Consider the following 384,274-nt stretch of genomic DNA (forward strand, 5'->3'; position numbering starts at 1 on the left):
TGCCCGAACCTCCGCACCTGTCAGAAACCCCCGCATGTGTCAGACGCTCAGGTCACTCGGGTGACCTGAGCGTCTGACACGTCCGGGGGCGTCTGACAGGTCCACTCGCTCAGGGTCCTGCGCGACTCGAAGCGGCGGAGCCGCCCGGACAGCGGGTCGGTGAGCTCGAGCGACCGGGACAGGAGCTGTAGCGGCCGGTCGAAGTCGTCGGGTTCCCAGTCGCGGAGCTCGGGCCAGAACGGGTCGTGCAGGATCGGCAGCCCGAGCGACGCCATGTGCAGCCTGAGCTGGTGGGTCTTGCCGGTGTGCGGTTCCAGGCGGTACAGGCCCAGGCCACGCGCTTCGTCGACCGCCGAGAGGGTGATCAGGGACTCGGTGTTCGGTACGCCGGGCACCTCCTCGGCCCTGGTGACGCCGCGCCGCTTCACCATGCGGCTGCGCAGCGTGACGGGCTCACCCCGGGCGACCAGGGCGGCGTCGGGCGGAGCGCCGTCCGACGGCGTGAGCGGTGCGACCGCCTCGTAGACCTTGCGCACCTCGCGGCGGGCGAACGCCTCCTGGTACGCGCCGCGCACCTCTGGCCGCACCGTGAGGACCAGCACACCCGCGGTGCCGCGGTCGAGCCGGTGCGCCGGCGAGAGCTCCGGCAGGTCCAGGGCGACCCGGAGCCGGACCAGGGCGGTCTCCCGTATCCACCGCCCGCGCGGCATCGTCGCGAGGAAGTGCGGCTTGTCGACGACGAGCAGGTTCTCGTCGCGGTGCAGCACCTCCGGCTCGAAGGGGATCTTGTCCTCGTGCGCGGGCGGGTCGCGGTACAGGTAGAGAAAGCCGCGCGGCTCGTACGGGGTCGCCGGGGTGAGCGGCTCCCCGCGGCCGGTGACGATCTCGCCCAGGCCGAGCTTCTCGCGCAGGCGCACCTCGTCGTCGCGGAACCTGTCCAGGAGGTAGTCGAGCGCGAACGGGAACCGCGCGACCACCTCCGGGTCGTGCGGCAGCACTATCCGGGTCGGGTTGAGCCCGTCCCGCACCGGCAGCGGCGGTCGGTGCTTGGTAGGTCCGGGTCGGCGTCCGGTGCCCGGGGACGGGTGGCTCACGCCGTCAACCTAACCCCGCGCGACCGGCGGTCATCATCCCGAAACATTTGTGCCAGAACCCGTCGAAGTTGAAACAGGAATGCAACGCGCAGTCCTCACCGGCCTAACGGTGCCCGCCTAGTTTCGCAGCAGAGCCGCGCGGTCGTGCGGCACATGACACCGGAGGAACCGTGAAGGCCCTGAAGAACCCTGCCCTGCAGATCGGCATCGCCGCCGTCGCCGGAATCGCCTTCGGGCTCCTCGCCGGCGAGTGGGCGAGCAACCTGAAGTTCGTCGGCGACCTCTTCATCCGGCTCATCCAGATGTCGATAGTGCCGCTCGTGATGGCCTCGGTGATCGTCGCGACGGGATCCATGAGCGGCAAGGGCGCCGGCGGTCTCGCCGCCCGGACCTTCGGCTGGATGATCTCCTTCTCCGTCGTCGCCGCGCTGCTCGCCTGGGGCCTGAGCAGCCTCCTGCGTCCCGGAGCCGGCATGGTGTTCGACGGAGAGCTCGACCCCGCTCTCACCCCGCCCGAGCCGACCAGCTGGCAGGACACGGTCCTCGGCTTCGTGTCGACGAACATCTTCGAGGCCATGTCGACGGCGACCATGGTGCCGATCATCATCTTCTCGCTGCTGTTCGGCGCCGCGCTCAACGCGTACATCGCCCGGACCGGCAACCGGCTGGTGCTCGGGTTCTTCGACCAGCTCCAGCAGATCGTCCTCACGATGATCAGGTTCGTCATGTACATCGCGCCCGTCGGGGTGTTCTGCCTGCTCGCGGCGCTCGCGGGAGACGTCGGGTTCGCCGTCGTGACGACCGCACTGAGCTACCTCGGGACGACGCTGCTCGGCGTGGTCATCCTCTTGGTCCTGTTCGTCACCGTGGTCACGGTGCGCACGCGGCTGAGCCCGTGGCGTCTGCCGCGCAAGCTCGCGGAGCAGACGGCGATAGCGGTCACGACCACGAGCTCGGCGGTCACCTACCCGACGGTGCTGCGCAACGCCGTCGAGAAGGTCGGCATCAGCAAGCGCGTCGCGAGCTTCACCCTGTCGGTCGGCCTGACCATGGGTTCCTACGGAGCCGTCCTCAACTACATGATCGTCGTGATGTTCCTCGCCCAGGCGGGCGACGTCACCCTGTCGCCGGGCCAGCTGGTCCTCGGCATGGCCCTCGCCGTGCTGCTCAACATGGGCACCATCACGGTCCCTGGCGGCTTCCCGGTGGTCGCGATGTTCCTCGCGACGTCGCTCGGCCTCCCGTTCGAGGCAGTGGGGCTCCTCATCGCGGTGGACTGGTTCACGGGCATCTTCCGGACGTTCCTCAACGTCAACGGCGACACGCTCGTCGCGATGCTCGTCGCGAACGCCTCCGGCGAGATCGATCGCGAGGTCTACGACGAGCGGAAGACGGTAGCGGAGAGCGACGCCCCCACCACCGACGACGAGTCGGGCGCCGATGAGTCGAACGCCACAGCCGCTCCGGCGAACCAGCCCGCCTGAAACCTTGCAGTGAGTGCAACAAAGATGGACGATGCGGGAATGGACCTCTACGACATCCCCTTCCACACGATGGACGGCACCGAGATCTCGCTGGCTGAGCACAAGGACGACGTGGTGCTCGTCGTGAACGTGGCCTCGCGGTGCGGCCTGGCGCCGCAGTACGCGACCCTGGAGGAGCTGCAGAAGAAGTACCAGGACCGGGGGTTCACGGTGCTGGGCTTCCCCAGCAACCAGTTCCTGCAGGAGCTGAGCTCGAACGACAAGATCGCCGAGTTCTGCTCCATGACGTACGGCGTCACGTTCCCCGTGCTCGACAAGATCCGGCTGAACGGGCGAAACGCTCACCCGCTCTACCAGGAGCTCAAGAAGGCGGAGGACGCAGAGGGGCACTCGGGCAAGATCCGGTGGAACTTCGAGAAGTTCCTGGTCCTGCCGGGTGGCGACGTGCGCCGCTACTCACCGAAGACGCTGCCGGACGACCCGGCGATCATCGGCGAGATCGAGGCGCACCTGCCGCGCTGAGGCTGAGGAGGCCGCCGCCGGGGCGGCGGCCTCCTTCCCCAGTCCTCACTCGGGGGCGAGCGTGAGCCGCATGGCGACCGGCACCACGTCCGAGGCGTCGCCGAGCCAGCCGGTCCACACCCTCGTCAGGCCAAGCTCCCTTCCGGGATCGGGCTCCTCCGCGATCAGCCTGTGCTTGCTCACCAGCGGCATGGCCGTGAGCTCACTGACCGTCAGAATGTCGATGACCAGCACGTCGACCCGATCCAGGCCGAACGCGAGCCAGTCCTGACTCACTCGCAGCGAGAGCGTGTCGAGCGCCGTCAAGCGGGACATCACTGCACTGAATGCTGTATCTGTCATGCAGCCTTGACGCTCGAACCACGCGGAGGTCACAGCACTTCCCAGAAAAGTTTCACCCTGTTTTTCAGCCGGTAGGCCAACAGGTAGGCCGCCCGGTCGACCGGGGCCCTGCGCAAATCTCGACGGTGGTGCCCGCGCCGCGGGCGGGGCATACGCTGGTGAGCATGGAACCGACCCGATTCCGGCAGGCCACGCCCGAGGACGCGCAGGCGCTCCTCGATGTCGAGCGCGCCGCCGGGATCGCGGCGCTCGGCCATATCTTCCCGCCGGGCATGTATCCCTTCCCCGCCGACGAGGTCCTGGCCAAGTGGGAGTCCGCGCTCACCGAGCCGGGTGTGCGCGTGCTCGTCCTGGACGACGACGACGCCGACAGCTCCAGGCTGGCCTGCTTCGTCGCCCACGACGAGCGGCTGCTCCGGCACCTGGCGGTGCACCCGTCCCGGTGGGGCGCCGGCCTCGCCCGTGCGGCGATGGACGCGGCGGTCGCCGAGATGCGCGACCCGCGCCTGTGGTGCCTCGCCGACAACGACCAGGCCATCGGCTTCTACGAGCACCTCGGCTGGCGCCGTACGGGACGCACCCTGGCGTCCGACTACGCGCCGTTCCCGGACCAGGTGGAGATGGCCCTCCCCCGGGACTGACGCCCGGCCCTGCTCCCGGAGCGGCTACAGCTCGACCAGCCCTGCCCGGTACCCGAGCACCACCGCCTGCGTCCGGTCCCGGGCCTGCAGCTTCGCGAGGACCGCCGCCACGTGCGTGCGCACGGTCTCGACCCCGATCACCAGCGCGGCGGCGATCTCCGCGTTCGTCATGCCCTGGGCCACCAGCCCCAGCACCTCCCGCTCGCGCGGCGTCAGCACCGGCGCGCCGGCCGTCGCGCGGGGACGGGTACGGATCAGGTCACGGAGCGCCTGTGGATACAGCAGGCTCTGCCCGACGGCGACCGTCCGGACCGCCTGCACCATCTCGTCGGCGCCCGCCCGCTTGAGCAGGAATCCGGACGCGCCCACCGTCAGCGCGTCGAGCACGTAGCCGTCGTGCTCGAACGTCGTCACCACGAGCACGCGGGGCGGCTCCGGGAGCCGCAGCACGAGCTCCGTCGCGCGCAGCCCGTCCACGCCCGGCATCCGGACGTCCATGCAGACGACGTCGGGCCGCAGGGCGCGCGCCAGCTCGACCGCCTGGGCGCCGTCGCCGGCCTCGCCGACGACCTCGATGTCGGGCTCGGCGTCGAGGATGAGGCGCAGGCCGCTGCGGACGAGCGGTTCGTCGTCGGCGACGAGTACCCGGACCTGGGTGTCAGGCATCTGGATCCTTCCGGTCGGCCCCGCCGGTGGCCCGGGGTGCGCAGGGCAGCGTCGCACGAAAGACCCACCGGTCGCCGTCCGGCCCCGCATCGACGGTGCCGCCGAACAGGGCGACACGCTCCCGGATACCCGCCAGGCCGCGCCCTCCGGAGGGGCGCCTGCCGGGACGCGAGCCGGGGCGGACCGGGTTCACCACCTCGATCCGCACCTCGTCGCCGCCGTGCCCCACGGTGAGCCGGACGGGGCCGGGAGCGCCGTGCCGGTGGGCGTTGGTGAGCGCCTCCGTGACGATGCGCTGCACGCTCCGGCCGAGGAGTGCGGGCAGCCCGGCCGGGAGGTCGAGCTGGGCGCTCAGGTCGAGCCCCGCGCGGCGGTGCGCCGACACGACGTCGTCCAGCGCGGGTGCGAGGGCGACCGGTGCGTCGTCGTCGGCGTCGTCGCGCAGGACGGCCAGCAGCTGGTCGAGCTCGGCGAGCGCCGACCGTGCGGTGTCCTCGATGGCGGCCAGGGCCTCGGCCGCCGCGTCGGGGTTCATCGCGACGACCCGGCGGCCGGCCGCCGCCTGGACGCTCACGACGGTGAGCGCATGGCCTATCCCGTCGTGCAGCTCGCGCGCCAGGCGGGTGTGCTCCGCCTCCCGGCGGGCCCTGGCGAGCGCCGTCTCCATGCGGTCGTGCGGCGTGGGCCCGAGCACCCGGCCGGCGAGCGCCGATGCGGCGGCGCCCAGCGGCCAGGTGGCGACGAGGGCCAGCAGCGCGAAGGCGGCGCACGCCACCAGCCGCAGTGCGAGCGAGACCGGCCCGGTGGGCAGCGGAAGCCCGGTGTAGAACGAGTCCCCTGAGCGCAACGCCTCCCCGGCGACCGCTTCTGCGCCGATCAGCACCGCCATCGGGACACCCGCGAAGAGGCCGGCCGCCACGAGCAGACCGGAGGCGAGGTGCCCCGCGACCCAGGCCGCCGTCCGGAGCCGGTGCGCGGGGCGGGGCCGGGCGGGGGCCACGAGCTCGTCCTCCACGTCGAGCAGCGCGCGGGCCGCGGTGACCTCCAGCTCCCGTGCGCCGGGTACCAGCCCGAGCCCGATGGCGGCCGCGACCGTCGCGACCGCCACCACCCAGGCGGGAAGCCCTCCGGCGACGATGTTCAGCAGGCTGTAGACGAGCAGCACCAGGGCCAGCCCGATCGCCCCGCCCAGCATCTGCCAGGCGAACCGCCGGGCGAGATACCGGGCGGCACACCGAGCCCGGTCCCCGGTGAGCCGCCGCCTCATCGCCTGCATGCCGTCATCCTCTCCGGTCCTCGGGTACGCCCGCCAGGCCACCTGTTGCGTCAGACGGCCGGGAGCTGTTCCCGGGCCGGCGTCCCGGCGTCGAGCGCCGGGGTGCTGCGCTCGGACCGGGTCCGGTGGGCCACGTAGCCCCAGACGGCGAGCGCCAGGGCCGGACCCCAGTACCAGCACGGGAACGTGATGGCGCCCACGATGCCCTCGACGAGGGTCTGCCCGCTGAACATCACCAGCATCGGGATCGCGGAGAAGACCAGGGTCACCGCGATCAGCCCGCCGGGCACGGCGGCCGCCGCGATGGGTACGCGGCGGCCTGCGAGGCCCGGCATCCAGCGGGGGAACACCTCGCCCCAGGGGCGGATCAGGCCGAGCGTGAGGAAGACGCCGAGCCAGGCGCCGCTGGACAGTGTCAGCCCCCAGATCCGCGTGGACAGGTCCATGTCGAACCCGAGCTGCGGCCACGGGGTGAGCCAGGTGAGCCGCACCAGGGCGTACGGGAGCGGTCCGGTGGCGGCGACGATCGTGATGGCCTTGCGGTGCCGCACCACCCAGTCCGTGGTGCGCTCCATGACCGGTGTGCCCGCCAGGGCCTGCACCCCGGCGGCGGCCCACAGGGTCCCGGCGGCGAGCACCAGCAGGGAGAGCAGGAGCCCCGCGCGGTTCTCGTACAGGCCGGCGCCGAGCATGCGCACTATCCCGGCGAGGGCGTCCCGCGCCAGGAACGCGCCGACGACGAGCAGGGCCAGGCCGGGTACGCCGACCGTCCAGCGGGCGACCCGGTAGCGGCGCACCACCTGGACGAGCAGGACCACGACGGCCAGCGGCATCGCCATCGCCACGAGGTAGCCCATCGTGGACAGCGGGCCGCCACCCTGCAGCACCACGCCGAACACGACGAGCTGCAGCGCCGCTGCCCAGACCCGGCCGCGCGCGCCCAGGACGCCGGCGAGCGCCGCGATCCCGCCTGCGACGCCGGCCAGCGCCGCGACGACGTGCACGGTGGTCGCGGCATCCTGCCCGGCGAGCCGGGCCAGGAGCGCGGTGGCCGGGTCCGCGTAGACGTTCGGCGAGAGCCCGAGCATCCAGGCCAGGCCGAGCAGCGCGGTGGCGCCGCTCGCGATGGTGGCGCCGATGAGTGTGGCGCGGGGCAGACGTTCCATGACGGTTCCTTCCGGTCGGTCGTGCGGTATGCCTCCACACTCCCGTCCGCCAGGTGCCCTCCCCCTCCCCCGACCGGGGGGTATCGGCTGGTGGCCGGGGGATTCGCGGGGATAAGTTCGCCGGTATGACGCTCGACGAGGAGATCGCCGAAGGGCTGGCCGTTCCTACCGACGGCTGGGACTTCTCCTGGTTCGCGGGCCGGGCCACCGAGGAGCGACCCGGCTGGGGCTACGTGCGTCTCTGCGGCGAGCGGCTGGGCCAGGTCGACTCGGTGCTCGACGTCGACACCGGCGGCGGCGAGGTGTTCGCCGAGGCGCTGGGGCTGGCGGGACGCGTGCCCGGCACGGTGCGGGCCACCGAGGGCTGGGCACCCAACCACGCGCTCGCCTCGGCCGCGCTCGAACCGTTCGGCGGCGTCGTGACCCTGGTCGAGGGCTCAGCGACCGCGCTCCCCTTCGACGACTCCACGTTCGGCCTGGTCACGGGCCGTCATCCGGTCTCGTTCCCCTACGCGGAGGCTGCCCGCGTGCTGGCGCCGGGCGGCACGGTCCTGGTCCAGGAGGTGGGAGCCGGCTCGAACCGGGCCCTGTACGAGTTCCTGATGGGACCGCAGGAGAACCGGGACGCCGAGTACCTGGACGACGTGCGCGCGCAGGTGGGCGCCGTAGGGTTCGACGTGGTGCGGCTCCAGGACGCGCTCACCCGGGTCGAGTTCTTCGACCTGGCGGCGGTGGTGCACTTCCTGCGGAAGGTCCTGTGGACGGTGCCCGACTTCACTGTCGAGAAGTACCGTGACCGGCTGGGCGCGCTGCGGGAGCACATCGCGGAGCACGGCTCGTTCGTCTGCCACAGCCGGCGCACGCTCGTGGAGGCGCGGAAGCCCTAGCGGCGCGGGGCCTGACCGGACGGCTGGCTCAGGCTCAGGACGGCTGCGTCAGTGCAGCTCGGCAGGCTTGCCGTTCACGTCCTGGCGGGCCGGCGGCGGGCCGACGCGCTGCGCCGTCAGGTCACGCGGCGTCAGGGTGAAGCCCTGCCAGTGCATCTCCATCGGGCTCTGGTCCTCGTCGCGCGCGACGTGGTGGAAGCCGACGGCGACCCACGTGACGACGTCGGACAGCTCCGCCTCGTCCTGCGCGAAGTCGAGCACGCCCGATCCGCACGTGCCCTCCTTGTTCGCCGTTGCGAACAGCTGGCAGTCGTCGGCCTCGGTGAACGCGATCGCGTACCCGGCGTCGTCGACGTCGTCGTGATGGTGGTCCTGGGTGAGCTCGAACGGCGTCGTGGCGCCGAGGTCCACCTGGTACGAGATCTCGTGCCCGTCCTCGTTGAGCACGTCCGGGTTCACGACGCGCCACCAGCGGCGGTCCGCCGCCTCCGCGGTGCCCTCGTGCGTGATCCTGGTGAGCTTGCCCGCGACGAGCGGTGCCCGCGGCCCCTGCTCGCCGGTCGGTGCGGCGTCGTACTGCTCGACCGCCTGCGCGCCCTGACCACCGAGCGCCCAGTGCACCCGCCACACCGCGTTGTGCGAGTGGCTGGTGGCGTAGTCGGTCTCTCCGGGGCCGACCGGCCAGCCGTGGGCCGGGTCGTCGCCGTAGTCCTCCGGCGACAGGTCGCCCGTGGCACCCAGGTCGGACCGGATCGTCCCGTCGCTGCCGAACGTGTACTGGCTGACGTACTCGTACCAGCCGACCTTCGAGACGGTCGCGAGCCGCAGCTCGGTGCGCCGTGCCACCTCGGCCCCGGCGCCCCCGCCCTCGCCGCTGCGGTACGCGATGCCGCCGTCGACCACTTCCTGGCAGAGCACCGACCGCTTCGCGCCGCCCCCGCCCAGCGAACCGTCGCCGACCTTCGGCAGATAGGTCTCAAGGCGCTCACCGAGGCACTCGGTCTCGGTGAGCGTCATCATCTGCGGGCCGCCGAAGCCCTGTGTGGTGATGTCCTCGGTATTGCGCAGGCCGGTGTCGTACGGCACCTCGAGCTGCCCGATCGACAGCTCGGCCAGCACCTGCACCGGCTTGTGGTCTGCCGGAGCGAAGTGGACGTCCTCGAGCACCAGCCCGCGGCTGGAGTCGACCCGCCAGCACATGGTCCACGTCGAACGGCTGAGCAGCTCCTGCGTGATCGGCTCGTTCTCCGGGCACCGCAGGTCCACACCGCCCGACGCCGTCTTCTCGTCTGTCAGCGGGGCAGGCGCTGCAGGTAGCGCGTGCTCCACGACCAGGATCGCAGCCACGACGAGTGCGACGATGGCCGCTGCTGCGACGACCGCCGGAATCATCCCTCGTCTCGGCGACAGCTCGGACACGACTCCCCCTTGGATCTCGGGCACACGGCCCGTCTGCGGGCCGTTCGGGAACAGGACCGGCCCGGTGCGACGACGTCGCACCGGGCCGGTCTTACTGCGTCAGACAATTGCTACTGCGTCAGAGACTCAGCTCATCAGACGGCAGGCTTGTCGCCCGACATCCGGCCCATCGCGGTGGCGAAGGCCTGGCTGATCTCGCGGCGACGCTTGATCATGACCGCACCGGCACCGAGCAGCAGCACCATGGCGGCGATCAGGACCGCGACGTTCGCACCGGTGTTGGCCAGGCCGCCGTCGCCGTTACCGGCGCCCGCACCCGAACCATCACCGTTGCCGTCACCGTTGCCGGAGCCGCTGTTGCTGGCCACGACGGTGATCGGCGTCTGCGCGCCCTCGCCGCCGTCCTCCGGCTGAGCGTCGACGATGATGACGCCCGGCGGGGTCCCCTCGGGAACCGTGATCGGGGTCTCGAAGCCGCAGTCGTCGCCGACGGTCACGGTGACGGGGTCACCGATGTCGTTGCCCTGCGTGTCCTTCAGCTGGACGATGACCGTGGAGCCGGCCGGGAAGCCCGAACCGGTGACGATGACCTCGTCGCCGGCCTCGACCACTGCCGGGTCGGCAACGATGGTCGGGTTCGTGCACTCACCCGGGGGGTTCGTGCCCGGCTCCAGGATCTCGAGCGGCGCCTCGGCACCCTCGCTGCCGTCCTCAGGAACAGCCTCGACGACGTGGTCGCCGGGCTCTGCGTCCTCAGGAACGGTCAGGTCCGTGATGAAGCCACAGGCCTCGTCCGGGGTGACCATGACAGCGTCGCCCACCGGGTTGCCCTCGGCGTCGCGCAGCTGCACGGCGACCGGGACACCGGCCGGGAAGCCCTGGCCGACGACCGAGACGGTGTCACCCGGGTAGACAGCACCCGGCTGGACGGTCAGCGTCGGGTCCATGGCGCAGATGTCGGATCCGGCGACCACTGCCAGCGGGGCCTCAGCGGCCTCACCGGTGGTGTCGTCCGTACCCACGACCGGGTAGACGCCGAGCTCGGCGTCAGCCGGAACCGGAACCGCGACGGTGAACGAACCGTCCGAGTCGGTGTCGACCGGGATGGCGTCGCCCACGGGGTTGCCCTCGGGGTCGGTCAGCTGAACGGTCGCGGTCGAGTCGGGCGTGTAGCCCTCACCGGTCGTGATCGTGGACTGGCCAGGCGCCACGGTGGCGGGGTCGACCGACAGCGACGGGTCGATGTCGCCAGGACCGCCGTCGTCGGGCGTGATGCGCACGGCGGCGTTGCCCAGGTTGATCCGAGCGAGCTCGTTCTCCCCCGGCAGCAGCGCGATGCTCAGCGCGTTCAGGTCGAGCGACGTGACGACCTCGTCCGCCGTGGCGGTCGGGGACACCGTGCCACCGGTCTCGGTCACCTGACGGTTGATCGTGATCGAGAGGATCTGCGACAGGACGTCGAAGACCGGCGAGAGCAGCTCGCGGATCGGCTTCGTGATCGAGTCCGTCTTGAGGTCGTTGATCAGCAGCTCGAAGATGTTGTCACCCTCGTCGCTGATCAGCAGCTCGTACACCGGGGCCAGGATCGGCGCGAGCGCCGGGCCGACCGTGTTGATGGTGTTGACCAGGACCGTGGCGACCGGCGCCATCGTGCCCGTGCTGTTGTCGACGGCCTCGGGGAAGTCACCGTTCACGGCGTCCACCAGGGGCAGCGACCACGAGACGTCGAGGGTGCCGAGGGCGCCCTCCTCGTAGAAGGCGATGTTCACGGTGACCGAGTTCAGCGAGTCCTCGATCGCGCCGATGAGGATGTTGGTGATCTCCTCCATCAGCTCGTGCACCGTCTCCGCGATGAGCGGGTAGGTCGTGTCGTCGATGAGCTCGGTGTTCGGGGGAAGGCCGTTGAGGCCTTCCTCGTTACCCTCGGGGCTGTCGACAAGCTTGTCGAGGTGGATCTCCAGCTGACCGGTCGACAGGTCGATCGTGATCAGCTGGTTCGCCGAGGTGATCGGCTCGCCCACGACGGACTGGAAGAGGTTCTCCTGCATGTTGCTGTCGACGGTGATCGAGGGCGTCGGAACACCCGGGACCGCGTCGAACAGGCCGGTCAGGGCGCTGTCGTCCAGGTTCTCGTTGACGAGGTCCTCGACGGTCGTGTCGATGGTGCCGCCGATGTCGTAGATCGACGCGGCAGCGTCCTCGATGACCGGGGAGTGCAGGAACAGGTCCAGGTCGGCAACGCGGTACTGGCCGAGGCCACCCACGCCGTCCTGGTCCAGGATGACGCCGTCCTCAGCCTTGACCTCGGCCGCGGCAGCGCCGGCCTCCAGGAGGAGCTGGTCGACGATCTTGTCGGTGAGGCCGTCGATGCCCAGCAGGCGTGCGACGGACAGGACGTCCACGGACGCCTTGCCGAAGTCCTCGGTCTTGCCGTCGAGGTGGACGCCGCCGTCCGCGCCGAGCAGGCCCGACACCGCGTACGCGTCGACTGGGGACGACGCCTCGCTCCTGCTGACGAGTGCGCCAGCCTGACCGTAGTCGAGGATCTCGTCGAGGCGAACCTCGATGTCATTGAGCTTGATGAGCTCGGAGCCGAGCAGCTCGACGTTGAGGTTGCCCTCGTTCGGCCCGGGGTTCGACTCCGAGCCGGCCTGCGAGTAAGCGGCTGCCAGCAGCGCCTCCTGGAAGAGCGTCGAGTCGAGGACGCTCGCAGCGGCCTCGGACGGCTCGTCCGGGTAGTTGTTCACTGCGACCGCAGGCAGTCCGGTGGCCGTAACCACGACTGCGGTTGCCGCGGCCGTCGCCAGGGTCCGGCGCCACGGGGCGCCGCCCTTCCGACGTCGGCCTGACGGTACTTGCGTTCGGTTCAAGAGAACTCACTCCTCCATATACACGCTTCAAGTGAAAGCGTCCGGATCGGTACGTGATCACGTCCGGAATCGGCTGGGGCGAGGCGTATGACACACCGGTGCCCGGGCTTTAGAGAACAGTGATTCCCAGGGACCTGCCAGGCGGAGCGGCAATCGTGCGCTGACGCAACTCAACGCAATTCGCCGTGCGCTCGAATCGATCGGAGGAGCGATAAAGGCGTCCGCATGCACGTCCGCGGAAAGAAGTGAGGGAAGTCCGAAATGCCGGGTGAAAAGCCCTACCAACAGCAGGTGAAAACCTTGCGTTAAGGTCGGGTGTCAGCCACCGGCAAGCCAAGCGGGGGGACGGGTCTCGGCGAGCCGGACCAGGTCCCTGCGGTCCCGGATGCCGAGCGTCGCGTAGGCCCGGCGCAGCCGGTTCACGACCGTCCGCTCGGAAACGAACGTCGCCTGGGCGATCTGCGAGTTCGTCGCGCCGTGCACCGCCAGCTTGACCATCTCCCGCTCGTGCGTGCCGAGCACCTCCCACTCGGGGCCGGCACCACCGCTCGCATCGGCCTCCGCGAGGAAGACGTCGATACCCCGCAGCCAGCCCGCCATCCCGGCCAGCCGCACGAGCGTCCTGGCCTCGTCGAGCATCGCGTTGCCCGTGGCGCGGCCGCCGCGCGTCACGGCGTAGCGCCCGTACGCGACGAGCATGCGGACCCGCTGCCACGGCGACATGGGGGCGGACGGCGCGTGCAGCGCGGTCTCGAACGCCACCGACGGCACGCCGTCGTCGGCCAGCAGCGCGTCGAGCCTCGCGTAGGCGGCGGCGACGTCGGGCGTCGACCGTTCCTCGGGTGCCACCGGCGGGTCGAGGAGCCGCTGGGCGCGCGGCCCCACCCGGCCGGGCGGCGTGGAAGCCATGACGGACTCCACGAGATCGCACCGCACCTGCACGCGTCCCCGGTAGGGCCAGGCGCAGTGCTCGAGCGCGATGGTCAGCAGCGCGACCGCGCCTTCCGCCTGTCCGACGACGAGGTGGGCGGCGCCCAGGTCCGCGGCGTACTCGCCGAGCACCCGCGCCGACCAGCTGCCCGCCTGCGCCGGCATCGTGCTGCCGGGGACGGTCCCGTCGACGACGGCGTCCGCCGAGGCACGCATGCCCCGGGCCGGCAGCCACGCGTCGACGGACGGGCGCAGCTCGGTGGCGTGCGCGAGATGCGTACGGACGTCGACCGCGCGCCCGTCGAAGGCGGCCACCCGGGCCGCCGCGAGGTCGCGCGCGACGATCTCCGCCACCGCCCTGTCCGGCGTCGCGCCGGAGTGGTCGGCGAGGAGGCCGCGTGCGCCGACCACGTCCCCCAGGGTCAGGAGGGCGCGTACCTGGATGTCGACGCCGACCCAGTCCTGGCCGGGCGTCCGCCCGATCAGCCGCAGGTCTGCCCGTAGCGCGCCGGGGTCCGGCAGGCCGCCCGTGTCCTCGAGGCACAGCAGTGCCTCGGCGACCCGTGCGCCCGCTGCGCGGGCCTCCGCGCCGACGCCCGTCAGGTCGCGCCACCACAGGTGGTCGGTCCATTCCGCGCCCACCCCGTCCGGCACCAGCGAGCCGCCCGCGTGGTCCCGCCAGGCGCGACCGGTCATGAGCGACACCCCGACGGCGCGCGCGGCCAGGTGCGGGTCGGGCGCAGCCGCCACGGCCGCCCACGCGCGCGCGGGCAGCTCCTCCAGGTGCAGCCCGTCGAGGATCCTCAGCAGCGCGCCGGCGTCGGTGGGGCCGCGATCCGGTGCCAGGGCGTCCCGGCCGTCCACCTGGCCGTCAGCGCTCCGCACCTCCTTGCACAGCAGGGCGAGCAGCGGGTGCCGCACGCTCGAGCGGCCGTCCTGACGCGCCGCCGAGGCGCCGCCGAGGGGTGCGGTCGCGAGCGCGGTCATGGTCGCCGGGTCGAGCCCGGCAAGCATCGCGCGGTAGGAGCGCCGGGCCGCCGAACCCACCGTCTCGGGTCCTGTCCAGGACACGTCCCCGCACAGCTCCGCGGCGCTCAGCGAACCCGCGAGCTCGAGGGCGAGGCGTGGGTTTCCGGCGCTCCACCAGCGCAGGTGCTCGACGACGTCGGCCGCCACCGGGGCGCTAATCTCCGTCGCGAGCGCACGGCGCAGGGACATCCGGTCGAGCGGGCCTAGCTCGAGCACCTCGACGTCGTCGGAGAGCGCCTCGACCGCGATGCTCCGCACCGCGGCGATCACCCGCCAGTCCTGTCCGTACGCCTCGTCCGCCAGGTGCTGGAGCCAGCGCGCGCGCTCAGCGGTCAGCACCCCGACGTCGTCCACGAAGAGGACGCGCGGCCCGGAGCCACCGTCGCCCGCCCAGACCGAGACCGCGCGCAGGAACCCTGCCGCGTCGAAGCCCGGACCGTCCGCAGGATCGTCCGGCACGGACCAGGCCGACAGGTCGACCCGCCGGCTGTTGTCCAGGTCGTGCGCCGACGGCCGCGACGAGCACGGCCGGACCACGCGGACCGCTGACGATCCCGCGCCGACCTGCTTCAGCGCGTGGAGCACCGTCGAGGTCTTGCCGATCCCGCTCAGTCCGCGCACGACCAGGACCGTCGGGTCCAGGTCGGTTGCGAAATGCCCGATGACCCGCAGCTCTCGATCACGCCCGTGGACCACGAGGTCCCTCCCCCTGCTGCCTGCGTGGTTCGTCCATACCGTCGGCACTGCCGAAGGCACTGCCACGGAAGGCCCGTTACTTGATGGCACGCACACCCCAGTTCGCCACTTACATGAATGTCTATCCGTAGCGCCTCAGGAGTCTATGACAGGAGATGAATCGTGCAGGATGAGCGTGTGGTACGGGATATTACGGCTCTACTGGCGGATCTCGGACAGATAGGGGAAACTCCGCACCCGCAAATCCTGACGGAATGTCTCATTCCAGGAGTGGGGCGTCACGCCAGAGGGCCGAGCATTTCCTGTCTGCCCACGTCGGACGGCACCGCGCCGTCGAGCACGTCGACCAGCTTCTTCTCCTCGTACCGGAAGTGCGTCTCCATGACGGCCTCGATGCCGTCGAGGTGACGCAGCAGTGCGTCCTGCGCCGCACCCGACAGGGCGGCGCGCTCCAGCTCGCCCAGGAGGTGGTCGAGCATCGAGTGGTCACGCTTCAGGTCGGCGACGACGGGTGCCAGCTCGGGCCGATCCGCCAGCACCACGTCGAACAGCGTCGCGTCCTCGCTGCGGTGGTGACCGGTCAGAGCCGCGCAGAAGCCCACGCAGTAGAGCTGCAGCTCCCTCGCCGCAGCCGGCCCTTCCGCGCCGTCCTCGATCGCGGACCTCGCCACCGCGAGCGCGTCCCGCAACCGCCGGTGGACCTCACGGAGCTCCTGGCCCCAGGCGACGACACGTTGACTCATCGCCCCAACCCTAGCCCGGAGCGCCCGGGGTTCAGGCGCGCAACAGCTCGGCGACGGCGGCGGGCACCGCGCGGGCGATCTCCAGCGCCGTCACGGGACCACCGGCGGACGCCCGCGCCGCGGCCCGGCCGTGCACGAGCACTGCGGCGGCAGCGAGGCGGGCCGCGAGGGTCTCGTCCTCCACGACGTCGGCGGAGCGGCCGGCGAGCAGCGTCCCGAGGATCCCCGCGAGCACGTCACCGGCCCCGGCCGTGCCGGTCCAGGCGGGCGCGTCGGCCTGGGCGTACACGTCGCCCGGGCCCGCCACGACGGTGATCGCGCCCTTGAGCAGCACGGTCGCGCCGGTGGCCTGGTGCGCGGTACGCACCCAGTGCAGCGGCTGCGCCTCGACCGCCGTGCGGTCCACGTCGTGCCCGAGGCCCTGCAGCAGCTCTGCCAGCTCACCGGCGTGCGGGGTCAGGACCGCCCAGGCCGGGAGCCTGTGCTCCAACATGGTGAGCGCACCCGCGTCGATGACGGCGGGCATCTTGCCGCCGGTCACGTCCTCGGAGAGCACGCCGGTCACCGCGGCGAGCGCCCCGAAGATGCGGCGGGCCTGGCCGTCGTCGTCCGGCCCGTCCTCGGGGCCGAGCGCGGGGACACCCGGCCCGAGGACCCATGCCTGCACCCGGCCGCCCGCCACGACCACCTCGGGGCGGGCCAGCAGTACGCGTGCGCCGACCGCCTCGGGTCCGAGGTAGCGCACCATGCCAGGTCCGGCCAGCACCGCACCCGACGTCGCGAGGACCGCCGCGCCCGGGTACGTGCTCGTACCGGCGATCACGCCGACCACGCCCCTCGTGTACTTGTGGTCGTGCGGGCTGGGGACGGGCCACAGCCCGGCGACGTCGGCGGGCTCCATCCGTCGCACCCGGCCCGACGCGGGGTCCGTCCCGCTCATCGCGTGCCTGCCCGGCGCCACACCCCACACGCTGCCTGACCAGCCTTCGGCGCCCGCGACCGCGGGGAAGCCGACGTCGACCAGCTCGACGTCGCCTGCGAGGTGGGCCGCGGGCGGCAGGAGCAGGCCGGGCTTGAGCGCGCCGAACGTCACCGTGCGGTCGGCGCGCAGGACGGGGCCGGGTACCGCGCCGTCGTCCACGCCGATGCCGCTCGGGATGTCGACGGCGACAGTGAGCGGCCACCGCTCCCCCGCTTTCTCCCGGGCCTCCGCGAGCGTCCGGACGAGGCCGCCGGCCGGGGGCCGCAGCGCGCCCCGCGCGCCGACGCCGACCAGGCCGTCCAGCACGACGTCGGAGGCGAGCCCGGCCTGGACCACGGCGGGGACCCGGACGTCGGCGAGCGTCAGCACTTTTCCGCCCGCCGCCCGGAACGCCGCGAGGCCGTCCTCGTGGGCGCGCGCCGACGCGAGCACGGCGGTGACCACCATGCCGCGCCGCGCGAGGTGCGCGCCGGCGAACAGGGCGTCTCCGCCGTTGTTACCGGGTCCGACGAGCAGCAGAGCGCGGGCGCCGCGTACGTCGGCCCTGGGGCCGGCCGCCCGGCCGGGGCGGATGCGGGCGGTGCCGGGAAGCCCGTCGGAACCGAGGCTGCCGCGCAGGCGGACGGTGCCCGGACGGCTGAGCCGATGATCCGGAACGCGCCCCGCCCGCGGCGCCGCCACCTCGCGGAGCACCGCCTGGGCCAGCGCGTACGCCGCCCTGGCCATGAGCGGCTCGCCGGCGGCGATCAGTGGCTCTTCGGCCTTTCGTACCTCGTCGGAACTCCACGCGTCTTTCACAGTCCTATAGTGCCGCTTCCGCCGCCGTCCGAGGGACAGATTGTGGGCGAATTGGACGGCCCCTCCCCTCCGCGACCTGGTCGGCATAAGGTCGGACCATGCGATTCGGACTCTTCATCCCGCAGGGCTGGCGCCTCGACCTGGTCGACATCCCGCCTGCCGACCAGTGGGCTTCCATGCTTTCCCTCGTGCACCGCGCGGAGAACCAGGCGGCGGGCGAGGCCGTCCCCGGCGGCGAGTTCGCCTGGGAGTCGGCATGGGTCTACGACCACTTCCACACGGTCCCGGCGGTCACCACGGAGGCCACCCACGAGGCCTGGACCCTCATGGCGGCGTTCGCCGCGGCGACGCAGCGCATCCGGCTGGGCCAGATGTGCACGTGCATGGCGTACCGCAACCCGGCCTACCTGGCCAAGGTCGCCTCGACCGTCGACACGGTCTCCGGCGGGCGCGTCGAGATGGGCATCGGTGCCGGCTGGTACGAGCACGAGTGGCGCGCCTACGGCTACGGCTTCCCGTCCGCCGGCGAGCGCCTGCGAGCGCTCGACGAGGGCGTGCAGATCATGGCGAACATGTGGCGCACGGGCTCCTCCGGCACGTTCGAGGGCAAGCAGTACCAGGTCGACGGCGCGCTCTGCTACCCGCAGCCGCTGCAGCAGCTCCCGGTGGGCGACGGCGGCGCCGAGGTGCCGTCCATCCCGCTGTGGATCGCCGGCGGTGGCGAGAAGAAGACGCTGCGCATCGCCGCGCAGCACGCCCAGTACACCAACTTCGACGGCAGGCCCGAGGGGTTCGTGCACAAGTCGAGCGTGCTCGAGGCGCACTGCAAGGAGCTGGGACGGGACTTCGGCGAGATCACCCGGTCCGCGAACTACAACGTGGTGATCGGTGAGAACGAGGCCGAGGTCGCCGAGCGGCTGGGCTGGATCGAGGCGCACCTGCGGAAGTGGGTCCCCGAGAAGGCCGACCAGGAGATCGACACCTGGCGCACCGGGCTCCTGGTCGGGACCCCGGAGCAGATCGTCGAGCGGCTGCAGGACATGCGTTCGCGCGGCCTGGAGTACGCGATCACGTACTTCCAGGAGGCCGCCTACGACCAGACGGGCCTGGAGCTCTTCGAAAAGCAGGTAATCCCCGAGCTCCAGTAGTACGAAGCACCCCAGCGGCCCAGGAGTGAGCCGCTACTGAAGGGTGGAGGCAGAAGATGCCTGCGCGAACGTCAAGGGACGAAACAGGTGAGCCGCCCTCTGGAGGCGCCTCATCGGCCCAGTTCGCGCAGGCATCTTCTGTCTCCGCCCGCCCCACGACGAGCGGCTCACCCCTCCGCGATCACCATCGCGGACGCGATGCCCGCGTCGTGCGAGATCGTGATGTGCCAGGTGCGCACACCGAGCTCGGCGGCGCGGGCGGCGACGGTGCCGCTCGCGTCGATCCGGGGTGGGCCACCCACCGTGCGGTGCACCGTGACGTCGTGCCACCGGAGGTTTCCCGGAGCGCCGAGCGACTTCGCGATGGCCTCCTTCGCCGCGAACCGAGCGGCCAGGGACGCCGGCGGCAGCTCGCGCTCGACCTCGGTGAACAGCTTTTCGCGCAGCCGGGGCGTCCGGTCGAGGGTCTCCATGAACCGGGCCACGTCGACCACGTCGATGCCCGTCCCGATGATCATTGGCTCAGCCTAGGTGGCCGCAGGCACCGGCCCGTCCCGATGATCATTGGCTCAGCCTAGGTGGCCGCAGGCACCGGCCCGTCCCACAACTGCGGCCTTGCGCAGGATGCCCGACTTGGGGCACCATATAACAGTAACGTAACGGTAAAGATTGCGCCCGCATCCTGCCCGCGGCGCATCATCTTTCATGTTCAGGAGGCTGCCATGCCCGCGGACGACGACAAGCTCCCCTTCCCCAAGGTCATGGTTCTGGTCTTCGGCGTCATGATCGCCGCCATCCTCACGTTGCTCGTGTACGTCGCGGTATCGGGCTGACCTCCCGGCCGGACCCTGCGCGGGCCTACGCTCCCGACTCCTCGACGCGGTCCAGCCACTCGCCGACGAGCGCCTCGAACAGTCCACGCTGCTCGAGGTGCAGCGAGTGCCCCGCGCGGTCCAGCACGGCGAAGGACGCCCGGGGATAGTGCTCCACGAGCCCCCACGCGTCGCGATAGCCGGTGACCGAGTCCTGCCGCCCGACGAGCACGAGAGCCGGCTTGTCGAACGGCACCGGCTCGACCGGGAAGCTCCCCGCGTAGTGCGCCTCGACCCGTGCGACCACCTCTGGGTCGGCTGCGGCCAGGCCTGGGTCCACCTCCTGCCGGGACCGCCCCCAGGTCTCCTCGGTCTGGACCACGAGGACCTCCTCCGCCGCGAGCGCCTCCGGCCCGACCCGCTCCACGAGCGCCGGGTCCTGGACCAGGACCTGACGCCGCGGGAGCTCGCGCAGCTCGTGGCGCGGCTCGACGACGGTCACCACGACGGCCAGGCCGGCCACTCGTCCGGCGTCGGCAGCGGTGAGCCCTCGCGCCAGATACCCGCCGTACGACTGCCCCACGAGGGCATACGGCCCTTCGGGCACGAGCGCCTGGACAGCGCCCCGCAGGATCCGGAAGACGTCGTCGGTGCTCGCGACGTCCGGCGCCACCGTCCCGCCCATGCCCGGCAGGTCGACATAGACGCGCCGCCAGCCCGGCCGGTCCGCGAAGACCGGCTCGAACGCGCCGGCCATGAGCCGCTGATCCACCGGGAAACCGTGGACCAGCACCACGGTGGCCACCCCCGGCCCTGCCTGGCCGTGCTCCACGTAGTGCACCCGGACCCCGTCAACCTCCACGTACGCCATGTACGCCCCTCTCGTCAGCCACGAGGTTAGACGGGGTCACCGACATCCCGGATGCCCGCGGTGTCCTCCGGCTGGACGAGGTGCTGCCAGCGGAACCACTTGCGCTCCAGCTCCTCGGTCAGGTCGACGTCGAACCGCCGGGCGACGAGCAGCAGCTGCGCCAGGGCGTCCGCGACCTCGCCGCGGAACGCGTCCCGCGTCTCGTCGTCGGACTGGCCGCGGTCGCGCGAGCGCCCGGACAGGTTGAGGAACGCCTGCGTGAGCTCGCCGACCTCCTCATGGAGCTTCAGCACCAGCCAGTCGTCGGTGCGCTCGATGCCGTGCACCCGCGCGTAGACGCGGCTGATGATCTCGACGTCGTCGGAGAGCTTCTTGAGTTCCACGCCGCCGAGCGTGCCACAGCTACTCCACGGTGACGGACTTGGCGAGGTTGCGCGGCTGGTCCACGTCGAGGCCCTTGGCGGTGGCCAGCGCCATCGCGAAGATCTGCAGCGGCACCACGGCCAGCAGCGGCTGGAGCAGCGTGGGCGCCTGCGGGATCCAGAAGATCTCGTCGGCGTACGGGCGCACCGCGTCGTCGCCGTCCTCGGCGATCACGAGGGTGCGCGCGCCGCGCGCCCGGATCTCCTGGATGTTGGAGACGACCTTGGAGTGCAGGGAGTCGCGCCCGCGCGGCGACGGCACGACGACGAAGACCGGCTGACCCTCGTCGATCAGCGCGATCGGGCCGTGCTTGAGCTCGCCCGCCGCGAAGCCCTCCGCGTGGATGTACGCGAGCTCCTTGAGCTTGAGCGCACCCTCCAGAGCGACCGGGAACCCGACGTGCCGGCCCAGGAACAGCACCTTGTCGGACTTCTCCATGGACCGGGCGGTCGCGCGGACGTACTCGCCGCGCTCGATGACCGTCTGGATCTTGCGCGGCATGTCGCGCAGCTCTTCGAGCAGGGCCCCGATCTCGTCGGGGAACTTGTTCCCGCGCAGCTGCGCCAGGTACAGGCCCAGCACGTAGGCGGCGGTGATCTGCGCGAGAAACGCCTTGGTGGAGGCGACGGCGATCTCGGGACCTGCATGCGTGTAGAGCACGGCGTCGGACTCGCGCGGGATCGTGGAGCCGTGAGTGTTGACGATGGAGATCACCTTGGCGCCCTGCTCCCGCGCGTGCCGCACGGCCATCAGGGTGTCCATGGTCTCGCCGGACTGCGTGACGGCCACGACCAGCGTGCGCTCGTCGACGATCGGGTCGCGGTAGCGGAACTCGTGCGCCAGCTCGACCTCGACGGGGATGCGGCACCAGTGCTCGATCGCGTACTTGGCCACGTGCCCGGAGTAGGCGGCGGTGCCGCAGGCGACGACGATGATCTTGTTCACCGCGCGCAGCACCGACTCGTCGATGCGCAGGTCGTCGAGCACGAGGGCACCGGAGGCGTCCGTCCGGCCGAGCAGCGTGTCGGCGACCGCCTGCGGCTGGTCGTGGATCTCCTTGTCCATGAAGGAGTCGAAGCCGCCCTTCTCGGCGGCGGCGGCGTCCCAGTCGACGGTGAAGCGCTTGGCGTCGGCGGGCTTGCCGTCGAAGTCGGTGACGACCACCGACGTCGGGGTGATGGTCACCACCTGGTCCTGGCCCAGCTCGAGGGCCTCCTTGGTGTGCGCGATGAACGCCGCGACGTCGGAACCGAGGAAGTTCTCCCCCTCACCGAGCCCGACCACGAGCGGGGAGTCGTGCCGCGCGCCGACCACCGTCTCCGGTGCGTCTGCGTGCACGGCGAGCAGCGTGAACGTGCCGTGCAGGCGCCCAGCGACGAACGTCATCGCCTCCGTCAGGTTGCCCGTCTCGCGGTACGCCTTGGCCACCAGATGTGCGGCGACCTCGGTGTCGGTCTCCGAGCGGAACGTCACGCCGTCGGCCAGCAGCTCTGCCTTGAGCTGGGCGAAGTTCTCGACGATGCCGTTGTGGATCACGGCGAGCCGGTCGCCGTCGGCCAGGTGCGGGTGGGCGTTCGCGTCGGTGGGGCCGCCGTGCGTGGCCCAGCGGGTGTGGCCGATCGCCGCGGTGGCGGCGGGCAGCGGGTTCTGCTCCAGTGCCTCGATCAGATTGACGAGCTTGCCCGACTTCTTGGCCCAGGCGACGCCGTCCAGCCCCGGCGCGACGAGCGCGACGCCTGCCGAGTCGTACCCGCGGTACTCGAGCCGGCGGAGCCCTTCGACCACCACCTCGAGGGGCATGCCCGACGGCGCGGCGGCACCTGACGCGTTGCCGTCCGCGATAGTCGGAGCAGTTCCCGTGTAACCCACAATCCCACACATGCGGGCGAGTCTAGCGAGCATCCGGGCCTGCCCCCATGACCGGGCTCACAGGCGTGCACCGCAGGCACCGCGCGAGGCCGTGCGGCGGCCGGTGGAGATTACCGCGCCCGGTTGGGGCACAATGCTGCAGGTGGTTTCCCAGTTTCCGACGACGGACCTCAGCGAGCACCTGCTGGCCCTCGCCCCGTCCTCGCCCTATGTGGATCTCGACCGTGCGGCGTGGAGCCGCCTGTCGGCTTCCACTCCGCTGCCGCTGACCGACGAGGACGTCGAGCGCCTGCGCGGTCTCGGTGACCCGATCGACCTTGCCGAGGTCGACGCGATCTACCGCCCCCTGTCACGTCTGCTCAACCTGTACGTGCAGGCCACCGCCGGTCTGCACGACGCGACGTCCACCTTCCTGCACGAGGATCCGCCCCGCACGCCGTACGTCATCGGCGTGGCCGGCTCCGTCGCCGTCGGCAAGTCGACGACGGCGCGCGTCCTGCGCGAGATGCTCGCCCGCTGGCCCGAGACGCCGCGCGTCGAGCTCATCACCACCGACGGGTTCCTCTACCCGAACGCCGAGCTCGAACGGCGCGGCCTGATGGAGCGCAAGGGCTTCCCCGAGTCGTACGACCGGCGCGCCCTGATCCGGTTCCTGTCCCGCATCAAGGCGGGGCAGGCCGAGGTCCGGGCACCCGTGTACTCGCACGTCATCTACGACATCGTGCCCGACCAGGAGATGGTGGTCCGCAAGCCCGACGTCCTCATCGTCGAGGGCCTCAACGTGCTGCAGCCGGCCCGGCCGTCCACGGTCGACGAGTCGACGGTCGCCGTGAGCGACTTCTTCGACTTCTCGATCTACGTGGACGCCCGCACGCGGAACATCCGGCAGTGGTACGTGGACCGGTTCCTCGAGCTGCGCAGGACCGCGTTCACCAAGCCCGACTCCTACTTCCGGCGGTACGCCTCGCTCTCCGACCAGGAGGCGACCGAGCGGGCCATGAAGATCTGGGAGTCCATCAACGCCCCGAACCTGGAGCGGAACATCATCCCGACCAGGGGCCGCGCGACGCTGGTGCTGACCAAGGGATCGGACCACGCGGTGCAGCGGGTCCGCCTCCGTAAGCTCTAGCCGGTCAGCGGACCTCGGCGTGCTTTTCGGCGTCCGCCGAGTCCGCCGTCTTCTCGGGGTCGAGGTGCCGGTGGGAGAACCAGCCCACGATGACGTCCACGACGAAGCCCATCGCGACGCCCAGGACCACGCCGATACCGATGGCCAGCAACGGGTTGTGGCCGAACCACTGGGCGGCGACCAGGCCGATCCCCGCCGAGTAGAGCGCCCACATGACCGCCGCGATGGCGGCGATCACCATGAACCGGCGCCGCGGATAACCGACGGCGCCCGCCGTCATGTTCACGGCCACGCGGCCGATCGGGATGTACCGCGCCGCCAGGATGAACGAGGCGCCGCGCCGGGCCAGCGCGCGCTCGGCCCAAGCGACCGCCTTGCGTCCGCGCCGGTTGCGCAGGAACGGCACGCGGTCGGTGCCGATCATCTTCCCGATCTGGTACGCGATCTGGTCGCCCACCCACGCCCCTGCCGCCGCCGCGATCAGCACGAGCCACATCCATGGTGTCCCCGTGGTGTGCGCGGAGACCGCCAGGGTGATGACCACGGACTCGCTGGGCAGCGGCGGGAAGAACCCGTCGATGGTCGCGAAGGCGAACATCGCCGGGTAGATCCACGGCGAGGCGGCCATCGCGAGGATCCACGCCTCGGTGGCGCTCAGGACGGTGGAGATGAGATCGAGCACGGGACCTCGAGAGTCTCGTCGAGAGCTACCCTGCGAACGGCTCAGGGCGGCGCCCGGGGGCGGGGAGAGCACTTCTTAGTGCCTGGTGCCAGCCTACGCAAGGGGCGCCCCTGAAAAGCATCAGGGGTGCCCCTGGTAGAACCCCGCTTCCCAAGCATTCACGGGGTGTTCACGGCGGTCCCGCCTGCCCCTACAGCGCGAGCCGCTCCCGCACGACGGCGGCCAGGTCGTCCGCGACCTTGTCCGCCTCGTCCTGCGCCGGCGCCTCGACCATCACGCGCACCAGCGGCTCCGTGCCGGACTGGCGCAGCAGCACCCGCCCGGTGTCCCCCAGCCGCGTCGTCGCGTCCAGCACGGCCGCCTGGACGCCCTCGTCGGTGCCCGCACGGGACTTGTCCACACCGCGCACGTTGACGAGGGTCTGCGGCAGTCGCTCGATCTCACCCGCGAGATCACCCAGTCGCTTGCCCGATGCCTTGACCCGCGCCGCGAGGTGCAGCGCCGCGAGGACGCCGTCGCCGGTCGTGGCGTGGTCCGCGAGGATGATGTGGCCGGACTGCTCACCGCCCAGGCTGAAGCCGTTCGCGCGCATCTCCTCCAGCACGTACCGGTCGCCGACCGCGGTCTGCACGGTCGTGATGCCGCGCTCCCGCATCGCGAGGAGCAGGCCGAGGTTGCTCATCACCGTCACGACGAGGGTGTCGCCCGGCAGGCGGCCCTCCTCCTTGAGCGCGGTGGCGAGGATCCCGAGGATCTGGTCGCCGTCCACGATGGCGCCGGTGTGGTCGACGGCGAGGCAGCGGTCGGCGTCGCCGTCGAACGCGACACCGAAGTCCGCCTCGGACGCCACGACGACGGCCTGCAGCTGCTCGGGGTGCGTGGAGCCGCACTTCTCGTTGATGTTGCGGCCGTCCGGGCTCGCGTTCATCACGACGACGTCGGCGCCGGCGGCGCGCAGCGCCTCCGGGCCCACCTCGCTCGCGGCGCCGTTGGCGCAGTCGAGGGCGATCCGCAGGCCCTCGAGCGGCCGGTGGTCCGGGGTGGTGCCGACGCTGTCGGTCAGGTGCCGCACGTAGCGCTCCGCGGCGGCCTGGCCGTCGGTGCGGATGCGTCCGACGTCGGCGCCCGTTGGCCGCTCCCAGTCGTCGCCGAGGGTGGCCTGGATGGCGTCCTCGACGGCGTCGTCGAGCTTGAGCCCGCCGCGGGCGAAGAACTTGATGCCGTTGTCCGGCATCGGGTTGTGCGAGGCGGAGACCATGACGCCGAGGTCGGCCTCCAGCTCCGTCACGAGGTACGCCAGCGCGGGCGTGGGCAGCACGTTGAGCATCACCACGTCGACGCCGGCGGACGCCAGCCCCGCTGCCACGGCGCCCGCGAGGAACTCGCCGGAGGCACGCGTGTCGCGCCCGACGACCGCGCGCGGACGCGGCCCCAGCAGCTCACCCTGTGCGGTCAGTACCCGCGCCGCGGCGGCGCCCAGCTCCAGCGCCAGCTCCGCGGTGATGTCCTTGTTGGCGAGGCCCCGAACTCCGTCGGTGCCGAACAGCCTGCCCATGCCGGTTCTCCTCAGATCGTTCGAATCCCACCGTAGTGGGCCACCGGCACCTGCCGGCAAATGCAGATGGCCCCGCTGAACAGTGTCGACACTGTTCGGCAGGGCCATCCAGCCATGCGCTGGGGTCAGCGCTTGCTGTACTGCGGAGCCTTGCGGGCCTTCTTGAGACCGGCCTTCTTGCGCTCGACCGTACGGTCGTCGCGGCGGAGGAAGCCGGCCTTCTTGAGCTCGGCGCGGTTGGCGTCCCGGTCGATCTCGTTCAGCGCACGGGCGATGCCCAGGCGCAGAGCGCCGGCCTGGCCCGACGTGCCGCCACCCGTGATACGGGCGATGACGTCGAACCGGCCCTCGACCTCGACCAGCTGCAGCGGGGAGTTCACCAGCTGCTGGTGCACCTTGTTCGGGAAGTACTCCTCGAGGGTGCGACCGTTGACCTTCCAGGTGCCGGTGCCGGGGACGAGGCGCACGCGCGCCACGGCCTCCTTACGGCGCCCGAGGGCCTGAGCCGGGGCGGTGATGGACGAGCCGCGCGTTGCGGGCGCAGTCGTCTCGGTGGTGTAAGAGCTGGGCGCCTCGGCGTCCTGCTCGATGTCGACGGTGGTCTCGGCCACTGTGGTGTCCTCGCGTCCTTCAGCGTTGCGATCCGGCAGCGGCTCAAGCCTGCTGCGAAACCTGGGTGATCTCGAACGGCTTGGCCTGCTGCGCCGTGTGCGGGTGCTCAGAGCCGGCGTAGACCTTCAGGTGGGTCATCTGCGTCCGACCGAGCGAGGTCTTGGGGATCATGCCGCGCACGGCCTTCTCGACGGCGCGTTCCGGCTTGGTGTCCAGGAACTCGCCGTACGGGGTGGCAGTGAGGCCGCCCGGGTAGCCCGAGTGGCGGTAGGCCAGCTTGGTCTCGCGCTTGTTGCCGCTCAGCGCGACCTTGTCCGCGTTGATGATGATGACGAAGTCACCACCGTCGACGTGCGGAGCGAAAGTCGGCTTGTGCTTCCCGCGCAGCAGAATGGCGACCTGGCTTGCCAGGCGGCCCAGGACGACGTCGGTCGCGTCGATGACGTGCCAGTCGCGCTGGACGTCGCCGGGCTTGGGGGTGTACGTACGCACGGTTCGTAACCTTTTCGTTTTCGGTGTCGTCGGGCGAGAAGCAGCGCCCGAAGAGTCAGGTCGTTGTGCGCGGGGGTCAGAGTGACGTCCGGGCCGTTCGTCGGCACACGAGTGGGCTCGGTGCTTACGCAGGACGTCGTGACAAAGCACAACGACTCATTAGAGTACCTGGCCGCTTCCCCAGGGGTCAAAGCGAAGCGGGCACCGATGTACCGGGAGCCGCATGAGGTTCGACACGTCTGCCTGTGGCGTCTGCGCGGAACTGGTGCGACGGTAGGAGCATGACCGAGGAAACCCCAGCCACCATGCCAGGACCGGACGGGATCGCCGAGGGCGACACCGACCAGCTGCCGGCGGAGGACACCCTCTACAGCCGGGGCACCAAGGACAACCTCGACGAGGGCTACTCCCCGCCCGAGCGCCCCCGGAGCAACCACTGGGGCGAGACCTCGTGGGAGGAGCGGCACCGCGAGCCGATGGACCAGCGCCTCAGCGAGGAAGAGCCGGACGTCTGGCAGGAGGACCCGCTGAACCGCGCCGACACGTCGCGCGCGGGACGGCTCGTGTCCGACCCCGACGCGGACCCCGGCAGCTACGCGGCCGAGGACGGCAGCCGCCAGAACGACCTGTACGGCACCGACGCGGGTATCGACGGTGCCGGCGCCAGCGCCGAGGAGGCCGCGATCCACTGGGTCGAGGAGCCGTGACCGGAGTGCAGCGCAGGGTGCGGGCCGCAGCGGAGCAAGGCACGCGCCCGTAGCGGAACGCAGGTCACGGCGACCACAGGCAGGAACCGTGACCCCGCCGAAGTAGAGCGCCTGTCCGAGTCTCCCTGGCGACATCAGGGGGACTCGGACAGGCGCTCTACTTCGCGGCCGGGGTGTCGTCCCAGACGTCCTCGTCCATCCGCTTCGCGCGGACGGCGTCCGCGCGGGCGGCGAGCTCTTCGTCCGGCGGGAACGTGATCTCCTCGAGGCACAACCCCTCCGGGGGCACGACGAAGACGCCGGCGTCCCGTCGGCGGCTCGCCAGGAGCTCAGCGGGCCAGCTCACGGGGCGGCGCCCCTCCCCCACCCCCATCGACGCCCCGACGAGGGCTCGCACCATGTTGTGGCAGAACGCGTCGGCGACGACGTGCCCGACCACCAGGCCCGCGTCCGGCCCGTCGGCCGGCCGTTCCCAGGCGATGTGCTGCAGCTCCCGGATGGTCGTCGCCCCCGGCCGGGGCTTGCAGTACGAGGCGAAGTCGCGCACCCCGATGAGCGGGCGTACGGCGTCGTCCATCGCGGCGGCGTCGAGCGGCTTGCGGGACCACAGGACGTGCCTGCGGCGCAGCGGGTCCCGGAGCTCCGGCGCGTCGGCGATCCGGTAGGTGTAGCGGCGGCGCAGGGCGGAGAAGCGGGCGTCGAACCCGGGCGCCGCCTGCCGGGCGCCGCGCACGACGACGTCGGTGGGCAGCACGCCCGTCAGCCGGGACACCAGCGCCTCCGCGGGGGTGCGGCTGGACCGCCCCGAACGACCAGGGAGCGCCGCCCAGGCATCGGCCTCGAGGTCGACGTGCGCCACCTGGCCGCGCGCGTGGACGCCCGAGTCCGTCCGCCCGGCGACGGTGAAGCGAGGCGTCGGCCGGCCGAGCTGCTCGCTGCGCAGAACCCGTGCCAGACCGTCCTCGAGGGCACCCTCCACGGTGCGTAGACCCGGCTGGCGCGCCCAGCCGGCGAAGTCGGTGCCGTCGTAGGCGAGGTCGAGCCGGACCCTGATGAACTCGTTCACGCCAGCCATCTTCCCCGATCCCCGCGCCAGAGTTCGTACAGTGACGTCATGGCAGACATCCTCACGCTGGCGGTCGACTGCGGTGGAGGCGGGATCAAGGCAGCGGTCCTCGACTCGTCAGGCACCGCTCACGCGGCGCCGGTCCGTGTACCGACGCCCTACCCGCTGCCGCCCGAGCTCCTCGTGGACACGATCGCGAAGATCGCCACCGACCTCCCGGCAGCAGGACGGGTGACGGTCGGCATGCCCGGCATGATCCGCAGCGGCGTCGTCGTGCACACGCCGCACTACATCACCCGGACGGGGCCGCGTTCCCGCGTGGATCCGGCCCTGCTCGACGCATGGCACAGCTTCGACATGCGCGCGGCCGTCGCCAGCCGGCTGAACCTGCCCGCGCTGGTCCTGAACGACGCCGAGGTGCACGGCGCGGGCGTGGTCGCGGCGTCGGGCCTCGAGCTGGTCATCACGCTCGGCACGGGCCTCGGGACCGCGATGTTCCACGGCGGCCGGATCGCGCCGCACCTGGAGTGGTCGCACGCCCCGGTGCGCCGCAGCCTCACGTACGACCAGTACATCGGCGAGCCCGAACGCCGTCGGCTGGGCGACGGCCTGTGGTCACGGCGCGTGGTCACGGTCGTCGACGGGCTGCGGCCCGTCTTCCATTGGGACCGGCTCTACCTCGGTGGCGGCAACGCGCGGCGCATCACACCGTCGGCGCTCGCCCGGCTCGGCGACGACGTCGTCATCGTCCCGAACTCCGCCGCACTGGTGGGCGGCGCGCGCGCATGGGACCTGCTGCCTGCTCAGTGACGTACGGCCACGCACGACGACGCCGGGCCGCACCCTCCGTACGGAAGGTGCGGCCCGGCGTCGTGCAGGGGAGAAAGAGGCTCAGGCCTCCTTCTTCTCCTCGGCGGCCTTCTTCTTGGGCGCCGCCTTCTTCTTCTTGGGGGCCTCGGCAGCGGCGTCCTCGGCGGGGGCGTCGGTGACGTCCTCGACCGGGGCGTCCTCGACCGGAGCGTCCTCGACGACTGCGTCCTCGGCCGGGGCCTCGGTCACGTCAGCGGCCTTCTCGGCGGCCTTGGTGGCCTCCTTGACGACTGCCTGCTTGGGGCTCACGGGCTCGGTGACGAGCTCGATGACCGCCATGGGCGCGTTGTCACCCTTGCGGGTGCCGATCTTGGTGATGCGCGTGTAGCCACCGTTGCGCTCGGCCATGGCCGGGGCGATCTCGGTGAAGAGCGTGTGCACCACGCCCTTGTCACGCACGACGGTGAGCACGCGGCGACGGGCGGACAGGTCGCCCTTCTTCGCGAACGTGATCAGACGCTCGGCCAGGGGACGCAGGCGCTTGGCCTTGGTCTCCGTGGTCGTGATGCGGCCGTGCTCGAAGAGGGAGGTGGACAGGTTCGCGAGAATCAGACGCTCGTGAGCCGGGCTACCGCCGAGCCGCGCGCCCTTGGTAGGGGTAGGCATTACTTGTCTCCTTGGAAGTGGTTCCGCACGTCCGGCCTAGGCCGGACGTGGGACGTCAGTACGACTGCTCGTCGCCGCTGTAGGCCGCGGAGTCGCTACCCTCGAAGTACGAAGCGCCGGCCGGATCGAAGTCCAGCGGCGAGTCCTTGAGGCTGAGGCCGAGCTCGGCCAGCTTCTCCTTGACCTCGGTGATCGACTTCGCACCGAAGTTGCGGATGTCGAGCAGGTCCGCCTCACTGCGGGCAACAAGCTCGCCCACCTGGTGGATGCCCTCGCGCTTGAGGCAGTTGTACGAACGGATGGTGAGGTTGAGCTCCTCGATCGGCAGCGCCAGGTCCGCGGCCAGCGCGGTGTCCGTCGGCGACGGCCCGATCTCGATGCCCTCGGCCTCGACGTTCAGCTCACGTGCCAGGCCGAACAGCTCGACCAGGGTCTTACCAGCCGAGGCGAGCGCGTCGCGAGGCGTGATTGCCTGCTTCGTCTCGACGTCGACAATGAGCTTGTCGAAGTCGGTGCGCTGCTCGACTCGGGTGGCCTCGACCTTGTACGTGACCTTGAGGACCGGCGAGTAGATCGAGTCGACCGGGATGCGTCCGATCTCCGCGTCGAACTGCTTGTTCTGCGCGGCGGACACGTACCCACGGCCCCGCTCGACGGTCAGCTCGATCTCGAGCTTGCCCTTGTCGTTGAGGGTGGCGATGTGCAGGTCGGGGTTGTGGACCTCGACCCCCGCCGGCGGAACGATGTCCGCAGCGGTCACGACGCCGGCGCCCTGCTTGCGCAGGTACATCACGACGGGCTCGTCGTTCTCCGAGGAGACGACGAGGTTCTTGATGTTGAGGATGATCTCGGTGACGTCTTCCTTCACGCCCGACACGGTGCTGAACTCGTGCAGCACACCGTCGATACGGATGGACGTGACGGCCGCGCCCGGGATGGACGACAGCAGGGTGCGACGCATCGAGTTGCCGAGCGTGTAGCCGAAGCCAGGCTCGAGCGGCTCGATGGAGAAGCGGGAACGGCTCTCCGAGATGACCTCTTCGGTCAGCGTGGGGCGCTGTGCGATAAGCACTGTGGGTGTCCTTTCGAGTGTGCGTCCGCTATATGACGCATCACGGCTGCGATCTCTCGCGGCCCAGACGGATCTCTGTCACCGTCCGGGCAAGGTGCCCACCGCGAGCGGTGGGCGCTGTCGCGATCGCGGTGCGGTCCTGCGGCCCTCAGGCCGCGCGGCCGCACCGCGGCGCGACAAACATCAGACGCGGCGACGCTTCGGGGGGCGGCAGCCGTTGTGAGCCTGGGGCGTCACGTCCTGGATCGAGCCGACCTCGAGGCCGGTCGCCTGGAGCGAGCGGATCGCGGTCTCACGACCGGAACCCGGGCCCTTCACGAAGACGTCGACCTTCTTGACGCCGTGCTCCTGCGCACGACGAGCGGCCGACTCGGCTGCCATCTGCGCGGCGTACGGGGTCGACTTACGGGAGCCCTTGAAGCCGACGTGGCCGGCGGACGCCCATGCGATCACAGCACCCGAGGGGTCGGTGATCGAGATGATCGTGTTGTTGAACGTGGACTTGATGTGCGCCTGGCCGAGCGGGACGTTCTTCTTGTCCTTGCGGCGCGGCTTGCGGCCGGCTGCGGCGCGAGTCTTGGGAGGCATGTGTTTTTGAATCTCCTGGTCTGATCGGACCGGGGCGGTCTCAGCTCGATGAGCCGACCGCTCCACGGACTGCTATCAGCGGGCCTTCTTCTTGCCCGCGACGGTGCGCTTGGGACCCTTGCGGGTACGCGCGTTGGTCTTTGTGCGCTGACCACGCACCGGCAGCCCGCGACGGTGGCGGATGCCCTGGTAGGTACCGATCTCGACCTTGCGGCGGATGTCGGCCGCGACCTCACGGCGGAGGTCACCCTCGAGCTTGAAGTTGCCCTCGAGGTGGTCGCGGAGCGCAACGAGCTCGGCGTCGCCGAGGTCCTTGACGCGGACGTCCGGGCTGATGCCCGTGGCGGCCAGGGTCTCCTTCGCGCGGGTACGACCCACACCGAAGATGTAAGTGAGCGCAACCTCAAGCCGCTTGTCGCGGGGGAGGTCGACGCCGATAAGACGTGCCATGTGCCTTCCGGCTCCTGTACTGCTCATCGGAGGTCTGCCGCACCGCCATCCCGCGATTCACGCGAGCCCCGGCCTCCGGGCCGAGGGTTCCCCTCACCTGCGCGGTTGCCCGCTGGGTGAGGTTCGAGGTGGTGCGCTGGTGGTGGCCTCAGCCACCGGACCCCGGGCGGATGCCCGGGACGTGATCAGCCCTGGCGCTGCTTGTGGCGCAGGTTGTCGCAGATCACCATGACGCGACCGTGCCGGCGAATCACCTTGCACTTGTCGCAGATCTTCTTGACGCTCGGCTTGACCTTCATGGTTTTTCCTCCACCACGGCGCCCGGTCTCTCGGTGCGCACGCAGCAGTGTCGTGGGTGGTCGATCGTGCGGCGACGTCACCTCTGGCCAGGCCGCGAGTGACATAGCCCCGGATCGGGGACTGACTACTTGTAGCGGTAGACGATCCGGCCGCGGGACAGGTCGTACGGGCTGAGCTCCACCACCACGCGGTCCTCGGGGAGGATCCGGATGTAGTGCTGACGCATCTTGCCCGAGATGTGCGCGAGAACCCTGTGACCGTTCGACAGCTCGACGCGGAACATCGCGTTCGGCAGAGCCTCGATCACACTGCCCTCGATCTCGATGACACCGTCCTTCTTTGCCATATCCTCCGCTAACTCTCGTCGTGACTGCTTCCACGCCCACGGCACCGCAGGAGCCCTGCGGAGCCGACAGTCGGGTGTGGATGTCGTGTGTGTCCGTGTACCGCCAACCTCGTGTGCCTCGGCCTGCGCCCCGCTCGCGCGGGGACCGGCAGGCGCCTCGGCACCCTTTCAAGAACTGGAGGCGTTGAACGGACTACACCCAGCGGTCCAGCCTACGTCACTTCGGAAAGCATTCAAAGCGCAGGACGACGGCGAAGGCCGCTCCCGGCCGTGAGCCTCGCCACGACGAGCCCGTCAGAGGTCGTACTCGACGCCCGGCAGGCCGATCATCGTGTGCGGGAGGCTGGTGACGAAGAAGAACAGCATGGGGAGCCAGCCGAGCACCATGCCCAGCCCGAGCGCGACGAGCACGTGCCTGCCCCGTGCCTTCCAGAGCCACACGCCGAGCAGCCACACCACCACGCCGAGCAGCAGGACCGACTCCCACACCAGCAGAGAGGTGCCGAACCCGAGTACCGCGCCGACCCAGAGGAACGGACTCGGCGCGAGCCGGCGACCCCAGGTGGCGAGCCAGCGCCCGAACCGTCCGAGGCCGCGGCGCGCAGCCGGCAGAGCCCGCGTGCCCGCGCCAGGCCCAGGAGCGCCGGCGCTACCGGGCGAGGTGTGCGCTTCATCGGTCACAGGCCGATCGTAGCCAACTGACTCCGAGTTAAATAGGCCCCGGGTGAAAGTCGCCTCCGGATCGGTCTCTACCTGTATCGACTGAGCCTGCGGTTCCGCTTCGGCTCAGTCGAGCGAGACCGGCTGCACGCCGAAGACGCCGAGGCGCTCCGCTCCCCCGTCGACCGCCGTGAGGACGATGATGCCGTCCTCCAGGATCGCGGTGGAGTGCTCCCAGTGCGCCGCACGGGAGCCGTCGACGGTGACCACTGTCCAGTCGTCCTCGAGGACCCTGGTCTCGGACTCGCCGCGCGTGATCATCGGCTCGATCGCCAGGCACATGCCCGACCGCAGCCGGGGGCCCGACCCGGACGTCTTGTAGTTGTGCACGTCCGGTGGCTGGTGCATGGCGCTACCGATGCCGTGCCCGACGTAGTCCTCGACGATGCCGTAGTCGATGCCGTTGAACTCGCCGGCCAGCTCGACGGCGGCCTCCACGGCCTCACCCACCGCGTTCAGGCGCTTCGCGGACGCCAGCGTGGCGATGCCCGCCCACATAGCGGTCTCCGTGGTCCGGATGAGCGCGATGTCGGCGAGGTCCGCACCCGCGGCGACCAGGTCGTCGTCGGGCAGCGTGTGGTCGAGCGCCCCGTCGGGACCCAGGACGAACGAGACGGCCGAGTCACCGTGCCAGCCCTCGACTATCGCACCGCAGTCGATCGAGACGAGGTCACCCGCTGCCAGCACCCGGCTGCCCGGGATGCCGTGGATGACCTCGTCGTTGACCGACGTGCAGATGACTCCGGTGAACCCGTGGTAGCCCAGGAACGAAGGCGCAGCACCGGCGTCGTCGATGGCCTTGGCGGCCACGGCGTCGAGGTCAGCGGTGGTGACGCCGGGCCGGGCCGCGGACCGGACCGCGGCAAGAGTGTCCGCGACCACCAGACCGGCACGCCGCATGAGGCGTACCTGGTCCGGTGTCTTGTACTCGACGCGGTCCCGCCCGAAGACCACGTCTCAGCCCAGCTGGGCCGCGAGAGCGGCGACGATGCGGTCGGTGACCTCGGTGATCTCACCGACGCCGTCCACCTTGGCCAGCAGCCCGCGCTCCGCGTACGCGGCGGTGAGCGGAGCTGTCTCGGTGCTGTAGATGTCGAGCCGGCGGGCGATCCCCTCAGGGGTGTCGTCCTCACGACCCTCGTCCTCGGCGCGCTTGGTGAGACGCTCCATCAGGACGTCCCGCTCCGCCGTCAGCTCGATCACGCCGTCGAGCTCCCACCCGAAGCCGGCGAGCGTGGTGTCCAGCTCGGCGACCTGGGCCGCGTTGCGCGGATAGCCGTCCAGCAGGAACCCGCCCTTGACGTCCTCGTCGCCGAGGCGGTCGCGGACCATCGCGTTGGTGATCTCGTCCGGGACGAGCTCACCCTTGTCGATGTACTCCTTGGCCGTCGTGCCGAGCTCCGTGTTGCCCTTGATGTTGGCCCGGAAGATGTCGCCGGTGGAGATGGCGACGATCCCGAACACCTCGGCGAGGCGCGCGGCCTGCGTGCCCTTGCCGACGCCCTGCGGGCCCATGATGACCAGGCGCGTGACCTGGCCCTCCTTGTCCGGGCGAGCGTGGAGCTCGCGACGAGAGGCGGTGGAGGGGGTCTGACTCAACGGAGAAATCCTTCGTAATGGCGCTGCTGCAGCTGTGAATCGATCTGCTTGACCGTATCCAGCCCGACGCCGACCACGATGAGGATCGAGGCACCGCCGAAGGGCAGGGCCGTGCTGACGCCCAGGAAGACGAGCACCAGCGTCGGGATCAGCGCAACCAGCGCGAGGTACACGGAACCGGCGGAGGTGATCCTGGTGATCACGAAGTCCAGGTACTCCGCCGTCGGGCGGCCGGCCCGGATGCCGGGGATGAAGCCGCCGTACTTCTTCATGTTGTCCGCGACCTCGTCCGGGTTGAACGTGATCGAGGTGTAGAAGAAGCAGAAGAAGATGATCATCAGCGTGTAGATCGCGATGTACAGCGGCGACGACTGCTGGACCAGGTTGTTCGAGATCCAGATGACCCACTCGGCCTGCTGGTCGCCGAACTGGGCCAGAAGGCCCGGGATGGCCAGGATCGATGCCGCGAAGATCACCGGGATCACGCCGGACATGTTGATCTTGATCGGGATGTAGGTGCTGGTGCCGCCGTACATGCGGCGGCCCACCATGCGCTTCGCGTACTGGACCGGGATGCGGCGCTGCGACTGCTCGACGAACACCACGAGGCCGATGACCAGGATGATCACGAGGATCATGACGATGAAGTTCACGACACCGTTGGCGCCACCGGCGATCGACCAGAGCGACGTCGGGAAGCTCGCGGCGATCGACGTGAAGATCAGGAGCGACATGCCGTTGCCGACGCCGCGCTCGGTGATCAGCTCGCCGAGCCACATGACGAGGCCCGTACCGGCGGTCATGGTGATGACCATGAAGATCGAGGTCAGCACGCTGTCGTCCGGGATGACAGAGACTTCACAGCCCGGGAAGAGCAGGTTCTGACGCGCCGTCGTGATGACGGTGGTCGACTGCAGGATCGCGAGACCGATGGTGAGGTAGCGCGTGTACTGGGTCAGCTTGGTCTGACCCGACTGGCCCTCCTTCTGCAGCGCCTCGAAGCGTGGGATCACCACGCGAAGCAGCTGCACGATGATGCTCGCCGTGATGTACGGCATGATCCCGAGGGCGAAGATCGACAGCTGCAGCAGAGCGCCACCGCTGAAGACGTTGATCAGGCCGAGCAGGGTGTTGTCCCCTTGCCCAGCGATGCATTGCTGCACGTTCGCGTAGTCCACGCCGGGAGTCGGTATGAACGACCCGAGCCGGAAGATCGCCATGATCGCGATCGTGAACAGCAGCTTGCGCCGCAGGTCTGGCGTCCGGAAAGCCCGGCCGAAAGCGCTGAGCACCCTATCCTCCTGGCCCGCCGTTGCGGGATCTAGTGTCGCCGGCGCAACGCCGGCGAGATGTATCGAACGTGGGCCAGACCACAACGGTGCAGCCAGACCGTGTCGGATTCTACGTTGCTCACGGGGTCTTTCGGACCACAAGAGCCCCGGGAAATTATCAAGAGAGCACACAGGGCCGGCCGCGCATCATGCGCCGCCGGCCCTGTAGCTGTATCAGGACTCCGAGACCGTACCGCCGGCCGCCAGGATCTTCTCCTTGGCGGTCGCCGAGACGCGGTCGACCGCGATCTCGAGCTTGACGGTGATCTCGCCGTTGCCGAGCACCTTCACGGGCTGACCCTTGCGGACCGCCCCCTTGGCGACGAGGTCCTCGACGGTGACGGTGCCACCCTCGGGGAACAGCGTGGAGAGCTTGTCCAGGTTCACGACCTGGAACTCCACGCGGAACGGGTTCTTGAATCCACGCAGCTTCGGGAGGCGCATGTGCAGAGGCACCTGCCCACCCTCGAAGCCTGCGGGGACCTGGTAACGAGCCTTCGTACCCTTGGTACCGCGACCTGCCGTCTTACCCTTCGAGCCTTCACCGCGACCCACACGGGTCTTCGCGGTCTTGGCGCCGGGGGCCGGACGGAGGTGATGCATCTTCAGCGGCTTGTTCTCCGCCATGATCACTCGACCTCCTCGACGGCGACGAGGTGCGCCACCGTCTTGACCATGCCACGAATCTCCGCACGGTCCTCCTTCACGGCGGTGTCGCCGATCCGCTTGAGGCCGAGGGTTCGCAGCGTGTCACGCTGGTTCTGCTTGCCGCCGATGGCGGACTTGGTCTGAGTCACCTTGAGTCGAGCCATCACGCACCCGCCTTTGCAGTCGACTCGGCACGACCAGCGGCCTGCGCACGCAGGAGCGCGGCCGGGGCCACGTCCTCGAGCGGGAGGCCACGACGAGCGGCAACAGCAGCCGGCTCCTCGAGGCCCTTCAGGGCCGTGACCGTGGCGTGCACGATGTTGATCGCGTTCGACGAACCGAGCGACTTGCTCAGCACGTCGTGGATGCCTGCGCACTCCAGCACGGCGCGCACCGGACCACCGGCGATAACACCGGTACCCGGGGACGCCGGACGCAGGAACACGACACCGGCGGCCTTCTCACCCTGGATGGGGTGAGGGATGGTGCCCTGGATGCGAGGGACGCGGAAGAAGTTCTTCTTCGCCTCCTCGACACCCTTGGCGATCGCCGCGGGCACCTCCTTGGCCTTGCCGTAGCCGACGCCTACGGTGCCGTCACCGTCGCCCACCACGACGAGCGCGGTGAAGCTGAAGCGGCGGCCACCCTTGACGACCTTGGAGACGCGGTTGATGGAGACGACCTTCTCGATGAAGGCGCTCTTCTCCTCGCGCGGTCCACGACGGTCGCCGCCACGGCCGCCACCACGGCGGTCGTTACGGTCCTTGTTCTCGGTGGCGGCACCCTGGGGGGCGCCGCTGCGCTGCCCTGCAGCCATCAGAGAGTCCTCTTCTTCCGTGCGTTGGTCATCACAGGGCCAGACCGCCCTCGCGGGCGCCGTCAGCCACTGCAGCGACGCGACCGTGGTACTTGTTGCCGCCGCGGTCGAACACGACGGTGTCGACGCCGACAGCCTTGGCACGCTCGGCGACGAGCTCGCCGATCTTGCGGGCCTTGGCGGTCTTGTCACCGTCGAACGCACGCAGGTCGGCCTCGAGGGTCGACGCAGACGCGACGGTCTTGCCCACGCTGTCGTCCACGACCTGCGCCACCATGTGGCGCGAGGAACGGGTGACGACGAGACGCGGACGAACGGCGGTGCCAGCGATCTTCTTGCGCAGGCGAAGGTGGCGACGCTGACGAGCGACGGACTTGCCCTTGCCCAGGATCTTGATAGCCATCGTCACTTACCAGCCTTTCCGACCTTGCGGCGGACGTTCTCGCCGGCGTAACGCACGCCCTTGCCCTTGTAAGGCTCGGGCTTGCGGATCTTGCGAATGTTCGCTGCGACCTCGCCGACCTGCTGCTTGTCGATGCCGGCAACCGAGAACTTGGTGGGACTCTCGACTGCGAACGTGACGCCTGCGGGCGGTTCGATGACAACAGGGTGGCTGAAGCCGAGCGCGAACTCCAGGCTCGAGCCCTTCGCCACGACGCGGTAACCAGTACCGACGATCTCGAGCTTCTTCTCGTAGCCCTGCGTCACACCGGTGATCATGTTGGCGATCAGGGTGCGGGTCAGGCCGTGCAGCGCACGGGAGTTCCGCTCGTCGTCAGGACGCGACACCACGAGCTGGGCGTCCTCCTGAGCGACATTGATGGGGGCGGGCACGTTGTGCTCGAGAGAACCCTTGGGGCCCTTCACGGTCACGAGCGCGCCGCTGACAGTGATGTCCACGCCGGCTGGGACCGGAACGGGAAGCTTGCCGATTCGAGACATTGGCGTTTTCTCCTTTCCGGATTACCAGACGTAGGCGAGGACTTCGCCGCCGACGCCCTTGGCCTGTGCCTGACGGTCGGTGAGGAGGCCGGAGGACGTGGACAGAATCGCCACGCCCAGGCCGCCGAGCACCTTGGGCAGATCGGTGGACTTGCGGTAGACACGCAGACCGGGCTTCGAGATGCGGCGCACGCCCGCCAGGGCGCGCTCCCGGTTCTGGCCGTACTTCAGCTCGAGCGTGAGGGTCTTGCCCACCTGGGCGTCCTCCACGTTCCAGCCGACGATGTAACCCTCGGCCTGCAGGATCTCAGCAATGTGCGTCTTCAGCTTCGACGACGGCATGGAAACCGTGTCGTGGTGCGCCGAGTTCGCGTTACGCAGACGGGTCAGCATGTCTGCGATCGGGTCGGTCATAGTCATCGGGCTCTTGCCCTTCCTCGCCGGGGTATCCGAACGGCCTCGAGGGGCCGGACAGACCTACGGCGTAGTTGTGTTACCAGCTGCTCTTGGTGACGCCCGGAAGCTCGCCACGGTGGGCCATCTCCCGGACGCAGATGCGGCACAGGCCGAACTTGCGGTAAACGGAGTGCGGGCGACCGCACTTCTGGCACCGGGTGTAGGCGCGAACCGCGAACTTCGGCTTGGCGGCCGCCTTGTTGATCAGGGCCTTCTTCGCCATGTCAGTTCTCCTTGAAGGGGAAGCCGAGACGGCGCAGCAGAGAGCGGCCCTCGTCGTCGGTCGTCGCCGTCGTCACGACCGTGATGTCCATACCGCGGACCCGGTCGATCTTGTCCTGGTCGATCTCGTGGAACATCGACTGCTCCGTGAGACCGAAGGTGTAGTTGCCGTGCCCGTCGAACTGCTTGGGCGACAGACCACGGAAGTCGCGGATACGCGGCAGGGCGGTCGCCAGCAGGCGGTCCAGGAACTCCCACATGCGGTCACCGCGAAGCGTCACGTGCGCACCGATCGGCATGCCTTCGCGCAGCTTGAACTGTGCGATGGACTTACGAGCCTTGGTGACCTGCGGCTTCTGACCGGTGATCGCCGAGAGGTCGCGGATAGCGCCCTCGATGAGCTTGGAGTCCTTGGCCGCGTCGCCCACACCCATGTTCACGACGATCTTCGTGAGACCGCCGGCCTGGTGCAGGTTCGTGTGGCCGAACTCCTCGATCAGCGCCGGGAGGATCTCCTCGCGGTACTTCTGCTTGAGGCGCGGCTGGGCCGGGGCCTCGATGGTCGTCTCGGTCATCAGATGTCCTTCCCGGAGCGCTTCGCAACGCGGATCCGGACGGTCTTGGTACGACCGTCGCGCTCCACCTGCTCCTCGCGGTACCCGACGCGGGTGCCCTTCTTGGTCTCCGGGTCGACGATCATCACGTTGCTCACGTGGATCGGCGCCTCGACCGTCTCGATGCCACCGGTGCGGGCGCCGCGCTGCGACTGACCCACCTTGGTGTGCTTCGTGACTCGCTGAACACCCTCGACCACGAGGCGGTCGGAGTCCTTGAGGACCTCGAGCACCCGGCCGGTCTTGCCCTTGTCACGACCCGAGATCACGATGACCTGGTCGCCCTTCTTGATCTTCGCCATGGTCAGAGCACCTCCGGAGCCAGCGAGATGATCTTCATGAACCGCTTGTCACGCAGCTCGCGGCCGACCGGGCCGAAGATACGCGTTCCACGAGGCTCGCCGTCGTTCTTGAGGATGACGGCGGCGTTCTCGTCGAACTTGATGTAGGAACCGTCGGGACGGCGGCGCTCCTTGGCGGTCCGGACGACGACAGCCTTGATGACGTCGCCCTTCTTCACGTTGCCGCCCGGGATCGCGTCCTTGACGGTGGCGACGATGGTGTCGCCGATTCCGGCGTAGCGACGGCCCGAACCACCGAGAACGCGGATGCAGAGAATCTCCTTGGCACCCGTGTTGTCGGCGACCCGAAGTCGCGACTCCTGCTGGATCATTTGAATGAACTCCTGTCGTCGAACTGGTTCTCGCGCGGACTGGTTCCGGCGAGCCTGGTCGAACGGATAGTTGCTGTGCTAGGCCGGGACGGCACGCGTACGTGTGTCACGCACCGCCCCTGCCGATGTAGAAGTCCTTACTTGGCCTTCTCGAGGATCTCCACCAGGCGGAACCGCTTGGTAGCGGACAGCGGGCGGGTCTCCATGATGACGACCAGGTCGCCGATGCCGGCGCTGTTCTGCTCGTCGTGTGCCTTGACCTTGGTCGTGCGACGGATGACCTTGGCGTAGAGGGGGTGCTTAACCCGGTCCTCGACCTCGATCACGATGGTCTTGTCCATCTTGTCGCTGACCACGTAGCCGCGGCGCACCTTACGCGTCGGGCGCTGGGCCGCGGGGGCCTCAGGCGTCGTCTTCTCGCTCATTGCCTCACTCACTCACGCTCGGAGCCGTACGGATGCCGAGCTCGCGCTCACGCAGGATCGTGTAGATCCGAGCGATGTCGCGACGGACGGCCTTGAGACGACCGTGGCTCTCGAGCTGGCCGGTCGCCGACTGGAAGCGGAGGTTGAAAAGCTCCTCCTTGGCTTCCTTCAGCTTGGCGACGAGGGTCTCGTCGTCCATGCCATCCAGATCGATGGGGGCAAGCCCCTGCGTACCGATAGCCATATCAGACACCACCCTCGCGCACCACGAAACGGCACTTCATCGGGAGCTTGTGCATCGCGCGGCGCATGGCCTCACGTGCAAGGGACTCGTCAACACCGGCCAGCTCGAAGAGGATCCGGCCGGGCTTGACGTTGGCGACCCACCACTCCGGAGAACCCTTACCGGAACCCATGCGGGTCTCGGCAGGCTTCTTCGTCAGCGGACGGTCGGGGTAGATGTTGATCCACACCTTGCCGCCACGCTTGATGTGGCGAGTCATTGCGATACGCGCCGCCTCGATCTGGCGGTTGGTGACGTACGCCGGCTCCAGAGCCTGGATGCCGAAGTCGCCGAACGCGATCTGGGTGCCACCCTTTGCCGCACCGGAGCGCGACGGGTGGTGCTGCTTGCGGTGCTTGACCCTGCGCGGGATCAGCATGGTCAGGCCTCCGTTCCGGTCTCAGCGGCCGGAGCAGCAGCTGCCTCAGCCGCGGGGGCTGCCTCAGTGCTGCGCTCGGCCGGACGCTCGTTACGACGTCCGCCACCACCGCGACGGTCGCCACCGCGCTCGCCACCGCGCTCGCCGCGCTCAGGACGGTCGCCACGACCGCGACCCGCACGGGGTGCGGCAGTAGCCTGCTGAGCGGCGAACTCCTTCTCGGTGACCTCGCCCTTGTAGATCCACACCTTCACGCCGATACGGCCGAACGTGGTGCGGGCCTCGTAGAAGCCGTAGTCGATGTACGCCCGGAGGGTGTGCAGGGGCACGCGGCCCTCGCGGTAGAACTCCGAACGGCTCATCTCAGCGCCGCCGAGGCGGCCGGCGACCTGCACGCGGATACCCTTCGCGCCGGCACGCTGGGCGGACTGCATGCCCTTGCGCATCGCGCGACGGAAGGAGACACGGCTGGCGAGCTGCTCGGCAATGCCCTGAGCAACGAGCTGCGCGTCGATCTCCGCGTTCTTGACCTCGAGGATGTTGAGCTGAACCTGCTTGCCCGTGAGCTTCTCGAGCTCACCGCGGATGCGGTCGGCCTCAGCACCCCGACGGCCGATGACGATGCCCGGACGCGCCGTGTGGATGTCCACGCGGACGCGGTCGCGGGTGCGCTCGATCTCGACCTTGGAGATACCCGCACGCTCGAGGCCGGTGCCCATGAGCTTGCGGATCTGAACGTCCTCACGGACGTAGTCGCGGTACCGCTGACCAGGCTTGGTGCTGTCGGCGAACCAACGCGACCGGTGGTCAGTCGTAATACCCAGGCGGTACCCGTGCGGGTGAACCTTCTGTCCCACTATCGGGCCCCTTCCTTATCGGCGAGCACCACGGTGATGTGGCTGGTGCGCTTAAGAATGCGCGTAGCACGTCCCTGAGCCCGAGGCCGGAAACGCTTGAGCGTCGGCCCCTCGTCCACGAACGCGGCGGAGACGACCAGGTCGCCCTCGTCGAAGCGCTCGCTCGCGCGGTCGGCCTTCACCCGAGCGTTCGCGATCGCGCTCTCCACGACCTTGCGGATCGGCTCACTGGCGGCCTGCGGTGCGAACTTCAGCACCGCGACGGCCTCAGAGGCCTGCTTGCCACGGATGAGGTCCACGACGCGCCGGGCCTTCTGGGGCGTGACACGGACGAACCGCGCCTGCGCCTTGGCTTCCATTGCTGTCCTGCTTCCTTTTCTCAGACAGTCCAGATCATCGCTGCTGTGACGGGGAAAATCCCACGCCTCAGCGGCGACGACCCTTCCTGTCGTCCTTCACGTGGCCGCGGAAGGTCCGCGTGGGAGCGAACTCGCCGAGCTTGTGGCCGACCATCGACTCGGTCACGAAGACCGGGACGTGCTTGCGACCGTCGTGCACGGCAAAGGTGTGACCGAGAAAGTCGGGCGTGACAACCGACCGACGGGACCAGGTCTTGATAACTGTCTTGGTCCCCTTCTCGTTCTGGACGTCCACCTTCTTCTGGAGGTGTCCGTCTACGAAGGGGCCCTTCTTCAGGCTACGAGGCATGTTTCAGGCTCCTATCAGCGCTTCTTGCCGGTACGACGGCGACGGACGATCATCCGGTCGCTCGACTTGTTCGGACGGCGGGTACGACCCTCGGCCTGGCCCCAAGGGCTGACCGGGTGACGTCCGCCGGACGTCTTGCCTTCACCACCACCGTGGGGGTGGTCCACCGGGTTCATGGCGACACCACGGACGGTCGGGCGCTTGCCCTTCCACCGCATGCGGCCGGCCTTGCCCCAGTTGATGTTCGACTGCTCGGCGTTGCCGACCTCGCCGACCGTCGCGCGGCAGCGGAGGTCGACCATCCGGATCTCGCCGGACGGCATGCGCAGCTGCGCATAGGGGCCGTCCTTGGCAACGAGCTGCACCGACGCACCAGCCGAGCGGGCGATCTTCGCACCGCCGCCGGGCCGAAGCTCGATGGCGTGGATGACCGTACCGGTCGGGATGTTGCGCAGCGGCAGGTTGTTGCCGGGCTTGATGTCGGCACCTGCACCGGCCTCGATGCGGTCGCCCTGCGACAGCTTGTTCGGCGCGATGATGTAGCGCTTCTCGCCGTCCGCGTAGTGCAGGAGCGCGATGCGTGCCGTGCGGTTGGGGTCGTACTCGATGTGAGCGACCTTCGCGGGCACGCCGTCCTTGTCGTGACGACGGAAGTCGATGACGCGGTAGGCGCGCTTGTGGCCGCCACCCTTGTGACGCGTCGTGATACGACCGGTGTTGTTACGACCACCGGTCTTGCTCAGCGGGCGGATCAGCGACTTCTCGGGCTGCGAGCGCGTGATCTCGACAAAGTCGGCAACGCTGGAGCCGCGGCGGCCGGGCGTAGTCGGCTTGTACTTACGGATTCCCATGGAAACCTGTCCTCAATCGTCTCTCGTCAGCTCAGCCGACCGGACCGCCGAAGATGTCGATCGTGCCCTCGCGGAGGGTGACGATCGCACGCTTCGTGTCCTTACGCTTGCCGAGGCCAAAACGCGTGCGACGCGTCTTGCCCTTGCGGTTCATCGTGTTCACCGACGCGACCTTGACGCTGAAGACCTTCTCAATAGCGATCTTGATCTCGGTCTTGTTCGCGCTCGGGTCGACGATGAAGGTGTACTTGCCCTCGTCGAGAAGGTTGTAGCTCTTCTCGGAGACGACCGGCGCGATCAGGATGTCGCGCGGGTCCTTCACGGTGACGGTCACTTGGCGGTCTCCTCAGCGGTCTCGGCCTCGGACTCCGTGGCGACAGCCTTCGCGCCCTTGGTCGGGCCCTCGAGGAACGCGGCAAGCGCACCCTCGGTGAAGATGACGTCGTCGGAGATGAGCACGTCATAGGTGTTCAGCTGGTCAGCGACCAGGAGGTGCACCTCGGGAACGTTGCGCAGGGACTTGACCGTGGCCTCGTCGTCGCGCAGCGTCACGACGAGCACGTGGGCACGCGTCGTCAGCTTCGTGATGGTGGCGAGCGCCGTCTTGGTCGACGGGACGCCCTCGATGCCGAAGCCGGAGACGACGTGCACGCGACCCGAACGAGCGCGGTCCGAGAGGGCACCGCGCAGGGCGGCAGCCTTCATCTTCTTCGGGGTGCGCTGGTCGTAGCTGCGCGGCTGCGGGCCGTGGACGACGCCACCGCCGGCAAACTGCGGAGCGCGCGTCGAACCCTGGCGGGCGCGACCGGTGCCCTTCTGCTTGTACGGCTTGCGGCCACCACCGCGGACCTCGCCACGAGTCTTCGTGGATGCGGTCCCCTGGCGAGCTGCTGCGCGCTGCGCAACGACCACCTGGTGGATCAGCGGAATGTTCACGGCGACGTCGAACACCTCAGAAGGGAGCTCGGCGGTGCCGGACTTCTTGCCCTGGGCGTCCAGGACGTCGACAGTCAGAGCGGTCATCGGGTTCACGCTCCCTTCGCGGCGTTACGCACGAGGACGACGCCACCCTTGGGGCCGGGAACCGCGCCCTTGACGAGCAGCAGACCCTTCTCGGCGTCGACCGCGTGAACGGTCAGGTTCTGGGTGGTCTGACGGGCGTTACCCATCCGACCGGCCATCTTCATGCCCTTGAAGACTCGCGACGGCGTCGAAGCGCCACCGATCGAGCCGGGCTTGCGGTGGTTGCGGTGCGCACCGTGCGAGGCACCCACGCCATGGAAGCCGTGACGCTTCATGACGCCGGCGGTGCCCTTGCCCTTGGTGGTACCGACCACGTCGACCAGCGCGCCAGCCTCGAAGGCGTCAGCGGTGATCTCCTGGCCAAGGGTGTACTCGGAGGCGTTCTCGGTGCGGATCTCGGCCACGTGACGGCGCGGCGTGACGCCGGCCTTCTCGAAGTGGCCCTTGAGCGGCTTGGTGACCTTGCGCGGGTCAACCTGCCCGGTCGCGAGCTGAACAGCCGCATAACCGTCTGCGTCTGCCGTGCGGACCTGGGTCACCACATTGGTGCCCACGGCGACAACCGTCACCGGCACGAGGCGGCCTGCCTCGTCCCAGAGCTGCGTCATGCCGAGCTTGGTCCCGAGCAACGCGGTCACGTTCTTCTGCTGGTTGGTCATGATGTCCTCCAGCCTCAGAGCTTGATCTCGATGTTCACGTCCGCCGGCAGGTCGAGTCGCATGAGCGAGTCGACGGCCTTGGGCGTGGGATCGATGATGTCGATGAGCCGCTTGTGCGTACGCATCTCGAAGTGCTCGCGGCTGTCCTTGTACTTGTGAGGCGACCGGATCACAACGAAGACGTTCTTCTCCGTCGGCAGCGGCACCGGACCCACGACCGTCGCACCAGCGCGAGTGACCGTGTCGACGATCTTGCGCGCCGAACTGTCGATCACCTCGTGGTCGTAGGACTTGAGCCGGATGCGGATCTTCTGTCCCGCCATGGCGTCGTCTGACTCTCTCTCTCGAACCGCTACTGTCCGACCCACGCACTCGGGCGTGTCGCATAATGCGGCACAGCCGGGCGCATAACACCATTGCTGGTGCCGGGGCCGTTGGGAAGTGATCTGCGCTGGCTGCAAGCCAGAGCGACCACGACGTTTGCAGAGCCTGCTCGGAACAGTTCCTCCGGAAGACCGAAGGACGTGTGCTCCGCGGGGCGCCTCGTACGTATCGAACAACAGGCGATAAACCCCGCGACCCCTCACCCGGTTTCTCCCCGGGAGGGTGACCGCTCCAGCCTCTGTTGGCCCCGAACGATCCGGGACCAAGGACTGCGGTTCTGCACACTGTTCGATACTTGAAAGAGCGCGCCCTTGACAGGCAACTATGCAATCTTGCCATACGTCTCCGCATGTACCAAACGGAGGAGGTGTGACACGGGCTACTTACGCAACAGGGCCCGGGTGCCGAAGCACCCGGGCCCCATCGTTCAGCTGACTTCCGTCAGATGAGTCTGTGCTCCAAGATCACTTGAGGATCTTGGTGACACGGCCTGAACCGACCGTGCGGCCACCCTCGCGGATGGCGAAGCCCAGACCCTCCTCCATGGCGATCGGCTGGATGAGCTCGACCGTCATCTCGGTGTTGTCGCCGGGCATGACCATCTCGGTGCCCTCGGGCAGCGTGATGACGCCGGTGACGTCCGTGGTGCGGAAGTAGAACTGCGGGCGGTAGTTCGAGTAGAACGGGTTGTGACGGCCACCCTCGTCCTTGCCCAGGATGTAGACCTGAGCCTCGAAGTTCGTGTGCGGGGTGATGGAACCCGGCTTCACGATGACCTGGCCACGCTCGACGTCCTCGCGCTTGATGCCACGCAGGAGGAGACCGGTGTTGTCGCCGGCCTGCGCCTGGTCCATCTGCTTGTGGAACGTCTCGATGCCCGTGACCGTGGTCTTCTGCGGCACGCGGATACCGACGATCTCGACGTCGGAGTTGATGTCGAGCGTGCCACGCTCGACCTTGCCGGTGACGACGGTGCCACGACCGGTGATCGTGAAGACGTCCTCGATCGGCATCAGGAACGGCTTGTCGAGGTCACGCACCGGCTCCGGCACGTTCTCGTCGACAGCTTCCATCAGCTCGACGATCTTCTCGACCCACTCGGCGTCGCCCTCGAGAGCCTTGAGGCCCGAGACGCGGACGACGGGAGCGTTGTCGCCGTCGAACTCCTGCGAGGACAGCAGCTCACGGACCTCCATCTCGACGAGCTCGAGGATCTCCTCGTCGTCGACCATGTCGGACTTGTTGAGCGCCACCATCAGGTACGGCACGCCGACCTGACGAGCGAGCAGAACGTGCTCACGCGTCTGGGCCATCGGGCCGTCGGTCGCGGCAACCACCAGGATCGCGCCGTCCATCTGCGCGGCACCGGTGATCATGTTCTTGATGTAGTCGGCGTGACCCGGAGCGTCGACGTGCGCGTAGTGGCGCTTCGGCGTCTCGTACTCGATGTGCGCGATGTTGATCGTGATACCGCGCTGCTTCTCCTCCGGCGCGGCGTCGATCTCGTCGAAGTTGCGCTGCGTGTTCGCCGGGAGCTCCGGGTACTTGTCCGCAAGCGTCTTCGAGATCGCGGCGGTCAGCGTCGTCTTACCGTGGTCGACGTGACCGATCGTGCCGATGTTGACGTGCGGCTTGGTCCGCTCGAACTTGGCCTTAGCCACTGGGGTCCTCCTGGGACTTGGGTAGATGTTCCGAACGTTGCAGATGCTCGGCCAAGAAGCCTACAACTGCGGGGCGTGCGGTTCTTCCTACAGGTTGGTTGTGCGGGTCGACCTGTGGGGACTCACTCGCCCCGGGTCTTCTTGATGATCTCTTCGGCAACTGCCTTGGGAACCTCGGCGTAGCTGTCGAACTGCATCGAGTACACCGCGCGACCCTGGGTCTTCGACCGGAGGTCACCGATGTAGCCGAACATCTCACTGAGCGGCACCTGGGCGCGAACGACCTTGACGCCGGTCGCGTCCTCCATGGACTGGATCATGCCACGTCGGGAGTTGATGTCGCCGATCACGTCGCCCATGTACTCCTCGGGCGTACGCACCTCGACGGCCATGACCGGCTCGAGCAGGACCGGGTCGGCGCGCTTGACGCCTTCCTTGAAGACCATCGAACCGGCAATCTTGAACGCCATCTCCGAGGAGTCGACGTCGTGGTACGCACCGTCGATCAGCGACGCCTTGACGCCGACGACCGGGAAGCCTGCCAGCACACCCTGCTGCATGGCCGACTGGATACCAGCGTCCACGGACGGGATGTACTCGCGCGGGATACGACCACCGGTGACGGCGTTCTCGAACTCGTAGAGCTCGCCCTCCGTCGTCTCCAGCGGCGAGAAGGTCACCTGGACCTTGGCGAACTGGCCAGAGCCACCGGTCTGCTTCTTGTGCGTGTAGTCGACCTTCTCCGCAACGCGGCGAATGGTCTCGCGGTAGGCGACCTGCGGCTTGCCGACGTTGGCCTCGACCTTGAACTCGCGACGCATACGGTCGACGAGGATGTCGAGGTGAAGCTCGCCCATACCGCCGATGACGGTCTGGCCGGTCTCGTCGTCCAGGCGCACGCGGAAGGTCGGGTCCTCCTGCGCGAGCTTCTGGATGGCGGTCGACAGCTTCTCCTGGTCGGCCTTCGTCTTCGGCTCGATGGCCACGTCGATGACGGGCTCCGGGAAGCTCATCGACTCGAGGATGACCTGGTTCTGCGGGTCGCACAGGGTGTCACCGGTGGTGACGTCCTTGAGCCCGATGAACGCGTAGATGTGGCCGGCGTGCGCTTCCTCGACCGGGTTCTCCTTGTTGGAGTGCATCTGGAAGAGCTTCCCGATGCGCTCCTTCTTGCCCTTGGTCGAGTTCTGCACGGCAGCGCCCTGCGCGACCTTGCCCGAGTAGACGCGGACGTAGGTCAGCTTGCCGAAGAACGGGTGCGTGGCGACCTTGAACGCCAGTGCCGAGAACGGCTCCGACTCGTCCGGCCGACGCTCGATGATCTTCTCTGCGTCCTTGACGTCGACACCCTGGACAGCCGGGACGTCGAGCGGGGTCGGCAGGTAGTCGATCACGGCGTCGAGCATGGGCTGGACGCCCTTGTTCTTGAACGCCGAGCCGCACAGGACCGGGAAGGCCGCGGACTTGATGACGAGCTTCCGGATACCGGACTTGATCTCCGGGATCGTCAGCTCCTCGCCACCGAGGAACTTCTCGAGCAGCTCGTCGTCCGCCTCGGCGACAGCCTCGACCAGGTCGGCGCGGTACTGCTGCGCCTTCTCGAGCATGTCGGCCGGGATCTCCTCGACCTCGTACTCCTCACCCATCTTGGTGTCGCCGCGCCACGTGAGCGCCTTCATCTCGATGAGGTCGACAACGCCCTCGAAGTCGTTCTCCGACCCGATCGGGAGCTGGATGACGAGCGGCTTCGCCTTGAGGCGGTTGATGATGGTGTCGACGGTGAAGTAGAAGTCCGCACCGAGCTTGTCCATCTTGTTGACGAAGCAGATGCGGGGGACGTCGTACTTGTCCGCCTGGCGCCAGACCGTCTCCGACTGGGGCTCGACACCCTCCTTGCCGTCGAACACGGCAACGGCACCGTCGAGCACGCGGAGCGAACGCTCCACCTCGACCGTGAAGTCGACGTGACCCGGCGTATCGATGATGTTGATCTGGTTGTTCTTCCAGTAGCAGGTCGTCGCGGCGGACGTGATCGTGATGCCGCGCTCCTGCTCCTGCTCCATCCAGTCCATCGTCGACGCACCGTCGTGCGTCTCACCGATCTTGTAGTTCACACCCGTGTAGAACAGGATGCGCTCGGTCGTCGTGGTCTTTCCGGCATCGATGTGGGCCATGATGCCGATGTTGCGGACCTTGTTCAGGTCGGTCAGCACGTCGAGTGCCACGGTGTCTTACCCCTTGGTCTGAAGATGGGTGGGGGCCGGCGGTCAAGCATCCACCGACGGCCCCGGGGTGACCCGGGGCCGCTCGGAAGCTACTACCAGCGGTAGTGCGCGAAGGCCTTGTTGGAGTCGGCCATCTTGTGCATGTCCTCGCGGCGCTTGACCGCAGCACCGAGACCGTTCGACGCGTCGAGGATCTCGTTCATGAGACGCTCCGTCATCGTCTTCTCGCGACGAGCGCGGGAGAAGTCGGTGAGCCAGCGCAGCGCGAGCGTGGTGGCACGCGTGGGGCGGACGTCGACCGGCACCTGGTACGTGGCGCCACCGACGCGGCGGGAGCGGACCTCGAGCGCGGGGCGGACGTTGTCCAGCGCACGCTTGAGGACCACAACGGGGTCGCCGTCGGTCTTGGAGCGGACACCCTCGAGGGCACCGTAGACGATCGCCTCGGCGGTCGACTTCTTGCCGTCGAGCAGGACCTTGTTGATCAGCTGCGTGACAACCGGGGACCCGTAGACCGGGTCGACGATGAGCGGCCGCTTCGGGGCCGGACCCTTGCGGGGCATCAGCTCTTCTCCTTCTTGGCGCCGTACTTGCTCCGACCCTGCTTGCGGCCCTTGACACCCTGGGTGTCGAGCGCGCCGCGGACGATCTTGTACCGCACACCCGGGAGGTCCTTCACACGGCCGCCACGCACGAGCACGATGGAGTGCTCCTGCAGGTTGTGGCCGACGCCGGGGATGTACGCGGTGACCTCGGTACCGGAGGAGAGCTTCACACGCGCAACCTTGCGGAGCGCCGAGTTCGGCTTCTTGGGGGTGGTGGTGTACACGCGAGTGCACACACCGCGCCGCTGGGGGGAGGCATGAAGGGCCGGCGTCTTGGACGCCGTGACCTTCGAGGTACGCCCCTTGCGGACGAGCTGCTGGATCGTAGGCACTACGTCTCCGTCGTCTTCTTGAGCTTCGGCGACGCCCTGCCGGCGTCCCCGTCGATGGTTTGGCTTGTGCGTGCCGATTGCATGCGACACCCACAGCCCCCACGGGGACTGCTGCGCCACTTACCACCGGCTCGATGGCCCGGCTCCGCCATCGGGGCACGACGTGCCCCGGGAGGTTCTTGCCGGGATGCCCACGCACTCACATCGGCCGCTTCCGAAGCTGCCTCGCGGCGGCCTTCAAGAGGTGCGGCCCGACGGCGCGGGCACGAATTCTAAGAATACCCACGTGTTTACGGGGGGTCAAAACGAATCGGGTGTGAGATGCGCCCGAGCAACCGCGAGCGAAAACGAGCGAACCTGTCAGAGCCCACCCTTCGTGTCAGACGTGCAGGTCACGGGAGTGACCTGCACGTCTGACACGTCAGCGGGGCTCTGACAGGTTCGCTACGTCGCAGTCAGGATCGGATCAGCGGAAGTCGCCGAGGTCCAGGTCCTCCAGCGGGATCGCCTCGCCCGAGCCCATACCGAGCGTCGGGAAGTCGATCTCGTCGTAGCCGAAGCTCGGGTAGAGCTCGGCCTTGGCCTGCTCGGTGGGCTCGACCTCGACGTTGCGGTAGCGGGGCAGACCCGTACCGGCCGGGATGAGCTTACCGATGATGACGTTCTCCTTGAGGCCCAGCAGCGGGTCACGGCGACCGCTCATCGACGCCTCGGTGAGCACTCGGGTGGTCTCCTGGAAGGAGGCCGCCGAGAGCCACGAGTCGGTGGCGAGCGAAGCCTTCGTGATACCCATCAGCTCCGGACGGCCGGCGGCCGGCTGGCCACCCTCCGACACGGCCTTGCGGTTCGCGTCCTCGAAGCGCATGCGCTCCGCGAGCTCACCGGGCAGCAGCTGCGAGTCACCCGAGTCGAGCACGGTCACGCGGCGCAGCATCTGCCGCACGATGACCTCGATGTGCTTGTCGTGGATGTCCACGCCCTGGCTGCGGTAGGTCTCCTGGACCTGGTCCACCAGGTGCGTCTGCGTGGCACGCGGGCCGAGGATGCGCAGCACCTTCTTCGGGTCGACAGCACCCTGGACGAGCTGCGTACCCACGGTGACGTGGTCGCCGTCCGCGATCTTGAGGCGCGCACGCTTCGTGACCGGGTACTTGATCTCCTCGCCACCGTCGTCCGGCGTCAGCACGAGGTGACGCGTCCGCTCGGTGTCCTCGATCGTCACGCGACCCGTGTACTCCGCGATCGGCGCCTCACCCTTGGGGGTACGGGCCTCGAAGAGCTCGGTGACACGCGGCAGACCCTGCGTGATGTCCTCAGCGGCAGCCACACCACCGGTGTGGAAGGTACGCATCGTCAGCTGCGTGCCCGGCTCACCGATCGACTGCGCCGCGATGATGCCGACGGCCTCGCCGATGTCCACGAGCAGGCCCGTGGCCAGGGAGCGGCCGTAGCACTTCGCGCAGGTACCGACGCGAGAGGTGCAGGTAAGGACCGAACGGACCTTGACGCTCTCGATGCCCGCCGCGATCACCTGGTCGATGATGACGTCGCCCGCGTCCGAACCGGCGGTCGCGATGACGTTGCCGTCGGCGTCCACCACGTCGGTCGCGAAGGTACGCGAGTAGATGCTGGTCTCGACGCGGTCGTCGGGGACGAGCGAGCCGTCCGGGAGGCGCTCCGCGACCGGCAGCGTGAGGCCACGCTCGGTACCGCAGTCGTCCTCACGGATGATGACGTCCTGCGACACGTCCACCAGACGGCGGGTCAGGTAACCCGAGTCGGCCGTACGGAGGGCCGTGTCGGCCAGACCCTTACGGGCACCGTGCGTCGCGATGAAGTACTCGAGGACGGACAGGCCCTCACGGTAGTTGGACTTGATCGGACGAGGGATGATCTCGCCCTTCGGGTTCGCCACGAGGCCGCGCATACCGGCGATCTGACGGACCTGCATCCAGTTACCACGAGCACCCGAGCCCACCATGCGCATCACGGTGTTCCGCGCGTTGCTCTCGAGCTTCTCCCGCATCACCGAGGCCACCCGGTCAGTTGCCTGCGTCCAGATCTCGATGAGCTCCTGGCGGCGCTCGTCGTCGGTGATCAGACCCTTGTCGAACTGCTGCTGGACCTTGAGGGCCCGAGCCTCGTGCTCGTCGAGGATCGCGGCCTTCTCGGTCGGCGCAGCGACGTCGGAGATGGCGATCGTGACACCGGAGCGCGTGGCCCACCGGTAGCCGGCGTCCTTCAGCGCGTCCAGCGCCGCGGCCACCTCCACCTTCGGGTAGCGCTCGGCGAGGTCGTTGACGATCGTCGAGAGGCGCTTCTTGTCGGCGACACCGTTCTCGTACGGGTAGTCGACGGGCAGCGTCTCGTTGAACAGGTACCGGCCGAGGGTCGTGTCGAACAGGAGCTGCTGCCCCTGCTCCCAGCCCTCGGGCGCCTCGAAGTCCTTCAGCGGCGGCACGAGGTCCGACATCAGCAGCCTGATCTTGGCGTTGATGTCCAGCTCACCGCGGTCGAAGGCCATGATGGCCTCGGCCACGGAACCGAACGCGCGGCCCTCGCCCACGGCGCCCGGACGGTCGCTCGTGAGGTGGTGCAGACCGATGATCATGTCCTGCGAAGGCATGGTCACCGGACGGCCGTCCGACGGCTTGAGGATGTTGTTGCTCGAGAGCATGAGGATGCGGGCCTCGGCCTGCGCCTCGGCGCTCAGGGGCAGGTGCACAGCCATCTGGTCACCGTCGAAGTCGGCGTTGAACGCGCCGCAGACGAGCGGGTGCAGGTGGATGGCCTTGCCCTCGACGAGCTGCGGCTCGAACGCCTGGATGCCCAGACGGTGCAGCGTCGGCGCACGGTTCAGGAGCACGGGGTGCTCCGTGATGACCTCTTCGAGCACGTCCCACACGACCGGGCGCGTGCGCTCGACCATGCGCTTGGCGCTCTTGATGTTCTGCGCGTGGTTGAGCTCCACGAGCCGCTTCATGACGAACGGCTTGAACAGCTCGAGCGCCATCTGCTTGGGCAGACCGCACTGGTGCAGCTTGAGCTGCGGGCCGACGACGATGACCGAACGGCCCGAGTAGTCGACGCGCTTGCCGAGCAGGTTCTGACGGAACCGGCCCTGCTTGCCCTTGAGCATGTCCGAGATCGACTTCAGCGGGCGGTTGCCCGGACCCGTGACCGGGCGACCACGACGGCCGTTGTCGAACAGCGAGTCCACGGCCTCCTGGAGCATCCGCTTCTCGTTGTTGACGATGATCTCCGGCGCGCCCAGGTCCAGGAGCCGCTTGAGGCGGTTGTTCCGGTTGATGACGCGGCGGTACAGGTCGTTCAGGTCCGACGTCGCGAACCGGCCACCGTCGAGCTGCACCATCGGGCGCAGGTCCGGCGGGATGACCGGGACGGCGTCGAGCACCATCGCGGTGGGCGAGTTCGTGGTCGTGAGGAACGCGTTCACGACCTTGAGCCGCTTGAGGGCACGGGTCTTGCGCTGGCCCTTGCCGGAGCGGATGGTCTCGCGCAGCGAGTCCGCCTCGGCCTCCAGGTCGAAGTTCTGGAGGCGCTGCTGGATCGCGCTCGCGCCCATCGCACCCTCGAAGTAGGTGCCGTAGCGGTCCTGGAGCTGGCGGTACAGCATCTCGTCGCCCTCGAGGTCAGCGACCTTGAGGTTCTTGAACCGGTCCCAGACCTGCTCGAGGCGGTCGAGCTCCTGGTCCGCACGCTTGCGGAGCTGAGCCATCTCGCGCTCGGCAGAGTCGCGCACCTTGCGGCGCGCGTCAGCCTTGGCACCCTCGGCCTCGAGCTCGGCCAGGTCGGCCTCGAGCTTCTGGGCGCGGGTGTTGATGTCGTTGTCCCGGCGGTCGGAGATCTCCTTCTTCTCGAGATCGATCTCGTTCTGCAGGTTCGGCAGGTCTTCCTGGCGGGCCTCGTCGTCGACCGACGTGATCATGTAGGCCGCGAAGTAGATGACCTTCTCGAGGTCCTTCGGCGCCAGGTCCAGCAGGTAGCCCAGGCGGGACGGCACACCCTTGAAGAACCAGATGTGCGTGACGGGCGCGGCGAGCTCGATGTGGCCCATGCGCTCACGGCGCACCTTGGAACGCGTGACCTCTACGCCACACCGCTCACAGATGATGCCCTTGAAGCGCACGCGCTTGTACTTGCCGCAGTAGCACTCCCAGTCGCGGGTCGGACCGAAGATCTTCTCGCAGAAGAGCCCGTCCTTCTCCGGCTTGAGGGTGCGGTAGTTGATGGTCTCTGGCTTCTTGACCTCACCGTGCGACCAGGCACGGATGTCCTCGGCCGTGGCGAGGCCGATACGCAGCTCGTCGAAGACGTTGACGTCGAGCAAGATGTCCTACTTCCTGAAGTTCTCGAAAATCCTTGGTGTCCAGGTCCGCGCCTGGAGTCCGGGTCCGCGCCCGCTGAGCGGGCGCGGACCGGTGTCAGATCTCGTCGACGCTGGAGGCGGCGTTCGGCCGCCTCGAGAGGTCGATACCGAGCTCCTCAGCGGCGCGGTACACCTCGTCGTCGGACTCCTTCATCTCGATGGAGACACCGTCGCTCGAGAGCACCTCGACGTTCAGGCACAGCGACTGCATCTCCTTGAGGAGCACCTTGAAGGACTCCGGGATGCCCGAGTCGGGGATGTTCTCGCCCTTGACGATCGCCTCGTAGACCTTGACACGGCCCGGGACGTCGTCGGACTTGATGGTGAGCAGCTCCTGGAGCGTGTACGCGGCGCCGTACGCCTCGAGTGCCCAGACCTCCATCTCACCGAATCGCTGACCACCGAACTGCGCCTTACCACCCAGCGGCTGCTGCGTGATCATCGAGTACGGACCGGTCGAACGCGCGTGGATCTTGTCGTCGACCAGGTGGTGCAGCTTCAGGATGTACATGTAGCCGGTCGAGACGGGCTCGGGGAACGGCTCGCCGGAGCGGCCGTCGAAGAGCATCGCCTTGCCGTCGTGGTTGACCATGCGCTGGCCGTCACGGTTGGGCAGGGTGGCCCCGAAGAGACCGCGGAGCGCGACCTCCTCCAGACCGTCGAACACCGGCGTGGCGACAGGGCGGCCCGGAACGCTCGTGTGAGCGACCTCGGGGAGGCTCTCCAGCCACTCCCCGCCCTTGTCGTCTGCCAGGGAGACGTCCCAGCCCTGCTTGGCGATCCACCCGAGGTGGGTCTCCAGCACCTGACCGACGTTCATCCGGCCCGGCACACCCAGGGGGTTCAGGACGACGTCGACCGGCGTGCCGTCCTCGAGGAACGGCATGTCCTCCTGCGGGAGGATCTTCGAGATGACGCCCTTGTTGCCGTGGCGGCCGGCCAGCTTGTCACCGACCGTGATCTTGCGGCGCTGCGCGATGTAGACGCGCACCAGCTGGTTCACGCCGGCGGGCAGCTCGTCGCCGTCCTCCCGGTTGAACTCGCGCACCGCGATGACCGTGCCCTGCTCGCCGTGGGGAACCTTGAGCGAGGTGTCGCGCACCTCGCGCGCCTTCTCACCGAAGATCGCACGGAGCAGGCGCTCCTCCGGGGTCAGCTCGGTCTCACCCTTGGGGGTGACCTTGCCGACCAGGATGTCGCCCGCGCCGACCTCGGCGCCGATGCGGATCACGCCGCGCTCGTCGAGGTCCGCGAGGACCTCCTCGGAGACGTTCGGGATGTCCCGCGTGATCTCCTCCGGGCCGAGCTTGGTGTCGCGAGCGTCGACCTCGTGCTCCTCGATGTGGATCGAGGAGAGGACGTCGTCCTCCACGAGGCGCTGCGACAGGATGATCGCGTCCTCGTAGTTGTGGCCCTCCCACGACATGAACGCGACCAGCAGGTTGCGGCCGAGCGCGAGCTCGCCCTCGTCCGTGGCCGGGCCGTCGGCGAGCACGGAGCCGACCTCGACCCGCGCACCCTCGTCGACCAGCACGCGCTGGTTGTAGCTCGTGCCCTGGTTCGAGCGCACGAACTTGTGCACGCGGTACGAGCCCGTCGTGCCGTCGTCGTTCGCCACGAGCACCAGGTCGGCCGAGACCTCGGTGACCACACCGGGCTTGGTCGCCAGGATGACGTCGCCGGCGTCGACCGCCGCACGGCGCTCCATGCCGGTACCGACCACGGGGGCCTCGGACCGGACCAGCGGCACCGCCTGGCGCTGCATGTTGGCACCCATGAGGGCGCGGTTGGCGTCGTCGTGCTCGAGGAACGGGATCAGGGCGGTCGCGACCGACACCATCTGGCGCGGCGAGACGTCCATGTAGTCGACCTCGGCACCCGGGATGTCGTTGGTCTCGCCACCCTTGGTGCGGACGAGCACGCGGTCGAGGACGAACGTGCCGTCCTCGAGCAGCGGCGTGTTCGCCTGCGCGATGATGTAGCGGTCCTCGTCATCGGCCGTCAGGTACTCGATGTTGTCGGTGACCTTGCCGTTCTCGACCTTGCGGTACGGCGTCTCGATGAAGCCGAACGGGTTGATGCGACCGAACGACGCGAGCGAACCGATCAGACCGATGTTCGGACCCTCAGGGGTCTCGATCGGGCACATGCGGCCGTAGTGCGACGGGTGGACGTCACGGACCTCCATGCCGGCACGGTCACGGGACAGACCACCCGGGCCCAGCGCGTTCAGACGACGCTTGTGCGTCAGACCGGCCAGCGGGTTGTTCTGGTCCATGAACTGCGACAGCTGCGACGTGCCGAAGAACTCACGGATCGACGCGACGACCGGACGGATGTTGATCAGCGTCTGCGGCGTGATGGCCTCGACGTCCTGCGTGGTCATGCGCTCGCGAACGACGCGCTCCATGCGGGACAGACCCGTGCGCACCTGGTTCTGGATGAGCTCACCCACGGCGCGGATACGACGGTTGCCGAAGTGGTCGATGTCGTCGACCTCTACGCGCACCTCGACCGGCTTGCCGTTGCGCATCCCCGAGAGGATCTGCTTGTCGGCGTGCAGGGCGGCGAGGTACTTGATCGTCGCAACGACGTCGGTCAGCGACAGCGTGGACTCGGCCAGCTGTGCGTCGACACCGAGCTTCTTGTTCGCCTTGTAGCGGCCGACCTTCGCGAGGTCGTAACGCTTCGGGTTGAAGTAGAAGTTCTCGAGCAGCGCGCGACCGGCCTCGACCGTGGGCGGCTCGCCCGGGCGGATCTTGCGGTACAGGTCGACAAGTGCCTCGTCCTCGGTGTGGACGTGGTCCTTCTCGAGGGTGTCCAGCACCGACGGGAACTCGGCGAACTCCTCGCGGATCTCCGCCTCGCTCATGCCGAGAGCCTTGAGCAGCACGGTGACGGACTGCTTGCGCTTGCGGTCGACGCGGACGCCGACGGCGTCGCGCTTGTCGATCTCGAACTCGAGCCAGGCACCACGCGACGGGATGATCTTCGCGGAGAAGACGTCCTTGTCGCTGGTCTTGTCCGGGGTGCGCTCGAAGTAGACGCCCGGCGAACGAACCAGCTGGGAGACGACGACGCGCTCGGTGCCGTTGATGATGAAGGTGCCGCGGGCCGTCATGAGCGGGAAGTCGCCCATGAAGACGGTCTGGCTCTTGATCTCACCGGTGGTGTAGTTGACGAACTCCGCGGTGACGAACAGCGGGGCCGCGTAGGTGAAGTCCTTCTCCTTGCACTCGTCCGCCGTGTACTTCGGCGGCTCGAAGCGGTGGTTCGAGAAGGAGAGGGACATCGAGGAGCCGAAGTCCTCGATCGGGGAGATCTCCTCGAAGATCTCCTCGAGGCCCGAAGTTTCCGGGACATCATTACGGCCAGCCGTCTTGGCAATTTCTACCCTGGCCTGCCAGGCTGGGTTACCAAGGAGCCAGTCGAAGCTTTCGGTCTGAAGGCCAAGCAGGTCGGGGACCTCGAGTGGCTCATAGATCTTTGCGAAGGAAACGCGACGGGAAGCGGTACGGTTCGCAATGGCTTCGGCGGACGGAGCTGAAGGGGTGCGCGAGGCAGCCAAGAGGGGTCCTTCCCTGCAGTTCGGGTGAACGCTGTACGCTCTGCGGTGCTGCAGGAAGCTCTGCCGGACTTCACCGGTCGCCGGAGGGCATCCCACAAGAGGGGATGCAACCAGGACTTTCGGGAAGCAGGGGGAGGCGTCGAGGGCACACGCGGGCGCAAAGCGCTAGCATACCTATCTGGTTCTAGTATGTCCAGTCGCCCTACTACGTGCACGCCGAGATCGCAATAATCCTCGAATCGTTGCGGATCCGCACTGCCGGCCCGCACTGCCGCGGCGCTGCGGCTGACGTGGGTGAAGACGTGGGTGAAAACGAGAGGCCCGCACCCCGAGGGGGTGCGGGCCTCTGCTGTCGGTGGACGGCGCCCGGGACGAGCCCGGGCCGCCGTCACACCAGCCCGAAGGCGGTGGAGCCTGAGGTCACTTGACGGTGACGGTGGCGCCGGCGCCCTCCAGGGCGGCCTTCGCCTTCTCGGCGGCGTCCTTGTCGGCGCCCTCGAGAACCGGCTTCGGTGCGCCGTCGACCAGGTCCTTGGCCTCCTTGAGACCGAGGGACGTGAGCGCGCGCACCTCCTTGATGACCTGGATCTTCTTGTCACCGGCGGCCTCGAGGATGACGTCGAACTCCGTCTTCTCCTCCACGGCCTCGGCGGCGACGGCCGGGCCGGCAGCGGCGGCGGCGACCGGAGCGGCAGCGGTGACGTCGAACTTGTCCTCGAAGGCCTTCACGAAGTCGGACAGCTCGATGAGCGTGAGCTCCTCGAAGGCGGACAGGAGCTCGTCGGTGGAGAGCTTCGCCATGATGGCGTTCCTTTCAGTAGGCGCTTCGCGGGCCGGTGCGGCCCGCGAGAAGCAGGGGGTTTTTGTTCTAGCGCTACCGCCTGATCAGGCGGCAGCGCCCTCCGACTCCTGCTTCTGACGCAGGGCATCGATAACGCGGGCGACCTGGGCGGGCTTGGCGCTGAAGGCGTAAGCAGCACGCGTCAGCGTGGCCTTCAGACCGCCGGCCACCTTGGCCAGCAGAACCTCGCGGGACTCGAGGTCCGCGAGCTTCGTGATCTCTGCAGCGGACATCGGGCGGCCGTCGAGCACGCCACCCTTGATGACCAGAGCAGGGTTCGCCTTGGCGAAGTCACGCAGACCCTTCGCAGCCGTGACCGGGTCCCCGGTCACGAATGCGATGGCGGACGGGCCCTTCAGGTCGGCGTCGAGACCCTCGACACCGGCCTCCTTGGCCGCGATCCCCGTCAGCGTGTTCTTCACCACGGCGTAGGTTGCGTTGCCGCTGAGCGACCGACGCAGCTCCTTGAGCTGCGCGACGGTGAGCCCGCGGTACTCGGTCAGCACGGCCGCGTTGGAGTCGCGGAACTTACCCGCGATCTCTGCGACTGCGGCTGCCTTGTCCGGCCTCGCCATGGCAATCCTTCCGGTGGTGGTACCACCGTCCCCTGGGGCGCATGCCCCGGGCGTGCCCCGGAAAAAGAGAAAGAGCCCCGGCACAGGTGCACGGGGCTCGGTTCGCGCGGCAGGGCCGCACTCGAGTTCGTCACCTGCGCAGGCCCCCGCTCTTAGCGGGACTTCGGTCTTCTTCCGCCCTGTGCTCGTGAAGAGCGGGCAGCGTCGGACAACCGGCGGTCTTGGGTTACCTGAGAATCGTACCGCACGAACGTGCGGTTGTTGTACGAACGTGCGGTGGCCCGCGCCACACGCCTGCAACCGCACATGCGTGCGGCGACCCGCCGTCAGCGCTCCAAGCCCTCCAGGGAGCCGAAGCACACCAGCGGCGCGGGTTCGGGCTCGTCCGCGAGCGCCGCGGCGAGCGCGGCCTCCGGGTCGTCGGTGGCGCGCAGGTGCGCGTGGAAGCGCGGCATCACGCGGGCGGCGACGGCGTCCGACAGCGGGGCGACGGCCGCGACGACGGCGCGGGCGCCGAGGCGCAGGAGGACCGACGTCAGGCCCAGGACCTCTCCCCCGACCACCTGGGAGGAGCCGCCGACCTCGCACGCCGACAGGATCACCACCGATCCGGGCAGTCGGGTGCCGTCGAGCTCGTGCGCGAAGAGTGGTCCGTCGGCCAGGTCGACGGAGGCGAAGAGCGGGTTGTCGGCGTCGTGCCGGCCGTGGGTCGCGAGGTGCACGATGTCGTGGGTGGCGAGCGCCTCGCGTACCGCGGTCGTCGTGGCCGCGGGGCCGGTGAGAACCGTCGCGCCGGGCCACGTGTCGCCCACCGCCCGCACCTCGCTCGCGCCGAGGGTCACGCCCGGGCCGTGCGCCGCGAGGAGCCGGTGCCCCTCCCCCGGCTGCGCGGGGGCTCGTCCGCGTGCGACGTAGGAACGCATGGTGGTGCGCTTGCCCCTGCGGGACGGCAGGGCCGTCCACGGCACGCCGACGAGCGGGTCCCGGCCGACGACGTACAACGAGCCGTCGGCCTCGAGCGGTATCGCGAGGAGCTTGTCGAGGGCGTCCAGGTTGCGGGTCAGGGAACGCTGGGCGGCGGCGCGCAGGGCGGTTGGCACCAGATCGTTGGCGCACACGCCGAGGTCGGCGCGGGCGCGCAGCACCCGTTCGGCGACGTCGGCCCGTGGACCGAGCTCCACGGTGCGCGCACCGTCCGCGTCCAGGCGGACGCACCGTAGGACGCCGTCGAGCACCAGGTAGTTGGCGACCACCGCGCCGTCGTCGCGGGTGCCGAGCACGCGTCGCACGTCCGCGACGGTTGCAGGGCGTTCCTCGGCCGCGGCCTTGTCGGCGCCCGTGCGGTGCCAGGCGCGTTCGCGGGCCGTCGCCAGCAGGTTGCCGGAGCGTTCGAACAGGTGGGCTCGCTCGGGGGCGCTCTCGCGGTTCGTGAGGGTGCGTGCCCGGACGACGAGGCCCCGGGCCTCCGTGACGAGTGCGCGCACGGCGGGGTCGTCCGGCGTCGCGGCGCCGCCCACCCCCGCGAACGTGGCACGCCCGCGTTCGACTGCCTCGAACAGCGCGTCGGGCCGGCCGGTCCGCACGGCTGCCGCGACGTCGGTCCGCTGCAGGTCGACGCCGTGCGCGGCCGCGGCCGTCACCGACTCCACGGAGCCCAGGCCCACGCGGTGGTCGGCGAGCAGCCCGAGGCCCAGCGAGACGGCGGCGATACCGGCGGTCCGGTCCCCCGCCGCGAACGCGATCTGCGCGAGGACCGTCTGCTGCTGGATCCGGGTGGTCAGCGGAGCGTCGGTCATGCCGTCCGGGAGGTTGTCGAGCACGGTGCGGGCGGCCTCGACGTCGTCGGCGAGGAGGTACCAGTGCGCGGCGACGAACCGTGCGGCCAGGCCCGGGTGCTGTCCGAGGAGCGGGTCCACCTCGTCCCCGGCCTCCGCGGCTTCGATGGCCTGCTCTGCGCGGTGGCGCGCGTCGTCGGGCACAGGGCTCTCGCCACGCCGGACCGGCAGGAGGATCGCCTCCAGCTCCGCGACACGCGCGATGGCCGCACGCTGCGGATGGCCCACGCCGGCGTAGTACTGCCTGACGAAGGCCGCGACGGTACGGGCCTCGTCCCACCGGTGCAGGGCCATGAGGCAGCGGGCGCGGAAGTACTCAGCCTCCGCGCGGTGCGGCGCGCGGCCGGGACCGACCATGCGGGATATGGCCTGGGTGAGCACGCGTTCGGCGTCCTCGAGCAGTCCTGCCTCGTAGAGGACCGCGCCACGGCCGATGTCGAGCAGGCCGTCAGCCCGCTCCGGGTCGACGGCGCGGGCCGCCTCCATGGCCCGGAGCGCACCGGGCAGGTCGCCGAGCGCGTACCGCACGAAGCCGGTGTTGTGCAGGGCGAGGGAAGCGATCGAGGGTGTGCCCGCACGAACCGCCTGCTCGTGGCAGACGTCGAAGTCCTCGAGCGCCGCATCGAGCCGGCCCAGCTCGATGGCTGTCGCGCCCCGGTTGAGCAGCACCGTCGCGAGGTCCCGCCCGTTGAGCACTCCCGGATCCTCGAGCACCCGGTCGAACGCGGCCATGGCATCAGCCAGCCTGCCGGAGCGCTGCAGGAGCAGGCCACGTGCCCCCTCGACGACGGCGCCGAGGCGCGCCGCGACCGCCGGTGGCGCCGTCCTGGCCCGGGACTCGGCGTCCTCGAGAATGGCCAGCGGCTTGTCGAGCGCGTCCTCGACCGCATGGACGGCGACCGCCTCCCCCGTCAGGGAACGCACCACGCCCTCCGCCCAGCGCTCGTGGTCTCCGGGCTCGAGATCAGCGAGGTCCATGACGCGCAGCCGGTCGAGCACCCCCTGGAACCGCAGCAGAGCGTCGCCCGGCCGCGAGCGGGAGTTGAGGTCCCGCGCGACCAGCAGCTCCGCCTCGAGTTCCGGCCACATGTTGCCCCCTAGCCATTTCCACGCCCTTGTGGGGCGTCAGGCGGGACACGCTAGCGGGGTGAGATGTCTTGTGTCACCGCCCTTTCTGACGCCGCAGGTCAGCGGCTCGGGCCTGGATGAAGGTGGGCCGATCAGACCACTATTCGCCCGCCCCGCGATCAGGCGCTGGCGAGGCCCTCGACCGAGCTGAAACAGACCAGCGGGACCGGCTCGGCAACGTCCTTGAGGGCCGCCGCGAGCGCGGCTTCCGGATCGTCGGACTCGCGAAGATGAGCGTGCAGGCGCGGCATGACCCGGGCCGCGAGCTCGTCCGAGAGCTTGGCTACGGACGCGATCACCGCGCGAGCGCCCAGGCGCAGGAGCACCGACGTCAGGCCCAGCACCTCGCCGCCGAGCACCTGGGTCGAGCCGCCGACCTCGCACGAGGACAGGATCACCACCGAACCGGGCAGCGGCGTCCCGTCGAGCTCGTGGGCGAACAGCGGGCCGTCGGCGAGGTCGATGCTCGCGAACAGCGGGTTGTCCGCGTCGTGCTGGCCATGGGTGGCGAGATGCACGACGTCGTGCGTGGCGAGAGCCGTGCGGACATGCTCGGTGACGGCGTCGTCCCCGGTCAGCACGGTTGCGCCTGGCCACTGCCTGCCGACCGCATGGACTTCCGCGGTGCCATGCTGCACGCCAGGTCCCGCCGCTGCGAGCAGCCGTCGCTTGCCGCTCGGGCGGGCGTGGGTGCGGCCCCGGGCGACGTACGAGTTGACTGCGGTGCGCAGGCCGCTGCGGGACGGGAGCGCGGTCCAGGGGACGCTGAGCAGGGGTTCCCGGGCGACGACGTAGAGGTCGCCGTCGGCGCGGAGGGGACCGAGGAGAATGTCGTCGAGCACCTTGAGGTTGCGCGCCAGAGAGGCATTGGCGGCGGCTCGCAGGGGTGCGGGGATGAGGTCGTTGGCGGCCATGGCGAAGTCGGCGCCGAGGCGGCGGACTCGTTCGGTCACGTCGTCCGCGGGGCCGAACTCGATGGCCGTCACGCCCCTGGCATCGACACGGACACAGCGCAGCATGCCGTCGAGCACTACAAAGTTGGCCACCACCGCCGTGTCGTCGCCTCGCTCGACGAGCACCTGGCGTAGTTCGCGGGCAGTCACCGAACGCTGCACCCCGCCCGCGTTACCCGCATGGCGCCACGAGCGTTCCCGCACCTCGCTCTGGGCCCGGTGCGCACGGCGAGTGAGCCGCTCCCGCTCCTTGGCCTGGTCAGCAGGCATCTCGCGCGCCCTGGCCAACAAGCCTCGAGCCTCGAAGAGGAGCGCAGCGGCCCTTGGGTCGTCCGGCGGAGTTACGCGGCCCGTACCAGCGAACGTGGAACGGCCTCGCTCCGCCGCGTCGAACAGCGCCGCCGGCCGTCCGGTGTGCGCGGCTGCCCCGACGTCGATACGGGTCAGTTCCACACCGTGTGCGGCGGCTGCCGTAACTGACTCGACCGCGCCGAGCCTGCTGCGATGGTCGGCAAGCAGCCTCAGACCCGCCCGCACGGCGCGAAGCCCCCTCGTGCGGTCGTCCGCTGCGAACGCCAGTTCCGCCTGGACCGTGTAGTGCTGGATCCGCATCGTCAGCGGGGCGCTCGTCAAGCCGCGGGGCAGGCCCCGGAGCGTGACACGAGCCGTATCGAGGTCGTTGGCCAGCAGGAACCATTGCGCAGCGACAAGACGTGCGGCGTGACCGGGGTGCTGGCCCAGGACCGGTCCAGCGGCATCACCGTCCTGCGCGGCAGTGAGCGCTTGCCGTGCCCGACGGCGGACTTCACCACCTGTCGGTGTCCGCACACCGCGACGAAGTGGTGCAAGGGCTGCTTCAAATTCCAGGACCCGAGAGAGAACGGCCCATTGTTCGTAGCCCACAGCCGTGAAATGGGCACGTGCCCGGCCTGCGAGCGTCGATGCCTCCTCGAAGCGCAGGAGCGCCAGGAGGCAACGTGCCCGAACGTATTCGGCGATGGCATGGTCGGTGCGCCGGCCAGCTGCGAGTAGCTGCGGTATCGCTTCGTCCAGCAGCGCTTCCGCCTCCTCCAGAAGGCCAACGCCATACAGCACCTCAGCCTGGCCGAGCATGGAGATGCCGTCATCTTGGTCTGGCGCAAGCTCACGCGCAGCAGCCATCTCCGCGAGCGCTGCGGGTGCATCGCCGAGCATGCTCAAGTAGTAGCCCGAGTTGTGCCGTGCGAAGGCTACGAGCGTGGGCGATCCCGCCGCTTCGGCGTGCCGGACGGCCTCGAAGTTGTCCGCCAGTGCGCCCTCGACGTCTCCGAGATCGGAGAGAGCAATCGCCCGATTGAGGTACGCCATCGCGAGGTCCCGCGGCGCACCGGAGTCGCTGACCGCAAGTACCCGGTCAAACAGGCGAACCGCCTCCGCAGGCTTCCCCGCGACCCGCAGCAGGAACAGTCCCTGTTGTCCGTCGGTCACCGCCTCGATGCGCCGACGTTCCAAACCCTCGAGCAGCCGGGCAGCACCCCGTGCCCGGTCAAGCAGTTCGAGAGCTCCTGGAAGGTCTCCGGTGCACGCGAGATCTGCCTGCGCGAGTCCCATCCATGACCGAGCAATGAGCCAGGCCCAAGCCACTCGGTCGGCCATCGTCAGGTCCACCGTCTCGCCGTGATCAAGGTCCCGGAGAAGCGCGCGGAACTCGCGGCGAGCACGACGCGGTTGGGCACGGACGTTCCATTCCCGCGCCCGTTCGAATCGCTCGGTTAGAGCCTCCAGCTCCGCTGTGCCCACCGCGCCCCCCGATCAGAACCTCACACCGGCACTCCGGGCACCTCCGCGTAGAGATCCCCGACCTTGATCACAGCATGCCAGGCATCGCTGACACGACCTTGCGCGTCAAGCGCCGGCTGCTGACCGGAAGACCTATATGCAAGCAGCTGCGCCGCGAGCTGCGCCGCGAGATACGGTGACGAGAACGAGGTCCCGCTCCAGGTTCCGAAGCCCTGCGTGAAGTCGTCCGGGTCGACCGCATAACGCAGGCCGTCTGCTGATCGCCTACCCTCGCTGGCACCGTCGAACGTCGTAGGCATCGCGCTCAGGACGTTCACGCCGGGACGCACCGCAGCGATCCAAGGACCGTCGTTGCTGAAGTCGGCCAAGGTTCCATCGGGGTTGGAGGCAGCCACACCGATCAACGGCGTGTAGTCCGGGCAGAGATCGTGCACGTCACCAGGGATCACCCCGCCGCTCGTCCGTCGCACGGGCGGCGCCCAGCCCGCGGGAAATGTCTTGCGGGTAGATCCGTCGTTCCCGGCCGATGCCACCACTAGAACACCTGCCCGGCGCAGGTCACGAAGCCTGCCGCGGTAGAGACCCTCGTAGTCGTCGTCGTCCTCGGGGTGCTCCAGGTAGTAGCCGCTGGCGATCACCACGATGTCGACGGGGAAGTGCCCGGGTACGCCTGCGAGTCCGCGCAGATGGAATTCCAGGAGCCGCTCCACCGACCGAGCGAAGTCCCACTCGGAGGCCGTTCCGTCCCCGCCGTAGACGCGAACTGGAAGCAGCGCCGCGTCCGGGCAGACCTGGTGGACCACGCCGGCGATGAAGGTACCGTGCCCGGCGTACGGGTCTAGGTGGGACGCCGCACCATCTCGGCGCCCCTCGCGCTCCGCATCGACATCGTCCTCAGGATAGGTCCCGATGGGGCTGCCATCGAGCTGGACGTCGCGAAGCACGGTAGTTCCGGGCTCATCGAACCACGGGTGTCGCCCGATCCCGGTGTCCAGGATCGCGACCACGGGCCGATCGATGCCTTCTTGCGTAACAAGGGGCGATACTCCGTCGGCTGCGCGAACAGGAGCCCCTCCCGGATATACGGCAGGAACCCGCTTGTTCGGATCCCCGAATCCTCCATTTTTGCGGTGCCCCGTCACCACGTGGTCCAGCGACACCCGCCTGCGGTTGTCGCCCGCTTCCTCCGCCACCGCGGCCAGCAGCCCCAGCGCGTCCCAGTCGTCCCGCACGTCGTCGAGCCGCACCTCGACGTCGGGCCTGGTCCCCACGAAGTCGGCACCGTCGCGCGACGGCGCCTGCTGGAAGTCTCCGGTCGTGACCGTGACACCGTTCTCCCGGGCGCGGGCGGTGATCATCTCGAGGAGCGCGTTGTGCCCGCCCTCGGAATCACCGCGGACGATCACGCGGTCTCGCACGTAGCGCGTCGGCGCGATGCGCCCACCGGGGAGCCGGTCCGTGGCGGGGTCCAGCTCCCGGACCGGCCGCCACCCCCCGGCGTGGTCCCGGACGTGCATTCCCTCGGGCATCGGCTCACTCACAGCAGTACCTCTCCATCGATAGGCGCACTCGGCTAACCCCGCCGCGCCCCTCGGCCGGGTCTCAAGGTTTGTATGTCAGAAGTTCAGGAATTCATGCAGTTCACAGCTCGATAACCGGCGTGCTCACCGCACCGCCGCCGCCGTCGGTCCGGCGAACCACCAGGCTCGCGCGGCCACGCTCGACGGAGTCGAAGGCGAACCGTCCGTCGTCATCGGAGGCGGTCGTGACGACGTCAGCCCCCGGTCGGTGCAGCTCCACGTCCAGCCCGGCCGCGGGAGCGGCCCAGCCGTCGATCCGAACCTTGCCCCCGGCAGCCGGGGACAAGCTGATCATGACGGTCAGCGAGTCGTGCGTGAAGGTAATTGTCTTCGCCTCGGCAGGCGCTGTGTCGTCTGCGCGTGCTGCTGCGGCGGCCCCCCGGACGCCCGCGAGCGGCGCGTCGAGATAGACGGCCTCCATGAGGTCGGCCTCCAGGCCGGCCAGCGTGATCGCGAACAGCGAGCGCTCCACGAGGTCGCTCGGCACCGGGTCAACCGCGTCGACCAGCTCGGCAAGACGGGTCAGCACAGCCCCGTCGTCGGCGTCAAGCATGCCCTTCGGGTCGTACGAGAGGTCCCCCACGGCCTCTTCGTCCTTGTTCGGTTCCGGCGTCAGGTCCACGAGAAGTCCCCCTGCTCGTCGAGGATGGTCCGCAGCTTTGCCAAGCAGCGTCCACGAGTCGAGCCGATGGAGCCCATCGGCATTCCGATCGCCGCCGAGATGTGCCGGTAGTCCGGCCGGTCGGCGAGCGAAACCAGACGCAGCAGCTCTTGGCAGCGTCCGGGTAGTTGTTGGAGCGACATCCACAGGATGCGATCGCGTTCCTCGCGCAGGACCTCGTCGTCCGGCAGCGGATCCTTCGCAGGAAGGGCCATCGGGTGCTCAGGGCTGTCGTCGGGGAGCTCGGTGCGGCGCTTCTCGTCGTCACGGTGCTTGCGCACGGCCTCCCAGGCGGCCCGCTTCGCCGTCACCAGCAGCCACTTCAGCACGGCCTTCGGCTCGGCTATCGAGTCGGCATGACGCACGAGGGCCACCCAGGTGCTCTGCACCACGTCGTCCGCGGCGTCGTGCTCGACGCCCTGCGCGCGGACCGTGTGCTACAGCAGCGGCGTCGCCTCGCGGACCAGGTCGCCGAGCGCCTGGTGGTTGCCCTCGCGGTACTCGGTCAAGGCGATCGCAGCGCGATCGCCGAGCGTGAGCCCGGGCCCGTCGACGTCGGGCAGGGCCTCCCTTGATCCTGTCATTGCACCACGGGATTCTCTGCTGGCGGATGTTTCCACGTCCGATGCCGGACGTGGACCACTTGGACCAACCGAGTGTACGGCGGGGGTTCCGGATCCGCGGAGGAAAAAGACTGTGCCCATCAGGCACTCCCCCTCTCCTCGGTGCGCGTCGGCTCGATGCCGCTCATCAGATAAGAGGGGCGAGCGGCGCGTTCGATACATCGTGCTGAACCAAAATCAAAAAGGCCCGCACCCCTCGCGGGATGCGGGCCTTCTTGCGCTCAGAAGCGCTCGGCTCAGGCCGAGACCTCTTCCAGGAGCTTGGTGGTCTTGCTCTGGTCCAGCGGGATGCCGGGGCCCATCGTCGTGGCCATGGTCGCCTTGCTGATGTAGCGACCCTTCGACGACGACGGCTTGAGGCGGAGGACCTCGTCGAGCGCGGCCGCGTAGTTCTCCAGCAGCTGGACCTCCGAGAAGGAGGCCTTGCCGATGATGAAGTGCAGGTTCGCGTGCTTGTCGACGCGGAACTCGATCTTGCCGCCCTTGATGTCGGTGACAGCCTTGGTCACGTCCATCGTCACGGTGCCGGTCTTCGGGTTCGGCATGAGGCCGCGGGGGCCGAGCACCTTACCGAGGCGACCGACCTTGCCCATGAGGTCCGGCGTGGCGACGGCCGCGTCGAAGTCGGTGTAGCCGGCGGCCACCTTCTCGATCAGCTCGTCGCCACCGACCTCGTCGGCACCGGCCGCGCGGGCCTCCTCCGCCTTGGCGGCGTTGGCGAACACGATGACCTTGGCGGTCTTACCCGTGCCGTTCGGCAGGTTGACCGTGCCACGGACCATCTGGTCGGCCTTGCGCGGGTCGACGCTGAGGCGGAACGCAACCTCGACGGTCGCGTCGTACTTGACGGTGGCGGTCTCCTTGGCGAGACGGATCGCCTCGAGCGGCGAGTACAGCGTCTCGCTGTCGATCTTCTCTGCGGCGGCGAGATACGCCTTGCTGCGCTTTGCCATGTTCTCTCTCCTTGTGGTCGTAGCGGGCCTGTCGGCCCTGCCACTGCGGTGACCGACGACGTCCGCCGGTCACCTCGTGCGGTCCGGGGCTGGAAGCAGCCCCGGGGGAATCACTCGACTGTGCTTATGGCTCTGAGTGACTTCGTCACTCAGAGACGGTGATGCCCATGGAGCGGGCGGTGCCCGCGATGATCAGCGACGCGGCGTCGAGGTCGTTCGCGTTCAGGTCCGCCAGCTTGGTCGTCGCGATCTCGCGGACCTGAGCCTTGGTGATCGTGGCGACCTTGACCGTGTGCGGCGTGGGCGAGCCCTTGGGCACACCGGCGGCCTTCTTGATCAGCTCAGCGGCCGGCGGGGTCTTGGTGATGAACGTGAACGAGCGGTCCTCGTACACCGTGATCTCGACCGGGACGACGTTGCCGCGCTGCGACTCGGTCGCGGCGTTGTACGCCTTGCAGAACTCCATGATGTTCACGCCGTGCTGACCCAGCGCGGGGCCGATCGGCGGGGCCGGCGTCGCCGCACCAGCGTTGATCTGCAGCTTGATGAGGCCGGAGACCTTCTTCTTCGGGGGCATGCGTTTCTACCTTCTGTTCGGTTGGGCCGACGCCGTGGGCGATGACCCGGTTGCAAATGCTGAGGGACGAACGATCAGATCTTGGCGACCTGGTTGAACCCCAGCTCGACCGGGGTCTCCCGGCCGAAGATGGAGACGAGGACCTTGAGCTTCTGGGCCTCGACGTTGATCTCGGAGATCGAGGCGGGCAGCGTGTCGAACGGACCGTCGGTAACAGTCACCGACTCGCCGACCTCGAAGTCCACGTGGACCGGGGCCTTGCCACCGGTCGACGCGCCGCCGCCGGTTGCCGCCTGGCCGGCCTGCGACGGCTGCTGCAGCATCGAGGGCGCGAGCATCGAGTAGATCTCGTCGAGGTTCAGCGGCACCGGCTGGTGCGTGTGCCCGACGAAGCCCGTGACGCCCGGGGTGTGCCGCACGGCGCCCCACGACTCGTCGGTCAGGTCCATGCGCACGAGGACGTAACCGGGGATCCGCACCCGGCTCACGATCTTCTTCTGCGCGTTCTTGATCTCGGCGACCTCTTCCATCGGAACCTCGACCTGGAAGATGTAGTCCTCCATGTTGAGGCTCTGGATGCGGTTCTCGAGGTTGGTCTTCACGCGCTTCTCGTAACCCGCGTACGAGTGGATGACGTACCAGTCGCCGGACTGTCCGCGGAGGGTTCGCTTGAACTCCTCGACCTCGTCCACGATGACGTCGCCGTCGGCGTCGACGGTGCGCTCGTCGGTGGCGTCGCCCTCGACCTCGCTCTCGTCCGTGGTCTCGGCGTCGGTGTCGACCGGAGTCTCGGCGTCCGCAGGCACGTCGGCGTTCTCGGCGTCCAGGGGCGCGTCGACGGCCGCATCGTCGCCGTCGGACGGCGAGACGTTCTCCGTCTGGTCCAGAGAGTCCTGGGACACGAAACGAACCTGCTTTCTCTTCGTGCGCCGGGGCTACGCCCGGCACGTGTGTGCGTACTTCTACGAGCTGTGTTCGCCCATTGTCGCGCGAAAGTGCCGCGAAGCGACAATCAGCAACAGGCGAGAACGGTCACAGCGAAGTACTGCGCAGCGTGCCCCATCTGCTTGTCCGGCGCACCCGGACCGACGTCGACCGTGGTCGAGGTCGTCTACGGCTGCGTCAACGTGCCGCCGCGGAAGACCGGATCAGCCGAAGACCCAGCCGGCGAGCATGCCGAACGCGTAGTCCAGCACCACCACGAAGAACATGACCACGACCAGGAAGACCAGCACCACTGTCGTGTACGTCATGAGCTCGGAGCGCGTCGGCGAGACGACCTTCTTGAGCTCGGCCACCACCTGGCGCACGAAGAGCGCGATTCGGGCGAAGATGTTGCCGCCGCCCTTGCTCGGACGCTCCGCGGCGCTCTGGATCACCTCGGTGTCGCTCACTGCTACCCCACTCCTGTGGCCCGGCGCGCCGGCTGGCGCGGACTGGCTTGCCAGGTCCACTCACGTGGGCCCGCTGCGCGCGGCCCCGCTGGGGTTCACGCTGGCAGGGTAGACAGGACTCGAACCTGCAACCTGCGGTTTTGGAGACCGCTGCGCTACCAATTGCGCCACTACCCTCTGCGTTCGATCCCTTGTCAAGTGTTCGCGCGGACCTCCGGAGAGGCACGCCACTTCAGGTGAGGATCGATCACCGAGGCACAACTGTACGGTACCCAACGCTGTAGGTCGAACTCGTTCCTGACGGGCCCTTGGGGTCTCGTCGGGCTCGACCAACGGGCGGCCAACGGGAGGGCTGCGACGTCGGCCGGTCTCGACAAGCTCGACCAACGAGGGCTCGACCAGCGACTACGTGCCGGAGCGGTGTCCATCGAACGGTGGACAGCAGGTGCAGCCGAACGGGCGTCCCGCCAGGGACGCCCGCGAGAGCATGCTCGACGGCATGCAGACCTCCGACCCCCTGGCCGTGCGAGTACGCGGCCTCCGCAAGCGCTACGGCAACGCACGCGCCGGCTACAAGGACGCCGTCGCCGGCCTCGATCTCGACGTCGCGACGGGCGAGATCGTGGCGGTCCTCGGGCCCAACGGCGCGGGCAAGACCACGACCGTCGAGATCCTCGAGGGCTTCCGCGACCGCGACGACGGCGAGGTGTCGGTGCTCGGCGACGACCCCCGGCACGCCGGGCGCGCCTGGCGTGCCCGGATCGGCGTCGTCATGCAGGACTCGCGGGACATGAGCGAGCTCACCGTCCTGGAGAAGGTGCGGGCCGCCGCGGCGTCCTACCCCGATCCGCGCGACCCCGCGGAGGTCATCGCCGCGGTGGGGCTCGCGGAGAAGGCCCGGGCGCGGACCCGCGGGCTGTCCGGCGGGCAGCGGCGTCGGCTCGACGTGGCGCTCGGCATAGTGGGCAGACCCGAGCTGCTGTTCCTCGACGAGCCCACTACCGGGTTCGACCCTCAGGCCCGCCGGTCCTTCTGGGACCTCGTGACGAGCCTGCGCGACGACGGCACCACGATCCTCCTGACCACCCACTATCTCGACGAGGCAGCCCAGCTGGCCGACCGGGTGGTGGTCGTGCGGGACGGCGTGGTGGTCGCCTCGGGGACGCCCGAGACGCTCGGCGGTCCCGAGGCCCGCACACCCGTCGTCGCATGGGACGACGGCGGCGTGCGGCGCACCGTGCGGACGGACCGACCCACGGCCGCCGTCGCCCGGCTGATCGCGGCCGCCGGACCTGACGGCGAGGTGCCCGGCCTGGCCGTGACCCGGCCGACGCTCGAGGACGTGTACCTCTCGCTGATCGGCGAGGCGCCGGTGGACGGAATCAATATCGACAACCAGAGCAGGGAGGCGGCGTGATGAGTGCGACGGAGGGCGCGGGCCTCGACAAGCTCGACCAGCGGGAGGGGCTCGAGGCGGGTCTCGACAAGCTCGACCAGCGGAGGGGGGTCGACCAGCGGGAAGGGAGCGATCAGCGGAAGCGGCTGCCCGGCATGCTCCGCCTGGGGCTGGTGCGCGGCGGCGTGGAGCTGCTGCAGTTCGTCCGCGAGCGCGACTCGGTGGTCTTCGGTTTCGCCTATCCGATAGTCATGCTCGCGATCTTCGCGACGGTGTTCGGCGACGACGACCCGATCGTCGCCGACGGCGTCACGGTCAGCTTCGCGCAGTACTTCCTGCCCGGGATGGTCGCGACGGGCGTCATGCTCTCGACGTACCAGACGCTCGCCATGTCGATTGCCGTCGAGCGGGACGACGGCACGCTGAAGCGTCTGCGCGCGACGCCGCTGCCGGCGACGTCGTACTTTCTCGGCAAGGTGTTCCTGTCGCTGGTCACGGTGCTCGCACAGACGGCGCTGCTGCTCGCGGTCGCAGCGCTCGTCTTCGACGTCCCGCTGCCCGACGACGCCGGACGCTGGGCCACGTTCGCCTGGGTCTTCGTGCTCGGCACGGCGGCGGGTGCGGTGTGCGGGGTCGCGTACTCGTCGGTGCCCCGGTCCGGGCGGTCCGCGAGCGCGGTGGTGGTGACGCCGCTCCTGGTCCTTCAGTTCACGTCCGGGGTCTTCTTCTCGGTCAGTCAGCTGCCCGGCTGGATGATCGACCTGTCGTCCCTGTTCCCGCTCAAGTGGATCGCGCAGGGCATGCGGTCGGTGTTCCTGCCGGACGCGTTCGCCGCGGCGGAGCCGTCCGGGGCCTGGCAGTCCGGCGCGACGGCTGCTGTACTGGCGGCATGGCTGGTGGTGGGGCTCGTGATCGGCACGCGGACGTTCCGGTGGCGGCGGCACGATGACGGCTGACGGAACAGCGGGCGACGGAGCCGCGGCCGACCGGGACGACGCTGACCGCGACCAGGATCTGGAGCGCCTGTACGCCGGGTGGGAGGACCAGGTGCGGTGGTGGGACGCCGCGTTCGGCGTGATCATCGCGCTGACCGCCGTCGCACTGGCGCTGGACGGGACTCGGGGAACGCAGCTCGCCGTCGCGTACTCGTCGATGGGCGTGATCGTGCTGGCCTACCTGCTGTGGGGCGCGCGGGCGGCCCGGACCCGGAACCAGCGGCTGGCCGTGCTGTACCTGTCGGTGCTCGTGATCGGCACCGGGGTGACGGTGTCGCAGGGCGGCGTGGCGTCACTCCTGCTGTTCATCGCGTTCGCGCAGGTGTGGATGCTGCTGGAGTCGATCCGGTACGGCGTGGTCGGCTGCGTCGCCCTGGCGGTCGCGGTGTCGGTCGGTATCTCGTCGCGGTACGACTTCGACGTCGCGGTCATGGGCGAGGTGGTGCCGCAGATGCTGGTCACTCTCGTGTTCGCGATCGGGCTCGGGCTGTGGTTCCACGTGGCGATGCGCCGGGCGGAGGAGCAGGTGCGGCTGCTCGGCCAGCTGCACGCCACGCAGAAGCAGCTGGCGCTGACCAGCCACGAGGCGGGGGTCCTGGCCGAGCGCGAGCGCCTGGCCCGCGAGATCCACGACACGCTCGCCCAGGGGTTCACGAGCGTGGTGATGCAGGCGCAGGCCGCGACGGCGGCCCTCGACCTCGGGGACGACGTCGCCGTGCGTGAGCGCCTGCACGTCGTGGAGGACACGGCGCGCGACAACCTCGCCGAGGCCCGCGCCCTGGTGGCGGCGTTCGCGCCGGTGGCGCTGCAGGACGCGTCGCTGCCCCAGGCGCTCGGCCGGCTCGGCAGCCGGTTCGCCGAGGAGACCGGCCTGGCGGTGGCCGTGGAGACGGATCGGGTCGGCGCGCTGTCGCCGACCGTCGAGGTGGTGCTGCTGCGGGCCGCGCAGGAGGCGTTCGCGAACGTGCGACGGCATGCGCAGGCACGCTCCGTCGTCGTGCGGCTGGGGCAGGCGGAGGGAGAGGTGACACTCACGGTGTCCGACGACGGGCGCGGGTTCGACACGGAAGCCGTCGACGGGTTCGGGCTGGCGGGGATGCGGGAGCGCCTGCGGTCGGCGGGCGGCACGCTGGCGGTCGGGCCGGGGGACGACGGCGGGACCACGCTGTGCGCCCGTGTACCGGTCGACGGGCAGGTCGGCCCGGCGGTCGACGGCCGGGCAGGTACCGGGCCCGGTACGGCGGCGGCAGGCACCGCTGCCGGGGAACACGAGAGGACACAGGGGGTGGCTGGATGATCCGGGTGCTGGTGGTAGACGACCATCCGGTGGTGCGGTCAGGGCTCGCGGGCATGCTCAGCGTCGAGGACGACCTCGAGGTGGTGGGCGAGGCCGCCGACGGGCAGGAGGCGGTGGCCCTCGCGGCGTCGCTGCGGCCCGACGTCGTGCTCATGGACCTGCGGATGCCGGTGCTCGACGGCGTGGCCGCGACCGCCGGCATAGTGGGCACCGGACCCCGCGTCGTGGTGCTGACCACGTACGACACCGACGCCGACATCCTGCGCGCCGTCGAGGCCGGTGCCACCGGCTACCTGCTCAAGGACACGCCCCGCGCGGAGCTGGTCGCGGGGGTCCGCGCGGCCGCCCGGGGCGAGACCGTGCTGGCCCCCAGTGTCGCGACCCGCCTGGTCAGCTCGGTACGCAGCTCGGCGGAACGGCCCTCTGCCCGAGAGGCGGAGGTGCTCACGCTCGTGGCGCTCGGCCGGTCGAACGCACAGGTCGGGCGCGAGCTGTCCATCACCGAAGCGACGGTCAAGACGCACCTCATCCGGGCGTTCGCCAAGCTCGGCGTCGCCGACCGGACGGCGGCGGTGACCGTGGCCAGGGAGCGGGGCTGGATCGCCTGACCGCCGGCCGCGAGACCGCTCCCCAGGAGCGGTCTAGCGGCCGTCGGCGTCGGCGGGCGCCGACGGGTCGCCGCCGGCTTCTCCCCCGCCGGTCGGCTCGTCCGTCGGTTCGACCGGCTCGTTCGTCGGCGTCACGGCCGGGGTCGGAGTCGGTGTGGGGGTCGGTGTCGGCGTCGGTGTGGGGGTCGGCGTCGGTGTGGGCGTCGGGGTGGGCGTCGGGGTCGGCGTCGGTGTGGGGGTCGGCGTCGGTGTGGGCGTAGGCGTGGGGGTCGGCGTCGGCGTGAAGTCGTCGTCGTCGTTGTCGGTCTGGCTCGGGGTGGGCGACGACGAAGGTGTCGGCGTCGGATCCTCAGTGGTCGTGGTGACGGGCGGCGTGACCACGGGCGTGCCCTGGCTGTTGATGATGTTCGCGATCACCAGACCCGCCCCGCCGAACACGAGCAGCGCGAACACGATGACCGTGATCACGCGGCCGCGCCCGGTCGTCAGGGCGTGCCACCACTTCCGCTCCTCCTCGGGCACCGCCGGGTAAGGACCGATCGGCGGCCGCCCTACCGAGGGCGGCGCGGACACCACGGTCGGCGCCGCGCCGGACGCACCATCGGCTGCTACCGCGGTCGCTGCCCCTGCGACACCCGCTCCGACGGCCGCGGCACCCACGGCGCCCACCATCATGGTGCGGTCGGTGCCCTCGTCGACCTGACCCAGCTTCATGGTGCCCGAGCCGGCCCCCGCACCCAGGACCGGGTCGATCACCTCGGTGCCACCGGCGCCCACGCCGAGCTGCATGGTCTCGCCGCTGGTGCCCAGCCGGCCGGCAGGGCCGCCGAGCAGGATCGTCACGGTCCCGCGCATCGCCTCGGCGGTGGGGAACCGCCGGCCCGGGTCCTTGGCCATCGCACGCGACACGAGGCGGTCCACGGACGCCGGGACGGCGGCACGGCGCGCCGAGGCCGCCGGTACCGGCGCGTTCACGTGCGCCCGCAGGACGTCCTCCGCCTGCGCCCGCTCGTAGGGCGCGTGCCCGGTGAGCGTGTAGTACGCGAGCGCACCGACCGCGTAGATGTCGCTGCGCGCGTCGAGCGGCTTGCCCCGGGCCTGCTCCGGCGACATCCCGATGACCGAGCCGGCCACCGTCGCGCCGTCGCCTTCACCGCCCGCGGGCCGGGTGAGCCCGAGGTCCAGGAGCCCGACGACGAACGTGCCGTCGGCCTGCTTGTCGACCATCACGTTGCGGGGCGCGACGTCGCGGTGCACGAGGCCTGCCGCGTGCACCGCGCCGAGCGCCTCCAGCAGTCCGTCGACGATCGACAGAGCGTCGCGCCAGGGCAGACCGTGGTCGCCCGCGAGATCGGACAGCGAGACGCCCGCCATGCGGTTCATGACCGTCCAGGGGACGTTCGCGCCGGCGACGTCGTCCTCGCCCGAGTCCAGCACCTTCACGACGCCGGGGTGGTCCACCAGCGCCGAGGCCTCGACCTCGCGCCGCAGGGAGTCGCGGGCGTTCTGGTCGTCGACCAGGTGGGGGTGCAGCACCTTGACCACGAGCGGCTGGTCGAGGTCGACCTCGGGCTCGTCCGGCTCGGTGTCCTCGGCGTCGGTCGCGGCGTCGGTGTCCGCGGTATCGGTGTCCGTGGTGTCGGCATCAGACGGCTTGTCGTCGGACGCCTCGTCCTCGGACGCCTCGCCGGACTCGGCCTCGCTCGTGCTCGCGTCAGCCGCGTCAGCGTCTGCCTTGTCGGCGTCTGCCTTGTCGGTGCCGGTCTCTCCGGCGGTGCCGGCGTCGCCGTCGTCGCTCGCCGCGGGCTCCGGCACCGCAGGGGCTGCGACGCGTTGCGCCTCGTAGACCGTGAACGTTGCACCAGTGCCGAGGACGTCGACCAGCTCGTACTTACCGCCGAGGACGACGTGCACCGGAGGGTCTGCGGCGTTGTCCTCGTTCGTGGTCTCTTCGTTCACTGGTTCACCGGTGTCCGTGGTTGCGCATCGCGTAAATCAGTCATTTCGGCTATCTGGGGCATGTTCTTCTCAGGATACGGAGCGGAGCGCACGCACACCAAAGATGGGACGGCGGGATGTGTGAGTAGTGCGGAGTATCACGTTCCCGGCTGCCGCCGGAGCACCGCTTTGCCAGACTACGCAGATGCGCGACCTCGCACTCCTCCCCAAGGCGCACCTCCACCTCCACTTCACCGGATCCATGCGGGTGCCGACGCTCGTCGACATGGCAGCCGCATACCAGGTGCGCCTCCCCGAAGCGCTCATCGACAACGACCCCCTGCGCCTGCCCGCCACCGAGCGCGGCTGGTTCCGTTTCCAGCGCCTGTACGACGCCGCCCGCGCATGCGTGCGCTCGGAGGCCGACATGCGCCGCCTGGTCGACGAGGCCGCGGCCGACGACGCCGCCGAGGGCTCCGGCCGGCTCGAGATCCAGGTGGACCCGACCTCCTATGCCCCGTTCGTGGGCGGTATCACCCCCGCCGTCGAGATAGTCATCGACGCCGCCCAGGCCGCGAGCGCCGCGCACGGCATCGAGGTGGGCGTGATCATCGCGGCGTCGCGCATGAGGCATCCGCTCGACGCGCGCACGCTCGCCCGGCTCGCCGCCCGGTACGCGGGCGACGGCGTGGGCGAGGTCGTGGGCTTCGGGCTGTCGAACGACGAGCGCCGCGGGGACACGTCCCAGTTCGGGCACGCGTTCGACATCGCGCGCCGCGCCGGCCTCGCGGCCGTGCCGCACGGTGGCGAGCTGCTGGGGCCCGACCACCTCAGCGAGGTCATGCGAGAGCTCGTTCCCGACCGGATCGGGCACGGCGTGCGCGCCGCAGAGGACGAGCGGCTCCTCGGCGAGATCGTGGAGCGCGGTGTGGCCCTCGAGGTGAACCCGGGCTCGAACATCGGCCTCGGCGTGTACAGCGAGGCGAACGAGGTACCGCTGCGCACCCTGGTGGACGCGGGTGCGATGGTGGCACTGGGTGCCGACGACCCGCTCCTGTTCGGGTCACGGCTCGTCGACCAGTACGAGATCGCGCGGAGCGCGCACGGCTTCACCGACCCGGAGCTCGCCGGGCTCGCGGCGTCGTCGATCCGGGCAAGCCGGGCGTCGTCGAGCACCAAGGCCCGGCTCCTGGCCGGCGCCGACGCGTGGTTGCTAGCTCCTGATCCCGCTGACACCCTGGACGCACTCCCCGCGAGCGGCACAGTCACGATTGGGTGACGATCGACCGACGCAACCATCCTGGACGCCCGCGCGTCAGTGGGAGATACAGGACACTCGCGAGGGGACGACGTCGTCTCGCGAGTGCGGTACTGCACCACCACCCCCAGAAGGTGCAGTCGAGGAGGAGTCACGATGCGGGTAATGCACGGCAAGCCTGCCCATGGTGTGGGCGCGGCAGTCGGTAAGAGGGTCCTTGGCACGCTGGGCGCGGTCGCGCTGACGGCGGGCCTGCTGTCGGCCTGCGGCGGCGACGAGGAGCCGCCTGCGGACTCGGCGGCGATGAGCTCGGCCGGCCCGGAGGAGAGCACCCCGAGCCCGGAGCCGAGCGCCGACGAACAGGATCCGGAGGCTTCGCCGAGCGAGCCGTCGTCCGAGCCCAGCGGCGACGGCACTGACGAAGGTGCCGGGGACGACGCCGGTGAGGGCACCGCGAAGCCCGGCGAGGACGAGGGCGACGGCGCGGGCGACGACGAGTCGTCCGAGCCGGGCGACGGCACGTCGCAGGGTGAGGGGAAGCCCGACGGCAAGGGCGGCGACAAGGGCCCGAAGGAGGAGGAGCCCGAGAAGCCCGACTACATCGAGTACGGCGAGGTCAGCAACCGGGTGGGCAAGCTTCAGCAGCGGCTGCAGGACCTCGGTTACTTCGTGACCTCTGTCGACAAGGCGTACGGCGGCGAGACGCAGCAGGCGATCTTCGCGCTGCAGAAGGCCGGTGGCCTGTACCGCGACGGCGTGGTCGGCGACGCCACGCAGAACGCGGCGGACGACGGCGTCGTGCCCAAGGCGCAGACGTCGTCGGGCAAGGTGCTCGAGATAGACATCGACCGGCAGCTCGTGCTGGCCGTCGACAACGGCAAGGTCGTCAAGGTCATCAACGCGTCGTCCGGCAACGGGGAGACCTACGAGGCGAAGGGCGCCACGTACACGGCGTACACGCCGCGCGGGTCGTTCGCCGTGTTCCGCGAGGTGAACGGGATGCACTCGTCGACGCTCGAGCTGGGCGACATGTGGCGGCCCAAGTTCTTCACGGGTGGCATCGCGGTGCACGGCTCGGCGTCGGTGCCCGCCTTCCCGGCGTCGCACGGCTGCGTGCGCGTGTCGAACAGCGCGATGGACTGGATCTGGGACACCTGGGGAGCGCCGTCGGGCACCCCTGTCGTCGTCTACTGACCTTGCTGCCGAGGTAGAGCGTCTGTCCGAGTCTCCCCGGCCGCGCCGGGAAAACTCGGACAGACGCTCTACTTCGGCAGCAAGGTCAGAGGGAGACGCCCACCAGGACGGTCTCCGGGACCAGGGTCACGCCGAACCGGTCGCGGACCCCGTCGCGCACGGCGCGGGCCAGGGCCACGACGTCCTCGGCCCGGGCGCCGCCACGGTTCGTCATCGCGAGCGTGTGCTTGGTTGACAGCCGCGCCGGGCTGCGCTCCCCCGCCAGGCCGAAACCCTTGCCGAAGCCGGCCCGCTCGATGAGCCAGGCGGCACTGGTCTTGACGAGGGTCGGGTCGATCGCACCGAGGCTCGGGCCCGTGCTGGTCTCCGGCGTCGACGAACGGACCGGGTAGCGAGGGGCGTCCTCGGGCAGGTGCGCGAGGTGCTCGACGGGGATCACCGGATTGGTGAAGAACGATCCGGAGTTCCAGCGGTCGTGGTCCGGCTCCGCGCCGAAGGACGGGCGATCGAGCAGCATGCCCTTACCCCCGCGCAGACCCAGCACGGTCTCGCGGACCTCCCCCATCGGGGCGCGCTGCCCCACCTCGACGCCCAGACGCCGGGCCAGCTCGCCGTAGCCCACGGGCGCCGACAGGGTGCCGAGGCGGAACTGGAACTGCACGTCCAGCACCACGTAGCGCGGCGACGGGTACCAGGGGGCACGCGGGTCCTCGTCCCGGCCCTCGCTGTGCATCGAACGCTTGAGCAGCGACGTGCGGTACCCGAAGTCCAGCTGCCCGACGGAGAAGGTGCGCACCCGCCGCTCGCCCCGGTCCCACGTGCGGACCAGCGAGACCACGCCGGAGAGCTCCTGACCGTACGCACCGATGTTCTGCACCGGAGCCGCGCCCACCGTCCCGGGGATGCCCGACAGGGACTCGACACCCACCCAGCCCTCGGTGACGGCGCGCTCCACGAGCTCGTCCCAGTTCTGGCCGGCCGGGGCGCTCACCACGGCGCCGCCACAGGAGTCGTCCGACTCGACCGTGATGCCGCTGCGCGCGTCGCGCACGACGAGACCGTCGAAACCTTCGTCAGCCACCAGCAGGTTGGAGCCGCCACCCACGACCAGCAGCGGCACACCGGCGTCGTCGGCGGTGCTCACCGCCTCGATCAGAGCAGCCTCTTCCTCGGCCTCGACGAACGAGGCTGCCGGGCCACCCACGCGGAGTGTGGTGAGATCGGCGAGGCTGGGGGCCACCGCTTGCGCCTGGACGGTGTCTGCCGGGTATGGGCTCACCGTGCAAGCCTATCTACCTGTCGCGTTGGATTTGTGCACATCTTCGACATGCCGTGGGTGATGTCTGCCAATTCTGGAACCTTTTGGTGTCGGCGGACGTGTTCAATGCTCGCTCTCGCGGGCCTGCCCCCGCCAGCCGGGGCGCTGAGCTCCCTGCACTACCTCTTCACACCAGCGGCCGAGGGCAGCGGGCGCACGGAACGTGCCAGGACCAGCGCGAGCACCATCGGGATCAGGAGCACGAGTACCGCCAGGCGGTAGCCCGTCGTGTGCGCGACCAAGCCGATCAGGGGCGGCCCCACGAAGAACGCGGTGTACCCGATGGTCGAGACCGCCGCCACCCGCATGGCCGCTCGCCGCGGCTCGTCGGACGCCGCGCTCATACCCATCGGGAAGCCCATCGCCGCGCCGAGGCCCCACAGGCCGACGCCGACCAGCGCCAGCCACAGGACCGGGACCAGCGCGAACGTCAGCACGCCCACGAAAGCGAGCACCGCGGAGACCACCAGCACCGGCACGCGGCCGAACCGGTCGATGGCCCGCGTCCCGGCGAGCCGGGCAGCCGTCATCGCCGTGAGGAAGACGGCGAGGCCGGCGGCGCCCATCCCGTCGGACGTGCCGAACCCGTCCACCACCGCAAGGCCTACCCAGTCGTTGGCGACGCCCTCGGTCAGGGCGGCGGCGAGCACCACGAGCCCGATCGCCAGCGTGCGCGACTCCCGCCAGGCGGAAAGGAGCCCCGTGATGCCCGACGACGGCGGCGTCACCTCTCCCGGGTCGGCGCCGTCCGCGCTGCCCGCCCGGGTCATCGCCACGCCGTCCGGCAGCGCCGCCGCGACGACGTTCGGCGAGAAGAAGCGGACCGCGATCAGCACCGACAGCAGGGCGATCGCCCCCGCGGCCACGACGTGCCAGAGCACCGGCACGCCCACGTTGGCCACCACGATGCCGATGCCGGCGCCGACCACCGTGCCGAACGAGAAGCCGGCGTGGAAGACCGGCATGATCGCGCGCCCGAGCCGCTGCTCGACGGCTGCGCCCTCGAGGTTCATCGCGGCGTCCCAGACGCCGGTACCCACGCCGAACAGGATCAGGCCGAGCCGCACCGCGAGGTGCTCACCCGTGGCGACGCCGTAACCGGCCACGGCGAGGCCCACCACCACCAGGCTCGCGAAGCCCAGGACGGTCCGCGCGGTACCGAAACGCTCGGCGACCAGCCCCGAGAGCGGGATAGCGGCGACGGAGCCGACGGACCCCGTGAGCAGCAGCAGACCCATCTCCTGCTCGGAGAAGGACAGCCCGTCCCGGACGGCCGGAAGACGCGATGCCCAGCTCGCGAAGGCGAACCCACTGGCCGCGAAGACGACGAAGACCGCACGGGCGGCGGCGTGTGCAGTAGGCACTGAACTCCTTGGTGCGGTTGAATCTCCCGACCGTAAACCACAATCTGGGACCAGCCCAGCAGATTCCTGGGCCCCGCACCACTGGTGCCGAGGTGAGAGACAAGGAAGCCGCGATGAGCCGCCAGACCGTACGCCCGACCCTCGCGAAGGTCGCCGAGCTGGCCGGTGTCTCCGTCTCCACCGCGTCGCTCGCCTTCTCCGGTGCCGGACCGATCACCCCCGAGACCCGGGAGAAGGTACTTGCCGCCGCACGCGAGCTCGAGTACTCCGGCCCCAACCCCCTGGGGCGGCAGCTCCGGTCGGGACGGTCCGGGATCGTCGGCGTGGTGATCGGCGACCAGCTCGGCAGGTCGTTCCGCGACCCCGTCTCCACCCAGGTGCTGCACGGCCTCGTCTCCGCGATCGGTGAGCAGGGCCTCGGCGTGCTGCTCGTGCCGGGTATGCCGCAGGGCGCCACCACGCAGTCCATGGGGCTCGCCGCCGAGGCGGGGCTCCCGCCCGCCGTCGACCCGCTGGTCGAGGCCGCCGCGATGGACGTCGCGGTGCTCGTCTGGGGCACCCTGAAGGACGACCCGAACCTTGCCGCGCTGCAGCGGCGGGGCGTTCCCGTCGTGGTCGGCGAGGGACAGGAGGTGTCCGGCGTGCCGGTGGTGGGCGTCGAGGACCGGCGCGGGGCCGCCGACGCGGTGCGGCACCTCGTCGAGCTCGGGCACACGCGGATCGCGGAGATCACTCTGCCGTTCGGGCGGGACGAGCGGTCCGGGCTGGTCGACACCGACCGGCTCGCCGCGGCCGAGCGCACGCCGACCCGCAACCGGCTGGCCGGCGTGCGGGACGTCATCGAACCCGTCATCTCGTGGGAGACGCCCGCCTCGCTCGTGGAGCACGGGCGCGACGCCGCCACCGAGATCCTGTCCGAGTGGGCGCCCGCCCGGGATCGTCCGACGGCGATCGTCGCGCACTCCGACCTGCTCGCCGCCGGCGCCGTGATCGCCGCCCGCGAGCTCGGGCTGCGGGTGCCCGAGGACGTGTCGGTCGCCGGGTTCGACGGGCTCGACCTGCCGTGGCTCTCCCCCGACGTGCTGACCAGCGTGCATCAGCCGCTCGTCGAGAAGGGCCGGGCGCTCGGACTGGCCGTCATCGCGCTGCTGGCCGGCGAGGAGCCCCAGTCGGTGATGCTGCCCGTGAGCCTGGTCGAGGGCACGACGACGGGCCCGGTGCCCGACCTGACCTGACCCTCCACGGTCCGTCGCCGCAGATCCGCGAAGTAGAGCGGGTGTCCGGACGCACGCTCTACTTCGCCGATCACCGGCTCGCGAAGTAGAGCGGGCGTCCGGACACCCGCTCTACTTCGCGGATCTGTCGGGGTGGGCGGGCGTGGCCGTTACGCGCGGAGCTGCGGGTGCGGGAGGTAGACCTCGCCGCCCGACTCGCGGAACTCCGCGGACTTCTGCGCCATGCCCTCCGCTTGAGCCGACGCCGACGCCGACGCCGACGCCGACGCCGCGTCCGCGAGCGCCGCCTGGTTCTGCGCCCCGCCGAACTCGTCGCGGATGTCCTGCGAGATCCGCATCGAGCAGAACTTCGGGCCGCACATCGAGCAGAAGTGCGCGGTCTTCGCGGCCTCGGCCGGGAGCGTCTCGTCGTGGTACTCCTCGGCGAGCTCCGGGTCGAGGGAGAGGTTGAACTGGTCCCGCCAGCGGAACTCGAAGCGGGCCTTGGACAGGGCGTCGTCGCGGTCCCGGGCGCCGGGGTGCCCCTTGGCCACGTCGGCGGCGTGCGCAGCGATCTTGTAGGTCACCACGCCGGTGCGCACGTCGTCGCGGTTGGGCAGGCCGAGGTGCTCCTTGGGCGTGACGTAGCAGAGCATCGCGGTGCCGTACCGGGCGATCTCGGTGGCGCCGATCGCTGAGGTGATGTGGTCGTACCCGGGCGCGATGTCGGTCACGAGCGGGCCGAGCGTGTAGAACGGGGCGCCGTCGCAGAGCTCCTGCTGCCGCTCCACGTTCTCGCGCACCAGGTGGAACGGGACGTGTCCGGGTCCCTCGACCATCACCTGGACGTCGTAGGCCCAGGCCCGCTTCGTCAGCTCGGCGAGGGTGTCGAGCTCGGCGAACTGCGCGGCGTCGTTCGCGTCGGCGAGCGAGCCCGGCCGCAGGCCGTCGCCGAGGGAGAAGGCGACGTCGTACCGGGCGAAGATCTCGCAGAGCTCGTCGAAGTGCGTGTAGAGGAAGTTCTCCTGGTGGTGCGCCAGGCACCAGCCGGCGAGGATCGACCCGCCGCGCGAGACGATGCCCGTGACCCGGTCCGCCGTGAGCGGCACGTACCGCAGCAGCACGCCGGCGTGCACGGTCATGTAGTCGACGCCCTGCTCGCACTGCTCGATCACCGTGTCGCGGTAGATCTCCCAGGTCAGCGCGCTGGCGTCACCGTTCACCTTCTCCAGGGCCTGGTAGATCGGCACGGTGCCGATGGGCACCGGCGAGTTCCGCATGAGCCATTCGCGGGTGGTGTGGATGTCATCGCCCGTGGAGAGGTCCATGACCGTGTCGGCGCCCCACTTGGTGGCCCACTCCAGCTTCTCCACCTCCTCCGCGATAGAGCTGTGGACGGCGGAGTTGCCGATGTTCGCGTTGACCTTGACCAGGAACGCCCTGCCGATGATCATCGGCTCCGACTCCGGGTGGTTCACGTTGTTCGGGATGATCGCCCGGCCGGCGGCCACCTCGCTGCGCACGAGCTCGACGTCGCAGCCCTCGCGCACCGCGACGAACCGCATCTCGGGCGTGATCACGCCCTGGCGTGCGTAGTGCATCTGGGTGACGGTCCGGCCGGGGAGCGCGCGGCGGGGCCGACGTCGTTCACCCTGCCACTCCTGGCTCGCGGCACCCCGGCGCAGTGCGCTGCGCCCGTCGTCGGCCAGTGCCCGGTCGCGGCCGTCGTACTCCTCGGTGTCGCCGCGCGCCACGACCCAGGGCTCGCGGGCCGGCGCGAGGCCGCGGACCGGGTCGGAACCGGGGCCCTGCGTGCGGTAGACGCGCACCGGCTCGTTGGGGGTGCCGTCGGGCGACGGCGCCAGGGTGATCTCCGTGACCGGCACCCGGAGACCTGTGTCGTCCTGCGGTGTGCTGTACCCGCCGTCGTGCTCGTGGTCGCGCTCGTGCTGGTACGCGAGCGTGCGGGACTGGGACTTCTCCATCATGAGACTCCTGCTTCCTACGCCGGTGTTAACCGGACAGGTTCAACGGTCCCGGGCCGTACAGCCCGATCTCAGCCCCTGCGTGAGGCACCCGTGGGATCGCCGCCGAGGTTAGCACTGTCTGGCACTTTCCTTCTGCCCCGCCCCCGACCGTGATAAGCAAGGCCCGAAGGCTCGCTCACCCCAGCAGGGAGCCCGGGACATGGAGGCTGGAATGCCGGTACGGAACAACCTGCGAACGAGGTCGTTCGCGTTGGCCGCCACGGGGGCGCTCGTGGTCCAAGCAGGGATCGTGGCGGGTGCGGTGTCGGCGACGGGAGCTCCCGAGGTGAGCCCTGCGGCGTCGGACAACCAGATCACCCTGACCTCCTGGGAGGGGCGCAGGGAGCTGCTCCAGGGCGAACGTGACGAGCTGCGGTTCGACGTCCACGGCGGGCTCTTCCTGGCCCGCGGCGGCGACCTCGTGGACTACACGGACCCGTACGGCGACGGCACACCCGTCACGTACGAGACCGGCACGTGGACCTCGCCCGTCGTCGAGGTCGGGTACCCGATCAAGCAGGCCGTTCCCTCCTGGAACACGGACACCCCCACGGGCACCTGGGTCGAGACGGAGTTCCGCGGCCGCAAGGCCGACGGGACCTGGACGAAGTGGTTCGTGATGGGCCGCTGGGCGTCGGGCGACGAGTTCGCACCCGCCGACGGGAGCGTCGGGGACATCCACCGCACCTCCTTGAACGGCCAGGGCGACACCGACGCCGCTCTGTTCACCGACACGTTCGTCTCGAGGGCGGGCTTCGAGCCGGACGCGTTCCAGACCCGGGTCAGGCTGTACCGGCCCGAGGGCGCCCGGACCTCGCCGCGCCTGGCGTCGGTGAGCACCATGACCAGCGAGAACCTGCCCGACGAGCACTACACGGGCACCAGCGACTTCACGCTCGGGCGGGAGGTGTCGCTCGACGTGCCGCAGTACAGCCAGAACATCCACCGCGGTGAGTACCCCGAGTTCGGGGGCGGCGGCCAGGTGTGGTGCTCGCCGACGTCGTCCACGATGGTCATCTACTCCTACGGCCGTGAGGTGCCGGCCAGGGAGCTGGAGGGCATCGTGGCGCCCAACGGTGACCCGCAGGTCGACTACGCCGCGATGCACACCTGGGACTACGCGTACGAGGGTGCGGGCAACTGGCCGTTCAACGCCGCCTACGCCAACAGGTTCGGGCTGAAGTCGTTCGTGACCCGGCTGCGCTCCCTGGCGGAGGCCGAGAAGTTCATCGAGGCGGGTATCCCGCTCACCATGTCGCTCAACTTCGACGAGGAGGAGATGCCCGAGGCCGGTTACAGCACCCCGGGGCACCTCGTCGTGCTGATCGGGTTCACCGCGGACGGTGACCCGATCATCAACGACCCGAACAAGGCGAGCAACGACGAGGTGCGGGTCGTGTACACGCGGGAGAACTTCGAGCGCGTGTGGCAGACGTCGACCGACGGCGTCACGTACGTCTACCACCCGAAGAACGTGAAGCTGCCGGCCAACATGCCGGGCGTCACGCAGAACTGGTAACTGGCGGCCACCGGTCGCGACAGGGAAGGACAGTACGCACGCGGGGTGTGTTGCGCTCGGTAGACCTTGTCTACTCTGCGCAACACACCCCGCGTGTGTACTGTCGCCCCGGCCGCCCTACCGGCCCGCGACCTCCCGCGGTTCCGCGGTATACGTCGCCGACGTGTAGCCCATCGCCGAAAGCCTCACCTGGACCGTCAGCTCGGCGCCCCGGTCGAGGCCTGTCACCAGGTAACGGGGACCGACCGCCCAGCGCACCGGCTCGCCGTCGCGCAGCCATCGGTACTCCACGTCCACCTCGCCCGGGAGGTACGTGCCGGCGTTCGCGCGCAGGACCTTCCCCGGCTTGGCCCGGCCCTCGATGCTCGGCCCGGTCACGTCCGCCACCACGGGATCGTGGATCTCGACGTCGGCCGCGTTGACGAAGACGTGCCGGTGCGCCAGCCAGAGCTGGTAGTACACGTCGTCGCCGCGCACCACCGTGCGGTCGCCCGGCCCCGTGCCGTCGAACGTGGCGGCCCGGTAGTAGTCCGAGGCCACGTGGTCGTCGGCCACCGCGTACGTCTGGCCCACCCCGACCGTGTACTCGATCGGCGTGACCGGCTGCACCGGGACGCCCGGGTAGTCCTCGTAGGCCGCCGCCTCCGGGTAGGCCCGGCCGAAGACCGGCGCCGGGGCGTCGCCCGCGACCGTGACCGTCTTCGCCGTCGCAGGCACCACCACCGGGCGCTCGGCAGGGTTGTGCAGCCAGGCCAGCGAACCGGCCCACCACACGCCCAGCCAGTCGCCCGCTACCTGGTCGACGACGAGCTTGTGCCCCGACTGCACGCGCGCGCTCACGTCGCTCGCGTACGTGGTCCCGTTCGAGCCATCCGGCTTCCAGCCCGGGTCCTTCGCCAGCGGAGCGTCGGCCGACGGCGACTGGTGCAGGTACCGGAAGTTCGTCCCGGCGCCCGCCACGCACGCACCCGAGCCCGGCGACGCCTCCTCGCAGCCCGTCACGGTGTTCGGGTTGTCGGCGTATCCGGTACGCACCTCGACCACGTCACCGGGCGCGACGTTCGTCGTCGCCTCCAGGTCGCCGCCGATCGGGGCACCGAGCAGCTCGAAGTAGTGGTCCCAGTCCCAGTAGGGGCCCGGGTCCCAGTGCACGTTCTTGGTGGACCCGGGCAGGGTGCCCGGCACCTGGTCGTGCCCGATGACGTGCGCCCGGTCGAGCGGGATGTCGTGCTCCGCCGCCAGGTGCCGGACCAGGTCCGCCGACGCCTGGTACATCGCCTCCGTGTACCAGGCACCCGTGCCTGCCCAGCCCTCGTGCTCCAGGCCTATCGAGTGCATGTTCAAGAACCAGTTGCCCGCGTGCCAGCCGACGTCGGCCGGGTCGAGGTGGTTCGCGACGTGCCCGTCCGAGGAGCGCAGCGTGTAGTTCCACGCCAGGTAGGTCGGGTCCTGCACCAGGTTGACCGTGGGCTGGTAGGCGGTCTCCGTGTCGTGGATCAGTATGTAGTCGAGCGACGGGCCGCCCGCCCCGGTGCGGTCTGCCTGGTCGTGGTTGCCGTAGTTCCCGGTGTTGTCGGGCAGGTCGGGGGATGCCTTCTCGTAGGGCGCGGGCAGCCACTCGCAGCCGAGCTCTTCGGGGCAGTCGGTCTCCGGGTCGCTCGTGCTGGATGTCCGCGGCACGACGACGTCCCGGTTACCCGTGAGGATCACCGCGCCGTCGGCGGGTGTGGTCGTGCCCGCACCCTCCCTGAGGATTGTGTACACCCGTGTAGCGAAACCCTCGACGTCGCTCATCCGAGACACCGCGTTCTCCCACTCCCCCAGGCTGTCCGACGTCGTCCCGGCCGGCTCGGCCTCGACGACATCGTCGCGCATCGCCTGGACCTGGTACGACGCCAGCAGGGCCGCACCGCCGCACACGTTGGCCTGCGACTCGGTCTTCAGGATCTCCTCGCTGAGGCCGGTGAGCCTCGCCGCCCGGACGATCTCGGGGGTGCCCTCGCGCACCGGGCCCTCCTTGTCATTGACGTCCGACAGAGGAAGGCCGTCGCCGTGCGCGTGACCGGGCGCGTGGTCACCCGCGAGGTTGAACACGCCGTAGCCGCCGTCGGCGCTGGCCTGGCCGGGATGCTGGTCCCAGCGCGACTCCATGTAGGACACGGCCTTGAGCAGGTCCTGCGGTACTCCGGTGGCCTCGGCCGCCGCCGAGAACGCCTCGTCGAGCGAGCCGGCGGCAAGGACGGCGGCGCACGCGACCACCCCGCCGTCTGACGCAGCGGTCGGGGCTGCGTCGGCCGCCGAGAGCGGTATGAGTGGAAGAAGCAGCCCGGCCGCTGCGGCCAGGGCTGTGGTGCGCCGTCGTGACATCACGCGGAGTTCCTCTCGTCGCCGTACATGGGGACGAGAGAATCACACCCGATCCGGGGGCGCATGAGAAGACCTGCGGGTTAAAACCCGAGACCGGGACGCCGGAGCGTCAGAGGCGGACGAGCACCTGGGTGCGGCCCAGGACCTTTGCCCCGTCGACGGTGACGGCAAGGTCGACGCGGACGGTGCCGGCCTCGGTGTCGATCACGCCGACGGTGCCCGTGACGTCGATCGACGCGCTGCCCGGGTTGGGCACCTCGACGGGCTTGGTGAACCGTGTCTGGTAGTCGACGACGGCCCCCGGGTCGCCCGCCCAGTCCGAGACCAGGCCGACGACGGTGCCCATGGTGAGCATGCCGTGCGCGATCACGCCGGGCAGGCCTGCGTCCACTGCGAACTTGTCGTTCCAGTGGATCGGGTTCAGGTCGCCGCTCGCACCTGCGTAGCGGACGAGCGCCGCGCGGTCGAACGTGACCGTGCGCGTGCCGATCACATCGCCCACTGCGAGGTCGGCGATGTCGGGGCGGCTCATGCGTCAGCACCTCGGATCGCCAGCGTGGACGTGACGGTGGCGACGGGCTCGCCGAGGCTGTCGGCCTCGGGGGACGGCACCTCGATGTGCTCCGGGATCGCGTAGATCTCGCAGCGGGTGGTCACCATGCTGATGGCCCCGCGGGAGACGACCCGGTCCACGTGCAGCACCGTCGTCAGCTCGTCGCCTGCGACGATCGGGCGGTGGTGCGTGAAGCGCTCGTCGGCGTGCACCACGCGGGAGAAGTCGATGTCGGCCTCGGGATCGCTGATGTACTGCGACTCCGCGCGCTGCGCGACGACGACGGCGAACGTCGGCGGGGCGACGAGGTCCGGATAGCCAGAACCCCGCGCCGCCACGAGATCGTGGTGCGCGGGGTGCGTGGCACCGACGGCACTGGCGAACTCACGGATCTTCTCGCGGCCTACGGAGTAGGGAGCGTTGGCCGGGTAGACCCGGCCTTCGAAGTCAGCGTTCGCCACGTCGGTGTGAGCTTGCTACCGAGACTCAGCGCGTCTCGCGGTGCGAGGTGTGCTTGCCACAGCGCGGGCAGAACTTCGCCAGCTCCAGGCGGTCAGGGTCGTTACGACGGTTCTTCTTCGTGATGTAGTTCCGCTCCTTGCAGTCCACGCATGCGAGCGTGATCTTCGGGCGGACATCCGCACTCTTGCTTGCCATGGCTCTCACCTCCGCGCCTCGAGAGGGAGGCGCCATGTGTCTTCTCGTCGTCCGGCATAGGGACGCCGAACGGATGTACTTGCTTGGTAGCGAGGGCGGGGCTCGAACCCGCGACCTCACGATTATGAGTCGTGCGCTCTGACCAGCTGAGCTACCCCGCCGCGCGTGACTGAACGCGAGGCCGTCCGCCGTTGTTCCCCCCTCAGTATCACTGCTGAGAGAAACGGACGACCCCGCGTCGATCACAGAGCCCCGAAAGGGAATCGAACCCTTGACCTTCTCCTTACCATGGAGACGCTCTGCCGACTGAGCTATCGGGGCGGCGAGGAAGACTCTACATGCCCTCCGGCCTGGCGTGAAATCGAATCGGGTGTGAGTTGTGCCGCGTCGCCCAGGAGCCCTGGTGGCGCACGCCCTGGGCCGCCTTGAGCGGCCGCACCGACATCGGTCCGTTGCTGTGCGGACCCCGGTGAGATCGGTCGTTTGCGCTGAGATCGGTCGTTCGAACGACCGATCTCAGTGCGACCGACCGAAGTCACGGACGAGGCGGAGCAAGGGACCGAAGTCGGCCGGGAACGAGAACAGGGCGCCATCCCTGAGGATGACGCCCTGCTCGTCGCGGTGGCGGATGAGGGATTCGAACCCCCGTAGGCTGTGCCAGCTGATTTACAGTCAGCCCCCTTTGGCCGCTCGGGTAATCCGCCGCGAACGGGTCCAACCATAGCCCCCAACCGGCCGCCGGGAGAAATCGAAAAGAGGCCTCGGCCTGGTGACGCGCCCCACAGGGCGCACCGTGATCCGGTCCGGTGCCCGGGACCTATCGTGACGGCGTGACACAACAACAAGATCGCTGGGGTCTGCCCCTCGGCGTCGGGGCCTACCTGGCCTGGGGCGGCATGCCGCTGTTCTTCCCGCTGCTGCAGCCCGCGGGTGCCCTGGAGATCGTGGCGCACCGCATCGTGTGGAGCCTGCTCTTCTGCCTGATCGCACTCGTCGTGCTGCGCCAGCTGGGTGACTTCCGCACCGCCCTGCGTTCGCCGCGCATCCTGGGCACGTTCGCCGTCGCGGCGGCGCTGATCGTCGTGAACTGGGGCGTGTACGTGTACGCCGTGCTCAGCGACCGCGTGCTCGACGCCGCCCTGGGCTACTTCATCAACCCGATCGTCACCGTGCTGCTCGGTGTTCTGGTGCTCCGGGAACGGCTGCGGCCCGCGCAGTGGATCGCGATCGGCTTCGGCGCCGCCTCGGTGGTCGTGCTGTCCACCGGGCTGGGCGGACTGCCCTGGATCTCGCTGTGCCTCGCGCTGTCGTTCGGCCTGTACGGGCTCGCGAAGAACCGGGTCGGGCGCACCGTCCAGGCGCTGCCCGGCCTGGCCGTCGAGACGGCGGTCGCGACGCCGTTCGCGCTCGCCTACCTCCTCTGGCTCGGCAGCTCCGGGACGTTCACCGGGCACGGCGCCGGCCACTCGCTGCTGCTCATGTCGACGGGCGTGATCACCGCCCTGCCCCTGCTCATGTTCAGTGCCGCGGCGCGACGCCTGCCGCTGTCCGTGGTCGGGATGCTGCAGTACCTGGCACCCGCCCTCCAGTTCCTCGTGGGGCTGCTCGTGTTCGGCGAGCACATGCCCGCCGCACGCTGGGCCGGGTTCGTCCTCGTGTGGGTGGCGCTGGCGCTGCTCACCGTGGACGGGATCCGGCAGGCTCGGCGGACGCCGCGGCCAGGGCTGGGCTGATCCGGCCGGCCGTTGGCCGGGCTTGGCGGGTCTCGACAAGCTCGACCAACGGCGCGGCTCGACCGGCTGGCGGGCGGTGGGGCTTGGGCCCCGCTGCTCAGTAGCCGGTGCCGGCTACCTGGCGCGTCGTCACGTTGAGGCGGTTGTAGAGGTTGGTCACCCCGACGTAGAGCACCAGCGCGGCGAGCCCCTGCTCGTCGTAGTGCTCCGACGCACGCGCCCAGACGGCGTCGGGCACCGGGTCCGGGCTGTCGGCGAGGCGCGTCACGGCCTCGGCGAGCTCGAGCGCCGCGCACTCGGCGTCGGACAGGTAGGGCGACTCGCGCCAGGCGGAGACCGAGGCGAGGCGATCCTCCGACTCGCCGGCCTTGCGGGCCTGCCGCATCCCGTAGTCGATGCACCAGCCGCAGCCGTTGATCTGGCTGGCGCGGAGGTGCACCAGCTCGAGCGTCGTGGCCGGGACGCCCTGCCCGTGGACGAGCTGCCCCAGCGCGGCCAGGTGCTTCACCGCGCCCGGCACGAGTATTGCCGGGCTCGTCATCCGGGAGGTCAGCGTCCGCAGGTGCGGGGTCGTGGACGCCTCGGGGGCGAAGTCGTGCGTGGTGGTCTCGGTGGTCATCGTGGCCCTCTCGTCATGGCCGGGTGCCGGCCGGTCACATCGGCGCCCTGCGCGCCGTCACACTCCTGACGACCCCGAGAACGAGGATGTGACGGATGAACCCCGACGAGCTGGCCACCGCCTTCGAACAGCACCGCCCCCGCCTGCGTGCCGTCGCGTACCGGATGCTCGGCAACCCCGACGACGCCGACGACGCGCTGCAGGAGGCCTGGCTGCGGCTGAACCGCACCGGCGACGCCGAGATCGACAACCTCGCCGCCTGGCTGACCACCGTCACCGGCCGGATCTGCCTCGACATGCTCCGCTCCCGGTCGACCCGTCGCGAGGCGCCGCTGCCGTCGGGCCTGCCCGACGACGTCGGGCCCGACCTTCCTCACGACGACGCCCCGGACCCCGCGCAGGAGGCCGAGCTGGCCGACGTCGTCGGACTGGCCATGCAGATCGTGCTGCAGAGCCTCGACCCGGCCGAACGCCTGGCGTTCGTGCTGCACGACCTGTTCGCCGTCCCCTACGAGCAGATCGCGCCGGTGCTGGGCCGCTCGGTCGCCGCGTCACGCCAGCTCGCGAGCCGCGGACGGCGGCGGGTGCAGTCCGGTGCGGCGGCTCAGGACGCCGCCGGGGCCGGGACCGGCTCCCGGACCGCCGCCGAGACCCGGACCGACCGGCAGGTGGTCGAGGCGTTCCTCACGGCGTCCCGCACGGGTGACCTCGCGGGCCTGCTGGCCGTGCTCGCGCCGGACGTGGTCCTGCGCGCCGACCAGTCCGCCGTCGAGACGGCGGCGGCATCCGCCGACAAGGGCGCTCCCCTCCTGGCGCGCGAGGTGCGCGGGGCCGCGGCAGTCGCGGAGTCGTTCCGGGGACGGGCGGGAGGCGCCGTGCCCGCACTCATCGGCGGGTCCGTCGGGTTCACGTGGGCGCCGGGCGGCACGCCGCGCGCCGTGTTCGCGGTGGTCGTGCACGACGGGCGCATCGCCTCCGTCGACCTCGTGGGCGACCCGGCCGCCATCGCCGTGCTGGGTGTGGAGCTGCTGGGCTGACCGCCCGCGGCTGCAGCTGTGGCTGTGCCGGGGGCCGTGTCGTGGCGGTGTGGGTGGCGGGTGGCAGGGTGTGCGCATGGACGCTCCTCGCACAGTGGTGGCCGGGCCGGCGGCGTGGAACACGCTGGTCCGGCTCGATCAGCTACCCGACCCCAGGCCGCACACCGTGTTCGCGCGTGGCGCGGTGCGGACGCTGGGCGGTACGAGCGCGGGCAAGGTCCTGCACCTCGCGGATCTCGGGGTCGCGAGCACGCTCGCCACCGACGTCGGGACCGATCCGGAGGGCGACCTGATCCTCGCGGCGCTCGAGCGTGCGCGGGGTGCCGAGATCCTCGGCCGCCGGGTCGCCGGACCCTCGGAGCAGCACCTGAACCTGATGACCGACGCCGGCGAGCGCCTCTCGATCTACCTCGCCACGCCCGCGGCCTCACCCGGGCCCGACGCCGCGGCCGTGGCTCGGGTGACCGCCGCCGAGCACGTGGTGCTGGACCTGAGCGCCGTCGGACTGAGCCTGCTTCCCGCCGCCGTGGCGAGCGGGGCGACGCTCTGGACCGACCTGCACGACTACGACGGTGCGGCCGAGTTCCACCGGCCGTTCGCCGACGCGTGCTCGTACGTCTTCCTCAACGACGACGGCACGGAGGACCACCGGGCCCTCATGACGTCGCTGCTGGAGCGGGGGGCGAGCACCGTGGTGTGCACCCTGGGCGCACGGGGCGCCGTCGCGCGTACCGCCGAGGGCTGGTTCGAGTGCCCCGCTGAGCCCGTCGACGTCGTCGACACGAACGGCGCGGGCGACGCGTTCTTCGCCGGGTTCTTCGCCGCTCGTCTCACCGGCGCGGGCACCGCGGAATGCCTCCGGGCCGGCGCGCGCCAGGCCACCCGTGCCCTGGGCAGCCGCCACCTGAGCCCGCTCCGGGATGAGGCCACCTGAGATGCCGGACCCGCCCGCGTGACGTCAGGACCGCGAGCCGGCTCGTGCCCACCGGGCTTCCAGCGACCGTCGACCCCGGGTCGGTGGTCTCCTGGAGCCTGGTGAACATGAGTCAGTTCGCGGCCCAGCCGAACAGCGAGGTCAGCTCACCGCGCGGAAGGTCGCGTCCGCGCGGCCGTTCGCGTCGGTGATCGTGTCGAGCCGGAGCACGTAGCCGTAGTGCCTGAGGTACCGGTCAGGGAAGTTGTACGACTGGTACGACGTCCAGGAGGACGAGGCCAAGCCGGGCACCGCACGGAAGCTGGCGTCGGACCTGAAGGTCGACGTCCCGTCGTAGCGGGCCAGGGTGAGGTCGAGGTCCCAGTGCCGCAGGTAGTGGTCGGGGTGGTTCACGGACTGGAACGAGACGGTCCCGCTGCCGGCCAGGCCCGGGACGATCCGCCACTGGCCGTCCTGGGCGGGTGAAACGGCGGGGTCGATGCGCACGTCGTAGTTGGCGTGGCGCAGGTACCGGTCCTGGAAGTTGTAGGACTGGACGCGGCTGACCGCCGTGCTCGCCCAGCGGCCGAGGACCCGGTTCCGCTCGGCGGTGGTGACCTGCAGGATCGATCCGTGCCGCTTCCGCGTGCCGCCCAGGTTGTACGAGCTCACCGTCTGGAAGTTCTGCGTGCTGCCGAGGTTGGTCGAACGGATCGGCATGTAGCCGCGGCCGGTGGCGTACTGGTCGAGCCACAGCGCCCAGGACGTCCCGTTGTTGAACGGCATCCACATGGGGCCCTCGACGACGTTCCCGCCGCCCGTGCCGTTGGAGATGCCCATGTGGGACAGGTTCCCGATAGTGGTCCACGTGCCGAGGATCGAGTTGCTGCCCTCGATGGTGATGTGGCCGTCGGCGGAGGCGCGGTAGTACCGGTAGCCGCCGACGCTCGTCGGCGACTCCACGATCTGGGTGTCGATGATGCCCTGCGTGCTGCTGGGCCGGTCGATGTAGAGCTGCGCGGTGGTGAAGGTCCGGAAGTCCCGGGTGCGCGAGTAGTAGATGCGGTGCTTGGTGACGCCGTCGCGGGGCGCGTTCGTCGCCCAGTAGACGACGTAGTCGCCGGTGGCGGGGTCGTAGATCGCCTCGGGCGCCCACGCATTGCCCGCACTAGGAATCCCGCCCGCCACGTTGACGAGCCGGGGCTCCGACCAGTCCACCAGGTTGGTGGACTCCCAGACGACGAGCGACGTGCTGCCGCGGTTGGCGGCGTCCGACCAGGACGTCCCGCTCGCGATGCGCAGGTCGGTCGCGATGATCCAGTACCGGTCACCCTGCGGTGAGCGGACGATCGCGGGGTCCCGGACGCCGCGGGTACCGACCGTCGAGACCACCACGGGCGCGCCGTTGTTCAGGTCGGACCAGTTCAGGCCGTCGGTGCTGTGGGCGAGGTAGATCTGCTCCCCGCTGGTGGACTCGCCGGTGAAGTGCGCCATCAGGTACCCGGTGAACGGGTCGAGGGCGACCGCACGCTGTGCCGTCGCGACGACCCACGTGCAGGTCAGCAGGGCCAGGACGGCGAGCATCGCGACGGTAGCGGTCATGCTGCGCCGCAGCGCGACGGCGGGACTCGCTTGCGCGTTTCTTCGGGTGCTTCTCATGGCTCTCTCCTTTGAGGACCTGCGGACGACGGGCGACAGCGCCCGGCATCGTGGACGAACGCCTGATGTTAGCGCTCACAACTGGCTCGCGGAAGGCGCTTCCCGAGACTTCCTGAAGAGGAATACGCAACCATCGGTTGCGCATCCTGGTCCGGCGACCTAGAGTCACATGCAACCAAAGGTTGCACTACTGACACTGGAGGAACCGAGATGGTCGACATCCTGCACAGGGTCGGCGCGCTGGCGCCGCTGGAGAAGGTCTACGAGGCCATCGCGACGCCCCACGGCGTCGCGAGCTGGTGGACGAAGGACACGACGGGCGAAGGAACGGTCGGCAGCACGCTGACGACGACCTTCAACGACGCCACCGGGAAGCGGCTCGGCGCCTTCGAGCTCGAGATCACGGAGCTCGACCCGGCGGGGTCGGTGGACTGGCTGGTCACCGCCGGGCCCGACGAGTGGATCGGCACGCACATCCACTTCGACCTCAAGGAGGAGGACGGGTTCACGATCGTGCTGTTCGGCCACACCGGCTGGAAGGAGCCGGTCGAGTTCATGAACCACTGCAGCACCAAGTGGGCCACGTTCCTCATGAGCCTCAAGCAGTTCGTCGAGACCGGCACGGGTGACCCGTCGCCGCACGACGTGCAGATCAGCAACTGGCACTGACGCATGGTCTCCTTGCACCCGGACACGACGAAAGGCTGGTCGACGATGGAGTACGGCACGATCGAGCGAGAGATCTACATCGAGGCCTCCCCCGAGGTCGTCTTCGACGTGGTGAGCAACCCGAAGCACGTGCGGGAATGGTGGTCCGACGAGGCAGAGTTCGGCCCCGAGCCAGGGAAGCCGGGCTGGGTCGGCTTCGGGGACCTCACCCAGGACGGTCACAAGGCCCAGCTCACGGTCGCCGACGCGGTGCCGTACACGCACTTCTCGTTCCGCTGGACCCACGAGGAGGGGGAGGTGGCCGCCCGGGGAAACTCGAACCTGGTCGTCTTCGAGCTGGTGCCCTCGGGCGGCGGCACCCTCCTGAAGTTCACGGAGAGCGGCTTCCGCGAGCGCGGCTGGGACGAGGCAAAGGCCGCCGCCCAGCACGCCGACCACAGCAACGGCTGGGACCACTTCCTGTCGAGACTCGGCGCGTACGCCGCGACGGTGGGCGCGGCCAGATGAGCCTGGCGGTGGACGACGACCTCTGGTCGGCGATCGGGGACCCTACCCGTCGGCGGCTGATCGACCTGCTGCTGAGCGACGGCCACGGGACGGCCACGAGCCTGAGCGAGCGGCTGCCCGTGACCCGGCAGGCCGTGGCGAAGCACCTCGGCGTGCTCGACCAGGCCGGTCTGGTGCACGGCACCACGGCCGGCCGGGAGAAGCTGTACCGGGTCGACCAGGACCAGCTCGCCCGCGCCGTCGGGCAGCTCGTGGAGGTCGGCACGGCCTGGGACGGCCGCCTCGGCCGCATCCGCCGGATCGCCGAGCGCATCCAGCGCGAGGCCGGCACGGCCGCCGACACCGGGGCCGGTGTGGAGCCCTGAGCCGCACTCACCGACGCGGCCGGAGAGCTCCGTCCAGTGTGGACGCCAGCTCTTCGGCCACGCCGTCGGCGTCATGGTGCCCGACGACGGCGTCCGCGCTCGCCAGCACGTCGGGGTGAGCGTTCGCGACGGCGATGCCGCGGCCCGCCCAGGTGAGCATCGGCAGGTCGTTGGGCATGTCGCCGAACGCCCAGACGTCGGAGGCGTCGACGCCGAGCCGTGCGCACCAGCGGGCCAGCGCGGCGGCCTTGTCGACGCCGACCGGCATGAGCTCGGCCAGGCCGACGGCGCCCGAGTAGGCGAGCTGCGCGTGCGGTCCGATGGCGCCCCGGACCGCGGCGAAGAACTGCTCCTGCGCGAGCCTTATCTCCTCCGGCGGGTCGAGGATGATCCCGGGCGGCGGGATGAACGCGGGGTCGAGCGCGAGGATCTTCGACACCGGCCCCGGCGTGCCGACGGCGCGGAGCGTGTCCTCGACCGGCACGGACCAGAGTGCGGGGTCGAGCGCCGGCTCGCGGTTCGGGTAGTGCGGGTCGAACGCGACGCCGTCCGGACGCTCGAAGGCGAGGGCCGCGTGCGGCAGTGCGGCGCGGATCCCGGTCACCACGGCGCGCACGGCGTCGTCGTCGAACCCGCAGGTGTCGAGGGTCTCGCCGGAGGCGAGGTCGAGCACGCACGCCCCACCGATGCAGATGACCCGGCCGTGGCCGCCCACGGTGTCGGCGAGGTGCGTGAGCCAGCGCGGCGGGCGGGCGGTCACGAAGACCACCTCGACGCCGGCCGCGTCCAGGTCCGCGAGGACCTGCCGGGTGCGGTCGGAGACCTTGCCGTCGCTGCGCAGCAGCGTGCCGTCGAGATCGGTGGCGACTACGCGGGGCAGGCCTGTCGAGCTGATGTCCGTGCTGACCACCTCCTGGGGGCGACCACAGGTTACCGCTCTTGGCAGACCGGGCTCACGCGCTGAGCTCGGCCACCGACCGGTGGCCTTTGGGGAGCAGCGGGCCGACGAGGATCTTGTCGAGGCCAGGCAGCCTCATGGCGCGGAACCCCCACCGGCGGAGCAGCAGAGTTGTCATCCGCGTCGGCACGAACCATTCGGTGACGCGGTCCCGGGCCGCCTCCTGGACGTCGGTGACGACCGGGCGCCAGCGCCGTTCGTAGTCAGCGAGCCCTTCGGGCACGGATGACGCAGCCCGTAGACGTTCGGCCAGCACGTAGGCGCCCGCTACGCCGAGGGATGCGCCCTGGCCTGCGACCAGCGAGACCGCATGGGCGGCGTCGCCCACGAGCGCCACCCGCCCGTCGGTCCAGCGCGGCGTGACGGTCTGGGCCACCTGGTCGTAGTAGATCTCGTCGGACGGCGGGCACTGCGCGAGGGCCCGGTCAGCCAGGTCACCCATGCCGGCGAACGTACGACGGAGCGCTGCGCGCGGATCGTCGGGCAGCGTCCGGTCGGCGGTGCGGAACACCGTGAAGACGGCCACGCGGCCGCCGTCGAGCCCGTAGAAGCCCAGCTGGCGGTTGAGCGTCTCGGTGAGCACGAACCTGCCACGGACCTGCTCGAACACCGTCGGATCGGTGAACACGAACGCACCGGTCTGCATGCCGAGGTAGCGGAGGTCGTCACGTTCGGCGCCGAAGGTCAGCGAGCGGACGCCGGAGTGGACGCCGTCGGCCCCGATGATCAGGTCCGCGTCCAGGGTCGTGGCGTCGGAGAGCTCGACGGCGCCGTCGGCGATCCGGTCGACAGCGGTGCCGTAGCGCAGGTCGATCGCGCCCGCCGTCGACTCGCGGAGCAGCCGTTCGAGCGCCGGCCGCATGATGCTGACCATGCCGCCGTCGACCGCCTTCGCGAAGAGGGCGTAGTCGACGCTCACCGTGGTGCGGCCGTGGTCGTCGATATAGCTGAACTCCTGGACGGGGCTCGCGAGCTCGCGCAGTCTCGGCTCCAGGCCCATCGCGATGATCGCCTCGAACCCCGGCCCGAAGAAGTCGATCATGTAACCCTGTGCACGCGGCCCGGGCGCGCGGTCGACGACGTGCACGTCCCAGCCGTGGTGGTGCAGACGGTTGGCCAGGGCGAGGCCTGCGATGCCGGCGCCGCTGATCACTGCTCTCATCGTTGCGCTCCGTTCGGTTCGGCGGGTGTCGCGGCTGCCGGGAGTGCCGTCGGTGCCGGGCCGGTCAGGGTGCGCAGCAGGGGCGCGATCCTGGCGCCCGTCAGCTCCGGATCGAGCCCCTTGTGCAGGATGAACCCGTCGAAGACGGCCATGACCAGCCGCGCTGCCGCGTCCGGGGACCGGTGCCCGGCGTCGGCGAAGGATGCGGTGAGCGCGGTCCGGAACCTCGCCACGAGCTCGCCCATGCGCGCGTGCAGCTCGTCGTCCCGGGTGGCGGCGAGGTAGCCCTCGATGAAGAGCAGCGAAGCAGGGTCGGAGCCGTTGTAGCGGTCGAGCTCCGACAGCATCGCGTCGACGCCGTCGGCCGGGTTCGCCGCGTCGCCGAGCAGGGCGGCCGTGCCGTCGAGCATGTCGGCCATCGCCTCCAGCGTGGCCTGACGCAGCAGCGCCTGGAGCGACTCGAAGTGGTAGTGCACGAGCCCGTATCGCACGCCCGCACGCTCGGCCAGCACGCGTGTACTCACGCCGCTCCAGCCCACCTCGGCGATGAGCTCCCGCGCGGCGGTCAGCAGCCGGCCGCGCACCTCACGTCCGCGTTCGGCGTTGGTCTGCCCCGGCATTCGCGCTCCTTGGTCGATCGTCTTGGACGACTGACCAAACATAGCGGTGAAGTGCGCCGATGTACAGATCAGCCGATCAGCAGCGCAGCCACAGACACGAGCGCCGACACGACGAGCAGACAGAGGACCACGCGCTCGTACCGCGCGCTGCCGAAGGCGTGAAACGCCCTCGCCCCCACCAGCTGCCCGAGCAGCGCGGCGCCGACGAGGGGCAGCCAGTGCTCGTACGTCTCCCACGTCCCGGCAAGCGCCAGCGACGCGACACTCAGCGGGAGACGCACGAGCGAGACCGTGACGAGCGTGTCGCGCATCGCGTGCGGCTTCAGGTCCCGGTGGACCAGGTAGTAGACGCTCGGCGGACCGCCGAGCGAGGTCGAGGTGCTCAGCGCACCCGAGAAAAGTCCGGCAGGCACCGCCCAGACGGGCCGGACGACGACGCCCCGCTCCCGCGAGCGCAGGCGCAGGACCACCGCGCCGATCACCACGCAGGCCACGAAGATCTGCAGGCCGGACGCCGGCAACCAGGCAAGCAGCCAGGCGCCGCCCAGCATGCCAGGCACCGACCAGCCGGCCAGGGCCCACACCTCACGGGCGACCGGGCGCGGGACGCTGCGCCGCATCGCGAGGATCGCGACGTCACAGACGGTGCCGGTGATGATGATCGTCGAGACCGCCTCAGCGCCCCCGATGGTCGCGGCGAGCAACGGAGCGCTCAGCAGCGCGAACCCGAATCCCGACAGCGACTGCAGGACCGCGCTCACGAAGATCAGCCCGAAGAGGGCGCCGAGGAGGGTCCCACCGTCCAGGTGCACGGCTCAGGCGGCTCGCAGCCCGACGGCGGGCAGGATCACCCCGTCGATGTTCGAGAGCAGGAACTCTCGGTCGACGGGCGTGCGCAGCATGAGCACCCGGTACGCGACCAGCGCCGGGCCGATCATGCAGAGCTTCTCGACGTCGACGTCCGCCGGGATCTCGCCCCTGTCGATCGCACGCTGGAAGAAGATGCGGTTGACGGCCGCGCGCGGTTCGACCAGCGCCTCGTGCGCGGCGGCGGCCATCTCGGGGTTGCGGGCGATCATCGAGACGATGCCGGCCATGACCTTGAGCTTGCGTTCGCTCTCGCGGATGCTCGGCGGCTTGATCATCGCCACCAGGTCACCGCGGAGCGTCCCGGTGTCGGGCAGGTTGTCGAGGTCGAGGTCCCTGCCCTTCATGCAGGCGACCGCGTCGAGCACCAGCTCGGACTTGGACGACCACCGCCGGTAGAGCGTCGCCTTGCCCGCCTTGGCGCGCGTCGCGACCATGTCGATGGTCATCCCGTCGTAGCCGGTCTCCGCCAGGACATCGAGCGCGACGTCCAGGATCTCGGGGTCGCGGGTGTGGTCCCGCTTGCGCCCGAGCCGGGGCTTCACCTCGGCCTGCTCGATCTGCGCCATCGCAGTCGCCCTCCTTTCTGTCGGACTCGACCTTACCGTTGGGTTAATTATTGAACCAGCCATATCCGGAACTGCTCAGTACCGTATATGGTGGCAGGCATGTCCGATACCTCAACACCCGCGACCGACCGTCGGCGCTGGATCACGCTCGTCGTGGTCGGGCTCGCACAGCTCATGGTCGTGCTCGACGCGACAGTCGTGAACATCGCGCTCCCGTCGGCCCAGGCCGACCTCGGCTTCTCGGACGGTCAGCGCCAGTGGGTCATCACCGCCTACTCGCTCGCCTTCGCCAGCCTGCTCCTGCTCGGCGGGCGCCTCTCCGACCTCATCGGCCGCAAGCGCACCTTCGTCATCGGGCTCATCGGCTTCGCTGTCGCCTCGGCCCTCGGCGGCGCGGCGGGCTCGTTCGAGCTGCTGGTAGCCGCCCGCGCGCTGCAGGGCATGTTCGGCGCGCTGCTCGCGCCCACCGCGCTCGCCGTGCTGACGACCACCTTCACCGTCCCGAAGGAACGCGCCCGCGCCTTCGGCGTCTTCGGCGCGATCGCCGGGGCCGGTGGCGCCGTCGGGCTGCTGCTCGGCGGAGTCCTGACGGAGACGCTCGACTGGCGCTGGAACCTCTACATCAACGTCTTCATCGCCGCGTTCGCCCTCGTCGGCGCGCTCGTCTTCATCCCGCGCGTCACCCGGACCGGACCGCGGCCGAGGCTGGACGTCCCGGGCACGCTGCTCGTGTCGGGCGCGCTCTTCGGCCTCGTCTTCGGCTTCTCGAACGCCGAGACCGGCGGCTGGGACGCTCCCCTGACCTGGGGCATGCTGGCGGGCGCTGCCGTGCTGCTCACCGCGTTCGTCGTCTGGCAGGCGCGGGCGGCCCACCCGCTGCTGCCGCTCTCGATAGTCCTCGACCGGAACCGTGGCGCCGCGTATCTCTCGGTGCTGATCGCGGGTGCGGGGATGTTCGGCATCTTCCTCTTCGTCACCTACTACCTGCAGCTCACGCTCGGGTACTCACCGATCCAGACGGGCCTGTCGTTCCTGCCCATGATCGGGATGCTCGTGCTCGCCGCACAGCTCGGCACCAACCTGTTCGTGCCCCGGTTCGGCCCCAAGCTCATGGTTCCGACCGGCATGACGCTCGGCGCGATCGGCATGTTCTCCCTCACGTTCCTGGACGCCTCGAGCACCTACGCACCGCACGTCCTGGTGCCGCTGATGATCATCGGCTTCGCGATGGGCACGATCATGCCCGCTTCGATGCAGACCGCCACGCTCGGGGTGGACCGGCAGTTCGCCGGCGTCGCGTCCGCGATGGTGAACACGAGCCAGCAGGTGGGTGGCTCGATCGGCACGGCGCTGCTGAACACGCTGGCCGCCACCGCCGCGGCCGACTACCTTGCGGCCCACGCGCCCGTCACCGAGGCGGTCGGCGTGCAGGCGGCGATCACCAGCTACTCGACCGCGTACTGGTGGGGCGCCGGGTTCTTCGCCGTGGGTGCGGTGCTGTCGGCGCTGCTGTTCCGTCGCCGGGGCGACGGCCTGTCGCTAGCCCAGCCGCCGTCGGCCCCGGCCGACCGCGTGCCCGAACCGGTTCCGGTCGGCTGACACCCGTGCGTCGTTGAGTGCTGGATCTTCGCCCCGATCCGGTCCCGTCAGGGGCGAAGATCCAGCACTCAACGAGACGGGGGCAGTTCAGCTTTTTACTCGGCGGTCTAGCGCGATCCAGTTCGTCTCCCAGGTCGTTCCGTCGTCCGCCGAGAACGCCTGCTCGAACCTCGCCTCGTCCTTGCTCACGCGGACGATGAGGAACCGCACCTTGATCGGGCGGCCGTCGAGCTGGTCGTCGCCGTAGAACTCGCCGACGCCGTCACGGAACCCGCCGTAGACGGCCGGAGTGAGCAGGCCGTCGCGGAGGTTGACGAAGGTCAGGCTCCACCGCTGCGCCTGCGGCTCGTACAGCCGCAGGTTGAGCGCTTCGATGCGGCCGTTCGGCCCCGACACGTCCAGCTCGACGACGTTGGCCCGCCGGCCCGCGAGCGCCCGCACCGTACTCGTGCCGGCGAACTCGAGCCATTGGTCCGGGGACTCCGAGAGCGGGTCGGCGAGGACCTTCACGGTGGTGCGCCAGGTGCCGATCTCCCAGTTGAAATCCCGTTGGCCATCGGCGATCGTCGATGACGCGGGAGACGGTGCAGCGGTGCCCGATGCCGCCGTCGCGAGAAGCAGGAGAGCGGAGAGGCCTGCGGTCAGGATCCGTCGGTATGGAATGGTCATGGTCCGACTATCGAGCGGAGCACTGCCGTGAACAAGAAGGCACCTGCGGGTAACCCCTCTCGTCCCAATCCGCTGCCGGGCTGCCCGATGGCGGCGGCTTTCGCCGCCATCGGCGGGAAGTGGAAGCTGACCCTGCTCTACTGGCTCGCCCACGGCGAGACCCATTTCGCCGGCCTCCGCCGCAGGGGCGCGCCCATCACACCCAAGGTGCTTGCCGAGCAGCTGCGCGAGCTCGAGGCCGACGGACTCGTCGAACGTGTGGTGACCGGACCGGTTCCCGCGCCCGTCATCTACCGGCTCACTCCGTACGGTGCCTCCGTCCTGCCCGTCGTCGAAGGAGTGCGGGTCTGGGGCGAGGCCCACCTGCGGCGCACCGAGGGCGAGACGGCACTGGACCCGGCGATGGGCTGCGCCGGCTCGATCGCGTAGGCCCGGAGTTGCATCTTCCGTAGCGGCATGTGGTCCCGTGGACTCATGTCCCGCCCCACCGAGGAAGGCTCCCTGCTCATGTATTCGTCCTTCATCCCGCCGCGCCAGGTCAAGATCGGTGACGCGGCGGCCTTCGTCGGCACCACACCGCGGGCGATCCGGCACTACCACGAGATCGGCCTGCTCCCCGAGCCCGAACGGGGCGGTGACGACCGCCGCCGCTACGGCTACGAGGACATGATCCGGCTGCTGTGGATCCGCAGGATGGCCGACGCCGGGATCGCCCTGGACGACATCCGTGACGCCTTCGCCGACACGGCTTCTGGCGGGGCGGCCGCTGCTGCAGCCGCTTCTGCCGGTGCTGACGGCGACCACGGCATCGCGGGCATCCTCGAACGGCTGGAGAAGACGCTCGCCGCCCAGGAGGCAGAGCTGCGGCGGCAGCGGACCGCCGTGCAACGCATGCGCACCGAGGGCAGCAGGATGGGCCTGCTCTCCGACTTCGTCACCGGCCGCCTCAAGAGCCTGCCCGAGGGTTCCCTGCGCCAGGCGGACCTGGACAACATGCTGGTCATCGAGCGGATCTTCGGCCCGCTCGGAGCGGCCGTCAATGCCACCCGCTACATCGCCCTGGCCACTCATCCGGAGCTGCGCGAGGAGTCCGACCGGGTTGATGCCGCCGAGGAGACACTCGACGACACGGTCGCTGTCGATGATCCCCGCGTGGCGCAGGTGGCTGCCGAGCGGCACGCCTTCGAGAAGGCGCTGGAGGCCGTCATCGAGGAGTCCGGTCTGGCGCAGGAGGACGATGCGCTCTTCGACACCTGGGACGCCTTGCACCCACCTGCCCCTGATGAGGACGAGGCCGGCCCCCGGAGGGAACCGGGATCCATGAGCGCATTCGAGGCCACCGGAAAGATGCCCTACGACTACTCTCCCGCCCGCCTGCGCTGCATCCAGCTGGCCGGGGAGCTGGCGATGGCCTCCGACAAGGCTCCCTAGCCGAAATCGTCGTGGTCGGTCAGGACGTCGTCGATCACGCGCTGCTGTGCGCCGGCGCGTTCGCGGTCGGTGTCGACACTTTGGGCAAGGAGCAGCAGGGCCTTCCACAGCGCCCAGCCTCGGGCGCGTGCCCAGGTGCTCTTGTCCAGGTCGACCGCTTGCCGGAAAGCTTGCCGGCTCTCGCCGGAGAACATCGTCCAGGCGATCACCAGGTCACAAGCCGGGTCCCCGACGCCGCAGGTGCCGAAGTCGATCACAGCCGTCAGCTTTCCGTCTGCGACCAGGAGGTTTCCTGAGGCGATGTCGCCGTGGAACCACACCGGCGCTCCACTGTGCTCGGCGCTCACGGCGGCCTCCCAGACGACGGCCGCCCGAGCGGTGTCGACGCGGTCGGCGAGTGCGGCAAGGCAACGACGAGTCTCTTCCTCGTAGTGGGCCGGCGAGGCTCCCCGGTAGAAGCTGTGCGCTCCAGCGACCGGGCCGTCAGCGGCGTCGCAGCACTGGAGGGCGCGGAGGAACTCTGCCACCGAGATCGCGAACTGCGACATGTCGTCGATACGTTCCGGATCGGCCGTCTGGCCAGGCAGCCAGGCGCGCACCGACCAGGGGAACGGGTAACCATCGCCTGGGATACCCGCGGCCAGGACGGTTGGCACGGTGATCGGCAGCGACGGCGCCAGCCGGGGCAACCAGTAGTTCTCCTTGTCGACGGCAGGGACATAACCGGCCGCGGTGGGCAGGCGCACCGACATGTCGTCGCCCAGACGGTAGGTCCGGTTGTCCCAGCCATCGACCTCGACCGGGGTCACCGCAAGGTTGCTCCACTGCGGGAACTGTCCGGCGATCAGGCGCTTCACGAGAGCGGCGTCGATGCCGGCACGGCCGTCCGCAGGAGTCGAGTGCATGCTGGGATCATCACGTTCCGCCGCCGCTCACGGCAACGGGATATCGACAGCGCTCCGGCAATCATCCGTCGCCATCACGCGGTCAACCCGGGTCAGAGGGTGGTCGTGTATGTCAGCACCGACGAGCCGGACAGAGCATGGGGGAACGGGCTGCCGGACACGGTCCACCCTCTGCTGTCGTACAGGGAGCGGGCAGCGGCGTTTGTCTCGAGCACGTGGAGCACCCCGGATTTCAGACCTGCGGCAGACAGCTCGGTCGTCATGGCATCGAGAAGGGCCCCACCGATGCCTCGGCCCTGGGCGTGCGGGGCGACGGCGAGTAGAGCGACGTATGCGGCGTCCGGCGGATCGTCCGCGTACCCGCTGGTTCGCGGCGCGAGCGTGAGTCCGAAGCCGACGGGTGCTCCGCCGGAATCCCGTGCCATAACCCATGACGGTGCAGCGGACTCCAGCTTGTTCCGGGCACGGGCAAGGACCGTTTCCGGAACGTCGGCCGGCTCGATCCCGTCACGGGCGGCGGTCGCGGTGCGCCAAAGTTCGACGCAGGCGTCGACGTCATCTGGTCTTCCAGCGGCCAGTCGCATGTCGGGCATGCTAGCGGGCGCTCTGAGGCATCCATCAGCCACTGACAGGCCGAACGGGCGGCCACCGGTATCCCGGCAACCGCCCGTCAGCAACGGCAGTCGTCTGTTCGTCGGTCAGGGCTGGTCCCGACAAGCTCGACCAGCGGATGAGCTCGACCTGCGCTGAGACGTCAGCGGTAGTTCGTGAACTGCAGTGCGAAGTCCAGGTCCGAGCCCTTCAGCAGGGCCATGACCTCCTGCAGGTCGTCGCGGGACTTGCTGGTCACGCGCACCTCATCACCTGTGATCTGCGTCTTCACGCCCTTGGGGCCCTCTTCGCGGATGATCTTGGTGACCTTCTTCGCGGACTCCCCCGCCAGTCCCTCCTTGAGGGAGGCCTCGAGGCGGTACTCCTTGCCCGACGGCCGGGGCTCCCGCTCGCCGACGTCGAGCGCCTTGAGCGAGATGCCGCGCTTGATCAGCTTGATCTCGAAGACGTCCAGGGCGGCGAGCACGCGCTCCGACGAGTTGGCGACGATCACTATGTTCTCGCCGCTCCAGGCGATCGAGGCGCCGACGTTCTTGAAGTCGTACCGCTGCGAGATCTCTTTGCCCGCCTGGTTCAGCGCGTTGTCGACCTCCTGGCGGTCGACCTTGCTGACGATGTCGAACGACGAGTCGGCCATGTGGTGCTCCTTCTATGTCATACCCGGGCGCCCCTGCACGGCCCAGTTGGATTCGGCACCACCGTATCCGCAGCCAGGGAGCGCGACGAACGCATTCCGTGGCAGCGGACAGGTGATGTCAGAGCATCCCGGGCGGGGTGCCCCAGTCCGGGCCCGACGTCGGACCGTCGATACCGCCCTGGCCGTAGCCGCCCGACGGGCCGCCGGCCATGGCCTCGAGGCGACGGATCCGGTCCGCCATCGGCGGGTGCGTGGCGAACAGGCGGCCGATCCCCGCGCCCCGGAAGGGGTTGGCGATCATCACGTGGGACACGTTGGTGAGCTCGCGGTCCTGCGGCAGCGGCGCACGCTGGGTGCCCTGCTCCAGCTTGGCCAGCGCGGAGGCCAGCGCCAGCGGGTCGCCCGTGAGGCGGGCGCCGTCCTCGTCGGCGTCGTACTCACGCGTGCGGGAGATCGCCATCTGGATGAGCATCGCGGCGATCGGGGCGAGTATGGCCATCGCCAGTGCCGCGAGCGGGTTGCCACCCTCGCGGCGGTCGCCGCCGCCGAAGAACAGCAGGAACTGCGCCAGAGCCGTGATGAGCCCGGCCAGCGCGGACGCGACCGACGCCGTGAGGATGTCGCGGTTGTAGACGTGCATGAGCTCGTGCCCCAGGACGCCGCGCAGCTCACGCTCGTTCAGCAGCTGGAGGATGCCCTCCGTGCAGCAGACCGCGGCGTTCTGCGGGTTCCGCCCCGTGGCGAACGCGTTGGGCGCCTTGGTGGGTGAGATGTAGAGCCGGGGCATCGGCTGGCGCGCCGCCGTGGACAGCTCGCGCACTATGCGGTGCATCTCCGGCGCCTGCAGCTCCGTGACCGGGTAGGCACGCATCGCGCGGATCGCCAGCTTGTCGGAGTTCCAGTAGCCGTACGCGGTGGTGCCCAGCCCGATGAGCACGAAGATCCACAGCATGCCGCTGGAACCGCGCCCGAAGAGCGCCCAGAGCCCGAGGATCACGGCCCACATGCCACCGAACAGCGCGGCGGTCTTCAGCCCGTTGTAGTGCTTGTGCATCGCACTCCTTTCCTCCCAGCCGAACGCGCCGCACCGGGCGGCGGTTCCCAAGGGCATGATCTCGCACGTTCGGTCCGCGGTGTAGGTCCGCGAAGTAGAGCGCCTGTCCGGGTCTCCCCGGTGTCACCGGGAGAGTCGGACAGGCGCTCTACTTCGCGGACCTACGCTGTCAGGCCTGCGACCTGGCGATCGTCACCATCTCCTCGCGGGGGACGACCTTGACGCGCTCGCGGCCCTCGGCCTCGCCGAGCGACCGCTCGTGCGCGTCCAGGAGCTCCCAGCCCGCCCACTCGACGTACTCGACGCCCTTGCCGGCGAGGAACTCCAGGATGGCGTCCGGTGCGCCCTGGGGCGCGGTCCGGCCGCCGTCCAGGTCGCCGGGCGCCTCGCCGTCGGCCACACCGGTGACGTCCTCGACGAGGTGGCGGATGGTCTCCGACGCGTCGGACTTGGTGTGGCCGATGAGGCCCACCGGCCCGCGCTTGATCCAGCCCGTCGCGTACACGCCGGGGACCTGGTTGCCGTCGATGTCGACGACCCGGCCCTCGCGGTTCGTGATGACACCCTTGACGTCGTCGTACGGGATCTCCGGCAGGGACGAGCCGAAGTAGCCGACGGCGCGGTAGACGGCCTGGACGGGCCAGTCGATGAACTCGCCCGTGCCCTTGACGGTGCCGTCGCCCTGCAGCGCGGTGCGCTCGGTGCGGAACCCGACGACCTTGCCGTTCTCGCCGAGCACCTCGGCGGGAGCGTGCAGGAAGTGCAGGTGCAGCCGGCGCGACGCCGTGTTCTGCGCCGGGTCCTTGAGCGTCCAGTCGACCAGGGTCTTGACGACCTGCTTGGTCTGGTTCGACGAGTTGATCGCGGCCTCGGAGCCCTCGTCGAAGTCGAAGTCCTCCGGGTACACGACGATGTCGACGTCGGGCACGTGGCCGAGCTCACGCAGCTCGAGCGGCGAGAACTTGACCTGGGCCGGGCCACGGCGCGCGAACACGTGCACGTCGGTGACCGGCGAGGACTTCAGGATCTCGTGCACGTTGGCCGGGATCTCGGTCGGCAGCAGGTCGTCCGCGTGCTTCGCGAGGATGCGCGCCACGTCGAGTGCGACGTTGCCGGCGCCGATCACCGCCACCTGCTCCGCCTCCAGCGGCCAGGTGCGCGGCACGTCGGGGTGGCCGTCGTACCAGGACACGAAGTCGGCGGCACCGTAGGAGCCGTCGAGGTCGATACCCGGGATGTTCAGCTCGGCGTCCTTGATGGAGCCGGTCGAGAAGATGACGGCGTCGTAGAACTGGCGCAGGTCCTCGAGCTTCACGTCCACGCCGTAGTCCACGTTGGCGATCAGGCGTACGTCCCCACGGCTCAGCACCTTGTGGAGCGCGACGATGATCTGCTTGATGCGCGGGTGGTCCGGGGCCACGCCGTACCGCACCAGACCGAACGGCGCGGGAAGGCGCTCGAACAGGTCGATGCTCACGTCGAGGTCGGTCTTGGACAGGATGTCGCTCGCGTAGATGCCGGCAGGGCCGGCGCCGACGACGGCGACACGCAGGGGTCGGGTGGTGCTCACGAAAGGGGCGCCTTCCGGTCGAGGTCAGGAGAGGAAGCGAAGGCCGCTCACGATTCTACCGATTGAGTAAGGCGCACCTCACCCCCGCCCAGGGGGTGGACGTGGTGTTCCTGTGAGGATCGCCGTTACGGGGCCTAGCGGTCATGCTCGCGCTCGCGCGCGACCTTTGCCGCACGGCGACGGAGATTGGACCTCTCTGCTGCTTCGTAGAGCCAGTCGTAGCCCGCCATACCCAGAGCGATCAGGGCCAGGATGGCGGCGATCACCGTCACCGGGATGAGGTCGAGCGCCCGGGCGACCACGGTCACGACGACGAGTCCCAGCCCGACCCAGAGGCTCCACTTCCCGAGACCGCTCATACCCGCACCATCGGACACGTCAGCTCGGCCTTTCCAGCGGGGTTCATATCTGCTCGCACACTCCTCGAGAACCACGGTCAGCCGACCCTACATCGGCAGTACGGCCGGACAGCGCGACGGACCGTCCTGTGCCGCTCCACTCCTTGCCCCGACGCCGAAGGGCGGCGCAGGTGCGTGAGCCGCACCCGCGCCGCCCCTGGACGGGAGAGGACCGGTCAGGACGTGGTGCCCTGCCAGTTGCCGGTGACGTCGAGGCTCTGGTCGACCTGCGCCACGAAGTCGGTGGTCATGACCTCGGGTCCTCCCGAGAGCTGGATCAGGGACGGGACCCCGTTCCCGTCGCTGATCGCCCAGACGACCGCCGTGTACTCGATACCGGAGGACTCGTACGTGTACGAGGTGTTGGCGCGGTCCTCGCCCGAGCGGAGCGTGTTGACCGGCGCGAAGTTCTCGTTGGTCGAGCCGGTGCCCTTGACCTGGCCGATGAACCAGTCGACGGCTTCCGTCGCGCTCATCGCCTGACCGCCGGGCATGAACCCGATACGGCCCGACACCCCGCCGCTGCTGTTGGAGAGCTGGTGCACGTAGGACCAGCCGTCGGCGTCGCCGATGACCTCCCAGTCGGCCGGGACCTGCGCGGTCAGGTGCTCCGCGGTGATCGTCTGCATCTCGGCGCCCGTGTCCGCCGGGGCCGACTCCTCCGGAGCGGACTCCGAGGACTCGCCCCCGATCGGCTCGAGCTCGCCGGCCGAGAACGAGCAGGCGGCGAGGGCCGGCGCGATGATCAGGGCCGTGACGGCGGCCAGGATGGAACGGCGGGAACGCATGAAATCACTCATCTCCTTGGTGGTGACGCCTCGTCGGGCGCCACGAGGGTGTATCGCGCGCGGCGACGACCGCGCGCGACCGCGCTACTTCTCGAAAAGCCGTGCTCCGGACCAGTCGCGGGGTGGACGCCAGCCGTTGTTCCGCAGGACGGTGAACACCGGCACCTTGGCGTCGCCCGGCTTGATCATGACGACACCCTCCCACGAGGTACGCGGCCCGTCGGGCCCCGTCACCGTGACCTGGCCGTCGGCGCCCTCGACGAAGGTGGCCGAGGTGCCGCCCGAGGTCTTGCCCTTGGTCCAGGTCCAGTTGCCGTACGCCGTGGCGCCCAGGGGCCCGGCCGCCGCGCGCACGGACGCCTTGCCCGAGTGCTCGACGAACCTGTACTGCGCCTTCGCCGGGTCCAGGTCGACCTCCATGCGCCACGCGAAGGCCTGCGACCCGCGGACGAACAGCGTCTGCCAGCGCATCTCCTCGTGCTTCCACTGCACCGTCACCCGCACGCCGTCCGGGCCGCGCGTCGCGTCGATCTGGTACGGCAGCGCGTCGCTGTTCATCCCGACGAGCTGCGCGACCACGTCTTCCACCGGCGCGGGGGCCTCGGCGGCCCGCACGGGGCCGTCGGGAACCTGCGCACGCTCACGGTCGGCGAGCGCGCGCTGTCCGCGCAGCACCGTCGCGAGGCCACGGGCCATCACCGCGAGGAAGGTGATGACGAGCAGGACGATGCCCAGCACGGTCTGGCCGTTGAGGAACGCGAGAACCGCGCCACCGACCAGGACGATGCCGACGACGAAGACGATCCGCCGGCTGATGACCATCGCGTTCTGGCCGCCGTCGCTCATCACTTCACCAGCTCGACGCTGTCCTGGATGGCCCGGACGGTCGTCCAGATCTCCTTGGCCTGCGCTCCCGCGCAGGTACCGGTGACCTCGACGACGTCACGCACCCCGTCGTGCTCCACGATCGCCAGGCGGAGCGCCTGGGCCATGGTGCCCGTCTTCTCGCTCGTCCAGGCGCCCTCGACACGGATGGCAGGCAGGCCGGAGACGGTCGTCTTGACGCGCCCGACCTCCTTGTAGTCCGGTGTCGCCTCGAACTTCGCGAGCGCGTCCTGGATCACCTCGTCGAAGGTCTGCGTCGGAGGCATGCGCTGGATCACGACCAGCACGTTCGGCCGGAACTCCCCCTCGGGGCGGTTCTGGATGATCGCCATCTGCGCCTCGGGCACGGACAGCGGGACCCATCCCTCCGGGCAGTCCATGGTGACTTCAGGGAAACCAGGAAAGGTCTCGCTCGGGTAGGTGACTGTGCTCATGCCGCTATCCAATCAGTTTCTGCAGGTGGTCACTAGAAGCCGAAGAAGTCTCCGACGCCTTCGAGGGCATCACCCGCGCCGTCAAGGATGGCACCACCGGCGTCAGCTATCGCGTCGACGGTGTCAGCAGGCGAGACGTCGAAGGAGACCGAGAAGCCGGCGCCGATACCCAGCGCCGCTCCGAGCTCCAGGTCGACACCCACGTTGTCCCAGCCGACGTCGACGTCCGCGTTCGCCTTGACGCCGATCCCCGCGTAGACCTCGCCTTCCGCACCGGCCGTCACGCCGGCCACCGTCACCGATCCGTTGGCCGAGGCCTCCGCACCGGCGAAGGCTTCGCCACCGACGCTCGCACCGAGGCCCTCGGGGCCTACCGTCACGCCGCCGTTGACCTCTGCGCGGGCACCGACGAACGCCTCGGCGCCACCTTCGGCACCGATGTGCTCGCCGTAGCCGACCTGTCCGCTCGCGCTCGCACCGGCACCCGCCGAGACGCCTGCGGAGCCCTCGGCGGTCAGCCCGTTCTCGCCGATGCCTACCGACCCGCTCGCTTCCGCCCCGGCACCGGCGTGCGCCTCTGCCTCACCGGAACCGTGCACGCCGTCCTCGGAGCCGAACTCGCCCTCGACACCTGCCTCGGCGCCGACGAAGCCTTCCACCGAGCCCTCGGCGAGGTTGACGCTGACGTTGGGGTCGCCCTTGCCGTTGGCCGCGTCGATCGGGTTACCGTCGGCGTCTACCCCCGTGTCGACCATGTTGCCGTTCTCGTCGCGGGTCTGGTGCGACTCGTGCGTGTACTCGTTGGTGTTCCGCTCGAACTCGCCCTCAGGACCGTTCCCGGAGAACGTGGGGCCGCCGTTGCCCTCACCACCGGACTCGGAACCGCCGCCGCCTCCGCCGCCGCCGTTCCCCGCACCGGCGCCGGCGCCAGCGCCGACACCCACACCGCCCGTCCCGCTGTAGTCGTCCGAAGTCGACTGCTGGGCATCCGCGTTGGCACGCACCTTCACCGCGACCTCGGTCAGCGCGGCGGCAGTGTCCTTGAGCTTGGTCAGGTGGGTACCTGACCACTCCTCACGAAAGCCGTCCGCGTCAGGGCCGCTCCAGCCGGCCTGCTGCGGAAGCGCAGCCTCGACGGCTGTGACGACGGTGTCGAGCGTCTCGCCACCCTCGTCGAACTTGTCGGCAAGGAGACGCAGCGCTTCGATATCAGCGCCATACATGCTCCCGCTCACATGATCCTCCTCATGTTCCGCCACCGACAGGTTCGGATGGCCGTATCAGTCCGTGCTGATCTGATCGAGGGATGCGGGGCCGGTCATGGCCCCGCATCCCTCGGTGATGGCCTCCGGTCCGGAAGCCCGTCCTACAGAGCTGGATAGCTCGAGCTCGATCAGTACGAGCTCGAGGTGTCCTGCTGCATGTTGGCGTTGTTGTCGGCCGTGGTGCCGTACTGCTCGAGCGCCGCGGCGATCTCGGTCAGCTTGGCAGAGTGGGTACCCGACCACTCCTCCTGGAACTGCGTGGCGTCGGGGCCGTTCCAGTCCGTCTGGTCCATCTGCGAGGTGATGGTCGTGATCACCGTGCGCACCTGCTCCGCCTGAGTGCGGAGCGTGTTGGCCAGGCTCCGGACTGCCTCGACGTCAAGACCGAAGACGTTGCCACCCTGTGCGACCATTTCGTGCTCCTTAGTTCGTGGCTGCCCCTGTGAACAGCCGCTGTTTCTGCGACGTCACGAACTATTTCACGGCTCGTGATGCAGCGACATGGGGAGGACTCCCCATGCACAACCCGTCACCCTGGCAGGGCGACGTGGATCTTTGAGGCCCGTCCTGCGGTGAGGAGGAAGCCACGGCCGGGCGGGAAGTCCTTGCGACGGATCCGTCCCAGCGAGGTGTTCATCAGGGTCTCGCCGTCGCTGTCCCCGGGGGTGAGGATCAGGCCGTTGCGGCCGGACTTGAACGGCCCGGCCAGCATGAACGCCTTGCTCCAGGTCGACGACTCCGACTCACCGACGACGAGCTGCTCCTTGCGGGTGGCGAGCTTGACGAACGCCTCGAGCGGCTTCTCCGCGGGCGTGCCCGTGAGCTCGGTGTAGTTCTCGATCATCACGGTGAGCTGCCCTGGGGCCAGCCGATCGCTCTCGAGCACGGTGGTGAGCTCCTTGAGCCTCTCCACGATGTCCTCTGGCGTGGAGTCCGAGGACTCCCAGACGTCCAGCGCCGACACGCTCGACCGCCGCGACGACAGGTACACCAGCCGCGTGCCGCCGGTGCGGCGCAGCGCGGTACCCAGCGTCACGAACGCGGTGGTGCGGCCCGCTCCCGGCGGACCTGCCAGCATGAACGGTCCACGCATCGGCAGACCCACCGGTGCGATGTCGAGGTCCCGCAGGCCGATGGTGGCCAGGTCCCCCGTGCGCTGCGGCAGCTGATCGAGCGTGAACGTGTCCGGCAGACGCTCGACACCTGGCGCCTGGGGCACACCGCCCACCGTGCGCATCGTCTGCTCCAGCCGCGCCAGCTCGCGCGACTGCACCGCCGCGTTGGAGTCCCCGCCGAGCACGGCGATCTGGGCCTCCTGGCCGTACATGATCGCCCGCCCCGGCGCCGAGGCCGGGCCGAGGACGTCCTTCGGCACGTTCAGCATGACGTAGTCGTCCTCCCTGGCCATCCGGTGCACGATCCGCTTCTGCACGGTGGAGGCGAGGGAGGGCGGTACGGACACGGCACGGTCGCCGGTCATCACGAGGTGGATCCCGACTGGGCGCCCGTCGGTCGCGAGCTGTGTGAAGGCTCCGAAGATCGAGAAACCACGTCCCGTCATCGTCTCGTAGGAGTCGCGGAACGCGCCGATACCGTCCACGAGCAGGATGATGCGCGGCTCGTCGGGCTTGTTCGCCAGACGGCGGTACTCGTCGATGGTCGCCGCCCGCACGGCCGCGTACCGGTCCGACCGCTGGTCCAGCGTCTCGCGCAGCCTGCGCAGCAGGCGGGTCACGCGCTCCTCGTCGTCGCCGGAGATCACCGCGCCGACGTGCGGCAGGTTCTCGAGCATCGACAGGCCGCCGGAGCCGCAGTCGATGCCGTAGACCTGGACCGGGCCACCGCGGTGCGTCAGACCCGCCGACACCGCGATCGTGCGCAGCGTCGTGCTCTTACCGGTGCCACCCGTGCCGTAGATGGCGAGGTTGCCGTCGGTGTCGGGCTCGTAGTGCACGGTCGGCTGAGCCTGCTGCGGCGGGTTGTCGAGCACACCCAGCACGAGCTGGCTGTCCGTGCGGCGGTTGGGCAGCAGCGCCAGGTCGTAGGTGGCCGCCAGCTCCTCCAGCCACGGCTTGCGCGGCGCGGGCACCCCGGCCTCGGCCGCCGCACGGCGGATGGTCGTGACCATCCGCGCGATGTCGTTCGGGCCCGGGTCCTGGTTCTCGACCACCTCGGGGGCGGGCAGCTCCCAGCGCCGGCCCGTGCCGAAGTCCATCTCCTCGAGGTCGAGCGACGACCGCTCCGGCTCGTCCTTGGTCCATCCTCCGGCGTAGCCGGTCTGGAACGTGGTGAGCCGGCCCGGGCCCGTCTTCGCGGCACCGCGCCCGGGGATCGACGGCGAGAAGTGCGCCGCCATGTCGTCCCCGAGGACGTCCTTGGAGTCGTTCTCGTCGGCCATGCGCAGGGCGATGCGCAGGTTCGTGTTCGCGCGCAGGTTGTCCTTGATCACGCCGGCGGGGCGCTGCGTCGCGAGGATCAGGTGCAGGCCGAGGGACCGGCCACGCTGGGCGACGTCGACCACACCGTCCACGAACTCGGGGACCTCACCCACCAGCGCCGCGAACTCGTCGACGACGATGATCAGGCTCGGCGGCGCCTCGGGGTCGCCCGTGCGCTCCAGCGACGCGAGGTCCTTGGCCTTCTTCCGGTTGAGCAGGTGCTCGCGGTAGTGCAGCTCGGCCCGGAGCGAGGACAGCGCGCGCCGCACGAGGTGCGGCGACAGGTCGGTCACCAGGCCCACCGTGTGCGGCAGGTTGACGCAGTCGGCGAACGCAGCGCCGCCCTTGTAGTCCACGAACAGGAAGGTGACGCGGTCGGGGCTGTGCGCAGCGGCCATGCCGAGCACCCAGGACTGCAGGAACTCCGACTTTCCGGCACCGGTGGTTCCACCCACCAGCGCGTGCGGACCCTGCGTGCGCAGGTCCAGGTGGAACGGCTCCACGCCGTCGTGCCCGATGAGCGCGCGCAGGTTGGTCGGGGTCTTGCGCCGTACCGGCGGCGACCCGTCGCGCGGGGTGAGCGAGAGGTTCTCCTTCCAGCGCTCCACCACGCTGTTCGGCTCCTTGCCGACCTCGGTGCCTGCCAGAGCCAGGTAGGAGACGGCGCGCGGCAGGTCGGACTCGTCGCTGGTGGGGGCGCTGACGTCGACCACGGGGGCCAGGATGCGGGCCACCTCGCGCGCGGTGGCGAGGTCGACGGCGTCGCACCGCACGGGGTAGGAAAGCTGTCCGTAGTGCACCTCACCCGTCATCGCGTCGTTCGCCGCGGACTCGGGGTTGAGCAGCACGAAGGTGCGGCATGCCGCGGGAAGCTGCTCGACGGTGGGCGCGATCCACACCACGTAGACGCCGGCCGACGGTCCGTGCTCGGCGAGGCGGACGAGCCGGGCGCGCTCGACGGGGGCGTCGTCCTCCACGAGGACCACCACCGACGGCAGCACGGGCTTGGGCGGGGCCTCCTTGCGGTCCTTCGCCGCGTCCCGTTCGCCCTCCAGGGGCGGGTGGGCGTCGAGGCTGACGCCGCGTCCCTCGACCAGCTCCTCGAGCCGGGTCAGCAGGGAGATGCCGGAGCCGGGGTCGTCGGCCAGGTGGTCCGAGGCCCCGAGCGGGCTGTGCGGCGAACCCGTGTGGGGCAGCCACTCGAGCCATTCCCAGTCCGCGCGGGAACGGGCGGAGGTCAGCGCGGTGACCACGACATCGGCGGGCGAGTGGAACGCGGCGAGCTGCAGCAGGACGGACCGCCCGACGGGCTCCACCACCCCGCTCGGCCCGGCGATGCCGACGTTGCCCCCGTACCGGAACCCGGCGCCCATCGGGACGTCGTGGATGACGGCGCACCGCTCCTGGAGCTCCAGCACCCGCTGCCAGTGCTCCGGCACCGCGTCGTTCTCACGCGGCTCGTCGAACTCGGTGCGGGCCGGGGCGGAACCGAGGCCGAACCGCACGGTGAGGAAGCCGCGGTGCTCCGGGCGGTGCGTCCACATGAGCCCGCCCAGGCGGCGGACGGCGTCGATCCCCTCCGCGAGCGAGGGTGCCTCGGCGAGCCGGACCGCCCGTTCGACGGCATGCGTGCGGTCGATGCGCTCGGCCGTGGCCTCGACAGCCTTGTCGAACAGCGCGGACGCCTTCTCGAACTCCTTCTTCGCGTTGACCTTCCGGTCGAAGTACATGCCGACCATCATGATCGGGCTCATGACCATGAACATGAGCGAGATCGGGTTGCGGGTGATCGAGAACATGGCGGCGCCGAGCATCATCGGCGCCAGCATCATGAGCCACGGCAGGCGCTGCGGCATCGGCGGCTTCGGCGGCTTGGGCGCCTTGATCTTGATCTCGCCGAAGCGGGTGACCACGCGCGGGGACCGGTTGAACTCGACCACGGGGCTGGTCGGCGCGATGCTCGTGGAGCGGTGCAGGGCCACCACGGACAGGGTGGTCTCACCGAGGGTCACGGTGTCCGACGACGTCAGCACGGCACGCGTCATCCGCTTGCCGCCCATGACGAGGCCGTTCGCGGAGGCGAGGTCGTGCACCTCGATCGACTCGCCCACGATGATGCGGGCGTGCCGTTTGGAGACCTGTCCGTCCGAGAGCCGGATGTCCATACCCCGGTCGCGACCGATGTAGGACGTGCCGACCGGTAGCGGGAACTCGCGTCCCGCGTCCGGGCCTTCCATGACGCGTAGCTGCGCCACCGCCGTACCGCGGTCCTGCCCGGGGTTCACGAACTGCTCGGAGACCCGGACTATCGACACCACGGAACCCGAGCGCAGGCCGGCCTGGACCAGGTCGTTCGTGGGGGTCAGGACACGGCCGCCGGTGAAGCTGCTCGAGCCGTCCCCGACGATCTGCAGGGTGAGGTTCTCGGGTGCGGCAGCACCGCCCCGGGTGGGGTCGCCGGAAAAGAGGGCCTCGGCCACGTCCCGCACGGTGGCGGTGGCGTCGGCGGTGACCGCGACGTTTACTGCGGACTCGTCGGGTCTGTTCAACGTCAGCTTGATGCGCACGTCAGGCGTCGTCCTTCAGGTCAAGGAGTGGTAGGTCTGCGGGGGTGACAAGTCGGGAGGCGACCGCGTACTCCACGAGCCGCGCGCGGCGGTTCGTGGCGAGCAGCCCGGGGCCGCCACGCAGCCCCTTCACGCCGATCCGGTCGAGCTTCTCGCAGACGTTGTCGAGCTTGCGGTTGAAGCGTGTGGTGGCCCAGCCCAGGCGACGGGCCGCGTCCGCACTGGACGGGATCTCGCTCAGGCCAGTGCCCTCGCGCCGCAGCATGGGCTCTGCGAGCACCACGATCAGCTGCTTCTGGCTGGTGGTGAAGCTGATGGCGCCGATGGTCGTGGCGCCGCTCTCGGGGTCCTCCGAGCGGACCTCGTGATACGGGGCGTCCGTGAGCTGGGCCGTCACCTCATAGGTGGTCGGACCGGCCGTGAAGACGATGGAGGTGGTGGGGAAGACCAGCGGCAGACGGTGTCCGGGTGGCAGCCAGGACTGCACACCGCCGCCCGAGTCGCACACGGTCGCCGAGATCAGCGACCCGACGTTGGAGAGCCACCAGATCTTGTCCTCGTGCGTCACCCGTAGGAAGCGCCGGTGGAGATAAGGGTTGTCGTCGATCGCGAGCTCACCCTCGCGGCCGATGTCGAAGCCGTTCTCCGCCTGCGCAGGATCGAACCACTCGCCGCAGAACTCCAGCATGAGCTCGCCCACGTCTCCCCCTCTCCTCCTCGTTGATCGGCCGGCCGGTCAGTCGGCCGGCCGGCCGGAACTCGTTCAGCCTGCTGGGACGCAGGCCTGCTCGGCCTTCGGCGATTCCTTTCCAGCACGGTCGACGAACACCTCGACACATGTCTGTTCGCCCTCGGCACGGGGAATCGTCACCGAGGTGTCCGTCCCGACGGACACGGGCGGGCTCTTCTCCGTGATCGACAGCACGCGGTACCCGAACTTGTCGCCCTCGACGAAGTCCTCCGGCGCCTTCCAGGTGAAGACGGCCTCGTCACCCGCGGCCTTGCCCGCCAGGTCCTGGACCGGGGGCACGTAGCCGAGCAGGGCGTCTGGCGGCGGGTCGACGCCGGCCTCGACGGTCGCCGTCCCGTCCGGGTCGGGCTCGTCGGAGCTGCCGTTCAGGACCAGCCAGCCGACGACGACCGCCGCGACCAGGACCACCGCGCCGACGGCCAGCCAGATCATGCCTGCTCGCGACGGCGGATCCTCCGGCTCGACCTCCGGCTCCTGGGTCGCCTGCGCCTCGGGCAGCCGCGTGCGGTGGACCGTCTCCTCCACGGGCGGGGCTTCCCACCCGGGAGCGGCCACAGGCACGTCGAAGCCGGCAGGGACCGTCGTCCGCCGGCTCTCGGTGCCGCCCTGCTGCGGACCCCACCCGGAGGTCTCGCGCGCGGGCGGCGCGAAGGTGCCCGATGCTGTGCGCACGCCTCCGACCGACGGCGGCGCAGCTTCGGGCCGCTGTCCGGGGTCGATGGCCGTGACGTTCTTCAGCCGCGTACCGTCGTCGTCCTCTTCCTCCTCCGCGACCGCGCCGGTCTCGTCCAGGAGGTCAATCGGCGTCATGTCGCGTGCCAGACCCACCTGGACCTGCTGCAGCGCCCGCGCGAACGCCAGCACCGACGGGTACCGCGAGGAGGCCTGCTTCGCCATGGCGATGCGCAGCACCTGCTCCAGCGACGGCGGCACGTCGTTGCGCCCGATCGGGGGCAACGGTGCCTGCTCGACGCGCGCCACCAGGTCCGCCGACGTGTTGGACCCGCCAGGCACCTCGAACGGCGTGCGACCGGCCAGCAGCGTGTAGCAGGTGGCGGCCAGGGCCCACACGTCCGTCGTCTTCCCGGCGACCGGCGGGTCGCCGAACGACTCCGGCGGCGACCACGGGATCGACATGCCCTCGGCGGCCGAGGCCTCTTCCAGAGTGGAGGAGATGCCGAAGTCCGTCAGCACCGGGTGCCCGAACTGCGTCACCAGGATGTTGGCCGGCTTCAGGTCACGGTGCAGGATCCCGAGCCGGTGCGCGGTCTCGACCGCACCGGCGATCTGGATAGTGGTGCGCAGCGCCTCGGCCAGCGAGAAGCGCTCCGTGCGGTAGCGCGCGCCCAGGTTGGGGCGCGAGCAGTACTCCATGGCCAGGTAGGGGCGGCCGTCGTCCGCGACGCTCGCCTCGTACATGGTCACGATCGAGGGGTGGTTGCCCAGGATCGCCATCAGGTCGGCCTCGGAGTCGAACGCCACCCGCTGGGCGTCGCTCGCGTGCTCCTTGAGGAGCACCTTGACGGCGACCAGGCGCTTCGGGCGCTGCTGCTCGTACAGGAACACGTCCGAGAAGCCACCGGAACCGATCAGCTTCTTGTACTCGAACCCCGCGATGTGGGGCGGCGCCGACGGGGCGCGCTTGCTACTCACTTGTCTCCCTCTGGATGTGGCAACGATGTGGCGCGGTCACCGGCCGTGCTGCGTGCGGGCCGTGCTGCGTGCGGAACGGTCACCAGATGCCCTCGAAGGTCAAGGTGGCGCCGTCGCCGAGGTCCACGACGTCCCCCTCGACCACGATCACCTTCTCGTTCGGGTGCAACCGCCGGGGCGCCTGCCCCGCGCGCAGCAGGGTCGTCCCGTTCGTCGTCGCGAGGTCCGCGACCAGCACGTGCCACTCCTCGAGCGTGATCTCGACGTGCGACCGCGAGATGTCCTGGTCGGGGCTGGCCACCGTGACCAGACGCGGTGTGCGGTCCGCCGACGCGTTGTTGGTACGCGGACGGCGCCCCACGATCACCGGGCGGTCCAGCTCGACCACCTGCGGACGTCCGGGTGTCTGCTGCACGCCGCCCGTCACGATCATCTGCCCGAGCGCCGGACGGGACACCAGCTCCGCGTCACCGACCAGGTCCGCGCCACAGGTACGGCAGCGGTCGGCGGTGGGCGGGTTGGGGTGCCCCTGCGGGCACGGCCGCCCCAGGATCTGCGGGGCGCCCGGCAGGACCGCGGCGGAAAACTTCGGGACCGGGCTCGCCTCCTTGCGGAGCGCGGCGATGTCGACGGACATCATGGTCTCGCCGTCGTGGTCGGTCAGGTCGCCGGGAGCGGGTTCCATCACCGAGGCGGCCCGCTGTGCGGCACCGGGAGTGACGCCCGCAGGCGGCTCCGGCGCGAGCACCGGCGGCGTCCAGCTCCCGGGCACGCCCGAGATCAGCCCGTCGCCCGGGTCGGCCGGTTCCGGTGCCACCGGCTCGGGTTCGGCGGGTGCGGGCGGCGGTGGCGGCACAGGTGCCGGAGCGTGCTCCTCCTCGGCCTCCTCCTCGTCCTCCCCCTGTCGCACCGCCGCGTCCTCGACCCGGCGCATCACCGTGTCACCGAAGAGGTGGCCGTAGTCGTCGTCACCACCGAACTGCGTGGACTCGTCGATCTCACCGTGGGAATCGGCCGGCGCGCTGGGGCCGGGGACCACGCCGAGCCCGAGGATCGGGACCGGCTCCGACGCCGGTGCCGGCGCGGGCGGCGTCTCGACAGGTTCGGCCGCCGGGATCGGGGACGACGGGGCCGATGGGGCCGATCCGGCGTCGATCATCGGCACATCCAGCGCCCCCGGCACGATGGTCTCGCTCGATACCCGCCGATCGGGCAGGACCGACGAGATGCCGGCGAGGGTCGGGAAGTCCGGGAACGCATCGGTCTCCGGCATCTCCTTCGCGGGGATGAGCAGCGCGTCGGGGGTTGCCGGGGCATCCACCAGCGTGCGGCGCAGGGCGCTCGCGCGCACCACTGCCGCCTGCACCGGGTACTCCCAGTCCGCCGGCGACTCGTCGGTGGTGATCGCGAACGACATCGGGGCGTCCACCACCCGCTCCGACCAGGTGACGACCCCTGCCCCCGTCACCTCGACGGGTGCGCCACCACCCTGAGCGGTCACGACCACCTTCACGCCGGTCCCGCGCACGGCGACGTGCGCCGCCGTCGCCGGGTCGCCGCCCGAGAGGGAGACCACGGCGAACGGAGGCGTCTCCGCCAGCCCGCCCGCAGCGAGCACGCCGAGGGTCGCGGCGACGCCGCCGTCGGCCTGGTCGAGGGCGGTCCAGAGCGCGTCGACGACGTCGGCGGACGCCGGCCCGGGCAGCACGACCACCGTGCCGTTGCGGACCACGGCTCGCGCGGAACCCTCGCTGTAGTGCACCGTCATGTCAGACCCCCTGGCTTCTTGCTTCGTGCTCTTCCCGCGGCAGGGTGTCCTCGTCGGGCTCTGTCCCCGGCCGAGGTGCTGTCGAGGACCCCAAGGTCTCGTGGTCCACGCCCGTCACGTCGATCACGACCACCGTGATGTTGTCCCGGCCCCCTGCCTGGATCGCGGCGTCCACCAGGAACGCCGCTGCACGCTCCGGGTCGGGCTGCTCCAGCAGGATCGTAGTGATCTGGGCGTCCGTCAGCTCACCCGTGAGCCCGTCCGAGCAGACCAGCACACGGTCGTGCAGCGCCACCGGGATGTACCGGAAGTCCGCTCGCACCCCCTCCTGCGCACCGAGCGCCCGGGTGATCACGTTCCGCCGTGGGTGGCGACGTGCCTCGTCCATGGTGATCGTGCCCGCGTCGATGAGCTCCTGCACCTCGGAGTGGTCGACGCTGACCTGCGCGAGCACACCACCGGACAGCATGTACGTCCGGGAGTCGCCGACGTTCACGAACAGCCAGTACGGCACGTCCTCGCGCTCGTCGACCAGGACGCCGGTGAGCGTGGTTCCCGGGGCGTTGCCCGAGTCGGTCTCGATCGCGCGGATCCGCTTCTGCGCCAGCTCGAGGTAGGCCTCGACGAGCGCGGGCTCCACCTGCTCCACGTCGGCGAGCGCGCTGAGGGCGGCCAGCGCCTCGGCGCTCGCCACCTCCCCCGCCTCGTGGCCGCCCATGCCGTCGGCGACGAAGAACACCCGGCCCGTGGCCAGGTACCCGTCCTCGTTCAGGGTCCGGCGACGTCCCTGGTGCGAGGCAGCGCCCCAGACCGTCGTGAGCCCCTGATCGTGCTGCGTCATGCCTTCGGCTCGTCAGGGTGCACGACGATCCGGCGGTCACCCACGTGGATGGTCGAACCCATCGGAACGCGCACGCGCGCGCCGGGCTCCGCGACCTGCGGCGAGCGTCCGGGGGCCGACACGACGGTGCCGTTCGTGGAGCCGCGGTCGGTCAGCCAGAGCCCCGCGGGGTCGACACCCAGCTCGGCGTGGTTCTTGGAGACCGAGCGCGTCGGGTCCTCGACCCGCACGAGGATCGTGGGCGAACCGTCGGCTGCCTGCGGGTTGCGGCCCACCAGCGCGGGTCCGTCGATCACGTGCCGCGCGCCGGACTCGAGCTCCAGGACCACCGTCACGACCGCCGCGGGCACCAGGCTCGGCGCCTGCATCCGCGTTGCCTCCCACGACTCGTCCGCCTGGGCGGGCGGCCGGGCCACGCCGTCCCCCGGGAAGCTGACGGGGCGGGTGGGGCGGGACTCCGGGTGCTGCTGGGGCGGGAGCTCGTGCCGGACCGGAGGCGCGGCGGGCTGCTGCACGGGCGGTGCGGCAGGCTCCGGCTGAGCGGCCGGCCAGGTCTTGGACGGCCAGGCGGACTCCGGCGCCTGCGGCTGGACCTGCTGGACGGGCTGGGACTGGACCGGGTACGGCTGCTGGACCGGCTGCGGCTGCTGGGCCTGGACCGGCTGCGGCTGCTGCGGCTGCTGAACCGGCTGTGCGGCCGGGGGCCCGCTGGGCGCGCTCCCGGGTATGCCGGTGATGACGCCGCCGGCCGCCGGTGCGGCAGGCGTCTGCGGGAACGACCACGGGTCGGGGGCCGCGACGGGCGGCGTGCCCGGGTGCTGCGGTGCCGCCGGCGCCTGCGAAGGCATCTGCCGGGAGGCCTGCTGCACCGGGGCCGACGGCGTGGCCGTCCGCAGCGCGGGCCGTCCCGGCGCGCGGGGGCCGGGCCCGACCGGGGCGAGCCCTGTGGTCACCGCGATCTTCGGCGCACGAAGATCGAGCACGGCGGACCGGGCTACCTTGTCGTGCCAGCCCTGGACCTTGTCACCCTTGTCCCACAGGGGGGTCAGGTGCACGATGATCGTGCCTGCCGCCGGGATCAGCGAGACGGCGCCGAACATGAGCACCCGGATCAGCTCGCGGCCGAACCCGAGCGGCCCGCGGTCGTCGGCGGAGACCGTCCGCAGGCCCAGCGCGGAGTTGCCGACCGTACGGCCGGTTCGCGACTCCCAGATCCACATGGACAGCATGAACGCGAAGGACACCGCGCCGGCGATCAGGTAGAGCCGGATGAACTGCCCGGCGATCTCGGCCGCCTGCTCCTGGGACACCACCACCAGGGCGTCGGGGGTCTCGATGAACAGCAGACCGATGCCGACGACGATCCCGGCGAGTGCACCGGCGATCGCGCCGTCGATCAGCCAGGCCAGGAATCGCTTGCCGACACGCGCGTAGGGCGCCTCGAGCTGCTGCGGTGCGACGCTCGAGCTCGGGATCTGCGTGGCCGTGTACACCTCGACCTCCGTGGTGATCGGCGGCCGGCTCTCCACGAGCGGCACCCCTCCCGAACCGCCGCTCTGCCAGGCCTGCGCGGCCGCGGCGGCCTGCTGCACCTGCCCGCGGGGAGTCTGCTGCGGCTCCACCACGGGCAGGCCGGTGCGGGGGAACGCACGCCCGCACGCGGCACAGAAGGGCGCACCCTCCTGCTGAGTTACCCCGCACCCGGCACAGACCACGGCCGTCATCATTTCTCCTTCGTCGTGCCGGTCGCCCGGGCCACCGCCTGGGCCCGGCGTCGTTCGGCGACACGTACCCAGATGGAGCGTAGCGACAGGGCCGCCCGCACCCGCTGTCGTGTGCTCACGGTGGAGCGTAGCCCGCCGACGAGCTCATCGACCCCTGCCCAGAACGCGTCGACCTCGGCAGGCGTGGGCTCGTGGATCCCGAACACCGTCTCGTCCGCGCGGTGCGCGAGCATGAGGGTGGACGGAACGGCGTGCGCCCCGGCGATCACGCCGGCGCTCTCCCTCCTGGTCGCCCCGCGCGGCACGGAGGTCCCGAGGTCGGTGACGACGTCGACCACCTCGTACCAGCCACCACTGATCCGGTCGGCGGGCTGCTCGGCGTTGCGCCGCGCGGTCCGACGCCGGGCCTTGTAGGCGAGGATCGCCACGATCGGGCCGGCGATCACCAGGAGCGGGATACCGACGGCAAGCAGGATCATGCCGAGCAGGCCCCAGTCGAAGCCCTCGTTCTCGGCCTCTTCCTTGTCATCGTCCTCGACGCTTCCGGCCTTCGCGTGCTCCGGCTCCTCCGGCGGCTCCGGGTCCTGGAGCACCGGGGGCTTGGGCTCCTCCTTGCTCTCGGGCTGAGGCTGCATCTGCGGCTTCTCCTCAGGGACCGCGTCGATCGGCACCCAGCCGTACTCCTCGAACGGCACCTCGATCCAGGCGTGCACGTCGCTGCCGAGCACGGACCAGGGCTTGCCCTCCTCGTACTCGCTCTGCTTGTCCGGGTAGAAGCCCATGACCACGCGGGCCGGGATGCCTGCCTGCCGCGCCATGAGGGCGAGCGCCACGGCGAACTGCTCGTCGTCGCCCACCATCTCCTCTTCCGCGAGGAGCGTGTTGAGGCGCTCCGCGGAGTGCCCCGGGCGGGAGAGCGGCTCGCCCTCGAGCCCGCTGGACAGGAACCCGTCCGCCTGCAGCCCGTCACGGATCCGGAACAGCTTGGTGGCCGCGTCGGTCTCCTCGCCCGTGAACTGGACGGTCTTCGTCGGCAGCTCCTGCGGCATCCCTCTCGAGTCGGTGGGCGGCAGCTCCGGGTCGAGGTCGACCTTGCTCTTCTTCAGCGTCTCCTCGCTCGGCTCCTCGGTCACCAGGGTGTTCAAGGTGTACGAGTCGCCCGGCCGGATACCCGCGGTGGTGATCGCCGTGTGGGTCTTGTCGTTGTAGTAGGAGCCCTCCATCTGGGCCTCCGCGTTGGCGCCCTTCCAGCTCACGCCGGTGAGGTCGCCGACCTCGGGAACCCAGACGCCGCGGTACCCGGTGACGGTGATGTCTATCGACATCGGCTTGCCCGTAGCGGTGGTGGCGATCTCGTCGCCCACGCGCGTGTAGACGCCGGTCACGCCGCCGTCGCCGGACGCGTCGTAGACGACGCCGTCGTACTGGTCGAGCGTGGCGATCGTGATGCGGCCGTTCTTGGGAAGCTCGCTGATCGTGAACATCTCCTCGTCGCGAACCTCCTTCTTGTAGTGCCGGAAGCCGACGAGGGGGCTCGTGTACTCGTGGATGTCGAACGGCGGGCGCACCTCCTCACGGAGCACCGTGCGGTCCGGGTCCGACAGGAGCGGCGCGGTGAAGCCGGCGGCGAGGGCCGCGACGGCCAGGATCGTGGCGCCCGTACGGACCCGGTACCAGCGCAGCCTGCGCGTGGCCTCCTCGCTGGACGCCGTGGTGATCGAGTGCGTGCCGACCCGTGCCTCCATGACGCGCACCGCGCCCCAGAGGAGAGCCACGATGGTGATCACGAGGCCCTGCACCACCGGCAGCGCGACGTCGACCGTGCCCAGCAGGATCACGCCGACCAGGCCGACGATCACCGGGACCACCGCCCACACCGCATGCTTCGCCCGCCAGGCGATGGTGCCGGCGATCAGCGCGACGAGCAGCATGAGCAGGAAGGGGATGACACCGAGGTCGGGGAACGACTGGATGGGCGGCGCGGTGGTGATGAACCGCTTCCAGCCCTCCACGGAGCCGAGCATCAGCTCGCGCAGGGAGTCCAGGGACGGGACCACACCGGCGATGGCGGTGTGCGGCACCGCGAAGGCGGCGCCGAACAGGAAGTAGCCGACCACTGCGATGGCGGTCACCACCACGGCGGGGAAGCGGCGCCAGGCGCCCACCCAGGCCACCACGAGCCCGACGAAGGCTCCGCCGATGGCGGGCAGCAGGTAACCGAGCGAGCCCCAGACAGGCCCGAACCCGACGATGACGGCACCGAACATCAGGCTCAGTGCCGCGAGGTCGACCAGGGCGAACACGGTCAGCGCGCGTGGGCGCTCCGCCTCCTTGCGGCGCGTGGTGCCGCGGCCCGTGCCCGTCCGGAATCCGCTACCGGTGTTGTACGGCGATCGGCCCCGGTCAGCGCCTGCGCCGACCGGGGCGTTCCCGCGAGTGTTCTCGTTGCTCATCCGTCGCTCATCTTCTTCAGCGCAAGGGGTAGGTCGGCGAGGCGGCCCAGCGTGAGCACGCCCATCTCGGCGATGGAGTGCCGTCCGAGGGACGCGCCAGGTACGCACTGGATGGCCATGACCTGGACCCCGGCGGGGACGCGTGCCGAGGCCGCGCGCAGCTCGGTGGGCGTCACCATGCTGCCGACGATGAACGCGATCACCGAGAAGTCGGTGGCGGCCATCCCGGCAGAACGGGCAAGGTCCACCAGCTTCGTCTTGCGGGACTCGAGCTCGATGCGGGACAGGTCGTCCATGAGCCGGGTGCGGTGGTCTCCGTGCAGCGTCGCCTCGTTGACGAGCACCGTCACGCCGCGGTCCTCCTTGATGGCCTGCAGGCCCAGCGAGCCGCAGACGCTCACGGCGAGCTCGAACTCGTCCTCGTGCGCGTAGTCCTCGGCGCGCGTGGACAGCAGCACCGCGAGGTGCGAACGCCGGGTCTCCTCGAAGACCCGGACCATGAGCTGGCCGGTGCGCGCCGTCGTCTTCCAGTGGATGTGCCGCCGGTCGTCGCCGGCCACGTAGTCGCGCAGGGCGTGGAAGTTCACGTCCGAGCTCGTGATGTCGTTGGTGACCCGGCCCTCGAGGTCCTTGAGGAAGCCCGTCGAGGAGCCCGTGAGGTTCTTGACGCGGGGGTGCACGAAGACCTCCTGCTCGTCCGTCCACGTCATCTCGCGGCGCAGCAGGCCGAGCGGGTCGGCCCGCACCGACTTGACCGGACCCACCGTGATCACGCTGCGGCGCCGGGTCGGGATGGTGAAGATCTCCTCGTGCGTGCCGCCACCCTTGAGGCGCGGCACGGGGAACGCGGCTGTGCCGGTACCCACGGGGAGCTCCATCACCGAGGGCAGCAGCGGACGGCTGGACGCGTTCTTCACGTCGAGGCGTCCGACGGCGCGGTCACCGACAGTCACCCGGGCCTGTGCGAGGTCGAGCACCACGTCGTACTTGAACCGGCCGAGCACGAACACGATCGCGCAGACCAGCGTCACGCTGAGCAGCACCGCGGCGACCACCAGCTCGAGCCAGGCGAGCGTGAGGCCCGCGATCCAGGCGCCGATCGTCACGAGGGTCACCGCTATCCCGAACGTGCTGAACGTACGGCGGACGGGCGCGACCACTCGCCCCACCGCCGCCGCCCGGGAACGGGCGGCGGCGGCGAGAGTCACCCAGCCACGCCGGCCACGCTGGACCTGGGCGCGGCCGACGGCGAGCAGGCCGCGCGGAGTCTCCTGCCGCTTCCCGTACGCGGGGCCTGGTGAGATGCCGGTCGCGCTCATGCCGAGGCCCGCTCCTGCGGTGCCGCGACGTCGGCCATGATCCGGGAGAGCACGGCTTCGGGGCGTGCGCCCGCGAACTCGGCCTCCGGGTCGAGCACGAAGCGGTGGCCCCAGACCGGCTGGGCCAGCTCCTTGATGTCGTCGGGCAGCACGTAGTTGCGACCGTGCGCGGCGGCCCACACCTTGGCGCAGCGCACCAGGGCCAGCGCACCACGGACGGAGACGCCGACGCGCACCTCGTGCGCGTTGCGCGTCTCCTCGGCGAGGCGGGACACGTACTCGAGCACCGCGGTGTCGGTGTGCACGTTCGCGGCCAGGTCGGCCATCTCCGTGACGGCCTTGGTGGTGATGATGGGCTGCAGCGCGGAGCTGCGGTCCTTCAGCGCGGCACCCGACAGGATCTCCACCGTGGAGGCGTGGTCCGGGTAGCCCACCGAGGTCTTCATGAGGAAGCGGTCGAGCTGGGCCTCGGGCAGGCGGTAGGTACCGGCCTGCTCGATCGGGTTCTGGGTGGCGAGCACCATGAACGGGCGGCCGGTTCCGTGTGCGACGCCGTCGACGGTGACCCGGCCCTCCTCCATGACCTCCAGGAGCGCGGACTGGGTCTTCGGCGAGGCACGGTTGATCTCGTCCGCCAGGACGATCGACGCGAAGATCGGACCCGGGTGGAAGTCGAACTTGTGGGTGTTCTGGTCGTAGATCGTCACACCGGTGACGTCCGACGGCAGGAGGTCCGGCGTGAACTGGATCCGGTTGTGCGTGCCCTGCACCGACGCCGCGATCGAGCGGGCGAGCATGGTCTTGCCGGTACCGGGGGCGTCCTCCAGCAGGAGGTGGCCCTCGGCGAGCATGCAGGTCAGTGCCAGACGCACCACCGGTGCCTTGCCCAGGACCGCCTGGCCTACGTTGCCGACGAGCCGCTCGAAGGTCTGGGCGAACCAGGCCGCCTGCTCGGGGGTCATCGTGGTCATCTCATGTTCCCTACTGCTCGTTGCTGCTCGTCCGCTGGGTGAATTCGCTGGGTGAAATTTAGTCGATCATCGCGTGACCGGCCGCCGCCTGCGCGGTGGCCGGTCACGGTGGGGTGGCCACCGACGGTGGGGCGGCCGAATGCTATCCGTTCCACCAGTTCGTGACGCCGTACTCCGTGCCGTCGATCAGCACGCGGACGGGTACCCCAGGATGGCCGAAGAAGCATCGGAGCTGCACCCCGCCGTTGCCGTCCCCGAAGTTGTACGAATTGACATCACTGCTGCCCCAGGACCGACCGTGCGTGACGATGTCGTGCCAGCCGCTGACCTCGGGTGTGTCTCCCGCCCAGCAGGCCACGTCGTGACTACCCGGCGTGAAGTCCGTGAAGTTGATGTAGTAGTACGCGCAGGACGAGTGGCTGCACTGGCTGTTGTCGATACGGCTGCCGTGGGTGACCGTCGCCGTGGGGTTGGGCCTCGCATCCGACGTGCCGGAAGCGCACACGTTGTCGCTCTTCTGGCCCGTGCTGTCGGTCACCTGGATGCACGCCGTCAGGGTCTGGCTGTAGCCGGTGTTCACCGTCTGGGGGCCTGTCTTCGCCGAGCTCGTGACATCCCGGGTGACGCTCACCGTCGTGGGGCGGCCGTTCTCCGCCCTGCCGTCCCAGTTGAAGGTGACCTGCTGGTTGCCGCCCTGGGCGCTGATCGTCGGATTCGGCACCGGGCCGTACGGCGTCTCCGCGTTCGACTCGCCCGACCACGGCGAGCACGTGCCGTCGTTGCAGGCCCGCACGCGGAACGTGTAGGACGTTCCGTTGGTCAGCCCCGGGTAGTTGTACGACGTCGTCTTGCCGACGTTCTGCCCGGGCCCACCGTTGGCCGAGACCTCGTACCGATGCCCAGGCCCGCGGAAGTTGGCGTCCGAGATGGCGCTCCAGCTCACGGTGACCTGCTTGTCAGCAGGATTGCTCGCCCGCACGTTGGACGGGATCGACGGCTCGCCGTACGGCACCACGCTGTTCGACTGCTCGCTGATACCCGATCTGCCCGCCTTGTTCTCTGCCTGCACGGTGAACGTGTAGGACGACTCCGGGTTCAGGTCCGAGACGTTGATGGGCGACTCCGTCGTGGTGATCGTCCTTGCCTTCGAACCGTTCTGGTACACGGCGACGTAGTACTTCCTGATCGCGTCGCCGTTGTTGGCCGGAGCGGGCCAGCTGACGTCGATCCGTCCACCGCCCAGGTCGTCCGTGCGGATCGCCTCGGGCTTCCCCGGCGTATCGGGCTTCCCCGCCGGGATCTCCGCCGCGGACGGCTCGCTCCAGTCCGACGGGTCCGGAGCGTCGTTCTTGGCCTGCACCCGCACCGTGTACGCGACGCCGTTCTCCAGGTTCTCCCACACGACCTGGTTGCCCGTCTGGCAGGTCTTCTGGGTCACGCTGTCGGTCGGGGCCGGGCTGATCTCCAGGTTCACGCACTTGATCGCCGACCGGTCCGTGTACCTCTGGTTCTGCCACGCGACCGTGAGCTTCTTGTCGCCGAACTTGAGCGTCGGCGGGCTCGGCTGGTCAGGCTTCTCGTCAGGACGCGCCTCCTGGGATGCCGGAGACGGCTCCGACTCGCCCACCTCGTTGGTCGCCGTGACCGTGAACTTGTACTTCACGTTGTTCTTCAGCCCGTCGAACGTGCAGGTGGTCGTGGCGCACTCGTGCTCCTGACCACCGTCGGTCCGCAGCGTGTAGCTCGTGATGTCGGCGCCGTTGTTGTTGGGCTGCTCCCAGCTCAGCACCACGGTCTCGGAACGCACTTCCTCCACGCGCGGCGCCCGAGGTGCCTCCGGCTTGCCCAGTACCGTCAGCTTCGCGATGCCGTCGACCTCGCGATCCGGGTCCTCCGTCGCGTCCTGCACCGTGTAGCGCACGACCATCGCACCGGTGAAGTCCTCCCCTGGCGTCACCACCAGCTGGTTGCCGCTGTACGACGCCGTACCGGATCCGGTCTCGACCGTCGCGGAGCCCACCAGGGTGAGGTCCTTGCCCGGGAACGGGTTCGTGTCGTTGGCAAGCACCGGGATCGTCGTCGCCTCGCCCTGGTGAGCGTCGATCACCACGTCGTCAGTGGTCTGGACGAGATCGCGTGTCGAGCCGACCACCTTCACGGTCAGCTCTCCGCTCACCCGCGGGTTCTTGCCGTCGGACACCGTCATGGGCAGCTTCTGGAAGGTGCCCTTCGAGACCGACGGGTCGACCATGGCCGACACCGCGGTGCCCGATACCGTCGGGGTGATGCCGTTGTTGCCCTTGACCTGGAAGTCCAGCGGGTCCTTGTCAGGGTCCTTGACGTAGCGGGAGAGGTCTACCGAGCTCTCCTCGCCCTCCGCCACCTCGAGCACCGGCGTGCCGGTGATCTTCGGCGGCATGTTGGTCGACGGGGTGACGTCGATGAGCAGGGTGAGGACAGCGGAGAGCCCTTCGGAGTCCTCGGCGTCGACGCCGTCGGTCACCTCGAAGCTGACCGACGCCGCACCGGCGTAGTCGTCGGCCGACGTGTAGATGATCGTGTCCGTGTCGGGGGCCTGCGCCTTGCCCTCGATCCCCTTGACCGACTCCCCTTCGGTGATGCGTACCTTGCGGTCCTCCCGCACCACCACGTAGTCCTCGAGCTCGATCGTGAGCGGCTCACCGCTGGTGGCCTTGAGCGGCTCCAGACCCGGCTTGAGGTGAGGGCGTGCCTGATCGCCCGGGACGCGCACGAACGCCTTGGCCTTGAGACCGTCCATGTCGGTGACCGTGTAGGTGATCACCTGGGTGCTCGCGGTGAGCTGCACCTCGAGCAAACCCTTCTCGGTCACGCGCACGCCCTCCAGAGGCGGGTCGACCGCTACCTTGAGCTCAGCGGCCACGCCGTCCGGGTCGACGTCGTTGGCCAGCACGTCGACGGTCACGTTCGCGTCCCCTTCCACGTCGTCCGAGGTCACCACGTCGTCATACGCGACAGGGCGCAGCAGCGGCGCATCGCTGTTCACGTTCACCGTGATGGCCCCGCCCGCAGGAGCCTTGAAGCTGTCCTGGATGCCGTAGTAGAAGGAGTGGGAACCCTCCTTGCTCGGCGCGGTGACGATCACGTCGTCCTCCACGGCCTTGGGCTTCAGGTCACCTGTGCCCTCGAAGCCCTTGGTCACCAGGCCGATCTCGTCGCCGTCCGGGTCGGTGTCGTTCTCGAGCGCGCGGATCGCGACCGTACGGTCCGGCCGCACAGTGGTCTCGTCGTCCGCGGCCTGCGGCGGCTGGTTGGTGGCGGGCTTCGGCACGATGCCCACGCGCACCAGGCCCCTGCCTACCGCGCCCCGCGTGTCCGTGACCTCGTAGGTGAAGGTGTCCAGACCAGTGCTCTCGGCGCCCGCCGTGTAGTCGATGAACCCGTCGACGATCCGCGCCGTGCCCTTGCTCGCTGCGGCAGAGATGGAGCTCAGCGTGACGTAGTCGCCGTCCGGGTCGCTGCCGTCCAGCTTCAGCGGGATACGGGTGGTACCGCCGCTCAGCACGCGTGCCGTGATGTCGGGCAGCTGCGGGGAGGCGTTCTGCGGCTTGTCCAGCACGGTGATGCTGACCTGCGCGGAGTCCTTCTGGCCGTTCACGTCCGACACCTCGTAGACGGCGTGGTACGTGCCCGCCTCCGTGCCGGCCTTGAACCGCACGGCGTCCTCCGAGACGAACGCCTCACCGGCCGATGCCGGGGGCGTCTCCTTCAGCTCGTCGGTGAGCTTCAGCTCCAGGCCGTCAGGGTGTGCGTCGTTCTTCAGCACCGGGATGGTGACCACGTCGCCCACGCGGACGATTGCGTCGTCGGGCCCTGCCTCCGGTGGCCGGAGCTGCTCGGGCGCCGGGATCGACACGACGCGCACCTGACCGGTGGTGGTGCCCGTCCCGTTCGCGACGGTGTACTTGAACGTCACCGGCGTGTTGAGTCGCTTGATCTCCGAGATCTTCAGGATCTGGTGGTTCAGCACCGCGACCTTCACCGGGGCGTTGTCCGGGACGTCCACGCCCTGCACGACGAGCACACCGCCCGCGGGGTCGGTGTCGTTGGCGAGCACGTCGACCAGCGCCGTGCCGCCGGTCGGCAGCAGAACCTGGTCCGTGACCGCTACCGGTCGGCGGTCGTCGTCCGGCGGGTTCTCGACGTCGACCCGGACCAGTCCCATCATCGGCTCTGGGCCGTCGGTGATCTGGTAGGTCACGTCGTAGGAGCCGGGCTTGTCGCTCACGAAGCGGAACACACCCGCGGCGTAGTTGGGCGTGATCGTCGCGCCCTTGGTCTCGGCGACGCTCGTCAGGCGCAGCTTGTCGCCGTTCGGGTCGTGGTCGTTCTTGAGCGGCTCCACCGTCACGGGCTCTCCGACGAGCACCTTCACGTGGTCCTGCACCGGAACCGGCGGCACGTTGCTCGCGACGACCTGGATCAGCAGCTTCCCCTGGAACGGCAGGTTCCCCGAGTCCGACACCGTGATGTCCACGATCTTGCGGCCCGTCGTGCTGCCACCGTCGCGGAACTCGATGGTGCCGTCCGGGCGGGATCGCACCTCGTCCAGGGGGTCGGCGGTCGCGGCGCTGGACAGGAACAGGTCGTCGCCGTCCGGGTCCTTGAAGTACGGCAGCACCTTGATGCTCGCCGTGCCGTCCTGACCCACCGTGAGCACGGGCTCACCCATCTGCTCCGGCGGGTTGTTCTCCTCCAGCGGCACCACCCGGACGTCCACCGAGGCCTCTGCCTTGCCCTTGCGCCCGTCGTCCACCTCGTACTTGAAGCTCGTGGTCCCTGACGCGTCCGCCGGCACGTCGGCCTGCAGTGCCGCGCCGTCGAGCACGCGGTCGACGGTGACGTCGCCCTCGGTCTCACCCTTGACGGACACCGTCATCACGTCGCCGTCCGGGTCCGAGTCGTTGCCCAGCACGTTGAGCACCGTGGTGCGTCCGGGCCGCACGCCGAACGAGTCGTCCTTGGCCTTGGGCGGCCGGTTCGCCTGGTTCCGGTCGGCGACGAAGTTGTCGACGAGCTGTGGCGTGGCCTCCTCGGACTCCGTCTTCTTGCCCTCGCCGTCCTCGGGCATGACGATGTCCCAGTCGTTGACCTTCTCGAACAGGTCAGCGGCCATCCACAGGGAGCCGCCCGCGATGTCGTTCAGCACGATGACGTCGCGGTTCACGCGGTAGACCAGGCTCGTGCCGGCGGCCACGCCCTCGAGCACCTGGTCGACGTCGTTGTCGGTGTCGGCGCAGTCACGGATGACCTGACCGGAGTCCCAGGCACCGTACGTGCACCCTTCGAGCTGCACGGGCGCCGACGGCGCACCCTGCGCCGCGCGCGTGGTCGCGTCCCCGCCGCCGAGAGGCTGCGTGACGAGGCCGTTCGGGGTGGCCAGCACCACGTTGTCGGTCTTCGCGGAGGGCTGCTGGAGCTTGCCCTCGGCGCCGTTCTCGACCTTGACCGTCTCACCGCCCGGCAGGACGAGGTTTCCGGTCGACTGGTCGAGCACGACCGGCTCGTCGCCGACGGCGGAGACCTCCACCTTGGCGTCGCGCCCCACGGGGAGGCTGGACTCCTCGCTCTCCTCGGGCACGCCCTGCACGCCGGTGGGGACGGTGTAGAGCTTGGCGTCGGCCGGCACCGCGAGGAACACGGTGCCTTCCTTGCCCACCGCGAGCGTGCCGCCCTTGCCCACCTTGAGCGTCGGCTTGAGCTTCTTCTCGTCGAATCCGACAGCACCCTCGAACGGCAGGACCCAGAGCCGGCCCTCTTCCTCGTCGTACACCGCAGTCGTGGCGCCGCCCGAGGCGACCTGCGCGCCGGCCGGCAGATCCATCGAGCCGTCCAGGATGAGCTGGGCCGGGTTGACGGGGCTGGCTGACGAGTCGCTCGAGCTGTCCAGAAGCACGCGCTGCGCGTCCTGCTCCACGTCGTAGCTCGTCGCGTTGGCCAGCAGGACGCCGTCCAGCGCCTTCGCGTCGTAGTTGAAGCGGCCGAGCTGGCCGGACGACGTCTGGGTCACCCAGACGCCGGAGTCGTTGAGCTGGACGTCGGCCGTTGCCTCGCCGTCGTAGAGGAGTGCGAAGCCGAGGAGCCCTCCGGCGAAGAGGGTCACCACGCCGACCGACGCGGCTGACCTGCGGTTTTCGTACACGCGTGAGGCAAAGCTCATGCGTCCTCCTCTTTCATCACTCCAGCGAAGTCTTGTCCGCCCGGATATCACACAGGCACAACGCAAGCACCCTACCGGGATGGTGGGTGAATCGTCGTTGATTTTCGGTGGGCAGGACTACCCATACGGCCCGCCCAGATTGTACGAGTCTGTCTGCTACATGTCAGGACTATTGCGCTCTGCACGAAGAGTGACCACGCAGTTGCTGCCGGACCGGGCGCGATCCTGGCAGCAACTGCATGGTCACTTTCGGGCTGGAGCGAAACTCCTTGTCAGACCGCGCGGTCCGCCAGCACCTGAGCGAACTGCTCCAGGGACTCCTTGACCGGGCCCTCCGGCAGCGGCGCCAGCTCGGCCGAGGCAGCACGCGCCCACTGGACCGCGAGGTCCCGCGTCTGCCCCAGGACGGCGTGCGCGCGCAGGCGTTCCAGCGCGGCGGTCAGCGCAGCGTCGGACGACAGGTCGCCGTCGAGCGTGGCGAGCAGGTCCCGGTCATCGGAGGTGGCGGCGCCCGACGCGACGTGCTGGCGCAGCAGCAGCACGGGCATGGTCGGCACGTGCTCGCGCAGGTCGGTCCCCGGTGTCTTGCCGGAGGTCTCGCCGGACGAGGCGACGTCGAGCACGTCGTCGGCGAGCTGGAAGGCGACGCCCACCTTCTCGCCGTACGCGCCCACTGCCTCGATCTGCTCCTTCGGCGCTCCGGCGATCATCGCGCCGAGGCGGGCCGACGCCGACAGCAGCGACGCCGTCTTGTCCGACAGCACCTGGAGGTAGTGGGCCACCTGGTCCTCGCCGTCGTCGGGGCCCATCGTCTCGTGCAGCTGGCCCAGACACATCCGCTCGAACGTCCTGGACTGCAGGATCACTGCCTCGGGGCCCAGCTCCGCGACGCGCGCGGACGCCCGTGCGAACAGCATGTCGCCGACGAGGATCGCCACCGAGTTGCCCCACACCATGTGGGCCGACGGCGCCCCGCGCCGCATCGGCGCGGAGTCCATGACGTCGTCGTGGTACAGCGAGGCGACCTGCGTCAGCTCGACCACGACCGCCGCGTCGACGATGCCGGGCGCGGCACCGTCGCCCAGCTCACCCGTCAGCAGGGTGAGCAGGGGACGGAACCGCTTGCCGCCCGCGTCGATGAGGTGCCGCGAGGCGCCGTCGGCCAGCTTGTCCGCGCTGGCGACGGCCTCCAGGAGCGCGTCGTCGACCCCCGTCAGCCGCTCCGCGAGGCGGGATGCCAGCTCCGGGTCGGAGATCGGCAGGCCGAGCGCGGTCGGATCGGGCAGGTTCGACGGAGCGGCCGGAGAAGCCGACACGGGAGTACCCGTCGTCGTCTGGGGCGGCAGCGGTGCGGAGGTCACGGCACGAACTTACTTGCCTGTTCCACCAGAGAGAGAACCGGGGACGGGAAAACGCCGAGAATCACTGTCGCGATCGCGCACACGGCGATGGCCACGGCGGCCGGTCCACGGGACCGGACCACCGTCACCACGACGCGCTGCGCGGTCGTGACCTGGACCTTGGTCAGGGTGGCCGTCACGGTTCCGCCGGCCACCGCGCTACCGCTGGTCGAGACCTCGGCCTCGCCGGGCTCGGCTCCTGGCGCGGTCTCGACGAGCGCGACCTGCGACTCCGCCGGCTCGTCCTCCGCCCGCTGGAACACCATGACCACCAGGAGCCGCAGGTAGAACGCGACGGCGACCACGGACGCGAGCACACCGAGGACCGCGAGCCACCACAGGCCGCCGGTCGTCGCCCCGGTGAACGCGCCGAACTTGGCGATGAACCCGGCGGTGAGCGGGATGCCCGCCATCGACAGCAGGAACAGCGCGAAGGCAGCGGTGAGCCACGGGGCCTTGCGGCCCAGCCCTGCCCACTGCGAGATCTCCGTCGCCTCGCCGAGCACGACGCCGTCGTCGTCCACAGGACCGTTGTCCTCGCCGGAACTCGGCGTGATCCGGCGCTCCCGCACCAGCGTGACCACGCCGAACGCGCCGATCGTGGCGATGCCGTACGCGAGCAGGTAGAAGAGCGTGGACGACTGCACCTGCGTGTTGAAGCCCGCGATGCCGACCAGCAGGAAGCCCGCGTGGGCGATCGACGAGTAGGCCAGCAGGCGCTTGACGTCGGTCTGGACGGACCCGATGACCGTGCCGACGGCCATCGTCAGGATGGCGACCACGACGATGACGATCTGCAGCTGCCGCATGATCTGCGGGTCCACCGCCTGCACGCCGATCGAGATCCGGTACAGCACCTCTACGAGGGCGGCCACGGCCGCCACCTTGGTGCACGCGGCCATGAAGCCGGTGATCGGCGTCGGAGCCCCGGTGTAGACGTCGGGCGTCCACGCGTGGAAGGGCACGGCGCCGACCTTGAACAACAGGCCGACCACGACGAGCAGGACGCCGGCGACGAGCAGCACGCTCATGCCTTCGAGCGGCAGGCCGCCCTGCTGCACGGCCTGGGCGATCTCCAGCAGGCGCACCGTGCCGGCGAACCCGTAGATCAGCGCGACGCCGAAGATGAACAGCGCCGAGGCGAACGCGCCAAGCAGGAAGTACTTGGCGGCGGCCTCCTGCGACAGGAGCCGACGCCGGCGCGCCGTCGCGCACAGGACGTACAGCGGGAGCGACAGCACCTCCAGCGCGATGAACATGACGATGAGGTCGTCGGTGGAGGCGAAGAGCATCATGCCGCCCGTCGCGAACAGCAGCAGCGGGTAGATCTCCGTCTGCTCAAGGCCGGACCGGCGGGCCAGGTCCTCGTACGAGGTGCCGGGCACCGCCGAGGCCGCGGGCGCGAACGCGTCCTGCCCCGTGGCCGTACGGTCAGCCACGACGAGCACGCCGAGGAAGGCCAGCACGGCGATGATGCCCTGCGCGCCGAGTGCGAAGGGCGTGAGGGTCAGGCTGCCCCCGACCACCTGCACGGGCTGCGCCACGATCTGCGGCCAGAGGATCGCGACGAACACGAACCCGCCGGCCAGCGCGGCGAGGGTCAGCACTATCTGGGTCACACGGCGGGCCTTGGCAGGCACGAACGCCTCGATGAGCACGCCGACCACGCCCGCACCCAGCACCACGAGGAGCGGTGCGAGGGCGAGCCAGTCGATCTCGGGTGCCACGAACTCGGACTCGATCACTGGTCGCTCCCCATCTGCGTGGCGGCATCCGCCGGTTCGTCGACCGTCGTGAGGGCCACCGACTGCTCAGCCGGCGCGTTCACGTAGGTCAGGGCCAGGCCCGGTACGAGGCCGAGCACCAGCAGCCCGACGACGAGCGGTGCCGCGACGATGCGCTCACGCGTCCCGAGGTCGGGCAGGGCTTCGAGCCCTGCTGCCGGTGTTCCCGTGAAGATCTTCTGATAGGTCAGCAGCACGTAGACCGCAGCGAGGACCACGCCGGGGATCGCCGCGATCGCCCAGGCCGCCGAGCCGGCGGGCGAGCCGCCGAACGCGCCGATCAGCACCATGATCTCGCTGACGAACGTCGCCAGGCCGGGCAGCGACAGCGTCGCGAGCCCTGCCACCAGGAACGTCCCGGCGAGCACCGGGGTGACCGACCGCAGGCCGCCGTAGGCCGCGATCTTCTGCGACTTCTCCGGGTGCCGGGACACGAGGAACCCGGCAACCAGGAACAGCGCGCCGGTGGCCAGGCCGTGGTTGAGCATCATGAAGCTCGACCCGGCGGTGCCCAGCGGCGTGAAGGTGAAGATGCCCAGGATGATGAACCCGAAGTGGCTCACGGAGGTCCAGCCGACCAGCCGCAGCAGGTCGGTCTGCATGATCGCCATGATCGCGCCGTAGAGCACGGAGATCACGGCGAGCGCGATCACGAACGGCGCGGCCCAGCGAGACGCCTCCGGAAACAGCGGCAGGCACAGCGTCAGCATCCCGAAGGTGCCGACCTTGTCCAGGACGCAGATCAGGAGGGTGGACGTGCCGGCGGTGGCGTTCCCCGCGACGTCGGGCAGCCAGCTGTGCACGGGCACCATCGGCGCCTTGATCGCGAACGCGATGAAGAACCCGATGAAGATGAGGCGCTCGGCCACGGGGTCCATCTCGAGGCCGGTCAGGTTGGCCGTGAGGAAGGCGTCGGAGGCACGCAGCCCCGTCTCGGGGTCCGGCGGGACCTGGAAGTACAGCGCGATCACCGCGGCGAGCATGATGAGCCCGCCGCCCAGGCTGAACATCAGGAACTTGACGGCCGCCTTGCGCCGGCCCTCGCCCTGCCCGAACCCGCCGATGAGGAAGTAGGCGGGGATCAGCATCGCCTCGAACAGCACGTAGAACAGGAACACGTCACGAGCGCAGAACACCGCGACCATGAACGCCTCGAGCAGCAGCACGAGGCCGACGAACCTGCGCAGGCGCACCTCGTCCCGCCCCTGCTCCTTCCAGGCGGCGAGCAGCACCAGCGGCACGAGCACCACCGCCAGCGCGACGAGCAGCAGGCCGACACCGTCGACGGCCACGGCGTACGAGACGCCGATCTGCGGGATCCACGCGTAGGTCGCACCGAGCTGGTGCTCGGCGGCGGCGCCCGGGTCGAAGGCGATGAACGTGCCGACGAGCAGGGCCACCTCGACCAGCGAGAACACGAGCGCGATCGGCCGGGCGAGGCCCACCCCCGCGCTCGCCGGGCCCGTGCGGGAGCGGCCGAGCGCGCTGAGACCCACCAGGGCCGCGCCGACCAGCGGCCACGCGATGAGCGCGGTCAGCCAGGGAAACATCTCTCCTCCGATCACTGGGCACCACCGAGGCCGGACACGAGCCAGGCGACGGCGGCGATCACGAGGACGCCACCCGCCATGCCCGCCGCGTACGAACGTACGTAGCCGCTCTGCGCCTTCCGGAACACCTCGCCGAACCACGACACGGTCTGGGGCAGGAGGCCCCAGCCGCGGTCGACGACGTCACGGTCGCCCACCTGGACCAGGCGGGCCACCCCGTGCGCCGGCTTCAGCACCAGCGTCTCGTTGGCGGTGTCCTGGTACAGGTCCCTGCGGGCCGCCCGGGTCAGGAAGGAGCCGCGCGGCGCCTCCTCCGGGACGAGGGAGACCGCGTACATCCGGAACGCCAGCAGCGCCCCGAGCACCACTACCGTCAAGGTGGCTCCGATGATCACGGGCACCGGGAGCACCGGCTCGTGGTGCTCGGCGTGCCCGACCACCGGCTCCAGCCAGGTGACGAACGTGCCGCCGATGCCGAGCACCAGGCCCAGCGCGGCCGAGCCGACACCGAGGAACACCAGGGGCCACCACATCAGCGGCGAGCCCTCGTGGGGGTGCTGGTTCTCGGTCCAGCGCGGACGGCGTCCGCCGAACGTCATGAAGAACAGGCGGGTCATGTAGAACGCGGTGATCGCGGCGCCGAGCACCGCGACGGTGCCGAACACCCAGGCCCGCCACGGCTGGCCCTCGACGGGCATGAAGGCCGCCTCGATGATCCCGTCCTTCGACCAGAAGCCGGAGAACGGCGGGATACCGAGGATCGCGAGCCAGCCGAGCCCCATGGTGATCCACGTGATCGGCATGAACCGCGACAGCCCGCCGAAGCGCCGCATGTCGGTCTGGTCCCCCATCGCGTGCATCACGGAGCCGGCACCGAGGAACAGCCCGGCCTTGAAGAAGCCGTGCGTCAGCAGGTGGAAGATCGCGAACGCGTACCCGGCCGGGCCGAGACCCGCTGCGAGCATCATGTAGCCGATCTGCGACATCGTGGAGGCGGCCAGCGCCTTCTTGATGTCGTCCTTCGCGGTACCCACCACCGCACCGAACAGCAGGGTCACCGCACCGACGAGCACCACGACGAGCTGCGCCGTCGGGGCGGCCTCGAGGATGGGGCCGGAACGCACCATGAGGTACACGCCGGCGGTGACCATCGTGGCGGCGTGGATGAGGGCGGACACCGGCGTCGGGCCAGCCATCGCGTCACCCAGCCAGGCCTGCAGCGGGAACTGCGCCGACTTGCCGCACGCGGCGAGCAGGAGGCACAGGCCGATGGCGGTGGCGACAGCCGGGGAGATCAGCGCTGTGGCCGAGCCGGCGCCGTCCCCGGCGACGGCGGGCAGCACGTCCGCGAAGCTGACGCTGCCCACGGTCGAGAACATCAGCGCCATGGCGGCGATGAGCCCCATGTCGCCGATGCGGTTCATGACGAACGCCTTCTTGGCCGCCACCGCGTTCTCCCGGGCGGACGGCCGCCCCGTGTCCCAGAACCCGATGAGCAGGTAGGACGCGAGGCCCACACCCTCCCAGCCCACGAAGAGCAGGAGGTAGGAGTCGGCGAGGACCAGCGTCAGCATGGCCGCGACGAACAGGTTCAGGTAGCCGAAGAACCGGCGCCGGTGCGGGTCGTGGTCCATGTACGCCACGGAGTACACGTGGATGAGCGTGCCCACGAAGGTCACGAGCATCACGAAGGTCATGGACAGCGGGTCCAGCCGGATGCCGAGGTCCACGTCCAGGCCGCCCGCGGACAACCACGTCCACAGGTGGTGGTCGACGGAGCGTTCCTCGGGCACCGTGCCGATCATGCGGAACATCAGGATGAAGCCCACGGCGGCGGAGGCGGCCGAGGCCAGCACCCCGAGCCAGTGGCCCCAGCGGTCGGTGGCCTTGCCACCCAGCAGCAGGATCGCTGCGCCGATCAGCGGAAAGCCGACCAGCCAGGGGGCGAGCCCGATCACGTCGTTCACGTCTCTACCCTTCAGCCCTTGAGCAGGTTGACGTCGTCGACCGAGGCCGAGCGGCGGGTGCGGAATATCGTCACGATGATGGCGAGGCCGACGACGACCTCGGCGGCGGCCACGACCATGACGAAGAAGGCGAGCACCTGGCCCGTCACGTCGCCGTGGATCCTGGCGAACGTGACGAAGGCGAGGTTCGTCGCGTTGAGCATGAGCTCGACGCCCATGAACACGACTATCGCGTTGCGGCGCAGCAGCACGGTCGTCGCCCCGATGGCGAAGAGCACGGCGGCCAGGACCACGTAGTTGGTGATGTCCATCAGGCCTCGACCTCCGGTGTGTGCGGCGCCGGCCGCTCCTGCCCACGGATCCGCAGCACGCGCGACACCGACTGCGGCACCTGCTCGCCGTCCGGGCCGAGCGCCGGCGTGTCCATGGCGTTCGACCGGGCGTAGACGCCGGGCGGCGGCAGCGGGGTGAGGACCACGCCGTCGGGCAGCGCCTTGATCCGGGACTCGGCGACCGAGGCCTGGGTCTGCTTCGGCGTGAGCCGGCGCCGGTGCGTCAGCACCAGCGCGCCGACCGCCGCGGTCACGAGCAGGACGCCCACCGCCTCCATGGCCAGCACGTAGTCGCCGAACAGGACGCGCGCCAGCGCCTGCGGGTTGGCGACCCCACCCGGGTCGCCCCCGTTCAGGCCGACGGCGGGCGGGAACGCGGCGTTCGCCACGACACCGCCGAGGATCGCCGCGAGGCCGATACCGATGAGCAGACCGATCCAGCGCTGGCCCCTGATCGTCTCGGTGAGCGAGTCGGACGCGTCGACGCCGACGAGCATCAGCACGAACAGGAACAGCATCATCACGGCGCCCGTGTACACCACCACCTGGACGACGCCGAGGAACGGCGCCTCCTGCGCGATGTACAGGATCGCCATGCTGACCATGACGAACACGAGGCACATCGCCGCGTGCACCGCGCGCTTCACGAACAGCAGGCCGAGGGCGGCGAGGACCATGAGGGGCGCGATCGCCCAGAAGAGGACCGTCTCGCCGCCCGAGATCTCGAGGCCGGTGGGGGTCACGCGGTCACCCCGTTCCGCACGGAACCGACGGCCGCCGCACCGGCGGACTTCTCGGCCGCACCTGGGCCCTCGTCCGGACGCAGCTCGTGCTGCCTCGGCGTGGGGGCGGGGGCCTTGCCCGAGACAACTGCCTCTGCCGCGTCCAGCGTCGGGTCGTCCGGCCGCTGTTCGCGGACCCAGTCGACCTGCGCCGCCGTCGGGCCCAGGACGTCACCGCTGTAGTAGTTCGTGTCCGTGGTGCCCTCGACCATCGGGTGCGGCGCGGCCAGCATGCCCTCGGAGAGCGGGGCCAGGAGGTCCTGCTTCTCGAAGATCATGCCGGCGCGCGTCTTGCCGGCCAGCTCGAAGTCGTTCGTCATCGTCAGCGCGCGCGTGGGGCAGGCCTCGATGCACAGCCCGCAGAAGATACAGCGCAGGTAGTTGATCTGGTAGACGGCGCCGTACCGCTCGCCGGGGCTCATGTGGGCCCCGTGGGAGTCGTCCGCGTTGACGTCCAGGCCCGCGTTCTGCGGCAGGGCCGCGTTGGACGCGCCCTCCACGTAGATCGCGTCCGCCGGGCACGCCCACGCGCACAGCTCGCAGCCGATGCACTTCTCCAGCCCGTCGGCGTACCGGTTGAGCTGGTGCCGGCCGTGGAACCGGCGCTGCGGGGCCACCTTCTCGCGCGGGTACTGCTCAGTGACCGTGGGCTTGAACATCGACGACAGCGTCACGCCGAAGCCCGCGACCGGGGCGAACATCTCCCCGATGGGCCCCGGCTGGGGTCGCAGGGGTTGATACTCCTGGTGCTCACTCACCGTGGACCTCCTTTCCGAACCGCTTGGACGGGGGCAGCTTCTCGCCGGGCAGCGGCGGCACCGGGAACCCGCCGGCGAAGGCGTCGACGGTCTCCTTCTCGGCGCCCTTGCCTGCACCCGGTGGCGCTTCCTTCTTCTCGGGCCAGAACCACATGACCGCTATGAAGACGATGGCGGCCCCGATGATCCATGGGATGAAGCCCTGGTAGGTGACGCCCTGGATGCGCTGCAGCCACTGCACGACGGCGAGCACGACCACCCAGCCGAGCGCGACCGGGATGAGGACCTTCCAGCCGAAGACCATGAACTGGTCGTAGCGCAGGCGCAGCAGCGTGCCGCGCACCCACACGAAGACGAACATGACCGCCCACAGCTTCACGAGGAACCAGAGGATGGGCAGCCAGCCCTCGTTCAGGGCGCCGCCCAGGAACTCGTCGGGCACCGGGGCACGCCAGCCGCCCAGGAAGAGCGTGACGCAGACCGCCGAGACGTTGAGCATGTTGATGTACTCCGCCAGGAAGAACCAGGCGAACTTCATCGACGAGTACTCGGTCATGTAGCCGGACACGAGCTCGCCCTCGGCCTCGGGGAGGTCGAACGGCAGGCGGTTGGTCTCACCGATCATCGAGATCACGTAGATCACGAAGGCCGGCGCGAGCGGGATGAACCACCAGATCTGCGTCTGGCTGGACACGATCTGCGACGTCGACATCGACCCCGCCATGATGAACACGCTCACCAGGGACAGGCCCATCGCGAGCTCGTAGCTGATCACCTGCGCCGTCGAGCGCACCGAGCCGAGCAGCGGGTAGGTGGAGCCGGAGGCCCAGCCGCCCAGCACGATGCCGTAGACGCCGAGCGACGCGGCGGCCAGCACGTACAGCACCGCGACGGGGAAGTCGGTGAGCTGCGCCGGGGTGGTCCAGTCGGTCCAGAAGAACGACACGCTCGGCCCGAACGGGATGACGGCGAACACCAGCAGCGAGCAGAACACCGAGATCATCGGCGCCAGCAGGTACACGAACCGGTCGGCCCGGGTGACCGTCATGTCCTCCTTGAGGAGGAGCTTCATGGCGTCCGCGAGCGACTGGAGCAGGCCGAACGGCCCGTGCCAGTTGGGTCCGGGACGCACCTGCATGCGCGCGACGACCTTGCGCTCGAACCAGATGGCGAAGAGCACGCTGGTCAGCAGGAACACCACGATCAGCACGGCCTTCACGATGGAGGCCCAGATGGTCTCCTGCGAGAAGTCGGCGCTCACGCCGGGCGCCGCGGCGGCGAGAATCGAGGCGTTCATCGGCTCCCCTTTTCCGAGTTGTCAGACGCGTGAGTCACCGGGGTGACCTGTGCGTCTGACATGTGGGTGGTGACGGTGACGAGGTCGCCGGCCGACGCGCCGAGCGTGTCGTGCACACGGCAGGCCGCGCTGTTGAGCGGCAGCCACACGACGCCGTCGACCATCCCGTCGGTGACCACGGCGGGCACCTCGACGGCGCCGCGCTTCGTGCTGACGGCGACCCGGTCGCCGTCGGCCACGCCGAAGCCCGCAGCGGTGGCGGCGGACATGCGGGCGACTGCCTGCTTGGCCGTGCCGGCGAGGAACTGCTCGCCGTCCTGGCCGCGACCCGCGTCGAGCTGGAGCCGCCAGGTGGCGAGCACCGCCTGTCCGAAGCCGACGGCGGGCGGTGCGGCCGGTGCGCCGCCCTGGACCGTCAGGCGGTCGCCGGTCCAGGCGCTGTGCTGCGTCATGGCTATGGAGAGGTGGGCCTCGGCGGGCGTGGCCGCCTGCAGGTCCACACCCAGGTGCTGGGCCAGCACGTGCAGCACGCGGTGGTCGGGCAGGGCGCTCGACTCGAGCGCGGCGCCGAAGGACCGCACGCGGCCCTCCCAGTTCCAGTACGAGCCCGCACGCTCCACGGGGGGCGCGACCGGGAGTACGACGTCGGCCCGCTCGGTCACCTCCGAGGCGCGTACCTCGAGGCTCACGACGAACCCGCCGCGCGCTGTCGCCGCGTCGAGCGCGGCGCGTGCGGCGGCCGGGTCGGGCAGGTCGGCGAGCTCGACGCCGCCGACGATCGCGCCGCCCAGGGTGCCGTCGGCCAGCGCCGCGAGGATGCCCGCGGTGTCGCGACCCGGGGTCTCCGGGATCTCGGCGCCCCAAGCCTCGGCGACCTGGGCACGTGCGGCGGCGTCCGCCACCGGGCGACCGCCCGGCAGCAGGTCGGGCAGCAGGCCGGCCTCGACGCCACCGCGCTCACCCGCACGGCGCGGGATCCACGCGAGCCGCGCGCCCGTCGCCTCGGCGAGGCCCACGACAGCCGCGTACGCGCCGCGCGAGCCCGCGAGGCGTTCGCCCACGAGGATCACGGCACCCGGCTGGGCAAGAGCACTGGTGTCGATGTCGGACGTCGGTGCGTCCGCCGGGGACAGGCCGCCGCCCAGGGTGGTGGTCAGGCTGGTCAGCCACTCGGCCTCGGTGCCGGGTGCGGCGGGCAGGAGCGTGCCGTTCAGGCGGGTCAGACCGCGCGTGGCGTAGGGGGCGATCGAGAAGATCTTCGTCCTGGACCTCCCCATTGCGCCCTTGCGCAGCCGCAGGAACGTGATGCCCGCCTCCTCCTCGGCCTCCAGGCCGACGAGCAGTACCGCGGGCGCCTGCTCCAGGTCGCCGAACGTGACGCCCACGCCCGACCCGGCGACGACGTGCGCCAGGAACGCGGCCTCCTCGGCGGAGTGCACGCGCGCACGCTGGTCGACGTCGTTGGTGCCGAGCGCCGTCCGTGCGAAGCGGGACCAGGCGAAGGCGTCCTCGACGGTGAGCCGGCCGCCCGGCAGCACGCCGACGCCGCCGCTCTGCCTGGCCCTGGCCAGCCCTGCGGCCGCGACCTCGAGGGCCTCCACCCAGGACGCGGGCCGGAGCTTGCCGTCCTCGCGGACGAGCGGCGTGGTGATGCGGTCCGCCGCGGACTGCCAGGTGAACGCGAAGCGGTCCTTGTCGGTGATCCACTCCTCGTTGACCACCGGGTCCTCGCCCGACAGCCGGCGCAGCACCTGGCCGCGGCGGTGGTCGATGCGGATCGCGGAGCCGCAGGAGTCGTGCTCGGCGATGCTCTCGGTGCTGACCAGGTCGAACGGGCGCGACCGGAAGCGGTAGCCCGCCCCGGTGAGCGCGCCCACCGGGCAGATCTGCACGGTGTTGCCGGAGTAGTAGGAGGAGAACGGCCGCCCGGAGGTGTCCGTGGTGGCCTCCCCGACCGGGCGGTCCACGGGGCCGGTGCTGGACTCGGCGCCGGCGAACCCGAGCACGTCCTCGTCGAACCGGCCGATCTGCTGGTGCGCGCCGCGGTCCTGCAGCGCGATGAACGCGTCGCCCGCGATCTCCTCGCTGAACCGGGTGCAGCGCTGGCACAGCACGCAGCGTTCCCGGTCGAGCAGGATCTGCGTGGACAGGGCGATCGGCTTGGGGAAGGTGCGCTTGACGTCGACGAACCGCGTGTCGGTGCGGCCGTTCGACATCGCCTGGTTCTGCAGGGGGCACTCGCCACCCTTGTCGCAGACCGGGCAGTCCAGCGGGTGGTTCATGAGCAGGAGCTCCATGACCCCCTGCTGCGCCTTGTCTGCGACGGCGGAGGTGTGCTGCGTCTTGACGACCATGCCGGGCGCGACCGTCATGGTGCACGAGGCCTGCGGCTTCGGCATGGGCCGCACGTTGCCCTCGCGGTCCGGCATGGCGACCTCGACGAGGCACTGCCGGCAGGCGCCCGCGGGCGCCAGGAGCGGGTGGTCGCAGAACCGCGGGATCTGGATCCCGGCCTGCTCGGCGGCCCGGATGATCAGCGTGCCCTTCGGGACGCTGACCTCCGTGCCGTCGATGGTGAAGGTGACCAGCTCGACCGGTACGGCCTCGGTCTTCGGGTTGTTCGTGGTGACGGTCATCGGTGACCTCCGGCGCCGGCGCCCGCGAGGGTCGCCGGTGTCCGTGTCTTGGGGGTGTAGGGGAAGAGTGCCGACTTGCTCGGGTCGAACGGGCAGCCGTGGCCGTCGATGTGCGCCTGGTACTCCTCGCGGAACAGCTTGATGCTGGAGGTGATCGGCGAGACGGCGCCGTCGCCCAGCGCGCAGAACGCCTTGCCCAGGATGTTGTCGCACAGGTCGAGCAGCAGCTCGAGGTCGCCGTCCTGGCCCTCGCCCGCCTCGATGCGGTGCAGCACCTGCTTGAGCCAGTACGTGCCCTCGCGGCACGGCGTGCACTTGCCGCACGACTCGTGCGCGTAGAAGTCGGTCCACCGGCTCGTCGCCCGGACCACGCACACCGTCTCGTCGAAGATCTGCAGCGCGCGCGTGCCGAGCATCGACCCCGCGGCGCCCACCGACTCGTAGTCGAGCGGGACATCGAGGTGGTCGGCGGTGAAGATCGGCGTCGACGACCCGCCGGGGGTCCAGAACTTCAGCTCGTGCCCCTCGCGGACCCCGCCCGCCAGGTCGAGCAGCTCGCGCAGCGTGATGCCGAGCGGCGCCTCGTACTGGCCGGGCCTGGTGACGTGACCCGACAGGGAGAACAGGCCGTGCCCCTGGGACTTCTCCGTGCCCATCGAGGAGAACCAGTCGGCGCCCTTCGCGATGATGGCAGGAACGGAGGCAATGGACTCCACGTTGTTCACGACCGTTGGCCGCGCGTACAGGCCGGCGACGGCGGGGAACGGCGGCTTGAGCCGCGGCTGGCCGCGCAGGCCCTCGAGCGAGTCGAGCAGCGCCGTCTCCTCGCCGCAGATGTAGGCGCCGGCGCCCGCGTGCACCGTGACGTCGAGGTCGAAGCCGGAACCCTGGATGTTCTTGCCCAGGTAGCCCGCCTTGTACGCCTCCTCGACGGCGTTCAGCAGCCGCCGGTAGACGTGCAGCACCTCGCCGCGCACATAGATGAACGCGTGGTCGCAACCGATCGCGTAGCTGGTGATCGCCACGCCCTCGATCAGGTGCTGCGGGCTGGCGAGCATGAGCGGGATGTCCTTGCAGGTGCCCGGCTCGGACTCGTCGGCGTTGACGACCAGGTACCGCGGACCGCCGTCGGGCGGAGGCAGGAAGCCCCACTTCATACCGGTGGGGAAGCCCGCACCGCCGCGGCCGCGCAGGCCGGAGTCCTTGACCGCCTGCACCAGGTCGGCGGGTGCGGTCTTCAGGGCCTTCTTGAGGCCCGCGTAGCCGCCCGCACGCTCATAGGTGGCCAGGCGCCAGGACCGGTCCTTGTCCCACGTGTCGGTGAGTACCGGTGTCAGCGTCGCGATGGAAGTCACTTCGCGTCCTCCCCTGGCTTCTTGTCCTTGCCGACTTCTGTGTCGGACGACGTAGCGGCCGGCCGCTCGGCGGACGAGCCGGGCTTGCCGACCGGTCCGGTCTCGACAGGCTCGGCCACCGGTTCGCTGGTCGAGGCGTCGGGCGCCCTCCAGTCGTTCTCACGGGCGATCCGCAGCCCCGCGAGGGTCGGCGCGCCCGCGCCGGCACCCTCGTCGGCGCGGCCGTCGTTGAACCCCGCCAGGACCCGGCTCATCTGCTTGAACGAGCACACCGACGCGGCACCGCGCGTGGGCACGACGTCCTCGCCGAGGCGCAGCTTGTCCGCGAGCGCCGTCGCCGACCCGGGCGTCTGGTTGTCGAAGAACTCCCAGTTGACCATCACGACGGGCGCGTAGTCGCAGGCGGCGTTGCACTCGACGCGTTCGAGCGTGATCGCGCCGTCGTCGGTGGTCTCGTCGTGGCCGACGCCGAGGTGCTCGCTCAGCTCGTCGAAGATCGCGTCGCCGCCCATCACCGCGCACAGCGTGTTGGTGCACACGCCGACGGTGTAGGTGCCGTTGGGGTGGCGCTTGTACTGGGTGTAGAAGGTCGCGACGGCGGAGACCTCGGCGGCCGTGATGCCGAGCATCTCGGCACAGAACAGGATGCCGTCCCGGCTCACGTAGCCGTCGATCGACTGCACGAGGTGCAGCATCGGCAGCAGGCCCGAACGGGGGTCCGGATAGCGCGCCATGATCGCCGCGGCGTCGGTGGTCAGCGTGGCCAGGGTCTCGGCGTCGTAGCGGGTCCTGGTCTCGACTGGCTCTGCGGTCATCGGTCCACACCTCCCAGCACGGGGTCCAGGGAGGCGACGGCGACGACGACGTCGGCCACCTGGCCGCCCTCGCACATCACGGACACGCCCTGGAGGTTGTTGAACGAGGGGTCGCGGAAGTGCGCGCGGTAGGGCCGGGTGCCGCCGTCGGACACGACGTGCACGCCGAGCTCCCCGCGCGGGTGCTCCACGGTCTGCCAGGCCTGGCCGACGGGGACGCGGAAGCCCTCTGTGACCAGCTTGAAGTGGTGGATCAGGGCCTCCATGGAGGTGCCCATGATCTTCTTGATGTGCTCCAGCGAGTTGCCCTGGCCGTCGCCGCCGACCGCGAGCTGGGCGGGCCAGGCGATCTTCTTGTCGGCGACCATCACCGGCTCGCCCTCCGTGCGGTCGAGCCGCTCCATGGTCTGCTCGACGATCTTGAGCGACTGGTAGCACTCCTCGATGCGGAGCACCACGCGGTCGTAGCAGTCGGCACCCTTCGCCGTCGGGACGTCGAAGTCGTACGTCTCGTAGCCGCAGTACGGGTTGTCCTTGCGGACGTCGTACGGCAGCCCGGTGGAGCGCAGCACGGGGCCCGTGATCGCGAGCGCCATGCACCCGGAGAGGTTCAGGACGCCGACGTCGGTCAGGCGCGCCTTGAAGATCGGGTTGGCGAGCATGAGGTCGGTCAGCTGCTTGAGGTAGCCGCGCACCTTCACCAGCGCAGCGCGGGCCTGGGTGGTGAACCCCTCCGGCGTGTCCACCGCGACCCCGCCGGGACGGATGTACGCGTGGTTCATGCGCAGGCCGGTCACTGCCTCGAACAGGCGCAGGATCTCCTCGCGAGCGGTGAACGCCACGGTCATCACGGTGGTGGCGCCCATCTCGTTGCCGCCGGTGCCGAGGCAGACCAGGTGGGACGAGATCCGGTTGAGCTCCATCATGAGGACCCGGATCACCGAGGCGCGCTCGGGCACGTCGTCGGTGATGCCGAGGAGCTTCTCGACGGCGAGGCAGTAGGCGGCCTCCTGGAACAGGGGCGCCACGTAGTCCATGCGGGTGCAGAACGTGGTGCCCTGCGTCCACGTCCGGTACTCCATGTTCTTCTCGATGCCCGTGTGCAGGTAGCCGATGCCCGCGCGGGCCTCGGTGACGGTCTCGCCGTCGATCTCCAGCATCAGGCGCAGCACACCGTGCGTCGACGGGTGCTGGGGACCCATGTTGACGACGATCCGCTCCTCGCCGATCGCCTCGCGCGCGATGTCGTCCCAGTCGCCGTCGCCATAGGCCTCGAAGGCGCGCACCGTGGATGACGTGTCATCGTTGCCCGCCGGCCGGGTGGCGTGCGGAGCAGCAGTGGGAGCGCTCATGAGTAGCTCCTCCTCGTGTCCGGCGGGGGCACGGTGGCCCCCTTGTACTCGACGGGGATGCCGCCGAGCGGGTAGTCCTTGCGCTGCGGGTGGCCCACCCAGTCGTCCGGCATCTCGATGCGGGTCAGGGCGGGGTGGCCGTCGAAGACGATCCCGAAGAAGTCGAACGTCTCGCGCTCGTGCCAGTCGTTAGAGGGGTACACGGACGTGGTCGACGGGATGTGCGGGTCGTCGTCCGGCGCCGCGACCTCGAGCCGCAGGCGGCGCGAGTGCGTGATCGAGGCCAGGTGGTAGACCGCGTGCAGCTCCCGGCCGGTGTCGTGCGGGTAGTGCACGCCGCTGACGCCGAGCGACAGCTCGAACCGCAGGTCCTGGTCGTCGCGCAGCGCCTGGCAGACGGCGACCAGGTGCTCGCGGGCGACATCGATGGTCAGCTCCGCCTGCTGGGCGTCGGCGCTCGCGGCGCCGTGCAGGTCCACGACGACCTTCTCGATGGCCTGGTCGAAGGTGGGTCCGCCGGTTCTCGCGGCGTCGTCCAGCACCTCGGCCAGGACGTCCACCACCCGGTCGAACCAGCTCCCGTACGGGCGGGCCGACGCCGCCGGCATCGCGATCGGCGTGATCAGACCGCCGTAGCCGGACGTGTCACCCGAGCCGCCCGCGCCGAACATGCCGCGCTTCACCTCGACGACCTCGAGCGTCGTGGCGTCCTCCGGTGCCTGGAGCGCCGAATGCTGGTCGCCGCCGGGCGTGACGTCGCTCATCGCAGCAGGCCCTTCATCTCGAAGGTCGGCGTGGCCTCCATGGCGGCCGCCTCGGCGGCCCGCGCGGCCTCGATGCGGTTCACGCCCAGCGGCTCCTTCTGGATGTGGTCGTGCAGCCCGAGGATCGCGTTGATCAGCATCTCCGGCCGCGGCGGACAGCCGGGCAGGTAGATGTCGACGGGGACCACGTGGTCGACGCCCTGCACGATCGCGTAGTTGTTGAACATCCCGCCCGACGACGCGCACACGCCCATGGAGAGCACCCACTTGGGCTCGCTCATCTGGTCGTACACCTGGCGCACGACCGGAGCCATCTTCTGGCTCACCCGGCCCGCCACGATCATCAGGTCCGCCTGCCGCGGCGACGCACGGAACACCTCCATGCCGAACCGCGAGAGGTCGTAGCGCGACGCGCCCGCCGCCATCATCTCGATGGCGCAGCAGGCCAGGCCGAACGTGACCGGCCACAGCGAAGCCTTGCGCAGGTACCCGGCGAGATCCTCGATCGTCGTCAGCAGGAAACCTGACGGCGCTTCCTCGACACCCATGTCTCCTCCTTGCTGCCGGGACCCGCCCGGCGTCGCTGCACGACGCCGTCAGGCGCCATGCATGAAGTCGTCTGCTGCCTCAGACCCAGTCGAAACCGCCACGGCGCCACTCGTAGACGAACGGCACGGTGATCAACGCCAGGAACGCCAGCATCGCCACCAGCCCGAACGTCGCGAGCGTCGTGAAGTCCACGGCCCACGGGTAGAGGAAGACGACCTCGATGTCGAAGACGATGAATGTCATCGCCACCAGGTAGTACTTGATCGGCAGCCGCCCGCCGCCCACGGCGTGCGGCGTCGGCTCGATGCCGCACTCGTACGAGTCGAGCTTGGCGCGGTTGTAACGCTTGGGACCGATGATCGCGCTCGCGGCGACACCACCGAGCGCCAGGACGGCGCCGATCGCCATGAGGATCAGGATCGGTACGTAGGGGTTCATGCTGTGCCCTTCGTGGACGACGTGCCCTTCGGATGCGTGATGCGCTGCGTGCGACCGCTCATGAGCTCGGGACCACCCTGGTCAGACCCGCGATGACGCGGTCCACCCAGTCGCCGCCCTGCGGTTCGTAGCAGTCGGACAGGAGCTTGAGCGTGAACTGCATGACCACCTTGCGAGGCAGCCCGTACCGGACGCAGAGCCGCATGATCTCCGGGTGCTCGATGAGCCGCACGAACCAGCGGCCCAGCGTGTAGTAGCCGCCGAGGTCGTCGCGCATGCGGTCCGCGTACGTGCCGAGCGTGGCCTCGCGGGCAGCGTCGGTGCTCTTGTGGCGCGCCTGGCTGATCGCCTCCGCGGCGACCCGGCCCGCCTGCAGCCCGTAGGCGATGCCCTCGCCGTTGAACGGGCTCACCATGCCGGCGGAGTCGCCGGCCAGGAGCACACCGTCGGCGTACAGGGGGCCGCGGTTGTAGCCCATGGGCAGCGCCGCCCCGCGGATCGGGCCGCGCTCCGGCTCGTGCACCAGGTCCCAGCCCTCCGGCGCGCTCTTCTCCAGCCAGGTCTCCATCAGGCGCCGGTAGTCGATACCCGCCTTGGACTGGCGCGCGGGCGTGGAGTGCACGCTGCCCAGGCCGACGTTCACCGTGCCGTCGCCGAGCGGGAAGATCCAGCCGTAGCCGGGGAGCAGGTCGCTCTTGCCCGGCTCGCCGTCCCACAGCTCCAGGTGGGACTCCATGAACGGGTCGTCGTGGCGCGGGGTGCGGTAGTAGGCGCGGACGGCGGTCCCCATGGGCCGGTCGTCGCGGCGCTCACGCCCGATCGCGAGTGAGAAGCGCGAGCTGACGCCGTCGGCCGCCACGACGACGGGGGCGCGCAGCTCATTGACGGGGCCTTCGGCGCGGCCGCGGGCGTCGAGCGGCTGGACGGTCACGCCGACAACGCGGCCGCCGTCGTCGTCCCGGAGCGGGCCGGTGACCTTGGTGCGCTGCAGGAGCTTGGCGCCGCTCGCTTGGGCGTGCTGGGCCAGGGTGTGGTCCAGGGTCATCCGGGACTTGGCCATGCCGTATCCCGGGTAGGTCGTGAGGGTGGGCCAGTCGAGCTCGTAGGAGCGGCCGCCGCCGTGGACGCGCAGGCCGCGGTTGCGGATCCAGCCGTCCTCCTCGCGGGTGGGAACGCCCATGCGGACCAGCTCGGCCACGGCACGCGGCGTCAGGCCGTCGCCGCAGATCTTGTCCCGCGGAAACTCGCCCTTTTCCAGGAGCAGGACATCAAGACCCGCGGCTGCGCACCAGTGCGCCGTGGACGAGCCGGCCGGACCGGCGCCCACCACGATGACGTCCGCGTCGTCGCGTCTTGCAGTTCGCACGTTCACCCCCGTTGGGAACCCGCAGCTGGTCGTTGCTGACCTCGCCGTGCGGGGTTCTACCGGGCTTCATGACAAGCCCTTGTGAACCCTGTCACAACACCGACACCCTAGCCACACTTAGGGGGGATTGTGTAGGAAGGTTCCCCTTACTTGGCACACCCCTCGTCGCCGAAGTAGAGCGCCTGTCCGGACACCCGCTCTACTTCGCTGACGTTCGATCGGCGAGGTAGAGCGGGTGTCCGACAGGCGCTCTACTTCGGCGGTCCGGCGGGGGTGGTCAGGAAGGGCGGACCGCACGGTGGAGGGCCACTATTCCGCCGCTGACGTTGCGGTAGGCGGCGTGCTCCCAGCCTGCCTCGAGCAGCAGGTGGGCCAGCTCGACCTGGGTGTGCCAGGTGCGGATGGACTCGGCGAGGTAGTCGTAGGAGCCCTTCTCGCGGGTCACGACATTCGCCACCACGGGCAGCGCGCGCATCAGGTACTCCTGGTACACCTTGCGGAACGGGCCCCACGTGGGCGTGGAGAACTCGCAGATCACCACGCGGCCACCGGGCCGCACGACGCGCAGCATCTCGCGCAGCGCCACGTCCGTGTCCGCCACGTTCCGCAGGCCGAAGCTGATGGTCACCGCGTCGAAGGACGCGTCGGCGAACGGCAGCCGCATCGCGTCCCCTGCGACGAACGGCAGGTCCGGCCGGCGCGCCTTGCCGACCTGCAGCATGCCTATCGAGAAGTCGGACGGGACCACGAACGCGCCGTCGGCGGCGAAGGGTTCGCTGCTGGTCCCGGTACCCGCGGCGAGGTCCAGCACCCGCTCGCCGGGCATCGCGGCGACCGCGTCGACCGTGAGGCGGCGCCAGCGCCGGTCCTGGCCCAAGGAGATCAGGTCGTTCGTCAGGTCGTAGCGGGCGGCGATCCCGTCGAACATCGACGCGACCTCGGCCGGCTTCTTTTCCAGGCTTGCGCGGGACATGCCGCCATCGTTTCACGACCCCGGACGGCGCCGCGGCATCCCAGCCCTGCCGTCCCGCCGCACCGCCCCGTGTGACGTCCCCCACGGGATGTGGGGTCGATCCGTCCGCCGACCTATCCTGAGGAAGATGATCGTCTCGCCTGCCGGACGCACCCCCGGTGCACCCACCGGCCTCTCCGTGTCCGGCACCTGGGTCACCGATGCGCCGCCCCCGTCCGACCTGCCGCGGGGCGCGCCCGACGGTCCCCAGCTCGTGGTCCGCACCGTCGCGGTCGACGACCTGCCCGATACACCGACCGCGCTCGTCGACCGGCTCCCCGACACCAACGCGCTCGCCTGGGTGCGACACGGCGACGGGCTCGTGGGCTGGGGCGAGGCACTGCGGTTCGAGACGTTCGGCCCCGGCCGCTTCGCCGACGCCGACGATGCCTGGCGCCAGGTGCTCGACCGCGCCGTCGTGCACGACGACGTGCGCCTGCCCGGCAGCGGGCTGGTCGCGTTCGGCAGCTTCGCCTTCGACGACGTCACCCCGGGCGACGAGTCCGAGGACCCCGCACGCGCGAGCGGCGTGCTGATCGTGCCGCGCGTCGTCGTCGGCCGGAAGGGTGGCCGGGCCTGGACGACCACGATCTCCCTCGTGGGCGACCGTTCCGCCCCCGTGGGCGAGGAGCTGCTGTCCGCCTACCCGCACCAGCCCGTGACCGACCCGGGCAAGGTGGTGCTGGCCGACGGTGCAGTGGCCGCGGCGGACTGGCCGGCGGTGGTCGCCGAGGGTGTGGCCCGGATCCAGACCGGCGAGCTGGAGAAGGTGGTGCTCGCGCGCGACGTCGTCGCCACGGCCGAGCACCCGGTCGACACGCGCCACCTGCTCGGCCGGCTCGCGTCCGCGTACGACGCCTGCTGGGCGTTCAGCGTGGACGGCATGGTCGGCGCGACGCCGGAGCTCCTGGTCCGCAGCGAGAAGGGCCTGGTGGCGTCCCGCGTGCTGGCCGGCACCATCAGCCGCGAGCACGGACCCGGCTCGCCGGCGGTCCCCGCCGACGCCGACCTGCTGCACGCCGCCAAGCTCGCCCGCTCGTCGAAGGACCTGGAGGAGCACGAGTTCGCGGTGCGTTCCGTGGCAGCGGCGCTGGAACCGTTCTGCTCGTCGATGAACGTGCCCGAGGCGCCGTTCGTGCTGCACCTGCCGAACGTCATGCACCTGGCGACCGACGTGACGGGCGTCCTGACCGACCAGAGCCCGGCGTCGGGAGTGCGGCCGTCGTCGCTCTCGCTGGCGGCCGCACTGCACCCGAGCGCCGCCGTCTGCGGTACGCCGACCACCGCGGCGCGGAGCCTCATCCGGGAGATCGAGGGCCTGGACCGGGCCCGGTACGCCGGGCCTGTCGGCTGGGTGGGCGCCGACGGCGACGGCGAGTGGGGCATCGCCCTGCGCTCGGCCGAGATCTCCCCGACCGACCGCCATCACATCCGCCTCTTCGCGGGCTGCGGCATAGTGGCGGCGTCTGACCCCCAGGCAGAGCTGGCGGAATCGGAAGCAAAGCTGGAACCCATGCGCTACGCCCTGGGCGCCATCTCTTGATCCGTTGAGTGCTGGATATTTGTCCTCTCGAAACGGTACGAGAGGACAAATATCCAGCACTCAACGATCAGGGGGTGCCCGCTGTTGGGCCGCTTCCGATCGGGTCGGACTCGTCGCCCCAGACCTGCTCGCGGAAGTTGTCCCACACCTGGACGTTCGACGTCGCGCCCAGGAAACCCATCCGCGCGTCCGTGGCGGTCAGCAGGATCTCGATGAGCGAGGCGCCCTCGAGCACCTTGGTCGCCACCTCCAGGAGGTCCTGCCCGTCCGGCAGGTTCGCGTGGATCGACGACACGTACATGTGCGCGTCGCCTTCGAGCGAGACGAAGTTCGCCCGGGTGTCCGTGCCCGCCGTCGTGCCGTGGTTGTAGGCGTACGACTTGAGCCAGAAGCCGTCGACGACGACCTTGTCGGCCGAGATCTTGATGGCGTCCCGCCGCTCGCCGGCGCCCTTGACCGGCACGTTCGCCAGGCCGATGCCGTTGATGCCGGTGAGCGGGATGGTCAGGTCCCGGCTCTCCAGGTCGGCGGGGAGGGAGAAGACCGAACCATCCTCCTTGGCCCCGCACTGGCCCGGCAGGTCGACGTTCAGGTCGTACTTGCCGCCGAAGCTCACCTTGACGCAGGTGCCGAGCTCCGTCTGCAGCGCCTCCTCGATGGTCTGCTGCGGGTCGATCTCGCCGCAGGGATCGGACGGCGCGCTGTCCCCCGCCTCGGGTGGCACGGAGCCGTCCTGCGTCGGCTCCTCGCACTCGGGCTCGTCGTCGCCCTTGCCGGCGCCGCCGTCGGCCGGGTCGCCCGACCCGGTGTCGCCGTCGGCCGGATCGGTCCCGCCGCCCGTGACGTCGTCCACCACGTCGCCGACCGGGTCGTCGGTCGCGCCGTCGCCCGGGTCCGAAGTGCCCGGGTCGGAACCGCTCGGCGACGGGGTGGGCGTGGCCGACGGGTCCGCCGCGCCCTCGTCGCAGGCACCGAAGACCACGCACCAGAACGAGTCGTCCTGCTTGGTCTCGGCGTCGGACGTCGACGCGGGCATGCTCATGCCGCCGATCGCCAGCGCGCCCGCGACCGCTACCGCGGCGGACTTCTGGGACAGCGCGCGCAGCGCTGTGCTGAGCGAGTCCGCGCGCGGGATCGCCTCCGTGTCCGGGGCCGGCTCGGCAGCCGGTGCGTCGCCCTCCGCCTTTGCGACGTCCGCCTTCGTGACGTCCGCCTTCGTGACGTCCGCCTTCGTGTCCCCGGTCTTCGAGGCGGTCGCGTCGTCCGTGTCCGGCGCCGGGGCGGGTGCGCCCTCCGCCGCGTCGTCTGCGGCACGCGGCTCGGCGGGGTCTGCCGCGCCGTCGGCCTCGGTGTCCGCCTCGGCGTCCGCCTCCGGAGGCGCCCAGGACACGACGACGATGCCGCCGACCACCCCGAGCAGGAAGCCGGCGACCCAGCCGCCGAGGTTCACTCCGGCGATCGAGTAGACGGAGATCGCCAGTGCGATCACGCCGTAGAAGATCCGGTGCACGGGCTGGGCGATCGACAGGATCCCCAGCAGGATCAGTGCGATCGGGAGGATCGTCGCCTGGGACCCCTCCACCCCGAACTGCAGCACGACGTTCATCCCGAGCTGGTCCAGCTTGATCGGGCCGGACAGAAGCATCTCGAGACCAGCGAGCGCTACCAGCACACCCCCGACGAACGGCCGCTGCTTGCGCCAGGGACGGAAGTCCCGGCGCCAGCCAGCAAGCTTCGTGCGAAGTCCGGGGCGGCCGGCCTCGGCCTGGCCGTCACCCGGACTCAGAAGCACTCGGTGCCGTCCGTGATCTTGAGGCTGAGGTCCGTCAGCTGGAAGACGGCGGCCTGCGTGCTCCACGACACCTGCTGGAGACCGTTGATGTCGATCGAGTCGGAGTCCATGGCGAAGTCGCCGGCGTCACCCTTCTTGGTCGTGTTGACGGTGGAGGCGTCGACGCCGATACGGATGTTCTTGAAGACCGCGGTACCCGACAGGTCGTTCATGCCGATCTGCAGATCGGTCGCGAGCGCGGGCTTGTCCTTGGCGGTGCCCGCCGAGATGAGGAGGCCGACCTTGCCGAGCGGAGTGTCCTGCACTACCGACTGGCACAGGTTGTAGAGCTTCGCGTCCTTGATGTTCGCGATGGCGGCGGGGTGCTTCGTGCCGTCGGAGGCGGTCGCCACACCCGCGTACTGCGAGAAGCCGGTGCCCACGAGCTGGTCGGCGCCGATCTTGAACTGGCTGCCGGAGATCGCGAACGAGACGGGCACTGCGCCCTGGGCAACCCCACCGAGCAGAAAGCTGGCGGCGATCGCGACCGGGATGACTGCCAGAGCCACGCGCCCCTTGCGCGACCCCGTGAGCTTGCTGAGCTTCATTGGTGTTCCCCTCGATGCCAATGTGAGAACGACTACGCCGTCGTCCCGTCGCGACGTTAGCGCGATTACTGAGTTAGCGTCAATTGTCTGCTGAGAGCGCCGCAAAGCATGCCGGATATGCTCGAACCATGGCAACAGCCCGTCGCACCCGACTTCGTCCGGAGGAACGCCGCAACCAGCTCGTGGCACTGGGAGTGGCCACTCTCGCGGACCGACCGCTGGCCGACGTGACCGTCGAGGAGATCGCCGCCGAAGCCGGTGTCTCGACGGGTCTCGTCTACTACTACTTCGGTTCCAAGAACGGCCTGCACCACGAGATCGTGCGCCGCGCGCGCGACTCGATGCTGCACGCCTCCGAGCCTCTTGCGGAGCTTCCGCCGGCCGAGCGCCTGGTCAGCACGCTGACCCGGCTCGTCGCCTACGTACGGGAGCACGGCCCGACCTTCTACTCGCTGGTCCGTGGTGCGGCCAGCGGGGACGAGGAGGTGCGCGCCGTCATCGAGGACGCGCGGCGGGAGCAGACGGAACGCGCCCTCGCCGTCCTCCTGGAGCTGGGCGTGCCCGAGTCGGAGCTCCTGCGCATCGCGGTCCGCTCCTGGGTGGCCCTCGCCGAGCAGGCGCTGGTCGACGGCGGCATCAACTCCGACCTCGGTGACGAGGAGCTCGTCGGTTACCTCGAGCGCAGCCTCGGCGGCGTCGTCGCCGCCGTCGTGCCGGGCGCCTCGGAGGCGCTGTTCGGGGTCCCGTCGGCGCGCTGACGACGCCGGCGCCCCGGCCGGGGTTCCGCCCAGGGCCTCTCGTCAGAGCGCCTTGACCATGAGCATGCAGGGGTTGTCGGCCCAGAGGTCGGGGAACTCCTCGACCGGGTGGAAGCCGCAGGCGGTGTAGAAGGCGCGGGTCCGGTCGAAGTCCGGGTCGGACGCCGACGGTCCGAACGTCTTCACGCTCAGCAGGCGCACGCCTTGGGCCCTGAGGTCGTCCTCCACCCGCCGCATCAGGGTGCGCCCGATTCCGGCGCGGTGGTGCTTGCGCCGGACGGCGAGCAGGTGCACCTCCGCCGACGTCGGGTAGCGCTGGTCGACGAGCAGTACGCCGAGCACGTCCTCGGACGGGATCTTGCCGCCGTCGGCCTCGATCGCAGGCGCCGGAGACTCAGGCGCGGCGACCGCCACATAGTTGGGGAACTTGGCCGCCGCCTCGACGTACTCGTGCGTGAACCGGTCGATGCCGAACCATTCCGGCAGCTCCCCGAGGATGTCGTGCGCGGCATCCGATCGGCCGAGGGTCCTGACCACGGTAAACGTCCCAGACACGCGGCCTAATTTAGACCGGACGAGCCGAGTTCACCCGCTGAACGCGAATATGCGAAATAGAACTCTGGCGAGGATCTCGACACGCTCGACCACCGGTGGTCGAGCGTGTCGAGATCCTCGCCAGAGTTCTATTTCGACGGGGCCCATCTCGGCGAAAGGGTCAGCCCTGGTTGCCGAACCACTCCTGCATCCAGTCGGGGATGTTGTTCGGTGCGCTCTGGTCCGAACCGGAGCCCGAGCCGGGGTCCGGTGCCTGCTGATCCTGCTGGCCCTGGTTCTGCTGGCCCTGGTCCTGGGTCGCCGACTCCTCCTTGACCGCGAGCGTCACGGTGACCTCCTGGGTGTTGCCGTCACGAACCACGGTCAGCACCGACTCGTCCCCGGCCTCCTTCTCCCGGACGAACGCCGTGAGGGACGCCGAACCGTTCACCGGGGCACCGTCGATGGCGACGATCACGTCGCCCTGCTGGATACCCGCCTTGCCGGCCGGCGAGTCGGGCGTGACCTCGACGACGCCCGCGCCGCGCCGGGTGACGTCGTCGGCGGTGGCAGTCGCGTCCTGGAGCGAGACACCGAGGAAGGCGTGCTCGGCGGTGCCGTCGGCCTTGAGCTGGTCGCCGATCTGCGTCGCCTGGTTCGACGGGATCGCGAACCCCAGGCCGATCGAGCCGGAGCTACCCGACGACATCCCGCTCGACAGCGTGGCGATCGAGGACGTGATGCCGATGACCTCGCCCGACGCGTTGAACAGCGGCCCGCCCGAGTTACCGGGGTTCACCGCGGCGTCGATCTGGATGGCGTTGGTGACCACCTGGTCCGACCCGTCCTCTGCGCTGGCCGTGACCGGGCGGTCCAGTGCGGACACGATGCCCGTCGTGGCGGTGTTCGCCAGGCCCAGCGGGTTGCCGAGCGCCATCACGGGCTCCCCCACCACGACGTCCGACGAGTCCGCGAACTTGGCGGGCTTGAGGTCCGACGGCGGGTCGTTCAGCTGCACGACGGCGAGGTCGGTGGTCGGGTCGGTCCCGACGATGTCGGCCTCGTACACGCGGCCGTCGCTGAGCGTGACCTGCACGGTCTCCGCCCCCGCGACCACGTGGTTGTTGGTCAGGACGCGACCCTCGGAGTCCAGCACGACGCCGGAGCCCTCCGCGCCACCGCCCTGGCTCTCGACCTGGATCGCCACCACCGACTCCTGCACCGCTGAGGTGACGGCCGTCCAGTCCGGGTTCTCGACGGTCGAGCTCTTGACGGGCACGTTCTGGCTGGTCGTCTGCCCCACGTCGGCCAGGGAGGCGGCGCCGCCCGAGTCGTTGGTGAGCGTCATGACGCCCGCGGTACCCAGGCTGGCCAGCAGGGCGGCGGCCGCTGCTGCGCTGACCACGGGAACCCAGGCGCGGTTCTTCGTCGTCGTCTCGCCCGACGCCGTCACCGTCGCCGGGACCGCGTACGGGTTGACGTACCCGGACGCCGGGCCGGTGGCGGACGTCGAGCTCTGCGCGGGCGCTGGGTGCTGGACGGGCCCGCCCACAGGGACGGACGCAGGCGCCGAGGACGGCGCGGCGCTCGACGGCTGCGCCGGGTTCGACGGCTGTGCGGGGTGCGAGGGCTGCGCGGCGTTCGAGGACTGCTCAGTCGCCGCGTTCTGGGCCGGTGCGGGCACAGGTGCCGGTGCGGGCGCAGGCGCCGGCACGGCGGCCGGCAGCTGCTGAGTCGGCGGCGTCGCGGGCGGCAGCTGCTCTGTGGGCTGCGGCACGTGCGGCTGCTGTTCCGGCTGCGGAGTGGTGCTGTTCTCGTCGGTCATCGTGACCCTCCTTGAAGTCAGAACCAGTTGACACCCCGATCCTTGCTTCAACCTTGGACGAGTCTGTGAGTTGGCTGCGAGTCCTCACTCCTGGACGGCGTCCACTATGCGGCGCGCCAGGTCGGTGGACTCCGCCTGGCGGTCCGCACGCGGCACCCGCACCTCGATCACCTGGATCCCGTGACTGGGTGCCTGCAGCGCGTGGCGCAGGGTCGGCACGTCCTTCACCAGCTGGTGATCCACGCCGTAGCCCGCGCACAGCTGCGCCAGGTTCGATCCGTGCGGCGTCCCGAAGACCCGCTCGAACGTGGCGTTCGCCGCGTTGCTGGTCGCCGCGAGCGCGCCGTGCTCCAGCGTCGCGAAGATCGACCCGCCGTCGTCGTTCACCACCACTATCTCGAGGTCCACCGGGGTCTCGTCCGGTCCGCGGAGCAAACCGCCGACGTCGTGCAGGAACGTGAGGTCGCCCAGGAGGGCGCGGGTCCGCAGACCACGGCGGGCGGCGGCGAGCGCGACGCCGACCGCCGTCGACACCGTGCCGTCGATACCCGCGAGCCCGCGGTTCGCGAGGACCGCCGGGCCGGGGCCGTCGAGGCCGAGTACGAGCTCGAGGTCCCGGACCGGGTTGGACGAGCCGACCACCAGCAGGTCGTCCGGCCCGAGCACCGCGGCCACCGCACGGGCCACCGAGAGCGCGGTCGGTCCGCCGAGAACCGCCTCGTCGCAGGTCACGTCGTCGAGCACCCTGGAGGCCTGCGCCCCGGCGGCGCGCCAGCGCTCCAGGAAGGCGGACGGCGGCGGGGTGGACGTCTCGAACCAGGCGGGCGACACGCCCGGCAGCACCACCGCGGCGTTGCGGGCGGCGTCGGGCCACGGGCCTGCGCCCGGCGCGACGACGGAGACCGTCACGTCGGGGCGGCCGAGGAGCCGCTGCACCGGCCGCGAGAGCGTCGGCCGGCCGAGGACCACCACCTGCTCGATGCTCCCGGCGAGGTCCTCGGAGCCGAGCAGCGCCCGGTAGGCCGCGATGGAGTTGGGCCCGCCCGTCGCGCCCGACGACGGCTCCGCGAACAGCGGCCAGCCCTGCACCTCCGCGAGCTGCCGGGCATCGGTGCCCGCGCCGTCACCCGCCACGACGACCGTGTGCGCCGGGTTGCCGGGCAGCGCGGGCGACGCGACGTGCTGCAACATGGCGGGCACGACGAGCGGCGGGTCGGGCTTGGCGTGGCCCTGCTGCGCGGTGTCCGCGGGCAGCCCGGGCAGCGGGGCCGACGGCGTCAGCGGGTCCCGGAACGCCAGGTTGAGGTGCACGGGCCCGGGATGTCCCGACCGGAAACCGAGGGCTGCGCTGACCGCGCGCCCCGTGACGCTCCGCAGGTCGCGGAGCTCCTCCGCACTCGCGACGCCTGGCTCGGCACCCGGCTCCCCTGCCGTCCCCTGGCTCGGCGCCGGCACGTCCACGGCGAACCGCACCGCCGAGCCGAAGATGCCTACCTGGTCGGTCGTCTGCGACGCCCCGGTACCGCGCAGCTCGTGCGGCCGGTCGGCGGTGAGCAGGATCAGCGGCAGCCCGGTGTGGCTCGCCTCCAGCACCGCCGGGTGCAGGTTCGCGACGGCGGTCCCCGACGTCGTGACGACGGCGACGGGGGCACCCTCCGCACCCTTCGACAGACCGAGCGCGAGGAATCCCGCCGCCCGCTCGTCGATCCGGACGTGCAGCGTGACGCGGCCGGCGTCGGCGGCCTCCGCGACCGCGTAGGCGAGGGGCGCGCTGCGCGAGCCGGGCGCGAGCACGACGTCGGCCACACCCCGGCTGACCAGGTCGGCAACCAGTGCGCGGGCGGCGGTGACGGCGGGCGGGATCGTCATGCGTCCTCCAGGATCCGGGTCAGTCGGTGGTACCGCGCGAGCCAGCGCTCGGCGGTCGGGTGGTCGGCCGCCGCGGCCGCGAGCGCCCGCGGCGAGGGTTCGGGGCGGCGGACGGGGAGTGCGCCGTCGACCGGCAGCAGCGGCTCTGTGACGACGTCGTGCACCAGGAGCTGGGACGTCGCGAGCCCGCAGGCGTAGGGCAGCTCGGGAAGGGCGGCGGCGAGGGCGACCCCGGCGGCGAGCCCTACCGAGCTCTCCAGCGCCGACGAGACGACGACCGGCAGCCCGACCTGTTCGGCGAGCTCGAGGCAGGCGCGGACGCCGCCCAAGGGCTGGACCTTGAGGACGACTATGTCGGCGGCCTCCTCGCGCACCACCCGCATGGGATCGGACGCGCGGCGGATGGACTCGTCGGCCGCGACGGGCACGTCCTGCTTGCGGCGGACGAGGGCGAGCTCGTCCACTTCCGCGCAGGGCTGTTCCACGTACTCCAGCCCGACGGCCGCGCGGTCGATCTCGGCCAGGTGGGCGAGGGCCTCGTCGGGGGTCCAGGCGGCGTTGGCGTCGATCCGGATGGCGCCGTCGGGCCCGAGGGCTTCTCGGACCGCCGCTACCCGTTCGACCTCGGCGGACACGGGTTCGAGCGTCCCGTCGGTCCCGCGCTGGGCGACCTTGACCTTGGCGGTGCGGCATCCGCCGGACGCCAGGACGATCTCCCGGGCGCGCTCCGGCCCGACGGCGGGGACCGTCACGTTCACCGGCACGCTCTGCCTGACGGGTTCGGGCCAGCCGGTGAAGGCCGCCTCGTGCGCGGCGCGCAGCCAGGTCGCGGACTCGGCGTCGTCGTAGTCCCAGAACGGCGACAGCTCGCCCCAGCCGGCAGGCCCGCGCAGCAAGACGCCGTCGCGCACGTCGATCCCGCGAAAGCGGGTCCGGAGGGGCGTGGACCAGACGACGGGCTCACCGATCAGCAGCACAGGCCCAGGCTAACGACCTGCACGACTACTTGGTCTCGTTCGGATGGTGCGTGTGGACGTCGAGGATGTACACAACACCCGCTGCCGGCTCATCCTTCGTCACGTAGAACCAGATCCGCGCCCCGCCAGGCAGCTCGTACTGCCACCTGTCGTGGACCTGTCCGGCACGCTCGACAGTCGCCAGCTCGAACTTGAGCTGATGGCAGGTTGGCGATGATGCATGCGGGGTCCGCGTGAGAAAGTCCCACGCGTCGGCCAGCGCGTTTCGTTTCGTCGCTGCGACATCAGTCCAGCCCTTCTGGGCTTGTTTGCTCGCGAAGACGATCGTGTACTCGTTCTTCTTGATGGGGCGAGGTACTGCGGCCTCTCGCACCATCACGGCCGCTCAACGGCGATCGGCTCGTCCAGCCAGTCGTACTCCCGGTCAGGCCCATGGCCCGACGCGTACGCCTCGGCCGTCGACTGCCACGCGCCGACCTCGACCTCGAGCGGCTCGAAGACCGACACCGACGCACAGGCCCGGGCCACTTGGGCTAGCTCGTGCGCGCACTGAGCACGTCCGGCCAGCGGAAGAAAGCTCATCCACGGGAAGAATCGCCCCAGCCGCTCCGCAAAGCCCTCAGGGCCTTCGCCTACGGCGGCCGCGATCACCTGGGAAGCGAGTGCGAGCCCAGCCCGATTCTGCTCGTAGACGCTCTGCCGCTGCAGCACCAGAGGTTCACCGTCACGACGCGTGATCATGACAGGGCCCCGGTCAGCCGCAGCCGCGACCTTCTTCGAATCGCGTGAGAGATCGGAGAACCGCACCGTCTGAGAAATCGGCCGAACGTCCATCGTTCCATAGTTCAGAACACGTTCTGAACTGTCAAGCACAAGCACCATCGTTCCTCCTGCAGCTGGTTGTCGGGATGAGCGCCCGACAACCAACGTACGTCGAGCCGCCGACACCGCTGGAGAGTTATCCACAGGGGCGCACGGAAATGGCATGTTGCCCGGCTCCGCGGTCGTCGATACTCCAGATGTGGCCCCCATGAACGATGACAGTGCTCGACGCGGCCCGACGCCCCGACCCTCCCTGACCGGTCTGGTCGGACGCGGTCTCGGTGGGGTTCCGCCGACGGCCCTGGTCCTGCTCGGCATCGTCAGCGTCCAGCTCGGCTCCGCGCTGGCCAAGCAGCTGTTCAGCGAGGTGGGCAGCTTCGGGACCGTCGCGCTGCGGCTGTTCTTCGCCGCAGCGATCCTGATGCTCCTGTGGCGGCCTTCCCTGCGCATGAGCCGTCAGGCGTGGACCGTGGTGGTCGCTTACGGCCTGACCCTCGGCCTGATGAACCTGTGCTTCTACCTGGCACTGGACCGGCTCCCCCTGGGGATCGCGGTCACCGTCGAGTTCCTCGGGCCGCTGACGGTGGCCCTCATCGGGTCGAGGCGATGGCTGGACGCGCTCTGGGCGGCGCTCGCGGCAGCCGGCGTCGTCCTGCTCATGGGCGGAGGCGGCGAGGTAGACCTCATCGGTCTGCTGTTCGCCCTCGCCGCGGGGGCGTGCTGGGGCCTGTACATCGTGGTCAGCGCGGCTCTGGGCCGCCACACCACGGAGGGCAACGGCCTGGCCCTGGGCATGATCGTCGCAGTGCTTGTGGCGGTCCCCATCGGCGTGGTCGACAGCGGAGCGGCGCTGGTTCAGCCGTGGGTCCTGGTCGCGGGGCTCGGTCTGGCGCTGTTGTCGTCGGTGGTCCCGTACTCGCTGGACCTGGAGGCGCTGCGCACGATGCCGCCGCGCGTCTTCGGCATCCTGATGAGCCTCGAACCAGCCATGGCGGCCCTCATCGGCCTCGTCGTGCTCCAGGAGCTGCTGCACTGGTCGCAATGGATCGCGGTGCTTTGTGTGGTCGTCGCCTCGGTGGGCGCCACGCGCGGCTCGCGCCCCGAGATCCGGCCGGAGGACCTCGCAGCGAACCAGGACCTGGACCGCCGGACCTGAGTACCTGGATCGCTACGCGGTCCCGTCCACAGGCGCGTCGTCGCGGTGGGCGCCGTAGTACTCGGACTGGCGGCCCATGAGCTCGCGCATCGAGACGTCCCTGTCGACCCCGTACACGGTGCCGGGGAAGTCGAGCTCGCGCTGGATCGCCCAGATCTCCTCGTGCTTCTCCGGCGGCAGGATCGTTGCGGGGTCGCCCACCGCGATCCAGCCGATCGGCACCACCGCGCCCGGGGCCACCGCCGTGTTGACCTGCACCACGCCGTGGATGCGCACCTCGGCGCCCGCACCGATGACACTGCCCGGGAACAGCGCGGCGCCGGTCGCGATGAACGCCTCGTCCTCGACGGTGCTGCCGTTGACGTGGGCGTGCGGGCCGATCATCACTGCGGACCCGATCCGGGCGGGGTGGCTGTGCCGGCCACGGACCAGCGCGTTCTCCATCACCACGGTGTCCGCACCGATGATCACGGCACCGTCCTCGGCGGTGAGCACCGCGCCGTGCAGGATCCGCGCGCCGGCGGCGATGCGGACGTCGCCGACGAGCGTCGCCGACGGGGCGACGTACGCCGACGGGTCGATGGAGGGTTCGAGGCCGCGATGGCGGATGAGCATGTGAGGGTCCTCTCGTCGCCGCCACGATAGAGGCTGCCGCGCCCTCCCTGGCCCCGAACTAGGCTTTGCCGCGTGACCACGAGCACCGAACTCCCCCAGCAGGTCTCCGAGACGTTCGACCCGCAGCGCTGGCGCGCGGTGTCGGGCTTCGAGGACCTGACCGACCTCACGTACCACCGCGGCGTCGACCGCACCGGCCCCGAGCCGCGCGACCTGCCCGTGGTCCGTATCGCGTTCGACCGCCCCGAGGTCCGCAACGCGTTCCGCCCGCACAGCGTGGACGAGCTGTACCGGGTCATGGACCACGCGCGCATGTCGTCCGACGTCGGCACGGTGCTCCTGACCGGCAACGGCCCCTCCCCCAAGGACGGCGGCTGGGCGTTCTGCAGCGGCGGCGACCAGCGCATCCGCGGCCGCGACGGCTACCGCTACGCCGAGGGCGAGAACGCCGACTCGATCGACCCGGCCAAGGCCGGTCGCCTGCACATCCTCGAGGTGCAGCGCCTCATGCGGACCATGCCCAAGGTCGTCATCGCGGTGGTTGACGGCTGGGCCGCCGGCGGCGGGCACTCGCTGCACGTCGTCGCAGACCTCACCGTCGCGTGCCGCGAGCACGGCAAGTTCAAGCAGACCGACGCCGACGTCGGCTCGTTCGACGCCGGGTACGGCTCCGCCTACTTCGCCCGCCAGATCGGGCAGAAGCGTGCCCGCGAGGTCTTCTTCCTCGCTCGCGAGTACTCCGCCGACGACGCCGAACGCTGGGGCTCCGTCAACGAGGTCGCCGAGCACGAGGACCTGGAAGGGCTGGCGCTCGAGTACGCGAAGATCATCGCCACCAAGTCGCCGCAGGCCATCCGGATGCTGAAGTTTGCCTTCAACGCCGCCGACGACGGCATCGCCGGCCAGCAGGTCTTCGCCGGCGAGGCGACGCGGCTGGCGTACATGACCGACGAGGCGGTCGAGGGCAAGGAGGCGTTCCTGGAGCGCCGCGAGCCGGACTGGTCGGCGTTCCCGTACTACTACTGACGGCGCGCCACGTCGAGGGTGCACCGGGCTCAGTCGTCGCCGTCCGGGGCGCGCCCGTCCGGGGCGACCAGGACCGGCGTCGCCTCTACCCGGAACTCCTCGGCACCCAGCGCCCGCGCCAGCTCGTCGGACCCGGTGAGCACGACAACACCCGGGTAGCCCGCCAGGATGCGCTCCAGCCGGGCACGCCCCTCCTCGTCCAGGTCGCGGTCGAGGTCGGCGACCAGGAGCAGCGGCGGCTCGCCGTAGATCGCGCGGGCGAGGGCGAGCCGCGCCCGCTCGTCGGTGGTCAGCGGTTCCCCGCCGGAGCGCAGCACGGTGCGCAGCCCGTCGGGGAACGGGTCGACGGAGAGGCCGACGCCCTCGAGGGCGGCAAGGGCCGTCTCCTCGTCCAGGTCAGGACGCCGGTAGCGCAGCGCACGCCGCAGCGATCCGCGCTCGAACACCGTGTCCCGCGTGGCGAGCCCGACGAGCGCGCGACCACGCGCCGGAGCGACGGCCCGCAGGTTCTCGCCGCCCACCCAGATCTCGTCGGCGACGCCGGACGGGGTCGCGTCGAGCCCGACGACCCGGCGCATCAGGCGCAGCGGCGCCCCCGGGTCGTCGCCGGTCAGCCGGATCCGGGCACCGGCGTTCGCCCGCAAGGGCGCGTGGGTGAGCCCCGGGATCGCGACGTGCACCAGGCCGGGTGCGTCCGCGCCGTCCGGCATGAGGGCCGACGACGCGGCCTCGCGGGCCTGCTCGTACTCGGCGCGCCGGCGTGCGGCGTCGGCGAGCGCCGGACCCAGGACGGCGCAGGCGGCCAGGTAGGTCTGGCGGTACTCGACGATCCGGCCGATGTCGATGATCGGCGTCGACGCGATGCCCGCTATCGCCATGGCGGCCATCGTGACGGCGGGGTCGATGCCGCGGATGACGCCGACGGCCGCGACGGCCAGCGTGGCCAGCATCGCCGCCACGGTGCCGCCGGCCCGGATCAGGCCGACGATCGCGGACCGGTCGACCGCACGGTCGACGACGACGTCCGAGGCGGAGTCGATGTGGCCGAGCTCGCGGCCTGCGCCGCGGGCCGCGATGATCCCCTGCGCGGCGCCTACCGTGTCGGCGATCCGCGTGGCCATGCGCCCGCGGGCCCGCCGCAGGCTGCGCGACCGCTGGTACGCCGTCCGCGCCCAGGGCGCCATCACCGCGGCGAGCACGCCGAGCGGGAACAGGAACCCGAGGCCGAGGAACGGGTCGATGATCGTGAGGCCCACGACGGAGCCGAGGATCAGCGGGATCCCTGCGGCGAGCGGTCCGACGCCCTGTGACACCCAGTTGCGCACGCTGGAGAGATCGTTGGTGGTCCGGGCGACGGTGATGCCGATGTGCGTGCGGCTGCCCGGGGTGAGCTCGGCCTGGACCAGGTCACGGCGTACGTCCCGCACGTAGTCCTGGCCGAGCCGTTCGGCGACTATCCGCTCCTCCACGCGCAGCCCGCCGAACGCCACGGCGGCCGCGACGATGCTGACGATCACCACCGCCATCGGCCACGGGCTGCCCGCGCGGAGCTGCGTGAGGGTCCAGGCGCTGACCGCGCCGAGCGCGGCCTGGCCGAGGCCCAGGGCGACCAGGCCGATCACCCAGCCGCGCCGGCCCCCGGTGTAGATCTTGGGGAGCAGGCCCGGCTCGGGCTCAGGCGACGGCATGTCCGACTCCCGCAGGAGCCAGCCCCGCGGCGGCGAGCGCCTCGGACGGCAGGCACAGGTCGTAGGTCGGCACAACGCCGACGTCGAGCGCGGCACGCGCCTCCGCGGTGGCGAGCGGCGAGGCGGTGAGCACCCCGGACACCACCGACGGCTCGCAGCCCAGCGCCCGGAGCGCCGCGATCCCGCCGCTCGCGCCGAGCGCGTCCCCGGCGGCGAACACCACGCGGTCGACCACGGAACGGAAGGCGCCGTCGGTGAGGAGCCGGCTCGTGTCGCCCTGGAAGATGCCGTCGGCGATCTCGATCAGGACGACGTCGGGGGTGCCGTGCGCCGCCGGGGACGCCAGCACGTCCGTCATGGTCGCGAACACGTCCCGGACCTCCTCGAAGGACAGGCCGAACGTGCTGGGGAGACCGAAGTCGGTGAAGTCGACCACGCGGTCCGCGCCCGCGTCGGTGTAGTGGTGCGCGTCGTTGCCCGCGCCCGTGCCGGTCGCCTTGCCCGCGTGGACGGTGAGTCCGGCCGCGGTGAGACCGCGGGCGAGGCAGGCCATCGTCGTGGACTTGCCGGAGTTCATCGACGTACCGACCACCGCGACGACGGGAACGCGCGCCGCAGAGCCGCCGGCGAGCGCCGCCGCACGCACCGCCTGCGGCGCGAACCTCGCCAGGTTGACCACCCGGTTCGCACGGGAGAGCAGCCCGATCGGCTCGATCACCGTTGCGTCGTCGATCGCCGCGTGCTGGTCGACGACGCGCGAGGCGAGCCCGCCGGCGGCCGCGAGATGACACTCGCCGAGGTCCTCGGGGATGACGGCGAGGAACTGGTCGGCGGCGTAGCGCGACCCGTAGGCCACGACGATCTCGTCACCCTCGAACAGGATCTGGCGGCGTGACACCGGCGACTCGAGCCGCTTGTGCTGGCCGATGGTCACCACCCGGGCCAGGACGACATCGCCTGCCCGTGGCGCCCGCGCCGGGTCGGTGATCAGGTCGAAGGCACCGGGGTCCTGCTCGATGGCCGCCGCGACGAACCGCGTGGAGTAGGCCTTCTTGGCCCGCACCAGACGGCGCACGAGCGGGTCGGGCGTCCGCGCGCCGGCGATGTCCGCCCGTAGCGGGGCGACGACGGGGTGCGGGGCGTAGCCGCGCAGGTCAGGGGACGTGTCGAGGATGCTCATGACGGCCACGCTTTCTGGTCGAGGGACGCTGAGGTGCAACACCGTCACTCAACTCGGCCGGTATGAGCCCGCCATGAGACCCGGATGAAAGGTCTCTCATCGGGCGCCCGCCGCATCGTCGCCCGGCACCCTCGGCGCACGCTTACGCTCGTGAGGTGGCCCCGACCGACCCTCTGCCCGACGCTGTGAGCGACCGCTTGCCCGACGCTCTGCCCGACCCTGTGAGCAGCGTCGTCCGTGCCGTCCGGGACGCCCTCGACGGCGGTCCGGCGTACGCGCCGCAGCCCCGCCTGTCCGACGTCGCTCCGCCGCCCGGCACCGCGCTCGTGCTGCGGACCTCCGGTTCCACGGGAAACCCGCGCGAGGTCGCGCTGAGCGCCGCCGCCCTGCGCGCCTCGGCGGACGCCACGCACGAACGGCTCGGCGGTCCCGGAAGCTGGCTGCTCGTGCTCCCGCCCACCCACGTCGCCGGGGTCCAGGTCATCACCCGGTCCCTCATGGCGGGCGGCGCGCCGTACCCGGACACGCTCGACCGCTTCACCGCTGCCGGGTTCGCGGCGGTCGCCGCCGACTTCGCCGACCGCCTGGCGCGCGGCCGGCGCGCGTACGTCTCGCTGGTCCCCACCCAGCTGCACCGCCTGGTCACCGCGGCCGACGACGGCGACCGCGCAGGACTCGACGCCCTCGCCCGGTTCGACGCGGTGCTCGTCGGCGGTGCGGCCGCGCCGGCGCCCCTGCTGGCGAGCGCGCGGGCCGCCGGCGTCCGCGTCGTCACCACCTACGGCATGTCCGAGACGAGCGGCGGCTGCGTGTACGACGGCGTCCCGCTCGCCGGCGTGCGGGTCCGCCTGGCCGACGCCGACGCCGACACCGACGCCACCGCCGGGCCGGGGTCCGGCCTCGCGCCCGGGTCCGCCCCGGGGACCGGCGTCGTCGAGCTGTCCGGCCCGATGCTCGCCGAGGGCTACGTCGGTGATCCCGCCGCCACCGCCGCTGTCTTCCGTACCGACCCGGACGGCACCCGCTGGTTCCGCACCTCCGACCTGGGCCGCCTGGACGACGGTCGGCTCACGATCCTCGGCCGGGCGGACGACGTCATCCTCACCGGCGGCGTCAACGTCGCCCCGGCGGCCGTCGAGGACGCCATCGCCGAACACCTCGCGGGGCTCGGCACCCCCGGGGAGGCCTGCGTCGTCGGCGTGCCCGACGCCGAGTGGGGCCAGGCGGTCGTCGCCGTCGTCGCGACCGGGACGGCCGGCCGGGTGTCCGCCGCCCAGGGATCGCCGGACGGCCAGAGCCCGGACCCGGTCCCGGCCCCGGTCCTGACCGACGGCGGCGGCGAGCTGCTCGCCGGGCTGCGCTCCGCCGTCGGGCAGCGGCTCGGTGCCCCCGCCGCGCCGCGCCGCGTGTACGTCACGGATGCCCTGCCCACCCGCGGCCCCGGCAAGACGGACCGCCGGGCGGTACGGGACGCCGTCGTGCGGGCCGAGCGGGAGGCTGCCCGGGAACCCGTGCGACCATGACTTCGTTCCTCCGCCAGGGCCTCGAACAGGCCCGGACCTGGTCCGTCGAACCTGCTGGGCGCGAACCTTGCTGTCCACAGATGCTGGTCACACCTCACGAACGAAGGACACGCTGATGGCGACTGCCGCCGAGTGGATCTCCGGGGCCCGGCCCCGCACGCTGCCGGCGGCAGCTGCACCGGTGCTGGTGGGTACCGGCGCGGCCGCGCAGGTGGACGCCTCCGCGTGGCTGCCCGCACTCCTCGCGCTGGGGGTCGCCCTGGCCCTGCAGGTCGGCGTCAACTACGCCAACGACTACTCCGACGGGGTCCGCGGGACCGACCTCGACCGGGTGGGGCCGATGCGGCTCACTGCCTCCGGCGCCGCGGCGCCCGGCAGCGTGAAGCGCGCCGCCTTCGCCTCGTTCGGCGTCGCCGGCCTGCTCGGCCTCGCGCTGTGCGCGGTCTCGGGCCACTGGTGGCTGCTCGCGGTCGGCGCGGTGTGCGTGGCCGCGGCCTGGTACTACACGGGCGGCAAGAAGCCGTACGGGTACCGGGGACTCGGCGAGATCGCCGTGTTCGTGTTCTTCGGCCTGGTCGCGGTGCTCGGCACCACGTACACGCAGGCCGACCGCATCACGTGGCCGGCGGTGCTCGGCGCCGTCGGGGTGGGCCTCATCGCGTGCGCGCTGCTCATGGTCAACAACCTGCGCGACATCCCGACCGACGTGCTCGCCGGCAAGCGGACCCTGGCCGTGCGGCTCGGCGACCACAAGGCCCGCCGGGCGTACGTGGCGATGCTGGCGGTTCCGCTGCTGCTCGGCCTGGTGTGCGCGTTCTGGGCACCGTGGTCGCTCGTCGTGCTGCTGCTGTTCGGGCCGGCGATCCTGCTGACCATCCCGGTGCTCGCCGGGGCCCGCGGCAAGCTGCTGATCCCGGTGCTGGCCGGTACGGGCCTGTACGAGCTGGGCTACGGCGTGCTGCTCTGGTTCGGCCTGTCGATCTGACCCGCGGAGGGTCGGACGGCGGAGCCGGGCCGGCGGGTCAGTCGGCCTGGAGCCTCTTGTCGACCTCGGCGTCCTCGTGGGCCGCGTCGGCGTCGCCCTTCGGGAAGACCGCGCGCTCGGCGGCGCGGCGGTCCGTCCGTGCGGCGATCCACCGCGTCGCGGCGTCCCGGGGCTTCGTCAGCGTCAGGTACGACAGCGCCAGCGCCACCACTACCGCCACCGTCGGGAGCAGCCAGCCCCGCAGGCCGACCAGGTAGAGCAGGCCGAGGGTCGCGCCGAACAGCGCGAGGCGGAGCAACGTGTAGGTCAGGAGGGGCACCCTCCCATCGTAAGCCGGGCCCCGGTCACACCCGGCCACGAGTTCACCCGTTCGGCCAGGCGCCTCCAGCACCCGCCCCGCTAGGCTCCAGCCCATGCCCAAGCTCGTCTTCTTCCTCTTGTATCTCGCGCTCGTCGTCTACGCGCTGGTCGACGTGATCCAGGCGGAGGAAGAGGACCTCGGCGGCATCCAGAAGGGTTTCTGGATCGTCGCCATCGTGTTCCTTCCGCTGGCGGGTTCCATCGCCTGGCTGGTGGTGAGCAACATCGCCCGAAGCCGACGGAGGAGCTCCGGCCAGCAGGTCACCGGGTTCCCGGCCGGCCAGCCGGCGCCCGCCCGGTACGAGCGCCGGACGCGCTCCTGGGAGCAGGACGCCGCGCCCCTCGCGCCCGAGGACGACCCCGAGTTCATCTGGCTGATGGAACAGGCCAAGCGCAAGCGCGAGCGTGAGGCCCGCGAGGGAGCCGGTCGCACCGAGGACGCCACGCCCTCGGACCTGCCCACGGACGCGGACGGGGACGGGCGGCAACGCGGCGAAGGTCACGTCGAGGGCTGACCCATCCCCACCGTCCCGCCGTAGGCTGGGGGTATGCGAAACATCCTCCTGATCCTGGTCATCGTCGGCCTCATGGCGTATGCCCTGGCCGACGTCTGGGGCTCTGACGAGGACGAACGCGGCGGGCTGCCTCGGTGGCTCTGGGTGCTCCTGATCGTGCTCCTGCCCCTGCTGGGCGCGATCTCGTGGATAGTCGTGCGCGTCGCGGCCCGCCGGTCGGGCAAGGGCCCGTCGGCGCCCGGCAGCGGTCCGAGCGGTGGCGGCAGCCGTCCGACGCCGTCCCCGCGGTCACCCCGCCCCGGCCCGCGCCGTCCCGCCGGTCCCGTCGCCCCTGACGATGACCCCGAGTTCCTCTGGCGCCTCGAGCAGGAGAAGCGCAAGCGGGAGCGGGAGGCGCGCGGCACCCGGGACGCCAAGGACGACGACGCCGAGAACGGCTCGGCCCACACCGACTGACCCGACCGCCGTCCTGACGCCGAAGTAGAGCGGGCGTCCGGACACACGCTCTATCTCGCGACCAGTCGATGGCCGAGATAGAGCGTGTGTCCGGACGCCCGCTCTACTTCGCGGAGCTACAGGCCCGAGTACGAGTGCTTCCCGTTGAAGATCAGGTTCACGCCGGTGAAGTTGAACAGCACGCAGGCGTAGCCCGCGACGACGAACCAGGCCGCGCGGGTGCCGGACCAGCCACGCGTCGTGCGCGCGTGCAGGTAGGCCGCGTAGACGACCCACACGATGAAGCTCCAGACCTCCTTGGGGTCCCAGCCCCAGTAGCGGCCCCAGGCGTCCTCGGCCCAGATGGCGCCGCCGATGAGCGTGAAGGTCCAGAGCACGAACGCCACCGAGTTGAGCCGGAACGAGAGCGACTCCAGGGCCGACGGCGCCGGCGTGTGGTCCAGCCAGCCCCAGTGGCGGCTGCCGAGCAGCACCGAGCCGTTGTCCCGGCCGTCCCGCAGGAGCTGCAGCGCCGACGTCACGAAGGCGACGGTGAAGATGCCCGTCGCACAGATGGCGACGCCGACGTGGATCACCAGCCAGTACTTCTGCAGCGCGGGCTGCACGCCCATCGCCGCGACGAAGAACTGCTGCTGCGCCAGCACGAGGAACAGCACGCCGAGCCCGGTCACGAAGGCGCCGAGGAAGCGCACGTCGCGCCGGACGTTGACCCCGACGAACACCGCGACGGCCACGAACGTGCCGACCAGCGTGAACTCGTACATGTTGGCCCACGGCGTGCGGCCCGCGGCGATCCCGCGCAGGACGATCGCGGCAAGCAGCATCGCCGCCGCGAGCCAGGTCACCGACATGCCGACCTGGGCCAGCCTGCGGTTCACCGGACCGGGGGCGTCGGCGGTGGTGTCCGGGCCGTAGGGCGAGACCACCTCGGAACCGGCGTCGGCGACCGCGACGGCCACCTTCTCCCGGCTCCTGGCCGCGTCCCGCGCGTCGACCTTGGCACCCGACAGGCGCGACAGGTCCACGGCGAACGCGACGAGCGCGACGGCGAGGGCCGTCGCCGCGCCCCAGACGAGCAGCACACTGAGGTTTGCCAGCTCCATGTTCAGTCCTTTTCCGATCCGGTCTCGACACGCGGTTCCTGAGCCTGTCGAGGTGCGTCCAGCGAGGTCTCGGCGGGCGATGCCTCGGCGGGCTCAGCCAACCCGGGCACCGCGGCCAGCGCGCGGTCGACCTCGGCCTGCAGGCCTGCGTCGTCCCCGCGGGCAAGCCCCGCGACCTCGACCACGGTAGCCCCATCCTGGGCGACGTACGCCCGCGCCCAGACCCGCCGTCGCGGCGTGAAGAGCGAGACGGTGAGCCCGCCGAGCGCGAGCAGGGCGAACACGAGCACGAAGGTGAGCGACGGGTCGTGCCGAAGGTCGAGTGCCACGTAGCGCGGTAGCTCGTCGCCGAGGGTCAGGGTGCCGAGCCCGTCCGGCAGGTCGACGGTCTCGCCGGGCCGGGCCAGCACCTTGACCCGCTCGCCGTTCTCGTCGACGGCTGGCGTGAGCGACGCCGTGTCGAGCTCGTACACGTTCTGCGGGGAGCCGTCGTCGAGCCCCAGGTCGCCCGTGTACACCTCGAGCACCAGCAGCGGGTCGACGGGCTGCGGGAACGCCGAGCGGGCGGACCCGTCCGGCTCGACCTCGGCGGTCGGCAGGAAGTAGCCCACCAGCCCGATCTGGTCGAGCCCGGGGGCGACGTCCGGCACCTTCACCACGCCGCGGGACGTGTACATCGTGTCCTGCGGGATGAACGTCACGCGGCCCGCGAAGGCGATCTCGCCCTCGGCGTCGTGCACCGTGATGTCGGGCGCGAACCCGTTGCCCTGCAGGTAGATCTTGGCCCCGTCGACGACCAGCGGGTGGTTGACCTTCACGATCTCCGGCCGCTGCTCGCCCGAGGGCTCGGTCACCGTGACGTGCGCCGTGAAGTCGCGCGCCTGCGCGAACGCGACGGTGTCGCTCGCGAACTCCGACACGAACCGGTCGAGCGTCATGGAGAACGGCACCAGCGACTCCGGCCGGAACCAGGCGCCCTTCTCGAAGGTGTCGTAGTCGACGACGGCGTTCGCGAACCCGCGGCCCTCGGTGACGATGGCCTGGCCGCGGTAGTGCAGCAGCTGGCCCGTCGCCACCGACACGAGCAGACCGACCAGGGCCAGGTGGAACACCAGGTTCCCGGTCTCGCGCAGGTAGCCGCGCTCGGCGCTCACGGTGGCCGACGCCGGTCGGGCGGCACCGCGCGAGGGCTCCTCACCACGGTCCACGCGGAACATGGGCAGCCAGGAGATCGTGCCGCGCAGGCGGGCGGCGACGGCGTCGGCGGCCTCCTCGGGCGAGGCGGTGGTGGTCCCTGAGGCCTTGGCCGGGAACCGGTTGAACCGGGACGGCACGCGCGGCGGGCGGCCGCGCAGGGCTCGGTAGTGCGCCATCGACCGCGGCAGGATGCAGCCCACCAGCGAGACGAACAGCAGGATGTAGATCGCGGAGAACCAGACCGACGAGTAGACGTCGAAGAACCCGGCCTTGTCGAGCCACTCCCCCGCCGTCGGATGGTCGGCGAGGTACTCGATGACGCCCGCCGCGTCCTGGTTGCGCTGCGGGAGCACCGACCCCGGCACCGCCGCGACGGCGAGCAGCATGAGCAGCATGAGCGCCACGCGCATCGACGTCAGCTGGCGCCACATCCAGCGCAGCGTGCCCACCAGGCCCAGCACCGGCGCGTTGGGCCGACTGGGCTTCTGCTCGCCGGACGTCGGCTCGCCCTGTGTGAACTCGTCCGCGATCCCCTCGGGGACGTAGGTGCCGTCCCCACCCGAGCGCCTGGCCATCAGATCACCGTCTCGAATCCGCCGATCCAGAGCTGCATGGCGCCGGTGAGGCGCGTCCACAGCCCCGTGACCAGCAGCAGCCCGACCAGCACCAGCAGCCCCCCGCCGAGGCGCAGCGCCGCGAGGCGGTGCCGGCGCAGGAAGTCCATCATGCGCTCGGAGCTCCCCAGCCCGAGGGCGACCAGCAGGAACGGCACGCCCAGGCCTATGCAGTAGGCGACGCCGAGCAGCGCACCGCGGCCGGCGGACGCCTCGTCGATCGCGAGCGCCTGCACGGCGCCGAGGGTCGGGCCGATGCAGGGCGTCCAGCCCAGGCCGAACACGATGCCGAGCAGCGGCGCACCCCAGAGGCCGGCGCGCGGTGTCACGTGGAACCGCGCCTCGCGCTGCAGGAACGGGACCGCGCCGAGGAAGCCGAGGCCGAGCAGGATGACCACCGCGCCGAGCACGCGGGTGATGACGTCGTCCCAGCGCACGAGGTAGCTGCCGAGGCCGCCGAACGCGGCGCCGAACGAGACGAAGACGACGGTGAAGCCGAGCACGAACAGCGCCACGCCGCCGACGACGCGGGCGCGGGCGGGCTTGACGCGCGTCGCCACGGCTCCGCCGGTTCCGCCGGCCTCGGCGGTCGCGTTCATCGAGGCGGCGGCCATGCCGCTCACGTAGCCGAGGTACCCGGGCACGAGCGGCAGCACGCACGGCGACGCGAACGACACGAGGCCCGCCAGCATCGCCACGGGTACCGCCAGCAGCAGCGACCCGCTGAACGCGGTGACCGCGAGCCCGTCGCCGACCGCGGTCGTCACGGCACCGAGAGGAAGCATCAGGCTGCCTCCGCCAGGACCTCGTCGATGAGGGCCTCGAGCGTCGAGCCCTCCACCTGGCCGATGACCCGCGCGGCCACGTAGCCCTCCTGGTCCAGGATCACGGTGGACGGCACGGCCTGCAGCGGCACGACGCCGGACAGGCCCGCGATCACGACACCGCTGCGGTCCTCGATGCTGGGGTAGGGCACCTCGAAGGTGCGCTGGAACGCCTGGGCGGCGCCGGCGTCGTCCTCCGTGTTGATGCCGAGGAACTGCACGCCCTCCTTCGAGGAGGCGAGCTCCACGAGGTCGGGGGCCTCGGCGCGGCACGGGGCGCAGGAGGCGTACCAGGTGTTCACGACCACGACGTCACCCGCCCAGTCGGCCGTGTCGACGTCGTTGTCCTCGAAGTCGATGCCCTCGATGGCTACCGGCCCCTTGCGCTCCCCGACGTCGTACGTCTGCACCGACCCGTCCCCGGAGACATACCCCTGCCCGACGACGTCACCGGCGCCGGACTCCTCGGGCGTGCACCCTGCGAGGGCGGCCACCAGGCCGATGACGATGCCGACTGCCACTATCCACTGCACGACCCTGAAGGTCTTACCCCGCATCACGCTCCGGCGACCTTGCTCGCGCCGTCGTAGAGCTCCGCGGCGGGCTCCGTGTAGTGGAGGCCCACGAACCGGTCGTCCTCGAAGTGCAGGGACGTCAGCGAGGCCAGGTTGCACTGGCGGCGGCGCGGGTCGTGCCAGAGCTGGCCGTTCTCGAACGACCGGCGCGTGAGCCAGACCGGGAGCTGGTGGCTGACCAGCACGATCTCGTGTCCCTCCGCGGCCAGGCGCGCGTCCTCGACGGCGCTGCGCATGCGCTCGACCTGCTGCGTGTAGGGCTCGCCCCAGGACGGGCGAAACGGGTTCCACATGTACGGCCAGTTGCGCGGGCTCTTGAGCGCGCCCCCGCGGTCGCCGACGGGCAGGCCCTCGAACCTGTTGCCTGCCTCGATGATGCGGTCGTCGGTGGCGAGCTCCAGCCCGAAGCCCTGCGCCACGGGGGCGGCCGTCTCCTGCGCGCGTTGCAGCGGGGAGGCCACCACCCGGATCACGTCGTGACCGGTGCTGGTGAGGTGGTCGGCGACGATCTTCGCCATCGCCTGGCCACGGTCGGAGAGGCGGTAGCCGGGCAGCCGCCCGTACAGGACACCGTCGGGGTTGTACACCTCGCCGTGACGCAGCAGGTGAACCGTCGTGGAAACCATGGCGCCCAGTCTCGCACCCGACCCTGGGTGCCGGTGACCTCGGGAGTGTGGATTACGTCATCCTGCGCCCGACCTGGTGACCAGCCGGGTCAGTCGCAGTGCGCCGTCAGGCCCTCCTCGGTGCCGCCAGAGAGCTTCGAGGACTCGGCCACCTTGGCCATGATGCGGCCCAGCGTCGCGAGCTCCTCGGGCTCCAGCGCGTCGACCATGATGCGGCGCACCGCGGAGACGTGGCCGGGTGCCGCCGCCTCCAGGGCCGCGCGGCCGGCGTCGGTCATCGTGCAGTTCACACCGCGCCGGTCGCCCTCGGCGGCGCGGCGCTCGACCAGCCCGCGCGACTCCATACGGGCGACCGTGTGCGTGAGCCGGCTGCGCGAGAGCACGAGGCCGTCGGCGAGCGTCGACATCCGCATGGTCAGCTCCGGTGCCTCCGAGAGCTGCACCAGCAGGCTGTACTCGCCGAGGGAGAGATCGAGGGTGCGGTCGTGGACCGCACCGAGCGCCTCGACGAATCGTGCGGTGCCTTCGAGGTAGTGCCGCCAGGAGCCTTGCTGCTCCTCGGTCAACCACAGGTCCTGCTGCTCGACCGTCTGCACCGCCATCTCGCCACCGCCTTCGTGCTGACTCGGACACCCTGCTCGGACACCCTGGGAATACGTTACGGGACCCGCTATGTTGGACCTCATCGCGGGTAGTTGATCTCTAAACTATCCACCCAAATCGCCGCATCAACAAGGAGTCCTCACTCATGGCCACCCCGCTCCCCGCCGGACTCACCACCGGCACGTACGACATCGACGCGTCCCACACCTCTGCGGCCTTCTCGGTCCGCCACGCGGGCATCGCAAAGGTGCGCGGCACCATCGCCGTCTCCTCGGGCACCATCACGGTCGGCGAGGACCTCGAGTCGTCGAGCGTCACCGCCGAGCTGGACGCACAGTCGGTCAACACGGGCGACGCCGGTCGCGACGGCCACCTGAAGAGCGCCGACTTCTGGCACGCCGACGAGAACCCCGCCTGGACCTTCTCGTCCACCGCCATCCGCCCCGAGGGCGACGCCTACATCATCTCGGGCGACCTGACCATCAACGGTGTCACCAAGGGCGTCGAGCTGGAGACCGAGTTCACCGGCACCGCCAAGGACCCGTTCGGCAACAACCGCGCCGGCTTCGAGGCCGCCCTCGAGATCAACCGCAAGGAGTTCGGCCTGACCTGGAACGCCTCGCTGGAGACCGGCGGCTTCCTGGTGGGCGACAAGGTGAAGATCACCCTGGACGTCAGCGCGATCGCCAAGGGCTGATCCCGCTCGGACATCTCGCTCAGACATAGCCCGTGCCGGCGACGGCACGGGCTATGTCTTTGATGTCGGCGGGCCGCACCCGGCAGCATCCGCCCACTATCCGCGCACCGTCAGCGACCCACTGCCGCGCTTGCTGACCTGGCTGCGCGGACTGCTCCGGCGACCCCGCCCAGCTGCGTCGCCCGGCGTCCCAGCTCTCGCCGCTGTTCGGGTAGGCGATCCCCGGCTTCCCGGTCACGGCGCCTGCCGTGACGACCGCCGCTGACACGTCCGACGGCGCACAGCAGTTGACCCCCACCGCCACCACCTCCGGCACGTCCCGGGCGATGGCGAACGCCTCGGGCAGCGGCTGCCCGGCGCGGGTGCGGTCGCCGTCGATGCTGTACGTCAGCCACACGGGAATGCCCATCCCGGAGACCACAGTCATCAGCGCTTCCGCCTCGTCGAGGTCCGGGATCGTCTCGAGCGCCAGCACGTCGGGTCCGGCGTCGGCCAGCACTTCCAGCCGACGGCGGTGCCAGGCCGCCAGCTCGGCCACGCTCAGCCCGTACCGGCCTCGGTACTCCGACCCGTCGGCCAGCGTCGCACCGTAGGGGCCCACCGACGCGGCGACCCAGCGTTCCTGCCCGTCGTCGGCCAGCTCGTCACGGGCGTCCCGGCCCAGCTCGACGCTGCGCCGGAGCAGCCGGACGGCGTCGCCCCGATCGATCCCGCGCGCCTCGAAGCCGTCGAACGAGGCCTGGTAGCTCGCCGTCGTCGCGATCACGGCGCCCGCGCGGAAGAACGACAGGTGGGCGGCCTTGATCTCGTCGGGGGCGTCCGTCAGCAGCCGCGCCGACCACAGGTCGTCCGACAGGTCGTGCCCGCGCGCTTCGAGCTCGGTCGCCAGGCCGCCGTCCGTGACCAGGACCGTGCCGTTCTGTTCGAGGAATCCCACAGAGCGACCCTAAGGGTGCACTATCAGCCACGTCGCGACCGCCGGCCGCACGCCCGCGTTCCGGATCCGGTGCGGCACCGAGCACGGGTAGCTGATGGAGTCGCCGGCCGCCAGCACCACCTCGTCGTCGGCCAGCTCGACGGTGAGCTCGCCCGCCACGACGTTGCCGATCTCGTAGCCCTCGTGCTTGAACAGCTCGATGTCACCGAGGGTGGCCGTGGCACCGGGCGGGTAGATCGACTCGAAGAAGTCGAGGCCGCGGGTCGGGTTGGGCGAGAGCCGGCGGAACGTGACTCCGCCGTCGAGGGTCACCGGAGAAGCCTCCCAGCCGCGGGTGACCGCGATCCCCGCCTGGTCGAGCCCCGTCGTCCCGCCGCGCGGAGCGGCGACGGCGCCCGGCGGCTCGAACACGTCGGACAGCGAGACCCCCAGCGCGTCGGTGATCGCGAGCAGGCGCACCACCGAGGGGCGCATGACGTCCCGTTCGATCTGCGACACGGCGCTGGCCGAAATCCCGAGCGTCGCGGCGAGGCTGCGTGCGGACACACCACGCGCCACGCGCAGGCCGCGGAGCCGGGCACCGAGGGACGGTTCGGAGGACACCGCCGCATCGTACGAGTGCTCCGGGCCTCGTGCGGCCCTCGCCCGCCCGACACACCGTGCGACACGCACCGGTTCACGTACCCGACACGCCCCGAAACATGCGTGAAGCGGTAACTGAACATGAGCCTTACGACGTGGTTACCCCGGGGAAACCAGCCGCCTGTCGTTAACCCATAACTTCATATCGACCCAGCGACCACGCTTCGGAAGGCAGTGCTCATGACCGAGAACACGGAGGTGGCGGCCTCCTCGGCGACCGCACCCCAGAACCCGCCCGGCGCCGTCTCCGGCGGCGAGCACGACCTGGTGGAGGCCGCCGGGCACCCGGTCGGGTCCGGCAACGTCAAGCCCTCCTACGACCCCCGCCTCGCCAACGAGGACCTCGCGCCCCTGCGGGAGCAGAAGTGGTCGTCGTACAACATCTTCGCCTTCTGGATGTCCGACGTGCACAGCGTCGGCGGCTACGTGACGGCCGGCAGCCTCTTCGCGCTCGGCATCGCGAGCTGGCAGGTGCTGCTGGCGCTGCTGGTCGGCATCGTCATCGTGCAGGTGTTCACCAACCTGGTCGCGAAGCCGAGCCAGAACACCGGGGTGCCCTACCCGGTGATCAACCGCGCGGTCTTCGGCGTCAAGGGCGCGAACATCCCGGCCATCATCCGCGGCCTCATCGCGGTCGCCTGGTACGGCGTGCAGACGTTCCTCGCCGCGCAGGCGCTGAACATCGTGTTCCTCAAGTTCATCCCCGCCAGCGCCGCGCTCCTCGAGCCGACGTTCCTCGGGCTGAACGCCCTTGGCTGGATCTCGTACGCCGTGCTCTGGTTCGCGCAGGCCGCCCTGTTCTGGAACGGCATGGAGACCATCCGGCGGTTCATCGACTGGGCCGGTCCCGCCGTCTACGTCGTGATGATCGTGCTGGCGGTCTACCTCGTCTCGGAGGCGGGCTGGTCCAACATCAGCCTGGACCTCTCCGAGGGCGAGCCGCTGACCGGGTGGGCCTCGGTAGGGGTCTTCTGCACGGCGGTCGCGATCGTCGTGTCCTACTTCTCCGGGCCGATGCTGAACTTCGGCGACTTCGCGCGGTACGGGCGCTCGTTCAAGGCCGTGAAGCGCGGCAACCTGCTGGGCCTGCCGGTCAACTTCCTGTTCTTCTCGCTCCTGACGGTCATCACGGCGTCGGCGACGGTGCCGGTGTTCGGCGAGCTCATCACCGACCCCATCCACACCGTCGAGCGCATCGACACCCCGTTCGCGATCCTGCTCGGCGGCCTCACCTTCGTGACCGCGACCGTGGGCATCAACATCGTCGCCAACTTCATCTCCCCCGCGTTCGACTTCTCCAACGTGGCCCCGCAGAAGATCAGCTGGCGCATGGGCGGCATGATCGCCGCGGTCGGGTCCGTGGTCCTGCTGCCCTGGAACTGGTACAACGACGCCGACGCGATCCACTACACGCTCGGCGTGCTCGGCGCCCTGATCGGCCCGCTGTTCGGCATCCTCATCGCCGGCTACTACTTCGCGGCGAAGCAGCGGGTGCTCGTCGACGACATGTTCACCATGTCGCCCGAGGGCGCCTACTGGTACACGAACGGCTACAACCGCAACGGCGTGCTCGCGATCTTCCTGGCCGGCGTGCCGACCGTCCTCCTGGGCGTGCTGCCCAAGCTGATCGCCGACCTCGGGTACTTCGACATCTCCTGGATCGGCAACTACACGTGGTTCATCGGGTGCGGGCTCGGCTTCGTGGCGTTCTGGTGGCTGGAGCGGCTCAGCCCTCAGATCCCGTCGTTCGACGGCGACACCGAGGGTGTGGCCGACGGCGCAGCGGGCACCAAGGCCTGACGGTGCGGATCCACCTCATCAACCCCAACACCTCCCGGGCGATGACCGACAAGATCGCGGTCACCGCCCGGGAGGTCGCCGGGCCGGACGTCGACGTCGTCGCCACCTGCCCGGAACCCGGCGCCGGCCCCGCCGCCGTCGAGAGCCACACTGACGAGGCGTGGGCCGCGCTCGTGGTGGCGCAGCAGGTCGCGGCCGCGGAGGCGGCCGGCGTCGGCCCTGCGGACGGCGGAGAGCCGGACGGCGTCGGCCCGGCCGACGGCTACGTCGTCGCCTGCTTCGGCGACCCCGGCCTGGACGCCGCCCGCGAGCTGACGGACGGCCCGGTGGTCGGGATCGCCGAGGCCGCGATGCACGTCGCGACCCTGTCGGGCCGCACGTTCGCCGTGGTCACCACGCTGTCCCGCACGCTGGGCCGCGCGCGCGACCTGGTGCGGCGCTACGGCTTCGAGGACACGTGCGTGGCCATGTACGCGGCGGACGTCCCGGTCCTCGAGCTGGAGGACGCCGGCTCTGCCGCCCGGGAGAAGATCGCCGAGCTCTGCGAGCGCGCGGTCCGCGACGACGGCGCGGACACCGTCGTGCTCGGCTGCGCGGGCATGACCGACCTCTGTGCGGACCTCACGAAGCGCACAGGGGTCCCGGTGATCGACGGCGTGGCGGCCGCCGTCGGCCTGGTGTCGGGAATGGTGCGCATGGGCGTAGGAACGAGCAAGCGCGACGAGTACGCGCCCCCGCCCCGGCTACCGGCGCAGGTACTGCGGCCCTGACTTGCGGTACCTGGTACGACCAGTCAGGGCCGCAAGTCAGAGCGCCGCGGCTCGCGTCGCCGCGTGGAACGCCAGGATCTGCAGCTCGCCGCCGACGTCGACCGAGCGCACCACCACGTCGTCCGGCACCTGGAGCGCGACCGGCGCGAAGCTGAGGATCTCGCGCACGCCCGTGGCCACGACGGCGTCGGCCACGTCCTGGGCCACGTGACCCGGCAGCGCGAGCACGACCATGCTGACCCGCTCGCGCTCGATGATCTGCGCGACGGAGCGCACGTGCTCCACGGTCACGCCGGCCACCCGCGTGCCCACGACGTCGGGCGACGCGTCGAGCAGCGCCACCACCTGGAAGCCGCGCGTCGTGTAGCCCGAGTAGTTCGCGAGGGCGTGCCCGAGGTTTCCGATGCCGACGATCGCCAGCCGGTGCTCGGTCTCGAGCCCCAGGGCGACGGTGATGTAGGAGGCGAGCGACTCGACGTCGTACCCGACGCCGCGCGTGCCGAACGAACCCAGGTAGGACAGGTCCTTGCGCAGCTGCGCCGAGCTCACGCCCGAACGCTCGGCGAGCTCCGTCGACGAGGTGAGGGCCACCCCCTCGGCCGCGAGGTCCCGCAGGGCGCGCAGGTAGTACGGCAACCTCCCTACGGTTGCTGCCGGAACTGTCCCGTCACTGAGTTCGACCACGTGCTGCTCCCCTCCCCGCGACCACTGTGTCGCGGGCGTACGCACACACTGCCGGGACGATCATGCCAGGAGGCGGGCCAGGCGCGCACCGTCCACGCGCCAGAAACCTTGCTGGACCCCGTCCACCTCGACCACGGGGACGTACTCCCCGTACTTCTCCCGCAGTGCGGGCGCGCTGTCGATGTCGACCTCGCGCCATTGGGCTCCTGCGTCCTCGCACACCCGCACCACCACGGCGCGTGCGTCTTCGCACAGATGGCACGCCTCGCGTGTGTACAGGACTACCCGGGCATCGGCAGGACTTGTCACGACCTGAGGTTACGTCACGCGCGGGACCGAACCGTCCGTACCCGGCAGCCGTGCGTCCGCCCAGCGGACGCCCCAGGCCAGGACCAGGAAGACCACGGCGACGAGGGTGGCGTTGGTGAGCGCAGCGCCGTAGCCGAGCACGGTGACGTCGAGGAAGGGGTACGGGTACCAGCCCGTGGCGGCTCCCCGGACGAAGGTGTAGACGAGCCACGCGATCGGGTAGACGACCGACCACCAGACGGTCCGCACGCTCACGCGCGGCCGAGGACCTACCCACAGCCAGACGACGACGGCGAGGAGCGGCGCCAGCACGTGCAGCATCGTGTTCGCCACGGCGCCCGACGGCGTCAGCGTCACCAGGCCGCGCAGCACCGTGTTGTAGACGATCCCGGTGACGGCGATGCACAGCAGCGCGTCGAGCCGCAGCACCCGGAACACCGGCCCGTCCCGGCGCGGGTCCAGCGCGAGTGCCAGCGAGACGCCGCCGATCAGCAGGTTCGACTCGATGGTGAAGTAGCTGAAGAGCCGGACGAAACGCTCGGCGTGCGTGGGCGCGACACCCGGGCCGTCGACGATCGCGGTGACGAGCTCGATCGTGAAGCCGCCGAGGGCGAGCACGGCCACCAGCAGGTGGAGGACGCGCGCGAGGATGGCCCGGTCCGGCCCGCTGATCTCTTGGCTCACGCCCCGGTTCTATCACCGGCCGCCCCTGCCTGCCCGGTGTGACCTGCACTACGTGGCGCGCGGATAGAGTGGCCTCCATGCCGTCGACGCACCCCTCGTCCGCCACCGCGGCGTTCTTCGACGTCGACAACACGATCATCCGCGGTGCGAGCGCTTTTCACCTGGCCAAGTCCGCGTACCAGCGCAAGTTCTTCGGCACGCGGGACATCCTCAGGTTCGCCATGATCCAGGCGCGCTACCTGGTGTGGGGCGAGAACAAGGAAGAGATCGACAAGGTGCGCAACCGCGCCCTGTCGCTGATCGCGGGCCGCAGCGTCGCGGAGATCGCCACCCTCGGCGAAGAGGTGTGGGACGCCGTCCTGTCGCTGCGGATCTATCCGGGCACGCGCCGCCTGCTCGACGAGCACATCGCGGCGGGCCACCAGGTCTGGCTCATCACCGCCACGCCCGTGGAGATCGCACAGCTCATCGCGCGCCGGCTGGGCGCGACGGGTGCGCTCGGCACCATCGCGGAGCACAAGGACGGGTTCTACACGGGCCGGCTCAACGGCGACCTGATGCACGGCCAGGCCAAGGCGGCGGCCATCGTCGAGCTCGCGGACATCAACGAGATCGACCTCGACGAGAGCTACGCGTACGGGGACTCGCTGAACGACCTGCCGATGATGCGCGCCGTGGGCCACCCCTGCCCGATCAACCCCGACCTGCGGCTGCGCCGGCACGCGCAGGAGGTGGGCTGGCCCATCCGGGAGTTCCGCGGACGGTCCCAGCGCGCCGCGGGGCGCAGCGTGCGTACGGCCTCATGGGCCGGCGCCGCGTGGGTGCTGGGCCTGGTGCTGCGGGCGGCCCGCCGTCGGCTGCGCGGGCAGTAGCGGCGCACCGCTGACACGAAGAAGGCCCGGCCCCTAGGGGGCCGGGCCTGCTCGTCACGCGCCCGAGGGCGCGAGCGTCACTTCTTGTTGCGGCGCTGGTGGCGCGTCTTACGAAGCAGCTTGCGGTGCTTCTTCTTCGCCATACGCTTGCGGCGCTTCTTGATGACGGAGCCCATAGGTCCTCGCAATGTTCGATCGGTCGGCGGCAGCCCGACGACGGGCCGCTCAGCGAAATGGTCCACGGTTGGTCCGGGACAGTGACGCCAGGGAGTGACGATGGCCGACCAACACGAAAGGGAGTCCGCTCCCTAGGCTACCTGGTCTGACGCGCGCCCCGTAATCGGGGGCGGTGTGAGGTGCGCCGAACCCCTCCCGAAGCCCTCCCGGACCCGTCCCGAAGCCGGAATCAAGGCCTCGCGGCGAACCGTTCGAGGAGGTCCGCGTGACCGGAGCACACCAGCAGGTCGTTGGCGGAGATCCGCGTCTCCGGCGTCGCATAGACGAAGTCGACGCCCGGTGACTTCACGCCGATCACCGTGATCCCGTACCGCTTGCGGATGTTGGACTGCGCGAGCGTGAAGCCCTGCGCCTCCTTGGGCGGGCGCATCTTGACGATGGTGAAGCCGTCCTCGACCTCGATGTAGTCGAGCAGCTTGCCGCTCACGAGGTGGGCGACGCGCGAACCGGCGTCGGCCTCGGGGAAGACGACGTGGTGGGCGCCGATGCGGGTCAGAATACGGCCGTGCTCCGCGGAGATCGCCTTGGCCCAGATCTGGGGCGTGCCAAGGTCCACCAGGTTGCCCGTGATCAGCACGGACGCCTCGAGCGACGAGCCGACGCCGACCACCGCCACACCGAAGTCCTTGGCGCCGAGCTGTTCCAGCGCCTCCGGGTTGGACGCGTCGGCCTCCACCAGCGGCAGCCGCCCGGACCACTGGGCCACCAGGACCGGGTCCTGCTCGACGGCGAGCACGTCCTGGCCGAGCCGGTCCAGGGTCGCGCCGATCGCCGACCCGAACCGCCCCAGTCCGATCACCAGCACACCCGCGTCCCGCTCGGGCTTCTTCTCCGGCACGGTATTCCTCTCTAGCCGCTTGTCAGACGTACAGGTCACCCTAGTGACCTGTGCGCCTGACACTCTCGTCGGTTACTCGGTGTTGTCTGTCGGGTGCGGCCTGCGTTCCGTTCCGGGCGAGTGCCTCGTTTCTCGGCCCTCACCCTGCACTGCACTCCGGCCTCACCCGATGATCGGGCGTTCCTCGGGGAAGCGTACGATGCGCCGCCGGTCGCGGAGCGCAAGCACCGCGACCACCGTGACCGCGCCGGTGCGCCCCACGAACATGAGGAGCGCCAGCACGTATTTTCCGGCGTCTGGCAGGTCGAATGTGATGCCCGTGGACAGGCCGACGGTCGCGAACGCCGAGAGCACCTCGAACAGCACCTGCGACAGCGGCAGGTCCGTGACCTCCAGCAGCGCGATGCACGAGACGAGCACGATGCTCGCCCCGGTGAACACCACCGCGATGGACAGCCGCAGGACGTCGCGCGGGATGCGGCGGCCGAACGCCTCGATGTCGCGGTCACCGCGCGCCTCGGCGACGATCGCCAGCAGCATGACGGCGAGCGTGGTCACCTTGATACCGCCAGCGGTCGACGCCGACCCACCACCCACGAACATCAGTGCGTCCTGGATCAGCCAGCTCGACTCCGTCATGGCACCGACGTCGACCGTGCTGAACCCGCCCGAGCGCGGCATGATCCCGGCGAAGAGGGCGGCCAGCAGCTTCTCCCCGAGGGTCAGGGGCCCGAACGTGTCCGGGTTGGCCCACTCCAGCACCAGCAGCAGCAGCGCGCCGACAGCGAGCAGCGCGCCGCTCGTCACGAGCGTGAGCTTGCTGTGCAGGGAGAGCCGCTTGGTCCAGTTGTGCCAGCGCTGGCCCGGACGGGGCAGCGCGCGCTGGATGTTGAGGATCACGGGAAAGCCGAGCGCACCGATGAACACCCCGAGAGCGATCGGCAGCACGAGCGCCCAGTCGCCGACGTGCGGCATCAGGCCCTCGGTCGTGGGCACGAAGCCCGCGTTGTTGAACGCGGAGATCCCGTAGAAGAGCGCGTGCCAGGCCGCGGTGCCGACGTTCTCCTCGATGACGACCAGCCGGGGGAAGATCAGCAGGGCGATCGACAGCTCGAGTGTGGTGGCGGTGACGATGATGACCCGGATCAGCGAGCCGACGTCGCCCAGCCGGCTCGTCTTGGTCTCCGACGCGGTGAGCAGCTTTTGGGTCAGCCCGATCTTGCGCGACACGATCATGCCGAGCAGGGAGGCGACGGTCATGATGCCGAAGCCGCCGACCTTGATGCCCGCGAGGATGACGATCTGCCCGTACAGGGACCAGTAGGTCGCCGTGTCCTGCACGACGAGCCCCGTCACGCACACGGCGGAGACCGCGGTGAACAGGGCGTCGACCAGGCGAGCGCCCTCGCCGTCGGCGGTCGCGAACGGCACCGTCAGGAGCGCCGCGAACAGCACGACCACACAGGCGAAGACGGTGACCGCCAGCCGTGCCGGCGCCCGGAAGGCGAGCTCGTCGACGAGCTCCCGCAGCCCGAACAGCCGGTTCCGCAGGCTCCCCGCCATCCGCTCCGCTCCCTCCACCACGTCTTGTCGATCGACGCCCTACTCTGCCACGCCGCAGTAGCCGTTCTGAGCAGAAACCCTCCGCCGGCCGCAGGTCCGTTACCGTGAGCGGGTGCACCTCGCCCGGCTGGTCTGGAGTCCGCGACTGCTCGAGTACGACTTCGGACCCGGGCATCCCATGTCGCCCACCCGCCTCGACCTCACGATGCGGCTCATCGAGGCGCTCGGCCTGCTGGACCGGCCCACGCTCGAGCTGGCGGACGCCGAACCGGCGTCCGACGCGGTGATCGAGACGGTGCACGACGCCGACTACGTGGCCGCCGTCCGGCACGCGGGGACGACGCTGGAGCCGAACGTGGCGCGCGGCCTGGGCACCGACGACGACCCGCTGTTCACCGGGATGCACGAGGCCGCCGCACGCCAGCTGGGCGGGTCCGTCGACCTCGCCGACGCGCTCTGGTCCGGCGAGATCGCACACGGCGTGAACATCGCCGGCGGCATGCACCACGCGATGCCCGGCGCGGCCTCGGGCTTCTGCGTCTACAACGACGCCGCGGCCGCCATCCGCCGGCTGCTGGACCGGGGCGCGGAACGGGTCGCCTACCTCGACTTCGACGCCCACCACGGCGACGGGGTGGAGGCGATCTTCTGGGACGACCCCCGCGTGCTCACCGTCTCGGTCCACGAGGACGGCCGCACCCTGTTCCCGGGGACCGGTGCCTCCGCCGACGTCGGGCAGGGTTCCGCCGAGGGCAGCGTCGTCAACATCCCGGTCCCCGCCCGCACTACCGGCCCGGCCTGGCTGCGGGCGATCGACGCCGTCGTGCCCGCCCTGGTCCGGGAGCACCGGCCGCAGGTGATCGTGTCCCAGCACGGCTGCGACGCCCACGGGCGGGACCCCCTCTCCAACCTGAACGTCTCGGTGGACGCGCAGTGGACCGCGCAGCAGTGGACGCACGCGCTGGCGCACGAGCACGCAGAGGGCCGCTGGCTGGCCCTCGGCGGTGGCGGCTACGCGGTGTCCGACGTCGTCCCGCTCGCCTGGGCGGCCCTCGTCGCCGAGGCCGCGCACGCACCCCTGGAACGCGGTGCCGAGCTGCCAGCCACGTGGCGCGCGGCGGTCGAGGCCATGGGCTTCGAGGCCGCTCGCGCGCTGGGCTCCGCCGAGGTGCCGTTCCGCCGCTGGAGCGACGGCTACGACCCGGCCGACGCCGTGGACCGTGCTGTCCAGGCCACCCGCCGCGCGGTGTTCCCCCTCCACGGCCTGGACCCGCTCCTGGACTGAGGGGAGCCGCCCCGGCCGGGCTGGTCGGCAGTTCGTCAGATGGTCGGCAGCTCGGAATGCCGATCACCTGACGTATTGCCGACCGCGCGGCGGAGTACATGCTCCGTTCACCCCTGTTACATCCGGGTCCGGGAGCCTCGGGCCATGCGACGTCGCTTCGCCGCCCTGCCGGCCGCTCTGCTGCTCCTGTCCCTGCTCGCACCGGCCACGGCCGTAGCGGGCGACGGCGGTGGGCACCGCCCCACCGCCACCGTCACGACCTCGGTGGAGACGCCGCCGCTGTACGACGACGAGGCCGGCGGCAGCGCGTCGGGCGACGACCCCGCCATCTGGGTCCACCCGAAGAACTCGAACCGGTCGCTCGTCGTCACGACGGCCAAGGAAGGCGGCCTTCGCGTCTACTCCGTCGCGGCGACCGAGCTGCAGTCGCTGGCGGCCGCGCCGGCCCCGCGCGCGGACGGCGTACCCGGCCGGTACAACAACGTGGACATCGCCTACGGCCTGGACGTGGCCGGCCGGAAGACCGATGTCGCCGTCGTCTCGGACCGGTACAACGACCAGATCCGCTTCTTCGCGATCGACCCTGCCGGGGCCAAGGCCGCGCGGCCGCTCACCGAGGTGACCGCGCCCGAGCTGGAGTTCCTGTTCAGCCTGGACCGCGAGACGGTCGCCGAGGACCAGACGGCATACGGCCTGACCGTCTACCAGCGCCACGGCCGGACGTTCGCGGTGGTGACGCAGGAGGGCAGCACCGACATCGCCACAGCGCGGATCACCACCGGCCCGGACGGCGTCGGCTACACCGACGTCGAGCACCTGGCGATGCCCGGCGAGTTCCCGCTGCCCGACGGCACCACCTGGGTGCCGTGCGAGGAGCCGGGCGTGGAACCGCAGCTGGAGGGGCTGGCGGTCGACCGCCGCACCGGCACGCTGTACGCGACACAGGAGGACGTCGGCCTGTGGCGGGTCCCGCTCCCCCTCGGCTCGGGCGAGCCGCGGCTGGTGGACCGGGTGAAGGACTTCGGCGTCCACGACGCCTACGACCCTGAGACCGAGGAGTGCGCCCCGGTGGACCTCGAGGCGCCGTCGTACGGGGGCAAGAACCTGACGGCCGACGCCGAGGGCGTAGACATCTGGTACGGCCCCGGCCGCAAGGGCTACGTCATCGTGTCCAGCCAGGGTGACGACACCTACGGCGTCTACGACCTGCGCGGCCACAACCGGGCGCTCGGCACCTTCCGGGTGGCGGGCGACGGCGTGGACGATGTCAACGGGTCGGACGGCCTCGCCGTCTCGAACGCGCCGGTGGGCGAGTACCGGTCCGGGCTGCTGGTCACCCACGACGAGCCGGAGACGGGCCCCGACGTCGACCCGGAGCGCGACGCGACAGGCTTCTCGTACGTCCACTGGGGTGACGTGGCCAAGGCGCTCCGCCTCCGCTGACGCCCACTGCCGGAGTGATCGGTAGAACGTCAGGAGGTCGGCAGCCCGAGCTGCCGACCTCCTGACGTTCTACCGATCGCCGCGCTCAGGCCGTCCGACGGCGGAGAGTGAGCACACCCAGCACCACCGCGCCCACGATGAACAGGACGATCACGCCGACGGCGCCGCGGATGTCAGCCCACTCGTCACCCGCCGCGAGCGACGTCATCGCCTCTATCGCATAGGTGAGCGGGAACACGCGGGACAGCCACTCCAGCACCTGCGGCATCTGGTCGCGCGGCATGAGCAGGCCGCAGGTGATGAGTTGCGGAAAGATGATCGCGGGCATCATCTGGACCGCCTGGAACTCGCTGCGTGCGAGCGCCGACGCGGCCAGGCCAAGGGTGCAGCCGAGGATCGCGTCGAGCAGCGCGACCACGACGACGAGCCAGAGCGGGCCCGCCACGTCCATCCCCACGAGGAGCGCGAACCCGACCACCACGAACGCCTGGACCAGCGCCAGCGCCGCGAAGGCCAGGCCGTAGCCGGCCACGAAGTCGCCCTTGCGGATGGGGGTCGTCATCAGCCGCTCCAGCGTGCCCGACTGCCGTTCACGCAGGGTCGCCACGCTCGTGACCAGGAACATCACGATAAGCGGGAACAGGCCGACCAGCATCGGGCCGAACCTGTCGAGCACCTGGGGCTGGTCGTCGAACATCCAGGCGATCAGGCCGATCAGCAGGCAGGGCAGCAGCATGATCAGGGCCACCGTGCGGTGGTCGCCGCGCAGCTGGGACAGCACGCGGCTCGCGGTGGCGAAGGTCAGGTTCATCGCGCCGTCTCCTCGGTGGTCTTGCCGACGTCGGCGGCCGACTCACCGGCGGCGTCGATCAGGGCGAGGAACGCGCGTTCGGCGTCGGGTGCCCCGGTGGTGGCCAGCAGCTCGTCGGGAGTGGTGTCGGCGACGAGGGCACCGGACCGCATGAGGAGCAGTCGGTCGCACTGCACCGCCTCGTCCATCACGTGGCTGGACACCAGGAGCGTGCACCCCGCGGCCGCGAGCCTCCGGAACACGGCCCACAGGTCGCGGCGGAGGACCGGGTCGAGGCCCACCGTCGGCTCGTCCAGCACGAGCAGCTCGGGCCCGCCGACCAGCGCAGCGGCCAGGGAGACCCGGGTGCGCTCGCCGCCCGAGAGCGTGCCCACCCGCTGCTTCTCGTGCCCACCGAGATCGACCGTGGCCACGGCGGCCGCCACCGCCTCGGCGGGCGAGGGGACGTCGGCGAGAGCAGCGAAGTACCTCAGGTTCTGCGCGACGGTGAGGTCGGTGTAGACGCTGGCGTCCTGCGTCATGTAGCCGACCCGGCGCCGCAGCGCCGGGGTGCCCGCCGCGCTGCCGAGCACCTCCACGGTGCCGGTCACGTGGTCCTGCACGCCCACGACGGAGCGCATGAGCGTCGTCTTGCCGGAGCCGGACGGCCCCAGCAGCCCGACGACGGATCCGGCCGGCACCGCGACGTCCAGCCCGTCGATGATCGGCCGGCCACCGCGAACCACCCGCAGGTCACTGATGACCACCGCGTTTTTCCTCATGTGAGGAATTGTGCTCCCGCGTCCAGCTACCGCGCAAGGTCTCCCGTGAGGTAGCGCTGGATGGTGGGGCCGGCGAGCGCCGCGATCTCGGCGGGCGTCATCGAGGCGATGGGCTCCACGGGGACGAGGAACCGCGTCATCATGAGCCCAGCCATCTGGGAGGCGACGAGGGCGGTGCGCAGTGGCGCGTCCGGCGCGTCGAGCGTGCGCATCACCGGGCCGAGGATCGCCGCGCCGATGAACTGGGGCAGCAGTCCGCGCAGCCCGGGGTCGGCCATGACGGCGGGCACGGCCATGCGGACCATGGTGCCGCCGTCGAAGTCCCAGGCGCTCAGGACGGTCTCGACGAGCCGTTCCCCCAGCGACTCCAGCGGGCCGTCCACGACCCGCTCCATCAGCTTGTCCGGCTCGATCTCCGTGACGCCGAGGGTGGCCGTCAGCAGCCGTGCCTTGTCGGCGAACCAGTGCCGCACGGTGCCCGGGTCGACACCGGCCCGCCGGGCGACCGACCGCAGCGACGCCGCCTCGTACCCGCGCTCCAGGAACTCCGCCCGGGCGGCGGTCAGGATGTCGGCGCGCGCGTCCTGCCCGGCGGGACGCCGTCCGCGGCGCGAGGTAGGAGCGAGATCGGCCATCCCGCCATTCTCGCCCAGGCACGACGACGCGAGGGTCTCGACAGGCTCGACCACCGGTGGTCGAGCCTGTCGAGACCCTCGCGGTTCTCTGGCTAGCAGTCAGCCGTCAGCGGGCGGCTGCAGCCCGCCGCTTGTTCCAGACATCGAACGCGACGGCCAGGAGCAGGACGATGCCCTTGACGACCTGCTGCACCGACTGGTCGACACCCATGAGCTGCATGCCGTTCGACATGACGGCCATGATCAGGCCGCCGACCATCGCACCGGTCACCGTGCCGATACCGCCGGTCACGGCGGCACCACCGATGAAGCACGCCGCGATCGCGTCGAGCTCGAACATGTTGCCCGCCGCGGGCTGCGCGGCGCTCGACCGCGCGGAGTACACGATGCCCGCGATCGAGGCGAGGAAGCCCATGTTCACGAACATCCAGAAGTTCACGCGCTTCACCCGGACGCCGGAGAGCTGCGCCGCGGCGAGGTTGCCACCGATGGCGTAGACGTGACGGCCGAACACGCTGTGCTTGGTGACCAGCGTGTAGACCATGACCAGCACGGCCAGGATGATCAGCACCGCGGGCAGGCCGCGGTACGTGGCGAGGTTGTACGCGAACCACATGACCACGGCTGCGACGACCACGAGCTTCAGCACGAAGAACACCGGCGCCTCGACCGTCTGCTTGTACGCGATGCGCGCGCGGCGCTGGCGCCACGAGTTGTACGCGAAGCCCAGCACGCCGATGGCGAAGATGACGAGCGTGAAGGTGTCGTAGCCGTAACCGCCGAGCAGGCCGTTGAGGAAGCCTGAGGCGATGGCCGAGTACTCCGCCGGGAACGGCGAGAGCGAGACGTTGTTGAGCACCTCGAGCGTGAGGCCACGGAACAGGAGCATGCCTGCCAACGTCACGATGAACGCTGGGATGCCTACGTACGCCACCCAGAACCCTTGCCAGGCCCCGACCAGCAGTCCCGTGCCGATGGCGGCGAGCACGCCCACCCACCACGGCTGACCGCCACGGATGACGATCACGGCGGCCACGGCTCCGGTCAGTGCGACCACCGAGCCCACCGACAGGTCGATGTGCCCGCCGATGATGATGATCACCATGCCGATGGCGAGGATGAGGATGTACGAGAACTGCAGCACGAGGCTGGTCAGGTTCCGCGAGCTGAGCAGCAGGCCGTCGGTCAGCACCGAGAACAGCACGATGATCAGCACGAACGCGATGTAGATGCCACTGGTGCGGATATTCCGGGTGAACAGCTCCCGGAGGTTCGCGATGCCGGTCATGCCTTCGTCTCCTGTGTGTGCTCCTGGGTCATGAGAGCCATGAGTCCTTCCTGGGTGGCTGAGGCCACGTCGACCTCGCCAGTGATGCGGCCGAAGGCCAGGGTGTAGATGCGGTCACAGATTCCGAGGAGCTCGGGGAGCTCCGAGGAGATGACCAGCACAGCCTTCCCCTCCGCGACCAGCTTGTTGATGATGGTGTAGATCTCGTACTTGGCGCCGACGTCGATGCCGCGCGTGGGCTCGTCGAGGATCAGCACCTCAGGAGCGGTGTACAGCCACTTGGACAGCACCACCTTCTGCTGGTTGCCGCCCGAGAGCTTGCCCACCTCCACCAGCACGTTGGGGGTGCGGATGTTCATGGACTCGCGGTACTCCTCCGCGACCTTGAGCTCCTCGTTCTCGTCCACGAAGCCGTTCTTCGACAGCTTGCCGAGGCCCGCCGCCGAGATGTTGCGCCGGATGTCCTCGATGAGGTTGAGGCCGTACTGCTTGCGGTCCTCCGACACGTAGGCGATACCGGCCTTGATCGCGTCCGGCACGGTGCGGGCGTCGATCTTCTTGCCGTGCACGTACGCCGTGCCGGAGATGTCCCGGCCGTAGGAGTGGCCGAACAGCGACATCACGAGCTCCGTACGCCCGGCGCCCATGAGGCCGGCGATACCGACCACCTCGCCGGCCCGCACATTCAGGTTCGCACCCTTGACGATGACGCGCCCGGGCTGGGTCGGGTGGTACACCGTCCAGTCCTCCACGCGCAGCACCTCCTCGCCCGGGTGCGACTCGCGGTCGGGATACCGGTTCTCGAGGTCGCGCCCCACCATGCCGCGGATGATGCGGTTCTGGATCGCCTCGGACGAGCCGCCCGCCTCTGCCATGTCGAAGGTCTCGATCGACTGGCCGTCGCGGATGATCGTGGTGCGGTCGGCGATCTCGGCGATCTCCGCGAGCTTGTGGGAGATCATGATCGACGTGATGCCCTGGCTCTTGAACTGCCGCAGCAGCTCGAGCAGGTGCTCGGAGTCGTTGTCGTTCAGCGCCGCCGTCGGCTCGTCGAGGATGAGCAGGCTCACGTCCTTGGAGATGGCCTTGGCGATCTCCACGAGCTGCTGCTTGCCGACACCGAGCGCGGAGATCGGAACCGTGGGCGACTCGCTCAGCCCCACCCGCTCCAGCAGCACGGCCGCCTCGGAGTTGGTCCTGTTCCAGTCGATGGCGCCACCGGCGCGACGTCGCTCGTTGCCGAGAAAGATGTTCTCGGCGATCGACAGGTACGGGACGAGCGCGAGCTCCTGGTGGATGATCACGACACCGCGGGCCTCGGAGTCGTTGATGTTGCCGAACTGGGCGTTCTCGCCGTCGAGCACGATGTCGCCGTCGTAGGTGCCGAACGGGTACACCCCCGACAGCACCTTCATCAGGGTGGACTTGCCCGCCCCGTTCTCGCCGCAGATGGCGTGGATCTCGCCTCGGCGGACAGTGAGGTTGACGTCCTGGAGCGCTTTGACCCCAGGAAATGTCTTGGTGATGCCGCGCATCTCGAGGATGTCGGTCGGCGCCGAATCGGCCATGCCAGTCCTTGTCGCGTACTTGTCGCCAATAGTGATGTTGCGTGGGTGCCCGACGCCGGTGGTCGAGCTTGCCGGGACCTGGGTCCCGGCAAGCTCGACCACCGGATGACCGCAAGAAGTCAGCGGTGTCGGACCGGTACTGCCAGGAGGTCAGTCCTACTCGTCGACCTGGCCGGACGCGACCTCTTCCTCGGTGAGGTAGCCGGACTCGACCAGCTCGGCCTCGAGGTTGTCCTTGGTGACGATCACCGTGGGGAGCAGGAACGACGGCACGACCTTCACGCCGTTGTCGTACGTCTCGGTGTCGTTGGCCTCGGGCTCGTTGCCCTCGAGGAACGCCGTCGCCGCGGTGACGGCCTGCTCGGCGAGGAGACGCGTGTCCTTGAAGATCGTCGAGTACTGGTCGCCGTCCACGATCAGCTTGGCGGAGGCCGCCTCGGCGTCCTGGCCGGTGATGATCGGCATCTCCAGGTCACCCTTGCCGTAGCCCGAGTTCTTCAGGGCGGTGATGATGCCGCGCGACAGCACGTCGGCCGGGGCCAGCACGCCGTCGACCTTCACGTCACCCTTGGTGTACGTGGAGGTCAGCAGGTTCTCCATACGCTCCTGCGCGCCCTCCTGCTCCCAGCGCTGGATGGCGACGGTGCCGAAGTCAGTCTGCTCCGAGGGCACGACGAGCGTCTTGTCGTCGATGTACGGCTGGAGCACCGACATGGCACCCTCGAAGAAGAACCCTGCGTTGTTGTCGTCGGGCGAACCGGCGAAGAGCTCGACGTTGAACGGGCCCTCAGGGGCGTCGGCGGCGGGCTCGCCGTCCTCGCCCAGGATGCCGAGCCCGGTCAGCAGCGAGGTGCCCTGCTGCACGCCGACCGTGTAGTTGTCGAACGTGACATAGAAGTCGACGTTCTCCGAGTCGCGGATGAGGCGGTCGTACGAGATCACCGGGATGTCCGCGGCAGCGGCGGCCTCGAGCTGGCTGCCCAGCGCGGTGCCGTCGATCGAGGCGATGATGAGTGCCTCGGCGCCCTTGTTGATCATCGCGTCGATCTGCTGCTGCTGGGTCGGGATGTCGTCGCCCGCGAACTGCAGGTCGACGTCGTACCCGGCCGCCTTGAGACCCTCCTCGACAGCACCGCCGTCTGCGATCCAGCGCTCGTACGTCTGGGTGGGCATCGCCACGCCGACGAGGCCGCCCTCTTCGCCGTCTCCGGCACCGCCACCGCCACCTGCGCCGGCACCGCCGCCGCCGCATGCAGCGAGCGAAACAGCCATCGTGCCCGTCGCCAGCGCAGCCAGACCGCGCTTGGCCCACAGCTTCCTTGCCATGACATCTCCTCTTCGAGTTTGCCCGGGCAACGTCTCTGCAACCCGGCCGACTTCACATTGTGAACGCAACAGATTGTGAACGCTCACACGTCCGTTGGTCAAAACCAGGTCGGCTGAACTTAGCCACAACCGACCGGTGACCGTGCCCACCGTAGCCGTGGTCGAGGGCTGGTAAGGGGAACTTACTGGATGGTTACGGCATCGATACAGTCAACTCTTGAATCCGGGAAGTGTCGTCCTGGGTAGTCCGCTCAGCGCACGCGCCCAGCAACAACCCGCCCGGCCAGTACGTCTGCAAGACGAAGTCGTTCCACGTGGCGACGGTGGTGAGCAGCAGCACAGTGCCGATCGCCGGTCGCCGCGCCCGGCAAGATCACCCGGAAGAAGGGCCAGATCTCACCCGCTGTCAGGAGATCGGCTGCTCCAGATGGGGGCTGCCCGACGCCTCGCCGACCACCTGCACGAGTTCCGTACCCCCCGGCTGGACGCCCACCACGCGGCTGTCCTGGCCCGGCACGACGTCGCCCGTCGACTCCCGTCCGATGAGCCGCGAGTCCGGCACCACCTTCCGGAACGGCGCCGGATCGCCGGTCGCGCCGATGCGTTCCAGCAGCAGCTCGACGGCGGTGCGCGCGATCTGGGCCCGGCCCGGATCCACCGAGGACAGGGCGGGAACCGCGTACTTCGCGTCGTCGACGTCGTCGAACCCGATGAGCGCCACCTCGCCCGGCACGTCGATCCCGTGCGCGTGCAGGGCGTGCAGGGCGCCGAGGGCGAGCGCGTCGTTGAGCGCGAAGACCGCGTCGATCTCGACGCCCTCGTCGAGCATGCGGCGCATCGCCTCCGCGCCGGTGGAGCGGTGCCAGAGCCCCGCCTCCCCGATCAGCGCCGGGTCGTGCGGCAGGCCGGCCTCCGCCAGCCCTTCGAGGTAGCCGGCGGTGCGCAGCGCCGCGGACCCGACCTGCTCCCCCTCGTGCCCCCCGATCAACGCGATCCGGCGGCGGCCGAGCGACGCCAGGTGCAGGGTCGCCGCCTTGGCCGCCTCGACGTTGTTCATCGTCACGTGGTCGGCGGGTGCGCCGAAGACGCGCTCGCCCAGGATCACCAGCGGGAAGTCGACGGTGAACAGGCCGATGTCGTCGGGCCCGAGCGCGAGGGGCGAGAAGATCAGGCCGTCCGTGAGGTGCCTGCGCCGACCCGAGAGCACGTCGGTCTCCCGCTCGCGGCTGGCGCTCGTCTGCTCGATGAGCACGGTCCACCCAGCGTCGTCGGCGGCGGAGATGACGGAGTCGGCAAGCTCCGCGAAGTACGGGAGCGAGAGCTCGGGAACCGCCAGCGTGATCAGCCCCGTGCGGCGCGTGCGGAGGTTCCGGGCGGACATGTTGACCCGGTAGCCCAGGTCCTCGATGGCGGCCTGGACCCGCTCCCTGGTCGCGGCGCGGATGTACGGGTAGCCGTTCACCACGTTCGACACCGTCTTGATCGACACGCCTGCGCGCTGCGCCACGTCGTGCATCGTCACAGCCACGCTGCCAGCCTCCACTCGGCGAGTTTTCCCACAGGGTAGAGGACGGCCGTCGTTCACGCGTCGCCGATCGGATAGTGTGCAACGTTGTAGAACGACCGACCGATCCAGCGAGGAACAATGACGACCTCCCGCACCCGCGTGCTCCTGCACCCCGACTTCACCGTCGGTACCGTCGACCGCCGCCTGTTCGGCTCCTTCGTGGAGCACCTCGGGCGTGCGGTCTACACGGGCATCCACGAACCGGGCCACCCGACGTCCGACAGCCACGGCTTCCGCCGCGACGTCGCCGACCTGACGCGCGAGCTCGGCGTCACCACCGTCCGGTACCCGGGCGGCAACTTCGTCTCGAACTACCGGTGGGAGGACGCCGTCGGGCCCGTCGAGCAGCGCAAGCCGTTCCTCGATCTCGCGTGGCGCACGGTGGAGCCCAACGTCGTGGGCACCGACGAGTTCCTGCAGTGGGCCGAGCGCGAGGGCATCGAGCCCATGATGGCCGTCAACCTCGGCACCCGCGGCGTCGAGGAGGCAGTCGCCCTCCTCGAGTACTGCAACGGCGAGGCGGGCACCCGCTGGGCCGACCTGCGTATCGCGAACGGCCGCGAGGAGCCCTACGGCGTCAAGCTCTGGTGCCTGGGCAACGAGATGGACGGCCCCTGGCAGATCGGGCACAAGGACGCGCACGAGTACGGCAAGCTGGCCCGCAACGCCGGCGCCGCGATGAAGCTCGTGGACCCGTCCATCGAGCTCGTCGCATGCGGTTCGTCGTCCATGGGGATGCCCACGTTCGGCGAGTGGGAGCGCACGGTCCTGGAGTACACGTACGACCTCGTGGACCACATCTCGATGCACGCCTACTACGAGGAGATCGACGGCGACCGCGCGTCGTTCCTCGGGTCGGGCACCGCGATGGACCGGTTCATCGAGCGGGTGGTGGCCTCCGCGGACGCCGTCGGCGCCCAGCGCCGCTCCGACAAGCGCATCACCATCTCGTTCGACGAGTGGAACGTCTGGTACCTGACCACGCGCTTCCCCGGCGAGGCGAACCTGCCGATCCAGAAGGACGCACCCCGCATCATCGAGGACGTCTACTCCGGGCTCGACGCCGTGGTCGTGGGCGACCTCCTGGTCACGCTGCTGAACCACGCCGACCGGGTGCCGGTCGCGTGCCTCGCGCAGCTCGTCAACGTGATCGCGCCGATCATGACCGAACCGGGCGGCGAGGCCTGGCGGCAGCCGACCTTCCACCCCTTTGCGACGACGGCGCGCCTGGCGCAGGGCGAGGCGCTCGACCTGCGCGTGTCCACGTCCACCATCGCCACCAAGGCCCATGGCGAGGTGCCCGCGGTCACGGCGGCGGCCACCCTGGCCGACGGCGCGGTCGCGCTGTTCCTGACCAACCGCTCCGCCGAGCCGGTGGAGGTGGAGCTGGCCCACCTGGGCGCGGCGCTGGAGGTCGCCGAGGGCTGGGCCATGACGGCCGACCACGAGGCCGCCGTCGCCGGGCCGGAGCATGCGGAGAAGGTGGCCACGGAGCACTGGGGCGAGTTCGACGTCGCCGGCCGCATCGCCACGGGCGACAGGGCGACGACGAAGGTGACCCTGGCCCCCGAGTCGTGGACGGCGCTGTCGGGCACCCTCAAGGCCCTCTGAACGAAGCGGGATCCGCGAAGTAGAGCGCCTGTCCGGCTCTCCCTGATGGCATCAGGGAGAGCCGGACAGGCGCTCTACTTCGCGGATCCCGCTTTACTGGTCGGTACCGAGGTCGAATCCGCCGTCTGCCTCTGCAGCCCGCCAGAAGTCGCGCAGCATCTCCTCCGGCGTGTGCAGGTTGTGCCGACTCGCCACCGGTTCCTCGTCGCCCGAGATGGCCTTGACCTCGTCGTGGATGCGCTCCATCGAGGTGTCCAGCGACCAGGCGACGTCCGCCGCGAGCTTGAGCGAGTCGGTGAGGTGCCGGGGCACGTCGCCGTCGTACTTGTAGTAGATCTTGTGCTCCAGGCTCGCCCAGAAGTCCATGGCGATCGTGCGCAGCTGGATCTCGACGATCACGTCCTCTACCCGGTCGGACAGGTACACCGGGATCTGCACGATGAGGTGCAGCGACTTGTACCCGGTCGCCTTCGGGTGCTTGATGTAGTCGCGCTCCTCCAGCAGCGTCAGGTCCGCCTGCTTGAGCAGCATGTCGCGCACCAGGTAGATGTCGTTGACGAAGCTGCAGGTGATGCGGACGCCGGCGATGTCGAACATCTGCGCCCGGACGCCGTCCGGCGTCAGCGGGATGCCCTTGCGGCGGCACTTGGCGACTATCGACTCGAACGACTTGAGCCGCGAACCCACGTGTTCGACGGGGTTGTAGTTCTGCATGTGCCGGAACTCGTCGCGCAGGATCGAGACCTTGGTCATCACCTCGTCGATCCCGAACTTGTAGGTCAGCACCAGGCGGCGCAGCTCTGCGACCAGCTTCCGGAGCTCGGCTGGATCAGGTGTCGGGTGTTCCCGGAGGTCCTCGGGCAGCGTGCTCACGGAGACCACCGTACGGGTTGAGGGTGGCGCTGTGGGGCTCAAGCAGAGGTCCGCGAAGTAGAGCGCCTGTCCGAGTTCTCCCGGCTGTCACCCGGGAGACTCGGACAGGCGCTCTACTTCGCGGACCTACCCACGGTCAGCTGCCGTTGTCCTCCGCGAGCCGGAGGAACGTGATCGAGTGCGGCGCGAAGTCGTAGCTGAACTCCGTGTCACCGCCCGACCGGGACACGTCGAGCGTCGCCCTGCCCCCCACCGGCACTATCCGTTCGGGCCGCGTCTTGGTGTTCATGGCCGACGGCGCCCCGCTCATCTCGATCACCTCGGCGTCACCGTCCACCGCGTAACCGTCGACGTTCACCGCCGTACGTGCGACCGAGTCGTACGGGTTGACGACCTTGAGCACCAGCTCGCCCGTCTCGGCGTCCCGCGTGACCACCTGGTACAGCGACTCGGTGGTCGGCTCGGTGTACGTCATCTGCAGCGCGCCGTCGAGGTAGAGCTTGATGGTCCGCCCGGAGACCACGACCTTCACGTGGTAGTCCCGGCCGGTCTCCATCGAGTGGCCCTCCACTGCCGCGACCTCGCCCGCGCCGCCGCCGTCGGCCCGCTGGAGCGCCTGGCGGGAGTTGTTCCAGCCGCCCAGGTTCCACCAGTAGAAGTCGTCGCGGCCGCCCGCGGCGAACCCGACGAGGAACGCCTCGCTCCCACCCAGCTTCCGGGCGTCGAGCTCCAGCGTGTAGTTGTCCCAGTCCTTCGTGTACGCGTCGGTGATGATCGAGCGGGCGTCGGTGACGTTGCCCGCCGACTGCACGTACTCACCTCCGGTCACGCCCCACGTGCCGGCCTGCGGCTCCCACTGCGCGGCGTCGTCGAACGAGTCGGTGAAGAGCACCTCGCCGGACTCGTTGTCGGTGACCTTCACGTCGTCGTAGGCGGCCTCGGTGTTCCAGGTCGACAGGAAGACGCCGCCCGAGATGTCCGCGGGGGTCTCCTCCGGGCCGTCGTGCGAGGACGGGACCACCTGGTCTCCGGTGTTCGTCATGAACATCTGCTGCGTGTAGTACGACGTCGAGCCCCACGACTCGTCGTTGTCGAACCACATCAGGTCCGGGGACCACTGGACGTGGTCCTCGTTGGCGAACATCGGCGCGTAGGAGGCCAGCTCCACCAGGTCGGCGTTGCGCTCGATCCCGGTCATGTACGCGGCCTCGGACAGCGAGTTGGACCAGGCGTTGCCGCGCGAGGCGTACTCGCCGAGGAACACGTGCGGGCCCTCGCGGTCGTACGAGTCGTACCGCTCGGTGTTCGACAGGAACCACGACGGGTCGTTGTAGTAGTGCTCGTCGACCATCGCGACGCCCTGCTCGCGGTTGAAGTCCCAGAGCTCGTCGAACCGGGCACCGGTGTCGTCCGGGCCGGAGTTCGAGATCACGGTGACCTCGGGGTGCGCGGCCTCGACGGCGTCGCGGAACCGCGGGAAGTTCGCCTGGAACGTGTCGGTGTTCTCCTCGTTGCCCAGGCCGATGTACTTCATCCCGAACGGGTCGGGGTGGCCCAGCGCGGCGCGCTTGGCGCCCCACTCGGTGTCCACGGACCCGTTGGCGAACTCGATGAGGTCGACGGTGTCCTGCACCCAGCGGTCGAGGCGGACGTCGTCGGTCATCTCGGGGATGTTGCTCCCGCACCCGTTGGCGCCCACGGAGAGCACGGGCAGCGGCGACGCCCCCAGGTCCTCGGCGAACTCGAAGTACTCGAGGTAGCCCAGGCCGTAGGTCTGGTTGTAGCCCCAGAAGTTCCAGTTGGTCGGGCGCTCCTCGACCGGCCCGATGGTCTCCTTCCACTGGTACGTCCGACGGCGGTCCGCGCCGTCCGACTCCAGGTACGTGTCGAACGTGCCGACGTTGGTGACGCAGCCGCCGGGGAACCGCAGGAAGGACGGCTCCAGGTCGGCGACCTTCTGCGCGAGGTCCGCGCGCAGCGTCGAGCGCCCGTTGACCGGGCCGTCCCACGTGTCGCGCGGGAACAGGGAGATCATGTCCAGGCGCATCGTGCTCCGTCGGCCGACCGTCACCACGAGCCGGGCGTCGTCGACCGTACGGTTCGCGGTCAGCCTGGCGGTGCGCTTCTTCCACTTGTTGGAGTTGTCCACACCCACCACGACGGACGCGTACGTCGTGGCACCGTCGGGCGACTCCAGGCTCACCCGCAGCTGCTGGGCCCGGCCGGTGCGCGCGAACACCGAGAAGTCGTACTTCTTGCCCTTCTTGATCGCGAAGCCCTCGTTGTAGCCCGCGTTACGCACGCCGACGCCGGGGCCGTCCGCTGTGACGGTCAGGTACGCGCGGTTGGCGTCGTTGAGCCACTGACCCCGCTCGGACTCCACCTGGACGGTGCCCGGGTACTCACGCTGCTGCACGGCGTCCCAGCCGGTCATACCGGTGAAGTCCCGGTTGTCGGTGGCCGCGAACTCGAAGGACCGGTTCCGGACCAGCTCGGCGTACAGGCCGCCGTCGGCCGCGTAGTTGATGTCCTCGTAGAAGACGCCGTACAGGTCGTCGCTCATCTCCGTGCCCGCTGCCGCGGCGTCGACGTCGAGCGTGTGCTCCTGCACCGGGGCCTCGGCCGGCGGGTACGCAGCCACGAGACGCGCCCGCTCCTCGGCCGTGATCGGCAGGACGGTCCCGTGCCGGGGGCTGGCGGGCAGGATCGCGTCGAGGTTGGCGGTCCACTCGCCGCTGCTCAGGTCGTCGGTCTCGAAGAGCATGTAACCCTGGCCGCCGTGGTAGCTCGGCTGGTCCTGCAGGAGGTACCAGCGGTCGTCGGTGAGCGACGGGAACAGCGTGGGCCCCTCGCCGCCGGTGAACGTGCCGCCCCACGGGTTCGGCTGACCGAACCCGACGCGCTCCTTGATGAGGTCCCAGCCGTCACCCTCGGTCACGCCCTGCGTGCGCCGCAGGTCGGTGGACGACTCCTGCCGCATCCCCATGTACGACTCGTCCTTGGTGAGGCGGTAGTAGACGCCGTCCTCCTCCTGGACCGTCGAGTCGATCATGCCGAGGCCGTCGCCCTGCGGCTCGTCGATCCACGGCTTGGGCTCCGAGAACGTCTCGAAGTCCGTGGTGGTCGCGTAGAGCATGCGCTGGTACGACGTGCGGATGTCGCGCTCGGCCGGCGGGACGTCGGCCGGGTAGAGCGCGGAGGCCCAGTAGACGACGAACTCGCCCGCCGCCTCGTCCCAGTACGCCTCGGGCGCCCACAGGTTGCCCGCGTTCTCGGGCGCGAGCTCGATCTCCCGCTGCTCGCCCCAGTTCACCAGGTCCGTGGACTCCCAGACCATGATCTTGCGGCTGCCGGTCTCCTGGGCGTCGCCGAAGTTGCCGCCGCCGTAGATCTGCAGGTCGGTCGCGAGCAGGTAGTACGTGCCGTCGCCGCCGCGGATCAGGAACGGGTCGCGCAGGCCCTTGGTGCCGAGCGTGGAGCTGAGCACCGGCTTGCCGCCGTTGAGCGTGGTCCACTCCATCGGGTCCGGCCCGTCCGAGACGGCGAACGAGATGGTCTCGCCGTCGGCGGTGGACTCGCCGGTGAAGTAGGGGAAGAAGTAGGCGGCGTACTCGCCGTCAGCCGCCGTGGCCGCCGGGGCGGCGTCCTGCGCGGCGACGGAAGGCGCCACCGCTCCCGCGAGGCTCACCGCGAGTGCGGCGCCGATGGCGAGCGCACCTCGTCTATATCGTTGTAGATCCATGTCGTATCGATCCCTTCGTCACGTCGGTGTGGAGTGGGTCGGTGGTACTGCGGCCCTGACTCGGCGTACCGGGTACGCCGAGTCAGGGCCGGGGTTCTGTTGCGTGCGGTTACGTGCGGCGGAGCGTCAGGATCCGCTGGAGGGCCACGAAGATCAGCAGCAGCACGCCGATCACGATCTTGGTCCACCAGGAGCTGAGGGTGCCCTCGAACGTGATGATGGTCTGGATCAGACCGAGAACCAGCACGCCCAGCACGGAGCCGAGCACGAAGCCGGTGCCACCCGTCAGCAGCGTTCCGCCGATGACCACCGCGGCGATGGCGTCGAGCTCCATCGCGACACCGGTCAGCGAGTAGCCCGACCGGGAATACATCGCGAACAGCAGACCGCCGAGCCCCGCGCACGTGCCGCTCACCACGTAGGCGAGCACCTTGGTGCGGGCCACGGGCAGGCCCATGAGCAGTGCGGACTGCTCGCCGCCGCCGATCGCGTACACCGTGCGGCCGAACCGCGTGAAGTGCAGCACGAGGAAACCGAGGCCCACGACGACGAGCGCGATGAGCACGCCGGACGACATCCGCCAGCCGCCGAAGATCTGGACCCAGCTCGCGAGCTCGCCGAACGACGCGTTGTTGATGGCGATGGACTCCGGCGCGATGAGGAAGCACAGGCCGCGGGCGAAGAACATGCCCGCGAGCGTCGCCACGAACGGCTGCACCTGGAAGTAGTGCACCATCACGCCGTGCGCCAGGCCGATCACGGTCCCGGCGCCGACGGCGAGGGGGATCACCACCGCGGGCGGCAGACCCGCCTGCAGCAGCGCCGCGGTGACCACCGTGGACAGGGCCAGCACCGAACCGACCGACAGGTCGATCCCGCCGGTCAGGATCACGAAGGTCATGCCCACCGCGAGCACGATGAGGTGCGCGTTGTTGATGAACAGGTTGGACACCACGGCGGGCGTCAGGAAGTTCTCGTACCGGGTGCCGCCCACGATCAGCATGAGCGCCAGCACGACGAACGTGCCCACCACCGGGAGGTAGCGCCGGTCCAGCCGGGTCGGGATCTTCAGCGAGCGCGAGGCGCGCACGGGGGCCGACGTAGCCATCAGGCCTTCACCTCCGTCGAGTCAGGGCGCGCAGCGGGCTGCGGCTCGGGCGGCGTCGTCGCGACCGGACGACGGGTGGCGGCCGTCAGCCGCTCCCGCATCCGGGGCGACTGGAGCAGGGTCACCGCGATGACGACGAGCGCCATGAACAGGGGCGTGACCAGCGGCGAGATGCCGAGGACGGTCACCGTCCGCTCAAGGGTGGCGATGACGAGCGCGCCCACGAGCGTGCCCGACAGGTTGAACTTGCCGCCCGAGAGCGCCGTTCCGCCGATCACCACCGCCAGGATGGCGTCGAGCTCGATGAACACGCCGGCGTTGTTCGCGTCGGCGGCCATCGTGTCGGCGCTGATGAGCAGGCCCGCCAGGCCGGCGAACAGGCCCGACGCCGTGTACACGGTCCAGGTCAGCGTCTTGGAGCGGACGCCGGAGAGGCGGCTGGCGGCCGGGTTGATGCCGGTCGCCTCCAGGAGCATGCCGAGCGCGGTCCGCCGCACCACGAACGCGACCACCGCGAACACGCCGAACGCGATGATCGCCGCGACGGGCAGCCCGAGCCAGAACCCCGACCCGAGCACCTTGAACGGCGCGCTGTTGATCGTGGTGATCATGCCGCCCGTGATGAGCATCGCGACGCCGCGGCCCGCGGTCATCAGGATGAGCGTCGCGATGATCGGCTGGATGCCGAGCACCGAGACCAGGAACCCGTTCCACACGCCGAGCACCAGGCAGAGCGCGAGGGCCAGGCCGATGGCGGTGAGCACCGTCACCGGCGACTCGGGGTTCGGCGACGACGCGATGTGCGACAGCGCGACCGCACCCGAGACCGCGACCACGGCGCCGACCGAGAGGTCGATGCCGCGCGTGGCGATGACCAGGGTCATGCCGAGGGCGACGAGCAGGAGCGGTGCGGTGGTCCGCAGGATGTCGATCGGGGCACCGAACAGGTGCCCGTCCCGGATGCTGATCGCCAGGAAGCTCGGCCGGGCGATGGTGTTGGCCACCAGCAGGGCGACCAGAGCCGCGACCGGCCAGAAGAGGTAGTGGCGCAGGATGTTCGTCACTTCGCGCCACCTCCGGCGATGAGGTCGACCACCTGGTCCATAGTGGCTCCTCCTCCATCGATCTCCGCCACCTTGCGACGGTCCCGCATCACGGCGATGCGGTGGGATATACGCAGCACTTCTTCGAGCTCCGCCGAGATGAAGACGACGGACATGCCCTCGGCCGCCAGGTCGGCGACGAGCTTCTGGATCTCTGCCTTGGCACCGACGTCGATGCCGCGGGTGGGCTCGTCCAGGACGAGCAGCTGCGGCGCCGTGGCGAGCCACCGGGCGAGCAGCACCTTCTGCTGGTTGCCGCCCGACAGGTTGCGCAGCAGCGCCTCGGGGTTGGCCGGCCGGATACCCAGCTGCTTGATGTACGACGCGACCAGGTCGTCGACCTGCTTGCGGGGCAGCGGCCGGATCCAGCCGCGCCGCGCCTGCAGGGCGAGCACGATGTTCTCCCGCACGGTGAGGCCGTCGACGACGCCCTCGCCCTTGCGGTCCTCCGAGGTGTAGGCGATGCCGTGGCTCATGGCCGCGCGCGGCGTGCGCAGGCGGGCCGGCGCTCCGGCCACGCGGGTCTCGCCGACGTCGGCCCGGTCGGCGCCCGTGAGCAGGCGCGCCAGCTCCGTACGGCCCGAGCCGAGCAGACCGGCGAGGCCGACCACCTCGCCCTCGTAGAGCTCGAGGTCGAAGGGCTGTACCGAACCCTTGCGGCCGAGGCCGACCACCTGGAGCAGCGGGGTGGCGTCGGCAGGTCGCTCGGTGTGCTCGAGCACCTCCTCCGCGGCCTCCAGGACCTCCATGGAACGGCCGATCATGTGCTGGACCAGCTCGGCGGCCGGCAGGTCGGCGGTGACGTACTCCCCCACCAGGCCGCCGTTGCGCAGCACCGTCATCCGGTCGGATACCTCGTAGATCTGGTCGAGGAAGTGGCTCACGAACAGGATGGCGACGCCTTCGTCACGCAGCGTGCGCATGACGGTGAAGAGGTGCGCCACCTCGTCGGTGTCCAGGCTGGAGGTGGGCTCGTCGAGGATGAGCACCTTGCAGTCGCCCACCGTGGCGCGGCAGATCGCGACGAGCTGCTGCACCGCCAGCGAGTGCGACCCGAGCGACGACGCCGGGTCGATGTTCAGACCCATCCGCTCCAGGTGCGACGCGGCCTGACGGCGCATCGCCGACCAGTGCAGGCCGCCCAGGAGCCGCGGCTCGGCGCCCAGCATGATGTTCTCCGCGACCGTGAGGTTCTCGCAGAGGTTCACCTCCTGGTACACGGTGCTCACGCCGTGCGCCCGCGCGTCGGCGGGGCCGGTGAACCGGCGTTCGACACCGTCGACCACTATCGTCCCCGCCGTCGGCGAGTGGATACCGGTGAGGGCCTTGATCAGGGTGGACTTGCCGGCGCCGTTCTCGCCCATGAGGGCATGGATCTCGCCGGGCCGCAGGCGGAAATCGACCCCGTCGAGGGCCTTCACCGGGGGGAACTCGACGCTGATGCCGGTCATCTCGACGACGGCTGCTGCTGTCTGCTGGGTCATCCTCGACCTTCTTGTCTGGCGTGTTGCGGCGCTTGAGGGGTACGTCGCCCCGTCGCCGAAGTAGAGCGCCTGTCCGGACGCGCGCTCTACCTCGGCGTGGCTCGATCGCCGAAGTAGAGCGTGTGTCCGGACAGGCGCTCTACTTCGGCGACACGGGCGTCAGTACTCGCGCGTGGGGAGCGCTTCCTTGGCCGCGGCCTGGTCGAACGCCTCGTCCTGGACGACGATGCGCTTCTCGACCTCTTCGCCGGCGATGACCTTCTTGGCGATGTCCGCCAGGTCCGGCCCGAGCAGCGGGTTGCACTCGACGATGTAGTTGATCTTGCCGTCGGCGAGCGCCTGCATGCCGTCCTTGACGGCGTCGATGGTGACGATCTTGATGTCCTCACCGGGCACCATGCCGGCCGCCTCGATGGCCTCGATCGCGCCGAGCCCCATGTCGTCGTTGTGCGCGAACACGAGGTCGATGTCGTCGTGCTTGTTGAGGAAGCCCTCCATCACGGTCTTGCCCTCGGCCCGCGTGAAGTTACCGGTCTGGCTGTCGATGATCTCGACGTCGGTACCCTCGATGGCGGACTCGAAGCCCTCCTTGCGGTCGATCGCCGGGGCGGCGCCCGTCGTGCCCTGCAGCTCGACGGCCTTGTAGCCCTCGCCGTCGTACTGCTCGGCGACCCACTCGCCGGCCATCTCACCCTCCTTGACGAAGTCGGAGCCGATGAACGACTCGTAGAGGGTCTCGTCGCTCGAGTCGACGGCGCGGTCCGTCAGGATCACGGGGATCCCGGCGGCCTTGGCCTCCTGGAGCACCGGGTCCCAGCCCGTCTCGACCACCGGGGAGAACGCGATGACGTCCACGCCCTGGGTGATGTAGGAGCGGATCGCCTGGATCTGGTTCTCCTGCTTCTGCTGCGCGTCGGAGAACTTCAGCTCGAAGCCGTTCTCCTCGGTGAGCGTGTCCTGGATGGACTTGGTGTTCGCGGCCCGCCATCCGGACTCGGCGCCCACCTGCGAGAAGCCGAGGGTGATGACGCCGTCGTCGGCGCCGCCACCCGTGGTCTCGCCTCCGCCTGCGGGCTCGCCACCGGCGTCAGATGCGCAGGCGCTCAGCGCGAACAGCGAAGCTACGGACACCGCGGCCAGAACGGTGCGGGTCAGGATCGTGCGTGCCATGTCTCCTCCTTGAGATCCTGCACGGCTTCGTGCGAGGACTTGCGGCTATTTGCCCGCCTCGAATGTTAGCGCTCACATGGGCCGGATTCATAGTGCTCGACGTCACGTTCCAGTAACGAGTCTGCAGTGTTTCGCCCAGTGACGGAACCGCCGGATCCAGGCATTCGGATCATTCCCGGACCAGGCGCAGCATCGACCAGGAGACCGGGGGCAGCTCCGCACGCACCCGGTCGTCCGCGACCTTCGCCGAGGTGTTGGGCTGGGGCAGCACGCTGGTGTCGTCGTCCGCCGTCGCGGACCAGGTGTGGTCGGGGTTGGACAGCGTGACGGCCTCGGCGACGCGCATACCCGGGAAGCCGCGCAGGTCGAGGTCGAGAGCCACGCCCTCGGTCAGCGACCTGTTCACGGCGAACACCACCACGTCACCGGACTCGGCGTCGTGCGTCGCGACGGCGTCGAGCACCGCCACCTCGCCGAACCTGGCGGTCTCGTGCACCGGCGAGTCGATCGCGAGGCGCAGCACCTCGCCGGCGGCGTGCCGGGCGGTGAGGGCGAAGGGGTGGAAGATCGTCTGCTTCCAGATGCGCCCGCCGGGCTCGGTCATGATCGGCGCGATGACGTTGACGAGCTGGGCCATTGACGCCGAGTGCACGCGGTCGGTGTTCCGCAGCAGGGAGATGAGCATGTTGCCCACCACCACGGCGTCGGCCACGTTGTAGCGGTCCTCGAGCAGCACCGGCGCCACCGGCCAGTCGTCGCCCGACGGCGGCCGCGACTCGGCGCGCTTCTGGTACCAGACGTTCCACTCGTCGAACGAGATGTGCACCCGCTTGGTCTGCTTGCGGGCGGCGCGGACGGCGTCGGCGGTGGCCGCCACGGACTCCACGAAGTGGTCCATGTCCACCACGGAGGCGAGGAACGACGCCAGGTCGCCGTCCTCCTCCCAGTAGTAGGCATGGGCCGAGACGTAGTCGACGTGCTCGTACGCCTCGGTGAGGACCACGCGCTCCCACTCGCCGAACGTCGGCATCTGCGACCCCGACGAGCCACAGACCACGAGCTCGAGGCCGGGGTCGATCATCCGCATGGCGCGGGCGGTCTCGGCGGCCAGGCGCCCGTACTCCTGCGGCGTCTTGCTGCCGATCTGCCACGGGCCGTCCATCTCGTTGCCCAGGCACCACATCTTGATCCGGTACGGGTCCTCGGCACCGTTCGCCCGGCGCTGGTCGGCCCAGAAGGAGCCGCCGGGCACGTTGCAGTACTCCAGCAGGTCGAGCGCCTCCTGCACCCCGCGGGTGCCCAGGTTGACGGCCATCATGGGCTCGACGCCCGTCCTGGCCGCCCACCGCATGAACTCGTCCACGCCGACGAGGTTCGGCTCGGTCGAGTGCCAGGCCAGGTCCAGCCGGGGCGTGCGCTGCTCGACCGGCCCCACCGCGTCCTCCCACCGGTAGCCGGAGACGAAGTTCCCGCCCGGGTAGCGGACCGTCGAGACGCCGAGCTCCCGCGTGAGCTCGATGACGTCCCCGCGGAAGCCGTCGGCGTCGGCGGTGGGGTGGCCGGGGTCGTGGATGCCCGTGTACACGCAGCGCCCGAGATGCTCGACGAACGAGCCGAAGGTGCGACGACGCACGGGGCCGACCACGAATGCGGGATCGAGCGAGACGGTGGCGGAGTACATGGAGGTCCTCTCGTGACGGCAGCGGTGCCGGGTATACATCGTTGTAGACGGGATGCTAGCGTGTGCCGCATCGATTCTCCATCGATGTAACTTCAAGGTCGAAGAGACAACCGGCACGCTCCGCGACACGCTGTGCCCGCCACTTCCGGCGGCACGGCCCGCAGCCAGCGCCCCGGCTCACGAGAGGAACCGTGATGAAGAAGTCACGCCTGACCACCGGCATCGTCGCCGGACTGGTCCTGGCCTCCACCGCCGCCTGCGGCGCTGGTTCGGGAACTGACGACGACGGCAAGCTCACCTTCATGTTCCGCGGCGGCGAGGACGAGAAGGCCGCCTACCAGGAGGCCATCGACAGGTTCTCCGAGGAGACCGGCGTCGAGGTGGAGGTCATCGTCACCGACGCCGACCAGTACGCCACCAAGCTCCAGGCGGCGATCTCGGGCAACAACGTGCCCGACGTCTTCTACATCGAGCAGGCGAACCTGCAGTCCTACGTCACCTCGGGGGTGCTGCTCGACATCACCGACCACGTCGAGGCGTCCGGCGTCGACCTGGACAACCTGTGGGACTACGGCGTCGACTCCTACCGCTACGACGGCAAGCTCCAGGGCACGCCCGACGGCGCGCTCTACGGCCTGCCGAAGGACGTCGGCCCGTTCGCCATGGGCTACAACAAGACGATGCTCGAGGCCGAGGGCATCGAGCTGCCGAGCACGGACGAGCCCTACACCTGGGACGAGTGGCTCGACGTGCTGAAGAAGGTCACCAAGGACACCGACGGTGACAAGAAGGTCGACCAGTGGGGCACCGGCCTCAACGTCCAGTGGAACATGCAGGGCTTCGCCTGGAGCAACGGCGCCGACTGGACCAACGAGGACCGCACGGAAGTCACCGTGGACACCCCCGAGATGGCCGAGGCGCTGCAGTACATCGCCGACCTGACCACGGTGGACGAGGTGACCCCCAACGCCGAGCAGGCGGCCACGCTGGACACCTACCAGCGCTGGATGGAGGGCCAGATCGCGTTCTTCCCCGTGGGCCCCTGGGACGTGAGCACGTACAACGAGCTCGACTTCGACTACGACCTCATCCCCTTCCCCGCCGGGTCGACGGGAGAGCCCGCCACGTGGATCGGCTCGCTCGGCATCGGCGTCTCGGCCACGACCGCCATGCCGGAGGAGGCCGTCGAGCTGGTGACCTACCTGTCCGCCGACGAGACCGCGCAGCAGACGCTCGTCGACGCCGGCATCCAGGTGCCGAACCTCAAGGACATGGCGGCCGAGTGGGCCGCCGAGGAGGACACCAGCCCGGCCAACCGCCAGGAGTTCCTCGACATCGTCGAGGACTACGGCCGCCCGATGCCCGCCGCGATGACCTACGGCGCCGCCTGGTACGACGAGATGTGGACCAACATCCAGCCGGTCCTGGACGGTGAGCAGACCGCCGAGGAGTACCTCGCCGAGGTGGAGCCGCGCATGCAGACCCTGCTCGACGAGGCCAACGACCAGGCCGAGCAGGCCGCGGCCGCGAGCGCCGGCAACTAGCCCTCGCCCTGGGGTCGTGACCCGGTGGTCGAGCTTGTCGAGACCCCCGCAGGTCTCGACAAGCTCGACCACCGGTTGACGACCCCGCGGCCACTGCAGAGAGGAACCTCATGGCTGGCTCGGCCTCGCGCCTGCACCGGTCCGAGAACCGCTGGGCGCTCGCCTTCGTCGCGGCCCCGGTGATCGGCTACCTGCTGTTCACGCTCTACCCCGTGTGCTTCGCGGTGTACGCGTCGCTGACGAACTGGAACGGCCTCGGGGTCATGCGGTTCGTCGGGCTCGACAACTACGTCCGGCTCTTCAGCGACGCGAACTTCCTCGAGTCGATCTACAACACGTTCTTCTACATGATCGGCATCCCGATCGGCCTTGCCGTGTCGCTGGCTCTGGCCGTCGCGATGAACCGCAAGATCGTGGGTCTGACGGCGTTCCGCACCATCTACTACGTGCCGGTCATCTCGTCGCTGGCGGCGATCGCCATCCTGTGGCAGTGGGCGTACAACGGTGACTTCGGCCTGGTCAACCAGGCCCTGGCCCTCGTCGGCATCGACGGCCCCAACTGGCTCGCGAGCACGTTCTGGGCCAAGCCGGCGATCATCCTGATGGCGATCTGGAAGGGCCTGGGGTTCTCGATGATCCTGTACCTGGCCGCCATCCAGTCGGTGCCGCGCTCGCTCTACGAGGCCGCGCAGCTCGACGGCGCCAACGGCTGGCAGCGGTTCCGCAGCATCACGCTGCCCATGGTCCGGCCGGTGACGTTCTTCCTCGTCGTGACCAACGTGATCGGCGGCGCGCAGCTCTTCACCGAGGTCAACATCATGACGCCGACGGGCGGACCGGAGTACAGCACCGCCTCCGCCGTCTGGCACATCTGGCGGCAGGCGTTCAAGTACCAGCAGATGGGCTACGCGACGGCGATGGCGATAGTCCTCGGCCTGCTCATCCTCGTCGTCACCCTGATCCAGTTCCGCCTGAACCGGCGCAACAGCTTCGACATCGACTGAGCCGGAGGAATCATGAGCACCACGACGGCCACGAGCCGCGACACCCTCGGCTTCACGCCTCCCGTCCGCAAGACCCGCGGCCACGCGCCGATGAGCCGGACCACGAGCACCCGGATCGGCGACTGGCTCGTCTTCGTCCTGCTCTCGGTCGGAGCGGTGGTGATGATCGCCCCGCTGGTCTGGATGGTCTCGACGTCCCTGAAGACCAAGAACGAGGTCTTCGCCCTGCCGCCCGTGTGGATCCCCGAGGTGCCCCAGTGGGAGACCTACGTCCGGATGTGGCAGGACTCCAGCATCCTGACCGGGTTCCAGAACAGCTTCATCGTGGCGGCGTCCGTCACGGTGCTGGGCATGATCACCTGCTCGATGGCGGCGTTCGCCATCGCGAAGATGCGCCTGCCGTTCCGCAACCTCATCTTCATCGGCATGCTGACCGGGATCATGATCCCGTACCCGACCCTGATGATCCCGCAGTTCGTGATGTTCTCGCGGATCGGCTGGGTCGACACGCTCCTGCCGCTGATCGTCCCGGCGATCTTCGGGAACATCCTCGTGATCTTCTTCCTGCGGCAGTACCTGGAGAACGTGCCGAACTCGATCATCGAGGCGGCGAAGATCGACGGCGCGAACTTCTGGCAGATCTTCTGGCGGCTGATCTTCCCGATCATCCGGCCGGCGGTGGCAGCCCAGTTCATCCTCTGGTTCATGATGGTCTGGAACGACTACCTGGCGCCGATCCTGTACCTGAACACGCCGGAGCGGCAGACGCTCCAGGTGGTCATCGCCAACATGAACGTGCAGTACGCGACCCAGCGGGACTACCCGCTGATCATGGCCGCCTCGTTCGTGGCGCTGCTGCCGATCCTCGCGATCTTCCTGATCTTCCAGCGGCAGATCATCGAGTCGGTCGCCCTCACCGGCACCAAGGGCTGACGTGACCACCTCCACCTGGGGCGGCCGGCACGTCCACGACCCCACGGTCGTCCGGGACGACGACGGCACGTACTGGATGTTCTCCACGGACGCCCGGTCGGACGGTCCCGTCCGGGCCGGCGTCCAGGTGCGCACCTCGCGCGACCTGGTGCGCTGGGACTTGCACGGCTGGGCGCTCGACGGCGTTCCCGGACCGGCCGCCGACTGGTCCCGCGCCGGGGGCCTGTGGGCGCCCGAGGTCGTCCGCTCGGGCGAGCCGGGCCCCGCCGAGTGGCGCATGTACTACTCGGCGTCGACGTTCGGGTCGCGCCGGTCGGCGATCGGGCTCGCGACCGCGCCGCACCCGTCCGGTCCGTGGACCGACCGCGGGATGGTCGTCGCGAGCGACCACGTGGCCACCCGGGCCGGGTTCAGGCACCCCAACGCGATCGACGCGAACCTCGTCGTCGAGCGTCCGGGCATCGGTCAGCCGGGCATCGGTCAGCCGGGCATCGGTCAGCCGGGCATCAAGCAGAGCGGCGGCCGCCAGTGGCTGGTCTACGGCTCGTTCTTCGGCGGCATCTACGCGCTGCCCGTCGACCCCGCCACCGGCTTCGTCGTCGACGCACCCGCGCCCGGTGCGCTGCGCAGTGCGCCGGGAACGCTGCTGGCCCGCCGCCCCCGGCTCGCCGACGGCGCCGTCGAGGGCGCGTTCGTCCTCCCCCGGCCGGACGGCGGCTGGGCGCTCCTGGTCTCGTACGACTCGCTGGCCGGGACGTACCACCTGCGGGCCGCCGTCGGCGACGACGTCACCGGACCGTTCCGCGACCGGGGCGGGCGGGCGATGACCGCCGGCGCCGCCGGCACCGCGGTCACGCGCGCTGCAGAGCGAGCGGGCGCGGGCGCCGGCGAGGGCGCGGCGTCCGGCGTCGACCCGTGGCAGGTCGGGGTACCGCTCCTGGCGAGCCACCGGCTGGCCGGCGGCCCGGGGCTCCTGGCGCCGGGGCACGCGTCGGTCCTCACCGAACCCGGGCGTCAGCTCCTGGTCCACCACGTGCGCGACGCCGACGCCCCGACCGAGCACCGCGTCCAGCTACGCCGGCTGGTGTGGACCCACGACGGCTGGCCACTGGTCTCCCCGCAGCCCTGGGCGGGACCGGACCGGGAGAACGACGACACCGCCACCTGGCCGGCCTCCCCCGCGGTGTTCGGCGGCACCTGGGAGGTGCTCGACGTCGGCGCCGCGACCGCCAAGGTGGTCGACGGCCGCACCGGCGCGCTGGACGAGGTGCTGGACGGTGCGCTCACCGGCGTGGGCCGGGCGCGTCCGCTCGGCGCGGGACGGTTCACCTGGGGACACCCTGGCGGCGCGCCGACCTCCGCCCCGCGATGGACGGCCGTCGTCTTCCCCGGCTGGGACGCCGTCCGCGGCCGTGCCACCCTGTGCCTGACAGCGACGGACGACGCCGGTCGGGTAGTGACCGGCACGAGGGTGGACGACAGGTGAGCGAGCTCAGGCCGGACAAGCCGGCGCGCGACACGTCCGCCGTGGACGAGATCGGCTGGACCGGCGGCGTCATGCGGGTGCTCCGGCGGGTCACGCGCCTGGTCGAGGTCAACGTGCTGGTCCTGCTCGGCGCGCTCGCTGGGGGCGTCGTACTGGGGCTGTGGCCCGCGGTCCGGGCGGCCGGCGTGCTGCTGCTCGACGGCGATCCTGCCGAGTCCCCCTGGCGGCCCTTCTGGCGGGAGTGGCTTGCGGGCTGGCGCCGCGCCAACGTGCTAGGCGCTCCGCTGACGATCGGGGGCGCGGCCCTGCTGCTCGACCTCGCCGTGCTCGGGCAGCTGGACGGCCCCGGCCGTGCGGCGCTGCAGCTGGGGCTCATCCTGGTGGGTGCCTGGGGCGCGGTGGTGCTCGCCTACTGGCCCAGGGTGGTGCTGCGTTACGACCGGTCCGCCCTCGACACCTGGCGTTTCCTGCTGCTGAGCCCGGCGCTCGGCCCCGGCACCGCAGTGGGTGCGGTGGTGGTGCTCGGCGTGTGCGGCCTCGTCGCGTACGTGGTCCCCCTGCTCGGGCTGCTCGCCGGGATCGCGGTGCCGCTGTGGCTCACCGGGCTGATGGTCGACGAGCGGCTGAACCGCATGGACGAGATCAGCCGGCCGGACGACGTCAGGCGACCGTCAGCGGGCTGACCGCTATGTCCTCCACCCGACCTGGTCGCACGGCCACCGTCGTCTCGCCGTCGCCCTGTGCGTCGCCTGTCGACTCCCTGCCGACGATCCGCGCGTCAGGCACCGTGCGCCGGAACGGCGCGACACTTCCGGTGATCCGCTCGACCAGCAGGCCGACGGCGGTGCGCGCGATCTCGTCGCGGCCCGGGTCCACCGACGAGATGGTGGGCACCGAGTAGCGGACGTCGTCCACGTCGTCGAACCCGATGAGCGCGATGTCGCCGGGGATGTCGATCCGCCGCTCGTGCAGCGCGTGCAGGGCGCCGAGCGCCATCGCGTCGTTCAGGGCGAACACCGCGTCGATGGTCGTCCCGGAGTCGAGCAGCCGGCCCATCGTCTCGGCGCCGGTCGAGCGGTGCCAGAGACCCGCCTCGCCCACGAGCGCCGGGTCGAACGGGATCCCGGCATCGGCGAGCGCCCGCTCGTAGCCCGCCAGCCGCAGCGCCGCCGAGCCGATGACCTCGCCCGCGTGCGCGCCGACGACGGCGATACGCCGTCGGCCCGATGCGATGAGGTGTGCGGTGGCGGCCCGGGCGCCCTCCACGTTGTTCATGGTCACGTGGTCGGCACGCGCACCGAAGACCCGTTCGCCGAGGACGACGAGCGGGAAGTCGACGTCGAAGTGGTCGAGGTCGTCGGGGCCGAGCGCGAGGGGCGAGAAGATCACGCCGTCGCCGCGGTGGCGGCGGTTCCCCGTGAGCACCTCGAGCTCCCGCTCACGCTCGGCGCCGGTCTGCTCGATGAGCACCGACCAGCCGCGCTCGTCGGCGGCGCGGATCACCGAGTCGGCGAGCTCGGCGAAGTAAGGCAGCGACAGCTCCGGCACGTTGAGCGTGATCATGCCTGTACGCCGGGTGCGCAGGTCGCGGGCCGAGGTGTTCATCCGGTAGCCGAGGTGGTCGATCGCCTCCTCGACGCGCCGGCGGGTCGAGTCGCGGATGTGCGGGTATCCGTTGACCACGTTCGAGACGGTCTTGACGGAGACGCCGGCACGCTGCGCGACGTCCTGCATCCTCACCGGCATCGGTGCGCGGCCTTTCGACGATGGTGCTCGGAGCGAGTGTTCCTCTACACTCTACATCGTTGTAGAAGTGAAGTTGTAGCAGCAGGATCCGACCAAACCGGAGGACAAAGATGTCACTACGCAGACCACTCGCGGCGCTCGGCGCGCTCGCGTTCATGACGGCCATCGCGATAGGCGCTCCGGCGTCCGGTGCGGTGGCCGGAGCACCGGGTGGTGCGCCCGGAGGCAAGCCCGGCGAGATCGCCGTCGTCGGCGACACCTCGCCGATCCACGACCCCGCTCTCACCGTCGACGACGACGGCACCTGGTGGGTGTACTCGACCGGCCTGCTGAACCGCGAGAACGGCGGGACCGTGCAGATGTGGTCGTCGCACGACCGCGGCACCACCTGGGCCTACGAGGGCACCGTCTGGGACGAGATCCCGGCCTGGATCGACGAGCACTTCTCGGACGGCGCCCTGCCGGACAACCTCTGGGCGCCTGAGGTCTACCAGCACGACGGCACGTACTACCTGTACTACTCGGCGTCCCGCTTCGGCACCAACAACTCGGTCACGGCGCTCGCCACGAACACGACCCTCGACCCGGACGACCCCGACTACGAGTGGGTGGACCAGGGACCCGTCATCACCTCCCCGGCCCCGATCGAGGACGGCAAGGAGTTCAACGCGATCGACGCGGGCATCGTCACCGGCACGGACGGCACGCCGTACATGGCGATCGGCTCGCACTGGTACGGCATCTTCCTGGTCGAGATCTCCTGGCCCAGCGGCAAGCCCGTGGCCGGCGCCCTGGAGAACGCCGTCCACCTGGTCGACCGGTTCGCGCCGGGCAACCGGGTCGAGGCCCCGTACATCCAGAAGCGGGGCGGCTGGTACTACCTGTACGTCTCGTTCGACGCCTGCTGCGCCGGGGCAGACAGTACCTACAAGGTGGTCGTCGGGCGCTCCCGCGACGTGACCGGCCCGTACCTCGACAAGGAGGGCCGCGACATGGTCGGCGGCGGGGGCACGGTGCTCCTGGAGTCGAGCGGTCCGAGGGTCGGCCCGGGCGGCCAGTCGGTGCACGACGGCGTCCTCGCCTACCACTACTACGACGGCGCCAACGAGGAGATCCCGTACTTCCCGACGCTCGGCCTGCACCGCCTGGGCTGGAAGGCCGGCTGGCCGGTGGTCGGCTGAACCTCGTTGAGTGCTGGCTATTTGTTGTCCCAGACGGCTCCGGACAACAAATAGCCAGCACTCAACGGTCAGAGGCCCTGGGCCACGCGGTAGTAGACCTGGTTCCAGCGGACCTGGTCGGCGAAGCCGCGACGCGTCGTGTCCTCGTCGATGACGAGCAGCTCGGTGCGCGCGATGTTCGCGAAGACCTCGAACGCCTCGATGCCCGCGGCGGTCGACATGACCGTGTGGTGCGCGCCGCCCGCCGTCAGCCACGACTCGGCCGAGACCTCGAACGACGGCCGCGGCTTCCACATCGCGCGGGCGACCGGCAGGTTCGGCAGGTCGTGCGGCGGGGTGACGACGTCCACCACGTTGGCGGTCAGGCGGAACCGGTCCCGCATGTCCGCGAGCGAGACGACGACGGCGCCCTCGACGGCGTCGGCCGAGAAGACCATCCGGACCGGGTCCTCCTTGCCGCCGATGCCGAGCGGGTGGACCTCGATGCGCGGCGTCGCGGTGGTCAGCGACGGGCAGACCTCGAGCATGTGCGCGCCGAGGATGAGCTCGGAACCGGGGGTGAGGTCGTACGTGTAGTCCTCCATGAGGCTCGCGCCCCCGGGGAGGCCCAGCCCCATCACCTTGGCGGCCCGGACGAGCACCGCCGTCTTCCAGTCACCCTCGGCGCCGAAGCCGTAGCCCTTCTCCATGAGGCGCTGCACCGCGAGCCCGGGGAGCTGGCGCAGCGCGCCCAGGTCCTCGAAGTTGGTGGTGAACGCCTTGGCGCCGGCAGCCTCCAGGAAGCCCTCCAGCGCGATCTCCTGGCGTGCGGCGTAGCGCAGGGAGTCGTGCCGCTCGGCGCCGGCCCGGAGCTCGGGGGCGACGTCGTACTTCTCCTCGTACTCGGCCACGACCTTGTCGATGGCGGCCTCCTCGACGGCGTCCACCGCCGCGACCAGCTCGTTCACGCCGTGCGTGTTCACCGAGACACCGAACCGCAGCTCGGCCTCGGTCTTGTCACCCTCGGTGACGGCGACGTTGCGCATGTTGTCGCCGAAGCGCACCAGCTTGAGCTCGTGCGTCGCCGCCCAGCCGGCCGCGCCGCGCACCCAGGTGCCCACCCGGCGCGTGACGGCCGGGTTGGAGACGTGCCCCACCACCGTGGTGCGCGCGACGCCGAGCCGCGTGGCGATGTACGCGTACTCGCGGTCGCCGTGCGCTGCCTGGTTGAGGTTCATGAAGTCCATGTCGATGTCGTCCCAGGGGAGCTCGACATTGGCCTGCGTGTGCAGGTGCAGCAGCGGCTTGCGCAGCGTGTCCAGGCCGGCGATCCACATCTTCGCGGGGCTGAACGTGTGCATCCACGTGACGACGCCGAGAACGTTGTCGTCGCCGTTCGCGTCCAGCATGGCGCGGCGGATCGCCACCGAGTCCTTCAGGACCGGCTTCCACACCACCTTGACCGGCACGTCCGACGACGCGTCCAGCGCCCGGGCCACCTCCTGCGACTGCTCGGCGACCTGGGCGAGGGTCTCCTCGCCGTAGAGGTCCTGGCTCCCGGTGAGGAACCAGACCTCACGGTCCGCATAGGGCTTGGTGCTCATGCCTGTCCTTCCGTGTTCTTGGTGTCGGCCGCAGTAGTGCCCGACGGCGTCGTCGCGGGCTGGCCGTAAACGTTCTGGTAACGGTCGTAGAGAGAGTCGATGTGCTGCTGCTCCATCGGGACGGGCTCGCCGAGCTGGCGGGAGATGTGCACCGTACGGGCGACCTCCTCGACCATCACGGCGGCCTTCACCGCCGCCTTGGCGTCGCGACCGATCGTGAACGGCCCGTGGTTGCGCATCAGGACGGCGGGGCTGCGGTGGCCGCTGAGCGTCTCGACGATGCCCCGCCCGATCGAGTCGTCGCCGATGATCGCGAACGGGCCGATCGGCACGGGGCCGCCGAACTCGTCGGCCATCATCGTGAGCACGCAGGGCACCTCCTCGCCGCGCGCGGCCCAGGCCGTCGCGTACGTGGAGTGCGTGTGCACGACGCCGCCCACCTCGGCCATGTGCTGGTACACGTAGGCGTGCGCGGCGGTGTCCGACGACGGCGACCGCGTCCCGTCCACGAGGTTGCCGTCGAGGTCGCACACGACCATGCCGGCGGGGGTGAGGTCGTCGTAGGAGACGCCGGAGGGCTTGATGACGAACAGGTCGGCGCTGCCGTCCGGCACGTCGGGGTTCGGCACGCGCTGCGACACGTTGCCCGCGGTCCAGACCACGAGGTCCCAGCGCGGCAGCTCGGCGTGCAGGTCGGAGACGACCACGCGGACGCGCGCCACCTCCTCCTGGACTGCCTGCGAGTAGTCGGTCAGTGCCTTGCTCATCGGTCGCTCTCCTGCGTCGTGTCTCGGGTCCGGAGCGTCTCGACGGCGGCGCGCTCGATCGCGAGGCCCGCGCTGTACCGCTCCAGGTAGGCGGAGAAGCCCGCCACGTCACCGGCGTCCGGCTCGACGACGTCGAGCGCGGCGTCCGCGAACACCTCGGCGCCGAGGTAGGCGCCCAGGCTCTGCTCGGGGGCGGCCGCGCCGTGCGCGGACGCCCGATAGGCGGCGAGCACCGCGATGCCCCAGGCGCCGCCCTCGCCCGCCGTCCGGCCGACGGCCACCGGCGCACCGAGCGCGGCGGCCAGCAGACGCTGGGCCACACCCTCGGTCCGGAACAGGCCGCCGTGCGCGAACATGGAGTCCAGCCCCACCTGCTCCTCGGCCAGCACCCGCATGCCGAGGCTCAGGGTGCCGAACACGCTGTAGACCTGCGTGCGCGCGAAGTTGCCGAGAGTGAGCCGGCTGTCGGGCGTGCGCGTGAACAGCGGGCGGCCGGCCTCGAGGCCCGTGATGGGCTCGCCGGACAGGTAGTTGTAGGCGAGCAGGCCGCCGCCGTCGGCGTCGCCGTCCAGGGCGGACCGGAGCAGCGCGCCGAACACGGCGTCCGGGGCGGCAGGCTGCCCGAGAGCCGTGGCGAACTGGCCGAACAGCTCGGCCCAGGCGCCGAGCTCGCTGGCCCCGTTGTTGCAGTGCACCATCGCGACGAGGTCGCCGGCCGGCGTGGTGACCAGGTCCAGCTCCTCGTGCACGCTCTCCAGCGGCTTCTCCAGGACGACCATCGCGAAGATGCTGGTCCCGGCGCTCACGTTGCCGGTGCGGGGCGCCACGGAGTTGGTGGCGACCATGCCGGTCCCGGCATCGCCCTCGGGCGGGCACAGCGGGATCCCGGGGCGCAGCGTTCCGGTGGGGTCCAGCAGCGCGGCGCCCTCAGCGGTCAGCGCGCCGGCGTCGGCGCCGGCGGGGAGGGCGCGCGGCAGCAGGTCCGTGATGCCCAGGCCCGAACCACGGTCGCCCACCAGCTCGTCGAGCTGGGCCAGCATCCGCTGGTCGTAGTCCTTCGTCGCCGGGTCGATCGGGAACATGCCGGAGGCGTCGCCGACGCCGAGCACCTGCTGCCCGGTCAGGCGCCAGTGCACGTAGCCGGCCAGGGTGGTGAAGTGCCGCACCTGCGCGACGTGCGGCTCGTCGTCGAGGATCGCCTGGTACAGGTGGGCGACCGACCAGCGCAGGGGGATGTTGTAGCCGAAGAGGCCGGTCAGCTCGGTAGCGGCGCGTTCGGTGCTCGTGTTGCGCCAGGTGCGGAACGGCACGAGCAGCTCGTCGGCCTCGTCGAACGCGAGATAGCCGTGCATCATCGCCGAGACGCCCAGCGCGCCGACGGTGGTGAGCCGCACGCCGTACTGCCGCTCGACGTCCGACAACAGCGCTGTCACCGACTCCTGCAGACCCGACCACACGGCGTCCAGCGAGTAGGTCCAGACGCCGTCGACGAGCTGGTTCTCCCAGTCGTGGCTGCCGCTCGCGAGCGGCGCGTTGTCCGGTCCGACGAGGCATGCCTTGATCCTGGTGGAGCCGAGCTCGATGCCGAGAGCGGTGCGCCCCTGCTCTATCGCCTCCCGGAGGCCGGCGAGCCGTTCCACTCCTTCGTCCTGCCGCTCCACCATCGTGGGCCGCTCCGTCCTGCCCGCATCGTCGCGTGGCGTCGTTCGTGTAGCCGTCGGTCGGCCGTCACGGCAATCCGTGGCCTGACCGTCTACGGCGATGTTAGCGCTCACACGATACGTTACGACAGCCGGGTAAGGACAGGTCCGTCTTGAGAACGACGTGGGGCGCCGAACCGTGCCCGGTTCGGCGCCCCACGTCATCTCGGAGCGGGCTTCAGGGCCGGTGTGCCGTCAGCCGCGGGTCCACTGCTGGTTGTTCGCACCGTTGCAGGTGTACGTGATCAGTGCCGCACCGTTCGCGGTCGAACCGCCGTTGACGTCCAGGCACTCGCCGGTCGCGCGGGACCGGATCGTCACATAGCTGCCCGACGCCGCGACCACCGACCACTGCTGGTTCGTCCCCGTGCCGCAGCCCTGCTGGGTCACCGTCGCGGCGTTCTCCTGCACGCACAGCGCGCTGTGCCGGGCCACGAGGTTGTAGTAGCCGCTGCCCGCACTCCGGAACCAGAAGCGCTGGTTGCCGCCGCTGTTGCAGTCGTACTGCTTGATCTCGGCACCTGCGGCGTACGACTGGCTCGTCACGTCGGCGCACTTGCCGGAGTGCCGCGCGGTGAGCGACTCGAACGGCCCGCCCTGCCCGGTGATCGTGCCCGCCGCGGCGTCTATCGAGAGCTCCGGGAAATAGCTGAACGACATGGAGGTCGACGTCGGGAACGTGATCGGCGCCCACACGTACCGGGAGCCGTTGACGTTGGTGCCTATCGAGTTGCCCCAGCGGTCGCCCATGTACAGGTACGACGTGCCGGACGTGCCCTGCACCGGCAGGACGAACGTGGTCTGCGAGCCGTACGCGGTGGCGTCACCGGCGTTCTGCATCGCCGACCAGCCGGACGCGAGGTTGCTGGTCGTCGCGTACTTCTGCTGGTTCGGGTTCCAGCCCGTGGCGCCGGAGGTCAGCATGAAGTAGGTGCTGCCCCGCTTGAACAGTGCGGGCGCCTCGCGGTGACCGCCCGGCCACGGGTTGGCGACCAGGCTGGCCACGTCCGTGTAGTCGCTGGTCAGGCGGTAGATGTGCAGGTCATAGTTCTCGTTCGCGGCCGAGTACATGTAGCCGTCGCCGTTCGTGTCGACGAAGACGCCGATGTCCCTGGACATGTGCCCGAGCGGCCGGAAGCTGCGCTGGTAGGTGTAGTTGCCGTCCACGGTGTCGCTCACGGCGACCGCTGCCCGGGCCTCCGAGTAGTCGGTGCCGTTCTCCTTGTGCATCCACATCACGAACTTGCCCGTGGCCTGGTTGTACATCACCTTGGGCCGCTCGATGTTGGCCATGCCGAGCTCCGGGTGGCTCGCCTCGGTGAGCACGTGGTTGCGGAACTCCCAGTGGACGAGGTCCGTCGACCGGTAGGCGGAGACGTACCGGAACGTGTTGTCCGCGTTCCGGTTCTCGCCGAACCAGTAGTAGTACTGACCGACCTTGACGACACCGCCGCCGTGGGCGTGCAGCGGGTTGCCCGACGTGTCGGTGAACTGGGTCGCGTTGACGACCGTCTCGGGCTGGGCCTGGGCGGAGACCGCGCCTACTGCGGTCGCCAGTACGCAGGCCAGGGCAGCGAGGGCAGCATAAAGACGCCTCACGGGTACCACACTCCTTCATCGCAGTGCAGGGATCGGGGGTAGTGCAGGGCGGTGCGGTGGTGCGGTCTCGCAGAGCGGGGATCCCGTTGCCCGGGATCCCCGCTCGCTCAGAACTTCGGTGTGGCCGACGCCGGTGGCGTCAGCCGTTGACCGTGAATCCCTGCCCGGTGCCGTAGGAGACGTTCTCCTCCTGCCAGGCGGCAAGTCCGTCCAGGAGCGACGACTTGTCGAGCCAGGCCTGGCCGACCGTGTCCGCGAAGATGCTGTTCGCGTACGACTGCCACGGCAGGTACTGCCAGCCCTCGTTGACGTCGGCCGCGCCGGCGCCGAGCACCTCGTTGATCTTCTGTCCGCCGAAGTACTCGGACTCGAAGCCCAGGAACTCCTCGGACTCGAGGTGCTCGACGGTCGCCGGGAAGCCGCCGGTCTCCATGAAGGCCTTGATCGACTCGTCGCTCGAGTTGAGCCACTTCAGGAACCCTGCCGCGAGCAGCTTGTTCTCCGACGCCTCCGGGACGGACTCCGTGCTGCCGCCGTTCTCGGCGTTGGTCGGGGTCCCGTCGTACGTCGGCATCGGCGCCACACGCCACTTGCCCTTGCCGTCGGGCACGCCGTCCTCGAGGATGCCGGGCATCCAGGCGCCGAGCGCGACCGACGCGATGGTGCCGTCGCCCAGCGCCTGGTACCACTCGTCGCTCCAGCCGGGCAGCTGGCAGATCAGCTCGTCGTCGATGAGCGGCTGGTACATCTCGGCGAACCGGGTGGTGCCCTCGTCGGCAAGGTCGATGGTGACGTTCTCGCCGTCGTTCTGGAACGGGGTACCGCCGGCCTGCCAGATCATGCTCGTCGTGAAGCCCGGGTCACCCGAGTCGTTCGCGAGGCACTTGTCCGGGTCGTGCTCCTTGATGGCCCGCGCGACCTCGATGTACTCGTCCCAGGTGGTGGGGACCTCGACGCCGGCCTCGTCGAACACCTCCTGGTTGTAGAAGAACGCCATGGGGCCGGAGTCCTGCGGCAGGCCCCAGATCCCGCCGTTCTGCGACACCGAACCCCAGGTGGATGCCGTGTACAGGCTCTCCAGCTCGCCGAACCCGTACTCGGTGAGGTCGGTGAGCTGGCCCGGAAGCTGGAACTGCGGGATGGACTGGTACTCGATCTGCACCACGTCCGGCACGCCCTTGTCCGCGGCGAGCGTGTTCTGCAGCTTGGTGTTGGCATCGCCGGCGCCCACGGTGTCGACGAGTGTCACGTCGACGTTCGGGTACGCCTTCTCGAACTCCTCGATCTGCTTCTCGGCCTGCGGCGTCCACGTCCAGTAGGTGATGCTGCCGCCCTCCTGGAGCGCGGCCTCGATCTCCTCGGCGCTGGCGCCCTCGCTCCCGCCACCACCGCCGCCTTCCTCCCCGCCCGAGCAGGCGGTGAGAGAAGCGGCCAGCAGGGTGGCCAGGGCGCCGAGCGCGACACGTCGGTTGCGGGTGATGGTCATGGTCTTCCTTCTTCCACGTCGTCGTAGTTCAGGTCTTTCGATGTTTCCGGCACATCGGTCATGCCTTCACGCCGCCCGCGCTCAAGCCCGACTGCCAGTACCGCTGGAGCACCAGGAACACGATCACGATCGGCACGATCGTCAGGAACGAACCCGTGATGACCAGGTTGAACACCGGCTGGGCACCGATGCCCGACGCGTCCGCCAGCCACTGGTACAGGCCGAGCGTCAGGGGGTACAGATCCGGGTCGTTGAGCATGATCAGGGGCAGGAAGTAGTTGTTCCAGGTGGCGACGATCGCGAACAGCGCCACCGTCACGATGCCCGGCGCGAGCAGCCGGAGCGAGATCGTGAAGAAGGTGCGCCACTCGCCCGCGCCGTCCATCCGTGCCGCCTCCAGGATCTCCGTGGGCACCGCCTCCGCGGCGAACACCCACATGAGGTAGAGGCCGAACGGCGAGACCAGCGAGGGCAGGATGATCGCCCACATGGTGTTGGTGAGGCCCCACTGGCTGAACAGCAGGAACGTGGGCACGGCGAGGGCCGTGCCGGGCACCGCGATCGACCCGAGGATCGTCGCGAACACCGCGTTGCGGCCGCGGAACCGGTACTTGGCCAGGCCGTATCCGGCCGCCGTCGCGAGGACCGTGGCGCCACCGGCGCCGACGACCACGTAGATCAGCGTGTTGCCGAACCACTTGAGGAACACGCCGTCGTCGTGGGTCACGACCTGCTGCAGGTTGTCGAACAGCGCGAACGGACCCGAGAACCAGAGGCCGAACGAGCTGAGCAGCTCGGGCTGCGTCTTGGTGATGCTGAAGAGCATCCACGCCAGCGGCAGCACCGAGTAGACGAGCAGCACCCCCAGCAGGACCGTCAGCGTGACCGACTTGCGCGGCCGAAGGTAGGAGTATCCGGCCATCACGCGTCCCTCCGCGTCCCACGAAGCTGCACGATGTACGCGATGATGGCCGTCACGAGGCCCATCACGATCGCGACGGTTGCCGCGTAGCTCACCTGGTTGCCCTCGAAGCTCAGGTTGTACGCGTAGATGTTTGGCGTGTAGTACGACGAGATCAGCGCCGGCTCGATCTGCTTGAGGATGGTCGGCTCGTTGAAGAGCTGGAAGCTACCCAGGATCGAGAAGATCGTCGCGATGACCAGCGCCCCTCGGACGGCGGGCAGCTTGATCGACTGCACGATGCGGAACTGGCCCGCGCCGTCGATTGCGGCGGCCTCGTAGACCTCGGTGGGCACCGTCTTGAGCGCCGCGTACAGGATCAGCATGTTGTAGCCCACGAACTCCCACGTCACGATGTTGCCGATCGCCGTAAGGATCCACTGCTTCGTGTACGGGTCGATGAGGGCGAAGCCCACCAGGTTGTTGAGGCTCCCGGTGAGGCCGAGGCGGTCGTCGTACATGAAGCCCCACATCAGCACCGCGACGACGCCGGGTACCGCGTACGGCAGGAACAGCGCGACCCGGAAGATCTCCTTGCCGTGCAGGCGGCCGCTGTCGATCGCGAGCGCGGCGATCAGCGAGAGCGCCAGCATGATCGGGACCTGGACCAGGAGGAACAGCCCGACTCGGCCGGCGCCGTCCCAGAGCTTGGGGTCGGAGAACGCCGTCACGTAGTTGTCGAGCCCCGCGAAGGTCGTACCGCCCATGAGCTGGTTGCGAAACAGGCTCAGGTACAGGGAGTAGACCAGCGGGGTCACGATCATCAGCGCGAACACGACAAGGAACGGCGCGACGAAGCTCCAGCCTGCCGCGGACACGCGGAGGCTCGGGGAACGACGGCGGCCTAGCAGAGGTTGGCGGCGATCTGGCACCAATGGGCGGCTGCCTGGCACGGGCGGCACCCCTTTCCCCGGACAGCAGCGTCCGGACTCACCTGGACGTCAATGTCCTTGGCACGCGTCGGGCAACAGCGTTGCTCCACGACGGAATGTGAACGTAAACATCCTCGTGCGCGGTGACTCTGCCACTGCGCTGCGGACGTGTCAACGCCTCACTCAGCGGTGGGCCGACGACGTTGCGCAACCGCAACTTTGGGGTCCGACCCAAACGTTTTCGGCCGTTTAGGCGCGTGGAGCCGCTGCGCTCCTGCGCACGACGAGCTCGGGCGCGATCAGCTCTGCCGCGGGCTTGCCGCCGTCCATCGCGGCGAGGAGCAGCGCGACGCTCCGCCGGCCCAGGTCGACGAACGGCTGGCGCACGGTGGTCAGCGGCGGGATGAAGTGGCCGGAGCCGTCGACGTCGTCGAAGCCCACCACCGAGACGTCGTCGGGCACGGAGACGCCGCACTCCCAGAACGCCCGCAGCAGGCCGAGGGCGAGCTGGTCGTTGGCGGCGAAGACCGCCGTCGGGCCGGTCCCTGCCTTGACCCGCTGCGCCAGGTCCAGACCCACCATGTAACCGCGGTCCGCGCTCCAGCCCGCGATCACGGGCTCGGGCACCGGCAGGCCGTGCTCGGTCAGGACGGCCCGCCAGGCCTCCTCGCGCTCGACGGCGTCCAGCCAGTCCGGCGGACCCGCGACGTGCAGGATGCGCGTGTGCCCCAGCTCGATCAGGTGCTCGACGGCGAGCCGGGCCCCGGCGCGCTGGTCCACCGCCAGCGGGATCGTCGGCACGTCCGGATCCAGCTCTCGGGCGGCGATGAGGACCACCGGCACGGGCGCCCGGAACGACTCCACCGCGTCAGCCACGTCGGTGTGCGGCGCGATGACGACGATGCCCTCGACCGCCTGGTCCATGAAGTGCTCCATGGCGTTGTGCATGGTCGCGGCGTCGTACCGGCGCAGCGTCGCGACGCTGACGTACCAGCCCTGCTCGCGTGCGGCCTCCTCGACCGCGATCAGCGTGCTCGACGGGCCGAACAGCGGGGACCCGGTGGTCACCACGCCGACGGTGTCCGAGCGCGCGGTGACCAGGGCCCGCGCCGCGCTGTTGCGGCGGTATCCGAGCTCGGCGATCGCCGCCAGCACCTTCTCCCGCGTCGCCGGGCGCACGCTCCGGTGCCCGTTGAGCACACGGGAAACGGTCTGGTGGGACACGCCGGCCAGGGCTGCGACGTCGGCCATTGCGGGTGGCCGCGTCATCGCGGGTCGAGAGATGGTCACGGGAGGATCATCCACCCAGCTCGCGGGCGCGGTCACGCGCGGCGGTCGCCGCGGTCAGGAACGAGGCGCGCACACCGCCGTCGTCCAGGGCGCGCAGGGCCGCCGCCGTGGTGCCACCCGGCGAGGTGACCTTCTCCCGCAGGAGCACCGGATGTTCACCCGACTCGTCCATCAGGCGGGACGCGCCGAGCAGGGTCTGGACCGCGAGGCGACGGGCGACGTCACGCGTCAGGCCCAGCAGGACGCCGGCCTCGGCGAGGGCGTCGGCGACGTAGAAGACGTACGCGGGGCCGGATCCCGAGATGGCCGAGACGGCGTCGAGGTCCTTCTCCGCAGCACGCACCACGGCGCCCGTGCCGGCGAACAGGTGCTCCACCGCCTGCAGATCGGCCTCCGTCGCGGCGGCGCCGGGCGCGATCGCCGTGATGCCCGCACCGATCGCAGCGGGCGTGTTGGGCACCGTCCGCACGACCGCGGTGCCCGCAGGCAGCCGCTGCTCGTAGAACGCCGCCGGGTGGCCGGCCGCGACCGTGACCACCACGGCGCCGGGCTCGATCCCGCGCGCTATCTCGTCGAGCAGGGCACCGACGTCCTTCGGCTTCACACCCACGAGCACGAGACCCGCACCCCGCACCGCCGCCACGTTGTCACTGGTGGTGGCGACCTGGTAGGTCTCGCGCAGGTGCTGGGCCTTGGCCTCGGTACGCACGGTGGCCACGACGTCGGCCGGCGCCCAGCCCGCCGACAGCGCACCCGCGAGCACCGCCTCACCCATGTTTCCCGCCCCGAGCACTGCAAGTCGCTGGTTCACGAGGCCATTCTCCCCTGCGCGCTCACAGCGGGAACGCCGCGTAGAAGTCCTCCATCATGTCGGCCGGACCGGACGCCCGCATGACTGCCGTCCCGTTCTGCCAGACGACGACGGCCTTACCACCCTTGGCCGGCACGATCGCGTACTGCCCGACCACCTTCTTGCCGACCTTCACGTCGCCCTCGCTCTCGGCTTCGCCGGCCGACCTGGTCCAGGCGGCGGCTGCGGTGGCCGCCTCGTCCTCCGTCGCCCACTGGCCCGCCAGCAGCGCCACCTCGATCGTGTCGCCGTCGGCGTACTCGGCGTTCCAGGCCTCGAGCGCGCCCTCGCCCTTGGGCTCCTTCGCCTCGGTGAGCGCGCCGAGCGCGAGCTGGAGCACTGCGGACGGGAGCGCCTTCTGGAAGGCGGTCTCCTCACCGCTGCGCTCCATCGCCTTGACCGTGGGCGTCGGTACGGCGGCGGTGACCGTCACCGTGGGAACCGGCTGCGGCGTCGCCTCGCCGCGCCAGAATCCCGGCCACACGAAGCCGGCGACGAGCACCAGGAAGAGCGCGATGACGAGGAGCCCCACCACCACCACGAACCGACGCCTGCGGTACACGGCGGGCGACGCCTTCCTCGCGGCCACCGACGCGGTCGCGCCGGTGCGCGGTGAGTTCACGCGCTGGTCGGTCATGTCCTTGCTCCCCCGTGCTCTGTCCACCGGGTGCGTCACGGTGGCTCAGCCGAAACCTTATGTCGGGGCACTGACATTCGGGCGGAGGCACGCCCGGTGTTGGACGACCGTCCGGTCAGGCCCGACGGCTCCCTGCCGCCGTCCGGCACACCCAGAGCAGCACGGCGAACCCGAAGGCCGAGATCGCGCTCACCGCAAGCAGTCCCCCGAGGTAGGCGGTCAGGCCGTCGTCCCACGGAGCCGCCGCCCAGACGCGGCCCTCGGTCGCCGCAGCCGCCAGGACGGAGAGCACCGCAGTCGGCACGGCCACGGTCCCGAGGAGCGTGATCACCAGCAGCGCCGCGCCGTCGCCGTCCCCGGCCGGAGAGACGTCTTCCGGGCCTGCCCACCCGGCCGGTGCGAAGGCGCACACCAGCGCGGTCCACGCCACGACCACGAGCACCGCCGCGACGACGTCGGACGGGCGGTGCCAGCGGTCGGCGATCGTCGCAAGGCTCATGGCGCAGGTCGCGGCGGCACCGGCGAGCGCGGTCGCCGGCCGCCAGCTGCGCGGGACGACCAGCAGGAGCGCCGCCCAGGCCGCCGCCACCACCGTGACGTGGCCGCTCGGCAGGGTGTTGATGTCCCGGTTCCACTCGCCGACGAGTCCCGTGCGGTGGAACACCCCGTCCTTGATCACCTGGGTGGTCAGGTTCGATCCCAGGACCACGACGGCGGCCAGGATCGCGGCCGTCAGTCTCCGGCGCAGCAGGCCGATCCCGCACGCCACCAGGAACCCGGTCACGAGCCATGGCGGCGAGCCGAGGAGCAGCACCGGCTCCACCAGGTGGTTGACGACGTCCTGGAACCGGTCGGCCGTGACGAAGACCCGCTCCTCGACACGCTGTCCGGGCCACGTGGTGACCATCGCCCACCAGACGAGCCAGATGCCCAGCGCGGCCGCGAGGGTCACCGTCAGACCTGCCGGGCGGGCCGGGCGGGCCTGGCGGGCCGTCGGACGGCCCGGGGACGCGGAGTCGTGGGGGCCGGTGCGCGGTCCGTCGTGGCGCGCCAAGCGCCCTTCGGAGGTCGGCATGGTCGAAAAATACCTGAATCCGGACGTCATCACTGTCAGTATCGCCGCCGGCGGTGTCGCCGCCGGAATCGCCCTCGGCGTCCCTGCCGCATCACTGTCAGTGACGGCACGTACGGTGGCGCACGTGACCTCATCGACCTCCAAGCGGGCACGGCCCGCGTACCGCTGCACCGAGTGCGGCTGGACCACCGTCAAGTGGGTCGGCCGCTGCGGGGAGTGCCAGGCGTGGGGCACCGTGAGCGATGACGGACCGGCGCCGTCCGGGCCGCGCACGGCCGCCGTGTCGCCCGCCCGCGAGCCCGCCCGGCCCATCGCGGAGATCGACGTGGAGTCGGCACGCGCCAACCCGACCGGCATCGGGGAGTTCGACCGGGTGCTCGGCGGCGGGCTGGTCCCGGGCGCGGTGATCCTGCTCGCGGGTGAACCGGGTGTGGGCAAGTCGACCCTGCTGCTCGACGTCGCGAGCAACGTGGCCGACGGCGTCCTCGGACCCAACGGGTTCGAGTCGCCCCGCACCGTGCTGTACGTGACGGGTGAGGAGTCCGCCGGCCAGGTCCGGCTGCGGGCCGAGCGAATCGGTGCGCTGTCACCCACGCTGCTGCTCGCCGCGGAGACCGACCTCGGGACGGTGCTCGGCCACCTCGAGGTGAACCAGCCGGACATGCTCATCGTCGACTCGGTGCAGACCATCGCGTCCGGGCAGGTGGACGGCGCGCCGGGAGGCGTGTCGCAGGTGCGGGAGGTCGCCGCCGCGCTGATCGCCGTGGCGAAGGACCGGCAGATGCCCACGATCCTCGTCGGCCACGTGACCAAGGACGGCTCCGTCGCCGGCCCGCGCACGCTCGAGCACCTGGTCGACGTGGTGTGCCAGTTCGAGGGCGACCGGCACTCGCGCCTGCGCATGATCCGCGCCGTGAAGAACCGGTACGGCCCGACCGACGAGGTGGGCTGCTTCGACCTCTCGGAGAACGGGATCGTCGGCCTGCCCGACCCGTCCGGGCTGTTCCTATCACATGCGGGATCAGGGGTCGCCGGATCCTGCATCACGGTCACGCTGGAAGGGCGCCGCCCGCTCGCCGTCGAGGTGCAGGGGCTCGTGGCGCCGAGCCCGCTGAGCAACCCGCGGCGCGCGACGAGCGGCGTCGACTCCAGCCGGCTCGCCATGATCCTCGCCGTGCTCCAGCGTCACGGCGGCCTGCGTCTGGCCGACCAGGACGTCTATGCCTCGACGGTGGGCGGTGCCCGGATCACCGAGCCTGCCTCGGACCTCGCGGCCGCGCTGGCGCTCGTGTCCGCACGCGACGGCCTGCCGCTGCCGGGTGCCACGGTGGCCATCGGAGAGGTCGGCCTGGCGGGCGACCTGCGCCCGGTCGTGGGGCTGGACCGCCGGCTGGGCGAGGCCGCGCGCCTGGGCTTCGCGCACGCCGTCGTGCCGCACGGGACCGGGGTCAAGGTGCCCGAAGGACTCCAGCTGGTCGAGGCCTCGCACATCCGCGATGTCGTGGAGTGGGCCCGGTCGGCGGGCGGGTCCGCGGGCAAGCCGGCGGGCGAGTCGGCGGCCAAGTCACCGAGCGGGTCGGGGGGCAAGCCGACGGGCGGCAGATCACTCCGTGCCGTGGACGATGATTGACCGCTTCGTGAAACGAACTGCTTGTGACCCAGCGCACAGCGTAGGATTTCTTCGTGGCCATGACCTCCTCGCACCCTGACGAGCTGCTCCGGGAGACCTTGGCCGCTGTCGCGCCCGGGACCGAACTCCGCGACGGGCTCGAGCGCATCCTGCGCGGCCGGACCGGCGCGCTCATCGTTCTGGGCCTCGATCCGACGGTCGAACAGATCTGCTCGGGCGGCTTCGCGCTCGACGTCGACTTCTCCGCCACGCGCCTGCGTGAGCTGTCCAAGATGGACGGCGCGGTGGTGCTCGACCGGGCTGCCACCCGCATCCGGAAGGCCGCGGTGCAGCTGCTGCCCGACCCGACCATCGAGACCACGGAGTCCGGCACGCGGCACCGCACCGCCGAACGGGTCGCCAAGCAGACCGGCTTTCCGATCATCTCCGTGAGCCAGTCCATGCGGATCGTCGCCCTCTACGTGGGCGGGCAGCGGCACGTGCTGGAGGACTCGGACACGATCCTCGGCCGCGCCAACCAGGCCCTCGCGACGCTCGAGCGGTACCGCGCCCGTCTCGACGAGGTGTCGGGCACGCTGTCCGCGCTGGAGATCGAGGACCTGGTCACCGTGCGCGACGTCTGCTCGGTCGTGCAGCGCCTCGAGATGGTCGGCCGAATCTCCGACGAGATCGCGGGCTACGTCATCGAGCTCGGCGTGGACGGCCGCCTCCTGGCACTGCAGCTCGACGAGCTGATCGGCGACGTCGGCTCGGACCGCGAGTTCGTGATCCGCGACTACGTGCTGGGCCGCAAGGACCGCACGCTCGCCGACGTGCAGGCCGAGCTCTCCGCGCTCACGTCGCAGCAGCTGCTCGACATGGGTCAGATCGGCCGGATCCTGGACCTGCCCGGCGGCGGGGACGCGCTCGACGCCGCAGTCGCACCACACGGCTACCGGCTCCTGTCCAAGGTGCCGCGCCTGCCGAACACCACGATCGAGCTGCTCGTCGGCCACTTCAGCAGCCTGCAGAAGCTCCTCGCCGCCAGCGTGGACGACCTCATGTCGGTCGACGGTGTCGGCGAGCAGCGCGCCCGGACCATCCGCGAGGGCCTGTCCCGGCTCGCGGAGTCCAGCATCCTCGAACGGTACGTCTGACCGCACCCGTTGGTCGAACTGCACCCGTTGGTCGAGCTCGACCAACGGTGGCGGCGTCAGGGCTTCTTGTCGGCGTCACCGCTCGGGTCGGGCGACGCGCTCGGATCGGGCGACGCGCTCGGGTCGGCCGAGGCCTTCCCGGAGGAGCTGGCGGACGGGCTGCCCGACGGCGACGGCGACCTGCTCGGCTCCGGCACCGTGTACGTGAGCTGGACGACCTCGCTGGCCGCACCCTCGGCGCCCGCGAGCGTGACCTGCGCCGTGTACTGACCGGCGGACAGCTTGGGCTGACCCGGCTCGCAGCCGGGCACCGACCGGGAGTCCGACCAGCTCACATCGGTGACGTCGACGTCACCGGGTCCGAGGAGGAGCAGCCGCTCCTCCTCGCTGGCGCAGTCGGCCGACGACCACGCGCGCTCCGCCGTCGGCTCGCCCACCTCACCCTCGTAGACGGTGACGGCGAGGTTGTGCCGGGAGGCGTCGACCAGGCACTGCACCTCTCCCTCGTTCCTCAGCGAGACCGTGAACCCGACTCGCACGCCGGGTGTGACGGTGGTGCGGTCCGCCGCGAGGCCCATGTCGAGATCCTCGGGTGCGCACGGCTCCGCCGCGGCGTTCGGGTCCACGGGGGCCGGCGGGTTCTCCTTGGCCGAGACGATCGGCGCTTCGGACCGGGGCCACGTGACAGCAGCGCCGACACCACCGACCACCAGGACGGCCAGCACCGCGATCACGCGGCCGAGCCGCGGGCGTCTGGTGGCGGGCGCCCGTTCCCCATGCCCCTGGGTCCGCTCGGCTCGCTCCGGCGCACTGACCACCTGCTGAACCTCTCGCTGAGTCATGTAGAAACGGTCTGACGTGCGGTGACACCCCGCAGCCACAAACTACGGCGTCGTGCACCGGCTCCGTGGCAGCCGCGCCGTCGAGTCGGTCACGTGTCCTACTTCACGGGCTTTGTGTGGTCCCGTGGGAGCGCCGCGCCGGCAGCTCCCGGCTTCGGCAGGGCGCAGCGGTGCGGCAGGATGAGACACCGTGACAGCACGGGAAGCGACACGGCGTACCGAGGTGCGCACCGGCGTCGTGCAGTGGTTCGACGGCGCCGCGCGCGAGCTGCCCTGGCGCGCACCCGACCGGACGCCGTGGGGGGTGCTCGTCAGCGAGGTGATGCTCCAGCAGACCCCCGTCGTGCGCGTGGAACCCGCCTGGCGCGCGTGGCTGGAGCAGTGGCCCACGCCCGCGGACCTGGCGGAGGCGCCGACCGCCGACGTGCTGCGCGCCTGGGGCCGGCTCGGCTACCCGCGCCGCGCGCTGCGGCTGCAGGAGTGCGCCAAGGCGATCGTCGAACGACACGACGGCGTAGTACCGCGGACCGAGGAGGAGCTGCGCGCTCTGCCCGGCGTCGGCGAGTACACGGCCGCCGCGGTCCTGGCGTTCGCCTACGGGAAGCGCTCGGTCGTGGTGGACACGAACGTACGCCGGGTGCTCGCGCGGGCGGTCGGCGGGACCGCCCTGCCCGCACCGTCGTACACGGCGGCCGAACGTGCCCTGGCGACCGCGCTCGCACCGTCCGGCGACACGGAGGCTGCCCGCTGGGCCGCTGCGTCGATGGAGCTGGGTGCGCTGGTCTGCACCGCGAAGGCGCCGAAGTGCGGCGCGTGCCCGGTCGCGGGGCTCTGCGCGTGGCGGCGCGCGGGCTCACCGCCGGACGCGCACGCCGACCGGCGTCGTACCCAGGCCTGGGCGGGTACCGACCGGCAGGCGCGCGGCCGGGTCATGGCCGAGCTCCGGCAGGCGGCCGAGCCCGTGGACCGGGCCCTTCTCGCGAGCCTGTGGCACGACCCGCTGCAGCTCGACCGCGCGATCGCCGGCCTGATCGAGGACGGCCTGGCGGAACAGGACGAGGCCAACCGCCTCCATCTGCCGAAGTAGAGCGTGCGTCCGGACGCACGCTCTACTTCGGCGAAGCGATGTGGGTCTGCATGGGGGGGGTGCGGTCAGAGTTCCAGGAGCATGCGGGAGTTGCCCAGGGTGTTGGGCTTCACGCGGGCCAGGTCGAGGAACTCGGCCACGCCCTCGTCGTACGAGCGCAGCAGCTCGGCGTACACCTCGGGCGTGACGGGCGTGCCGTCGATCTCCCGGAACCCGTGCGCGGCGAAGAAGTCGACCTCGAACGTCAGGCAGAACACGCGGCGCAGGCCCAGCGCTCGTGCCCGCTCGATCAGGGCCTCGAGCAGCGCGTGCCCCACCCGGCGGCCCCGCCAGTCGCGGTGCACGGCCAGCGTGCGCACCTCGGCGAGGTCGTCCCACATCACGTGGAGCGCCCCGCAGCCGACGGCGGCGTCGCCCACGGCACCGGCCGGGTCGGTCGCCACCAGGAACTCCTGGACCGCCTCGTAGTACCCCACCATCTCGTACGGCCGGAGGATGCGCTCCTGGCTGAGCGGCTCGACGAGATCGCGGATGGTGCGCACGTCGGCGGGAAGGGCGGGTCGGATCACGGGCGCGGTCCGCGACTCGGATGTCGTCACGCCGACACACTACGGCCGGAGCCGCGGGCCGCGCCCGGAGCCCCCACCAGGCGGGCATACCAGCCCACGACCTAGGCGGGCAGACCAGACGAATCGAAGGGCGAATCGGAATGTGAGCAAGAGAACCTCCCAACACACCCCACTTCACAGGGCAAAGGTGTTGCCAAGTGACGGAATGCGTGGTGAGTTTGGCGCATGGCATCCACACGGCTGACCGCAGACGCGAGAACACAGGCGCTGGCCGCACTGGAAGCCAGCGTGAGTCCCTCGGCCGAGCTCGACGTCCTGGTGATCGGGGGCGGCGTCACCGGCGCCGGAATCGCGCTGGACGCCGTCACGCGCGGGTTGTCCACCGCCGTGGTCGAGGCACAGGACTGGGCGCAGGGCACCTCCAGCCGCAGCAGCAAGCTGGTCCACGGCGGGCTGCGCTACCTGCAGATGCTCGACTTCGAGCTGGTCCACGAGGCCCTCACCGAGCGCGACCTCCTCCTCCGGGACCTCGCACCGCACCTGGTGCGACCGGTCCCGTTCCTGTATCCGCTGGAGCACCGCGTCTGGGAGCGCGCCTACGTGGGCGCCGGCATCCTGATGTACGACGTGCTCGCGACGCTCACGCCGGGCCGCCGCCCGATGCCGTTCCACCGGCACCTGAGCAAGAACCAGATGGAGGCCAAGTTCCCGGACCTGGCGCACGACGCCGCAGTGGGCGCCGTCCAGTACTGGGACGCCTCGGTCGACGACGCCCGCCTCGTCGCGACCCTGATCCGCACCGCGGCGAGCTACGGCGCGCACGCCGCGAGCCGCACCCAGGTCGTGAGCCTGACGCAGGGCGCGACCGGCGCGGTGAACGGCGCGGTGGTCGTGGACCTGGAGACGGGCAAGGAGATCACCGTCCGGGCCCGGTCGGTCATCAACGCGACAGGCGTGTGGACCGAGGAGACCGAGGCCCTCGCGGGCTCCGAGGGCGGGCTCCGGGTGCTCGCCAGCAAGGGCGTGCACATCGTCGTCCCGCGGGAACGCATCCGCGGCAACGCCGGGCTGATCCTGCAGACGGAGAAGTCCGTGCTGTTCGTCATCCCGTGGAGCCGGTACTGGATCATCGGGACCACCGACACCCCGTGGAGCCTCGACCCGACTCACCCCGTGGCTACGAGCGCCGACATCGACTACGTACTCGACCATGCCAACGCCGTGCTGGCCCACCCCCTGACCAGGGAAGACATCATCGGCACCTATGCGGGCCTGCGCCCGCTGCTCCAGCCGGGCACCAAGGCCGGCACGAGCAGCGCGAAGGTCAGCCGGGAGCACACGGTCGCGTCGCCGACGCCCGGCCTCACCGTGATCGCCGGCGGCAAGCTGACGACCTACCGGATCATGGCCAAGGACGCCGTCGACTTCGCGATCGGGCAGCGCTCCGCCGCGCTCCCCTCGATCACGCACCAGATCCCGCTCACGGGCGCCGTCGGGCTGCGCGCCGTGCAGCGGCAGGCGCGCACGTGGGGCAAGCGGTTCGGCTGGACTCCCCCGCTGCTCGACCACCTGCTGCACCGGTACGGCGCGAATCTCGCCGAGATCGTCGAGCTGTGCGACGCCGACCCCACGCTCGCCGCACCGCTCGAGCACGCCCCGGCCTATCTCCGCGCCGAGGCCCACTACGCCGTCAGCCATGAGGGCGCCCTCCACCTGGAGGACGTGCTGGCGCACCGCACGCGACTCGTCTACGAGATCGTGGACCGGGGCACGGAGGCGGCCGCGGAGGTCGCGTCCGTCGTCGCGCCACTGCTCGGCTGGGACGCATCCGACGAGGAGCGGGAGGTCCGCGCGTGGCAGGCGCGGATCGAGGCAGAACGCCATGCCGAGGAATCACCCGACGACGAGGCTGCCGAACAGGCACGCCTGGCCACCCCTGACGTGGCTGCCATGCAGCCGCTCCGAAACTAAGGATCCCAGGACACCACTACCAGATTGCCGACGGGCTACCGCAGAGGCACCGCCGGGTTCACCCCCGTACGCCGACAGAGCAGTCGGCAGAAAGCGAGTCAGTGATGAACGCATTCACGGACATCATGGTGCCGGAGTTCCTCGGCACGATGATCCTGATCCTGGCCGGTGCCGGCGTCGTGGCGAACGCGATCCTGCCGAAGAACAAGGGGTTCAACGGCGGCTGGCTGATGATCAACTTCGGCTGGGGCCTCGCGGTCTTCGCCGGCGTGTTCGTCGCCTTCAAGTCCGGGGCGCACATCAACCCCGCGGTGACGCTCGGGATCCTGTCCAGCGGGGCCGAGGAGTTCGCCGAGGGAGTCCCCGCCAACTTCGTCAACATGATCTTCTACTGGGTCGCCCAGCTCGTCGGCGCCTTCGTCGGCGCAGTCCTCGCGTACCTGGCGCACAAGAAGCACTTCGACCTGGACGCCGACCCGGCCGTCAAGCTCGGTGTCTTCTCCACAGGCCCGGAGATCCGCTCATACACGTGGAACTTCGTCACCGAGGTGATCGCCACGTTCATGCTGGTCTTCGTGATCCTGTCGTTCGCCAACTGGCCGGGAGACATGGGCCCGCTCGCGGCCGCCCTCCTCGTCGTCGGTATCGGCGCAAGCCTTGGTGGCCCCACCGGGTACGCCATCAACCCGGCGCGTGACTTCGGCCCGCGCATCGCACACTTCGTCCTGCCCATCCCGGGCAAGGGCTCCAGCGACTGGGCCTACTCGTGGGTGCCGGTGGTCGGGCCGCTGGTAGGCGGCGCGCTCGGCGGCCTGGTCGCGGCCGCCGTCGCCTGATACGACGCGGCACACAAGCAGACTGAAACAGACAAGGGAGTCAACACCGATGGCTGACTACGTACTCGCGATCGACCAGGGCACCACGAGCACCAGGGCGATCGTGTTCAACCACGCCGGGACCATCGTGTCCACCGGCCAGCTCGAGCACGACCAGATCTTCCCCAAGGCCGGCTGGGTGGAGCACAAGCCCGACCAGATCTGGGACAACACCCGCCAGGTCGTCGGGCTCGCGCTCACCAAGGCGAACCTCAACCACACCGACCTCGCCGCGGTGGGCATCACCAACCAGCGCGAGACCACCGTGGTCTGGGACAAGACGACCGGCAAGCCGGTGTACAACGCCATCGTGTGGCAGGACACGCGCACGCAGGCCATCGTCGACGAGCTGGCCGGGTCCGAGGGCGCGGACAAGTACAAGTCGATAGTCGGCCTGCCGCTGGCCACCTACTTCTCCGGCCCCAAGGTGAAGTGGATCCTCGACAACGTCGAGGGCGCGCGGGAGGCCGCCGAGCGCGGTGACCTCCTGTTCGGCAACACCGACGCGTGGGTCCTGTGGAACATGACCGGCGGGCCTGACGGCGGCGTGCACGTCACCGACGTCACGAACGCGTCGCGCACGATGCTCATGGACCTCGACACGCTGTCCTGGCGTGAGGACATCGCCGCGGACATGGGCATCCCGCTCTCGATGCTCCCCGAGATCCGCTCCTCCTCCGAGGTGTACGGCAACGGCCGCCCGAGGGGGATGGTGCCCGGCGTGCCGATCTCCGGCATCCTCGGCGACCAGCAGGCGGCCACCTTCGGGCAGGCGTGCTTCGACGTCGGTACCGCCAAGAACACGTACGGCACCGGCAACTTCATGCTGCTCAACACCGGCACCGAGAAGGTCCCGTCCGAGAACGGCCTGCTCACCACCGTCTGCTACAAGATCGGCGACGCGGCTCCGATCTACGCCCTCGAAGGGTCCATCGCCGTCACGGGATCGCTGATCCAGTGGCTCCGCGACAACCTGGGCCTGTTCCACGACGCGCCCGACGTCGAGTGGTACGCCCGCAAGGTCGAGGACAACGGTGGCGCCTACTTCGTGCCCGCGTTCTCCGGCCTGTTCGCGCCGTACTGGCGGCCCGACGCCCGCGGTGCGCTCGTCGGCCTGACCCGGTACGTCAACCGGAACCACATCGCGCGGGCCGCGCTGGAGGCGACGGCGTTCCAGACCCGCGAGGTGATGGACGCCATGAACGCCGACTCCGGCGTGGACCTCACCGAGCTCAAGGTCGACGGCGGCATGGTCGCCAACGAGCTGCTCATGCAGTTCCAGGCGGACCAGCTCGGGGTGCCCGTCATCCGGCCCGTCGTCGCGGAGACGACGGCGCTCGGTGCGGCGTACGCGGCGGGCATCGCGGTCGGCTTCTGGAACGGTGAGGCGGACGTCATCGCTAACTGGGCCGAGGACCGGCGGTGGGAGCCTTCGATGGAGGAGGAAGAGCGAGAGCGTCAGTACCGGAGCTGGAAGAAGGCCGTGACGAAGACGTTCGACTGGGTGGACTCTGACGTTTCTTGAGTTTCGCTCTCCGTGGCTGGGTCCTGTGGCCGGGTCCGCGGAGGGCAAGGAAGGCCTTGTCCGGCAGCGTTCACGCGCCCCAGGGGGCGCTCCACTTCGGGAACGTCTTACTGCCGGACAAGGCCTTCCTTGCCCTCCGCTCGCCTTTCGCGTCGCCTTGGTCGCGGGGTGCGTCCATCAGCCACTTGGTGGGTTGGCGGGGCGGTGGGGATGGCTTGGGTCAGGGGGACAGGAAGCGGCGGGCCGTGTCGACGAGGGTTGCCTTTTCCGCCTGCGCGGTGAAATGCTCCTCGTCGGCTATGCGGCCGAGGAAGCCGTCGGTGAGCAGGTAGAGCCACGAGGTGATGCGGGCCGGGGTGAGGTCGGTCCTGATCTGGCCCGCTTGCTGGGCCTTCTCGACCCAGGGCAGGAGCAGGTCGCGCTGTGTCCGGGCGTCCTCCTCGAGCTTGGCGGCGACGTCCGGCTGCTGCATGACGCCGCCCACCGCGCGGACGAAGCCCGGCATCCGTGGGTCCGCGGCGTCGTCCGCGCCGCGCTCGACGATGTCGAGGAGGACGCCGAGCGGGTCGGTCCGGTCTGCGTAGAGCTCCGCCTGCTCGCGGACCTCCTGGATACCGAGCGTCAGGATCGCGAGCAGCAGGTCCAGCTTGGTCGGGAAGTAGTGGAAGAACGTGCCCGACCCGATGCCCGCCCGTCGGCAGATCTCGGCGGTCGTTGCGCCGTCGTACCCGCGCTCGGCGAAGACCGTCAGGGCGGCGTCGATGATGACGAGCCTGCGCGCCTCGTGGCGGGCCGGGTCAACGGTCCGTGCCACGCGCGCCTTCGTCGGCCGACGCCACCCGGCGCGCCTGGATCCGGTCGTCGCGGACCCGTGCCACCAGTCCGAGCGCGGCCAGGTCGTCGTCTGCCTTGCGGAGGCCGGCAGCGTCCTTGCGGTCCTCGAGCCGACGGCGGAGCGCCTCGTTCTCCGCGGCGGTGAACCCGGGGCGCCCGTCGAGCCAGCGCTCGAACCGCTCCTCGTACGGGTCCGCGTCGTGCCACGGCCAGCGGTGCTGCTCCAGGGCGGCCTGGACCTTGGCCCAGGACAGGGTGTCGGCGTCGAGCCGGGCGCGGAGCCCGCCGTCGGGCCGTAGGAGCACGAGGTACCTCGTGTCGCGGAACGCGGCACCGACGTCGGACCGCTCGATCCACACCTCGCGCTCGTCCTGCCGGTGTTCCAGGTGGTCGTCCGCGACGCTCAGGGCGGGCGCCTCGCCCACCGTCATGAAGGCGACGAACGCGCCGCCGAGCAGGCCGAGCCCGCCCAGGATGCCGAGGGTCCAGGCCAGCGGCATCGACTCGATGAGCTCGACGAGCCTGGGCACCGGCAGCGGCGTCGCCTCGATCAGGCCGGCGAGGCCGCCGGCCAGAGCCGAGGCGAACCAGCCGAGCACGAGGCCGATCACGAGCACGCCCAGGCCGAGCAGGACGGGTAGTGCGGGGTGCTGGCGCACCTCTGTGGTCGTCATGGTCCGATTATTGGAGCACGCACTCCATTAATGCAACGGGTTTTACCCGGGACCGACCAGCTGAGCGATCATCCGGGATGCAGCTCCTTGAACCACTCCGGGAGCCGCTCGGCCACCGTCGCGATGTTCAGCACTGTGTGCTCACCGAAACCCCTGCTCCGCTCGCCGTCGAACGTCCCTGCCAGATAGGCCTCCCGCCCTTCGGAGACCTGTGATCAGAGTTCCCTGTTGAAGGATCGGCCCGCACCGATAGCGTGACCCCGTGCCCATCAGTTACACCCTTCCCGGCGTCCACATCACCGACCACTCCGTCGATGTCCCGCTCGACTGGTCCCAGCCCGACGGCTCGCCGACGATCTCCGTGTTCGCCCGCGAGCTCGTGGATCCCACCCGCCGCACCGAGGACCTGCCCCTCCTCGTGTTCCTGCAGGGTGGACCCGGCGGCAAGGGCCCGCGCCCGACCGGCCCGGACGGCTGGGTGGGCACCGCGCTGAAGCGGTTCCGCGTGGTGCTGCTGGACCAGCGCGGTACCGGACGCTCCAGCGCGGTCCGGGCGGCCTCGCTCGGCGACCTCGGCACCGCCGAGGAGCAGGCGGAGTACCTCAGCCACTTCCGCGCGGACAACATCGTGCACGACGCCGAGCACGTCCGGAAGACGCTGTTCGACGGCCGCCGCTGGACCTCGCTGGGCCAGTCCTACGGCGGGTTCATCACCATGACCTACCTGTCGTTCGCGCCCGAGGGCCTGAACGCGAGCCTGGTCACCGGCGGGCTGCCGGGTCTCACGGCGTCGGCCCGCGAGGTCTACGAACGCACCCAGCCACGCGTGGTCGCCAAGAACGAGCAGTTCCGCGCGCGCTACCCGCATGCGGTGAAGTCCCTCGGCCGCATCGCCGACCGGCTCTCCACCGGCAGCGTGACGGAGCCGGGCGGCGACGTCCTGACCGCCCGCCGGTTCCAGTCGCTCGGCATGGACTTCGGCATGCAGCCCGGGTTCGAGCGGGTGCACTGGATCCTCGACGAGGCGTTCGACTCCCCGCACGGCGGTCCCCTGACCGACACGTTCCTCGCCACGGTCGCGGCGGAGACGTCGTTCGCGACCAACCCGCTGTACGCGGTGCTGCACGAGTCGATCTACGCCCAGTCCCACACCGGCCCGACGGCGTGGGCCGCCCAGTCGGTGCGCGACGCCGACCCGGCCTTCGCCGAGAGCGCCCGGCCGCTGCTGATGACCGGCGAGATGATCTACCCCTGGATGTTCGCCGAGATCAGCGCCCTGCGCCCGTTCGAGGCGGCCGCGCACGCCCTCGCCGAGCGGCAGCACTGGCGCGACCTGTACGACCTGCACCGCCTCGCCGAGAACGAGGTGCCCGTGGAAGCCGCCGTGTACTTCGACGACATGTTCGTGGACTCGGCGCTCTCGCTCGAGACGGCGGCGCACGTGGGGAACGTCGAGCCGTGGGTCACCAACGAGTTCGAGCACGACGGCCTGCGCCTCGGCGACGTCCTGAACCGGCTGCTGGACCGTCTGGACGCCCGGGGCGGGCCGCTACGCTGAGCGGCGGCCGGCTCGCGCCGACACGAGATCCGAACCGAACAAAGGGAATCATGACCAATAGCGCGGCCCCAGAGGGCCTTGAGACCAAGGACGACGCGAACGGTCCGAAAGTCACGACGGCCGGCATGACCACCGTCGCCCTCGCCGTCCTTGTGCTTGGGTCGCTCCTCGAGCGCTTCGCGGGGGTCGACAGCGCCTACATCGTCTCGCGCCTCGTGGCCGCGCCCATCATCCTCGTCGCGCTTGTCATCGGCATCCGGCGACGCACGGGACGTGCGCTGATCTGGCCGTCGATCCTGCTGGCGCTCGTCGCCGCTACGTTCGTCGCCGAGCTGGCGGGCCGGTCAGGCACGTAGGGCCGGCACCGAGGCAACGACGTAGCCGTCTACCTCCAGAACGTCACCGGCGGTCAGCGTCGGCTTGCCCGCCGGGACGCAGAGCGTCACCTGGAAGCCCGCCGTCTGCACCCGTGCGGCGGTGAATCCCTGGCCGGTGCGGCCGACGGTGCGCTGCTCGATCGCAAGCACGATGCCGGTCAGGTGTGCGGTGGCGTCGGTCGACAGCGCGTACGCGCCGGTCGGCTCGAAGCTCAGGTCGGGCACGTCGTCGTCGGCCCGGCCGATCACCTGGACGGAGTTGCCCAGCACGACGATCGACACAGGGCCCTCGACCGGCGACGACGCCGAGCCGAGCAGGGCGAGCTCCTCGAGCTGGCAGGCGATCTCGGTGATCACCTCGTCGTCCCGGTTCACGAGCTCGGCGAGCACGAGCCCGCCATCGACGGCCTGCGGCTCGGAGATGATGGCGCCGGGCGCCGCGTAGAACGTCGGAGTGACCACCCGGACCAGGTCGCCCTCGGTGGTGATGATCAGGCGGGCACCGGACGCGTCGGTCCAGATGTGCACGCCGACCTCGCCGTCCTTGGCGATGGTCTCCGCCTCGGCACGGGCCGATGCCACCAGGTCGCGAAAGTCGCTACGTCGCCAGACGTCCAGTCCGATGCAAGCCAGGTTCGATGCCACGGTTGCCTACGCTAACCCGGCAGCGTGCGAAGGACGCGGCGAAAACTCCGGACTTGTCAGAACCCGGCGGACGTGTCAGACGCACAGGTCACTCGGGTGACCTGTGCGTCTGACACGTGGGGCCACGTCTGACAAGTCATTCCGGCGCGTGCTTGTCCAGGAAGGCGTACACCTCTGCGTCGTCCACCCCGGGGAACGCGCCGCGAGGCAGCGCGGCGAGGATCTGCTGGTGCATCCGCCCGGACGGCCAGGCCTCGCCGGACCAGCGTTCGGTGAGCTCGGGGGCCGGACGCTGGCAGCACGCCGGGTCCGGGCACGTGGAGACCCGCCGCACCTGGGTGGCCCGCCCGCGGAACCACTTGGCGTGCGCGTACGGCACACCGACGGTGATCGAGAAGGCGCCGGACCCGCCGTCCGGCCCCCCGGACGGCGACATCGAGCCGGTCTGGGTGGAGCACCAGAAGGTTCCCGCCGGCGTGTCGGTGTACTGGTAGAACTCGGTGGCCCGGTCGCGCCGCTCGAACGCCTCGCGGGCCGCCCACCGCCGGCAGATGAGCTGCCCCTCGATGGCGCCCGTGACGTCCTGCGGGAAGGGGAGGCCGTCGTTCGCGTAGCCCCGGAACAGCGCGCCGTCGGCGCCGACCCGCAGGAAGTGCAGCGGGATGCCGAGGTGGTGCGTCGCGAGGTTGGTGAGCCGCATCGCGGCGGCCTCGTGCGTGATGCCGAACGCGTCCCGGAAGTCCTCCACCGCCAGGTCGCGGTCCCGCTTGCGCGCCTCCAGGAACGGGACGGCCACGAACTGCGGCGCGAGACACGCGGCCGCGAAGTACGTGATCTCGACCCGCTGGCGCAGGAACTCGCCGTACGAGCGCGGCCGGTCGTGCTCCAGCACCCGATGGGCGAGCGCCTGCAGCGCGAGAGACCGCAGTCCGTGCCCTCCGGGGGTCGACGCCGGGGGCAGGTAGATGCGACCGTTCCGGAGATCCGTGACGGAGCGGGCGGAGCGCGGCAGGTCGTCCACGTGCAGCAGGGTGAAGCCCATCTGCTCCGCCATCCGCGCGACCGTACGGTGCGTCAGTGCGCCGCCCGTGTACCCGGCGGCCTTGACCAGCTGTTCCGCGACCGCCTCGAACTGCGGGTAGTGGTTGTCGCGCGCCTCCCGCTCCAGACGCAGCTCGGTGTTGGCGCGGCGCGCCTCCTCGGGCGTCGCGATGGCGAGCTGCTCACGCCGTGCCAGCTCCTCGTGCAGGCCCACGAGCTGCTCCAGCACGGGCATCGGCAGCTTCTGGCTGGGCTTGACGGCGGGCACGCCGAGGGTGGTGAACAGCGGTCCGCGCTGGGCACGGTCGAGCGCGATCTCGAGGGCCGCGCGGCGCGACGGCGGCTCCGCGCTGAGCAGCTCGCTCATCGGCACGCCGAAGGCTTCCGCGATCGACCGCAGGAGCCCGAGGCGCGGTTCACGCCGCCCGTTCTCCACGAGCGACAACAGGCTGGGCGCCGAGCCGACCTTCTCGCCGAGCGCGTCGAGGGTGAGCCCGTGCGCGGTGCGCAGGTGCCGGATGCGGCGCCCCAGGGTGATCAGGTCGGTCTCACCGCGCGCTGACGTCTCGTTCGAGCCCGGCACGTCATCTCCCATCGTGTGATGGCCGTCACCCGGAGACGTCCGGGACAGACCAACAGGAACCCACTCCTTCACACTACGTGAAGATCGGCGATTCTTGACAGCCCGAGGACTGGAATTCGGTCGGATCAACACACAAGAGTGGAAACAAGCCCGCCACCGTGGCCAGCCGTACGACGATCGGAGCGCACATGTCCGTCCTCGCGAACCCCCGCCGAACCCGGCTCGTCGCCGAGCTCGTCGCCGACATGACGACCGGCCAGGGCTCCAGCACGTCCTCCCAGACACGGCTGCGCGCCGTGCCGCCGGTCGGAGAGCAGGACGTGCGCGCCTGGGTGGCGAGCGTCGCCGAGCTCACCCAGCCGGACGAGATCGTCTGGTGCGACGGCTCCGCCGCGGAGAAGCAGCGCCTCATCGACCAGATGCTGGCAGCGGGCACGCTCCTCGAGCTCAACCAGGAGAAGCGTCCTGGGTCGTACCTCGCCCGCTCCAATCCGGCCGACGTCGCCCGGGTCGAGTCCCGCACGTTCATCTGCTCGCAGGACGAGGAGGACGCCGGCCCCACCAACAACTGGGTGGCTCCTGACGAGATGCGCACCGAGCTGAAGGGCGTGTTCGAGGGCTCGATGAAGGGCCGCACCATGTACGTGGTGCCGTTCTCCATGGGTCCCGTCGGCGGCCCGATCTCGCAGGTTGGCATCGAGATCACCGACTCGCCGTACGTCGTCGTCTCGATGCACGTCATGACTCGCGTGTCCGCCGAGATCCTGGACCTCATCGACGCCGGGCAGCAGTGGGTCCCCGCAGTGCACTCGGTGGGCGCACCCCTGGCCGACGGCGAGGCCGACGTCCCCTGGCCGTGCAGCGACACCAAGTACATAGTCCAGTTCCCGGAGACCCGGGAGATCTGGTCGTACGGCTCCGGCTACGGCGGCAACGCCCTGCTCGGCAAGAAGTGCTTCGCGCTGCGGATCGCCTCCACGATGGCACGCTCCGATGGCTGGCTCGCCGAGCACATGCTGCTCATCCGCATCACGTCGCCCGAGCAGCGCCAGTACCACCTGGCCGCCGCCTTCCCGAGCGCCTGCGGCAAGACGAACCTGGCGATGCTGCAGCCCACCATCCCGGGCTGGAAGGTCGAGACCCTCGGTGACGACATCGTGTGGATGCGCCCCGGCCCCGACGGCACGCTGCGCGCCATCAACCCCGAGGCCGGCTTCTTCGGCGTCGCGCCGGGCACCGGCATCGACACGAACCCGACCGCCGTCGCGACCTTCGACCGCGACACGATCTTCACGAACGTCGCCCTGACCGACGACGGCGACGTCTGGTGGGAGGGCCTGACGGCCGAGGCGCCCGAGCACCTCATCGACTGGCAGGGCAACGACTGGACGCCCGCCTCCGACAAGCCGGCAGCCCACCCGAACTCCCGCTTCACCGTGGCCGCCGCCCAGTGCCCCACCATCGCGGACACCTGGGAGGACCCGGCGGGCGTGCCGGTCGACGCGATCGTCTTCGGCGGCCGCCGCGCCACCAACGTGCCGCTGGTCGCCCAGTCGTTCGGCTGGGAGCACGGCGTGTTCATGGGTGCCACCATCTCGTCGGAGCGCACTGCGGCCGCCGAGGGTGCGCTCGGTGAGCTGCGCCGCGACCCCTTCGCGATGCTCCCGTTCTGCGGCTACAACATGGCCGACCACTGGGCGCACTGGCTCGAGGTGGGTGCGGGCATCGAGGAGTCGAAGCGCCCGCGCATCTTCCAGGTCAACTGGTTCCGCAAGGGCGACGACGGCCGCTTCCTGTGGCCCGGTTTCGGCGAGAACTCGCGCGTCATCGAGTGGATCGTCGGTCAGGTCGAGGCGGGGCGCGGCCTGCGGCCGGACGCCTCGGTGGCCTCCCCCGTAGGTAGCCTGCCCGCCCCGGGCACGCTGAACCTGGACGGCATCGACGTGCCGGACGCCGACATCGCCGCCCTCTTCGACGTCCCGACGGAGCCGTGGCTGGCCGAGGCCGAGCTGACCGAGGAGTTCTTCGCGCAGTTCGGCGACCACACCCCGGCCGCGCTGCGTGCCCAGCTCGACGCCCTGAAGGAGCGTCTGGCCCGCTGACTTCGGGCGGCCGACGGCGCGACGCTCATGGGTGGCTACCCCGTCGCGCCGTCGACCGTCCGAACCAAGTTCCCCGGCCGGGTTATTGAGGCATCCCGGCCGGGGATCTCTTTCTTCCGGGGACCGCCGGACGCGCGCCGCGGTCAGCCGCAGAGCTGGTGCACCGTGGTCACCCGCATCGCGCCGCGCCACTCGATGGTTCCCCGCGCGCCGACGCAGACCCCGTTGGCACCCCCGATCGACGCCGGACCAGTGCGGTAGCGGTAGTCCCCGCCCACGCTGGAGGAGCCGCTCCGGGTCCAGATGTCGACCTCGGTGTACGCCCACCGTCCCCAGCTCGGGCCGGTGTGCGCGGTCTCGGCGCACTTGATGCCGGAGCCACGGTCGTGGAAGACGTTCAACCACGCGACCGTACGGCGGCCCACCTTGATCGGCTTGTGCACGATGCGGCTCCCCGGGCAGGCGGTGGCCATCGACCCGACCTGTCCCGCCGACGACGCCGGGGCCGCCGCCACCGCCGGTGCGGCCGGCGCAGGCGCGGCCGCCGCGGCAGTGGCGGGCAGCGCCAGGGTCAGGGCCGTGACCAGCGCCATGGTCCGTCTGCCCCAGGGCTTCCGCGGTGTGGTGATCATGACTGCCTCCATGGATCGATGTGAACCGGCACGCGTGCCCACCGCACGCGCGCCGAACGTAACGGCGGCAGTCGGGGACCCCTCCCGAGGTCGCCTGCTCAGTACCGCATCCCCATCAGGTCGCGGACCTCGTCGAGGGTGCGGTCCGCTATGGCGTTCGCCCGGGCGTTGCCCCTCGCGAGCACCTCGGCGAGGTGCCGCGGTCCCGCTGAGGCGAGCTCCCGGCGTCGGGCACGGAGCGGGCGCAAGCCCTCCACCACTGCCTCGCTGACGATCTCCTTGAGCCGCCCCGCGCCGGCCGAGCCCACCTCGTCGGCGAGCGCCTCCGGCGTCGTCCCGGTGAAGTGGGCGCCGACCTGGAGCAGGTTCGCGATCTCGGGCCGACGGCCCGGCTCGTAGGTGATCACGCGGTCGGCGTCGGTCCTGGCCCGCTTGAAGTACGCCACGGTCTCGTCCTCCGAGGCGCGCAGCTCCAGCGCGTTCCCGCGCGACTTCGACATCTTGGCCCCGTCGTTGCCCAGGATCGTGAGGGACCGCGCGATGAGTGCGTCGGGCTCGGGGAAGTACGGCCGCGCGGCCGAGTACCGCTGGTTGAACCGGCGAGCCACCATCCGGGTGGTCTCGAGGTGCGGCAGCTGGTCCTCGCCGACCGGCACGAGGTTGCCGTGGCAGAACAGGATGTCGGCGGCCTGGTGCACCGGGTAGGTGAACAGCAGGCCGCTCGTCCCCCGTCGGCCCCGCTCGGCCGCGGCTGCCGCCTCGGCCTTCACCGTGGGGTTGCGCTCCAGCTCGGCGACGGTGACCAGCGACAGGAACGGCAGCAGGAGCTGGTTCAGCGCGGGCACCGCCGAGTGCGTGAAGACGGTGCTGCGCTCGGGGTCGAGCCCCGCGGCGAGGTAGTCGAGCAGCACCTCGCGGATGGTTGCGGGCAGGTCCCCGGTGTCGTCCCGGTCGGTGATGACCTGGTAGTCGGCGACGATCAGGAACACCTCGACGCCCAGGTTCTGCAGGCGCACACGGTTCTCGACGGTCCCGAGCAGGTGGCCGAGGTGCAGCGCGCCCGTGGGGCGGTCCCCGGTCAGGACGCGGTACTCCCCCGGGTTCTGGGCGATCCGGCTCTCCAGGACGGCGCTGCGTTCGCGGGCCGCCGCGGCGGACCGGGTGGTGCTGCGTGGTTCGCGGGGAGTGCCCGACGGCGGGGTGGTCGCCTCGGGCGTGGTGGTGACGGACATGTGGGTCTCCTTCGGTCAAGGAGCTGCCCACGCACGGCGTCGGGCACAGAAAAGTCCCGGGCTGCGGCGAGCAGCTCGGGACTGTGCGGGGTGGGCGCGTCAGGTCACGGCTGCGAGTGCAGCCGCCACCAGTTCAGCCCGTGCGTCATGCGCCCAGGTTATGCGGAGGCCCGGGGCTGAGCAATGCCCACGGGCGGGACGGCGCTCCGCCGTCGGGCAGCGAGAATGGGTACGTGCCGCACTCCGCCGATGCCCCCACGCCGACCCCACTCGCCCACGTCGTGTACTTCGAACCCCGCATCCCCGGGAACACCGGGTCCGCGATCCGGCTCGCGGCGGTCACCGGTGCCCGGCTGCATCTGGTGGAACCGCTGGGCTTCGACCTCTCGGAGGCCAAGCTGAAGCGGGCGGGTCTCGACTACCACGACCTCGCCGTCATGGACGTGCACCCGTCGCTGGACGTGGCGCTCGACGCCCTCCCTGACGCGCGGGTCTTCGCGTTCACCACCCGGGCCACCACCCGGTTCACCGACGTCGAGTACCGGCCGGGCGACGTCCTGCTGTTCGGGCCGGAGCCAACCGGCCTGCCACCCGAGGCGCTCGCACACCCGCGGGTCACCGACGAACTACGCATCCCGATGCTGCCCGGACGCCGGTCGCTCAACCTGACGAACGCGGCGTCGATAGCGGTGTACGAGGTGTGGCGGCAGGCGGGGTTCTCCGAGGGGGCGTGACAGGCGAGCGATCGCAGAAGTGATCTAGTGCCGGACGACGAGCACGCGGCCGGGCGCCAGCTCGTACCTCCCGGGCCGCACGCCGGGGCTCGCGGCACCCGCCTGCGCGACCACCGTGACGGGCGGCTCGGCCACCACCCGGTCCGACGTCGGGAACCATGTGCGGCCCGGGCTCACCAGGATGAGCATGCCGTCGATGTGCCCGGCCGGGCTGAACGTCGCCGAGCCGTCCGGGTAGCGGCCGATGCCGGCGTCGGTGAGCCGGTCGGCGGTGCCTGCGACGTCGGGCACCGCGATGCCCACCTCGCTCACGGAGAGCAGGTCGCCGGGGCCGAACCAGGCAGGCTGGGTGCCGGGCACGTGCGGGCTTGAGGCCTTCGCCCCCGACGCGTGCCCGGCACCCAGGTTCGAGGGCAGATCACGGCGCGCGATGACCTCCAGGACCGACCGGTCCGGACCTGGGAAGTAGAGCGACCGCGCGTTCCAGGCCGACTGGGCCTCGAACTCCGTGCGGTCGCCGTCGCTCAGCAGCCCGGGGCCCGCCGCGAGGAAGGTTCGGGCCGCGTCGAACCGCGCGTCGTCGATGAGGAAGGCGTAGTGCTGGTCGCCCTCGGCGTCGGCGTCCTCCCGGAACCGGACCACCGATCGGCCGACGGTGACCTCCACCGCGCCGATCTCCTTCCGTACCGGCAGTCCGAGGACCGTCTCGTAGTACGCGGCGGTCTCCGCGATCGATCGGGTCACCGTGTCGACGCTCATGATCTGCATGCGACCCAGCCAACAACCTCAACCTTGATCGAGGTCAAGCACCTCTTGCGCGGCCGTGGGAGCGGAGGTCAGGCGAGCAGCCAGGATGCCGATCGGCGCAGCAGCTGCTGGTGCCCCGCCGAGGCGTACGAGCGCGCGTCGTGGCCAAGGGCCGAGTAGACGCTGCGTCCGCCGTGCGCGTCGTTGACCCACAGGATCGACTGCTCGGCGCCGTCGTCGTCCGGGGTGGTGCCGAGGATCCGCGTGGCCGGGGCCACCTGCAGGCGGCAGTAGCGCTCGTCGAAGGCCTCGACGGCGTCGAGGCCTTCCGTGACCGGGTGCCCCTGCGCCAACTCGAACCGCGCCTGGCCGATGGGCGGGTGCATCGACTCGCCCGGCACCCAGCGGCCACCGAGCACCGCTGACCAGTCGGGCGCGTCGTAGAACGTGTTGGCCGCCTGGTGCAGGCCGAGCACCGCTCCCCCGGCCCGCGCCCAGCCCGCCAGCCGGGCGTGGAAGGCGAGCCAGTCGTCGTCGGACCCGTCGAACCCGGGGTCCCGGCGGCCCGAGCCGCTGTTCACGACCAGCAGGTCGACGGAGTCCAGGTCGTCCAGCGCGTCCCGGAAGAGCCCCCGGACCTCGACCTCGCCCAGGTCTCCGATGATGCCGGCGACGACGTGCGACGTCGCCGCGTGGTCATGCCAGGGATCCTCGTAGCGTCCGCGGCCGGCCAGGATGAGGATGCGCTTCGTCGTCACGATGCGATCCTGCCACGACGTCCGTGACCTACGGCACCACCAGGATCTTGCCTCGCGCCGCCCCCGACTCGAGGCGCCGGAACGCCTCGGCGGCGGCGTCGAGCCCGTAGCGCCGGTCGATCCGGGGCAGCACGTCGCCGGCGACGAGGAGCCGGGCCAGCTCGTCCAGGTCGGCCCGCTGGTTGGGACGCCAGAAGAACGTGGACATCCGGGTCCCGGTCAGCCTGCTGACGACCGGACCCAGGAGCGCCTTCTCCGCGAACGAGCTGATCCGCCGCGCGACCAGCACGTACCGACCGCCCGGGGCCAGCGAACGCCGGAGCGCTACCAGGGACCGGGTGTCGGCGATGTCGAGGACGACGTCGAACCGACGGTCACCCCGCACGAAGTCCTCGCGGGTGTAGTCGATCACCTCGTCCGCACCCAGCTCACGGAGGAAGTCGAGCTTGTCACCGTGATCGACGGCGGTCACCACGGCTCCGCGCGCCTTCGCCAGCTGCACGGCGAAGGGCCCCACGCAGCCGCCCGCCCCGTTGACCAGCACCCGCTCACCCGGCCGGATCGGCTCGGTGGCGCGCAGGCTCTGCAGGGCGAGCGTCCCCGAGTGCGGCGCGGTGGCGGCAACGTCGAACGACAGGGCGTCAGGCAGCGGCGACAGGGCCGACGCCGGGACGCGCACCCGGTCGGCCAGTGCGCCGTGCCCGAGGTCGAACAGGTCGGCCCAGACCCGGTCGCCCTGCCGGAGGCCGGTCACGTCCGGTCCCACCTCCTCGACCGTCCCGGCGACGTCGACCCCCACCTGGCGGTTGGTCGGCCGGGTGAGGCCGGTGCCGAGGCGGGCGAGGCGCGGGACGCCGAGCAGGTGATCGAGGTCCGCCATGTTCAGGGAGGCTGCGGCGACCCGGACCACCACCTCGCCGGGACCCGGGACCGGGTCCTCGACCGTGGACACCCGGAGGATGTCCACGGGCCCGTACCCGTCCCGGAGCACAGCCCTCATGTGGTGCCCCCCGAGGCGACAGGCACCCGCCGGAGCACGAGGAAGTCGGTCACGCCGAAGAGGCGGGCGACGCCCCGGTCCCGCTTGGACAGGTAGGGCAGGGCCTCGGCCGGTTCCACGAGCTGCGGCGTCACGCGGTGCGTGCGCCCCTCGACCCGGAGCTCCGCGGCGCCTGCCGCACGGATGTTCCGCAGCCAGTCCACGTCCCGCCCGTACGGGAGGTAGACGAGGAAGTCGTCGTCCATCGGATACACGCCGACCGGTGTCGCGTACGGCGCACCCGACCGTCGGCCGACGTGGCGGATCACCGCGGCGGACGCTCCGGGCTCCCCCGCTGTGCGCAGCTCGATCGAGCGGCCGAACCGCTTGCCGAACCTGCGGATGATGCCGAGCCCACGGCGGTTCTTGGTGCGCATCGACACCACCAGGGCGAGGAACCCAGCGAGTACCACCACCAGCAGCCCTACGACCGCCCAGAGGATCCCGGTCCACATGACGTCCACCTTCTCGAAGAGGCTTACGGTGTAAGCCTTACGACGTAAGGTAGGCCGGTGCGCCGAGCCCGTCAAGGGTTCGGCCGACGTAGGATCGCGAGACCATGACTTCACCCAGGACGACGGGCACGGCACCACGGAGCGCCCTGACGCGCGCCCGCGTGCTCGAGTCGGCGGTCGCCCTGGCCGACCGCGACGGCCTCGGGGCGCTCACCATGCGCAGCCTGGCCCGCGAGCTCGGGATCGAGGCGATGTCGCTCTATCACCACGTCGCCAACAAGGAAGACCTGCTGGACGGCGTCGTCGACATCGTCGCGGCGGAGATCCAGGACGTCGTCGGCCGGCTGGAGCCGCTGGCCGACGACGCGCCGCAGTCCTCGTGGAAGCCGGCGATGCGCCGGCAGATCCTCACGGCCCGGTCGGTGCTGCTCCGCCACCCGTGGGCGTCGACCGTCCTGGAGACCAGGAAGTCCTTCAGCCTGCACGTCGTCCGGTACTACGACTCGCTGATCGGACTCATGCGGCGTGGCGGCTTCTCCTACGACCTGGTCCACCACGCCATGCACGCGCTGGGCAGCCGCGCGCTCGGCTTCTCCCAGGAGCTCTTCGAGCCCGACGGCGCCACAGCGGGCTCGGCGGCCGGCGGCGGCGCCAAGGAGGGCGCCGACGACGCCGCCACCGCGATGCTCATGCAGATGGCCGACCAGGTGCCGCACATGGTCGAGATGCTCGCCGCCGTCAGCCATGCCGACGCGGACCCCACCCTCGGCTGGTGCGACGACCAGACCGAGTTCGAGTTCGGCCTGGGCATCATCCTCGACGGGCTCGACCGGCTGGCCGAGCGCGAGAGGAACTGACCCGGGTCAGCGCAGGGGGTCGAACGGCCGGATCTCGTCCGGCACCTGACCGGTGGTGATCAACGCCGCCAGCGCCCGGCCCGTCGCCGGGCCGAGCACCATGCCCCACATGCCGTGACCGCCGGCCACGTAGACGCCGGGTGCGGCCGTCCGGCCCACGAGCGGCAGCCCGTCCGGTGTCACCGGCCGGGAACCTACCCACTCGTCCTCGCGGGAGTCCAGGTCCACACCCTCGAACAGGCCCCGGACGGAGCTCACTATCGCGTCGACGCGGGCGGGCTGGAGCGGCTCGTCGGGCCCGCGGAACTCCATGGTCCCTGCGATCCGCAGCCGGCCCTGGTAGGGGGTGCAGGCCACGCGCCGGGCCGGGAAGTAGACGGGGTGATCGATCGGTGGGCCCGCCACGGGCACGCTGAACGAGTAGCCCCGTCCGGCCTGCACCTGAGTCCGCACCCCGAACCGCTGCGCCAGCTCCGGGAGCCACGCGCCCGTGGCGAGCACCACGGCGTCGGACGTCATGGTGTCGTGTCCGTGGACCGTCGTCTCGACCCCGCCCGGAACCACGCGGACGCCCTCGACCCGGGCGTCCGAGAGCACCTTCGCGCCGCGTGCGCTGACCGACGTCGCGAGGGCCTGCACATAGGCCCCCGGATCGATGTAGCGCTGACCTTCGAGAGTCCAGGTCGACCGCACCGCCCGGGAGAGGTGCGGCACGCGGACGCCGTCGGGCATCCTCGAGAGGCGGACCTCCTGACCGGCCTTGGCCACGGCGCGCAGCTCGTGCACGAACGGCCGTGACTCCCGCTCACGCTCGAACCCGACCACCCAGCGGCTCGGGTGCGACGTCGCGTGCACGCCGCCGGCCTCGAGCTCGTCGTACGCCTCGAGCGCGAGCCGGTCGATCGGGGTCAGGGCGGCCATGGCACGCTGCCACGCACCGTGCGTCGCGTTCGCCATGAAGCGCGCGAGGAATGCCCACAGGGCGGCGTCGAACCGGAAGGGGACGCTGAGGGCTGCATCGGGGTCCAGCATCGCCTTGGGTCCGTAGGCCCAGAGCGACGGGTCGGCCAGGGGCATCGCCATGCCCGGGGTGAGCCAGCCGGCGTTGCCCCAGGAGGCGCCGGACGCGACGCCGTGCCGGTCGAGGACCGTCACCTCCACGCCACGTTCCTGCAGGTGCCAGGCGGTCGCGAGGCCGACCATGCCGGCTCCGACGACTGTCGCGGTCTTCATCTCGGACACGCTCGTGCTCCTTCTCTCCAGGGCCGTACCTCAGTACCCCTCCCCGTCGAGCGGTGAACTCTCTCATCGTCCCGCCACAGGATCGATTCGGCGCGACAGCACAGTGAAGTGCGGTGGAACGTGTGGTGTGGATTCGCTGCGGCGTCAGGCGAGGGGCTGCGCCAGGGGCTCGATCGCCGCGATCTCGTCCTCGGTGAGGGGGCCCGCCGAGAGCGCCGCCACGTTGTCCTCGAGCTGCGCCACCGACGACGCGCCGATCAGCGCCGAGGTCACGCGCGTGTCACGCAGCACCCAGGCGAGCGCGAGCTGCGCGAGCGTCTGGCCGCGGCCCTCGGCGATCTCGTTGAGCGCCTTGGCCCGGCCCAGGTAGTCCTCGGTGAGGGCGCCGGACGAGAGGAACGGCGAGTCCGAACGGGCCGCACGGGATCCCTCGGGCGCCGCACCCGCGAGGTACTTGTTGGTCAGCAGCCCCTGCTGCAGCGGGGAGAACACGATGGTCCCGACCCCCAGCTCGCCGACGACGTCGAGCAGCGACTCGCTCTGCCTGCCGTCGTACGGGTCCTCGTGGGCGGGGTTCTCGATGTGCCGGTTCAGCATCGAGTAGGACGGCTGGTGGATGAACAGCGGGACACCCAGGTCGCGGAGGACCTGCGCCGCCTCGCGCGTCCGAGCCGGCGAGTAGTTCGAGACGCCGACGTAGAGCGCCTTGCCCTGCTGGACCGCCGCGGCGAGCGCGCCCATGGTCTCCTCGAGCGGCGTCGAGGGGTCCGGCCGGTGGTGGTAGTAGACGTCGACGTAGTCGACACCCATCCGGGCGAGCGACTGGTCGAGGCTGGCCAGCAGGTACTTGCGCGACCCGTGGTCGCCGTACGGGCCGGGCCACATGCCGTAGCCGGCCTTCGTCGAGAGGATCAGCTCGTCGCGGTAGGGCTTCAGGTCGGCGGCGAAGTGCCGCCCGAAGTTCTCCTCGGCCGACCCGTGGGGCGGGCCGTAGTTGTTCGCCAGGTCGAAGTGCGTGATGCCCAGGTCGAGCGCGCGGCGCAGGATGGCGCGCTGGGTCTCGAACGGGCTGGTGTCACCGAAGTTGTGCCAGAGCCCGAGGGACAGCGCGGGCAGGTCCAGGCCGGAGCGGCCGGTCCGGCGGTAGGTCATGGTGTCGTAGCGGTCCTCTGCTGCGAGGTACCGGGGTTCGAGAGGCATGCGGTAATCGTGGCACGGCATGCCCGAACCTCCGCACCTGTCAGAAACCCCCGCATGTGTCAGACGCTCAGGTCACTCGGGTGACCTGAGCGTCTGACACGTGGGCTGAGCCTTGGGTCAGCAGTGGAGGTTGCCGCCCGGGTCCACGCCCAGCGCGCTCGTGAAGCGCAGGTACGTGTCGACGCGGCTCTGCACCTGGGCGGGGTTGCCGCCGTTGCACTCGATGCTGCCGTTGATGCTGCGGATGGTCTCGCCGAAGCCGCGGCTGTTCACGATCGCCGCGTGCGGCGTCATGGTGCCCGGGCCGTTCTGGGTGTTCCAGTACCAGAGGCCCGTCTTCCAGGCGATCGCCGAGTCGGTCTGCACGAGACGCGGGTTGTTCAGCAGGTCGATGCCGAGCGCGTCGCCCGCCGCCTTGTAGTTGAAGTTCCAGCTGAGCTGGATGGGGCCCTTGCCGTAGTACTGGTCGCGGCCGGCCGGGCAGCCGTAGGGCTGGGACAGGTCGCAGTAGTGCGGGTAGTTCGCCGTGTTCTGCTCGACGATGTGCACCAGGCCACCGGTCTCGTGCGAGACGTTGGCGAGGAACGCGGCGGCCTCACGCTTCTGGATGGTCTCGCTGCCGCTGTTGGCGAAGCCCGGGTAGGCGCTGAGCGCGGCGACGAGCCCCGAGTACGTGTAGAACGAGTTCCGGTTCGGGAAGAACTGGTTGAACTGGGCCTGGCTGACCGGGAAGTCCTCGGTGCCGGGCGGGTCGACGGGCGGCTCGCCGCCGTCGCAGGTGCCGGTGCGCTCCCAGACTCCCCACTCACCGGTGGTGCCGGGCGTCTCGCCCTGTGTCCACCACTTGGCCCGCCAAGCGGCGCCGGCGTGCGTGACCTGGTTGCCGCCGACATAGACGGCGCCACTGCTCCAGGCAGCAGCGCTGCAGCTGGCGACAGCGGCCTGGGCTGCCGGCGCGGGGGCCGCGAGTGCTGCTCCTGGCGTCAGGAGCGCGGCGACGAGAGCTGCGATCAGTAGCGGTGCGCGACGAGATCTCACGGGAACCACCTCGCTTCCGGTTCTGGGCCGTCGGGCTTCGACGACCGATTTGTTCAGGAACCTAGCAAGGTCGTGGTCGCGGGAGAGTGAGGGATTTCCACACGAACGACTCGTACGTGGTGGACGGCGAACGATGTCGACACGTTAAGTTTCGGCTCGATTTTTAACACTTCCGCAGAACGTGTTAAGTCATCGCACATGTCGCGAGCCGCGCTCACGCCGAGTCGCGGACCACCAGGACCGGCTCGAAGATCGCCGAACGCACCATCGGCTCGTCGGCGTCGATCTGCTCCAGCAGCATGCGCGCCATCTCCTCCGCCATCTTCTCCACCGGCTGACGCACGGTCGTGAGCCGGGGCCGGGTCTGCACCGCCACGGGGCTGTCGTCGAACCCGACGATCGCCACGTCCTCGGGCACCCGCCGGCCGTTGGTCTGCAGCACGTGGATCGCGCCCTGGGCCATGAGGTCGTTCGAGACGAAGACCCCGTCGAGGTCCGGGGCGGTCGCCAGCAGCGCCGCCATCGCGACCTCGCCGCTCTCGAACGTAAAGGATCCCTCGACGCTCGGGACGAACGCGTGGCCACGCCTGGCCGCGGCGTCACGGAAGCCGTCGAGCCGGTCCCGGGCGGACGGGACGTCGACCGGCCCCGAGATCACCCCGAGCCTGCGGCAGCCCCGGTCGAGCAGGTGGTTCGCCGCGAGGCGGGCGCCGTCCGCGTTGGCCAGGTCGACATAGCTCGCGGGGATCGCGTGGCCCGGCCGCGCGAAGAGCACTATCGGGCTCCCGGTACCCAGCAGCTCCTCGGGCAGCGGGTCGTCGGCGTGCGTCGACACGAGCAGGGCTCCGTCGGCATTGCCGAACCGCAGGTAGGAGACCACCTGGGCGCGCGTCTGGTCGTTGTCGGCGAACATCAGGACGGGGTGCACGTCGTGCGGCCGGAGCGTCCGGACGAGAGATCCGACCACCCGGCCGAAGAACGGGTCGGAGAAGACGCCCGACAGGTCCAGCTCGGTGTCCGGATCGGCGTCGGCACCCGAGATGACGACGGCGACAGTGCCCGTGCGCCGCGTGACCAGGGAACGCGCCGCGCGATTGGGCACGTAGCCGGTCTCGGCCACGGCCTCCAGGACCACCTCCTGCACGGCGGGCGCGACCTTGCGCTTGCCGTTGATCACGCGGGACACGGTCGCGCGGGAGACGCCGGCGACCTTCGCCACGTCCTCCAGAGTCGGCGCCGGACGCCGCAGATCCTTGCTCACAGGCTGACGTTAACAGAGTAAGAGCGCTCTCCCATGGACCTGGGGCGGGTGACATGACGGCGCTTCGGGCCGGATCGGCGTCGTCATAAAGCCTGATCAATATGCGCTGTGAGGCTTTAACAACTGCTAAAAACGAGCGGAAGGGTGGCGTCTCGACCCTTGACGGGCCGCCGGGACCGGGTCAAGTATGGGCGGTGTAAGAGCGCTCTCCCAGATCGCGACGCACCGGAGCGACGCGAAGGCAGGCTCAACGACGACCCCGCCCCGGCCCCGTACCTGGCCGACGAGCGGACGGAGAGGAAGACCCATGATCACCACCGGATCACCCGGCGCGCAGGCCGCCCTGCTCCGGCGCGGCCTACGCGCCGGAGCCGCTGCCCTCGCGACCGGTCTGCTGGCGGCGACGGCGCTGGTCGCACCGGCGACGTCGGCCCATGCCGCACCGGTCCTGCTGTCGCAGGGCCGGCCGGCCACCGCGTCCTCCGTCGAGAACGCGGACTACACGCCCGCGAGCGCCGCCGTCGACGGCGACCTCGGCACCCGCTGGGCGAGCGAGTTCAGCGACCCGCAGTGGATCCGGGTCGACCTGGGGCGGTCGGCCGACCTCGACCGCGTGGAGCTGGTCTGGGAGTCGGCGTACTCGACCAGCTACCAGTTCCAGGTCTCCGCGGACGGCAGCTCGTGGTCCACCGTGTACTCGACCAGCTCGGGCGACGGCGGTACCGACACGTTCGCCGTCGACGGGACCGCCCGGCACGTGCGGCTGCTGTCCACTGCCCGGTCGGGCGGCTACGGCAACTCGCTGTGGGAGCTGCGCGTGTTCGGTGAGGGCGGCGGGACCGACCCGGGCGATCCGGGCGACCCCGGTGACCCGACCTACGTGGACCCCGGCCACCCGAACGTGCCCGTGCGCGACTCCGGCCCGAGCAAGGTCGAGGTGGTGGGCGGCAACGGTGCCTGGGACCTGCAGGTCGACGGCCGGCCCTACACCGTGCGCGGCTTCACGTGGGGCCCGTCGTTCAGCGCGGCCGACCACTACATGCCGCCGCTCGTGGAGATGGGCGCCAACACGGTCCGCACCTGGGGCACCGGTGCGGACACCCGCCAGCTGCTCGACTCCGCCGCCGCGCACGACGTGCGCGTGGTGATGGGGTTCTGGCTCCTGCCCGGCGGCGGCCCCGGCTCTGGTGGCTGCATCGACTACCGCAGCGACACGGCGTACAAGTCCGAGACCAAGGCCGACATCCTGCGCTGGGTCGAGACGTACAAGAACCACCCCGGCGTGCTCATGTGGAACATCGGCAACGAGGCGATCCTGGGCCTGCAGAACTGCTACTCGGGCACGGAGCTGGAGCAGATCCGCAACGCCTACGCGGCCTTCGTCAACGAGGTGAGCGTCGCCGTGCACCAGGCGGACCCGAACCACCCGACCACGAACACCGACGCGTGGGCGGGCGCCTGGCCGTACATCGAGCGCAACGCCCCGGACCTCGACCTGCTGTCGATCAACGCCTACGGCGACGTGTGCAACATCCGCGAGGCGTGGGAGACGGGCGGCTACGACCGCCCCTACCTGCTGACCGAGGGCGGTGCGGCCGGCGAGTGGGAGGTGCCGGACGACGCCAACGGCGTCCCGGAGGAGCCGACCGACCTCGAGAAGGGCGCGGCGTACGTGGACTCGTGGCGGTGCCTGCGGGAGCACGAGGGCGTCTCGCTGGGCGCGACGTTCTTCCACTACGGCATCGAGGGCGACTTCGGCGGCGTGTGGTTCAACATCCTGCCCGGCGACAACAAGCGCCTCGGCTACTACTCGATCGCGCGGGCCTGGGGCGTCGACACCTCCGCGATGAACACGCCGCCCCGCATCTCGGGCATGAGCGTCCCCGGCTCGACCGCGGTGGAGGCCGGCGAGCAGTTCACGGTCTCCGTGGACATGACGGACCCGGACGGCGACCCGATCGACGCCAACGTGATGCTGAACAGCAAGTACATCAACAACGCGGGCGGCATCGCGCAGGCGCAGTTCACGCAGACCGCACCCGGCACGTTCCGGGTCACGGCGCCGGAGATGCTCGGCGTCTGGAAGGTCTACGTGTTCGCCGAGGACGGCGAGGGCAACGTGGGCGTCGAGACCAGGTCGTTCCGCGTCGTCGCACCGCAGGTCGACGGCACGAACATCGCCCGGGGCAAGACGGCGACGGCGTCGAGCTTCGACCCGTGGAACGGCGACTGGACGCCCGGCCGCGCCGTCGACGGCGACCCGGCGACGCGCTGGGCCAGCGAGTGGGGGCCGTCCGCCTGGTACCGGGTGGACCTGGGATCGGTGCAGTCGTTCGACCACCTGCAGCTCGTCTGGGAGACGGCCTACGGCAAGTCCTACGAGATCCAGACCTCGAACGACGGCAGCACCTGGAACACCATCCGGACGGTCACGGGCGGCAACGGCGGCGTCGACGGCATCGACGTCTCGGGATCCGGCCGGTACGTGCGCCTCAACCTCACCGAACGCGGCACCGAATGGGGCTACTCCCTGTACGAGGTCGGCATCTACCAGCGGTGACACAGCACGTCAGCAGCCCAGAACAGCATCGAAACCAGCAGTGAAGGAGGAACCATGCGTACAGCACTCCGCACGCCCAGCCGCCTCAGACCTCGCGTCCTGGCCGGCGCTCTCGCCACGGTACTGCTCGCCTCGACCCTGAGCGCGGCCGGGACCGTCGGCGCCGTCACCGCCGTCGCCGAGCCGAACACGCTCCTCTCGCAGGGCGCGCTCACGGCGGCCTCGAGCTCGGAGTCCGGGGGCCTCGGCCCGCGGTTCGCGGTCGACGGCGACCGCGGCACCCGCTGGGCCAGCGCCCAGACGGACAACGAGTGGATCCGGATCGACCTCGGCCGCTCGTACGCCCTCGACCACATCGCCCTGGAGTGGGAAGCCGCGTACGGCGCGGCGTTCCGGCTCCAGGTCTCCCAGGACGGCAACGCCTGGACCACCGTCGTCACCGAGGGTGCAGGCACGGGCGGGACCGAGGTGTACGACGTCACGGCCACGGGCCGCTACGTCCAGCTCGTCGGCACGGCCCGCGGCACCGGGTACGGCTACTCCCTGATCGAGTTCCAGGTGTTCGGCGACGGCGAGGCGGGCGGCCCCGAGGACCCGCCGCCCTTCCCGGGCGACGAGGTGACGCACCACGAGTTCCAGGCGAACTGCACGTTCTCGCACTTCCGGCCGGACGACTCGATCGTGTACCCCAACCAGCCTGGTCGGTCGCACCTGCACACGTTCATCGGCAACCGGTCGACTGACGCCTTCACCACGCCGGCCAGCCTGCTCGCGAACCCGGCGAGCACGTGCACGGTGCCGCAGGACAAGTCGGCCTACTGGTTCCCGGCCCTGACGAAGGGCGGCGCCCCGGTCGAGCCGAACATCCCCATGACCGTCTACTACAAGTCGGGTATCGACGACTACACCGACGTGGTGCCGTTCCCGGAGGGCCTCCAGTTCGTGACGGGCGACATGATGGCGACGGTCGACGAGTTCCGGACCGCGCCGGGCGCCGTCGAGGGCTGGGAGTGCGGCGACATCTCCAAGAGCTGGGAGATCCCGGCGTACTGCCCACCCGGCACCCAGCTGAACATCCGGTACCAGGCCCCGAGCTGCTGGGACGGGATGCACCTGACCCCGGAGGAGTCCGCCCACATGGGCCACGGCACGCACATGGCGTACCCGGTCTCGGGCCAGTGCCCACTCAGCCACCCCGTGGCCGTGCCGATGCTCGAGTTCAAGATCGCCTGGCCGGTCAGCGGTGACATGTCCGACGTCGCGCTCGTCAGCGGGTCCGACCAGTCCTGGCACTACGACTTCGTCAACGCCTGGGACCCCGAGGTGCTCCGGCGCCTGGTGGAGCAGTGCATCAACGGCGGCCTCCAGTGCAACCCGCGCGGCTACGACCTGTACAAGCCGCACCGCGGCACCGTGCTCGACGAGAACTACCAGCTCGTGCCCGAGCCCGCCGCACGTGAGGAGGTGCGCTCATGACCCGGGCACAGCAGCGCGGACGGCGGGCCTGGCTCGCCGTCGCGGTCGCGGCGGCCTGCGTCGCGGCGCCGCTGACGGCGGTCGCGGCACCGATGTCGGCCCCCGTCCCCGCCCCCGCTCCCGTGCGGGCGGAGGCGGCGCGGGCAGACGCCGCGGCGGCGTGCACCACGAACGCCGCGCTCGGGCGGCCGGCCACGGCGTCGTCCACCGAGGGGCCCTTCGGCCCCGCCATGGCCGTCGACGGCGACCCCGGCACCCGGTGGAGCAGCGCGGCCGCCGACCCGCAGTGGATCCGGGTCGACCTCGGCTCGGTCCAGGACCTGTGCCGAGTCGAACTCTCCTGGGAGACGGCGTACGGCAGGGACTTCCGGATCGAGGCCTCCGACGACGGCACCATGTGGCGGACCCTCCGGACCGTCACCGACGGGACCGGCGGCTCGCAGGGTTTCGACGTCGCGGGGGCCGGCCGGTACGTGCGGATCACCGGCACGGAGCGGGGCACCGGCTACGGCTACTCGCTGTGGGAGCTCAAGGTGCTCACGGACGACGGCGGCAGCACGCCCGGCGACCCGATCCCTGGCGGCGGTGACCTCGGGCCGAACGTGCACGTCTTCGGTCCGGACACGCCAACGAGCCAGGTCCAGGCCGCGGTGGACGCGGTGTACGACCAGCAGGAGTCCGACCAGTTCGGCGACGGGCGGCACCAGTTCCTGTTCGAGCCCGGCACCTATCCGGTGCACGTGAACGCCGGTTTCCACACCTCGATCTCCGGCCTGGGAACGAGCCCGGACGACGTGAACATCACCGGCGGCGTCTGGGCGGACGCCGAGTGGTTCGAGGGGAACGCCACGCAGAACTTCTGGCGCTCCGTCGAGAACCTGGCCGTCACGCCGTCCGGCGGGGACATGCGGTGGGCGGTCTCCCAGGCCGCGCCCATGCGCCGCGTGCACGTCAAGGGCAACCTGATGCTGCACTCGTCCCGGTACGGCTGGGCGTCGGGCGGCTACATCGCCGACTCCGTGGTCGACGGCCAGGTCCGCGCCTGGACCCAGCAGCAGTGGTACACCCGCGACTCGACCCTCACGGGCGGCTGGGCCGGGACGCTGTGGAACATGGTGTTCTCCGGCGTCGAGAACGCCCCGCCGACGTCGTTCCCCGAACCCGCCGTGACCACCCTGGCCACCACCGGGATCATCCGCGAGAAGCCGTACCTCTACCTCGACGGCGAGGACTACGCGGTGTTCGTGCCCTCCGCCCGGGAGGGCACCCGGGGCGCGACCTGGCGGTCCGGCTCGACGGCGGGCGCCTCGGTGCCGCTCGACGAGTTCTACGTGGCCCGCCCGGGTGACTCCGCGGCGCGGATCAACCAGGCGCTCGACCAGGGTCTGCACCTCCTGCTCACGCCCGGCGTCTACGAGCTGGACGAGACGATCGAGGTGGACCGCCCCGACACCGTGGTGCTCGGCCTCGGGTACGCCACCATCGTGCCCACGGCCGGGCAGACGGCGATGCGGGTGGCCGACGTGGACGGCGTCCGCATCGCGGGTGTCCTCTTCGACGCCGGCGCCACCGAGTCGCCGTCGATGCTCACGGTCGGCACCGACGGTTCCACGGCGGACCACGCGGACGACCCGATCTCGCTGCACGACGTGTTCGTCCGGGTGGGCGGGGCACACGTCGGGCGGGTCGACCAGGCGGTCGTCGTGAACGCGGACGACACGATCATCGACCACATCTGGTCCTGGCGCGGTGACCACGGCGAGGGCATCGGCTGGAACGTCAACACGGCCGACAACGGCCTGGTGGTCAACGGCGACGACGTGGACGGGTACGGCCTCTTCGTCGAGCACTACCAGGAGTACAACACCCTGTGGAACGGGGAGCGCGGCCGCACGATCTTCTACCAGAACGAGCTGCCGTACGACCCGCCGAACCAGGCGGCCTGGAACCACGACGGCATCCGGGGCTGGGCGGCGTACAAGGTCGCCGACCACGTGACGCAGCACGAGGCCTGGGGTCTGGGCTCCTACTGCGTGTTCACGTCGGACGCCTCCATCACCTCGGACAACGGCTTCGAGGTGCCGCGGACGCCGGGGGTGCGGATGCACTCGCTGCTCACCGTGTCGCTCGGCGGGGTGGGCACGTACGAGCACGTCATCAACGGCGTCGGCCCGCGCGCCGCAGGGACGGAGACGGTCCCGGCCAAGGTGGTGAGCTACCCCTGACCATCCCCATCTGACCATGCACCTGCTGCCAGGCGGAGCCCGATCCTGGCAGCAGGTGCATGGTCATGTGCGGGCCGATCCGGCTCAGCGCAGGTTCTGTTCGCGGCGGTCCACCGCGGTCTTGGCCTCGAGCAGGTCGTCGCCCGTGAGCTCGCGGTAGCGCTTGACCGCCTCGATCTTGCGGTCGGCACGGATCAGCGCGTCGACGTCGGCGATCCCCTCCGGCTCCGGCACGACGACGCCGAGCTGGTCCATGACGAGGTCGAGCTTGGTCTGGAGCTTGTCCATCGCACGCTGCTGCGTCCTCCGGTGCCCGCTCTCCGAGATCCAGTTCAGGACCAGCAGCACGACCACGGACATCACCAATATCTCCATGACCAGGAGAGTAATCGCGCGCCCCCGGGTGCGGGCCCCGAAGTCGGCGAGGTCAGGCGCTCAGGTGACGGCGCCCATGTGCCACGGGATGAACTCCTCGGCGCCGATCTCCAGCTCCTCGCTGACGGTCTGCTCCCCCGACGCCACGGCCAGGATCCGGTCGAAGATCTGCCGGCCCACCTCGGCGACGGTCGCGGTGCCGTCCACGACCACTCCCGCGTTGATGTCCATGTCCTCGGACATCACTGAGTACATGGGGGTGTTGGTCGCCACCTTGATGGACGGCGTCGGGCGGCAGCCGAAGACCGAACCACGGCCGGTGGTGAACACGACGACGTTGGCGCCGCCCGCCACCAGGCCCGTGACCGACACGGGGTCGTAGCCGGGGGTGTCCATGAAGCCGAACCCGCGCTCGGTGATCGGCTCGGCGTACTCGTAGACGGCGCCGAGGTCGGCCTGGCCGCCCTTGGCGACCGCGCCGAGCGACTTCTCCAGGATCGTCGTGAGCCCGCCGGCCTTGTTGCCCGGCGACGGGTTGTTGTCCAGCGTTCCGCCGCCCGCCGCGACGTAGCCCCGCCACCAGTCGATGCGGTCCAGCAGGCGCTGCGCCACCTCTGGCTTGACCGCCCGGGCGGTCAGCAGGTGCTCGGCGCCGTACACCTCGGGGGTCTCCGCGAGGACCGACGTCGCCCCGTACGCGACCAGCCGGTCCGAGGCCCAGCCCAGCGCGGGGTTGGCCGTGATCCCGGAGTAGCCGTCGGACCCGCCGCAGTTGAGGGCGAGGACCAGCTCCGAGACATCGCACTCGACACGCTCGCGCGCATTGACCAGGGGCAACATCTCGCGGACGGCGGCGACGCCCGCGCGGACCGAGGCCCGCACGCCGCCGGCCTCCTGGATGGTCAGCGAACGCACGACCGTGTCGTCCGGGATCGACGCGAGCAGTCCCTGCTTCGCGTCGTCGGGCGGACCGACGGTGGGCATCCCGAGGTCGGCGACCTGCCCCGACCGGGCCGAGAGCGCGGCGCCCGGCACCATCTCGCAGCCGAGCCCGAGCACCAGCAGGCCCGCGACGTTCGGGTGGGCGGCGTATCCGCGCAGCGTGCGCAGCAGGATCTGCCCGCCCTCGGAGTCCGGCACCAGGCCGCAGCCCGACGTGTGGGTCAGGGCGATGACGCCGTCGACGTTCTCGAACTCGTCGAGCACCGCGCCGCTGAACTGGTCGGCGATCATCTTCGCCGTCGAGGCGGAACAGTTCACGCTGGTCAGGATCGCGACGAAGTTGCGCGTGCCGACCCGCCCGTTCGCCCGCCGGAAACCGCGAAAGGTGGGGCGGGCGCCGTCGGGCACCGGGAGGTCGGTGTGGGTGCCGCCCAGGGGTGCCTCGCGCGTGCCCTCCTCGAAGCCGAGGTTGTGCGAGTGCACGTGGTCGCCCGGGGCGATGTCGGCGGTCGCAACCCCGATGACCTGCCCGTACTTGTGCACCTCGGTGCCGGCGGGCACTGCACGGAGCGCGATCTTGTGGCCCCGCGGCACGGGCTGCCCGACGGGGACCGGGGTCGTCCCCGACGCGGAGACCTCGGCGCCCGGGCTCAGGTCGCGGGTCGCGACGGCGACGTCGTCACCCTCGCGAAGAACGAGCAGATCGACCTCTGACACGCCGGCACCTCTCTGTCTGAACCGTTTCATCCTACCGGGACCGCCCCTACGCACCGCGAGGTAGAGCGGGTGTCCGGACACCCGCTCTACCTCGCCGACCACCGATCCGCGAAGTAGAGCGTCTGTCCGGACACCCGCTCTACTTCGCGGGACCGACGGGTCAGTCGGCTATGGCCGCGTTGACCTCTTCGATGAACTGTGTGGCCGCCTCGTCCGGGGTGATGCGCTCGAAGAGCACCTCGGTGTTGACGCGCTCCATGATGTCCGCGAGGTCCGCGGAACCGTGCGGCGGCACCGGCGGGGTGTCGACGATCTCGTCCTCGATGTCCGCCATGAAGTCGGCCATCTTCTGGTCGGTCGGCGACAGGTCACCGAGGATCGCCTCACGCACGTCTGTGTTCGCCGGCAGACCGCGGTCGGTCAGCATGATCTTCGCGGCTTCCTCGGAGTTCAGGAGGAAGTCGACGAACTTGGCCGAGGACTCCGGGTACTCGGTGTCGGCGGAGATCGAGTAGAACATCGCCGGCTTGTAGTACATGCCGGTGCGCTCGCCCTCGGACTCGCCCGGCAGCCGCAGCAGCTCGAGCTCGTGACCGGACGAGTCGGACAGCGCGCCCAGCTGGTTGGTCCACCAGACGCCCATGGCGCCCTGGTTGGTACCGAGCAGACCGCCCTCGGGGCCGGCCGCCTGGTACTCGACGGTGCGGGCGGCGTCGGGCTGACCGCCACCCTTCATCAGGTCGAGCGAGACCTGGAAGAAGTCCGCGATGGTCTGCTCGGAGACGCCGAGCTCGCCCTCCGGGGTGAACAGCGTCTCGCCGCGCTGACGCGCCATCACGTTGAGGCCGGCCTCGTTGAAGCCGTAGTCCTGCGTGCCCCAGACGCCGTCGCCCGCACCCTCGGAGATCGCGTTCGCCGTGGTGACGTAGTCCTCCCAGGTCCAGGCGGTGTCGTCCGGCAGCTCGACGCCGGCGTCGGCGAAGATCTCCGGGTCGGCGACGAGCGCGTAGGCGTTGATGCCGGTCGGGATGCCGTACTGCGTGCCCTCGATCTGGCCGCCCGCCAGGACGCCGTCGTCCACCTTCGACGTGTCGATCTCGAGCGTGCCCAGGTCGGCGAGCACGTTCTTGGTCGAGTAGTCGGAGATGTAACGCTCCTCCTGGGTGATGACGTCCGGGGTGTCGCCCGCGGCGACCGAGGTGGCGAGCTTGTCCCAGTAGCCGTCCCAGTCGGTGAAGTCGGGGACCACCGTGATGTCGGGGTTCTCCGCCTCGAACGCGTCGATGATCTGCTGCGTGGACTCGTGGCGGGTGTCGGAACCCCACCACGAGAACCGGATCTCGCAGGGGCACTCCTCGGCCGCGGCCGGCGGGTCGTCGTTGCCTCCCCCGCCGATGCCCGAGTCGCCGCCCCCGCACGCCGCGAGGGTCAGGGCCACGGCCGCGATACCCGCGACCGAGCCTGCGAGACGCTTGCCGCGCCTCGTTCGTAGTCCGTTGCCGGTGGTGCTCATGAATTTCTCCTTCGGTGACGTTGACGTCGTTGTCGGATCGCGGGCGGAGCTATTTGATGCCGGTGGTCGCTATGCCCTTGACCAGGTATTTCTGTCCGAAAAGGAAGGCGATGAAGACGGGTATGAGCGACACGATCGACATCGCGAAGAGCGATCCCCACGAGCTGTTGCCCGTGGAGTCGACGAACGTGCGCAGGGCGATCGGCACCGTGTACATCTCGGGCCGGGTCAGGAAGATCAACTGGCTGAAGAAGTCGTTCCAGGTCCAGATGAACGTGAAGATGGCGGTGGTGGCGAGGGCCGGCATCGACAGCGGCAGCATGAGCTGCAGGTAGATGCGCAGGTGGTTGGCGCCGTCGAGCGTCGCCGCCTCGTCCAGCTCGCGCGGGATCCCGCGGAAGAACTGGACCATCAGGAAGATGAAGAACGCGTCGGTGGCCAGCAGCTTCGGCACGATCAGCGGCAGGAACGTGTTGATCCATTCCAGCTGGGAGAACAGCACGTACTGCGGGACGATCACCACGTGGATCGGCAGCATGATCGACATGAGCATGACCGCGAACCAGAGCTTCTTGCCCCGGAACTCCAGCCGCGCGAACGCGTAGGCCGCCAGGGAGCACGAGAGCAGGTTGCCGAGCACCGACCCGAGCACGACGATCGCCGAGTTGATCAGGTAGTGGCTGAACGGGTGCAGCAGCGCGTTCCACCCGTCCGTGTAGTTGGACAGGTCGATGTCGGTGGGGATGAGCCCCGGCTCGCGGAAGATCAGCGCGTTCGGCTTGAACGAGCTGGCCACCATCCAGAGCAGCGGGTACAGCATCACGAAGCCGAAGGCGATCAGGCCCGCGTGCTTCAGCACGCTGCCCACCTTGGCTCGCACCTGCCGGCCGCGAGGGCGGACGGTCGGACGGCGGTCCTCGGTACCGGGAGGCACGTCGCTGTCGGACGGCGGCAGCGCTGCCGTCGGCACGGTCTTTGTGGACGTCGAGGCGTCAGTCATCGTAGAAGACCCAGTACTTGGAGGCGAGGAAGTTGACTACCGTCATGCCGCCGATGATCAGCAGCAGGAACCAGGCCATCGCTGACGCGTAGCCCATGTCGAGCGACCCGAACCCCTTGAGGTAGAGGTACAGCGTGTAGAGCAGGGTCGAGTCGGAGGGGCCGCCGTTGCCGCCGCTCACCACGAACGCCCTGGTGAAGGACTGGAACGCCTCGATGAGCTGCAGCACGAGGTTGAAGAAGATGATCGGCGTCAGCAGCGGGAGCGTGACCGACCGGAACTGGCGGAACTTGCTCGCGCCGTCGATCGAGGCCGCCTCGTAGTACATCTGCGGGATCTGCCGCAGGCCGGCCAGGAAGATCACCATGGGAGCGCCGAACGTCCAGACGTTGAGCGCCATGAGCGTGCCGAGCGCGTAGTCCGGGTGCGAGACCCAGCCCTGACCCTGTACGCCGAAGAGCGCCAGCACCTGGTTGACCAGGCCGTCCGCGCCGAAGATCTGGCGCCACAGGATGGCGATGGCCACCGACCCGCCGAGCAGGGAGGGCAGGTAGTAGACGGAGCGGTAGATGGCGAGGCCACGCATGCCCTTGTCGAGCAGCAGCGCCAGGCCCAGGGCCGCGGCGAGCTGCAGCGGCACCGAGACGAACACGTAGGTGAACGTCACGCCGAGGGAGTTGACGAAGCGCGGGTCCTCGAACATCCGGGTGTAGTTCTCGAAGCCCACCCACTCCGGTGCCGAGAGCAGGTCGTAGTCCGTGAAGGACAGGTACAGGGACGCGCCCATGGGTCCGGCCGTGATGAGCGCGAGCCCCACGAACCAGGGCGCGAGGAAGAACAGCGCCCAGCGGCCGTCGCCCTTCCTGCGCGGGCTCACGGTCGTCTTGCTCTGCGAGAGCTCCTGGATCACTGACACGTGCTCACCCCCGCGCGGCTGGACGGGGGCTCGGACCACCAGGGTCCGGGCTCGCGGTTCGGGTGGTGCATCGGATTGTCCTCCCGGATCATCGTCGATCTCCGGTCTCGTCGTCGATCCCCGGCCTCGTCGGTGAGAAACCGGTCTCTGGTGGAGGAACGTACCACACGAGGAACCGGTTTCCCATGGTGTACCGTCACATCGGGAAACCGGTAGCAAAGGCGCCGGGCCGAAGAAGGCTCAGGACGCCCGGTGCACCGGTCGGACGAGGGTTACGGACGGAGAGCAGATGGTCAGCGGCAGCGCACGGGGCGCAGGTCAGCGCGCAGGTCAGCGCCGTGTCACGGCCACGATCGGGGATGTCGCGACGGCGGCCGGCGTGTCACGGGCGACCGTCTCGCGCGTGATGAACGGGCGGAGCACCGTCGACGCGACCATCGCGGAACGCGTGCGGGTCGCAGCGGCGGGGCTGAGCTACCGGCCCAGCAACGCCGCGCGGAGCCTCGCGCTCGGCCGTACCCAGACCGTGGCCCTCGTGGTGCCCGACCTGGGTAATCCGGTGTTCCAGCAGATCCTGCGCGGCGTCATGGACGGCGCGGCCGAGGACGGCTACCGCGTGCTCGTCGCGGACACGGTCGAGGACGACCAGCAGGAAGGCGCCATCGCGCTGGAGGCCCGCATGCGCTGCGACGCCCTGGTGCTCGTGTCGCCGCGCATCGGGGACGCCGAGCTGAGCGCGCTCATCGCCGACGTCGAACCGGTTGTCCTCGTCAACCGGGAGACCGGTGGAGCGGCGCCCAGCCTGGTCGTGGACTACGAGGACGCCGCTCTCCAGGTGGTCGAGCACCTGGTGGCACTGGGCCACCGCCGCATCGTCTACCTCGGCGGCCCGGTGCGCAGCGCCTCCGACGAGCTGCGCCGCGCCGGCCTCGCCCGTGCCCGGCAGCAGCACGCGGACCTCGAGATCCTCGACCTGCCCGCCGGACCGGACATCCAGGCGGGCCATGCCGCGGCTCCCGCTGTCCTCGCCACCCGAGCCACCGCAGCGGTGGCCTTCAACGACCTCGTCGCGTTCGGCCTGCTCGCAGGCCTGAACGAGGCAGGAGTGGCCGTGCCCGCCGACATCTCGGTGGCCGGCTTCGACGACATCGAACTGTCCCGCTACGCCACACCCGCGCTGACGACGGTCGCGGTGCCGCAGGCCGAGCTCGGCCGACACGCCTGGAGGGAGCTGCACGCCGTGATCGACGACGACGCCCACCCCGCAAGCTCTGCCCGATTCACGCCCAGCCTGGAGGTGCGCGGGAGTACCGGGCCCGTTCGGCAGGGCCCGGAACGCGTGCACATCACGGACGACGACGTCGCCCGTGCACAGCGTGAGGAGATCCCCACCGTGCCACCCACGGCCGCCCCCACCTGGTCCGTACCCACCGATCCTGAGACCGAGACGGTCATGCTGACCTGCGGTGACGGGCTGGAGCTGGTCCGGCGAGACGCCGGCGACCGGATGCCGAAGGTGCACGCCCGGCGTCCCTACCTGCACCCCGTGCACACCCTGGCGGGCGTGCCGCTCACCGAGGTGAGCCCGGTCGACCACCGGCACCACTACGGCGTCGGCATCGCGGTGCCCGACGTGAACGGGACCAGCCACTGGGGCGGCCGCACCTTCATCGAGGACGTCGGCCCGACGCTGCTCAAGAACCACGGCAGCCAGACGTCGGAGGGCATCCGCATCGAGGCCTCGCCCACCACCCGCCCGCCCGGTACGGGCGCCGAGGCCGGCGAGGTCCTGGTCGAGGACGTGCTGTGGTCCGACGAGCACGGCGACCCGCAGCTGCGCGAGGAGCGCCGCATCACCGCGCGCCTGCTCCCCCAGATCCCCGGGTCCCCCGCCGCTCCCGGCTGGGTGCTCGACTGGCGCTCCACGCTGCACGCCGACCACGGCCCCCTGGAGATCCGTTCTCCCGCCACCAACGGCAGGCCGGGTGCGGGCTACGGCGGCCTGTTCTGGCGCCTGCCCATCGCCGAGAGCACGTCCGTCATGTCTGCGGGCGGCGCCGGTGAGAACCGCGCGCACGGCAGCTCGTCGCCATGGGTGGCGTTCGTGCAGCGGCACGGCGGCCGGTCCACGACGCTCCTGCTGGTGCAGCCAGGTCAGGTCCGGCCGTGGTTCCTGCGCAGTGCCGAGTACCCCGGCGCCTGCCCCGCGCTCGCCTGGGACTCGCCGCTGCTCGTCCCCGCTGGCGGTTCCCTGCAGCTCGACCTCGTCGCCGTCCTGCTCGACACGGAGCTCACGAGCTCGGCCGCCGCCGCGCTCGCCGCCCACCTGACCGACGGAGGCGAACGATGAGCCTGCCGAAGATCGCGGTCGTCGGCATCCACGGCCACGGCAGCTCGCACCTCCGGAAGGTCGCGGACCTGGAGGACCGGGGGCTGGCGCGGCTGAGCGCCGTCGTCGACCCGCGGGAGCCCGAGGACGCCCCGGCGACGTGGTTCGCGAACCTGGGTGACCTGCTGTCGGCGGGAGCCGACGCGCTGCCCGACATAGTGGTGCTCTCCACGCCCATCCACACGCACCTCCCGCTCGCGCGTGCGGCGATGGAGGCGGGCATCGACGTCCTCCTCGAGAAGCCGACCACCGCCTCGCTCGGCGAGCACGCCGAGCTCGTGGCCGTCGCGGAGCGGACCGGGCGGCTCTGCCAGGTCGGGTTCCAGACCTTCGGGTCGCACGCGCTGCCCGCCGTCGTCGACATGATCGCGCACGGCGAGGTGGGGCAGGTGACCGGGATCGGCGCGATCGGGACCTGGGTCCGGACCGCCGCGTACTGGGCGCGCTCGCCCTGGGCGGGGCGACGCCGGATGGGTGACCGCGCGGTGGTCGACGGCGTGGTGACCAACCCGCTCGCGCACGCCGTCGCGACCGCCCTGTGGGTCGGCGGCGCCCGGGCCAGCACCGACATCGCCTACGTGAACACCGACCTGTGGCGGGCCAACCCGATCGAGGCGGACGACACCTCGTCGCTGCGGGCCGTCGGCACGGACGGGACGCGGTACGGGTTCGGGCTCACGCTCTGCGCGGCGGAGCGCACCCCGGCCCGCGTCCTGGTGCTGGGGACCGAGGGCGAGATCGAGCTCGAGTACGAGCACGACGTGGTGCGGCTGCGCACCGGACGCGTCGTCGCCGAGAAGCAGTACGGCCGGACGGACCTGCTGGAGAACCTCCTCCTGGCCCGCACCGGGGAACGGCTCCTGTGCGACGTGCGCGACACCGGCGCCTTCATGCAGGTGCTCGAGGCGGTGCGGACCGCCGCCGACCCCGCGCCCATCGGCGATGCGTACGTGGACTGGGCGGACGGGCTCGCCGCGGCTCCCGGCATCGCCGGCACGCAGGGCAACCCGGAGGGCGACTCCCGCCATCCGGTGGTGCACGACGTCGCCGAGTGGTGCGAGCGGGCCGCACGCGAGCAGCGCACGTTCACGGAGCTCGGCGCCCCCTGGACAGTCGGGAGCTGATTCACCCGGCCGTGGGAGGGTGCTCGGGTGTTGTCCGTCCTGACTGCCATCGTGTCCATGGGTTGCATCGTCGCGCTCGGCTGGGTGATCCAGCGGCGGGGCCTGCTCGCCGGCCACCGGATCTCCCGGGGTGCCGCCGGTCCGGGTGCGGGTGCCGCTGACGACGGCGCAGGAGCACGCGCGATCCTCGCCACGCTGTCGTTCACGATCTGCGCCCCGGCGCTGATGTTCAGCACGCTCGCCGGCACCGACCTCGCGCACGTCGTCTCGCGCGGGGCCGCCGTCACCTGGGCCACCACCGCGGCGCTCGCCTTGTTCACCGCCGCGGTGGCCCGGTGGGTGCTGCGGCTCCCGGCAGGCCCGACCGCCGTGACGACGCTCGCCGCCGTCTACGTCAACGGCGGCAACATCGGCATCCCGCTCGCGGTCTACCTGTTCGACGACGCGCTCGCCGTGGTGCCCACCCTGCTCTTCCAGCTGCTCGTGCTGGCGCCGCTCACGCTCGCGGTGCTCGACCGGTCGGGCGCCGCCTCCGGCGGCGTGCCCGGGAGCGCGGAAGCCGGCGCACGCCGGACCAGTGCGCGGTCCGGCTGGACGTCGGTGGTCCACGTGCTGCTCGCAGCCGTCCGGAACCCGATAACGGTCGGCACGCTCGCCGGGCTGCTGGTAGCGGTGGTGAGCGAGCTGACCGGGGCACGGCTGCCCGAGGTCGCCCTGATCCCCTTCGACCTGATCGGCGCGGCGGCCCCGCCTCTCGGCCTGCTGACGTTCGGCATGACGCTCGCGGTGCCGATGCCGGCGCTCACGCCGCCGGGGTCGGGCAGCGGATCGCAGCACGGCTCCGACGGCGGGCCGGCGGCGGGCCCGGACGCGGCACCGACGGCTCCGGCGACCCCGGCGTCGACCCCCTGGTGGACGGGCCGCGACCGGCTGCTCGTGCGGGCCGTGGTCGCCCTCGCCGTCCTGGTCCGCAACGTCCTGCACCCGCTCGCGGCGTGGGTGGTCGGCAACGCCGTAGGGCTGGACCCGGCGGCCCTCGCCCTCGTCGTCACCATGGCCGCGCTACCCACCGCGGTGAACGTCACGACGTACGCCACCCGGTACGGGGTGTTCGACGGCGTCGCAGCGCGCGCGACGGTCTGGACGACGGCGCTGTGCGTGCCCGTCCTGGTGGCCGTCGGCGCGCTCACCGGGTGACGGCGTCCGTCACGGGGGCCGTCCTCCAGGGTGAATCCCGCACGTCCTGATCCCCGGGTCTTGTGGTGGAGCGGGCTGGCTGGCATCGTGTGAGAAACCGGTTTCCCATGACGGGTGGCCGGTGTCATGGACGAAGGAGTCACATGCGATCACGACCATCCCCGCACCCGCGCCGCGCCGTCGGCCCGACGTTGGGGACCGCCCTCGCGCTGCCGGCCGGCAGCCCTCTCACCCGTTCCTTCGTGCTGCCCCTGGCGCTCACCGTCGGCATGGCCGGCGCGCTGGTCGCCGTCGGGCAGCCGGCGGAGGCGAGCACCGGCGCAGGGGCAGCGGCGGCCGCCGTCGGCCATGCCTCCGGCGGATACCCGGGACACGGGCAGCACGCCGACCTGGGCCGCGAGACCATCGCGGCCGACGACGGGTGGGCCGCCTGGTCCGGCCCGACGTTCCCCGAGGGTGTGGAGCGGCAGGCGGCGCCGACGACGGGCGGCGCGGCGGCCGCGCCCGCCGAGGTCTACGAGGTGGACACCTGGCAGGAGCTGCGGGACGCCCTCGCCGGCCGGCCGGGGGGCAGCCAGACCGACGCCCGCACCAACCAGGTCCCGCGGATCGTGTACGTCACGGGCGAGGTGGACGCCTTCACCGCGGCGGACGGAACCCGGCTGACCTGCGAGGACTTCGCCGCGCAGGTGACCGTCGCGGACACCGGCGAGCCGTTCTCGATGGACGACTACATCGCGCACTTCGACCCGTCCGGCCCGTGGGGCTGGACCGCCCCGTCCGGCCCGCTGGAGGAGGCGCGCGTCAGGGCCGCGAGCGTGCAGGCCGCCCAGACGCAGCAGCACGTCGGCTCGAACGTGACGATCGTCGGTGTGGGCGACGACGCCCGGATCTCCGGGGCGAACGTCCGGGTCCGGGACGCGCACAACGTCATCCTCCGGAACATGCGGTTCTCCGATGGCTACGACTGCTTCCCGCAGTGGAGCCCGGGCGACGGCGACGCCGGCAACTGGAACTCGGCCTACGACAACGTGTCGCTGTGGACGTCGACCAGCGTGTGGGTGGACCACTCCACGTTCGACGACGGCGCGCACCCCATCGAGTCGCTCCCCGTGGTCTTCGGGCGGCCGTTCGAGGTGCACGACGGTCTGCTCGACATCACGCACGGCTCCGACCTGGTGACGGTGTCGTACAACGAGTTCCTCAACCACGACAAGACGATGCTGATCGGCTCGTCCGACTCACGCCTCCAGGACCGCGGGCAGCACCGCGTGACGCTGCACCACAACTACTGGCAGGACATCGGGCAGCGCGCGCCGCGGGTCCGGTTCGGTGACGTGCACGCCTACAACAACTACTACCGGCAGACCCGCCGGCAGGCCGAGGCGGGCGGGTTCCAGTACTACTGGGGGGCCGGCAAGGAGTCGAGCCTCGTCGTCGAGAACAACGCGGTCTCGCTCGCGCGCGGGACCGATCCCGCTCTGGTCGTGGGTGCGTACGGCGGCACGATGATCAGCGAGTCGGGCACGGTGCTGAACGGCCGCCAGGCGGACCTCCTGGCGGCGTACAACGCGAAGGCGGCGACCCCGCTGGCCGAGGAGGCCCGCTGGACGCCGTCCGACGCCTACCGGTACCGGCCGCTGCCTGCGGCGGCGGTCCCGTGGGTGGTCACGACGTTCGCGGGCGCGGGCGTCCTGGACTCCGACCTGCCGAGCTAACCCCGCCGCCTCCGCGAAGTAGAGCATGTGTCCGGACACACGCTCTACTTCGCGGACACGTGGTCGGCGAGGTAGAGCGCGTGTCCGGACAGGCGCTCTACTTCGTGGAGCCCGGGTCAGGCGCCTTCGTGGGGCTTGGGTCAGGCGCCCAGGTTGAGGTCCGCTATGCGGACCGGGTCGCCCGTCTCCAGCGAGCGGTTGCCCGCGTAGCCCACCGACGACGCGCGCACGCCGTCGACGTAGCCGGCCACCCGGCCCAGCGGGTCCGGCTCCGCGGCCGGCGCGAACACGCTGGCCAGGAGCAGCGCGTCGCCGCCGCCGTGCCCGCCGCCCCCGCGCACGATCGGCCGCTCCTCGGCCCGCTCCCAGTGCCGCTGCACCACGAGCCGCTCGCCGATCGGCCGCACCGGGTCCTGCTCGAACACCTCGGTGGCGCTCGGGTCGAGGATCGCCGCGCCGTTCTCGCCGAACTCCACCGAACCGCGCTCGACGACCTCGAGCTCCGCTCGGCCGCGCGTGCCGTTCACCACCACGCGGTAGCCCTCCCAGGGCGCGTGCGCGGTGAGGGAGTAGGTCAGCAGGGCGCCGCCCTCGTACTCGACGACGAGACCCAGCGTGTCCTCGGTGGTGATGCCCTCGTCGAACACCGACCGGTTGCGCACGTAGCCGTCCACCGCCTGGGCCTCGGACCCGTACAGCGCGGACAGCCACTCGTTCTTCTCCACGGAGAGCTGCCACGGGTCGATGCCGCGCTCGTTCAGCGCGCGCTCGGCGTCGGTGGGCTCGTACCCGGTCTCGTGCGCACCGTCGTCGCCGTAGAAGCGCCGGCCGCCGGTGGCGAACACGCGCTGCGGCACACCGTCGATCCACCAGTTGACCAGGTCGAAGTGGTGGCTCGACTTGTGCACCAGCAGACCGCCGTTGTTGACCTTCTCGCGGTGCCAGCGCCGGAAGTAGTCGGCGCCGTGCACGGTGTCGAGGGCCCAGTCGAAGTGCACCGACAGCACGCGACCGATCTCGCCGCTCGCGATGACCTGGCGCAGCGCGCTGTTGCGCGGCGAGTAGCGGTAGTTGAACGTCGTGACCAGGTCGCGCCCCGTCTCGGCGACGGCGTCCACGATCTGGCGGGCCTGGTCGGGGTGGGCCGCGAGGGGCTTCTCCACGACGACGTCGGCACCGGCCCGCAGCGCGCGCGCCACCAGGTCACCGTGCGTTCGGTCGATCGAGGTGACGATCACGCGGTCGACGGACTGCTCGGCGATCGCCTTCTCGAGGTCGTCCGGCGCGTACACGGGCCGGATGCCCCCGAGGGCGGCCGCCACACGCGCCTCATAGACCGCTGCGCGCACCGGGTTGGGCTCTACCCAGGCGACGATCTCCCCGTCCGGCGCGTGCGTGCCGATCAGGGCGTTGATGTACATGGACGCTCGGTGCCCCGTTCCGACCACCGCGTAGCGGCGGCGCCCCTCGGGCAGTGGGCCCGCCGGCGGCACGGGCTCCTGTGTCGGACCGGTGATCGGCTCTGTGGTCGGCTCGATGGTGGGCTCGGTGATCGGCTCGGGCATCGGTGAAGAGCTCCTTCGGTCGTCGTCGACGTCGGGTGGGAGGGATGGGATTGAAACGATACGGCGCCGGGAAAGCGCTGTCCATGACCCGTCCACCCGCTCGAGGTCAGCGTTCCGGGGTGAGCACCACCTGGCCGGCCCACGCGAACCCGCCGCCGAACCCGAACAGCAGGGCGGGCACACCCGCCGGGATCCTGCCCGCGTGCCACCACTTGGACAGGCCCAGCGGGATCGACGCCGCCGACGTGTTGCCCGACTCCGTGATGTCGGTGACCACGACCTTGCCCTCCAGCCCGAGCGCCTTGGCCAGGGGCTCGATGATCCGCAGGTTGGCCTGGTGCGCGACCAGCACCTCGATGTCGTCGAGGCTCAGCCCGGCCGCGGCCACGACCTCCCGTGCCCGGTCGGCGGCGCGTGTGATCGCCCACTTGAACACCGCCCGGCCGTCCTGCTGGAACTTGACCTCCGGCGCCTCGATGCGCACCGCGGGCGTGAGCTCCGGCTCCGAGCCCCACACCACCGGTCCGACGGCCGGTACGTCAGCGGCCCGCAGCACCGCCGCGCCCGCGCCGTCGGCCGTGAGGATGCACGTCGAGCGGTCGGTCCAGTCGGTGTACGCGGTCAGCTTCTCGGAGCCGATCACGAGGGCCGTGCGGGCCGACCCGGCGCGGATCGCCTGGTCGGCCAGGCCGATCCCGTGCGCGAAACCGGAGCAGGCCACGTTGATGTCGATCGCCGCCGGCCCCACGACGTTGCGCAGGTCCGGCGCCTCCTCACCCTCCGGCGTCGAGGCCCCCGGCTGGACCCCGGTGCGCAGCGCGTACGCGACCCGCCCGGCCGTGTTGGGCGACCGGTCGTCGTTGGTCGCCGTCGCGACGATCACCAGGTCCACCTCGTCGGCGGTCACACCGGCGTCGGCGAGCGCGTGCTCGGCGGCCGCGGTGGCCATGTCGGCGACGGTGACGTCGTCAGCCGCTACGTGGCGGGTGACGATGCCGGTACGCGACCGGATCCACTCGTCGTTGGTCTCCACCAGCCCGGCGATGTCATCGTTCGTGAGCGTCCTCGGCGGCTGGTGGTGGCCGAGACCGATGATGCGGGAGCCGGCAGCGCCGGGCGGGAGCGCGATTACGGGCGACGTAGCCATGGGATCAACGTAACGCGCTCAGGTCGAACGGCTCCACGACCAGACCCGGAACCCGCTCCCGGGCGGCCCGCACCACGCGCTCCTCGGCTCCCGGCCCCGTCTCCAGCGTCTCGCCCACCTCGCGGAGCGCCCCGCGCAGCTGGGCGTCGTACCGCTCGCCCATTGCCGCGTTGCGGCCCTTGTACGTCCACGCGACCAGGTTGGCCAGGTCGAACCGCGGACGGCACGACCGGCAGGACATGATGCCCGGCGGACGGCGGAACCGCGTCGTCCGGTGGCCGGCCGGGCACGCCCCGACCCATGGCCCGTCGATGGACGGCGCGGACGGGTCGACGCACCGCCGGCCCGAGCACCCGATCCGCACCGCCACCTCGCGCCACACCGGCCCGTGCTTCGCCTTCGGCCCCGCGATCGCGTGCGCCACCTCGTGCAGGATCGTGTCCCGAACCTCCCGCTCGTCATGGATGCGGGTGAGCGGCGCGGAGAGGCTGATGCGCCTCTTGCCGTAGCTGCACATCCCGGCGCGCCGGACGGCGTCGTCGAACTCGAAGGTCCAGGCCTTCAGGCCGTGCTGGTCCATCAGCTCGCGCGCCAGGCGCGAGGCGGCGACAAGGTTCATGCGTACCCCTGCGGTGATCGTGGTGTCTGCGTCCGGCCGTTCCGGATGTCGTCGAACCTACGGGGCTCCACTGACACCCACGCGAGGTTATCCACAGCCGCAAGGCACCCGGGATTCCTGACGCCGACCCGTCGGGGTTCTCGACGGCTAGTCCGCCGGCGGGATCGGGAAGTTGGTCCGGAACACGTTCGTCGGGTCGTACGCGGCCTTCACCGTGCGCAGCCGGGCGAACGTCGGCTCGGGGAACGCCTCCAGCAGCCGTTCGGGCCGGCTGTCGGTGTCGAAGGAGAGGTACGAGCCGTCCATGACCGGCCCGATCTCCGCGTCCCATGCCCCGTTGAGCCGGTCCTGGTTCGAGCCGAGCGCCGAGAGGTTGAAGTTCTGGTGCCGGTGCGCGTAGGCCGTGGCGTCGGGTGCGACGTCGTTCGTCGCGCCGCCCGTGGCCCGGACCGCCATGAAGTACGACTCCCGCGAGCCCAGCAGACGCTCGATCGCCCGGCTGGTCGACCGGTCGAGGTGCGTGAGCAGACCCGACCTGGCCGACGGGTCGCCACCGCCCGAGTGGTGGGCGTCTTCCTGGCGCACCACGCCCGAGTAGGGCAGGAGCTGCGCCTGGTGGCCGAGCAGCGGACCGGCGTCGGCCAGCAGCTCGAGCTGGGCGATGGCCTCGTCCGGGTCGGCGTCGGCGCCCTCGGCTGCGATCACCGTCATGAGCTGGGCCATCGGCGCCTGACCGCCACGCCCGGGGGCGATGATGATGTTCGACGTGAGCCCGCGCGGGGCCGCCTCGACGGCGGCACCCCACTTCTCCAGCAGCCCCGCCGTGTCGGTTGCGTCGAGCGTCATCTGCGAGAAGACGACGTCGCCGACGGCTCCTGCCTCGATCTCCAGCCAGGTCACCACGCCCATGTTCCCGCCGGCACCACGCAGCGCCCAGAACAGGTCGGGGCGCTCGTCGCGGGAGGCGTACAGCACGCGGCCGTCGGCCGTGACCACCTCGGCCGCGACGACGTGGTCGATGGTCAGGCCCTGCAGCCGGCCCAGGAACCCGATGCCGCCGGTGGTGCCGAGCCCGCCGACGCCCACGCCGCCGTAGTCGCCCGACGTGATGGCCCAGCCGCGCGGTGCGAGCGCCGCCGCCACCTCGCCCCAGGTGGCCCCCGCGCCGATCCGCACTCGGCGCGTGGCCTCGTCGACCACCTCGACCGACCGCAGGCCACGCATGCTGAGCACCACGCCGCCGTCGTTCGTGGACCTGCCGGAGATCCCGTGCCCGGCCGAGCGGACGGCGAACTCGACGCCCTGCTTCTGCACCCAGGCCAGGCCTGACGCGACCTCGTCCACGCCCTGCGGCCGCAGCACGAGGCCAGGCGCGCCGGAGCGCAGGTAGTTGTGCCGCACCGCCTCGTACTCGCGGTCGCCCGGCTCGACCGCCCGCGCCGCCAGCTCCGGCGGCAGCGAGTCGTAGTCGATCCCCTGCCGTCGTGCGGTCAGCGCCACCGCACCACGGCGGGCGGACGCCGGCACCGTGCCGGCCGACCGGCGCTCCGCCGCCACGGCCTCCCGCACCGCCGGTACGACGTCCTCCGCGAACGCCCGGATCTGGTCCGGGTCGTCGCCCATGACGATGAACCCGCTGACGCCGTCCTCGAGCGCCAGGAGCGTCAGCTCCTCGACCCACTGGTCGGCGGGGCCCTGGAGCTGGCCGGACGAGCGGTCGGTGATGGCCCCGCCCAGGTTCAGCAGGCGCCGGATCTCGCTCGGCGAGCGCCCGGCCTCCTCTGCGGCCTCGTCGATGGTCGCGTTGCCCCGGGCGAGGTCGCCTTCCTTGAAGTAGGGCAGCGAGGGCAGCCAGCCGTCGGCCTTCGCGCCGGTGAGGCGGAGCATCCGCTTCTTGTACGCGCCGAGCCAGATGGGGATGTCGTGCGCGGGGGCGGGGCCGCGCTTGGCGCCGTCGACCCGGTGGAACTGGCCGGGCACGCGCAGCGGGGTGCGGTTGGTCGCGTCCCAGATGCCGCGCATGATCTCGATGCCCTCTTCGAGGGCGTCCACGGACTCGGCGGGTGTACGGCGGGTCGCGCCCATCGCCGCCATCGCGTCCCAGAAGCCGCCCGCGCCTACGCCCATCTCGAACCGGCCCCCGCTGAGCAGGTCGAGGCTCGCGGCCGACCGGGCCACGAGGGCCGGCTGGCGCATCCCCAGGTTGAGCACGTTCCCGGAGATGTGGATGCGCTCGGTCCGCGCGGCGACCCAGGACATCAGGGTCCACGTGTCGAGGAACGACGGCTGGTACGGGTGGTCCTGGAAGGTGACCAGGTCGAGGCCCAGCTGCTCGGAGAGCTGTGCCAGCCGGACGGGCGCCTGCGGGTCGCTGTTGGTGGGGGTGATGAACGTGCCGAAGAGCAGCTCGTGCCCGTAGTCGGTCATGCGTGCGGTGTCCCTCGTGTCGCGTCGTCCGCCGCACCTCGCGGCAGATCGTCTGTTCAGAAGATGATATTAGCAACAACTCTTCTGACAGGCCGCACATTCCCCTAGGATGGAGGCATGAGCACCACGCCCACCGAGACCCGCACGGACCAGCACTCCCTGTTCGGCTGGTCGCTCGCCGCGCTCCTGCGCGACTGGAGCGCCCGGGTCGACGCCGCGGCCGACGACCTGCCGCAGGGCACGCGCGGCTACCAGCTCCTCACGGCAGTGGTGCACGGCAACCTGCCGAGCCAGGCGGCGCTCGCCGCCACGCTGGGCATCGACCGCACGGTGATGACGTATCTGCTGGACGCGTTCGAGGGCTGCGGTCTCGTCGAGCGGCAGCTCGACCCGGCCGACCGGCGCGCGCGGCGCATCGTCGCCACGGACAAGGGCCTCGAGGTGCTCGCCGCGATGCAGGCCCGCGTCGCTGCCGCGGAGGAGGAGCTCCTCTCCGGGCTCGAGCCGGAGCAGCGCCTGCTCCTCCGCCATCTCCTGGAGCGTGCCGCCACGGGTACGGGCCCGGACGACAACCCGTGCCGCACCGTGGTGCAGGCCGTCAAGCCTGCCTAGCACCACGCCGCAGATCTCGGTCCGGGCGGCCGGTGTTGACCCTCGGGTAGCCCGAACCCGCACGCTTGTCGTATGGACGATGAGAACGCCTTGTCGGTCGGACAGTTCGCAAAGCTGTCCGGGCTGACCGTGCACGCACTGCGCCACTACGACGCGGTCGGCCTGCTGACACCTGCCGACGTCGACCCCTGGAACAGCTATCGCCGCTATGCCCGCGACCAGCTGCCGTCCGCTCGGCTGATCGCCGACCTGCGCTGGCTGGGACTTCCGATCCACCAGGTGCGCGAGATCGTCCGCAGCCCCGGGTCAGCGCAGGCTCGGGAACTTCTGGCGGTTCACACGGACCGTCTCAGACGCGATCGAGACCACCTCGACCGACAGATCGCCCAGTCAAGCCGATACGCCAACGAAGGAGCGACCATGCCCGCCATCACGACCACCACAGCACCGGTTCAGATCAAGATCGCCGTCGCCGACAAGAACAAGGCACGACAGTTCTACGAGGAGGCGTTCGGTCTCGCCGAGAGCGTCATCCGCCACACCGACGAGGCCGACTTCACCGGGTACCAGTTCGGCACCTACGGTCAGGCGGGCTTCTTCCTCCTCGTCCTGACGGACTCGGAGGCGTTCGACCAGCCCGGGCGCAGCACCTTCGGCCTCACCGTCGAGGACCTCGACGCCACGCACCGGCAGGCGGTCGACGCCGGGGCCATCGAGGCCGTGGCGATCAACACCCCTGACGGCATGCCCCGCAACAGTGCCGTCACCGACCCCGACGGCAACTGGATCTGGCTGTACCAGGGCTGAGTCAGACGGAGCTGGATCGCGAGACCGGCGCGCTGCCCTGCACCGCGCCGGTCGAGGGCTTCTGAACCACTCCGTGACGGTCGTCCAGACCCGTCTCGCGGTAGAACCCCTCGATGTGCTCGCGCATGAGGCGCTCCGCCTCGTCGCCGTCGTGCCGCGTGACGGCGACGAGGATCGCGCGGTGCTCCGCGCAGAGGCGCGCGGCCGTCCGGGGCCACTCCTGGACGGCCTCCGCGCCCGCCATCACGTACGAGGCGACGGCGGCCCGCATGCCGCTCAGGATGGCCTCGACGAGCTGGTTCCCGCCCAGGCGGGCCAGCTCGATGTGAAACTCCTGGTCGTGCTCGAGGAAGGCGGCGGCGTCGAGAGCCGGGTCCGCCATGGCCTCGACGTGCGCGCCCGCCCGCGCCAGCGCGGCGTCGTCGGTCGCTCGGGCGGCGGCGTCGCGTACCGCACCGGCCTCCAGCAGCACGCGCGTGCGGACGACGTCCGACACGGGCAGCGTGCCCGACGCCACGTGCAGCCGGACCGCCGCGCCGAGGCCGGCCGCGGGCCGGTCGATCAGGGTGGCCCCCGCGCTGGGGCCCGAGCCGACGGCGGTGCGCACGATGCCCATCGCCTCGAGGATGCGGATCGCCTCGCGCACGGACGGGCGGGACACCCCCAGCTCTTCCGCGAGCGCCCGCTCCGCCGGGAGCCGCTCGCCGATGGACCACTTGCCCGCGCTCAGGCCTGCCTCGATCTGGGCCAGGACGCGCTCGTGGGTTCTCACCGGGCGATTGTACTTCTGTGGTCTGTCCACAGTGGGCTATGGTGAGGTAAGACCTCGAAGGAGAGTGCCCATGCGCATCGCCCTGGCTTCCACCTGCATCGCCGACGCCATGTTCCCGCAGGCCCCGAGGGCCGTCGTCACGCTGCTGGAGCGGCTGGGCCACGAGGTGGTGTTCCCGGCGGGCCAGGCGTGCTGCGGCCAGATGCACGTCAACACCGGCTACCTCGCCGAGGCCGTCCCGGTGGTCCAGAACCACGTGCGTACCTTCGCCCCCGTGGCCGACGGCGAGTGGGACGCCGTCGTCGTGCCGTCCGGTTCCTGCACGGGGTCTATCCGGCACCAGCAGTCGATGGTCCTGGAACGCGCAGGGCTGCACTCGGAGGCACGGGCCGCGAGCGCCGTCGCCGAGCGCACGTACGAGCTGTCCGAGCTGCTGGTCGACGTGCTCGGCGTGACAGACGTCGGTGCGTACTTCCCCCACCGGGTCACCTACCACCCCACGTGCCACTCGCTGCGGATGCTCGGCGTGGGCGACAAGCCCGAGCGGCTGCTGCGGGCCGTCGAGGGGCTGGAGCTCGCCCCGCTCGCGGAGGCAGAGGGCTGCTGCGGGTTCGGCGGGACGTTCTCGCTGAAGAACGCGGACACGTCCGCGGCGATGCTCCAGGACAAGGTCGCCACGGTCGTCGACACGGGGGCCGAGGTGCTCACCGCGGGCGACTGGTCGTGCCTGATGCACATCGGCGGCGGCCTCTCGCGCGGCGGCGCGAACGTGCGGCCCATGCACCTGGCGGAGATCCTCGCCTCCACGCGGGAGTCGCCGGTGGTCCCGGGGCAGGCGGGCACCGGCCGGTCCGGCGCCCGGCAGGAGGTGGCCCGATGAGCACGTTCCTCGGCATGCCCGCCGCGCGCGACCACCGCGGGCCCAGCCCGGACGCCGCGCCCGGGACTCTCTCCGGCGTCGGGCGCCCGGAGGACCCGCTGCACTGGGGCGCCTCGTTCCCCGACGCCGCGAAGGCAGCGCTCGACAACGGCCAGCTGCGGCGCAACCTGGGCAAGGCGACGTCGACCATCCGGGCCAAGCGGGCCCGCGTGGTCGGCGAGGTACCCGACTGGGAGGCGCTGCGCGACGCCGGGTCCGCGGTGAAGACCGACGTCATGGCGCGCCTGCCGGAGCTGCTCGAGGAGCTCGAACGCAATGTGACCGCACAGGGCGGGGTGGTGCACTGGGCGCGGGACGCCGCGGAGGCCAACCGGATAGTCGCCGACCTGGTGCGCGCCAAGGGGACCGACGAGGTGGTCAAGGTCAAGTCCATGGCCACCCAGGAGATCGGGCTCAACGAGGCGCTCGCCGAGGAGGGCATCGCGGCGGTCGAGACCGACCTCGCGGAGCTGATCGTGCAGCTCGCGGACGACATGCCGTCGCACATCCTGGTGCCGGCCATCCACCGGAACCGCACCGAGATCCGCGACATCTTCCTGGAGCGGATGGCGGACGCCCCGCCCGACCTGACCGACGTGCCCCGCGAGCTCGCGATGGCGGCCCGCGCGCACCTGCGGCGCAAGTTCCTCTCGGCGAAGGTCGCGATCAGCGGAGCCAACTTCGCCGTCGCGGACACCGGGACGCTCGCCGTCGTGGAGTCCGAGGGCAACGGCCGCATGTGCCTGACGATGCCCGAGACCCTGATCACCGTGATGGGGATCGAGAAGCTGATCCCGACGTTCGACGACCTCGAGGTGTTCCTGCAGCTGCTGCCGCGGTCCTCGACGGGCGAGCGGATGAACCCGTACACGTCGATGTGGACGGGCGTCACCCCGGGCGACGGACCGCAGGAGTTCCACCTGGTGCTGCTCGACAACGGCCGCACCAAGGTCCTCGCCGACGAGGCCGGGCGCGCGGCGCTGCACTGCATCCGCTGCTCGGCGTGCCTCAACGTCTGCCCCGTGTACGAGCGGGTGGGCGGCCACGCCTACGGCTCGGTCTACCCGGGCCCGATCGGCGCGATCCTCACGCCGCAGCTCACCGGCGAGAAGTCGGACCTGCCGTACGCGTCCACGCTGTGCGGCGCCTGCTACGAGGTGTGCCCCGTCAAGATCGACATCCCGTCGATCCTCGTGGAGCTCCGCGCCCGCGAGGTGGCCCTGTCGGGGGCATCGCCCGAGACCGCTGACCGGGTCTGGAAGGCGGCGATGAAGGCGGCGTCCTTCGCGATGGCGGACGGCGCCCGGTTCCGCCGCGCGGCCCGGGTCCCGCGGCTGCTGCGCGCGATCTCCCGCAACGGCGTGATCCGGCGGCTGCCGTTCCCCGGCTCGCTGTGGACCCGGTCCCGGGACCTCCCGGAGCCGCCGAAGCAGACGTTCCACGACTGGTGGGACGCACGAGAGGACGAGCGATGACCGACGCCAAGGGCGAGATCCTGTCGCGCATCCGGGCGGCGCTGGGTTCGGACGCCGGTTCCGCCGCCAGTGGCGGTGCCGACGGCGCTGCCGGGTCTGCCGGGTCGACGACGGCCCCCACGGTGGTACCCCGCGAGTACCGGTCCGCGGGCGAGCACGCCCCGGGGTCCGACGTCGTGCTGGAGCTGCTGATCGACCGGCTGGTCGACTACAAGGCCGAGGTGCACCGAGCAACGCCCGCGGAGCTCCCGCCGCTGCTGGCCCGGCTGATCGGAGAGCGGTCGGTAGAACGTCAGGTGATCGGCAGCTCGGACTACCGATCACCTGACGTTCTACCGACCACGACGGGCGCGACGGGCGCGACGGGCGCGACGCGACGCGCCGTCGTCGTGCCCAACGGGCTGGACGGCGACTGGCTCGCCGCGCTGGGGGACGTCGACGTGCGCACCGACTCGCGTGAGGTGCCCCTGTCCGCGGCCGAGCTGGACGGGGTCGACGCCGTGATCACCGCCGCCCGGGTCGCCGTCGCCGAGACCGGCACGATAGTGCTGGACGGCGAGCCCGACCAGGGCCGGCGCGCGATCTCCCTGGTCCCCGACGTGCACGTGTGCGTGGTGCGGACCGACCAGGTGGTGCAGACCGTCCCCGAGGCGGTGCGGCTGCTCGGCGCCGAACCTGGCCGCCCGCTGACCTGGATCAGCGGCCCGAGCGCGACGAGCGACATCGAGCTGGAACGCGTCGAAGGCGTGCACGGCCCCCGCACCCTCCACGTGGTGCTGGTGTCCTGAGGGGGTCAGGGGTGCAGCTTTGCGCCCTTGACCACCTTGTCCACGACGCGGCGCTCGCCCGCCACCGCCACCCCGACCAGGTCGAGCTTCTCGGTGGCGACGCTCGCGACGGCGGCCCGGTTGTCGACGTCGTTCCCCGTCGCGAACAGGTCCGCCGTGTAGACGCCGATCCGCAGCCCCCGAGTGGCGGCACGCTCGCGGATGGTGGCGAGCTGGTCGCCGTCGGCCACCATGACCATGACCGGGGTGCCGAGCATCGCGAGGTACTCGCCGCCGTCCGCGTCGCGGTACGTCTCCCCCACGAGCTCCGGGTAGGCGGCGGTCACGGCGCTGGCCAGGAAGGCGGTCACGTTGTTCTCCTGCCAGCCCAGCAGGTTGTCCCGCAGCACGATCACGATCTTGGCTTGTTCGAAGGTCATACCGCTCACACTGCGGCCGCCGTCGGGCCTGATTCTTGTACGTTCTTGACATGGCCTCGCCCGCTGCGGACTCGGATGTCGTGCGCGCCTGGCGGCCGGAGCTCCCCGGCATCGCCGAGGTGCTCCACGCCGCCTGGCACGAGCACGCCTACCCCGCCCACACCCATGACACGTGGACCGTGCTGATCGTCGATCGCGGCCTGATCGGCTACGGCCTGGACGGGCAGGAGCACGCGGCCGAGCACACCGGGGTCACGGTGCTCCCGCCGGGAGTCGTGCACGACGGGCGATCGGTGACCGCCGCCGGCTTCCGCAAGCGCGTGCTCTACCTGGAACCCGCAGTGCTCGACGACGGCCTGGTCGGCCGCGCCGTCGATGCGCCGCTGGTCCCGGACGACACGCTCCGCACCCGGTTCGCCGGCCTCGACCGGGCACTCACCGCGCGCGAGGACGTAGCGGCCGAGAGCCTGCTCGCCCTGGTCACGGAGGGCCTGGCCTGGCACCTCTCCGGCCGGCCGACGCCGCCGCGCGAACCCGCCGGCACCACTACCGCGCGACGGGCCCGCGACCTGCTCGACGCCGACCCCGCGCGGCCGGTCCGGCTGGCCGAGGTCGCCGCCGAGCTCGGCGTCACGGTGCCGCACCTGGTGCGCGCGTTCACCCGTGAGCTCGGCCTCCCGCCCCACCGGTACCTGGTCGGGCGGCGGCTCGACCTGGCCCGACGTCGGCTCCTGGCGGGCGAGCCGGCGGCCGCCGTCGCGGCCGCCACCGGCTTCCACGACCAGGCGCACCTCACGAGGCACTTCCGCCGCCTCCTGCGCACCACGCCGGGCCGCTACCAGCGCGGCACGGCCTGAGCCCTCTCCGTTGGCGCGACCCTCGGGTACCGCACGGCACGTACTCGGACCAGACCGACGACGTCGGGCGGCGCAGCGCAGGTGCCGCCGGGCGGCGGATTCTCGCGCGGGCCGCCGGCGGGACGGTTGACCCATGGACGCCACCAGGGTGTCCCGGAACCGGAGGCACCGAGATGGTCACCATGACGAACACCGGGCAGACCCGCCGCACGGGCTCGCTCCGCACCGCAGACACGATCCGCACGGCGTTCGGGACGCTCGAACGCCTGCTGGCCGCACACAGCATCACCGCACTGCGGATCAGCGTCGGCCTGATCTTCACCTACTTCGGCATGCTCAAGTTCTTCCCCGGAGCCTCGCCGGCCGAGGCGCTCGCGACCCGCACCATCGACCTGCTCACGCTGGGGATGGTCCCAGCCGGCGCCGCGCTGCTGATGACCGCTGTCATCGAGACGTTCGTCGGGCTCACGCTGATCACCGGGGTCGGCCTGCGGGTCGGGCTGGTCGTGCTGTACGGGGCGCTGGCGGGGATCATGTCGCCGCTGGTGCTGTTCCCTGGCGAGCTGTTCGACGGTGCCGTGCCGACGCTGGAGGCGCAGTACATCCTGAAGAACGTGGTGGTGGCCTGTGCCGGAGCCGTCGTCGCCGCGAAGGTGCTTGGTGCGCGGCTGATCGCATCGCGCTGAACTGCTACCCCTCCGTTGGTCGAGCTTGTCGAGACCTGGCCCGTCGGGTCACGAGGTCTCGACAAGCTCGACCAACGGAGGGCGGTCGACCGACGGCGCGCGCAGCGGACCGCGTGCGGGAGAATTGCCTCTCGTGACCGACCCAGCGCCCGAGCCCACCCTCTTCGACCTCCCGCCGGGTGCCCGGCGTCCCCGGGCACGCGTGGTGCTGCTGACCGGGCCGTCGGGGTCGGGCAAGACCTCGCTCACGCAGCGCCTCGGGCTGCCGGTGGTGCAGCTCGACGACTTCTACCTCGACATCGACCATCCGGGCCTGCCACAGCGGTACGGCAGCGTGGACTGGGACAGCCCCGAGACCTGGGACGGCAAGGGCGCGCTCGCCGCGCTGCACGAGCTGGTGACCGAAGGCCGCGCCGACGTCCCGGTGTACGACATCCCGACGTCGCGCCGGACGGGCATCCGCCGGCTCGACATCGGCGACTCGCCGCTCGTCCTCGCGGAGGGCATCTTCGCGGCGCACCTGGTCGACGTCTGCCGCGCCGAGGGCCTGCTCGCGGACGCGATCTGCCTGTCGCGGCCGCGGCTGGTCACCTTCTGGTTCCGGTTCCTGCGCGACGTCGCCGAGGCGCGCAAACCGCTGGGCACGCTGCTGCGCCGCGGAACCTCGCTGCTGCGCGCGGAGCCTGCCATGATCGAGCGGTGGGTTGCGCTGGGCTGCCGGGAGACTTCACCCGCCCAGGCGGAGAAGGATATCCGGAACCTCCTTGTGCAAAAGTCCTCGAACACGTAATCCTCGCGTAACCGAATTGCCACGTACCCCACATGCTCAGGCCTCACCCTGGGCGCAGGAGGTGGTGTCTGTGATCCAGCGCAACAGCTTGCGTGTGCTCTCGCTGTACGAGGGCTTCTTCAGTGGCGGGGCTCGTGTCCTGCACTCGACGGTGGTCGCCGGTCTGCATCAGGGCGGTCGTCAGCAGCATTCTGTGCTGAGCCTGCACCACGAGGTCAGGCGTGAGGCCACCCTCCAGCGCATGGAGGACGACCCCCGGTACCGCGCCCTGCGCGCCGCGGGCGTCCGGATCGGTTCACTGGGCCGGAGCACCGACGCGGGCCACGACCCGCGCACCTTCACGGAGACGGAGCTCGCTGCCGCCGTGCGCCAGGCCGAGAGCTCGCACGTGGTGCTGTCGCTCAAGGAGCAGCCGCTCCGGCTGGTGAACCAGGACGCGTTCCCGAACCGTCCGGTGATCGCGTGCCTGCACCGGTCCGACCCCGAGCACCAGGGCGACGCCCTCGGCGACCTGCTGACCGCGGCGGACCGCGGCCGGCTCGCCGCCGTCGTCTGTTGCGCGGAGTCGACGCGGGACGCGTACCGCGAGGCCGGCGTGCCCTCCGACCTGCTGCGCGTGGTGCCGAACGGCATCAACCTCGCCCGGTTCCGCCCGGTCCAGGGCGCGCGCCGGCTGGCCCTGCGGGGTGCGGCGGGGGTGCCGAGCGACGCGACGGTGGTCGTCTACGCCGCGCGGTACGACGAGATGAAGAACCCCGAGCTCTTCCTCCAGTCCGCCCGCACGTTCCTCGAGCTCGAGCCCAACGGCCATGTGCTGATGTGCGGCGCCGGCATGACGTCGGCCAACCCGGCCCTGCAGGACGATCTCGCCCGCATCTTCGGCGACCGGCCCGACCTGCTGGCCCACGTGGACCTGCTGGGCGTGCGGCACGACATGGAGCTGATCTACGCGACGGCGGACGTCGTCGCGCTCACCTCGACGTTCGGCGAGGCAGCGCCCCTGTGCCTGATCGAGGGCTCGATGTGCGGGGCGGTGCCCGTCACGACCCCCGTGGGCGACGCGCCGTCGATAGTGGACCGCATCGGTTTCGTGACGTCGTTCGACCCCGCCGAGATCGCCGCGACGTGGATCGAGGCCGCCGCCCGGCGTGAGGAGCTGGAGTCGGCACGGACCGCCGTCCGCCCCCGCTTCAGCCACATCCGCATGATCGCCGGCTACTCGACGATCATCGAACGTACCCACCGCGAAGCAGCCTTAAAGCCCCTCCGCGTGTGACTCGGTGATCACAGGGGCGTCGGACACGGCAAGATGACCTCATGTCCGACGCCCCCGTCACCCTGAGCCAGGTCGCCCGAGAGGCCGGCGTCTCACTTGCCACGGCGTCGCGCGCCATCAACGGGAGCGCCACCCGCAGCGTCCGCGCGGACCTGCGCGAGCGCGTCCTGGAGACGGCACGCCGGCTCGACTACTCGCCGGACCCGAGCGCGCAGGCCATGGCCCGCGGCCGGACGTCGGCGCTCGGGCTCGTGGTGCACGACATCGCCGACCCGTACTTCTCCACCATCGCGGCCGGTGTCGCCCGTGCCGCCGAGCGCGAGGGCCTGATCGTCACGCTGTCCTCGACGGAGCACAGCCCCGAACGGGAGCTCGCCTTCGTCGAGCTGGCCCGGCGGCAGCGGTCCCGCGCGATCATCCTCGCGGGCAGCCGCGGCGTGCCGCCCGAGGCCCTGCCCGGCAAGCTCCCGGCGGAGGTCGTGGACCGGCTGCAGCGCGAGGCCGGCGCGCTGGAACAGGCGCTGACCACGTTCCAGCAGGCCGGGGGCGGCGTCGCGACGATCGGGCAGGCCGTGGGCAGGCTGCCCGTCGTGGAGATCGACAACGCCGGGGGCGCGGGCGACCTCGCGCGGGAGCTGCACCGGATCGGGTACCGCCGGTTCGGGGTGCTGGCAGGACCGCCCGGGCTGCGTACCGCGGCCGACCGGACGAGCGGTTTCCTGGGCGCGCTCGCCGAGCTGGGCTGCCCGGTGCCCGACCGCGACGTGGTGCGTGGCAGCTTCACGAGGGACGGCGGCCACGAGGCGATGACGGCGCTGCTCGGGCGGACGGCGTCCGCCGCAGCAGCTTCGGAGGAGCGCACGCCAGAGATCGTGTTCGCGGTCAACGACGTCATGGCCGTCGGCGCCATGGCCGCCGTCCGCGACGCGGGCCTGAGCGTGCCGCACGACGTCGCCGTGGCCGGGTTCGACGACATCCACACCCTGCGCGACGTGTCCCCCGGGCTCACGACCGTACGGATCCCCTTGGACGAGATCAGCGAGGCGGCGACCTCGCTGGCGCTCGGTCGCAAGGACGAGACACCCGCACCGGTGCGCGGCGAGGTGGTCCTCCGCGACTCCACGCCGGGGACGGCCGGCTGAACCACCAGCACCGCATGTACTCCCCGCGAGTCGTGCGCTACGCTTTCCGGGAAAGCGCATTCCCAAGCCACTGACGATGGAGTCCCGCCCGTGACCACACTTCGCATCGCCATGAACGGCGTCACCGGCCGCATGGGTTACCGCCAGCACCTCGTGCGCTCGATCCTGCCGATCCGCGACCAGGGTGGCGTCACGCTCCCCGACGGTTCCCGGGTACAGGTCGAGCCCGTGCTGGTGGGCCGCAACGCGGACAAGCTCAAGGAGCTCGCCACGCTGCACGACGTGGAGCACTGGACCACCGACCTGGACACGGCGATCGGTGACGCCGACATCGTGTTCGACGCCGCCATGACGAACCTGCGTCCCGCGACGCTGTCGAAGGCGATGCGGCAGGGCAAGCACGTCTACACCGAGAAGCCGACGGCGGAGACCCTCGCCGAGGCGATCGAGCTCGCGCGGCTCCAGGCGGAGACCGGCGTGACCGTCGGCGTCGTGCACGACAAGCTGTACCTGCCGGGCCTCGTGAAGCTGCGCCGCCTCGTGGACGAGGGCTTCTTCGGCCGCATCCTCTCGCTGCGCGGCGAGTTCGGCTACTGGGTGTTCGAGGGCGACTCGCAGGCCGCCCAGCGACCGTCCTGGAACTACCGCAAGGAGGACGGCGGTGGCATGACCACCGACATGTTCTGCCACTGGAACTACGTGCTGGAGGGCATCCTCGGGCAGGTCAAGACGGTGACGGCCAAGACGGTCACGCACATCCCGACCCGCTGGGACGAGTCCGGCAAGGAGTACGCCGCCACCGCCGACGACGCCGCGTACGGCATCTTCGACGTCACCACCCCGGGCGGGGACGACGTCGTCGCACAGATCAACTCGTCCTGGGCGGTGCGCGTGTTCCGCGACGAGCTCGTCGAGTTCCAGGTGGACGGCACCCACGGCTCCGCCGTCGCCGGCCTGCGCGAGTGCCGCGCCCAGCACCGCTCGCACACGCCCAAGCCCGTGTGGAACCCGGACCTGCCGGTCACCGAGCCGTTCCGCGACCAGTGGCTCGACGTGCCGGCGAACGCCGACCTCGACAACGGCTTCAAGCTGCAGTGGGAGGAGTTCCTGCGCGACGTCGTCGCCGGGCGCCCGCACCGCTACGACCTGCTGTCGGCGGCCCGCGGCGTGCAGCTGGCCGAGCTCGGGCTGCAGTCCTCCGCGGAGGGCCGCCGCCTCGACATCCCGGAGATCGTGCTGTGACGAAGGGTGCAGCGCAGGGTGCGGGGCGAGGAACGAGCCACGCGCCCGAAGCGGAACACAAGGAACAGCACACGAAAGGACAGCCTGTGAGCGGAGCGGCAGTCGCGTTCCCCGTGTTCGACGGCGAGGGCCGGGTCACCGGCTCGGAGACCGTCGAGCTGAGCGCCCCCGGTCCCTGGACCAAGCCGTCACGACCCATCGAGTCCCGCATCGCCTTCGCGGCGGCCCACGTGGTGCCGCAGGTCGGGGCGGAGAACGTCCCGGGCGCGCCCGCGGTCGTCGACTGGGACTCCACGCTCGCCTACCGGCACCGCATCTGGGAGCACGGTCTCGGCGTCGCCGACGCGATGGACACCGCGCAGCGCGGCATGGGGCTGGACTGGGCAGCGACGCAGGAGCTCGTGCGGCGGTCGGCGGCCGAGGCCGCCTCCGTGGGCGCACGCGTCGCCTGCGGTGCGGGCACCGACCAGCTCACGCCGGACGTCGTCGCCGGGCTGGTGCCGGGCGCCGCTGGACTCGCCACGGTGGCCGACGCGTACCGCGAGCAGCTCCACCTGGTGCAGGACGCCGGGGCGCAGGTCATCGTCATGGCCTCGCGTGCGCTGGCGAAGGTCGCCCGTGGGCCCGAGGACTACGCGCTCGTGTACGACGCGGTCCTCGCCGATGCCGAGCAGCCGGTGATCCTGCACTGGCTCGGCACCATGTTCGACCCGGCGCTGGCCGGCTACTGGGGCTCGGACTCGGTCGACGACGCCACGGCGACGTTCCTCGACCTGATCCGGGCGCACCAGCCGCGGATCGACGGCGTCAAGGTGTCCCTGCTCGACGCGACCCACGAGGTGGGCCTGCGCCGTTCGCTGGCCGAGCTGTCGGCTGGTGCATCCGATGTCCGGCTCTACACCGGTGACGACTTCAACTACCCGAAGCTCATCGCCGGCGACGAGCAGGGCCACTCGGACGCGCTGCTCGGCATCTTCGCCGCGATCTACCCCGCCGCCTCGACGGCGCTGCAGGCGTTCGACGCCGGCGACGCCGAGGGCGGGCACAAGATCCTGGCCTCGACCGAGGCGCTGGGCCGGCACATCTTCGCCGCGCCCACGTACTACTACAAGACCGGGATCGCGTTCTTGTCCTGGCTCAACGGGTTCCAGCCCGGGTTCTCGCTGGTGGGCGGGCTGCACTCCGGCCGGTCGCTGCGTCATCTCGTCGAGCTGGCCCGCCTGGCCGACGGCTGCGGCATGCTGCTCGACCCGCCGCTGGCCGCCGCACGGCTCCGGGCCCTCCTGACGACGTACGGAGTGATCGCATGAACGTGTCAGAACCCCAGGTCACCCGAGTGACTCAGACGTCTGACAGGTCGGGGCGGGCCTCGCTGAACACCGCGACCGTCAAGCATGCCTCGCTCGCCGAGGCGTGCGAGGCGGCGGCCACCGCGGGCTTCGGTGCGGTCGGGCCGTGGCGCGACCTGGTGCAGGACGTCGGCGCGCCGCAGGCGGCCCGCATCATCGCGGACGCCGGGCTGCGCGCGTCGTCCCTGTGCCGCGGCGGATTCCTCACCGCTGCCGACGACGCCGGGATCCGCGCCGCGCTCGACGACAACAAGCTGGCGATCGAGGAGGCCGCGACGATCGGCACCTCGGAGCTGGTCTTCGTCGTCGGCGGGCTGGTCGGGTCGACGCCGGGCGGTGCCCCGACGTCCGGCGTGGACCGCGACCTCGTCGCCACGCGCGGCCGCGTCGCCGACCGGATCGCCGACCTGGTGCCGTTCGCGGCCGAGCACGGCGTGCGGATAGTGCTCGAGCCGCTGCACCCGATCTTCGCCGCCGACCGGGCGGTGATCTCCACGCTGGCCCAGGCCCTGGACCTGGCGGCGCCGTTCGCGGCGTCCGAGGTCGGCGTGGTGGTCGACACGTACCACGTGTGGTGGGACCCCTCGCTGCGGAAGTCGATCGCCCGGGCGGGGCGGGAGGACCGCATCGCGTCGTACCAGGTGTGCGACTGGGTGCTGCCGCTCGCGGCGGAGCCGCTGAACTCGCGCGGGCACGTCGGCGACGGGTACATCGACTTCGCGACGATCACGGGCTGGGTGCGCGACGCCGGCTACGTCGGCGACATCGAGACCGAGATCTTCAACGAGGAGATCTGGTCCCGCCCGACGTGGCAGACGGCAGCGACGGTGCTGACCCGCTACGAGAAGCACGTGGCCCCGCACCTCTGACCGATGGTCGCCGAAGTAGAGCGCCTGTCCGGACGCACGCTCTATCTCGGCCTCTCAGGAGCACCGAAGTAGAGCGCGTGTCCGGACAGGCGCTCTACTTCGGCGTCGGGGCGCGGAGGGTGAAGCGGCAGATGCCCCATATCGCGTAGAGGAGCGGCGCCGCGGCGAAGCCGAGGCCCACCACGGGGCGCACCGCCAGGACGGACAGCAGCAGTCCGAGCACGAGCAGGACGCCCGCCGAGAGGTACCAGCGGCGGCTGCCGAGCACGAGGGCCGCGAGAAGCACGTCGCGCAGGCGGGCACCGGCCGTGGCGGGCACGGCGGCCAGGGCGAGGACCGCGGTCACTACCGCCCCGACGGCGAGGGCCACCAGCACCGGGATCACCAGCGCTCCGAGGGTGCGGCCCCAGAAGAAGGCCACGTCGACGGCGGCCACGACGACGGCGCCCGTGGTGAGCGCCCCGATCGCGAGGCCACGGCGCAGGTGCCGGCGCCAGGCGTGCGCGAAGGTACGCACGACCGCCGTCGAACCGTCGGAGCTGAAGGCGCCGAACACCGCGAAGGCCGCGGCGAGCGCCGGGCCGAGCAGGGGCGCCGCCAGGGCGATGTACGGCCAGGTCGCGGCGGGGTCGGTCGCCGCGACCAGCGCCACGAGGGGCAGGCACGCGATCGCCAGGAGCAGGTTCGTCATCAGCCCGGTGTAGACGGTGCCGAACACCATCTCGTACGTCTCCGGCCCGATCAGCGGCCGGCGCCGCGGCGTTGCCGCGGCACCCGCCGCCCCTACCCCGGCGTCCATCGTGGTCACCCCTTCACGCCCGTCGTCGCGATGCCCTGGATGAAGTAGCGCTGGCCGAGGAGGAAGATCAGCGCGATCGGCAGTACCGACAGCACGGAGCCCGTCATGATCAGCGCGTGCTCGGCGTTGTACTCCCCGATGAACGACTGCAGGCCGAGCTGGATGGTCCACAGGGGGCGCTCACGCAGGTAGATGAGCGGACCGAGGTAGTCGTTCCAGGTCTGGACGAACGTGATGATCGTCAGCGACGCCAGCGCGGGCACGGACAGCGGGATGATGATGCGCCACCAGATCCCGTACTCGGAGAGGCCGTCGATCCGGGCGGCTTCCGACAGGGAGTCGGGGATGGACTCGTAGTACTGCTTCATGAGGAACACGCCGAAGGCTCCGAACGCCTGCAGCAGCATGATCGCCCACAGGGTGTTGTTGAGCCCCCAGCTCGAGAGCATCTGGAACTGCGGGATCATGTAGGACTGCCACGGCACCGCGATGGTCCCGATGTACAGCAGGAACAGCACGTCCCGGCCGGGGAAGCGCATCTTGGCGAAGCCGTAGGCGGCGAAGCTGCCGGTCAGCACCTGAAGGAACGTCACGGCGACGGACACCACGAGGGTGTTGCGTACCCACGTGACCATGTCGGCCTTGACCCAGATGTCGATGTAGTTGCGCCACTGGACCGGGTCGGGGATCCACTGCACCGGTGCGGTGAACACCTGGTTGTTCAGCTTCAGTGACGAGATGACCATCCAGGCGAACGGCAGCATGATCCCCGCAGCGGCGGCGATCATCACGACGTAGAGCAGGACGCGGCCGACCCGCCGGGACGGGGACGTACGGGCGGCCATCAGGCATCCCTCCGCTTGTTGTAGAGGAACTGCACCACGGTCACGAGGATGCAGATGAGGAACAGGACGACGGCGATGGCCGAGGCGTACCCGAACTGGAACTGCTCGAAGCCCTTCTGGTAGATGTACTGGCTGAGCACGAGGGTCGCCTGCCCCGGGCCGCCGTCGGTCATGACGAGGATCAGGTCGAACACCTTCAGGCTCTGGATGGTGACCATGACGGTCACGAAGAACATCGTGGGCCGCAGGCAGGGCAGCGTCACGTTCCAGAACCGCTGCCAGGCGCCGGCGCCGTCGATCCGGGCGGCCTCGTGCAGCTCGGTCGGCACGGTCTGCAGGCCGGCCAGGAACAGAAGCATGTAGTAGCCCATGTCCTTCCAGGTGCCCACGATGATGACGGCGGGCATCGCCCAGTCCTTGGAGACCGTCCAGCCGGGGAGCTCGCCGCCGACGAACAGGCCCAGGAACTGGTTGATCGGCCCGAACTCGGGGCTGAACAGCATGTTCCACACCACGGCGACCGCGACGATCGAGGTGATGTACGGGAAGAAGGCCACCGTGCGGAAGAACGCGGCGCCGCGCAGCTTCTGGTTGAGCAGCAGCGCCAGGGCGAGCGACACGACGATGGTGATCGGGATGTGCAAGGCCGCGTAGTAGAGCGTGTTGCCGAGCGCGGTGTGGAAGCTCTTGTCCCCCACGAGCCGCGTGAAGTTGTCGAGCCCGACCCACTCGGCGGTCCCGAAGATGTTCCAGTCCGTCAGGGACATGTAGAACAGCGTGAACACCGGCGTCAGGGTGAGCACCGCGAAGCCGAGGAAGTTCGGCAGGATGAACGTCCAGCCGATCAGCGCGTTGCGCACCTTCAGCGACGTACGCGGCGCTCTGAGCTGCCGCGAGGGCTCCGGCTGCGAGAACCCGAGGGTCCGCTGGTTGCCGACGACCGGTGTCGTCATGGGGAATATCTCCTCTGAAGTACTGATGTTCTGGTGCCCCGCGCGGGGCCAGCTCTTGGTCGTGGGCGCGGCCGTCGCGACCGTGCGTCCGAGGCGCGACGACCGCGCCCACGACCAAGCAGGGGTTAGCCGACCTCGTTGGCCACGCGCTCCTCGGCCTCGGTGATCGCCTCGTCCACAGGTGTGGACTCGGACATGACCGCCGAGTGCAGCTCACCGAGGATCGTCTGGATGGCTGCCGTGTTCTGACCCACCGGGTTCTCCGGCAGGGTCTCGTGCGTGGTGTAGGAGAACCGGGACAGCTCGTCCTGGGGCACGCCCTCCAGCGAGAAGATCGCGTCAGCGACCGTGTCGTCGATCAGAGCCGGCGTGATGCCGATCTCGGCGAGTGCTGCGGCGCCCTCGGGGCCTGCGGCGAACTTCAGGAAGTCCTTCGCGGTGGCGATCTTCGACTCGTCGATCCCGGCGTTGATGCCCATGGTCGTCGGGTCACCGAAGCTGACCGGCGTGTTCTCCGTGCCGGTCGTCGACTCGTCGAGCTGCGGGATCGGCGCGATGCCCCACTCGAACGTGTCGGCCGCACCCGAGGCCTGCTCGGCCACGAGCGTGCCGATGTACCACGAGCCCATCGGCATCATCGCTGCCTTCTGGGTGCCGAACTGCGCCTGGTAGGTCAGCTCGTTCGTGGTGACCGTGGCGTAGGACGGCTGCGAGCCGGCGTCCTGCATGGCGAGCTCACGCTCGTAGTACGGCGCGAGGTACGAGAAGTCGCCGCCGTCGATGGAGGCGCCCTCGGTCTGCGCGAGCGCGAAGCCCTGCACGGTGGACTGCCAGCTGTGCAGGTAGGTGCCAGTGACCGACTTCTCGTCGATGCCCTTGGTCAGCTCCTCCGCCGCGGCGGCGTAGTCGTCCCAGGTCCAGGAGCCGTCCGGCAGGTCGACCCCGGCCTGCTCGAACATGGCCTTGTTGTAGTAGAGCAGCCACGTGTCCTGGCGGTAGGGCACCGCGTAGGTGGCGCCGTCGACGGCCATCGGCTCGAGGCCACCCGTCGCCGGGTCGAGCTCGGCGGCCACGTCCGAGATGTCGAGGAGCGTGCCACCCTCCTGGAACGTCACGTAGTTCTTCAGGTTCTTCACGATGAAGACGTCCGGTGCGGCACCTGCCGACAGGTCGGCGGTGAGTGCCGTGTCGTAGTCGTCGCCCGCGGGGTACTCCTTGAGCTCCACGGTGACGTCCGGGTTCGCCTCGTGATAGGCGTCCGCGAGCGTCTGGAACTCGGGCGTGGACGCGAAGTCCCAGCCGGCCAGGGTGATGGTGACGGGGCCTTCGGGGGCCTCGGGCTCGGACTCGGCGCCGCACCCGGTGAGGGCCAGCGACGCGGCGGCGGCAACGCCGACCGCGCTCATGAGCTTGCGGTTCATTCCTACTCTCCTTCGAGTAATCCCGCTCCCACGGCCGCCTTGCTGGCGGCTGTCGGGAGCGGCGTGTGTGGTCAGGGCAGAGTTGCCGTGGTCTGTTCCCCGTCCGGCCAGGTCACGGCGGCCTGTCCGGCGGTGAGCTCGAGGCGCGGCTGCCCGATCCCCGGGGTCCCCGGGACGTCCTGGGGTGGGGTGGCGGGCGTGCGCGCCAGGTAGATGCCGACGGCTACCCACCCGTCCGGGACCGGTGCGTACCGCGACCAGGGGGTCACCGTCGGGCCGGCCAGCGGGGTGGCGTCGTCGGAGGTCGTCTCGCCGCACACCGGTGCGACGTCGCCCAGCAGGGGGACCACCGTGGAGACGAGCCCCGGACCTGCGGCCCAGCCGCCGATCCGCAGCGCCGTGGCCTTGGTGGTCTCGGCCGTCTCGGCCTGGGCCGGCGCGGAGACGCGCACCAGACGCACCTCCCAGGCGCCGCGGACCACGGACACCGTGGTGATCCGGCCCGCAGGGGTCGAGGTGCCCGGCCGGCCGGAGCCGTGGTCGGGGACGGTCGGGTCGGCTACTACCCAGTGGGCCTCGGCCGTCGAGGACAGCACGGCTGCGGTCCCGACGGGCTCGACCACCGGTCCGGTCGCGAAGCCCGTGCGGTGCGTCGCCAGGCCTTCGGCGTCGAGCAGCACCACCGACTGGTCCAGGGGTGAGTCCCACGCCTCGGCGTCGAGCAGCGGCGAGGTCGCCGTCGAGTAACCGAGGCGCGCGTACAGGGGTGAGTCGCCGACGTCGGCCCCCGGCACCGCGTGGTCGGTGCCGTGGTTGATGACGCGGACTATGCCGTCGTCGCGCGTGGCGCTGATCGCCCAGCCGGGCGCGGCGGCGATCGCCAGCACGTCGCCGGCATCCACGGGGAGCGGTTCGGGCGCGGCGGTCCACACCTCGTGGGACGCCGGGAGGGCCAGGCCGAGCAGGCCCTTGCTCGCCCAGTAGGGCGACCCGGGGCCGCTGTAGCGCTGCGCGATGGGCCGCCACGGGCCGTGCCAGCCGAGGGTGAGCAGGCCGTCCGGTCCCGGCACGTCGTGCTCGGCGAAGTGCCGCACGATCCGCGTCGCCGCCTCCCTGATCTGCCCGGGGCGACCGACTCCGGCGAACGCACCGGCCCAGAACGGCGCGGCGGCCGCGAAGCGGTAGGTGAGGCTGCGGCCCTGGATCAGCGGGCCGCCGTCCGACCCGACGAGGGCCAGCGCGTCGTCGAGGTAGCGCGCCAGGTGCTCCCGGTCGGCTGCCGACCGGGTCGCCAGGTCGTCGCCCGCCGCCGCTGCGACCTCGGCCGCGCCCGTCATCCGCTCCCACAGGGCCGGGTACAGGTGCAGGGCCCAGCCCGCGTAGTGGTCGTAGCTCCGCTCGGGACCGTCGGCGAACCAGCCACCGGGACGGCGGAACCGGTCGTGCGCGGCGAGGTCGTGCACCATGTCGTCGGCGGAGAACGGGCCACCGACCGACCGCAGGAAGGTCTCGACAACGATCCGGAACCACACCCAGTTGTTGTCCGGGTAGTCGAGGTCGCCGACGACGGACGCGAGGTACTCCACGGTCCGTTCCTGCACGTCGGACGACAGACGGTCCCAGATCCAGGGCCGCGTCATGTCGAGGATCAGGGCGAGCGAGGCTGCCTCGACCTTGGCCTGGCCGTGCTCCTCGGGCCGGGTCCAGCGCTCGGGGTGTGCGGGGTCGGTGCCCGCTGCCAGCCCTGCCGCGTACCGCTCGGCGAGGCCCGTCGGGTCCTCACCGTTCTCGCCCGCGAGCCGGAAGCCGGCCAGCAGGAACGTGCGCGCGAACCCCTCGAGGCCGTCGACCGCGGTGCCGTACCCGCCGGGCTTGCCGGGCAGCGTGATGAGCGACCCGCTCGGCGAGGCGTACGGCCGGACCCCGGCCAGGAGCCGGTCGGCGTAGGCCGTGAGCCAGGCACGGGCCTCAGGTCCGGTCGCCATCGACCTGTCAGACGTGGAGGTCACCGGAGTGATGCGTGCTTCTGACACGTGGCGGCTCATGCGACGAACTCCATGTCGGCGCGGGTGACGGCGCTCCGCGGGGAGTCACCTCGCGCGTACCGCTCGAGCTCGTCGAGCGCGGCGGCCGTCATCCGCCGTGTCTCCGTCCCGAGCGACCCGGCGACGTGCGGCGTGATCATGACGTTGGGCAGGTCGTACAGCACCGACGACGCAGGCAGCGGCTCCGGCTCCGTGACGTCGAGCATCGCGTAGATACGCCCGGTCGCGCACTCGGCCTCCAGCGCCGCGGTGTCCACGACGGCGCCGCGCGCGGTGTTGATCAGGGTGGCGCCGTCCGGCATGAGCGCCAGCTCGCGCGCGCCGATCAGCTTGCGCGTCGAGGGCAGCTCCGGGACGTGCAGGGAGACGATGTCGGACGCGGCCAGCAGCTCGTCGAGCGGCACCAGCCGCGCGCCGGCCTCGGCCACGGCGGCGGGGTCCGCGAACGGGTCCGCGACGAGGAGCTCCCTCGTCTCGGGGCCGGAGCCTTGCACGGTCAGCCGCGCCACCACCTGGCGCCCGGTCCGGGAGAATCCGACGATCCCGACCACCTGGTCCCGGTTGGACAGGACCCCGTGCTCGCCCAGGTAGGACCAGTCGTCGCGCCGCGTGCGGGCGATGTTCGCGAGGAACGGCGCCTTCTTGCCCGCCATGAAGATCGCGGCCACCGTGAACTCCGCGACCGGCAGTGCGTTCTCCGCGACGGCGTTGGTGACGAGCAGCCCGCGCTCCCACACGGCGTCGGACACGAGCGGCCGGACCGTGCCCGCGCAGTGCAGCACCGCGCGCAGGTTCGGCGCGAGGTCGAGGACCTCCGCGGTGATCCGGGGAGCACCCCACGAGGTGAGGAGCACCTCGACGTCCGCCAGCCGTTCCTTGGCCTCGGGCGTGTCGTAGGCGGTGACGCGTACGGGCTCGCCGAGCAGCGCGAGCTCACGCAGCCGGGTTTCCTCCTCAGGACCGAACTGCATCTTCCGCGCTCGGTCGTCCATGACGAGCAGGACCTCAGGTCGCCGCACCACCGCTCTCCTCCCCATCGAGTTCGCGTTCGCCTGATCATCCAGCCGAACAGTTCCGATCAACTACGATCGGACGAGGCCCCATTGAAGCCCACGCCACACCGCCTTGGCAAGCCCCTGGCCCCAGGCAGAGAAATCCTCTACGATCATTTTCGATCACTGGAGGACAGCACATGACAGCAGCGCCGCTGCCTGCTCCCGACGTCGCCGACCGGAGCTTCTGGGCGTCCGACCGCGTCGTCCAGGCCCTCGCGCCGACGACGGCGACGGCGGACGCCGAGCGCGGCACTCCCTGGCCGCAGACCCTCGCGTCGCAGTACGCCAGGTTCTTCCGCGACGGCGACCGCACGGTCTACGAGGCGAACGTCGCCGCCCGGCACGCGCGCCTCACCCGCGCCACGCTCGCCGCGCTGCTCGACCCGCGCACGGACCGCGTCGACGAGGTCGTCGACGGAGTCCTGCTGCTGTGCGAGCAGTCGGCCTGGTGCTGGGCCGCCCACGACGACACCAACACCCGGTTCGGCCGGGTCACGCCCACCGTCACCGAGCCGCACCTCGACCTCGGGGCGGGCGAGGTCGCCGCGCAGCTCGCGTGGATCGACCACCTGCTCGGCCCGGTGCTCGACGAGCGTGCCCCCGGCGTGCGGTGGCGGATCCGGCAGGAGACCCAGGCCCGGGTGCTGCGGCCGTTCACGGAGCGCCGCGACTGGTGGTGGCTCGGCGTCGACCACCCGATCATGAACTGGAGCCCGTGGATCCAGGGGAACGTGCTGGCCGCCAACCTCGCGCTGGAGGAGGACCCGGACCGGCGTCGGGCCGTCACCGCGCTCGTCGCAAAGGGGATAGCCGCCTACTGGGCGTCGCTGCCCGACGACGGCGGGGTGGACGAGGGCTACAGCTACTGGTGGCAGGGCGCAGCCCGCGCGCTGGAGGCGCAGGACCTGCTCCAGTTCGCGGGCATCGAGCAGGATCCGGCGGCGCTGGACCGCATCCACGCGACGATCGCCTTCCCCCACTCCATGCACCTCGGCGGCGACTGGTACGTCAACGTGGCCGACAGCGTCGCACGCCCGCTCGCGACCTGGCCGTGGAACGTCGTGCACGCCTGGGCGCTGCGGGTGGGCGACGACGACGCCGCCCGGCACGCGGCCGGCCGTCGCGGGCTGCCGGGAGGCCTGTTCGACGAGCGCGCTTCCCTCCCCCGGGCGGTCCGGATGCTCTCCGACGCCGCGTGGGCAGAGGCGCCGACCACCGCTCCGCCCCTCGTCGGGCGGGTGCACTTCCCCTCCACAGGGGTCGCCGTGGCCCGCTCGGCGCCCGGGTCCGCGCGGGGTCTCGCGGTCTCGGTCAAGGGCGGGCACAACGACGAGAACCACAACCACGTGGACGTGGGCTCGGTCATCGTGGCGCTCGACGGCGTACCCGTGGTGGTCGACGCCGGCAAGCCCACGTACCGCGCCGGCACCTTCGGGCCGGACCGGTACGACCTGTGGATGGTCCGGGGCGACTGGCACAACGTCCCCCGGATCCGCGGTGTGGAGCAGGCCCCGGGCGAACAGTTCGCCGCGCGCGACTTCGAGGTGTCGGACGACGGAGCGGACTCCCGCCTCTGGCGGGCCCGGCTGGACCTTGGCGGGGCCTATCCGGTGGACGGGCTCGAGCACTGGTGGCGCGAGACCACGCTGGATCCGGACGCCGAGTCGGTGACCGTCGAGGACTCCTGGGCCTTCTCGGACCCGCACACCCCGGCACCCGCTACCGGCTCGACGGCCTGGCACTGGCTCCTGGCCGGCGACGTCACGCTCACGCCCGGCCGCGCGCAGGTCCGGTTCACCCCGGACGGCGGCCCGGCGACGGCACGCGTACTCTCCCTGACCTGGGATCCTGATGCCGTCGACGCCGAGCTGGACGTGCGCGAGCTGGACGACCCCGAGCTGTCGGCCGTCTGGGGCGAACATCTGACCCGGTTGCGGCTGACCGCGCGTACCGAGGCGCCGTCCGGCACGTTCCGAGTAAACATGAGACCCACCGGGTCCGTACCGCAGGAGGTTGCATGACTGAGGAAGCGCCGCTCCCCAGCGAGCGTCGGGCGCGCCTCATCGCGCGAGTGCGGGAGACCGGTTCGGCGCGCGTGAGCGACCTGTCGCGCGTGCTCGGCGTGACACCCGTGACCGTGCGACGCGACCTCGCGCTGCTCGTCGCGGACGGCACGCTGGAGAAGGTGCACGGCGGCGCCCGGATCCCGGCACGCAGCGCGGGCCTCGGTGCTCGCACGGGTGCCAGCACGGGTATCCCCCAGCCCGATCCGGCGTCGGGCGGTCGCGTCGACCAGCTGACCATCGGCATGGTCGTGCCCTCCATCGAGTACTACTGGCCCGAGGTGATCCGCGGCGCGCGGGACGCCGCGCGCGGGGAGGTGCGGCTGATCCTGCGCGGCGCGTCGTACGAGGTCGACCAGGTGCGGCGCCAGGTGGCCGCGCTCGTCGGGGAGGACGGCGGACCGGGCGTGGACGGCCTCCTCGTGGCGCCGCCCGTCGACGGGCCCGAGGCCGCAGAGCTCGGCGAGTGGCTGGCCGGCCTGAACGTCCCGGTGGTGCTGATGGAACGGCGGCTGGCGACCGGCCCGTACCGCGAGCCGCTGGAGTCGGTGGCCACCGACCACGCGCTCGGCTCCGGCGTGGCCACGCGCCACATCGCGGAGCGCGGGCACCGGCGGGTGGGACTGGTGACGTCACGCACCAGCCCGACCTCGGCCGCCGTCCGGCGCGGTTTTCTCGCGGTGGCGGACGAGCTGGGCCTCGACGTGGTGGTCGACCTGGAGACCGTGCCGATGTTCGACGCCGACTGGGCCGACGAGGCCGCCTCCGTCCTGGACAGGTGCGCGGAGACCGGGGCGACGGCGCTCATCGTGCATTCCGACCGGGAGGCGATCTCGCTGGTCGAGCAGGCGCAGGAGCGCGGCGTGCGGGTACCCGCGGACCTCGCGGTGATCGCGTACGACGACGAGGTCGCCGGCCTGGCCGATCCGCCGCTCACCGCGGTGCGGCCGCCCAAGGCGGCGATCGGCGCGGGCGCGCTGGAGCTCCTGCTGCGGCGCCTCGCGGCCCGGGCGGATGCCGCGGCGTCGCCGGGCAGCGACGGCGGCGACGCGGTGACCGGGGCGGACCGGCCGGTGCACCGCATCGAGCTGAGCCCGCGCCTCATCGTGCGCGCGTCGAGCGCAGCCCGAGAGTAGGCCGTTTGAGTGCTGGGTATCTGCGCCGTAGAAGCGTCGCCGCGCACAAATACCCAGCACTCAACGGGCCGGGGACCCGCCCGGACCGGATCGCCTACCAACTTCCCGGCGCGGGGTCGTAGCGCCGCAGGGAGCTGCTCTCGCGCACCACGTCGCGGAGCGTCGTCAGGTCGCCGGAGACGACGCCGACCGCGCGGGCCTGCACGAGCACGTTCCCGAGCGCCGTCGCCTCGACCGGTCCCGCGATCACGGGCAGTCCCGCCGCCTCGGCCGTGAGCCGGCACAGCAGCTCGTTCTGCGACCCACCGCCGACCACGTGTACCGCGTCCACAACCACGCCTGCCAGGGCAGATGCCTCGGATACCGCCCGTGCCGACGCGGCGGCGAGGCTGTCGAGGATCACGCGGACCAGGGCCGGCCGCGTACTGACCGTGTCCGGACGAAGCTCGACGCCGAGGCGGGCGACGGCGTCGGACACCCGGCGGGGCATGTCGCCCGGCGCGAGGAACTCGTCGCCGTCGACGTCCACGAGGCAGCGCCCTCCGGGCTCGGCCTCGGCCGCGGCGAGCAGGCCCGGCAGGTCGACGGATGCGCCGTCCGCTGCCGCCCAGGCCCGGACGCACTCGTCGAGCACCCACAGCCCCATGACGTTGCGCAGGTACCGGACCGTGCCGTCGAGCCCGAGCTCGTTGGTGAAGTTCGCGGCGCGGCTCGCCTCGGTGAGCACGGGAGCCGGCAGCTCCAGCCCGACGAGCGACCACGTCCCCGACGAGATGTACGCCGCCGACGTCCCGAGCGGGGCCGCCGCGACGGCGGAGGCCGTGTCGTGCGAGGCGACCGCGAGCACGGGCACGTCGCCCAGCCCCGTCGCCTCCCGCACCTCGGGCAGCAGGTGCCCGACGGCGGCGCCGGGCTCGACGAGCTCCGGCAGCCGGTCGCGGAGTCCGGCGAGCCCGGGACGTGCCGCGGCGAGCCGGTCCAGGAGGTCGGCCGACCAGTCGCGCGAGCGAGCGTCGAGCAGTCCGGTGGTCGACGCGTTGGTCACCTCCGCGACCCGACGCCCCGTGAGCCAGTAGGCGATCAGATCGGGAATCAGCAGCAGCTGCTCGGCCCGCGCCCACTCGTCGCCGTCGCTGGTCGAGCCAGCTTGCCCTGAGCCTGTCGAACGGGTCGAGACGCCCGCCACCAGCTGGAACTCCGTGGTGAACGGCAGATTCTGCAACCCGTTCACCGCGTAGTGCTCCGCGAACGAGATCTGCCGGTACACCTCGTCGGCGACTCCGTCGGTGCGTGCGTCCCGGTAGCAGTGCGGGTCCGCCACCAGCTCGCCGGCGCCGTCGAGCAGCCCGTAGTCGACCGCCCACGAGTCGACGCCGATCCCGCGGACCTCGACGCCCCGCTCGCGTGCGACGTCGCCCGCGGACCGCAACCCGTCGAGGATCCCGCGCCACAGCGCGCGCACGTCCCAGCGGAGCTCGCCGCGCTCGCCGGGCACGGGCCCGTTGGGGAACCGCCCGCACTCGACGAGCTCGACCCGCCGGCCGTCCACCACGCCGAGCATCACCCGGCCGCTGGTCGCGCCGAGATCGATCGCGACGAAGCCGGAGGCCTCCCCGGACGGTGGTTGCGAGGTCTCGACAGGCTCGACCAACGGGGGTCGGCCGGTCTCGGTCTCGGTCTCGACCAACGGGGCCGACGACGGGCTCACCGCAGGAACGCCGCTGACACGCCCGCGTCGACGGGTACGTGCAGGCCTGTCGTGTGCGAGAAGTCCGAGGTGCACAGCGCGAACACGGCGGACGCCACGTTCTCCGGCAGCACCTCGCGCTTGAGCAGGGTGCGCTGCGCGTAGAACTCGCCGAGCTTCTCCTCCGGCACCCCGTAGACCGCCGCCCGGTTGGCCCCCCAGCCGGACGCGAAGATGCCCGAGCCGCGCACCACGCCGTCCGGGTTCACGCCGTTCACGCGGATACCGTGCTCCCCCAGCTCGGCGGCGAGCAGCCGCACCTGGTGCGCCTGGTCGGCCTTGGTCGCGGAGTACGCGATGTTGTTGGGACCTGCGAACACCGAGTTCTTCGAGGAGATGTAGACGATGTCGCCGCCCAGTCCCTGGTCGACCAGCACCCGCGCCGCTTCACGTGAAACCAGGAACGAGCCCTTGGCCATGACGTTGTGCTGCAGGTCCCAGTCGGCCACTGTCGTGTCGAACAGCGACCGCGACAGGGACAGGCCCGCGTTGTTCACCACGAGGTCGACGCCGCCGAACGCGAGCACCGCCTCCCGGATCCCAGCCTGCACGGCGGCCTCGGACGACACGTCCATGGCCACGCCGATCGCGACGTCCGCCGAGCCCAGCTCGGCCGCGGCGTCGGACGCCTTGGCGAGATCCAGGTCGGCGACGACCACGCACGCGCCCTCGGCGACGAGCCGCGTGGCGATCGCCTTCCCGATGCCCGACGCCGCCCCGGTCACCAGGGCGACCCTCGTCGCCAGCGGCTTCGGCGCGGGCATACGCTGCAGCTTCGCCTCCTCGAGCGCCCAGTACTCGATGCGGAACTTCTCGTCCTCGGCGATGGGCGCGTACGTCGAGATCGTCTCCGCGCCGCGCATCACGTTGATCGCGTTGACGTAGAACTCGCCGGCCACGCGCGCCGTCTGCTTGTTCCGCCCGTACGAGAACATGCCCACGCCCGGCACCAGCACGATCGCCGGGTCGGCGCCGCGCATCGCAGGCGGCTCCTCGCCGCGGGCCCGCGCCGCTGCAGCGCCGCGCTCGTAGTACGCCGCATAGTCCGCGCGGTACGCCTCGTGCGCGGCCCGGAGCGCGGCCACCGTCTCCTCCACGGTCGCCGACGGCGGAACGTCCACGACCAGCGGCTTCACCTTGGTGCGGAGGAAGTGGTCGGGGCACGAGGTGCCGAGCCCGGCGAGCGGCAGCAGCCGCTCCCGCGCGAGGAAGTCCAGCACGACGTCGGAGTCGGTGAAGTGGCCGACCTGCGGCGCATCCGCTGACGCGATGCCGCGGATCACCGGGGCGAGCGCTGCCGCCCGGGCGCGCCGCTCGGCGTCGGGCAGGGGCTCGTAGCCGGGGCGGACGGCGCCGAACGCGTGCGCGCCGTCGGCCGCGAGGGCCGCCGTCCGCGACTCGATGAACTCCTCGGCGCGCCGGATGATGCCGAGCGACCGCTCCTCCGCCTCGTCCGAGGTGTCGCCCCAGGCCGTGATGCCGTGCCCACCCAGGATGCAGCCGATGGCCTGCGGGTTCGCGGCCTTGATCGCCGCGATGTCGAGCCCGAGCTGGAAGCCGGGCCGGCGCCACGGCACCCAGACGACCTCGTCGCCGAAGATCTCCCGGGTGAGCGCCTCGCCGTCGGCCGCGGCGGCCAACGCGATGCCCGAGTCGGGGTGGAGGTGGTCCACGTGGGCGGCGTCGACCAGGCCGTGCATGGCGGTGTCGATCGACGGCGCCGCGCCGCCCTTGCCGTGCAGGCAGTAGTCGAACGCGGCGACCATCTCGTCCTCGCGGTCCAGGCCCGGGTACACGTCGACGAGAGCGCGCATCCGGTCCAGCCGCAGCACGGCCAGGCCCTGGGGCTGGAGCGTGCCGAGGTCGCCGCCCGAGCCCTTGACCCACAGCAGCTCGACGGGCTCGCCCGTCACGGGGTCGGTGGCGGTCCCCTTCGCGGACGTGTTGCCACCCGCGTAGTTGGTGTTGCGGGGGTCGGCGCCCAGCCGGTTCGAGCGGGCGACGAGCGAGGTGACCGTCGGGTTGTCTGTCGCGTCGGCAGTCTGGTTCGTCATCGGGCTGCTGCTTCCGTGTCGGCTCGGTGCCCTGCGTCAGTCGAGCGCGCAGGGACCGAGGTCCCGGCAAGCTCGGCCGGCGGGGGCGTGACGTCGTGGTGGTGCGGTGGTTCGTGCGGCGTGCCGACGAGGCCGTCGACGGTGAGCCAGGCCGCGATGCGCGCGATGCTGCGCGCCGCACCGGCGGTGGCCGGCTCGTTGAGGTGGCCGTGATACGTGCTGTCCTCGCGGACGAGCAGCACGTCGACGCCGGCCGCCGCGAGGTCGGCGCAGTACGCCTCGCCCGAGGACCGCAGCGCGTCGTGGTCGGACGTGACGACGAACGTGGGCGGCAGCCCGCGCAGGTCCTGTCCTCCGGGGTGGGCGTACGGCGAGATCGGGACGTCGCTGCCGCCCAGGTAGTTGGCGCCCATGGCGCGCATGGCCTCGGGCGGGAAGTTCCGGTCGGGCGGCAGCGCGGCGATCTTCTCGGCCAGCTCGGGGCTCGGGGCCGGTAGCTCGTAGTGGGCCACGGGGTAGGCCAGCACTATCGACCGCGGCTGCGGCCCGCCCGCGTCGCGCAGCCGCAACGACGCACCGGCCGCCAGGTTCCCGCCGGCACTTGCCCCGCCCAGCGACCACTGTTCTGACCCGACGCCGAGCTCCACGTCCCGCGCCCAGCCGTAGGCGAACGTGACCTCCTCGGACGCGACGGGGAACCGCACCCCATCAGGTGCCGCGGAACCGGCCGGGTCCCGGTAGTCGAGATCCGGCGCGAGCTGGTAGTCGACACTCACGACCACCACGCCGACGTCGGCGAGCCGCCGCGCCACCCAGTCGGCCTCGGGCATGTCGAGGTCGCCGTACATGAAGGCACCACCGTGCGCCCATACCAGGCCGGCCACCCGGTCGGTGCCGTCTGCCGGCTCGTAGACCCGCACCCGCAGATCGCCGTGCGGGCCGTCGAGGAGACGGTCCCCGACCGTGCCGCTCACGCGCCCCATCCGGCCTGCGCGCCCCCGACCCGCTCGGCGGCGACCTTCTCGGCGTACCCGGAGGCCGCGAAGGCGGCCCTGGGGTTCGGGTCCAGGCCCATCTCCTCGCGCACCTCGGCGACGAGCGGGCGGACGTCGGTGTCGTACGCGTCCATGAGCACGGCGTGCGCGCCGAGCACATCGCCGGCGAGCTGGGCCGCTGTGAGCGCCTCGACGTCGACGAGCAGCGCCTTCGCCGTCGCCTCCTGGACGTTCATGACCGAGCGGATCTGGGCCGGGATCTTCGGCTCGATGTTGTGGCACTGGTCGAGCATGAAGTTGACGCCGCTGTCCGGCGCGTGGGCGCCGGCTAAAACGATCTCGTGCATGATCCGGAACAGCTGGAACGGGTCAGCGGCGCCGACCATGAGGTCGTCGTCGGCGTAGAAGCGGCTGTTGAAGTCGAAGGCGCCGAGGCGGCCCTGGCGCAGGAGCTGCGCCACGATGAACTCGATGTTGGTGCCCGGCGCGTGGTGGCCGGTGTCGAGCACCACCTTCGCCCGGTCGCCCAGGGCCATGACGTGCAGCAGGGACGTGCCCCAGTCCGGGACGTCGGTGATGTAGAAAGCGGGCTCGAAGAACTTGTACTCGAGCACCATGTGCTGGTCGTCGTCGAGCGCGCCGTAGATCTCGGCGAGGGACTCGGCGATCCGGTCCTGCCGGGCCCGGATCGAGTCCTGGCCCGGGTAGTTGAGGCCGTCGGAGAGCCAGACCTTGAGGTCCTTGGAGCCCGTCGCCCGCATGACGTCGATGCACTGCTTGTGGTGGTCCACCGCTTTGGCCCGCACCCGGGGGTCGGGGTGGGCGAGGGAGCCCAGCATGAAGTCGTCGTCCTGGAACACGTTCGAGTTGATCATGCCGATCTGCACGCCCAGGTCCTCGGCGTGCCGGGCAAGACCTGAGAAGTCGTCGACGAGGTCCCAGGGGATGTGCAGGCTGACCCGCGGGGCGACGCCGGTGTACTGGTGCACCTGTGCGGCGTCGGCCAGCTTCTCGAACGGGTCGCGCGGGACGCCCGGCTGGCCGAAGACCTTGAACCTCGTCCCCGAGTTGCCGAACGCCCACGACGGCAGCTCGATCGTCTGCTGCCGGAGCGCGGACTTGGCCGCCTCGGTTCGTGTGGATGCCGCCATGGCGTCCTTCCTCTCCGCGCACTTCCTCGTGCACCATCTTGAAACGATTCACTGGAGCCTATGCGGCGCGCGCTCCCCCGGTCAACCCCATCGTGGCGAGCCGACGGCGGCAGCGCCGCCCAGCCCAGTGATCCGGCCCAGAACCGGCATGCGGTCTGGGCCGGATCACTGGGTGGACCACTCAGAAGTCGAAGTCCGCGATGTTGCTCTCGTCGAACACGTACGGCTCGCCGAGCAGCACCTCGCCGTCCGCCCCGACGGTGAACTCGCCCAGGCGTCCCGCGGTGAAGGTCTCGCCCTCCTCGCCGGTGATGTCGCCCGCCGCCAGGGCCGCGGCGGCCTGCGTCGCCAGGTAGCCCAGGTCGGTCGGGTTCCACAGCGCGAACGCCTCGACGGTCCCGTCCTCGACGTACTCCCGCATCTGGTTGGGCGTGCCGAGACCGGTCACCGCGACCTTGCCCTTGTACTCCGACGTCGACACGTAGCGCGCCGCCGCCGCGATGCCGACGGTGGTGGGCGAGACGATGCCCTTGAGGTCGGGGTGCGACTGCAGCAGCGCGGCGGTCTTGTCGAACGACGTCTGGTCGTCGTCGTCGCCGTAGACGGTCTCGACCAGCTCGATGTCCGGGTAGTCGGACGCCAGCTTCTCCTCCATGAGCGCGATCCACGCGTTCTGGTTGGTCGCGTTGGCCGACGCCGAGAGGATCGCGATCTCGCCCTCGCCGCCGATCTGGTCCGCGACCAGCTCGAGCTGCTTGTCGGCGATGCCCTCGGGCGAGGCCTGGTTGACGAACAGGTCGCGGAACTGCGGCTCGGTGTCGGAGTCGAACGTGACCACCTTGGTGCCGGCCGACCGCGCCTCCTCCAGCGCGTCACCGATCGCCGTCGGGTCGTTGGCCGAGACCACCAGGGCGCTGACCCCCTGCTGGGCTGCGGTGTTGATGAACGGCACCTGGGCGTCGGGCGAGGCGGCGTCGGGCCCGACCTCCTCGACGGTCGCGCCGAGCTCCTCCGCCGCTTCCTGCGCGCCCGCCGTCGACGCCTCGAAGTACGGGTTGCCCAGGTTCTTGGGCAGCACGGTGATCGTCACCGCGTCGTCGCCGCCACCACCACCGCCCCCGTCGCCGCTCGAACCGCATGCGGTCAGGCCCAGCGCGAGCACGGCGACCGTGCCGGCCGCGAGCACAGATGTGAACTTCATCGTCCGTCTCCTTACGTTCGTTGCCCGACGGCGGAGCCGCCATCGGGGTCCCCGTGCGCCCCCGCAGCGAAGCGAGGAGGCTCATGGGGTGAGGCGGCGTTCCGCCGTCGGACTCTCAGGCCGCCCGCTATGCGCGGGGCGACCACGGAAACAACCAGCGCCGTGCCGATCACTATGTTGATGACGTTGACCGTCACGCCCTCCAGGCGCAGCGCGCTGCCGAGCACCCCGATGAGCAGGACGCCGGCTACCACGCCGTGGATCGCGCCGCGCCCGCCGAAGATCGACACCCCGCCGAGCAGCACCGCCGCGACCACCTGCAGTTCCATACCCGTCGCGTTGTCGCCGCGCGCGCTGCCGTAGCGCAGCGTGTAGTAGACGCCCGCGAGCGCCGAGACCGCCCCGGACAGCACGAACAGGATCAGCAGGGTCCGCTTGACGTCGACGCCGGAGAACCGGGCGGCCTCGCTGCTGCGGCCGATGTCCAGCACGTTCCGCCCGAACGGCGTCGCGTGCAGGAGCACCGCGAAGACCGCGATCACGAGGAGCAGCCCGAGGGTGATGACCGGGTAGGGCGACTCCCCCAGCTTCGCCGTGGCGCCGTCGGTCCAGGAGTCGGGGAAGCCGGTGACCGCCGTCGTGCCGAGGAGGCCGACGGCCAGGCCGCGGTAGAGGGCGAGCGAACCGATGGTGACGGCCAGCGACGGCAGGCCCGCGTACGCGACCAGTGCGCCGTTGATCGCGCCGCACACCGCGCCGAGCAGCACCGAGACCAGCAGCGCGGCCCAGAGGCCGAGCCCTGCCTGGTAGAGCAGCCCGAAGGTGACGCTCGACAGGCCGACCACGGATGCGACCGACAGGTCGATCTCCCCGGTGGCGATGATGAGCGTCATCGGGAGCGCGATGAGCAGCACGGGGGCGAGGTCGAGCACCAGGTAGGTGATGGTGAGCGGGCCGTCGAAGTTCTGCACCACGGCGGACGCGACGATCCAGGCCACCGCCAGGATCAGAAGAGTGAGCATCTCGCGGGTGAGCAGCGCACGCTGCCACCACGGACGGGCGTGGGTTCTCATGCGGTCGCCTCCTCGCTGTCGCCCTGGCGACCGTCCATACTGTCGCCCTGGCGACCGTCCATACGGTCGTTCGGGCCGGTATCTCGCTCGACTGCCAGGCGGCGCGAGCGGCGGTTGGCGAGCACCCGGTCCAGCGCGATCGCGCCGATGATGAGCGCACCCACCACCGCGCGCTGCCAGAAGTCGGGGATGCCCACGACGGGCAGCGCCCGGTTGATGGTCAGCAGCAGCATCGCGCCGAGCGCGGCGCCCGCCACCGTCCCGCTGCCGCCGAAGATCGCGACGCCGCCCACGACGACGGCGCCGACCACCTGCAGCTCCATGCCGGTGCCCGCACCCGAGGACACCGTCCCGTACCGGGCGGCGAACATCACGCCGGCCAGGCCGGCGAGCGCGCCGTTCGTCGCGAACGCCCACAGCAGCCGGCGTCGGACCGGCAGGCCCTGGAGGGCCGCGGCGTCGGGGTCGGAGCCGATGGCGTACAGCTGACGCCCGCCGCGCGAGGTGTACATGTAGTAGCCCACGGCGGCCAGCACGATCGCGGCGACGATCGTCAGCACCGGCACGCCCAGCACCTGCTGGGTGCCGAGGCCGAGGAAGGCGCGCGGCATGTCGCCCGCGTCGATCCGGTCGCTGCCGGCCCAGGTGAGGGTCACCCCGCGGTAGACGTACAGGGTGCCGAGCGTGATGACGAGCGCCGGCACGCGGGCGAACGCGACGATCGAGCCGTTGACCAGGCCGAGCAGCGCACCGACCGCGACGGCGACGAGCGTGACCACGACGATGGGCAGGTCCGGTGCCTCGATGAACAGGCGGCCGGTCAGGTACGCCGTGAGGCCCAGCACCGACCCGACGGAGAGGTCCACGTTCCGCGTGATGACGACCACCGCCTGGCCCACGGCGAGCACCACGAGGATCGCGGGCGTGAGCAGCAGGTCGCGCCAGCCGCCCGCGCTGAGCAGGAAGCCCGGCTGGATCGCGGTGGTCACGCCGATCACCACCAGGAGGGCGAGGGCGATGCCCGCCTCACGGCGGCGCAGGACGTTCCTCATGCCGCCCCCTCGGTCTCGGAGCCACCGGTCTCGACGCCGCTACGCGTCGCGCCCGGCGTCGCCGCGCGCATCACCGCCTCGGGCGTCGCCTCCGCGCGGCTGAGCTCGGCGGCGATGCGCCCCTCGCGCACCACGAGCACACGGTCAGCCATACCCAGTACCTCCGGCAGCTCGGACGAGATCATCAGGACGGCCAGCCCCTCGGCGGCCAGGGTGGACAGCAGCCGGTGCACCTCGGCCTTGGTGCCGACGTCGATCCCGCGGGTGGGCTCGTCGACGATGAGCACCTTCGGCCCGGTGGCCAGCCACTTCGCCAGGACCACCTTCTGCTGGTTGCCGCCGCTCATCGTGGTGGCGAGCGCGTCCAGCGCCCCTGCCTTCACCTCGAGCCGGCCGGACCAGTCGCGCGCGAGCCGCGCCTCGGCGTCGGGCAGCAGGATGCCGAGGCGAGCCAGGCGCCGCCTCACAGGGCCTTCTCGCCCTTCTCCTCGGACGCCGCCCTCGTCCCTCGGGCCGCGTCGTCGTCGAAGCGCGACGGAGGACACGTTGCGCCCCACCGACGACTCGGTGACCAGGCCCTGCAGGCGCCGGTCCTCGGGGACCAGGGCGACGCCCGCGGCGATGGCCGCCGCCGGGTCGCCCGGTCGCAGGGGCCGACCGCCGACGGTGACACTGCCGGCGTCGTACCGGTCGACGCCGAACACCGCGCGGGCGATCTCGCTGCGCCCGGCCCCGACGAGGCCCGCCAGGCCGACGATCTCGCCCGCCCGCACCTCGAAGGACACGTCGTGGAAGGTGCCCGTCGACTCCAGGCCCGCCACGCGCAGCACCACCTCGCCGGCGGTGCTCGGCACCTTCGGGTAGAGCTCGGCCACGTCGCGGCCCACCATGCGGCGCACGAGCTCGTCGGGCGTGACGTCGGCGACTGCGTCCGTGGAGACGTGCTCGCCGTCGCGCATGACGGTCACGGTGTCGCAGAGGTCGGCCACCTCGTCGAGGCGGTGCGAGATGAAGACGACGGCGCGGCCGGCGTCGCGAAGCCCGCGGGCGACCGCGAACAGGCGGCGCACCTCGACCGCGCTCAGCGCCGCCGTCGGCTCGTCCATGACGAGGAGGCGGGCGTCCAGGGAGATCGCCTTGGCGATCTCGACGATCTGCTGGTCCGCGATGGAGAGCCCCTCGGCGGGACGGTCGGGATCCAGGTCGACACCGAGGTCCCGGAACAGGTCCCGGGCACCCTCGCGCATCGCGCGCCGGTCGATCCGGCGGAACCGGCCGAGCGGCTCGCGGCCCAGGAAGATGTTCTCCGTGACGGTCAGGTCCGGGAAGCTCGCCGGCTCCTGATGGATGACGGCGACGCCGGCGGCCTTGGCCTCGGCGGGACCGGCGAAGTCGACGGGCACGCCGTCGAGCTCGACGGTGCCGGCGTCCCGGCGGTGCACCCCGCCCACGATCTTGACCAGCGTGGACTTGCCCGCGCCGTTCTCTCCGACCAGGGCGTGGATGCTGCCCGGCTGGACCACCAGGGTCCCGGAACGGAGCGCTGCCACCGGCCCGAAGGACTTGGCGACCCCGTCCAGGCGCAGCGTCGGTGCGGCGTTCTGCATATCTCTCCGTCGAGCTGTGCGGGCGGTCGACGATGACCGCAGGTCTTCCTGCTGAACCGTTGAATCGTTCAAACGGTACTCGGAAGATAGACCCGCCGGGCCAGAGCGTCAAGAAGTTCCGGCGAGTCCGTTGCCGTGCGCTTTCACTTACGGAACTCTTGACCGACCAGGGGCGATCGCTGCCCACAGCACTTGGAGGCGGCCCGAGGATGCACCGCCTCAGACGGAGGTGACCGGAATGACCCAGCCAACTGCCGAGGAGCACGCGCCCCCCGGCGAGGAGCCCACAGAGCTCAAGCGCGTCATGGGGCCGAAGCTCCTCCTGCTCTTCATCGTCGGCGACATCCTCGGCACCGGTGTCTACGCACTCACCGGGCAGGTCGCGGCAGAGGTGGGCGGCGCGGCATGGGCGCCGTTCATCGTCGCCTTCCTCATCGCCCTCATCACCGCCTTCTCCTACCTGGAGCTGGTGACCAAGTACCCGCAGGCGGCCGGCGCCGCCCTGTACACGCACAAGGCGTTCGGGGTCCACTTCCTCACGTTCATCGTGTGCTTCACGGTGATGTGCTCGGGCATCACCTCGGCGTCCACCGCCGCCCGGGCCGTGGGCTCCAACCTGCTCGCGGGCTTCGGCATCGAGGGATCCAGCACGTGGACGGTGGTCGCCGTCGCCCTCGTGTTCATGGCGCTGGTCGCCGCCGTGAACCTGCGTGGTGTCGGCGAGTCCGTGAAGGCCAACATCGTGCTCACGCTCGTCGAGCTCTCCGGCCTGCTCTTCATCATCCTCGTCGGAGTCTTCGCGGCGTTCGGCGGGAAGGCCGACTTCAGCCGGGTCATGGTGTTCGAGAGCCCCGGCGACAAGAGCGCCTTCCTCGCCGTGACCGCCGCGACGGCACTCGCGTTCTTCGCGATGGTCGGGTTCGAGGACGCGGTCAACATGGCCGAGGAGACGCACGACCCGGTGAAGAACTTCCCGCGCATGATGATCGCCGGCATCGGCATCACCGGCGTCATCTACGTGCTGGTCGCGATCTTCACCGTGGCGATCGTTCCCGTGGGCGAGCTCGGCGCGAGCGACACACCGCTCACGCTGGTCGTCGAGCGAGCCCTGCCCGGCTTCCCCATCGGTTCCATCTTCCCGTTCATCACGATCTTTGCCGTGGCGAACTCGGCGCTGATCAACATGCTGATGGCGTCGCGACTCCTGTACGGCATGGCCAAGCAGAGGGTGCTGCCGCCGTTCCTCGGGCGGGTCTCCCCGCGGCGGCAGACGCCCACCGCGGCGATCGTGTTCACCACCGTCATCGCGCTCGGGCTCATCGTGCTCGTGACGCTGCAGGAGGAGAACGGCGTGATCGCAGCGCTCGGCGGCACGACGTCGCTCCTGCTGCTCGCGGTGTTCACCATCGTCAACGTCGCGGTGCTCAAGCTGCGGAGCAACATCGTGGACCGGAAGCACTTCGTGGCCCCGACCATCCTGCCGATCCTCGGGGCGCTGCTCTGCGCGTTCTTCGTCGGGCCCTGGACCGGGCGTGATCCGCTCCAGTACCAGATCGCGGGCTGGCTGCTGCTCATCGGCGTCATCCTGTGGTTCGTCACCTGGGCGTTCAACCGCCCTGAGCCCACGAGGATCACCGACCCCGACGCGCTCAGCGAGCGCGAGGGCGGCACCAACTAGGCCGGGTGTGTTGCCGAAGTAGAGCGCCTGTCCGCCCGACGCTGGATATCCGGCACCGGGCGGACAGGCGCTCTACTTCGCCGACCACGCGTCCGCGAAGTAGAGCGCCTGTTCGGACATACGCTCTACTTCGCCGAATCGAGCGCCGCCAGCTGGCCCTCCAGGTAGAAGACCTCGTCCAGCAGCACGAACCCGTCGTCGGGATTGCCGTCGTCGACGAAGAACCCCGACATCGCCGCCTGCCACCGCGCGTTGACCTCGGTCGCGGCCATGCCCCGCTGCGCCGCCTCGTAGTCGTCGGTCTCCAGGAACCCGACGAGCAGGCCGTCGTCCCGCAGGAACAGGTGGTAGTCGCGCCAGCCCGTGTCCCGGAGGGCCTCCAGCATCTCGGGCCAGACGGCGGCGTGTGCCGCCCGGTACTCCGGGATACGGTCTGCTCGCACCCGAGACGTGAAACAGACGCGTGCACCAGCGGTGTTGCTCGACATGTCCGGTCCTCCGGTTCCTCGTGAAACGGTTCATAATGTAGCCCGAAGCAAGGAGGCTCTCCATGACCCAGCAGGCCGCTCGCCGACGAGCATCCATCGCCGACGTCGCCCGCGCCGCCGGCGTCTCCGTCGGCACGGTCTCCAACGTCCTCAACCGACCCGAACGCGTGCTGCCGGGCACCCGCGAACGGGTCGAGGCCGCGATCGAGGAGCTCAGCTTCGTCCGCAACGGGTCCGCCCGGCAGCTCCGGGCCGGAACCATCACGACCATCGGCGCGATCGTCCTGGACATCGCCAACCCGTTCTTCACCGACGTCGCACGGGGCATCGAGGAGCGCCTGGACCGCGACGACTTCACGCTCATGGTGGCGTCGTCCGACGACGACCCCGAACGCGAGCAGCGCTACCTGCGCCTGTTCGAGGAGCACGGCGTGCAGGGCGTCATGGTCGTACCGGCGACCGACGACATCGAGCACCTGCTCGCGATCCGCCGCCGTGGCACCGGCGTCGTGCTGCTGGACCGTCCGTCATCGGACCCGAGCATCTCGTCGGTGGCCGTCGACGACGTCCGCGGGGGCGAGCTCGCGGCGCGCCACCTCCTGGACGAGGGCCACACCCGGATCGTCTTCCTCAACGGGCCGCACACGATCCGGCAGTGCGCCGACCGGCACGAAGGCGTGGTCAAGGAGCTCGCCGCCGCCGGGCTCGACCCGGCGTCCGCGCTCCAGGAGATCACCGTCTCCAGCCTCAACGCCGAGGGGGGCGAGGCCGCGATCCGCGGGCTCCTGGAGTCGGGCGAGCGGCCCACCGCCGTCTTCTGCGTGAACGACCTGGTCGCGCTGGGTGTGCTGCGCACGCTTCGCACGGAGAACATCGCGGTCCCCACCGACATGGCGGTGGTGGGATACGACGACGTCGCGTTCGCCGCCGAGCTGTCCACACCGCTCACCTCGATCCGCCAGCCGACGCACGAGCTCGGCGCCCGCGCCGCGGACCTCCTGCTCAGCGGCCCCGACGGGGAGGCAGAGCACGTGATGTTCCAGCCCACGCTGGTGGTGCGGGGCTCCAGCTCCGCGTCGGCGAGGTAGTCCCCGGCGTCAGCTCCGCCGGTCCGACGAGCGGACCTTCACCGGGACCGGGCGCCTGCCACGCGACGCGAGGAATGCGGCGGGCCCGAGGATCGGTACGAGGACGATGACGAGCAGCGTCAGGACGGCCTCCCCAGTCCGCTCCCAGCGCGTCCGGAACCAGACGACGAGCGCGGCGAGGGTCAGTGCGACGGCCACCAGCGCACCAGCTGACCAGATCAGGTCGTACGGCGAGATCGCGAACATGGTCGTCCCATCGGGTCGGGGCAGGCGTAACGGCCGACGCTACTCCACGGCTTCGCGGCCTGTCACTGAATCGGGCGGGGCACCCCGGGATGGTCACCAGGTCTCGACAGGCTCGACCAACGGGGTGGCCGCATCTCGACGGGCTCGACCAACGGGGTGGCCCGGTCTCGACAGGCTCGACCAGCGGGTGTGGTCGAGCCTGTCGAGGGATCAGCCGCGGCCCGGGATCGGGACCGTGGACCAGTCGGTGTCCGAGGCCAGGTAGAAGCCCGGGTACGACGGCTGGTTGTACGTCGTCTGCTGACGCGCCACCTCGGCGCGGTACTGCCGGTCGTGCATGAGCGTGTACATGGCGATGTCCGTCGGCTCGGTGGTCGTGAACAGCCGCAGCGCGCTCGAGTCGGTCGTCCGCACCAGCACCTCCTCACGCCAGTCGCCGAGCACGTCGGCCACGAGGGACGGCGTGCCCTTGGTGCCGTTGTTCGTCAGCGTCCCGTCCAGGGTCTTCACGACGCCGCGCGACCAGTCGGTGATCGTCGGCGTCTGCGCCTCCGCGCCCCCGATGATCTGCGTGGTCCCGTCCCCCGCCCAGCGCACCGACTGGTTGGTGCCCATGGTCGTCGTCGACAGCTGCGCGCCCGTGGCGCTCAGCGTGCCCGACCCGAGGGTGCCGTCCGGCATGGACGCCCAGACCTCGACGCCCGGCACGTCCGAGCGCACGTCGCCGATCATCGCCCGGCCCGTGTCCCGGCCGGAGTACTGCCCGAACAGGACCTCGCCGGTCGCGGCGTCGCGCAGCGCCGAGCCGTACGGCGCCCACGTGCCACCCTCGTGGCAGGTCCAGATCTCGAGTCCGGGCCGCGCCGGGTCGATGTCCGTCACGTGCATCGCGTCACCATGCCCGAGCCCGGCGACCACGCCGGGGTTCGCGGAGCCCTCGGGCAACGTGGCGGCTGACGAGTAGAGCAGCGAGCCGTCGTCGTCGAGCGTCGACGAACCGTAGATGATCTCCTGCTTGCCGTCGGCGTCGACGTCGGCCACGGACAGGGAGTGGAAGCCCTGCGTCGTGAGGCTGCCCCACTCGGGCGAGCTGCCCGGCACCCCGTGCGGGCTGTCGTTGAACGGGTTGGTCATCGCCGTCCATCCCGAGTCCGCGAGCCAGCGCTTGGTCAGGTGCCTGCCGTTCCAGTCGTAGGCCGCGATCGTGGAGCGTGTGTAGTAACCGCGCGCGAAGATCGCGCTGGGCCGGCCGTCGGACAGGTAGGCGACGCCCGACAGGAACCGGTCGACCCGGTTCCCCGGTTCGATGCGGGCCATCGCGTAGTCGCCCCAGCGCAGCCCGTCGTCGGTGCGCCCGGGCTCGTAGTCGACGGTCTCCATCGGCTTGCCGCTGCGCCCGTCGAAGACGGTGAGGTACTCCGGCCCGCTCACCACGAAGCCCTCGAACTTGCGCAGCTGGTTCCGCGTCGAGCGGGCGGGAGCGTAGACGTCGATGAAGTGGTCGGCCGCGGCGCGCGCGTCGGCGTCGGACAGCGGGTAGGACCACCGGCCGTCGATGCCCCACGCCTCCTCCAGGGTGGCGGGCCAGTCCCCGCTGGTCACCTCTGGCCGCGTCGACCAGCCGCGGAACATCTCCACCAGGTGCTCGTAGTAGTCGCCCGCGGACATCCGGTAGTCGTCGGCGTGGGTCACGCCGTCCGCCCGGTCGTCCCGGGGGATCCCGATGTAGCGCCGCCCGGCCGGCTCTCCGTCGTCGTACGTGGTCATGTGCGTGCCGGGGGCGGTCTTGACCATCAGCTCGGCGCGGCCGTCACCGTCGAAGTCGTAGACGGGGAACTGCGTGTAGTGCGCGCCCGCGCGGATGTTGACGCCCAGGTCGATGCGCCAGAGCTGCGTGCCGTCGAGCTCGTAGGCGTCGAGGTAGACGTTGCCCGTGTAGCCGACCTGCGACACGTCCTTGGAGTTGGACGGGTCCCACTTCACGACGATCTCGTACTCGTCGTCGCCGTCGAGGTCCGCGACCGACGCGTCGTTGGCGCGGTACGTGTACGCCTCGCCGGCGGGCGTGACGCCGTCGGCCGGCTTGTTCAGGGGGATGTCGAGGTGCCCGTCGCCCCACACGGTGGCCGACGCCGACCGGCCCGCGTTCGGCCCGCTCAGCGGCACCACCCGGTACCTGGAGCCGGCGGTGCCCGCCGGGTCGACATAGTTGGTCGAGCCCGACACCTTCGCGACGCGCCTGCCGTCGCGGTACACCGCGAAGTCCGGGCTCTTGAGCCCCGCATCGGTATGACCGGTGACCTCGGGCGCGAGCAGCCGCCAGCTCAGGAAGACGCCCTCGCTGGTGGACGCCGCGACAAGCCCGCGCTCGAGCCGCTCGGTGCCCGACGTCGGCCGGTCGCCCTGGGCGCTCGAGTCACCCTGGTCGCTGGTCAGGACTGCATTCGGGCCGGTCTGGGCATTCTGGCCGGTCTGGGCAGTCTGGGCGGACGCCGTGACACCCACCCCGCTCAGGCCGAGGCAGAGTGCCGCCGCCAGGGCAGCCCTGGTCTGGATTCGTCTCGCGATCATGTTCGAATTCCTCTCTGAATTCTCGATCTCACGGAAAGCCGCCCCTACCCAGGGATCCGGCCCGGAACCGACCGTGGTTCCGGGCCGGATCCCTGGGCGGGCGGGGAAGCTGGACGGCGTCAGTCGAGCGCGCGACGCCGCACGCGTCGCGTCTCGACGGCGACCGCCGCCAGGCTCAGCAGGCCGCCCGTCACCAGGACGAGCGGCGTCAACATCCAGACGAGCACCACGCACATCACCAGGGCCGCGAGCAGCAGGGCGGACCCGGACAGGTCGTCCCGGGCGCGTACGGCCCCCCGGGACACCAGCACCCACACACCACGAGGACCCGAGACGGGCCCGGGCTCCGTACCGGGTGAGCCCGGCGCCGGCTCGTCGTCGGACCAGGCGGCCGCGGCGCGCACCAGCACCACCGCCGCGCACGCCGCGACCGCCCACGTCACCCAGCGGACGACGGACGCCCCGGGCAGAGCACCCGACTCCGTCAGCCCGGTGTTCACCACGACCGCACCCGCGGCGAGCGGCAGGAGCGCACCCAGCGCCCAGAGGCCGCGCGCGGCGGCCAACCAGTCCCGCACGAACGTCCGGACCGACGTGTCGTACCCGCCGAGGTGGCGGCGCAGGTGCGCGGAGCCGGCCGCGAGCGCCGCCGGGAGCGTCACCACCGGGAGGCTGCCGACCAGCACGAACAGCCCGGTCAGCAGAGTCTCCCCGAGCAGCGCGAACCGGCTCTCGCCGGCCACGCGCTGCGGGCCGGTCGGCTGCGCGCCGGCCTCGTCCTCTCGTCCGTCGGCGTCCACGCGGCTCAGCCCTTGAGGCCCTGCGTCGCGACCCCGTCGACGAGGTACCGCTGGAACAGCACGAAGAACAGCAGCACCGGCAGGAGCGCGAGCACGGCCATGGCCATCTGTGCGCCGTAGTCGGAGACCGACGTCTGGTCCACGTACATCCGCAGTGCGATGGGCAGCGGGTACGTGTCGGGCTGCTTGAGGTAGAGCAGCGGCCCGAGGAAGTCGTTCCACGACCAGATGAAGGCAAAGATCGAGCTGGTGATCACCGCCGGCCGCATGAGCGGGAGCAGCACGAGCCGGAAGATGCCCCAGTGCCCGCACCCGTCGATCCGCGCCGCCTCGTCGAGCTCACGGGGCAGCCCGCGCAGGAACTGCACCATGAGGAACACGAAGAACGCCTCGGTGGCCAGGAACTTGGGCGCCAGCAGCGGCAGGAACGTGTTCACCATGCCCATGGAGTTGAACAGGATGTACTGCGGGATGATCACCACGTGGAACGGCAGCAGCATCGTGCCGATCATGATCGCGAAGTACACGCCACGCCCCGGGAAGCTGATCCGGGCGAACGCGTACGCCGAGACGGTCGACGACAGGACCACGCCGACCACCGAGCCGACCGCGAGGATCAGCGAGTTGAGGACGAAGGTCCAGAACGAGATCCCGCCGATCCCGCTGAGTGCCGAGACGTAGTTGTCGAGCGTCCACGTCTCCGGCCACAGGTTCACGTTGCCGACGATGTCTCCGGTCGGCTTGAACGTGCTCATGAACATCCACACGCCCGGGTACAGGATCACCACGACGATCGCGATCACGACCACGTGGAAGACCACGGAGCCGGTGCGCCGCCGCTGACGGGCCTTGCTCGACGACGAGTGGTCCCGGTCCGCGAGCAGGGTGGCCCCCGCCTCCAGCGCCGTGTGGTTCGGGTAGCTGGTCTCGCTCATCGCACGTCTCCCGTGTAGTGGACCCACGCACGCGAGGTGCGGAACAGGACAGCGGTGATGATCCCGACGACGAGCACGAGCACCCAGGCCATCGCCGAGGCGTACCCCATCCGGAACTCCGTGAAGCCCTTGATGTAGAGGTAGAACGTGTAGAACAGCGTCGAGTCGGCAGGACCGCCGCTACCGCCGGAGATGATGAAGGCCGAGCTGAACACCTGGAACGCGCCGATGGTCTCGAGCAGCAGGTTGAAGAACAGCACCGGGGACAGCAGGGGGATCGTCACGGAGATGAACCGCCGGATCGGCCCCGCGCCGTCGACCTCCGCCGCCTCGAGCAGCTCCGCCGGGATCTGCTTGAGGCCCGCCAGGAAGATCACCATGGGGGCGCCGAACTGCCACACCGCCAGCAGGATCATCATCGGCATGGTCATGTTCGGGTCGCCCACCCAGCCACCGCCGGGCAGGCCGAAGAACTGCTGGACCTGGTCGGCGATGCCGTCGTCGATGAACATCGCACGCCACACGATCGCCACGGAGACGCTGGCCCCGATGAGCGACGGCGCGTAGAACATCGAGCGGTACGCGCCCTGGCCGCGGTGCTTCGCGTTCAGCAGCAGCGCCACGGCGAGTGCCGCAGCGAGCTTCACCGGCACGCCCACCAGCACGTAGATGGCGGTGACCTGTGCGGACTTGAGGAACCGCGGGTCGGCGAACAGCGTGGTGAAGTTCTCGATACCGACGAACTCCGGCGCCCGGAACAGGTTGTAGTCGGTGAACGCGAGGTACAGCGACATCAGCATCGGGCCGGCTGTCAGCAGTCCGAACCCCAGGAGCCACGGGGACAGGAACGCGTAGCCGGCGCGTATGTCGGCTCGCTTGCGCGGCGACCTGCCGGCGCCGCCCCGCGCGGGGGCCGACGTCGCCGTCGTCCCCCGCGCGCTGCCGCGCCCGGCCGCCTGGCCGCGCTCGGTAGTGGTAGCCGACATGGTCATTCCCCGCCGAGGTTGGCTTCGGCGCTCTGGAACCACTGGTCGGCGAACTCCTGGGCGTTGATGTTGCCGTATGCGAGCTCCTCGCCCAGCCGCTTGAACTCGGCCTCGACGACGCCGTAGCCCTCACCCAGGAGTGGCGTCTCGGCCGTCACCAGGTCGGCCACCTCGTCCTCGTAGGTGACGATCTTGGAGTCGATCGAGCCTTCGGCCAGCTCCATCGCGTCCTTCTGGGCCGGCACGGCGGGCACGCCCTTGGACGTACCGAAGATCTTGCCCACCTCGGGGTCGTTCACCAGGAAGTCGATGAGCGCGGCCGCGGCGTCCGGCTCGTCCGTGTTGGCCGACGCCGAGAGCAGCATCGACGGCTTCCAGAACTGCTGCGAGCCTTCGGCGCCCGTGGGCACCGGCAGGATGCCGAGGTTCTCCGTACCCGCGCCCGCCGCATAGCCGGCCAGCATGTTGTCCCAGGTGATCTCGGTGGTCGCCTCGCCGACCTGCATCCCGCCGAGCGGCTCGACCTGCTTGGCTCGCTGGACCGGGAAGAACACCTTGTCGTCACGCAGCGGCTGGGAGCGCTCGACCCACTCGACGAGGTCCGCCTTCTCGAAGGCCGGCGAGCCGTCCTCCGCGAACGGCACCTTGCCCTGCTGGACCAGCCACTGGCTGAAGATCCACAGGGCGCCGGTGTAGTCCGTGCCACCGTAGACCTGCGGGTCGTGGTCGGCCCCGGCCTCGCTGACCTCACGGAGCCAGGCGTCGTACTCGTCCCAGGTCAGGCCCTCCGCTGGCGGCTCGATGCCGAGCTCGTCCAGGAGGTCCTGGTGGTAGAACATGCCGAGCGTGTTGGTGCTCGTCGGGATGCCGAACTGCCCGCCGTTGACCGCACCGGAGCCGAGCAGCGTCTCGTCGTAGTCACCGGTCTCCAGGTTGACGCCGACCTGGCTCGACAGGTCGAGGAGCTGGTTGTTCGACGCGTACTGGTGGATGTACGCGAGGTCCATCTGGAAGACGTCGGGGAGGGTCTGACCGGCCGCCTCGGTGGTGCGGGCGGTCCAGTAGTCGTCCCAGGCCTGGAACTGGGGCTGGACGTCGATGTTCGGGTACTTCTCCTCGAACAGCTTCGCCGCTTCCTCGTAGCGGTTCGCGCGGTCGTCGTCTCCCCACCAGACGAGCGACAGCTCGATGTCCCGGTCGGTGGCGACGGGCGCGGCCTCGGCCGAGGTGGCGGCGTTACCGCCTCCCCCGCACGCCGAGAGGGTGAGCGCGGCGACCGCCGCGATAGCCGTTGCGTGGACGGCGGCCTTACCGGTGGTGGTGCGTGTGCGAACCACGTGAGCCTCCTTGCTCGTACTGCTGTTGGCGCGCCGGCTGCGTCCTCGACGGCCGACTGAATCGATACAATACCGCTCCGGGAAGCGTTGTCCAGGGCTTCAGGTCAGGAATTCGTAACGAAGTGCACCGATACAACCCATCGACCCCCGAACGTAGGCCGGGTCGCCGGAACCGTCGAACGTAGGCCTGGTCGCCGCATGGCAGGGCGTGCAGCGACCAGACCTACGCCCGCCCGACAAAGGCGACCGGGCCTACGTTCGACGGCGTCGCGACAGCGCCGGGCCGTCAGGCAGGCGCCGGCGCCGTGGCCTTCACCGGCGCCCAAGCCGGCCCGATACCGCGCATGGACTCGTGGAACGGGTCACCCGGCCCGATCTCGCCGGCCCGGACCACCGCGCCGGTGAACGCCGACCGGTAGATGGCGGCGACCAGCTCCAGCGTGCCGCGCACGTCGGCCACGGTGACCGGAGGCGCCTCGCCCGCGACGAACGCCCGGTAGGTCGGCAGGAGCTGGGCGAGGTGTCCGGAGGGCAGGGCCGCGGGGTCCGGCTGCCACAGCGCCCCGACGTCGGCCCGGTCCTTCGCGGGCGTGAACGTCCAGTCGGCATCGTCGTACCCGTACAGGTGCGACAGCTCGATGGTCGCCGCCTCGGTGTCGAACCGCAGGTCAGAGGTCTCCCGCGGGGACAGCAGGGAGTTGGTGATGGTCGCCATCGCACCGTTGGCGAAGCGCACTATCGCCATCGACACGTCCTCGGTGTCCACGTGCCGGGCGAGGCGCCCGGCCATCGCCGTCACCTCGGACCAGGGCCCGAGGACCGCCAGCAGCAGGTCGAACTGGTGGATGCCGTGGCCCATCGTGGGGCCGCCGCCCTCGGTGTCCCACCGCCCGCGCCACGGCACCTCGAAGTACTCGGGCGCGCGGAACCACATGGTGTCGCAGGTCGCGACGAGCGGGCGACCCAGCGCGCCGTCGTCGAGCAGCCGCCGCAGCTGGCGCAGGCCGTGCCCGAACCGGTGCTGGACCACCTGGGTGAACGTCGCGGTGGAGGCCGCCTCGGCCGCCGCGATCCTGTCGATCTCCGCGAGCGAGAGCGTCGCCGGCTTCTCCACGACCACGTGGACGCCGGCCTCGAGCGCGGCGACCGCCGCGTCCACATGAGCGCCCGGCGGGGTGCACACGTGCAGGACGTCGGTGTCGGCGAGCACGTCGGCCAGGTCGGTGCCGTGCCCGGCGACGCCGTACTGCTGCGCGAACGCCTCAGCCCGAGCCGGGTCGATGTCGAGGGCGTGCGCCAGAACGGCGTCCACCCCGTGCTGTGGCAGCGCTGCGATCGCTTCCGCATGGGTCCCGGCGATGGCACCCGTACCCAGGATCGTGACTCTCATGTCTCTCCGCCCTCGTTGACAAAATGAATCGTTTCACCGTCTCGTCTGACCGTACCAGCCCTCGTTGAGTGCGGGATATTTGCGCCCACAGGCGGGCTGAGCGCACAAATGTCCCGCACTCAACGGGGAGGGTCAGCGGACCGACTCGATCTCCTCCGCCACCATGTCCAGGAACGTGTCCGGGGTGGTTTCCGGCAGGAGGCCCGGGAGTCCCAGGAGGGCCCTCACGTCCTCCTCGGCACCAGCAAGGCCCTCGACGTCGCCGAGGCCGTCGGAGCCGCCCGGCACCTCGAAGGCGCTGACCACCGCCTCGAGCTCCTCGGCCCGCGGGTCGTCGACGCCCTCGCCGGAGAGCGTCCGACGTCGAACGAACTCCGCCCAGGCGGCCAGCGCGAACGCGACACCGCGCGGCTCCCGGCCGGCGGCCAGCGCGTCGCTCAGGACACCACCCCACCGGTACGGGATCTTCTGCGTGCCGTCCATCGCCACCTGCGCCGTCGTGTGCCCGGTGTGCGGGTTGGCGAACCGGGCGAGGATCTGCTCGCCGTACTGGTGCAGGTCCAGGCCCTCGGGCGGGGTGAGCGTCGGCAGCGCGTCCTCGAAGAGGTACTGGCGGGCGCGCTCGGCGATCGCGGGATCGGCCATCGCCGCCGCGATCGTCGTGTGCCCTGCGAGCCACCCGGAGTACGCGACCAGGGAGTGGGTCCCGTTCAGCAGCCGCAGCTTGGCCTGCTCGAACGGCGCGACGTCCTTGGTCAAGGTCGCGCCGGCCGCCTCCCACGCGGGGCGCGGGCCGGCGAACCGGTCCTCGATCACCCACTGTGCGAACGGCTCGCCCACCACGAGCCCCTCGTCCCGCACGCCCAGCGCCTGCTCGACGTGGTCGCGCTGCTCCGGCGTCGTCGCGGGCACTATCCGGTCGACCATGGAGCACGGGAACGTGACGTGCGCGTCCAGGAACCCGCGCAGGGCGTCGCCCTCCGTGCCGGGCAGGCCCGCGTCCACGGCCTGCCGCACCAGACGTTCGAGCACGCGGCCGTTGTCCACCATGTTGTCGCAGGTCAGCACGGTGATGGGCGCACCGGATCCCGCACGCGCCGCGAGGCCGCGGACCAGGAGCCCGATCGCCGACGTCGCCGGGCGAACCGGCGACTCCCCCGACGTACCGACCGGCGCACCGGCCCGCAGCGCCTCCAGGTCCCCCGCGACCGCGTCCAGGTCGAGCGCCCCGTCCGGCGTCCGGGCGTACCCCTTCTCCGTGATCGTCAGGGTGACCACGTGCGTGGAGGGCGCCGCGAGCGCCGCGAGCACCCGCTCGGTCTCCTCCGCGGGGTACGCGACGTCGACCACCGAGCCGATCAGCTCGACGGACGACTCCTGCTCGCCCGCCGTGAGCACCGCGTACACGCCGCCCTGCGGGCGGAGCTGGTCGCGGACGGTCGCTGACCGCTGGGTCACGCCGAGGATGCCCCACGCGGTGTCGCCCGTGGCGATCGCCGCACGTTCGGTATAGACGGCCTGGTGCGCCCGGTGGAACGCCCCGATGCCGAGGTGGACGATGCCCACCGCCGTCGGCATCACCGGCGCGTCGATGCCCACGGGGACGTTGTCCCGGTGCAGGCGGTCGTCAGTCATCGCGTGTCTCCTTCACCTGTGCCACGAGCTGCGTCGGGTTCACGAACCGCAAGGCAGCCACGAGCATGACGAGCATGGTCGCTGTATAGATCACCGACATGGCCGAGATGAGCTGTCTCGCCTCGCCACCGCCGGCGGATGTCATGCCACGGTAGATCGCTACGACGAGTGTGTCCGATCCAGGGCCGGACACGAGGAACGTCAGCTCGAACAGCCCGACGGTCCGGACGAGCACGAGGATCGCCGCGGCGAGGATACCGGGCACGAGCAGCGGGGCCAGGATGCGCGTGAACACCTGCCGGGTCCGCGCACCGCACATCCGGGCGGCGGACTCGATGGCCGGGTTGATCTGCTCGATGAACGGCGTCATGGTCAGGATCACGAACGGCACGGACGGGACGAGGTTGACCAGCACGACGGCGGTCAGCGTGCGCCCGAGCCCGAACGAGTACATGACCGTCGCGAGCGGGATGCCGTAGGTGATGGGCGGCATGAGCACCGGCAGCAGGAACAGCAGCATGATCGCGCGCTTGCCCGGGAAGTCGCGGCGGGCGAGCACGTACGCGGCGGGCACGCCCACGGCTACGGAGATGACGACGACGAGCGCCGCCACGCCGACCGTGACGCCGACGACCTCGCCCAGCGCGAACCGGTCCCAGGCCTCGGTGTAGCGCTCGGTGGTCAGGCCTTCGGGCAGCCAGGTGTCGAACCACTGCCGCCCGAACGAGTCGACGACGACCGCGCCGAGGATGCCCAGCAGGAACACCCCGAACGCGGTCATGCCTGCCCAGACGAACCAGGTGGACGGCCGGGCGGCGATCGGCCGCTCCAGCGTTGAAGCGGCCATCAGCCCTTCCCTCCGGTCGTCCCTCGGTACAGCAGCGACCGCAGGCCCAGCACGGCCACCACGACGATCAGCTCTACCGCGCCCATCATCAGCGCGATGGTGGACGCCATCGCGTAGTCGTTCTGCTCGCCGAACGCCCGGAACGCCATGAGCGACATGACACGGGTCTCGCCCATGGCGTCACCGACGAGCCGCGCCGAGGGAAACACCGAGAAGGCGAGCACGAACGTCAGGATGAAGGTGGTCGCGAGGCCCGGCGCCAGCAGCGGCAGGATGATCCGCCGGAACCGCTGCCACCAGCCCGCGCCGAGCGTCTTGGCCGCCCGCTCCAGCGACGGGTCGATACCCGACAGGTAGGACGAGATGAGCAGGAACGCGAACGGGAAGCCGGTGATGACCAGGGAGAACATGACGCCCAGGTAGTTGTTCACGAGCTTGAGCGGTTCGTCGATCAGGCCGATCTCGAGCAGCGTCCGGTTGATCCAGCCCTGCCGTCCCGCGAAGATCAGCAGCCCCTGCGCGGTGAGCACCGTGCCCAGCGTGATGGGCAGGACCAGCAGCGACGTCAGCAGCCGCTTGCCGCGGAACCGGTGCCGCAGCACCATCGCGACCGGCACCGACGCCAGCACGTTGAACAGCGCGGCGGGGAGCGCGAGCCGCATCGTGATACCGACGGAGTCGAACACGAACGGGTCGCGGAAGAACGCCACGTAGTTCGCGAAGATCCCGCCGCCCCACTGCTCCTGCATCGCCGCGGTGGGCTGGACGGTGAGCCCGATCCCGTACGAGAACGGGTACACGAACAGCGCGACCGCCACGACGAGGCCGGGCACCAGCAGGAGCAGGACCGGGTCGACGCCGCGCTCGGCCAGGCGGTGCCGCAGGCTCGCGGTGGCCCTGCCCGCCCGCGGCCCGCCACCGCCGCTCATGTCGTCCCTCCCCGGCCTGCCTGGGTCGCGGTCCTCATGCCGCCACCTCTACCGGCGCGACGGCGTCCAGCGACTCCGGGAACACCAGCACCCGATCGACCGGCGCCGTCAGCCGGACGCCGCTGCCGACCTGCGGGGCCGACTGCGTCCGGGCGTGCAGCATCGTGTCGCCGGTCTGCACCCCGACGGCGTGCTCGCGGCCGTGGTACTCGACCACGGCGACGGTGCCGGGAACGGCGCCCGCTCCGCCGCCGTCGATCGAGCCACCGCCGCTGGTCGAGCCTGTCGAGACCACCACGAAGTCCTCCGGCCGGATCGCCACCCGCACCTGGTCCCCCGCGCTCAGCGCGCCGACCGCACGCCCCGTGAGCCGGACCCCGCCGTCGGCCGTCCCGGGGAGGGCGACCACCACCTCGCCCCCGGACGCCGAGACGACGGTCGCGGTCAGGATGTTGCGGTACCCCATGAAGTCCGCGACGTACCAGCTCGTCGGGCTCTCGTAGAGCTCGTCGGGCGTGCCCACCTGCTGCACGCGCCCCTCGCGCATGACCACCAGGCGGTCGGCCAGGGACAGCGCCTCCTCCTGGTCGTGCGTCACGTAGATGGTCGTGAGCCCCAGCGACTGGTGCAGACGCCGGATCTCCGTGCGCATGTCGAGGCGGAGCTTCGCGTCGAGGTTCGACAGGGGCTCGTCCATCAGCACCAGCGACGGTTCCAGCACCACCGCGCGCGCGATCGCGACGCGCTGCTGCTGCCCGCCCGAGAGCTGGCCCGGCAGCTTCTTCGCGTGCTCGCCGAGCTTGACGAGCTTGATCGCCTCGCGCACCCGCGAGTCGATCTCGGCCCGGGGCCGCCCCTGCATCTGCAGGCCGAACGCGACGTTCTTCTCCACGGTCAGGTGCGGGAACAGCGCGTAGGACTGGAAGACCATCCCGAACCCGCGACGCTCGGGCGGCAGGGTGTCGATGCGCTTGCCGTCGAGCAGGATCTCGCCGTGCGTCAGCGGGAGCAGGCCGGCGAGGCAGTTCAGCGCGGTCGACTTGCCGCAGCCCGACGGCCCGAGCAGGGCGACGAACTCGCCGGACCTGATCGTCAGGTTCAGGTCGGACAGCGCGTCCACCCCGCCGAACCGCCGTCCGACACCGCGCAGCTCCAGGGAATCGAAGTCACTCACTCAGGACTCCTCCTCCACCTTGCCGCCGCCGACCTCGCGGTCCCAGATGTCGAACGCCTTGACCATCGACTCGGCGTCGAGCGGCACGACGGCGTCCTGGGACTCGATGAGCTCGTCGAACATCGGGCGGCCGAACTCCTCGATCACGTCCTGGGACTCCTGCGGCGCGAGGTCCAGCGTGGCGCCCTCGACGGCCGGGCCGGGGTAGAAGTAGCCGGCGTCGTACGCCTTGGCGTTCTGCTCGGGCGTGAGCATGTCCTGCAGCAGGAGCATGATCGCGCTGATCTTGTCCGCGCTCTGCCCCTTCGGGATGGCCGCGTAGTGCGCGTCGGTCACCCAGGTGAAGTCGTCGAACGCGGCGGCCTGCAGCTTGTTGGGGAGCTGGCCCTCGGCGCGCGGCGCGATCTCCCAGCCGGTCGTGGTGGGGATCATCGCCCAGGTGCCGTCGGCCATGTTGGTCACCACCTGGCCGGTGCCCGTCGGGTAGGTGTCGACGTACTCGCCGAGCTCCTTGAGGTACGCCCAGGTCTTGTCCCAGCCGTTCTCGGGGTCGGTCGGGTCCTCGTCGCCCAGGATGTAGGGCAGGCCCATGAGGAAGGTGCGGCCCGGGCCCGAGTTCGCCGGGCGGGCGTACCCGAACTTGCCGGGGTTGGCCTTCGCCCACTCCAGCAGCTCCTCCGGGGTCGCGGGCGGCGCGTCGACGACGTCGGGGTCGTACTGCAGCAGCGGCCCCGAGGGGTAGTACGTCGTCACGACGCCGAAGCCCTGGGCGAGCTCCTGCATCTTCGCGGCGGGTTCCAGATAGTTCTCCTGGTTCGACACGCGGTCGCCGTAGTCGTCCACGATCGGGAGCCACAGGTCCTGGCTGATGCCGGCGGCCAGCCCGTCGTTGCCGGTGAACACGACGTCGATGGACAGGTTGCCGCTGTCGACCTGCGGCTTGACGATGCCTGTGACGTCGGGCGCGCCGCCCGTCTCCCAGGTGACCGACTCGATGACGTCCGGGTTGTTCTCGACGAACTCGTCCACCATGCCCTCGGTGAGCCGCTGGTTGCCCGCGACGTCGAGGATGTTCAGCGTGACGGGCTCGGAGGGCGTGTCGGGGACGTCCGCCGCGTCGGTGACGGCTCCGCCGCCCTCCCCGCCTGGGGGCGCGGGCGGGGTGCAGGCGGTCAGCAGGGTCAGTGCCGCGACGCCGGCGAGCGCCACAGCCTTCTTGGAGGTGCGCATGGTGCCTTCCTCTCTCTCGGGCTCCTTCGCCCAGGGTGTGTTGCCGGGACGGGCGTCAGTTGACCGGCCCGGCAGGTACGGGTCCTGTGGACCCGCGAATCGTGAGCTCCACGGGGAGCTCTGAGCTGGCGGACGTCCCGCCGCGCAGGCGCGCCAGCAGCAGGTCGACGGCGCGGCGGCCCAGCCGGGCGAGCGGTGCGTGCACCGTCGTGAGCGCCGGCGAGACGAGGGTGGCGAGCTGGACGTCGTCGAACCCGACGACGGACATCTCGCCCGGCACGTCGACGCCGCGGTGCCGGAGCCGGTCCAGGATCCCGAGCGCCATGAGGTCGTTGAACGCGACGACGGCGGTCACGCCGCTCGCCAGCGCGTAGTCGGCTGCCTGGGTGCCGCCGGCGAAGTACGGCTGGAACGTGCCGAGCTCCACCAGCTCGACGTCCCGCTGCTCGGCGGCAGCCTTCAGCCCGGCGACGCGGCGTCCGCCCGACCACGACGACGACGGACCGGCCGCGACGCCCACCTTCCGGTGCCCGAGCGCGTACAGGTGCCCGAGCACCTGGGCGACGCCGTCGGCGTCGTCCACCGAGACGCACGGGGCCTCCGGCGACACGGCGCCGGACGTGCCGGCCAGCTCCCGGTTCGCCAGGACCGCGGTCACGCCCGCCAGCGCCGCGCGCAGCTCCGCGTCACCCGTCCGCGGCGAGGCGACGACCAGGCCGTCCGTCCGGGCGGCGAGGGCGCCGATCAGCTCGGCCTCGACGTCCGGGTCCTCGTCGGAGTCGGCGACGAAGACCTCGTAGCCCTCCGCGCGGGCACGCGCCTGCACGGCCTTGGTCACGGTGGCGAAGTAGGGGTTCTCCAGGTCGGGCACCAGCAGGCCGACGGCGTGCGTGCGCCCCATCCGCAGGCCGCTCGCCGCCTGGTTCGGCCGGTAGCCGAGCTCGGCGGCCACCCGCGTCACACGTTCGAGGGTCTCCGCGGCCACCCGTTCGGGATTGGAGAGGGCCCGCGACACGGTGGAGATCGAGACTCCGGCGGCGCGAGCGACGTCGTGCACCGTGACCATGGCACCTCCTTGTGACCGTTGCGACACTGCAAACGTTTGCACCATACCCTAGGTTAGAGTGCAAACGTTCGCACCACCCTCCGTCCGGCCGCCCGACCGGCCCGGCAATGACGCCAGGAGCACACGAATGACCGCATGGACCCTGCATCCCGACCGAGCGCTGCCCGCCGACCCCGTGACGCGGCCGATCGCCCGCGAGATCTACGAGGCGGTGCAGGACCTCCCGATCGTGTCGATGCACGGCCACGTCGACGTCACGGCCTTCGCCGACGACGAGCCGTTCCCGGACCCGGCGCAGCTCCTCGTGGTGCCCGACCACTACCTGACGCGGATGCTCGTCTCGCAGGGTGCCCAGCTCCCGGAGCTGGGCGTGGGGCCAGTGGACGGGCCGGGCTTCGAGTCCGACCCGCGCGAGATCTTCCGGCGCTTCTGCGCGGGCTGGAAGCATTTCCGCGGTACGCCCACGCGGTATTGGATGGAGCATGAGCTCGTCGAGATCTTCGGCGTCACGGTGCGGCCTTCCGCCGAGACCGCCGACCAGATCTACGACCAGATCGCCGAGACCCTTGCTGACCCGACCTTCCGGCCGCGTGCCCTCCTCGACCGGTTCGGCATCGAGATCATCGGCACCACCGACCCTGCCTGGAGCACGCTCGACGAGCACGCCCGCCTCGCCGCCGACCTACCGGGCCGGGTGCTCCCCACCTTCCGCCCGGACCCGCTGCTGCACCCCGCCCGGGCCACCTGGCAGGGCGACCTGGAGCGGCTCGCCACGGCGTCGGGCATCGCCACGGACACCTATGCGGGCTACCTGGCGGCGCTCCGCGAGCGCCGCGCCGCCTTCGTCGCGGCCGGCGGCCTGGCCACCGACCACGGCCACCTCAGCGCGGACACGACCCCGCTGCCCGACGACGTCGCGAGCAGCCTGTTCGAGAAGGCGCTGCGGGGCAGCTCCGACGGGTCGGGGATCAGCACGGCGGAGGAGTCCGCGTTCTCCGCGCACATGCTGTTCCAGATGGCGGCGATGTCCGTGGAGGACGGCCTGGTCATGCAGTTCCACCCCGGCGTGCTCCGGGATCACGACCCCGCCGTCGCCGCGACGTTCGGACCCGACAAGGGGTACGACATCCCGGTCGTCACCGAGTTCGCGCACGGCCTGCGGCCGGTCCTGGAGGCGTTCGGCAACTCGGCGAGCTTCCGGATGATCGCGTTCACCGTCGACGAGGACGTGTACTCGCGTGAGCTGGCGCCGCTGGCGGGCGTGTATCCGGCGCTCCGGCTCGGTGCGCCCTGGTGGTTCCTGGACGCGCCGGACGCGATGCGCCGGTTCCGGGAGGCGGCGACGGAGACCGCGGGGTTCTCGAACATGTCGGGCTTCGTCGACGACACCCGCGCGTTCTGCTCGATCCCCGCACGCCACGACCTGGCCCGCCGGGTCGACGCCGGCTACCTGGCCCGGCTGGTCGCCGAGCACCGGCTGGACCTGGACGAGGCAGTCGACACCGCTGCTGACCTGGCCTACCACCTGCCGAAGCTGGCCTACGCCGCCCGCTGACCCTTCGCTGGTCGAGCTCGTCGAGACCCCGCACTCTTCGAGGTCTGGGTTTCTCCCTTCTGGAATGTTTCAGAACTGAGAAACCTGGGCCTCGAAGTGCGTCATCCGCCGGGCGCCGGGCCTGTTGTGTCCCTGGGTGAGCCCTGGTCCGGGGTGGACCTGGACCAGTTCGCTGAGGCACAGTTCAAGCACGCCCCCACATATCTGCACATCAACCGCAAGACGGACGGGACGATCCATGACCGGTGATACTCAGCGCTCCGTACCCCATCCGGCCTGGCTGCCCGACGACGCGTTCGCCGCGGTCGGCAGCCGCCGCGTGGTGGTGGCCGGCGACGGCGTGCTCGCGGGAACGGTGGCGGAGGAGGTCGCGGCCGCGACGGCGCGGTTCGGCGGAGCGTTCTCGCGCCTCGAGGTAGGCGACGGCGTGTCCGACGCCGAGCTCGTGCTGACGCTCGCGCACTCCGACTCCTCGTCGCACGACCACTCGACCGACGAGAGCTTCCGGTTCACGCGCGAGGCGGGCGCCGTCGTCGTGCAGGCCGAGACGGATGCCGGGATGCTCCACGGCCTGTTCCACGTGGTGCGCCTGGGCGAGGCGGCGTTCGAGGGGCCGGACGCCGACGAGACGCACGCGCCCGCGACCGACCTGCGGATGCTCGACCACTGGGACAACGTTGACGCGCACCCCGTCATGGGCCAGGTGGAACGTGGGTACTCCGGTGGCTCCATCTTCTACGACAACGGTTTCGTCCGCGCCGACCTCTCCCGTGTCGAGCGGTACGCGCGGCTGCTGGCCGCCGTCGGGATCAACCGGGTGGCGATCAACAACGTCAACGTGCACGCGCGCGAGGCGCACCTGCTGACCGACGACCTGGGCGACGTCGTCCGGATCGCCGCCGTCTTCCGGCGGTGGGGCATCCGGGTGCACCTGTCGGTGTCGTTCGCCTCGCCGATCACGCTCGGCGGCCTCACCACGTCGGACCCGCTCGACCCGGGTGTGGCGCACTGGTGGGTGCGCACGGCGGCGCGGGTGTGGGACGCGATCCCGGACTTCGGCGGGTTCGTCGTCAAGGCCGACTCCGAGGGCCAGCCCGGCCCGTTCGCGTACGGACGCACGCATGCCGACGGCGCGAACATGCTGGCAGCGGCCGTCGAGCCGTACGACGGCCTGATCCACTGGCGGGCGTTCGTCTACGACCACAGGCAGGACTGGCGCGACCGGTCCACGGACCGCGCCCGCGCCGCCTTCGACCACTTCCAGCCGCTCGACGGCGCCTTCTCGGCGAACGTGATCCTGCAGGTCAAGTACGGTCCCCTCGACTTCCAGGTGCGGGAACCGGTCTCGCCGGTCCTCGCGGCCATGCCCCGAACCCAGATCGCCCTGGAGCTGCAGGTCACCCAGGAGTACACGGGTCAGCAGAAGCACGCCGTCTACCTCGGCCCGCAGTGGAGCCAGATCCTCGGGTTCCGGTTCTGGGACCTGGCCGGAGGGGACGGCGGTTCCCCCACGGTCGCGGACCTCGCGACCGGCCGCGGCAAGGCCGCCGCGGACCCGGGCACCGGGACGTGGCACAAGCCCGCCGGCGGCTTCGCCGCCGTCTCGAACGTGGGCGACGACGAGTTCTGGACCGGGCACCCCTTCGCCCAGGCCAACCTCTACGCGTACGGACGGCTGTGCTGGGACCCGACCCTGGACCCGGAGGCGGTGCTCGACGAGTGGGTGGGTCTCACCTTCCCGGGTGCGCCCGACGCCGTCGGGCAGGCGGTGCACGCGGTGCTCGACCGGTCCTGGGAGACGTACGAGCAGTACACGGCGCCGCTCGGCGTGGGCTTCATGGTGCGCCCCGGCCACCACTACGGGCCCGACGTCGACGGGTACGAGTACACCCCGTGGGGCACCTACCACTTCGCGGACCGCGACGGGATCGGCGTCGACCGGACCGCGCGGACCGGCACCGGCTACGCAAGCCAGTATCCGTCGCCCTGGCGGGAGACCTATGAGTCGCCGTCCACCTGCCCGGACGAGCTGCTGCTGTTCTTCCACCACGTGCCGTACTCGCACGTGCTGCACAGCGGGAAGACCGTGATCCAGCACGTCTACGACACCCACTTCGAGGGCGTCGAACGGGTCGAGGCGATGATCCGGGCGTGGTCGGCGGTCTCGAAGCTAGTCGACCCGCGTCTCTCCGAGCGCGTCGCGGAACGGTTCGCGGAGCAGCTCCGCTCCGCCACCGAGTGGCGCGATCAGGTGAACACCTACTTCCTGCGGAAGTCGGGTGTCCCGGACGAGCGGGGGCGCACGATCTACCGGTAGCGCCGCTCCGTCAGGCCGGTCGCGGGACGTGCCGCGTGTGGCTGAAGGTGCCCTTGCCGAAGGCCAGCACCTTGGTGGGCTCCACCGCGAACACGAGCGCGGGGCCGGCGACGTCGTTCAGGAACACGCCGTCGCCCACCTCGTAGACCCAGCGCCCGTCCCACTTGGTGCGCCAGGCAGCCGCGAGCCGCTCCAGCGTCTTCCGGTCGGTGACGCGGACGGCGGGCCCCTCGACCACGACGTCCACGCCCTCGTCCCAGGTGTCGCGGCCCGTGGTCAGCACGACGTTCGGGTTGACCGCCAGGTTGACGGCCTTCTGCTCGTCGGGCCCGGTGGTGAAGTGCAGCGCCCCGTCGAGCCAGACGGCGACCAGCGGCGCGACGTGCGGGCGCCCGTCGGCGCGCACGGTGGTCACCCAGGTCATCTGGGCGTTCTCGAGCACCTCCTGGGTGGCCTGCCAGCTGGTCGGCTCGGCGTCCGGGTCGCTGAACCGGGTGTCGATGCTGGTGATCGGGTCCTTCATGATCGTGCTCCTCGGGGTTGTGCGGAAGCGGCCCGCGCTCATCCCCTTCGAGGTCTAGCTTTCTCCCTTTTGAATCGCCTCAGTGCGGAGAAACCCAGACTTCGAAGAATGGATCCACGGCACCACTACTAGAAGGCTCGACGGGCGAGGGGCAGAAAGCTCATCGCGGTGGTGGCCTACTCGCCGGAGCGCGATAGTTGGAAAGTAGGAATCTCTCACTGGAGACTGCGATGACCATTCCGACTCTTGGACCCATGAACCAGGTAACCATCCCGAACGACATCGCCGAGGCCGCTCGGCTGCACGTCGGTGATGCCCTCGACTTCACCGTTGTCGACGGCGCGGTGGTGATCTCCAAGGTCCAGCTCGGACGGTCGGCACAGGGCACTCGCACCATGGCCGCGGAGTGGCTCGCCGCAGCCGACTACGTCGGCAAACGCGACCGGGAGCTCCTGAACCGGCTCGCACAGTGACGCACCTCATCCCAGCACACATCGCGCTGCGAATGTTTGAGGTCGCCGATCAGCTGGAGTCGATGTTCGGCCAGATGCCGGAGACCGACTAGCTCGTCACCGCGCGCGGTCCGTACATGATCACGGCGACGCCGACCAGGCAGATCAGTGCCCCGATGACGTCCCAGCGGTCGGGGCGGAAGCCGTCGACGACCATGCCCCAGACCAGGGAGCCGGCCACGAAGACGCCGCCGTAGGCCGCCAGGATGCGGCCGAAGCTTGCGTCGGGCTGGAGGGTCGCGAAGAAGCCGTACAGGCCCAGCGCGATCACCCCGGCGCCGATCCACAGCCAGCCCCGGTGCTCGCGGACGCCCTGCCACACGAGCCAGGCGCCGCCGATCTCGAACACGGCGGCGGCGATGAACAGAATGATCGAGCGCAGGACCATGCCACGACGGTAATCCTCCGAGTGAGCTCCAAGGATCAGCCCCGGACGTCACCCCGCGTCGAACCGCTCCTCGCCCTCCAGGTCGGGGTCGTCCTTGGGGTGCTCCCCGGGGATCGCCCTCTCCCCTGCCGGGTCCTCGGCCGTGCGGTCGAGGTCGTCGTCCTGCCCCGGCACGTCACGCGGTCCGGGATTGCTGCTGCCCTGTACGTCGTCGTCCGCGGAGACCGGGTCGACGCGCGGTCCGGGGTTGGCCTGCGGCGTCGGTGCGTCGTCGGTCCGATAGTTCTCGTTCTCGCTCATGCTGGACTCCTCCGGCTGGGTGGTGCGGCGGCGTGACCGTGGTGACGACCACGCGACCGCTCCTCGACCGTACGGCTGCGCCGTCCCGCTCGCACTCGACCCCGCTACGACGCCGTGCCGCCGGGGACCTTCACGTCCTCCACCTGGGCACGCGCCGGCAGGCCGGTGTCCCAGAACTGGATGGTCTGCAGCGCCCAGTAGAGCGCGAAGATCAGCATCATCGCCGTCTCGACGACGAACAGCGTCTGTGGGAACAGGTCAGGCAGGAACCGGTCGAGGACCACCATGGTCGCCATGCCCACCACCAGCACGGCGGCCATCACCGCCGCGATCCAGCGGTACCAGACCCGGTACGCCCGGGCGGACATGCCGCGCAGCCGATCGAGCGCCTGGGTCGTGATCGCGTGGTCCGAGCCGTTGATCCAGGCGACGGCCACCAGGCAGGCGAACAGCAGGACCGCCGCCGTGTAGTGCGCCGACTCCAGGAAGCTCGCGGGCCACGCCAGCAGCCACACACCCGTCCCCGCCCAGGTCAGCCACGTGAGCCAGAGATCCCAGCCCACCCGGCCGCCCAGGTCGCGCCGCCGCGGCCAGGTCGCCAGCACCAGGACCACGCCACCGACGAGGAGCAGCGTTCCCACGTTGTTGCCCACTCGCTCCGGCACGTCGAGGCAGTACGGCTCCTCGCCGCACATCGCGGCGTCGAGCGGCGTAGGGATCAGTGCCACGAGGACCGCGAACATGCCCGCGAAGTTGAGCAGCACCTCCTCGGCCCCGTGCCTGCCCTTGATCGCGATCAGACACGTGCCGATACCCACCAGCGTGCCCACGAAGATGCTCTGCACGGGCGAGTAGAAGTACGCGCTGATCGACGCGTGCCACCACTCCTCGCCGGAGTCGAGCCTCCCGTGGTCGGCGGCTATCTGCATCGTCAACGACACGAACAGCACCAGCACCCCCGCCACTATCGCTATCCGCAGATAGCGGTAGGTCAGCCGTGCCGGGTCCCCCTGCTTGATCACCATGCGCTCACTGTGGCGCAACGCCACAGATCGGACAATGTTGCACCGCGACGCCGGGTCACGATCCGCCGGTGAACCGCTCCTCGACGTCGGCCAGCAGAGGGCCCGCGTTGCGCAGCACGAAGGCGAGCCACACCACCGCGACCAGGCCGAACAGCACCTCGGTGGTCAGCACGATCACTCCCCCCGCGAGCACGAGCAAGGAGAGGTTCCCCAGCGTCACCAGCGGACGAGCCGCGAGGTAGTGGGCGGCGAGCCGTGCCGAGTCGCGCGCCCGGAAGCCGAAGAACGAGACGATGACCAGCACGTTCACCGTCCACAGGAGCAGTCCCGCGCCGATGACGAAGAGGGCTGGCGCGTACCACGCGGGCACCCCCGACGCGTCGAGGTTCGCCAGCGAGAAGCCCAGGATGCCGAGCACCACGAGCGCAGGCGTCCACACCCGGAGGACGTCGGCCCAGTTCAGGCGGTACCCCCGCCAGAAGGAGGACGCCGGGGCCAGCGCGTCGGACGTGGCCCGGTCGCGCAGCGCGAACAGCCCGGCGGACGCCGCCGGACCCAGCGGCAACAGGCACAGCACCACGAACGGGACGTTGCCCGGAGACCGGTCCAGCAGCGCGAGCGCGACCAGGCCGGGCAACGCCGTCAGCACGAGCAACAGCTCGACCACGAGATACCAGTAGATCGCGTTCGCGGCCCGGCCCAGCGGGCCGTCGCCGAACTCCCGGCGCTCAGCCACGGCCCAGGATCCGGGTGTCGTCGAGCCAGGCCGGTGTCTCGTCGCGCACGGCGTCGAGGGTCACCAGCGTGACGCCGTGCCGCCCGATCGTCAGGTCGAGGTCCACCCTGCCGCCGTCGTCCACCGGTAGCGAGCGCGCCCGGCGCGCGGGCTCGCTCGCCTCGTGCAGCGCGTCCAGCTGTCTGCCCGACGGCGACACGGGCCGCCCCATCTCTCGCCAGGCCGCCCACGCATTCCCGGCGACCTCATCGACGTCGTACCGCATGGTGAACACCCTCCCAGTCGCCGAAGTAGAGCGCCTGTCCGGCCGGTTCTCCGCAGCAGTCGCCTCGATGCCGGACAGGCGCTCTACTTCGGCGACGGCGACCGGGATGCTCAGCCGGAGGTCGTGCCGGGCCGGTTCGGACGGGTCGTCGGTGCCGCCGACCGGCTGCCAGGCGAGCACCGTCACCTGACCGGTCGCGGGATGCCGGGTGACCAGGTGGTCGGCCCCCCGAGCGAGGATCTCCGGCCCCATCCGCGCCATGAAGGCGTACAGGTGGAAGGTCGGCTTGCGCACCTGCCGATGGGTCAGCATCCCGAACCCGCCGTGGAAGAACGACGCCGGCACGCCCGCCTCCTCGAAGACGTCGCTGAACGTCCAGTACGAGAACGAGTCCGCGTGCTCGCCGCCCTCCGCGAGCACCGGGGCGAGGTAGGCGGCGTTGTACGCCGTGTCGTGCACCGGGTTGTCGGGGCGGTAGCTCGTGTTGAACTCGGTGACGTGCAGCGGCCGGTCCGCGAGCGCCGTCCCGGCGAGGATCTTGCGCGGCCTGGCGAACTGGTCGAGCAGGTGCTGGGGTCGCTGGAGCGTCTGGTAGACGCCGAACGGCACGTGCTGGGCGGGTCCCGAGCTGTAGGCGTGCACGGAGAGGAAGTCGGCGGGCAGGTCGCGCGCGGTGACGAACTCCGCGAAGGGCTCCCACCAGTCGTCAGCTCCCGGGGAGATGGCGGGGCCACCGACCCGGAGTGACGCGTCGACGTCCTTCACAGCGCGGACCGACGTCTCGTAGAGCCGGAAGTAGGCCGCCTGGTCGGCGTCCTTCCAGAACTGGGGAAGGTTGGGTTCGTTCCACACCTCGACGGGCCAGGTGCGCACCTCGTCGAGGCCGTACCGGTCGATGAGGTGCCGCAGGAGCGCCCGCACCAGGCTCGCCCACTCGGCGTGGTCCCGGGGTGGGGTGACGTTGCCCAGCCACCAGAACACCGTCTGGTCGCCGAACGCGAGGCCGCTGGGCATGAACCCGAGCTCGAGGAACGGCTTGATCCCGAGGCCCAGGTAGGCGTCGACCACCTGGTCGACGTAGGTGAACACGTAGGCGGTGCCGCGGTGCCCGCCGGCGTCGTACGGCCTGTGGACGGCGACGTCGTCGTGCAGGAGGCCGTGGCCCCGGATGTACCGGAACCCGATCTCGCGCTGCACCAGGGCCAGGGAGTCCTGGTAGTCCTTGCGCAGCGCGAGACCGAACCGGCCCGTGCCGACGCAGGTGCGCCAGGCGTCGCTCAGTGTTCCGGCGGCCTCGGTCGGCACGATGGTGCGGGGCACGGGTCTCCTCGGTGGTTCGGGCGTGGACAGGCGTGCGGGTCGTCGATGACGGCCCGCACGCCTGGTCAGGATCGGGTGACGGTCACTCGTCGCCGGCGACGGCGCCGTTGGCGAGCTCGACGTACTCGGTCATGCTTGCCGCCTCGAGCTCGGCGACGTAGTCGTCCCACTCGCTGAGCGGTCGCTCGCCGACGATGAACTGCGCGGTGTTCTGGTAGACGATGTCCTGCAGGTTCGTCTGGTAGAGCGTCGCCTGCTCCTGTTCCATCTCGTCGTACGTGATGGCCGGCGGCAGGGGCAGCTCCTCCTTCGCGTTCATGCCGTCGAGGAACTCGACGACCTCGTCACGCAGCATCGACTTGTCCAGCTCCTCGGTGGACCCGTGGGCCAGCATCCAGACGCCGTTGTGGAAGCCGAAGTCCTTGCGGAGCTCCTTGGGCGCGCCGGGGTTGAGCCCGTTCACGTCGATGTCCTCCTTGAGGACCCGCTTGTCGCCGTCCCACTCGAACGTCTCGCCCTCGACGCCCCACTTCGAGAACTCCAGGCCCTCGTCCGAGTAGTAGAGCCAGTCGACGAACTGCAGCATCGCGAGGAAGTCGTCGTCCTTCGCCGCCTCGGCGCCAAAAACGATTCCCGACTCGCGCCGCGAGCCCGCGGCGAGGTAGCTGCCGTAGGGGCCGGCGGGCACCACGATCTGGCGCACCTCGGCGTCCTCCTCGCCGAGCTGTTCGAAGTTGTCGCGGTACTTCACCAGCTCCTGGTCGTTCGAGCTGATGGCGGCGACGCTGCCGGACGCGAACTTCTGCTCGCCCTGCTCCATCTCCTGGGTGACGGACTCGGGGTCCATCAGGCCGTCCTCGACGAGTGAAGCGAAGTACGTCACCAGCTCGCGGTAGCCGTCAGAGGCCCCGGCGTACGTGAACTCGCCGGCCTCCTCGTCCCACCACAGGCCGTTGATGAAGCCGGTGCCGGCGGAGGTCCCGAAGTTGGGGGCCGCGGCGTTGAGCGTCTGCTCCATCGGGCTGTTGATCGACCACTTGTCGCTGAACGGGTAGTCGATGTCCGGGTTGGCCTCCTTGACGGCCGCGAGCTGCTCCTTGAACTCGTCCCAGGTCTCGGGGTCCTCGGTGATCCCGGCCTTCTCCCACAGGTCCGAGCGGACCGCGATGGAGTACTGCGGCTTCGCGATCTCGTGGATGCCGGGCAGGATGTAGTACTTGCCGTCCTCCTGGCGCAGCTGCTCGACCTCCGCCTCGAGGCCCCACTTCTCGATCTTGTCGAGGAAGTTGGGCATGTGCTCCACGTAGTCCGAGATCGGCAGCAGCGCGTTCCGGAACTGCGTCTCCTCACCCGCGTAGATGGCGGGCATGATGTCGGGCCCGTCCCCCGAGCTGATGAGAACGGACCGCCGTGTCGCCAGGTCGGCGAGCGGCACGTTGACGTACTCGAACTCGACGTTCTGGTTGTTCTTGAGGTGCTGGACGATCGGCCAGTCCTCCTTGAACGGGTAGTCGGGGTGGTCGCGGTACAGCAGGCTGAAGTCGACGGGCTCCGTCGCCTTGAAGGTGGTGCCGACCTCGAAGTCCTCCATGTAGCCGACCTGCGACTCCATGTCGATGGCACCGGACTCCTCCTGGCCGCCGCCGCTGGTCGTGCACGCCGTCAGCGTGACGACCAGGGCTGACGCAGCGAAGCTGGCGGCAGCCCGTCTGCGGGTGATCCTCATGGTTCTCCTTCAGGTTGTGAACGCCTTCGTTCCGGACGGTCAGGCTGGTTCTGGATGGTTTTTCGGGTGCCGGACGACGTGCGGTCAGCCCTTGACGGAGCCGAGCATCACGCCGGACACGAAGTACTTCTGGATGAACGGGTACACACAGACGATCGGCAGGACCGTGAGCAGCATCGCCACGGACTGGACGTTCGCCTGGATCTGCACGGTGTCGCTGCCGAGGTCCGTCGTGGACGTCGCCGCGGCGAGCAGGTTGCGGAGGTAGAGCGTCACCGGGTACATGTCCCGGTCGTTGAGGTACAGGTACGCCTGGAACCACGAGTTCCAGAACTGGACCGCGTAGAAGAGGGTCATCGTGGCGATGACCGCCTTGGACAGCGGGAGCACGATGCGGAAGAACACGCCGAACTGCGACATGCCGTCGATCTCCGCGGCTTCCTCGAGGTCCTTGGGGAAGTTGTCGAAGAACGACTTCATGACCAGCAGGTTGAAGACGTTGATCGCGCCCGGCACGACGATCGCCCACATCGTGTTCTTGAACCCGAGGGCATCGATGAGCAGGTAGTTCGGGATCAGGCCGCCCGCGTACAGCATGGTCACCATGGCCAGGCCGATCAGGATGCCCCGGCCCTTCAGGTACGGCTTGGACAGCGCGTACGCGAAGGTGGTGGTCAGCGCCATCGCGATGGCCGTGGCGAGCACCGTGTACACGACCGTGTTCCGGTAGTTGACCCAGAAGATCTCGTCGCCCATCACGCTCGCGAACGTCGTGAGGTTGAATCCCCGCGGCCACAGGTTGACCTGGCCGGCGGCGATGTAGGCCTGGGAGCTGAACGCCTTCGCCACCATGTTGAGGAAGGGATACAGCGTCAGGAACGTGATCACCACGAGCACGAGCCCGTTGACGGCCCGGAATGCCCGGTAGCCGGGAGTGTCCTTGACCGTGATCGTGGCGGGGCTGACCGCCGTGATGTCGGGAGTGTTCGTCGTCACCACAGGGAGGCTCCCACCGCTCGCTTCGAGATCTGGTTGGCCGTGACGACCAGTGCGACGCCGATCAGTGCCTCGAACAGGCCGATCGCGGCGGCGAACGAGTAGTTGCCGCCCTCGCCGATCCCCACGCGGTACAGGTACGTGGAGAGCACGTCCGCCGTGTCGTACGTGAGGGGGTTGTACAGCAGCAGGACCTTCTCGAACCCGACCGCCATGAAGCTGCCGATGTTGAGGATGAGGAGCACCATCATCGTCGGCCGGATGCCGGGCAGCGTGATGTGCCAGGTCTGCTGCCACCGGTTGGCGCCGTCGATCCGGGACGCCTCGTAGAGCTGGTCGTCGATGGTGGTCAGCGCGGCGAGGTAGAGGATGGTGCCCCAGCCGACCGTCTGCCACACCTCGGAGGTCAGGTAGATCGTGCGGAACCAGTCGGCCCGCTGCATGAACGGGATCGCCTCGCCGCCGAACCCCTCGATGATCTGGTTGATCGTGCCGTTGATGGCCGTGAGCTGGAAGACCATGCCGGCCACGATCACTATCGACATGAAGTGCGGCAGGTAGGTGACGGTCTGCACGACGCGCTTGAACAGCCGCGACCGCAGCTCGTTCAGCATGAGCGCCAGGATGATCGGCAGCGGGAAGCAGATCGCCAGGGTGAGCCCGCCGAGGACGACCGTGTTCCAGAAGACGTCCCAGAACGGCTTGCTGCCGATGAACATCTGGAAGTAGTAGAGGCCGACCCACTCGTCGCCGAACATCGAGCCGCCCGGCCGGTACCGGCGGAACGCGATGACGTTGCCGATCATGGGCACGTAGCGGAACACCAGGAGGAAGATCACCGGCAGGACCACGAACGTGTACAGGCGCCAGTGCCTGCGCAGGGACACGCGCCAGGTCTCGTTGTTGCGGAGCTGCTGCGGCGGCATGAGCCCCGCGCCACCGACGGCGCCACCCGCTCCGCGGCCCGGCAGCCCGTCACCGGTCCGGGGAACGGCGTCGACCGTCCCAGTGCCTCGTGCCATCAAGTCCTCCGGTCACCTCGCCGTGCCGGACCTCACCAGGAGGGCGCCACGTCTTCGTGGAACGTTTTCGAAACTATCGGCGGCTTTACCGAGAGTCATTGGCTGGGACATTAGGATGGTTACCGTCATATCGTCAAGACCAGCCCACGGTTGACACTGTCACGATGTGGTTACGCCAGACTTCCGTGCGATGGCGCCCGACGCTGGTGTACCGTCAGCATCGAAAGTTTCAGAGACTGGATCGAAAGGTCTGCGCAATGACCGACGTACGGCCAGTTCCCACCATCGCGTCGATCGCGAGCGAGCTCGGCCTGTCGGTGCCCACGGTCTCGAAGGTGCTCAACGGCAGGGCCGACGTCGCCCCCGCCACCCGCGACCGCGTCGAGGCGGCGCTGGAGAAGCACCAGTACCGGCGCCGGCGCCCGGCGACCGCACCGGCGGGCACCGCCCTGATCGACCTGGTCTTCCACCGGCTGGGCTCCGGCTGGTCCATGGAGATCATCCGTGGTGTCGAGGACGCGGCCGCCGAGTCCCGCACCAGCGTGATCCTGTCCGAGCTGGGCGGCGAGCACCGCCCGCCCGCCCGCTGGCTCGACACGACCATCGCCCGCCCGCCCCTTGGCGTCCTGCTCGTCGCCGCGAACCTGTCCGAGGGGCAGCACCAGCAGCTCGACCGGCGCGGCATCCCCTACGTGGTGATCGACACCGACGGGGAGCCGCCCGCCGACGTCGCCTCCGTGGGTTCCGACAACTGGAACGGCGGGCTGGCGGCCACCCGGCACCTGCTGGCGCTGGGCCACCGGCGCATCGCCATGATCACCGGGCCGTGGGACATGCTCTGCAGCCGGGCCCGCGCGGACGGGTTCCGCTCCGCGCACGAGGAGGTCGGCGCCGTCGTCGACCCTGCGCTCGTGCGGGAGGGCAACTTCTACGTCGAGACCGGCTTCAACCACGGCCTGGAGCTGCTGTCCCTGCCCGACCGGCCGACAGCGGTGTTCGCCGGCTCCGACATGCAGGCCCTCGGCCTGCTCCGTGCCGCGCACCAGCTGGGTCTGCGAGTGCCCGAGGATGTGTCGGTGGTGGGCTACGACGACCTGCCGCTGGCCTCCTGGGTCGGTCCGCCGCTCACGACCGTGCGGCAGCCGCTCCGCGAGATGGGAGCGGCCGCCACCGAGATCCTGCTCGACATAGCGCGCGGCCGGTCGCCGAAGGTGCGCCGGCTGAACCTCTCGACCGAGCTCGTGGTGCGGGAGTCGACGGCCCCGCCCGCCTGACGTCCCGTCAGATCGAGCGCGCGTGCTCCGCGAGCCGGTCGAACGCGATGTCCAGCTCGGCGTCGACCACCTGCGCCTGGGGGTTGGCGTCGTACCAGGACACCTGCTCCGCGGCGCCGACGTCGTAGGTGATGGTGGTGCCGAACTCGGGCACGAGCGTCCGCACCTTGGAGATGTCGAAGACCATCGAGTGCGCCTTGTCCCCCACCAGGCCGGGCCCCATGTCGGGCAGCACCCTGGCGATCGTCTCGGAGGCGACGTGCACCAGGTCGGGGTTCGGCACGCCCGCCGCCTCGGCGAGCCAGGTGTAGATCTGGTCCCACGTGGGGGCGTGCGTGCCCGTGATGTGGAAGGACTCCCCCACGGCGAGCGGATGGCCGAGCAGTCCCACGAACCCCACGGCGAAGTCCTCGGTGTGCGTCAGCGTCCACAGCGAGGTGCCGTCGCCGTGGACCACCACGGGCTTCCCGGCGCGCATCCGGGCCACGTCGGTCCAGCCGCCCGACGTCGGCAGCAGCGTGCGGTCGTACGTGTGCGACGGCCGCACGATCGTCATCGGGAACCCGTTCTCGCGGTACTCCCGGACCAGTACGTCCTCGCACGCGATCTTGTCCCGCGAGTACTGCCAGAACGGGTTCCGCAGCGGCGTGGACTCCCGGACTGGCAGCCGCGCCGGCGGCGTCTGGTACGCCGACGCGGACGAGATGAACACGTACTGCCCGGTCCGCCCGGCGAACTGCGCGACGTCGCGCGCCACGTGCTCAGGGCTGAACGCGCGGAACTGCGCGACGACGTCGAACTCCCGGCCACCCAGCGCCGCAGCCACTCCCTGGGCGTCGTTCGCGTCGGCGACGAGGGTCTCCACGCCCACCGGAAGCTGGCGCGCCGAGGATCTGCCTCTGTTGAGCACCGTCACCCGGTGCCCGAGCCGGGCGGCCCGGGCCACCGAGGCGTGGCTGATGATTCCGCTTCCACCGATGAACAGGATGCTCTTGGACGACATGCCGCCAATCCTTGCACCAAATGGCCAGGTCAGCGCTGTACGCGGGCACTTCCTCCGCCGGCCAGCTTCGCGACTTCGGCGAGCGTCACCATGGTGGTGTCACCGGGCGTGGTCATGGCCAGCGCGCCGTGTGCGGCACCGTACTCGACGGCCTCCTGGAGCGAGCCCAGCTCCATGAGTCCGTAGGCCAGACCGGAGGCGAACGAGTCGCCGCCGCCGACCCGGTCGAAGATCTCCAGGTCCGCCCGGTGGGTGGCCTCGGCGAAGCCCTCCTTGCGCGACCAGGCGATTGCACCCCAGTCGTTGCGCGACGCCGACCGCACCCCGCGCAGCGTCGTGGCGATCACCTGGAAGTTCGGGTACGCCTCCGAAGCCGTCTCGATCATCGCGCGGAACGCGCCGGTGTCCAGGTCGGTGAGGTTCTCGTCGACCCCCTCGACCTCGAAGCCGAGCGAGGCCGTGAAGTCCTCCTCGTTGCCGATCATCACGTCGACGTGCTGGGCCAGGCGCCGGTTGACCTCACGGGCGCGCTCCTCGCCGCCGATGCCCTTCCACAGCGAGGGCCGGAAGTTCAGGTCGTACGACACGATGGTCCCGTGCCGGCGGGCTGCGGCCATCGCGGCCTCTGCGACGTCGGCGCTGCTCTCGGAGAGCGCGGCGAAGATGCCGCCCGTGTGCAGCCAGCGCACGCCGCGGGAGAAGAGGGCGTCCCAGTCGACGTCGTCGGGCTGCATCTGCGCGACGGCGGTGTTGCCACGGTCGCTGACGCCGACGGCCCCGCGCGCGCCGAACCCGCGCTCGGTGAAGTTGAGGCCGTTGCGGACCGTGCGCCCGATGCCGTCGTAAGGCACCCACTGGACGTACTGCGTGTCGAGGCCGCCGGTGAGCATGAAGTCCTCGACCAGCCGGCCGATCTCGTTGTCGGCGAGGGCCGTGACGATGGCGCCGCGCAGGCCGAAGCAGCGGCGCAGACCGCGGGCCACGTTGTACTCGCCGCCACCCTCCCAGACATCGAAGCTGCGGGCCGTGCGGACCCGGCGGCTGCCCGGGTCGAGGCGGAGCATCACCTCGCCGAGGGCGACGACGTCGTAGGCGCTCTCGGCGGCGGGACGGATGTTGAGCGAGGTCATCGGCTGTTCTCCTTGGAGTCGATCTGGGCGGCGAGCGCTACGGCGTCCCGCGTGCGGCTGGTGATCCCGTCCCAGTCCCCTGCGGTGACGAGCGCGCGGTCCACCATCCACGAGCCGCCGACCGCGAGCACCGGCTTCAGCGTCAGGTAGTCGGCGAGGTTGGCGGCGCTCACGCCGCCCGTCGGCACGAACCGGAGGCCGGGGAACGGCGCGGAGAACGCCTTGATCGCGGCCGGCCCGCCGACGACGGAGGCGGGGAACAGCTTGACGACGTCGATCCCGAGGTCGAGCGCCGCCATGATCTCGGACGGCGTGGCCACGCCCGGCAGGACGGGGATGCCGTGCTCCTGCGCGCGCCGCACGACGGCGGCCGACAGCCCCGGGGACACGATGTAGCGCGCACCGGCGTCCACGACGTCGTCGACCTGCTGGGCGGTGGTCACGGTGCCCGCACCGACCACGACGTCGGGCTGGTTCTTCGCGACCGCGCGGATGGCGTCGATGCCGCCCGCGAGGCGCAGCGTGATCTCCGCGACGGGGAGGCCGCCCGCGACGAGCGCGTCGGCCAGGCGGGCGCCCTCGTCGGCGCCGTCGACCACCACCACCGGCACGAGCCGGTGGGCGGCGAGGGTCTCGAGGACTGTGCTGTCCGGGGATGACATTCGATCTCCGTTTCGCTATGGTGAACGACTGTTGTTCACTGCGAAACGCATGCTACGTGAGGGAGCCCCATGGATGCCAGCCCGCTCGGGAGCGTCGACAAGGCGCTGCTGGCGCTCGACACGCTCGCCGGCTTCGGCGCCAGGGGTGCCTCGCTGGCCGCACTCGCGCAGGCGGTCGGCGTCAGCAAGCCGACCCTGCACCGCACGCTCGCCGCACTGCGCCACCGCGGCTACGCCGAGCAGACGGCGGACGGCGCCTATCGCCTCGGCCCCGCGGCGCTCTCGCTCGGGAGCACCTACCTCGCGGAGGAGAACCTGCCCGCACTGCTGCACCCGGCCCTGGCCGCGCTCAGCGAGAAGACCGACGAGCTGGTGCACCTCGGCGTGCTCGCGGGGCGCGAGGTGGTCTACCTCGACAAGGTGGAGCCGCAGCGGGCGGTCCGTGTGTGGTCCGCCGTCGGACGGCGGCGTGCTGCGGCGACCACTGCGCTCGGCCGCGCCCTCCTGTCGGTCCAGGACCTCGACGAGGCGGCGCTCGCCCGGTTCGCGGGCGACGAGACCGGCCCCGAGCGGCTGCGCGAGGCGCTCGTGGAGGCGCGGGCCTCCGGGATCGCGGGCGAGACCGAGGAGAACGAGGCGGGCATCGCCTGCATAGCGACCCCTCTGCTACGCGCCGGGCGCGCGGTCGCGGCGGTCAGCATCACCGCCCCGGTGGAACGGCTCACCGGAGAGGCCCGCGCCGAACGGGTAGCGGCGCTCCGCGACGTCCTCCCGTCCCTCCTCCCGGCCGGCCTGACGCTGCCGCCGCCGACGCGCTGACGCGGGGCGCCGGGCGCCGGGCGCCGGGCGCCGGGCGCCGGGCGCCGGGCCAATGTGCGCTTCTACCCAGGGATCGGGCCCAAAACTCACGGTGGGTCTGGGCGCAATCGCTGAGCAGAAGCGCACCTTCGCCTGGACTGCCGAAGGCCCGGCCACCCCTCTCGGGGTGACCGGGCCTTCGTGGTCCGGAGAACTACCGGGCGATCACGCCCCGCCGGCAGCCATCTGGCCCGACGGCGGCAGGTCGCGCGGCACCAGCCCGGCGCCCGCGGGCACCGACTGCGGCTCTGCGGTGGTCGGACGACGACGCTCGTCGCGCTCCACACCGCGGAACGTGAACTCGCCGAGGATGCCCTCGCCGACGCCGTCGATGATCACCAGCTGACCCGCCGTGAGCTCGCCGAACAGGATCTTCTCGGACAGTGCGTCCTCGATCTCCCGCTGGATCGCCCGCTTGAGCGGACGAGCACCGAGGACCGGGTCGTAGCCCTTCTCGGCCAGCAGGTGCTTGGCGGCGGTCGTGAGCTCGAGGCCCATGTCCCGGTCGCGCATACGGCGGTCGAGCTTCGCGATCTCGAGGTCGACGATCTGGATGATCTCGTCCTGCGAGAGCTGCGGGAACACGACCGTGTCGTCGACACGGTTGAGGAACTCCGGCCGGAAGTGCTGCTTGAGCTCCTCGTTGACCTTCGCCTTCATCCGCTCGTAGGAGGTCACCAGGTCGCCGCCGGAGTTGAAGCCGGTCTGGACGCCCTTGGCGATGTCCCGCGTGCCAAGGTTGGTGGTCATGATGATCACCGTGTTCTTGAAGTCGACCACTCGACCCTGCGAGTCGGTGAGGCGGCCGTCCTCGAGCACCTGCAGCAGCGAGTTGAAGATGTCGGCGTGCGCCTTCTCCACCTCGTCGAACAGGACCACGGAGAACGGCTTGCGACGCACCTTCTCGGTGAGCTGGCCACCCTCGTCATAGCCGACGTATCCGGGCGGGGAGCCGAACAGGCGCGAGACCGTGTGCTTCTCCGAGAACTCGGACATGTCGAGCTGGATGAGCGCGTCCTCGTCGCCAAACAGGAACTCCGCGAGAGCCTTGGCGAGCTCGGTCTTACCGACACCCGTGGGGCCGGCGAAGATGAACGAGCCACCGGGGCGCTTCGGGTCCTTGAGGCCGGCCCGCGTACGGCGGATGGCCTGCGACAGCGCCTTGATGGCGGTCTCCTGGCCGACGACCCGCTTGTGCAGCTCGTCCTCCATGTGGAGCAGGCGGCTGGACTCCTCCTCGGTGAGCTTGACGACCGGGATGCCGGTGGACATCGCCAGCACCTCGGCGATCAGCTCGTCGTCGACCTCTGCGACCGTGTCGAGGTCGCCCGACTTCCAGGCCTTCTCCTTGTCCGCGCGGAGCTGCGTGAGCTGCTTCTCCTTGTCACGCAGGCCGGCGGCCTTCTCGAAGTCCTGCTCGTCGATCGCCGACTCCTTCTCGCGGCGCGCCTCGGAGATGTTCTCGTCGAGCTCCTTGAGCTCCGGCGGCGCCGTCATCCGACGGATGCGGAGCCGTGCGCCGGCCTCGTCGATCAGGTCGATCGCCTTGTCCGGGAGGAACCGGTCGTTGATGTACCGGTCGGCGAGCGTGGCCGCGGAGACCAGCGCGGAGTCCGTGATGGACACGCGGTGGTGCGCCTCGTAGCGGTCGCGCAGACCCTTGAGGATCTCGATGGCGTGCTCGAGCGACGGCTCGGACACCTGGATCGGCTGGAAGCGACGCTCCAGGGCCGGGTCCTTCTCGACGTACTTGCGGTACTCGTCGAGCGTGGTGGCACCGATGGTCTGCAGCTCACCGCGAGCCAGCATCGGCTTCAGGATGGAGGCGGCGTCGATCGCGCCCTCGGCGGCACCCGCACCCACCAGGGTGTGGATCTCGTCGATGAACAGGATGATGTCGCCACGCGTGCGGATCTCCTTGAGCACCTTCTTGAGGCGCTCCTCGAAGTCACCGCGGTACCGCGAACCGGCGACCAGCGCGCCGAGGTCCAGCGTGTACAGCTGCTTGTCCTTGAGCGTCTCCGGGACATCACCCTTGACGATGTCCTGCGCGAGGCCCTCGACGACCGCAGTCTTGCCGACGCCGGGCTCACCGATCAGCACAGGGTTGTTCTTGGTGCGGCGGGACAGGACCTGCATGACCCGCTCGATCTCCTGCGTACGACCGATGACCGGGTCCAGCTTGCCCTCGCGCGCGGCCTGGGTGAGGTTGCGGCCGAACTGGTCGAGCACTGCCGAGCCCGCGGGCTGGCCCTCCTGGGGACCGCCTGCGGAGACGGGCTCCTTACCCTGGTAGCCGCTCAGCAGCTGGATGACCTGCTGGCGCACCTTGTTCAGGTCGGCACCCATCTTGGTGAGCACCTGTGCGGCGACGCCCTCACCCTCGCGGATGAGACCGAGCAGGATGTGCTCGGTGCCGATGTAGTTGTGGCCGAGCTGCAGCGCCTCGCGGAGCGACAGCTCAAGTACCTTCTTGGCACGCGGCGTGAACGGGATGTGCCCGCTCGGCGCCTGCTGCCCCTCACCGATGATCTCGGTGACCTGGGTGCGGACGCCGTCGAGCGAGATCCCGAGCGACTCGAGCGCCTTGGCGGCTACGCCCTCACCCTCGTGGATGAGGCCGAGCAGAATGTGCTCCGTGCCGATGTAGTTGTGGTTCAGCATCCGCGCCTCTTCTTGGGCGAGGACGACGACGCGACGGGCGCGATCCGTAAATCTCTCGAACATGTGCTGCTCCCTCACGAGCGGCGTACACCTGCACCGGCGGTACCAGGCCTGACCGCAACGACTCTATGCGCTCACAACGCGCCCATGGGCCGATCGATGCCCATGTTCGCCAGGGGCGTGACGATGTCCGGCCCTGGAACGGCCTCGAACACGCCCGTGCGGGGCGACACGCCCGGGCGCGGGCTCTCGACGGCGAGTCCCGGCTGTTTCCGGGCCGATTCCCGCCGAGGTAATTGACGCCTTCCCCCGCACCCGGCAGTCTCGGTGTCAGACCCGTACCCGTCCCGGGGAGGCCACATGGCGGACGAACCGAGCCCGACCCCCGAGTCCTGGGAACAGATCGTCGCGCGCTTCGCACGGTTCTCCGGTGTCGTCGGCGAGGTCGACGACCCCCTGACCTGGGGGCTCGACCTGGTCGAGGAGGAGGTCACGGGCATCTCCGACAGCACAGACCCCACCGAGGAGCGCTTCCTGCGTTCCTATCGCACGTTCTCCGGCGAGACCGTCGAGGTCGAGACCCTCCGCGTACCGGCGACCCCGGCGCAGATCGAGGACATCGTCCGCGCCGCCTGCAGCGGAGCGCTCGTCGCACCGCTGCACGCCGACGTCGACCCGGCCGCGCCGCCGGAGATCACCGACGTCACCGAGCTGGCCGAGTCCTACCAGGACTACCGCAGCGCGATGCGGGCGATCGTCGCCGAGGTCGACGACGTGCCGTGCGAGACCCGTCAGTTCCGGGTGGACGGCACGGCCAAGCGCTGCATGCGCGTCACCGTGCGCAACGTGACCGCCGTCTACTCCCCCGCGGCGGACCGCGCGGTGGTCGTGACCGGGCCGTCTGACCTGGTGGATCGCGTGGATGTCATCACCCGCCCCATCCGCAACCTCCTCCACGGCGAGGACGGCCCGCGGTTCTGACGCGGAACTCACCCCCCAGCGGCACGCCGCACGGCGGTACGATCGCCGCTGTGATACGTGCCACCGCCCCCGACGCGATGCCGCGGCCGAGGGTGCGTGACTCCGCGGCCCGACGCCCGGCCCTGCTGATCCTGCTCCTGCTGACGGTGCTTGCCCTGGCGGGCACAACCGCCGCCGGACCGCGCGCGGCAGCCGCCGAGGCGTCGCGCGACCACATCTGGGTCAACGCCGACGGCGTCGCCTTCCAGCGGGACGGCGAGAGCGACGAGCTCGCCTACGTGGTCCGGCCCCTCGGCCAGCGCAACGACGGCCAGGCCTACTCCCGCGAGCTCACCCGGGACGAGCGGGACAACGGCTGGGCGATGTTCTGGGAGGCCCGGTACAACTACCCGGACGGCTACTGCGTGGTGTGGGTGGAGGTCGAGGACGCGAGCAACTGGCACGAGTCGGAGAGCAGCACGGCGTGCCGGGGCGACGACCAGCCGCCCGCCACCGAGACGCCCACCCCGACCCCCACGCCCACGCGATCCGAGCGGCCGGCACAGGGACAGCGCCCGGCCACGGCGCCGAGGCCCGCACGGCCGGAGGCCCGGGACGACGCGGCGACGCCGACGCCGACGCCCTCCTCGACGCCCACCCCTACCCCCACCCCGACACCCACGCCCAGCGCTACGCCGTCGCCGTCCGTCTCGAGCACGCCGAGCCCTTCGCCGACCCCCACACCGACCGACACGGACCTCCTCGGGGGCCTCCACGACCCGCAGGCACCCCGGGCCCAGGCCGTCGCCATCCGGCAGGACGACATCATCTCTCCCCTCGGCTGGGTGGCCGTGCTCGGCAGCGGCGCGGTGCTCACCGCGGGCGGCGTGCTGATGCTCTGGCGTCGCCTGACCTGATCTGACGGCGCGGGGCGGATCGCTCGCCGCAGTGCACCCGTGCGCGTCAGGCTCGCACGGCGCACCCGGTGCAGACTGGGTGCGTGAGCACTCCCGCAGGCCTCCTGCTGACCCCTGGCGCGGGCGCGAACCGGGAGAGCCCGGCGCTCGTCGCCGTCGAGCACGCGCTGGCCGACGCCGAACCGGCGCTGCCCGTGCGGCGCGCCGACTTCCCGTACCGCCTCGAGGGCCGGCGCATGCCGGACCGTGCGCCCGTCGCCGTCGCGCACCTGCGGGCGGAGGCCACGGCGTGGGCCGACGAGCTCGCCGTGCCGACGGACCGGCTGCTCCTCGGCGGAAGGTCGTACGGCGGGCGGATGTGCTCGATGGCCGTCGCGGAGGGCCTGCCCGCCGCAGGCCTGGTGCTCCTCAGCTATCCGCTGCACCCGCCGGGGCGGCCGGAGAAGCTCCGCGTGGAGCACTTCGGGCAGATCTCGGTCCCCACCCTGTTCGTGTCCGGCGACAAGGACCCGTTCGGCACCCCTGACGAGCTCGCGGAGCACGTCGCGGCGATCCCCGGGCCCGTCACGACGGTGACGCTGTCCGGGGCGCACGACATGCGCGGCGCGGCCCGGCAGGAGGCGGTGGCGGACGCCGTCGCCTCCTGGGTCGCCTCGCTGTGATCGTCAGCGGCCGCCGGCCGGCTTCTCCGGGTATTCCGGCGGGGCCTTGTCCAGCTCGATGGCGATCTCACGGCGTTCCGCGATGATGTGCGGGCGTTCCTCGTCGCGCTGCTCCAGCGCGTCCGCCTGCAGGTCCGCATCCAGGTGGTCCCAGTAGAGGATGCCGTCGAGGTGCTGCGACTCGTGGATGAAGCAGCGCGCCAGGTACCCGCTGCCCGACAGCTGCACCGGTCCCCCGTGCTGGTCCACGCCGCGCACGGTCGCCCGGCCGGGACGCACCAGCGGCTCGTAGGCGCCCGGCACGGAGAGGCAGCCCTCCTCCTCGGTCTCGGGCTCTGCCTCGGCGTCCATCTCGAGCACCGGGTTCACCACGTGCCCCACGTGGCGGTCGCCCGACGAGTCCGTCAGGTCGTACACGAACACGCGGAGATCGACACCCACCTGCGGGGCCGCCAGGCCGACGCCCTGCGCCGACTCCATGGTGGCGAACAGGTCGTCGATGAGCCGGGCGAGCTCGGGGGTCGAGAACGTCTCGACCGTCCGGGCCGGGTTGTGCAGCACCGGCTCACCGATCTCGGTGATGCGCAGCACGCGGCCGCGGTCCACCTCAGGGGCTGTCGCGGGGTACTCCTCGACCGGCTCTCCGAGCAGGTAGGTGACGGGCTTGCGCCGTCGGGGGCGGGTCCATGCCATGGCACAGAGGGTACCTTCGACGCATGCAGTCCACGCCGATCCGCGATGCCGCGCGCACGGCGGGGTACGTGCTCGACGACGCACAGCTGGCCGCGGCGGAGCACCTCGAGGGCCTGCTGGACCGGCTGGCCACCGACGCTCGACGCGGGCCTCGCCGCGTCGCGCACGGCGCCTATCTCTGGGGTCCGGTGGGCCGCGGCAAGACCTGGCTCCTCGACCGCTTCCACGGTCTCGCAGGTGGCCCGCGGTTCCACTTCCACGAGTTCTACCGCGCGCTCCACGCCGAGGTGTGGGCGCGCACCGGCACACCGGACGCGATGGACAGGGCGCTGGACGCCCTGCTCGGCGACGCGCCGGTGCTCTGCTTCGACGAGCTGCACCTGCACGACGCCGGCGACGCCATGCTCCTCTCCCGCGCCCTGCGCAACGTGCTGGGCCGGGGAGTGACCCTCGTCGCGACGTCGAACTACCCGCCACAAGGCCTGCTGCCCGACCCGCTGTTTCACGAGCTCGCCGAGCCGCTCATCGCCCTCCTGGAGGCAGAGCTGGACATACTGCCCGTCGATGGTCCGGTGGACTACCGCGGGCTCCGGGTGCTCGACGTCGTACCGGTCGCCCCTGGGTGGCGCGGCGGAGCCGCCGTGGTGCCCGGCTCCGCCCGGCAGCTCGCCGACGCCGGTCTGGTCCCGCCGAGCCCTCACGAGGCGGTGGACGTCGCACTTGGCAGCGGCCGGAGCGTGCGCGCCCTGCGCGCCTCAGCCGACGTCGTGTGGTTCGACTTCGTGAGCCTGTGCGCCGCTCCGGTGTCGGCACTGGACATGCTGTCGCTCGCGGAACGGTTCGGGCGGTGGGTGGTGACAGACGTCGTGCCGTTCGCCGAGTGCCACGTGAACACCCAGCAGCGGTTCGTAAGTCTCGTGGACGTGCTGTACGACCGAGATCTGCCGCTGGTGCTGTCGACTCCGGGCCCGCTCGACGAGGTGCTCGCCGTGCCCGCCGACCGCCCGTCTCCGCCCGATCTGGCCCGCGTGGCCAGCCGCCTGCAACAGCTCCGGCAGACTGCGCACATGAGTGAGCGCACGTGACGGGCGAGACGAGGGGCCGTGACCGGCTCCGGCAACGGTTGGTGCCCGCTGTCGCGACGGTGGTGACCGTGGCCGCAGGCCTGTCCGTACGGTCGGTGCTCGGTGGCGACCTCGCCAAGTACGCGGGAGATGCGCTCTACGCGCTGCTGATCTTCTGGCTCGTGCTCGTCGTGGCGCCGCGCACCCGGGCCTGGGTGGCCGCAGTCGTGGCGTTCGCAGTGAGCGTCGCGGTCGAGCTCTTCCAGCTGACCGGTGTCCCCGCGGAGCTCGGTGCACACAGCGTGCTCGCCCGGCTGGTGCTCGGCACCACCTTCAACGCGCCGGACCTGCCGTTCTACGCCGTGGGCGCCGCGCTCGGCTGGGCCCTGCACCTGGGCGCTCGGAGCGCCTGGGCGGCCCGACGGCGCCCCACCCCGCAGCCCCGCTAGACCGAACCCGCCAGCCCACGCAGCGCACCCCGGACGATCGCCCGCACACCCTCCGGTGAGAGGTCGCCGGACCGCTCCGTCCAGCGCCGCGTGACCGGCGCGAAGATCAGGTCCACCGCGAGGTCCAGGTCGACGTCGGCGTCGAGCTGGCCCGCCTCCTGTGCCCGGCGGAGCCGCCGCCGCTTGAGGTCGCGCATCGGCTCGTCCAGCCGCTCGCGGTAGACCTGGCTCAGCTCCGGGTCCTCGATGATCGCCGCGGTGAGGCCCCGCAGGGCACGGTCGAACGCGGGGTCGGCGAACTCCTCGACGGTGGCGACCAGCACTGCGGTCAGGTCGTCCTCGAGGTCACCGCTGTCGGGCAGGTCGCCCGGCTCCCCCGCACCGAGCGAGCGCTCCAGGACGGCGTCCAGTACCAGGGCGCCCTTGTTCGGCCACCACCGGTAGATCGTCTGCTTGCCGACACCGGCCTGGGCGGCCACCTTCTCGATGGTCAACCGCGCGTACCCGAGCTCGGCCACGACGTCGAAGGCCGTGCCGAGGATCGCCGCGCGGGTGGCGGGGTTGCGGCGCCGCCCGGTGGACGGCTGCTGTGCGGTAGGCATCCGGGCACGGTACCCCACGCAGAGACGAGACGTTGCGTATTGACAAGAGCGGAAGGGGTCTGTCACTCTCGTTGTCGAGACGCTCCGTCTCGACAAACTGTGGAGGAAGCACCCATGACTGAACCGATCACCACCCCGCAGCGCCGCACCTGGTTCATCACCGGGGCCAGCCGCGGTCTGGGCCGCGCCTTCACCGAGGCCGCACTGGCTGCAGGCGACCAGGTCGCCGCTGTTTCTCGCACGATCCGGGAGGACGACGACCGCGACGGCCTGCTCCAGATCGTCGCCGACGTCCGCGACCCGGCGTCGGTGGGCGACGCCGTCCGGCAGGCAGTCGATACCTTCGGATGCCTCGACGTGGTCATCAACAACGCCGGGACCATGTCGTACGGGTTCGTCGAGGAGTTCACGGAGGCGCAGGTCCGCGCCCAGCTGGAGACCAACTTCTTCGGCGCCGTCTGGGTGACCCAGGCCGTGGCCCCGGTACTGCGCCGCCAGCGCTCCGGTCACCTCATCCAGATCTCCAGCATCGGCGGCCTGGCGGGCTTCGCGGGCACCGGCCTGTACAGCGCGAGCAAGTTCGCACTGGAGGGCCTGAGCGAGGCGGTGGCGCACGAGCTGGCCGAGTTCGGCGTCCACGTGACGATCGTCCAGCCGGGCGGCTACTGGACCGACCTCTACACCGCGATGGACACCGCGACGCCGCTTCCCGAGTACGACGGGCTGCGCGACCGCCTGGCCGCGCAGTTCGCCGAGAACAGCGTCGACAGCGACCCGCGGCGTGCCGCCGCGGCGATCCTGGAGCTGACCGCGAGCCCCCGCCCGCCGCGCCGGCTGCTCCTCGGCGGCACTGCCTACGACATCGCGTTCGAGGTCACCGAGGAACGGCGTCGGACCTGGAAGGAGTGGGAGGCCGTGAGCCGCGCCGCCGAGGAGCCGATCCCGGCGCCGCAGGGGTAGCCGACGTGCTGTCACACGCGGGGCCGCGATGTCGTCGTCGGGGCAGAGAATAGCCGCTCCGAGGAGAACCGCATGAACATCGCCCTGTGGATAGTTGCCGGACTGCTCGCCGTCGCCTACGTGGGCGGCGGCGGGCTCAAGGTGATCATGAGCAAGCAGAAGATCGCAGCATCGGGGCCTGCGGCCGAATGGGTCGAGGACTTCAGCCCGGGCGCCGTCAAGGCGATCGGCGTCCTGGAGGTCCTGGGCGGCCTCGGACTGGTCCTGCCCGCCGCGTTCGGCGTCGCCCCCGAGCTGGTGCCGTTGGCCGCTCTGGGCCTGGCGATGATCATGGTCGGCGCGGCGGCCACCCGCATCAGCCGGCGCGAGTACCGGCTCGCGCTGGTGGACCTGACCTACCTGGTCCTGATCGCCTTCGTCGCCTGGGGCCGGTTCGGTCCGGAAGCGTTCGTGGGCTGATCCAGCCGCGTTGCGCCGCCTCCGACGTCGGGCAGCAAAGAAGCCCGGAACCGTTGAGGTTCCGGGCTTTCTGCATGCTGAGCCGCCTGTGGGAATCGAACCCACGACCTTCTCATTACGAGCGCGTCCCTGAGCGCTGCGGGCTGGAGTCTCCGCTTGATTGCGCGTGCATGTGGTGCGCTCGAACCACGGTGTTGCTCGCTAGGGGTGCGCGGGGGGTGCGCGGAATCGGAGCTGTCATCGCGGGTCTGTGACCCAACATGCTCCTGCTTCGGGGTCCCTGTTCCTCCGTCATCCGTTGGCGCGGGGCACGTCTCGGACATCGGTTCTGCCGTCAACGCAACAGGTCCCGCCCGTGCAACTCGTGGTGCGGTGGTGCTGGGTGTCGGCGGGACCTGTTGCGTTGCCGGCGGGTTCTCTGTCAGGGTCCCGGTGAAGCCAATGGATGGCGGAGGAACAGGGGCGCCGCGGCTCCCCTGCTCCTCTTGATTCCCGGGTGTTCGCCGGAGGCATCAGGATCAGGCAAGCGCTCCAGCGATCGTGAACCCACCGACCGCGATGCCAGCGATGATGAAGATCCAGCCGATGCCGCGCGTGAATGGGTACAGCCAATGACGGTGCGGCGCATCGGGGTTTTGGCGCTGCCACCTGAGCGCGGTCCTGACCATCGACTTGGTGGACACGATCAGGGCCGTGCCCATGACGACCGCGCTCACGGCCCAGATCAGAGAGAACAGCCTGTCTGCCATGCGCTGACCGTAGCGGTGGGCGCATGACGGCGGAACCGGATTCGTCCCGGGTCGTCAACAACGAGAGACGGTCTCGACCACTGGAGTCGGGACCGTCTTTGTCATGTTCCGGGCCGGTAGGCCGTCGAGGTGCGGTGGGGTGCGCGCAGGGCGCGAAGCGCCCGGAGCGCGGGGCCCCATCGCGGGCCCCCGCCGGCCGAACGGCCCAGCGCGGCGGAGCCGCGCCTTGAGCCAGTAAAGAAGTCCTCACGGCGGCTGACGCTCCGCTAGGTCCGACGGCATACTGTGAGCCGCCTTGACGTCGAGAATCTGGGAGCGTGGGGACGCGATGGAGTTCGGCCTGGTGCTCCAGATAGCGCTGTGCGTCGTCGGCGCACTGTTCCTCCTGATGCCGTTCAGCAACCGGAGGCGCTTCCGCGAGCAGGTGTTCCTGAACCCGGGCTTTGCGTGGATGGCCAAGAGGCGGCCGGACCTCACCGAGCGCGTGGTGACCTTCGCCACCGTTGCCTGGATCTTCGGCGTGACCGTCCTGGTCGTCCTGGGCTGGATCGCGATCCCGACGCTCCTTGCACCCGCATCGCCGTGAACGGGACCTACGGGATCACGATGAGGATGGTCTTGTCGTCGTGGCGCTTGGAGCGCGGCCAGCGCTGGCCGTTTGCGTCATCGTCCTCGGCGTCGTGGATTCGATGGAGCACCCGTTCGGGTCCGTGCTCGATTGCCTCGTCGTAGAGGTCACGCCAGGTCGTAGCGTCGGGGTGTCGTGCCGGGTCCACGCCGTCGCTCGCGAGTAAGAGCGCGGAGACCGCCGCTCGTTCCTCGGTGGTGCGGCCATGAGTCGATCGCGACCACGAACCGGTACCTGCACTTCCTCGGGACCGACGCCAACAAGGCAGGCCTGGACAAGCTGAATGACAGCCCGGGGAGCGCGGGGGGTGCACGCGATGAGCGCGAGGGGGCGTAGGACGCAAGAAACCCCGCCCAACCTCGGCGCATATGGCCTGGTGGGACGGGGTTTACATGACGGAGCCGCCTGTGGGAATCGAACCCACGACCTTCTCATTACGAGTGAGACGCTCTACCGACTGAGCTAAGGCGGCGTACGCACCGCGATCCGAGCAGAACCGGAAGGGTGAGCGGGCCTCACTGTACCCAATGGATGGCCCAGGTTTCAAAGTGAAACCGTGTGACGTCCTCAACCCGCCGGATTCGAGCCCCGGACGGTCAGCAGGTGAGGCCGTCCTTCGGGACGGTGCCCTCCACCAGGTAGTCCTCCACGGCCGTGCTGATGCACGTGTTCGACCGGCCGTACGCCGTGTGACCCTCGCCCTCGTAGGTGACGAGCGTCCCCGACGACAGCGTCTTCGCGAGCGACTCGGCCCACCGGTACGGGGTGGCGGGGTCGTTGGTGGTGCCGATGACGACGATCGGCGGCGCACCCTTCGCTGCCGGGTCGAACTCCTGCTCCGCCGCCGGGAACGGCCAGTCGGTGCACTCGATGCCCGAGTACCCGAACGACTCGCCGAGCGTTGGCGCGGCGGCCTCGATGTCGGCGGCGAGCTGCTGCATGGTCGCCATGTCCTCCTCGGCGCGGGAGTCGGCGCAGTTGATCGCGCGGAACGCCTCCTCGCTGTTGGACTTGAACGTGCCGTCCTCGTTGCGGTCGTTGTAGACGTCGGCCAGGTACAGCAGGTCGTCGCCCTTGCCGTCCCACAAGACCTCCTGCAGGGCCTGCGTGAGGAACGACCAGGATCCCTCGTCGTACATCGTCACGGCCACGCCGTAGAACGCGAGCTTCTTGGTCACGTCCCGGCCGGACGACGTCGGGATCGGGTTGGGCTCCGCGTCCTCGACGATCGCCTGGATCTGCTGCAGGCCGCTCGTGACGTCGCCGGTGAGCGGGCAGTCGCTGCTGGTCTGGCAGTCCGTCACGTAGGCGCGCAGGGCGCTCTCGAAGCCCTCTGCCTGCTGCAGCGCCACCTCGTCCGAGGCCAGCGTCGTGTCCAGTGCGCCGTCGAGCACCAGGCGCCCGGTCCGCTTCGGGAACAGGCCCGCGTAGGTGGCGCCGAGCTGGGTGCCGTAGGAGAAGCCGAGGAAGTTGAGCTTGTCGTCGCCGAGCGCGCCCCGGAGCATGTCCATGTCGCGTGCGGCGGACTGCGTGTCCACGTTCCCGAGGAGCGGGCCCGTGTTCTCGGCGCAGGCCTTGCCCCAGTCGCGGACGGCGTCCTGCCGGGCGGCCAGGCCCGCCTCCGTGTACGGGTAATCGGTGCTGAGGAACTCGTCCTTGCCCGCGTCGTCGTAGCACTTCACCGGCGTCGACCTGCCGACCCCGCGGGGGTCGAAGCCCACTATGTCGAACGACGAGCGCAGCGACTGACCGAAGCGGGCGGGGTCACCCACGAAGTCCACGCCCGACCCGCCCGGCCCGCCCGGGTTGACCAGCAGCGAGCCCACCTTCTGCCCCGAGGCGGGGATCCGCTTGAGCGCGATCTCGATGCTGCCCGCGCCGGCGTCGTGCCAGGAGAGCGGCGCGGACGCCGTCGCGCACTGGAAGCCCTCGCCGCAGTCCGTCCACTCCAGCGACTGGCCGTAGTAGTCCTCGAAACCCTTCGGCGCGCCCACCGTCGCCGAGCCGTCCGACTTGCCCACGTCTTCCAGCGCCGTCTGCACCTTGGGCGGTGCGCCACAGGCGGCGAGCAGGAGAACGGCGGAAAGCAGCGTGGCGACGACGGCCGCAGGCTGACGACGGCGGGCGGGGCGAATCACCCGGACAACCTATCGGTTGTGCTGGGTAGATTTCTTACCCGTTGGCGAACCGACACGCGACCCTCACGAGTCGAGCCAGGCCACCGGTCCGGGCTCGCCCTCCGCGGGACGGGGCAGGAGCTCGACGTCGCCCTTGTCACCCAGGATCACCGGTACGGGGTCACCGGTGTCGACCTCCGCCGGCGCCTCGACCACAGTGGTCGTCGGCACGTAGTCCATGGTGCAGATGCCGTCGCTGGCCGGCATGAACTGCACCGTGAGCACACCGTCATCGGCGGCGACCTTCGCGGACTTGCCGCCCGAACCAAGGGTCGCCTCCGGCTTCGCGAACAAGGGGCAGGAGCTGGACCCGTTGGTCACCACGTACAGCAGACCCTCCTCGGGAGACCACGCGACGCCGACCGGCGAGTTGGTGTTCCCCTCCAGGCCCGGTGGCAGTCCCCGCCCGGAGTTCCCGGCCGCGAGCTCCATGTCGGCGGCCTGCGGCAGCTCGCCGTCCTGGCCCGCACCTTCGCCGTCCGTCGGGCTGGGGCTGGGGCTGGCCATGTCGCTCTCCTCCGGTGCCTGGGACGCGGCGTTCGAGTCGCCCGCCTCGGACCCGCCGACGTCGGACTGTGCGCACCCCGACAGCGCGAGCGCCGCCGTCATCCCGAGGCCGAGGGCTACCACGCCCGCACGCGCCAAGGGCCGTACAGCTGCACCGGACCGGTCCGTCTGCCTGATCTTCATGCCCAGTTCCTTCCGCTCGCTGACACCACCAGGTGTTTGTCGCAGAGTTGCGACGCCTCCACCCTGGTCATGTGGCGGGCGCCACGTGTCTTGCACCCCACCCCATGATCCGTAACAGGTCAGGTGACCGGCAGTCCGAGCTACCGGTCACCTGACCTGTCATCGATCATGCGTGCTCGCGACGCATCACGCTCGTCGGCGGCTCACACGCGGGCCGTGGAGAAGCGCAGCTTCTCCGGGGTGGCGTCGGCCGCCGTCTTGCGCAGGAACGCCCGGCGGTGCACCGAGAAGGCGTTGCGGTCGTCGAAGAAGTCGCGTGCCATCTCGGCGAGCTCGATGGTCTGGTAGTACGACAGCGGGCGGTCCGTCGCCCGGCGCTCCGCGCGCGCGGCGAGCATCCAGCCGAGCGTGGCGGGCTCCTCGTACCCCTGGGCGGCGGAGGACAGCCAGGTGTTGAACTCGCCCCACTCGCGCGGCCCGACGGCGCTGATCAGCCCGATGCGGGCGGCCTCGGCGACCGAGATCGGCAGCTTGCGGTTCAGGAGCAGCGACGCGCGGTGCTCGCCCACGCGGGCCGGGACGCTCCAGGAGTGCAGCTCCGAGCCGTAGATCCCCATGTCGTAGTACGGGTTGAGGACGACGCCCTCGCGGGCGAGGGTCACGTCGGCGCAGAGGCCGGCCATGACGCCACCCGCGCCGGCGTTCGCGGTGAACGCGGCGACGGTGAGCTGCTCGGCGGTCGCGATGGCGAGGCAGAGCTCGTCGATGGCGCAGATGTTGTCCCACGCCTCGGCGGCCGGGTCCGGCGACGCGTCGACGGTGCCGAGGTGGATCCCGTTGGAGAACGCGTGCTCGGTGCCCTTGATGACCAGCACCCGGGTGTCCTCGGTCAGGGCCTTCTCGACGGCGCTCGTCAGGCGGCGGCACTGCTCCGTGTACATGGCGCCGCTGTACGAGCGGAACGTCAGGTACCCGACCGCGCCGTCCCGCACGTACGTGGACTCCGCCAGGGCGTCCGGGACCCGGCGGAAGGGTGCGCCGCTCGTGTCGATCACCTGGGCGGCCGGCAGCTTCGCGCCGCGGCGTCCGCTGAGCTCGGCGGCGTAGCCGACCCAGAGCGTGCCGACGCCGCAGGCGATCGCCACCGCGTCGAGGTTGCGGCCCACGACGGTGCCGGGCGCGGCACCGGTGTGCTCGGGCGACGCGACGGCGTCGAACACGCAGACCGACCGGCCGTTGACGGTCGCGGGGGCACCGGGCGCACCGTCGGCGGCGGCGACGAGGCGCTCCAGCTCGTTCGCGGAGCGGCTCCAGTCGATGCGGAAGTCCTCGCGGCGCAGCAGCGGCAGCTCGCCGTCGACCGGCACGATCCGCAGGCAGGCCTCCGCGGGGATCGGCCGCTCGCCGTCGGCGACCTTGCGGACCACCTCACCGATGCAGGCCATGGCGGCATCCGCGACGCGGCTGTTGTAGAGCGCGCTCTTCGCGATCGGCTGGTCGGGCATGTCGAAGACGGCGGTGGCCCACACCGGACCGGCGTCGAGCTCCTCGACGGCGGACAGCGCGGTGACGCCCCAGCGGTCCCGGCCGTCGCGGATCGCGTGGTCGAGCGACGAGGGCCCGCGGTCGCCCACGGGGCCGGGGTGCACGATGACCGTCGGCCAGCGGTCGTAGATCGTGTCCGGCACGCGGTGCTTGAGGAACGGGCACAGGATCAGGTCGGGGTCCGCACGCTCGACGGCCCGCGTCATGGCGGCACCCGACTCGAACGTCGGGGCAAGCTCGACTCCGACGTCATGCCCCTGTTCCCTCAGGGAACACCAGACCCGCTGGGTGAGACCGTTGAAGGCTGAAACCAGCAGGAGGATCCTCATCGGGCGGTGGACTCCTTGTCGCACGGAAAAGCTCTGGGGGCGTCCGCAGCCTAACCACGGACGCCAATCAGGACAATCTGCCTCGGTGGTCCAGCTTCACCCGCGCCAAATCTTCACAGGTCAAAGCTTCGCGTGTAGTGGCCCACCCGGCGGTCAGCCTTGCGGGCGCAGGGCTATCGCCATCGCCTCGAGCGCGAGCAGCGGGGCGACGTTGCCGTCCAGGCGGGTACGGGCGACGCCTATCGAGTCCATCCGCCGCACCGTCTGCTCCGGCGTGGAGTCGGCGGCCAGGAGGCGCACCGTCTCCGCCAGCTCGGCGTTCACGAGGTCGACCTCCGCGCCGAGCTGCACCACGAGCACGTCCCGGTACAGGGAGAGCAGGTCCACCATGGCGCGGTCGAGCACGTCGCGCTGATGCCGCGTCGCGCGCCGCTTCTGGTCGTCCTCCAGCTGTTTGAGCTGGGACCGCAGGCGCGGCGGCAGGGTCTCGCCGTCAGCCACGCCCAGGGCACGCATCAGCTCGGCCTTCTCGGCGGCATCGCGCTCCTGGGTGGCCGACACCGCCTCCGCCTTCGCCACGTCCACGAGCTCGCCCGCGGCGAGCACCGCGTCCCCGACGCCACGGATGCGCCGGGCGATGCTCAGCACCGCGGTACGCCGCTCGCGTGCCCCGGCGTCGCGCGCCAGCCGCTTCGCGAGGCCGACGTGGCTCTGCGCCGCACGGGCCGCACTCAGCGCGACCGCCGGGTCGGCTCCGTCGCGCCGTACCAGCAGGTCGGCGACCGCCTGCGGCGGGGGCACACGCAGCACCACTGCGCGGCAGCGCGACCGGATGGTCGGCAGCACGTCCTGGACCGACGGCGCGCACAGCACCCACACCGTGTGCGGCGGGGGCTCCTCGATGGTCTTGAGCAGGACGTTCGTGGTGCGCTCCGCCATGCGGTCGGCGTCCTCGATCACGATCACGCGCCATCGCCCGCCGGACGGCGACCGGGAGGCGGTCATGATCAGGTCCCGCACCTCGTCGATCGCGATGACCACCTTCTCCGTGGCCAGCAGCGTCACGTCCGGGTGGGTGCCCGCCATGGTCGTGGTGCACGCCTGGCACACGCCACAGCCGCCCTGGAGGCACTGCAGCGCCGCCGCGAAGGCGCGGGCGGCCACCGACCGTCCGGAGCCCGGCGGGCCGGTCACCAGCCACGCGTGCGTCATCGCCGTGGGGTTCGCCACGGCGCTCTGGAGCGCGGCGACCGCGTGCTCCTGCCCGACGACGTCGTCCCACACGGTCATGAGCGGTCCTCACCGAGGGACTCGGCGACGGCGTCGGCCTCTGCGACGGCTGCCGCCTCGGCGAGGGCACCGGCCTCGGCGACGACCGGTGTGAGGCCCAGCCGGGCCGAGAGATCCACCCTGATCTGTGCCTGGATGTCGTCGACCGGCAGTGCCGCGTCGAGGATCACCCAGCGCTCCGGGTCCGCGGCCGCCCGCTGGAGGAACGTGTCCCGGACCCGGGTGTGGAACTCCAGTCCCGCACGCTCCAGCCGGTCCAGCGCACCCTTGCCGTCGGCCCCGGCGCGCCTGGCCGCCGCCGCCGCGGGCTCGAGGTCGAGCAGGATCGTGATGTCCGGCCGCAGGCCCTTCGCTGCCCACAGGGAGAGGTGCTCCACCTCGTGGCCCGGCAGGTCGCGGCCGCCGGACTGGTAGGCGACGGACGAGTCGAGGTAGCGGTCGGTGATCACCACCGCGCCGCGGTCCAGCGCCGGCCGCACCACCGTCTCCACGTGGTGGGCGCGGTCCGCCGCGTAGATCAGCGCCTCGGCCCGCGCACCCATGTCCTGGCCGTGCATGACCGCCGCCCGCAGCTCCTTGCCGAGCGCGGTGCCACCGGGCTCGAAGGTGAGCACGACCTCGCGGCCGGTCAGGTCGGCCAGCCAGTCGCCGAGGAGGCGGGACTGGGTCGACTTGCCGACGCCCTCGCCGCCCTCGAAGGAGATGAAGTAGCCCGGTTCGTTCACGCGGCAACCCTAACCGCGCCCACCGACACCCACCGGCCGAGGGAACGAGTCGGGCGTGCGGGCCACCGAAGCGACCCGCACGCCCGTCGCGTGCTACTTGTTCGAGCTCGACGCCTTCTTGGCGGCCGGCTTCTTGGCCGGGGCCTTCTTCGCCGCCGGCTTCTTGGCCGTCGTCGTCCGCGTGGTGCGCTTCTTGGCCGGGCCCTGGGCGCGCTTCTCGGCGAGCAGCTCGATCGCCCGCTCCGCGGTGACCGACTCGGGTGTGACGTCACGCGGCAGGGTGCGGTTGGTCTCGCCGTCGGTCACGTACGGGCCGAACCGGCCGTCCTTGACCTGGATCGGCTTGCCGCTGGTGGGGTCGTCCCCGAGCTCGCGCAGCGGCGGGGTGGCCGTGCGCCCGCGCCCCCGCTTGGGCTGCTTGTAGATCTCCAGCGCCTCCTCCAGGGTGACCGTGAACATGGCCTCCTCGGACGGCAGGGTGCGCGAGTCCGTGCCCTTCTTCAGGTACGGGCCGTAGCGGCCGTTCTGCGCGGTGATCTCGTCGCCCGACTCCGGGTCCGTGCCCACCACGCGCGGCAGCGACATGAGCTGCAGGGCGTCCTCGAGCGTCACCGAGTCGAGGGCCTGCGTCTTGAGCAGCGACGCGGTCTTCGGCTTGGGCAGGGCTGCCAGCGCCCGCTTCTTCGCCGCGGCCGACAGGTCGGGGTCGAGGTCCGGCTCGGGCATCTGCTCCGTGACGTACGGGCCGTAGCGGCCGTTCTTGGCGATGACCGGGTTGCCGGTCTCGGGGTGGATGCCGAGCACGCGGCCGTCGTCCGCCCCCGCCGCGAGCAGCTCGCGCGCCTTGGCGACGGTCAGCTCGTCGGGCGCGACGTCGTCGGGCACCGAGGCGCGGGGCGGGGTCTTGCCCTCCTCGACCTCGGCCGCGAGGTCCTCGATGTACGGGCCGTAGCGGCCCACCCGCACGCGGATGCCCTCGCCGATGTCCACGGAGTTGATCGCTGCGGCGTCGATCTCGCCGAGGTTCGCCACGAGCGCGCGCAGACCGCCGCCCTCGCTGTCGACACCGAGCTCGTCGGAGGTGCCGAGGTTGCCCGGCGCCTCACCGAAGTAGAACTCCTTGAGCCACGCGACCCGCTCGCGCGACCCGGCGGCGATCTGGTCGAGGTCGGCCTCCATGGTGGCCGTGAAGTCGTAGTCGACCAGCCGGTCGAAGTGCTCCTCCAGCAGGCGGATCACCGCGAACGCGAGCCACGTCGGCACCAGCGCCTGGCCACGCGTGATCACGTAGCCGCGGTCCTGGATGGTCGAGATGGTCGCGGCGTACGTGGAGGGGCGGCCGATCCCGCGCTCCTCCAGCGCCTTGACCAGCGACGCCTCCGTGTAGCGCGCGGGCGGCGCCGTGGAGTGGCCGTCGGCGGCGAGGTCGGTACCGACCAGCGCGTCGCCCTCGGACATCGTCGGGAGGCGCGTCTCCTTCGCCGCCGCGGCGCCCTCGGCCGCCTCGGTGTCGGCGTCCGCGCTCTCCTCGTAGGCCGCGAGGAACCCGCGGAACGAGATCACCGTGCCCGACGCCGAGAACACCGCCTCGTTGCCGTCCTGCTCGCCGCCCACGACCACCGCGCCGAGCCGGACGGACGCCGTCGAGCCCTTCGCGTCGGCCATCTGCGACGCGACGGTGCGCTTCCAGATCAGCTCGTAGAGCCGGAACTGGTCACCGCTCAGCTCACCCGCGACCTGCGCGGGGGTGCGGAACGAGTCGCCCGCGGGGCGGATCGCCTCGTGCGCCTCCTGGGCACCCTTCGACTTGGACTGGTAGAGGCGGGGCGCGCCCGGCACGTACTCGGGGCCGTACAGCTCGGCCGCCTGGCGGCGCGCGGCGTTCGTGGCCTCCGACGACAGCGACGGGCTGTCGGTTCGCATGTAGGTGATGTAGCCGTTCTCGTACAGACCCTGCGCGGTACGCATCGCCTGACGCGACGACATCCGCAGCTTGCGGCCCGCCTCCTGCTGCATGGTGGAGGTGGTGAACGGCGCCGCGGGACGGCGCGTGTACGGCTTGGTCTCCAGGCTGCGGACGGAGAAGTCGGCGGCCTGGAGCCCGGAGACGACGGCGGTGGCGGTGGCCTCGTCGAGCTGCACCACGCCCGTACGGACCTTGAGCCGACCGCGGTCGTCGAAGTCACGGCCCGAGGCGACCTTGGCGCCGGCCAGCTGGGTGAGCCGGGCGCGGAAGGAGGGCTGGCCGGAGGCCGCGCCGCCGTCGTCCGAGACCGCGAAGGTGCCCGCGACGTCCCAGTAGTCCGCTGAGACGAACGCCATACGCTCGCGTTCCCGCTCGACCACCAGACGCGTCGCGACCGACTGCACGCGGCCGGCGGAAAGGCCCTGGCGCACCTTGCGCCACAGCACCGGCGACACCTCGTAGCCGTACAGGCGGTCGAGGATGCGCCGGGTCTCCTGGGCGTCCACGAGGTCCTGGTCCAGCTCCCGGGTGTTCTCCAGGGCGCGGAGGATCGCGTCGCGGGTGATCTCGTGGAACACCATGCGCTTGACCGGGACCTTGGGCTTGAGCTCCTGGATCAGGTGCCAGGCGATGGCCTCGCCCTCGCGGTCCTCATCGGTCGCGAGGAAGAGCTCGTCGGCGTCCTTCAGGGCCTTCTTGAGCTCGCTGACCTTCTTCTTCTTGTCGGCGTGGACCACGTAGTACGGGTCGAACCCGTTGTCGACATCGACCGAGAACTTGCCGTACGGGCCCTTCTTCATCTCCGCCGGCAGGTCCTTGGGCTGCGGGAGGTCGCGAATATGCCCGACGCTGGCTTCGACCTCGTAGTCGTCGCCGAGGTAGCTCTGGATCTTTCGAGCCTTCGTGGGCGACTCCACGATCACGAGCTTGCGTGCCTGGGACATCCGGTCCTGCCTGCTTCCTGCGGGTCTGGGGAGGGCGTCTAGCGCCGTCGGAGAGTTCACGGTACGCCAGACACAACGGCTCGCACCCTATCCGGGCCGACCGCCGGTTGCCCGGCGGTCCCGCATGACCGTGGTGATTTTCACCCGTGGCGTGATGAACCAGGTGATGGGACGTGATGAACCGCGGAGCGTTACATCGGACACACCGTCTCTTCAGCAGGCTCGCCTACGGTGGGGACCATGACGGACCAGACCCTGCCGCTGCCCGACCATCGGGAGGAGAGCAGCACCAACTACGCGGGTCCCCGGATACCGCGGCGCCGGCCCCGGCCGGCACCCCGTATCACCGCCGTGGTCGTGGCGGCGCTCGCGCTCTGGGCGGTGTGGTTGACGTGGGACACGTTCGTCGCGTCGCCCCTCGGTCAGCGCGCGGACCAGCTCGCGCTCGAGGGGGCCGCCCGCGGCCAGAACACCCTCTGGGAGCTCGCGGAACCGGTGCTCGGAGTGGTGTCGAACTCGTTCATCGGTCTGGGCCTGGCGGCCGCCGTGATCCTCGCGCTGGCCCGCGGCCGCTGGTGGCTCGCCGTGCAGGTCGCGATCCTGGTGGGCGGCTCGAACCTCACCACGCAGGTGCTCAAGCACGCGGTGCTCGACAGGCCCGCGCTGCTCGACGTCCCGCGAGCGGACATCAACACCCTGCCCAGCGGGCACACGACGGTAGCGGCGTCCATCGCGGTGGGGCTGCTCATCGCCGTCCCCCGGCGCTGGCGCCCGGTGGTGGCGGTGGCCGGCGCGGCCTACACCGCGGCCACCGGTGTCTCGACGCTGATCGGCCAGTGGCACCGACCCTCCGACGTCGTCGCCGCCATCCTCGTGGTGCTCGCCTGGGGTGCCGGGGTGTGCGCGCTGAGCTCGCCGTCGTCCCTGGACGCGCCGCAGGACGGACCGCAGCGCGGGACGTCCGGCGCTGCCGCACTGCTGCTGCTCGGCGCGGCCGGCACGGGAGCGCTCGCGGTCGGTGCGCTGGGCAGCGTGCGGGGCGACGGATGGGGCCTGCCGCTGGGTGGGGACCTGACCGCCTACATGGGCGGGATGCTCGGCGTGGTGGCGGTGACGCTCGGCGCGTTCGCGCTCTTGCTCCTGGTCCGCCAGTCGACGGCGCGCCCGTAAGACGCCCGGCTGTCGAAGTAGAGC

At 70.6% G+C, this 384,274-nt stretch carries 346 protein-coding genes, 5 tRNA genes, 1 pseudogene and 1 riboswitch; of the genes and pseudogenes, 95 read left to right on the forward strand and 257 right to left on the reverse strand.

Features of this window, described 5'->3' with window-relative positions; all coding sequences use genetic code 11:
* Positions 1 to 47: 47 nt before the first annotated feature.
* Positions 48 to 1,094, reverse strand: coding sequence for a pseudouridine synthase (locus ACFO6V_RS11540; RefSeq protein WP_377135449.1), 1,047 nt, complete (start codon positions 1,092 to 1,094; stop codon positions 48 to 50).
* 170 nt (positions 1,095 to 1,264) lie between these two features.
* Between ACFO6V_RS11540 and ACFO6V_RS11545 the strand changes: the two genes are divergently transcribed.
* Together ACFO6V_RS11545 and ACFO6V_RS11550 are read left to right on the forward strand one after the other, a co-directional pair.
* Positions 1,265 to 2,578: a dicarboxylate/amino acid:cation symporter gene (locus ACFO6V_RS11545; protein WP_377135451.1), complete on the forward strand. Its 1,314-nt coding sequence runs from the start codon at positions 1,265 to 1,267 to the stop codon at positions 2,576 to 2,578.
* A 39-nt stretch (positions 2,579 to 2,617) separates the two neighbouring features.
* Complete coding sequence (locus ACFO6V_RS11550) at positions 2,618 to 3,100, forward strand: glutathione peroxidase (RefSeq protein ID WP_377135453.1); 483 nt, start codon at positions 2,618 to 2,620, stop codon at positions 3,098 to 3,100.
* Between the two features lie 45 nt (positions 3,101 to 3,145).
* Here ACFO6V_RS11550 and ACFO6V_RS11555 read toward each other — a convergent pair whose 3' ends face one another.
* The gene (locus ACFO6V_RS11555) at positions 3,146 to 3,415 is read right to left on the reverse strand and encodes a hypothetical protein (protein WP_377135455.1); all 270 of its coding nucleotides are present in this window, start codon (positions 3,413 to 3,415) and stop codon (positions 3,146 to 3,148) included.
* Between the two features lie 191 nt (positions 3,416 to 3,606).
* On the opposite strand from ACFO6V_RS11555, the gene ACFO6V_RS11560 reads away from it, so the two are divergent.
* A complete protein-coding gene (locus tag ACFO6V_RS11560) occupies positions 3,607 to 4,083 on the forward strand; it encodes a GNAT family N-acetyltransferase (RefSeq protein ID WP_377135457.1) in 477 nt (158 codons plus the stop codon).
* Between the two features lie 24 nt (positions 4,084 to 4,107).
* On the opposite strand, the gene ACFO6V_RS11565 is transcribed toward ACFO6V_RS11560, so the two are convergent.
* From ACFO6V_RS11565 to ACFO6V_RS11575, 3 genes are read right to left on the reverse strand one after another with little or no spacing between them, the layout of a single operon-like run.
* On the reverse strand, positions 4,108 to 4,749 hold the full coding sequence (locus ACFO6V_RS11565) for a response regulator (RefSeq protein WP_377135460.1): 642 nt from the start codon (positions 4,747 to 4,749) through the stop codon (positions 4,108 to 4,110).
* Positions 4,742 to 6,025 (reverse strand): sensor histidine kinase, encoded by a 1,284-nt coding sequence (locus ACFO6V_RS11570; protein WP_377135462.1) that lies wholly within the window; start codon positions 6,023 to 6,025, stop codon positions 4,742 to 4,744. Before ACFO6V_RS11570 ends, ACFO6V_RS11565 begins: the two co-directional genes overlap by 8 nt.
* A gap of 50 nt (positions 6,026 to 6,075) precedes the next feature.
* On the reverse strand, positions 6,076 to 7,191 hold the full coding sequence (locus tag ACFO6V_RS11575; RefSeq protein ID WP_377135464.1) for a hypothetical protein: 1,116 nt from the start codon (positions 7,189 to 7,191) through the stop codon (positions 6,076 to 6,078).
* Positions 7,192 to 7,316: 125 nt separating this feature from the next.
* Here ACFO6V_RS11575 and ACFO6V_RS11580 point away from each other — a divergent pair, with 125 nt between their 5' ends.
* The gene (locus ACFO6V_RS11580; protein ID WP_377135466.1) at positions 7,317 to 8,078 is read left to right on the forward strand and encodes a class I SAM-dependent methyltransferase; all 762 of its coding nucleotides are present in this window, start codon (positions 7,317 to 7,319) and stop codon (positions 8,076 to 8,078) included.
* A gap of 48 nt (positions 8,079 to 8,126) precedes the next feature.
* On the opposite strand, the gene ACFO6V_RS11585 is transcribed toward ACFO6V_RS11580, so the two are convergent.
* The 5 genes from ACFO6V_RS11585 to ACFO6V_RS11605 form a co-directional block, all read right to left on the reverse strand.
* A complete protein-coding gene (locus tag ACFO6V_RS11585; protein WP_377135468.1) occupies positions 8,127 to 9,497 on the reverse strand; it encodes a copper amine oxidase in 1,371 nt (456 codons plus the stop codon).
* A gap of 134 nt (positions 9,498 to 9,631) precedes the next feature.
* Entirely contained in the window at positions 9,632 to 12,277 is a 2,646-nt protein-coding gene (locus ACFO6V_RS11590) for a choice-of-anchor G family protein (protein ID WP_377135470.1), read from the reverse strand.
* Positions 12,278 to 12,685: 408 nt separating this feature from the next.
* Entirely contained in the window at positions 12,686 to 15,022 is a 2,337-nt protein-coding gene (locus ACFO6V_RS11595; protein WP_377135473.1) for a helix-turn-helix transcriptional regulator, read from the reverse strand.
* A 278-nt stretch (positions 15,023 to 15,300) separates the two neighbouring features.
* A complete protein-coding gene (locus tag ACFO6V_RS11600) occupies positions 15,301 to 15,765 on the reverse strand; it encodes a hemerythrin domain-containing protein (protein WP_377135475.1) in 465 nt (154 codons plus the stop codon).
* A gap of 31 nt (positions 15,766 to 15,796) precedes the next feature.
* Complete coding sequence (locus tag ACFO6V_RS11605; RefSeq protein WP_377135477.1) at positions 15,797 to 17,545, reverse strand: bifunctional ADP-dependent NAD(P)H-hydrate dehydratase/NAD(P)H-hydrate epimerase; 1,749 nt, start codon at positions 17,543 to 17,545, stop codon at positions 15,797 to 15,799.
* Between the two features lie 98 nt (positions 17,546 to 17,643).
* On the opposite strand from ACFO6V_RS11605, the gene ACFO6V_RS11610 reads away from it, so the two are divergent.
* Complete coding sequence (locus tag ACFO6V_RS11610) at positions 17,644 to 18,693, forward strand: TIGR03560 family F420-dependent LLM class oxidoreductase (RefSeq protein ID WP_377135480.1); 1,050 nt, start codon at positions 17,644 to 17,646, stop codon at positions 18,691 to 18,693.
* Between the two features lie 167 nt (positions 18,694 to 18,860).
* Here the strand turns inward: ACFO6V_RS11610 and ACFO6V_RS11615 are convergent, their stop codons facing one another.
* The 4 genes from ACFO6V_RS11615 to glmS all read right to left on the reverse strand — a co-directional run bounded on the left by ACFO6V_RS11615 (position 18,861) and on the right by glmS (position 22,680).
* Positions 18,861 to 19,211, reverse strand: coding sequence for a holo-ACP synthase (locus ACFO6V_RS11615; protein WP_116673618.1), 351 nt, complete (start codon positions 19,209 to 19,211; stop codon positions 18,861 to 18,863).
* A gap of 340 nt (positions 19,212 to 19,551) precedes the next feature.
* Entirely contained in the window at positions 19,552 to 20,376 is an 825-nt protein-coding gene (locus tag ACFO6V_RS11620; protein ID WP_377135483.1) for an alpha/beta fold hydrolase, read from the reverse strand.
* 26 nt (positions 20,377 to 20,402) lie between these two features.
* The gene (locus ACFO6V_RS11625) at positions 20,403 to 20,759 is read right to left on the reverse strand and encodes a nucleoside triphosphate pyrophosphohydrolase family protein (protein ID WP_377135485.1); all 357 of its coding nucleotides are present in this window, start codon (positions 20,757 to 20,759) and stop codon (positions 20,403 to 20,405) included.
* 19 nt (positions 20,760 to 20,778) lie between these two features.
* The gene (gene glmS / locus ACFO6V_RS11630) at positions 20,779 to 22,680 is read right to left on the reverse strand and encodes a glutamine--fructose-6-phosphate transaminase (isomerizing) (RefSeq protein ID WP_377135487.1); all 1,902 of its coding nucleotides are present in this window, start codon (positions 22,678 to 22,680) and stop codon (positions 20,779 to 20,781) included.
* 121 nt (positions 22,681 to 22,801) lie between these two features.
* Here glmS and coaA point away from each other — a divergent pair, with 121 nt between their 5' ends.
* Positions 22,802 to 23,797, forward strand: a complete 996-nt coding sequence (gene coaA / locus ACFO6V_RS11635) for a type I pantothenate kinase (RefSeq protein ID WP_377135489.1) — start codon at positions 22,802 to 22,804, stop codon at positions 23,795 to 23,797.
* A gap of 4 nt (positions 23,798 to 23,801) precedes the next feature.
* Here coaA and ACFO6V_RS11640 read toward each other — a convergent pair whose 3' ends face one another.
* The 4 genes from ACFO6V_RS11640 to rplM all read right to left on the reverse strand — a co-directional run bounded on the left by ACFO6V_RS11640 (position 23,802) and on the right by rplM (position 27,138).
* The gene (locus ACFO6V_RS11640) at positions 23,802 to 24,479 is read right to left on the reverse strand and encodes a DedA family protein (protein WP_377135492.1); all 678 of its coding nucleotides are present in this window, start codon (positions 24,477 to 24,479) and stop codon (positions 23,802 to 23,804) included.
* A 190-nt stretch (positions 24,480 to 24,669) separates the two neighbouring features.
* A complete protein-coding gene (gene glmM, locus ACFO6V_RS11645) occupies positions 24,670 to 26,034 on the reverse strand; it encodes a phosphoglucosamine mutase (protein WP_377135494.1) in 1,365 nt (454 codons plus the stop codon).
* Between the two features lie 125 nt (positions 26,035 to 26,159).
* The gene (gene rpsI, locus ACFO6V_RS11650; RefSeq protein ID WP_357510719.1) at positions 26,160 to 26,645 is read right to left on the reverse strand and encodes a 30S ribosomal protein S9; all 486 of its coding nucleotides are present in this window, start codon (positions 26,643 to 26,645) and stop codon (positions 26,160 to 26,162) included.
* A 43-nt stretch (positions 26,646 to 26,688) separates the two neighbouring features.
* Complete coding sequence (gene rplM, locus ACFO6V_RS11655) at positions 26,689 to 27,138, reverse strand: 50S ribosomal protein L13 (protein WP_116673612.1); 450 nt, start codon at positions 27,136 to 27,138, stop codon at positions 26,689 to 26,691.
* 281 nt (positions 27,139 to 27,419) lie between these two features.
* Here rplM and ACFO6V_RS11660 point away from each other — a divergent pair, with 281 nt between their 5' ends.
* Entirely contained in the window at positions 27,420 to 27,845 is a 426-nt protein-coding gene (locus tag ACFO6V_RS11660; protein ID WP_377135498.1) for a DUF5709 domain-containing protein, read from the forward strand.
* A gap of 157 nt (positions 27,846 to 28,002) precedes the next feature.
* On the opposite strand, the gene truA is transcribed toward ACFO6V_RS11660, so the two are convergent.
* Positions 28,003 to 28,920: a tRNA pseudouridine(38-40) synthase TruA gene (gene truA / locus ACFO6V_RS11665; protein WP_377135500.1), complete on the reverse strand. Its 918-nt coding sequence runs from the start codon at positions 28,918 to 28,920 to the stop codon at positions 28,003 to 28,005.
* Between the two features lie 39 nt (positions 28,921 to 28,959).
* On the opposite strand from truA, the gene ACFO6V_RS11670 reads away from it, so the two are divergent.
* On the forward strand, positions 28,960 to 29,721 hold the full coding sequence (locus ACFO6V_RS11670) for an ROK family protein (protein ID WP_377135502.1): 762 nt from the start codon (positions 28,960 to 28,962) through the stop codon (positions 29,719 to 29,721).
* 81 nt (positions 29,722 to 29,802) lie between these two features.
* Here ACFO6V_RS11670 and rplQ read toward each other — a convergent pair whose 3' ends face one another.
* From rplQ to ACFO6V_RS11920, 50 genes and pseudogenes are all read right to left on the reverse strand, one after another.
* Complete coding sequence (rplQ, locus tag ACFO6V_RS11675) at positions 29,803 to 30,387, reverse strand: 50S ribosomal protein L17 (protein ID WP_377135504.1); 585 nt, start codon at positions 30,385 to 30,387, stop codon at positions 29,803 to 29,805.
* Positions 30,388 to 30,442: 55 nt separating this feature from the next.
* Positions 30,443 to 31,459: a DNA-directed RNA polymerase subunit alpha gene (locus ACFO6V_RS11680; protein ID WP_116673607.1), complete on the reverse strand. Its 1,017-nt coding sequence runs from the start codon at positions 31,457 to 31,459 to the stop codon at positions 30,443 to 30,445.
* Positions 31,460 to 31,642: 183 nt separating this feature from the next.
* Positions 31,643 to 32,047: a 30S ribosomal protein S11 gene (gene rpsK / locus ACFO6V_RS11685; RefSeq protein WP_116673606.1), complete on the reverse strand. Its 405-nt coding sequence runs from the start codon at positions 32,045 to 32,047 to the stop codon at positions 31,643 to 31,645.
* Between the two features lie 75 nt (positions 32,048 to 32,122).
* Positions 32,123 to 32,497 carry a 30S ribosomal protein S13 gene (rpsM, locus tag ACFO6V_RS11690; RefSeq protein ID WP_253869160.1) on the reverse strand — a complete coding sequence of 125 codons (375 nt, stop codon included), beginning with the start codon at positions 32,495 to 32,497 and terminating at the stop codon, positions 32,123 to 32,125.
* Between the two features lie 185 nt (positions 32,498 to 32,682).
* Entirely contained in the window at positions 32,683 to 32,796 is a 114-nt protein-coding gene (rpmJ, locus tag ACFO6V_RS11695; protein ID WP_003956441.1) for a 50S ribosomal protein L36, read from the reverse strand.
* Positions 32,797 to 32,921: 125 nt separating this feature from the next.
* Complete coding sequence (gene infA / locus ACFO6V_RS11700) at positions 32,922 to 33,143, reverse strand: translation initiation factor IF-1 (protein ID WP_116673604.1); 222 nt, start codon at positions 33,141 to 33,143, stop codon at positions 32,922 to 32,924.
* 294 nt (positions 33,144 to 33,437) lie between these two features.
* On the reverse strand, positions 33,438 to 33,824 hold the full coding sequence (locus ACFO6V_RS11705; RefSeq protein ID WP_377135508.1) for a hypothetical protein: 387 nt from the start codon (positions 33,822 to 33,824) through the stop codon (positions 33,438 to 33,440).
* 105 nt (positions 33,825 to 33,929) lie between these two features.
* Positions 33,930 to 34,817 carry a type I methionyl aminopeptidase gene (gene map, locus ACFO6V_RS11710; RefSeq protein WP_377135510.1) on the reverse strand — a complete coding sequence of 296 codons (888 nt, stop codon included), beginning with the start codon at positions 34,815 to 34,817 and terminating at the stop codon, positions 33,930 to 33,932.
* A 3-nt stretch (positions 34,818 to 34,820) separates the two neighbouring features.
* Positions 34,821 to 35,378 (reverse strand): adenylate kinase, encoded by a 558-nt coding sequence (locus tag ACFO6V_RS11715; protein WP_377136598.1) that lies wholly within the window; start codon positions 35,376 to 35,378, stop codon positions 34,821 to 34,823.
* 80 nt (positions 35,379 to 35,458) lie between these two features.
* A complete protein-coding gene (gene secY, locus ACFO6V_RS11720) occupies positions 35,459 to 36,754 on the reverse strand; it encodes a preprotein translocase subunit SecY (RefSeq protein WP_116673601.1) in 1,296 nt (431 codons plus the stop codon).
* A 213-nt stretch (positions 36,755 to 36,967) separates the two neighbouring features.
* Positions 36,968 to 37,420, reverse strand: a complete 453-nt coding sequence (gene rplO, locus ACFO6V_RS11725) for a 50S ribosomal protein L15 (RefSeq protein WP_377135512.1) — start codon at positions 37,418 to 37,420, stop codon at positions 36,968 to 36,970.
* A 2-nt stretch (positions 37,421 to 37,422) separates the two neighbouring features.
* A complete protein-coding gene (rpmD, locus tag ACFO6V_RS11730; protein ID WP_020016131.1) occupies positions 37,423 to 37,605 on the reverse strand; it encodes a 50S ribosomal protein L30 in 183 nt (60 codons plus the stop codon).
* Entirely contained in the window at positions 37,605 to 38,258 is a 654-nt protein-coding gene (gene rpsE / locus ACFO6V_RS11735; protein ID WP_377135515.1) for a 30S ribosomal protein S5, read from the reverse strand. The genes rpmD and rpsE overlap by 1 nt, the downstream gene beginning before the upstream one ends.
* 31 nt (positions 38,259 to 38,289) lie before the next feature.
* Positions 38,290 to 38,661, reverse strand: a complete 372-nt coding sequence (gene rplR, locus ACFO6V_RS11740) for a 50S ribosomal protein L18 (RefSeq protein WP_274993158.1) — start codon at positions 38,659 to 38,661, stop codon at positions 38,290 to 38,292.
* A gap of 2 nt (positions 38,662 to 38,663) precedes the next feature.
* Positions 38,664 to 39,200, reverse strand: a complete 537-nt coding sequence (gene rplF / locus ACFO6V_RS11745; RefSeq protein ID WP_377135517.1) for a 50S ribosomal protein L6 — start codon at positions 39,198 to 39,200, stop codon at positions 38,664 to 38,666.
* 21 nt (positions 39,201 to 39,221) lie between these two features.
* The gene (gene rpsH / locus ACFO6V_RS11750) at positions 39,222 to 39,620 is read right to left on the reverse strand and encodes a 30S ribosomal protein S8 (RefSeq protein ID WP_357443703.1); all 399 of its coding nucleotides are present in this window, start codon (positions 39,618 to 39,620) and stop codon (positions 39,222 to 39,224) included.
* Positions 39,621 to 39,693: 73 nt separating this feature from the next.
* Positions 39,694 to 39,879 (reverse strand): type Z 30S ribosomal protein S14, encoded by a 186-nt coding sequence (locus ACFO6V_RS11755; protein WP_021480434.1) that lies wholly within the window; start codon positions 39,877 to 39,879, stop codon positions 39,694 to 39,696.
* A gap of 1 nt (position 39,880) precedes the next feature.
* Positions 39,881 to 40,453 (reverse strand): 50S ribosomal protein L5, encoded by a 573-nt coding sequence (gene rplE / locus ACFO6V_RS11760; RefSeq protein WP_377135520.1) that lies wholly within the window; start codon positions 40,451 to 40,453, stop codon positions 39,881 to 39,883.
* Positions 40,453 to 40,794, reverse strand: coding sequence for a 50S ribosomal protein L24 (rplX, locus tag ACFO6V_RS11765; RefSeq protein ID WP_116673595.1), 342 nt, complete (start codon positions 40,792 to 40,794; stop codon positions 40,453 to 40,455). Before rplX ends, rplE begins: the two co-directional genes overlap by 1 nt.
* Before the next feature lie 2 nt (positions 40,795 to 40,796).
* Positions 40,797 to 41,165: a 50S ribosomal protein L14 gene (rplN, locus tag ACFO6V_RS11770; RefSeq protein ID WP_020016123.1), complete on the reverse strand. Its 369-nt coding sequence runs from the start codon at positions 41,163 to 41,165 to the stop codon at positions 40,797 to 40,799.
* 137 nt (positions 41,166 to 41,302) lie between these two features.
* Positions 41,303 to 41,590: a 30S ribosomal protein S17 gene (gene rpsQ, locus ACFO6V_RS11775; protein WP_377135523.1), complete on the reverse strand. Its 288-nt coding sequence runs from the start codon at positions 41,588 to 41,590 to the stop codon at positions 41,303 to 41,305.
* Between the two features lie 4 nt (positions 41,591 to 41,594).
* On the reverse strand, positions 41,595 to 41,834 hold the full coding sequence (rpmC, locus tag ACFO6V_RS11780) for a 50S ribosomal protein L29 (protein ID WP_116673593.1): 240 nt from the start codon (positions 41,832 to 41,834) through the stop codon (positions 41,595 to 41,597).
* A gap of 1 nt (position 41,835) precedes the next feature.
* The gene (gene rplP, locus ACFO6V_RS11785; protein ID WP_108492297.1) at positions 41,836 to 42,252 is read right to left on the reverse strand and encodes a 50S ribosomal protein L16; all 417 of its coding nucleotides are present in this window, start codon (positions 42,250 to 42,252) and stop codon (positions 41,836 to 41,838) included.
* A 2-nt stretch (positions 42,253 to 42,254) separates the two neighbouring features.
* Positions 42,255 to 43,109 (reverse strand): 30S ribosomal protein S3, encoded by an 855-nt coding sequence (gene rpsC, locus ACFO6V_RS11790; RefSeq protein WP_116673592.1) that lies wholly within the window; start codon positions 43,107 to 43,109, stop codon positions 42,255 to 42,257.
* A complete protein-coding gene (gene rplV, locus ACFO6V_RS11795; RefSeq protein ID WP_116673591.1) occupies positions 43,109 to 43,468 on the reverse strand; it encodes a 50S ribosomal protein L22 in 360 nt (119 codons plus the stop codon). Before rplV ends, rpsC begins: the two co-directional genes overlap by 1 nt.
* Positions 43,469 to 43,535: 67 nt before the next feature.
* Positions 43,536 to 43,817 carry a 30S ribosomal protein S19 gene (gene rpsS, locus ACFO6V_RS11800; protein WP_253869175.1) on the reverse strand — a complete coding sequence of 94 codons (282 nt, stop codon included), beginning with the start codon at positions 43,815 to 43,817 and terminating at the stop codon, positions 43,536 to 43,538.
* A gap of 14 nt (positions 43,818 to 43,831) precedes the next feature.
* Complete coding sequence (rplB, locus tag ACFO6V_RS11805) at positions 43,832 to 44,668, reverse strand: 50S ribosomal protein L2 (RefSeq protein ID WP_116673589.1); 837 nt, start codon at positions 44,666 to 44,668, stop codon at positions 43,832 to 43,834.
* A gap of 31 nt (positions 44,669 to 44,699) precedes the next feature.
* On the reverse strand, positions 44,700 to 45,002 hold the full coding sequence (gene rplW, locus ACFO6V_RS11810) for a 50S ribosomal protein L23 (RefSeq protein WP_357443959.1): 303 nt from the start codon (positions 45,000 to 45,002) through the stop codon (positions 44,700 to 44,702).
* Complete coding sequence (gene rplD, locus ACFO6V_RS11815; RefSeq protein ID WP_377135527.1) at positions 44,999 to 45,691, reverse strand: 50S ribosomal protein L4; 693 nt, start codon at positions 45,689 to 45,691, stop codon at positions 44,999 to 45,001. The genes rplW and rplD overlap by 4 nt, the downstream gene beginning before the upstream one ends.
* Positions 45,692 to 45,696: 5 nt before the next feature.
* Positions 45,697 to 46,350, reverse strand: coding sequence for a 50S ribosomal protein L3 (gene rplC / locus ACFO6V_RS11820; RefSeq protein ID WP_357443963.1), 654 nt, complete (start codon positions 46,348 to 46,350; stop codon positions 45,697 to 45,699).
* 14 nt (positions 46,351 to 46,364) lie between these two features.
* On the reverse strand, positions 46,365 to 46,673 hold the full coding sequence (rpsJ, locus tag ACFO6V_RS11825) for a 30S ribosomal protein S10 (RefSeq protein WP_019146773.1): 309 nt from the start codon (positions 46,671 to 46,673) through the stop codon (positions 46,365 to 46,367).
* Positions 46,674 to 47,198: 525 nt separating this feature from the next.
* Positions 47,199 to 48,395, reverse strand: coding sequence for an elongation factor Tu (tuf, locus tag ACFO6V_RS11830; RefSeq protein WP_377135529.1), 1,197 nt, complete (start codon positions 48,393 to 48,395; stop codon positions 47,199 to 47,201).
* 122 nt (positions 48,396 to 48,517) lie between these two features.
* Positions 48,518 to 50,620 (reverse strand): elongation factor G, encoded by a 2,103-nt coding sequence (gene fusA, locus ACFO6V_RS11835; RefSeq protein WP_377135531.1) that lies wholly within the window; start codon positions 50,618 to 50,620, stop codon positions 48,518 to 48,520.
* 92 nt (positions 50,621 to 50,712) lie between these two features.
* The gene (rpsG, locus tag ACFO6V_RS11840) at positions 50,713 to 51,183 is read right to left on the reverse strand and encodes a 30S ribosomal protein S7 (RefSeq protein ID WP_182620558.1); all 471 of its coding nucleotides are present in this window, start codon (positions 51,181 to 51,183) and stop codon (positions 50,713 to 50,715) included.
* Positions 51,183 to 51,557 (reverse strand): 30S ribosomal protein S12, encoded by a 375-nt coding sequence (gene rpsL / locus ACFO6V_RS11845; RefSeq protein WP_108492305.1) that lies wholly within the window; start codon positions 51,555 to 51,557, stop codon positions 51,183 to 51,185. Before rpsL ends, rpsG begins: the two co-directional genes overlap by 1 nt.
* A gap of 466 nt (positions 51,558 to 52,023) precedes the next feature.
* Positions 52,024 to 55,908, reverse strand: a complete 3,885-nt coding sequence (locus ACFO6V_RS11850) for a DNA-directed RNA polymerase subunit beta' (RefSeq protein ID WP_377135534.1) — start codon at positions 55,906 to 55,908, stop codon at positions 52,024 to 52,026.
* A gap of 94 nt (positions 55,909 to 56,002) precedes the next feature.
* Positions 56,003 to 59,515 carry a DNA-directed RNA polymerase subunit beta gene (rpoB, locus tag ACFO6V_RS11855; protein WP_377135536.1) on the reverse strand — a complete coding sequence of 1,171 codons (3,513 nt, stop codon included), beginning with the start codon at positions 59,513 to 59,515 and terminating at the stop codon, positions 56,003 to 56,005.
* Positions 59,516 to 59,935: 420 nt separating this feature from the next.
* Entirely contained in the window at positions 59,936 to 60,316 is a 381-nt protein-coding gene (gene rplL / locus ACFO6V_RS11860; RefSeq protein ID WP_377135538.1) for a 50S ribosomal protein L7/L12, read from the reverse strand.
* Positions 60,317 to 60,400: 84 nt separating this feature from the next.
* On the reverse strand, positions 60,401 to 60,931 hold the full coding sequence (gene rplJ / locus ACFO6V_RS11865) for a 50S ribosomal protein L10 (protein WP_377135540.1): 531 nt from the start codon (positions 60,929 to 60,931) through the stop codon (positions 60,401 to 60,403).
* Positions 60,932 to 61,257: 326 nt separating this feature from the next.
* Entirely contained in the window at positions 61,258 to 63,855 is a 2,598-nt protein-coding gene (locus tag ACFO6V_RS11870; protein ID WP_377135542.1) for a CHAT domain-containing protein, read from the reverse strand.
* A gap of 158 nt (positions 63,856 to 64,013) precedes the next feature.
* Entirely contained in the window at positions 64,014 to 66,626 is a 2,613-nt protein-coding gene (locus tag ACFO6V_RS11875) for a CHAT domain-containing protein (RefSeq protein WP_377135544.1), read from the reverse strand.
* A 20-nt stretch (positions 66,627 to 66,646) separates the two neighbouring features.
* Positions 66,647 to 68,167 carry a S8 family peptidase gene (locus tag ACFO6V_RS11880; RefSeq protein ID WP_377135546.1) on the reverse strand — a complete coding sequence of 507 codons (1,521 nt, stop codon included), beginning with the start codon at positions 68,165 to 68,167 and terminating at the stop codon, positions 66,647 to 66,649.
* 100 nt (positions 68,168 to 68,267) lie between these two features.
* The gene (locus ACFO6V_RS11885; protein WP_377135548.1) at positions 68,268 to 68,828 is read right to left on the reverse strand and encodes a hypothetical protein; all 561 of its coding nucleotides are present in this window, start codon (positions 68,826 to 68,828) and stop codon (positions 68,268 to 68,270) included.
* Positions 68,819 to 69,265: pseudogene (locus ACFO6V_RS11890) on the reverse strand (RNA polymerase sigma factor); the annotation flags it as partial. The pseudogene ACFO6V_RS11890 and the gene ACFO6V_RS11885, both read right to left, overlap by 10 nt.
* Positions 69,266 to 69,304: 39 nt before the next feature.
* On the reverse strand, positions 69,305 to 69,451 hold the full coding sequence (locus tag ACFO6V_RS11895; protein WP_377135550.1) for a hypothetical protein: 147 nt from the start codon (positions 69,449 to 69,451) through the stop codon (positions 69,305 to 69,307).
* 275 nt (positions 69,452 to 69,726) lie between these two features.
* Positions 69,727 to 70,443 carry a 50S ribosomal protein L1 gene (gene rplA, locus ACFO6V_RS11900; RefSeq protein ID WP_377135552.1) on the reverse strand — a complete coding sequence of 239 codons (717 nt, stop codon included), beginning with the start codon at positions 70,441 to 70,443 and terminating at the stop codon, positions 69,727 to 69,729.
* A 145-nt stretch (positions 70,444 to 70,588) separates the two neighbouring features.
* Positions 70,589 to 71,020, reverse strand: coding sequence for a 50S ribosomal protein L11 (gene rplK / locus ACFO6V_RS11905; protein ID WP_357443993.1), 432 nt, complete (start codon positions 71,018 to 71,020; stop codon positions 70,589 to 70,591).
* A gap of 74 nt (positions 71,021 to 71,094) precedes the next feature.
* On the reverse strand, positions 71,095 to 71,922 hold the full coding sequence (gene nusG, locus ACFO6V_RS11910; RefSeq protein ID WP_377135554.1) for a transcription termination/antitermination protein NusG: 828 nt from the start codon (positions 71,920 to 71,922) through the stop codon (positions 71,095 to 71,097).
* Positions 71,923 to 72,168: 246 nt separating this feature from the next.
* The gene (gene secE, locus ACFO6V_RS11915; protein WP_116673571.1) at positions 72,169 to 72,414 is read right to left on the reverse strand and encodes a preprotein translocase subunit SecE; all 246 of its coding nucleotides are present in this window, start codon (positions 72,412 to 72,414) and stop codon (positions 72,169 to 72,171) included.
* Between the two features lie 101 nt (positions 72,415 to 72,515).
* Positions 72,516 to 72,591: transfer RNA gene (locus ACFO6V_RS11920), tRNA-Trp, on the reverse strand.
* Positions 72,592 to 72,913: 322 nt separating this feature from the next.
* Between ACFO6V_RS11920 and ACFO6V_RS11925 the strand changes: the two genes are divergently transcribed.
* The 4 genes from ACFO6V_RS11925 (at position 72,914) to ACFO6V_RS11940 (ending at position 76,710) form a co-directional block, all read left to right on the forward strand.
* Entirely contained in the window at positions 72,914 to 73,831 is a 918-nt protein-coding gene (locus tag ACFO6V_RS11925) for an ABC transporter ATP-binding protein (RefSeq protein ID WP_377135556.1), read from the forward strand.
* Between the two features lie 134 nt (positions 73,832 to 73,965).
* A complete protein-coding gene (locus ACFO6V_RS11930; protein ID WP_377136599.1) occupies positions 73,966 to 74,766 on the forward strand; it encodes an ABC transporter permease in 801 nt (266 codons plus the stop codon).
* A complete protein-coding gene (locus ACFO6V_RS11935) occupies positions 74,756 to 76,102 on the forward strand; it encodes a sensor histidine kinase (protein WP_377135558.1) in 1,347 nt (448 codons plus the stop codon). The genes ACFO6V_RS11930 and ACFO6V_RS11935 overlap by 11 nt, the downstream gene beginning before the upstream one ends.
* Positions 76,099 to 76,710 (forward strand): response regulator, encoded by a 612-nt coding sequence (locus ACFO6V_RS11940; RefSeq protein ID WP_377135561.1) that lies wholly within the window; start codon positions 76,099 to 76,101, stop codon positions 76,708 to 76,710. Before ACFO6V_RS11935 ends, ACFO6V_RS11940 begins: the two co-directional genes overlap by 4 nt.
* Positions 76,711 to 76,743: 33 nt before the next feature.
* On the opposite strand, the gene ACFO6V_RS11945 is transcribed toward ACFO6V_RS11940, so the two are convergent.
* Positions 76,744 to 78,669: a serine/threonine-protein kinase gene (locus tag ACFO6V_RS11945; protein ID WP_377135563.1), complete on the reverse strand. Its 1,926-nt coding sequence runs from the start codon at positions 78,667 to 78,669 to the stop codon at positions 76,744 to 76,746.
* A gap of 184 nt (positions 78,670 to 78,853) precedes the next feature.
* Here ACFO6V_RS11945 and ACFO6V_RS11950 point away from each other — a divergent pair, with 184 nt between their 5' ends.
* Together ACFO6V_RS11950 and ACFO6V_RS11955 are read left to right on the forward strand one after the other, a co-directional pair.
* Entirely contained in the window at positions 78,854 to 79,927 is a 1,074-nt protein-coding gene (locus ACFO6V_RS11950) for an adenosine deaminase (RefSeq protein WP_377135566.1), read from the forward strand.
* A gap of 135 nt (positions 79,928 to 80,062) precedes the next feature.
* Entirely contained in the window at positions 80,063 to 81,100 is a 1,038-nt protein-coding gene (locus tag ACFO6V_RS11955) for a L,D-transpeptidase family protein (protein ID WP_377135568.1), read from the forward strand.
* 85 nt (positions 81,101 to 81,185) lie between these two features.
* Here ACFO6V_RS11955 and ACFO6V_RS11960 read toward each other — a convergent pair whose 3' ends face one another.
* Complete coding sequence (locus ACFO6V_RS11960; RefSeq protein ID WP_377135570.1) at positions 81,186 to 82,379, reverse strand: UDP-N-acetylmuramate dehydrogenase; 1,194 nt, start codon at positions 82,377 to 82,379, stop codon at positions 81,186 to 81,188.
* A gap of 158 nt (positions 82,380 to 82,537) precedes the next feature.
* Positions 82,538 to 83,782, reverse strand: a complete 1,245-nt coding sequence (locus tag ACFO6V_RS11965; RefSeq protein WP_377135572.1) for an MFS transporter — start codon at positions 83,780 to 83,782, stop codon at positions 82,538 to 82,540.
* A gap of 113 nt (positions 83,783 to 83,895) precedes the next feature.
* Between ACFO6V_RS11965 and ACFO6V_RS11970 the strand changes: the two genes are divergently transcribed.
* The gene (locus ACFO6V_RS11970; RefSeq protein WP_377135574.1) at positions 83,896 to 85,017 is read left to right on the forward strand and encodes a LacI family DNA-binding transcriptional regulator; all 1,122 of its coding nucleotides are present in this window, start codon (positions 83,896 to 83,898) and stop codon (positions 85,015 to 85,017) included.
* A 149-nt stretch (positions 85,018 to 85,166) separates the two neighbouring features.
* Here ACFO6V_RS11970 and thiC read toward each other — a convergent pair whose 3' ends face one another.
* Positions 85,167 to 86,984: a phosphomethylpyrimidine synthase ThiC gene (thiC, locus tag ACFO6V_RS11975; RefSeq protein ID WP_377135576.1), complete on the reverse strand. Its 1,818-nt coding sequence runs from the start codon at positions 86,982 to 86,984 to the stop codon at positions 85,167 to 85,169.
* Positions 86,979 to 87,084, reverse strand: a riboswitch (TPP riboswitch). (Overlaps the previous gene by 6 nt.)
* A gap of 111 nt (positions 87,085 to 87,195) precedes the next feature.
* On the opposite strand from thiC, the gene ACFO6V_RS11980 reads away from it, so the two are divergent.
* Positions 87,196 to 88,542 carry a C39 family peptidase gene (locus tag ACFO6V_RS11980; protein ID WP_377135578.1) on the forward strand — a complete coding sequence of 449 codons (1,347 nt, stop codon included), beginning with the start codon at positions 87,196 to 87,198 and terminating at the stop codon, positions 88,540 to 88,542.
* A gap of 117 nt (positions 88,543 to 88,659) precedes the next feature.
* Here the strand turns inward: ACFO6V_RS11980 and ACFO6V_RS11985 are convergent, their stop codons facing one another.
* From ACFO6V_RS11985 to ACFO6V_RS12015, 7 genes are all read right to left on the reverse strand, one after another.
* Positions 88,660 to 90,909, reverse strand: a complete 2,250-nt coding sequence (locus ACFO6V_RS11985) for an N-acetylmuramoyl-L-alanine amidase (protein WP_377136600.1) — start codon at positions 90,907 to 90,909, stop codon at positions 88,660 to 88,662.
* A gap of 109 nt (positions 90,910 to 91,018) precedes the next feature.
* Complete coding sequence (locus tag ACFO6V_RS11990) at positions 91,019 to 91,441, reverse strand: MaoC/PaaZ C-terminal domain-containing protein (RefSeq protein WP_377135580.1); 423 nt, start codon at positions 91,439 to 91,441, stop codon at positions 91,019 to 91,021.
* Positions 91,438 to 91,923: an FAS1-like dehydratase domain-containing protein gene (locus tag ACFO6V_RS11995; RefSeq protein WP_377135582.1), complete on the reverse strand. Its 486-nt coding sequence runs from the start codon at positions 91,921 to 91,923 to the stop codon at positions 91,438 to 91,440. The genes ACFO6V_RS11990 and ACFO6V_RS11995 overlap by 4 nt, the downstream gene beginning before the upstream one ends.
* 25 nt (positions 91,924 to 91,948) lie before the next feature.
* On the reverse strand, positions 91,949 to 92,119 hold the full coding sequence (rpmG, locus tag ACFO6V_RS12000) for a 50S ribosomal protein L33 (RefSeq protein WP_013837798.1): 171 nt from the start codon (positions 92,117 to 92,119) through the stop codon (positions 91,949 to 91,951).
* Positions 92,120 to 92,203: 84 nt separating this feature from the next.
* Positions 92,204 to 92,280, reverse strand: a tRNA-Met gene (locus ACFO6V_RS12005).
* 87 nt (positions 92,281 to 92,367) lie between these two features.
* Positions 92,368 to 92,440, reverse strand: a tRNA-Thr gene (locus ACFO6V_RS12010).
* Positions 92,441 to 92,741: 301 nt separating this feature from the next.
* A tRNA-Tyr gene (locus tag ACFO6V_RS12015) sits at positions 92,742 to 92,823 on the reverse strand.
* Positions 92,824 to 92,949: 126 nt separating this feature from the next.
* Here ACFO6V_RS12015 and rarD point away from each other — a divergent pair.
* Complete coding sequence (gene rarD, locus ACFO6V_RS12020) at positions 92,950 to 93,852, forward strand: EamA family transporter RarD (protein ID WP_377135584.1); 903 nt, start codon at positions 92,950 to 92,952, stop codon at positions 93,850 to 93,852.
* A 97-nt stretch (positions 93,853 to 93,949) separates the two neighbouring features.
* On the opposite strand, the gene ACFO6V_RS12025 is transcribed toward rarD, so the two are convergent.
* On the reverse strand, positions 93,950 to 94,471 hold the full coding sequence (locus ACFO6V_RS12025) for a carboxymuconolactone decarboxylase family protein (RefSeq protein ID WP_377135586.1): 522 nt from the start codon (positions 94,469 to 94,471) through the stop codon (positions 93,950 to 93,952).
* A gap of 95 nt (positions 94,472 to 94,566) precedes the next feature.
* On the opposite strand from ACFO6V_RS12025, the gene ACFO6V_RS12030 reads away from it, so the two are divergent.
* Positions 94,567 to 95,508, forward strand: coding sequence for a sigma-70 family RNA polymerase sigma factor (locus ACFO6V_RS12030; RefSeq protein WP_377135588.1), 942 nt, complete (start codon positions 94,567 to 94,569; stop codon positions 95,506 to 95,508).
* A gap of 76 nt (positions 95,509 to 95,584) precedes the next feature.
* Positions 95,585 to 96,442 (forward strand): carbohydrate kinase family protein, encoded by an 858-nt coding sequence (locus tag ACFO6V_RS12035; RefSeq protein WP_377135590.1) that lies wholly within the window; start codon positions 95,585 to 95,587, stop codon positions 96,440 to 96,442.
* 141 nt (positions 96,443 to 96,583) lie between these two features.
* Here the strand turns inward: ACFO6V_RS12035 and ACFO6V_RS12040 are convergent, their stop codons facing one another.
* Positions 96,584 to 98,080 carry a glycoside hydrolase family 43 protein gene (locus tag ACFO6V_RS12040; RefSeq protein WP_377135593.1) on the reverse strand — a complete coding sequence of 499 codons (1,497 nt, stop codon included), beginning with the start codon at positions 98,078 to 98,080 and terminating at the stop codon, positions 96,584 to 96,586.
* A 210-nt stretch (positions 98,081 to 98,290) separates the two neighbouring features.
* Here ACFO6V_RS12040 and ACFO6V_RS12045 point away from each other — a divergent pair, with 210 nt between their 5' ends.
* From ACFO6V_RS12045 to ACFO6V_RS12055, 3 genes are read left to right on the forward strand one after another with little or no spacing between them, the layout of a single operon-like run.
* Positions 98,291 to 98,749 carry an SRPBCC family protein gene (locus ACFO6V_RS12045; RefSeq protein WP_377135595.1) on the forward strand — a complete coding sequence of 153 codons (459 nt, stop codon included), beginning with the start codon at positions 98,291 to 98,293 and terminating at the stop codon, positions 98,747 to 98,749.
* 45 nt (positions 98,750 to 98,794) lie between these two features.
* On the forward strand, positions 98,795 to 99,256 hold the full coding sequence (locus ACFO6V_RS12050) for an SRPBCC domain-containing protein (protein WP_377135598.1): 462 nt from the start codon (positions 98,795 to 98,797) through the stop codon (positions 99,254 to 99,256).
* The gene (locus tag ACFO6V_RS12055; RefSeq protein WP_377135600.1) at positions 99,253 to 99,621 is read left to right on the forward strand and encodes an ArsR/SmtB family transcription factor; all 369 of its coding nucleotides are present in this window, start codon (positions 99,253 to 99,255) and stop codon (positions 99,619 to 99,621) included. Before ACFO6V_RS12050 ends, ACFO6V_RS12055 begins: the two co-directional genes overlap by 4 nt.
* A 7-nt stretch (positions 99,622 to 99,628) precedes the next feature.
* On the opposite strand, the gene ACFO6V_RS12060 is transcribed toward ACFO6V_RS12055, so the two are convergent.
* From ACFO6V_RS12060 to ACFO6V_RS12080, 5 genes are all read right to left on the reverse strand, one after another.
* On the reverse strand, positions 99,629 to 100,531 hold the full coding sequence (locus ACFO6V_RS12060) for an HAD family hydrolase (RefSeq protein ID WP_377135603.1): 903 nt from the start codon (positions 100,529 to 100,531) through the stop codon (positions 99,629 to 99,631).
* A gap of 43 nt (positions 100,532 to 100,574) precedes the next feature.
* Positions 100,575 to 101,741, reverse strand: a complete 1,167-nt coding sequence (locus ACFO6V_RS12065; RefSeq protein WP_377135605.1) for an FAD-dependent monooxygenase — start codon at positions 101,739 to 101,741, stop codon at positions 100,575 to 100,577.
* Positions 101,738 to 102,361 carry a TetR/AcrR family transcriptional regulator gene (locus ACFO6V_RS12070; protein ID WP_377135607.1) on the reverse strand — a complete coding sequence of 208 codons (624 nt, stop codon included), beginning with the start codon at positions 102,359 to 102,361 and terminating at the stop codon, positions 101,738 to 101,740. Before ACFO6V_RS12070 ends, ACFO6V_RS12065 begins: the two co-directional genes overlap by 4 nt.
* A gap of 68 nt (positions 102,362 to 102,429) precedes the next feature.
* Complete coding sequence (locus tag ACFO6V_RS12075) at positions 102,430 to 103,173, reverse strand: sulfite exporter TauE/SafE family protein (RefSeq protein ID WP_377135609.1); 744 nt, start codon at positions 103,171 to 103,173, stop codon at positions 102,430 to 102,432.
* 3 nt (positions 103,174 to 103,176) lie between these two features.
* Entirely contained in the window at positions 103,177 to 103,797 is a 621-nt protein-coding gene (locus ACFO6V_RS12080) for a TetR/AcrR family transcriptional regulator (RefSeq protein WP_377135611.1), read from the reverse strand.
* A gap of 99 nt (positions 103,798 to 103,896) precedes the next feature.
* Between ACFO6V_RS12080 and ACFO6V_RS12085 the strand changes: the two genes are divergently transcribed.
* Positions 103,897 to 105,396 carry an MFS transporter gene (locus tag ACFO6V_RS12085; RefSeq protein ID WP_377135613.1) on the forward strand — a complete coding sequence of 500 codons (1,500 nt, stop codon included), beginning with the start codon at positions 103,897 to 103,899 and terminating at the stop codon, positions 105,394 to 105,396.
* A gap of 87 nt (positions 105,397 to 105,483) precedes the next feature.
* On the opposite strand, the gene ACFO6V_RS12090 is transcribed toward ACFO6V_RS12085, so the two are convergent.
* Positions 105,484 to 106,065: a hypothetical protein gene (locus tag ACFO6V_RS12090; RefSeq protein ID WP_377135615.1), complete on the reverse strand. Its 582-nt coding sequence runs from the start codon at positions 106,063 to 106,065 to the stop codon at positions 105,484 to 105,486.
* A gap of 27 nt (positions 106,066 to 106,092) precedes the next feature.
* Between ACFO6V_RS12090 and ACFO6V_RS12095 the strand changes: the two genes are divergently transcribed.
* Both ACFO6V_RS12095 and ACFO6V_RS12100 read left to right on the forward strand, forming a co-directional pair.
* Positions 106,093 to 106,494, forward strand: a complete 402-nt coding sequence (locus ACFO6V_RS12095) for a winged helix-turn-helix transcriptional regulator (RefSeq protein WP_377135617.1) — start codon at positions 106,093 to 106,095, stop codon at positions 106,492 to 106,494.
* 45 nt (positions 106,495 to 106,539) lie between these two features.
* Complete coding sequence (locus tag ACFO6V_RS12100; protein ID WP_377135619.1) at positions 106,540 to 107,496, forward strand: MerR family transcriptional regulator; 957 nt, start codon at positions 106,540 to 106,542, stop codon at positions 107,494 to 107,496.
* On the opposite strand, the gene ACFO6V_RS12105 is transcribed toward ACFO6V_RS12100, so the two are convergent.
* The 38 genes from ACFO6V_RS12105 to ACFO6V_RS12290 all read right to left on the reverse strand — a co-directional run bounded on the left by ACFO6V_RS12105 (position 107,493) and on the right by ACFO6V_RS12290 (position 158,846).
* Positions 107,493 to 108,401, reverse strand: coding sequence for an aminoglycoside phosphotransferase family protein (locus tag ACFO6V_RS12105; protein ID WP_377135621.1), 909 nt, complete (start codon positions 108,399 to 108,401; stop codon positions 107,493 to 107,495). The genes ACFO6V_RS12100 and ACFO6V_RS12105 overlap by 4 nt on opposite strands.
* Positions 108,402 to 108,493: 92 nt before the next feature.
* Complete coding sequence (locus ACFO6V_RS12110) at positions 108,494 to 108,985, reverse strand: GNAT family N-acetyltransferase (RefSeq protein ID WP_377135623.1); 492 nt, start codon at positions 108,983 to 108,985, stop codon at positions 108,494 to 108,496.
* Between the two features lie 170 nt (positions 108,986 to 109,155).
* Positions 109,156 to 109,650, reverse strand: a complete 495-nt coding sequence (locus ACFO6V_RS12115) for a YajQ family cyclic di-GMP-binding protein (protein WP_377135625.1) — start codon at positions 109,648 to 109,650, stop codon at positions 109,156 to 109,158.
* Between the two features lie 118 nt (positions 109,651 to 109,768).
* The gene (gene htpX / locus ACFO6V_RS12120; protein ID WP_377135627.1) at positions 109,769 to 110,704 is read right to left on the reverse strand and encodes a zinc metalloprotease HtpX; all 936 of its coding nucleotides are present in this window, start codon (positions 110,702 to 110,704) and stop codon (positions 109,769 to 109,771) included.
* A 169-nt stretch (positions 110,705 to 110,873) separates the two neighbouring features.
* Positions 110,874 to 112,274 carry an FAD-dependent oxidoreductase gene (locus ACFO6V_RS12125; RefSeq protein ID WP_377135629.1) on the reverse strand — a complete coding sequence of 467 codons (1,401 nt, stop codon included), beginning with the start codon at positions 112,272 to 112,274 and terminating at the stop codon, positions 110,874 to 110,876.
* 134 nt (positions 112,275 to 112,408) lie between these two features.
* The gene (locus ACFO6V_RS12130; RefSeq protein ID WP_377135631.1) at positions 112,409 to 112,633 is read right to left on the reverse strand and encodes a hypothetical protein; all 225 of its coding nucleotides are present in this window, start codon (positions 112,631 to 112,633) and stop codon (positions 112,409 to 112,411) included.
* Positions 112,634 to 112,848: 215 nt separating this feature from the next.
* Positions 112,849 to 113,460: a hypothetical protein gene (locus tag ACFO6V_RS12135; protein ID WP_377135633.1), complete on the reverse strand. Its 612-nt coding sequence runs from the start codon at positions 113,458 to 113,460 to the stop codon at positions 112,849 to 112,851.
* An 84-nt stretch (positions 113,461 to 113,544) separates the two neighbouring features.
* On the reverse strand, positions 113,545 to 114,306 hold the full coding sequence (locus tag ACFO6V_RS12140) for a hypothetical protein (RefSeq protein WP_377135635.1): 762 nt from the start codon (positions 114,304 to 114,306) through the stop codon (positions 113,545 to 113,547).
* Positions 114,306 to 114,779 carry an LpqN/LpqT family lipoprotein gene (locus ACFO6V_RS12145; protein WP_377135637.1) on the reverse strand — a complete coding sequence of 158 codons (474 nt, stop codon included), beginning with the start codon at positions 114,777 to 114,779 and terminating at the stop codon, positions 114,306 to 114,308. Before ACFO6V_RS12145 ends, ACFO6V_RS12140 begins: the two co-directional genes overlap by 1 nt.
* 32 nt (positions 114,780 to 114,811) lie before the next feature.
* Complete coding sequence (locus ACFO6V_RS12150) at positions 114,812 to 116,014, reverse strand: WXG100 family type VII secretion target (RefSeq protein WP_377135639.1); 1,203 nt, start codon at positions 116,012 to 116,014, stop codon at positions 114,812 to 114,814.
* A gap of 158 nt (positions 116,015 to 116,172) precedes the next feature.
* Positions 116,173 to 116,457 (reverse strand): WXG100 family type VII secretion target, encoded by a 285-nt coding sequence (locus ACFO6V_RS12155; RefSeq protein ID WP_377135641.1) that lies wholly within the window; start codon positions 116,455 to 116,457, stop codon positions 116,173 to 116,175.
* Positions 116,458 to 116,573: 116 nt separating this feature from the next.
* Entirely contained in the window at positions 116,574 to 121,049 is a 4,476-nt protein-coding gene (locus tag ACFO6V_RS12160) for an FtsK/SpoIIIE domain-containing protein (RefSeq protein WP_377135643.1), read from the reverse strand.
* Between the two features lies 1 nt (position 121,050).
* The gene (locus tag ACFO6V_RS12165) at positions 121,051 to 121,749 is read right to left on the reverse strand and encodes a hypothetical protein (RefSeq protein WP_377135644.1); all 699 of its coding nucleotides are present in this window, start codon (positions 121,747 to 121,749) and stop codon (positions 121,051 to 121,053) included.
* 63 nt (positions 121,750 to 121,812) lie between these two features.
* Positions 121,813 to 123,453, reverse strand: coding sequence for a serine/threonine-protein kinase (locus ACFO6V_RS12170; RefSeq protein WP_377135646.1), 1,641 nt, complete (start codon positions 123,451 to 123,453; stop codon positions 121,813 to 121,815).
* Between the two features lie 79 nt (positions 123,454 to 123,532).
* On the reverse strand, positions 123,533 to 125,221 hold the full coding sequence (locus tag ACFO6V_RS12175; protein WP_377135648.1) for an FHA domain-containing protein: 1,689 nt from the start codon (positions 125,219 to 125,221) through the stop codon (positions 123,533 to 123,535).
* A 1-nt stretch (position 125,222) separates the two neighbouring features.
* Positions 125,223 to 126,062: a PP2C family protein-serine/threonine phosphatase gene (locus ACFO6V_RS12180; protein WP_377135650.1), complete on the reverse strand. Its 840-nt coding sequence runs from the start codon at positions 126,060 to 126,062 to the stop codon at positions 125,223 to 125,225.
* Complete coding sequence (locus ACFO6V_RS12185) at positions 126,059 to 127,786, reverse strand: RDD family protein (protein WP_377135652.1); 1,728 nt, start codon at positions 127,784 to 127,786, stop codon at positions 126,059 to 126,061. The genes ACFO6V_RS12180 and ACFO6V_RS12185 overlap by 4 nt, the downstream gene beginning before the upstream one ends.
* A complete protein-coding gene (locus tag ACFO6V_RS12190; protein WP_377135654.1) occupies positions 127,786 to 130,239 on the reverse strand; it encodes a transglutaminaseTgpA domain-containing protein in 2,454 nt (817 codons plus the stop codon). The genes ACFO6V_RS12185 and ACFO6V_RS12190 overlap by 1 nt, the downstream gene beginning before the upstream one ends.
* Entirely contained in the window at positions 130,236 to 131,558 is a 1,323-nt protein-coding gene (locus tag ACFO6V_RS12195; RefSeq protein WP_377135656.1) for a DUF58 domain-containing protein, read from the reverse strand. The genes ACFO6V_RS12190 and ACFO6V_RS12195 overlap by 4 nt, the downstream gene beginning before the upstream one ends.
* Positions 131,555 to 132,529 carry an AAA family ATPase gene (locus ACFO6V_RS12200; RefSeq protein WP_377135658.1) on the reverse strand — a complete coding sequence of 325 codons (975 nt, stop codon included), beginning with the start codon at positions 132,527 to 132,529 and terminating at the stop codon, positions 131,555 to 131,557. The genes ACFO6V_RS12195 and ACFO6V_RS12200 overlap by 4 nt, the downstream gene beginning before the upstream one ends.
* Positions 132,530 to 132,671: 142 nt before the next feature.
* Positions 132,672 to 138,728, reverse strand: a complete 6,057-nt coding sequence (locus ACFO6V_RS12205) for an Ig-like domain-containing protein (protein WP_377135660.1) — start codon at positions 138,726 to 138,728, stop codon at positions 132,672 to 132,674.
* A gap of 272 nt (positions 138,729 to 139,000) precedes the next feature.
* A complete protein-coding gene (locus tag ACFO6V_RS12210; protein WP_377135662.1) occupies positions 139,001 to 140,089 on the reverse strand; it encodes a polyprenyl synthetase family protein in 1,089 nt (362 codons plus the stop codon).
* On the reverse strand, positions 140,086 to 141,873 hold the full coding sequence (gene nuoN, locus ACFO6V_RS12215) for an NADH-quinone oxidoreductase subunit NuoN (RefSeq protein WP_377135664.1): 1,788 nt from the start codon (positions 141,871 to 141,873) through the stop codon (positions 140,086 to 140,088). Before nuoN ends, ACFO6V_RS12210 begins: the two co-directional genes overlap by 4 nt.
* Positions 141,870 to 143,462: an NADH-quinone oxidoreductase subunit M gene (locus ACFO6V_RS12220; protein ID WP_377135666.1), complete on the reverse strand. Its 1,593-nt coding sequence runs from the start codon at positions 143,460 to 143,462 to the stop codon at positions 141,870 to 141,872. The genes nuoN and ACFO6V_RS12220 overlap by 4 nt, the downstream gene beginning before the upstream one ends.
* An 11-nt stretch (positions 143,463 to 143,473) precedes the next feature.
* Positions 143,474 to 145,420: an NADH-quinone oxidoreductase subunit L gene (nuoL, locus tag ACFO6V_RS12225; RefSeq protein WP_377136601.1), complete on the reverse strand. Its 1,947-nt coding sequence runs from the start codon at positions 145,418 to 145,420 to the stop codon at positions 143,474 to 143,476.
* Positions 145,421 to 145,440: 20 nt separating this feature from the next.
* Positions 145,441 to 145,740: an NADH-quinone oxidoreductase subunit NuoK gene (gene nuoK / locus ACFO6V_RS12230; protein WP_377135668.1), complete on the reverse strand. Its 300-nt coding sequence runs from the start codon at positions 145,738 to 145,740 to the stop codon at positions 145,441 to 145,443.
* Positions 145,740 to 146,504: an NADH-quinone oxidoreductase subunit J gene (locus ACFO6V_RS12235; RefSeq protein WP_377135670.1), complete on the reverse strand. Its 765-nt coding sequence runs from the start codon at positions 146,502 to 146,504 to the stop codon at positions 145,740 to 145,742. Before ACFO6V_RS12235 ends, nuoK begins: the two co-directional genes overlap by 1 nt.
* Entirely contained in the window at positions 146,501 to 147,244 is a 744-nt protein-coding gene (nuoI, locus tag ACFO6V_RS12240; protein WP_377136602.1) for an NADH-quinone oxidoreductase subunit NuoI, read from the reverse strand. Before nuoI ends, ACFO6V_RS12235 begins: the two co-directional genes overlap by 4 nt.
* Before the next feature lie 49 nt (positions 147,245 to 147,293).
* Positions 147,294 to 148,598: an NADH-quinone oxidoreductase subunit NuoH gene (gene nuoH / locus ACFO6V_RS12245; protein WP_377135672.1), complete on the reverse strand. Its 1,305-nt coding sequence runs from the start codon at positions 148,596 to 148,598 to the stop codon at positions 147,294 to 147,296.
* Positions 148,595 to 151,234 (reverse strand): NADH-quinone oxidoreductase subunit G, encoded by a 2,640-nt coding sequence (locus ACFO6V_RS12250; protein ID WP_377135674.1) that lies wholly within the window; start codon positions 151,232 to 151,234, stop codon positions 148,595 to 148,597. Before ACFO6V_RS12250 ends, nuoH begins: the two co-directional genes overlap by 4 nt.
* Positions 151,231 to 152,580: an NADH-quinone oxidoreductase subunit NuoF gene (gene nuoF, locus ACFO6V_RS12255; RefSeq protein ID WP_377136603.1), complete on the reverse strand. Its 1,350-nt coding sequence runs from the start codon at positions 152,578 to 152,580 to the stop codon at positions 151,231 to 151,233. Before nuoF ends, ACFO6V_RS12250 begins: the two co-directional genes overlap by 4 nt.
* A 5-nt stretch (positions 152,581 to 152,585) precedes the next feature.
* A complete protein-coding gene (gene nuoE / locus ACFO6V_RS12260; RefSeq protein WP_377135676.1) occupies positions 152,586 to 153,404 on the reverse strand; it encodes an NADH-quinone oxidoreductase subunit NuoE in 819 nt (272 codons plus the stop codon).
* On the reverse strand, positions 153,401 to 154,756 hold the full coding sequence (locus ACFO6V_RS12265) for an NADH-quinone oxidoreductase subunit D (protein WP_377135678.1): 1,356 nt from the start codon (positions 154,754 to 154,756) through the stop codon (positions 153,401 to 153,403). The genes nuoE and ACFO6V_RS12265 overlap by 4 nt, the downstream gene beginning before the upstream one ends.
* Positions 154,753 to 155,520: an NADH-quinone oxidoreductase subunit C gene (locus ACFO6V_RS12270; protein ID WP_377135680.1), complete on the reverse strand. Its 768-nt coding sequence runs from the start codon at positions 155,518 to 155,520 to the stop codon at positions 154,753 to 154,755. Before ACFO6V_RS12270 ends, ACFO6V_RS12265 begins: the two co-directional genes overlap by 4 nt.
* Entirely contained in the window at positions 155,517 to 156,068 is a 552-nt protein-coding gene (locus tag ACFO6V_RS12275) for a NuoB/complex I 20 kDa subunit family protein (protein ID WP_377135682.1), read from the reverse strand. The genes ACFO6V_RS12270 and ACFO6V_RS12275 overlap by 4 nt, the downstream gene beginning before the upstream one ends.
* A gap of 79 nt (positions 156,069 to 156,147) precedes the next feature.
* Positions 156,148 to 156,507, reverse strand: coding sequence for an NADH-quinone oxidoreductase subunit A (locus ACFO6V_RS12280; protein WP_020016036.1), 360 nt, complete (start codon positions 156,505 to 156,507; stop codon positions 156,148 to 156,150).
* A gap of 58 nt (positions 156,508 to 156,565) precedes the next feature.
* Entirely contained in the window at positions 156,566 to 157,873 is a 1,308-nt protein-coding gene (locus tag ACFO6V_RS12285; RefSeq protein ID WP_377135684.1) for a geranylgeranyl reductase family protein, read from the reverse strand.
* Positions 157,874 to 158,150: 277 nt separating this feature from the next.
* A complete protein-coding gene (locus tag ACFO6V_RS12290) occupies positions 158,151 to 158,846 on the reverse strand; it encodes a demethylmenaquinone methyltransferase (protein WP_377135687.1) in 696 nt (231 codons plus the stop codon).
* Positions 158,847 to 158,973: 127 nt separating this feature from the next.
* Between ACFO6V_RS12290 and ACFO6V_RS12295 the strand changes: the two genes are divergently transcribed.
* Positions 158,974 to 160,428, forward strand: a complete 1,455-nt coding sequence (locus ACFO6V_RS12295; protein WP_377135689.1) for an isochorismate synthase — start codon at positions 158,974 to 158,976, stop codon at positions 160,426 to 160,428.
* Between the two features lie 67 nt (positions 160,429 to 160,495).
* Here ACFO6V_RS12295 and ACFO6V_RS12300 read toward each other — a convergent pair whose 3' ends face one another.
* Entirely contained in the window at positions 160,496 to 162,220 is a 1,725-nt protein-coding gene (locus ACFO6V_RS12300) for a DUF6114 domain-containing protein (protein WP_377135691.1), read from the reverse strand.
* A complete protein-coding gene (locus ACFO6V_RS12305) occupies positions 162,211 to 162,807 on the reverse strand; it encodes a DUF6230 family protein (RefSeq protein ID WP_377135693.1) in 597 nt (198 codons plus the stop codon). The genes ACFO6V_RS12300 and ACFO6V_RS12305 overlap by 10 nt, the downstream gene beginning before the upstream one ends.
* A gap of 128 nt (positions 162,808 to 162,935) precedes the next feature.
* Between ACFO6V_RS12305 and ACFO6V_RS12310 the strand changes: the two genes are divergently transcribed.
* Positions 162,936 to 163,565 carry a TetR/AcrR family transcriptional regulator gene (locus ACFO6V_RS12310; protein ID WP_357507049.1) on the forward strand — a complete coding sequence of 210 codons (630 nt, stop codon included), beginning with the start codon at positions 162,936 to 162,938 and terminating at the stop codon, positions 163,563 to 163,565.
* Between the two features lie 42 nt (positions 163,566 to 163,607).
* On the opposite strand, the gene ACFO6V_RS12315 is transcribed toward ACFO6V_RS12310, so the two are convergent.
* The 6 genes from ACFO6V_RS12315 to ACFO6V_RS12340 all read right to left on the reverse strand — a co-directional run bounded on the left by ACFO6V_RS12315 (position 163,608) and on the right by ACFO6V_RS12340 (position 169,652).
* A complete protein-coding gene (locus ACFO6V_RS12315) occupies positions 163,608 to 164,120 on the reverse strand; it encodes a GNAT family N-acetyltransferase (protein WP_377135697.1) in 513 nt (170 codons plus the stop codon).
* Between the two features lie 160 nt (positions 164,121 to 164,280).
* Positions 164,281 to 165,924: a S1C family serine protease gene (locus ACFO6V_RS12320; RefSeq protein ID WP_377135699.1), complete on the reverse strand. Its 1,644-nt coding sequence runs from the start codon at positions 165,922 to 165,924 to the stop codon at positions 164,281 to 164,283.
* A gap of 84 nt (positions 165,925 to 166,008) precedes the next feature.
* Entirely contained in the window at positions 166,009 to 167,793 is a 1,785-nt protein-coding gene (menD, locus tag ACFO6V_RS12325; RefSeq protein ID WP_377135704.1) for a 2-succinyl-5-enolpyruvyl-6-hydroxy-3-cyclohexene-1-carboxylic-acid synthase, read from the reverse strand.
* Positions 167,790 to 168,770 (reverse strand): o-succinylbenzoate synthase, encoded by a 981-nt coding sequence (locus tag ACFO6V_RS12330; RefSeq protein ID WP_377135706.1) that lies wholly within the window; start codon positions 168,768 to 168,770, stop codon positions 167,790 to 167,792. Before ACFO6V_RS12330 ends, menD begins: the two co-directional genes overlap by 4 nt.
* Before the next feature lie 25 nt (positions 168,771 to 168,795).
* Complete coding sequence (locus ACFO6V_RS12335; protein ID WP_377135708.1) at positions 168,796 to 169,146, reverse strand: hypothetical protein; 351 nt, start codon at positions 169,144 to 169,146, stop codon at positions 168,796 to 168,798.
* Complete coding sequence (locus ACFO6V_RS12340; RefSeq protein WP_377135710.1) at positions 169,146 to 169,652, reverse strand: type II toxin-antitoxin system Phd/YefM family antitoxin; 507 nt, start codon at positions 169,650 to 169,652, stop codon at positions 169,146 to 169,148. The genes ACFO6V_RS12335 and ACFO6V_RS12340 overlap by 1 nt, the downstream gene beginning before the upstream one ends.
* A 148-nt stretch (positions 169,653 to 169,800) precedes the next feature.
* On the opposite strand from ACFO6V_RS12340, the gene ACFO6V_RS12345 reads away from it, so the two are divergent.
* Positions 169,801 to 170,748 (forward strand): EamA family transporter, encoded by a 948-nt coding sequence (locus ACFO6V_RS12345; RefSeq protein ID WP_377135712.1) that lies wholly within the window; start codon positions 169,801 to 169,803, stop codon positions 170,746 to 170,748.
* A gap of 12 nt (positions 170,749 to 170,760) precedes the next feature.
* On the opposite strand, the gene ACFO6V_RS12350 is transcribed toward ACFO6V_RS12345, so the two are convergent.
* A complete protein-coding gene (locus tag ACFO6V_RS12350; protein ID WP_377135714.1) occupies positions 170,761 to 171,363 on the reverse strand; it encodes a gamma carbonic anhydrase family protein in 603 nt (200 codons plus the stop codon).
* A 72-nt stretch (positions 171,364 to 171,435) separates the two neighbouring features.
* On the opposite strand from ACFO6V_RS12350, the gene ACFO6V_RS12355 reads away from it, so the two are divergent.
* The gene (locus ACFO6V_RS12355; protein ID WP_377135716.1) at positions 171,436 to 172,389 is read left to right on the forward strand and encodes a 1,4-dihydroxy-2-naphthoyl-CoA synthase; all 954 of its coding nucleotides are present in this window, start codon (positions 171,436 to 171,438) and stop codon (positions 172,387 to 172,389) included.
* Between the two features lie 29 nt (positions 172,390 to 172,418).
* Here ACFO6V_RS12355 and ACFO6V_RS12360 read toward each other — a convergent pair whose 3' ends face one another.
* Both ACFO6V_RS12360 and ACFO6V_RS12365 read right to left on the reverse strand, forming a co-directional pair.
* Positions 172,419 to 174,077 carry an ABC transporter transmembrane domain-containing protein gene (locus tag ACFO6V_RS12360; protein ID WP_377135718.1) on the reverse strand — a complete coding sequence of 553 codons (1,659 nt, stop codon included), beginning with the start codon at positions 174,075 to 174,077 and terminating at the stop codon, positions 172,419 to 172,421.
* A complete protein-coding gene (locus ACFO6V_RS12365) occupies positions 174,064 to 175,257 on the reverse strand; it encodes a DUF1611 domain-containing protein (protein ID WP_377135720.1) in 1,194 nt (397 codons plus the stop codon). Before ACFO6V_RS12365 ends, ACFO6V_RS12360 begins: the two co-directional genes overlap by 14 nt.
* Positions 175,258 to 175,412: 155 nt before the next feature.
* Between ACFO6V_RS12365 and ACFO6V_RS12370 the strand changes: the two genes are divergently transcribed.
* Together ACFO6V_RS12370 and ACFO6V_RS12375 are read left to right on the forward strand one after the other, a co-directional pair.
* Positions 175,413 to 176,780, forward strand: a complete 1,368-nt coding sequence (locus ACFO6V_RS12370) for an AMP-binding protein (RefSeq protein ID WP_377135722.1) — start codon at positions 175,413 to 175,415, stop codon at positions 176,778 to 176,780.
* Between the two features lie 115 nt (positions 176,781 to 176,895).
* Entirely contained in the window at positions 176,896 to 177,765 is an 870-nt protein-coding gene (locus tag ACFO6V_RS12375) for a 1,4-dihydroxy-2-naphthoate polyprenyltransferase (protein ID WP_377135724.1), read from the forward strand.
* A 37-nt stretch (positions 177,766 to 177,802) separates the two neighbouring features.
* Here the strand turns inward: ACFO6V_RS12375 and ACFO6V_RS12380 are convergent, their stop codons facing one another.
* Positions 177,803 to 178,084: a DUF4229 domain-containing protein gene (locus ACFO6V_RS12380; RefSeq protein WP_377135726.1), complete on the reverse strand. Its 282-nt coding sequence runs from the start codon at positions 178,082 to 178,084 to the stop codon at positions 177,803 to 177,805.
* Positions 178,085 to 178,178: 94 nt separating this feature from the next.
* On the opposite strand from ACFO6V_RS12380, the gene ACFO6V_RS12385 reads away from it, so the two are divergent.
* On the forward strand, positions 178,179 to 178,640 hold the full coding sequence (locus tag ACFO6V_RS12385; protein WP_377135728.1) for a PLD nuclease N-terminal domain-containing protein: 462 nt from the start codon (positions 178,179 to 178,181) through the stop codon (positions 178,638 to 178,640).
* Positions 178,641 to 178,673: 33 nt separating this feature from the next.
* Positions 178,674 to 179,096, forward strand: coding sequence for a PLDc N-terminal domain-containing protein (locus tag ACFO6V_RS12390; protein ID WP_377135730.1), 423 nt, complete (start codon positions 178,674 to 178,676; stop codon positions 179,094 to 179,096).
* A 116-nt stretch (positions 179,097 to 179,212) separates the two neighbouring features.
* Here ACFO6V_RS12390 and ccsB read toward each other — a convergent pair whose 3' ends face one another.
* From ccsB to ACFO6V_RS12420, 6 genes are all read right to left on the reverse strand, one after another.
* Positions 179,213 to 180,199, reverse strand: coding sequence for a c-type cytochrome biogenesis protein CcsB (ccsB, locus tag ACFO6V_RS12395; protein ID WP_377135732.1), 987 nt, complete (start codon positions 180,197 to 180,199; stop codon positions 179,213 to 179,215).
* 2 nt (positions 180,200 to 180,201) lie between these two features.
* Positions 180,202 to 181,971: a cytochrome c biogenesis protein ResB gene (gene resB, locus ACFO6V_RS12400; RefSeq protein ID WP_377135735.1), complete on the reverse strand. Its 1,770-nt coding sequence runs from the start codon at positions 181,969 to 181,971 to the stop codon at positions 180,202 to 180,204.
* Positions 181,971 to 182,795, reverse strand: coding sequence for a cytochrome c biogenesis CcdA family protein (locus ACFO6V_RS12405; RefSeq protein WP_377135737.1), 825 nt, complete (start codon positions 182,793 to 182,795; stop codon positions 181,971 to 181,973). The genes resB and ACFO6V_RS12405 overlap by 1 nt, the downstream gene beginning before the upstream one ends.
* Complete coding sequence (locus ACFO6V_RS12410) at positions 182,795 to 183,391, reverse strand: TlpA family protein disulfide reductase (protein ID WP_377135739.1); 597 nt, start codon at positions 183,389 to 183,391, stop codon at positions 182,795 to 182,797. The genes ACFO6V_RS12405 and ACFO6V_RS12410 overlap by 1 nt, the downstream gene beginning before the upstream one ends.
* A complete protein-coding gene (locus tag ACFO6V_RS12415; RefSeq protein ID WP_377135741.1) occupies positions 183,391 to 184,035 on the reverse strand; it encodes a histidine phosphatase family protein in 645 nt (214 codons plus the stop codon). Before ACFO6V_RS12415 ends, ACFO6V_RS12410 begins: the two co-directional genes overlap by 1 nt.
* A gap of 89 nt (positions 184,036 to 184,124) precedes the next feature.
* Positions 184,125 to 184,637 (reverse strand): MarR family winged helix-turn-helix transcriptional regulator, encoded by a 513-nt coding sequence (locus ACFO6V_RS12420; RefSeq protein ID WP_377135743.1) that lies wholly within the window; start codon positions 184,635 to 184,637, stop codon positions 184,125 to 184,127.
* A 146-nt stretch (positions 184,638 to 184,783) separates the two neighbouring features.
* On the opposite strand from ACFO6V_RS12420, the gene ACFO6V_RS12425 reads away from it, so the two are divergent.
* On the forward strand, positions 184,784 to 185,335 hold the full coding sequence (locus tag ACFO6V_RS12425; protein WP_357507088.1) for a YceI family protein: 552 nt from the start codon (positions 184,784 to 184,786) through the stop codon (positions 185,333 to 185,335).
* Positions 185,336 to 185,354: 19 nt separating this feature from the next.
* Here the strand turns inward: ACFO6V_RS12425 and mmuM are convergent, their stop codons facing one another.
* Both mmuM and ACFO6V_RS12435 read right to left on the reverse strand, forming a co-directional pair.
* Entirely contained in the window at positions 185,355 to 186,272 is a 918-nt protein-coding gene (gene mmuM / locus ACFO6V_RS12430; protein WP_377135746.1) for a homocysteine S-methyltransferase, read from the reverse strand.
* 9 nt (positions 186,273 to 186,281) lie between these two features.
* A complete protein-coding gene (locus ACFO6V_RS12435) occupies positions 186,282 to 186,875 on the reverse strand; it encodes a cupin domain-containing protein (protein WP_377135749.1) in 594 nt (197 codons plus the stop codon).
* A gap of 219 nt (positions 186,876 to 187,094) precedes the next feature.
* Between ACFO6V_RS12435 and ACFO6V_RS12440 the strand changes: the two genes are divergently transcribed.
* A complete protein-coding gene (locus ACFO6V_RS12440) occupies positions 187,095 to 188,714 on the forward strand; it encodes an NCS1 family nucleobase:cation symporter-1 (RefSeq protein WP_377135752.1) in 1,620 nt (539 codons plus the stop codon).
* A 2-nt stretch (positions 188,715 to 188,716) separates the two neighbouring features.
* Positions 188,717 to 189,484, forward strand: coding sequence for an aspartate/glutamate racemase family protein (locus ACFO6V_RS12445; RefSeq protein WP_377135754.1), 768 nt, complete (start codon positions 188,717 to 188,719; stop codon positions 189,482 to 189,484).
* Between the two features lie 36 nt (positions 189,485 to 189,520).
* On the opposite strand, the gene ACFO6V_RS12450 is transcribed toward ACFO6V_RS12445, so the two are convergent.
* The 3 genes from ACFO6V_RS12450 to ACFO6V_RS12460 are packed head-to-tail and all read right to left on the reverse strand — an operon-like array spanning position 189,521 to position 191,161.
* A complete protein-coding gene (locus ACFO6V_RS12450) occupies positions 189,521 to 190,168 on the reverse strand; it encodes a redox-sensing transcriptional repressor Rex (protein ID WP_377135756.1) in 648 nt (215 codons plus the stop codon).
* Positions 190,169 to 190,228: 60 nt separating this feature from the next.
* Positions 190,229 to 190,477: a glutaredoxin family protein gene (locus ACFO6V_RS12455; RefSeq protein WP_377135758.1), complete on the reverse strand. Its 249-nt coding sequence runs from the start codon at positions 190,475 to 190,477 to the stop codon at positions 190,229 to 190,231.
* A gap of 9 nt (positions 190,478 to 190,486) precedes the next feature.
* Complete coding sequence (locus ACFO6V_RS12460; RefSeq protein WP_377135760.1) at positions 190,487 to 191,161, reverse strand: Pr6Pr family membrane protein; 675 nt, start codon at positions 191,159 to 191,161, stop codon at positions 190,487 to 190,489.
* Between the two features lie 77 nt (positions 191,162 to 191,238).
* On the opposite strand from ACFO6V_RS12460, the gene ACFO6V_RS12465 reads away from it, so the two are divergent.
* Positions 191,239 to 192,033 (forward strand): HAD family hydrolase, encoded by a 795-nt coding sequence (locus ACFO6V_RS12465; protein ID WP_377135762.1) that lies wholly within the window; start codon positions 191,239 to 191,241, stop codon positions 192,031 to 192,033.
* Positions 192,034 to 192,110: 77 nt separating this feature from the next.
* On the opposite strand, the gene ACFO6V_RS12470 is transcribed toward ACFO6V_RS12465, so the two are convergent.
* The 3 genes from ACFO6V_RS12470 to ACFO6V_RS12480 form a co-directional block, all read right to left on the reverse strand.
* On the reverse strand, positions 192,111 to 192,209 hold the full coding sequence (locus ACFO6V_RS12470) for a 30S ribosomal protein bS22 (protein WP_003792170.1): 99 nt from the start codon (positions 192,207 to 192,209) through the stop codon (positions 192,111 to 192,113).
* A gap of 230 nt (positions 192,210 to 192,439) precedes the next feature.
* Positions 192,440 to 193,108: a potassium channel family protein gene (locus ACFO6V_RS12475; protein WP_377135764.1), complete on the reverse strand. Its 669-nt coding sequence runs from the start codon at positions 193,106 to 193,108 to the stop codon at positions 192,440 to 192,442.
* A gap of 162 nt (positions 193,109 to 193,270) precedes the next feature.
* A complete protein-coding gene (locus ACFO6V_RS12480) occupies positions 193,271 to 194,671 on the reverse strand; it encodes a TrkH family potassium uptake protein (protein WP_377135766.1) in 1,401 nt (466 codons plus the stop codon).
* Positions 194,672 to 194,783: 112 nt separating this feature from the next.
* Here ACFO6V_RS12480 and ACFO6V_RS12485 point away from each other — a divergent pair, with 112 nt between their 5' ends.
* Together ACFO6V_RS12485 and ACFO6V_RS12490 are read left to right on the forward strand one after the other, a co-directional pair.
* Positions 194,784 to 195,956 carry an acetoin utilization protein AcuC gene (locus tag ACFO6V_RS12485; protein ID WP_377135768.1) on the forward strand — a complete coding sequence of 391 codons (1,173 nt, stop codon included), beginning with the start codon at positions 194,784 to 194,786 and terminating at the stop codon, positions 195,954 to 195,956.
* Between the two features lie 144 nt (positions 195,957 to 196,100).
* Positions 196,101 to 197,399, forward strand: a complete 1,299-nt coding sequence (locus ACFO6V_RS12490; RefSeq protein WP_377135770.1) for a phytase — start codon at positions 196,101 to 196,103, stop codon at positions 197,397 to 197,399.
* Positions 197,400 to 197,484: 85 nt separating this feature from the next.
* On the opposite strand, the gene ACFO6V_RS12495 is transcribed toward ACFO6V_RS12490, so the two are convergent.
* The 7 genes from ACFO6V_RS12495 to ACFO6V_RS12525 form a co-directional block, all read right to left on the reverse strand.
* The gene (locus ACFO6V_RS12495; protein WP_377135772.1) at positions 197,485 to 198,210 is read right to left on the reverse strand and encodes an ABC transporter permease; all 726 of its coding nucleotides are present in this window, start codon (positions 198,208 to 198,210) and stop codon (positions 197,485 to 197,487) included.
* Complete coding sequence (locus ACFO6V_RS12500; protein WP_377135774.1) at positions 198,207 to 198,971, reverse strand: ABC transporter ATP-binding protein; 765 nt, start codon at positions 198,969 to 198,971, stop codon at positions 198,207 to 198,209. Before ACFO6V_RS12500 ends, ACFO6V_RS12495 begins: the two co-directional genes overlap by 4 nt.
* Positions 198,972 to 198,997: 26 nt before the next feature.
* Complete coding sequence (locus tag ACFO6V_RS12505; RefSeq protein WP_377135776.1) at positions 198,998 to 199,606, reverse strand: TetR/AcrR family transcriptional regulator; 609 nt, start codon at positions 199,604 to 199,606, stop codon at positions 198,998 to 199,000.
* 106 nt (positions 199,607 to 199,712) lie between these two features.
* A complete protein-coding gene (mmsB, locus tag ACFO6V_RS12510) occupies positions 199,713 to 200,894 on the reverse strand; it encodes a multiple monosaccharide ABC transporter permease (RefSeq protein ID WP_377135778.1) in 1,182 nt (393 codons plus the stop codon).
* The gene (mmsA, locus tag ACFO6V_RS12515) at positions 200,891 to 202,462 is read right to left on the reverse strand and encodes a multiple monosaccharide ABC transporter ATP-binding protein (RefSeq protein WP_377135780.1); all 1,572 of its coding nucleotides are present in this window, start codon (positions 202,460 to 202,462) and stop codon (positions 200,891 to 200,893) included. The genes mmsB and mmsA overlap by 4 nt, the downstream gene beginning before the upstream one ends.
* 156 nt (positions 202,463 to 202,618) lie before the next feature.
* Complete coding sequence (chvE, locus tag ACFO6V_RS12520; protein WP_377135782.1) at positions 202,619 to 203,788, reverse strand: multiple monosaccharide ABC transporter substrate-binding protein; 1,170 nt, start codon at positions 203,786 to 203,788, stop codon at positions 202,619 to 202,621.
* Between the two features lie 406 nt (positions 203,789 to 204,194).
* Entirely contained in the window at positions 204,195 to 205,316 is a 1,122-nt protein-coding gene (locus tag ACFO6V_RS12525) for a LacI family DNA-binding transcriptional regulator (RefSeq protein ID WP_377135785.1), read from the reverse strand.
* Positions 205,317 to 205,433: 117 nt separating this feature from the next.
* Here ACFO6V_RS12525 and arfA (ACFO6V_RS12530) point away from each other — a divergent pair, with 117 nt between their 5' ends.
* Positions 205,434 to 206,966 (forward strand): arabinosylfuranosidase ArfA, encoded by a 1,533-nt coding sequence (gene arfA, locus ACFO6V_RS12530; protein ID WP_377135787.1) that lies wholly within the window; start codon positions 205,434 to 205,436, stop codon positions 206,964 to 206,966.
* 93 nt (positions 206,967 to 207,059) lie between these two features.
* Here arfA (ACFO6V_RS12530) and ACFO6V_RS12535 read toward each other — a convergent pair whose 3' ends face one another.
* From ACFO6V_RS12535 to arfA (ACFO6V_RS12565), 7 genes are all read right to left on the reverse strand, one after another.
* Positions 207,060 to 207,839 carry a GTP pyrophosphokinase gene (locus ACFO6V_RS12535; protein WP_377135789.1) on the reverse strand — a complete coding sequence of 260 codons (780 nt, stop codon included), beginning with the start codon at positions 207,837 to 207,839 and terminating at the stop codon, positions 207,060 to 207,062.
* Positions 207,840 to 207,975: 136 nt separating this feature from the next.
* The gene (locus tag ACFO6V_RS12540; protein ID WP_377135791.1) at positions 207,976 to 211,581 is read right to left on the reverse strand and encodes an alpha-L-arabinofuranosidase C-terminal domain-containing protein; all 3,606 of its coding nucleotides are present in this window, start codon (positions 211,579 to 211,581) and stop codon (positions 207,976 to 207,978) included.
* A 109-nt stretch (positions 211,582 to 211,690) separates the two neighbouring features.
* Positions 211,691 to 212,689, reverse strand: coding sequence for a galactofuranose ABC transporter, permease protein YjfF (yjfF, locus tag ACFO6V_RS12545; RefSeq protein WP_377135793.1), 999 nt, complete (start codon positions 212,687 to 212,689; stop codon positions 211,691 to 211,693).
* Positions 212,689 to 213,753 carry an ABC transporter permease gene (locus tag ACFO6V_RS12550; RefSeq protein ID WP_377135795.1) on the reverse strand — a complete coding sequence of 355 codons (1,065 nt, stop codon included), beginning with the start codon at positions 213,751 to 213,753 and terminating at the stop codon, positions 212,689 to 212,691. The genes yjfF and ACFO6V_RS12550 overlap by 1 nt, the downstream gene beginning before the upstream one ends.
* Positions 213,750 to 215,276, reverse strand: a complete 1,527-nt coding sequence (locus ACFO6V_RS12555) for a sugar ABC transporter ATP-binding protein (RefSeq protein ID WP_377135797.1) — start codon at positions 215,274 to 215,276, stop codon at positions 213,750 to 213,752. The genes ACFO6V_RS12550 and ACFO6V_RS12555 overlap by 4 nt, the downstream gene beginning before the upstream one ends.
* A 159-nt stretch (positions 215,277 to 215,435) precedes the next feature.
* The gene (locus tag ACFO6V_RS12560; RefSeq protein ID WP_377135799.1) at positions 215,436 to 216,446 is read right to left on the reverse strand and encodes an ABC transporter substrate-binding protein; all 1,011 of its coding nucleotides are present in this window, start codon (positions 216,444 to 216,446) and stop codon (positions 215,436 to 215,438) included.
* A 169-nt stretch (positions 216,447 to 216,615) separates the two neighbouring features.
* Positions 216,616 to 218,127: an arabinosylfuranosidase ArfA gene (gene arfA / locus ACFO6V_RS12565; protein WP_377135801.1), complete on the reverse strand. Its 1,512-nt coding sequence runs from the start codon at positions 218,125 to 218,127 to the stop codon at positions 216,616 to 216,618.
* 194 nt (positions 218,128 to 218,321) lie between these two features.
* On the opposite strand from arfA (ACFO6V_RS12565), the gene ACFO6V_RS12570 reads away from it, so the two are divergent.
* The 5 genes from ACFO6V_RS12570 (at position 218,322) to ACFO6V_RS12590 (ending at position 223,777) form a co-directional block, all read left to right on the forward strand.
* Positions 218,322 to 219,671: an ABC transporter substrate-binding protein gene (locus ACFO6V_RS12570; protein ID WP_377135803.1), complete on the forward strand. Its 1,350-nt coding sequence runs from the start codon at positions 218,322 to 218,324 to the stop codon at positions 219,669 to 219,671.
* A gap of 110 nt (positions 219,672 to 219,781) precedes the next feature.
* The gene (locus ACFO6V_RS12575; protein ID WP_377135805.1) at positions 219,782 to 220,675 is read left to right on the forward strand and encodes a carbohydrate ABC transporter permease; all 894 of its coding nucleotides are present in this window, start codon (positions 219,782 to 219,784) and stop codon (positions 220,673 to 220,675) included.
* A gap of 12 nt (positions 220,676 to 220,687) precedes the next feature.
* Positions 220,688 to 221,608, forward strand: a complete 921-nt coding sequence (locus ACFO6V_RS12580; protein WP_377135807.1) for a carbohydrate ABC transporter permease — start codon at positions 220,688 to 220,690, stop codon at positions 221,606 to 221,608.
* Between the two features lies 1 nt (position 221,609).
* Positions 221,610 to 223,094, forward strand: coding sequence for an arabinan endo-1,5-alpha-L-arabinosidase (locus ACFO6V_RS12585; RefSeq protein ID WP_377135810.1), 1,485 nt, complete (start codon positions 221,610 to 221,612; stop codon positions 223,092 to 223,094).
* Complete coding sequence (locus tag ACFO6V_RS12590) at positions 223,091 to 223,777, forward strand: DUF624 domain-containing protein (protein ID WP_377135813.1); 687 nt, start codon at positions 223,091 to 223,093, stop codon at positions 223,775 to 223,777. The genes ACFO6V_RS12585 and ACFO6V_RS12590 overlap by 4 nt, the downstream gene beginning before the upstream one ends.
* On the opposite strand, the gene ACFO6V_RS12595 is transcribed toward ACFO6V_RS12590, so the two are convergent.
* Complete coding sequence (locus ACFO6V_RS12595) at positions 223,755 to 224,840, reverse strand: LacI family DNA-binding transcriptional regulator (protein ID WP_377135815.1); 1,086 nt, start codon at positions 224,838 to 224,840, stop codon at positions 223,755 to 223,757. The genes ACFO6V_RS12590 and ACFO6V_RS12595 overlap by 23 nt on opposite strands.
* Positions 224,841 to 224,950: 110 nt before the next feature.
* Between ACFO6V_RS12595 and ACFO6V_RS12600 the strand changes: the two genes are divergently transcribed.
* Positions 224,951 to 226,021 (forward strand): arabinan endo-1,5-alpha-L-arabinosidase, encoded by a 1,071-nt coding sequence (locus tag ACFO6V_RS12600; protein WP_377135817.1) that lies wholly within the window; start codon positions 224,951 to 224,953, stop codon positions 226,019 to 226,021.
* A 68-nt stretch (positions 226,022 to 226,089) separates the two neighbouring features.
* Here ACFO6V_RS12600 and araA read toward each other — a convergent pair whose 3' ends face one another.
* The 11 genes from araA to ACFO6V_RS12655 all read right to left on the reverse strand — a co-directional run bounded on the left by araA (position 226,090) and on the right by ACFO6V_RS12655 (position 238,841).
* On the reverse strand, positions 226,090 to 227,604 hold the full coding sequence (araA, locus tag ACFO6V_RS12605) for an L-arabinose isomerase (protein ID WP_377135819.1): 1,515 nt from the start codon (positions 227,602 to 227,604) through the stop codon (positions 226,090 to 226,092).
* Complete coding sequence (locus ACFO6V_RS12610) at positions 227,601 to 228,371, reverse strand: L-ribulose-5-phosphate 4-epimerase (protein ID WP_377135821.1); 771 nt, start codon at positions 228,369 to 228,371, stop codon at positions 227,601 to 227,603. Before ACFO6V_RS12610 ends, araA begins: the two co-directional genes overlap by 4 nt.
* Complete coding sequence (locus ACFO6V_RS12615) at positions 228,368 to 230,035, reverse strand: xylulokinase (protein WP_377135823.1); 1,668 nt, start codon at positions 230,033 to 230,035, stop codon at positions 228,368 to 228,370. Before ACFO6V_RS12615 ends, ACFO6V_RS12610 begins: the two co-directional genes overlap by 4 nt.
* A 231-nt stretch (positions 230,036 to 230,266) precedes the next feature.
* Positions 230,267 to 231,670, reverse strand: a complete 1,404-nt coding sequence (locus ACFO6V_RS12620; RefSeq protein ID WP_377135825.1) for an RICIN domain-containing protein — start codon at positions 231,668 to 231,670, stop codon at positions 230,267 to 230,269.
* Positions 231,671 to 231,809: 139 nt separating this feature from the next.
* Positions 231,810 to 233,156: an ABC transporter substrate-binding protein gene (locus ACFO6V_RS12625; protein ID WP_377135827.1), complete on the reverse strand. Its 1,347-nt coding sequence runs from the start codon at positions 233,154 to 233,156 to the stop codon at positions 231,810 to 231,812.
* A 58-nt stretch (positions 233,157 to 233,214) separates the two neighbouring features.
* A complete protein-coding gene (locus tag ACFO6V_RS12630; protein WP_377135829.1) occupies positions 233,215 to 234,078 on the reverse strand; it encodes a carbohydrate ABC transporter permease in 864 nt (287 codons plus the stop codon).
* On the reverse strand, positions 234,078 to 234,935 hold the full coding sequence (locus ACFO6V_RS12635; protein WP_377135831.1) for a carbohydrate ABC transporter permease: 858 nt from the start codon (positions 234,933 to 234,935) through the stop codon (positions 234,078 to 234,080). The genes ACFO6V_RS12630 and ACFO6V_RS12635 overlap by 1 nt, the downstream gene beginning before the upstream one ends.
* A 303-nt stretch (positions 234,936 to 235,238) precedes the next feature.
* Positions 235,239 to 236,240 carry a LacI family DNA-binding transcriptional regulator gene (locus ACFO6V_RS12640; RefSeq protein WP_377136604.1) on the reverse strand — a complete coding sequence of 334 codons (1,002 nt, stop codon included), beginning with the start codon at positions 236,238 to 236,240 and terminating at the stop codon, positions 235,239 to 235,241.
* A gap of 46 nt (positions 236,241 to 236,286) precedes the next feature.
* Positions 236,287 to 237,090 carry a pyrroline-5-carboxylate reductase gene (gene proC / locus ACFO6V_RS12645; protein WP_377135833.1) on the reverse strand — a complete coding sequence of 268 codons (804 nt, stop codon included), beginning with the start codon at positions 237,088 to 237,090 and terminating at the stop codon, positions 236,287 to 236,289.
* A 22-nt stretch (positions 237,091 to 237,112) separates the two neighbouring features.
* Complete coding sequence (locus tag ACFO6V_RS12650; RefSeq protein WP_377135835.1) at positions 237,113 to 237,766, reverse strand: hypothetical protein; 654 nt, start codon at positions 237,764 to 237,766, stop codon at positions 237,113 to 237,115.
* Between the two features lie 115 nt (positions 237,767 to 237,881).
* Positions 237,882 to 238,841, reverse strand: coding sequence for a phosphatase PAP2 family protein (locus ACFO6V_RS12655; protein WP_377135837.1), 960 nt, complete (start codon positions 238,839 to 238,841; stop codon positions 237,882 to 237,884).
* Between the two features lie 124 nt (positions 238,842 to 238,965).
* On the opposite strand from ACFO6V_RS12655, the gene radA reads away from it, so the two are divergent.
* The gene (gene radA, locus ACFO6V_RS12660) at positions 238,966 to 240,471 is read left to right on the forward strand and encodes a DNA repair protein RadA (protein WP_377135839.1); all 1,506 of its coding nucleotides are present in this window, start codon (positions 238,966 to 238,968) and stop codon (positions 240,469 to 240,471) included.
* Positions 240,472 to 240,530: 59 nt separating this feature from the next.
* On the forward strand, positions 240,531 to 241,607 hold the full coding sequence (disA, locus tag ACFO6V_RS12665; protein ID WP_357452367.1) for a DNA integrity scanning diadenylate cyclase DisA: 1,077 nt from the start codon (positions 240,531 to 240,533) through the stop codon (positions 241,605 to 241,607).
* 56 nt (positions 241,608 to 241,663) lie between these two features.
* Here disA and ACFO6V_RS12670 read toward each other — a convergent pair whose 3' ends face one another.
* Positions 241,664 to 242,449, reverse strand: coding sequence for a hypothetical protein (locus ACFO6V_RS12670; RefSeq protein WP_377135841.1), 786 nt, complete (start codon positions 242,447 to 242,449; stop codon positions 241,664 to 241,666).
* Between the two features lie 190 nt (positions 242,450 to 242,639).
* On the opposite strand from ACFO6V_RS12670, the gene ACFO6V_RS12675 reads away from it, so the two are divergent.
* Positions 242,640 to 243,536: an HhH-GPD family protein gene (locus ACFO6V_RS12675; RefSeq protein WP_377135843.1), complete on the forward strand. Its 897-nt coding sequence runs from the start codon at positions 242,640 to 242,642 to the stop codon at positions 243,534 to 243,536.
* A 65-nt stretch (positions 243,537 to 243,601) separates the two neighbouring features.
* Here the strand turns inward: ACFO6V_RS12675 and ACFO6V_RS12680 are convergent, their stop codons facing one another.
* Positions 243,602 to 244,135, reverse strand: a complete 534-nt coding sequence (locus tag ACFO6V_RS12680) for an amino-acid N-acetyltransferase (protein ID WP_377135845.1) — start codon at positions 244,133 to 244,135, stop codon at positions 243,602 to 243,604.
* A 195-nt stretch (positions 244,136 to 244,330) separates the two neighbouring features.
* On the opposite strand from ACFO6V_RS12680, the gene ACFO6V_RS12685 reads away from it, so the two are divergent.
* From ACFO6V_RS12685 to glpK, 3 genes are all read left to right on the forward strand, one after another.
* Positions 244,331 to 246,076 (forward strand): glycerol-3-phosphate dehydrogenase/oxidase, encoded by a 1,746-nt coding sequence (locus ACFO6V_RS12685; protein WP_377135848.1) that lies wholly within the window; start codon positions 244,331 to 244,333, stop codon positions 246,074 to 246,076.
* 104 nt (positions 246,077 to 246,180) lie between these two features.
* Positions 246,181 to 246,912 carry an MIP/aquaporin family protein gene (locus ACFO6V_RS12690; protein ID WP_377135850.1) on the forward strand — a complete coding sequence of 244 codons (732 nt, stop codon included), beginning with the start codon at positions 246,181 to 246,183 and terminating at the stop codon, positions 246,910 to 246,912.
* Positions 246,913 to 246,961: 49 nt separating this feature from the next.
* The gene (gene glpK, locus ACFO6V_RS12695) at positions 246,962 to 248,476 is read left to right on the forward strand and encodes a glycerol kinase GlpK (RefSeq protein WP_377135852.1); all 1,515 of its coding nucleotides are present in this window, start codon (positions 246,962 to 246,964) and stop codon (positions 248,474 to 248,476) included.
* Positions 248,477 to 248,696: 220 nt separating this feature from the next.
* On the opposite strand, the gene ACFO6V_RS12700 is transcribed toward glpK, so the two are convergent.
* Positions 248,697 to 249,290 carry a TetR/AcrR family transcriptional regulator gene (locus ACFO6V_RS12700; RefSeq protein ID WP_377135854.1) on the reverse strand — a complete coding sequence of 198 codons (594 nt, stop codon included), beginning with the start codon at positions 249,288 to 249,290 and terminating at the stop codon, positions 248,697 to 248,699.
* Positions 249,274 to 249,984 carry a YqeB family protein gene (locus ACFO6V_RS12705; protein WP_377135856.1) on the reverse strand — a complete coding sequence of 237 codons (711 nt, stop codon included), beginning with the start codon at positions 249,982 to 249,984 and terminating at the stop codon, positions 249,274 to 249,276. The genes ACFO6V_RS12700 and ACFO6V_RS12705 overlap by 17 nt, the downstream gene beginning before the upstream one ends.
* A gap of 262 nt (positions 249,985 to 250,246) precedes the next feature.
* Here ACFO6V_RS12705 and ACFO6V_RS12710 point away from each other — a divergent pair, with 262 nt between their 5' ends.
* A complete protein-coding gene (locus tag ACFO6V_RS12710; RefSeq protein ID WP_377135858.1) occupies positions 250,247 to 251,542 on the forward strand; it encodes an alpha/beta fold hydrolase in 1,296 nt (431 codons plus the stop codon).
* A 50-nt stretch (positions 251,543 to 251,592) separates the two neighbouring features.
* Positions 251,593 to 251,898, forward strand: coding sequence for a hypothetical protein (locus tag ACFO6V_RS12715; RefSeq protein WP_377135860.1), 306 nt, complete (start codon positions 251,593 to 251,595; stop codon positions 251,896 to 251,898).
* On the opposite strand, the gene ACFO6V_RS12720 is transcribed toward ACFO6V_RS12715, so the two are convergent.
* Both ACFO6V_RS12720 and ACFO6V_RS12725 read right to left on the reverse strand, forming a co-directional pair.
* On the reverse strand, positions 251,887 to 252,564 hold the full coding sequence (locus ACFO6V_RS12720) for a hypothetical protein (protein WP_377135862.1): 678 nt from the start codon (positions 252,562 to 252,564) through the stop codon (positions 251,887 to 251,889). The two genes, ACFO6V_RS12715 and ACFO6V_RS12720, sit on opposite strands and share 12 nt — an antisense overlap.
* A 136-nt stretch (positions 252,565 to 252,700) precedes the next feature.
* Positions 252,701 to 254,200: a helix-turn-helix domain-containing protein gene (locus ACFO6V_RS12725; protein WP_377135864.1), complete on the reverse strand. Its 1,500-nt coding sequence runs from the start codon at positions 254,198 to 254,200 to the stop codon at positions 252,701 to 252,703.
* Positions 254,201 to 254,376: 176 nt separating this feature from the next.
* Here ACFO6V_RS12725 and ACFO6V_RS12730 point away from each other — a divergent pair, with 176 nt between their 5' ends.
* Positions 254,377 to 256,290, forward strand: coding sequence for a phosphoenolpyruvate carboxykinase (GTP) (locus ACFO6V_RS12730; RefSeq protein ID WP_377135866.1), 1,914 nt, complete (start codon positions 254,377 to 254,379; stop codon positions 256,288 to 256,290).
* 143 nt (positions 256,291 to 256,433) lie between these two features.
* Here ACFO6V_RS12730 and ACFO6V_RS12735 read toward each other — a convergent pair whose 3' ends face one another.
* Together ACFO6V_RS12735 and trpS are read right to left on the reverse strand one after the other, a co-directional pair.
* Positions 256,434 to 256,922, reverse strand: coding sequence for a hypothetical protein (locus ACFO6V_RS12735; protein WP_377135868.1), 489 nt, complete (start codon positions 256,920 to 256,922; stop codon positions 256,434 to 256,436).
* A 98-nt stretch (positions 256,923 to 257,020) separates the two neighbouring features.
* Positions 257,021 to 258,154: a tryptophan--tRNA ligase gene (gene trpS / locus ACFO6V_RS12740; protein ID WP_377135870.1), complete on the reverse strand. Its 1,134-nt coding sequence runs from the start codon at positions 258,152 to 258,154 to the stop codon at positions 257,021 to 257,023.
* Between the two features lie 233 nt (positions 258,155 to 258,387).
* On the opposite strand from trpS, the gene ACFO6V_RS12745 reads away from it, so the two are divergent.
* Entirely contained in the window at positions 258,388 to 258,888 is a 501-nt protein-coding gene (locus ACFO6V_RS12745) for a tRNA (cytidine(34)-2'-O)-methyltransferase (RefSeq protein WP_377135872.1), read from the forward strand.
* Positions 258,889 to 258,912: 24 nt separating this feature from the next.
* Here ACFO6V_RS12745 and ACFO6V_RS12750 read toward each other — a convergent pair whose 3' ends face one another.
* The 4 genes from ACFO6V_RS12750 to ACFO6V_RS12765 form a co-directional block, all read right to left on the reverse strand.
* Entirely contained in the window at positions 258,913 to 259,656 is a 744-nt protein-coding gene (locus tag ACFO6V_RS12750) for a VOC family protein (protein ID WP_377135874.1), read from the reverse strand.
* Between the two features lie 68 nt (positions 259,657 to 259,724).
* Positions 259,725 to 260,393: a ThuA domain-containing protein gene (locus tag ACFO6V_RS12755; RefSeq protein WP_377135876.1), complete on the reverse strand. Its 669-nt coding sequence runs from the start codon at positions 260,391 to 260,393 to the stop codon at positions 259,725 to 259,727.
* A gap of 28 nt (positions 260,394 to 260,421) precedes the next feature.
* Positions 260,422 to 261,393, reverse strand: a complete 972-nt coding sequence (locus ACFO6V_RS12760) for an NAD(P)-dependent alcohol dehydrogenase (RefSeq protein ID WP_377135878.1) — start codon at positions 261,391 to 261,393, stop codon at positions 260,422 to 260,424.
* The gene (locus tag ACFO6V_RS12765; protein WP_377135880.1) at positions 261,390 to 261,887 is read right to left on the reverse strand and encodes a nitroreductase family deazaflavin-dependent oxidoreductase; all 498 of its coding nucleotides are present in this window, start codon (positions 261,885 to 261,887) and stop codon (positions 261,390 to 261,392) included. Before ACFO6V_RS12765 ends, ACFO6V_RS12760 begins: the two co-directional genes overlap by 4 nt.
* Before the next feature lie 104 nt (positions 261,888 to 261,991).
* On the opposite strand from ACFO6V_RS12765, the gene ACFO6V_RS12770 reads away from it, so the two are divergent.
* Positions 261,992 to 262,744: a TetR/AcrR family transcriptional regulator gene (locus ACFO6V_RS12770; RefSeq protein ID WP_377135882.1), complete on the forward strand. Its 753-nt coding sequence runs from the start codon at positions 261,992 to 261,994 to the stop codon at positions 262,742 to 262,744.
* A 6-nt stretch (positions 262,745 to 262,750) separates the two neighbouring features.
* Here ACFO6V_RS12770 and ACFO6V_RS12775 read toward each other — a convergent pair whose 3' ends face one another.
* The 4 genes from ACFO6V_RS12775 to ACFO6V_RS12790 all read right to left on the reverse strand — a co-directional run bounded on the left by ACFO6V_RS12775 (position 262,751) and on the right by ACFO6V_RS12790 (position 267,485).
* Entirely contained in the window at positions 262,751 to 263,977 is a 1,227-nt protein-coding gene (locus ACFO6V_RS12775) for an NAD(P)/FAD-dependent oxidoreductase (protein WP_377136605.1), read from the reverse strand.
* Positions 263,978 to 264,130: 153 nt separating this feature from the next.
* Positions 264,131 to 265,186, reverse strand: coding sequence for an aldo/keto reductase (locus ACFO6V_RS12780; RefSeq protein ID WP_377135884.1), 1,056 nt, complete (start codon positions 265,184 to 265,186; stop codon positions 264,131 to 264,133).
* Positions 265,187 to 265,303: 117 nt separating this feature from the next.
* Positions 265,304 to 266,224 (reverse strand): glycoside hydrolase family 19 protein, encoded by a 921-nt coding sequence (locus ACFO6V_RS12785; protein WP_377135886.1) that lies wholly within the window; start codon positions 266,222 to 266,224, stop codon positions 265,304 to 265,306.
* Positions 266,225 to 266,438: 214 nt separating this feature from the next.
* Positions 266,439 to 267,485: a LacI family DNA-binding transcriptional regulator gene (locus ACFO6V_RS12790; RefSeq protein ID WP_377135888.1), complete on the reverse strand. Its 1,047-nt coding sequence runs from the start codon at positions 267,483 to 267,485 to the stop codon at positions 266,439 to 266,441.
* A gap of 307 nt (positions 267,486 to 267,792) precedes the next feature.
* On the opposite strand from ACFO6V_RS12790, the gene ACFO6V_RS12795 reads away from it, so the two are divergent.
* Genes ACFO6V_RS12795 through ACFO6V_RS12805 form a run of 3 tightly spaced genes read left to right on the forward strand, consistent with a single transcriptional unit; the run spans position 267,793 to position 273,746 of the window.
* On the forward strand, positions 267,793 to 270,045 hold the full coding sequence (locus ACFO6V_RS12795; RefSeq protein ID WP_377135890.1) for a discoidin domain-containing protein: 2,253 nt from the start codon (positions 267,793 to 267,795) through the stop codon (positions 270,043 to 270,045).
* Positions 270,046 to 270,099: 54 nt separating this feature from the next.
* Positions 270,100 to 271,521, forward strand: a complete 1,422-nt coding sequence (locus tag ACFO6V_RS12800) for a DUF1996 domain-containing protein (RefSeq protein WP_377135892.1) — start codon at positions 270,100 to 270,102, stop codon at positions 271,519 to 271,521.
* A complete protein-coding gene (locus tag ACFO6V_RS12805) occupies positions 271,518 to 273,746 on the forward strand; it encodes a discoidin domain-containing protein (protein ID WP_377135895.1) in 2,229 nt (742 codons plus the stop codon). The genes ACFO6V_RS12800 and ACFO6V_RS12805 overlap by 4 nt, the downstream gene beginning before the upstream one ends.
* Positions 273,747 to 273,830: 84 nt before the next feature.
* On the opposite strand, the gene ACFO6V_RS12810 is transcribed toward ACFO6V_RS12805, so the two are convergent.
* The 5 genes from ACFO6V_RS12810 to ACFO6V_RS12830 form a co-directional block, all read right to left on the reverse strand.
* Positions 273,831 to 274,121, reverse strand: coding sequence for a hypothetical protein (locus ACFO6V_RS12810; protein WP_377135897.1), 291 nt, complete (start codon positions 274,119 to 274,121; stop codon positions 273,831 to 273,833).
* A gap of 60 nt (positions 274,122 to 274,181) precedes the next feature.
* Positions 274,182 to 275,780, reverse strand: a complete 1,599-nt coding sequence (locus tag ACFO6V_RS12815; RefSeq protein ID WP_377135900.1) for a UxaA family hydrolase — start codon at positions 275,778 to 275,780, stop codon at positions 274,182 to 274,184.
* 160 nt (positions 275,781 to 275,940) lie between these two features.
* Positions 275,941 to 277,293, reverse strand: a complete 1,353-nt coding sequence (locus tag ACFO6V_RS12820; RefSeq protein WP_377135903.1) for an ABC transporter substrate-binding protein — start codon at positions 277,291 to 277,293, stop codon at positions 275,941 to 275,943.
* Positions 277,294 to 277,342: 49 nt separating this feature from the next.
* The gene (locus ACFO6V_RS12825; RefSeq protein WP_377135905.1) at positions 277,343 to 278,293 is read right to left on the reverse strand and encodes a carbohydrate ABC transporter permease; all 951 of its coding nucleotides are present in this window, start codon (positions 278,291 to 278,293) and stop codon (positions 277,343 to 277,345) included.
* Positions 278,286 to 279,170 carry a carbohydrate ABC transporter permease gene (locus ACFO6V_RS12830; protein ID WP_377136606.1) on the reverse strand — a complete coding sequence of 295 codons (885 nt, stop codon included), beginning with the start codon at positions 279,168 to 279,170 and terminating at the stop codon, positions 278,286 to 278,288. Before ACFO6V_RS12830 ends, ACFO6V_RS12825 begins: the two co-directional genes overlap by 8 nt.
* 328 nt (positions 279,171 to 279,498) lie before the next feature.
* Here ACFO6V_RS12830 and ACFO6V_RS12835 point away from each other — a divergent pair, with 328 nt between their 5' ends.
* From ACFO6V_RS12835 to ACFO6V_RS12850, 4 genes are all read left to right on the forward strand, one after another.
* Complete coding sequence (locus ACFO6V_RS12835) at positions 279,499 to 281,559, forward strand: DUF6807 family protein (RefSeq protein WP_377135907.1); 2,061 nt, start codon at positions 279,499 to 279,501, stop codon at positions 281,557 to 281,559.
* Entirely contained in the window at positions 281,556 to 282,722 is a 1,167-nt protein-coding gene (locus ACFO6V_RS12840) for a Gfo/Idh/MocA family protein (protein ID WP_377135910.1), read from the forward strand. The genes ACFO6V_RS12835 and ACFO6V_RS12840 overlap by 4 nt, the downstream gene beginning before the upstream one ends.
* 27 nt (positions 282,723 to 282,749) lie before the next feature.
* Complete coding sequence (locus tag ACFO6V_RS12845; protein WP_377135913.1) at positions 282,750 to 283,919, forward strand: AEC family transporter; 1,170 nt, start codon at positions 282,750 to 282,752, stop codon at positions 283,917 to 283,919.
* A gap of 143 nt (positions 283,920 to 284,062) precedes the next feature.
* Positions 284,063 to 285,637 (forward strand): pectate lyase family protein, encoded by a 1,575-nt coding sequence (locus tag ACFO6V_RS12850; RefSeq protein ID WP_377135915.1) that lies wholly within the window; start codon positions 284,063 to 284,065, stop codon positions 285,635 to 285,637.
* Between the two features lie 140 nt (positions 285,638 to 285,777).
* On the opposite strand, the gene ACFO6V_RS12855 is transcribed toward ACFO6V_RS12850, so the two are convergent.
* The 4 genes from ACFO6V_RS12855 to ACFO6V_RS12870 form a co-directional block, all read right to left on the reverse strand.
* Positions 285,778 to 287,202: a Gfo/Idh/MocA family oxidoreductase gene (locus ACFO6V_RS12855; protein ID WP_377135918.1), complete on the reverse strand. Its 1,425-nt coding sequence runs from the start codon at positions 287,200 to 287,202 to the stop codon at positions 285,778 to 285,780.
* Between the two features lie 106 nt (positions 287,203 to 287,308).
* Positions 287,309 to 288,349, reverse strand: coding sequence for a 3-oxoacyl-[acyl-carrier-protein] synthase III C-terminal domain-containing protein (locus ACFO6V_RS12860; protein WP_377135921.1), 1,041 nt, complete (start codon positions 288,347 to 288,349; stop codon positions 287,309 to 287,311).
* 4 nt (positions 288,350 to 288,353) lie between these two features.
* Positions 288,354 to 288,968 (reverse strand): SprT-like domain-containing protein, encoded by a 615-nt coding sequence (locus ACFO6V_RS12865; RefSeq protein ID WP_377135924.1) that lies wholly within the window; start codon positions 288,966 to 288,968, stop codon positions 288,354 to 288,356.
* A 147-nt stretch (positions 288,969 to 289,115) separates the two neighbouring features.
* On the reverse strand, positions 289,116 to 291,395 hold the full coding sequence (locus ACFO6V_RS12870) for an LLM class flavin-dependent oxidoreductase (RefSeq protein WP_377135926.1): 2,280 nt from the start codon (positions 291,393 to 291,395) through the stop codon (positions 289,116 to 289,118).
* Between the two features lie 117 nt (positions 291,396 to 291,512).
* Between ACFO6V_RS12870 and ACFO6V_RS12875 the strand changes: the two genes are divergently transcribed.
* Both ACFO6V_RS12875 and ACFO6V_RS12880 read left to right on the forward strand, forming a co-directional pair.
* Complete coding sequence (locus ACFO6V_RS12875; protein WP_377135928.1) at positions 291,513 to 292,007, forward strand: MarR family winged helix-turn-helix transcriptional regulator; 495 nt, start codon at positions 291,513 to 291,515, stop codon at positions 292,005 to 292,007.
* A 72-nt stretch (positions 292,008 to 292,079) separates the two neighbouring features.
* The gene (locus ACFO6V_RS12880) at positions 292,080 to 292,814 is read left to right on the forward strand and encodes a MerR family transcriptional regulator (protein WP_377135930.1); all 735 of its coding nucleotides are present in this window, start codon (positions 292,080 to 292,082) and stop codon (positions 292,812 to 292,814) included.
* Position 292,815: 1 nt separating this feature from the next.
* Here the strand turns inward: ACFO6V_RS12880 and ACFO6V_RS12885 are convergent, their stop codons facing one another.
* On the reverse strand, positions 292,816 to 293,586 hold the full coding sequence (locus ACFO6V_RS12885; protein WP_377135932.1) for a FadR/GntR family transcriptional regulator: 771 nt from the start codon (positions 293,584 to 293,586) through the stop codon (positions 292,816 to 292,818).
* A 70-nt stretch (positions 293,587 to 293,656) separates the two neighbouring features.
* Here ACFO6V_RS12885 and ACFO6V_RS12890 point away from each other — a divergent pair, with 70 nt between their 5' ends.
* From ACFO6V_RS12890 to ACFO6V_RS12900, 3 genes are read left to right on the forward strand one after another with little or no spacing between them, the layout of a single operon-like run.
* Positions 293,657 to 294,466, forward strand: coding sequence for a (Fe-S)-binding protein (locus tag ACFO6V_RS12890; RefSeq protein WP_377135934.1), 810 nt, complete (start codon positions 293,657 to 293,659; stop codon positions 294,464 to 294,466).
* On the forward strand, positions 294,463 to 295,980 hold the full coding sequence (locus ACFO6V_RS12895) for a LutB/LldF family L-lactate oxidation iron-sulfur protein (RefSeq protein WP_377135936.1): 1,518 nt from the start codon (positions 294,463 to 294,465) through the stop codon (positions 295,978 to 295,980). The genes ACFO6V_RS12890 and ACFO6V_RS12895 overlap by 4 nt, the downstream gene beginning before the upstream one ends.
* On the forward strand, positions 295,977 to 296,768 hold the full coding sequence (locus tag ACFO6V_RS12900) for a LutC/YkgG family protein (protein WP_377135938.1): 792 nt from the start codon (positions 295,977 to 295,979) through the stop codon (positions 296,766 to 296,768). Before ACFO6V_RS12895 ends, ACFO6V_RS12900 begins: the two co-directional genes overlap by 4 nt.
* A gap of 5 nt (positions 296,769 to 296,773) precedes the next feature.
* Here ACFO6V_RS12900 and ACFO6V_RS12905 read toward each other — a convergent pair whose 3' ends face one another.
* The gene (locus tag ACFO6V_RS12905) at positions 296,774 to 297,187 is read right to left on the reverse strand and encodes a DUF2000 family protein (RefSeq protein ID WP_377135940.1); all 414 of its coding nucleotides are present in this window, start codon (positions 297,185 to 297,187) and stop codon (positions 296,774 to 296,776) included.
* Positions 297,188 to 297,237: 50 nt separating this feature from the next.
* On the opposite strand from ACFO6V_RS12905, the gene ACFO6V_RS12910 reads away from it, so the two are divergent.
* From ACFO6V_RS12910 to ACFO6V_RS12945, 8 genes are all read left to right on the forward strand, one after another.
* Positions 297,238 to 298,044 carry a helix-turn-helix domain-containing protein gene (locus ACFO6V_RS12910; RefSeq protein WP_377135942.1) on the forward strand — a complete coding sequence of 269 codons (807 nt, stop codon included), beginning with the start codon at positions 297,238 to 297,240 and terminating at the stop codon, positions 298,042 to 298,044.
* Between the two features lie 182 nt (positions 298,045 to 298,226).
* Positions 298,227 to 298,730, forward strand: coding sequence for a DoxX family protein (locus ACFO6V_RS12915; RefSeq protein WP_377135944.1), 504 nt, complete (start codon positions 298,227 to 298,229; stop codon positions 298,728 to 298,730).
* A 133-nt stretch (positions 298,731 to 298,863) separates the two neighbouring features.
* Positions 298,864 to 299,520: a uridine kinase family protein gene (locus ACFO6V_RS12920; protein WP_377135946.1), complete on the forward strand. Its 657-nt coding sequence runs from the start codon at positions 298,864 to 298,866 to the stop codon at positions 299,518 to 299,520.
* A gap of 70 nt (positions 299,521 to 299,590) precedes the next feature.
* Complete coding sequence (locus ACFO6V_RS12925; RefSeq protein WP_377135948.1) at positions 299,591 to 300,796, forward strand: glycosyltransferase; 1,206 nt, start codon at positions 299,591 to 299,593, stop codon at positions 300,794 to 300,796.
* A 41-nt stretch (positions 300,797 to 300,837) separates the two neighbouring features.
* A complete protein-coding gene (locus tag ACFO6V_RS12930; protein ID WP_377135950.1) occupies positions 300,838 to 301,938 on the forward strand; it encodes a LacI family DNA-binding transcriptional regulator in 1,101 nt (366 codons plus the stop codon).
* Between the two features lie 111 nt (positions 301,939 to 302,049).
* Entirely contained in the window at positions 302,050 to 303,180 is a 1,131-nt protein-coding gene (locus tag ACFO6V_RS12935; protein ID WP_377136607.1) for a Gfo/Idh/MocA family protein, read from the forward strand.
* Positions 303,181 to 303,266: 86 nt separating this feature from the next.
* On the forward strand, positions 303,267 to 304,490 hold the full coding sequence (locus ACFO6V_RS12940; RefSeq protein WP_377135952.1) for a dihydrodipicolinate synthase family protein: 1,224 nt from the start codon (positions 303,267 to 303,269) through the stop codon (positions 304,488 to 304,490).
* Positions 304,487 to 305,398 carry a sugar phosphate isomerase/epimerase family protein gene (locus ACFO6V_RS12945; RefSeq protein WP_377135954.1) on the forward strand — a complete coding sequence of 304 codons (912 nt, stop codon included), beginning with the start codon at positions 304,487 to 304,489 and terminating at the stop codon, positions 305,396 to 305,398. The genes ACFO6V_RS12940 and ACFO6V_RS12945 overlap by 4 nt, the downstream gene beginning before the upstream one ends.
* Positions 305,399 to 305,492: 94 nt before the next feature.
* Here the strand turns inward: ACFO6V_RS12945 and ACFO6V_RS12950 are convergent, their stop codons facing one another.
* The 6 genes from ACFO6V_RS12950 to ACFO6V_RS12975 all read right to left on the reverse strand — a co-directional run bounded on the left by ACFO6V_RS12950 (position 305,493) and on the right by ACFO6V_RS12975 (position 312,480).
* Positions 305,493 to 306,197, reverse strand: coding sequence for a DUF624 domain-containing protein (locus tag ACFO6V_RS12950; RefSeq protein ID WP_377136608.1), 705 nt, complete (start codon positions 306,195 to 306,197; stop codon positions 305,493 to 305,495).
* A gap of 5 nt (positions 306,198 to 306,202) precedes the next feature.
* Positions 306,203 to 307,042, reverse strand: coding sequence for a carbohydrate ABC transporter permease (locus tag ACFO6V_RS12955; RefSeq protein WP_377135956.1), 840 nt, complete (start codon positions 307,040 to 307,042; stop codon positions 306,203 to 306,205).
* The gene (locus tag ACFO6V_RS12960) at positions 307,042 to 307,995 is read right to left on the reverse strand and encodes a carbohydrate ABC transporter permease (RefSeq protein WP_377135958.1); all 954 of its coding nucleotides are present in this window, start codon (positions 307,993 to 307,995) and stop codon (positions 307,042 to 307,044) included. Before ACFO6V_RS12960 ends, ACFO6V_RS12955 begins: the two co-directional genes overlap by 1 nt.
* Positions 307,996 to 308,120: 125 nt before the next feature.
* Positions 308,121 to 309,416: an extracellular solute-binding protein gene (locus ACFO6V_RS12965; protein ID WP_377135960.1), complete on the reverse strand. Its 1,296-nt coding sequence runs from the start codon at positions 309,414 to 309,416 to the stop codon at positions 308,121 to 308,123.
* A 71-nt stretch (positions 309,417 to 309,487) separates the two neighbouring features.
* Positions 309,488 to 311,425, reverse strand: coding sequence for a DUF2264 domain-containing protein (locus ACFO6V_RS12970; protein ID WP_377135962.1), 1,938 nt, complete (start codon positions 311,423 to 311,425; stop codon positions 309,488 to 309,490).
* A gap of 32 nt (positions 311,426 to 311,457) precedes the next feature.
* A complete protein-coding gene (locus ACFO6V_RS12975) occupies positions 311,458 to 312,480 on the reverse strand; it encodes a hydroxyacid dehydrogenase (RefSeq protein ID WP_377135964.1) in 1,023 nt (340 codons plus the stop codon).
* A 173-nt stretch (positions 312,481 to 312,653) separates the two neighbouring features.
* Here ACFO6V_RS12975 and ACFO6V_RS12980 point away from each other — a divergent pair, with 173 nt between their 5' ends.
* Both ACFO6V_RS12980 and ACFO6V_RS12985 read left to right on the forward strand, forming a co-directional pair.
* Positions 312,654 to 314,537, forward strand: coding sequence for a heparinase II/III domain-containing protein (locus ACFO6V_RS12980; protein ID WP_377135966.1), 1,884 nt, complete (start codon positions 312,654 to 312,656; stop codon positions 314,535 to 314,537).
* Positions 314,534 to 315,715, forward strand: a complete 1,182-nt coding sequence (locus ACFO6V_RS12985; RefSeq protein WP_377135968.1) for a substrate-binding domain-containing protein — start codon at positions 314,534 to 314,536, stop codon at positions 315,713 to 315,715. Before ACFO6V_RS12980 ends, ACFO6V_RS12985 begins: the two co-directional genes overlap by 4 nt.
* Before the next feature lie 94 nt (positions 315,716 to 315,809).
* Here ACFO6V_RS12985 and ACFO6V_RS12990 read toward each other — a convergent pair whose 3' ends face one another.
* The 8 genes from ACFO6V_RS12990 to ACFO6V_RS13025 form a co-directional block, all read right to left on the reverse strand.
* On the reverse strand, positions 315,810 to 317,423 hold the full coding sequence (locus ACFO6V_RS12990; RefSeq protein WP_377135970.1) for a rhamnulokinase: 1,614 nt from the start codon (positions 317,421 to 317,423) through the stop codon (positions 315,810 to 315,812).
* Positions 317,420 to 319,516: a bifunctional aldolase/short-chain dehydrogenase gene (locus tag ACFO6V_RS12995; protein ID WP_377135972.1), complete on the reverse strand. Its 2,097-nt coding sequence runs from the start codon at positions 319,514 to 319,516 to the stop codon at positions 317,420 to 317,422. Before ACFO6V_RS12995 ends, ACFO6V_RS12990 begins: the two co-directional genes overlap by 4 nt.
* Complete coding sequence (locus ACFO6V_RS13000; protein WP_377135974.1) at positions 319,513 to 320,490, reverse strand: alpha/beta hydrolase fold domain-containing protein; 978 nt, start codon at positions 320,488 to 320,490, stop codon at positions 319,513 to 319,515. Before ACFO6V_RS13000 ends, ACFO6V_RS12995 begins: the two co-directional genes overlap by 4 nt.
* Positions 320,487 to 321,662 carry an L-rhamnose isomerase gene (gene rhaI, locus ACFO6V_RS13005; RefSeq protein ID WP_377135976.1) on the reverse strand — a complete coding sequence of 392 codons (1,176 nt, stop codon included), beginning with the start codon at positions 321,660 to 321,662 and terminating at the stop codon, positions 320,487 to 320,489. The genes ACFO6V_RS13000 and rhaI overlap by 4 nt, the downstream gene beginning before the upstream one ends.
* A gap of 181 nt (positions 321,663 to 321,843) precedes the next feature.
* A complete protein-coding gene (gene rhaS, locus ACFO6V_RS13010) occupies positions 321,844 to 322,863 on the reverse strand; it encodes a rhamnose ABC transporter substrate-binding protein (protein ID WP_377135978.1) in 1,020 nt (339 codons plus the stop codon).
* 11 nt (positions 322,864 to 322,874) lie between these two features.
* Positions 322,875 to 323,936 (reverse strand): ABC transporter permease, encoded by a 1,062-nt coding sequence (locus ACFO6V_RS13015; protein ID WP_377135980.1) that lies wholly within the window; start codon positions 323,934 to 323,936, stop codon positions 322,875 to 322,877.
* Positions 323,933 to 324,988 carry an ABC transporter permease gene (locus ACFO6V_RS13020; protein ID WP_377135982.1) on the reverse strand — a complete coding sequence of 352 codons (1,056 nt, stop codon included), beginning with the start codon at positions 324,986 to 324,988 and terminating at the stop codon, positions 323,933 to 323,935. The genes ACFO6V_RS13015 and ACFO6V_RS13020 overlap by 4 nt, the downstream gene beginning before the upstream one ends.
* The gene (locus ACFO6V_RS13025; protein ID WP_377135984.1) at positions 324,985 to 326,595 is read right to left on the reverse strand and encodes a sugar ABC transporter ATP-binding protein; all 1,611 of its coding nucleotides are present in this window, start codon (positions 326,593 to 326,595) and stop codon (positions 324,985 to 324,987) included. Before ACFO6V_RS13025 ends, ACFO6V_RS13020 begins: the two co-directional genes overlap by 4 nt.
* A gap of 238 nt (positions 326,596 to 326,833) precedes the next feature.
* Between ACFO6V_RS13025 and ACFO6V_RS13030 the strand changes: the two genes are divergently transcribed.
* Positions 326,834 to 328,273 carry an APC family permease gene (locus ACFO6V_RS13030; RefSeq protein ID WP_377135986.1) on the forward strand — a complete coding sequence of 480 codons (1,440 nt, stop codon included), beginning with the start codon at positions 326,834 to 326,836 and terminating at the stop codon, positions 328,271 to 328,273.
* Positions 328,274 to 328,398: 125 nt separating this feature from the next.
* On the opposite strand, the gene ACFO6V_RS13035 is transcribed toward ACFO6V_RS13030, so the two are convergent.
* Complete coding sequence (locus ACFO6V_RS13035; protein WP_377135988.1) at positions 328,399 to 328,761, reverse strand: L-rhamnose mutarotase; 363 nt, start codon at positions 328,759 to 328,761, stop codon at positions 328,399 to 328,401.
* Positions 328,762 to 328,823: 62 nt separating this feature from the next.
* Between ACFO6V_RS13035 and ACFO6V_RS13040 the strand changes: the two genes are divergently transcribed.
* Positions 328,824 to 329,849 carry a LacI family DNA-binding transcriptional regulator gene (locus ACFO6V_RS13040; RefSeq protein WP_377135990.1) on the forward strand — a complete coding sequence of 342 codons (1,026 nt, stop codon included), beginning with the start codon at positions 328,824 to 328,826 and terminating at the stop codon, positions 329,847 to 329,849.
* Positions 329,850 to 329,858: 9 nt separating this feature from the next.
* On the opposite strand, the gene ACFO6V_RS13045 is transcribed toward ACFO6V_RS13040, so the two are convergent.
* From ACFO6V_RS13045 to ACFO6V_RS13105, 13 genes are all read right to left on the reverse strand, one after another.
* Positions 329,859 to 330,095, reverse strand: a complete 237-nt coding sequence (locus ACFO6V_RS13045; protein WP_377135992.1) for a hypothetical protein — start codon at positions 330,093 to 330,095, stop codon at positions 329,859 to 329,861.
* 210 nt (positions 330,096 to 330,305) lie between these two features.
* Entirely contained in the window at positions 330,306 to 332,666 is a 2,361-nt protein-coding gene (locus ACFO6V_RS13050; RefSeq protein ID WP_377135994.1) for a rhamnogalacturonan lyase, read from the reverse strand.
* Between the two features lie 119 nt (positions 332,667 to 332,785).
* Complete coding sequence (locus ACFO6V_RS13055) at positions 332,786 to 333,466, reverse strand: Poxvirus protein I5 (RefSeq protein ID WP_377135996.1); 681 nt, start codon at positions 333,464 to 333,466, stop codon at positions 332,786 to 332,788.
* A 5-nt stretch (positions 333,467 to 333,471) separates the two neighbouring features.
* A complete protein-coding gene (locus ACFO6V_RS13060) occupies positions 333,472 to 334,401 on the reverse strand; it encodes a carbohydrate ABC transporter permease (protein WP_377135998.1) in 930 nt (309 codons plus the stop codon).
* Positions 334,398 to 335,387: a carbohydrate ABC transporter permease gene (locus ACFO6V_RS13065; protein ID WP_377136000.1), complete on the reverse strand. Its 990-nt coding sequence runs from the start codon at positions 335,385 to 335,387 to the stop codon at positions 334,398 to 334,400. Before ACFO6V_RS13065 ends, ACFO6V_RS13060 begins: the two co-directional genes overlap by 4 nt.
* A 2-nt stretch (positions 335,388 to 335,389) precedes the next feature.
* On the reverse strand, positions 335,390 to 336,724 hold the full coding sequence (locus ACFO6V_RS13070; RefSeq protein ID WP_377136002.1) for an ABC transporter substrate-binding protein: 1,335 nt from the start codon (positions 336,722 to 336,724) through the stop codon (positions 335,390 to 335,392).
* A 286-nt stretch (positions 336,725 to 337,010) separates the two neighbouring features.
* Positions 337,011 to 338,114, reverse strand: a complete 1,104-nt coding sequence (locus tag ACFO6V_RS13075; RefSeq protein WP_377136004.1) for a Gfo/Idh/MocA family protein — start codon at positions 338,112 to 338,114, stop codon at positions 337,011 to 337,013.
* A 132-nt stretch (positions 338,115 to 338,246) separates the two neighbouring features.
* Complete coding sequence (locus tag ACFO6V_RS13080; RefSeq protein ID WP_377136006.1) at positions 338,247 to 339,749, reverse strand: mannitol dehydrogenase family protein; 1,503 nt, start codon at positions 339,747 to 339,749, stop codon at positions 338,247 to 338,249.
* Positions 339,742 to 340,596 (reverse strand): ABC transporter permease, encoded by an 855-nt coding sequence (locus ACFO6V_RS13085; RefSeq protein WP_377136008.1) that lies wholly within the window; start codon positions 340,594 to 340,596, stop codon positions 339,742 to 339,744. The genes ACFO6V_RS13080 and ACFO6V_RS13085 overlap by 8 nt, the downstream gene beginning before the upstream one ends.
* Positions 340,596 to 341,525: an ABC transporter permease gene (locus ACFO6V_RS13090; RefSeq protein ID WP_377136010.1), complete on the reverse strand. Its 930-nt coding sequence runs from the start codon at positions 341,523 to 341,525 to the stop codon at positions 340,596 to 340,598. Before ACFO6V_RS13090 ends, ACFO6V_RS13085 begins: the two co-directional genes overlap by 1 nt.
* A gap of 34 nt (positions 341,526 to 341,559) precedes the next feature.
* Positions 341,560 to 342,699 carry an ABC transporter ATP-binding protein gene (locus tag ACFO6V_RS13095; protein WP_377136012.1) on the reverse strand — a complete coding sequence of 380 codons (1,140 nt, stop codon included), beginning with the start codon at positions 342,697 to 342,699 and terminating at the stop codon, positions 341,560 to 341,562.
* On the reverse strand, positions 342,700 to 343,929 hold the full coding sequence (locus ACFO6V_RS13100) for an extracellular solute-binding protein (RefSeq protein ID WP_377136014.1): 1,230 nt from the start codon (positions 343,927 to 343,929) through the stop codon (positions 342,700 to 342,702). It lies immediately after the preceding gene.
* Between the two features lie 55 nt (positions 343,930 to 343,984).
* Positions 343,985 to 344,995, reverse strand: coding sequence for a LacI family DNA-binding transcriptional regulator (locus ACFO6V_RS13105; protein WP_377136016.1), 1,011 nt, complete (start codon positions 344,993 to 344,995; stop codon positions 343,985 to 343,987).
* A gap of 127 nt (positions 344,996 to 345,122) precedes the next feature.
* Between ACFO6V_RS13105 and uxaC the strand changes: the two genes are divergently transcribed.
* Together uxaC and ACFO6V_RS13115 are read left to right on the forward strand one after the other, a co-directional pair.
* Positions 345,123 to 346,550, forward strand: coding sequence for a glucuronate isomerase (uxaC, locus tag ACFO6V_RS13110; RefSeq protein WP_377136018.1), 1,428 nt, complete (start codon positions 345,123 to 345,125; stop codon positions 346,548 to 346,550).
* Between the two features lie 238 nt (positions 346,551 to 346,788).
* Complete coding sequence (locus tag ACFO6V_RS13115) at positions 346,789 to 348,867, forward strand: alpha-glucuronidase (protein WP_377136020.1); 2,079 nt, start codon at positions 346,789 to 346,791, stop codon at positions 348,865 to 348,867.
* A gap of 10 nt (positions 348,868 to 348,877) precedes the next feature.
* On the opposite strand, the gene ACFO6V_RS13120 is transcribed toward ACFO6V_RS13115, so the two are convergent.
* Positions 348,878 to 349,390, reverse strand: a complete 513-nt coding sequence (locus tag ACFO6V_RS13120) for a pyridoxamine 5'-phosphate oxidase family protein (protein WP_377136022.1) — start codon at positions 349,388 to 349,390, stop codon at positions 348,878 to 348,880.
* A 254-nt stretch (positions 349,391 to 349,644) separates the two neighbouring features.
* On the opposite strand from ACFO6V_RS13120, the gene ACFO6V_RS13125 reads away from it, so the two are divergent.
* A complete protein-coding gene (locus tag ACFO6V_RS13125; protein ID WP_377136024.1) occupies positions 349,645 to 349,863 on the forward strand; it encodes an AbrB/MazE/SpoVT family DNA-binding domain-containing protein in 219 nt (72 codons plus the stop codon).
* A gap of 88 nt (positions 349,864 to 349,951) precedes the next feature.
* On the opposite strand, the gene ACFO6V_RS13130 is transcribed toward ACFO6V_RS13125, so the two are convergent.
* The 8 genes from ACFO6V_RS13130 to ACFO6V_RS13165 form a co-directional block, all read right to left on the reverse strand.
* Entirely contained in the window at positions 349,952 to 350,290 is a 339-nt protein-coding gene (locus ACFO6V_RS13130; protein WP_377136026.1) for a YnfA family protein, read from the reverse strand.
* Positions 350,291 to 350,338: 48 nt separating this feature from the next.
* Complete coding sequence (locus ACFO6V_RS13135; RefSeq protein WP_377136028.1) at positions 350,339 to 350,590, reverse strand: hypothetical protein; 252 nt, start codon at positions 350,588 to 350,590, stop codon at positions 350,339 to 350,341.
* 104 nt (positions 350,591 to 350,694) lie between these two features.
* On the reverse strand, positions 350,695 to 351,615 hold the full coding sequence (locus ACFO6V_RS13140) for a hypothetical protein (RefSeq protein ID WP_377136030.1): 921 nt from the start codon (positions 351,613 to 351,615) through the stop codon (positions 350,695 to 350,697).
* A gap of 55 nt (positions 351,616 to 351,670) precedes the next feature.
* On the reverse strand, positions 351,671 to 352,351 hold the full coding sequence (locus ACFO6V_RS13145) for a glycosyltransferase (RefSeq protein ID WP_377136032.1): 681 nt from the start codon (positions 352,349 to 352,351) through the stop codon (positions 351,671 to 351,673).
* Positions 352,344 to 353,936: a GH39 family glycosyl hydrolase gene (locus tag ACFO6V_RS13150; RefSeq protein WP_377136034.1), complete on the reverse strand. Its 1,593-nt coding sequence runs from the start codon at positions 353,934 to 353,936 to the stop codon at positions 352,344 to 352,346. The genes ACFO6V_RS13145 and ACFO6V_RS13150 overlap by 8 nt, the downstream gene beginning before the upstream one ends.
* A gap of 82 nt (positions 353,937 to 354,018) precedes the next feature.
* Complete coding sequence (locus ACFO6V_RS13155; RefSeq protein ID WP_377136036.1) at positions 354,019 to 355,662, reverse strand: ABC transporter substrate-binding protein; 1,644 nt, start codon at positions 355,660 to 355,662, stop codon at positions 354,019 to 354,021.
* Positions 355,663 to 355,746: 84 nt separating this feature from the next.
* Entirely contained in the window at positions 355,747 to 356,661 is a 915-nt protein-coding gene (locus ACFO6V_RS13160) for a carbohydrate ABC transporter permease (protein ID WP_377136038.1), read from the reverse strand.
* Positions 356,655 to 357,584, reverse strand: a complete 930-nt coding sequence (locus ACFO6V_RS13165) for an ABC transporter permease (protein ID WP_377136609.1) — start codon at positions 357,582 to 357,584, stop codon at positions 356,655 to 356,657. The genes ACFO6V_RS13160 and ACFO6V_RS13165 overlap by 7 nt, the downstream gene beginning before the upstream one ends.
* A 353-nt stretch (positions 357,585 to 357,937) precedes the next feature.
* On the opposite strand from ACFO6V_RS13165, the gene ACFO6V_RS13170 reads away from it, so the two are divergent.
* Positions 357,938 to 358,954: a LacI family DNA-binding transcriptional regulator gene (locus ACFO6V_RS13170; protein WP_377136040.1), complete on the forward strand. Its 1,017-nt coding sequence runs from the start codon at positions 357,938 to 357,940 to the stop codon at positions 358,952 to 358,954.
* A gap of 7 nt (positions 358,955 to 358,961) precedes the next feature.
* Here the strand turns inward: ACFO6V_RS13170 and ACFO6V_RS13175 are convergent, their stop codons facing one another.
* The 3 genes from ACFO6V_RS13175 to eda are packed head-to-tail and all read right to left on the reverse strand — an operon-like array spanning position 358,962 to position 361,749.
* Complete coding sequence (locus ACFO6V_RS13175) at positions 358,962 to 359,957, reverse strand: SDR family oxidoreductase (protein WP_377136042.1); 996 nt, start codon at positions 359,955 to 359,957, stop codon at positions 358,962 to 358,964.
* A 29-nt stretch (positions 359,958 to 359,986) separates the two neighbouring features.
* Positions 359,987 to 361,087, reverse strand: coding sequence for a sugar kinase (locus tag ACFO6V_RS13180; RefSeq protein WP_377136044.1), 1,101 nt, complete (start codon positions 361,085 to 361,087; stop codon positions 359,987 to 359,989).
* Complete coding sequence (gene eda, locus ACFO6V_RS13185; protein WP_377136046.1) at positions 361,084 to 361,749, reverse strand: bifunctional 4-hydroxy-2-oxoglutarate aldolase/2-dehydro-3-deoxy-phosphogluconate aldolase; 666 nt, start codon at positions 361,747 to 361,749, stop codon at positions 361,084 to 361,086. The genes ACFO6V_RS13180 and eda overlap by 4 nt, the downstream gene beginning before the upstream one ends.
* Before the next feature lie 69 nt (positions 361,750 to 361,818).
* On the opposite strand from eda, the gene ACFO6V_RS13190 reads away from it, so the two are divergent.
* Positions 361,819 to 362,568 (forward strand): IclR family transcriptional regulator, encoded by a 750-nt coding sequence (locus tag ACFO6V_RS13190; RefSeq protein WP_377136048.1) that lies wholly within the window; start codon positions 361,819 to 361,821, stop codon positions 362,566 to 362,568.
* Positions 362,569 to 362,772: 204 nt separating this feature from the next.
* On the opposite strand, the gene ACFO6V_RS13195 is transcribed toward ACFO6V_RS13190, so the two are convergent.
* Entirely contained in the window at positions 362,773 to 365,334 is a 2,562-nt protein-coding gene (locus tag ACFO6V_RS13195; protein ID WP_377136050.1) for an ATP-dependent Clp protease ATP-binding subunit, read from the reverse strand.
* Between the two features lie 297 nt (positions 365,335 to 365,631).
* On the opposite strand from ACFO6V_RS13195, the gene ACFO6V_RS13200 reads away from it, so the two are divergent.
* From ACFO6V_RS13200 to ACFO6V_RS13210, 3 genes are all read left to right on the forward strand, one after another.
* Positions 365,632 to 366,252 (forward strand): hypothetical protein, encoded by a 621-nt coding sequence (locus ACFO6V_RS13200; protein WP_377136052.1) that lies wholly within the window; start codon positions 365,632 to 365,634, stop codon positions 366,250 to 366,252.
* 50 nt (positions 366,253 to 366,302) lie between these two features.
* A complete protein-coding gene (locus tag ACFO6V_RS13205; RefSeq protein WP_377136054.1) occupies positions 366,303 to 367,148 on the forward strand; it encodes a hypothetical protein in 846 nt (281 codons plus the stop codon).
* Positions 367,149 to 367,231: 83 nt separating this feature from the next.
* Entirely contained in the window at positions 367,232 to 367,810 is a 579-nt protein-coding gene (locus ACFO6V_RS13210; RefSeq protein WP_377136056.1) for an alpha/beta hydrolase family protein, read from the forward strand.
* A gap of 3 nt (positions 367,811 to 367,813) precedes the next feature.
* Here ACFO6V_RS13210 and def read toward each other — a convergent pair whose 3' ends face one another.
* The gene (gene def / locus ACFO6V_RS13215) at positions 367,814 to 368,503 is read right to left on the reverse strand and encodes a peptide deformylase (RefSeq protein WP_377136058.1); all 690 of its coding nucleotides are present in this window, start codon (positions 368,501 to 368,503) and stop codon (positions 367,814 to 367,816) included.
* Positions 368,504 to 368,526: 23 nt separating this feature from the next.
* On the opposite strand from def, the gene zapE reads away from it, so the two are divergent.
* Both zapE and ACFO6V_RS13225 read left to right on the forward strand, forming a co-directional pair.
* Entirely contained in the window at positions 368,527 to 369,588 is a 1,062-nt protein-coding gene (zapE, locus tag ACFO6V_RS13220) for a cell division protein ZapE (protein WP_377136060.1), read from the forward strand.
* Between the two features lie 41 nt (positions 369,589 to 369,629).
* The gene (locus ACFO6V_RS13225; RefSeq protein ID WP_377136062.1) at positions 369,630 to 370,016 is read left to right on the forward strand and encodes a ribosomal maturation YjgA family protein; all 387 of its coding nucleotides are present in this window, start codon (positions 369,630 to 369,632) and stop codon (positions 370,014 to 370,016) included.
* Here ACFO6V_RS13225 and ACFO6V_RS13230 read toward each other — a convergent pair.
* Positions 370,013 to 370,618 carry a TetR/AcrR family transcriptional regulator gene (locus tag ACFO6V_RS13230; protein WP_377136064.1) on the reverse strand — a complete coding sequence of 202 codons (606 nt, stop codon included), beginning with the start codon at positions 370,616 to 370,618 and terminating at the stop codon, positions 370,013 to 370,015. The genes ACFO6V_RS13225 and ACFO6V_RS13230 overlap by 4 nt on opposite strands.
* Positions 370,619 to 370,732: 114 nt before the next feature.
* Between ACFO6V_RS13230 and ACFO6V_RS13235 the strand changes: the two genes are divergently transcribed.
* Together ACFO6V_RS13235 and ACFO6V_RS13240 are read left to right on the forward strand one after the other, a co-directional pair.
* Positions 370,733 to 371,578, forward strand: a complete 846-nt coding sequence (locus tag ACFO6V_RS13235) for an SDR family NAD(P)-dependent oxidoreductase (RefSeq protein WP_377136066.1) — start codon at positions 370,733 to 370,735, stop codon at positions 371,576 to 371,578.
* Positions 371,579 to 371,650: 72 nt separating this feature from the next.
* On the forward strand, positions 371,651 to 372,037 hold the full coding sequence (locus ACFO6V_RS13240) for a DoxX family protein (protein WP_377136068.1): 387 nt from the start codon (positions 371,651 to 371,653) through the stop codon (positions 372,035 to 372,037).
* Between the two features lie 518 nt (positions 372,038 to 372,555).
* Here the strand turns inward: ACFO6V_RS13240 and ACFO6V_RS13245 are convergent.
* Positions 372,556 to 372,786, reverse strand: a complete 231-nt coding sequence (locus tag ACFO6V_RS13245; RefSeq protein WP_377136070.1) for a hypothetical protein — start codon at positions 372,784 to 372,786, stop codon at positions 372,556 to 372,558.
* Positions 372,787 to 373,081: 295 nt separating this feature from the next.
* On the opposite strand from ACFO6V_RS13245, the gene ACFO6V_RS13250 reads away from it, so the two are divergent.
* Positions 373,082 to 373,372, forward strand: coding sequence for a hypothetical protein (locus ACFO6V_RS13250; RefSeq protein WP_377136072.1), 291 nt, complete (start codon positions 373,082 to 373,084; stop codon positions 373,370 to 373,372).
* A gap of 7 nt (positions 373,373 to 373,379) precedes the next feature.
* On the opposite strand, the gene ACFO6V_RS13255 is transcribed toward ACFO6V_RS13250, so the two are convergent.
* The 8 genes from ACFO6V_RS13255 to topA form a co-directional block, all read right to left on the reverse strand.
* Entirely contained in the window at positions 373,380 to 373,562 is a 183-nt protein-coding gene (locus ACFO6V_RS13255) for a hypothetical protein (RefSeq protein WP_377136074.1), read from the reverse strand.
* Positions 373,563 to 373,813: 251 nt separating this feature from the next.
* A tRNA-Thr gene (locus ACFO6V_RS13260) sits at positions 373,814 to 373,886 on the reverse strand.
* A 124-nt stretch (positions 373,887 to 374,010) separates the two neighbouring features.
* Entirely contained in the window at positions 374,011 to 375,552 is a 1,542-nt protein-coding gene (locus ACFO6V_RS13265; protein ID WP_377136076.1) for an alpha/beta hydrolase, read from the reverse strand.
* Between the two features lie 63 nt (positions 375,553 to 375,615).
* On the reverse strand, positions 375,616 to 376,281 hold the full coding sequence (locus ACFO6V_RS13270) for a hypothetical protein (protein WP_377136078.1): 666 nt from the start codon (positions 376,279 to 376,281) through the stop codon (positions 375,616 to 375,618).
* Between the two features lie 203 nt (positions 376,282 to 376,484).
* Positions 376,485 to 378,155 (reverse strand): enoyl-CoA hydratase-related protein, encoded by a 1,671-nt coding sequence (locus tag ACFO6V_RS13275; RefSeq protein WP_377136080.1) that lies wholly within the window; start codon positions 378,153 to 378,155, stop codon positions 376,485 to 376,487.
* A gap of 153 nt (positions 378,156 to 378,308) precedes the next feature.
* The gene (locus tag ACFO6V_RS13280; RefSeq protein WP_377136082.1) at positions 378,309 to 379,445 is read right to left on the reverse strand and encodes a DNA polymerase III subunit delta'; all 1,137 of its coding nucleotides are present in this window, start codon (positions 379,443 to 379,445) and stop codon (positions 378,309 to 378,311) included.
* Positions 379,442 to 380,170, reverse strand: a complete 729-nt coding sequence (gene tmk, locus ACFO6V_RS13285; protein WP_377136084.1) for a dTMP kinase — start codon at positions 380,168 to 380,170, stop codon at positions 379,442 to 379,444. The genes ACFO6V_RS13280 and tmk overlap by 4 nt, the downstream gene beginning before the upstream one ends.
* A 93-nt stretch (positions 380,171 to 380,263) precedes the next feature.
* On the reverse strand, positions 380,264 to 383,080 hold the full coding sequence (topA, locus tag ACFO6V_RS13290) for a type I DNA topoisomerase (RefSeq protein ID WP_377136086.1): 2,817 nt from the start codon (positions 383,078 to 383,080) through the stop codon (positions 380,264 to 380,266).
* 240 nt (positions 383,081 to 383,320) lie between these two features.
* On the opposite strand from topA, the gene ACFO6V_RS13295 reads away from it, so the two are divergent.
* The gene (locus tag ACFO6V_RS13295) at positions 383,321 to 384,250 is read left to right on the forward strand and encodes a phosphatase PAP2 family protein (protein ID WP_377136088.1); all 930 of its coding nucleotides are present in this window, start codon (positions 383,321 to 383,323) and stop codon (positions 384,248 to 384,250) included.
* The last annotated feature ends 24 nt before the right edge of the window (positions 384,251 to 384,274 follow it).

The sequence above is a fragment of the Promicromonospora alba genome (genome assembly GCF_042654905.1).
In the GTDB taxonomy this organism is placed as follows: domain Bacteria; phylum Actinomycetota; class Actinomycetes; order Actinomycetales; family Cellulomonadaceae; genus Promicromonospora; species Promicromonospora alba.

Bases quoted from the DNA above. Each gene is read 5' to 3' on its own strand.
- ACFO6V_RS11550 (WP_377135453.1), top strand. From the start codon at position 2,618: ATGGACCTCTACGACATCCCCTTCCACACGATGGACGGCACCGAGATC.
- ACFO6V_RS11555 (WP_377135455.1), bottom strand. From the start codon at position 3,415: ATGTCCCGCTTGACGGCGCTCGACACGCTCTCGCTGCGAGTGAGTCAG.
- ACFO6V_RS11560 (WP_377135457.1), top strand. From the start codon at position 3,607: ATGGAACCGACCCGATTCCGGCAGGCCACGCCCGAGGACGCGCAGGCG.
- ACFO6V_RS11565 (WP_377135460.1), bottom strand. From the start codon at position 4,749: ATGCCTGACACCCAGGTCCGGGTACTCGTCGCCGACGACGAACCGCTC.
- ACFO6V_RS11570 (WP_377135462.1), bottom strand. From the start codon at position 6,025: ATGCAGGCGATGAGGCGGCGGCTCACCGGGGACCGGGCTCGGTGTGCC.
- ACFO6V_RS11575 (WP_377135464.1), bottom strand. From the start codon at position 7,191: ATGGAACGTCTGCCCCGCGCCACACTCATCGGCGCCACCATCGCGAGC.
- ACFO6V_RS11580 (WP_377135466.1), top strand. From the start codon at position 7,317: ATGACGCTCGACGAGGAGATCGCCGAAGGGCTGGCCGTTCCTACCGAC.
- ACFO6V_RS11600 (WP_377135475.1), bottom strand. From the start codon at position 15,765: ATGAGTCAACGTGTCGTCGCCTGGGGCCAGGAGCTCCGTGAGGTCCAC.
- ACFO6V_RS11610 (WP_377135480.1), top strand. From the start codon at position 17,644: ATGCGATTCGGACTCTTCATCCCGCAGGGCTGGCGCCTCGACCTGGTC.
- ACFO6V_RS11615 (WP_116673618.1), bottom strand. From the start codon at position 19,211: ATGATCATCGGGACGGGCATCGACGTGGTCGACGTGGCCCGGTTCATG.
- ACFO6V_RS11620 (WP_377135483.1), bottom strand. From the start codon at position 20,376: ATGGCGTACGTGGAGGTTGACGGGGTCCGGGTGCACTACGTGGAGCAC.
- glmS (WP_377135487.1), bottom strand. From the start codon at position 22,680: ATGTGTGGGATTGTGGGTTACACGGGAACTGCTCCGACTATCGCGGAC.
- coaA (WP_377135489.1), top strand. From the start codon at position 22,802: ATGCTGCAGGTGGTTTCCCAGTTTCCGACGACGGACCTCAGCGAGCAC.
- glmM (WP_377135494.1), bottom strand. From the start codon at position 26,034: ATGGGCAGGCTGTTCGGCACCGACGGAGTTCGGGGCCTCGCCAACAAG.
- ACFO6V_RS11660 (WP_377135498.1), top strand. From the start codon at position 27,420: ATGACCGAGGAAACCCCAGCCACCATGCCAGGACCGGACGGGATCGCC.
- truA (WP_377135500.1), bottom strand. From the start codon at position 28,920: ATGGCTGGCGTGAACGAGTTCATCAGGGTCCGGCTCGACCTCGCCTAC.
- ACFO6V_RS11670 (WP_377135502.1), top strand. From the start codon at position 28,960: ATGGCAGACATCCTCACGCTGGCGGTCGACTGCGGTGGAGGCGGGATC.
- rplQ (WP_377135504.1), bottom strand. From the start codon at position 30,387: ATGCCTACCCCTACCAAGGGCGCGCGGCTCGGCGGTAGCCCGGCTCAC.
- rpsK (WP_116673606.1), bottom strand. From the start codon at position 32,047: ATGCCTCCCAAGACTCGCGCCGCAGCCGGCCGCAAGCCGCGCCGCAAG.
- rpsM (WP_253869160.1), bottom strand. From the start codon at position 32,497: ATGGCACGTCTTATCGGCGTCGACCTCCCCCGCGACAAGCGGCTTGAG.
- rpmJ (WP_003956441.1), bottom strand. From the start codon at position 32,796: ATGAAGGTCAAGCCGAGCGTCAAGAAGATCTGCGACAAGTGCAAGGTG.
- infA (WP_116673604.1), bottom strand. From the start codon at position 33,143: ATGGCAAAGAAGGACGGTGTCATCGAGATCGAGGGCAGTGTGATCGAG.
- ACFO6V_RS11715 (WP_377136598.1), bottom strand. From the start codon at position 35,378: ATGGGCCCGCAGGGCGTCGGCAAGGGCACGCAGGCCGCGCGCCTCGCC.
- rplO (WP_377135512.1), bottom strand. From the start codon at position 37,420: ATGGCGGAGAACAAGCCGCTGAAGATGCATCACCTCCGTCCGGCCCCC.
- rpmD (WP_020016131.1), bottom strand. From the start codon at position 37,605: ATGGCTCGACTCAAGGTGACTCAGACCAAGTCCGCCATCGGCGGCAAG.
- rpsE (WP_377135515.1), bottom strand. From the start codon at position 38,258: ATGGCTGCAGGGCAGCGCAGCGGCGCCCCCCAGGGTGCCGCCACCGAG.
- rplR (WP_274993158.1), bottom strand. From the start codon at position 38,661: ATGGCTATCAAGATCCTGGGCAAGGGCAAGTCCGTCGCTCGTCAGCGT.
- rplF (WP_377135517.1), bottom strand. From the start codon at position 39,200: ATGTCTCGAATCGGCAAGCTTCCCGTTCCGGTCCCAGCCGGCGTGGAC.
- rpsH (WP_357443703.1), bottom strand. From the start codon at position 39,620: ATGACTATGACCGACCCGATCGCAGACATGCTGACCCGTCTGCGTAAC.
- ACFO6V_RS11755 (WP_021480434.1), bottom strand. From the start codon at position 39,879: ATGGCGAAGAAGGCCCTGATCAACAAGGCGGCCGCCAAGCCGAAGTTC.
- rplE (WP_377135520.1), bottom strand. From the start codon at position 40,453: ATGACCGAGACGACCATCGAGGCCCCGGCCCAGCCGCGCCTCAAGCAG.
- rplX (WP_116673595.1), bottom strand. From the start codon at position 40,794: ATGGCGAAGATCAAGAAGGGCGACCAGGTCATCGTGATCTCGGGTCGT.
- rplN (WP_020016123.1), bottom strand. From the start codon at position 41,165: ATGATCCAGCAGGAGTCGCGACTTCGGGTCGCCGACAACACGGGTGCC.
- rpsQ (WP_377135523.1), bottom strand. From the start codon at position 41,590: ATGAGCGAGAAGACGACGCCTGAGGCCCCCGCGGCCCAGCGCCCGACG.
- rpmC (WP_116673593.1), bottom strand. From the start codon at position 41,834: ATGGCTATCGGTACGCAGGGGCTTGCCCCCATCGATCTGGATGGCATG.
- rplP (WP_108492297.1), bottom strand. From the start codon at position 42,252: ATGCTGATCCCGCGCAGGGTCAAGCACCGCAAGCAGCACCACCCGTCG.
- rplV (WP_116673591.1), bottom strand. From the start codon at position 43,468: ATGGAAGCCAAGGCGCAGGCGCGGTTCGTCCGTGTCACGCCCCAGAAG.
- rpsS (WP_253869175.1), bottom strand. From the start codon at position 43,817: ATGCCTCGTAGCCTGAAGAAGGGCCCCTTCGTAGACGGACACCTCCAG.
- rplB (WP_116673589.1), bottom strand. From the start codon at position 44,668: ATGGGAATCCGTAAGTACAAGCCGACTACGCCCGGCCGCCGCGGCTCC.
- rplD (WP_377135527.1), bottom strand. From the start codon at position 45,691: ATGACCGCTCTGACTGTCGACGTCCTGGACGCCCAGGGCAAGAAGTCC.
- rplC (WP_357443963.1), bottom strand. From the start codon at position 46,350: ATGACCAACCAGCAGAAGAACGTGACCGCGTTGCTCGGGACCAAGCTC.
- rpsJ (WP_019146773.1), bottom strand. From the start codon at position 46,673: ATGGCGGGACAGAAGATCCGCATCCGGCTCAAGTCCTACGACCACGAG.
- rpsG (WP_182620558.1), bottom strand. From the start codon at position 51,183: ATGCCCCGCAAGGGTCCGGCCCCGAAGCGGCCGCTCATCGTCGACCCG.
- rplL (WP_377135538.1), bottom strand. From the start codon at position 60,316: ATGGCGAAGCTCTCCACCGACGAGCTCCTGTCCGCCTTCGAGGAGCTC.
- rplJ (WP_377135540.1), bottom strand. From the start codon at position 60,931: ATGGCGAGGCCGGACAAGGCAGCCGCAGTCGCAGAGATCGCGGGTAAG.
- ACFO6V_RS11870 (WP_377135542.1), bottom strand. From the start codon at position 63,855: ATGTGGCCGGAACTCGAGGCGGAGCTGCTGGTCGCGCGGGACCTCAAC.
- ACFO6V_RS11895 (WP_377135550.1), bottom strand. From the start codon at position 69,451: ATGACAGGATCAAGGGAGGCCCTGCCCGACGTCGACGGGCCCGGGCTC.
- rplA (WP_377135552.1), bottom strand. From the start codon at position 70,443: ATGGCAAAGCGCAGCAAGGCGTATCTCGCCGCCGCAGAGAAGATCGAC.
- rplK (WP_357443993.1), bottom strand. From the start codon at position 71,020: ATGCCCCCGAAGAAGAAGGTCTCCGGCCTCATCAAGCTGCAGATCAAC.
- ACFO6V_RS11925 (WP_377135556.1), top strand. From the start codon at position 72,914: ATGCAGACCTCCGACCCCCTGGCCGTGCGAGTACGCGGCCTCCGCAAG.
- ACFO6V_RS11930 (WP_377136599.1), top strand. From the start codon at position 73,966: ATGCTCCGCCTGGGGCTGGTGCGCGGCGGCGTGGAGCTGCTGCAGTTC.
- ACFO6V_RS11935 (WP_377135558.1), top strand. From the start codon at position 74,756: ATGACGGCTGACGGAACAGCGGGCGACGGAGCCGCGGCCGACCGGGAC.
- ACFO6V_RS11940 (WP_377135561.1), top strand. From the start codon at position 76,099: ATGATCCGGGTGCTGGTGGTAGACGACCATCCGGTGGTGCGGTCAGGG.
- ACFO6V_RS11950 (WP_377135566.1), top strand. From the start codon at position 78,854: ATGCGCGACCTCGCACTCCTCCCCAAGGCGCACCTCCACCTCCACTTC.
- ACFO6V_RS11955 (WP_377135568.1), top strand. From the start codon at position 80,063: ATGCGGGTAATGCACGGCAAGCCTGCCCATGGTGTGGGCGCGGCAGTC.
- ACFO6V_RS11970 (WP_377135574.1), top strand. From the start codon at position 83,896: ATGAGCCGCCAGACCGTACGCCCGACCCTCGCGAAGGTCGCCGAGCTG.
- thiC (WP_377135576.1), bottom strand. From the start codon at position 86,984: ATGATGGAGAAGTCCCAGTCCCGCACGCTCGCGTACCAGCACGAGCGC.
- ACFO6V_RS11980 (WP_377135578.1), top strand. From the start codon at position 87,196: ATGCCGGTACGGAACAACCTGCGAACGAGGTCGTTCGCGTTGGCCGCC.
- ACFO6V_RS11985 (WP_377136600.1), bottom strand. From the start codon at position 90,909: ATGTCACGACGGCGCACCACAGCCCTGGCCGCAGCGGCCGGGCTGCTT.
- ACFO6V_RS11990 (WP_377135580.1), bottom strand. From the start codon at position 91,441: ATGAGCCGCCCCGACATCGCCGACCTCGCAGTGGGCGATGTGATCGGC.
- rpmG (WP_013837798.1), bottom strand. From the start codon at position 92,119: ATGGCAAGCAAGAGTGCGGATGTCCGCCCGAAGATCACGCTCGCATGC.
- ACFO6V_RS12025 (WP_377135586.1), bottom strand. From the start codon at position 94,471: ATGACCACCGAGACCACCACGCACGACTTCGCCCCCGAGGCGTCCACG.
- ACFO6V_RS12030 (WP_377135588.1), top strand. From the start codon at position 94,567: ATGAACCCCGACGAGCTGGCCACCGCCTTCGAACAGCACCGCCCCCGC.
- ACFO6V_RS12035 (WP_377135590.1), top strand. From the start codon at position 95,585: ATGGACGCTCCTCGCACAGTGGTGGCCGGGCCGGCGGCGTGGAACACG.
- ACFO6V_RS12040 (WP_377135593.1), bottom strand. From the start codon at position 98,080: ATGAGAAGCACCCGAAGAAACGCGCAAGCGAGTCCCGCCGTCGCGCTG.
- ACFO6V_RS12045 (WP_377135595.1), top strand. From the start codon at position 98,291: ATGGTCGACATCCTGCACAGGGTCGGCGCGCTGGCGCCGCTGGAGAAG.
- ACFO6V_RS12050 (WP_377135598.1), top strand. From the start codon at position 98,795: ATGGAGTACGGCACGATCGAGCGAGAGATCTACATCGAGGCCTCCCCC.
- ACFO6V_RS12055 (WP_377135600.1), top strand. From the start codon at position 99,253: ATGAGCCTGGCGGTGGACGACGACCTCTGGTCGGCGATCGGGGACCCT.
- ACFO6V_RS12065 (WP_377135605.1), bottom strand. From the start codon at position 101,741: ATGAGAGCAGTGATCAGCGGCGCCGGCATCGCAGGCCTCGCCCTGGCC.
- ACFO6V_RS12070 (WP_377135607.1), bottom strand. From the start codon at position 102,361: ATGCCGGGGCAGACCAACGCCGAACGCGGACGTGAGGTGCGCGGCCGG.
- ACFO6V_RS12080 (WP_377135611.1), bottom strand. From the start codon at position 103,797: ATGGCGCAGATCGAGCAGGCCGAGGTGAAGCCCCGGCTCGGGCGCAAG.
- ACFO6V_RS12085 (WP_377135613.1), top strand. From the start codon at position 103,897: ATGTCCGATACCTCAACACCCGCGACCGACCGTCGGCGCTGGATCACG.
- ACFO6V_RS12090 (WP_377135615.1), bottom strand. From the start codon at position 106,065: ATGACCATTCCATACCGACGGATCCTGACCGCAGGCCTCTCCGCTCTC.
- ACFO6V_RS12100 (WP_377135619.1), top strand. From the start codon at position 106,540: ATGTCCCGCCCCACCGAGGAAGGCTCCCTGCTCATGTATTCGTCCTTC.
- ACFO6V_RS12105 (WP_377135621.1), bottom strand. From the start codon at position 108,401: ATGCACTCGACTCCTGCGGACGGCCGTGCCGGCATCGACGCCGCTCTC.
- ACFO6V_RS12110 (WP_377135623.1), bottom strand. From the start codon at position 108,985: ATGCGACTGGCCGCTGGAAGACCAGATGACGTCGACGCCTGCGTCGAA.
- ACFO6V_RS12115 (WP_377135625.1), bottom strand. From the start codon at position 109,650: ATGGCCGACTCGTCGTTCGACATCGTCAGCAAGGTCGACCGCCAGGAG.
- htpX (WP_377135627.1), bottom strand. From the start codon at position 110,704: ATGCACAAGCACTACAACGGGCTGAAGACCGCCGCGCTGTTCGGTGGC.
- ACFO6V_RS12130 (WP_377135631.1), bottom strand. From the start codon at position 112,633: ATGAGCGGTCTCGGGAAGTGGAGCCTCTGGGTCGGGCTGGGACTCGTC.
- ACFO6V_RS12135 (WP_377135633.1), bottom strand. From the start codon at position 113,460: ATGCGTTCCCGCCGTTCCATCCTGGCCGCCGTCACGGCCCTGATCATC.
- ACFO6V_RS12140 (WP_377135635.1), bottom strand. From the start codon at position 114,306: ATGAGCGACGGCGGCCAGAACGCGATGGTCATCAGCCGGCGGATCGTC.
- ACFO6V_RS12145 (WP_377135637.1), bottom strand. From the start codon at position 114,779: ATGAGCACAGTCACCTACCCGAGCGAGACCTTTCCTGGTTTCCCTGAA.
- ACFO6V_RS12155 (WP_377135641.1), bottom strand. From the start codon at position 116,457: ATGGTCGCACAGGGTGGCAACGTCTTCGGTCTTGACGTCGAGGCAGTC.
- ACFO6V_RS12175 (WP_377135648.1), bottom strand. From the start codon at position 125,221: ATGACGGTGCACTACAGCGAGGGTTCCGCGCGAGCCGTGGTCCGCAAC.
- ACFO6V_RS12180 (WP_377135650.1), bottom strand. From the start codon at position 126,062: ATGACGCAGCACGATCAGGGGCTCACGACGGTCTGGGGCGCTGCCTCG.
- ACFO6V_RS12185 (WP_377135652.1), bottom strand. From the start codon at position 127,786: ATGACGGCCGTGGTCTGTGCCGGGTGCGGGGTAACTCAGCAGGAGGGT.
- ACFO6V_RS12190 (WP_377135654.1), bottom strand. From the start codon at position 130,239: ATGAGCAACGAGAACACTCGCGGGAACGCCCCGGTCGGCGCAGGCGCT.
- ACFO6V_RS12195 (WP_377135656.1), bottom strand. From the start codon at position 131,558: ATGAGCGCGACCGGCATCTCACCAGGCCCCGCGTACGGGAAGCGGCAG.
- ACFO6V_RS12200 (WP_377135658.1), bottom strand. From the start codon at position 132,529: ATGACCACGATGACCCCCGAGCAGGCGGCCTGGTTCGCCCAGACCTTC.
- ACFO6V_RS12205 (WP_377135660.1), bottom strand. From the start codon at position 138,728: ATGAGCTTTGCCTCACGCGTGTACGAAAACCGCAGGTCAGCCGCGTCG.
- ACFO6V_RS12220 (WP_377135666.1), bottom strand. From the start codon at position 143,462: ATGTTTCCCTGGCTGACCGCGCTCATCGCGTGGCCGCTGGTCGGCGCG.
- nuoK (WP_377135668.1), bottom strand. From the start codon at position 145,740: ATGGACATCACCAACTACGTGGTCCTGGCCGCCGTGCTCTTCGCCATC.
- nuoI (WP_377136602.1), bottom strand. From the start codon at position 147,244: ATGTTCGCCCCGGTCGCGGGCTTCGGCGTGACGCTGTCGTCGATGTTC.
- nuoH (WP_377135672.1), bottom strand. From the start codon at position 148,598: ATGAACGCCTCGATTCTCGCCGCCGCGGCGCCCGGCGTGAGCGCCGAC.
- ACFO6V_RS12250 (WP_377135674.1), bottom strand. From the start codon at position 151,234: ATGACCGTCACCACGAACAACCCGAAGACCGAGGCCGTACCGGTCGAG.
- nuoE (WP_377135676.1), bottom strand. From the start codon at position 153,404: ATGACCGCAGAGCCAGTCGAGACCAGGACCCGCTACGACGCCGAGACC.
- ACFO6V_RS12265 (WP_377135678.1), bottom strand. From the start codon at position 154,756: ATGAGCGCTCCCACTGCTGCTCCGCACGCCACCCGGCCGGCGGGCAAC.
- ACFO6V_RS12270 (WP_377135680.1), bottom strand. From the start codon at position 155,520: ATGAGCGACGTCACGCCCGGCGGCGACCAGCATTCGGCGCTCCAGGCA.
- ACFO6V_RS12275 (WP_377135682.1), bottom strand. From the start codon at position 156,068: ATGGGTGTCGAGGAAGCGCCGTCAGGTTTCCTGCTGACGACGATCGAG.
- ACFO6V_RS12280 (WP_020016036.1), bottom strand. From the start codon at position 156,507: ATGAACCCCTACGTACCGATCCTGATCCTCATGGCGATCGGCGCCGTC.
- ACFO6V_RS12290 (WP_377135687.1), bottom strand. From the start codon at position 158,846: ATGTCCCGCGCAAGCCTGGAAAAGAAGCCGGCCGAGGTCGCGTCGATG.
- ACFO6V_RS12295 (WP_377135689.1), top strand. From the start codon at position 158,974: ATGATCGTCTCGCCTGCCGGACGCACCCCCGGTGCACCCACCGGCCTC.
- ACFO6V_RS12305 (WP_377135693.1), bottom strand. From the start codon at position 162,807: ATGAAGCTCAGCAAGCTCACGGGGTCGCGCAAGGGGCGCGTGGCTCTG.
- ACFO6V_RS12310 (WP_357507049.1), top strand. From the start codon at position 162,936: ATGGCAACAGCCCGTCGCACCCGACTTCGTCCGGAGGAACGCCGCAAC.
- ACFO6V_RS12320 (WP_377135699.1), bottom strand. From the start codon at position 165,924: ATGACCGACGAGAACAGCACCACTCCGCAGCCGGAACAGCAGCCGCAC.
- menD (WP_377135704.1), bottom strand. From the start codon at position 167,793: ATGACGATCCCGCCCGCCGTCACCGCCGCCCGCGCACTGGTTGCCGAC.
- ACFO6V_RS12335 (WP_377135708.1), bottom strand. From the start codon at position 169,146: ATGGTGCGAGAGGCCGCAGTACCTCGCCCCATCAAGAAGAACGAGTAC.
- ACFO6V_RS12340 (WP_377135710.1), bottom strand. From the start codon at position 169,652: ATGGTGCTTGTGCTTGACAGTTCAGAACGTGTTCTGAACTATGGAACG.
- ACFO6V_RS12345 (WP_377135712.1), top strand. From the start codon at position 169,801: ATGAACGATGACAGTGCTCGACGCGGCCCGACGCCCCGACCCTCCCTG.
- ACFO6V_RS12350 (WP_377135714.1), bottom strand. From the start codon at position 171,363: ATGCTCATCCGCCATCGCGGCCTCGAACCCTCCATCGACCCGTCGGCG.
- ACFO6V_RS12360 (WP_377135718.1), bottom strand. From the start codon at position 174,077: ATGCCGTCGCCTGAGCCCGAGCCGGGCCTGCTCCCCAAGATCTACACC.
- ACFO6V_RS12365 (WP_377135720.1), bottom strand. From the start codon at position 175,257: ATGAGCATCCTCGACACGTCCCCTGACCTGCGCGGCTACGCCCCGCAC.
- ACFO6V_RS12375 (WP_377135724.1), top strand. From the start codon at position 176,896: ATGGCGACTGCCGCCGAGTGGATCTCCGGGGCCCGGCCCCGCACGCTG.
- ACFO6V_RS12385 (WP_377135728.1), top strand. From the start codon at position 178,179: ATGCCCAAGCTCGTCTTCTTCCTCTTGTATCTCGCGCTCGTCGTCTAC.
- ACFO6V_RS12390 (WP_377135730.1), top strand. From the start codon at position 178,674: ATGCGAAACATCCTCCTGATCCTGGTCATCGTCGGCCTCATGGCGTAT.
- ccsB (WP_377135732.1), bottom strand. From the start codon at position 180,199: ATGGAGCTGGCAAACCTCAGTGTGCTGCTCGTCTGGGGCGCGGCGACG.
- resB (WP_377135735.1), bottom strand. From the start codon at position 181,971: ATGGCCAGGCGCTCGGGTGGGGACGGCACCTACGTCCCCGAGGGGATC.
- ACFO6V_RS12405 (WP_377135737.1), bottom strand. From the start codon at position 182,795: ATGCTTCCTCTCGGTGCCGTGACGACCGCGGTCGGCGACGGGCTCGCG.
- ACFO6V_RS12410 (WP_377135739.1), bottom strand. From the start codon at position 183,391: ATGCGGGGTAAGACCTTCAGGGTCGTGCAGTGGATAGTGGCAGTCGGC.
- ACFO6V_RS12415 (WP_377135741.1), bottom strand. From the start codon at position 184,035: ATGGTTTCCACGACGGTTCACCTGCTGCGTCACGGCGAGGTGTACAAC.
- ACFO6V_RS12420 (WP_377135743.1), bottom strand. From the start codon at position 184,637: ATGGCGGTGCAGACGGTCGAGCAGCAGGACCTGTGGTTGACCGAGGAG.
- ACFO6V_RS12425 (WP_357507088.1), top strand. From the start codon at position 184,784: ATGGCCACCCCGCTCCCCGCCGGACTCACCACCGGCACGTACGACATC.
- ACFO6V_RS12440 (WP_377135752.1), top strand. From the start codon at position 187,095: ATGACCGAGAACACGGAGGTGGCGGCCTCCTCGGCGACCGCACCCCAG.
- ACFO6V_RS12465 (WP_377135762.1), top strand. From the start codon at position 191,239: ATGCCGTCGACGCACCCCTCGTCCGCCACCGCGGCGTTCTTCGACGTC.
- ACFO6V_RS12470 (WP_003792170.1), bottom strand. From the start codon at position 192,209: ATGGGCTCCGTCATCAAGAAGCGCCGCAAGCGTATGGCGAAGAAGAAG.
- ACFO6V_RS12480 (WP_377135766.1), bottom strand. From the start codon at position 194,671: ATGGCGGGGAGCCTGCGGAACCGGCTGTTCGGGCTGCGGGAGCTCGTC.
- ACFO6V_RS12490 (WP_377135770.1), top strand. From the start codon at position 196,101: ATGCGACGTCGCTTCGCCGCCCTGCCGGCCGCTCTGCTGCTCCTGTCC.
- ACFO6V_RS12495 (WP_377135772.1), bottom strand. From the start codon at position 198,210: ATGAACCTGACCTTCGCCACCGCGAGCCGCGTGCTGTCCCAGCTGCGC.
- ACFO6V_RS12500 (WP_377135774.1), bottom strand. From the start codon at position 198,971: ATGAGGAAAAACGCGGTGGTCATCAGTGACCTGCGGGTGGTTCGCGGT.
- ACFO6V_RS12505 (WP_377135776.1), bottom strand. From the start codon at position 199,606: ATGGCCGATCTCGCTCCTACCTCGCGCCGCGGACGGCGTCCCGCCGGG.
- mmsB (WP_377135778.1), bottom strand. From the start codon at position 200,894: ATGACCGGCATCGCGAACCTCCGGGAGCTGTTCACCCGGAATATCCGC.
- mmsA (WP_377135780.1), bottom strand. From the start codon at position 202,462: ATGGCCGATTCGGCGCCGACCGACATCCTCGAGATGCGCGGCATCACC.
- chvE (WP_377135782.1), bottom strand. From the start codon at position 203,788: ATGGCAAGGAAGCTGTGGGCCAAGCGCGGTCTGGCTGCGCTGGCGACG.
- arfA (WP_377135787.1), top strand. From the start codon at position 205,434: ATGACGACCTCCCGCACCCGCGTGCTCCTGCACCCCGACTTCACCGTC.
- ACFO6V_RS12540 (WP_377135791.1), bottom strand. From the start codon at position 211,581: ATGGATCTACAACGATATAGACGAGGTGCGCTCGCCATCGGCGCCGCA.
- yjfF (WP_377135793.1), bottom strand. From the start codon at position 212,689: ATGGCTACGTCGGCCCCCGTGCGCGCCTCGCGCTCGCTGAAGATCCCG.
- ACFO6V_RS12555 (WP_377135797.1), bottom strand. From the start codon at position 215,276: ATGACCCAGCAGACAGCAGCAGCCGTCGTCGAGATGACCGGCATCAGC.
- ACFO6V_RS12560 (WP_377135799.1), bottom strand. From the start codon at position 216,446: ATGGCACGCACGATCCTGACCCGCACCGTTCTGGCCGCGGTGTCCGTA.
- arfA (WP_377135801.1), bottom strand. From the start codon at position 218,127: ATGTACTCCGCCACCGTCTCGCTCGATCCCGCATTCGTGGTCGGCCCC.
- ACFO6V_RS12570 (WP_377135803.1), top strand. From the start codon at position 218,322: ATGAAGAAGTCACGCCTGACCACCGGCATCGTCGCCGGACTGGTCCTG.
- ACFO6V_RS12575 (WP_377135805.1), top strand. From the start codon at position 219,782: ATGGCTGGCTCGGCCTCGCGCCTGCACCGGTCCGAGAACCGCTGGGCG.
- ACFO6V_RS12580 (WP_377135807.1), top strand. From the start codon at position 220,688: ATGAGCACCACGACGGCCACGAGCCGCGACACCCTCGGCTTCACGCCT.
- ACFO6V_RS12595 (WP_377135815.1), bottom strand. From the start codon at position 224,840: ATGCCGGTGAGGATGCAGGACGTCGCGCAGCGTGCCGGCGTCTCCGTC.
- ACFO6V_RS12600 (WP_377135817.1), top strand. From the start codon at position 224,951: ATGTCACTACGCAGACCACTCGCGGCGCTCGGCGCGCTCGCGTTCATG.
- araA (WP_377135819.1), bottom strand. From the start codon at position 227,604: ATGAGCACCAAGCCCTATGCGGACCGTGAGGTCTGGTTCCTCACCGGG.
- ACFO6V_RS12610 (WP_377135821.1), bottom strand. From the start codon at position 228,371: ATGAGCAAGGCACTGACCGACTACTCGCAGGCAGTCCAGGAGGAGGTG.
- ACFO6V_RS12615 (WP_377135823.1), bottom strand. From the start codon at position 230,035: ATGGTGGAGCGGCAGGACGAAGGAGTGGAACGGCTCGCCGGCCTCCGG.
- ACFO6V_RS12625 (WP_377135827.1), bottom strand. From the start codon at position 233,156: ATGACCATCACCCGCAACCGACGTGTCGCGCTCGGCGCCCTGGCCACC.
- ACFO6V_RS12630 (WP_377135829.1), bottom strand. From the start codon at position 234,078: ATGGCCGGATACTCCTACCTTCGGCCGCGCAAGTCGGTCACGCTGACG.
- ACFO6V_RS12640 (WP_377136604.1), bottom strand. From the start codon at position 236,240: ATGGCCGACGTCGCAGCCCTGGCCGGCGTGTCCCACCAGACCGTTTCC.
- ACFO6V_RS12650 (WP_377135835.1), bottom strand. From the start codon at position 237,766: ATGACCGACCAGCGCGTGAACTCACCGCGCACCGGCGCGACCGCGTCG.
- ACFO6V_RS12655 (WP_377135837.1), bottom strand. From the start codon at position 238,841: ATGCCGACCTCCGAAGGGCGCTTGGCGCGCCACGACGGACCGCGCACC.
- disA (WP_357452367.1), top strand. From the start codon at position 240,531: ATGACCTCCTCGCACCCTGACGAGCTGCTCCGGGAGACCTTGGCCGCT.
- ACFO6V_RS12670 (WP_377135841.1), bottom strand. From the start codon at position 242,449: ATGACTCAGCGAGAGGTTCAGCAGGTGGTCAGTGCGCCGGAGCGAGCC.
- ACFO6V_RS12685 (WP_377135848.1), top strand. From the start codon at position 244,331: ATGGCATCCACACGGCTGACCGCAGACGCGAGAACACAGGCGCTGGCC.
- ACFO6V_RS12690 (WP_377135850.1), top strand. From the start codon at position 246,181: ATGAACGCATTCACGGACATCATGGTGCCGGAGTTCCTCGGCACGATG.
- glpK (WP_377135852.1), top strand. From the start codon at position 246,962: ATGGCTGACTACGTACTCGCGATCGACCAGGGCACCACGAGCACCAGG.
- ACFO6V_RS12705 (WP_377135856.1), bottom strand. From the start codon at position 249,984: ATGACGACCACAGAGGTGCGCCAGCACCCCGCACTACCCGTCCTGCTC.
- ACFO6V_RS12715 (WP_377135860.1), top strand. From the start codon at position 251,593: ATGACCAATAGCGCGGCCCCAGAGGGCCTTGAGACCAAGGACGACGCG.
- ACFO6V_RS12725 (WP_377135864.1), bottom strand. From the start codon at position 254,200: ATGGGAGATGACGTGCCGGGCTCGAACGAGACGTCAGCGCGCGGTGAG.
- ACFO6V_RS12730 (WP_377135866.1), top strand. From the start codon at position 254,377: ATGTCCGTCCTCGCGAACCCCCGCCGAACCCGGCTCGTCGCCGAGCTC.
- ACFO6V_RS12735 (WP_377135868.1), bottom strand. From the start codon at position 256,922: ATGATCACCACACCGCGGAAGCCCTGGGGCAGACGGACCATGGCGCTG.
- trpS (WP_377135870.1), bottom strand. From the start codon at position 258,154: ATGTCCGTCACCACCACGCCCGAGGCGACCACCCCGCCGTCGGGCACT.
- ACFO6V_RS12750 (WP_377135874.1), bottom strand. From the start codon at position 259,656: ATGCAGATCATGAGCGTCGACACGGTGACCCGATCGATCGCGGAGACC.
- ACFO6V_RS12760 (WP_377135878.1), bottom strand. From the start codon at position 261,393: ATGAGGGCTGTGCTCCGGGACGGGTACGGGCCCGTGGACATCCTCCGG.
- ACFO6V_RS12765 (WP_377135880.1), bottom strand. From the start codon at position 261,887: ATGTGGACCGGGATCCTCTGGGCGGTCGTAGGGCTGCTGGTGGTGGTA.
- ACFO6V_RS12770 (WP_377135882.1), top strand. From the start codon at position 261,992: ATGACTTCACCCAGGACGACGGGCACGGCACCACGGAGCGCCCTGACG.
- ACFO6V_RS12775 (WP_377136605.1), bottom strand. From the start codon at position 263,977: ATGAAGACCGCGACAGTCGTCGGAGCCGGCATGGTCGGCCTCGCGACC.
- ACFO6V_RS12780 (WP_377135884.1), bottom strand. From the start codon at position 265,186: ATGCCTCTCGAACCCCGGTACCTCGCAGCAGAGGACCGCTACGACACC.
- ACFO6V_RS12795 (WP_377135890.1), top strand. From the start codon at position 267,793: ATGATCACCACCGGATCACCCGGCGCGCAGGCCGCCCTGCTCCGGCGC.
- ACFO6V_RS12800 (WP_377135892.1), top strand. From the start codon at position 270,100: ATGCGTACAGCACTCCGCACGCCCAGCCGCCTCAGACCTCGCGTCCTG.
- ACFO6V_RS12805 (WP_377135895.1), top strand. From the start codon at position 271,518: ATGACCCGGGCACAGCAGCGCGGACGGCGGGCCTGGCTCGCCGTCGCG.
- ACFO6V_RS12810 (WP_377135897.1), bottom strand. From the start codon at position 274,121: ATGGAGATATTGGTGATGTCCGTGGTCGTGCTGCTGGTCCTGAACTGG.
- ACFO6V_RS12820 (WP_377135903.1), bottom strand. From the start codon at position 277,293: ATGAGCACCACCGGCAACGGACTACGAACGAGGCGCGGCAAGCGTCTC.
- ACFO6V_RS12825 (WP_377135905.1), bottom strand. From the start codon at position 278,293: ATGACTGACGCCTCGACGTCCACAAAGACCGTGCCGACGGCAGCGCTG.
- ACFO6V_RS12835 (WP_377135907.1), top strand. From the start codon at position 279,499: ATGGTCAGCGGCAGCGCACGGGGCGCAGGTCAGCGCGCAGGTCAGCGC.
- ACFO6V_RS12840 (WP_377135910.1), top strand. From the start codon at position 281,556: ATGAGCCTGCCGAAGATCGCGGTCGTCGGCATCCACGGCCACGGCAGC.
- ACFO6V_RS12850 (WP_377135915.1), top strand. From the start codon at position 284,063: ATGCGATCACGACCATCCCCGCACCCGCGCCGCGCCGTCGGCCCGACG.
- ACFO6V_RS12855 (WP_377135918.1), bottom strand. From the start codon at position 287,202: ATGCCCGAGCCGATCACCGAGCCCACCATCGAGCCGACCACAGAGCCG.
- ACFO6V_RS12860 (WP_377135921.1), bottom strand. From the start codon at position 288,349: ATGGCTACGTCGCCCGTAATCGCGCTCCCGCCCGGCGCTGCCGGCTCC.
- ACFO6V_RS12865 (WP_377135924.1), bottom strand. From the start codon at position 288,968: ATGAACCTTGTCGCCGCCTCGCGCCTGGCGCGCGAGCTGATGGACCAG.
- ACFO6V_RS12870 (WP_377135926.1), bottom strand. From the start codon at position 291,395: ATGACCGACTACGGGCACGAGCTGCTCTTCGGCACGTTCATCACCCCC.
- ACFO6V_RS12875 (WP_377135928.1), top strand. From the start codon at position 291,513: ATGAGCACCACGCCCACCGAGACCCGCACGGACCAGCACTCCCTGTTC.
- ACFO6V_RS12880 (WP_377135930.1), top strand. From the start codon at position 292,080: ATGGACGATGAGAACGCCTTGTCGGTCGGACAGTTCGCAAAGCTGTCC.
- ACFO6V_RS12890 (WP_377135934.1), top strand. From the start codon at position 293,657: ATGCGCATCGCCCTGGCTTCCACCTGCATCGCCGACGCCATGTTCCCG.
- ACFO6V_RS12895 (WP_377135936.1), top strand. From the start codon at position 294,463: ATGAGCACGTTCCTCGGCATGCCCGCCGCGCGCGACCACCGCGGGCCC.
- ACFO6V_RS12900 (WP_377135938.1), top strand. From the start codon at position 295,977: ATGACCGACGCCAAGGGCGAGATCCTGTCGCGCATCCGGGCGGCGCTG.
- ACFO6V_RS12905 (WP_377135940.1), bottom strand. From the start codon at position 297,187: ATGACCTTCGAACAAGCCAAGATCGTGATCGTGCTGCGGGACAACCTG.
- ACFO6V_RS12910 (WP_377135942.1), top strand. From the start codon at position 297,238: ATGGCCTCGCCCGCTGCGGACTCGGATGTCGTGCGCGCCTGGCGGCCG.
- ACFO6V_RS12915 (WP_377135944.1), top strand. From the start codon at position 298,227: ATGACGAACACCGGGCAGACCCGCCGCACGGGCTCGCTCCGCACCGCA.
- ACFO6V_RS12930 (WP_377135950.1), top strand. From the start codon at position 300,838: ATGTCCGACGCCCCCGTCACCCTGAGCCAGGTCGCCCGAGAGGCCGGC.
- ACFO6V_RS12935 (WP_377136607.1), top strand. From the start codon at position 302,050: ATGAACGGCGTCACCGGCCGCATGGGTTACCGCCAGCACCTCGTGCGC.
- ACFO6V_RS12945 (WP_377135954.1), top strand. From the start codon at position 304,487: ATGAACGTGTCAGAACCCCAGGTCACCCGAGTGACTCAGACGTCTGAC.
- ACFO6V_RS12950 (WP_377136608.1), bottom strand. From the start codon at position 306,197: ATGGACGCCGGGGTAGGGGCGGCGGGTGCCGCGGCAACGCCGCGGCGC.
- ACFO6V_RS12955 (WP_377135956.1), bottom strand. From the start codon at position 307,042: ATGGCCGCCCGTACGTCCCCGTCCCGGCGGGTCGGCCGCGTCCTGCTC.
- ACFO6V_RS12960 (WP_377135958.1), bottom strand. From the start codon at position 307,995: ATGACGACACCGGTCGTCGGCAACCAGCGGACCCTCGGGTTCTCGCAG.
- ACFO6V_RS12965 (WP_377135960.1), bottom strand. From the start codon at position 309,416: ATGAACCGCAAGCTCATGAGCGCGGTCGGCGTTGCCGCCGCCGCGTCG.
- ACFO6V_RS12980 (WP_377135966.1), top strand. From the start codon at position 312,654: ATGACAGCAGCGCCGCTGCCTGCTCCCGACGTCGCCGACCGGAGCTTC.
- ACFO6V_RS12985 (WP_377135968.1), top strand. From the start codon at position 314,534: ATGACTGAGGAAGCGCCGCTCCCCAGCGAGCGTCGGGCGCGCCTCATC.
- ACFO6V_RS12995 (WP_377135972.1), bottom strand. From the start codon at position 319,516: ATGACGAACCAGACTGCCGACGCGACAGACAACCCGACGGTCACCTCG.
- rhaI (WP_377135976.1), bottom strand. From the start codon at position 321,662: ATGGCGGCATCCACACGAACCGAGGCGGCCAAGTCCGCGCTCCGGCAG.
- rhaS (WP_377135978.1), bottom strand. From the start codon at position 322,863: ATGAAGTTCACATCTGTGCTCGCGGCCGGCACGGTCGCCGTGCTCGCG.
- ACFO6V_RS13015 (WP_377135980.1), bottom strand. From the start codon at position 323,936: ATGAGAACCCACGCCCGTCCGTGGTGGCAGCGTGCGCTGCTCACCCGC.
- ACFO6V_RS13020 (WP_377135982.1), bottom strand. From the start codon at position 324,988: ATGAGGAACGTCCTGCGCCGCCGTGAGGCGGGCATCGCCCTCGCCCTC.
- ACFO6V_RS13025 (WP_377135984.1), bottom strand. From the start codon at position 326,595: ATGCAGAACGCCGCACCGACGCTGCGCCTGGACGGGGTCGCCAAGTCC.
- ACFO6V_RS13030 (WP_377135986.1), top strand. From the start codon at position 326,834: ATGACCCAGCCAACTGCCGAGGAGCACGCGCCCCCCGGCGAGGAGCCC.
- ACFO6V_RS13035 (WP_377135988.1), bottom strand. From the start codon at position 328,761: ATGTCGAGCAACACCGCTGGTGCACGCGTCTGTTTCACGTCTCGGGTG.
- ACFO6V_RS13040 (WP_377135990.1), top strand. From the start codon at position 328,824: ATGACCCAGCAGGCCGCTCGCCGACGAGCATCCATCGCCGACGTCGCC.
- ACFO6V_RS13045 (WP_377135992.1), bottom strand. From the start codon at position 330,095: ATGTTCGCGATCTCGCCGTACGACCTGATCTGGTCAGCTGGTGCGCTG.
- ACFO6V_RS13050 (WP_377135994.1), bottom strand. From the start codon at position 332,666: ATGATCGCGAGACGAATCCAGACCAGGGCTGCCCTGGCGGCGGCACTC.
- ACFO6V_RS13060 (WP_377135998.1), bottom strand. From the start codon at position 334,401: ATGAGCGAGACCAGCTACCCGAACCACACGGCGCTGGAGGCGGGGGCC.
- ACFO6V_RS13065 (WP_377136000.1), bottom strand. From the start codon at position 335,387: ATGTCGGCTACCACTACCGAGCGCGGCCAGGCGGCCGGGCGCGGCAGC.
- ACFO6V_RS13075 (WP_377136004.1), bottom strand. From the start codon at position 338,114: ATGAGAGTCACGATCCTGGGTACGGGTGCCATCGCCGGGACCCATGCG.
- ACFO6V_RS13080 (WP_377136006.1), bottom strand. From the start codon at position 339,749: ATGACTGACGACCGCCTGCACCGGGACAACGTCCCCGTGGGCATCGAC.
- ACFO6V_RS13085 (WP_377136008.1), bottom strand. From the start codon at position 340,596: ATGGCCGCTTCAACGCTGGAGCGGCCGATCGCCGCCCGGCCGTCCACC.
- ACFO6V_RS13090 (WP_377136010.1), bottom strand. From the start codon at position 341,525: ATGAGCGGCGGTGGCGGGCCGCGGGCGGGCAGGGCCACCGCGAGCCTG.
- ACFO6V_RS13100 (WP_377136014.1), bottom strand. From the start codon at position 343,929: ATGCGCACCTCCAAGAAGGCTGTGGCGCTCGCCGGCGTCGCGGCACTG.
- ACFO6V_RS13105 (WP_377136016.1), bottom strand. From the start codon at position 344,995: ATGGTCACGGTGCACGACGTCGCTCGCGCCGCCGGAGTCTCGATCTCC.
- uxaC (WP_377136018.1), top strand. From the start codon at position 345,123: ATGACCGCATGGACCCTGCATCCCGACCGAGCGCTGCCCGCCGACCCC.
- ACFO6V_RS13115 (WP_377136020.1), top strand. From the start codon at position 346,789: ATGACCGGTGATACTCAGCGCTCCGTACCCCATCCGGCCTGGCTGCCC.
- ACFO6V_RS13120 (WP_377136022.1), bottom strand. From the start codon at position 349,390: ATGAAGGACCCGATCACCAGCATCGACACCCGGTTCAGCGACCCGGAC.
- ACFO6V_RS13125 (WP_377136024.1), top strand. From the start codon at position 349,645: ATGAACCAGGTAACCATCCCGAACGACATCGCCGAGGCCGCTCGGCTG.
- ACFO6V_RS13130 (WP_377136026.1), bottom strand. From the start codon at position 350,290: ATGGTCCTGCGCTCGATCATTCTGTTCATCGCCGCCGCCGTGTTCGAG.
- ACFO6V_RS13135 (WP_377136028.1), bottom strand. From the start codon at position 350,590: ATGAGCGAGAACGAGAACTATCGGACCGACGACGCACCGACGCCGCAG.
- ACFO6V_RS13140 (WP_377136030.1), bottom strand. From the start codon at position 351,615: ATGGTGATCAAGCAGGGGGACCCGGCACGGCTGACCTACCGCTATCTG.
- ACFO6V_RS13155 (WP_377136036.1), bottom strand. From the start codon at position 355,662: ATGAGGATCACCCGCAGACGGGCTGCCGCCAGCTTCGCTGCGTCAGCC.
- ACFO6V_RS13165 (WP_377136609.1), bottom strand. From the start codon at position 357,584: ATGCCGCCGCAGCAGCTCCGCAACAACGAGACCTGGCGCGTGTCCCTG.
- ACFO6V_RS13170 (WP_377136040.1), top strand. From the start codon at position 357,938: ATGACCGACGTACGGCCAGTTCCCACCATCGCGTCGATCGCGAGCGAG.
- ACFO6V_RS13175 (WP_377136042.1), bottom strand. From the start codon at position 359,957: ATGTCGTCCAAGAGCATCCTGTTCATCGGTGGAAGCGGAATCATCAGC.
- ACFO6V_RS13180 (WP_377136044.1), bottom strand. From the start codon at position 361,087: ATGACCTCGCTCAACATCCGTCCCGCCGCCGAGAGCGCCTACGACGTC.
- eda (WP_377136046.1), bottom strand. From the start codon at position 361,749: ATGTCATCCCCGGACAGCACAGTCCTCGAGACCCTCGCCGCCCACCGG.
- ACFO6V_RS13190 (WP_377136048.1), top strand. From the start codon at position 361,819: ATGGATGCCAGCCCGCTCGGGAGCGTCGACAAGGCGCTGCTGGCGCTC.
- ACFO6V_RS13195 (WP_377136050.1), bottom strand. From the start codon at position 365,334: ATGTTCGAGAGATTTACGGATCGCGCCCGTCGCGTCGTCGTCCTCGCC.
- ACFO6V_RS13200 (WP_377136052.1), top strand. From the start codon at position 365,632: ATGGCGGACGAACCGAGCCCGACCCCCGAGTCCTGGGAACAGATCGTC.
- def (WP_377136058.1), bottom strand. From the start codon at position 368,503: ATGGCATGGACCCGCCCCCGACGGCGCAAGCCCGTCACCTACCTGCTC.
- zapE (WP_377136060.1), top strand. From the start codon at position 368,527: ATGCAGTCCACGCCGATCCGCGATGCCGCGCGCACGGCGGGGTACGTG.
- ACFO6V_RS13230 (WP_377136064.1), bottom strand. From the start codon at position 370,618: ATGCCTACCGCACAGCAGCCGTCCACCGGGCGGCGCCGCAACCCCGCC.
- ACFO6V_RS13235 (WP_377136066.1), top strand. From the start codon at position 370,733: ATGACTGAACCGATCACCACCCCGCAGCGCCGCACCTGGTTCATCACC.
- ACFO6V_RS13240 (WP_377136068.1), top strand. From the start codon at position 371,651: ATGAACATCGCCCTGTGGATAGTTGCCGGACTGCTCGCCGTCGCCTAC.
- ACFO6V_RS13245 (WP_377136070.1), bottom strand. From the start codon at position 372,786: ATGGCAGACAGGCTGTTCTCTCTGATCTGGGCCGTGAGCGCGGTCGTC.
- ACFO6V_RS13270 (WP_377136078.1), bottom strand. From the start codon at position 376,281: ATGAAGATCAGGCAGACGGACCGGTCCGGTGCAGCTGTACGGCCCTTG.
- ACFO6V_RS13275 (WP_377136080.1), bottom strand. From the start codon at position 378,155: ATGAGGATCCTCCTGCTGGTTTCAGCCTTCAACGGTCTCACCCAGCGG.
- ACFO6V_RS13280 (WP_377136082.1), bottom strand. From the start codon at position 379,445: ATGACCGTGTGGGACGACGTCGTCGGGCAGGAGCACGCGGTCGCCGCG.
- topA (WP_377136086.1), bottom strand. From the start codon at position 383,080: ATGTCCCAGGCACGCAAGCTCGTGATCGTGGAGTCGCCCACGAAGGCT.
- ACFO6V_RS13295 (WP_377136088.1), top strand. From the start codon at position 383,321: ATGACGGACCAGACCCTGCCGCTGCCCGACCATCGGGAGGAGAGCAGC.